This is a genomic window from Mixta hanseatica, assembly GCF_023517775.1.
GTDB lineage: Bacteria > Pseudomonadota > Gammaproteobacteria > Enterobacterales > Enterobacteriaceae > Mixta > Mixta hanseatica.
Window position 1 is genome coordinate 1029341 of record NZ_CP082904.1, and the last position, 449649, is coordinate 1478989.

At 54.6% G+C, this 449649-nt stretch carries 462 protein-coding genes, 14 tRNA genes, 1 other RNA gene, 9 pseudogenes, 1 riboswitch and 1 other annotated feature (2 of these 488 only partly in view); of the genes and pseudogenes, 289 read left to right on the plus strand and 197 right to left on the minus strand.

The features are described from left to right. Positions 1-514 carry the 3' portion of a class II glutamine amidotransferase gene (locus K6958_RS04805; RefSeq protein WP_249893589.1) on the plus strand. It extends 254 nt beyond the left edge of the window, so the window shows 514 of its 768 coding nt (coding positions 255-768); its start codon lies beyond the left edge, outside the window; the stop codon is at positions 512-514. On the opposite strand, the gene dpaA is transcribed toward K6958_RS04805, so the two are convergent. Continuing rightward, on the minus strand, positions 485-1222 hold the full coding sequence (dpaA, locus tag K6958_RS04810; protein WP_249893590.1) for a peptidoglycan meso-diaminopimelic acid protein amidase: 738 nt from the start codon (positions 1220-1222) through the stop codon (positions 485-487). The genes K6958_RS04805 and dpaA overlap by 30 nt on opposite strands. A 256-nt stretch (positions 1223-1478) precedes the next feature. On the opposite strand from dpaA, the gene dinB reads away from it, so the two are divergent. Both dinB and K6958_RS04820 read left to right on the plus strand, forming a co-directional pair. Next, positions 1479-2534, plus strand: a complete 1056-nt coding sequence (gene dinB, locus K6958_RS04815; RefSeq protein WP_249893591.1) for a DNA polymerase IV — start codon at positions 1479-1481, stop codon at positions 2532-2534. A gap of 468 nt (positions 2535-3002) precedes the next feature. Then, positions 3003-3302 (plus strand): E492 group microcin, encoded by a 300-nt coding sequence (locus tag K6958_RS04820; protein WP_249893592.1) that lies wholly within the window; start codon positions 3003-3005, stop codon positions 3300-3302. 120 nt (positions 3303-3422) lie between these two features. Here the strand turns inward: K6958_RS04820 and pepD are convergent, their stop codons facing one another. Beyond that, complete coding sequence (gene pepD / locus K6958_RS04825; RefSeq protein ID WP_249893593.1) at positions 3423-4877, minus strand: beta-Ala-His dipeptidase; 1455 nt, start codon at positions 4875-4877, stop codon at positions 3423-3425. A 253-nt stretch (positions 4878-5130) separates the two neighbouring features. On the opposite strand from pepD, the gene gpt reads away from it, so the two are divergent. From gpt to crl, 3 genes are all read left to right on the plus strand, one after another. Further along, complete coding sequence (gpt, locus tag K6958_RS04830; RefSeq protein WP_103058977.1) at positions 5131-5589, plus strand: xanthine phosphoribosyltransferase; 459 nt, start codon at positions 5131-5133, stop codon at positions 5587-5589. Positions 5590-5710: 121 nt separating this feature from the next. After that, positions 5711-6955: an esterase FrsA gene (frsA, locus tag K6958_RS04835; RefSeq protein WP_249893594.1), complete on the plus strand. Its 1245-nt coding sequence runs from the start codon at positions 5711-5713 to the stop codon at positions 6953-6955. 60 nt (positions 6956-7015) lie between these two features. After that, the gene (gene crl / locus K6958_RS04840; protein WP_249893595.1) at positions 7016-7417 is read left to right on the plus strand and encodes a sigma factor-binding protein Crl; all 402 of its coding nucleotides are present in this window, start codon (positions 7016-7018) and stop codon (positions 7415-7417) included. A 127-nt stretch (positions 7418-7544) separates the two neighbouring features. Here the strand turns inward: crl and K6958_RS04845 are convergent, their stop codons facing one another. Then, complete coding sequence (locus K6958_RS04845) at positions 7545-8657, minus strand: porin (RefSeq protein ID WP_249893596.1); 1113 nt, start codon at positions 8655-8657, stop codon at positions 7545-7547. A 243-nt stretch (positions 8658-8900) separates the two neighbouring features. On the opposite strand from K6958_RS04845, the gene proB reads away from it, so the two are divergent. The 3 genes from proB to K6958_RS04860 all read left to right on the plus strand — a co-directional run bounded on the left by proB (position 8901) and on the right by K6958_RS04860 (position 11448). Continuing rightward, a complete protein-coding gene (gene proB, locus K6958_RS04850) occupies positions 8901-10004 on the plus strand; it encodes a glutamate 5-kinase (protein ID WP_249893597.1) in 1104 nt (367 codons plus the stop codon). A gap of 10 nt (positions 10005-10014) precedes the next feature. Beyond that, positions 10015-11268 carry a glutamate-5-semialdehyde dehydrogenase gene (gene proA / locus K6958_RS04855; protein ID WP_249893598.1) on the plus strand — a complete coding sequence of 418 codons (1254 nt, stop codon included), beginning with the start codon at positions 10015-10017 and terminating at the stop codon, positions 11266-11268. 104 nt (positions 11269-11372) lie between these two features. Beyond that, a tRNA-Thr gene (locus K6958_RS04860) sits at positions 11373-11448 on the plus strand. Positions 11449-11462: 14 nt separating this feature from the next. Here the strand turns inward: K6958_RS04860 and K6958_RS04865 are convergent. The 21 genes and pseudogenes from K6958_RS04865 to K6958_RS04965 form a co-directional block, all read right to left on the minus strand. Beyond that, positions 11463-12620, minus strand: a complete 1158-nt coding sequence (locus tag K6958_RS04865; protein WP_249894600.1) for a site-specific integrase — start codon at positions 12618-12620, stop codon at positions 11463-11465. Next, the gene (locus tag K6958_RS04870; protein WP_249893599.1) at positions 12503-12853 is read right to left on the minus strand and encodes a helix-turn-helix domain-containing protein; all 351 of its coding nucleotides are present in this window, start codon (positions 12851-12853) and stop codon (positions 12503-12505) included. The genes K6958_RS04865 and K6958_RS04870 overlap by 118 nt, the downstream gene beginning before the upstream one ends. An 80-nt stretch (positions 12854-12933) precedes the next feature. Further along, positions 12934-13263: a DUF5406 family protein gene (locus K6958_RS04875; protein WP_249893600.1), complete on the minus strand. Its 330-nt coding sequence runs from the start codon at positions 13261-13263 to the stop codon at positions 12934-12936. A gap of 46 nt (positions 13264-13309) precedes the next feature. Then, positions 13310-13519, minus strand: a complete 210-nt coding sequence (locus K6958_RS04880; RefSeq protein ID WP_249893601.1) for a hypothetical protein — start codon at positions 13517-13519, stop codon at positions 13310-13312. After that, entirely contained in the window at positions 13516-13728 is a 213-nt protein-coding gene (locus K6958_RS04885) for a hypothetical protein (RefSeq protein WP_249893602.1), read from the minus strand. The genes K6958_RS04880 and K6958_RS04885 overlap by 4 nt, the downstream gene beginning before the upstream one ends. Positions 13729-13793: 65 nt before the next feature. Beyond that, positions 13794-13982, minus strand: a complete 189-nt coding sequence (locus K6958_RS04890; RefSeq protein WP_249893603.1) for a hypothetical protein — start codon at positions 13980-13982, stop codon at positions 13794-13796. A gap of 796 nt (positions 13983-14778) precedes the next feature. Next, a pseudogene (locus K6958_RS04900) lies at positions 14779-15162 on the minus strand (dATP/dGTP pyrophosphohydrolase domain-containing protein); the annotation flags it as partial. A 61-nt stretch (positions 15163-15223) separates the two neighbouring features. After that, complete coding sequence (locus K6958_RS04905; RefSeq protein WP_249893605.1) at positions 15224-15622, minus strand: hypothetical protein; 399 nt, start codon at positions 15620-15622, stop codon at positions 15224-15226. 218 nt (positions 15623-15840) lie between these two features. Continuing rightward, positions 15841-16011, minus strand: coding sequence for a DUF1317 family protein (locus K6958_RS04910; RefSeq protein ID WP_249893606.1), 171 nt, complete (start codon positions 16009-16011; stop codon positions 15841-15843). Then, positions 15989-16831: a recombination protein RecT gene (gene recT, locus K6958_RS04915; protein WP_249893607.1), complete on the minus strand. Its 843-nt coding sequence runs from the start codon at positions 16829-16831 to the stop codon at positions 15989-15991. Before recT ends, K6958_RS04910 begins: the two co-directional genes overlap by 23 nt. Beyond that, entirely contained in the window at positions 16824-17642 is an 819-nt protein-coding gene (locus K6958_RS04920) for a PD-(D/E)XK nuclease-like domain-containing protein (protein ID WP_249893608.1), read from the minus strand. The genes recT and K6958_RS04920 overlap by 8 nt, the downstream gene beginning before the upstream one ends. Next, entirely contained in the window at positions 17642-17932 is a 291-nt protein-coding gene (locus K6958_RS04925; RefSeq protein ID WP_249893609.1) for a hypothetical protein, read from the minus strand. Before K6958_RS04925 ends, K6958_RS04920 begins: the two co-directional genes overlap by 1 nt. Further along, positions 17929-18069: a hypothetical protein gene (locus tag K6958_RS04930; RefSeq protein ID WP_249893610.1), complete on the minus strand. Its 141-nt coding sequence runs from the start codon at positions 18067-18069 to the stop codon at positions 17929-17931. Before K6958_RS04930 ends, K6958_RS04925 begins: the two co-directional genes overlap by 4 nt. Then, positions 18066-18188, minus strand: a complete 123-nt coding sequence (locus K6958_RS04935; protein ID WP_249893611.1) for a protease FtsH-inhibitory lysogeny factor CIII — start codon at positions 18186-18188, stop codon at positions 18066-18068. The genes K6958_RS04930 and K6958_RS04935 overlap by 4 nt, the downstream gene beginning before the upstream one ends. A gap of 184 nt (positions 18189-18372) precedes the next feature. Then, positions 18373-18558, minus strand: a complete 186-nt coding sequence (locus K6958_RS21220; RefSeq protein ID WP_350355802.1) for a DUF551 domain-containing protein — start codon at positions 18556-18558, stop codon at positions 18373-18375. Between the two features lie 315 nt (positions 18559-18873). After that, the gene (locus tag K6958_RS04940) at positions 18874-19137 is read right to left on the minus strand and encodes a hypothetical protein (RefSeq protein ID WP_249893612.1); all 264 of its coding nucleotides are present in this window, start codon (positions 19135-19137) and stop codon (positions 18874-18876) included. 63 nt (positions 19138-19200) lie between these two features. Further along, a complete protein-coding gene (locus K6958_RS04945; protein ID WP_249893613.1) occupies positions 19201-19953 on the minus strand; it encodes a methyltransferase in 753 nt (250 codons plus the stop codon). Positions 19954-19966: 13 nt separating this feature from the next. After that, entirely contained in the window at positions 19967-20209 is a 243-nt protein-coding gene (locus K6958_RS04950; protein WP_249893614.1) for a hypothetical protein, read from the minus strand. 7 nt (positions 20210-20216) lie between these two features. Further along, entirely contained in the window at positions 20217-20465 is a 249-nt protein-coding gene (locus tag K6958_RS04955; protein ID WP_249893615.1) for a transcriptional antitermination N peptide, read from the minus strand. Further along, the gene (locus tag K6958_RS04960; RefSeq protein ID WP_249893616.1) at positions 20462-20668 is read right to left on the minus strand and encodes a hypothetical protein; all 207 of its coding nucleotides are present in this window, start codon (positions 20666-20668) and stop codon (positions 20462-20464) included. The genes K6958_RS04955 and K6958_RS04960 overlap by 4 nt, the downstream gene beginning before the upstream one ends. A 352-nt stretch (positions 20669-21020) precedes the next feature. Further along, on the minus strand, positions 21021-21674 hold the full coding sequence (locus K6958_RS04965; RefSeq protein ID WP_249893617.1) for a LexA family protein: 654 nt from the start codon (positions 21672-21674) through the stop codon (positions 21021-21023). 81 nt (positions 21675-21755) lie between these two features. Between K6958_RS04965 and K6958_RS04970 the strand changes: the two genes are divergently transcribed. The 46 genes from K6958_RS04970 (at position 21756) to K6958_RS05185 (ending at position 50773) form a co-directional block, all read left to right on the plus strand. Next, positions 21756-21941 (plus strand): Cro/CI family transcriptional regulator, encoded by a 186-nt coding sequence (locus K6958_RS04970; protein ID WP_249893618.1) that lies wholly within the window; start codon positions 21756-21758, stop codon positions 21939-21941. 125 nt (positions 21942-22066) lie between these two features. Next, positions 22067-22363: a CII family transcriptional regulator gene (locus tag K6958_RS04975; protein WP_249893619.1), complete on the plus strand. Its 297-nt coding sequence runs from the start codon at positions 22067-22069 to the stop codon at positions 22361-22363. 24 nt (positions 22364-22387) lie between these two features. Continuing rightward, positions 22388-22528, plus strand: coding sequence for a hypothetical protein (locus K6958_RS04980; protein ID WP_249893620.1), 141 nt, complete (start codon positions 22388-22390; stop codon positions 22526-22528). Continuing rightward, positions 22525-23628, plus strand: a complete 1104-nt coding sequence (locus K6958_RS04985; protein WP_249893621.1) for a replication protein — start codon at positions 22525-22527, stop codon at positions 23626-23628. The genes K6958_RS04980 and K6958_RS04985 overlap by 4 nt, the downstream gene beginning before the upstream one ends. Further along, positions 23625-25001 (plus strand): replicative DNA helicase, encoded by a 1377-nt coding sequence (locus K6958_RS04990; RefSeq protein ID WP_249893622.1) that lies wholly within the window; start codon positions 23625-23627, stop codon positions 24999-25001. The genes K6958_RS04985 and K6958_RS04990 overlap by 4 nt, the downstream gene beginning before the upstream one ends. A gap of 295 nt (positions 25002-25296) precedes the next feature. Next, positions 25297-25521 carry a hypothetical protein gene (locus K6958_RS04995; protein ID WP_249893623.1) on the plus strand — a complete coding sequence of 75 codons (225 nt, stop codon included), beginning with the start codon at positions 25297-25299 and terminating at the stop codon, positions 25519-25521. Beyond that, the gene (locus K6958_RS05000) at positions 25490-25927 is read left to right on the plus strand and encodes a recombination protein NinB (protein WP_249893624.1); all 438 of its coding nucleotides are present in this window, start codon (positions 25490-25492) and stop codon (positions 25925-25927) included. Before K6958_RS04995 ends, K6958_RS05000 begins: the two co-directional genes overlap by 32 nt. 363 nt (positions 25928-26290) lie before the next feature. Beyond that, positions 26291-26521: a DUF3310 domain-containing protein gene (locus K6958_RS05005; RefSeq protein ID WP_249893625.1), complete on the plus strand. Its 231-nt coding sequence runs from the start codon at positions 26291-26293 to the stop codon at positions 26519-26521. Beyond that, positions 26506-26676, plus strand: coding sequence for a NinE family protein (locus K6958_RS05010; protein WP_249893626.1), 171 nt, complete (start codon positions 26506-26508; stop codon positions 26674-26676). Before K6958_RS05005 ends, K6958_RS05010 begins: the two co-directional genes overlap by 16 nt. After that, complete coding sequence (locus K6958_RS21225; protein ID WP_350355803.1) at positions 26673-26816, plus strand: protein NinF; 144 nt, start codon at positions 26673-26675, stop codon at positions 26814-26816. Before K6958_RS05010 ends, K6958_RS21225 begins: the two co-directional genes overlap by 4 nt. Then, a complete protein-coding gene (locus K6958_RS05015) occupies positions 26809-27102 on the plus strand; it encodes a DUF1364 domain-containing protein (RefSeq protein WP_249894601.1) in 294 nt (97 codons plus the stop codon). Before K6958_RS21225 ends, K6958_RS05015 begins: the two co-directional genes overlap by 8 nt. Further along, positions 27099-27461 carry a RusA family crossover junction endodeoxyribonuclease gene (locus K6958_RS05020; protein ID WP_249893627.1) on the plus strand — a complete coding sequence of 121 codons (363 nt, stop codon included), beginning with the start codon at positions 27099-27101 and terminating at the stop codon, positions 27459-27461. Before K6958_RS05015 ends, K6958_RS05020 begins: the two co-directional genes overlap by 4 nt. Further along, positions 27458-27583 carry a YlcG family protein gene (locus K6958_RS05025; protein ID WP_249893628.1) on the plus strand — a complete coding sequence of 42 codons (126 nt, stop codon included), beginning with the start codon at positions 27458-27460 and terminating at the stop codon, positions 27581-27583. Before K6958_RS05020 ends, K6958_RS05025 begins: the two co-directional genes overlap by 4 nt. Beyond that, positions 27573-28187: a hypothetical protein gene (locus tag K6958_RS05030; protein WP_249893629.1), complete on the plus strand. Its 615-nt coding sequence runs from the start codon at positions 27573-27575 to the stop codon at positions 28185-28187. The genes K6958_RS05025 and K6958_RS05030 overlap by 11 nt, the downstream gene beginning before the upstream one ends. A gap of 418 nt (positions 28188-28605) precedes the next feature. Then, positions 28606-29016 carry a hypothetical protein gene (locus tag K6958_RS05035; protein WP_249893630.1) on the plus strand — a complete coding sequence of 137 codons (411 nt, stop codon included), beginning with the start codon at positions 28606-28608 and terminating at the stop codon, positions 29014-29016. Beyond that, positions 29013-29255 (plus strand): hypothetical protein, encoded by a 243-nt coding sequence (locus K6958_RS05040; protein WP_249893631.1) that lies wholly within the window; start codon positions 29013-29015, stop codon positions 29253-29255. The genes K6958_RS05035 and K6958_RS05040 overlap by 4 nt, the downstream gene beginning before the upstream one ends. Further along, positions 29252-29719, plus strand: coding sequence for a glycoside hydrolase family protein (locus K6958_RS05045; RefSeq protein WP_249893632.1), 468 nt, complete (start codon positions 29252-29254; stop codon positions 29717-29719). The genes K6958_RS05040 and K6958_RS05045 overlap by 4 nt, the downstream gene beginning before the upstream one ends. Further along, the gene (locus tag K6958_RS05050; RefSeq protein WP_249893633.1) at positions 29716-30060 is read left to right on the plus strand and encodes a DUF7940 domain-containing protein; all 345 of its coding nucleotides are present in this window, start codon (positions 29716-29718) and stop codon (positions 30058-30060) included. The genes K6958_RS05045 and K6958_RS05050 overlap by 4 nt, the downstream gene beginning before the upstream one ends. Beyond that, entirely contained in the window at positions 30057-30353 is a 297-nt protein-coding gene (locus K6958_RS05055) for a hypothetical protein (protein ID WP_249893634.1), read from the plus strand. The genes K6958_RS05050 and K6958_RS05055 overlap by 4 nt, the downstream gene beginning before the upstream one ends. 358 nt (positions 30354-30711) lie before the next feature. Continuing rightward, the gene (locus K6958_RS05060) at positions 30712-31233 is read left to right on the plus strand and encodes a KilA-N domain-containing protein (RefSeq protein ID WP_249893635.1); all 522 of its coding nucleotides are present in this window, start codon (positions 30712-30714) and stop codon (positions 31231-31233) included. Positions 31234-31373: 140 nt separating this feature from the next. Continuing rightward, the gene (locus tag K6958_RS21125; protein ID WP_255729652.1) at positions 31374-31502 is read left to right on the plus strand and encodes a hypothetical protein; all 129 of its coding nucleotides are present in this window, start codon (positions 31374-31376) and stop codon (positions 31500-31502) included. Positions 31503-31546: 44 nt separating this feature from the next. Then, on the plus strand, positions 31547-31888 hold the full coding sequence (locus tag K6958_RS05065; RefSeq protein ID WP_249893636.1) for an HNH endonuclease: 342 nt from the start codon (positions 31547-31549) through the stop codon (positions 31886-31888). Between the two features lie 119 nt (positions 31889-32007). Then, positions 32008-32475 carry a phage terminase small subunit P27 family gene (locus tag K6958_RS05070; RefSeq protein WP_249893637.1) on the plus strand — a complete coding sequence of 156 codons (468 nt, stop codon included), beginning with the start codon at positions 32008-32010 and terminating at the stop codon, positions 32473-32475. Then, entirely contained in the window at positions 32429-34174 is a 1746-nt protein-coding gene (locus tag K6958_RS05075) for a terminase large subunit (protein WP_249893638.1), read from the plus strand. The genes K6958_RS05070 and K6958_RS05075 overlap by 47 nt, the downstream gene beginning before the upstream one ends. Beyond that, entirely contained in the window at positions 34174-35478 is a 1305-nt protein-coding gene (locus K6958_RS05080) for a phage portal protein (protein ID WP_249893639.1), read from the plus strand. The genes K6958_RS05075 and K6958_RS05080 overlap by 1 nt, the downstream gene beginning before the upstream one ends. 11 nt (positions 35479-35489) lie before the next feature. Beyond that, on the plus strand, positions 35490-36338 hold the full coding sequence (locus K6958_RS05085) for a head maturation protease, ClpP-related (RefSeq protein WP_249893640.1): 849 nt from the start codon (positions 35490-35492) through the stop codon (positions 36336-36338). 9 nt (positions 36339-36347) lie between these two features. Further along, positions 36348-37565, plus strand: a complete 1218-nt coding sequence (locus tag K6958_RS05090; RefSeq protein WP_249893641.1) for a phage major capsid protein — start codon at positions 36348-36350, stop codon at positions 37563-37565. Between the two features lie 47 nt (positions 37566-37612). Then, on the plus strand, positions 37613-37804 hold the full coding sequence (locus K6958_RS05095) for a hypothetical protein (protein WP_249893642.1): 192 nt from the start codon (positions 37613-37615) through the stop codon (positions 37802-37804). 9 nt (positions 37805-37813) lie between these two features. After that, on the plus strand, positions 37814-38143 hold the full coding sequence (locus tag K6958_RS05100) for a head-tail connector protein (protein ID WP_249893643.1): 330 nt from the start codon (positions 37814-37816) through the stop codon (positions 38141-38143). Positions 38144-38145: 2 nt separating this feature from the next. After that, positions 38146-38535 carry a phage head closure protein gene (locus tag K6958_RS05105; protein WP_249893644.1) on the plus strand — a complete coding sequence of 130 codons (390 nt, stop codon included), beginning with the start codon at positions 38146-38148 and terminating at the stop codon, positions 38533-38535. Next, entirely contained in the window at positions 38528-39034 is a 507-nt protein-coding gene (locus tag K6958_RS05110; RefSeq protein WP_249893645.1) for a hypothetical protein, read from the plus strand. Before K6958_RS05105 ends, K6958_RS05110 begins: the two co-directional genes overlap by 8 nt. After that, complete coding sequence (locus tag K6958_RS05115; protein ID WP_249893646.1) at positions 39031-39591, plus strand: phage tail terminator protein; 561 nt, start codon at positions 39031-39033, stop codon at positions 39589-39591. The genes K6958_RS05110 and K6958_RS05115 overlap by 4 nt, the downstream gene beginning before the upstream one ends. A gap of 3 nt (positions 39592-39594) precedes the next feature. Beyond that, positions 39595-39783 (plus strand): DUF2635 domain-containing protein, encoded by a 189-nt coding sequence (locus tag K6958_RS05120; protein WP_249893647.1) that lies wholly within the window; start codon positions 39595-39597, stop codon positions 39781-39783. Next, positions 39783-41279, plus strand: a complete 1497-nt coding sequence (locus K6958_RS05125) for a phage tail sheath subtilisin-like domain-containing protein (RefSeq protein WP_249893648.1) — start codon at positions 39783-39785, stop codon at positions 41277-41279. The genes K6958_RS05120 and K6958_RS05125 overlap by 1 nt, the downstream gene beginning before the upstream one ends. After that, on the plus strand, positions 41279-41635 hold the full coding sequence (locus tag K6958_RS05130; protein ID WP_033755991.1) for a phage tail tube protein: 357 nt from the start codon (positions 41279-41281) through the stop codon (positions 41633-41635). Before K6958_RS05125 ends, K6958_RS05130 begins: the two co-directional genes overlap by 1 nt. Then, entirely contained in the window at positions 41632-41937 is a 306-nt protein-coding gene (locus K6958_RS05135; protein ID WP_249893649.1) for a phage tail assembly protein, read from the plus strand. Before K6958_RS05130 ends, K6958_RS05135 begins: the two co-directional genes overlap by 4 nt. 102 nt (positions 41938-42039) lie before the next feature. Continuing rightward, entirely contained in the window at positions 42040-43938 is a 1899-nt protein-coding gene (locus K6958_RS05140) for a phage tail tape measure protein (protein WP_249893650.1), read from the plus strand. A 61-nt stretch (positions 43939-43999) separates the two neighbouring features. Beyond that, complete coding sequence (locus tag K6958_RS05145) at positions 44000-44527, plus strand: hypothetical protein (protein ID WP_249893651.1); 528 nt, start codon at positions 44000-44002, stop codon at positions 44525-44527. 54 nt (positions 44528-44581) lie between these two features. Continuing rightward, positions 44582-45928 (plus strand): DNA circularization protein, encoded by a 1347-nt coding sequence (locus tag K6958_RS05150; RefSeq protein ID WP_249893652.1) that lies wholly within the window; start codon positions 44582-44584, stop codon positions 45926-45928. Further along, positions 45925-46995 carry a phage baseplate assembly protein gene (locus tag K6958_RS05155; protein ID WP_249893653.1) on the plus strand — a complete coding sequence of 357 codons (1071 nt, stop codon included), beginning with the start codon at positions 45925-45927 and terminating at the stop codon, positions 46993-46995. Before K6958_RS05150 ends, K6958_RS05155 begins: the two co-directional genes overlap by 4 nt. After that, positions 46995-47534 (plus strand): phage baseplate assembly protein V, encoded by a 540-nt coding sequence (locus K6958_RS05160; RefSeq protein WP_249893654.1) that lies wholly within the window; start codon positions 46995-46997, stop codon positions 47532-47534. Before K6958_RS05155 ends, K6958_RS05160 begins: the two co-directional genes overlap by 1 nt. Next, positions 47531-47944 (plus strand): phage GP46 family protein, encoded by a 414-nt coding sequence (locus tag K6958_RS05165; RefSeq protein ID WP_249893655.1) that lies wholly within the window; start codon positions 47531-47533, stop codon positions 47942-47944. Before K6958_RS05160 ends, K6958_RS05165 begins: the two co-directional genes overlap by 4 nt. Further along, entirely contained in the window at positions 47937-49004 is a 1068-nt protein-coding gene (locus K6958_RS05170) for a baseplate J/gp47 family protein (protein WP_249893656.1), read from the plus strand. The genes K6958_RS05165 and K6958_RS05170 overlap by 8 nt, the downstream gene beginning before the upstream one ends. Next, the gene (locus tag K6958_RS05175) at positions 48995-49576 is read left to right on the plus strand and encodes a YmfQ family protein (protein WP_249893657.1); all 582 of its coding nucleotides are present in this window, start codon (positions 48995-48997) and stop codon (positions 49574-49576) included. Before K6958_RS05170 ends, K6958_RS05175 begins: the two co-directional genes overlap by 10 nt. Positions 49577-49578: 2 nt before the next feature. Then, entirely contained in the window at positions 49579-50346 is a 768-nt protein-coding gene (locus tag K6958_RS05180; protein ID WP_249893658.1) for a gp53-like domain-containing protein, read from the plus strand. A 7-nt stretch (positions 50347-50353) separates the two neighbouring features. Further along, entirely contained in the window at positions 50354-50773 is a 420-nt protein-coding gene (locus K6958_RS05185) for a tail fiber assembly protein (RefSeq protein ID WP_249893659.1), read from the plus strand. A 19-nt stretch (positions 50774-50792) separates the two neighbouring features. Here the strand turns inward: K6958_RS05185 and K6958_RS05190 are convergent, their stop codons facing one another. The 5 genes and pseudogenes from K6958_RS05190 to lysC (K6958_RS05205) form a co-directional block, all read right to left on the minus strand. Then, positions 50793-51776, minus strand: coding sequence for an acyltransferase family protein (locus K6958_RS05190; protein WP_249893660.1), 984 nt, complete (start codon positions 51774-51776; stop codon positions 50793-50795). An 885-nt stretch (positions 51777-52661) separates the two neighbouring features. Further along, positions 52662-53108, minus strand: a pseudogene (locus K6958_RS05195) (site-specific integrase); the annotation flags it as partial. A gap of 91 nt (positions 53109-53199) precedes the next feature. Beyond that, entirely contained in the window at positions 53200-53520 is a 321-nt protein-coding gene (locus tag K6958_RS05200; protein WP_249893661.1) for a contact-dependent growth inhibition system immunity protein, read from the minus strand. A 4-nt stretch (positions 53521-53524) separates the two neighbouring features. After that, complete coding sequence (locus K6958_RS21230; RefSeq protein ID WP_350355812.1) at positions 53525-53623, minus strand: hypothetical protein; 99 nt, start codon at positions 53621-53623, stop codon at positions 53525-53527. A 748-nt stretch (positions 53624-54371) separates the two neighbouring features. Then, positions 54372-55733, minus strand: coding sequence for a lysine-sensitive aspartokinase 3 (gene lysC, locus K6958_RS05205; protein WP_249893662.1), 1362 nt, complete (start codon positions 55731-55733; stop codon positions 54372-54374). A gap of 622 nt (positions 55734-56355) precedes the next feature. Between lysC (K6958_RS05205) and K6958_RS05210 the strand changes: the two genes are divergently transcribed. From K6958_RS05210 to K6958_RS05220, 3 genes are all read left to right on the plus strand, one after another. After that, positions 56356-57741 carry a diaminobutyrate--2-oxoglutarate transaminase gene (locus K6958_RS05210; RefSeq protein ID WP_249893663.1) on the plus strand — a complete coding sequence of 462 codons (1386 nt, stop codon included), beginning with the start codon at positions 56356-56358 and terminating at the stop codon, positions 57739-57741. Between the two features lie 17 nt (positions 57742-57758). Beyond that, complete coding sequence (locus K6958_RS05215) at positions 57759-59222, plus strand: pyridoxal phosphate-dependent decarboxylase family protein (protein ID WP_249893664.1); 1464 nt, start codon at positions 57759-57761, stop codon at positions 59220-59222. A 536-nt stretch (positions 59223-59758) separates the two neighbouring features. Next, positions 59759-61312 (plus strand): peptide MFS transporter, encoded by a 1554-nt coding sequence (locus tag K6958_RS05220; protein ID WP_249893665.1) that lies wholly within the window; start codon positions 59759-59761, stop codon positions 61310-61312. 226 nt (positions 61313-61538) lie between these two features. On the opposite strand, the gene K6958_RS05225 is transcribed toward K6958_RS05220, so the two are convergent. The 4 genes from K6958_RS05225 to K6958_RS05240 form a co-directional block, all read right to left on the minus strand. Next, positions 61539-61886, minus strand: coding sequence for a hypothetical protein (locus K6958_RS05225; protein ID WP_249893666.1), 348 nt, complete (start codon positions 61884-61886; stop codon positions 61539-61541). Next, complete coding sequence (locus tag K6958_RS05230; protein ID WP_491562431.1) at positions 61886-62662, minus strand: hypothetical protein; 777 nt, start codon at positions 62660-62662, stop codon at positions 61886-61888. Before K6958_RS05230 ends, K6958_RS05225 begins: the two co-directional genes overlap by 1 nt. Before the next feature lie 21 nt (positions 62663-62683). Then, positions 62684-63037, minus strand: coding sequence for a DUF8093 domain-containing protein (locus K6958_RS05235; RefSeq protein WP_249893668.1), 354 nt, complete (start codon positions 63035-63037; stop codon positions 62684-62686). Between the two features lie 103 nt (positions 63038-63140). Further along, positions 63141-64148: a LacI family DNA-binding transcriptional regulator gene (locus K6958_RS05240; protein ID WP_249893669.1), complete on the minus strand. Its 1008-nt coding sequence runs from the start codon at positions 64146-64148 to the stop codon at positions 63141-63143. A gap of 194 nt (positions 64149-64342) precedes the next feature. Here K6958_RS05240 and K6958_RS05245 point away from each other — a divergent pair, with 194 nt between their 5' ends. The 5 genes from K6958_RS05245 to K6958_RS05265 are packed head-to-tail and all read left to right on the plus strand — an operon-like array spanning position 64343 to position 68645. Next, a complete protein-coding gene (locus tag K6958_RS05245; protein ID WP_249893670.1) occupies positions 64343-66091 on the plus strand; it encodes a class I mannose-6-phosphate isomerase in 1749 nt (582 codons plus the stop codon). A gap of 4 nt (positions 66092-66095) precedes the next feature. Continuing rightward, positions 66096-66521: a PTS sugar transporter subunit IIA gene (locus tag K6958_RS05250; protein WP_249893671.1), complete on the plus strand. Its 426-nt coding sequence runs from the start codon at positions 66096-66098 to the stop codon at positions 66519-66521. Between the two features lie 9 nt (positions 66522-66530). After that, entirely contained in the window at positions 66531-67025 is a 495-nt protein-coding gene (locus K6958_RS05255) for a PTS sugar transporter subunit IIB (RefSeq protein ID WP_249893672.1), read from the plus strand. Between the two features lie 10 nt (positions 67026-67035). Beyond that, on the plus strand, positions 67036-67827 hold the full coding sequence (locus K6958_RS05260) for a PTS mannose/fructose/sorbose/N-acetylgalactosamine transporter subunit IIC (protein ID WP_249893673.1): 792 nt from the start codon (positions 67036-67038) through the stop codon (positions 67825-67827). Beyond that, positions 67827-68645 carry a PTS system mannose/fructose/sorbose family transporter subunit IID gene (locus tag K6958_RS05265; protein ID WP_249893674.1) on the plus strand — a complete coding sequence of 273 codons (819 nt, stop codon included), beginning with the start codon at positions 67827-67829 and terminating at the stop codon, positions 68643-68645. The genes K6958_RS05260 and K6958_RS05265 overlap by 1 nt, the downstream gene beginning before the upstream one ends. A gap of 150 nt (positions 68646-68795) precedes the next feature. Here K6958_RS05265 and K6958_RS05270 read toward each other — a convergent pair whose 3' ends face one another. Then, positions 68796-68972, minus strand: coding sequence for an SDR family oxidoreductase (locus tag K6958_RS05270; protein ID WP_249893675.1), 177 nt, complete (start codon positions 68970-68972; stop codon positions 68796-68798). 1 nt (position 68973) lies between these two features. Here K6958_RS05270 and K6958_RS05275 point away from each other — a divergent pair, with 1 nt between their 5' ends. Then, positions 68974-69171: a hypothetical protein gene (locus K6958_RS05275; protein WP_249893676.1), complete on the plus strand. Its 198-nt coding sequence runs from the start codon at positions 68974-68976 to the stop codon at positions 69169-69171. Positions 69172-69225: 54 nt separating this feature from the next. Then, entirely contained in the window at positions 69226-70575 is a 1350-nt protein-coding gene (locus tag K6958_RS05280) for an esterase-like activity of phytase family protein (RefSeq protein WP_249893677.1), read from the plus strand. Between the two features lie 66 nt (positions 70576-70641). On the opposite strand, the gene K6958_RS05285 is transcribed toward K6958_RS05280, so the two are convergent. After that, on the minus strand, positions 70642-71535 hold the full coding sequence (locus tag K6958_RS05285; protein WP_249893678.1) for a LysR family transcriptional regulator: 894 nt from the start codon (positions 71533-71535) through the stop codon (positions 70642-70644). A gap of 231 nt (positions 71536-71766) precedes the next feature. On the opposite strand from K6958_RS05285, the gene K6958_RS05290 reads away from it, so the two are divergent. After that, entirely contained in the window at positions 71767-72963 is a 1197-nt protein-coding gene (locus tag K6958_RS05290) for an MFS transporter (RefSeq protein WP_249893679.1), read from the plus strand. Between the two features lie 10 nt (positions 72964-72973). After that, positions 72974-74002, plus strand: a complete 1029-nt coding sequence (locus tag K6958_RS05295) for an alpha/beta hydrolase (RefSeq protein WP_249893680.1) — start codon at positions 72974-72976, stop codon at positions 74000-74002. 61 nt (positions 74003-74063) lie between these two features. Here the strand turns inward: K6958_RS05295 and K6958_RS05300 are convergent, their stop codons facing one another. Continuing rightward, entirely contained in the window at positions 74064-74564 is a 501-nt protein-coding gene (locus K6958_RS05300; RefSeq protein ID WP_249893681.1) for a 4Fe-4S dicluster domain-containing protein, read from the minus strand. Further along, the gene (locus K6958_RS05305) at positions 74561-76516 is read right to left on the minus strand and encodes an FAD-dependent oxidoreductase (protein WP_249893682.1); all 1956 of its coding nucleotides are present in this window, start codon (positions 76514-76516) and stop codon (positions 74561-74563) included. The genes K6958_RS05300 and K6958_RS05305 overlap by 4 nt, the downstream gene beginning before the upstream one ends. A 386-nt stretch (positions 76517-76902) precedes the next feature. Here K6958_RS05305 and K6958_RS05310 point away from each other — a divergent pair, with 386 nt between their 5' ends. From K6958_RS05310 to K6958_RS05320, 3 genes are read left to right on the plus strand one after another with little or no spacing between them, the layout of a single operon-like run. Next, on the plus strand, positions 76903-80127 hold the full coding sequence (locus K6958_RS05310; protein ID WP_249893683.1) for a molybdopterin cofactor-binding domain-containing protein: 3225 nt from the start codon (positions 76903-76905) through the stop codon (positions 80125-80127). A 13-nt stretch (positions 80128-80140) separates the two neighbouring features. Beyond that, positions 80141-80602, plus strand: coding sequence for a (2Fe-2S)-binding protein (locus K6958_RS05315; protein ID WP_249893684.1), 462 nt, complete (start codon positions 80141-80143; stop codon positions 80600-80602). Continuing rightward, positions 80602-81210 (plus strand): nucleotidyltransferase family protein, encoded by a 609-nt coding sequence (locus K6958_RS05320; protein WP_249893685.1) that lies wholly within the window; start codon positions 80602-80604, stop codon positions 81208-81210. The genes K6958_RS05315 and K6958_RS05320 overlap by 1 nt, the downstream gene beginning before the upstream one ends. Here K6958_RS05320 and K6958_RS05325 read toward each other — a convergent pair. Beyond that, positions 81188-82930 (minus strand): sigma 54-interacting transcriptional regulator, encoded by a 1743-nt coding sequence (locus K6958_RS05325; RefSeq protein WP_249893686.1) that lies wholly within the window; start codon positions 82928-82930, stop codon positions 81188-81190. The genes K6958_RS05320 and K6958_RS05325 overlap by 23 nt on opposite strands. 331 nt (positions 82931-83261) lie before the next feature. On the opposite strand from K6958_RS05325, the gene ygeW reads away from it, so the two are divergent. The 5 genes and pseudogenes from ygeW (at position 83262) to arcC (ending at position 89334) form a co-directional block, all read left to right on the plus strand. Next, on the plus strand, positions 83262-84452 hold the full coding sequence (ygeW, locus tag K6958_RS05330) for a knotted carbamoyltransferase YgeW (protein WP_249893687.1): 1191 nt from the start codon (positions 83262-83264) through the stop codon (positions 84450-84452). A gap of 74 nt (positions 84453-84526) precedes the next feature. Beyond that, positions 84527-85729, plus strand: a complete 1203-nt coding sequence (dpaL, locus tag K6958_RS05335) for a diaminopropionate ammonia-lyase (protein ID WP_249893688.1) — start codon at positions 84527-84529, stop codon at positions 85727-85729. A gap of 15 nt (positions 85730-85744) precedes the next feature. After that, positions 85745-86962 (plus strand): annotated as a pseudogene (locus tag K6958_RS05340) (YgeY family selenium metabolism-linked hydrolase). Between the two features lie 42 nt (positions 86963-87004). Next, a complete protein-coding gene (gene hydA, locus K6958_RS05345; RefSeq protein ID WP_249893689.1) occupies positions 87005-88405 on the plus strand; it encodes a dihydropyrimidinase in 1401 nt (466 codons plus the stop codon). After that, positions 88402-89334, plus strand: coding sequence for a carbamate kinase (arcC, locus tag K6958_RS05350; protein WP_249893690.1), 933 nt, complete (start codon positions 88402-88404; stop codon positions 89332-89334). The genes hydA and arcC overlap by 4 nt, the downstream gene beginning before the upstream one ends. Here the strand turns inward: arcC and K6958_RS05355 are convergent. Next, positions 89324-90175 carry an XdhC family protein gene (locus K6958_RS05355; protein WP_249893691.1) on the minus strand — a complete coding sequence of 284 codons (852 nt, stop codon included), beginning with the start codon at positions 90173-90175 and terminating at the stop codon, positions 89324-89326. The two genes, arcC and K6958_RS05355, sit on opposite strands and share 11 nt — an antisense overlap. A 309-nt stretch (positions 90176-90484) precedes the next feature. Here K6958_RS05355 and ygfK point away from each other — a divergent pair, with 309 nt between their 5' ends. The 4 genes from ygfK (at position 90485) to fdhF (ending at position 99170) form a co-directional block, all read left to right on the plus strand. Continuing rightward, the gene (gene ygfK, locus K6958_RS05360; protein ID WP_249893692.1) at positions 90485-93583 is read left to right on the plus strand and encodes a putative selenate reductase subunit YgfK; all 3099 of its coding nucleotides are present in this window, start codon (positions 90485-90487) and stop codon (positions 93581-93583) included. A 1-nt stretch (position 93584) separates the two neighbouring features. Beyond that, complete coding sequence (gene ssnA, locus K6958_RS05365; protein ID WP_249893693.1) at positions 93585-94910, plus strand: putative aminohydrolase SsnA; 1326 nt, start codon at positions 93585-93587, stop codon at positions 94908-94910. A 488-nt stretch (positions 94911-95398) separates the two neighbouring features. Further along, the gene (locus K6958_RS05370; RefSeq protein WP_249893694.1) at positions 95399-96868 is read left to right on the plus strand and encodes a nucleobase:cation symporter-2 family protein; all 1470 of its coding nucleotides are present in this window, start codon (positions 95399-95401) and stop codon (positions 96866-96868) included. A 145-nt stretch (positions 96869-97013) separates the two neighbouring features. After that, positions 97014-99170, plus strand: coding sequence for a formate dehydrogenase subunit alpha (fdhF, locus tag K6958_RS05375; protein WP_249893695.1), 2157 nt, complete (start codon positions 97014-97016; stop codon positions 99168-99170). A gap of 96 nt (positions 99171-99266) precedes the next feature. Here fdhF and K6958_RS05380 read toward each other — a convergent pair whose 3' ends face one another. The 3 genes from K6958_RS05380 to fsa all read right to left on the minus strand — a co-directional run bounded on the left by K6958_RS05380 (position 99267) and on the right by fsa (position 102311). Next, positions 99267-100016, minus strand: a complete 750-nt coding sequence (locus K6958_RS05380) for a DeoR/GlpR family DNA-binding transcription regulator (RefSeq protein ID WP_249893696.1) — start codon at positions 100014-100016, stop codon at positions 99267-99269. A 143-nt stretch (positions 100017-100159) separates the two neighbouring features. Beyond that, positions 100160-101428: a DUF1479 domain-containing protein gene (locus K6958_RS05385; RefSeq protein ID WP_249894602.1), complete on the minus strand. Its 1269-nt coding sequence runs from the start codon at positions 101426-101428 to the stop codon at positions 100160-100162. 220 nt (positions 101429-101648) lie between these two features. Then, the gene (gene fsa, locus K6958_RS05390) at positions 101649-102311 is read right to left on the minus strand and encodes a fructose-6-phosphate aldolase (protein WP_249893697.1); all 663 of its coding nucleotides are present in this window, start codon (positions 102309-102311) and stop codon (positions 101649-101651) included. 136 nt (positions 102312-102447) lie between these two features. Between fsa and K6958_RS05395 the strand changes: the two genes are divergently transcribed. From K6958_RS05395 to K6958_RS05430, 8 genes are all read left to right on the plus strand, one after another. Further along, positions 102448-103347 (plus strand): glycyl-radical enzyme activating protein, encoded by a 900-nt coding sequence (locus tag K6958_RS05395; RefSeq protein ID WP_249893698.1) that lies wholly within the window; start codon positions 102448-102450, stop codon positions 103345-103347. Positions 103348-103351: 4 nt separating this feature from the next. Then, a complete protein-coding gene (locus K6958_RS05400) occupies positions 103352-105787 on the plus strand; it encodes a formate C-acetyltransferase/glycerol dehydratase family glycyl radical enzyme (RefSeq protein ID WP_249893699.1) in 2436 nt (811 codons plus the stop codon). Between the two features lie 353 nt (positions 105788-106140). Further along, positions 106141-106851 carry a metal ABC transporter ATP-binding protein gene (locus K6958_RS05405; RefSeq protein WP_249893700.1) on the plus strand — a complete coding sequence of 237 codons (711 nt, stop codon included), beginning with the start codon at positions 106141-106143 and terminating at the stop codon, positions 106849-106851. Beyond that, positions 106848-107711: a metal ABC transporter permease gene (locus K6958_RS05410; protein WP_249893701.1), complete on the plus strand. Its 864-nt coding sequence runs from the start codon at positions 106848-106850 to the stop codon at positions 107709-107711. Before K6958_RS05405 ends, K6958_RS05410 begins: the two co-directional genes overlap by 4 nt. Positions 107712-107718: 7 nt before the next feature. Beyond that, positions 107719-108600, plus strand: a complete 882-nt coding sequence (locus K6958_RS05415; RefSeq protein WP_249893702.1) for a metal ABC transporter substrate-binding protein — start codon at positions 107719-107721, stop codon at positions 108598-108600. Between the two features lie 175 nt (positions 108601-108775). Next, entirely contained in the window at positions 108776-110716 is a 1941-nt protein-coding gene (locus tag K6958_RS05420; RefSeq protein ID WP_249893703.1) for a glucose PTS transporter subunit IIA, read from the plus strand. Positions 110717-110794: 78 nt separating this feature from the next. Further along, a complete protein-coding gene (locus K6958_RS05425) occupies positions 110795-111796 on the plus strand; it encodes a LacI family DNA-binding transcriptional regulator (protein WP_249893704.1) in 1002 nt (333 codons plus the stop codon). Between the two features lie 145 nt (positions 111797-111941). Then, positions 111942-113519, plus strand: coding sequence for a methyl-accepting chemotaxis protein (locus tag K6958_RS05430; RefSeq protein ID WP_249893705.1), 1578 nt, complete (start codon positions 111942-111944; stop codon positions 113517-113519). A gap of 98 nt (positions 113520-113617) precedes the next feature. Here K6958_RS05430 and K6958_RS05435 read toward each other — a convergent pair whose 3' ends face one another. Next, positions 113618-114586 (minus strand): magnesium and cobalt transport protein CorA, encoded by a 969-nt coding sequence (locus tag K6958_RS05435; RefSeq protein WP_249893706.1) that lies wholly within the window; start codon positions 114584-114586, stop codon positions 113618-113620. 191 nt (positions 114587-114777) lie between these two features. Here K6958_RS05435 and K6958_RS05440 point away from each other — a divergent pair, with 191 nt between their 5' ends. Further along, complete coding sequence (locus K6958_RS05440; protein WP_249893707.1) at positions 114778-114999, plus strand: hypothetical protein; 222 nt, start codon at positions 114778-114780, stop codon at positions 114997-114999. 51 nt (positions 115000-115050) lie between these two features. On the opposite strand, the gene dbpA is transcribed toward K6958_RS05440, so the two are convergent. Further along, on the minus strand, positions 115051-116430 hold the full coding sequence (dbpA, locus tag K6958_RS05445) for an ATP-dependent RNA helicase DbpA (RefSeq protein WP_249893708.1): 1380 nt from the start codon (positions 116428-116430) through the stop codon (positions 115051-115053). A 294-nt stretch (positions 116431-116724) separates the two neighbouring features. On the opposite strand from dbpA, the gene K6958_RS05450 reads away from it, so the two are divergent. From K6958_RS05450 to cdiI, 3 genes are all read left to right on the plus strand, one after another. Next, positions 116725-117084 (plus strand): TehB family protein, encoded by a 360-nt coding sequence (locus K6958_RS05450; RefSeq protein WP_249893709.1) that lies wholly within the window; start codon positions 116725-116727, stop codon positions 117082-117084. 626 nt (positions 117085-117710) lie between these two features. Continuing rightward, positions 117711-118408 (plus strand): IS1-like element IS1A family transposase gene (locus K6958_RS05455; protein WP_103215986.1). Its coding sequence is split into 2 segments (ribosomal slippage): positions 117711-117960 and positions 117960-118408, totalling 699 coding nucleotides; the frame shifts between segments, so codons are not numbered across the junction. Positions 118409-118520: 112 nt separating this feature from the next. Then, the gene (gene cdiI, locus K6958_RS05460; protein WP_249893710.1) at positions 118521-118871 is read left to right on the plus strand and encodes a ribonuclease toxin immunity protein CdiI; all 351 of its coding nucleotides are present in this window, start codon (positions 118521-118523) and stop codon (positions 118869-118871) included. Positions 118872-118918: 47 nt separating this feature from the next. Here cdiI and K6958_RS05465 read toward each other — a convergent pair whose 3' ends face one another. The 4 genes from K6958_RS05465 to norV form a co-directional block, all read right to left on the minus strand. Beyond that, the gene (locus tag K6958_RS05465) at positions 118919-119131 is read right to left on the minus strand and encodes a SymE family type I addiction module toxin (RefSeq protein ID WP_249893711.1); all 213 of its coding nucleotides are present in this window, start codon (positions 119129-119131) and stop codon (positions 118919-118921) included. Positions 119132-119363: 232 nt separating this feature from the next. Beyond that, the gene (tehB, locus tag K6958_RS05470; protein ID WP_249893712.1) at positions 119364-120227 is read right to left on the minus strand and encodes an SAM-dependent methyltransferase TehB; all 864 of its coding nucleotides are present in this window, start codon (positions 120225-120227) and stop codon (positions 119364-119366) included. A gap of 14 nt (positions 120228-120241) precedes the next feature. Further along, the gene (norW, locus tag K6958_RS05475; protein WP_249893713.1) at positions 120242-121375 is read right to left on the minus strand and encodes an NADH:flavorubredoxin reductase NorW; all 1134 of its coding nucleotides are present in this window, start codon (positions 121373-121375) and stop codon (positions 120242-120244) included. 4 nt (positions 121376-121379) lie between these two features. Then, a complete protein-coding gene (norV, locus tag K6958_RS05480; RefSeq protein ID WP_249893714.1) occupies positions 121380-122846 on the minus strand; it encodes an anaerobic nitric oxide reductase flavorubredoxin in 1467 nt (488 codons plus the stop codon). Between the two features lie 157 nt (positions 122847-123003). On the opposite strand from norV, the gene norR reads away from it, so the two are divergent. Together norR and K6958_RS05490 are read left to right on the plus strand one after the other, a co-directional pair. Continuing rightward, on the plus strand, positions 123004-124518 hold the full coding sequence (gene norR, locus K6958_RS05485) for a nitric oxide reductase transcriptional regulator NorR (RefSeq protein WP_249893715.1): 1515 nt from the start codon (positions 123004-123006) through the stop codon (positions 124516-124518). A gap of 656 nt (positions 124519-125174) precedes the next feature. Further along, a complete protein-coding gene (locus tag K6958_RS05490; protein WP_249893716.1) occupies positions 125175-126152 on the plus strand; it encodes an Rpn family recombination-promoting nuclease/putative transposase in 978 nt (325 codons plus the stop codon). 97 nt (positions 126153-126249) lie between these two features. Here the strand turns inward: K6958_RS05490 and K6958_RS05495 are convergent, their stop codons facing one another. From K6958_RS05495 to K6958_RS05505, 3 genes and pseudogenes are all read right to left on the minus strand, one after another. Further along, complete coding sequence (locus K6958_RS05495; protein WP_249893717.1) at positions 126250-127044, minus strand: SIR2 family protein; 795 nt, start codon at positions 127042-127044, stop codon at positions 126250-126252. After that, complete coding sequence (locus K6958_RS05500) at positions 127041-127601, minus strand: non-canonical purine NTP pyrophosphatase (protein WP_249893718.1); 561 nt, start codon at positions 127599-127601, stop codon at positions 127041-127043. Before K6958_RS05500 ends, K6958_RS05495 begins: the two co-directional genes overlap by 4 nt. 153 nt (positions 127602-127754) lie before the next feature. Next, positions 127755-131558: pseudogene (locus tag K6958_RS05505) on the minus strand (NAD(P)-binding protein). Positions 131559-132416: 858 nt separating this feature from the next. On the opposite strand from K6958_RS05505, the gene K6958_RS05510 reads away from it, so the two are divergent. Continuing rightward, positions 132417-132794 (plus strand): S24/S26 family peptidase, encoded by a 378-nt coding sequence (locus tag K6958_RS05510; protein ID WP_249893719.1) that lies wholly within the window; start codon positions 132417-132419, stop codon positions 132792-132794. A 25-nt stretch (positions 132795-132819) separates the two neighbouring features. Here the strand turns inward: K6958_RS05510 and mazF are convergent, their stop codons facing one another. After that, complete coding sequence (mazF, locus tag K6958_RS05515) at positions 132820-133152, minus strand: endoribonuclease MazF (protein ID WP_249893720.1); 333 nt, start codon at positions 133150-133152, stop codon at positions 132820-132822. Continuing rightward, positions 133146-133397: an AbrB/MazE/SpoVT family DNA-binding domain-containing protein gene (locus K6958_RS05520; RefSeq protein ID WP_249893721.1), complete on the minus strand. Its 252-nt coding sequence runs from the start codon at positions 133395-133397 to the stop codon at positions 133146-133148. The genes mazF and K6958_RS05520 overlap by 7 nt, the downstream gene beginning before the upstream one ends. A gap of 268 nt (positions 133398-133665) precedes the next feature. Between K6958_RS05520 and K6958_RS05525 the strand changes: the two genes are divergently transcribed. The 3 genes from K6958_RS05525 (at position 133666) to K6958_RS05535 (ending at position 136305) form a co-directional block, all read left to right on the plus strand. Next, positions 133666-133875, plus strand: a complete 210-nt coding sequence (locus K6958_RS05525; RefSeq protein ID WP_249893722.1) for a YdgH/BhsA/McbA family protein — start codon at positions 133666-133668, stop codon at positions 133873-133875. A 370-nt stretch (positions 133876-134245) separates the two neighbouring features. Beyond that, positions 134246-135277 carry a cell division protein ZapE gene (gene zapE, locus K6958_RS05530; RefSeq protein ID WP_249893723.1) on the plus strand — a complete coding sequence of 344 codons (1032 nt, stop codon included), beginning with the start codon at positions 134246-134248 and terminating at the stop codon, positions 135275-135277. 170 nt (positions 135278-135447) lie between these two features. After that, positions 135448-136305: a glucose 1-dehydrogenase gene (locus tag K6958_RS05535; protein ID WP_249893724.1), complete on the plus strand. Its 858-nt coding sequence runs from the start codon at positions 135448-135450 to the stop codon at positions 136303-136305. Between the two features lie 47 nt (positions 136306-136352). On the opposite strand, the gene K6958_RS05540 is transcribed toward K6958_RS05535, so the two are convergent. Together K6958_RS05540 and K6958_RS05545 are read right to left on the minus strand one after the other, a co-directional pair. Continuing rightward, positions 136353-137174 carry a Cof-type HAD-IIB family hydrolase gene (locus K6958_RS05540; protein ID WP_249893725.1) on the minus strand — a complete coding sequence of 274 codons (822 nt, stop codon included), beginning with the start codon at positions 137172-137174 and terminating at the stop codon, positions 136353-136355. Positions 137175-137357: 183 nt separating this feature from the next. After that, positions 137358-137747: a winged helix-turn-helix transcriptional regulator gene (locus tag K6958_RS05545; RefSeq protein ID WP_249893726.1), complete on the minus strand. Its 390-nt coding sequence runs from the start codon at positions 137745-137747 to the stop codon at positions 137358-137360. Between the two features lie 127 nt (positions 137748-137874). Here K6958_RS05545 and K6958_RS05550 point away from each other — a divergent pair, with 127 nt between their 5' ends. Further along, positions 137875-138933: an NAD(P)-dependent alcohol dehydrogenase gene (locus K6958_RS05550; protein ID WP_249893727.1), complete on the plus strand. Its 1059-nt coding sequence runs from the start codon at positions 137875-137877 to the stop codon at positions 138931-138933. A 53-nt stretch (positions 138934-138986) separates the two neighbouring features. Here K6958_RS05550 and sad read toward each other — a convergent pair whose 3' ends face one another. The 4 genes from sad to K6958_RS05570 form a co-directional block, all read right to left on the minus strand. Continuing rightward, positions 138987-140375: a succinate-semialdehyde dehydrogenase gene (gene sad / locus K6958_RS05555; RefSeq protein ID WP_249893728.1), complete on the minus strand. Its 1389-nt coding sequence runs from the start codon at positions 140373-140375 to the stop codon at positions 138987-138989. 430 nt (positions 140376-140805) lie between these two features. Then, a complete protein-coding gene (locus tag K6958_RS05560; protein WP_249893729.1) occupies positions 140806-141042 on the minus strand; it encodes a hypothetical protein in 237 nt (78 codons plus the stop codon). A 146-nt stretch (positions 141043-141188) separates the two neighbouring features. After that, positions 141189-141359, minus strand: a complete 171-nt coding sequence (locus K6958_RS05565) for a hypothetical protein (protein ID WP_249893730.1) — start codon at positions 141357-141359, stop codon at positions 141189-141191. 127 nt (positions 141360-141486) lie between these two features. Further along, entirely contained in the window at positions 141487-141747 is a 261-nt protein-coding gene (locus K6958_RS05570) for a hypothetical protein (RefSeq protein WP_249893731.1), read from the minus strand. Between the two features lie 182 nt (positions 141748-141929). On the opposite strand from K6958_RS05570, the gene K6958_RS05575 reads away from it, so the two are divergent. Further along, complete coding sequence (locus K6958_RS05575; protein ID WP_085067772.1) at positions 141930-142124, plus strand: hypothetical protein; 195 nt, start codon at positions 141930-141932, stop codon at positions 142122-142124. Positions 142125-142205: 81 nt separating this feature from the next. Here K6958_RS05575 and K6958_RS05580 read toward each other — a convergent pair whose 3' ends face one another. From K6958_RS05580 to K6958_RS05605, 6 genes are all read right to left on the minus strand, one after another. Then, positions 142206-142898, minus strand: coding sequence for an ABC transporter ATP-binding protein (locus tag K6958_RS05580; RefSeq protein ID WP_249893732.1), 693 nt, complete (start codon positions 142896-142898; stop codon positions 142206-142208). Beyond that, positions 142891-143730 carry an ABC transporter ATP-binding protein gene (locus K6958_RS05585; RefSeq protein WP_249893733.1) on the minus strand — a complete coding sequence of 280 codons (840 nt, stop codon included), beginning with the start codon at positions 143728-143730 and terminating at the stop codon, positions 142891-142893. The genes K6958_RS05580 and K6958_RS05585 overlap by 8 nt, the downstream gene beginning before the upstream one ends. After that, positions 143720-144577, minus strand: coding sequence for an ABC transporter permease (locus K6958_RS05590; RefSeq protein WP_249893734.1), 858 nt, complete (start codon positions 144575-144577; stop codon positions 143720-143722). Before K6958_RS05590 ends, K6958_RS05585 begins: the two co-directional genes overlap by 11 nt. Then, the gene (locus tag K6958_RS05595; protein WP_249893735.1) at positions 144574-145626 is read right to left on the minus strand and encodes an ABC transporter permease; all 1053 of its coding nucleotides are present in this window, start codon (positions 145624-145626) and stop codon (positions 144574-144576) included. The genes K6958_RS05590 and K6958_RS05595 overlap by 4 nt, the downstream gene beginning before the upstream one ends. Continuing rightward, the gene (locus K6958_RS05600) at positions 145626-147194 is read right to left on the minus strand and encodes an ABC transporter substrate-binding protein (RefSeq protein WP_249893736.1); all 1569 of its coding nucleotides are present in this window, start codon (positions 147192-147194) and stop codon (positions 145626-145628) included. Before K6958_RS05600 ends, K6958_RS05595 begins: the two co-directional genes overlap by 1 nt. A 120-nt stretch (positions 147195-147314) precedes the next feature. Next, on the minus strand, positions 147315-147971 hold the full coding sequence (locus K6958_RS05605) for a CPBP family intramembrane glutamic endopeptidase (protein WP_249893737.1): 657 nt from the start codon (positions 147969-147971) through the stop codon (positions 147315-147317). Positions 147972-148188: 217 nt separating this feature from the next. Between K6958_RS05605 and K6958_RS05610 the strand changes: the two genes are divergently transcribed. From K6958_RS05610 to K6958_RS05620, 3 genes are all read left to right on the plus strand, one after another. Beyond that, complete coding sequence (locus K6958_RS05610) at positions 148189-150804, plus strand: bifunctional diguanylate cyclase/phosphodiesterase (RefSeq protein ID WP_249893738.1); 2616 nt, start codon at positions 148189-148191, stop codon at positions 150802-150804. A gap of 262 nt (positions 150805-151066) precedes the next feature. Next, positions 151067-151363 carry an I78 family peptidase inhibitor gene (locus K6958_RS05615; protein ID WP_249893739.1) on the plus strand — a complete coding sequence of 99 codons (297 nt, stop codon included), beginning with the start codon at positions 151067-151069 and terminating at the stop codon, positions 151361-151363. Between the two features lie 251 nt (positions 151364-151614). Beyond that, positions 151615-152157, plus strand: coding sequence for a GNAT family N-acetyltransferase (locus K6958_RS05620; RefSeq protein ID WP_249893740.1), 543 nt, complete (start codon positions 151615-151617; stop codon positions 152155-152157). A 47-nt stretch (positions 152158-152204) separates the two neighbouring features. Here the strand turns inward: K6958_RS05620 and K6958_RS05625 are convergent, their stop codons facing one another. Further along, positions 152205-152459 (minus strand): biofilm development regulator YmgB/AriR family protein, encoded by a 255-nt coding sequence (locus K6958_RS05625; protein ID WP_249893741.1) that lies wholly within the window; start codon positions 152457-152459, stop codon positions 152205-152207. Between the two features lie 401 nt (positions 152460-152860). Between K6958_RS05625 and cspE (K6958_RS05630) the strand changes: the two genes are divergently transcribed. Continuing rightward, positions 152861-153073: a transcription antiterminator/RNA stability regulator CspE gene (gene cspE / locus K6958_RS05630; protein WP_085067762.1), complete on the plus strand. Its 213-nt coding sequence runs from the start codon at positions 152861-152863 to the stop codon at positions 153071-153073. Between the two features lie 196 nt (positions 153074-153269). Here cspE (K6958_RS05630) and K6958_RS05635 read toward each other — a convergent pair whose 3' ends face one another. Further along, positions 153270-153443 carry a con-10 family general stress protein gene (locus K6958_RS05635; RefSeq protein ID WP_071883701.1) on the minus strand — a complete coding sequence of 58 codons (174 nt, stop codon included), beginning with the start codon at positions 153441-153443 and terminating at the stop codon, positions 153270-153272. Positions 153444-153773: 330 nt separating this feature from the next. Further along, positions 153774-153950 (minus strand): hypothetical protein, encoded by a 177-nt coding sequence (locus K6958_RS05640; RefSeq protein WP_249893742.1) that lies wholly within the window; start codon positions 153948-153950, stop codon positions 153774-153776. Positions 153951-153970: 20 nt separating this feature from the next. Between K6958_RS05640 and iraP the strand changes: the two genes are divergently transcribed. Beyond that, entirely contained in the window at positions 153971-154225 is a 255-nt protein-coding gene (iraP, locus tag K6958_RS05645; RefSeq protein ID WP_249893743.1) for an anti-adapter protein IraP, read from the plus strand. Between the two features lie 107 nt (positions 154226-154332). Here the strand turns inward: iraP and proC are convergent, their stop codons facing one another. After that, on the minus strand, positions 154333-155145 hold the full coding sequence (gene proC, locus K6958_RS05650; protein ID WP_249893744.1) for a pyrroline-5-carboxylate reductase: 813 nt from the start codon (positions 155143-155145) through the stop codon (positions 154333-154335). A gap of 105 nt (positions 155146-155250) precedes the next feature. On the opposite strand from proC, the gene K6958_RS05655 reads away from it, so the two are divergent. From K6958_RS05655 to K6958_RS05665, 3 genes are read left to right on the plus strand one after another with little or no spacing between them, the layout of a single operon-like run. Then, positions 155251-155769 (plus strand): hypothetical protein, encoded by a 519-nt coding sequence (locus tag K6958_RS05655; protein WP_249893745.1) that lies wholly within the window; start codon positions 155251-155253, stop codon positions 155767-155769. A 9-nt stretch (positions 155770-155778) separates the two neighbouring features. Beyond that, a complete protein-coding gene (locus K6958_RS05660; RefSeq protein WP_249893746.1) occupies positions 155779-156222 on the plus strand; it encodes a DUF421 domain-containing protein in 444 nt (147 codons plus the stop codon). An 11-nt stretch (positions 156223-156233) separates the two neighbouring features. Then, complete coding sequence (locus K6958_RS05665; protein WP_249893747.1) at positions 156234-156722, plus strand: YaiI/YqxD family protein; 489 nt, start codon at positions 156234-156236, stop codon at positions 156720-156722. A 102-nt stretch (positions 156723-156824) separates the two neighbouring features. Here K6958_RS05665 and K6958_RS05670 read toward each other — a convergent pair whose 3' ends face one another. Next, positions 156825-157556: a DUF2076 domain-containing protein gene (locus K6958_RS05670; RefSeq protein WP_249893748.1), complete on the minus strand. Its 732-nt coding sequence runs from the start codon at positions 157554-157556 to the stop codon at positions 156825-156827. A gap of 262 nt (positions 157557-157818) precedes the next feature. Here K6958_RS05670 and aroL point away from each other — a divergent pair, with 262 nt between their 5' ends. The 4 genes from aroL to ppnP all read left to right on the plus strand — a co-directional run bounded on the left by aroL (position 157819) and on the right by ppnP (position 160561). Further along, a complete protein-coding gene (gene aroL / locus K6958_RS05675) occupies positions 157819-158343 on the plus strand; it encodes a shikimate kinase AroL (RefSeq protein ID WP_249893749.1) in 525 nt (174 codons plus the stop codon). Positions 158344-158528: 185 nt separating this feature from the next. Further along, positions 158529-158720 (plus strand): YaiA family protein, encoded by a 192-nt coding sequence (locus tag K6958_RS05680; protein ID WP_085067755.1) that lies wholly within the window; start codon positions 158529-158531, stop codon positions 158718-158720. An 800-nt stretch (positions 158721-159520) separates the two neighbouring features. Next, on the plus strand, positions 159521-160198 hold the full coding sequence (locus K6958_RS05685) for an AroM family protein (RefSeq protein ID WP_249893750.1): 678 nt from the start codon (positions 159521-159523) through the stop codon (positions 160196-160198). A 78-nt stretch (positions 160199-160276) separates the two neighbouring features. Further along, entirely contained in the window at positions 160277-160561 is a 285-nt protein-coding gene (gene ppnP / locus K6958_RS05690; protein WP_249893751.1) for a pyrimidine/purine nucleoside phosphorylase, read from the plus strand. Positions 160562-160644: 83 nt separating this feature from the next. On the opposite strand, the gene rdgC is transcribed toward ppnP, so the two are convergent. Then, positions 160645-161556 (minus strand): recombination-associated protein RdgC, encoded by a 912-nt coding sequence (gene rdgC, locus K6958_RS05695; RefSeq protein ID WP_249893752.1) that lies wholly within the window; start codon positions 161554-161556, stop codon positions 160645-160647. Between the two features lie 144 nt (positions 161557-161700). Between rdgC and mak the strand changes: the two genes are divergently transcribed. Then, positions 161701-162609, plus strand: a complete 909-nt coding sequence (gene mak / locus K6958_RS05700) for a fructokinase (RefSeq protein ID WP_249893753.1) — start codon at positions 161701-161703, stop codon at positions 162607-162609. 16 nt (positions 162610-162625) lie between these two features. On the opposite strand, the gene K6958_RS05705 is transcribed toward mak, so the two are convergent. The 3 genes from K6958_RS05705 to sbcD all read right to left on the minus strand — a co-directional run bounded on the left by K6958_RS05705 (position 162626) and on the right by sbcD (position 167977). Next, positions 162626-163006, minus strand: a complete 381-nt coding sequence (locus tag K6958_RS05705; protein ID WP_249893754.1) for a cell envelope integrity TolA C-terminal domain-containing protein — start codon at positions 163004-163006, stop codon at positions 162626-162628. Positions 163007-163076: 70 nt separating this feature from the next. Beyond that, positions 163077-166751, minus strand: a complete 3675-nt coding sequence (locus tag K6958_RS05710; RefSeq protein ID WP_249893755.1) for an AAA family ATPase — start codon at positions 166749-166751, stop codon at positions 163077-163079. Beyond that, positions 166748-167977: an exonuclease subunit SbcD gene (sbcD, locus tag K6958_RS05715; RefSeq protein WP_249893756.1), complete on the minus strand. Its 1230-nt coding sequence runs from the start codon at positions 167975-167977 to the stop codon at positions 166748-166750. Before sbcD ends, K6958_RS05710 begins: the two co-directional genes overlap by 4 nt. Before the next feature lie 235 nt (positions 167978-168212). Here sbcD and phoB point away from each other — a divergent pair, with 235 nt between their 5' ends. The 6 genes from phoB to proY all read left to right on the plus strand — a co-directional run bounded on the left by phoB (position 168213) and on the right by proY (position 175603). After that, positions 168213-168902, plus strand: coding sequence for a phosphate response regulator transcription factor PhoB (phoB, locus tag K6958_RS05720; RefSeq protein ID WP_085067747.1), 690 nt, complete (start codon positions 168213-168215; stop codon positions 168900-168902). 14 nt (positions 168903-168916) lie between these two features. Beyond that, positions 168917-170236 carry a phosphate regulon sensor histidine kinase PhoR gene (gene phoR / locus K6958_RS05725; RefSeq protein ID WP_249893757.1) on the plus strand — a complete coding sequence of 440 codons (1320 nt, stop codon included), beginning with the start codon at positions 168917-168919 and terminating at the stop codon, positions 170234-170236. A 12-nt stretch (positions 170237-170248) separates the two neighbouring features. Next, the gene (locus tag K6958_RS05730; protein WP_249893758.1) at positions 170249-171166 is read left to right on the plus strand and encodes a PstS family phosphate ABC transporter substrate-binding protein; all 918 of its coding nucleotides are present in this window, start codon (positions 170249-170251) and stop codon (positions 171164-171166) included. Between the two features lie 185 nt (positions 171167-171351). Next, entirely contained in the window at positions 171352-172455 is a 1104-nt protein-coding gene (locus tag K6958_RS05735; RefSeq protein WP_249893759.1) for a cobalamin-independent methionine synthase II family protein, read from the plus strand. A 403-nt stretch (positions 172456-172858) separates the two neighbouring features. Then, entirely contained in the window at positions 172859-174178 is a 1320-nt protein-coding gene (gene brnQ, locus K6958_RS05740; protein ID WP_249893760.1) for a branched-chain amino acid transporter carrier protein BrnQ, read from the plus strand. Positions 174179-174247: 69 nt separating this feature from the next. Next, complete coding sequence (gene proY / locus K6958_RS05745) at positions 174248-175603, plus strand: proline-specific permease ProY (RefSeq protein ID WP_249893761.1); 1356 nt, start codon at positions 174248-174250, stop codon at positions 175601-175603. A gap of 92 nt (positions 175604-175695) precedes the next feature. Here proY and K6958_RS05750 read toward each other — a convergent pair whose 3' ends face one another. Both K6958_RS05750 and K6958_RS05755 read right to left on the minus strand, forming a co-directional pair. Then, entirely contained in the window at positions 175696-176958 is a 1263-nt protein-coding gene (locus tag K6958_RS05750; RefSeq protein ID WP_249893763.1) for a mechanosensitive ion channel family protein, read from the minus strand. 170 nt (positions 176959-177128) lie between these two features. Beyond that, complete coding sequence (locus K6958_RS05755) at positions 177129-177710, minus strand: ACP phosphodiesterase (RefSeq protein WP_249893764.1); 582 nt, start codon at positions 177708-177710, stop codon at positions 177129-177131. A gap of 103 nt (positions 177711-177813) precedes the next feature. On the opposite strand from K6958_RS05755, the gene queA reads away from it, so the two are divergent. The 6 genes from queA to secF all read left to right on the plus strand — a co-directional run bounded on the left by queA (position 177814) and on the right by secF (position 184603). Next, positions 177814-178884, plus strand: a complete 1071-nt coding sequence (queA, locus tag K6958_RS05760; RefSeq protein ID WP_249893765.1) for a tRNA preQ1(34) S-adenosylmethionine ribosyltransferase-isomerase QueA — start codon at positions 177814-177816, stop codon at positions 178882-178884. A 352-nt stretch (positions 178885-179236) separates the two neighbouring features. Then, positions 179237-179593: a hypothetical protein gene (locus tag K6958_RS05765; RefSeq protein WP_249893766.1), complete on the plus strand. Its 357-nt coding sequence runs from the start codon at positions 179237-179239 to the stop codon at positions 179591-179593. A 674-nt stretch (positions 179594-180267) separates the two neighbouring features. Further along, a complete protein-coding gene (tgt, locus tag K6958_RS05770) occupies positions 180268-181392 on the plus strand; it encodes a tRNA guanosine(34) transglycosylase Tgt (protein WP_249893767.1) in 1125 nt (374 codons plus the stop codon). Between the two features lie 24 nt (positions 181393-181416). Further along, complete coding sequence (gene yajC / locus K6958_RS05775; protein WP_249893768.1) at positions 181417-181749, plus strand: preprotein translocase subunit YajC; 333 nt, start codon at positions 181417-181419, stop codon at positions 181747-181749. A gap of 27 nt (positions 181750-181776) precedes the next feature. Continuing rightward, entirely contained in the window at positions 181777-183624 is a 1848-nt protein-coding gene (gene secD, locus K6958_RS05780; RefSeq protein ID WP_249893769.1) for a protein translocase subunit SecD, read from the plus strand. Positions 183625-183634: 10 nt separating this feature from the next. Continuing rightward, positions 183635-184603 (plus strand): protein translocase subunit SecF, encoded by a 969-nt coding sequence (gene secF, locus K6958_RS05785; RefSeq protein ID WP_249893772.1) that lies wholly within the window; start codon positions 183635-183637, stop codon positions 184601-184603. Between the two features lie 95 nt (positions 184604-184698). Here the strand turns inward: secF and K6958_RS05790 are convergent, their stop codons facing one another. After that, complete coding sequence (locus tag K6958_RS05790) at positions 184699-185238, minus strand: DUF3251 domain-containing protein (RefSeq protein WP_249893774.1); 540 nt, start codon at positions 185236-185238, stop codon at positions 184699-184701. 171 nt (positions 185239-185409) lie between these two features. On the opposite strand from K6958_RS05790, the gene nrdR reads away from it, so the two are divergent. The 6 genes from nrdR (at position 185410) to pgpA (ending at position 189487) form a co-directional block, all read left to right on the plus strand. Further along, positions 185410-185859, plus strand: a complete 450-nt coding sequence (gene nrdR / locus K6958_RS05795) for a transcriptional regulator NrdR (protein ID WP_038627640.1) — start codon at positions 185410-185412, stop codon at positions 185857-185859. A 3-nt stretch (positions 185860-185862) separates the two neighbouring features. Next, positions 185863-186969 carry a bifunctional diaminohydroxyphosphoribosylaminopyrimidine deaminase/5-amino-6-(5-phosphoribosylamino)uracil reductase RibD gene (gene ribD, locus K6958_RS05800; RefSeq protein WP_249893775.1) on the plus strand — a complete coding sequence of 369 codons (1107 nt, stop codon included), beginning with the start codon at positions 185863-185865 and terminating at the stop codon, positions 186967-186969. 89 nt (positions 186970-187058) lie between these two features. Then, on the plus strand, positions 187059-187529 hold the full coding sequence (gene ribH, locus K6958_RS05805; RefSeq protein WP_249893776.1) for a 6,7-dimethyl-8-ribityllumazine synthase: 471 nt from the start codon (positions 187059-187061) through the stop codon (positions 187527-187529). Between the two features lie 19 nt (positions 187530-187548). Next, positions 187549-187968 carry a transcription antitermination factor NusB gene (nusB, locus tag K6958_RS05810; protein ID WP_085067732.1) on the plus strand — a complete coding sequence of 140 codons (420 nt, stop codon included), beginning with the start codon at positions 187549-187551 and terminating at the stop codon, positions 187966-187968. A gap of 57 nt (positions 187969-188025) precedes the next feature. After that, complete coding sequence (gene thiL / locus K6958_RS05815; protein ID WP_249893777.1) at positions 188026-189003, plus strand: thiamine-phosphate kinase; 978 nt, start codon at positions 188026-188028, stop codon at positions 189001-189003. Next, positions 188984-189487 (plus strand): phosphatidylglycerophosphatase A, encoded by a 504-nt coding sequence (pgpA, locus tag K6958_RS05820; RefSeq protein WP_249894603.1) that lies wholly within the window; start codon positions 188984-188986, stop codon positions 189485-189487. The genes thiL and pgpA overlap by 20 nt, the downstream gene beginning before the upstream one ends. A 42-nt stretch (positions 189488-189529) precedes the next feature. Here pgpA and K6958_RS05825 read toward each other — a convergent pair whose 3' ends face one another. The 4 genes from K6958_RS05825 to xseB form a co-directional block, all read right to left on the minus strand. Then, complete coding sequence (locus tag K6958_RS05825) at positions 189530-190504, minus strand: aldo/keto reductase (protein ID WP_249893778.1); 975 nt, start codon at positions 190502-190504, stop codon at positions 189530-189532. Positions 190505-190673: 169 nt separating this feature from the next. Next, positions 190674-192539, minus strand: a complete 1866-nt coding sequence (gene dxs, locus K6958_RS05830; RefSeq protein ID WP_249893780.1) for a 1-deoxy-D-xylulose-5-phosphate synthase — start codon at positions 192537-192539, stop codon at positions 190674-190676. A gap of 19 nt (positions 192540-192558) precedes the next feature. After that, positions 192559-193458 (minus strand): (2E,6E)-farnesyl diphosphate synthase, encoded by a 900-nt coding sequence (ispA, locus tag K6958_RS05835; protein ID WP_249893781.1) that lies wholly within the window; start codon positions 193456-193458, stop codon positions 192559-192561. Beyond that, the gene (gene xseB / locus K6958_RS05840) at positions 193458-193700 is read right to left on the minus strand and encodes an exodeoxyribonuclease VII small subunit (RefSeq protein WP_085067726.1); all 243 of its coding nucleotides are present in this window, start codon (positions 193698-193700) and stop codon (positions 193458-193460) included. Before xseB ends, ispA begins: the two co-directional genes overlap by 1 nt. A 231-nt stretch (positions 193701-193931) precedes the next feature. Between xseB and thiI the strand changes: the two genes are divergently transcribed. Then, entirely contained in the window at positions 193932-195380 is a 1449-nt protein-coding gene (thiI, locus tag K6958_RS05845) for a tRNA uracil 4-sulfurtransferase ThiI (protein ID WP_249893782.1), read from the plus strand. Positions 195381-195420: 40 nt separating this feature from the next. On the opposite strand, the gene yajL is transcribed toward thiI, so the two are convergent. Beyond that, the gene (yajL, locus tag K6958_RS05850; RefSeq protein ID WP_249893783.1) at positions 195421-196023 is read right to left on the minus strand and encodes a protein deglycase YajL; all 603 of its coding nucleotides are present in this window, start codon (positions 196021-196023) and stop codon (positions 195421-195423) included. Beyond that, positions 195977-196897 (minus strand): 2-dehydropantoate 2-reductase, encoded by a 921-nt coding sequence (panE, locus tag K6958_RS05855; RefSeq protein WP_249893784.1) that lies wholly within the window; start codon positions 196895-196897, stop codon positions 195977-195979. Before panE ends, yajL begins: the two co-directional genes overlap by 47 nt. Before the next feature lie 132 nt (positions 196898-197029). Here panE and K6958_RS05860 point away from each other — a divergent pair, with 132 nt between their 5' ends. Then, a complete protein-coding gene (locus K6958_RS05860) occupies positions 197030-197521 on the plus strand; it encodes a YajQ family cyclic di-GMP-binding protein (RefSeq protein ID WP_249893785.1) in 492 nt (163 codons plus the stop codon). 161 nt (positions 197522-197682) lie between these two features. On the opposite strand, the gene K6958_RS05865 is transcribed toward K6958_RS05860, so the two are convergent. The 8 genes from K6958_RS05865 to K6958_RS05900 form a co-directional block, all read right to left on the minus strand. Continuing rightward, positions 197683-199047: an MFS transporter gene (locus tag K6958_RS05865; protein ID WP_249893786.1), complete on the minus strand. Its 1365-nt coding sequence runs from the start codon at positions 199045-199047 to the stop codon at positions 197683-197685. Between the two features lie 126 nt (positions 199048-199173). After that, positions 199174-200061 carry a heme o synthase gene (cyoE, locus tag K6958_RS05870; protein ID WP_249893787.1) on the minus strand — a complete coding sequence of 296 codons (888 nt, stop codon included), beginning with the start codon at positions 200059-200061 and terminating at the stop codon, positions 199174-199176. 13 nt (positions 200062-200074) lie between these two features. Beyond that, positions 200075-200410, minus strand: a complete 336-nt coding sequence (locus K6958_RS05875; protein WP_249893788.1) for a cytochrome o ubiquinol oxidase subunit IV — start codon at positions 200408-200410, stop codon at positions 200075-200077. Continuing rightward, on the minus strand, positions 200410-201021 hold the full coding sequence (locus K6958_RS05880; protein WP_434085191.1) for a cytochrome o ubiquinol oxidase subunit III: 612 nt from the start codon (positions 201019-201021) through the stop codon (positions 200410-200412). Before K6958_RS05880 ends, K6958_RS05875 begins: the two co-directional genes overlap by 1 nt. Further along, a complete protein-coding gene (gene cyoB / locus K6958_RS05885) occupies positions 201021-203003 on the minus strand; it encodes a cytochrome o ubiquinol oxidase subunit I (RefSeq protein ID WP_249893789.1) in 1983 nt (660 codons plus the stop codon). The genes K6958_RS05880 and cyoB overlap by 1 nt, the downstream gene beginning before the upstream one ends. A gap of 4 nt (positions 203004-203007) precedes the next feature. Next, positions 203008-203934 carry a cytochrome o ubiquinol oxidase subunit II gene (gene cyoA, locus K6958_RS05890; RefSeq protein WP_249893790.1) on the minus strand — a complete coding sequence of 309 codons (927 nt, stop codon included), beginning with the start codon at positions 203932-203934 and terminating at the stop codon, positions 203008-203010. Positions 203935-204373: 439 nt separating this feature from the next. Beyond that, positions 204374-205849 carry a muropeptide MFS transporter AmpG gene (gene ampG / locus K6958_RS05895; protein ID WP_249893791.1) on the minus strand — a complete coding sequence of 492 codons (1476 nt, stop codon included), beginning with the start codon at positions 205847-205849 and terminating at the stop codon, positions 204374-204376. 54 nt (positions 205850-205903) lie between these two features. Further along, positions 205904-206482, minus strand: coding sequence for a lipoprotein (locus tag K6958_RS05900; RefSeq protein WP_249893792.1), 579 nt, complete (start codon positions 206480-206482; stop codon positions 205904-205906). A 277-nt stretch (positions 206483-206759) separates the two neighbouring features. Here K6958_RS05900 and bolA point away from each other — a divergent pair, with 277 nt between their 5' ends. The 9 genes from bolA to K6958_RS05945 all read left to right on the plus strand — a co-directional run bounded on the left by bolA (position 206760) and on the right by K6958_RS05945 (position 217238). After that, the gene (gene bolA / locus K6958_RS05905) at positions 206760-207074 is read left to right on the plus strand and encodes a transcriptional regulator BolA (RefSeq protein ID WP_249893793.1); all 315 of its coding nucleotides are present in this window, start codon (positions 206760-206762) and stop codon (positions 207072-207074) included. 314 nt (positions 207075-207388) lie between these two features. Beyond that, positions 207389-208693 (plus strand): trigger factor, encoded by a 1305-nt coding sequence (tig, locus tag K6958_RS05910; protein ID WP_249893794.1) that lies wholly within the window; start codon positions 207389-207391, stop codon positions 208691-208693. 340 nt (positions 208694-209033) lie between these two features. Then, positions 209034-209657: an ATP-dependent Clp endopeptidase proteolytic subunit ClpP gene (clpP, locus tag K6958_RS05915; protein WP_085067711.1), complete on the plus strand. Its 624-nt coding sequence runs from the start codon at positions 209034-209036 to the stop codon at positions 209655-209657. Between the two features lie 129 nt (positions 209658-209786). Then, positions 209787-211061, plus strand: a complete 1275-nt coding sequence (gene clpX / locus K6958_RS05920; protein ID WP_249893795.1) for an ATP-dependent protease ATP-binding subunit ClpX — start codon at positions 209787-209789, stop codon at positions 211059-211061. 188 nt (positions 211062-211249) lie between these two features. Next, positions 211250-213604: an endopeptidase La gene (gene lon / locus K6958_RS05925; protein ID WP_249893796.1), complete on the plus strand. Its 2355-nt coding sequence runs from the start codon at positions 211250-211252 to the stop codon at positions 213602-213604. Between the two features lie 213 nt (positions 213605-213817). Next, positions 213818-214090, plus strand: a complete 273-nt coding sequence (gene hupB, locus K6958_RS05930) for a nucleoid-associated protein HU-beta (RefSeq protein ID WP_038627591.1) — start codon at positions 213818-213820, stop codon at positions 214088-214090. Between the two features lie 246 nt (positions 214091-214336). Further along, on the plus strand, positions 214337-216205 hold the full coding sequence (ppiD, locus tag K6958_RS05935) for a peptidylprolyl isomerase (protein ID WP_249893797.1): 1869 nt from the start codon (positions 214337-214339) through the stop codon (positions 216203-216205). Positions 216206-216344: 139 nt separating this feature from the next. Further along, positions 216345-216731, plus strand: coding sequence for a ComEA family DNA-binding protein (locus K6958_RS05940; RefSeq protein ID WP_249893798.1), 387 nt, complete (start codon positions 216345-216347; stop codon positions 216729-216731). Positions 216732-216839: 108 nt separating this feature from the next. Then, positions 216840-217238, plus strand: coding sequence for a YbgC/FadM family acyl-CoA thioesterase (locus tag K6958_RS05945; RefSeq protein WP_249893799.1), 399 nt, complete (start codon positions 216840-216842; stop codon positions 217236-217238). A gap of 54 nt (positions 217239-217292) precedes the next feature. Here the strand turns inward: K6958_RS05945 and queC are convergent, their stop codons facing one another. Further along, the gene (gene queC / locus K6958_RS05950) at positions 217293-217988 is read right to left on the minus strand and encodes a 7-cyano-7-deazaguanine synthase QueC (RefSeq protein ID WP_249893800.1); all 696 of its coding nucleotides are present in this window, start codon (positions 217986-217988) and stop codon (positions 217293-217295) included. A 122-nt stretch (positions 217989-218110) separates the two neighbouring features. Next, positions 218111-219148 (minus strand): PLP-dependent cysteine synthase family protein, encoded by a 1038-nt coding sequence (locus tag K6958_RS05955; RefSeq protein WP_277614717.1) that lies wholly within the window; start codon positions 219146-219148, stop codon positions 218111-218113. 116 nt (positions 219149-219264) lie between these two features. Here K6958_RS05955 and K6958_RS05960 point away from each other — a divergent pair, with 116 nt between their 5' ends. The 5 genes from K6958_RS05960 to amtB all read left to right on the plus strand — a co-directional run bounded on the left by K6958_RS05960 (position 219265) and on the right by amtB (position 225240). After that, entirely contained in the window at positions 219265-219726 is a 462-nt protein-coding gene (locus tag K6958_RS05960) for an Lrp/AsnC family transcriptional regulator (RefSeq protein ID WP_249893801.1), read from the plus strand. A gap of 53 nt (positions 219727-219779) precedes the next feature. Then, positions 219780-221558: a SmdA family multidrug ABC transporter permease/ATP-binding protein gene (locus K6958_RS05965; protein ID WP_249893802.1), complete on the plus strand. Its 1779-nt coding sequence runs from the start codon at positions 219780-219782 to the stop codon at positions 221556-221558. Further along, a complete protein-coding gene (locus K6958_RS05970) occupies positions 221551-223320 on the plus strand; it encodes a SmdB family multidrug efflux ABC transporter permease/ATP-binding protein (RefSeq protein ID WP_249893803.1) in 1770 nt (589 codons plus the stop codon). Before K6958_RS05965 ends, K6958_RS05970 begins: the two co-directional genes overlap by 8 nt. A 261-nt stretch (positions 223321-223581) precedes the next feature. Further along, a complete protein-coding gene (gene glnK, locus K6958_RS05975) occupies positions 223582-223920 on the plus strand; it encodes a P-II family nitrogen regulator (RefSeq protein ID WP_007886947.1) in 339 nt (112 codons plus the stop codon). Between the two features lie 36 nt (positions 223921-223956). Then, positions 223957-225240, plus strand: a complete 1284-nt coding sequence (amtB, locus tag K6958_RS05980; protein WP_249893804.1) for an ammonium transporter AmtB — start codon at positions 223957-223959, stop codon at positions 225238-225240. Between the two features lie 51 nt (positions 225241-225291). On the opposite strand, the gene tesB is transcribed toward amtB, so the two are convergent. Next, positions 225292-226152 (minus strand): acyl-CoA thioesterase II, encoded by an 861-nt coding sequence (gene tesB, locus K6958_RS05985; protein ID WP_249893805.1) that lies wholly within the window; start codon positions 226150-226152, stop codon positions 225292-225294. A 216-nt stretch (positions 226153-226368) separates the two neighbouring features. Here tesB and K6958_RS05990 point away from each other — a divergent pair, with 216 nt between their 5' ends. Beyond that, positions 226369-226923 (plus strand): YbaY family lipoprotein, encoded by a 555-nt coding sequence (locus K6958_RS05990; RefSeq protein WP_249893806.1) that lies wholly within the window; start codon positions 226369-226371, stop codon positions 226921-226923. A 30-nt stretch (positions 226924-226953) separates the two neighbouring features. On the opposite strand, the gene K6958_RS05995 is transcribed toward K6958_RS05990, so the two are convergent. Then, entirely contained in the window at positions 226954-227262 is a 309-nt protein-coding gene (locus K6958_RS05995) for an MGMT family protein (protein ID WP_249893807.1), read from the minus strand. A gap of 210 nt (positions 227263-227472) precedes the next feature. Between K6958_RS05995 and ffs the strand changes: the two genes are divergently transcribed. Next, positions 227473-227569: signal recognition particle sRNA small type (gene ffs / locus K6958_RS06000), an RNA gene on the plus strand. 40 nt (positions 227570-227609) lie between these two features. On the opposite strand, the gene K6958_RS06005 is transcribed toward ffs, so the two are convergent. The 7 genes from K6958_RS06005 to K6958_RS06035 form a co-directional block, all read right to left on the minus strand. After that, the gene (locus K6958_RS06005) at positions 227610-227828 is read right to left on the minus strand and encodes an HHA domain-containing protein (RefSeq protein WP_249893808.1); all 219 of its coding nucleotides are present in this window, start codon (positions 227826-227828) and stop codon (positions 227610-227612) included. 27 nt (positions 227829-227855) lie between these two features. Further along, a complete protein-coding gene (tomB, locus tag K6958_RS06010) occupies positions 227856-228236 on the minus strand; it encodes an Hha toxicity modulator TomB (protein ID WP_085067696.1) in 381 nt (126 codons plus the stop codon). Between the two features lie 148 nt (positions 228237-228384). Then, positions 228385-228738, minus strand: coding sequence for a hypothetical protein (locus tag K6958_RS06015; RefSeq protein WP_249893809.1), 354 nt, complete (start codon positions 228736-228738; stop codon positions 228385-228387). A 349-nt stretch (positions 228739-229087) separates the two neighbouring features. Further along, positions 229088-229228 carry a type B 50S ribosomal protein L36 gene (ykgO, locus tag K6958_RS06020; RefSeq protein ID WP_249893810.1) on the minus strand — a complete coding sequence of 47 codons (141 nt, stop codon included), beginning with the start codon at positions 229226-229228 and terminating at the stop codon, positions 229088-229090. A gap of 15 nt (positions 229229-229243) precedes the next feature. Beyond that, complete coding sequence (locus tag K6958_RS06025; protein ID WP_249893811.1) at positions 229244-229501, minus strand: type B 50S ribosomal protein L31; 258 nt, start codon at positions 229499-229501, stop codon at positions 229244-229246. A gap of 241 nt (positions 229502-229742) precedes the next feature. After that, positions 229743-232892 (minus strand): multidrug efflux RND transporter permease subunit AcrB, encoded by a 3150-nt coding sequence (gene acrB, locus K6958_RS06030; protein ID WP_249893812.1) that lies wholly within the window; start codon positions 232890-232892, stop codon positions 229743-229745. A 17-nt stretch (positions 232893-232909) separates the two neighbouring features. Beyond that, the gene (locus tag K6958_RS06035) at positions 232910-234106 is read right to left on the minus strand and encodes an efflux RND transporter periplasmic adaptor subunit (RefSeq protein WP_249893813.1); all 1197 of its coding nucleotides are present in this window, start codon (positions 234104-234106) and stop codon (positions 232910-232912) included. 140 nt (positions 234107-234246) lie between these two features. Here K6958_RS06035 and acrR point away from each other — a divergent pair, with 140 nt between their 5' ends. Further along, positions 234247-234891: a multidrug efflux transporter transcriptional repressor AcrR gene (acrR, locus tag K6958_RS06040; protein WP_249893814.1), complete on the plus strand. Its 645-nt coding sequence runs from the start codon at positions 234247-234249 to the stop codon at positions 234889-234891. Here acrR and rsmS read toward each other — a convergent pair. Then, positions 234884-235039: a pleiotropic regulatory protein RsmS gene (gene rsmS, locus K6958_RS06045; protein WP_249893815.1), complete on the minus strand. Its 156-nt coding sequence runs from the start codon at positions 235037-235039 to the stop codon at positions 234884-234886. The genes acrR and rsmS overlap by 8 nt on opposite strands. A gap of 10 nt (positions 235040-235049) precedes the next feature. Further along, entirely contained in the window at positions 235050-235292 is a 243-nt protein-coding gene (locus K6958_RS06050; protein ID WP_249893816.1) for a GlsB/YeaQ/YmgE family stress response membrane protein, read from the minus strand. Between the two features lie 129 nt (positions 235293-235421). On the opposite strand from K6958_RS06050, the gene K6958_RS06055 reads away from it, so the two are divergent. From K6958_RS06055 to K6958_RS06095, 9 genes are all read left to right on the plus strand, one after another. Beyond that, positions 235422-235799 (plus strand): DUF454 family protein, encoded by a 378-nt coding sequence (locus K6958_RS06055; RefSeq protein WP_249893817.1) that lies wholly within the window; start codon positions 235422-235424, stop codon positions 235797-235799. A gap of 219 nt (positions 235800-236018) precedes the next feature. Continuing rightward, complete coding sequence (gene apt / locus K6958_RS06060) at positions 236019-236570, plus strand: adenine phosphoribosyltransferase (protein ID WP_249893818.1); 552 nt, start codon at positions 236019-236021, stop codon at positions 236568-236570. Positions 236571-236649: 79 nt separating this feature from the next. After that, positions 236650-238593, plus strand: a complete 1944-nt coding sequence (gene dnaX, locus K6958_RS06065) for a DNA polymerase III subunit gamma/tau (RefSeq protein WP_249893819.1) — start codon at positions 236650-236652, stop codon at positions 238591-238593. Then, positions 237935-237996, plus strand: a sequence feature (DnaX frameshifting element). Its footprint overlaps the gene before it by 62 nt. Positions 238594-238645: 52 nt before the next feature. Continuing rightward, the gene (locus K6958_RS06070) at positions 238646-238975 is read left to right on the plus strand and encodes a YbaB/EbfC family nucleoid-associated protein (RefSeq protein ID WP_085067684.1); all 330 of its coding nucleotides are present in this window, start codon (positions 238646-238648) and stop codon (positions 238973-238975) included. Then, entirely contained in the window at positions 238975-239580 is a 606-nt protein-coding gene (recR, locus tag K6958_RS06075) for a recombination mediator RecR (protein WP_103058807.1), read from the plus strand. Before K6958_RS06070 ends, recR begins: the two co-directional genes overlap by 1 nt. A gap of 103 nt (positions 239581-239683) precedes the next feature. After that, positions 239684-241552, plus strand: a complete 1869-nt coding sequence (gene htpG, locus K6958_RS06080) for a molecular chaperone HtpG (RefSeq protein WP_249893820.1) — start codon at positions 239684-239686, stop codon at positions 241550-241552. Positions 241553-241797: 245 nt separating this feature from the next. Next, positions 241798-242442: an adenylate kinase gene (adk, locus tag K6958_RS06085; RefSeq protein ID WP_249893821.1), complete on the plus strand. Its 645-nt coding sequence runs from the start codon at positions 241798-241800 to the stop codon at positions 242440-242442. A 232-nt stretch (positions 242443-242674) separates the two neighbouring features. Then, a complete protein-coding gene (hemH, locus tag K6958_RS06090; protein ID WP_249893822.1) occupies positions 242675-243634 on the plus strand; it encodes a ferrochelatase in 960 nt (319 codons plus the stop codon). Between the two features lie 56 nt (positions 243635-243690). After that, positions 243691-244995, plus strand: a complete 1305-nt coding sequence (locus K6958_RS06095) for an inosine/guanosine kinase (protein ID WP_249893823.1) — start codon at positions 243691-243693, stop codon at positions 244993-244995. Between the two features lie 35 nt (positions 244996-245030). Here the strand turns inward: K6958_RS06095 and ybaL are convergent, their stop codons facing one another. Next, a complete protein-coding gene (gene ybaL, locus K6958_RS06100) occupies positions 245031-246722 on the minus strand; it encodes a YbaL family putative K(+) efflux transporter (protein WP_249893824.1) in 1692 nt (563 codons plus the stop codon). Positions 246723-247215: 493 nt separating this feature from the next. Here ybaL and ushA point away from each other — a divergent pair, with 493 nt between their 5' ends. Beyond that, positions 247216-248928 carry a bifunctional UDP-sugar hydrolase/5'-nucleotidase UshA gene (gene ushA / locus K6958_RS06105; RefSeq protein ID WP_249894606.1) on the plus strand — a complete coding sequence of 571 codons (1713 nt, stop codon included), beginning with the start codon at positions 247216-247218 and terminating at the stop codon, positions 248926-248928. Between the two features lie 38 nt (positions 248929-248966). Here the strand turns inward: ushA and K6958_RS06110 are convergent, their stop codons facing one another. Continuing rightward, complete coding sequence (locus K6958_RS06110) at positions 248967-249398, minus strand: multidrug/biocide efflux PACE transporter (protein ID WP_249893825.1); 432 nt, start codon at positions 249396-249398, stop codon at positions 248967-248969. Positions 249399-249522: 124 nt separating this feature from the next. Here K6958_RS06110 and K6958_RS06115 point away from each other — a divergent pair, with 124 nt between their 5' ends. Then, positions 249523-250389 carry a LysR family transcriptional regulator gene (locus tag K6958_RS06115; protein ID WP_249893826.1) on the plus strand — a complete coding sequence of 289 codons (867 nt, stop codon included), beginning with the start codon at positions 249523-249525 and terminating at the stop codon, positions 250387-250389. Here K6958_RS06115 and ybaK read toward each other — a convergent pair. The 3 genes from ybaK to copA all read right to left on the minus strand — a co-directional run bounded on the left by ybaK (position 250386) and on the right by copA (position 254539). Then, positions 250386-250865, minus strand: coding sequence for a Cys-tRNA(Pro)/Cys-tRNA(Cys) deacylase YbaK (ybaK, locus tag K6958_RS06120; RefSeq protein WP_249893827.1), 480 nt, complete (start codon positions 250863-250865; stop codon positions 250386-250388). The two genes, K6958_RS06115 and ybaK, sit on opposite strands and share 4 nt — an antisense overlap. A 165-nt stretch (positions 250866-251030) precedes the next feature. Continuing rightward, positions 251031-251834, minus strand: a complete 804-nt coding sequence (locus K6958_RS06125; protein ID WP_249893828.1) for a TraB/GumN family protein — start codon at positions 251832-251834, stop codon at positions 251031-251033. A 122-nt stretch (positions 251835-251956) separates the two neighbouring features. Continuing rightward, the gene (copA, locus tag K6958_RS06130; protein WP_249893829.1) at positions 251957-254539 is read right to left on the minus strand and encodes a copper-exporting P-type ATPase CopA; all 2583 of its coding nucleotides are present in this window, start codon (positions 254537-254539) and stop codon (positions 251957-251959) included. Between the two features lie 218 nt (positions 254540-254757). On the opposite strand from copA, the gene cueR reads away from it, so the two are divergent. Further along, entirely contained in the window at positions 254758-255165 is a 408-nt protein-coding gene (cueR, locus tag K6958_RS06135; RefSeq protein ID WP_249893830.1) for a Cu(I)-responsive transcriptional regulator, read from the plus strand. 72 nt (positions 255166-255237) lie between these two features. Here the strand turns inward: cueR and K6958_RS06140 are convergent, their stop codons facing one another. From K6958_RS06140 to tesA, 5 genes are all read right to left on the minus strand, one after another. Further along, a complete protein-coding gene (locus K6958_RS06140) occupies positions 255238-255702 on the minus strand; it encodes an NfeD family protein (RefSeq protein WP_249893831.1) in 465 nt (154 codons plus the stop codon). After that, positions 255702-256619, minus strand: coding sequence for an SPFH domain-containing protein (locus K6958_RS06145; RefSeq protein WP_249893832.1), 918 nt, complete (start codon positions 256617-256619; stop codon positions 255702-255704). Before K6958_RS06145 ends, K6958_RS06140 begins: the two co-directional genes overlap by 1 nt. Positions 256620-256674: 55 nt before the next feature. Continuing rightward, positions 256675-257532, minus strand: a complete 858-nt coding sequence (locus tag K6958_RS06150) for a co-chaperone YbbN (protein ID WP_249893833.1) — start codon at positions 257530-257532, stop codon at positions 256675-256677. A gap of 80 nt (positions 257533-257612) precedes the next feature. Beyond that, on the minus strand, positions 257613-258386 hold the full coding sequence (locus K6958_RS06155; RefSeq protein ID WP_249893834.1) for an SDR family oxidoreductase: 774 nt from the start codon (positions 258384-258386) through the stop codon (positions 257613-257615). 31 nt (positions 258387-258417) lie between these two features. Continuing rightward, the gene (tesA, locus tag K6958_RS06160; protein ID WP_249893835.1) at positions 258418-259041 is read right to left on the minus strand and encodes a multifunctional acyl-CoA thioesterase I/protease I/lysophospholipase L1; all 624 of its coding nucleotides are present in this window, start codon (positions 259039-259041) and stop codon (positions 258418-258420) included. On the opposite strand from tesA, the gene ybbA reads away from it, so the two are divergent. Together ybbA and ybbP are read left to right on the plus strand one after the other, a co-directional pair. Further along, a complete protein-coding gene (gene ybbA / locus K6958_RS06165) occupies positions 259009-259695 on the plus strand; it encodes a putative ABC transporter ATP-binding protein YbbA (protein WP_249893836.1) in 687 nt (228 codons plus the stop codon). The genes tesA and ybbA overlap by 33 nt on opposite strands. Beyond that, positions 259692-262100, plus strand: coding sequence for a putative ABC transporter permease subunit YbbP (gene ybbP, locus K6958_RS06170; RefSeq protein WP_249893837.1), 2409 nt, complete (start codon positions 259692-259694; stop codon positions 262098-262100). Before ybbA ends, ybbP begins: the two co-directional genes overlap by 4 nt. Positions 262101-262137: 37 nt before the next feature. Here the strand turns inward: ybbP and purK are convergent, their stop codons facing one another. The 4 genes from purK to ppiB all read right to left on the minus strand — a co-directional run bounded on the left by purK (position 262138) and on the right by ppiB (position 265067). Then, entirely contained in the window at positions 262138-263205 is a 1068-nt protein-coding gene (gene purK / locus K6958_RS06175; protein WP_249893838.1) for a 5-(carboxyamino)imidazole ribonucleotide synthase, read from the minus strand. Beyond that, positions 263202-263711, minus strand: coding sequence for a 5-(carboxyamino)imidazole ribonucleotide mutase (purE, locus tag K6958_RS06180; RefSeq protein ID WP_249893839.1), 510 nt, complete (start codon positions 263709-263711; stop codon positions 263202-263204). The genes purK and purE overlap by 4 nt, the downstream gene beginning before the upstream one ends. A 145-nt stretch (positions 263712-263856) precedes the next feature. Then, entirely contained in the window at positions 263857-264573 is a 717-nt protein-coding gene (lpxH, locus tag K6958_RS06185; protein ID WP_249893840.1) for a UDP-2,3-diacylglucosamine diphosphatase, read from the minus strand. Beyond that, on the minus strand, positions 264573-265067 hold the full coding sequence (gene ppiB, locus K6958_RS06190; protein ID WP_249893841.1) for a peptidylprolyl isomerase B: 495 nt from the start codon (positions 265065-265067) through the stop codon (positions 264573-264575). The genes lpxH and ppiB overlap by 1 nt, the downstream gene beginning before the upstream one ends. 244 nt (positions 265068-265311) lie before the next feature. Here ppiB and cysS point away from each other — a divergent pair, with 244 nt between their 5' ends. From cysS to K6958_RS06205, 3 genes are all read left to right on the plus strand, one after another. Further along, positions 265312-266691 carry a cysteine--tRNA ligase gene (gene cysS / locus K6958_RS06195; RefSeq protein WP_249893842.1) on the plus strand — a complete coding sequence of 460 codons (1380 nt, stop codon included), beginning with the start codon at positions 265312-265314 and terminating at the stop codon, positions 266689-266691. A gap of 158 nt (positions 266692-266849) precedes the next feature. Further along, positions 266850-267635, plus strand: a complete 786-nt coding sequence (locus tag K6958_RS06200) for a DeoR/GlpR family DNA-binding transcription regulator (RefSeq protein ID WP_249893843.1) — start codon at positions 266850-266852, stop codon at positions 267633-267635. Beyond that, positions 267601-268692, plus strand: coding sequence for an oxidoreductase (locus tag K6958_RS06205; protein WP_249893844.1), 1092 nt, complete (start codon positions 267601-267603; stop codon positions 268690-268692). Before K6958_RS06200 ends, K6958_RS06205 begins: the two co-directional genes overlap by 35 nt. A gap of 68 nt (positions 268693-268760) precedes the next feature. On the opposite strand, the gene ybcJ is transcribed toward K6958_RS06205, so the two are convergent. Both ybcJ and folD read right to left on the minus strand, forming a co-directional pair. Continuing rightward, on the minus strand, positions 268761-268973 hold the full coding sequence (gene ybcJ / locus K6958_RS06210; RefSeq protein ID WP_085067658.1) for a ribosome-associated protein YbcJ: 213 nt from the start codon (positions 268971-268973) through the stop codon (positions 268761-268763). Then, on the minus strand, positions 268973-269839 hold the full coding sequence (gene folD / locus K6958_RS06215) for a bifunctional methylenetetrahydrofolate dehydrogenase/methenyltetrahydrofolate cyclohydrolase FolD (RefSeq protein WP_249893845.1): 867 nt from the start codon (positions 269837-269839) through the stop codon (positions 268973-268975). The genes ybcJ and folD overlap by 1 nt, the downstream gene beginning before the upstream one ends. A gap of 181 nt (positions 269840-270020) precedes the next feature. On the opposite strand from folD, the gene K6958_RS06220 reads away from it, so the two are divergent. Continuing rightward, a tRNA-Arg gene (locus tag K6958_RS06220) sits at positions 270021-270097 on the plus strand. A gap of 18 nt (positions 270098-270115) precedes the next feature. On the opposite strand, the gene K6958_RS06225 is transcribed toward K6958_RS06220, so the two are convergent. The 5 genes and pseudogenes from K6958_RS06225 to K6958_RS06245 form a co-directional block, all read right to left on the minus strand. After that, positions 270116-271276: an integrase gene (locus K6958_RS06225; protein WP_249893846.1), complete on the minus strand. Its 1161-nt coding sequence runs from the start codon at positions 271274-271276 to the stop codon at positions 270116-270118. Between the two features lie 164 nt (positions 271277-271440). Then, a pseudogene (locus tag K6958_RS06230) lies at positions 271441-271503 on the minus strand (helix-turn-helix domain-containing protein); the annotation flags it as partial. An 80-nt stretch (positions 271504-271583) separates the two neighbouring features. Next, positions 271584-272057, minus strand: coding sequence for a class I SAM-dependent methyltransferase (locus K6958_RS06235; RefSeq protein ID WP_249893847.1), 474 nt, complete (start codon positions 272055-272057; stop codon positions 271584-271586). A gap of 49 nt (positions 272058-272106) precedes the next feature. Continuing rightward, a complete protein-coding gene (locus tag K6958_RS06240) occupies positions 272107-272307 on the minus strand; it encodes a DUF551 domain-containing protein (protein ID WP_249893848.1) in 201 nt (66 codons plus the stop codon). A 211-nt stretch (positions 272308-272518) separates the two neighbouring features. Next, complete coding sequence (locus tag K6958_RS06245) at positions 272519-272755, minus strand: DUF3850 domain-containing protein (RefSeq protein WP_249893849.1); 237 nt, start codon at positions 272753-272755, stop codon at positions 272519-272521. Positions 272756-273043: 288 nt separating this feature from the next. On the opposite strand from K6958_RS06245, the gene K6958_RS06250 reads away from it, so the two are divergent. The 39 genes and pseudogenes from K6958_RS06250 (at position 273044) to K6958_RS06425 (ending at position 301129) form a co-directional block, all read left to right on the plus strand. Next, positions 273044-274212, plus strand: a protein-coding gene (locus K6958_RS06250; protein WP_249891801.1) for an IS3 family transposase whose coding sequence is annotated in 2 segments (ribosomal slippage) — positions 273044-273293 and positions 273293-274212 — 1170 coding nt in all. Because the reading frame shifts where the segments join, the coding sequence is not laid out codon by codon here. Between the two features lie 476 nt (positions 274213-274688). Then, positions 274689-275123, plus strand: a complete 435-nt coding sequence (locus K6958_RS06255; RefSeq protein WP_249893850.1) for a recombination protein NinB — start codon at positions 274689-274691, stop codon at positions 275121-275123. Continuing rightward, positions 275120-275401, plus strand: a complete 282-nt coding sequence (locus K6958_RS06260; protein ID WP_249893851.1) for a hypothetical protein — start codon at positions 275120-275122, stop codon at positions 275399-275401. The genes K6958_RS06255 and K6958_RS06260 overlap by 4 nt, the downstream gene beginning before the upstream one ends. Next, positions 275398-275613: a phage NinH family protein gene (locus K6958_RS06265; protein WP_249893852.1), complete on the plus strand. Its 216-nt coding sequence runs from the start codon at positions 275398-275400 to the stop codon at positions 275611-275613. The genes K6958_RS06260 and K6958_RS06265 overlap by 4 nt, the downstream gene beginning before the upstream one ends. Continuing rightward, entirely contained in the window at positions 275598-275768 is a 171-nt protein-coding gene (locus K6958_RS06270; protein ID WP_249893853.1) for a NinE family protein, read from the plus strand. The genes K6958_RS06265 and K6958_RS06270 overlap by 16 nt, the downstream gene beginning before the upstream one ends. Further along, positions 275765-275914: a protein NinF gene (locus K6958_RS06275; protein WP_249893854.1), complete on the plus strand. Its 150-nt coding sequence runs from the start codon at positions 275765-275767 to the stop codon at positions 275912-275914. Before K6958_RS06270 ends, K6958_RS06275 begins: the two co-directional genes overlap by 4 nt. Positions 275915-276129: 215 nt before the next feature. After that, a complete protein-coding gene (locus K6958_RS06280) occupies positions 276130-276738 on the plus strand; it encodes a recombination protein NinG (RefSeq protein ID WP_249893855.1) in 609 nt (202 codons plus the stop codon). Then, entirely contained in the window at positions 276735-276872 is a 138-nt protein-coding gene (locus tag K6958_RS21240; RefSeq protein ID WP_350355806.1) for a YlcG family protein, read from the plus strand. Before K6958_RS06280 ends, K6958_RS21240 begins: the two co-directional genes overlap by 4 nt. Next, complete coding sequence (locus K6958_RS06285) at positions 276850-277617, plus strand: antitermination protein (protein WP_249893856.1); 768 nt, start codon at positions 276850-276852, stop codon at positions 277615-277617. The genes K6958_RS21240 and K6958_RS06285 overlap by 23 nt, the downstream gene beginning before the upstream one ends. Positions 277618-278051: 434 nt before the next feature. Beyond that, the gene (locus K6958_RS06290) at positions 278052-278414 is read left to right on the plus strand and encodes a phage holin, lambda family (RefSeq protein ID WP_245912280.1); all 363 of its coding nucleotides are present in this window, start codon (positions 278052-278054) and stop codon (positions 278412-278414) included. Further along, on the plus strand, positions 278398-279030 hold the full coding sequence (locus K6958_RS06295) for a glycoside hydrolase family 19 protein (protein WP_249893857.1): 633 nt from the start codon (positions 278398-278400) through the stop codon (positions 279028-279030). Before K6958_RS06290 ends, K6958_RS06295 begins: the two co-directional genes overlap by 17 nt. After that, on the plus strand, positions 279018-279473 hold the full coding sequence (locus K6958_RS06300; protein WP_249893858.1) for a coiled-coil domain-containing protein: 456 nt from the start codon (positions 279018-279020) through the stop codon (positions 279471-279473). Before K6958_RS06295 ends, K6958_RS06300 begins: the two co-directional genes overlap by 13 nt. After that, positions 279370-279606: an Rz1-like lysis system protein LysC gene (lysC, locus tag K6958_RS21295; RefSeq protein ID WP_434085192.1), complete on the plus strand. Its 237-nt coding sequence runs from the start codon at positions 279370-279372 to the stop codon at positions 279604-279606. Before K6958_RS06300 ends, lysC (K6958_RS21295) begins: the two co-directional genes overlap by 104 nt. 215 nt (positions 279607-279821) lie before the next feature. After that, complete coding sequence (locus tag K6958_RS06305; RefSeq protein ID WP_249893859.1) at positions 279822-280343, plus strand: KilA-N domain-containing protein; 522 nt, start codon at positions 279822-279824, stop codon at positions 280341-280343. Between the two features lie 140 nt (positions 280344-280483). Continuing rightward, the gene (locus K6958_RS21130; RefSeq protein WP_255729652.1) at positions 280484-280612 is read left to right on the plus strand and encodes a hypothetical protein; all 129 of its coding nucleotides are present in this window, start codon (positions 280484-280486) and stop codon (positions 280610-280612) included. Positions 280613-280655: 43 nt separating this feature from the next. Next, positions 280656-280841: pseudogene (locus tag K6958_RS06310) on the plus strand (hypothetical protein); the annotation flags it as partial. A 96-nt stretch (positions 280842-280937) separates the two neighbouring features. Next, a complete protein-coding gene (locus K6958_RS06315; RefSeq protein WP_249893861.1) occupies positions 280938-281375 on the plus strand; it encodes a terminase small subunit-like protein in 438 nt (145 codons plus the stop codon). Continuing rightward, positions 281368-282597, plus strand: a complete 1230-nt coding sequence (locus tag K6958_RS06320; protein WP_249893862.1) for a PBSX family phage terminase large subunit — start codon at positions 281368-281370, stop codon at positions 282595-282597. The genes K6958_RS06315 and K6958_RS06320 overlap by 8 nt, the downstream gene beginning before the upstream one ends. A gap of 9 nt (positions 282598-282606) precedes the next feature. Further along, positions 282607-284058 carry a DUF1073 domain-containing protein gene (locus K6958_RS06325; protein ID WP_249893863.1) on the plus strand — a complete coding sequence of 484 codons (1452 nt, stop codon included), beginning with the start codon at positions 282607-282609 and terminating at the stop codon, positions 284056-284058. Next, on the plus strand, positions 284006-284995 hold the full coding sequence (locus K6958_RS06330; protein ID WP_249893864.1) for a phage minor head protein: 990 nt from the start codon (positions 284006-284008) through the stop codon (positions 284993-284995). The genes K6958_RS06325 and K6958_RS06330 overlap by 53 nt, the downstream gene beginning before the upstream one ends. A gap of 42 nt (positions 284996-285037) precedes the next feature. Then, positions 285038-286441, plus strand: coding sequence for a DUF2213 domain-containing protein (locus K6958_RS06335; RefSeq protein WP_249893865.1), 1404 nt, complete (start codon positions 285038-285040; stop codon positions 286439-286441). Between the two features lie 3 nt (positions 286442-286444). Next, complete coding sequence (locus K6958_RS06340; RefSeq protein WP_249893866.1) at positions 286445-286876, plus strand: hypothetical protein; 432 nt, start codon at positions 286445-286447, stop codon at positions 286874-286876. An 11-nt stretch (positions 286877-286887) separates the two neighbouring features. Then, entirely contained in the window at positions 286888-287955 is a 1068-nt protein-coding gene (locus K6958_RS06345; protein WP_249893867.1) for a major capsid protein, read from the plus strand. A 10-nt stretch (positions 287956-287965) separates the two neighbouring features. Further along, entirely contained in the window at positions 287966-288331 is a 366-nt protein-coding gene (locus K6958_RS06350) for a hypothetical protein (RefSeq protein WP_249893868.1), read from the plus strand. A gap of 2 nt (positions 288332-288333) precedes the next feature. Further along, complete coding sequence (locus tag K6958_RS06355) at positions 288334-288711, plus strand: DUF7370 family protein (protein ID WP_249893869.1); 378 nt, start codon at positions 288334-288336, stop codon at positions 288709-288711. Positions 288712-288883: 172 nt separating this feature from the next. Continuing rightward, entirely contained in the window at positions 288884-289228 is a 345-nt protein-coding gene (locus K6958_RS06360; protein WP_249893870.1) for a hypothetical protein, read from the plus strand. Between the two features lies 1 nt (position 289229). Then, on the plus strand, positions 289230-289598 hold the full coding sequence (locus K6958_RS06365) for an HK97 gp10 family phage protein (protein ID WP_249893871.1): 369 nt from the start codon (positions 289230-289232) through the stop codon (positions 289596-289598). After that, the gene (locus K6958_RS06370; RefSeq protein WP_249893872.1) at positions 289595-289816 is read left to right on the plus strand and encodes a hypothetical protein; all 222 of its coding nucleotides are present in this window, start codon (positions 289595-289597) and stop codon (positions 289814-289816) included. Before K6958_RS06365 ends, K6958_RS06370 begins: the two co-directional genes overlap by 4 nt. Next, complete coding sequence (locus K6958_RS06375; RefSeq protein ID WP_249893873.1) at positions 289813-290196, plus strand: phage tail termination protein; 384 nt, start codon at positions 289813-289815, stop codon at positions 290194-290196. Before K6958_RS06370 ends, K6958_RS06375 begins: the two co-directional genes overlap by 4 nt. A 103-nt stretch (positions 290197-290299) precedes the next feature. After that, the gene (locus K6958_RS06380; protein ID WP_249893874.1) at positions 290300-290854 is read left to right on the plus strand and encodes an HNH endonuclease signature motif containing protein; all 555 of its coding nucleotides are present in this window, start codon (positions 290300-290302) and stop codon (positions 290852-290854) included. A 70-nt stretch (positions 290855-290924) separates the two neighbouring features. Further along, positions 290925-291668 carry an Ig-like domain-containing protein gene (locus K6958_RS06385; RefSeq protein ID WP_249893875.1) on the plus strand — a complete coding sequence of 248 codons (744 nt, stop codon included), beginning with the start codon at positions 290925-290927 and terminating at the stop codon, positions 291666-291668. Positions 291669-291720: 52 nt separating this feature from the next. Further along, positions 291721-292395, plus strand: a complete 675-nt coding sequence (locus tag K6958_RS06390) for a DUF6246 family protein (protein ID WP_249894607.1) — start codon at positions 291721-291723, stop codon at positions 292393-292395. 88 nt (positions 292396-292483) lie between these two features. Next, entirely contained in the window at positions 292484-292864 is a 381-nt protein-coding gene (locus K6958_RS06395) for an META domain-containing protein (RefSeq protein WP_249893876.1), read from the plus strand. Between the two features lie 65 nt (positions 292865-292929). Next, positions 292930-295284: a coiled-coil domain-containing protein gene (locus K6958_RS06400; protein WP_249893877.1), complete on the plus strand. Its 2355-nt coding sequence runs from the start codon at positions 292930-292932 to the stop codon at positions 295282-295284. A gap of 1 nt (position 295285) precedes the next feature. Beyond that, positions 295286-295759 carry a hypothetical protein gene (locus K6958_RS06405; RefSeq protein WP_249893878.1) on the plus strand — a complete coding sequence of 158 codons (474 nt, stop codon included), beginning with the start codon at positions 295286-295288 and terminating at the stop codon, positions 295757-295759. Then, positions 295759-296229: a DUF1833 family protein gene (locus K6958_RS06410; RefSeq protein WP_249893879.1), complete on the plus strand. Its 471-nt coding sequence runs from the start codon at positions 295759-295761 to the stop codon at positions 296227-296229. The genes K6958_RS06405 and K6958_RS06410 overlap by 1 nt, the downstream gene beginning before the upstream one ends. Continuing rightward, the gene (locus K6958_RS06415) at positions 296222-296689 is read left to right on the plus strand and encodes an NlpC/P60 family protein (RefSeq protein WP_249893880.1); all 468 of its coding nucleotides are present in this window, start codon (positions 296222-296224) and stop codon (positions 296687-296689) included. Before K6958_RS06410 ends, K6958_RS06415 begins: the two co-directional genes overlap by 8 nt. Further along, positions 296601-299084, plus strand: a complete 2484-nt coding sequence (locus K6958_RS06420; protein ID WP_249893881.1) for a host specificity factor TipJ family phage tail protein — start codon at positions 296601-296603, stop codon at positions 299082-299084. Before K6958_RS06415 ends, K6958_RS06420 begins: the two co-directional genes overlap by 89 nt. A gap of 56 nt (positions 299085-299140) precedes the next feature. Beyond that, a complete protein-coding gene (locus K6958_RS06425) occupies positions 299141-301129 on the plus strand; it encodes a tail fiber/spike domain-containing protein (RefSeq protein ID WP_249893882.1) in 1989 nt (662 codons plus the stop codon). 4 nt (positions 301130-301133) lie between these two features. Here K6958_RS06425 and K6958_RS06430 read toward each other — a convergent pair whose 3' ends face one another. The 5 genes and pseudogenes from K6958_RS06430 to K6958_RS06450 form a co-directional block, all read right to left on the minus strand. Then, a complete protein-coding gene (locus K6958_RS06430; protein WP_249893883.1) occupies positions 301134-302732 on the minus strand; it encodes a hypothetical protein in 1599 nt (532 codons plus the stop codon). Between the two features lie 58 nt (positions 302733-302790). Then, positions 302791-304221 (minus strand): glucosyltransferase domain-containing protein, encoded by a 1431-nt coding sequence (locus K6958_RS06435; protein WP_249893884.1) that lies wholly within the window; start codon positions 304219-304221, stop codon positions 302791-302793. Next, a complete protein-coding gene (locus K6958_RS06440) occupies positions 304205-305134 on the minus strand; it encodes a glycosyltransferase family 2 protein (protein ID WP_249893885.1) in 930 nt (309 codons plus the stop codon). The genes K6958_RS06435 and K6958_RS06440 overlap by 17 nt, the downstream gene beginning before the upstream one ends. Next, positions 305131-305490, minus strand: a complete 360-nt coding sequence (locus K6958_RS06445) for a GtrA family protein (RefSeq protein ID WP_249893886.1) — start codon at positions 305488-305490, stop codon at positions 305131-305133. The genes K6958_RS06440 and K6958_RS06445 overlap by 4 nt, the downstream gene beginning before the upstream one ends. Before the next feature lie 250 nt (positions 305491-305740). Next, positions 305741-306271: pseudogene (locus tag K6958_RS06450) on the minus strand (site-specific integrase); the annotation flags it as partial. Between the two features lies 1 nt (position 306272). Between K6958_RS06450 and K6958_RS06455 the strand changes: the two are divergent. From K6958_RS06455 to K6958_RS06475, 5 genes and pseudogenes are all read left to right on the plus strand, one after another. Further along, positions 306273-307367, plus strand: a pseudogene (locus K6958_RS06455) (DUF927 domain-containing protein); the annotation flags it as partial. Between the two features lie 180 nt (positions 307368-307547). Then, on the plus strand, positions 307548-307850 hold the full coding sequence (locus K6958_RS06460) for a PerC family transcriptional regulator (RefSeq protein WP_249893887.1): 303 nt from the start codon (positions 307548-307550) through the stop codon (positions 307848-307850). Between the two features lie 66 nt (positions 307851-307916). Then, a complete protein-coding gene (locus K6958_RS06465; RefSeq protein WP_033752613.1) occupies positions 307917-308273 on the plus strand; it encodes a hypothetical protein in 357 nt (118 codons plus the stop codon). Between the two features lie 151 nt (positions 308274-308424). Further along, a protein-coding gene (locus tag K6958_RS06470; RefSeq protein ID WP_249891801.1) for an IS3 family transposase occupies positions 308425-309593 on the plus strand; the annotation gives its coding sequence in 2 pieces (ribosomal slippage) (positions 308425-308674 and positions 308674-309593; 1170 coding nt in all). Between the two features lie 171 nt (positions 309594-309764). Further along, a complete protein-coding gene (locus K6958_RS06475; protein ID WP_249893888.1) occupies positions 309765-310103 on the plus strand; it encodes a hypothetical protein in 339 nt (112 codons plus the stop codon). Between the two features lie 216 nt (positions 310104-310319). Here K6958_RS06475 and K6958_RS06480 read toward each other — a convergent pair. After that, positions 310320-310887: pseudogene (locus tag K6958_RS06480) on the minus strand (transposase); the annotation flags it as partial. Between the two features lie 340 nt (positions 310888-311227). Between K6958_RS06480 and K6958_RS06485 the strand changes: the two are divergent. Both K6958_RS06485 and K6958_RS06490 read left to right on the plus strand, forming a co-directional pair. After that, complete coding sequence (locus K6958_RS06485; RefSeq protein ID WP_249893889.1) at positions 311228-311416, plus strand: hypothetical protein; 189 nt, start codon at positions 311228-311230, stop codon at positions 311414-311416. A gap of 295 nt (positions 311417-311711) precedes the next feature. Beyond that, positions 311712-312533 (plus strand): Cof-type HAD-IIB family hydrolase, encoded by an 822-nt coding sequence (locus tag K6958_RS06490; protein WP_249893890.1) that lies wholly within the window; start codon positions 311712-311714, stop codon positions 312531-312533. On the opposite strand, the gene K6958_RS06495 is transcribed toward K6958_RS06490, so the two are convergent. After that, positions 312530-313687 carry an iron-containing alcohol dehydrogenase gene (locus tag K6958_RS06495; protein ID WP_249893891.1) on the minus strand — a complete coding sequence of 386 codons (1158 nt, stop codon included), beginning with the start codon at positions 313685-313687 and terminating at the stop codon, positions 312530-312532. The genes K6958_RS06490 and K6958_RS06495 overlap by 4 nt on opposite strands. A 278-nt stretch (positions 313688-313965) precedes the next feature. Between K6958_RS06495 and gntT the strand changes: the two genes are divergently transcribed. Continuing rightward, the gene (gntT, locus tag K6958_RS06500; protein ID WP_249893892.1) at positions 313966-315282 is read left to right on the plus strand and encodes a gluconate transporter; all 1317 of its coding nucleotides are present in this window, start codon (positions 313966-313968) and stop codon (positions 315280-315282) included. A gap of 85 nt (positions 315283-315367) precedes the next feature. Here the strand turns inward: gntT and K6958_RS06505 are convergent, their stop codons facing one another. Beyond that, positions 315368-315613, minus strand: coding sequence for a hypothetical protein (locus K6958_RS06505; protein ID WP_249893893.1), 246 nt, complete (start codon positions 315611-315613; stop codon positions 315368-315370). Between the two features lie 286 nt (positions 315614-315899). On the opposite strand from K6958_RS06505, the gene K6958_RS21355 reads away from it, so the two are divergent. The 5 genes from K6958_RS21355 (at position 315900) to tatE (ending at position 319119) form a co-directional block, all read left to right on the plus strand. After that, positions 315900-315983, plus strand: a complete 84-nt coding sequence (locus tag K6958_RS21355) for a small membrane protein YohP (protein ID WP_442897173.1) — start codon at positions 315900-315902, stop codon at positions 315981-315983. Positions 315984-316945: 962 nt separating this feature from the next. Continuing rightward, positions 316946-317155, plus strand: coding sequence for a transcription antiterminator/RNA stability regulator CspE (cspE, locus tag K6958_RS06510; protein WP_038627478.1), 210 nt, complete (start codon positions 316946-316948; stop codon positions 317153-317155). 340 nt (positions 317156-317495) lie between these two features. Continuing rightward, entirely contained in the window at positions 317496-317933 is a 438-nt protein-coding gene (locus K6958_RS06515) for a GNAT family N-acetyltransferase (protein WP_249893894.1), read from the plus strand. Positions 317934-317972: 39 nt separating this feature from the next. Continuing rightward, a complete protein-coding gene (locus K6958_RS06520) occupies positions 317973-318764 on the plus strand; it encodes a deaminated glutathione amidase (protein WP_249893895.1) in 792 nt (263 codons plus the stop codon). A 154-nt stretch (positions 318765-318918) separates the two neighbouring features. After that, entirely contained in the window at positions 318919-319119 is a 201-nt protein-coding gene (gene tatE / locus K6958_RS06525) for a twin-arginine translocase subunit TatE (RefSeq protein ID WP_085067639.1), read from the plus strand. Positions 319120-319345: 226 nt separating this feature from the next. Here tatE and lipA read toward each other — a convergent pair whose 3' ends face one another. From lipA to leuS, 13 genes are all read right to left on the minus strand, one after another. Further along, positions 319346-320311 carry a lipoyl synthase gene (gene lipA / locus K6958_RS06530; protein WP_085067638.1) on the minus strand — a complete coding sequence of 322 codons (966 nt, stop codon included), beginning with the start codon at positions 320309-320311 and terminating at the stop codon, positions 319346-319348. 172 nt (positions 320312-320483) lie between these two features. Next, complete coding sequence (gene lipB / locus K6958_RS06535) at positions 320484-321143, minus strand: lipoyl(octanoyl) transferase LipB (protein WP_249893896.1); 660 nt, start codon at positions 321141-321143, stop codon at positions 320484-320486. Positions 321144-321227: 84 nt separating this feature from the next. Further along, positions 321228-321491 carry a DUF493 family protein YbeD gene (ybeD, locus tag K6958_RS06540; RefSeq protein ID WP_249893897.1) on the minus strand — a complete coding sequence of 88 codons (264 nt, stop codon included), beginning with the start codon at positions 321489-321491 and terminating at the stop codon, positions 321228-321230. Positions 321492-321591: 100 nt separating this feature from the next. Then, positions 321592-322803: a D-alanyl-D-alanine carboxypeptidase DacA gene (dacA, locus tag K6958_RS06545; protein ID WP_249893898.1), complete on the minus strand. Its 1212-nt coding sequence runs from the start codon at positions 322801-322803 to the stop codon at positions 321592-321594. Between the two features lie 148 nt (positions 322804-322951). After that, on the minus strand, positions 322952-324049 hold the full coding sequence (gene rlpA, locus K6958_RS06550) for an endolytic peptidoglycan transglycosylase RlpA (protein WP_249893899.1): 1098 nt from the start codon (positions 324047-324049) through the stop codon (positions 322952-322954). Positions 324050-324059: 10 nt separating this feature from the next. Next, the gene (mrdB, locus tag K6958_RS06555) at positions 324060-325172 is read right to left on the minus strand and encodes a peptidoglycan glycosyltransferase MrdB (protein ID WP_249894608.1); all 1113 of its coding nucleotides are present in this window, start codon (positions 325170-325172) and stop codon (positions 324060-324062) included. Positions 325173-325180: 8 nt separating this feature from the next. Then, entirely contained in the window at positions 325181-327085 is a 1905-nt protein-coding gene (gene mrdA, locus K6958_RS06560; RefSeq protein ID WP_249893900.1) for a peptidoglycan DD-transpeptidase MrdA, read from the minus strand. Positions 327086-327119: 34 nt separating this feature from the next. Next, complete coding sequence (gene rlmH / locus K6958_RS06565; protein ID WP_249893901.1) at positions 327120-327590, minus strand: 23S rRNA (pseudouridine(1915)-N(3))-methyltransferase RlmH; 471 nt, start codon at positions 327588-327590, stop codon at positions 327120-327122. Between the two features lie 3 nt (positions 327591-327593). Next, positions 327594-327911, minus strand: a complete 318-nt coding sequence (gene rsfS / locus K6958_RS06570) for a ribosome silencing factor (protein WP_085067631.1) — start codon at positions 327909-327911, stop codon at positions 327594-327596. Positions 327912-327999: 88 nt separating this feature from the next. Continuing rightward, the gene (gene nadD / locus K6958_RS06575; protein ID WP_249893902.1) at positions 328000-328644 is read right to left on the minus strand and encodes a nicotinate-nucleotide adenylyltransferase; all 645 of its coding nucleotides are present in this window, start codon (positions 328642-328644) and stop codon (positions 328000-328002) included. Then, positions 328645-329676 (minus strand): DNA polymerase III subunit delta, encoded by a 1032-nt coding sequence (holA, locus tag K6958_RS06580; RefSeq protein WP_249893903.1) that lies wholly within the window; start codon positions 329674-329676, stop codon positions 328645-328647. Beyond that, a complete protein-coding gene (gene lptE / locus K6958_RS06585) occupies positions 329673-330275 on the minus strand; it encodes an LPS assembly lipoprotein LptE (RefSeq protein ID WP_249893904.1) in 603 nt (200 codons plus the stop codon). The genes holA and lptE overlap by 4 nt, the downstream gene beginning before the upstream one ends. Before the next feature lie 14 nt (positions 330276-330289). After that, positions 330290-332872, minus strand: a complete 2583-nt coding sequence (gene leuS / locus K6958_RS06590) for a leucine--tRNA ligase (protein ID WP_249893905.1) — start codon at positions 332870-332872, stop codon at positions 330290-330292. A gap of 286 nt (positions 332873-333158) precedes the next feature. Between leuS and K6958_RS06595 the strand changes: the two genes are divergently transcribed. Continuing rightward, positions 333159-333641, plus strand: coding sequence for a zinc ribbon-containing protein (locus K6958_RS06595; protein WP_249893906.1), 483 nt, complete (start codon positions 333159-333161; stop codon positions 333639-333641). Between the two features lie 46 nt (positions 333642-333687). Here K6958_RS06595 and K6958_RS06600 read toward each other — a convergent pair whose 3' ends face one another. The 9 genes from K6958_RS06600 to miaB all read right to left on the minus strand — a co-directional run bounded on the left by K6958_RS06600 (position 333688) and on the right by miaB (position 342957). Next, complete coding sequence (locus K6958_RS06600) at positions 333688-334413, minus strand: amino acid ABC transporter ATP-binding protein (protein WP_249893907.1); 726 nt, start codon at positions 334411-334413, stop codon at positions 333688-333690. Then, positions 334414-335091 (minus strand): glutamate/aspartate ABC transporter permease GltK, encoded by a 678-nt coding sequence (gltK, locus tag K6958_RS06605; protein WP_249894609.1) that lies wholly within the window; start codon positions 335089-335091, stop codon positions 334414-334416. It lies immediately after the preceding gene. Then, complete coding sequence (locus tag K6958_RS06610) at positions 335091-335831, minus strand: amino acid ABC transporter permease (RefSeq protein ID WP_249893908.1); 741 nt, start codon at positions 335829-335831, stop codon at positions 335091-335093. The genes gltK and K6958_RS06610 overlap by 1 nt, the downstream gene beginning before the upstream one ends. Positions 335832-335985: 154 nt before the next feature. Further along, complete coding sequence (locus tag K6958_RS06615; RefSeq protein WP_249893909.1) at positions 335986-336882, minus strand: amino acid ABC transporter substrate-binding protein; 897 nt, start codon at positions 336880-336882, stop codon at positions 335986-335988. A gap of 387 nt (positions 336883-337269) precedes the next feature. Next, the gene (gene lnt / locus K6958_RS06620) at positions 337270-338802 is read right to left on the minus strand and encodes an apolipoprotein N-acyltransferase (protein WP_249894610.1); all 1533 of its coding nucleotides are present in this window, start codon (positions 338800-338802) and stop codon (positions 337270-337272) included. Positions 338803-338846: 44 nt separating this feature from the next. Then, positions 338847-339725, minus strand: coding sequence for a CNNM family magnesium/cobalt transport protein CorC (gene corC / locus K6958_RS06625; RefSeq protein ID WP_249893910.1), 879 nt, complete (start codon positions 339723-339725; stop codon positions 338847-338849). A gap of 76 nt (positions 339726-339801) precedes the next feature. Beyond that, positions 339802-340275 (minus strand): rRNA maturation RNase YbeY, encoded by a 474-nt coding sequence (ybeY, locus tag K6958_RS06630; protein WP_249893911.1) that lies wholly within the window; start codon positions 340273-340275, stop codon positions 339802-339804. Then, complete coding sequence (locus tag K6958_RS06635; protein ID WP_249893912.1) at positions 340272-341324, minus strand: PhoH family protein; 1053 nt, start codon at positions 341322-341324, stop codon at positions 340272-340274. Before K6958_RS06635 ends, ybeY begins: the two co-directional genes overlap by 4 nt. Before the next feature lie 208 nt (positions 341325-341532). Continuing rightward, the gene (gene miaB / locus K6958_RS06640) at positions 341533-342957 is read right to left on the minus strand and encodes a tRNA (N6-isopentenyl adenosine(37)-C2)-methylthiotransferase MiaB (protein ID WP_249893913.1); all 1425 of its coding nucleotides are present in this window, start codon (positions 342955-342957) and stop codon (positions 341533-341535) included. 175 nt (positions 342958-343132) lie between these two features. Here miaB and ubiF point away from each other — a divergent pair, with 175 nt between their 5' ends. Further along, positions 343133-344305, plus strand: coding sequence for a 3-demethoxyubiquinol 3-hydroxylase (gene ubiF, locus K6958_RS06645; protein ID WP_249893914.1), 1173 nt, complete (start codon positions 343133-343135; stop codon positions 344303-344305). A gap of 86 nt (positions 344306-344391) precedes the next feature. Here ubiF and K6958_RS06650 read toward each other — a convergent pair. From K6958_RS06650 to nagB, 11 genes are all read right to left on the minus strand, one after another. Continuing rightward, positions 344392-344466 (minus strand) — tRNA-Gln (locus tag K6958_RS06650). A 26-nt stretch (positions 344467-344492) separates the two neighbouring features. After that, positions 344493-344567 (minus strand) — tRNA-Gln (locus K6958_RS06655). Between the two features lie 6 nt (positions 344568-344573). After that, positions 344574-344650, minus strand: a tRNA-Met gene (locus K6958_RS06660). 21 nt (positions 344651-344671) lie between these two features. Next, positions 344672-344746, minus strand: a tRNA-Gln gene (locus tag K6958_RS06665). Positions 344747-344781: 35 nt separating this feature from the next. Next, a tRNA-Gln gene (locus K6958_RS06670) sits at positions 344782-344856 on the minus strand. 22 nt (positions 344857-344878) lie between these two features. Next, positions 344879-344963, minus strand: a tRNA-Leu gene (locus tag K6958_RS06675). Positions 344964-344971: 8 nt separating this feature from the next. Continuing rightward, positions 344972-345048, minus strand: a tRNA-Met gene (locus tag K6958_RS06680). A gap of 221 nt (positions 345049-345269) precedes the next feature. Then, positions 345270-346937, minus strand: coding sequence for an asparagine synthase B (gene asnB / locus K6958_RS06685; RefSeq protein ID WP_249893915.1), 1668 nt, complete (start codon positions 346935-346937; stop codon positions 345270-345272). 298 nt (positions 346938-347235) lie between these two features. Continuing rightward, a complete protein-coding gene (gene nagC / locus K6958_RS06690) occupies positions 347236-348456 on the minus strand; it encodes a DNA-binding transcriptional regulator NagC (RefSeq protein WP_249893916.1) in 1221 nt (406 codons plus the stop codon). 6 nt (positions 348457-348462) lie between these two features. Continuing rightward, positions 348463-349611, minus strand: a complete 1149-nt coding sequence (gene nagA / locus K6958_RS06695) for an N-acetylglucosamine-6-phosphate deacetylase (protein WP_249893917.1) — start codon at positions 349609-349611, stop codon at positions 348463-348465. 67 nt (positions 349612-349678) lie between these two features. After that, the gene (gene nagB, locus K6958_RS06700) at positions 349679-350479 is read right to left on the minus strand and encodes a glucosamine-6-phosphate deaminase (RefSeq protein ID WP_249893918.1); all 801 of its coding nucleotides are present in this window, start codon (positions 350477-350479) and stop codon (positions 349679-349681) included. Between the two features lie 340 nt (positions 350480-350819). Here nagB and nagE point away from each other — a divergent pair, with 340 nt between their 5' ends. From nagE to mtr, 3 genes are all read left to right on the plus strand, one after another. Beyond that, complete coding sequence (gene nagE / locus K6958_RS06705) at positions 350820-352856, plus strand: N-acetylglucosamine-specific PTS transporter subunit IIBC (RefSeq protein ID WP_249894611.1); 2037 nt, start codon at positions 350820-350822, stop codon at positions 352854-352856. 155 nt (positions 352857-353011) lie between these two features. Beyond that, positions 353012-354679, plus strand: a complete 1668-nt coding sequence (gene glnS, locus K6958_RS06710) for a glutamine--tRNA ligase (protein WP_249893919.1) — start codon at positions 353012-353014, stop codon at positions 354677-354679. 259 nt (positions 354680-354938) lie between these two features. After that, positions 354939-356189, plus strand: a complete 1251-nt coding sequence (gene mtr / locus K6958_RS06715; protein ID WP_249893920.1) for a tryptophan permease — start codon at positions 354939-354941, stop codon at positions 356187-356189. 112 nt (positions 356190-356301) lie between these two features. Here mtr and fur read toward each other — a convergent pair whose 3' ends face one another. From fur to ybfF, 4 genes are all read right to left on the minus strand, one after another. Then, positions 356302-356745: a ferric iron uptake transcriptional regulator gene (gene fur / locus K6958_RS06720; protein WP_249893921.1), complete on the minus strand. Its 444-nt coding sequence runs from the start codon at positions 356743-356745 to the stop codon at positions 356302-356304. Between the two features lie 361 nt (positions 356746-357106). Next, the gene (fldA, locus tag K6958_RS06725; protein ID WP_085067601.1) at positions 357107-357637 is read right to left on the minus strand and encodes a flavodoxin FldA; all 531 of its coding nucleotides are present in this window, start codon (positions 357635-357637) and stop codon (positions 357107-357109) included. Between the two features lie 139 nt (positions 357638-357776). Next, positions 357777-358052, minus strand: coding sequence for a LexA regulated protein (gene ybfE, locus K6958_RS06730; protein ID WP_085072204.1), 276 nt, complete (start codon positions 358050-358052; stop codon positions 357777-357779). Between the two features lie 156 nt (positions 358053-358208). Next, on the minus strand, positions 358209-358973 hold the full coding sequence (gene ybfF / locus K6958_RS06735) for an esterase (RefSeq protein ID WP_249893922.1): 765 nt from the start codon (positions 358971-358973) through the stop codon (positions 358209-358211). A 252-nt stretch (positions 358974-359225) separates the two neighbouring features. Here ybfF and seqA point away from each other — a divergent pair, with 252 nt between their 5' ends. After that, positions 359226-359777, plus strand: a complete 552-nt coding sequence (gene seqA / locus K6958_RS06740; protein ID WP_249893923.1) for a replication initiation negative regulator SeqA — start codon at positions 359226-359228, stop codon at positions 359775-359777. Between the two features lie 24 nt (positions 359778-359801). Beyond that, a complete protein-coding gene (gene pgm / locus K6958_RS06745; protein WP_249893924.1) occupies positions 359802-361442 on the plus strand; it encodes a phosphoglucomutase (alpha-D-glucose-1,6-bisphosphate-dependent) in 1641 nt (546 codons plus the stop codon). 62 nt (positions 361443-361504) lie between these two features. On the opposite strand, the gene kdpE is transcribed toward pgm, so the two are convergent. After that, positions 361505-362182 (minus strand): two-component system response regulator KdpE, encoded by a 678-nt coding sequence (gene kdpE, locus K6958_RS06750; RefSeq protein WP_249893925.1) that lies wholly within the window; start codon positions 362180-362182, stop codon positions 361505-361507. 263 nt (positions 362183-362445) lie between these two features. Here kdpE and K6958_RS06755 point away from each other — a divergent pair, with 263 nt between their 5' ends. The 11 genes from K6958_RS06755 (at position 362446) to nei (ending at position 371704) form a co-directional block, all read left to right on the plus strand. Continuing rightward, entirely contained in the window at positions 362446-362649 is a 204-nt protein-coding gene (locus tag K6958_RS06755; RefSeq protein ID WP_249893926.1) for a YbfA family protein, read from the plus strand. A gap of 156 nt (positions 362650-362805) precedes the next feature. After that, positions 362806-363759 (plus strand): YbgA family protein, encoded by a 954-nt coding sequence (locus K6958_RS06760; RefSeq protein ID WP_249893927.1) that lies wholly within the window; start codon positions 362806-362808, stop codon positions 363757-363759. Positions 363760-363779: 20 nt separating this feature from the next. Beyond that, positions 363780-365225: a deoxyribodipyrimidine photo-lyase gene (gene phrB / locus K6958_RS06765; protein ID WP_249893928.1), complete on the plus strand. Its 1446-nt coding sequence runs from the start codon at positions 363780-363782 to the stop codon at positions 365223-365225. 4 nt (positions 365226-365229) lie between these two features. Then, the gene (locus K6958_RS06770) at positions 365230-365973 is read left to right on the plus strand and encodes a type 2 GTP cyclohydrolase I (RefSeq protein WP_249893929.1); all 744 of its coding nucleotides are present in this window, start codon (positions 365230-365232) and stop codon (positions 365971-365973) included. 174 nt (positions 365974-366147) lie between these two features. Further along, positions 366148-366804, plus strand: a complete 657-nt coding sequence (pxpB, locus tag K6958_RS06775) for a 5-oxoprolinase subunit PxpB (protein ID WP_249893930.1) — start codon at positions 366148-366150, stop codon at positions 366802-366804. Then, complete coding sequence (pxpC, locus tag K6958_RS06780; protein ID WP_249893931.1) at positions 366798-367730, plus strand: 5-oxoprolinase subunit PxpC; 933 nt, start codon at positions 366798-366800, stop codon at positions 367728-367730. Before pxpB ends, pxpC begins: the two co-directional genes overlap by 7 nt. After that, positions 367720-368460, plus strand: coding sequence for a 5-oxoprolinase subunit PxpA (gene pxpA, locus K6958_RS06785; protein ID WP_249893932.1), 741 nt, complete (start codon positions 367720-367722; stop codon positions 368458-368460). Before pxpC ends, pxpA begins: the two co-directional genes overlap by 11 nt. A gap of 43 nt (positions 368461-368503) precedes the next feature. Then, the gene (locus tag K6958_RS06790) at positions 368504-369232 is read left to right on the plus strand and encodes a DUF969 domain-containing protein (protein ID WP_249893933.1); all 729 of its coding nucleotides are present in this window, start codon (positions 368504-368506) and stop codon (positions 369230-369232) included. Continuing rightward, positions 369232-370248: a DUF979 domain-containing protein gene (locus K6958_RS06795; RefSeq protein WP_249893934.1), complete on the plus strand. Its 1017-nt coding sequence runs from the start codon at positions 369232-369234 to the stop codon at positions 370246-370248. Before K6958_RS06790 ends, K6958_RS06795 begins: the two co-directional genes overlap by 1 nt. A 7-nt stretch (positions 370249-370255) precedes the next feature. Next, positions 370256-370903: a pyroglutamyl-peptidase I gene (gene pcp, locus K6958_RS06800; RefSeq protein ID WP_249893935.1), complete on the plus strand. Its 648-nt coding sequence runs from the start codon at positions 370256-370258 to the stop codon at positions 370901-370903. Positions 370904-370915: 12 nt separating this feature from the next. Then, on the plus strand, positions 370916-371704 hold the full coding sequence (gene nei / locus K6958_RS06805; protein ID WP_249893936.1) for an endonuclease VIII: 789 nt from the start codon (positions 370916-370918) through the stop codon (positions 371702-371704). A gap of 76 nt (positions 371705-371780) precedes the next feature. Here the strand turns inward: nei and K6958_RS06810 are convergent, their stop codons facing one another. After that, positions 371781-373064 carry a citrate synthase gene (locus K6958_RS06810; RefSeq protein ID WP_249893937.1) on the minus strand — a complete coding sequence of 428 codons (1284 nt, stop codon included), beginning with the start codon at positions 373062-373064 and terminating at the stop codon, positions 371781-371783. Positions 373065-373687: 623 nt separating this feature from the next. On the opposite strand from K6958_RS06810, the gene sdhC reads away from it, so the two are divergent. The 24 genes from sdhC (at position 373688) to K6958_RS06930 (ending at position 393833) form a co-directional block, all read left to right on the plus strand. Beyond that, complete coding sequence (sdhC, locus tag K6958_RS06815) at positions 373688-374077, plus strand: succinate dehydrogenase cytochrome b556 subunit (protein ID WP_249893938.1); 390 nt, start codon at positions 373688-373690, stop codon at positions 374075-374077. Further along, the gene (gene sdhD, locus K6958_RS06820; protein WP_249893939.1) at positions 374071-374418 is read left to right on the plus strand and encodes a succinate dehydrogenase membrane anchor subunit; all 348 of its coding nucleotides are present in this window, start codon (positions 374071-374073) and stop codon (positions 374416-374418) included. The genes sdhC and sdhD overlap by 7 nt, the downstream gene beginning before the upstream one ends. 2 nt (positions 374419-374420) lie before the next feature. Next, the gene (sdhA, locus tag K6958_RS06825; RefSeq protein ID WP_249893940.1) at positions 374421-376187 is read left to right on the plus strand and encodes a succinate dehydrogenase flavoprotein subunit; all 1767 of its coding nucleotides are present in this window, start codon (positions 374421-374423) and stop codon (positions 376185-376187) included. 17 nt (positions 376188-376204) lie between these two features. After that, entirely contained in the window at positions 376205-376921 is a 717-nt protein-coding gene (locus K6958_RS06830) for a succinate dehydrogenase iron-sulfur subunit (RefSeq protein ID WP_249893941.1), read from the plus strand. A 256-nt stretch (positions 376922-377177) separates the two neighbouring features. Further along, positions 377178-379985 (plus strand): 2-oxoglutarate dehydrogenase E1 component, encoded by a 2808-nt coding sequence (gene sucA / locus K6958_RS06835; RefSeq protein WP_249893942.1) that lies wholly within the window; start codon positions 377178-377180, stop codon positions 379983-379985. Positions 379986-379998: 13 nt separating this feature from the next. Beyond that, positions 379999-381222, plus strand: a complete 1224-nt coding sequence (gene odhB, locus K6958_RS06840) for a 2-oxoglutarate dehydrogenase complex dihydrolipoyllysine-residue succinyltransferase (protein WP_249893943.1) — start codon at positions 379999-380001, stop codon at positions 381220-381222. Positions 381223-381291: 69 nt separating this feature from the next. After that, a complete protein-coding gene (gene sucC / locus K6958_RS06845; RefSeq protein WP_249893944.1) occupies positions 381292-382458 on the plus strand; it encodes an ADP-forming succinate--CoA ligase subunit beta in 1167 nt (388 codons plus the stop codon). Beyond that, positions 382458-383333 carry a succinate--CoA ligase subunit alpha gene (gene sucD, locus K6958_RS06850; protein ID WP_141176947.1) on the plus strand — a complete coding sequence of 292 codons (876 nt, stop codon included), beginning with the start codon at positions 382458-382460 and terminating at the stop codon, positions 383331-383333. Before sucC ends, sucD begins: the two co-directional genes overlap by 1 nt. Positions 383334-384038: 705 nt before the next feature. Next, the gene (gene cydA / locus K6958_RS06855; RefSeq protein WP_249893945.1) at positions 384039-385607 is read left to right on the plus strand and encodes a cytochrome ubiquinol oxidase subunit I; all 1569 of its coding nucleotides are present in this window, start codon (positions 384039-384041) and stop codon (positions 385605-385607) included. Positions 385608-385618: 11 nt separating this feature from the next. After that, positions 385619-386758: a cytochrome d ubiquinol oxidase subunit II gene (gene cydB, locus K6958_RS06860; RefSeq protein ID WP_249893946.1), complete on the plus strand. Its 1140-nt coding sequence runs from the start codon at positions 385619-385621 to the stop codon at positions 386756-386758. A gap of 15 nt (positions 386759-386773) precedes the next feature. Then, a complete protein-coding gene (gene cydX, locus K6958_RS06865) occupies positions 386774-386875 on the plus strand; it encodes a cytochrome bd-I oxidase subunit CydX (protein WP_249893947.1) in 102 nt (33 codons plus the stop codon). Between the two features lie 11 nt (positions 386876-386886). Beyond that, positions 386887-387180, plus strand: a complete 294-nt coding sequence (gene ybgE / locus K6958_RS06870; RefSeq protein WP_249893948.1) for a cyd operon protein YbgE — start codon at positions 386887-386889, stop codon at positions 387178-387180. A 226-nt stretch (positions 387181-387406) separates the two neighbouring features. After that, the gene (ybgC, locus tag K6958_RS06875; RefSeq protein WP_249893949.1) at positions 387407-387811 is read left to right on the plus strand and encodes a tol-pal system-associated acyl-CoA thioesterase; all 405 of its coding nucleotides are present in this window, start codon (positions 387407-387409) and stop codon (positions 387809-387811) included. Then, positions 387808-388494 (plus strand): Tol-Pal system protein TolQ, encoded by a 687-nt coding sequence (gene tolQ / locus K6958_RS06880; RefSeq protein ID WP_103058721.1) that lies wholly within the window; start codon positions 387808-387810, stop codon positions 388492-388494. Before ybgC ends, tolQ begins: the two co-directional genes overlap by 4 nt. A gap of 13 nt (positions 388495-388507) precedes the next feature. After that, complete coding sequence (gene tolR, locus K6958_RS06885; protein ID WP_038627352.1) at positions 388508-388936, plus strand: colicin uptake protein TolR; 429 nt, start codon at positions 388508-388510, stop codon at positions 388934-388936. A gap of 31 nt (positions 388937-388967) precedes the next feature. Continuing rightward, a complete protein-coding gene (gene tolA / locus K6958_RS06890) occupies positions 388968-390272 on the plus strand; it encodes a cell envelope integrity protein TolA (protein WP_249893950.1) in 1305 nt (434 codons plus the stop codon). Between the two features lie 124 nt (positions 390273-390396). Further along, positions 390397-391692, plus strand: coding sequence for a Tol-Pal system beta propeller repeat protein TolB (gene tolB / locus K6958_RS06895; protein WP_249893951.1), 1296 nt, complete (start codon positions 390397-390399; stop codon positions 391690-391692). 44 nt (positions 391693-391736) lie between these two features. Further along, positions 391737-392264: a peptidoglycan-associated lipoprotein Pal gene (gene pal / locus K6958_RS06900; protein WP_085067572.1), complete on the plus strand. Its 528-nt coding sequence runs from the start codon at positions 391737-391739 to the stop codon at positions 392262-392264. 9 nt (positions 392265-392273) lie between these two features. After that, the gene (gene cpoB, locus K6958_RS06905) at positions 392274-393071 is read left to right on the plus strand and encodes a cell division protein CpoB (RefSeq protein WP_249893952.1); all 798 of its coding nucleotides are present in this window, start codon (positions 392274-392276) and stop codon (positions 393069-393071) included. A 164-nt stretch (positions 393072-393235) separates the two neighbouring features. Continuing rightward, positions 393236-393311, plus strand: a tRNA-Lys gene (locus K6958_RS06910). A 72-nt stretch (positions 393312-393383) separates the two neighbouring features. Next, a tRNA-Lys gene (locus K6958_RS06915) sits at positions 393384-393459 on the plus strand. A gap of 72 nt (positions 393460-393531) precedes the next feature. Beyond that, positions 393532-393607 (plus strand) — tRNA-Lys (locus K6958_RS06920). Between the two features lie 72 nt (positions 393608-393679). Continuing rightward, a tRNA-Val gene (locus K6958_RS06925) sits at positions 393680-393755 on the plus strand. A 2-nt stretch (positions 393756-393757) separates the two neighbouring features. Further along, a tRNA-Lys gene (locus K6958_RS06930) sits at positions 393758-393833 on the plus strand. 163 nt (positions 393834-393996) lie between these two features. On the opposite strand, the gene K6958_RS06935 is transcribed toward K6958_RS06930, so the two are convergent. Beyond that, on the minus strand, positions 393997-395457 hold the full coding sequence (locus tag K6958_RS06935) for an AlkA N-terminal domain-containing protein (protein WP_249893953.1): 1461 nt from the start codon (positions 395455-395457) through the stop codon (positions 393997-393999). A gap of 168 nt (positions 395458-395625) precedes the next feature. Here K6958_RS06935 and K6958_RS06940 point away from each other — a divergent pair, with 168 nt between their 5' ends. The 3 genes from K6958_RS06940 (at position 395626) to pnuC (ending at position 398066) form a co-directional block, all read left to right on the plus strand. Next, positions 395626-396117, plus strand: coding sequence for a methylated-DNA--[protein]-cysteine S-methyltransferase (locus K6958_RS06940; RefSeq protein ID WP_249893954.1), 492 nt, complete (start codon positions 395626-395628; stop codon positions 396115-396117). A 160-nt stretch (positions 396118-396277) separates the two neighbouring features. Next, positions 396278-397336, plus strand: a complete 1059-nt coding sequence (gene nadA / locus K6958_RS06945) for a quinolinate synthase NadA (protein ID WP_249893955.1) — start codon at positions 396278-396280, stop codon at positions 397334-397336. 22 nt (positions 397337-397358) lie between these two features. Further along, positions 397359-398066, plus strand: coding sequence for a nicotinamide riboside transporter PnuC (pnuC, locus tag K6958_RS06950; protein WP_249893956.1), 708 nt, complete (start codon positions 397359-397361; stop codon positions 398064-398066). 4 nt (positions 398067-398070) lie between these two features. Here the strand turns inward: pnuC and zitB are convergent, their stop codons facing one another. From zitB to K6958_RS06970, 4 genes are all read right to left on the minus strand, one after another. Then, positions 398071-399003 (minus strand): CDF family zinc transporter ZitB, encoded by a 933-nt coding sequence (gene zitB, locus K6958_RS06955; protein WP_249893957.1) that lies wholly within the window; start codon positions 399001-399003, stop codon positions 398071-398073. Further along, positions 398972-402130 (minus strand): ATP-binding protein, encoded by a 3159-nt coding sequence (locus K6958_RS06960; protein WP_249893958.1) that lies wholly within the window; start codon positions 402128-402130, stop codon positions 398972-398974. The genes zitB and K6958_RS06960 overlap by 32 nt, the downstream gene beginning before the upstream one ends. After that, on the minus strand, positions 402112-402699 hold the full coding sequence (locus K6958_RS06965) for a response regulator (protein WP_249893959.1): 588 nt from the start codon (positions 402697-402699) through the stop codon (positions 402112-402114). Before K6958_RS06965 ends, K6958_RS06960 begins: the two co-directional genes overlap by 19 nt. A 200-nt stretch (positions 402700-402899) precedes the next feature. Further along, positions 402900-403259 carry a YbgS-like family protein gene (locus K6958_RS06970; protein WP_249893960.1) on the minus strand — a complete coding sequence of 120 codons (360 nt, stop codon included), beginning with the start codon at positions 403257-403259 and terminating at the stop codon, positions 402900-402902. 292 nt (positions 403260-403551) lie between these two features. Between K6958_RS06970 and aroG the strand changes: the two genes are divergently transcribed. After that, positions 403552-404604 (plus strand): 3-deoxy-7-phosphoheptulonate synthase AroG, encoded by a 1053-nt coding sequence (gene aroG, locus K6958_RS06975; RefSeq protein ID WP_249893961.1) that lies wholly within the window; start codon positions 403552-403554, stop codon positions 404602-404604. A gap of 66 nt (positions 404605-404670) precedes the next feature. Here the strand turns inward: aroG and gpmA are convergent, their stop codons facing one another. From gpmA to modE, 6 genes are all read right to left on the minus strand, one after another. Beyond that, on the minus strand, positions 404671-405423 hold the full coding sequence (gene gpmA, locus K6958_RS06980; RefSeq protein ID WP_249893962.1) for a 2,3-diphosphoglycerate-dependent phosphoglycerate mutase: 753 nt from the start codon (positions 405421-405423) through the stop codon (positions 404671-404673). A gap of 146 nt (positions 405424-405569) precedes the next feature. Beyond that, complete coding sequence (gene galM / locus K6958_RS06985; RefSeq protein WP_249893963.1) at positions 405570-406601, minus strand: galactose-1-epimerase; 1032 nt, start codon at positions 406599-406601, stop codon at positions 405570-405572. Beyond that, complete coding sequence (gene galK, locus K6958_RS06990) at positions 406595-407743, minus strand: galactokinase (protein ID WP_249893964.1); 1149 nt, start codon at positions 407741-407743, stop codon at positions 406595-406597. Before galK ends, galM begins: the two co-directional genes overlap by 7 nt. Beyond that, positions 407740-408792 carry a galactose-1-phosphate uridylyltransferase gene (gene galT / locus K6958_RS06995; RefSeq protein ID WP_249893965.1) on the minus strand — a complete coding sequence of 351 codons (1053 nt, stop codon included), beginning with the start codon at positions 408790-408792 and terminating at the stop codon, positions 407740-407742. The genes galK and galT overlap by 4 nt, the downstream gene beginning before the upstream one ends. Before the next feature lie 331 nt (positions 408793-409123). Beyond that, positions 409124-410593 carry a molybdate ABC transporter ATP-binding protein ModF gene (gene modF, locus K6958_RS07000; protein WP_249893966.1) on the minus strand — a complete coding sequence of 490 codons (1470 nt, stop codon included), beginning with the start codon at positions 410591-410593 and terminating at the stop codon, positions 409124-409126. A gap of 76 nt (positions 410594-410669) precedes the next feature. After that, on the minus strand, positions 410670-411452 hold the full coding sequence (gene modE / locus K6958_RS07005; RefSeq protein ID WP_249893967.1) for a molybdenum-dependent transcriptional regulator: 783 nt from the start codon (positions 411450-411452) through the stop codon (positions 410670-410672). 164 nt (positions 411453-411616) lie between these two features. Here modE and K6958_RS07010 point away from each other — a divergent pair, with 164 nt between their 5' ends. From K6958_RS07010 to modC, 4 genes are all read left to right on the plus strand, one after another. Then, positions 411617-411772 carry an AcrZ family multidrug efflux pump-associated protein gene (locus tag K6958_RS07010; RefSeq protein WP_085067555.1) on the plus strand — a complete coding sequence of 52 codons (156 nt, stop codon included), beginning with the start codon at positions 411617-411619 and terminating at the stop codon, positions 411770-411772. Between the two features lie 158 nt (positions 411773-411930). Beyond that, positions 411931-412698: a molybdate ABC transporter substrate-binding protein gene (gene modA / locus K6958_RS07015; protein ID WP_249894612.1), complete on the plus strand. Its 768-nt coding sequence runs from the start codon at positions 411931-411933 to the stop codon at positions 412696-412698. Next, the gene (gene modB, locus K6958_RS07020; RefSeq protein WP_249893968.1) at positions 412698-413387 is read left to right on the plus strand and encodes a molybdate ABC transporter permease subunit; all 690 of its coding nucleotides are present in this window, start codon (positions 412698-412700) and stop codon (positions 413385-413387) included. Before modA ends, modB begins: the two co-directional genes overlap by 1 nt. Further along, entirely contained in the window at positions 413387-414448 is a 1062-nt protein-coding gene (gene modC, locus K6958_RS07025) for a molybdenum ABC transporter ATP-binding protein ModC (protein ID WP_249894613.1), read from the plus strand. The genes modB and modC overlap by 1 nt, the downstream gene beginning before the upstream one ends. Positions 414449-414552: 104 nt before the next feature. On the opposite strand, the gene K6958_RS07030 is transcribed toward modC, so the two are convergent. After that, on the minus strand, positions 414553-415371 hold the full coding sequence (locus K6958_RS07030; RefSeq protein ID WP_249893969.1) for a pyridoxal phosphatase: 819 nt from the start codon (positions 415369-415371) through the stop codon (positions 414553-414555). 158 nt (positions 415372-415529) lie between these two features. Between K6958_RS07030 and pgl the strand changes: the two genes are divergently transcribed. The 3 genes from pgl to K6958_RS07045 all read left to right on the plus strand — a co-directional run bounded on the left by pgl (position 415530) and on the right by K6958_RS07045 (position 418005). Next, positions 415530-416525 carry a 6-phosphogluconolactonase gene (gene pgl, locus K6958_RS07035; RefSeq protein WP_249893970.1) on the plus strand — a complete coding sequence of 332 codons (996 nt, stop codon included), beginning with the start codon at positions 415530-415532 and terminating at the stop codon, positions 416523-416525. Between the two features lie 138 nt (positions 416526-416663). Further along, positions 416664-417401, plus strand: coding sequence for an acid phosphatase (locus tag K6958_RS07040; RefSeq protein ID WP_249893971.1), 738 nt, complete (start codon positions 416664-416666; stop codon positions 417399-417401). A gap of 130 nt (positions 417402-417531) precedes the next feature. Beyond that, positions 417532-418005 (plus strand): hypothetical protein, encoded by a 474-nt coding sequence (locus K6958_RS07045; RefSeq protein ID WP_249893972.1) that lies wholly within the window; start codon positions 417532-417534, stop codon positions 418003-418005. 60 nt (positions 418006-418065) lie between these two features. Here the strand turns inward: K6958_RS07045 and K6958_RS07050 are convergent, their stop codons facing one another. From K6958_RS07050 to bioA, 4 genes are all read right to left on the minus strand, one after another. Next, positions 418066-418542, minus strand: a complete 477-nt coding sequence (locus K6958_RS07050; protein ID WP_249893973.1) for a kinase inhibitor — start codon at positions 418540-418542, stop codon at positions 418066-418068. Positions 418543-418554: 12 nt separating this feature from the next. Further along, positions 418555-419235: a type 1 glutamine amidotransferase domain-containing protein gene (locus K6958_RS07055; protein WP_249893974.1), complete on the minus strand. Its 681-nt coding sequence runs from the start codon at positions 419233-419235 to the stop codon at positions 418555-418557. Next, positions 419232-420287 carry an NADPH-dependent curcumin/dihydrocurcumin reductase gene (gene curA / locus K6958_RS07060; protein WP_249893975.1) on the minus strand — a complete coding sequence of 352 codons (1056 nt, stop codon included), beginning with the start codon at positions 420285-420287 and terminating at the stop codon, positions 419232-419234. Before curA ends, K6958_RS07055 begins: the two co-directional genes overlap by 4 nt. Positions 420288-420362: 75 nt before the next feature. Beyond that, entirely contained in the window at positions 420363-421655 is a 1293-nt protein-coding gene (bioA, locus tag K6958_RS07065; RefSeq protein ID WP_249894614.1) for an adenosylmethionine--8-amino-7-oxononanoate transaminase, read from the minus strand. Between the two features lie 86 nt (positions 421656-421741). Here bioA and bioB point away from each other — a divergent pair, with 86 nt between their 5' ends. Genes bioB through bioD form a run of 4 tightly spaced genes read left to right on the plus strand, consistent with a single transcriptional unit; the run spans position 421742 to position 425330 of the window. Continuing rightward, positions 421742-422773: a biotin synthase BioB gene (gene bioB, locus K6958_RS07070; RefSeq protein WP_249893976.1), complete on the plus strand. Its 1032-nt coding sequence runs from the start codon at positions 421742-421744 to the stop codon at positions 422771-422773. After that, a complete protein-coding gene (gene bioF / locus K6958_RS07075; RefSeq protein WP_249893977.1) occupies positions 422773-423927 on the plus strand; it encodes an 8-amino-7-oxononanoate synthase in 1155 nt (384 codons plus the stop codon). Before bioB ends, bioF begins: the two co-directional genes overlap by 1 nt. Next, a complete protein-coding gene (bioC, locus tag K6958_RS07080; RefSeq protein ID WP_249893978.1) occupies positions 423908-424666 on the plus strand; it encodes a malonyl-ACP O-methyltransferase BioC in 759 nt (252 codons plus the stop codon). Before bioF ends, bioC begins: the two co-directional genes overlap by 20 nt. After that, complete coding sequence (gene bioD, locus K6958_RS07085) at positions 424659-425330, plus strand: dethiobiotin synthase (RefSeq protein WP_249893979.1); 672 nt, start codon at positions 424659-424661, stop codon at positions 425328-425330. Before bioC ends, bioD begins: the two co-directional genes overlap by 8 nt. A 9-nt stretch (positions 425331-425339) precedes the next feature. Here bioD and K6958_RS07090 read toward each other — a convergent pair whose 3' ends face one another. Next, positions 425340-426056: an ATP-binding cassette domain-containing protein gene (locus tag K6958_RS07090; protein ID WP_249893980.1), complete on the minus strand. Its 717-nt coding sequence runs from the start codon at positions 426054-426056 to the stop codon at positions 425340-425342. Between the two features lie 913 nt (positions 426057-426969). Here K6958_RS07090 and uvrB point away from each other — a divergent pair. After that, complete coding sequence (gene uvrB / locus K6958_RS07095) at positions 426970-428991, plus strand: excinuclease ABC subunit UvrB (RefSeq protein WP_249893981.1); 2022 nt, start codon at positions 426970-426972, stop codon at positions 428989-428991. Between the two features lie 89 nt (positions 428992-429080). On the opposite strand, the gene K6958_RS07100 is transcribed toward uvrB, so the two are convergent. Further along, on the minus strand, positions 429081-429989 hold the full coding sequence (locus K6958_RS07100) for a gluconeogenesis factor YvcK family protein (RefSeq protein WP_249893982.1): 909 nt from the start codon (positions 429987-429989) through the stop codon (positions 429081-429083). Positions 429990-430294: 305 nt separating this feature from the next. Further along, positions 430295-430427: riboswitch (molybdenum cofactor riboswitch) on the plus strand. Here K6958_RS07100 and moaA point away from each other — a divergent pair. From moaA to moaE, 5 genes are all read left to right on the plus strand, one after another. Further along, a complete protein-coding gene (moaA, locus tag K6958_RS07105) occupies positions 430417-431403 on the plus strand; it encodes a GTP 3',8-cyclase MoaA (RefSeq protein WP_434085193.1) in 987 nt (328 codons plus the stop codon). It overlaps the preceding riboswitch by 11 nt. A 14-nt stretch (positions 431404-431417) precedes the next feature. After that, positions 431418-431933, plus strand: coding sequence for a molybdenum cofactor biosynthesis protein B (gene moaB / locus K6958_RS07110; RefSeq protein ID WP_249893983.1), 516 nt, complete (start codon positions 431418-431420; stop codon positions 431931-431933). Positions 431934-431935: 2 nt separating this feature from the next. Beyond that, the gene (gene moaC, locus K6958_RS07115) at positions 431936-432421 is read left to right on the plus strand and encodes a cyclic pyranopterin monophosphate synthase MoaC (protein ID WP_249893984.1); all 486 of its coding nucleotides are present in this window, start codon (positions 431936-431938) and stop codon (positions 432419-432421) included. After that, positions 432414-432659 carry a molybdopterin synthase sulfur carrier subunit gene (gene moaD, locus K6958_RS07120; protein ID WP_249893985.1) on the plus strand — a complete coding sequence of 82 codons (246 nt, stop codon included), beginning with the start codon at positions 432414-432416 and terminating at the stop codon, positions 432657-432659. Before moaC ends, moaD begins: the two co-directional genes overlap by 8 nt. A 1-nt stretch (position 432660) precedes the next feature. Further along, positions 432661-433113: a molybdopterin synthase catalytic subunit MoaE gene (moaE, locus tag K6958_RS07125; RefSeq protein WP_249893986.1), complete on the plus strand. Its 453-nt coding sequence runs from the start codon at positions 432661-432663 to the stop codon at positions 433111-433113. Here moaE and K6958_RS07130 read toward each other — a convergent pair. Continuing rightward, positions 433110-433907 (minus strand): OBAP family protein, encoded by a 798-nt coding sequence (locus tag K6958_RS07130; protein WP_249893987.1) that lies wholly within the window; start codon positions 433905-433907, stop codon positions 433110-433112. The two genes, moaE and K6958_RS07130, sit on opposite strands and share 4 nt — an antisense overlap. Positions 433908-434063: 156 nt before the next feature. Between K6958_RS07130 and K6958_RS07135 the strand changes: the two genes are divergently transcribed. Beyond that, positions 434064-435152 (plus strand): DUF1615 domain-containing protein, encoded by a 1089-nt coding sequence (locus K6958_RS07135; RefSeq protein WP_249893988.1) that lies wholly within the window; start codon positions 434064-434066, stop codon positions 435150-435152. A gap of 63 nt (positions 435153-435215) precedes the next feature. Here the strand turns inward: K6958_RS07135 and K6958_RS07140 are convergent, their stop codons facing one another. Then, positions 435216-437162, minus strand: a complete 1947-nt coding sequence (locus K6958_RS07140; RefSeq protein WP_434085194.1) for a methyl-accepting chemotaxis protein — start codon at positions 437160-437162, stop codon at positions 435216-435218. Positions 437163-437378: 216 nt separating this feature from the next. Here K6958_RS07140 and K6958_RS07145 point away from each other — a divergent pair, with 216 nt between their 5' ends. Next, positions 437379-438089 (plus strand): Bax inhibitor-1/YccA family protein, encoded by a 711-nt coding sequence (locus K6958_RS07145; RefSeq protein ID WP_249893990.1) that lies wholly within the window; start codon positions 437379-437381, stop codon positions 438087-438089. An 83-nt stretch (positions 438090-438172) separates the two neighbouring features. Here the strand turns inward: K6958_RS07145 and K6958_RS07150 are convergent, their stop codons facing one another. Genes K6958_RS07150 through K6958_RS07160 form a run of 3 tightly spaced genes read right to left on the minus strand, consistent with a single transcriptional unit; the run spans position 438173 to position 441227 of the window. Continuing rightward, positions 438173-439225: a lysylphosphatidylglycerol synthase domain-containing protein gene (locus K6958_RS07150; protein WP_249893991.1), complete on the minus strand. Its 1053-nt coding sequence runs from the start codon at positions 439223-439225 to the stop codon at positions 438173-438175. Beyond that, complete coding sequence (clsB, locus tag K6958_RS07155; RefSeq protein ID WP_249893992.1) at positions 439225-440469, minus strand: cardiolipin synthase ClsB; 1245 nt, start codon at positions 440467-440469, stop codon at positions 439225-439227. Before clsB ends, K6958_RS07150 begins: the two co-directional genes overlap by 1 nt. After that, a complete protein-coding gene (locus tag K6958_RS07160) occupies positions 440466-441227 on the minus strand; it encodes an endonuclease/exonuclease/phosphatase family protein (RefSeq protein ID WP_249893993.1) in 762 nt (253 codons plus the stop codon). Before K6958_RS07160 ends, clsB begins: the two co-directional genes overlap by 4 nt. Positions 441228-441404: 177 nt before the next feature. Between K6958_RS07160 and K6958_RS07165 the strand changes: the two genes are divergently transcribed. The 4 genes from K6958_RS07165 to K6958_RS07180 all read left to right on the plus strand — a co-directional run bounded on the left by K6958_RS07165 (position 441405) and on the right by K6958_RS07180 (position 445970). Further along, on the plus strand, positions 441405-441797 hold the full coding sequence (locus K6958_RS07165; RefSeq protein WP_249893994.1) for a YbhQ family protein: 393 nt from the start codon (positions 441405-441407) through the stop codon (positions 441795-441797). A gap of 236 nt (positions 441798-442033) precedes the next feature. After that, positions 442034-443563 (plus strand): ATP-dependent RNA helicase RhlE, encoded by a 1530-nt coding sequence (gene rhlE, locus K6958_RS07170; protein ID WP_249893995.1) that lies wholly within the window; start codon positions 442034-442036, stop codon positions 443561-443563. 170 nt (positions 443564-443733) lie between these two features. Beyond that, the gene (gene dusC, locus K6958_RS07175) at positions 443734-444687 is read left to right on the plus strand and encodes a tRNA dihydrouridine(16) synthase DusC (protein WP_249893996.1); all 954 of its coding nucleotides are present in this window, start codon (positions 443734-443736) and stop codon (positions 444685-444687) included. 80 nt (positions 444688-444767) lie between these two features. Beyond that, positions 444768-445970: an MFS transporter gene (locus tag K6958_RS07180; protein ID WP_249893997.1), complete on the plus strand. Its 1203-nt coding sequence runs from the start codon at positions 444768-444770 to the stop codon at positions 445968-445970. Here K6958_RS07180 and K6958_RS07185 read toward each other — a convergent pair. Continuing rightward, positions 445946-447544, minus strand: a complete 1599-nt coding sequence (locus K6958_RS07185) for an inorganic phosphate transporter (RefSeq protein ID WP_249893998.1) — start codon at positions 447542-447544, stop codon at positions 445946-445948. The two genes, K6958_RS07180 and K6958_RS07185, sit on opposite strands and share 25 nt — an antisense overlap. 722 nt (positions 447545-448266) lie before the next feature. On the opposite strand from K6958_RS07185, the gene K6958_RS07190 reads away from it, so the two are divergent. After that, positions 448267-449292 (plus strand): DUF481 domain-containing protein, encoded by a 1026-nt coding sequence (locus tag K6958_RS07190; protein WP_249893999.1) that lies wholly within the window; start codon positions 448267-448269, stop codon positions 449290-449292. Between the two features lie 45 nt (positions 449293-449337). Here K6958_RS07190 and K6958_RS07195 read toward each other — a convergent pair whose 3' ends face one another. Further along, on the minus strand, positions 449338-449649 hold the final stretch of the coding sequence (locus tag K6958_RS07195; protein ID WP_249894000.1) for a L,D-transpeptidase family protein. 846 nt of this gene lie beyond the right edge of the window; 312 of the gene's 1158 nt are visible here — the last part of the coding sequence; its start codon lies beyond the right edge, outside the window; the stop codon is at positions 449338-449340.

Here is a 449649-nt window from a genome sequence, read left to right on the forward strand (position 1 = left end):
GGTATCGCTGGAGAATACTCATCCCTTTACTCGCGAGCTGTGGGGACGTAACTGGACCTATGCGCATAACGGCCAGCTAAGCGGCTATCGCCAGCTGGAAACCGGGAATTTTCGTCCGGTCGGCGAGACGGACAGTGAAAAGGCGTTCTGCTGGCTGCTGCATAAGCTGGCGACGCGCTATCCGCGTACGCCAGGGAACTGGCCTGCGGTATTTCGCTATATCGCTGAACTGGCGGCGGAGCTGCGGCAGAAAGGCGTATTTAATATGCTGCTGTCGGACGGGCGCTATCTGATGGCCTATTGCTCGACCAATCTGTTCTGGATTACACGCCGCGCGCCGTTCGGCAAGGCGAAACTGCTGGATCAGGATGTGGAGATCGACTTTCAAAAGCAGACCACGCCAAACGACGTGGTCACGGTGATTGCTACTCAGCCGCTAACCGGCAATGAAACCTGGCATCGCATTCTGCCAGGCGAATGGCAATTATTTTGCCTTGGAGAGCGCCAGGAATGACTGCGAAGCGGCGGGCGTGCCGCTGACCGGCGAACCGTTCAGCACATACCTGCCGTTGTTAACCATCACCGTCGGCGGCTGGCGATGCTCAACAAACCAGGCGTAGCCCGGCTGCAATTCTTTCCAGAAGTTAGCGTAGTAAGAGTTACGGTGACGCTGCATATTGCTTTCAGTCATGCGGAACGGGTAGATGCTTACTTCCACTTCCGGCTGACCGTTGCGCAAAGCGGCGTTAACGTAGCTGAAGATCTCATCCATATAGGCGTTGGTCATGGCGTAACAGCCAACGGAGACGCAGGCGCCGTGGATCATCAAATATTTCCCGTCATAACCCTGCTGGCGATCGTACTGGTTAGGAAAACCAATATTGATGGCGCGGTAAAAACGGCTGTCCGGCTTAAGCTGGCTCTGTTTTACGCTGTAAAAGCCCTCCGGGCTTTTGAAATCGCCCTGCCGACGCTTTGGCCCCAGTCCGCCGGAAAAATTACAGATGCGATAGCTGTCGAGCAGTCGGAACTCATTGCCGATCTTGCCGTACAGTTCCAGCGTGCGCTCTTCTTTAAAAATCTGAATATAAACCGGCGTACCTAATAACTGCTTCTTTAACTCTTTGCTGACCGGTGCCAGTGGCTGTACTGGCTCAGGCGCGCTTGCCATGCTGAGGGCTGGCAGAAGAATCATCGCAAACAAAAGTGCGATTTTGCCCATTCTTTTTCCCTTGATGATGAGGGGGTTAAACTGCAACGCCTTGCGGCGTCTGTGACATGCATAATCGGATAATTCCGCTATCGCTGCGCAACATTATCACTGTCTATTTTTTTATCAAGATGCCCGCTAAGAAATAGCTGTTATTCCAGAGCCGGCCCGCAATTTAGCGGGTCGTCGTTACACCATATTCACCGCGCTACGCCATTGAATTCGCTCAGCTTGGCTGTATACTTATCCAGTGCTGGCGGAGGGGGTTATGCGCAAAATCATTCATGTCGATATGGACTGCTTTTACGCGGCGGTGGAAATGCGTGATAACCCCAGCCTGCGTGATATTCCACTGGCAATTGGCGGCAACCGGACGCAGCGCGGCGTGATCAGCACCGCGAACTATCCGGCCCGTAAATATGGCGTGCGTAGCGCGATGTCCACCGCCATGGCGCTGAAGCTTTGCCCGCATTTAACGCTGCTGCCGGGCCGCTTTGATGCTTATAAAGAGGCCTCTGCGCATATTCGCGAGATCTTTTCCCGCTATACCGCGCGTATTGAGCCGCTGTCGCTGGATGAAGCCTATCTTGATGTCAGCGACAGTCCGCACTGTCACGGCTCGGCAACGCTGATGGCGCGTGAAATCCGTCAGACCATCGCCCGCGAACTGGATCTTACCGCATCGGCGGGCGTCGCGCCCATCAAGTTTCTTGCCAAGATCGCCTCCGACCTGAATAAGCCGAATGGCCAGTATGTGATCACCCCCGAAGAGGTGTCGCAGTTTTTGCTGACGCTGCCGCTGGCGAAAATCCCTGGGGTGGGCAAAGTCACCGCAAAGAAGCTGGAAGATTTAGGGCTGCGTACCTGTGCCGACGTGCAGAATAGCGATCTGGCGATGCTGCTGAAGCGCTTTGGTAAATTTGGCCGGGTGATTTGGGAGCGTAGCCACGGTATTGATGAGCGGGAAGTGATTACCGATCGTGAGCGTAAATCGCTCGGCGTAGAGCGTACCCTGTCGGAAGATATTCATCACTGGGAGCAGTGTCTGGAGATTATCGATTTTCTCTATGAGGAGCTGGAGCGGCGGCTAACAAAAATCAAGCCGGATCGCCATATTGCGCGTCAGGGCGTTAAGCTTAAATTCAGTGACTTTCAGCAGACCACGCAAGAGCATGTCTGGCCGGTATTGAATAAACAAGATTTGATCGCGGTAGCGAAAGAGGCGTGGGAAGAGCGCCGCGCCGGACGCGGCGTCAGGCTGGTGGGGCTGCACGTGACGCTGCTTAATCCCCAGTTGGAACGGCAACTGCTGCTGGGTCTGTAGAGCGGTTAAGAACAACGAATTTTTAAAATGTGAGATTAGTCATTTATTTGCCTGACTAAACAATGAAAATACATATGAAAGGGTTAAAAGCCAGAATGGATGATAAAGCATAGCTTTTTAGATATATGATGTTTTCTATTGAGAAAGAGATGATGCCTTAACCACTTTGGAAATATTAATCAAAGGAAAGTAATATGATTTTCACGCCCGTCTTTGCGCCTTGTTTCTTTTCGCTTATGGCCTGGGTAATCTATCTACGAGTAAGTAATAATGCCAGAAGGGTTTACTATCAGCTTATCGTCAGCTTCATTATATGTTTGATGAATGCTTTTCTTTATCCATTATTGATTTCTCCAGGGTTTAATAATTTACCTTTTAATCTGGCGTTTTTTATTAATTGTTTTTTTATCACGCTGATAGCAATGATGATCAATGAAATAATTTATTTTTTATGGAAAGGAATACGCTATGAAGAAAATTAATCATTCCCTGCTGGCATCAGTATCAGGAGCCGCTGTAGATCCTGCTAATCAAGAAGTGATTAAGCAAATGACCACTAATATGGCATATGGTGCAGGCTGGGGGGCTATCACCGGAGGCGCCCCGGGAGCTTTGGTAGGCGCTACTGGCGGTGCTTTACAAACAGTTATCCAGGGGGCTATTAATCACGGTCCAGTTAACGTTCCTATTCCAAAAGTGCCTATGGGTCCTGTCTGGATTTATGGACCAGCACCTTTAGACTGGATAAATCAAAATGTACCTAAGTAAAAATATTACACGCCAGCGGCGTTAAACAACGCGCTATAAAATAAACCGTGTAAAAAAATAAAAAGGCCAGAAACGCTCTGGCCTTTACTTTTTACCGATGGCAATGCGTTACAGGCGAAATTACTTCGCCGGAATAACCTTCAGCAGTTCGGTCAGCAGCTGCCAGTAAAGCGCCACGCTACCGATATGTACCTGCTCATCCGGCGAGTGCGGGCCGGTAATGGTCGGGCCGATAGAAACCATATCCATATTTGGGTAAGGCTTCTTAAACAGCCCGCATTCCAGACCCGCGTGGATTATCTGAATATTCGGCGTCTTGTTAAACAGACGCTGATAGGTCTCGCGCACCAGCGCCATCACCGGCGAGCTGGCGTCCGGCTGCCAGCCCGGATAGCTGCCTTTCGCCGCGCCTTGCGCGCCGGCCAGTTCACTCAGCGAGCTCAGCATCGTCACCACGTAATCTTTACCGCTGTCGATCAGGGAACGGATCAGGCAGTTGATTTTCGCTTCCTGCTCGGTCATAGAAACCACACCGACGTTCAGCGAGGTTTCTACCACGCCTTTCGCCACGTCTGAGTTGCGGATTACGCCGTTCGGCGTGCTGTTCAGCAGGGCGATAAAACGATCGCGGCTGTCCGCCGTTAGCGCCGCGCCGCTGGCTACCGGCTCGGTTTGCAGGGTAATGTTTTTCTCAATCATACCCAGCTCGTTCTGCAAGGTCGCCAGATAACCCATCGCCGCAGATTTCAGCGCGTCGATTTTAGCCGCAGGCAGAGCGAAGGTTGCGTAGGCTTCACGCGGGATCGCGTTGCGCAGCGTACCGCCGGTAAAATCGATCAGGCGCAGATCGTATTCGCGCGCATGCTGCGCCAGGAAACGTACCAGCAGTTTGTTGGCGTTGCCCAGACCGAGGTGGATCTCGGCGCCGGAGTGGCCGCCTTTCAACCCTTTCAGCGTCAGGCGCAGCGTTTCATAATCGGCCGGAACCGCTTCACGCTGCAGCGGTAGGGTAGAGGTAAAATCGATGCCGCCGGCGCAACCCATATAGATTTCGCCTTCTTCTTCGGAATCGGTATTAATCAGGATCTCAGCTTGCAGCCAGTTCGGTTGCAGGCCAAACGCGCCGTCCATGCCGGTCTCTTCCGTCATGGTCAGCAGCACTTCCAGCGGGCCGTGCTGCACGCTCTCATCTGCCAACACCGCCAGCGCCGATGCCATGCCGATGCCGTTATCCGCGCCCAGCGTGGTGCCGCGCGCTTTTACCCACTCGCCATCGATCCACGGCTGAATCGGATCTTTGGTGAAATCATGTGCCGTATCGTTGTTTTTCTGCGGCACCATATCCAGGTGCGCCTGCAGCGCCACCGGCTTACGGTTTTCCATGCCCGGAGTGGCTGGCTTGCGGATTAAAATATTGCCGACCTGGTCACGCTCGCACCAGAAGCCTTTTTCCTTTGCCCAGGAGAGAATGTGCTGCGCCAGCGCTTCTTCATGGAAAGAAGGATGCGGAATGGAGCAGATTGTAGCGAAAATATCCCACAGCGGTTGGGGAGAGAGTTGAGACAATTCAGACACGACAGGTCTCCTGTGTCATCGATGCGCGGCTGCGCATCGTTGCGAAATTTTCAGTGTTCGATCGCCGTCAGCGAATCTGACGTGATGGGGTGAGAATAACATTCTTTATTGTCCGCTGTGCAGTTGAGCGCGTTAAAATGCGGCAACCGCGCTATCCGGTGCTGGTTTTTAACGCGTCAGATCCTTATAATGCCGCGCAACCTTTTCCCATTGCACATTTTTTAGGCCAATTCGATTGGTCGGGATTCCTTTTATGAGCGAAAAATACGTCGTCACCTGGGACATGCTGCAGATTCATGCCCGTAAACTGGCTCAGCGCCTGCTTCCTGTTGAACAGTGGAAAGGCATTATTGCGGTAAGCCGCGGTGGCCTGGTTCCGGCCGCGCTGCTGGCGCGTGAACTCTCTATCCGCTATGTCGATACGGTTTGCATCTCCAGCTATGACCATGACCATCAGCGCGAAATGAACGTGCTGAAGCGTGCGGAAGGCGACGGCGAAGGTTTTATCGTGATTGATGACCTGGTCGATACCGGCGGCACCGCTCAGGCGATCCGTGAAATGTATCCGAAAGCGCGTTTCGTCACCATTTTCGCAAAACCAGCCGGTGCGCCGCTGGTCGATGATTATGTGGTTGATATCGCTCAGAATACCTGGATTGAGCAGCCGTGGGATATGGGCGTTGCCTTTGTCCCGCCGATCGTCAATCGCTGATTGACCTGCATCAAAACAACGCCCGGTTCGTCCGGGCGTTGTCGTTTCTGCGGGTCGCGCCCTGATAGCGGGTGCAGTACACTGTAGTCTCGTCATTGCGCGGCGGCAGGAGGGCGACACCATGTCAGCAAAAAATCTCAGCGAAGAGCTATTCAAACCCCGATTCAAACACCCGGAAACCTCATCACTGGTGCGTCAGCGGCATCATCTCACCTCGACTGTTCAATCCACGCTGGATGGTGAAAGCCATACCGGCTGGTATCGCATGCTTAACCGCCTGCTCTGGAGCTGGCGCGGCCTTTCGCCGATTGAAATCAGCGAAGTGCTGGCGCGAATTGCCGCCAGTCCGGCGGAGCGTACCAGCGACGATCTGCTGGATACGGTTATCGGCTATCGCAGCGGCAACTGGATTTATGAGTGGAGCAAACAGGCGGCGCAGTGGCAGCAAAAGGCGATGGACGCGGGCGATACGCCGGAGGCGGGTGAATATTGGCTGCATGCGGTTAATCTCTACAGCCTGGCCGCCTGGCCGCATATTAAAGGCGATGAGCTGGCTGAACAGGCGCAAACGCTGGCCAACCGCGCCTATGAAGAAGCGACGCTGCGCCTGCCCGGCGAGCTGAAAGAGCTGGAATTCCCGATTCAGGGCGGCGGCTCGCTTACCGGCTTCCTGCATATGCCGCCTGCGGTCAGCGCACCTTATCCCACGGTGCTGCTGTGCGGCAATCTGGATAGCCTGCAAATCGATCACTATCGTTTGTTTCATGAATATCTGGCGCCACGCGGCGTCGCGATGCTAACGATTGATATGCCCTCGGTGGGCTTCTCTTCCAAATGGAAACTCACGCAGGACACCAGCTTTCTGCATCAGCAGGTGCTGCGCGCTCTCGACTCGGTGCCCTGGATAGATCATACGCGCGTGGCGGCGCTGGGCTACCGTTTCGGCGCTAACGTGGCGGTACGTCTGGCTTATCTGGAAGCGCAGCGTTTGCGTGGCGTAGCCTGCCTGGGGCCGATAGTCCATGCGCTGCTGGCTAACGCCGCGCAGCAGGACCGTGTGCCGGATATGTATATCGACGTGCTGGCCAGCCGGCTGGGCATGGCGCGCGCGACGGATGATGTGCTGCGCACGGAGCTGAATCGTTATTCGCTAAAAACCCAGGGCTTGCTGGGACGCCGTACACCGACGCCGATGCTGGCGGGCTACTGGCAGAACGATCCCTGGAGCCCGGAAGAGGATGCGCGCCTGATTGTTAACTCCTCTGCGCAAGGCAAACTGTTGCCGATCGGCTTCTCGCCGGTGCTGGGCAATTTCGATCGGGCATTGCAAACTCTTTGTGACTGGTTGGTACAACAGTTGAAGTGATAAGTTGCTATTTTGCCTCAGTTTGCTAAAACTGTTAGCTCATTTAAGGAGGTGTAAACCATGACGTTACCGAGTGGACATCCAAGAAGCCGGTTGCTTAAACGTTTTACCGCGCTGGGTCCCTATATTCGCGAGAACAAATGCGAAAATGAGCGGTTCTTTTTCGACTGCCTGGCCGTTTGCGTCAATGTTAAGCCTGCACCGGAAAGCCGGGAGTTCTGGGGATGGTGGCTGGAGCTGGATGCGCAACCCGATCACTTTACCTATCAGTATTACTATGGCCTGCACGATAAAGACGGCAACTGGAAGCCATGCGCCATCAAAGGCAAAGAAAACGAAGAAAAACTGGAAGAGACGCTGCGTAACTTCCATGAACGCCTGAAAGCGATGCTGGCCGAACTGGAGTTGGGGCTGTTACCTGCCGAGGGCGCCAACGAACAGACGATGAAATTAACCGCTTAATCGTCAGCGCTAAACAGGAAAGGCAGGCCATGAGCCTGCCTTTTTCACGATGTCGCCGCAGCAACCGGCCAGCCTTCTGTTGCAGCAATACTGAGTATTCAGAAAACCAACCGGGCGTTGTAGAGCATCAGAACTGGTATGTCATACCTACGGCAACGATATCATCGGTGTTGCGGTTCAGCTTGTTGTTATCATCCAGCAGGTTGATTTTGTAATCAACGAAGGCGGACATATTTTTGTTGAAGTACCAGGTCGCGCCCACGTCAGCGAACTTATAGTAATCCGCATCGCCCAGGCCGTTTTCCATATCTTTAACTTTCGTCTGCACGTAAGCCAGTGATGGACGCAGGCCGAAATCAAACTGATACTGCGCCACTACTTCGATATTCTGCAGCTTATTCGCATAGCCGCTGATATCTTCTACTGTGCCGTTAACATTAACGTCACTGCCGCTAATTGGGTTCATATTGCGGGTTTCAGCGTAGTTAGCCGCCAGATAAACGCCGTTGTTGTCGTATTTAATGCCGGTTGCCCAGGCTTCCGCTTTATCACCGCCGCCGTAAACGCTATTTTTCTGATCCAGCGTGCGGTTAGAAGAAGAGACCGCGGCTTTAAGGCTCAGACTATCAAGAATTTTATAGGACAGCGATGCGGCCATGCCGTCACCGTTAGAGACGCCGTCGCCGCGTGTGGAGCTTTCGTTTTTACCCTGATACTGCAGCGCAAAATCCAGGCCATCCACCAGACCAAAGAAATTGCTGTTGCGGTAGGTTGCAACGCCGTTAGTACGGGTCAGCATATAGACGTCAGCGGAGGTATACGCGGTGGCACCGAACTCCGGCATCATATCGGTAATGGCTTCTACGTCATAAATCAAACCGTAGTTGCGACCGTAATCCAGCGAGCCGTAATCGCTGACTTTGATACCGGCAAAGCCCAGACGCGTTTTGTTACCTGCGTTTGAGTCGCTTTCCGGGTTATTAAGGTTGTACTGATATTCCCACTGACCGTAACCGGTCATTATTTCATTAATTTGCGTCTGGCCTTTAAAACCAATACGCACATAAGATTTGTCGGCGTTGTTGCTGGCATTGGTTTCAGCATCGCTCATATAACGCATTGCTTTCACTTTGCCATAAAAATCAAGCTTGTTACCGTCTTTATTGTACACTTCTGCTGCCTGAGCCGCGGTGCTCAGTGCCAGGGCGGAGATCAGTAGTGCCAATGCGCTCTTTTTCATTTTTTATTAATCCCAATGAGTAAAAATATGTACCGCTCGGAAAACTCTTATAAACACGGGAACGTTTTTACCGAGATTTGATGAATCTTTTATGAAGCTTTTCCTCTTTTCTTGTTAAGCGCGAACTTTTGGTCTACGCGGCTGTCGGGAATTTTCCATGCTTTTCCCGCGGTGCCTGTTGGCATCTTTGCTCACTCCTGATAAAACGTCCCTTCAAAGACATTTTTACTACGGCAGGAAATCATGAGCGGCAGTCAGACCTTAGTGGTCAAACTGGGTACCAGCGTGCTAACCGGCGGATCGCGTCGGTTAAATCGGGCACATATAGTGGAGTTAGTTCGTCAGTGCGCACAGCAGCACGCGGCGGGCCATCGAATTGTGATTGTCACCTCTGGCGCCATGGCTGCCGGACGTGAACACCTGGGTTACCCGGAACTGCCGCCTACCATCGCCTCAAAGCAGCTGCTGGCTGCGGTGGGGCAGAGCCGTTTGATTCAACTGTGGGAACAGCTGTTCTCTATCTATGGCATCAATATTGGCCAGATGCTGCTGACGCGTGCGGATATGGAAGATCGTGAGCGCTTTCTGAACGCGCGCGATACGCTGCGCGCGCTGTTGGATAACAATATTGTGCCGGTGATAAATGAGAACGATGCGGTGGCGACCGCCGAAATCAAAGTAGGCGATAACGACAATCTGTCGGCGCTGGCGGCGATGCTGGCCGGGGCCGATAAGCTGCTGCTGCTGACCGACCAGCAAGGGCTGTTTACCGCCGATCCGCGTAATAATCCGCAGGCATCGCTTATCAGTGACGTGCATGGCATCGACGATGCGCTGCGCACCATTGCCGGCGACAGCGTTTCCGGCCTCGGTACCGGCGGTATGGCCACCAAACTGCAGGCGGCGGACGTGGCCTGTCGTTCCGGCATTGAGGTGATTATCGCGGCGGGCAGCCGTCCGGGCGTAATTGGCGATGTGATTGAAGGCAAACCGGTGGGCACCCGCTTCCATGCGCAGCAGTCGCCGCTGGAGACGCGTAAACGCTGGATCTTCGGTGCGCCGCCAGCCGGTGAGATTATTATCGACGATGGCGCGCTGTCGGCGGTGCTGGAACGCGGCAGTTCGCTGTTGCCGAAAGGCATCCGCGAAGTGAGCGGCAACTTTTCACGCGGCGAAGTGATCCGTATCCGCAGCCTGGTGGGGCGCGATGTGGCGCACGGCGTTTCACGCTATAACAGCGATGCGCTGCGGATGATTGCCGGCCACCACAGCCAGGAGATCACTAACATCCTGGGTTATGAATACGGTCCGGTCGCTATGCACCGCGACGATATGATTGTCAGCTAAGGAGCCTTCAATGTTAGATGAGATGGGCAAGGCGGCTAAAGCGGCCTCATATCAGCTTGCCACGCTAAGTACGGCGGAGAAAAACCGCGTACTGATGACCATTGCCGAACAGCTGGAAGCACAGAGTGCAGAAATTCTGGCGGCTAACCAGCAGGATCTGGCGGATGCGCGTCAGAACGGCATGAGCGAAGCGCTGCTGGATCGCCTGATGCTGAACCCCGCGCGCCTGAAAGGGATTGCGGACGATGTGCGTCAGGTTTGTCGACTGGCCGATCCGGTGGGGCTGCTGATTGACGGCGGCCGCCTGGATAGCGGCTTGCGCATTGAGCGCCGCCGCGTGCCGCTGGGCGTGGTGGGCGTCATTTATGAAGCGCGCCCAAACGTGACGGTGGATGTCGCTTCGCTGTGCCTGAAAACCGGCAACGCAGCGATTCTGCGCGGCGGTAAAGAGACTTATCGCACCAACGGCGCGACGGTGCGCGTTATCCAGTCGGCGTTACAACAGCACGGTTTACCAGCAGGCGCGGTGCAGGCGATTGAAAGCCCCGATCGCGAACTGGTTAATCAGCTGCTGAAGCTGGACCGCTATGTGGATATGCTGATCCCGCGCGGCGGCGCCGGATTGCATAAGCTGTGCCGTGAGCAGTCTACTATCCCGGTGATTACCGGCGGCATCGGCGTTTGCCATATCTATATTGATGTCAGCTATGAGCTGGACGCAGCGCTGAAGGTGATTGTTAATGCGAAAAAACAGCGCCCCAGCGCCTGTAATTCCGTAGAGACCCTGTTGGTTAACCAGGCCATTGCGGATGCTTTCCTGCCTGCGCTAAGTCAGCGTATGGCGCAGGAGGGCGTAAAGCTACATGCCGATGCGCTTTCGCTGCCGCTGTTGCAGCAGGGGCCGGCAGAAGTGGAAGCGGTAAAAGCCGGCGAATATGACGATGAATGGTTGTCGCTCGATTTAAATGTGCGGGTAGTGAAGGATATGGACGAGGCGATCGCGCATATTCGTCAGCACGGCACCCAGCACTCCGATGCCATTTTGACGCGCGATACGCGCAGCGCCGAACGCTTTGTTAATCAGGTTGATTCCTCAGCGGTATATGTAAACGCCAGCACGCGCTTTACCGATGGCGGCCAGTTTGGCCTGGGCGCAGAGGTGGCGGTAAGCACCCAGAAGCTGCACGCTCGCGGCCCGATGGGCCTGGAAGCGCTGACCACCTATAAGTGGGTGGCTTATGGCGATGATACGGTGCGCGCATAGCCTAACTGGCTATCGCTGATGATAAAACCAGCATACGATGCGGCGCCTCTTGACTCCGGCGCCGCTTTTTCTTAACGTTACAGCCCGTAGCATCTCTCCTGAAAGCCGATATAGCTCAGTTGGTAGAGCAGCGCATTCGTAATGCGAAGGTCGTAGGTTCGACTCCTATTATCGGCACCAGTTAAATCAAAGACTTAGAACCCATCAGTACCATCCCGTAACTCCATGTGGGACAGATTTGGGACAATCCTCCCGAAAATCGCGTCAATCTGCTTCGCGTGTTCGGTTAGATGACTCGGTGCCAGATGCGCATAGCGTCGTACCATTTCGATACTCTCCCAGCCGCCCATCTCCTGCAGAACCGATAACGGCACTCCGGCCTGTACCAGCCAACTTGCCCAGGTGTGTCTCAGGTCATGGAAGCGGAAATCTTCTATCCCCGCCCGGCGAAGTGCAGCTCTCCATGCTGTGTTTGCGTCGTAACGCATTTTCCTTACCGTAGGCACCTTCGACCCGTCCGGTCGCGTGCTGCTTTCCTGATAAACAAAAACCCATCGGTGATGATTGCCGATTTGATTTTTCAGCACCTCACATGCAGTATCATTCAGCGCTACGCCAATAGCCCTGTTTGACTTACTTTCTTCCGGGTTTATCCACGCTACCCGGCGCTGCATATCGATTTGCTGCCACTCCAGATTGATGATGTTCGATCGCCTCAACCCTGTGGCCAGTGCAAACCTGACTACGGATTTAAGCGGTTCCGGGCATTCATCAATCAGCCTTTTTGCTTCGTGCGGCTCCAGCCAGCGAATACGTTTGTTCTTCGGCTGAGGAACCTTCAGTACCGGCGCGCGGTCCAGCACCTTCCATTCCCTTTCTGCCGCCCTGAGCAGCGCTTTAATAAAAGCCAGATGCGTGGCTTTGGTCGCTACAGATGCGGGTTTCGGCACGTACTCCGGCACCGGCTTACCTCTTTTCTGTAGCGCCTCAGCCTTCAGCTTCCAGTTCTCATGGTGGCGCCGGTTCGGCATACGCTGGATGGCGTTATAGATGTGATTCTCAGTAATATCCTTCAGTTGCATCCCTGCCAGATGCTGGAGCCAGAATCCGATCCGGCTCTTGTCGTCATCCAGTGACTTCTTATGCGCACGCTCTTCCAGCCAGCGCACGCACGCTTCCTCGAATGTTATTGACGGCATCTCTCCCAGTTTACTGACACGCCATGCTTCAGCTTTTAGCTTGTCGTGAAGCTCGCTTGCCTGCCTTTTGTCCTTTGTCCCAAGAGACTGCTTAAAGCGCTTGCCGTCTGGCGCTGTGAAACTGGCGTACCATGTTTCACCCCTGCGGAAGATGGACATGATAATTTCTCCTCATATGCACCTGCCGCGCTCACGGCGACAGTGTGCAACGGATTATTGAGAGCGGCAATACATGCCTGGCGGGTGACGAGATAGGGTGACTTCGGTTTGGACGGGTCTTTGCGTGTTGCTGTCAGGCGTCCCGACCGTATCCAGTTGCTGGCCGTGGGTCGGGAGATGCCGAGAAACGCGCAGGCCTCATCCAGGGTAAGCGCGTAAGCTTCCATAGATGACCTCTACAGGTAGTTGAATATTGCTCTGGCGATGATGATCGCAATGATTGTGATGAGAAGGTGGAGTGGGGTGATCATAACTCTGGCTCAATAGAGATGATTTCGGCAGAAATAAGCATGTTTGCCAGCCAGTCCTCACCCTCGTCACCATCATCGCAGCATTCAAGGACGTCCCCTTTGCTGTTCTTGAGGTTTATATATTTGAGTTCGTATGAGTGCATGGTAGGCAGTTGATCGTAGGCGCTGGATATTGCCGACTCTATGACGGTGAGCCCTTTGCAGTTTCCACGGACTTCGCCAACACCTTCCGCTCGGTAATCCCACTGACCGAAGATTAACTTAACTTTCTGTTTTGCCATTCGGCCTGAGCAGACAAGATTTGGGTCATAGTTCATTACGGACATAACAACTCCTCACGCATAGCGCGATAGTGAATAGGGTGGGTGGGGGTTAGTAGCAGAAATCGACTTTAAATTTGTGTTCGCAGGCGGGGCATTCAACATCTACGTTGGTGGTTCTAGGGGTATCGTGCTCGCAAGCCTCAGCTCTTCCGCCATCAGCCCAAAAGTCGTCATCCTGATCGATTAAATCGAAATACTCTTTGCACTCAGGGCATTCGGTATAGAGAGTGATGCGCCAGTCTGCATATATATTGCTCATGCCACTCTCCTCTGGCTCTGCGCCCGCAAGTATTTTTCATGGTCTTCCCTGCACTCAGCGTCACAGTAGTGACCCTTGTCGATCGGCTCCTCGCACCAGTGGCATTCACCGGTGTAAACCATGTTCGGCTTAGGCCGGTTAGCCAAGGCAATCTCAATCATCTGCTGCTCGCGTTCTGCTGCTTCATCAATCGGGTCAGAAAAATTCATGTTGTTTCTCCGAAATTTGCCAACAAAAAAGGCCGCCTAAGCGACCTCCGTACCTACATGGATTGTTAAACTCTGTTGAAAGCTAAAATATCTATGTCTGCGCGGTCTATTCCATGCTGTTCAGTAAGATTTTGAATAACTGCATTTAAAACTTTACTTGCATCATCACCTGAAGCTAATGCCGTTTCAGTTTTTTCAACTTCATTCTTTGTGAATGTAAACCGAACAAACCATGTGAAATTTACTTCACTCATTTTGCTACCTCCTGCTTCAAATAAACTGGGTCAGTACCTTTAGGCAGCTGCTGCTCCACCTGCCTGTAATGCTGAATGCCGTGATATAATGTAATCTCATGGAATCCACCCATAACCGTCCCTACCTCCTTCATGCATCCATTCATGCCCGCACTCCCTGCATATGTAGTAAGAGTCATCAGTGCCACGCCCGTGAAACCTGGCACTTACAGGCTTATTGCTTTTATCAGTTGTCATACATGGTAATGGTGATGATCTTCTGCCTCGCGGCTGTTTATCACAAACCTCACAAGTCATATATGCCTCCCGTTACTAGAGATATATTTATATCACCGAGTATGGCTTAAAGGGCTCATCGAATTGTAAAGTCCGCAGGAGCACCGTGAACCTCACCACACACAAGCTGAGCCATTGGACGCCGCTCATTCAGCCTGACCCTGATGGCTTCGCATTCTGCTTTGGTTTGGTAGATGGTTTCAGTAACGGGTAGGGCATGAGAGTGAGAGGTAATGAGGAGGATGAAGCCGGTTAGCATTTATACCTCCGGTTTCGGTGCCGCTTCGAGCATGGCTTGGTATGCAAAAACAACTTCATCCTCGCCGATTTTCTCAGAAAACTCTCCCGCATAGGACTGGTTCATGTCTTTTCGCCATGCCGCAACCATTTCCTCTGTCGGCTCGACCGGCACCAGTTGCCAGCCAGGAGGCGCAACGTGATGCACAATTGCTGTTTTCTCCGGGCCGCCTGCCGGGTCAAATCCTGCCAGCGCCTCATACTGCTGCGCGGTGTTGTCGTTCTCCGCCTTGATATGCATGCGCGGTTCGCCGTCTTTCGGTTCCGGCCAGTCTCGCGCTTTGTTCACCGCCAGTTTTTCGATCATGGCGCGGGTGATCTGCTCGTCAGTGATACCGGCGCGGCGCTGCGCATCCCATAGTAGAAACTGCATATCAGCCCATTCGGATAGGTCGCCTGGTATATCTGCGGCCTCCTCAGCCTCTTTAGCCAAGTGTTTAAGTGGCCCAACTGGGCCCACGTTGCCAAACGTCGTTTGTGACCATTCAGCATGGTCAGCGCGTACCGTTTCGCGGTCATCCTCCACAGGATCAGCGGTTAATGCCGCCACGGCGATTTCAAATAGCCTAACCTCTGCCTGCTCCTCTTCACTCAACCCGAAAGGCATGTCGTCCTGGCATTCATATGCTTGGCGTATTGCTAATTCAGCAAACGCAATCAATTCCTGATTATTCATCTGCCACCTCCACGCCCTGCGCCCTTAACGCTTCTGCGCACTCATGCACGCCGTTATTGTAACCATCATCCCAGGTGATACCGACGCGCTTTGGCCTATCGTATGCTGGCAACTTAACCGGCGCTGGCGGTGCGGCTCGCAAATAAACGCTCGTCACCCCCAGCGGGATTTCTGCGAGACAGTTAACAGTGACGCGACCGTTATTATTTTGCAGTTCGGCAACAGGCTCCCGCTTCGCCAGCTTCTCCTCTGCCGTCCAAGCCCTGTCTTGCCAAATTTTTTTGACTCCACGAGCCGCTGCCAGCTTCGCACTCAGCACTGCTATCTGCGCTTTTAGCGCTGCATTCTCCGCCAGTAACTCATTGGCAATATCTGTAGTATTTCGGCTCATTTCCCCACTCCTTCCACTAATTCCATATCGATAACCCGATAAACGATGTCGTCATGCTCAAGCGACCACGGAGTGCCGCCAGTTTTGAATAGAACCCTGCCAGCAAGGTGTCTGACGTCCGTAACCTGCACTGCCAGCCCATCCTCAAGCTCAATAAGCCATCCATCGCGTAACCGGCCTGCTTCCGTTTTTAGCCTGCGTCTGTGTTTGCGCATAAATCACCTGTATGAAGGAGGGAGGCGGTCGTTGATTAGCTCTGCCGCTCGCTGAGCCCGGAGAGGATTGCGGATAACTTTCCCGGTTGGAGTAACCCAGCCGCGTTCCTTGCGGCTGTAGGGCAGGGCTATGCGCCCGGCCCGGATTGCGTCAGTTGGCTGCTTCATCTCCATTCTCCAGAACGCTGTATTCCGCACTCAGAACTGAGGCGTTATCCTGGTCAATGTCGCTCTCTGCTTTCTCATCGAGAACAACGGCCTTTTGCATTTCGATGCTGACCGGCAGGTATTTGAACAGGCGGCGAATGACGGTTTTCTTTGCCATTTCTTCCCAGTGCGTAACCCACGGGCCATTTCCTGAGGCTTTGCTCTGCGCTTTAACCTTTTCGACCTGCTTCACAGTCATGACTTCAAACTGGGTACCACCATCCTTGAGTCGCGCCACGGCGTATACGTGAGTGATGGGGGCGTCTTCGTTTTCACCGGGGCGATGCACGAGATTTTCCTCAAGCCCGTACTCGAAACTGAATTCATCATCTGCACGAACGACGCGAGCGGACAGGCTGACGATTTGTCCTGAACGGCGGGCAAGGTCTATCATGCCCCGGTAGCCGATAATGAGCTGGACATCCATGCCAGCATCGCGCCACTGACCGGTCTGGCGGTCTTTTTCGCGCTTCTTAAATGGCAGTAAATATGCGTGCCCCAGTGCGCTGCCCGGCTCCAGACCCAGTTGAGAACACTGAACAACGGACCCAACAAAGCTCTGCTGATTACATCCCGCAAGCTCTGGATTTTTCCTTATTTCTGTAGTAACAATGCGAATCATACGGTCCGCTGTCATGTGCCGTGGCAAGGCCGCCGCCAACTGGCTTTTCATGGCGGGCTGATTCATGAAAGCAACAAGTGTCTGCTCTGGCGTTTTGTTGGCAACCTGCTTGCTCTGCTGCGTCTTCTGCAGGTCAGCGCTGGCGATAGGTGGCTGGTTACTCATTCCTTAACTCCTTCGCCCAAAAGGGCAGTGATAGGGTTGCGATGCCCGGCCATTCATTCCGTGACAGGCATTCTGCGAAAGTGGATAAATTGCGTTTGTACTCAGCCCGCCCGGCATCCTTTGCCTGCTGGTCCATGATGAACACCTGCACCGGGTAGCGACCGCAATCAATTGAGGTGCTTACAGCAAGGAACGCGAATGTAGGAGGTTCATTGAAATGCGATTCATAGCCGTCTGAGTAGAAGGCGTCCTGAACGTGGTAGCGATATGAGTAAAAGTCTTTCTGGAATTTGATGATGTCAGCTGTGCTTTTCACGTCCACGCACCAGTTGAATTCCGTTATCATCTTGTCCGGCCTGCATCGTGATAAAACGCCTATGTCACGGTCATTCCAGTAGATACTGGCCTCAGCCCTCCCTTGCGCCTCAAGCATCCACCTGGCTATCGGGTGAGCCATTGCACTGTCACGCATCAGGTGCAGCTTCCTGCTGTCTTCGTGGGCGATTGGCGTGATTCCTTTCGCCTCACACCTTTCTATGAACTCCTTTTCTTTCTCCTTACCTGCAGTCGTCCTGCGGTTAACTTCCGGAGCAATCTCAAAGCGCTTGCTGAACTCATCCGGCTCCAGCAAAAGACAGTGCAGAGCAGTACCTAAATCCAGCGCAGCAGTCTTCTCTGCATCGACCGGGGCGTGCTTTCTCCATTGGTATATCGCCGGGCTGATGGCAATGTCATCCAGCTGCGATTTACTGATCCCCGGTCCGGCGTGGTAATCCTCGTTACTGATATCGAAGTAAACGCCGGGCTCCATCACGAAGCCTCCATAAAGCCGATTTGAATTAACTGGTCGTGTTCCTCCGCCTGAAGCCGGGAAAGACGGTCAACGAACGCCGCATATTCGTCCTGAGCTTTATCGCTGCGCAGGAACATACGAAGCTCAAGGGGTATGTTTCCCATGTCGGCGAATCCAGTCACATCTTCCGGGTACTTATTCGCAAGGTTGGCGGCGATAACATCAATGCGGGATACGCGCTGCGCTTCAATCTGCTCCGCTACGTCGATCTGGTCTTTGTAGCGCTCCTGAATAACGTAAGGGTTCATGACTTAACACCTCCAAGCTTTTGCAGCATCATGCTGATGAAGTCGAAATCCTTTGCCTTTTCGCGCATTTCCTCGCGCTGGCGCTTCAGTTCAGCCTGTTGTTTCTGGTATGCCTGTGCGGCTGATGACTGGTTCATAAGTGGCTCCCGTTTAAGCTGAAAAAGTTGCGCCAGCCGGTACGCAGGCGGCGGGTGATAAGTTCGAGAAGTGATTCAGCGCAGCCAGCAACAGGCTGCCCTGCAAAAGCGAGTTGCATGGTGATTTCCTTGGTTGAATTAGGTTCATAACGAATCGGCCTCGAATGAAGCCGCTTTGGTATGGGAAAAAGAAAGGGGCCATTGCGGCCCCGAAGGTTGATACTGTCTGGTTATTGAAGGTCTCTAAAGCGTTGGTGCGTAGCACCGTCAGCCGCACTCAGTGAATACGGCTTGCGGTGTTACTCAGTAGGGGCATTCCATTAAAGGAGTCCATGCAATTGCGTAAAGGTACGGGTCAGACCAATCAAGGTCGTAAAAAATACCCTGTTCCTCGTCATACCTTGCCGTTATGTACTGGCCATCCGTTGTATAAATTACGCAACTCTGGCCTTCTTCCGGCACTCGGTCACTGTATTTAATCCACTCCATCCTCTTCTCCTGTCAGTGGTTACCAGTTACCGCCAGCCGTGTCAGCCTCGCCGAAGCAGCATGGTCCGCATAATCCGGTAGGGTGAACCGTAGGCTTCTGGCCACAGATATCGCACGCAACGCGCCAGTTTTTACCTCCGTCAGCAACCGGTGGCTCCTTTTTCTTTTCCTTGCCGTCTTTACTCATAAACACCTCTCCATCACTTTCGCCAGCGCCATCAGCGCGACTATTGTTAAAACAATCACCAGACTCTCTTTCCGTGTAACCATGGTGTTGGCCTGAAATAGGGCGTAAAAAAAGCCGCTCAGTGGCGGCTAGCTGTCTTTATGTAACTGGAGCGCTGAAACGCGAGGCCAGTAATATTTAGGCTTGGCTCTGGAGCTGGGGCTTACGCCAACGCACACTACATAGCTCTCTTCCTTGCGGGGCGTACTGCTCGCATCCAGTTCCATTTTGAATTTCGATTTATGCACGCTTACACCTGCCGGGATAACCTCAACTACATTGCCGATTTTCTTCTTCGCATGGCCGCCAGCCTGGCTAATCCATGAAACTTCATCGCCTAACTTGAAACCCATAATTTCCTCACTCTCTACGTTGTTGGCCTGAATTCAGGTAATAAAAAAGGCCGCCGTGGCGACCTATGCGGGAATGGTGACTATCACCGTATTAACCATCGTCCCCGATGACTTAAATGCGCCTTCTGGCAGCTCTTGAATATTGCCGCCGCGATCTTCAATCAGTTGGCGGAAATCGGTTGTTAATTTGTTGCTGCGGAACGTCACCGATGACGCCATAACTGATACTAACAGCCCGTCCTGCTTCAAAAATTTAAGAGCATGATTTACGTGCTTGATATCAGCCTGTCGACTAAATGGAGGATTCATTACAACCCGGTCATAGACTGGAGTGGGCTCAACAGTGAGGAAATCAACTGGTTTCCCAATACCTGACAGGCGCAAATTCAGCGCATGCAGCGCGTCATTGTTGGCTGGCATCAGTTCATACATATCAATCATCACATCTGCTGCTGCGCTATGAGCGGCTTTAGCAATTGCTCCTTGCCCTGCACTGGGCTCAAGAACACGCATGCCATCCCGAATATCTGCCAAATGAATTACATGCCTGACAACTTCTGGCGGAGTAGGGAAGAACTCAAAATCATCTTTGGGAACCACGACATCACCGGTAAGGATGATTTGCTCAATGCGATCGGATGCGTCGATATCGAACACATGAGCTTTCGCCTTTCTATTCCATTTTCCGCCTGCCGCCTCAATCACCTTGTTAGTGCGGGTGTAGAGGTTTCGGTCAAGTTGTCCGGTGAGAATTAAATTATTACCTTCACACTGACAGGCGCTGAGGACGTTCAATACTTCTTTATCTACGCGCATTTGTTTTCCTTTTTTAACGAGCTGTTACGATGTCTTTAGATTTGCGATGTCCGCGACGACTACTGCGCGTTTCTTCTTGCCATGACTGCGCGTCGTCTAATGCTGTATCACCGTCGAACACTTTGTTTTTCGGGTCGTTCTTGGCGATGACTTTCGGGCGCTTTTCATCCATTGCATGGAAAATCCAGCTGGTAGGCGTCTCATCAATAACCCGGCCACCAATCATCCACCCGGTTGCTTTAGCGTGTATAGCCATGCTCACCTCACTTAATGATGTGTGTTGCTTCTTTGCGAACCTTGCGGAATCCCGCGCTGTAGATAGCCACAGCTGGCAGACATACAGCACCGCCCTCATTCCGATCGCGAAGAGAAGGAAGGGTGGTTGCTTTGGCTACGTTTAAGCTGCAACCAGACAGCGCACGAGCAACCTTCTTCTCAAAGCGCGACTCGTTCATTGCTTCAGCTGCTTTCTTTGCGTTGTAAGCAGCCATACGGCGTTGATTTCTGTTCATGCAGACACCTCTTTGGCACGACGCATATCGTCCAGCTTCAGCCAGACGCGGATTGAAACCGGGCGATCACTGGGCAGGCACTTAACCATCAGAGGCATTTCCTCCTGCAGGTCACTGAAAAGGTTGCGCCAGCCGTTGCGAGCATAACGACCTGCACGCTGACGGTATTCACTACGCATTGCTTTAAATTGCTGCTTGTTCATGGGTATTCCTCAATGAGTGCTTGGGTGTTGATGTGTGGTGCGGCCACTTATGAGTCGTCGCTTTGGTGAGCCGCAACCTAACCAACAAGCTTCTTCATTCCATCAACCCGAAGCACTCGCCTCGGCCTGTGTATTCACAGGGTCATATTTTTAAAGAGCTGATATCCGTTTCGTACTGCGCCAGCGTCCTGCTGATGGGATTTAATTTAAGACAACTTAAATTTATGGTCAAGCAGGATTTTAAAGAAAACTTTAATTATTTTAAGTGAGTGATGAGAATCAATAACTTAGGAAGGGGGTATTTAAGGTGGGGATAATAAAAAACCCGCACAATGGCGGGTTGGATTTGTGATCACGATCTTCTTTTTCTGTACCTTCGATGCTCAACCATCGTGCCGATTATCCTTATGGGCACCTGGTCAGATCGCATAGTGGGGTAGTCTTCGTTTAATGGAACCAGCTCGAAAACGTCCTGACCATCAATGACTCCCCTTGGGCGGTATTTTTTAAACAGAGCTTCTTCTTCTCCGTTTTTTGCCACGACGAAATCGCCTGGCAGCGGAGCCACTTCTGGATCAATTACCACCGCATCCCCTTCACGGAACTCCGGCTTCATTGAGTCGCCCTTGATAATCAAGGTAAATGCTGAGTCTGATAAGTCCATATTAGTTTGCAGAAACTCTATATCTCCCTCTATAGAACGAATGGTGCATTCTGCCGTCCAGTATCCAGCCTGTACGTAACTGATGATAGGGACTGCGCGGAAGTCCACCGTTGCAGGGGCGACGTTGCTTTCGGAACCATCTCCGTTATGCAGGTAAGAAGGTGCGCACCCCAGCGCGTCCGACAGGCGAAGCAGGTTATCACCCCGTGGTGCGGTCTCGTCCTTCTCCCACTGAGAGATAGCGACATGAGATACACCAACTCTGGATGCTAAATCCTTTTGCGTCAACCTGAGCTCTTTGCGTCTCGCACGTATGCGATCGCCGATCGTTTGCATATTCATAGTTAAGACATCTTAAATCTGGTTGACTTAAGTTTCCTTTAGATAGATAATTTAAGTGTTCTTTAATTTCGGAGCGAGTCCATGTACAAGAAAGATGTAATAGACCACTTCGGAACACAGCGCGCGGTAGCCAGGGCATTAGGGTTAACCGATGCCGCTGTATCTCAGTGGAAGGAAGTTATTCCTGAGAAAGACGCCTACCGATTGGAAATCGTCACCGCTGGCGTTCTGAAGTATCAGGGCACTATCTACCGCCCTGCTGCATAAGCAAGACCGTTTGCCTTATTGCTCTTTAATAACCTGACCTCCCTCGGAATACCAGGGAATCATTAAGTGGCGAACCCCCACGGTTTGCTCACATATCAACTCATTCAATACGGAAATTATCCAAGATGGACACGACAACAGCCCGCAACAAAGCGCGCGCAATTGAAAGCAAATTACTTAACAAGATCGCAATCCGTGGCGTCACCAACGTAGCGGAAGCGGTAGGGATAGATAAATCGCAGATTTCCAGGTGGAAGGAATCACTGATACCTCGCATGTCGATGCTTCTGGCAGTTCTGGAGTGGGGCATAGAGGACGAGGAGTTAGCGGTGCTGGCTAAGCAAGTAGCGCGGTTACTCACAAAGCAAAAAGCCCCAACTGCTGGAACAGTTGAGGCTTCTCAAATAACCATCGAATTTTGAACCAATTCAACGAGGTAATTATACATGAGAAACCACACTGCTGGGAATCATTTATCCCACAAAAACCTTGCTCGTCTCGACTTCATCCGCTCTATCAATCCGGTCGTTGCTGAGAAGCTGAAAGGCATGCTGCAGGACCACAAAGCGAAGGAGAAGGGCAAATGAGTGTCGTTAGTCGTTTATCCGATTACAGGCCTTCTACGGAGGCCGTGGAGCGTAAAGTGGCGAGCCTTGATGATGGATACATGCGCATCGCTACCAGCATCAGCAAGCTCAAACCAAAGCTCAAAATGGCAGGACGCGAACATCAGGTTTTCGATGCGGTTATCTACTGCACATTTGGCTGGAATAAGTCAGAGGATCGGGTAACCAATACCTATCTGGCGGAAGTGACCGACCTCGATGATTCTGATGTTGCGGCAGCCCTTAAAGTTCTGGCTGAGCGACGCATCATAAACCTCAGAAAATCAGGCGGTTTAAAGCTGGTAAGCGTTAACGTAAAGCTTGATGAATGGCAGCTTTTCAAGACAGTAAAAACTACCCAGAAAAAGTTGGGTGGTTCCGCCCAAAAAGTTGGGCAAAAAAGAGTTTCAGGTTGGGCGAAATCACCCGACACCCTAAACAGTCTTACCAAAGACAATAATAAAACCCCCCATACCCCCCAAGGGGGCGTTTCTGAGTCTGCTCAGGAATGTCTGGATTATTACAACGAACTGACTTCCAGTCGTTGCTCTGCAACAGCGCCTTTTGAAAAAGCGCTTACCACGGTCAAGGCTAAAGGCGTTTGCTTCAGCGTTGATGAGGTCAAGCTGGTAACGCGCTGGGCAGTATCGGTCTGGAAGCACAAGCCATCGACAAACAACTTGTGCCGGATGACCCGGTTCGATGGTTATCTGTCAGACGCTCTGAAGTGGGAAGAGGGAGCAGATCGCAACCCGGTGCCCTGTCCGCATGAGCAACTGGTCAGCCTCTGGAATAGCAAGTTTCCTGAAAGAGCAGTTGAGCTTCATGAGTGGAACAAATCTCGCCCGGCTTATCAGGGGCTTGAGCGAATCTGGAACGGCAAGACCAATCAGGGCGCATGGCGTGAGGTTAAGCATATCGACACCATCTTCAAGCTGATCCGCAAATCCACGCTGGCAGACAGCCTTCAGGAAAAGTACTGGCTGACGCTCGACTGGATACTCGACAACAAAAACTGGGCAAAGGTTTACGAGCAGGTGCGTCGTGAATACAAGGCTGCAACACAGGGAGCAACAGCATGACTAAATTCGCAGACATGTATGTAGAACAAAGCGTTATCGGTTCCCTCCTGATAGCTACGCTGGTTGAGGATTTACAGGATAGCGCAATGGATGCCATTGAGAACCTGCAGGAAGATGATTTCACCAGTGCGGCTCACCGGATTGCCATTCGTGGGATAAAGCGGCTTCATGCATCAGGCTCGAAAATAGACTTGCTGACATTGAGCGCTGACCTCGAGCAGACTGGAGAAATTGAGATTGCAGGCGGCTTTGGATACCTGGCGGAAGTATCAAAAAACACTCCGTCAGCGCGCAACCTTCCGGCATATGTCAGCAAACTGAAAGAGCTTTCTCTCGGGCGCCGTGTTGCGTCAGCCCTGAATAATGGGATGGCAAAGCTGAATCAGCCTGGAGTGCAGCCACTGGCGGATATTATCGGCACCATTCAGTCAGAAATTGGCGCGATAGAGACGCAGCAGGATTCAGGAACGCGGCACATCATGGACGGCATTAACATCTCGATTAATGAGATTGAGTCGATCATCAACGGTGACATCTGGAAGCACCGCACGCAGCTGGGGATGCAAACTATCGATGACGCTTTTGGTGGGTTTAATAATACTGACTTCATCGTAGTTGGTGGCAGGCCTGGCATGGGCAAAACCATGTTCAGCACCACTGTTACAGAGTGCGTGGCTCTGCATAGCAAAAAGCCAGTTCTGTTCTTTAGCCTTGAAATGCCCATCGAGCAAATCTCGCAGCGCATAGCCTATCATCGCGCCCGAATCAGCAAAGAGCAGCTTCTCAACGAAGAGAACAAAGCGGTTTGTGATGCAGCGTGGGGCAAGCTGAGTAACGCAATGTGTGAATTCCAGCAGGCGCCGATTCACATCAACGATAAAACAGCCCTGAGCGTTCATCAGATTCGTGCAGAGGCCCGGCGTATGCATAAGCAGACCGGCGGTCTCGGCGTGATTATCGTGGACTATCTGCAGAAGATGAAAATGACCAATCCGGAGAACATGAACCAGTCTGTCGGGGAGATCGCCACCGGTCTGAAGAACCTGGCTAAAGAACTTCGGTGCCCGGTAATTGCTCTGGCCCAGCTTAACCGAAACCTTGAGCAGCGAGCCAATAAACGGCCTGTGAATGCCGACCTGCGCGAATCAGGTGTAATCGAGCAGGAAGCAGATGTGATTTTCATGGTTTACAAGGACGAAAAGTACAACCCGCAGACTGAGATGAAAGGCGTCACTGAAATCATCTGCACCAAGTCTCGTCACGTTCCCGGCGCGGAAAAGGCTTACTACTTCAGCAGCGCATTGTCAGGACTGGACCCACTGGATATTCGTCAACTTAAACGAGAAGGATATGAGCATGAGCTTGAGTGCTAAACCGCAGGAACAAGTCGCATTAGAGATAGTCCTGCCAGTGCTTGTACAGCAAGAGAAGGCGTCCGGCAAGCATCAGGAAGGAGAGTGAGATGGGTAACGGATGCGAACGCTGTGTGGTTGGAATGATCGGGGCCAAAACAATCTTCGATGGAGATTGGGAAGGTGCATCCGCCGATTTTAAGAAAGTGATAGAGCATTGGAACGAGAAGACTAAGCGTTTTGCTGTTCCGCACCCCGGGTTCGCTAATAAATTCAACTACTGTCCACGGTGTGGGCGCGAAGTTAAGGAAAAACCATGACAAGCAACGATGAGCTGGAAAGGGAGCAGGAAATGGATAAGTTCGAAGCTTGGTTTCTTACGTTCCGCAAGGACTGGCGAAAAGAAGAAATTCATCGGGTAAAAATGCACAAAGGGTACGGCTACGGCGGAGGCTATATGCAGGCGCTCTGGAGTGGCTGGCTTGCCCGCAGCAAACAGGAGCAGAGCGATGGAGAAACAGACATTCTTTCTCAGAAATGAACAGATACGCCGGAACCTAATAGACGCAATCAATAAACTCCCCCTCGACGAACACCACCCCCTCACAGTACGCATCACCGATTTTGACCGCTCTCTCCTGCAAAACTCCCTGTTTCACGCGCTCTGTGGAGACGTGGCAAAACAGGCTATTTGGCTGGAGAAAACGCGCACGCCGGTGCAGTGGAAAATGCTGTTTGTATCAGGCCATGCGGTAGCTACCGGACTGGGTGCTGATGTTGTGCCCGGGCTGGAGGGTGAATTCTGCAATATCAGGGAATCGACGGCAAAAATGGGCATAAAACGGATGGCGAGCCTCATTGAGTATTCGACAGCCTGGGCAGTTGGCAACGGCGTACAGCTGCGTGAGGTTCGGTACAGCAACGACTATTACGGAAGAGCAGCATGAGAGCGCCAGTACCTTACAGCAAAGATGAAGTTGCATACATCCGGCGCGTTGCCGGGAAAGTTCCGGTTGAGGTTATTGCCCGTCAGCTGAACCGGACTGTGAAAAACGTCCGGGGCTGGGCATATCGCCGCCAGATAAAACTACGCGTTCCTGATTCGATTTTGAGCCGCTACTGGCAGAGCGAAAATAACAACGGGAGTGAGTCATGAAATACACAAAACATTCACCGCAGGAATGCAGCCGCGTTAAGCAGCTACGGCAGCAAGGTCTGAGCTTTCAGATAATCAGCGAGCGCGTGGGTTATAACTCTGACCAGCTGCGCTACATGGAAAGCAGAGCGAGATTTACGGAGAGCCGACAGAAATGACTGACAACGTGAATCACCCATCTCATTACACAACAGGCGGCATCGAGTGCATCGACGCTATGAAAGCCAGCATGAACAGTGAAGCCTTTTGCGGATATCTGAAAGGCAATATCCAAAAATACCTGTGGCGCTACGAAAAGAAGCTGGCACCGGCGGAAGACCTGAAGAAAGCGCGCTGGTATCTCGACAGGTTGATAACGGAGGTCGAGACATGCGGCAAAGAGTGAGCATTACACAGAAAAGTCTAGATAACCTGATATTCCGCACTACCCGCCGCACCTCCCGCAAGAAACCAATTCCAACCGCCAGCCAGATAACCACGTTTGATTACGTAGGCGTCCTGCTGCGAGCGAAATGGGATCGTATGAGGACGGCTCGATGAGTGAACCAGTAGAACCACATTGCGCAGATTGCGGGTTGCCGCTGTCACCAGACGAGACATTCGTATGCAGTGACTGCTGTGCTTTCTACACGATATTCAGAGACCCGAACGGATATATGGCAGGAGACGATGATGAGTAATTTGCGGAAAGAAGCTCGCGGAAGAGAGTGCCAGATACGGATTCCCGGTTATTGCAACCACAACCCTGAAACATCATGTCTTGCGCATCTTCGACTGGCTGGCACATGTGGAACCGGAATTAAACCGCATGACCTGCTTGGAGCGATTGCCTGCAACTGCTGTCACGATATTGTCGATGGTCGTGTAAATACCAGCTACAGCCGTGAAGAGCTTTCCCTGATGCATGCTGAGGGTGTTTTAAGGACGCAGGTAATCTGGCTGAAGGAGGGGCTTGTAAAAATATGAACCAGTATCGGATATCGTTGCCCTGGCCGCCCGGAAATAACCACCTCTTCTCAGTATTTCGCGGGCGAAAGATAAAAAGCAAAAAGGGAAGGGAATACACCGCAGCAGTAACTCAGCAAATCACCGAAGCAAATCAGCAATTCAAACTGGCCGGAAGGCTGAAAGTAAAAATCCTCGCATATCCACCTACACGCGCCCGGCGTGACCTCGACAACCTCTTCAAAGCACCTCTCGACTCGCTCACACATGCAGGCGTCATCGCTGACGACAGCCTGATTGATGACGTGCGCATGGTTCGCTGCGAAGTGGTGAAGGGCGGACGGCTGGAAGTGGTTATCACTGAGTTGGAGGAAGCATGACCGAATACCTCAAAGAGAAGTGGCTGAAGCTTCGCATCATGAAAATGCGCGGCATGTATGAAATCTATTACCGCATATTGCGCAACACAGCGAAAATCATGGGGGCCAAGCATGCACGCTGAAGCACTGACTCAGTTAGCACAGGTTATGCGCAAATCCGACCTGAAGAAGCGATATCTCAAGCCCGTAAAGCTAATCACCCCTTTGCAATCCGCATGGGTGCGTTGCCTGCTTGATGTATGGGGCGAGAAGTACGGTGGCAATGTTGGTCCAGATGGCGGAAAGTCGAGCGTGATAGGGCGCCTGATGATACGTAAAGAATGGAACGACAGGGAATCAGAGCGGATTATGGATGTGGTAAATAATCTTCATAAGCAGGGATATCGCGGAGATGAGCTGTTCATCAAAGCGAAGCAGCTCATTAACCCGCAGCACTCAGTAAGCAATCTTCTCGACCGCGCCAACGAGCAGGAAGATGCTGACCTGGTTGAATCTGTCATCTGTAGCACATTCGCACCTGATAACCCGATTCGCCATGTAGCCATTAAATACTACTGCGAGCGCAAATGCGCGCAAGACATTGCGTATGAGCTTTCTCGACTGACTGGCATTCATGTTGAATCTAGCAGGAAGCGAATCAGATGGTGTCGGGAATTGCTTGAGGCATCCGTATATCACGCGATAATGCGCGAACTGAATGGGATAAATCACAAAATTGCAGCTTAAATGCAAAAAGATGCAAAAATAATTTGAAAACGAGACGAGCACCTGGTACATTTCTGATATGCTCGTGACAGAAGTCGTTGAGCAACAGAATCTAAGCCCTGACCTAGCCGTCGGGGCTTTTTTATTTCTGCACAGCAGGTAAGCTGCCTGACGTGGGATCGCATTGCGATGTACTCGTGTTGTGAAACAGGCGGCTTTCCGTTGTGGTGAATAACAACATATAAAACCCTGTGACTGACGAATCAGGTAGTTACCGCTTTTGCGTCAGGGTATCAATTTCAGAGGTCGCCATTGGCGGCCTTTTTTCGTTTTTGCGCACGGCGAATCCCTTACCACACTTCTCGTGATCCCTTTTCGTCGATGCGCATTTTCTTTACAGCAATCAGCCGGAGACCTCTGGCATCGCCGGAGACGGCTTATGGCAATTGATTTAAACAGCGACTTCCTCATCGGTGCTGGCAGCTCCCTAGCTACAGCATTAGCCGGGGGTATGGCATTCCTGCGCTACTGGGCCAGCAATAAAGCCAGCAACGCAAATGACAGCGCCCGGGTCAACATGCTGCAGTACCAGATGGAAGAACTGAAGAACGCAAAGGCGGAGAACAAAGAACTCCGTGAAGAGATAGAGCAGCGCGACGAAACCATCAGGCAATACTGGCAGGAGATATCCGAGACCAGGGCAACCCTGAAGGTAATTCAAAGTTCCCAAAAGCACCTGGAAGAGCAGAACACATTGCTCAAAGAGCAGGTGAAGGAGCTTACCCAATCGAACATCAACCTCGTGAGCCAGATCGCCGAGCTTCGCGAATCCATGAGGGTTCCAAGATGATTAAGAACAGAGCAGGTGAGACGGTTGTAACGTGGCAGATGGTCGCGGTTGTAGCCCTCACATCCTTTGCCATCTATCTCGGTGGCGTTTCATCCGGTTATTTCATGTTCCGCGCTGAGTACCTGAAAAAGGCTGAGCAGCGAGACAAAGTGGTTAACGAGATTAAGCATAAGGTTGACCAGCTTCCTCAGCAAACCGCTACGGAAGTGAAAGAAGCGGTTAGGGAGGAAAGCAAGTGAGCCAGATTATCCAGATACTTTCGTACGAGGAAGGCTATCGTGAGAAGCCATATGTGGACTCGGAAGGCTATCCGACTGTCGCGTGTGGCATCAAGATCGGGCCAAAGGGCGCCAGCCTGAGCAACTACACCTTCACGGTTCCACGCAAAGTGGGCGATGTGTGGCTTCAGCAGTTTGTCGATTCCACGATTAACCAGTGCCGCACCAACCCGGCCATTTACGCTGCTTTACAGCAATGCAACCCGGCACGGGCAGACATTCTTTACTCGATGGGGTATCAGCTTGGCGTTGCAGGTCTGGCAGGCTTCAAAAACACGCTGGTCATGATTTCCAATGGCGATTTCGAAGCAGCAGCTAATGGCATGCTTAACAGTAAATGGGCCAAGCAAACGCCTAACCGCGCCCGCCGCCACGCTGCGGTTATGCGCTCCGGTGATTACGATGTGTATAAGGGGCTGATATGAGCATCCTGATATTTATCGGCGTCGTGGCATCTGTCATCGTGGCTGCTCTACTCATACGCAAATACACATCAGTCGAGTTTGTCAGCCATGCCAGGCTGCTGTTTCGCGCCTGGTCAGTATGGCTTGGCGGCATCGGTACAGCGCTTGGTGTCTATCTGGCATCGGCACCTGATGCGATCATTACGGTGTGGAACATGCTTCCGCCTGACCTGAAGTCCATGCTGCCGGTAAACATCGCGCAGTACGTGAGCTATCTGCTGATTGCGCTGGGTATCGTTTCCCAGTTCATCCGGCAGAAACGCCTGGTTGAGAAGAAGCAGCAACTGGACGCGCAGCCATGAATACTCTCGTTAACCTGTTCGCCGGCGGCTGGAATTACATTCTGGCCGGTCTGGCTGTTGTTGCTGCGGTTCTCGCCAGTTATTTCGGTGGCAAGAAGGTAGCAAAAACTGAGACTCAGGCAAAAGCTGATGTGGCTGAAGCTGAGAGGGTACAACGTCAGGCAGAGGCTAAATCAGATGTGGAATCCCACAACATCCAGACCGCTAAAGAGGTTCAGCAGGATAACGCTTCTCTCAGTGATGACGCTGCTCGGGAGCGCATGCGCAGCTCAAAATACAATGCCCCGGACTGAATACATCACAGTCGATTCCAGTTGCACACTCTTTAGCCCCATTCACACCCACGGCAACGACGCAGATGTCATGGATATTCGCACCGTAAGGGCGATCAATACCCATAACGACCTGTGGGACAAGCTGTGCAGTAAGTAGTGACAAACCCCAAGAAGATTCACGATCAGTAACAGAGCAACATCAGCCTCGCTATGCGGGGCTTTTTTGTATCCGCGGTAAATCCCCGCGCCATGCCCGGCGCATTTAACAACACAGAGCCTTTCAGGAATCAGCCTCGGAGATAACCGTTATAAGCGGCGGCTTCTCTGTGGGCGGTTATCTGGGCAACGAGGCTTATTCACTAAAAGGTAAGACGCAATGAATATCGTCCCATTGAACTACAAAGGCGAAGCTGTCCGCTTTAATACTGACGGATGGATAAACGCTACCGATATTGCAGCTCGCTTCGGTAAGCGGCTCGATCATTGGCTATCCAATGCAGAGACGCTGGAATATGTGAGAGCCTTGGATGAGGTTTATTCAGGTTCGCCATCTGAAATTCTACATACCCGTGATTCCGGGTATGTAAAAACCAGTAAGGCACGCAAGGACAGAGGTGGTGGTACATGGCTGCATCCAAAGCTTTCGGTTGCCTTTGCACGATGGTGCGATCCTAAATTCTCTGTCTGGTGCGACTTGCATATTGATAGCCTGCTTCGTGGAGAGTTGACTGAGCAACAGAAGTTTGAGCAAGCCTGCCGCATTCGCGATGACCGGAAATCAAAAGCCAGTAACGGGGCAAGAGAGATGGCTCGCTGGCGATGGGATAAGCCAGCTATTGAGGCCAATGTCGAATTCTGGCGCGAACAGCTTCAGTTGACGCTGGACATTGCCAGTTAATGGGCGGCGCAAAACTGCGTTATCGAAAATATCAATGAGTTATTGAGAGCCTATTTCACAACGGCTCTTTGTCCGCTGCTGGACGTGCGCCTGAACTACCTCCTACACTTTGTAACGTGTCTCATAAAAAAGGAGGATTCATGTCTGAGCGTCCGGTCGAAGGAGATCACCCTGACTATGACCCTAAACCAGTCTCGCCTAATCCAGATGAAAAAGGTGAAGGTAAAGACGATCCACATAAAGCACCTGAGTCAGGAGATAAATTCTGAATCATGCTAAGCCGCCTCCGGGCGGTTTTTTTATTGGAGCTAACATGTCCGAGCCACGTATCTATAACAGTCGCTGGGACAAAGCCAGGCTGTCATTTCTGAAAGCACATCCTCTCTGCATCATGTGTCACCGGCAACACAGAGCGGTCCCGGCTACTGTCGTGGATCACATTAAGCCGCACCGGCTGAAAGAAGCGCTGAACGGCGGCACTCAGGAAGAGATAGCGAAAGCGCAGAAACTCTTCTGGGATAAGAGCAACTGGCAACCCCTCTGTAAACAGCACCACGACTCCACCAAGCAACGCGAAGAGAAACGCGGTCACGTGATTGGGTGTGATGAGGACGGGCTGCCACTCGACCCACAGGCGCACTGGCGCAGGCGATAAGCCATGGAATCCACGGGGAGGGGAGGGTAAAGACTTCAGGGGCAACCGCCTTCCTGACCGCCCGCCCCCCTTTTTATGCACAACCGCGAATTGAAAAGTTTTTTCCGGGAGGTTAAATAATGGCCGGAAGACGTCCAAAACCTACCCATCTGAAAGTTGTAACCGGCAATCCGGGCAAACGTGCTCTGAATAAAAAGGAGCCAAAACCAACCCGTGAGATACCCAGCCCGCCATCGCATTTAACCGACGAAGGAAAGACTGCCTGGGGGCGCCTGAGCGTTCTGCTTGATGGCATGGGCGTCCTGACCGTTGCCGATGCGTTTGCGCTCGAAAGGTTATGTGACGTGTATGCCGAAATCCTGCAGCTACGTGAAGACGTTGAAGCGGAAGGGCGCACGTACAAAACACAGACTGCTCAGGGTGACACGCTCACGAAAGCAAACCCATCGGTTGCCATGCTGGCGGATGCCGATCGTCGTTTCAAAAGTTACCTGGTGGAGTTCGGCCTGACACCGGCTGCCCGGTCAAAGGTGAATGTGAATGGTGGAGAAAAAGAAGAAGACCCGCTCAACCAGTTCTTCGGTTGATCCTGCAACACAGTATGCAATGGACGTCACCAGCGGAAAGACTCTGGCTGGTCCGGACATTCGCGCAGCCTGTGTACGCCATCTGCGTGATCTGGAGCATGGCCCTGCACGAGGCCTGTTCTGGGATGTGGCCGCTGTAACCCGCGTTATCGACTTCTTTGCTCAGGTGCTGAAACTTAACGGCGGCGAGCATGAGGGTAAACCCTTCATTCTGCTGCCATGGCAGTGCTTTATCGTCGGTTCCCTGTTTGGCTGGAAATCTGCTGACGGTACACGCCGCTTTCGCATGAGTTATATCGAGTCAGGCAAAGGCTCAGGTAAATCACCGTTGGCCGGTGGCGTTGGCCTTTACCTGCTGATGGCGGACAAGGAGCCACGCGCTGAGGTTTACGCTGCAGCTACAAAAAAAGACCAGGCAATGATCCTGTTCCGCGATGCGGTAACGATGGTTGACCAGTCGCCCGCGCTGGCGCAGCGCATCACGAAATCCGGTACCGGCCTGAACGTCTGGAACCTCGCTTTCCTGCAGACCGGCTCTTTCTTTAAGCCGATCAGCTCCGATGATGGACAGTCCGGTCCGCGACCGCACGGCGCCCTGATTGATGAGGTACACGAGCATAAAACCAACGCCGTAGTGGAAATGATGCGTGCCGGCACCAAAGGCCGCCGCCAGGCGCTGATGTTCCTCATCACCAACAGCGGGCACGATAAAACCAGCGTCTGCTACGAGTATCACGAATACGGACGCAAGGTTGCTGCCGGCGACCTGGACGATGACAGTTTTTTCAGCTTCATATGTTCCCTGGATGAGGGCGATGACCCGTTTAAGGATGAATCCTGCTGGGGCAAGGCCAACCCTTCTCTGGGTCATACGTTCACTGATAAGTACCTGCGTGAACAGGTAACACAGGCGCGTGGTATGCCATCGAAAGAGAGCATTGTCCGGCGCCTGAATTTCTGTCAGTGGGTGGAATCAGCCGATCCCTGGGTGGACAGTAACACATGGATGGGCTGCGAGAAGGAGTTTGACCCGGATGAACTGGCGGGCGAAGAGTGCTACGGCGGGCTTGACCTGTCCGGATCGCGTGACCTTACCGCGCTGGCGCTTTACTTTCCGAAAACCAAAAAGCTTCTGGTCGAATTCTGGACCCCGAAAGACTCACTGCTTGAGCGAGCCAAAACCGACCACGTTCCTTATGACGCCTGGTTGCGCAATGGCTATATTCACGCACCGCCAGGCAAAGCGGTTAATTATGGCTTTGTGGCTTCCCGCATTGGCGAACTGGCGGCGAAATACAACATAAAATGTATCGCGTTTGACCAGTACCGCATCAAGTATCTGGAACCAGAACTCGAAAACGAGTCTGTGAGTGTTGATCTGATACCACACGGACAGGGCTTCTATAAGGCTCAGGAATCCGGCCTGTGGATGCCGCGCTCCATCGAGCTGTTTGAAGAGCACCTGAATAATCAGGAGCTGGTTATCCGCACCAATCCCTGCCTGCGCTGGAACGCAGCCTCAGCAGTGCTTGAAGCTGACCAGAAGGACAACCGTATTTTTGCCAAAAAGAAAAGCACCGGCCGCATCGATGGCGTGGTGGCGGCTGCTATGGCGATCGGGGCGGCAGAAGATGCCGTGCTGGTTGAAACCGGCGATCCCGACGACTTTTTTGATGACCCGATCATGGTAGGTATCTGATGGAGACAAATAAACAGCCTGGCCGGGTGAAGAGTGCTCTGCTTAACTGGCTGGGCGTCCCGATAAGCCTGACCAACGGTGAATTTTTTCAGGAATGGTTCGGCACAAGCAGTAGCGGAAAGGTAGTGACCGCCGATAAGGCGATCGCGCTTTCTGCTGTATGGGCGTGTGTGCGGCTGTTGAGCGAGTCCGTATCCACGCTGCCGCTTAAGGTTTACCAGCGCGCGCCGGATGGTTCACGCAAACTCGCACAGAGCCATCCGGCTTATCAGCTCTTGTGTCGCCGCCCAAACACAGAAATGACGCCATCCCGCTTTATGTTGATGGTGGTGGCCAGTATTTGTCTGCGCGGTAACGCTTTCGTTGAAAAGAAGATGATTGGTAACAAGCTGGTGTCGCTGGTACCCCTGCTTCCGCAGTGCATGGTTGTGAAGCGCCTGGACAGCGGCGAGCTGGAGTATACCTATACCGAAAAAGGTCAGAAGCGGGTCATTCCGGTTAAGAATATAATGCACATCCGTGGCTTTGGTCTCGATGGCGTATGCGGAATGATGCCGATGCAGGTTGGCCGGGATGTTTTCGGTTCCGCGATGGCGGTGGAAGAATCTGCCGCGAAAATCTTCGAAAATGGTCTGCAAAGTTCCGGTTATTTCGCCTCGAAAAATACTCTAACCAAAGAGCAGCGTGAGCGACTGCGCCGCAACCTGAGCGCGTTCGCCGGTTCGAAAAATGCCGGTAAAGTGATGGTGCTGGAGGCGGATTTAAGTTATCAGAATATCACTATGAACCCGGAAGCGGCGCAGATGCTGGAGTCGCGCGCATTCAGTATTGAAGAAATATGCCGCTGGTTCCGCGTGCCGCCGTTTATGGTAGGCCATGTTGATAAGCAAAGCAGCTGGGCATCAAGCGTAGAGGGCATGAACCTGCTGTTTCTGACTAACACGCTGCGGCCGATGCTGGTAAATATTGAGCAGGAAATTGCACGCTGTCTTCTTAACGGCGATGAGGATTTATTCGCTGAGTTCTCCGTTGAGGGCCTGCTTCGTGCTGACAGCGCAGGACGTGCAGCCTACTACACAACTGCATTGCAGAACGGCTGGATGTCGCGTAATGATGTGCGTCGCCTGGAGAATCTGCCGCCGATTGAGGGCGGTGATATTTATACCGTTCAGCTGAATCTGACACCGCTTGAGGACTTACGCAAAAACAGCACAGCCGAAAGGGCTAAGCTGCTGCGCGAAGTTCACAATGCCGTTTTCCCTGACATTCCTTTCGAACAATCACCGCTTAAACAGGCGGCTTAGGAGCAACCCCAATGACAGTAAAAAGTCTTCCGGCAGCGCCGGAGGGGCGGCCTTTTGCGCGCGAAAATCGCGATCTGCCGTCCTCTGCAATGGAGCGCTGGAACGGCGGTATTAAAGCCGCACAGAGCGATGAGAACAGTATTTCAGTATTCGATGTTATTGGTGCTGACTGGTACGGAGACGGCGTTACCGCGAGCCGTATCGCAGCCGCGCTCCGCTCGATCGGAGGCGCTGACGTCACTGTAAATATCAATTCGCCAGGTGGCGACATGTTTGAAGGCCTGGCGATTTATAACCTGCTGCGTGAGTACGAAGGCAAGGTAACAGTGAAGGTGCTGGGTCTTGCTGCCTCTGCAGCGTCGATTATCGCGATGGCCGGCGATGAGGTTCAGATCGGGCGTGGTGCCTTCCTGATGATCCACAATTGCTGGGTTTACACGATGGGTAACCGTCACGATCTGGCACAGGTGGCTGCAGATATGGAGCCATTTGATAAAGCCATGAACGACATCTACGGCGCGCGCACAGGGCTTAGTACAGAAGTCATCGAGGCGATGATGAATGCAGAAACCTATATCGGCGGCAGCGATGCGGTTGAGAAGGGCTTCGCAGATCGCCTGCTGTCAGCCGATGAAATTGCAGATGACGACGAAAGTCCTTCCGCTGCGCTGCGCAAGCTTGATGCGTTGCTGGCGAAAACAGATACCCCGCGCTCCGAGTGCAGAAAACTTCTTAAAGCATTAACCGGCAGTAAGCCAGGCGCTGCTGCCAATCCTGAAGGTATGCCGGGCGCTACCGAAGAAATCAACCCTGAAAATATTGCACAACTTGAAAACGCCCTGGCGGCGTTCGGCAAATAAGGAAAAAACATGTCTGAAGTTAACGATTTACTGAAAAAAGTCTCCGCAAAGCTGGAAGAAGTGTCCGGCACCTTCAGCCAGAAGGCCGAAGATGCGCTGAAAGAAGCCAAAAGCTCCGGGCAACTGTCTGCACAGACCAAAGAAGCGGTGGATAAGATCGCAACTGAGTTCAATGCGCTGAACGAAGCGAACAAAACGCTGAAAGCCTCGCTCGGTGAGCTTGAGCAGCATGTTGCTCAGATGCCGCTGGCTAACGCCAAAAAGACTGTCGAAACCGTCGGGCAAACCGTTATCAGCAGCGAAGCGCTTAAAGCCTTTGCGGCGAGCGTTGAAGGCGGTAAGCGTGTGAGCGTGCCGGTGAATGCCGCGCTGCTCTCAACGGGTGTCGCTGATGGTGTGGTTGAGCCTCAGCGTCTGCCGGGCATCGATACCGCGCCAAAACAGCGCCTGTTCATCCGTGATCTGATTGCGCCGGGCCGCACCAGTGCGCCAGCTATCTTCTGGGTGCAGCAGACCGGCTTCACCAATAAGGCCGCAGTAGTGCCGGAAGGTACCACCAAGCCGTACAGCGATATTGACTTCGCCACGCAGATCACGCCGGTAACCACCATCGCCCACATGTTCAAGGCGTCTAAACAGATTCTGGACGACTTCGCACAGCTGCAATCCACCGTGGATGCTGAAATGCGATATGGCCTGAAATATGTCGAAGAGCAGGAAATTCTGTTCGGTGACGGCACCGGCGCGCACCTGAAAGGCATCGTGCCGCAGGCATCCGCCTTCGACGCCGCGTTCACCGTTGAGCAACAGAACGGTATCGACGATTTGCGCCTGGCCATGCTGCAGGCGCAACTGGCGCGATTTCCGGCATCAGGTCACGTTCTGCACTTCATCGACTGGGCGAAGATTGAGCTGACCAAGGATACGCTGGGCCGTTATATCCTGGCGAATCCGTCAGCGCTGACCGGCCCGACGCTGTGGGGACTGCCGGTGGTGGCTACCGAAACCGCTGCTTTCCAGGGCAAATTCCTGACCGGTGCGTTTAACGCCGCCGCGCAGCTTTTCGACCGTGAAGATGCCAACGTGGTTATCTCCACCGAGAACGCCGACGACTTTGAGAAAAACATGATCTCAATTCGCTGCGAAGAGCGCCTGGCGCTGGCCGTTAAACGCCCGGAAGCGTTTATTTACGGCAGCTTCACTGTCCCGGCCCCTGCCGGCGCGTAACCCCCTGAGGGCGGCCTTCGGGCCGCTTTTTCTTTGAGGAGACGACAATGAAGCTGATTGCAATTAAGCCCATCTATGTTGACGGCTCAGTGCGTACTGAGGGAGTTGAGTTCGAAACCCTCGAACAGCACGGGCGCGAGCTCATCAATAAAGGCTATGCCTCGCAGGTAAGTGAGGGTGATCCTGCGGAGCCGCAACCGGAAGGCGATAAGCCGAAATCCAAAGCCAAAAGCAAATAAGGTGATGCCATGTTGCTGACGCTGGAAGAAATTAAAATGCAGTGCCGGCTGGAGAGTGACTTCACAGAAGAAGACAGATTTCTTGAGCTTCTTGCGTTGGCTGCTGAGGCGAAAGCAACGACCTACCTGAACCGGAACCTCTATAAGACCCTGGATGAGATGCCTGCGCTCGATACTGATGGCATGGTGATCACGGAGGATATCCGGCTGGGCCTGTTGATGCTGATTAGCCACTGGTACGAAAACCGCAGCTCCGTGACGGAAATTGAAAAGTCAGAAACGCCGATGGCATTTTACTTTTTGCTTCAGCCGCGGCGCCTGCCTGTTTCGGGATTCTGATTATGCAACTCAATTCTACACGTACCAGCGCGACGTATACGCTGCCCGATCCGGGTGAGCTGAATAAGCGCATTCTGTTGCGTCAGCGCATTGACCTGGCCGCCGCTGATTACGGTGTCGAACCTTCGTATCAGAACGAAAAAATGGTCTGGGCGAAGGTACGGCAGGTGGGCGCCACGACTTATCACGAATCTGTCCAGGCAGACGATAAGATCACCCACTACATGACCATCCGCTACCGCAGGGGCATCACTTCCGATTTCGAAGTGGTTTATGGCAGTAACGTCTACCGCGTAAAACGCCTGCGCGACCTTAACTCAGCCGGCCGCTATCTGTTGCTGGAATGTGAGGCGCTGGGTGCTTTAGATCGCGACGGAGATATGTATGGCTAAGCCGCTTCTGCATGTGGATTTTGATCAGCCTAAAGACCTCGTCTTTAACCGCAGCAAGATGCGAAAGGCATTTATCAAAATCGGTCAGGTGCATATGCGTGATGCGCGACGACTGGTGATGCGCCGGGGACGGTCTGCGCCCGGTGAGTACCCCAGCTACCGTACCGGCAGGCTGGCGCGCTCAATTGGCTATTACGTTCCCCGCGCCTCCAAAAACAGGCCGGGCCTGATGGTGCGAATTGCGCCTAACCAGAAGCGGGGCGAGGGCAACCGCCTTATTGAAGGCGACTTTTATCCCGCCTTTCTGTTTTACGGTGTCAGGCGGGGCGCCAGGCGTAAAAAGAGCCACCACAAAGGCAAATCAGGCGGCAGCGGATGGAAGGTTGCGCCACGTAAAAACTACATGACTGAGGTGCTGGAGTCGCGTAAAGCCTGGACACGTTATGTTCTGAGCCGTGCACTGCGCACCTCACTGCGACCGGAAAGGAAAAAGAAATGAAGCTTTCGCTTGTAATTGCTGCGTTGCGCATGCGTTGCCCGACCTTTGCCGGTAACGTTGCCGGCGCGGCGGAATTTAAGTCCATCCCGGAAACGGGAAAGATGCGCCTGCCAGCCGCTTATGTGGTGCCTACCGAAGATGTTACCGCTGAGCAGAAGTCACTGACCGATTACTGGCAGAACGTCACGGAAGGTTTTGCCGTTATCGTCGTGCTGGACAATACACGCGACGAACGCGGGCAGGCAGCTGGTTATGACGCAGTGCATGACGTGCGGGCTGAAATCTGGAAGGCGTTGCTGGGATGGGAGCCGGACCAAGATGCCGGGCCGGTAGCATATTCAGGTGGCCAGTTGCTGGATATGGACAGGGGGAGACTTTATTACCAGTTTGAGTTCATGTTGACGCGTGAAATCTCTGAAGAAGACACCCGGCAGCAGGACGATCTGGAAACGCTGGACGAACTCAAAACCGTAGCCATCGATATTGACTACATCGATCCGGGTAACGGGCCTGACGGCAATCCTGAACACCACACCGAAATAAAACTCAGCGAGTAAATCATGCTAATCAAACCCAAACGCGGGCGGTCAGTTCCTGACCCTGTCCGGGGCGGTCTGCTGCCTTCAGAAGGCCGGAACGTCGAAGAAAGCACCTACTGGCTCCGCCGCCTTGCGGCCGGGGATATTGAAAAAGTTCTCCCGGCGGAGAAAAAAGCCGGTACGGACACCAAGAAACAAGGCGGTGAATAATGTCAGTCTCTTTTCCGACTATTCCTTCTAACTTGCGGGTGCCGCTTTTCTGGGCCGAAATGGACAACAGCGAAGCAAATACCACTCAGGACAGCGGTCCGGCGCTCCTGATTGGCCTGGCTAACACCGGCAGCTCAATTCCTACAAACCAGCTCACTATCATGCCGTCAGCCTCGCTGGCAGGCAAAGTTACGGGCCGGGGCAGCCAGCTTGCCCGCATGGTTGCGAAGTATCGCGCCATCGACCCGTTTGGCGAGCTGTGGGTGATTGCTGTTGACGAGCCGGAAGGCGAAGCCGCAACTGCCACCGTGACCATCACCGGCACTGCGCAGGCATCCGGCACGCTGAGCCTGTATGTCAGCTCAACACGCGTCCAGGCTGCTGTGGTAACCGGAGACGCACCGGAGGCTGTGGCCTCAACCTTAGCCGCTGCCATTAATGCGAATGCAGATCTGCCGGTAACGGCAACTGCCGCCGCCGGCGCCGTGACCCTGACCGCACGACACAAAGGGCTTACCGGCAATGATATCCCGCTGATGATGAATTATTACGGCACCGTGGGCGGAGAGACCATGCCGGATGGCGTGAGCGTGGCAATCACAGCTATGTCGGGCGGGACCGGTGCGCCTGACCTGTCAGACACCGTTGCCGCGATGGGTGATGAGCCGTTCGACTTTATTGGCTCGCCTTTCAGCGACTCAGCGTCACTGGCTACCCTTGCGCTGGAGATGAACGATTCTTCGGGGCGCTGGAGTTACGCACGTCAGCTTTACGGCCACGTTTACACCGCGAAGATCGGCACGCTGTCCGATCTGGTGTCATTCGGCGACACGATGAATAACCAGCACATCACCGTAGCCGGCTATGAAACTGGCGTTCAGACATCAGCGGATGAGCTTGTAGCGCTGCGCACGGCCCGTAATGCGGTGTTTATCCGCAACGACCCGGCGCGCCCGACGCAGACCGGTGAACTGACCGGCGCATTACCCGCACCGGCAGGCAGCCGCTTTACGCTGACCGAGCAGCAGTCACTGCTGATGCATGGCATTGCCACGGCCTATGCCGAAGGCGGTACGCTGCGCATTCAGCGCGATATCACCACTTATAAACAGAATGCCTACGGCGTGGCCGATAACAGCTACCTGGACAGCGAGACTCTGCATACCAGTGCATATGTTATCCGTCAGCTGAAAAGCATCATCACCAGTAAATATCCGCGTCACAAGCTGGCAAATGACGGCACCCGTTTTGGTTCCGGTCAGGCCATCGTGACGCCGGCCGTGCTGAAAGGTGAGATGTGTGCGAGTTACCGCACCATGGAGCGGGCGGGTATCGTAGAGAACTTTGACCTGTTCAAAAAGTACCTGGTTGTGGAGCGTAATGCTTCCGACCCAAACCGCGTGGATGTGCTCTTCCCGCCTGACTACGTCAACCAGCTGCGCGTCTTTGCGCTGCTTAACCAGTTCCGTCTGCAGTACGCCGAGGAGAGCGAATAATGGCTAAGATTGCGGGTACCTGTTATTTCAAAATTGACGGTCTGCAGCTTTCGCTGACCGGTGGCATTGAGGTGCCGATGAACACGCGGGTTAATGATGACGTTATTGGTCTGGATGGCTCGGTGGATCGCAAAGAAACTCACCGGGCGCCCTACACCAAAGGCACCCTGAAAGTGCCGAAAGATTTCCCGGTCGATAAAATCACTAACTCTGACAACATGACTATCACCTCTGAACTGGCTAACGGTCAGGTTTACGTATTGTCAGAAGCGTGGCTTTTCGGTGAGGCCAACCACAACGCCGAAGAGGGCACGGTTGATGTTGAATTCCACGGCTCAGAAGGATTCTACCAGTGAGTGAACTGCAACTTTCAAAACCCATCCAGGCGCATGGCGAGACTGTTCATGTGCTGGAGCTGCGTGAACCATCATTTGATGAAATCGAGCAGATTGGCTTTCCGTTCACTATTGGCAACGAAGGCAATATCAAAATCGATAGCTCGGTGTCGCTTCGTTATATTCCTGTACTGGCAGGCATTCCGCGTTCGTCAGCCAGTCAGATGGCAAAGATTGACATCTTCAAAGCGTCAATGACCATCCTGGGTTTTTTTACCGGCTCGGGAGCGGCCGCAATCTCCGCCGGCGACTCTACAACGTAGCCCACTTCTGGCGGATAAACCCTCTCGAACTAAAGCGGTCAGCTCTTTCTGATTTTCTGGAGCTTGAAGAGGAAGCAGTGAGAATAAGCGAGGAAACGAAGAATGGCTGACAGCTTTCAGTTAAAGGCCATTATTACGGCCGTTGATCAGCTTACCGGGCCTATGAAAGGCATGCAGCGGCAGTTGAAGGGTTTCCAGAAGGAGTTCTCTTCACTGGCTGTTGGTGCTACGGCTGCTGGCGCATCCATTCTGAGTGCGTTAGCCGTACCGGTGAATCAGGCCATTAAGTTTGAGTCAACGATGGCTGACATCCGCAAGGTGGTCGATGGTCTTGATAATGCTGATGCTTTTCGCAAGATGAGCGATGATGTTATCAATCTCTCCACCAAGTTGCCTATAACTGCTGATGGCATCGGACAGATTGTGGCAGCAGCAGGACAGGCGGGAATTGCACGTGGTGAACTGATTCGCTTTGCAGAAGATGCAGCTAAAATGGGCATCGCGTTTGACCAGACGGCGGAAGAGTCTGGTCAGATGATGGCTCAATGGCGCACTGCTTTTAAACTTACTCAAACCGATGTGGTGAGCCTTGCCGATAAAGTTAACTACCTCGGAAATACGGGGCCGGCCAGCGCGGCAAAAATCTCAGATATCGTAACAAAGGTAGGGTCACTGGCTGCTGTTGCGCATGTTTCAACAGGAGATTTGGCAGCGATCGGTGCGACCATATCAGGGATGGGCGTTGAGGCAGACGTTGCGGGTACAGGCATTCAGAATCTCATGCTGGCCCTTTCAAATGCCTCAAGCACAAATGCTAAAGCAGTCCTTAAAGCTATTGGCATGACTTCAAAAGAAACAGCCGAAGGCATGGTGAAGGACTCCCAAGGAACCATACTAAAGGTGCTGGATGGCTTGAGAAAGTTACCTCAGCCTAAGCAGGCTAAAGGGCTGGAGTGGCTATTTGGGCGCGAATCAATAAAGGCCATTGCGCCATTGTTGAACAATACAGATCTTCTGCGAGCAAACTTTCGCAAGGTTGCTGATGCGCAACAGTATGCTGGTTCGATGCAAAAAGAGTATGACTCCCGCGCGAAGACTACTGAAAATCACCTTGTTCTGATGAAAAACGGGTTCAACGCCGTTGCGATCACTATAGGTAATGTTCTGCTGCCTGAGGTAGACAAAGCTGTAATGGCTTTAATTCCCTACATCAAGCAGGCAGAAGAGTTCATAAAACAAAATCCTGATCTCGTCAGGTCGGCGGTTAAATTTGCAGCCTCTTTGGTCGGCATTGGTATTGCAGTTGCTGGAATCTCACGCGCTTTCCGTATTCTAAATGCCGTAATCAACCTTTCACCAGCCAAGCTTGCTATTACAGCGCTAGCTGCTGGTGCAATGCTTATTATTAATAACTGGGATCAGGTTGGGCCAGTTATAAAACAGGTATGGGTAGAAGTAGATAGAGTTGCTCAGGCGATGGGCGGCTGGCAAACAGTAATTGAAGGTGTTGGCATAGTAATGGCTGGGTCATTCGCTATCAAAACGATAGGGTCCCTTCAGCAAGCAGTTACTCTTGCCGGCTCGTTGTCAGCTCTGTTAGGTAAAATAGGCCGCCTTGGCGCCATGACCATCACGATTGGTATAGCAATTTCACTTCTGAAGCAATTGCAGGACCTGGAAAAGCAGGCGTCATCCGAAGGTGTGAGCAAAGGCGAGTTTCTGGTTAACCGAATGCAATCTCAGGAGAGGGAGCGGGGTTATAACGGATTTATTCCAAGGTTACGTGAGATTCTGGGAATGGATAACCCAATTCCAGATGGAAGATATACGCCTCAGGTTGGGCTTGAAAAGCCGATATCTGCATCCAGACAACAGTCAGGAGAGTTGAAAGTAAGTTTTGATAATGCTCCGCCGGGAATGCGCGTTGCTGCTCCGGCTGGGAGCGCTACTCCCTGGCTGAGTTATGATGTTGGCTATAGTCGCTTTAGTAATAAAAACTAAAGTTATTCATTGTAGTGCCGAGTATGATATGGACATTAACTCAAATTCATAAGGAAATACCATGAAACCTAACCTCTTAGCTAGCGTCATTCTTGGAGGGGCGTTAATACTTTCTGCTGTAATTGTTGCAGGAGGGATAACGGTAAAAGATGAGAACGTATTACAAGTAGTGGACGGTAGCGTGAAGCTTGGCAATATCTTCAGTGAAGATGATTTGGTTTCAGCCAAATTAATTTTCAATGACGCTCATCAAGATCAGGTATTATTCGAAAACATTGGTCCGGCAGAAGCTGAGAATCGCTTACAGGAAAAAATTAAGGAGTTTTCCGAAGAGATTAACTTCAACCAGAAGGATGAAGCGAAAAAGATGGCACCGGAACACTTGTCAATAAAGGTTCCCGCTACGTTAGTACTGACGGCATCAGTTAAGTATCGCTCAGAATATCAACCTTCGTTCACTTTAAACTTGACGAAAAAAAATGTTCCTTTGCCAGCCAACTCAAATATGCTGGAAACAATAAAGCCTGCAGTTTCTGATTTTATTAAGAGTCAAAAAAATAAATTTGATTCATCGCATTTCTTGAAATAACCGAACCCCATTTTAACCCGCCTCGGCGGGTTTTTTTATGCCGGGAGAAAACCCATGAGCTGGAAAGACAATCTGCAGGATGCCTCGCTGCGGGGCGTCCCGTTCAAGGTAGAAGAAGATGAGGCCACCTTTGGCCGCCGGGTGCAGGTTCATGAGTACCCAAACCGCGATAAGCCATGGGCGGAAGACTTAGGGCGCGCCACTCGCCGCTTCAGTGTCCAGGCCTATCTGATCGGGGATGATTTCTTTGAGCAGCGCAACAGGCTGATTGAAGCCATCGAAAAGCCGGGATCATGTACGCTGGTTCATCCGTATTACGGAGAAATGACGGTAACGGTTGACGATGCTGTGCGTGTCAGCCATTCAGTCAGTGAAGGACGCATGTGCCGCGTCAGCTTCAGCTTCATCGAAGCCGGCGAATTATCTTTTCCCACAGCCGGGCTGGCAACCGGCCAAAAACTTACCTCTTCAGTTTCATTCCTGGACGACGTCATTTCATCGGCATTCGGTGCCTTTGGCATGGACGGCCTGCCTGATTTCCTGCAGGACGGCGTACTTGATGAGGCAACAGGCATGTTCAATACCGTGACCAGTGCATTCCAGTATGTTGATTCTGGCATCAGCGCCGCCTCCCGGCTGATGCAGGGTGACATCTCTGTATTACTCAGCCCGCCATCAAGCGGAATGAACTTCGTAAACCGGCTTCAGACCATGTGGCGTGCAGGTTCACGCCTGTCAGGGAATGCATCAGACCTCATGGCGATGATTAAGGGTTTTACGGGCGTTACGGTAGATCGCGGTCTGGCACCTCGTGGGGTATGGAAGACCGACAGCAAAACGACACAGTCGCAGACGACCCAGCGTAATTACGTTGCGCAGGCCGTGAGAACCACCGCTATTAGTGAAGCAGCCTACACAGTCACGAGACTTCCACAGCCGGTTGCGCAAAGCGTCACACGACAGCAGGACCCGCAGCAGCCTGTCAGGGTAACGCACCCGGCGGTCAGTGATATTCAGCCTGATACCGGCGCGGACAGTACCAGCGCGTCTGCAGGCGTTACCAGCTCTATCGAAACCGGCAGAGTTGTGTCATGGGACGAACTGGCAGAAGTGCGAGATGTTCTGAACGAAGCCATCGACACGGAGATGGAGCGTGTTACGGACGACAATCTTTATCAGGCGCTGGTAAAGGTACGCACAGATGTGAACCAGGACATCTCAGCACGGCTTGAACAGATTGAGCGGCTCACTGAAAAGACGCCGGCGCAGGTAACGCCAGCTCTCGTTCTGGCGGCTGACTGGTATGACTCTGCCTCACGGGCATCTGAGATAACGGCCCGTAACGGCATCCGACATCCCGGATTTGTTCCGGTCAAAACTCTGAAGGTGCCGGCACGATGAACAACATTGTAATTCTCCGGGTCAATGGTCAGGAGTGGGGCGGCTGGACATCGGTTCGCATTGCGGCTGGCATTGAACGCATTGCCCGCGACTTCACCGTTGAAATTACCCGAAGCTGGCCGGGCGATAATGACCAGGCTGCGCGAAGTAACCGTATCAAAAACGGTGATCTGGTTGAGGTGCTTATTGGCACCGATAAGGTACTGACGGGATACATTGAAGCTACGCCGGTTCGTTACGACGCGCGAAGCATCAGCGTTGGCATTTCCGGGCGCAGCAAAACGGCCGACCTTATCGACTGTGCTGCAAAGCCATCTCAGTATGCCGGGCGAACACTTTCACAGGTTGCCACAGAGCTGGCAAAGCCATTCAGTATCAAGGTGGTTGATGCAGGCGGCGCGTCGGGAGCGCTGCAGGGCATTCAGGCAGACCAGGGCGAAACGGTCATGGATGTGCTGAATAAGATGCTCGGGCTTCAGCAGGCGCTGGCGTATGACAACGAGCAGGGCGATCTGGTTATCGGCGGCATCGGCAGCCGGCAGGCTCACACCGCGCTGGTGCTGGGTGAAAACGTTCTTTCCTGTGATACCGAGAAAAGCATTCGTGACCGCTTCAGTGATTATCAGGTTTCAGGGCAGCGCACCGGCAATGATGATGATTTCGGCGAGGCAACCACCACGGCGATACGGGCGAAAACCATAGATGGCGGCGTGGCGCGGTACCGGCCAATGATTATCCATCAGACCGGCAACGCCACCACGGCAACCTGCAGTGAGCGTGGAGAGTTTGAAATGCGCCAGCGCGCCGCCCGAACCGATGAGGCGACATACACCGTTCAGGGATGGCGTCAGGGTGATGGCTCTTTATGGCGCCCGAATCTGCAGGTTATTGTCTTTGATCCCATCCTTGGTTTTAACAACCGGCAGATGGTCATTGCCGAGGTCACCTATCAGCAGAATGAAAACGGTACTGTCACTGAAATCCGTGTCGGTCCGCCAGATGCCTATCTGCCTGAGCCGGCGAAGCCCGGCAAACGGAAGAAGGAAAAACAGGAGGAGGAATTCTGATGCCTGGACCTATTCATAACCTGAACCGCAGCATATCAAACCTGCTGGCACGTGCCGTGGTGCGCGGACTCAATACTGCTACCCGATGCCAGATGCTGCAGATAGAAATGGCCGGTGGCGAAGGAAAAAGCGACATTGAACACATGGAGCCTTACGGTTTTACCGCTGCTCCCATTGCCGGCGCTGAGGCGGTGGCCGCTTACTTTGATGGTGATCGCTCTCACGGCGTGGTACTCGTGGTTTCTGACCGGCGCTACCGGATTAAAGAGCTCGTCTCCGGTGAAGTGGCTGTTTATGACGATCTCGGACAGTCAGTAACCCTGACCCGCAGCGGCATTGTGGTGAACGGGGCCGGTAAACCTATCACCTTCACGAATGCACCAAAGGCCCGGTTTGAAATGGATATTGAGGCGACCGGGGAAATCAAAGATAAGTGCGACTCCGGCGGGCTAACGATGTCAGCAATGCGAGTGGCATACAACGGTCACACCCATAAAGAGAACGGCGATGCGCCGACGCAGAAAATGGGGGGATTATGATCATTGTGATTAACGGTGTGCAGCGTGATGTGACGTGGCCAATCGATCCGCTGACCCGCGCCGTGATTATTTCTCTGTTTTCATGGCGCCGGGCTGAGCCGGACGACACGCCAGAGCAGGAAAATGGCTGGTGGGGTGACAGCTTCCCGACCGTACAAAATGACCGTATCGGTTCCCGTCTTTATCTTCTCAGTCGCCAGAAACTTACCAACAAAACGCCGCTTAAAGCCCGTGAGTACATCAGCCAGGCATTGCAGTGGCTGGTGGATGATGGCGTGGCGGTGCGCGTAGACGTGAAGTCAGAACGAACAGGCATTAACACACTAAGCGCTTCGGTGGTGATCAGTCAGAAAGATGGCAACCGGACGGCATACTCATTTGACGATTTATGGAGTGAACTTAATGGCTGACAGTGGATTTACCCGCCCGACACTCCCTCAGTTGATTACCACTATCCGCACAGATTTGATTACCCGCTTTGGCGCCGATACCGCTCTGGCAGCGCTGCGGCGTAATGATGCTGAAGTTTACGCCCGGGTGCAGGCCGCTGCCGTGCATACCGTTTATGGCTACATCGATTATCTGGCCCGTAATCTGCTGCCTGATCTGGCTGATGAGAACTGGCTGGCCCGGCATGCCAATATGAAGCGTTGCCCGCGCAAGGAAGCAACTTATGCAGCGGGTTACGTGCGCTGGGAGGTAACAATCCCGGGGATTGTCGTTCCGGCGGGTGTGACCGTTCAGCGTGACGATCTGGTTTCCTTCACCACAACCGCAGCAGCAACCTCTGCGGGGGGCGTGCTGCGCGTACCGGTTGTCTGTGACGTTGCCGGAAGCGCCGGGAATACTGATGATGGCCTGACTATGCGTCTGGCCAGCCCGATCACCGGCCTGACCTCGGCGGGGCTGGCTGACACTATCGAGGGGGGCGCAGAGACTGAAGATTTGGAAGCCTGGCGAGCCCGTATTATTGAACGCTGGTACTGGACACCGCAGGGCGGGGCAGATGGCGATTATGAAGTCTGGGCCAAAGAGGTACCCGGCGTCACCCGCGCCTGGACATACCGGCACTGGATGGGCGCCGGAACAGTCGGCGTCATGGTGGCAAACAGCGATCTGATTAACCCCATTCCTGATGATGCGACAGTGGCCGCAGTGCAGGCTCATGTCGAGCCTCTGGCGCCGGTTGCCGGAGCGGATATTTATGTCTTTGCACCTGTTCCTCATGTCGTTGATTTCCGTATTCGACTGACCCCCGATACTGAGGAAATCCGTTATGCCGTGGTTGCTGAACTCAGGGCAATGATGCTGCGCGACGGAGTGCCGGAAGGCACGCTGAAACCTTCACGTATCAGTGAGGCAATCAGTATTGCAACAGGCGAATACAGCCATGAACTGCTCAGCCCCACCACTGAGGTGAAAATTGAAAAGGCTGAGATAGGGGTGGTGGGAGATATTGCATGGACCTGACAGCACAATATCAGCAGATGCTGGCTGCTCTGCTTCCCCGCGGGCCCGCCTGGGATAAAGACGATCCACTGCTGAAGGGGCTGGCTCAGTCTCTTCAGCGGGTGCATGCGCGCGCTGATGTTCTGATGAATGAGGCAGATGCCAGAACCGTAACGGAGTTAATTGATCGTTATGAAGCCCTGACCGGACTGCCTGACAGCTGCGTACCAGCCGGAACCCAGACCCTGGCGGAACGGCGTCAGCGGCTCGATGCAAAAATCAACCTGGCCGGTGGCATTAACGAGACATTTTATTACGCCCAGCTGGCGGCGCTGGGATATCCGGACGCAACAATCACCCGCTACGGAAAAAGCCAGTACCGCTGCACGTCGCGCTGTACGGATTCCGGATTCAGCGACGAATGGCGTTACTTCTGGCAGGTCAATATCCCGGCCTCAGCTCAGGTCAGTAGTATGGTCTGTACGGACTACTGTACTTCTTCTCTGCGTTCCTGGGGAGATACGGTTCTTGAGTGCGTCATGATGAAGCTTGCCCCCTCACATACCTATGTCACTTTTCTTTATCTGGAGTAATTATGCATCGCATTGATACACCCACCGCCCAGCCGGATAAATTCGGCCCGGGTAAAAATGGCTTTACCGGCGGTAATCCGCAAACCGGCCAACTCCCTACGGCGCTTGATCAGGATTTCTTTGATGCGCTGCAGGAAGAAATTGCGCGTGTTGTTGAGGGGGCCGGGTTAGAACTGGATAAACAGGATCATGGTCAGATGTTAATTGCACTTGGCATGTTGTTTGCCGAAAAAGATGCAACAATAACCGCATTATCTGGGCTGGCAACAGCGGCCAACAAGCTCCCTTATTTCACAGGTAATGATAAGGCAGACGTGACGGATTTAACCGTGATCGGCAGAAGTATTCTCGGTCAAGATACTAAAGATGGCGTTCTCTCATACCTCGGTTTGGGAGACGCATCTAAGCGAGGCGTTGGGTCAGGCGCTAACCAAATTCCTGACATGTCTTCTTTCTCATCACTTCTGAGCGAAACCGGCTACCAAAAATTACCAGGCGGGCTAATTATACAGTGGGGGCTAACGGGCGCTAGTAACGCATCAACCGGTATCGCTACAGCAACATTTCCAATAACATTCCCTACCGCTTGTTTGAATGTGTCCTTGACAGAACAAACAACAGTAACCGGCACAACTCCTCATTCTGGAGTCAATTGCTGGGGATTAAATACTACTTTAACTACTTCTGGTTTCACTGCTACGTGCGCTGCAAAGCTAAGCAACGCAGCCGCTGCATCTGAGGCTGCTAGATTTATTGCAATAGGATACTGAGGTCAATATGTCATATTTCTTTTCACCAGACAAAAACGCTTTTTACGACAGTGAATTAAAAAGTGCTTATGATGCTACCAATTCTTGGCCTGAAGATGCAATTGAGGTTAGTGACGATATATTTCAGACATATATCGCTGCCCCGCCCGAAGGAAAGGTGAGGGGTAGCATTGAGGGTGAGCCGGGATGGGTTGATGTTCCGCCTCTGACATCTGAAGAGAACGTAACGGCAGCAGCCAACAAAAAAAGCATTCTGATAAGCGATGCGTCGGCGATTATTGCGCCGCTACAAGACGCCGTTGACTTAGACATGGCTACAGATAGTGAGAAAGAAAGCCTTGCGGTATGGAAGAAATATCGAGTACTTCTTAATCGCGTTGATACTTCTAGTGCGCCGGAAATTGATTGGCCGACATTGCCATCGTGAGTAAACCAGAGAGAGCCCGCTAGGGCTTTCTCATAAATGGGTACTCTATAAATCTGAATGTGAAAGACGTCAGTAATGAAACCAAGAGACAGTAGCCTGCCACTAAACTTAATACACCATAGCCCGGCAAAGGAATACCCTTAAGGAAACAAGAGGCAATGCTGTTGAATAAGTATATAATCATCAAGTGGAATAGATAAATGCCATAGCTTATCTCACCCGCATAAACCAAACCTTTAAGCTTCAAAATCTGCGGCTTGGCTAAGATAATGCTAATGAAAAGCAGGGTTGTTGTTAATGCTCTAAAGACCCCGTACTTGTCTATCTCATGCGAGAATGAACTCAAAATAATAAAAGCAGACAGCAAATAAAAAACAGGCTTCATCCAAAATGAAATTTTTTCTGAATTATATCTTTCTAGGAATGCAGCCAAGCCGCCAGAAAGGAAGAATACCCATATATTAAAGTTGTCGGAGGCGCTAAGTGAAATATAGATGGCTGCGCTTAAAATTATAAAGATTAAAGAGGATTTCTTGGTTGATATAAATGCGGCAATCATAGGGATTGCTATATAGAATTTCCACTCGTAAGACAGGGTCCATAGGATTGGTGTTATATAGCCTGAATTATAATTACCTATGCTGAATGTTGTACCCATAAAACCAAATGTCAGGAGCTTTGCAGCTGAGGTGATGGCCTGAGAGTTAACAGAACTAACCCCAGCTACGCTCATACCTATAACAAACACGCAAATGCAGAAAGCAAAATAAAGCGGTGCGAGCCTTTTTATTCTTGATAAGTAGAAGGCTTGCCAGTCAATTGTTAAGCCATCTTTCAATATTTTCTTGAAAAACAAAAAGCCAGTAATGCAAAAAAATAACTGGACACCTAAAGCCCCAAAGTTACCTATATAAAAATAATCAGCTTTGGTTACTTCATTATTTATAAACCCAATATCTCGGAATCTCCAAGAGTGGCTACAAACTACTAGAATAGCAGCCAACCCTCTTAATCCATCAATGTAATCGTACCGATGATTAATTTTTGATAAGTGAGGCAGAATGTTTGCTTTATGCAAGAGGCTGCAATATATGAATATTGAAAAAAGAATCATCGGAGATATTAGATAAGAGAAATCCATTGTATATATCAAAATCCTGTCGTATTGGTGACTGAATCTTAACATTAAGTAAGATAAAGACAAGTCAACTGTGTGTTTTGAAAAAGCCGGCGGCGATTGAAGGCAAGTCGAACTGAGCCATGCATGTTGAGGGTTGGTAAGGCAAAGGTTAGTGATACTGGAAAAGGTTATGCTGTAAGCGTTGTCTTCTTGTATCTGCTGGCCTGAAAAATCATACTGCAGCGAAGTTTTCGAAATCTGATGGACGAACAGTGAACACATTTCTCAAAATTATTATTCGTTTTGCGGGGTTAGTGTCGGCAGTAGTGCTGTTAGCTATGGCGACAGGCAGCATCGCTAACGATGACAACACGATTTTGGTCAGCGTGATTGGCGTAGGCTTATGGGTATGGCTCGAAGTTGACGAGAGAAAGAAGAAAAGGGCGTAGTGGTAAAAAAGCCCCGGCAACGTGGCAGAGATACGCCGCGCTATTCTGAGCAGGCTACAGGGTCGGTGAGAGGGCAGGCTAGCCTGGATGGGCAACTAATACCAATTTCAGCATAAGAAAGTCAGCATGCTCACCTGAGACAAATTTGGGACATGCAGGGCTTAGTGACCTTTGCCAGAGCTTTGCATGTTTTCGCATCGTGGGACGTGTGAGCGCGGCAGAATGCGGTAAGTTACTGTGTTAAAAGGTCATTCTTATAATTCGTAATGCGAAGGTCGTAGGTTCGACTCCTATTATCGGCACCATTTCAATCAACGCCTTACGCTATATTCACCAGATCAGCAAATCCACCTTGTGTCATTTTTGTGTCATTACTCCCCAAAAACGAGTCGATTTGCATCGCGTGCTGGGTTAGGTGGCTGGGTGCCAGGTGAGCATAACGCTGTACCATTTCGATGCTTTCCCAACCGCCCATCTCCTGAAGTGCTGAAAGCGGAACCCCCGACTGCACAAGCCAGCTCGCCCATGTATTGCGAAGGTCATGGAACCGGAAGTTTTCAATCCCTGCTCGCCTTAACGCTGCCCTCCATGCCGTGTTAGCATCAACACGCATCTTCCTGACAGATTGTGTTCTGGTTCCATCCGGCCGCACCGAAGATTCCGTATGAACGAATACCCAGCGGTTGTGTTTCCCAACCTGATCGCGAAGTATCTTGCAGGCCGTGTCATTAAGGGCGACCCCAATCGCCCTGCCTGCTTTAGCGTCTTAGATTTCTGGCGTAGCGTTACTCACCTGTCGCGCGATCGGCTGCCTGTTAACATTGTATCGAGGCGGTTTGTATACGGGTGCAAATGATTTAAGGCAACGTGCGCAGTACCCGCTGCAGGAAACTGCGCCACGTTTCACCCCAGGGCTCTGGGGAAAACTGATTTTCCGCCAGTAGCTTCATGTGCGCTATCAGCTCGTTGTCATCTTCTGTTTTCAACATCTCAGTAATTTCGTTTTTTAACCACCGCGTTGCATTCTCGCCGTTATCACAATAGCTTTGAACGACCTCTTCAATAGTTTCACCGAAAATATCACGATCCTGACCAAAATATGTTTGCGTCAGGGTGATAAGAGATGCGTTTTTCCGTTTAAAAGCTTTTATTTTTAGTTTATTCCATAATGTTTGCATGTCATTAATTCAGAAATGGATACGATGTTAAAATAAAATACGGTTTTTCATTGTATTTTACCCCCTTTAACACTATCCGAACGTGGCTGACAGTCCACCTAATCTGACTGCCCTGGCGAAATCCATAGCCTACTTTTGTCCCGGCATTCCAGGTGTTCTAGACATCTTCCCGCTGTAGCACATTTAAAGGTTTTAATTTTATTTTCTTTATATACATATCGTTATGTGAAAAATTGACGTTTTTACGCGATGTGTTGAAGTGGGAGGTAATTTATTCTGAATGGTTATTACCTGGGAGGCAGGTAAATCAGTAGTGTCTTTGGCTTACTTCACGTAGAAAGCCTTAGGGCGGCAGGCTTGGCATCTTATAGTATATATATTATGCACGGCATCATACTTAATGCGGTTGTTTCTAATTTTGAATATGAATATCACGCCTTTGTTCTACTTTCCAGCATTATTAGCATTATTAGCATTATTAGCATTATTAGCATTATTAGCATTATTAGCATTATTAGCATTATTAGCCGCAATCCTCAAAATATTCACCAGGGTGCGCCAGCGACCGCCTGTACCCTTCTTTAGATCTGCACGGAAAAGTGAGAATCATGGATAGTAAAATATATTCAGATGCTGGACATCTACATATATTAAGCAAATGCGTCTGCATAACCTTAGCATATGTACATACAATGCATCTAATGAGGGGCTGCAGCATGAGTTCCCTCCGCTCAGCCCACTGAATATCTCCCCTGGCACAACACCGCGCGATATAGCGGCGCATGGTGGTCCGTTTTACCCCATGCGCCCACTATCTTGCCCACGCTAACTATTGCGCATGTCGAGCAACGTTATGCTAACAGCTTGCGGTGTAACGCTTTGACCGCGCTCTCTGCGAATTCTGCCGGCAGCAGGAAACACAGCGTATGGCTGGAGGCGCCGTGGCAAATCATACGCACCGGATGCTGTTCCAGTTCAGCAAAAACTTCTTTGCACACTGCCGGGGAATGAGAGAGCGCATTGCCAATCAGCGAAACAAGCGCCAGCCCGGTCTCGATTTCAACACGGCAGTGCGACGACAACTCGCTAAGCAGCGCGGTATTCAGCGTATCGGCCTCGCCTGACGTTGAACTGGTGGCATTGAGGATCAGCGCGATACTCGTTTCTGAGATGGTCACCAGATCGGTCGCCATTTCGTGACGCGACAGAATGCCAAATATTTCCGCTAAAAAGCGGGGCGTCGGCTGCGCGTTAATGCTGGATAATTTTAACAGTGTCTGCTGGCGGCGCACGGCCAGGGCGCGATAACGCGACGCCTCCGGCACGTCGCGGCAAACCAGCGTACCGCCCGCGGATGGATTGTTGCTGGCGCCGACAAAAACCGGAATGTTTTTGCGCATTGCAGGCAGCAGCGTGGCCGGATGCAGCACTTTGGCGCCAAAAGTCGCCATTTCGCTGGCTTCGGAGAACGAGAGGGTATCAATCCGTCTCGCCTCGGCGACGATCCGCGGATCGGTGGTATAGATCCCGGCGACATCGGTCCAGATATCCACGCGTGAAGCCTGTAGCGCCTCTGCCAGCAGGGAAGCGGTGTAATCACTGCCGCCGCGACCGAGCGTGGTGGTTTGCTCAGCCGTATCGCTGCCGATAAAGCCCTGGGTTACTACCAACGCCTGTTCAATTCGCGGGCGTAAATGTTTTTCTGACAGCTCCGCGATGGCGCTTATCGCCGGTACTGCGCAGCCAAACGTATCATCGGTACGAATGACTTTACGGGCATCAAACCATTGCGTCTCCATACCCTGTTCGCGCAAAACTTCCACAAACAGCAGGGAAGACATCAGCTCCCCATGACTAACTAACTCATCGCACAGCGAGTCTGAACGGGAATCGACAGCCTTTTCAGCCAGGCGGCCAATATTGTCGAGCAGATGGTCGATCGCCTGACTAACGGCTTCCGGCTGTTTCAGACGTGAAATAATGTTGTATTGCAGGGCGCGTAGGGTGTCAATTTTGTCCAGCCGTATGCGGCTTTCCAGACCGGAAGCGAGTTCGACTAACAAATTAGTGACGCCTGCGGAAGCAGACAAGACAACCAAACGAACGTTTTTATCAGCAAGGACGAGGGTGGCGCTACGGCTCATCGCGTCAAAGTTAGCAACACTGGTTCCGCCAAACTTGGCAACGATGATGTGTGGATAAATGCGAGTCATAACAATCTCATATCAGGGCGCCATACTCATATGGCATGAAAATTTTCATTCTCGGCATAAGGGAAGCGGACTTCACCTTACGAAATGTCCGCCCGCGAACATTTCTGGGTAAAACTCAGGAGTTTGCTCCTGCTGTCGATAACCTGTATCGCCACTTACGGGTTAACGGGTTTGATGAGTATTAATGGTTAAATAGCGTTTCCTTTTTTCGTTTGAGGATGCTTAAGGCGGGCATAGTAAGTGAATAAATCCGCTGAATCGATATTTTTCCTTAACATTTATGATAAGCCAGTGTGAAATATCATTATTTTTTTGGCGTGCTGCTTACAGGATTTTCTTTTAATAACATTAATGCAACATAAAAAGCCAGAAATGTTAAAGCATAGCGTTGTATACAATCCAGCCACTCATCGCTTTGCACAAAATTGGTTACAATTCATGCCGTACAAATCCACTGTGAAATATTTTTTACCTTTGATTTTAAAGCAAATGGCATAAAAACCCACACAAAATATAAGATTGAGTACGCGGCAGAAAAAACATATATTAGCCGCGTTTTTTTTACCCCCCTTAAACCTTTATTCAACCCGGTGTTAAAACAACCCCAGGTTGTAGGAGAGATATGATGACGGATAAAGTCCGTATTGATTCTTTGAGTGCTAATTCATTACCGCAAAGCAATGAGTCCTTTTTAGCCAGACAGGCTGAGTTTGAATCCAACGTCAGAAGCTATCCACGTAAATTGCCGTTAGCGATCGCTAAAGCGCAGGGCGTCTGGCTAACTGATGTTGAAAATAAACAATATCTTGACTGTCTTGCGGGCGCCGGCACGCTGGCGCTGGGTCATAATCATCCTGATGTGATTCAGAGCATCCAAAGCGTCATTACCAGTGGCTTACCGTTACATACGCTTGACCTGACTACGCCATTAAAAGATGAGTTCTCCGCTTATCTGCTCTCGCTGTTGCCGAATCAGGGCAAAGAATATTGCCTGCAATTCACCGGGCCTTCCGGCGCGGATGCTGTTGAAGCAGCGCTGAAGCTGGCAAAAAAAGCGACCGGACGTTCCGGCGTGATCAGCTTCTCCGGCGGTTATCACGGCATGACGCATGGCGCGCTTTCCGTAACCGGTAACCTGTCGCCGAAAGAAGCGGTTGACGGCATGATGCCGGAAGTACAGTTTATGCCTTATCCGCACCAGTACCGTTGCCCGCTGGGCATCGGCGGCGAAGCCGGTGTGAAAGCGCTGACCTACTATTTTGAAAACCTGATCAATGACGTTGAAAGCGGCGTGCGTAAACCGGCTGCCGTTATTCTGGAAGCCGTGCAGGGCGAAGGTGGCGTAAACCCGGCGCCGGTTGAGTGGCTGCAGCGCATCCGTAAAGTGACTCAGGAACACGGCATTCTGCTGATTCTTGACGAAGTGCAGGCAGGCTTTGCCCGTACCGGCAAGCTGTTCGCCTTCGAACACGCCGGCATCGAACCGGACATCATTGTAATGTCCAAAGCGGTAGGCGGCGGTTTACCGTTGGCGGTGCTGGGCATTAAAAAACAGTTCGACGCCTGGGCGCCGGGCCATCACACCGGTACGTTCCGCGGCAACCAACTGGCGATGGCTACCGGCCTCACCACGCTTAAGATCCTGAAAGAAGAACGCATTGCCGATAAAGTCACTGAACAGGGCGAATGGCTGAAAGGCAAACTGGCTGAAATGCAAAAACGTTTCCCGGTTATCGGTCACGTACGCGGTCTGGGCTTAATGATTGGTATTGAGATCGTTAAACCGCACGAAGCGCAGGATCATATGGGTTGTTACCCGGCAGACGGCGAACTCTCTGCGCTGTTGCAGAAAAAATGTTTCGAAGCGGGTCTGATCCTTGAACGCGGCGGCCGTGGCGGTTGCGTACTGCGTCTGCTGCCATCACTGCTTATCAGCAACGCCGAGCTGGAAATTTTCCTCGATAAGTTTGAAACCGCGCTGCTGAATGCTGGCGTGAAGCCTGTTTAATCGGAGCAAATGAACCAATGTCTGATTTAAATCCGATTCTCTCTGGTTCCGCGCAGAGTATTGCCGCCTATCAGGAAGCAATTGAACAGAGCACAAAAGCAGTGGTGCAATGGCTTCAGCAGCCTGAGATGTATCAGGGCAAAAGCGTTGAGGAATTACGTGAGCGCATCAATTTAGAATTTAGTTCTCAGGGCCTGGGCAATCAGGCCGCCATTGAACGCGCCGTTGAGTATTTCCTCAAAGACAGCTTGTCCGTACATCATCCGCAGTGTGTGGCGCATCTGCATTGTCCGAGTCTGGTTATTAGCCAGGCAGCAGAAGTGCTGATCAATGCCACCAACCAGAGCATGGACTCCTGGGATCAGAGCCCGTCGGCGACCATTATTGAGATGAAGCTGATTGAGTGGCTGCGTGAGCAGGTTGGTTACCCGGCGGGCGACGCCGGGGTTTTCACCAGCGGCGGTACGCAAAGCAACCTGATGGGCTTGATGCTGGCGCGTGATGCCTTTTTCGCGCGTCAGGGCCATTCCGTTCAGCTGGACGGTTTGACCGGCGATCTCAGCAAAATTAAAGTGTTATGTTCTGAAAACGCGCACTTTTCTGTGCAAAAGAACATGGCGCTGATGGGGCTGGGTTACCGGTCCGTGACGCTGGTAAAAACCGATGAATTCTCGCGTATGGATCTTAACGATCTGACGGAGAAGCTGGCACAGGCGAAAGCCAATGGCGAACAGGTAATGGCAATTGTCGCCACCGCAGGCACCACCGATGCGGGCGCGATCGATCCGTTAGCTGAAATCGCCGCGCTGGCGGCTGAGCAGCAGATTTGGGTGCATGTGGATGCGGCCTGGGGCGGCGCGTTACTGCTTTCTGAAAAGTATCGTCACTTCCTGAATGGTCTGGAACTTGCGGACTCCGTCACGCTGGACTTCCACAAGCAGTTCTTCCAGACCATCAGCTGTGGCGCGTTCCTGCTGAAAGATGCGCATCATTATCAGTTAATGCGTTACCAGGCGGCGTACCTGAACTCTGATTTTGATGAAGAGCATGGCGTGCCGAACCTGGTGTCGAAGTCGCTGCAAACCACGCGTCGTTTCGATGCCCTTAAACTGTGGATGGGCCTGGAAGCGCTGGGTAAAAAGCAGTACGCCGAAATCATTGATAACGGCGTAACGCTGGCGCAGCAGGTGGCGCAGTTTGTTGCTGAGCAACCGCAGCTGGAGCTGGTGATGCAGCCGCAACTGGCCAGCGTTCTGTTCCGTTTCCGCCCGGAAAACGGCGACACCGCAGCGGTGGCGCTGCTGAATCAGCGTATCGGTGATGCGTTGCTGGCCTCCGGCAGCGCCAACGTTGGCGTAACGGAAGCTGACGGTGTGACCTGTCTGAAAATGACGCTGCTCAATCCCACCGTTTGCCTGGAGGATGTGAAAGTTCTGCTGGCGAGCGTGATAGCCTGTGGGCAGCAGTTGCAGAACGCCTGATTGCCGCAGCTATGAAAAAAGCCGACGACAGCGCTGTCGTCGGCTTTTTTATTTCTACATAAGGCTAAAAGAACAGGCTTGCGGATATAGCCCACGGTCAAGCTCATTATTTGCACTGCCTTGAGCCAGCATTTCGTACCCGCTTCCTTTAACTTTCTTCTTTAACGCTATTTTTACCGCTCATCCCTCTCAGTAACGTTTTCCCCTGTATTTATAAATAATTTGTTGCTGGCTCACAGGCTATGCCGCATTGCTAATGGCACCTTAACCCTATGTTTAAAAAGGATTATGCCTCATGCGACCGAATATGGCATGGTGTCAATGATTATCCGGTTTTTACCGACTCAAAATCTGATAAAGTAGACGCTTGTCGACTTTTTATCTTAAAGTTTTGAAGATCACACTAGAAAAAACTAGCATCCCGTTGCTAAACGGTTAAATACTTTTTACCGAATGTAAAAACACGACCGGATAGATAAACGGTCGACATGCATTCAGCACATGCAGGCACTATGTCATACCTTTTGGGAGAATTTATGCGTTCCTCTGTTCATACAAATGAAAGCCGGACTTTCTTCGGCCATCCTTATCCGCTGGGCTCGCTGTTCTTCACGGAAATGTGGGAGCGCTTCTCGTTTTACGGCATTCGTCCGTTATTAATTCTGTTTATGGCTTCAGCCGTTTACGACGGTGGAATGGGGCTGGCGCGTGAAAATGCCTCGGCGATTGTGGGCATCTTTGCCGGCAGTATGTACCTGGCCGCGCTGCCGGGCGGCTGGCTGGCGGATAACTGGCTGGGTCAGCAGAGAGCGGTTTGGTACGGCTCAATACTGATTGCGCTTGGTCATCTGTCGATCGCGCTCTCTGCCGTTATGGGCGACAACCTGTTTTTTATCGGCCTGATGTTTATCGTGTTGGGATCCGGTTTGTTCAAAACCTGTATCTCCGTGATGGTAGGAACGCTGTATAAGAAAGGTGATGCGCGTCGCGACGGCGGCTTCTCGCTGTTTTATATGGGCATCAATATGGGCTCGTTCATCGCACCGCTAATATCCGGCTGGCTGATTAAATCTCACGGCTGGCACTGGGGCTTTGGTATCGGCGGCATCGGGATGTTGGTGGCGTTGGTGATTTTCCGCCTGTTCGCCGTTCCGGCGATGAAACGTTATGACAGCGAAGTCGGTCTGGATTCCACCTGGAACAGTCCGGTGATGAAAAAGAACGGCGTAGGCGCATGGCTGCTGGTGCTGACGGCTGGCGTCGCCATCGTCACTACGCTGATTGCGCTGGGCGTAATTGTGATCAACCCGGTCGCGGTCGCCAGCATGCTGGTGTATGTGATTGCAGCTTCGGTGGTGCTCTATTTTGTTTATCTGTTCCTGTTCGCGGCGCTGAGCAGAAAAGAGCGCGCCCGCCTGCTGGTCTGTTTTATCCTGCTGGTGTCTGCCGCTTTCTTCTGGTCTGCATTCGAGCAAAAGCCGACTTCGTTTAATCTGTTCGCTAATGACTACACCAACCGCATGGCCGGTGATTTTGAAATTCCGGCGGTATGGTTCCAGTCAATTAACGCGCTGTTTATTATTCTGCTGGCGCCGGTGTTTAGCTGGGCATGGCCGATGCTGGCGCGGAAAAATATCCGCCCGAGCAGCATTACCAAATTCGTTATCGGTATTTTGTTCGCTGCCGTGGGCTTTGGTCTGATGAAGATGGCGGCGCAGGATGTGCTGAATAACGGCGGAGCAGGCGTATCGCCGCTGTGGCTGGTGGGCAGCATCCTGATGCTGACGCTGGGCGAGCTATGCCTGAGCCCGATTGGCCTGGCGACCATGACGCTGCTGGCGCCGGAAAGAATGCGTGGCCAGATGATGGGGCTGTGGTTTTGCGCCAGTGCGCTGGGTAACCTGGCGGCAGGCCTGATCGGCGGTCACGTGAAAGCCGATCAGCTGGATATGCTGCCCGATCTCTTCGCGCGTTGTTCCATCGCGCTGCTGATCTGCGCAGCGGTGCTGTTCTTACTGATTGTTCCGGTGCGTCGCATGCTGGAAAACGCTCAGGTTAAGCATGACCAAAAACCGGTAACCAACGCCTGACAGGCAGTATTTACCTTCCCCAAACCGGCGTTAACGCGCCGGTTTATCCAGCCTTTAGTCATCTCAGCATCGCAGATAACATCCTGGCTGGCCGCTGTGAGCTTGCTATTTTAATAGTTCAAATTTTAACAGGTGGCTTTTTGTAGATATTTTTATCTCCTGGTAAAAATTAATTTTATTCTTCATGAGAACTCACCTGATTTACCAACAATGCTAATACGCTAAGTTATCTAATCAAAGTGCTACTTTTTATTGATATTTCCGGGCTGATGCGTATCTCAATTTTATTGACAAGTGTATCAGTAACCACCTCAATGTATAAGTATTCACCAACTTTATCATCTTTTATCATGAAAGAATCAACGTCAATGGAATTATAAAGGAATTCATAATCGCTTAACATTAAAGTATACTGAATCCAACCTTCGACAACGCTAAATGAGAAATTGAGGCTAATTCCTTTTTTATCTTTGGCAGTATATAAATAACTTATGTTATCCCGATTAAATGAGGCGGGTTCGCTTTCAAAAAAAGAGAGCAATGCAATTTCATCAGGTTTCTTTTCTATGAACATTATTTGGCGCCTCCATTTTTTGGGATAGTGGTGATAAATCTGCGAGTACCATCACTCATAACTTCAAAAGTGCTTTCAAATGTTGTTGCTTTACCTGAAGGCCCCATGAAAAAAGATTCTCTTAGTTCGAAATTACCATATTTGTCTGAGTATTTCTTCAAGATATTTCCAGGTTCTTTTGTTATGTTTGTAAAATGTTCAGCAAGTATTGAATGTCCATTAAGATCATTAGTTACACCTAGCCTCTTCATTTCCAAAGCAAGCTGATTTGTACGGTCTAGTATATGGCTATTACCTGAAGCTTTCCCAAATAGATAGTTAAATTTGTTGAGGTTAATAACGGAATTTGGTATCGCCTGTGTTATAAGGTATTTTTTATCTGAGGGAATCAATCCAGCAGCTCTGTTACTTGTTACTTCCAAATCTGCCGCTTCTATCGCACTTTTCCCGGCCCCAATATTTATCCTTCCCAGGGTTAAGCCCGCCGCTATCGAGGCGCCAGCAATCAGTAGACCTTTTATCTGATCAGAGGACATCTGGTCATAACCGGCGGGCGCATCGCCTCCCAGCTGTTCAGCGGTTTTTTTGAAATCCTCAGGATTGCCATGGTATATCCCACCGGCTGCCAGTAGCTGGCCGGCGGCTTTGCTGTTGATAGTGCTAAGCGGAGTAGGCTGCGTTACCGCAGTTAGCTGGGCCGGTAAAACGGTAGGGCGTGGTTTTCCGCCTCTGTTGCTATAGTCTCGCCGGGCAACGGACCTTTTATATTCACGAATAACGTCTTGCGCGCCGCCATACTAAAAACTTAAGGGCGAGCAACAAACTAAATCACCGTTGCCGTCGATATAAAACAGCCCACCAGCAGAAAAATAAACGCTGCCGAGCATCACCACTTCACCTCTATATACCATCCGTTTTAATTTACTCCGCTCGTGCGGTCCCTGCGGCGGTTGCTGATGGGTATAGCCGTTAAAGTCGCGTTTGCGCATATTGATAAGCTGGTAACCCGATGACCAGCGATCGTCAAAAACGTATTCACTATCAATGTGTGACCAGGCGAGCGATGGGCTAATAATTAGCTCAAACTTTTCCGGATCAAGATTATCCCGTGGCAGATAATAGAGGGAGGTGTCCGGCAGGCTGAGGCTCATACACCCTGTCCTTATGGTTAGATAATTTGCCTCATTTTATGGAACCACCTGGAAATCGATCAGGTCTGTGTATTCAACAAGTTATTAATAAAAGGAAAAACCATCACTTAAAACCGCAGGATTCACGCACCACCAGCTTTGGCGGTAAAATAATGTGTTTTGGCGGCCCATCATATCTCTGAATCCGGCTGAGCAGCAGCTCGCCCGCCTGGCGGCCAATCTCTTTCGCCGTGACGGAAACGGTAGTGAGCGCGGGCTGTACCAGTGACGCCTCGGTAATATCATCAAACCCCACCAGCGCAAAGTCTTTGCCCGCCACGCGGTCCATTTTGCGCAGCGTTTGCATGACGCCCAACGCAACCACATCCTGATAGCAGACTGCTGCGGTAATCTCCGGGTAACGCTTAAATAGCGCCCCAGCCACGCGTGCGCTGTCTCCCTGACTGGCCAGCGAAGGAACCACCCAACTGCTGTCAGGCTGAATACGATGCTCAAGCAATTTACTGCTGTAGCCGCCGATTCGCTGAGCGCGGCTGGCAGAGTTTTCACTGCCGCCAATAAAGGCAATATGACGATGGCCCAGCCGCAGCAAATGTTGAGTGGCAAGCTGAGCGCCAAGAAAGTTATCGGTGCCAACAAAATCAAAATCGGCATCATCCATCGGACGAACCACCATAATGGCGGGAATATTACGTCGCTTAAGGGTTTCAAAAAACAGCGACGGGGTTTCCTTTGCGGCGCACAGCACCATGCCGCAGGCGTTATTACGCATCAGGGAATCGACAAACTTTTGTTGCCGCTCGACCGACTCTTCACTGTTGGCAAGGAACAGCAGCAGATCGTGGCGCTCCATTTCCTGACTCAGCCCTGCAGTCATTTCTCCGTAAAATGGGTTGGTAATGTCATGCAGTAGCAGGCCAACCTGATTACTGGTGCGATTACGCAGATTAGCGGCGGTCTGGTTATAGACATAGCCCGACTCATCAAGCGCCTTCATTACCCGCTGACGCGTGGCGTCTGAAATGCGTCCCCGGTTGCGTAATACCATTGAAACCGTTGCGGTTGATACGCCAGCGCGTTCAGCAACCTGCGCCAGAGTGACGGAAGCCATCTTATCTCCTTGTTTATCCATTCCCTGTTTAGATTAATCGAATAACCTAAAAATGACAGATTTTCTTGTGAAAGCCCTCACAGACAGGCGACATAACCCCGCTTTTTTTGCGGTTATGTCGGGTTGATCGCGTTTATCACTCTGTTCAAATTCGGTTAATCGATTAATCTAGACCAACCAAAAAGGAGGGGCGTATGAAAGATGAAAGATACGATAAATATCCCGAAGTGCGGGTAAAGGGATTTGATAATCATGCCTGGCGCGGCTGGTCGGTGGTGCAGCGTGCGGTGGCTGAATGCCTGCCGAAACAGCATAAAACCGTACTGGTCATTGACTGTTATCCGGGCGTTCGCCTGGATGAGCTGCATCAGCAACTCATTTGCGGGCTGAATCCGGCGCTAATTATTAACGCCGAAACGGCCCGACACAGCGAAGAATCTCTCCATGATTTACTGGCCGATAATCTGACAGACGACCGCGTATTTGGCGTTCTTTCCTGTCATCAGCTCCCTGCGTTTTTTTGTCCCGACCGGCTGGCGGCATTACAACGCGAAGTGGAAGCGGTAACGGCAGGGCTGGTGGTGGTGTATGGCCCCGGCGCCGCGCTGGTGCATCCGGGCGATAGGCTGATTTATGCCGATTTGGCGCGTTGGGAAATTCAGCAGCGCTTTCGCAGCGGTGAAGCAGGCAACTGGGGTGCAAATAATCAGCAGGAAGATATCCTGCGTCGTTATAAACGCGCGTTTTTTATTGAGTGGCGGGTGTTTGATCGTCATAAAACGTCGTTGCTCAGGCGCGCTGATTTCCTGCTAGATACCAATCAACAAAACGATCCAGCATTGGTGAACGGCGTCGCCTTGCGCCATGGTCTGGAACAAACCGTCCAACAGCCGTTTCGCGTCGTTCCCTTTTTTGATCCCGGCGTCTGGGGCGGGCAGTGGATGAAAGATAAGTTCAATCTGGATGCTTCCCAGCCCAATTACGCCTGGGGTTTTGACTGTGTGCCCGAAGAGAACAGCCTGTTGCTGCGTTTCGGCGATGTGCGGCTTGAGATCCCTTCGCAAGATCTGGTACTGCTCTATCCGCGTCCGTTGCTGGGCGAAAAGGTACATGCCCGCTTTGGTGCAGAATTCCCGATCCGCTTTGATTTTTTGGATACCGTCGGCGGCCAGAATCTAAGTTTTCAGGTCCATCCTCTGACTGAATATATCCAGCAGCATTTTGGCATGCACTACACCCAGGACGAAAGTTACTACTTGCTGGAGGCCGAACCAGGCGCAGAAGTCTACCTTGGCATCAAAACCGGTATCGATCCACAGGAAATGCTCAATGATCTCGCCAGCGCCCAACGTGGAGAAAAGGCATTTGCAGACGAGAAATTCGTTAATCGCTTCCCGGCACGTAAACACGATCACTTTCTGATCCCTGCGGGTACCGTACACTGCGCCGGCGCCGGCACCGTGGTGCTGGAAATCAGCGCCACACCGTACATTTTCACCTTTAAATTATGGGACTGGGGGCGCCTGGGCATGGATGGATTACCGCGTCCGGTACACCTGGAACACGGTGCTCAGGTTATTGACTGGCAACGGGATACGCAATGGGTAACCCGTCATCTGGTAAACCAGGTTGAGCCGGTTGCCGAAGGCGACGGCTGGCGTGAAGAGCGCACCGGTTTGCATGAGCGTGAATTTATCGAAACCCGCCGTCACTGGTTCTGTAAACCGGTTACTCACCATACGCAGGGCGGCGTAAACGTTCTCAACCTGATTGAAGGCCATGAAGCGCTGGTCGAAAGCCCTAATCAGGCTTTTGAACCCTTTGTGGTGCGCTATGCGGAAACTTTCATTGTTCCGGCGGCAGTCGGGGAATATCGCATTTCACCTTACGGCAGTAGCGTTGGTCAGCAGCTCGCCACCATAAAAGCCTGGGTAAGAGGATAATCATATGATCACTGTCATTCTGGCAACGCACGGCCCATTGGCGGAAGCGCTGCTTAGCAGCGCCCGTATGGTCTACGGCGAGCTGCCGCATGTTTTTCCGGTGATGCTTAGCGAAACCAAAGGTATTAATGATTTTCGCGACGAGTTCGCCGGCGTGCTTCATCAGGCGCGTAAAGGCGCTGATGGCGTACTGGTGCTGTGTGATTTGCAAAGCGGCACCCCCTGGAATGTTGCTTGCCACCATGCGTTCGATCCGGCAACTACTCCGCCAATGGCGGTGCTGAGCGGCGTTAACTTTCCAATGCTGCTGCTCAGTGACGAACTGAAAGATCTTGATATTGAGCATGCAGCCCGTGAGCTGCTGGACCAGGCGAGAAACGCAGTAGTGCAGGCCCGTCTGGTTGAAACTCAACAATCTGATGATTTTTAAGGGGCAACGATGAGCATTTCCTTTGTACGTATTGACGATCGGGTTATCCACGGTCAGCTGGTTACCCGCTGGGCCAAAGAATTACCGTGCGATGGCATTATCGCTATCGACGATGCGGTGGCAGCCGATCCACTACTCTCTTCGGTGATGAAAGGCGCAGTACAGGATATTAAAGTGTGGTTGTTCGATACCGCCACGGCGATAGAAAAACTGCCGAAAATCATCGCCAGCGAGAAGCGCTACTTTGTTATCGGTGAGTCGCCGGTTACGTTACGACGCATTGAAGAGGCTGGGATCAGCCTGCAAAACACTCACCGCAAAATTAACGTCGGGCCGATGAGCGCTCGCGCCAACACCACCACTATCGGACCCAATCAGGCCGTCAGCGCTGAGGAGGCTGCCGCCTTCGACTACCTGGCGCAAAACGGCCATCAGGTTGAGTTTCGTCTGGTGCCGGATGCCAGCGCTTACCACTGGCAGGACGCCCGACAAAAAATAAAATAAGGAGCCCATTATGGCTTTTGAAGCGATGTTAATCGGCGTTCTCTGCTATCTGGGATCGCTGAGTAGCCCCTGGCTGCTCGGCGTGACCGGTGGCTGGTATCTGATTACCCGTCCGCTGGTCTCGGGCATGCTGGTGGGGTTGATCCTCGGTGATATGCAAACCGGGATCGTGATCGGCGTGGCAGTACAGGCGGTCTATATTGCGATGGTTACGCCCGGCGGATCGATGCCGGCGGATCTAAACTTTGTCGCCTTTCCTGCTATTGCGTTAGGGATCTTATCCGGTAAAGGCGTCGAGGTGGCCGTGGCGCTGGCTGCGACGATCGGGATTGCCGGTACAGTGCTGTTTAATGCGATGCTGGTACTGAACTCATGGTGGAACCACCGTGCCGATAAGGCGCTGGAAAAGGGCGACGCGCGCGGCGTTTATCTCAACAGCGCTATCTGGCCGCAGGCAACTAATTTTCTTATGCGGTTTGTGCCCACCTTTATCGCCGTTTATTTTGGCGCGCAGTATATCAGCGCTTTTATGGACAGCCTGCCACCGGTGATGCTGTCGACCATGAATGTGCTGGGCGGCATTTTGCCCGCGGTGGGTATCGCTATCCTGTTAAAGCAAATTATCAAAAATTACAGCATGCTGATCTACTTTCTGGTGGGCTTTATCTGCATCGTATTCCTGAAGTTGAATATGGTGGCGCTGGTAATAGTCGGTGCGCTGCTGGCGCTTATTCACTACAACTATAAGCCGGAGCCGCAGGTGGCAAGCGTCACAAAGCCGGTTGATGAGGATGAATTCTAATGGAAGAACGTAAACTGACCCGCCGGGATTTGCGCCGCTGCTGGCGTAGCTGGATGATGTACAACCTTTCGTCTATGAGTTTTGAACGCCTCGCATCCTTTGGCTTTTGCCTGAGCATGCTGCCCGTGGCAAAGAAGCTCTATCCCGATATGCAACAAAGAAAAGAAATGCTCAAGCGTCACGCCTCATTCTACAACACCGAACCACAGATTGGCGCCATCGTTAACGGTATGGTGTTGGGACTGGAGGAGAAGCGCGCCAACGGCGAACCTGTTGATGGGGAAACGATCAATACCCTGAAAGTTGGGCTGATGGGGCCGGTGGCCGGAATTGGCGACTCGATGATCCCGGGAATGTTAATCCCGATCCTGCTCAGTATTGGTATGGCGCTGGCGGCTGGCGGCAATATTCTTGGGCCGCTGTTTTACAGCATTGCCTGGCTGGCGATTATCATTCCCGGTTCCTGGTTTCTGTTTCTCAAAGGCTACCGTATGGGATCGACATCCGTCGAAATGTTGGTGAGTAGCAAATCAACCCGACTGAGAGAAGCGCTATCGCTGCTTGGCGTGTTTGTGATGGGCGGCGTGGCGGCAAGTTATGTCAAGCTGGATACCGGGCTGGAGTTCGTGACCAAAGATGGAGTGAACATTCATCTACAGCAAATGCTCGATGGTATTTTTCCGCAGCTGCTGCCGTTGATCGTGGTGATAGGTACCTGGTATTTGATGGCTAAACGCGGGCTGTCGCCGGTAAAAGCGATGTTACTGCTGTTGTTGCTGGCTGCGGCTGGCGTAGCGGTAGGGTTGTTTACGGGCTAATCCTGCGTTTGGTTGTCACCGTTTTAATGAAATATCTTTCAGCAACGCGAGTGAACATCCTGATTTCGCTCGCGTTCAGTTAATCAAACTTAACCTGCCTGTATTTCCTGCTGAAAAACATTAATCGGACAACCTTAGACGCCGGTGGCGTTAGATCCCCAGTCCGCCAGCAACATTTAAAGTCTCGCCGGTAATATAGCCAGCATGAGGGCCAGCAAGGAAGCAGATGGTTTCTGCCACTTCTTCCAGCGTAGCAATGCGTCGAATAGGATGCATATCCAGAATCGCTTCACGATCCGGCAGCTCACCCGCCACATCCGACGCCATAATGCCCGCGCGTTTTCAACAGGCGAAAAACGAGGGCGATCTTTCTGAAAGCGCGCAACCAGATGTGCTTGCGGCCTTTATGATAACCGTTACCCAGGGAATCGCGGTACAGGCCAAAGCCGGGGCGAAACGTGAATTACTGGAAGCGGTAGCGGAACAGGCAATGGCCTGCTGGCCAGCCGACCCGGCCTTGTCATAAATCCTTCATCAATTACTCTTATAACAGGCTCTTTCCTGTTACGGATGTAAGCTGATGAAAAGTAAATCTCTTGCCTTATGCGTTTCTCTTTTCCCGCTCTATGCCAGCGCGGTGCAGCCGCAAATTGAACGCTACGTGGTGGCCTTTCCTCAGGGCGACCGCGTAGCTTTGCGGCGCGCGTCAGTCAGCGAGTTCCCCAACGGTCTGCCGGTGGGTGTCGGCTCGGGCCTGCATTTTCTGCGTAAAGAGGGCGGCGATCTGCTGTTCGCTACCCTGACCGATCGCGGTCCGAATGCTGATGCGCCTAAAACCGGCAAACGCGAGTCCAAAATTTTTGTCAGCCCGAACTATACGCCCTTGCTGATGACCATCCGGGTGGGCAGCGGCAAGGCTAATGCCATAGATGCGCATCCGCTACATGACGAACAGGGCAACATCAGCGGCCTGCCGTTGCCGGAAGGTTTTATCGGTGCGACTAATGAAGCGGCGCTTAACGAATCTTTACAGCTGCTTGGCAGTGATAAGCGCGGGCTGGATACGGAAGGCATTACCTCGGATGGCAACGGCGGCTACTGGATCTGTGATGAGTACGGTCCGTTTATCGCCCATATCAGCGCCGACGGCAAAATTCTGCAAAAGTATGGCCCGCAGGCGGAGGCTGGCGAGCAGGGCATCGCCGGGGGGCTACCGAATATCGTGAAGTGGCGCCAGCCTAACCGTGGTTTTGAAGGACTAACGCGCATGCCGGATGGCCGGATTATCGCTGCGGTGCAAAGTACGCTGGATATCGACGGCAAAAGCAAAAACAGCGCCCGCTTTACCCGTCTGGTCAGTTTCGATCCGGCAACGGGCAAAACCGCCAGCTATGGCTATCCCATTGATATCGATGCCTATAAAAAAGCGAAGGATGCGAAAGTAGGCGATATCGTCGCGCTGGATAATCAGCGCTTACTGCTGATTGAGCAGGGCGCTGATAAAGATAAAAATATGCGTAACCGCATCTATCTGGTCGATCTCAGCCAGGCCAGCGATCTGACGCCGCTCGACAAGCAGCCGCCGGAACTTAATGACGAGGCGGCGCTAAAGTCGCGCGGTGTTGTCCTTGCCAGTAAACAGCTGGTGGTCGATCTGCGTGCGCTGGGCTGGCATCAGGAGAAAGTCGAAGGCCTGGCGCTGATCGATAATAAAACTCTGGCGGTGATCAATGATAACGACTTTGGGATACGCGCTGAGCTGACCGATGCGGTATCCGGCAAAGATAAAATGGATGATTACACCACCGACGGTAAAGGGCATCTGCTGGTCAACGGCGAAGCAGTGAAAACTAAAATCGCTGTGCGGCCGTTGGATAAGCCGGAAAACGAAAACGAGCTATGGATAATTAGTCTGCCAGAGGCGTTGTAACCAGCCGCTGACTTCTATCTATATAAACCCCGGCGGCTGATGGTTATTCCAGGCCGCCGGACGCGGCTATCTTTTCCTGACCCGTAGCGCCTCTACCACCAGCGAAAAGGCCGGTGAAGGTTGTTTACGGCTGGGATAATAGAGGTAATAGCCGGGAAAAGGCCGACACCAGGGCTCCAGCACACGAATCAACCTTCCTTCCTTAATATGCTCGCCGAACTCCTCCTCCGGCAAAAAGGCGATGCCCATTCCTGCCAGCGCCGCCTGAACAATATGTTCCGAGGTGTTGAAGGTAAGCTGTCCGCTGACGCGCACGTTCAGGTCACCGCCATCCTGATCAAAATCCCACACATAGATCCCGCCCGATCGGATCATTCGCTGATTAATGCACCGGTGCTGGGTGAGATCATGCGGCGTTGCAGGAACAGGGTAACGCGCAAAATAGTCCGGCGAGGCCACCGCCGCCATCCGTAATCTGGGGCCGATGGGCACGGCGATCATATCCTTATCAATGGTATCCCCCAGCCGTACACCTGCATCGAAACGATCGGCTACGATATCGCGAAAACCATGATTGGCATCGAATTCAATATGAATATCCGGATACTCGCGCAGCAGTGGTATCAGCTTGGGCAGCAGTGTCGTATGCAGCACATTCGGGCCGCAGGTAATACGCACCGTGCCTGCGGGTTTGTCGCGCAGCGCGGTCAACATATCCAGCTCCGCTTCTATCCCGTCAATATAATTGCCGACGGTCTCTAACAGACGCTCTCCGGCAACCGTTGGCGATACGCTGCGCGTAGTACGCGTCAGCAGGCGAATTTGCATGCGTTCTTCCAGTGCGGAGATCGCCTGGCTGAGGGCGGGCTGCGTGACGCCCAGATGCGCCGCGGCCCGCGTGAAACTGCCCTCGCGCGCTACCGTGACAAAATAAAGTAGATCGTTAAGGTTACGCTTCATCCTGCCTCCTGGTAGCTCATTAATAAGCTATACTTATAAGCTCATTAAGTATTCATTAGCTAGTCAGCCTATCTCAGACGTGTAAAATTTTCATCAGTCAATCATCAAACGGCGATGTTATTTCGCCACAGCTATTTCTTAATCATTCATTTATTGACGTTATTCCCATGAATAAGGTCCGACCCCGGCTTGCCTGTAATCCGCCGGGACGATATGCGGAGGTTGTTATTTATGTCCACCCTGACAAAAGACCCGACACGTTACAAAGAACGTGCGTACTGGGGAGGCGTATTGGCCATGACGCTATGCGTCTTTGCACTGGTGGCATCAGAATTTATGCCGGTTAGCCTGCTTACGCCGATAGCAAAAGATTTGGCAATAAGCGAAGGCCAGGCGGGCCAGGGCATCGCGATTTCCGGTGCGCTGGCGGTATTAACCAGCCTGTTTATCTCAACCCTGGCCGGCAACCTGAACCGCAAGGTGTTGCTGCTGGCGATGACCGCGCTGATGGCGATTTCCGGCGCAGTTATCGCGCTTGCCTCCAGTTATCTCACCTATATGGCTGGCCGCGCGCTAATCGGCGTGGCTATTGGCGGCTTCTGGTCGCTCTCTGCCGCTACGGCGATTCGTCTGGTGCCGTCGCGCCAGGTACCGCGCGCGCTGGCGATATTTAATGGCGGTAATGCGCTGGCGACCGTGATCGCCGCTCCGCTTGGTAGCTATTTGAGCGCGGTTATCGGCTGGCGCGGCGCTTTTTTTTGCCTGGTTCCAGTCGCGGCCATCGCCTTTATCTGGCAATGCTTCAGCCTGCCGGCGATGAAGAGCGAAAGTCGCGATAAATCCAGCGGCACGGTTTTTCGTCTGTTTGCTAATCCGCTGGTAACGGTGGGGTTGGCGTCCTGCGGCCTGTTTTTTATGGGGCAGTTTTCACTGTTTACCTATGTGCGTCCGTTCCTTGAAACGGTCACGCAGGTTGATGTCACCACACTCTCTTTGATCCTACTCACCATTGGCGTGATGGGATTTATTGGCACGCTGGCTATCGGCGCATTTTTAAACCGGGGCTTTTACCGCACGCTGATCGCCATTCCTCTCCTGATGGCGGTGATTGCCGCACTGCTGATGTTTTTTGGCCATCGCGTCTGGATTGTCGCTCCGCTGCTCGGTTTGTGGGGGCTGATCGCTACCGCTGCGCCAACCGGTTGGTGGACCTGGGTTGCCAGAACGTTGCCGGATGATGCCGAGGCGGGCGGCGGGCTGATGGTGGCGGTGGTACAGCTTTCTATCGCCCTTGGCTCTACCGTTGGCGGCTTTGCCTTTGACCACAGCGGTTACCAAAGCACTTTTATTATTAGCGGCCTGCTGTTGGTTATCGCTGCCGCTCTGACTTTATTGACGTCGCGTAAAGATACCCACTCAACCCACTGAGGGCTTTTACATGAAGATATTTACCATGCTGTTAGGGCTGTTAATCAGCTCGTTTGCTGCAACAGGAGCCGATATGTCGAACGGAGCAGATAATTTTTACCAAAGCGATAAGGTTATCCGTCAAAAAGTGACCTTTAAAAACCAGTACCAGATGAATGTCACCGGCAATCTGTTTATGCCGAAAGAGATGAATCAGAACAGTAAAAACCCAGCGATTATCGTGGGGCATCCTATGGGCGCGGTAAAAGAGCAAAGCTCAAACCTGTATGCCCAGAAGCTGGCGGAGCAGGGGTTTGTCACGTTGGCTATCGATCTCTCTTTCTGGGGCGAAAGCGAAGGACAGCCGCGTAACGCCGTCTCGCCGGATATCTATGCGGAAGACTTTAGTGCCGCGGTGGATTACCTCGGCACGCGTCCCTGGATCGATCACAATCGTATCGGCGTGCTGGGCATCTGCGGCAGTGGCAGCTTTGTGATCAGCGCGGCGAAAATCGATCCACGTATGAAGGCGATCGCAACCGTCAGCATGTATGACATGGGCTCCGCTAATCGCAATGCGCTACATCACTCCTTAACCCTGGCGCAGCGTAAGCAGATCATTGCCGACGCGGCAGAGCAGCGTTATACGGAATTTACCGGCGGCGAGAAGAAATACACCAGCGGCACCGTGCATAAAATCGATGAAAACTCCTCGCCGATTGAGAAAGAGTTTTATGACTTCTATCGCACGCCGCGCGGTGAATTCACGCCGCAAGGTACCACGTCACAGCTGACCACGCATCCGACCCTGACCAGCAACGTGAAGTTTATGAATTTCTATCCGTTTAACGATATCGAGACCATTTCACCGCGTCCTGTGCTGTTTATCACCGGCGATCAAGCGCATTCGAAAGAGTTCAGCGAAGATGCCTGGAAGCGTGCCGGACAGCCGAAAGAGCTTTATATCGTGCCGGGCGCCGGTCATGTGGATCTCTATGATCGCACCGACCTGATTCCTTTTGCCAAACTGACTGCATTCTTCAAAGATAATTTGAAATAACGCTAAGGCCGCGCCTTACGGGGCGCGGCAATAAGGAGGCCCACTTCAGCTGCCGTTAACGTTACAGATGAAGCAGAAACGCAGCCTGCCCGGTCTCTTTCGCCCGTTTATCCTTTAACGCGGTCAGCTCATCCGCCCGCAACAGCTTTAGTGCAAAGGTGGGGCACACTTCCACGCAGGCCGGGCCCGCTTCACGCGCGGCGCACAGATCGCATTTGATGATTTCGGCGCTGTCGGCATTCGCTGACGCTTCAATCGAAATACAACCGAAAGGGCAGGCGACAATACAGTTCTTGCAGCCAATACAGCGCGCTGAATCAGACCGCACCCGATGTTTATCCAGACTCAGCGCCCCGGTTGGACAGGCGCTGACGCAGGGCGCATTTTCACACTGATGGCAGATTGCCGGCGCGCTGGCCAGGCTTGATTTATACACATTAAGCCGCGGAAAAAAGGCCGTCTGGTTAACGCTGCCCTGTGGTAAATGCGCCTGAGCGCAGGCAATTTCACAGGTCCGGCAGGCGATGCATCGTTGCGCATCAACAAGAATAAAGTCGGTCATAGTGCCTCCTGCATCGCTTTAAGCTTCGTTGGCTGCTGATCCAGCATGGTTAAGATATCGCGCGCCGCCTGACGGCCCGCCGCCATCGCGGTAACTACCAGATCGGCGCCGTGCACCGCATCCCCGCCGGCAAAAACTTTGCGCTGGCTGGTTCGCGTGGCAAGCCTTGCGCTGCCGCCGGTTTTAATTAATCCCCACTCATCCCGTTTTATCGCGTACCGATCCAACCAGGGCATCGCGTGCGGCCGAAACCCCAGGGCCATAATCAGCACATCAGCCGGCTGCACAAACTCAGAACCTTTTACCGGCTGCGGCCTTCTGCGGCCGTCAGGGCCGGGCTCGCCTGGCTGCGTGCGTATCAGCCTGATGCCGTTGACCCGCCCCTTACGATCGCGCTGAATATGCTGAGGCTGAACGTTAAATAAAAATTCCACGCCCTCTTCGCGCGCGTTCAACACCTCTTTTTTGGAGCCAGGCATGCTGGCCTCATCGCGCCGATAGGCGCAGGTAACGCTGGCCGCTTCGCGTCGGATAGCCGTGCGCAGGCAATCCATCGCGGTATCGCCGCCGCCCAGTACCACTACATTTTTGCCTCGCACATTAATCCAGGGATAGCGGCGGTCCTCATCCAGCCCCTTTACCTCACGGGTGCTGGCGATCAGAAACGGCAGCGCCTGCACCACGCCGGGCGCATCTTCATGTGCCAGGCCAGCCTGCAAGAAGCCGTAGGTGCCGGTAGCCAGGAAGACGGCGTCATAGTGGACCATCAGCTCGCTGAACAGAACGTCGCGGCCGATTTCGCAGTTAAGATGAAACCGGATGCCCATCGTGCTGAAGATATCGCGGCGGTGCGCCATCAGCGCTTTGTCCAGCTTGAACGGCGGAATGCCAAAGGTCAGCAGCCCGCCGATTTCCGGATGGCGATCGAACACCTCCGCCTGAATACCGGCGCGCGCCAGAATATCGGCGCAGCCTAATCCGGCCGGACCGGCGCCGATAATAGCGACTTTTTCAGCGCGCGGCGTGACCGCGCCGATGGCTGGCCGCCAGCCCATTTCAAAGGCGGTGTCGGTGATATAGCGCTCCAGGTTGCCGATGGTTACCGCGCCGCTGCGGCTTTTTAACGTACATGCTCCTTCGCAAAGGCGATCCTGTGGGCAAACCCGCCCGCAGATTTCCGGCAGGGTGCTGGTTTGGTGGCATAGCTCTGCCGCCGCAAGAATATCGCCCTGATCGACCAGGCGAATAAAATCGGGAATGGCGTTATGTAACGGGCAGGTCCAGTTACACCAGGCTTTCTGCGCGCAGTAAAGGCAGCGGCGGCTTTCCGCGCCAGCGCGCTCTGCTTCCAGCCCCCGGTAGATCTCCTGAAAATGCGTCTTGCGTTGCGCCGCATCGATTTTTAACGCGCCCTGGCGAGCGGGTTTATCCAGCAGGCGTGCGGCTAAGCCGGGCGCGGTGTTGGGTTGATCATCGCCGCAGACGGTGCGGCGTTGCCGCTGATGCCGCAGCGCCGCCAGCGTTGGGCCATCCAGCAGATGCAAAGCCTGGGTAGGGCAGTTGGCCACACAGGCTGGAGCGGCCTGATGGCCGCAGAGATCGCATTTCTGGGCGGCAGCCGTCCGATCTGGCCGGGAGACCATCTTAATCGCGCCGAAGGGGCAGGCGACCAGGCAATTTTTACAGCCGATGCAGCGCTGCTCAACCAGCTTTATCTCTCCATCGCCAAATTGCAGCGCGTCCACGGGACAGCTCGTCACACAGGGCGCGTCATTACAATGACGACAGGTTACGGCGACGCTGCTTGCTCCCTGAAACGCAACCTGAATACGCGGTATAAATGCCGAACGTTCCTCTGGCCAGAGATGATGATTATGCGCCACGACACAGGCAACTTCGCAGGCGTGACAACCGATACATTCGCGGGGATCGGCAACAATAAATTTATTCATTTACGTCCCTTATTATTATTTTCGCCATTACTCTCACGCCAGAGAGATGCAATAAACGTACGCACTCTTTCTCCGCATGCAGATTTACCTTAACTTTGTGGCGCATCTCAAACAATTTCCCCGCTTTAGCGCGCAGGCGACAAATGGATATTGTTCACTTCTCATTTCGCGTTCTCACTTTGATAAAATTGCGTCACAGTGAAAAAGCGCGCACGCCGTTAGCAGTGACAATCAAAAACAATGTGGGCGGGTAATTGCCCAATTTTATTGGTTTACATCACAACTCTTTTGCTTCTCATCTGACTTATTAATTTCTGGCACATCCCTTGCTGATACCTGAAAGAAAGTGAGCAATCTGGTATTTGCACCAGGGAGATAACGCGCTAATGGAAACAACAATTGTGGGAAGTGAAGTGCCGCGAACGGATGGCGCCGCCAAAGTAAAAGGGCTGGCGGTTTATGGCGACGATCTGGTAATGAAAAATATGCTGTATGGCGTTTGTCGCTATGCGGATATTCCTGCCGGGCAGATTACCTCGCTGGATCTCTCTGAGGCCCGGAGCGTGCCTGGCGTGGTGAGAATCGCGACCTGGGACGATATCCCCGGCGAAAAAAAGATTGGCGTGGTGACGCCCGATTATCCGCCTATCGTGGAGCGGGACATTGCGTTTCGCGGCGATGTGGTGGCGGTGGTGGCGGCAGAAACCTATGAGGCCGCCTGCCTGGCGGCGGAAAAAATAAAAATAGCCTATAAGCCCTGCATGCCGGTGACTTCCCCGCAGGAAGCGCTTCAGCCCGGCGCCCGTTTAATTCACCCCGACAGCGACAGTAATATTATTAATCATCATTTCACCCTGAAAGGGGATATTGACGCCGGGTTCGCCACCTCAACGCATATATTTGAGCGCGAGTATCAGGTGGGTTTTCAGGAGCACGCTTATATAGAGCCGGAATCTATTACCACCTGCTATGACGATAATGAACAAATCATCACCCTTTATGGATCGATACAAAATGCCCATCGCGTGCGCGGCTTCGTCGCGAAATATTTGGGGCTGCCCCATGCAAAGGTAAATGTTAAGCGCTCGGTGCTGGGCGGCTCTTTTGGCGGCAAGGACGATATTATCGATCATCTCGCCTGCCGCGCGGCGCTGCTGACATGGCTCACTTCCCGTCCGGTGAAAATGACCTATAACCGCGAACAATCGATGCGGGAAAGCTATAAACGCCATCCTTACACCATGAAATATAAAATTGGTCTTGATGACGATGCGCGAATTCAGGCGATTAAAATCGATGTGCTGGCGGATGGTGGCAGCTATGCCGGGCAGACCGTATTCGTCACCTGGCGCAGCTCAGTGCAGGCGGCGGGCCCCTATAACATTCCTAACGTGCGTATCGATGTCACCGGGGTGTATACCAACAATAACTACACCTCCGCCTACCGCGGCTTCGGCGCGCCGCAGGTGATTTTCGCCAACGAATCTTTAATGGATGAAGTGGCTCAGGCGATGGGGCTGTCGCCGGTTGAGTTGCGCCTGCGTAATATTCTGCGACAGGGGGATACCAGTATGGCCGGGCAGGTGCTTTCCGGCCACACGGTTTCCGCCAGCGAAGTGTTGCAAAAGGCGATCGATAAAACGGATTTTGAGGATAAGCGCCGCCATTACGCCGCGCTGAACGCAGCCGGCGGGCCAATAAAATATGGCATCGGGCTGGCGCTAAGCCACCGTGGCTGTTCGCTGGGGGCGGAAGGGCTGGATGCTTCGTCCGCGCTGATTCAGGTAAACGCCGATGGCAGCATCAATATCTCTACCTCCGTTTCAGAAAACGGCCAGGGATTACAAACCACCATGTCGCTGATCGCCGCCGAAGCCTTTGGCGTTCCGCTGGAGAGCGTAAGCTTCAGCGAGCCTGCCACGGCGATGATCGCTGATGGCGGCTCTACCGTCGCCTCCCGCGGTACGCTGATGGGCGGCCAGGCGGTGCTGAACGCGGCAGACAAAATCAAACAGCGTATGGCAAACGCCATCGCTGAGCGGTTGAGTATTCAGGATGATAAGGATCTGGTCTGGGAAAATGGCCGGGTTTTCAATCGCCATCATCCCTACAACCGGCTGCTGTTTACCGAGGTGGTGAATCTCACCAAAGCCACCGGAGCCAACCTTTCCGCTTACGGCTGGCATGTCGCGCCGCCTATTCACTGGGATGAAGAAAAAGGCACCGGCAACCCTTATTTCACGTGGGTGTATGGCTGTCAGGTAGCAGATATAACGCTGGATACGCGCACCGGGAAAATTGAGATCGTACGCGCCACGGCGGTTCATGATGTCGGCAAAGTCATTAATAAAGTGGGCTTTGAGGGACAGGTGTGCGGCGGCATCGCGCAGGGGATGGTCGGGTACGGCATGCTGGAAGATTTCAATATTGAACAGGGCGACGTGAAATCGGAAAACTTTGATACCTACCTGCTGCCCACCATCAAAGATATGCCGGAGATCGATATTATCGCCGTCGAAAACCACGATAACGCTGGGCCTTATGGCGCGAAGGTGCTGGGCGAACCGGTGCTGGAACTGGGGGCGGCGGCGCTGAATAATGCCGTCAGCTTCGCTATGGGTCAACGCAACTACACGCTGCCCCTGACGCTGGAGCAGGTGAAGCTGGGCTATGCGCTGAAAAAGCCGGAGCGTCAGAGTGAATTGATGGTGTCGTCGGGCGAGAAAAAACAGGTGCTGCGTATCAATACCCTGCAACTGCAGCGCGCGAAAACGCTGGATGAAGCGCTTGATTATCTGGCCGAGGGCCACGCGCGCCCGGTTGCCGGCGGAACGGATGTGCTGGTGCAGGCGCGCCTGAGCAACGATCCGCTAAAGCTGGTGGATATTTCAGGCGTGCAAGCGCTTAAAATGCTGGAGGAAACTGCCGATGGGGGCGTGGCGATTGGCGCGGGCGTCTGCTTTAGCGATTTGACCGCTTCCCCGTGGGTGCAGAAAAAATATCCATTGTTGGTCACCGCCTGCAACACTATCGGTTCGCTACAGTTGCGCAATCGGGCGACGCTGGGCGGAAATATCGCCAACGCCGCACCCTGTGCCGATTCGGTGCCGCCATTGATTATCTACGATGCCGACGTTGAGCTGCAAAGCCGCCGGCGCGGTATCCGCCGGGTTCCGCTTGGCGATTTTATTACCGCAGGCTACCGTACTTTGCTGCAACCAGATGAATTATTAACCGCCGTGATCCTGCCGCCGCCGCCAGAATATGAACGCTTGCAACAGCGTTATCTGCAATTAGGTCGTCGTAACGCGTTAAATATTACGCGTCAGAGCCTGACTGGACAGTTTGTTATCGATAACGCCAAAAACCTGATCCGCTGTCGCCTGGTTGACGGGGCGATGTTCAGCAAACCGCAGCGCCTGATCAGGCTGGAAAAATGCCTGACGGGCCGTCGTCTCGATGCCCAGCTGATCGAAGAAGGGGCATCGGTCATGCACGACATGCTCAACCAAGCGATCGGCACGCGCTGGTCCGCCGCTTACAAGGTGCCCGTTGGCGTTGAGATGTTGCGTCAAATGCTGGAAGAGGCGCTGACCGCGCAACAACAATAAGGTGAGGTGAGCGATGAAGGTAATCGAACTGAAAGTAAACGGTATTTGTGTACGGCGTGAAGTAGACGACAATCGCCGGTTAATTGATTTTTTGCGGGAAGATCTTCAGCTTACCGGGACGAAAGAGGGATGTTCCGTTGGTGAATGCGGGGCCTGTACGGTGATCCTCGAAGGAAAGGCGGTGTGCTCTTGTCTGTTGCTGGCGGCACAGTGTGACGGTGCGCAGATCACTACGGTGGAGGCGCTTCGTCATGACAAAATCGGCCAGCGGCTGCAGTCCGCTTTCGTACGTCACGGCGGCGTGCAGTGCGGCTTTTGCACTCCCGGATTTTTAATGAGCGCCAAAGCGCTGCTGGACGCCACGCCTCGTCCCAGCGACCGGCAGATTTACGATGCGCTGGAAGGTAACCTGTGTCGCTGTACCGGTTATCGTCCGATTATCAAATCGATAAAAGCGGTACTGGAAGAAACATAATGGCCCGCAACGCAGGCGCGAAAAAACAGTGCCTGGTGCTGGCCGCCGGGCTCTCTTCGCGTATGGGCGAATGGAAGATGATGTTGCCCTGGGGCGATACCACCATTCTGGATAGCGCCCTGGAGAATGCGCTGTCATTTTGCGATCGGGTGTTACTTGTCACCGGCTATCAGGGAGCGCGGTTACAGCGGCGCTATGCGGGACGCGCCGCGATTACGCTGTGCCATAACGAGAACTATCTTCAGGGGATGTTTTCTTCCGTTCGCTGTGGCGCGAAGCGGCTTGCGCCAGGCGATTTTTTTGTGGTGCCGGGCGATATGCCGCTGCTGAGCGGGGAAATTTATGCCGCGCTTTGGCGGCATCGTTATCTCAACTGCTGTCTGGTACCGGAATATGATGGCGGCTGCGGGCATCCCGTGCTGCTGCCCGCCGATATGCGCGAGGTTATTTTGCAGGCAAATAACGAAGCGAATCTGAAAGCCCTGGTTAAAGCGCGAGGGCGGCAGCCTGTATCGGTTGCTACTCCCTGCATTCACTGGGATCTGGATACGCCAGCCCAGTATCAACAGTTGTTCGGCATCCCGCTTATGTCAGACCATACTTTTTAATTTTACGGTAAAGCGTCGCCACGCCGATTCCCAGCTCATCGGCGATCTGCTTTTTATTATGAACGCGCTGTAGCGCCTCCTCAATTAAGCTCTTTTCCACTTTTTTCAGATTGGATACCGCATCGTTTTCTGCTGATGTGGCAGGAAAGGTAGCTGATGTCGCCACGATTTTTTCCGACGCGTCAGGCATCTCACTCGGGTAAGCGCGCAGATGATAAACCGGCGGCAGCAGTGAGCTGTCAATCACTTCTCCTTCGGGCACGATATTCACCAGATATTCCACCAGGTTGCTGAGCTCTCTGACGTTGCCGGGCCATGGATAGGCGCTTAACAAACGCAGCACTTCAGGGCTGACCCCGCTTACCGGCCGGCCGATTCTTTCCGCATGCAGGACAAGGAAATGATTCAGCAGCAGAACCAGATCGTTTTCCCGCTTCCGCAGCGGTGGAAGATGAAGCGGCACCACATTGAGACGATAATAGAGATCTTCGCGAAAAAGCCCCAGGCTAATCTTTTCCTGCAGGTTTTGATGGGTAGCGGAGATAATACGAATATCGACCTGAACAGGCTGACTGGCGCCTATCGGCATCACTTCCCGGCTTTCAATGGCCCGCAGTAACCGGGCCTGTAACGTCAGCGGCATATCGCCAATCTCATCCAGAAAAAGCGTGCCGCCGCTCGCCAGCTGGATTAACCCTTTTTTCCCGCCGGGCGCGGCCCCGGTGAAGGCTCCTCTGGCATAACCGAACAGCTCGCTTTCCAACAGGTTTTCCGGAATCGCCGCGCAATTAATCGCAATAAAGGCTTTTTCATATCTTGGGCTTAAGCGATGAATGGCATGGGCGACCACCTCTTTCCCGGTGCCGCTCTCTCCGATAATCATTACGCTGGAGGGGCTGGGCGCAATGCGGTTAATTAACGCCTTCAGGTTGCGCATGACGCATGAATTGCCGGTCAGGTTTTTTATCTCCGGCGTTTCCGGTTCGCGCCGGTCATTGATAGGCTGCAGGCTACGGAACAGCACCAGCAATACGCCATTATCGCTCTCTTGCCAGCGGCCGTACAAACGCCAGCAATGATCATTCAGGCTAAGAGTAATATCCTGTTCAGCACGTTCTTTATTTAATAAGGGCGAGATAACTGCCGGCGTGGGCGGCGGCTCGCTAATATTGAGCTGCTGGCGAGCAACGTTATTAATAAAGATAATACGTCGCTGCGCATCAAACAAAATAACGCCCTGTTCCGTCTGCTGAGCCATAAATGTCAGTAATGGATCGATGCGGCTCTCTTTTTGTTGCAGCTCAGTAATATTATCCGCCAGCAGAGTGGAAATATGGCGAATATATTCGATAAACATGGTGGTATGCGCGCGCAAATGATGCAGCTGCTCGTTATTCATGGCCACCAGACTGATCACCCCCAGGCAATGCTGTTTATAAATAACCGGAACGCCCACAAAACCACGCTCTTTACAGCTTTCCCGCTGGGTACAGGCCTGGCATAGCGAATTGCGCTGAGAATCAAAAATGACCACCTCCCGTTGCCGCTCGATAACTTCAGATAACAGCAGCGTATTGCTGGCGGGAACCTGACCCAGCCGCTGGCTGTAAGGCCCAGTGCCGGCAATACGGCGCAGCGCATTGTCAACAATCTCAACTTCCAGATGCAGCACATTGGCTAACAGGGCGGCAAAGTGCTGCACCGTTTTTTGAATCTTCATTAGGGTGGAAATACCGTCACTGGTATTACTGAACGCGGTCGGCAATGCCGGTTGCGGGTGAATAGCGTTATCATCTGGCGCATCTCTCAATTTGATAACGGGCGCGTTTTTTCTCATTTTGATCCCTCAGCTAAACGGAGTTCATCCTATTTATTTTTCCTTCGTCAACCAGAGTAGCGCCAAATTAGCCCGGAAAAACATGATTAAAAGCACACTCTTTATGGCCGGGCGAAACCTGGCACAAAACTTGTTTGTTCCATCCCAGAATGTATTTCCTTTTATCAACAGACAACTTCTGTTCTGGGATTTAACACGAAAAGGTGTGCAAATAATGGATGAAATAAAACGACTGATTAAGCTGAGCCGGGAGAAAAAGTCTTCTTTGCATAAAAAAGATTTTTTACTGAGTTGGGAACAAACGCGCGACGAGCTGGAGCAGGTACTTTACCTGGCCGAGGCGTTAAAACGGATGCGCGCCGCAAATATTGATACCCGTGTTTTTAATAACGGGCTGGGTATTTCTCTGTTCCGCGATAACTCTACGCGCACGCGTTTCTCTTATGCCTCGGCGCTTAATTTACTGGGCCTGGCGCAGCAGGATTTGGATGAAGGGAAATCACAAATTGCCCATGGAGAAACCGTACGCGAAACGGCCAATATGATCGCCTTCTGTGCGGAAGCGATCGGCATCCGCGACGATATGTATCTGGGCGCGGGCAACGCCTATATGCGGGAAGTGGGCGCTGCGCTTGATGAAGGACATCAGGCCGGGGTGCTGCCGCAGCGTCCGGCGGTCATTAACCTGCAGTGCGATATCGATCACCCCACGCAGGCGATGGCGGATTTGGCATGGCTGAAAGAGCATTTCGGCTCGCTGGAGCAGCTGAAAGGAAAAAAAATCGCCATGACCTGGGCCTATTCGCCAAGCTACGGCAAACCTCTTTCGGTGCCGCAGGGGATTATCGGCCTGATGACCCGTTTCGGCATGGAAGTGACGCTGGCGCATCCGGAAGGTTATGGCCTGTTGCCTGAAGTGCTCAATGTCGCGGCTAACAATGCCCTGGCCTCCGGCGGTAGCTTCCGGCAGGTTTCATCAATGGAAGAGGCGTTTAAGGATGCCGATATTGTCTACCCGAAATCCTGGGCGCCGTGGCAGATCATGCAGCAGCGTACCAAACTGCTGCGTAATCAGGATCAGGCTGGTCTGAAAGCGCTGGAAAAAACCTGTCTGGCGGAAAATGCCCGCTATCAGAACTGGCACTGCAGTGAAGAGATGATGGCGCTGACCCGCAACGGCAGCGCGCTTTATATGCACTGCCTGCCGGCGGATATTACTGGCGTCTCCTGCGAGCGCGGCGAGGTCGAGGCCAGCGTTTTTGAGCGTTACCGCATCCCAACCTACAAAGAGGCGAGCTGGAAGCCGCTGATCATCGCCGCCATGATTCTGGCGCGTAAGTTTGCCCATCCAGCTGATGTGCTGGCGAACCGTCTTGAGGCTGCCGTGCCTCGTATCTGTAAATAAAACGGCAGCCCGCGCGGTTTGCGCATCAACGCAAACCGTCGCTGGTTTGCTCTGCTTTGACTTGAGGAAACGCTATGTCCCAGTTCGAATTACGTATGCAGATAGCGGACAACGCGCATCTGCAGCCTCAGCGCGATCCTGTTTTCAATGCCGATGCCGCCAGGCAGGCGCGGCGCTTCCACCGCACGCTCAACGGCTATCAGCCAACGCCGCTCCACTCGCTGGATAATTTTGCCCGCGCGTTAGGGGTCGATAAGGTATTGGTCAAGGATGAATCTCAACGGTTTAACCTTAACGCTTTCAAAATGTTGGGCGGCACCTGGGCGGTGGCGCAGCTGCTGTGCAAAATCTGGCAGCTGGATATCGCCACCTTCTCTTTTGCTGCCTTTCGCCAGCAGCAGCGTCCGCCGCTAACGTTAGCTACCACCACTGACGGTAATCACGGCAGGGGGGTGGCATGGGCGGCAAAGGCGCTGGGCCAGCATGCAGTTATCTATATGCCGAAAGGTTCTTCAGCGGCGCGCGTGAAGCATATTACCGATCTTGGCGCCGAGTGCATCGTTACGGATATGAACTACGACGATACCGTGCGTCTGACGCTGCGCCATGCCCGACAGAAGGGCTGGCATATGGTGCAGGACACCGCCTGGGAAGGCTATGAAGAGATCCCCACCTGGATTATGCAGGGCTACGCCACGCTGGCCGATGAGGCGGTGGAACAGCTGGATGAGCTTGGCGCAGCGCCGCCGACGCACGTTCTGTTGCAGGCCGGCGTGGGCGCAATGGCGGCAGGAGTATTAGGCTACCTGGTCGACCATTACGGACCCGGCAGCCTGCGCGCGGTACTGGTGGAGCCAGAGCGTGCCGACTGCCTTTACCGTTCAGGCGTTCAGGGAGAGATAGTTAACGTTGGCGGCGAACTGAACACCATTATGGCTGGCCTGGCCTGTGGCGAACCTAATCCGTTGGGCTGGCCGTTGCTGCGTAATAACGTACATCACTTTATCTCTTGTGAAGATCGCGTGGCGGCTCTGGGAATGCGGGTATTAGGCAATCCCCTGAAAGGCGATAGGGCGATAGTTTCCGGTGAATCAGGCGCGCCAGGCATGGGCGTGCTGGCGGCGATTGTTCATCACCCGCAGCGTCATCAGCTTATGCAGCGGCTCCGCCTTACGTCAGACTCCCGCGTCTTAATTATCAGTACCGAAGGCGATACGGATCCTCAGCACTACCGCGAAGTGGTCTGGGAAGGTAAAGACGGAATATCACATCATTAACCAAGGATTACAGCTATGGCTAAACCAATTCCCTTCAGCGAAATAATAGAGCTGGCGCAACGTTATCAACCGGAAATGACGCGATTTTTACGCGATATGGTGGCGATCCCCAGTGAAAGCTGCGATGAAAAACGTGTGGCGCACCGTATTAAACAGGAGATGGAAAAAGTGGGGTTCGATAAGGTTGAAATCGATCCCATGGGCAACGTGTTGGGCTATATCGGTCATGGCCCGCGCCTGTTGGCAATGGATGCCCATATCGATACGGTCGGCGTCGGCAACATCAATAACTGGACGTTCGATCCCTATCTCGGCATGGAAGATGATGAGGTCATTGGCGGCCGCGGCACATCCGATCAGGAAGGCGGCATGGCCTCGATGGTTTACGCCGGCAAAATTATTAAGGATCTGGGACTGGAAGATGAGTATCAGCTACTGGTGACCGGTACTGTCCAGGAGGAGGACTGCGACGGACTCTGCTGGCAATACCTTATTGAATAATCAAATATTCGACCGGAATTTGTGGTGAGTACAGAACCGACCGACTGCCGTATTTACCGTGGTCATCGCGGCAGAATGGAAATCCGCGTCGAGGTCGAAGGGATCAGCTGCCATGGCTCAGCGCCGGAGCGCGGCGATAATGCCATTTTCAAAATGGCGCCGATACTGCTGGATCTACAGTCGCTGGCCGGCAGGCTGGGCAACGATGAGTTTTTAGGTAAGGGTACCCTGACGGTGTCGGAAATTTTCTTTACCTCGCCCAGCCGCTGCGCCGTGGCGGATAGCTGCGCCGTTTCCATTGACCGCCGGCTTACCTAGGGCGAAAGCTGGGAAGGCGCGCTGGAAGAGATCCGCGCCTTACCGGCGGTGCAAAAAGCGCAGGCGAAGGTCTCGCTCTATGAATACGACCGCCCCTCCTGGACCGGGTTAACCTATCCAACCGAATGTTATTTCCCTACCTGGAAAGTGCCGGAAGATCACTTTACGGTGCGCGCCTTAACCACTGCTTATCAGGGACTGTTTAAGCAGCCGCCGACGGTAGATAAATGGACCTTCTCCACTAACGGGGTGTCGATTATGGGCCGTCACGGCATTCCGGTGATTGGCTTTGGCCCGGGGAAAGAGCCTGAGGCTCATGCGCCTAATGAGAAAACCTGGAAATCACACCTGGTAACCTGTGCGGCGATGTATGCGGCGATCCCGCTGGCATGGCTGCAACAAACCGATCGTTAAGCCGCTAAGGAGCGCCCGCATGGGCGCTCCGGGAGTCGTATCATGTTAACACTGATTAAAGGTGGGACGCTGGTTGACGATACGCGAGAGTTCAGGGGCGACGTGCTGATCGAGCGTGAAAAGATAGTCAAAACTGCCGCCTGTATTGACGCTGCCGTCGCCGATCGGGTGATTGATGCCAGCGGCCTGCTGGTGCTGCCCGGCGGCATTGATGTTCATACCCATTTCAATATTGATACCGGCGCCGCCGTCAGCTGTGATGATTTTTACAGCGGCACGCGCGCGGCGGCCTGTGGCGGCACTACCACCATTATCGACCATATGGGGTTCGGCCCCGCCGGCTGTAATCTGCATCATCAGCTGGAAAAATATCATCGTGATGCGCGCGGCCAGGCGGTAATTGACTACAGCTTTCACGGCGTTATCCAGCATGTTGATGAGGCGATACTCGATGAGCTCTATTCCATGGTGCATATGGAAGGCATCAGCAGCTTTAAATTTTATCTAACCTATCAATATCACCTGCATGACGGCGACATATTGCGTTTGCTGGAGCGGCTAAAAGCGGTCGGCGCGCTGGCGACGGTGCATGCGGAAAATGACGCGGTCATCGCTCACAACCGTCGCCGGTTTCTGGCGGAAAATAAGCGAGCGCCGATCTGGCACGCCTTAAGCCGTCCTGCGGCCTGCGAGGCGGAGGCGATAGCGCGCAGCTTGCATCTGGCCCAGTTGGCCGGCAATGCGCCGCTGTATATTGTGCATCTTTCCAATGGCGTGGGAATGGAATATATCAAGCTGGCGAAAGCGCGCCATCAGCCGGTATGGGTGGAAACCTGCCCGCAATATCTGCTGCTGGATATCGGACATTATCAACGCCAGGACGCATTGAAATATATTCTTAGCCCGCCGCTACGACCGCGACAGGAGCTGGACAGCCTGTGGAGCGGCATCAATGATGGCAGCATTGATACGCTGGCGACCGACCATTGCACCTTCCCTTATTCCCTGCGGCTTTCCCGGGCTGCTGATGATTTTACCCGCTGCCCGAACGGCCTGCCAGGGGTGGAAAACCGCCTGGCGCTGCTGTTCTCTGAAGGGGTGGCGAAAGGGCGCATCAGCGCCTCCCGCTTTGTTGCGCTGACCAGCGCAAATCCGGCGCGATTGTTTGGCCTGTGGCCGAATAAAGGCAGCCTGCTGCCCGGCAGCGATGCCGATCTGGTGTTGTTTGATCCGCAGCGGCGTCAGGTGATCCGCCATGCCGATTTACACGATAACGTCGATTATTCGCCCTGGGAGGGTTTTGAATGTCACGGCTGGCCGGTGATGACCATTTCAAGAGGCGAAATCCTCTGGCGGGACGGGATATTTTGCGGCAAAGCCGGGCGCGGGCGTTTTATCCATCGAAAACCCTTTTTCTCAAAACATCAGGGAGGCGGTAAATGAAGCAGAGAATTGTGCTGGCGCTTGGCGGCAATGCCTTAGGCAAAGGCCTGGCGGAACAGATGAAGGCGGTTCATACCACGGCATCAGCGATTGTCGACCTGATTGAAGAGGGGCACGAGTTAGCGATCACGCACGGCAACGGGCCACAGGTGGGGATGATCCATCAGGCCTTTGAAGCGGCGGCGCATACCCCAACGCATTCGCCGGTGCTACCGATGTCGGTATGCGTGGCGTTAAGTCAGGGCTATATCGGTTATGATCTGCAAAATGCGATACGGGAAATGCTGCTCAGACGCGGTATTCATAAATGCGTGGCCTCGTTGATCACCCAGGTACGCGTTGATGCTGACGATCCCGCCTTCCTTAAGCCGGATAAGCCGATCGGAAGCTTTTTAACTCAGGCAAATGCCGACTCGCTGGCCGCGCAGGGTATTGCAGTTAAACAGGATGCCGGCCGTGGTTGGCGACGGGTGGTTGCCTCGCCGGAGCCGAAAGAGATCGTTGAAATCGAGGCGATCAAGGCGTTGCTGGCGGCAGGCGTGGTGCCGGTGACCATTGGCGGCGGTGGCATCCCGGTGGTGGCGGAAGATAGCGTGCTGAAGGGCGTAAGCGCGGTGATTGATAAAGATCGGGCCAGCGCAATTTTAGCGCGCGATCTGGATGCCGATATGCTGATCATCTTAACGGCGGTAGAAAAAGTCGCGATCAACTTTAATACGCCACAAGAGCGCGGTCTGGATCATATAACGGTGGCAGAGGCAGAAAAATATATGGCGGAAGGGCAGTTTGCGCCGGGCTCGATGCTGCCAAAAGTTGAGGCTGCCGTGACGTTTGCTGCCTCGCGCCCCGGCAGAAAAACCTTAATCACTCTGCTGGAGCGCGCTAAAGAGGGGATTGCCGGGTTAACCGGAACCCTCATCAGCGGCTAAGCGTGACCGACTGGTCGACCGGTGTCAGTTTGGTGGCTGACGCCGGCTCCTGCGGCCGCGCAGCCGGGGTAACTTGGCCGGTGCGGTAAAGCTGAATCAGCTCGGCGATAATACTGACGGCAATCTCCATCGGCGTTTCTGCGCCTATTTTCAGCCCCAGCGGAGCATGCAGGCGCGCCAGGTCTTCTTCGCTAAAACCATGCTCTTTACGCAGCAGGTTACGGAAGTGGTGGGCTTTGCGTGTACTGGCTAACAGTCCCAGATAGCGGAACGGCAAATGGATAACCTGTTCCAGTGCTTCGCGATCCTCGTGGTTGGTGGCGATAATCACATAGCTGTGCTCATCAAGGCCCAACTGCGGCACGATGGCGGCATAATCAGCGCCATCAATGCGGCGGCAGGCTGCGGGCAGCTCCGGATGCTGCAAATTAGCGGGCCAGGTATCCGCCAGCGTAACGATAAAACCAAGCCCAGCGGCCAACCTGGCGACTTCGCGATTAACATGGCCCGCGCCCAGCAGAAAAAGCGCCGGTCGGCGAGGGTAAACCGCAATATGGATAGTCATCGCGCCGCCGCAGTCTGAACCTACCGCATTTTCTCCCTGACGTGTTAGCCGCGCCTCGAATAGCCGGGACGCGCCCTGCGCGATCGCTTCCCGCGCCGCGTCAATAGCCAGTCGTTCCAGCATACCGCCGCCGATAGTGCCCGCCGTCTCGCCCTGCTCGGTAACGGTCATCCATGCCGAGTGTCGCAGCGTAGAGCCGCGACACTCAATGATCTGCAGTAGGGCAAAGGCCTGATTCTGTTCTTCAAGGCTCGCCAGTTGGTTAAATAAACGCATCGCATCTTCTCCTTTTTGCCGATACCTCCTGCCTGCAACTCTCATGCCGCTTCGCTGTTTATAAAAATCAAAGAGTTATATCTGCTGCGAGCCAACTTTTTCTCATAGTGAGAAACAAAGAATCACTCTGACATTTTGGACGGCGATTCCGCGTCACAGAATGAGAAACCGATCACTCTCCACGCCCAAATACGCCCATGCGGGCGGAGTGGTCTGGTAATTGCTTTATAGGGACACGGCCTGCGCGAACGAAACTGATATGGCGCAGCGGGCGGGTAAAACACAATAAATTTCAGCAAGGAGCAATGTATGGCTGACATTATGCGTCCTGTTCCCTTTCGTGAGCTTCTGACGCGCATCTGTGCCGAATATGAAGAGGAACAAAGCATTTTCGGCATTCCCGAAAGCGAGTTTTATGTTCGTAACCCGGAAAGGCAGATTTCGCTGTTCGGCGAAACCTGTGATACGGCGATTGGCCCGGCGGCAGGGCCACATACGCAGCTGGCGCCCAATATCATTGTCGCCTGGCTGACCGGCGGCAGCTTTATTGAGCTAAAAACGGTACAAATCCTTGACCGGCTGGAGCTGGAGAAACCCTGTATCGATTCCAGCGATGAGGCATTTAATACGGAGTGGTCTACAGAATTTACCCTGGCGAAAGCGTGGGATGAATATCTTAAAGCCTGGTTTGCGCTCTGGCTGCTGGAAGCGCTGCTATCGCCGCGTCATCCCGGTCAGGGCCGCTCTTTTATTTTCAATATGAGCGTAGGGTACGATCTTAAAGGCATCACGCAGCCGCCGATGCAGAAGTTCATCGATGAAATGCTGGATGCCGGGAAAAATGAAAAATTTAACCGTTACCGTCAGGAACTGGCGCAGTTTATTCAGCATGGCGGCTGGCGCTTATTAGCGAAAGCCACGCCAGCTGTTCTGAATCAGCTGGCGAAAACGATTCATCCACAGCTGGTGCGCAGCGTTACGCTCTCTACTATGCATGGCTGCCCGCCGGATGAAATCGAATCCATTTGCCGCTATATGCTGACGGAAAAAAAGCTTCATACCTTCGTCAAGCTCAATCCCACACTGCTGGGCTATGGCGAAGTGCGCCGCATTCTTGATGGCAACGGCTTTAACTATATTGAGCTGGATGAAGAGGCCTTCAGCCACGATCTCCAGCTGGCACAGGCGCTGGAGATGCTGGAGCGGCTGGTGGCGCTGGCAAAAGAGAAACAGCTCAGCTTCGGCGTGAAGCTCACCAACACTTTGGGAACCCGTAACCATAAAAAACGTCTGCCCGGCGAGGAGATGTATATGTCCGGGCGGGCCTTATTTCCGTTATCAATCAACGTGGCCGCGCTGCTCTCACGTCATTTTCACGGCCAGTTGCCCATCTCTTATTCAGGCGGTGCCAGCCAGTACAACATCGGCGATATTTTCGCCACCGGCATTCAGCCCATCACCATGGCGACCGATCTGCTGAAGCCGGGCGGCTATTTACGTATGGCGGCCTGTGCCCGGCTGCTGGATAACTGCGCGCCGCGCCAGGATCGCAATATCGATGTTGAACGGCTTAACGCGCTGGCCAGCCTGGCGCTGGAGGCGGAATGGACGCAGAAAAGTTGGAAAGGCAAAGCGGAGATTGACGCGGGCGGGCCGCTGCCGCTGACCGACTGCTATATCGCGCCCTGCGTTACCGCCTGCGCGATTAAACAGGATATTCCGGAATATCTGCGGCTGGCCGGAGAGGGGCGCTATGTCGATGCGCTGTCGTTAATTTATCAACGCAATGCGCTGCCTTCAATTACCGGGCATATCTGCGATCATCAGTGTCAGTACAACTGTACCCGCCTGGATTACGACAATGCGCTTAACATTCGTCAAATCAAAAAGATCGTACGTGAAAAGGGCTGGGAGGACTACCGCCAGCGCTGGCATAAACCTGCCGGATCGGGCGAAAAACATCCGGTCGCGGTGATCGGCGCCGGGCCTGCCGGTCTCGCGGCGGGCTATTTCCTGGCGCGTGCCGGACATCCGGTCACGCTGTTTGAACGCGAAGCTAATGCCGGCGGCGTGGTGAGAAATATCGTGCCTCGCTTCCGCATTCCCGCAGAACTGGTGCAGCAGGATATCGATTTTATCGCCGACCACGGCGTAAAGTTTGTTTATGGCTGTCGGGAAGGGATCACGCCCGCCGCGCTAAAACAGCAGGGGTTCCACTATATTTGCATCGGTACCGGTGCCGGCAGCAGCAATCGGTTACGGCTGGAGGGCAGCAATTCTGGCGTCCTGCCCGCATTTCATTTTCTGCGCCAGTTTAATCAGAACCGGGTTTCGCTGCATGGTGATATCGCCGTGGTCGGAGCGGGGAATACCGCCATGGACTGCGCCCGCGCCGCGCTGCGGCTTGATGGCGTGCATAGCGTGACCATCATTTATCGCCGTCAGGAAGAGGATATGCCCGCCTGGCCTGAAGAGATCGCTGAAGCCAGAGCCGAGGGCGCCATCTTTATGACGTTGGTTAATCCGGAACGCTATGAGCCGGATGGATCGTTGCGGCTGCGGGTAATGCAGCCAGGCGAGCCGGGCGAGGATGGGCGCCGGCGTCCCGTCGCCACCGATCGGATACTGACGCAGCATTTTGATGCCTTAATTACCGCCACCGGGGAAAAAAATGACCAACAGCTTTTACAGCAGTTTGGTTTGACGCCGGGACCGGACGGGATAGTGGCGGTTAATCCGGAAACGCTGGAAACCGCCGTAGAGAATGTCTTTCTGATGGGCGACGTACAGAGCGGCCCGGCCTCGATCGTGGCGGCTATCGGCGGTGCGCGTAAAGCCTGTGACGCGATCCTGACGCGTGAAAATATCCGCAGCGGCGCGTCGCCGGCTTATCATCTGAATACCGATCCGCGTGCTATTTACGCCCGCAAAGGGCGCATTGCGCTACGCCAGATCACTGCTGATGCGCCTGATGCGTTCGCCCGTCAGGAGGCTGAACGCTGTCTCTCCTGCAACTATGTGTGCAGTAAATGCGTTGATGTCTGTCCGAACCGGGCAAATGTCGCGATCGCCGTACCCGGCTTCCGCAGCCGTCAACAGATCCTGCACCTGGATGCCCTGTGTAATGAGTGCGGCAACTGCGCGCAGTTCTGTCCATGGCAAGGCAAACCCTATACCGACAAAATCACGCTGTTCAGCCTTCCTCAGGATTTTAATAACAGCAGCAACCCCGGCTTCCTGCTGGGCCGGGAAGAGATACGTATTCGGCAGGCCGGGAAAATATGGCAACTGAAGCTGGATAAACAGCGCCGCATCGTCGATCTGCCGGAAACGCTGAGCGAAATGGCGGCGATTATCGATTATACCCGTCAGCATCACGCTTACCTGTTAGGCGCCGTGGAGGAATAACATGCTGCTACTTAAAAATTGTACCGCCGTCGAGCTGTTTCCCGCCACGGTCACTCACGCAACGGATATCGTCATCGCTGATGATAAAATCGTGGCGCAGGGCGAAAACCTTTCTTCTCTCTATCCGCAGGCCCAGGTCAAAGAGATGAACGGCAAGCTGGTGATGCCTGGGCTGGTTTGCGCGCATAATCATTTCTATTCAGGGCTGTCGCGTGGTGTGATGGCGCCGATTGGGCCGTGTCCGGATTTTATCTCCACCCTGAAAAACCTTTGGTGGCGCCTCGATCGCGCGCTGGATGAAGAGTCGCTCTATTACAGCGGGGTCATCTGTTCGCTGGAGGCGATCAAAAACGGCTGTACTGCGGTGATCGATCACCACGCTTCGCCAGCTTTTATTCAGGGGTCGCTGGCGGTACTGCGCGAGGCCTTTATGCATGTCGGCCTACGCGGTATGACCTGTTTTGAAACCACCGATCGCAACGGCGGGCAGGCGGAGCTGCTGGCGGGCATCAAAGAAAACAGCGCATTCGCGCAGCTGATCGACAGGGAAAAACGGCAACATCCACAGCAGTATCTGGTTGAAGCGCATATAGGGGCGCATGCGCCTTTCACCGTGCCGGATATTGGGCTGGAGCATCTCGCCGCCGCCTGCGCAGAAACCGGACGAGGGCTGCATATCCACGTTGCCGAAGACCGCTACGATGTCTCTCACAGCCACGATAAATATGGTCTGGATCCACTGGTTCGCCTGGATAAGTTCGGTCTGCTCGGTGAAAAAACGCTGATTGCCCATGGGCTTTGGCTGGCACCGCAGGAAATTGAGCTGCTAAACCAACGCAATGCGTTTTTGGTGCATAACGCCCGTTCTAATATGAACAATCACGTTGGCTACAATGCGCAGCTGCCCGCCGTGAAATGGGCAGCGCTGGGCACGGACGGCATCGGTTCCGACATGCTGGAGGAGCTGAAATTCGCCTGGTTTAAACACCGCGATGCGGGCGGCCTGGCGGGCACCGATAAATTTTTGCAAATGCTGTATAACGGCAACCTGTTGCTTGAGCGTAACTTCGGTCAGCCTTTTGGCCGTCTGGCTGCCGGGTACACTGCCGATCTGACTATATTCGACTATGCCGCCCCAACGCCGCTGTGTGCGGATAATCTTGCCGGACATCTGGCATTTGGCATGAGCAGCGGCGCCGTTGACAGCGTTTTTGTTGCCGGGCGCGCCGTTTATCAGGATAAAGCCTTTGTGCTGGAGGTGGCGCCGCTTTATGAAAAAGCGCGTATCGTGGCGCAAAAAATGTGGCGACGAATGGCCGCTTTGTAAGTGTGTCCCACGGCGTCAGAAATCCCTGCCTGACGCCGCGGTTTCTCTTCGCTCGATCTCTTCTGCTAACTCACTTCTCACCTTGCGATCCAGTGTCTTATAGCACTGATATTTAGCGTGCCTGACCTTCTGAAACTTATGTTGTGTAGCCTTATCGCGCTTGCCTGAAATGTTCCGGAATGAGAGGCCTCGTCTCAAAGTGAGAAAAGATCGAGGTGCTGCCAGCGCCGCTTTGCCAACAGAATTGAAAAAGGGCGTTGGCGTGCCGCCGCTGATGTTTTTGAGGTGGGTGGTTTTTGCGCTAACCCGTGACGGCTTTCACAGATACTTTTCTTCCCGCCTGGTTTTGACCAATTCTGGCATGTCTTACGCATTAACCATTATGCGCGCAATATCCTGATGGCGACATCAGGCCAGGGAGGCGAAAGCCTTCGAATCGTAGCTCCCGGCAATGGCGTTCAGGGAGCCGTACACAAGAGAACTGGCTTATGAAAGAATCCGCTCGATCTGCCTTACGTCCGCAACTATCGCAGACGCCCGTAGATGAGGTTTTGCCCATTACGCAGATGTTTCTGTATGGGCTGCAACATGTGCTGGTGATGTATGCCGGCGCGGTAGCGGTTCCGCTGGTGATAGGCAGCGCCGTAGGGCTGCCCGAACAGCATATTATCCTGTTGATTAGCGCCGATTTATTTATCTGTGGCGCGGCCACCCTGGTACAGTCGCTGGGCGTCGGCCGCTGGCTGGGCTGTAAACTGCCGCTGATTCAGGGCTGTACTTTTGCCGCTCTGATCCCGATGGTGCTGATCGGTAAAGAGTATGGACTGGGGGCAATATCCGGGGCGGTAATGGTGGCGGGGGTTTTCATTCTTTTTTGCGCCCCGTGGATAAGCCGCTTAATCCGCTTTTTCCCCAAGGTGGTCATGGGCTCCATCGTGACGCTGATCGGTCTGTCGATTATGCCGGTGGCCGGCGCCTGGGTTGGCGGTGGCAGTAGCGAAATGAATGATTTTGGCAATTTGCTCTCTTTGCTGATGGCGGCGATAACGCTGACTATCATCCTTAATCTTTATACCTTTGCTTCCGGCATGATTAAAAATATTGCCGTCCTGATCGGCCTGGTAACCGGTACGGTGATTTGGAACATCTTTACTCCGCTCAATTTTAACCTGGTGCACAGTACCGCCTGGTTTCACTTGCCGCAGGTACTGCACTTCGCCCGGCCTGAGTTCCATCTTCTGCCGGTCGCGCTGCTTTCGATGGTAATGGTGGTGGTGATGGTTGAAACCATGTCTTCATTGATGGCAACCGGCGATATCGTAGGTAAAAAAGTGGATGCCCTGATGCTGCGCAACGGTCTCAATACCTGCGGGCTGGCTACCCTTATTTGCGGCTTTTTCAATCTCTTTCCTTACTCCGCTTTTGCGCAAAACGTCGGGTTGATTGGGTTAACCGGCGTACGCAGCCGTTTTGTGGTCTCTCTGTCCGGCCTGATCCTGATACTAATGGGCGTGTTCGCTAAAATGGCGGCGCTGGTGGTTTTGATCCCGAAACCGGTGCTGGGCGGCGCGGGTATCGTTATGTTTGGCATGGTGGCCGTGTCAGGCATCCGCACCCTGGGTCAGGTGGATTATCGTAATAATAATAATGGTCTGGTGGTGGCCCTGACTTTAGGATTGGGCATGATGCCGGTGCTGGTTCCCGGCCTCTTCACACAATTTCCCTCTATGCTGCAGCTGTTTATGCACAGCGGTATCACTATCGGCACGCTGGTCGCTATCGTCGCGAACCTGACTCTTAACGGCACCGTTCATCCGAAAGTCGCCAGCGAGATGCTCACTCCCGATCCGCTTCCGCCCAGCGCTGCCGCGCGTAACGTGGCGGTACGCACCGTGCGTATGTGGTTGCTGCTGCGTAAGGTGCAAAAAGAACAGGCGCAGTTGAAAAACCGGGGGTAGCCATGCTGTCACGTATTCTGTTGGCGTTGGTATGGCTGCTTCTGCTGTCGTTACCGGCAGTACAGAACGCTATCGCGCTGGGGATCGGTCAGCGCTTTAACTATCTGCTGCTGTTTTAAACTGGTATGTGAGACGGAGCCTCTTGATGAAAAAAATAACTACGGTATGTCCTTACTGCGCATCGGGCTGCAAGCTGAAGCTGGTGGTTGATGAGGGTAAAATTATTCGCGCTGAAGCGGCAATGGGGAAAAATAACCAGGGCACGCTTTGCCTGAAAGGCTATTACGGCTGGGATTTTATTCATGACACGCAACTGCTTACGCCGCGCCTGAGAACGCCGATGATACGTCGTCAGCGCGGCGGCCCGCTGGAAGCGGTCGACTGGGAGGAGGCGCTGGATTATGTTGCCGGGCGTCTGGATGCGATTAAGAAAAAATATGGCCCCGACGCCATTCAGACCACCGGTTCTTCACGCGGAACCGGCAATGAAACCAATTACGTTATGCAAAAATTCACCCGCGCCGTTATCGGCACCAACAATGTGGATTGCTGCGCACGCGCCTGCCACAGCCCGTCGGTTGCCGGTTTACAAAAATCGATTGGTAACGGGGCGATGAGCAATGCGATAACGGAAATCGATCGTACGGATTTGGTGTTTATTTTTGGCTACAATCCCGCCGACTCGCACCCCATCGTAGCTAATCATATTATTAACGCTAAACGTAACGGGGCAAAAATTGTCGTTTGCGATCCGCGCAAAATTGAAACCGCAAAGATTGCCGACATGTATATTGCGCTACGTAATGGTTCCAACATCGCGCTGCTTAATGCCATTGCGCAGGTGATCATTGCGGAAGATTTGTATGACAAAACTTTTGTGGCTGCGCGTTCCGAAGGCTTTGACGAGTACCGTAACCTCGTTGCCGGTTACACGCCGGAGTCGGTAGAGAAAATAACAGGCGTTAGCGCGCAGGAGATTCGCCGCTGCGCGCGGCTCTATGCCACGGCAAAAACGGCAACCATTCTGTGGGGCATGGGCGTTACCCAGTTCTATCAGGGCGTGGAAACCGTCCGGGCGCTTACCAGTCTGGCTATGCTTACCGGTAACCTTGGCAAGCCCCACGTAGGCGTAGGCCCGGTGCGTGGGCAAAACAACGTGCAGGGCGCCTGCGATATGGGCGTATTGCCGAATACCTATCCGGGCTACCAGTCGGTTAATGAGGCGGCCAACCGTGAAAAATTTGCCCGCGCATGGGGAGTAGAAAGCCTGCCGGCGCACCCAGGCTACTGTATCAGCGAGCTGCCGCACCGGGCGGCACAAGGTGAGGTGCGCGCGGCTTACATTATGGGCGAAGACCCATTACAGACTGACGCGGAGCTGGCAGCGGTTCGCACCGCCCTTAGCGATCTGGAGCTGGTTATTGTACAGGATATCTTCATGACCAAAACGGCGGCGGCGGCTGACGTTATTCTGCCCTCGACCTCATGGGGCGAGCATGAAGGGGTTTATACCGCTGCCGATCGCGGATTTCAGCGTTTTTTCAAGGCGGTGGAACCGCAGTGGGATCTAAAAACGGACTGGCAGATTATTAGTGCGATCGCGACGCGTATGGGCTATCCGATGCACTACAACAATACGCAGGAAATCTGGGATGAGATGCGTCATCTCTGCCCGGACTTTTACGGCGCCACCTATGAAAAAATGGGCGAGCTGGGCTACATCCAGTGGCCGTGCCGCGATGAGTCTGATGCCGACCAGGGCACCTCCTGGTTATTTAAAGATAAGTTCACCACGCCGAATGGCCTGGCGCAGTTCTTTGCCTGCGAATGGCTTGCTCCTCAGGATAAAATTAACCACGACTACCCGATGGTGCTTTCTACGGTACGTGAGGTAGGGCACTACTCCTGTCGTTCAATGACCGGCAACTGCGCGGCGCTGGTCGCGCTGGCGGATGAGCCGGGCTATGTGCAGATCAATAGCGAAGATGCCGAGCAGCTGGGCATTAAGGATCGGGCACTGGTATGGATCGTTTCACGTAAAGGAAAGATAATTAGCCGTGCTCAGGTTAGCGATCAGACTAACAAAGGGGCCGTCTACATGACTTACCAATGGTGGATAGGCGCCTGTAATGAACTGGTAAGCGAGAACCTTAGCCCGATAACCAAAACGCCCGAGTATAAATATTGTGCGGTACGCGTAGAGCCGATTGTTGATCAGGGCGCCGCAGAGCGATATGTCAGCAGCGAGTATGACAAGATGAAACATTACCTGAAAGCGCAGGCGCTGGGTGAACCGGTATGATGTTGGCTATAAAGCGCAGGCGCTGGTTCATCCCGCATTACGTTGTCCGTCACAGACAGCCGCTGGGTTAACCCATATTGCATCTGGCGGCCTGAGTTATTTTTCTTTAACCAGATGCACGTTGATATGCTGCCGCTGCAGGACAGATTGATAGTCAGGCGATAAACCCCGATCGCTAATAACATGGCGGAAGGCTTTTTCCGGGGCGAGCGGATAAGGGTGAATCAGACCAAATTTTGAAGAGTCAGTAAGGGCGAAGGTTTCGATATCTTTGGCCATCACCGCGTTAACGATATCGCTGCGCAGCATATTTTTGCCGGTAAAACCGGTTTCGGGGTGCCAGCCATCAATGCCGATAAAGGCTTTCTGGAAATGCACCTGTTGAATACAGCTGCGGGTTAACGGGCCGACGACCGATTCACTGCTTTTCTGATAAAGACCGCCCAGCACGATAACCTCGCAGCGCGAATCTTTTAGTAAGCCGGCGATATAGTGGCTTACGGTCACGATGGTAATGCTGTCGTCATTGGCAAGATAGCGGGCGAGCAGGGCATTGGTGCTTCCCCCTTCAATAAATACCGATTCACCGGAATGTACCTGCGAGGCGGCATATTCCGCCAGGCTCTGTTTTAGCGGGAAACGCGACTGCATCCGTGCTTCAACGTTATCGCTCTCCATCGATACGGCGGAGCCGTGAACCCGTTTCAGATAGCTATTTTTTTCCAGCGAATTTAAATCCTGACGAACGGTAACTTCAGACACTTTCGTAATACGGGACAGTTCGCTGACGCTAACGCTTCCTCGCTCATTAACCAACTGAATTATCTGTAATTGCCTTGCGTTCATCTAACGTCTCGCCATCTGTTCCGGGGGGAGGAGTATATCAAAAGCGCGGGGGGATCGCATTTGGGCTGGGTTCCCCTGCGCTTTAGCTGCGTTATCGATGTTTAGATTTTCGGCCTCGCAAAAGCATTAAATAAATCGGGTGATTAGTTTTCTTCCATGCCCAGGCTGCGGCGACCTTTGACATTCAAATCGCTTAGCTGGAAACGGTTTTCCCACGCCTGTTCGTAATCTTCACGTGGGAAATCTGCCGGCGAGACGCCTTGTTCCAGCGCTTTACGCACGCTGTGCGCATAGGCGAGATTTTTCGCGCACGCCGGAGCGGCGGGAATATACATCACGTTGCCCCAGCCCTGCTGATCTTCAACCGGCGCCACGGAATGGATAACGTCGCAGTGCCACCATACCGAATCACCCGCCTGTAATGCCGGGATAGAGCACAGCCCAGCGATCAGATGAGGATGCCATTTCTCTGATACCGGCAACACTCTGCCTGGCGCCACGCCGCACAGTTCCTCTTCCGGCACATCATCCAGCAAAGGCCGCAGCAACACATAGGCCATCGCTTCTGGTACCGGCACCACATGCAGTAGGCCTTGTCCGACAATCATATCCGACAAGGCCGTCCAGCCCTGAAACGTGCGAAACGCTGAACATTTAGTGGTGTTATCCACGTCGTATTCATTTACCTCCGGGCGATAAGCCGCATCCCACGGATCGTATTCCGCAAAGCGGTTGGTGAATATTTTTCTGAACACTTTCTGGTAGGCAGGTAGCAACCAGCGCTCCAGCGCACCGGAATCGGTGTGAGCGCCAAGCCCTTTAGAAGTGGTGCCCGGCAGGCGGCGGCGAATACGATCGGGATAGATAATATTCACTTCTGGGTTAAACCTGTCGCCGGTTGGATGCTGAAACGTCCACAGCCGGTTAAGGAAGGTCTGCGTAGTGGCCATTTGTTGGCTCTGACGCGCCTCCATTTGCGCCTTTGACCAGTAGATTGGATAAATTTCCGGACGCGAGGCCTCCAGCGAGCCAAAGAAATTATCGCCCGGTCCGCGATAAACCTCATCGAAATGGTTCTCATCCAGATAATCCAGCATCGACTGATCCATCGCCAGCGCGTGATCTCTGGTGAAGGTTTGTCGCACCACCAGGCAGCCGCGACGTTTAATATGCGCAATTTGCTGGGCTGAAACCTTGCCTGCGGCCAAATCTTCGTAGCTCACTTCCGGCCAGGCGCTGCCGTTAGCCTTTTCTTCGGCGCGCGCTGCGGCAATCTCGCGCTCTATTTTGTCGCACACTTGACGAAATAAACCATCAACATCACCAATCTGCGCACGCATCGCGCGTTTCATCTCAACAATATTCTTTTTGTAATCATCGGGTAAGGTTACTGAAGTAAAGGATGTGCTCATCATACTCTCCGCCGCTCAGTGTCAGGGTTAGCTGATTGAATGAAGAATTTTTTCTTTCATTCGTAAGTCAGTAAAAGAAATGTAGCAGAGTTGATAACACAATTGTGTGAAGGCGCGTGCGATTTAACGCTTTTGTGACTTTCATTCGAAAATGAACTGCAGCGTAACCGCTACGCCGCAGAGAGAAAAAATCTTGTGTGATCCAGTGGTCTGGCCAGGTCTATAAGCCCGGTACGCCGAAAGCGGCCAGCCAGTCATGCTCAAATTTTTCAACCGCGGCGCTGACTGCCGGGCTGGCTATCATCTGCTCTGCGACATCCAGCGGCAGCGTAATGGCTTCGCAGCCGGTCAGCAGACAATCCAGCGCCTGACGAGGAGTTTTAAAGCTGGCCGCCAGCACTTTTGTCGCAGGCGCATGCATTTTTAACAACTGCTGTAACTCTTTTACCGTCTGGATGCCGTTGCCGCCCTGGGCATCAAGCCGGTTCACATAAGGCGCGATATATTCCGCCCCGGCCAGCGCCGCCAGCAGACCCTGCGAAGCGCCATACACGGCTGTGCCCAGGGTGGGAATGCCTTCCGCTTTCAGCAACTTAATCGCCATCAGCCCCTGTGCCGTAACCGGCACCTTAACCACCAGATCGCTGATAATGGCACGCAATTTTTTTGCCTCTTCTACCATCTGCCTGGCCTCTGTCGCCATAACCTGGGCAAACAGGCGGCCTTCTCCGCCCAGTGCTTCCTGTAACTCAGGCAGCACGACCGTCAGCGGTTTTTTACCGCTGGCGATAATGCTGGGATTAGTGGTCACGCCAGCCAACGGCAAGATCGGCGCCAGTCGTCTGACCGCCGCGACATCAGAGGTATCGAGATAGAGTTCCATCGGGTTTCCTTAATAAATCGTGATGCTGAGCAAGTTACGCTGAGTATATCGCCAGGGTCACCTTTTTTATTGACCGAAGTCAACGTGACTTTCTTTCGAAAGTTATTAAATCTTCAATCGTAATCAAGGGGGCCTTATGATTTTTAACATCCAGCGCTATTCCACACATGATGGCCCAGGCATCCGCACCGTGGTGTTTTTAAAAGGCTGCTCGCTGGGGTGCCGCTGGTGCCAAAATCCTGAAAGTCGTTCCCGTCAGAAAGATTTGTTATATGACGCCCGTCTCTGTCTGGAGGCGTGCGACCTGTGCCAGCAGGCCGCGCCCACGGTGATTCAGAAAACCTTAAGCGGCTTAATTATCCTGCGCGAAAAAATCGAACCTGACCATATCACCGCGCTGGAATCTTGCTGTCCCACGCGGGCGCTGACCGTATGTGGCGAAGAAAAAGAGGTCGCCGAAATTATGGCCGTCGTCAGGCGCGATCGGGCCTTTTACCAACGCAGCGCAGGCGGCGTTACGCTCTCCGGCGGCGAGCCCTTTATGAATCCGCAGCTGGCGGCCCGACTGTTTCGCCAGTGTAAAGAAGAGGGCATCCATACCGCAGTGGAAACCTGTCTGCATGTGCCCTGGCGCTATGTCGCGCCGTCGCTGCCGGATATCGATCTGTTTCTTGCCGACCTAAAGCATGTTGATGAACGCATTTTTAAACAGTGGACCGACGGCTCGGCGAAACGGGTACTGGACAACCTGCGCCGTCTGGCGGCGGCAGGTAAAAACATCACCATTCGGGTGCCGCTAATCCCGGAGTTTAACGCCAATCCGCAGGCAGTGACTGATATCGTCAATTTCGCCGCTGATGAACTCGGCGTCAAAGCGATTCATTTTCTGCCTTATCACACGCTGGGCATGAACAAATATGCCCTGCTTCATCAGCCCTATCTGGCACCGGATAAACCGCTGGACTGCCCGGAGCTACTCACTTTTGCCGAGTCCTGGGCAAAACAAAAAGGCCTGACGGCGACATTAAGAGGATAAGAACATGACAACCCTGAAACTCGATACCCTGAGCGAACGTATCAAGGCCCATAAACAAGCGTTAATCCATATTGTTAAGCCGCCGGTGTGCACCGAACGCGCGCAGCACTACACCAAAATCTATCAGGAAAATATGGATAAGCCGGTGCCGGTGCGTCGGGCGCTGGCGTTGGCGCATCACCTGGCGAACCGCAGCATCTGGATTAAGCATGATGAGCTGATTGTCGGCAACCAGGCGAGCGAAGTGCGCGCCGCACCAATTTTTCCGGAATACACGGTAAGCTGGATCGAAAAAGAGATCGACGATCTTGCCGATCGTCCCGGCGCCGGTTTTTCCGTCACCGAAGAGAACAAACGCGTGCTGCATGAGGTCTGCCCGTGGTGGCGTGGGCAGACGGTGCAGGATCGCTGCTACGGCATGTTTACCGATGAACAACAGGCGCTGCTGGCTACCGGCATCATTAAGGCCGAAGGCAATATGACCTCCGGCGATGCGCATCTGGCGGTAAATTATCCGCTGCTGCTGGAGAAAGGGCTGGATGGCCTGCGCGAGAAGGTGGCGCAACGCCGTACGCGCATTAACCTTACCGTGCTGGACGATCTGCATGGCGAGCAATTTCTGAAAGCGATCGCTATCGTGTTGGAAAGCGTTAGCGATCATATCAAACGTTTCGCGCAGCTGGCGCGCCAGATGGCCGAACAGGAAAGTCGCGGCGCGCGCAGAGCCGAGCTGCTGCGAATTGCTGAAAACTGCGAGGTGATTGCCCATCAGCCACCGCAGAACTTCTGGCAGGCTTTACAGCTTTGCTACTTTATTCAGCTAATCCTGCAAATCGAATCAAATGGCCATTCGGTCTCCTTTGGCCGCATGGATCAATATCTCTATCCTTTCTATCGCCGCGATGTCGAACTGGAGCAGACGCTGGATCGCGAGCAGGCGATTGAGCTGCTGCATTGCTGCTGGCTGAAACTGCTGGAAGTAAATAAAATCCGCTCCGGCTCGCATTCAAAAGCGTCAGCGGGCAGCCCGCTTTATCAGAACGTTACCATTGGCGGCCAGAATCTGATTAACGGTAAAGACGTGGACGCGGTTAACCCGCTGTCATATGTGATTCTGGAATCGTGCGGTCGCCTACGCTCCACGCAGCCGAACCTGAGCGTGCGTTATCACGCCGGCATCAGCGATGATTTCCTTGATGCCTGCGTGCAGGTGATCCGCTGCGGCTTTGGCATGCCCGCTTTTAATAATGATGAAATCGTTATCCCCGAATTTATTAAATTAGGTGTCGCCGAGGAAGATGCGTATCAGTACGCCGCTATCGGCTGTATTGAAACCGCGGTGGGCGGCAAGTGGGGCTATCGCTGCACCGGCATGAGTTTTATCAACTTTGCGCGCGTGATGCTGGCGGCGCTGGAGGGCGGGCGTGACGCCACCAGCGGTAAAGTCTTTCTGCCGCAGGAGAAAGCGTTGTCAAAAGGCAATTTCAGCAGCTTTGATGAGGTGTTGGCGTGCTGGGATAAGCAGATTCGCTACTACACGCGCAAATCGATAGAAATTGAATATGTTGTGGATACCGTTCTGGAAGAGAACGCCCACGATATTCTGTGCTCGGCGCTGGTGGATGATTGTATTGAGCGCGCAAAAAGCATCAAACAGGGCGGGGCGAAATATGACTGGGTATCGGGCCTGCAGGTAGGGATTGCTAACCTCGGCAACAGCCTGACGGCGGTGAAAAAGCTGGTTTTTGAACAGGGCTTTATCGGCCAGCAGCAGCTGGCGGAAGCGCTGGCCAGCGATTTTGACGGCTTAAGCCATGAACAGCTGCGCCAGCGCCTGATTAACGGCGCGCCAAAATATGGCAACGATGACGATAGCGTTGATGAGCTGCTGGTGCGAGCCTACCAAACCTATATCGACGAAATTAAAAACTACCACAACCCGCGCTATGGCCGCGGTCCGGTGGGCGGCAATTATTATGCGGGCACCTCATCCATTTCCGCCAATGTGCCGTTTGGCGCGCAAACCATGGCCACGCCCGATGGACGTAAGGCGAAAACGCCGTTGGCAGAAGGGGCAAGCCCGGCTTCCGGCACCGACCATCTGGGGCCGACCGCAGTGATCGGCTCAGTGGGCAAGCTGCCAACCGGCTCGATTCTGGGCGGCGTGTTGCTTAACCAGAAGCTGAATCCGGCAACGCTGGATAATGATAACGATCGTCAGAAGCTGATGGCGCTGCTGCGTACCTTCTTCGAAGATCATCAGGGCTGGCATATTCAGTACAATATCGTTTCCCGCGAAACGCTGATTGCAGCGAAAAAGCGCCCGGATCAATATCGCGATTTGGTGGTCAGGGTGGCAGGCTATTCTGCTTTCTTTACCGCGCTCTCGCCTGATGCGCAGGAGGATATTATCGCCCGTACTGAACATACCCTGTATTAATTTCCGCCGGCGCAGCGAACAATCGCTGCGCCCCGTTTCACCTCTTTCCTTTTCCGCGTTCGATCATCACCAGTAACAAAACGCCCGTTTCGTTATCTTTGCAGCTGCCTTTTGTTATGTTATAACATATTAAAAACTGGTGCCTGTCGCGCGTTTTGCGTCTTTTATCCGCCTGCGATTGTTTTACAGATAACGTTACTCACTGATAACGAGCCATTTATGCCTAAGTCCTTTTCCTTGCGCAAGCGCGCTGGTTTTTCCCTACTGACTCATTCCGCGCTGAGCCGAGCTTTGTATATCAGCCTGTTGCTGGCGGCGCTGTGGGCGGCTATTCACTGGGCGGATGCCCTCGCATGATTAGCCTGGAGAATCTGGTTACCGGCTATCGCGGGCAGGCGCTAAGCCAGCCGATTAGCGGGCAGTTCCGACGCGGCAGTCTGACGGCCATTATGGGCGTCAACGGCGCGGGTAAGTCGACGCTACTTAAAACCATCGCCGGTTTGCTGCCGCCGATCAGCGGCGGAGTGCGGCTTGAGCAGGACGCTAAGCAGATTGCCTGGCTGCCGCAGCAAAGCGAAATCGACCATCACTTTCCGCTACGGGTAATAGAGGCGGTGGCGATGGGAAGCTGGCCGGCAAAAGGCATGCTCAGCGGAATCGGCCGCCGCATGCGCAATCGAATTGACGATGCGCTGGAGCAGGTTGGGTTGCAGGATTTGGCGGGCCGGGCGATTAATCAGCTTTCCGGCGGGCAGTTTCAGCGCATGTTGTTCGCGCGCATGCTGGTGCAGGATGCGCCAGTAATGCTGTTGGACGAGCCTTTTACCGGCATCGACAGCCAGACCAGCGCTTTTCTGCTGCGGGTTATCGACAGGCTGCATGCGCAGGGAAAAACCATTCTGACCGTTTTGCACAGCAGGCCGATAGTGGAGCGTCATTTTCCAGCGCTGCTTTACCTGCATGACGGGCATTACCACTGGGGAGAAACCGCCGATATCCTGCTGCAAAGCGATGAACGGCCGCCCTCGCTGGTGCGCTGCGCCGTGGAGGATTTCCATCCATGACGCAGCATATTCTGGAGGCCTTTGGCGCATTTGGCTTTATGCGCCGCTCGCTGGTGGCCTGCCTCGCCTTATCGTTAAGCGTCACGCCGCTGGGCGTATTCCTGCTGCTACGGCGCATGAGCCTGATTGGCGATGCGCTTTCCCATGCGGTATTGCCCGGCGTAGCCGTTGGCTATCTGCTGTCCGGCATGTCGCTGCTGGCGATGGGGGCGGGCGGTTTTATTGCCGGTTTGCTGGTCGCGCTGTTGGCGGGCTGGGTGAGCTCGGTAACCACGCTGCGTGAAGATTCCAGTTTCGCCGGTTTTTATCTCGGCTCGCTGGCGCTGGGGGTAACGCTGGTCTCGCTGCGCGGCAGCAGCGTCGATCTGTTGCATCTCCTGTTTGGCTCGCTGCTGGCGGTGGACGAAACGGCGCTGACCTTTATCGGCGTTATCGCCAGCCTGACGCTGCTGGCGCTGGCGGCGGGCTATCGCGCTATCGTGGCCGAAGCCTTTGATATGACCTTTTTGCAGGTGCGCAGTAAATCGGCCCCGCGGTTGATCCATGCGCTGTTTCTGGCGCTGGTGGTGATGAATCTGGTGGCCGGGTTTCAAATCCTCGGCACGCTGATGACGGTGGGGCTGATGATGCTGCCGGCTATTGCCGCGCGCTGCTGGTCGAATCGCTTGCCCATTATTTTGCTGCTGGCGGTGGCTATCGGCATGGCCAGTTCCTTTATCGGGCTAACCTGGTCCTGGTATCAGTCGCTGCCGGCCGGTCCGGCCATCGTATTAACTGCCAGCCTCGGCTTTTTGTTTTCAGTGCTGTTTGGCGCGGAAAAAGGGGTATTTCGTTTAATGAACAACAGGGTAAAAGGGTGAGGAAAAGATGAAGTCTACGCGATGGAAATATTCTGCGCTGTCGTTGCTAATGGTCAGCCCGGCGCTGCTGGCGAAAACCGTCACCGCCGTAGCCAGTTTTTCGGTGCTGGCGGATATCGTCCAGCAGGTGGGCGGCGAGCACGTTACTGTCACTTCGTTGGTGGGCCGCAACGGCGATCCGCATGCGTTTCAGCCATCGCCGAGGGATAGCCTGGCGCTGAATAAGGCGGACGTGGTCTTCGTTAGCGGCCTGGGGCTGGAGGGCTGGATGGATCGTCTGGTAACCGCGTCTGGCTATCAGGGCAAGGTGATTACCGCCTCTGCGGGCATCAACACCCGCAGCATGGAGGAAGAGGGGCAGAAGGTCACCGATCCGCACGCCTGGAACAGCGCTAAAAACGGCGCGATCTACGCGCGTAACGTAATGGAGGCGCTGATCGCCGCCGATCCGCAGGATAAAGCTTATTTCCAGCAGCGCGGCAACGCCTATATTCAAAAGCTGGAGACGTTGGATGCCTGGGCGAAACAGACCTTCGCCGCCGTGCCGGAAAGCCGACGTAAGGTATTAACCAGCCACGATGCGTTTGGTTATTTCGGCGCGGAATATGGCGTACATTTCCTCGCGCCAGTCGGCTTTTCCACCGAAGCGGAGGCCAGTGCCAGCGAAGTGGGCAGCCTGATCCAGCAGATTAAACAGGAAAAGATTAAAACTTATTTTATTGAGAATCAGACCGATCCGCGGCTGGTGAAACAGATTGCGGCGGCCAGCGGCGCGCAGCCGGGCGGCGAGCTCTATCCGGAAGCGCTTAGCGAAAATAATGGTCCTGCTCCCTCCTATGAAGCGGCATTTAAACATAACGTCGACACCCTCTACGCCAGCATGAAATAAGCGTTTGCCGTTCATTTGGGGAAGGCCGCCCGGCTTTCCCCTGTATCGATCCTGTCCGTGACGCCCTGATAAAAAACTGCGATGCGATGCACAGTTCCTTTTGAAACCGGTTGCAGAAAGCCCTGTCGATGCCAGGATGAAACCGGTTGCAACTACTGAGCGGCAGGGAATCACCATGGGAAAAATAAGAGATTATTCTAAATTAGCCTCTGATATTCTGAATGAAACGGGCGGAGAGACGAACCTGATCGGCTTTACCCGCTGCGCGACGCGTCTGCGTCTGGTACTGAAAGATGTGCCTGCTGGCGCAGTCGAAAAGGTTAAACAGCTGCCCGGCGTGATTACCGTCGTGCTGAGCGGCGGTCAGTTCCAGGTAGTGATCGGCACCCACGTAGCGGATGTTTACGATGCGCTGGCGGCTATCGTCGATCCCGATAAGCTACAAAACAGCCATGAGAAACGACGCTTCTTCGATACGGTGATCGCTACCATGTCCGCGGTGTTTGCGCCGATTATCTATGTGCTGGCGGCCGCCGGTATTTTGCAGGGTATCCTGATTACCGTTAACTGGTTCCTGCCTGCGTTTCAGCAAACCGGCGCCTTTAGCGTGCTTAACTTTATCTCCTGGACGCCCTTTGCTTTCCTGCCGGTCTTTATTGCCGTTACCGCCGCGAAATTTTTTAAATGCAATATGTTTATTGCTCTGTTCTGCTGCTGCGCGCTGATCAATCCAGACTGGGCGGTTATCGCCGCGCAGATCGCGAAAGGCGACGCGGTCACCTTTTTCTCTTTGCCGCTGGCGGAAACGGTGTATACCTCATCGGTTTTACCGCCGCTGTTCCTGGTGCTGGCCCTTTCTTATCTTGAACGTTTTGTTGAGCGCAAGCTGCCGCAGGTGATCGCGCCGCTGTTCACGCCGCTGATTTGCGCGGTAATTATGGTGCCGCTGACGCTGGTACTGATTGGGCCGGTGACCTCGGGCCTGGCTAATGGCATCGCCTGGGGCTATAACTGGCTGTTTGACACCGCGCCCGCGCTGGCGGCGGCGGTGATTGGCGGCGTATGGCAGGTTATTGTTATCTTTGGCGTTCACTGGGGCATTACGCCAGTGGTAATGGCAAACTTTGACTTGCACGGGCGCGATTCCTTCCAGGCGTTCCAGACGATGGCGGTGGTTGGGCAGATGGCGGCCGCCTTTGCCTGCGCGCTGAAAGCGAAGCAGCGCGGCTTTAAAACCGTGGCCTGGTCTGCCGGGCTGACCGGGGTATTTGGTATTACCGAGCCTGCCATTTATGGCGTCACGCTGAAGCTGAAAAAGCCCTTTATCTGCGGCTGTATCGGCGGCGCGGTCGGGGCGATCGTTACCAGCCTGTTCGGCAGCTATTACTATGCCTATGCCGGTTTGCCGGGCGTGTTAACCATTGTGAACGCCATCAGCCCGGACAATCCGATGTCATTTATCGGTGAGGTTACGGGCGTGCTGGTCACGCTGGTGGTGACCTTTGCGCTGGTTTTCCTTGTAGGCTTTAAAGAACCGGAAGTCAAAGCGGAGACGGGCACCGCGCCAGGATCTGCGACCGCCGCAGGCGCGACATCCGCCGCTGCGCCAAAAGCCGCAGGCAAAACGGCCGCCCCCGCTACCGTTTCTCACCGCGCGGCCTCGGCTGCCTTAACGCTAATGAGCCCGGTAGCGGGCAAAGCGCTACCGTTGGCGGAGGTAAGTGATGAAACCTTCTCCGGTGGCCTGCTGGGCGACGGCGTCGCCATCGTGCCGGAAGAGGACGTTATCGTCTCTCCTTGTGACGCCGAGGTGGCAAGCACGGTGGATAGCCATCATGCCGTTGGTTTGCTGTGCGCTAACGGCGCGGAGCTGCTGATACATATTGGGCTGGATACGGTAAAGCTGGGCGGCCAACATTTTTCTACCCTGGTTAAGGTTGGCGATAAGGTTAGCGCAGGCACGCCGCTGATTCGGTTTCAACGCCGCGACGTGATCGCCGCCGGCTATGACATCACTACGCCTTTTCTGGTGATCAACAGCGAGGAGTACCAGATGACCAAATATATCAATAACGGCCCGGTCGCCTGCGGCACGCCGGTGATGGCGGTCAGCTAAGCGCCGATCTTTGATATACTAGCGTCGTTTTAGCCGTTCCCGGTGTGGGGGATCGTTCTGTCTATAAGCGAGGCTGTAATGGTGACAATGCTGGACGTCGCGCGCTGTGCCGGGGTATCCAAATCAACGGTATCGCGCGTTTTAAACAATAAAAACGTTGTCAGGGAGGAGATCAAAGCGCTGGTGTATAAGGCGATTGCCGAGACGGGCTATCGTCCTAACCTGCTGGCGCAACAGCTGGCGACGCAAAAAACCAGCATGATTGGTTTGGTGATCACCAATGAAGTGTATAACGGCCCCTTTTTCTCCACGCTGGTGTATAACGCGGCGAAATTTTGCGAGCAGCACGATCATCGGCTGATTTTTGCCGATGGCAAACACTCTGCTGACGAAGAGATTAACGCCATCGATTTTCTGGTACGGATGAAATGCGCCGGGGTGATGGTCTATGCCCGCCATACTCCGCATGCGGAGCTGGAAAAAATCATTAATGAAAGCCCGATGCCGGTGATGATTTTGAATCAGCGGTTAAGCGTTTGTCCTGACCGCAACATCTTTATCGATCACTATCGCGGCGGCGAAATCGTGATGGATTATCTGCTGAGCCAGGGGCATACCCACATTGCCTGGATTGGCGGCAAAATGCCGTCGCCGAGCAACACCGCGCGTCAGCAGGCCTGGCGGGATAACGTTCATCCTGACTGCGCCGCGCTGGTGGCGCAGGGCGACTGGAGTATGGAGAGTGGTTATCAGGCGGCGTTGACGCTAATAGATGGCGCCGCGCCCTTTACCGCTATCCTCGCCGCCAACGATGATATGGCGCTGGGCGCGATCAAGGCGCTGAAAGATCGTGGGCTAAGGGTGCCGCAAGATATCTCCGTCGCCGGGTTTGATAATGCCAAAATCGGCCACTATTTTTCCCCATCGCTGACCACGCTGGATACGCCGATTGAGCAGATGATCCAGTGCGCGGTAGAGCAAATTGTCGGTCTGTCGCCTGACAGGCCAGCGCAAGGGTTAACCGGAACGCTGGTTATTCGCGATTCCGTTGGGCCGGTGCCTGTCTTAATGCCGAATTAATAGCGCGGCGCGCCACCCGATAATATCCTTCTGCTGGTCGTGGCGCGTTTATTCTCTTGCGCTAGCCATAAAGCCCCGTGTGTTTGCGGTCGATAACCCTTAAAGCGCACCGTATTGGCCGCGTTTTTATCACCACGGGAAAAGTATGAAACTTAATCAATTCAAAATCGGGCAACGACTCGGTTTCCTTGCCACTTTGCTGCTGCTGGCTACGCTCTTTTGCGGGCTACACGGCATTAACGTTAATGCCGACGGGCTGGAAAAAATTAACGTTATTATGGCCAGCGAAACGCGTGTAGCCGAGAGTATCGATACCGCACGTAATGCGCAGGTGCAGTTCAAACTGCAGGTGCAGGAGTGGAAAAACATCCTGCTGCGCGGCACCCAGAGCGAGGCGGAATTCGATAAATATCGTGCCGCCTTTTTAAAACAGAGCGAACAAACCCAGGCGTTACTGCGTAAGCTGCTCACGTTACAGCAGGAAATTGGCATGAGCCCGGAAGTAGTGCAACAGACGCTACGGTTACATGCCGATCTGCAACAGCAATATCTCACTGCGCTGCAGCAATATAATATTGCCGATCCCAGCAGCGCCCAGCGCGTGGATCATCTGGTTTCCGGCATCGATCGTGAACCGACCAAAATGATCGACGAAGTGGTCACGCGCACCCTGGCGCATGCTGAGCTTCTGAACCAGCAAATGTCCGAGCGCAATCTGGCGCAATATAAGCAGACCCGCAATATACTCTGGGCCACCATGTTAGCGATCCTGTTGGCCGGCGGCCTGGTTACCTGGTGGCTGGTGCGCAGCATTACCCATCCGTTGAAAGCGGCGGTATCGGTAGCGCGTACCGTTGCGTCGGGCGATCTGCAAACGGTGATCACGCCGCAGGGACGGGATGAAACCGCCGAGCTGATGTCGGCGCTGCGCGAAATGAATGATAACCTGGCAACGATCGTCGCTGGGGTACGTAACGGTACCGAAACCATTGCTACCGCCTCGATACAGATCGCTAACGGCAGCCGCGAACTCTCTTCACGCAATGAATCGCAGGCCAGCGCGCTGGAACAGACCGCCGCTTCGATGGAAGAGCTAACGTCAGTGGTAAAAAACAATGCCCAGAATGCCGGTCATGCCAGCGCCATCGCTAATGACACCAGCAAAATGGCCGGGCAGGGCGGCGAAGTGGTAGAAAAAGTGGTACAGACCATGAGTGAAATTCACCACTCTTCTCAGCAGATTAACGACATTATCAGCGTCATCGACGGCATCGCTTTCCAGACCAATATTCTGGCGCTCAATGCGGCGGTAGAGGCAGCACGCGCAGGCGTTGAGGGACGCGGCTTTGCGGTAGTGGCCGCCGAAGTGCGGGCGCTGGCGCAGCGTTCAGCCAGCGCCGCGCAGGATATTCGTCGGTTGATTGACCGCTCGGTAAGCTGCGTGGCGGAAGGCAACGAATTGGTGAAAAGCGCGGGCGTGACCATGGCGGAGATTATTACCGGCGTGAAACGCGTCAGCGAGCTGATGGAGAGCGTGTCGGCGGCCAGCGCGGAACAGAGCTCCGGCATCGATCAGGTCAACATCGCGGTCACGCAGATGGATACCGCCACCCAGCAAAACGCCTCGTTGTCGCAGGAATCGACGGCGGCGGCGCAGTCGCTGCAGTTGCAGGCGGAAAAACTGCTGGAAAGCGTTGGCGTATTTAAGCTACGTTCGGCTTAAGCGAAGGCTAACTGACCACCACGCGGCGCAAGCATCGCCTGCGCCGCGTGCCAGGCCAGCCAAAGCTCAACCGGCGTAAAACAAACGAGAAGGTTGAGCTACAGCCATCCGGCGCGTTTCAGCCGCCGCCACAGCACAAAGCAAATGAATAGCGTGCCGATAATGGCAATCGGATAACCGTATGGCGAATGTATCTCCGGCATGCTTTCAAAGTTCATGCCGTACATGCTGAAAATCACCGTCGGGATCACCAGAATCGCTCCCCAGCCCGCCAGCTTTTTCACCACTTCATTCTGCTGCACTGTCACCAGCGCCAGGTTCACATGCATGGCGTTGGTCAGGATTTCACGCATATCATCGGTATCGGTCACCACATGATGCGCATGGTCCTGCACGTCACGGATATAGGCGCGCAGCGGTTTGGGGATAATATTTTCATGCAGGCGGATCAGCTGATTACATATTTCATCAACCGGCATCGCCGCGTTGCGTAACGCCAGCAGCTGACGGCGCAACGTATAAACCTCCTGTACCGACCGACGATCGAACTCAGTGCGGAACATCGCCCCTTCCAGTTCATTGATGCGTCCGCCGAGCGCGGCGGTGATATTGCTGTAGTTATCCACGATAAAGTCAAAAATGCAGTAGAGCGCAAAGCCAACGCCTTTGCTCAGCATTTCGCTACGCTCTTCCGCCCGCTGGCGGATCGGCGCATAGCTGTCTGACGCGCCGTGACGCACGGAAATCAGGAATTTTTCACTGACGAAGAAGTGGGTTTCGCCAAATTCAATGCGGTTCACTTCCGTCAAATGGGCGGTTTTCAACACGATAAACAGCGACTCGCCATACTGTTCAATTTTAGGACGCTGGTGGGCGGTGAGAGCATCCTCTATCGCCAGTTCGTGCAGGCCAAACTCCTCCTGCATTTTTTTCATAAACGGCGGATCGGGCTGATACAGGCCCAGCCAGATAAAGGTATCCGGATCATTGATCACGTCACTGATATTTTCGGGAGCAATCACTTCTCCCCGCTTTCCGTTGCGGTAAACAATACTGTTCACAACCATAGCTTACGTCACTCCCTTTCTTATCTGATTCTTCCCCGATAAAGGGTAGACGTTATTGTCAGCGCAGCTAAAGAAAATCTGGAAAATCACGCGCTTCAGGCCGATCGCTGGGAAAGCGTTACCTCTCTGAATTAACATAGCCTACCGCCGACATTCGGCTTTAGCGGCATCATTGATTTATGGAGTTGTTTATGGCTGTTGTAGCAGAGAAAGCATCGTCACCCGTTTTGTCTTCAGAAGAGTGGGTTCGTGTGGGACAGTGGTCAACGCTGTTACGTGAACTGCTGAAAGGAAAAGGAGAGATGTGGAGCGCGGCCGATGAAAAACTGTTCGTCCAGCTGCAGAGCGCATTGCAGACCATGGAGAGTAGCGGTACGGATGGCGAGCAGAAGGTGACGCCGGAAACTTGTTAATGATTTGCCCGCTGGCGCGCTTTCGGTTAACCAAAAGCGCGCCGCAGAGCGTTATTTCAGTAGAATGGCGCGGCAGCTTTTGCCTTTGATTTTACCCTGTTTGAGCTTAATCAGCGCCGCTTTCGCCTGGTCAGCGGCGATCGCGACATAGGCGTGCGTTGGGGTTAAATCAATCTTGCCGATCAGATCGGCGCTGAATCCCGCCTCGCCGGTGAGCGCACCAAGAATATCGCCCGGACGGATTTTCGCCTTACGGCCACCGTCGATACAGAGCGTCATCATCGCGGCGGGCAGTGCCTGCTGCGGCTGATTTTTCAGCGTAGCGGAAGAGACCCAGTTCAGCGTTTGCTGTAAAAAATCCTCCAGCGCGTGCGCGCGCACCATCTCATCCGGCGCGACAAAGCTGACTGCCGTACCCTGTTCACCGGCGCGCGCGGTGCGGCCGATACGGTGAACATGCACTTCCGGATCGAAAGAGAGCTGATAGTTCACCACCATCGCCAGCGCTTTAATATCCAGCCCGCGCGCGGCGACGTCAGTGGCGACCAGTACCCGACAGCTGCCATTAGCAAAGCGGATCAGCACCCGGTCGCGGTCGCGCTGTTCCAGATCGCCATGTAGCGCCAGCGCGCTGATATTGCTGCTCTCCAGTGCGGCGGCGATATCGTCGCACTCGCGTTTGGTATTGCAGAAAACCACGCAGGAGGCGGGCTGCTGCTGACTGAGCAGGGCGATCAGCAGCGGTAATTTTTCCCGGCCGCTCGCTTCATAAAAATATTGCTCAATGGTTGGCAGCTCGGTGACATCTTCCGTGGCGATAGAGAGCGCTTCACGCTGGAAACGCTTGCTGATAGCGATGATGCCGTGCGGCCAGGTCGCGGAAAACAGCAGCGTCTGACGCTGCGGCGGCGTATGGCTGACAATCACTTCCATATCTTCCAGGAAGCCCATCTCCAGCATGCGGTCCGCTTCGTCCAGCACCAGCGAGCGCAGGTGAGAAAGATCCAGCGTTTCGCGCTTCAGATGATCAAGAATACGGCCCGGCGTGCCCACCACAATATGCGGCGCATGGACCAGCGAGTCGCGCTGGGCGGCAACCGGCTGGCCGCCACACAGCGTCAGAATTTTAATGTTGCGCGTAAAACGCGCCAGACGACGCAGCTCATTGCTGACTTGTTCAGCCAGCTCGCGCGTAGGGCACAGCACCAGCGACTGGGTCTGATATTGCGCGGTATCAATGTGTTGCAGGATGCCCAGCCCAAACGCAGCGGTCTTGCCGCTGCCGGTTTTTGCCTGGGCGCGCACGTCGCGACCGTCAAGAATGGCGGGCAGGGCGGCGGCCTGAATGGGCGTCATGGCGTCGAAGCCCATTTCGCGCAGGTTATCGAGCTGGCTGGCGGGCAGTTGCGTCAGGGTGGAAAAAGCAGTCACGGGAAAATCTCTAATCAGGCGGGTTTGCGGCGCTCAGTTTAACAGAAGTTGCGCGGGCCGACAGTAAAAGGCGCAGGCTGATCGTGTGCCGTCATATAAGCTTTAGCCTGCGGCAGCGCATTGTCGGCATGACAATCTGCTGTCAAAAAGACAGCATAGAGTCGCGTCTTTTTAACAATTAAACGCGGCGGTTTTAAAGTAACTTTTTGATATTAATGTTTTTATGGGAGCTGGCACAGGGGTTGCAATAAAAGAATAACTAAAGCATTAATGATAAAATAAGAGGATCTCATCATGGCACATCGCATTCCTGAACATTTCGTCCATACCCGTTCCACGCCGTTTTGGAATAAAGAGAGCGTGCCGCGCGCGCTGCTGACCCACCACAATACCAAAAAGGGCGTGTACGGCCGCCTCTCTGTGATGCGCGGCGCGGTGAAATATTATGGTTTTGCCAGCGAACATGATGAAACGCCGGAAATCGAAGTGGTAATTGAAGAAGGGCATTTCGGCATTAGCCCGCCCGAGTACTGGCATCATGTGGAACTGCTGACCGACGACACCTATTTCAATATCGATTTCTTCGCCGATCCGGCAGAAGAGCTGCAGGGCAAGGGCATCGGACAGGTGGTCAACACCCATAAAGGCGCATAGTTTTTAGCCTGGCGCGTCGGCAGGCAGGCGCATCCCGCCTGTCGATGCTTATACCAGCGTGGCTTATTCCGGCAGCAAAATAGCCTGAATTTGCCGATCGTTACCAACAAAAGCGGACACACTTCACAAAATAATATTCTGGAGGGATAACGTTTGACCTTGTTATCTACTCAAGCAAGGTGCAAACAATAAAGCTCCAATTTTACCCGGGGCTTTTGTCGTGGCCGGATTAGTCGCCATTTTTAGAACAACTATGCTTAGTTTGCTAATGTGCTCGGCGGAACAGGATTAAATATATCGAAATATTACTAATATATAAATCTGATATACCTCACAAAAAAAGTTAATTTACATTGATATAAATCCAACGCAACATTCAAATTATTTTAAAAAGGAGTTTAAACATTATGCAAGAATTAACTATTTCGCAGTGCAACGTTGTATCTGGCGCGGGCATGGGCGCATTTACTTATGGAGCTTCCTGCTGGTGGTAGCAACGAGAACGAGATTTATCAAATCATTATGTGGCACGATATTTTTTATAGTTGCATTCTCAATCTTTAAATATTTCGGTGATGCTGCCAACTTACTGATTTAGTGTATGATGGTGTTTTTGAGGTGCTCCAGTGGCTTCTGTTTCTATCAGCTGTCCCTCCTGTTCAGCTACTGACGGGGTGGTGCGTAACGGCAAAAGCACCGCCGGACATCAGCGCTATCTCTGCTCTCACTGCCGTAAAACATGGCAACTGCAGTTCACTTACACCGCTTCTCAACCCGGTACGCACCAGAAAATCATTGATATGGCCATGAATGGCGTTGGATGCCGGGCAACTGCCCGCATTATGGGCGTTGGCCTCAACACGATTTTACGTCACTTAAAAAACTCAGGCCGCAGTCGGTAACCTCGCGCATACAGCCGGGCAGTGACGTCATCGTCTGCGCGGAAATGGACGAACAGTGGGGCTATGTCGGGGCTAAATCGCGCCAGCGCTGGCTGTTTTACGCGTATGACAGGCTCCGGAAGACGGTTGTTGCGCACGTATTCGGTGAACGCACTATGGCGACGCTGGGGCGTCTTATGAGCCTGCTGTCACCCTTTGACGTGGTGATATGGATGACGGATGGCTGGCCGCTGTATGAATCCCGCCTGAAGGGAAAGCTGCACGTAATCAGCAAGCGATATACGCAGCGAATTGAGCGGCATAACCTGAATCTGAGGCAGCACCTGGCACGGCTGGGACGGAAGTCGCTGTCGTTCTCAAAATCGGTGGAGCTGCATGACAAAGTCATCGGGCATTATCTGAACATAAAACACTATCAATAAGTTGGAGTCATTACCAACGAGAGTACACTGCAACAGCAGGTGGAATTAAGTTCCAAGTTTATTTAGATCAAACTACAGGAACAGTAGAGAACTTTTTCCCGGTGACTAAATAATGAATGAATATATTTTTAAAAAGATAGATTATGATAATGATCCTGAATGGGTCATTAAGGATTATTTTAATTCCATGAATTTGCAGGGAAAGTTTTTATGGATGCTTCCTTATATTATAAGTAAAACTGGATGCGGAGTGAATGAAACTTATTGCATCTTTCCCGATAAAAACGATCCAGATCCTGATAGCCATTTTGAAGGAATCATGTTTGGTGTCTGGGAAGGAGAAATAATAGTACCAGAAGAAGTTGGTCTTAAATATACTCGTCTGGCGTGTGAAAAGTATCTGAGGCTTCATCCTGAAGATACAGAAAAAGTAAACAGTTTACTGTCTAAACTTCCCGGCTGATAAATAGATCCCGGCTACCAGGCCGGGATTTTACTTAGACCCGTCAGCTATTTCTTCCCGGCCAGCCGGATGATCAACTGGCCCGGCCCGGCGATCACCTCGATCTTCTGGCCGGTCTCAAACCCCAGCGCCGTCCTCCATCGGCCTTTAAGGGTAATGGAGAGCGACGACTCAAACTTCCGCTGTTCCCGGATATAACCCATGATGTAACGGCGGGGTGTGGACGTGCCTGTCTCTGGCTTATGATGTTGCGCAGTCATAATAGCTACCCTCAGCGTCTGCATAATCACCGGCTCTGGCAGTGGGGCCGGGTGAGTTCCAGGCAACCAGACATCATATTCATCTTCAACGCGTCCCGAACCTGATAGCCAAATGGCTAAGATCAGCTACGAAACATTAAACAAGGCAACCGGCGCACTGTTTAATTGGTAATCCTTAAACAATAAGCCCGGCTGCGCCAGGCTTTTACCTTCCACTCTTAACCCTTCATCTTTAACGCGGCTTACGCGCCAGCAGCGTCGCGAAGCGCAGCTTAATACGATTACCTTGCGCGTCGGTTTTATGCAGCGCGCCGGGGTTTTCGTTATACTTCACAATATCCCAGCCGTCATAATAGCCCAGCAGCTCGCTACGGCTAAAGGTAAAGGGGAACGGCATCGGGCAGGGATAGTCCGGCGTGCTCATCGCCGCGACAATCAGATTGTGGCCGCCCGGCGCGGTGGCCTGCTGCATCTGAGCAATCAGCCCGGGAATCGTCTCCGGCTGCAAAAACATCATCACCACGGTCGACAGCAGGAAATCGTACTGCTTCTCAATCACCACCTGATTTAAATCGCACTGCTGCAGACGAATGCCTTCCAGCTCTTCGGTGGCGATAATCTGCCGCAGGCCGTTCAGGCTGTCGCTGTTTTTGTCCCAGCCTTCAACCTCAAAACCCTTCTGGTGCAGATAAAGCACGTTGCGCCCATTGCCGCAGCCCAAATCCAGCACGCGCCCCGGCGGAATGATTTTTGCCGCTTCCACCACCTCGGAATGCGTCGGCGTCAGCTGATAGCGGCGGTGATAGTAATCCTCCGGCTTACAGTAAAGCGCCAGCTGACACTCCAGGTCCGGGCTGAAACCGGTAACGCGGTGCAGCTGTTCCGGCCCCAGGCGCGGCGGTTGGGAATCTGCGGTTAAAGTTAAGGTCTCGGTTATTTCGCCCAGCTCAGTCAGCAGGGCGAGATCCAGCGTGCCTTTATACAGCTTTGGCTGCGCCCAGCTGCCCGCCTCGGTGCGGTAAGGCTGCTGCCAGGCGGATGGCAGGGTATCACTGGTCCAGCGCGGCAGCGTTTGATAACAAATCAGGTCGGTCATGTTTGACTCCGTGTTTAACGGCTTAACTGTTTCAGCAAGGGAAGCGCCTGCTTCATATGATCTTCACTGACCACGAACGCTTTTAGCTGTCCGGCGGCGTCCAGCCCTTTCGCCACGATGCCCGCTTTACTGAACTGCATCTCCCAGTTCAGCTCCGCATTACCGGCATTACCAGCCAGGTGCAGCGGCAGATCCGGCGTTTTAACCCTGACCAGCATCGCCGGCAGGCTCAGGCTGGCGCTGTTGCCGGTCAGGTTTTTCGCCAGCGTCATCGCTGCCAACTGGGCCGGCTGCAGGTACGGCATCAGCTTGCCCTGAATCTCTGCACAGTCGCCCAGCGCAAAAATATCGGGATGCGACGTGGTTAGCCGATCGTCTACTACAATGCCGCGTCGCGTTGCCAGGCCAGCCTGCTGCGCCAGGGCGATATTCGGCCGCAGGCCAATAGCGCACACCGCCGCATCGCAGGTAAGCTGCTGACCGTTGCTTAGCGTGGCGACCAGCGTATCGTGATGGCACGCCAGCGAAGCCAGCTCGCAGTTAAAACGCATCTCTACGCCTGCTTGCAGTAGGCGATGTTGCAAACGGGCGCTGATTTCCGGCGGCATCAGCGCGGATAACAGGCCGCCGCTGCGATCGACTACCGTCACCTGTTTACCGGCGCGGTTAAGGTCCATCGCCAGTTCGGTGCCGATCAGCCCGCCGCCAAGCAGCAGCACGCGTTGCGCGCCCTGCAGGTTCTCTTCACACTGGCGATACTCCTGCTGGCTGTTCAGGGTATACATCAGCTCGCTGCCATTGATGGGCGGCACCAGCGCCTCGGCGCCGGTAGCCAGCACCAGCTTGCCGTAAGAGAAGTCGCCCGCCGTGGTCTCAATGCGGTGCGCGGCGGCGTCAATGCGCGTGACCCGTGTATGCGGATGCAGCATGACGTTGTTTTTCTCGGCATACTCGGCGGCGGTGACGCGGGTTAAATCATCGGCCCGCTGCGCCAGCGAGAAGACGTGGCTCAGTTCTGGCTTGTGGTACTCATCGCAGCTGTCTGCTGCAATCAGGCGAATAGCCACCTCTTTATTCTGCTGACGCAGATTTTTAATCAGCTGGCGGGCGGCAAAGCCAGAGCCGATAATGATAATTTCTGATGACATGTTCTTAGCCCTCGTACGGGTCAAAAACGTCTTTGCCCATGCCGCATTCCGGGCAGAGGAAATCGTCCGGCACGTCAGCCCAGGCGGTGCCCGGCGCAACGTCCTGAGAATCTTCGCCGGTCGCCGGGTCATACACCCACAGGCAAACGCTACAGATCATTTTTTGTCCGGCATCGCCTGCGGCGGCGCTTTCCGGGGCGGCGCTAACCGCAACGTCCAGCGCGGCGGCAGGTTCATCCACCGGTTTTGGCTGTGCGGTTTTTTCCGGTAGCGGAGAAAGCGCCCACTGGCGGGCAATGGTGCGGCCATGCTCGCGGCACGCTTCCAGCGCGTTGCCGTCCGGGCGCCATTTGGTTTTCAGGCTCAGCGACATCTCAAAGCCTGCGTCCTGTAGACGAGTAGAGAGACGATCCACCGCGCCGCCGCTCCAGCCGTGTGAGCCAAAGGCGCTGGCGTGTTTGTTGCGGAAGCGCAGGCCGGTCATCTCTTCCACCAAACCGGCGATTTTCGGCATCATCACGTTGTTCATGGTAGAGGTGCCCACCAGCACGCCTTTTGAGCGGAAAACGTTGGTCAGGATTTCGTTTTTGTCGCTGCGCGCCACGTTAAAGATTTTTACCGCTACGCGTGGGTCAACTTCGGTAATGCCCTGAGCAATGGCATCGGCCATCATGCGGGTATTGTTGGACATGGTGTCGTAGAAGATAGTGATGCGGTCTTCCTGATAATCTGCCGCCCATTTCAGGTAAAGCTCGACAATCTGCGTTGGGTTATCTCGCCATACCACGCCGTGCGAGGTAGCGATCATGCTCACCGGCAGGTTAAAGCCGAGGATCTCATTAATTTTCGGCGTCACCAGGCGGCTGAACGGCGTCAGGATGTTGGCGTAGTAACGCTGGCACTGTTCGAACAGCTCTACCTGATCCACTTCGTCATTAAACAGATGTTCGTCGCAATAGTGCTGACCGAAAGCGTCGTTGCTGAACAGCACCGCATCCTCAGTCAGGTAGGTCATCATGCTGTCCGGCCAGTGCAGCATCGGCGTTTCCACAAAGATCAGCTTTTTGCCGTTACCGATATCCAGCGTGTCGCCGGTTTTCACCACGTTAAAATTCCATTCCGGATGGTGATGATGGCCGTTAATCGAATCGATAGCGTTTTCGGTGCAGTAGATCGGCGTATTAGGAATCCGCGTCATCAGCTCGGTCAGCGCGCCGGCATGGTCCTCTTCCGCATGATTAATGATGATGTAATCGATCTTATCCAGATCGATCTCCTGCATCAGGTTCGTCACGAATTCACGGCTGAACTTATGGTCAACGGTATCGATCAGGACGTTTTTCTCTTCTTTGATCAGATAACTGTTATAGCTGCTGCCGCGCAGCGTTTTATATTCGGTCCCATGAAAATCCCGTACTTCCCAGTCACGTTGGCCTACCCAGGTAATATTATTTTTAACGTGAATGCTCATTTTGATTCCTCAACAGGTTCAGAAAGTTTCCTTTGCTATTGCACAGGGCGTGCCAGTTTTTATTTTGTTGATTTTTAAAGAATTTAATTTTAATGGTTGTTAAAATGACAATTGAGGTTTATTGTTTTTTTGACAATGGCATTGTGGAAACGACAGCATGACAATCTCAGTTGAGGGTCTGGCCGCGCTGGCGGTAGAGATCCAGAACGGTCTTTCCCGCTCCGATCGCTTTAGCCGTATGATCGGCAGCATTCATCATCTGCTGCGGTGCGACGCCACCGCGCTGTTGCGCTATGAGGCGCAGCATTTTCGCCCGCTGGCCACCGCCGGGCTGGCGCCGGATGTGATGGGGCGGCGCTTCAAAATCGAGGCGCATCCGCGTCTGGAGGCGATCGCCCGCGCCGGAGACGTGGTGCGTTTTCCCGCCGACAGCGATTTGCCCGATCCCTACGATGGGCTGATCCCCGATCGGCATGAGCTGCACGTGCATGCCTGCGTAGGACTACCGCTGTTTTCCGGACAGGATCTGATCGGCGCGCTAACCCTGGACGGTATGAATGCCAGCCAGTTTGATGCGTACAGCGATGAAGAGCTGCGCGTGGTGGCAAGCCTGGTCGGCAGCGCGCTGAACAACGCGCTGCTGCTGGAGCAGCTGGAGCAGCCCGGCAATGCCTTTACCCTTAGCAACCAGCGCCAAAGCGACAGCAGCGAAATGATTGGCGAGTCGCTGCCGATGCAGCAGCTGAAAAAAGAGATTGGCGTGGTGGCGCCGACCGATCTTAATGTACTGATCACCGGCGAAACCGGCGTCGGCAAAGAGCTGGTGGCGCAGGCGCTGCATCGCCAGTCGGCACGTGCGGCCAGCCCGCTGATTTATCTGAACTGCGCGGCTCTGCCGGAAACGGTGGCGGAAAGCGAGCTGTTCGGCCACGTGAAAGGAGCATTTACCGGCGCGGTACACGATCGTACCGGCAAGTTTGAAATGGCCGACAACGGCACGCTATTTCTCGATGAAATCGGCGAACTGCCGCTGACGCTGCAGGCGAAGCTGTTGCGGGTACTGCAATATGGCGATCTACAGCGCGTCGGCGAAGATCGGCATCTGAAAGTGGATGTGCGCATTCTCGCCGCCACCAACCGCGACCTGCGCCAGGCGGTGGCGGACGGCAGCTTTCGCGCCGACCTTTATCATCGCCTCAGTGTGTTTCCACTACAGGTGCCGGCGCTGCGCGAACGCGGCGAGGATATTATTTTACTGGCCGGTTACTTTTGTGAGAAATGCCGGGTGAAATTTGGCTTACAGCATATTGCACTGAGCGCGGCGGCGCGCAATATGCTCAGCGGCTACGGCTGGCCGGGCAATATCCGCGAGCTGGAGCATGCTATCTATCGCGCCACTATCGTCGCGCAGGCGGATGCGCGCAACGGCGATATACTGCTGATGCCGCAGCATTTTTCGCTGGATAACGCGGCAGAACTCACGGCAGAGGTACCGCCATTGGCCGAGGCGTTGCCGCAGCAAAACCTGCAGGACGCCACGCGCGATTTTCAGCGGCAGTATATTCTGCGTGCGCTGCAGGCCAGCGATAATAACTGGGCCGCCTGCGCCCGACGGTTGGAAATGGACGCGGGCAATCTGCATCGCCTGGCGCGGCGGCTGGCGCTGAAGTAACGCTGTTATGCGTATCGCGAGCCGCAAATCCAGCCGGAAGAAGCCTGGCGTAACGGCATCGCCCAGTGCAACAGCGGCTCGCCGAATGAGGTCTGGAGCTACGGTGAAGAGAACTGGGACGCAATATCAGGGCGGGCAGTGGCTGACGGTAGAAACGCCGCTGAGCGTGATTCCGGTGCTGGTGCGTGCCGAAGCTGACCCGGCGCTGCGCGCCTGATTGATCGTAACCCCTTGCCTGAGGAAGTAAACCTCAGGTAACCAGCTTAGCGAGAAATGCGTCCTGCGCTTTATGTAAGGCATCCTCCTTCGAAACACTTTTCGTACCATCAGGCTTAATCCATTTTTATTAGCGCGTCATTACCGCAAAAAATTTGCGGCAGATAAATTATGAGCTTTGACGGAGCGCCAGCGGAGGTAATTTATTTTTATTTAAAATAAGGCTAAAAAATAATAAATTAATAATTTTTTAATTACTGAGTTTTTAGCGTTAACTATTTTAAAGAGATTTAATAATCATAGTTAGTAATACGATGCGTTAATTTATTTTTTCTGTGGTTAGGTTATATTTATTGCTCCGAATCGTACTGTCGCCAATAAATGAATTCAGGGAGGCTGACTATGAAGGACGCTATTTTTTATTTTCAAAGTACGTGCTGATGAAGAAAAAAAGCCGAACCCCAACGCCCCATGATGCCACGTTCCGCCAGTTTCTGACGCAGCCGGATATCGCCCGGGATTTTATGGAGCTTCACCTTCCGCAGGCGCTGCGCGCCATTTGCGATCTCAGTACGCTGAAACTGGAGTCCGGCTCGTTCGTTGAGGAGGATCTCCGTCAGTACTTCAGCGATGTGCTTTACAGCCTGAAGACCTCTGCGGGCGATGGCTATATCCATGTTCTGATCGAACATCAGTCGACCCCGGATAAACACATGGCGTTCAGACTGATACGCTATGCCGTGGCGGCGATGCAGCGCCATATCGAGGCGGGCCATAAAAAGCTGCCGCTGGTGATACCCGTGCTGTTCTATACGGGCAAACGCAGTCCGTATCCTTATTCCACCAGGTGGCTGGATGAATTTGATGACCCGGAAGTGGCAGAGCAACTCTACGGGAGCGCTTTTCCGCTGGTTGACGTCACGGTTATACCTGACGATGAGATTATGCATCATCGCGGTATGGCAGCCCTTACGCTGCTGCAAAAACATATTCATCAGCGTGACATCGCCACTCTGATGGATCGTCTGGCTATGCTGCTGATAGCCGGTTATCTTTCTTCACCGCAAGTCATGGTGCTGATACACTATCTACTACAGGCAGGTGAGTCAGCCGACGCCGAAGCCTTTGTTCGCGAACTGGCACAGCGTGTGCCACAACACGGAGACGCACTTATGACCATCGCACAACAGCTTGAACAGAAGGGCATTGAGAAGGGCATTGAAAAAGGCATCGAAAAAGGTATTGAGAAAGGTATTAAGAAGGGTATCCAACTGGGTGAACAGCGCGGCATTGAGAAGGGCCGTAATGAAGGAAAACTTGAGGTGGCACGCAGCCTGCTAAAAATGGGTATGTCTTGTGAGTCGATTCTGGAAGCGACAGGCCTGACCGAAGACGAACTGGCGCAGCTTCATCACTGATCTTTTCCGTTTTGTATAAAAGGAGCCATGCGCCGCTTCTTCAGCAGAAAGGGGCTTTTCTGCTGCTCTTTGTTTGCCACGGTGCTACCCTCTCTCCTCAGGCGATCAGCTCAGCAAGAAACTCACCCAGCGCTTTGCGCGGGTCATCCTCTTCCGAAACAATCATCTCAATGCCCCACTGGCCCAATACTTCTCGCGCCACCGGATTATTACGATTGGTAAACAGATAAGAAGTGGGGCGGGCGGAGGCTAGCCCAGTACGGCCCCAGATTTTTGTCAGGCGATAAAACAGCAGGCGGATATTAAAGTCGCTGATGCTGTAACCGACAAACAGTACCGAATTGCCCATCACGTCGTGCGTCAGTTTAATATCCAGCGGCGAATCGAAATAGAGCCGCTCAAAATAACTGCTTTCATCCAGCACAATAGAGGTATCGTCATCAAAATCGCCGTGTAGCTTAATAATATGACGGCGGTTTTCGGTAAGCGAAACCAGATCGGCGGCGTTCGCTACCTTGTAATAGGGCACCTTGTGCGCATCGTGCGCCATCTCCAGCCAGCGATCGTAGTTGGTGGTATAGATGCGCGAGAAGTGCCCCTGGGTGATCATGGTATGGATTTCTGAGGAACGCACATCAATATCGGGGCGGTGCCATTCGCGGTCCATCCAGCTGCGCAGCGGGCCCAGCGATCCCTTTTTCTGTTTGTAGTATTCCGCCAGCGATAGATGCGTACCGTAGGTATTGAAAATTTTGGGATCGTAACCCAGTTCCTGAGCAAGATGGGCAATTAGCTCATGCCACTCCGGCAGCCCTAAATTGCGTGAAACGCCCGCCCCGGCGAATAAAATCAATTTACCGGTATCGTAGGCGCGTTTCAGTTCTGGTTTCATGGCAGGCTCCTTGCGGTTTTCAAAAAGGCGGCAAAACGATCCAGCGCCAGCCGCCGCATCGAAATCTCATGCTTTAGCTCGCCCATTTCGGCGAAAGTTTGCGTATGGCCCTCCGGCACGAAGATACAGTCCCAGAGAAATTCACGCGGGCCTGCCGGTTCTGCAACGATCTTACCGCGAACCTCGCCGGAAAATTGATACATTTTGCGCCCGTCGCAGTAGCCCAGTACGGTTTTTGCCGTGGCGCTCTGGCTGTCCAGCGCATGCACCAACGCGGTAAAGCGATCGGCATCCAGTCGATGCCAGAAAATGCGCGTTAGCCCGGCGGGCAGGCCGTTCAGGCCGTCCAGATAAAGGCCGGTATGCTCAACAAACAGCGGGCGTCCAATCAGGGAGAAGGCTTTGGTCAGCTTGTCGCGCACCAACTCTACTTCATCTTCCGTTTGTATTTCCTCAATCCGACAGGCGACGGGCAGCACTTCTACGCCGATGGGCTCAAGGATTTTACGTACTTCGTCCAGCTTTAGCTCATTGCTGGAAAGAAACCGTATCTTCATTGCTTCACCTAAATTTATTTCTGCCGGCATGGTTATGATTATGAGCGCAGGATAGCGCCGACCGGTGACAACCAGTGTAGACCAGATGGGGATAGGCAGGCAGCAGGGAAAAGCGGAGAGGGCATCGGGCAGGGCGCCCGATGCCGGTTACGTTTAGTAGCGCGTTTCCTGCGCTTTTAATGTACCTGCGCGCTCTTTAACAAACTCAGCCGCGCGCTTGCCCGCCAGGAAGGCGTGATCGGAATTGTAGTATTCCCACTCGCTGTAGCGCCCTGACAGTAAAATATCCTGCTGCAATAGCCAGTCACGAATCAGCGCGATACTCGCCTTACGCGCATGATCGTATACGACATAGGCGTAAGGAATATCGACCTGATTGGCGGTCAGTATCGGGTCGTCGGCGTTGATCATACCCACCGCGATGCACTCCTGAATGCAGCGCTAAATGAGCGCATCGCCTTCTGCCGGCAATGGCTTATCCGGCGAATAGCTGATTTCAAAGGTTAAACCGCAGCCGCCCGGCGGGTTGCAGTGCGGGCTGGCGTTGCCCTGCACAAAGATACGGTGAAACAGCGTATCGCCGGGATAATAGATCCAGTGCTTCTCGGTCAGGTCGGCGCGTCCGACGCCGATATTGACGCAGCGAATAGAGACATGACGCAGTTTAGCCACCGCCTCATGGATCTCCGGCGGCGCTTCATCACCAATCATCGCAATCAGCTGCGGCAACGGCATGGTGCTGATCAGTTGATCGTAGCGATAGCGTCGGCCATCCGTCAGCACGGCGATATGCTGCTCAGGATGCAGTTCGGCGAGGATGCTATTGGTCTCCAACTCGCAGGTCAGATGCGGTAGAAAACCGTGCATCAGCGCCTGGAAGCCGCCTTTCAACGGATAGCCAAAGCGCGCATTCGGCCCCATCGGCTTTTCCAGCGGTGCCAGCGCGCCCTCGATAATCTGCGCCAGATCTGGCAGCGGCACGCGTCCGCCCAGCCACGAGGTTTCCATCTCGGTTAGCGGCAGCGCCCAAAGTTTCCGATTATACGGCAGGGCGAAATGTTTGGCGATGCCGCGGCCCCAGGTACGGAAAATAAACTGCTCGAAATTCTCCGGCTGCGCCTGCTCCCGCTCGGCATAGAGATCGCCATCCGGCACCGTGCCGTCGGCGCAGCAGTCGTGACGCTTAGCGACCGGCTGCGCATCGTTAACCCCCTCTGCCGCTTCGCCGCTGACGCCATAGCGCGCTTCGATCGCGCCAAGAATGCACTCTTTAATGACCTCGGCGGGCAGCCCATGCAGCGATCCCTGGAACGGATAGCGGGTATAGATGCCGTCGTTGTAAACCCAGGCTTCGCGCATCTGCCAGTGCAGGTTATCGCCCAGCAGCATCTCATACATTTTCAGCACATAAGGATCCTGCGAAAACATAATGTGGCCGGCGTAATCGAAGGTAAAACCTTTATCGGTAATCGAGCGGCACCAGCCGGCCGGCGTGGCATTTTTTTCCAGCACTACCGCGCCTTTGCCATAATGATAGCCTGCGCTCAGCCCGGTGGGGCCGGCACCGATAATCAGACAGGGGATCACTGATTGTTGTTCAGAGACAGGATTCAGACGGCGGGTAATTTGCTGTACTTCATCGGCAATAACCGGCGGGGCGGTTTCCGGCACCGGGGCACGCGTCGTGGCCGCGCCTTTTTTCATCAGCGCATACATCTGTTCTGCCGCTGCGTCCCAGGAGGTAGCCGCAACCACTGCCTGCATACGTTGCGCCAGCTGCTGATTCTCTTCCATATTCATGCTTAATGCCCGTTCACAGGCATGAACAAACTCTTCAGCGCTGTAAGCGATAGCAACCAGCTCAGCGTAATGACGTGCGACATCAGTGATCGCGGTGCTGACGATCGGCAGCTGCGCCGCCATATACTCCAGCACTTTGGTTGGGCTGATAAACTGTGTCGAGGCGTTTAGGGCAAAAGGCATCAGGCAGACATCCCAGCCGGCAAGGAACTGCGGCAGCGCCTCGTAAGGCTGCTGTCCCAGCCAGTGAATATTGGCGCGCTGTGGCAGCGTAGCCGGATCGATTTTTACCACCGGGCCGACCATGACGATTTGCCATTCTGGATGCGCATCGGCCAGCGCGGCCACCAGCGACAGATCGAGACGTTCATCAATCACGCCGTAATAGCCAAGACGCGGACGCGGCAGCGCCTGCTGTTGCGGATGCCCGTTGCTGCGATCCAGCGCCTGTTCAAAATGCACGGCGTCCACGCTGCTGGGAAAGCAGTAGATAGCATGGTGCTTGTTCTTTTTCGCTTCATACAGACTAGAGCCGCCAGTAAACACCAGATCGGCGCGTGTCATCAGCGCCGACTCACGCTGCTGAAGCTGACGCGGCGCCATATTAAAAGCGGAAAGCTCATCCATACAGTCATAGATCACCAGCGAAGGGGTAAATGGCGTAAGCAGCGGCAGCGCCATCGGCGTATAGAACCAGACGATTGGCTGCTCTTTTTCATCCACCAGCTCTGCCAGCAGCAGTTGCAGCGTCGCGATTTGATCGTCATGAAAACCGGGAGCGGAAATCGGCGTATGCGGCTGGATTACGGTAACGTTGGGGGCGGGATTGGAATAATGCAGCGTTGGCGAGCCCGCATCGTAAATCGGCTCTTCAATAAACAGCACACGATGATACTGCGCCAAACGGGACAGCAAATGCTGCGGACGCTGAAAAACAAAACCCCAACGCAGATGGCTAAAAACAATCAAGGTCTTTTGCTGCATACCATTCTCCTTATTCTCCGCTGCCGGAGCGATAAACGACTGAAAGTTCAGTAAAGTCCGTTGCGCCTGGCGCAGTGCTGTGGCGTACGGTTGGTTGATGACGCGAAGAAAAGGATCGGGGCCGTCGCGGTCGAGATCCCATAGCCCGCTACGCGGCCAGGCCAGTAAATCATTCCATGCTGGCCGGTCAATAATGGGATAGAGACAAACGCCGCACAGCTCTGCGCCGCCAAGCTGTGCCTGCGCGATATGAGCGGTTATCTCTGCGATCCAGACGCCGCGCCCGCTGCCGATATGGCTGGTTTCCGAAAGCAGCACCGGGCGTTGATAACGTTCATGCAACTCCTCCAGCATCTGATGCAACGGCTTACGCCGTCGATCGCCAAGATGCCAGTGCAGCCGGTTCATCGATGGGATTTCCCACTGGTTATCGTGGTAATAGTTCGCCCCAATCAGATCGAGATAGCGCGGCGCGCCGCCCAGTTCCGGCGCCAGCCGGCCGCTTAGCATGTCCCATGCCTGAAACTGCGCATTGCTCATTGACTGCGCCATCTGCTTCGCCTCTGGCGTATCCTCTTCGGAAACCAGATGGATAATCGGATCGCAGTGCAGAATGCGCGCGCGGCTGTCGACCTGCCAGATGGCGTCGCAGGCGGCCAGCGTGGCCTTAACCAGCTGACGTTTACAGGCGTCGGCGGGATCCTGTTCCGGCAGATTAGCGCAGGGGAATAAGCCAACGGCAAGGCCCCAGCTCAGGAAAGAAATTTCATTGATCGGCGAATAGATGGGCGGCCGCGTGGACCAGGGCGCAAGGAAGCGCGCGGCGGCGGCGCAAAAGGCGGCGAAACGGGGAATAAAATCAGCTGAAAACAGGGTGAGATCTTCCGGCCAGCCATAGTGACAGAGCGTCCAGCAGATCTGAATATCCTGTTCCTGCGCCGCCTCAAGACGTGAAACCAGTGAGGAAAAATCATATTCACCGTCATGTTCAACCAGCCGCCAACCGATACTTTCGCGTACTGTCTTAATTTCAAACGCTTTTAGCGCGGCATAATCTTCTTTAACCCGCGTCTGGTGAGCGTTAATTTTGTTCATCGCTAACCGCGTGCCGTGCGGGTTAATATGATCCGCGCCTTCATAACCTGCCTGCCAGAATGAGGCAAAAGGTGTCATCATTATTTCTCCTGTGGTTCTGCCCGCATAAAACGCAGACAGCCGCATTCGCTGAAGCAAAAAAGACAGGACAAAATCCGCTTAAATTTTGCAGAACATTAAAAACATGAACGGTGGGCACATCGTATTTGCTGTAGTAGCAAGAGTAGAAACGGGGGTGCCCTGTTAAAATGATAAAGCGACAACTAATTAAGCGCGGTTACGCTTGTTATATTGATTTTGTTGGATAATTTCGCGGGGTTATCGGTTAGCTTAAGTATAGGTAACCCTTCACCCTTCGCAAGAAGTGTGGCTGTAACATGAGTAAGTTAGGAATTTCCTTACTATTACCCAGGTTAACTGGGGAGTTTTATTGATGTTTTTGTCGTAACAGGCGTAACGCTAACTGAGCCGACTGAGTTATTTATTAAACTTGCGAAAAATTATTAAATGGCTGAATAAATCCATCTTTAAAAATAAACGAAACGTGGGTTTTCCAGCAATTACTGGGCGTGCCATCTTTTTATTTTCCTGTAGTAAAGCTGGCGCTTTGGTTATATATAAAAAAACAGATTAACCATAAAAGAAAGGTTAATTCCGATAAGCATAGGGGCGGGAAGTCTAAACACTTGCTGCGCCCGATAATGCTAACCAGCGCACCGCGTGCGACATTCTGCACTATCAGGACCCGGCTATCAGGATATGGCCCCTTATGCCAGCACGGAAGAACACGCCGTTCTGGTGGACCCGTAACTAAGAAAAATCACATAATCACCGGTAATTATTAAATAAGATCGCGCAATCTGTTTTTGCCGCTTCGCTTTATTTCCAGCCTTCCTTGCGCTGTATAAAAACACAGTGCAAAGGGGAGGTTAATTTATGGAATTCCCATCACCAGCGACGGATTATGTCGAAAAGCGGCTTTCGCTTGATGACCTGTGTAATACCCGTGCGCCGTCAGTTTATTTTTTTAAGGCGACCAGTTCGGTGGAGTGCGCCGGTATATCACCCAGGTCAGTTCTTATTGTTAACAGTGTGCTCAGTCCGGCCGATGGCAGCGTGATTATCGCCAGGCTAAAGGGGGAACTCCGCCTGGTGCGCTATCGGGTTTCATCCGTTCCGTTTTTGGAAGAATTGGCCCGCCCGGAACGCCGTATGCCGCTTAGTGAAAATGAGTTAGAAGGGGAAGAATGTGTCTGCTTTGGAGTGATAACGCACGTTCTGAACGAGGCGCGCGTGCTGAAAGACCAGTTTTAGCGACTGGGACCGCGGTCCCAATGCATCAGCCTACCAGCAGTCGGGAAATCACCCGGACGGATTCCAGTTCGGCCGCTGTCACGCGTCCTTTTTTCGTTGCTTCGCGTGCGCGCCAGTCGAGGCTTTTTACCTGGTCGGCCAGCACTGCCGATCCGGGTTGGCTATCCAGCTGCACCTCGAACGGATAGCCCTTAATTTTCGTGGTCATAGGGCACCAAACCATAAGACCGACCATCTCGTTATACTGCTTTGCACTCAATACCAGCGCGGGGCGATGGCCTGCCTGCTCATGGCCGGCTTGTGGGTCAAAGTGCAACCATACGACGTCGCCTGCGTCCGGCACGTATTTAGCTACCATGCTTCTTTTCCGACCTCATCCGTGAACGCTTCACTGTGAATATTTTCAGGCGTTACCTTTGCCAGCAGGGCTTCCAGCGTGGGCGCCGGCGTTACCGGCTCAATCACCAGCTGCGGGCGGTTATCACTGCCAAAAACCACATTAACTTCGACCTCGGCGTCTACATCCAGCGCCATAGCTGCCATCAGCTGGCTGGGGATCCTCACGGCGGGGCTGTTTCCCCAGCGCTTGATAGTCTGTCGCATTTTTCTTTCTCCCTTGCATCAACGATGTATATACAAAAAGTTGGGACCGTGGTCCCAATCGTTTTAACTATGGTAGGCGAGCCATGTCCGCGTCATGGCGTCGCGGATGTTGTCGGCCGGCCCCACCCAGCTGTAATTTTATCTTTTTCAAATTTTATGAATTAAATAAGCAAAACCTTCTGCTTTTTCACCTCGCAGTTAACGCCTATGATTTATAGAATCGGGGAATGGAGCCTCATTGAAACGAAATTAGACGGGATTTATTATCATGAAAAACATCAAATTTTTTGCTGATTTTATCGGCCTTTCTGGCCTCTCTTTTAACAGCTTTGCTGAAAGCATTACGGCAACCGCGCTGCCCCTGGATGCTGCAGAAGCAAAAATTGTGGCTCAGGCGCAGCAGCAGGGCGCAACCTATAAAATCACCGAGGCGAATTTTAATAAGGGCGTGCATATGACTGCTGAACTGATGAAATAACATTTGCCTGGGACCCTTTTACTATTCAACGCATTCGCCCTGGTGAAATCGACCCAGCCGCCAACGATCGGGCTTTCGGCCCGCTTGTTGTCATCGATCATATGCTGATAGAGAGCGGATCGCAGATCGCCATGTATCAGTACGTTAACGATGAGATCCTGCACTATGTCTGGCGTGACGCTATCCTGCTCTGTTTCCAGATTGATGTTGCAGCCAAGGCGACGCGAGCCAGACAGATCGGCGGACAATAAACCCTGCCGGTGAGCGATGCTTCACGCTCACCGTTTCTTCACCAGGAACATCTCATCCTGCTGCTATTATCGGCCGCCCTGGCTATGATAGCGGGCGGATAAACCAACAGGGCAGCGAGATGATTGAAGCACGGCAGCAGAGGAGATCTGCTTTTCACCAGGCCATGCAGCAGCAGGCCACAGAAAAAAACCTCGTTCTGGATGAGCAACAGCGGCAGCTTATCGCCCGCCTCGATGCGCTAATCGCGCCGCTGCTGACGTGCGCGCCGCAGGTACATCACGGCATCTACATTTGGGGCGAGCCGGGACGCGGTAAATCCTTTATTGCCGATGCGTTTTTTCACTGGGCTCCGCTGGCGCAGAAAAAGCGCGTGCATTTTCACCTCTTCTTTCGCGAACTGCACCAGATTATTGCACGCGGCAGTAGCGTTAAAGCGGCTATCGACGCCTGTATTGGCGGCTGTCAGCTGCTCTGCTTTGATGAGTTTCATCTGCATGATATTGGCGATGCGATGTTGATTAAACCGCTGCTGGAGCAGCTGTTTCAGCGCGGCGTTTTACTGGTCGTTACCTCAAATCATCCACCGGAAAATCTGCTGGCTAACCCGCTTTATCATCAGCGTTTTGTCTCCTCTATTGCGCTGATCAGAGCGCAGATGGAGGTGATTGCGCTCACCGGAGAGCAAGATTACCGCACGCTAACGCACGATGCGCAGGGGGCATTCAGTCTCGGCGGGTTGCTGATTTCCGTCAGCCAGACGCAGCGGCAACGGCTGGGGCTGCCGGAAGTGGGACAGAGGCCGCTGCCGCTTCAGGTAGGCTATCGCACCCTGGAAACGCTTTCGCCTGCCGGAGCATTTTTGCATTTTTCTTTTAGCGCGCTGTGCGAAGCGCCGACGGCGGTAATGGACTATTTATCGCTCTGCGAGCGCTACCCGCAGTGGCTGATAGAAGATGTGCCGCCGTTATCCCGTGTCTCGCCAGCCGTTCAGCAGCGTTTTATTAACGTGGTTGATGTGCTTTACGATCGCCAGTGTCGGCTGTTTTTGACCACCGACTGCAGCTTATCGATGCTGACGCAGGACGTGGAGCTGGATGATATTCAGCGTACCCAAAGCCGCCTGAATGTGCTGCCGGTTTATTCGGGCTAAAGCGCCTGCGCGTTGCCGCTGCGCTTGCGTTACGAGTGAGTCAACTATACTGAAACGGTAAGCGGTTATTCAGTCAAAGCAGCTTATCGCGCTGTATTGTCTGAATAATACGATCCTTAATCGTATCAACGGCCTTTGCCGCTATTCACCAGCAAGGAGACGTTTCTGTTATGACCAGTCGACCACAGCCGCCGCAACCAGAACAACAGCAGGATGTACCCGGTTCTATCTTTGATATGCAACCCGCGCCGGATCACGGTGAAACCAGCTATAAAGGTTCTGGCCGTCTCGCGGGGAAAAAAGCAATTATTACCGGTGGGGATTCCGGGATCGGTCGCGCCGTGGCTATCGCCTATGCGCGTGAGGGGGCTGATGTGCTGATCTCCTATCTGGATGAGCATGAAGATGCCAAAGATACCGCCCGTCTGATTGAAGAAGCGGGCCAGAAAGCCGTGCTGGTGCCGGGTGATATTACCGAAGCGGAGCACTGCCGCCATATTATCCAGCAGGCGGTGAGCAACTTCGGCCAGATCGATATTCTGGTCAATAATGCGGCCTTTCAGATGACCCGCGAGTCGCTGGATGAAATCAGCGATGAAGAATTCGACCGGACAATGAAAACCAATCTCTACGGCATGTTCTATCTGTGCAAAGCGGCAGTACCGCATATGCCTGCCGGTTCAGCGATCATCAGCACCGCCTCGGTAAATGCTGACCAGCCGAAACCGAAGCTCATCGCCTATTCAGCTACCAAAGCTGCGATTGTTAATTTTTCCGGCAGCCTGGCCGCGCTGTTGGCTGAGAAGGGCATCCGCTCTAACGTTGTGGCGCCGGGACCAATCTGGACGCCGTTGATCCCGTCTACTATGCCAGCAGAGCAGGTAAAAAATCTGGGAAGCGAAGTGCCGTTGCAGCGCGTAGGGCAACCAGCTGAACTGGCGCCAGCCTATGTGATGCTCGCCAGCGATGAAGCCAGCTATATTTCCGGCTCCACCGTTGCCGTTACCGGCGGCGTGGCGGTGATCTGATAAGCGTTGACGGCAGCCGTATGCTGCCGTCGTGGAGACAGGCGCAATCAGTAGAAGGGATACTCTTTCGCCAGCAGGCGCGCGATCACATTGAGCGCGCCTTCGTCATCATGGCTCTCGGTACGGTAACGTGCCGACGCCTTCACCGCCTCCGTGGCGTTCGCCATCGCAAAGCTGTAACCTGCATGACGCAGCATTTCGATATCGTTGCCGCTATCGCCGATAGCCACCACTTCGCAATCATCAATGCCCCAACGCTGCTGGAGCAGGCTGATACCGTGCGCCTTATGCAGACCGGGAATGATCAGATCGACAAAACCGAAACCGCTGGAAACCGGGTGCACAATATTATTTGTCGCATTAAGCGCTTTGGTTAAGCGTTCAATCAGCGGGGCGACGCCTTCATGCGGCAGATTCAGCGAGAATTTAAAAATGGTGTCGTCGATATTATTGAGATCGGCGCACTTTTCCAGGCGGCGATAGTGGTTTGACAGGAGCGCCACCACTTCATCCGGCATCGACGGTGGAATATAAGCGCTGCGTTTACCGCAGACCACGGTATGAATTTCCGGTTCGTCAGCCAGCATCGCCAGCACCTCACGGACCTTCTCCGCGCTGAGCTCACCACAAAACACCTCTTCATCCCGATCGCTGATCCAGGCGCCATTTTCCGCCACGAACGCAATTTCACCAGCAATTTCAGGGAAGTAGCTGTGTAGCTGATAATACTGATTGCCACTGGCCACGACAAAACGGATGTTTCGTTCTTTCAACTGAGCATACTGACGCAAAAAACGCGTTTTGTTGTAACGCTTGGCGGAATCCAGAAACGTTCCGTCCATATCCACCGCCACCAATTTTACCGCCACCGGGTTCTCCTTCAGATAACTGATGATCCTCTCTCCTGGCATCGCCTTGCCGTGCACGCCGGGATACAACGCTAAGAAAGAGACAGATCCGCTGTTCGCCTGCGCAGCCAGCGTAGGTTAAACGATCGAGCTATTATGCGGATCATTATATTATTGTTAAATTATTCTTTTGACTCGCAAGAGCTAGTCGGCTTCACGGCTGGCCTGGAGCGCGGCCTCCATCGCATCCAGCGCCGCCTTGTTTTCCAGCCCCCACTGATACATTTGCTCAATGGGCTGGGCGAATTTCCAGCCCAGCTCCGTCAGCTGATATTCCACCTTCGGCGGCACTACATTATAGACATGGCGCTGAACCAGCCCACGCTGTTCAACTTCGCGCAGCGTCTGAATCAGCATTTTCTTAGATATCCCTTGCAGGCTGCGCTGTAGCTCGCCGGTACGACATTTCCCGCCTGGCCAGTGATAAAGCGCATGGATCACCATAGTGGTCCATTTCACGGCAAACAGTTCCATCAGCCGTCGTGGCTCAGAATCGGCATAAAAATATAATTTTCCATCAACGAGGGTTGGCATATGGTTACCTTTTGGTGACTATGGCCCTAAAAGGTAACTACTACCAAAGCAGAAACCTTATGTCTATAGTAGCGCCCCTGGTTATTCAGGCCTGACCTGAAAGAGAAACCCTGAGCGGAGCACCCCGATGAAAATTAATGCAATCATGGCGCACGCGGCGGACGCGCCGCTAACCAATGGCCAGATTACGCTGCGCGACATGCGCGCAGATGATGTCAAAATTGAGATTCTTTACTGCGGTGTATGCCATTCTGACCTGCATATGGCGCGCAATGAGTGGGGCGTCAGCCGATATCCGCTGGTGCCAGGCCATGAAATTGTCGGGCGCATTACGGAAACGGGCGCGCAGGTTTCCGCTTTCCGCCCCGGAGATCTGGTTGGCGTAGGCGTGATGGTCGGCTCCTGCGGCCACTGTGATTACTGCCAGCAGCAAGAAGAGCAATATTGCGCCGCGGGCTTTGTGCCAACCTATAATGGCACGGACAGCATCAGCGGCGAGACAACGCGCGGCGGCTATGCGCAAAGCATGGTGGTGAACAGCAAGTTTGTGGTTAACGTGCCGGAAAATCTCGATCTGAAAGCAGTGGCACCGCTGCTTTGTGCGGGCGTGACTACCTGGTCGCCGCTGCGTCACTGGCAGGTTAAGGCAGGCGATAAGGTCGGGGTAATCGGACTGGGCGGTTTAGGCCATATGGCGGTAAAATTTGCTGCCGCGCTGGGCGCGGAGGTCACGCTGTTTACTACGTCAGCCGGTAAAGAGCAGGATGCGCGTCGGCTTGGCGCAAAGCACGTGGTTATTTCCCGCGATGCTGAACAGATGGCGGCCTGGCAACATCGTCTGGACTTCATCCTGGATTGCGTCGCGGCGCCTCATGATTTAAATCCTTACCTGAATACGCTGCGCGCCAATGGTCAGCTGGTGCTGGTGGGGATCCCGGAAAATCCGCATCCGGCGCCGGATATCACGCCGATGGTTTTCCGTCGTCTTAGCGTGAGCGGCACCTCTATCGGCAGCATTCGTGAAACGCAGGAGATGCTCGATTTCTGCGGCGAGCACAATATTACCGCCGACGTAGAGTTAATTAGCGGCGATGGGGTAGAGCAGGCCTTTACGCGGATGCTGAAAAGCGAGGTGAAATACCGTTTCGTGATTGATATGCAGGCGACGCGCTGGAGCAACGACTAATAGCAAAACCTGCGGCCTGAAGAGGTATCTTCAGGCCGCAGAGGCGGAGCGGGTTAGCGGCGATTGCGCCACACGGTTTGCACATTACAGAACTCATGCAGACCAAAATGTGACAGCTCACGGCCAAAGCCGCTTTTTTTCACGCCGCCGAAGGCAACGCGCGCATCGCTGGCGCTGTAGCCATTGATAAACACGCCGCCGCACTCCAGACGTTCCGCCATGTCAGCCGCCAGCGTTTCATCGCCGCTATAAATGGTGGCCATCAGACCGAAATCGCTGTCGTTAGCCAGCTGTAGCGCATGTTCAGCATTATCCGCCACCGTGATAGCCGCCACCGGGCCAAACATTTCCTGGCGAAACGCCGTCATTTCTGGCGTCACGTTGCCGAGTACGGTCGGCAAATAGTAATTGCCTTCACCGGCCAGCTTATCGCCGCCGGCCAGCAACGTTGCGCCTTCCGCCAGCGTCGCCGTAACCTGCTGATGAAGCTCATCGCGTAAGTCGTAGCGCGCCATCGGGCCGATAGTATTTTCTTCCACACGCGGATCGCCCATCTTCAGCTGCTGTACCGCTGCGACAAACTTTTCGCTAAAGGCATCGGCAATCTCGCGCTCAATAATAAAGCGCTTGGCAGCGGCGCAAACCTGTCCTGTGTTCTGATAGCGTCCGGCGACCGCCGCTTTGACGGCTGTCTCCAGGTCGGCATCTTTCAGCACAATAAAGGGATCGGAACCACCCAGCTCCAGCACGCATTTTTTCAGCGCCGCGCCCGCCTGCGCGCCGATAGCCGATCCGGCCCGTACGCTGCCGGTTACCGTAACTGCGGCAATACGTGCATCGTTAATCGCCTGGCTGACGCCCGCGTTAGTGGCGTTGATTACGCTGAAGACATTGGCTGGCAAACCGGCATCGTTAAACAGTGCCTCGATCAACAGCGCGCAGCCCATCACGTTTGGCGCATGTTTCAGCAGGTAGCTGTTGCCGGCCAGCAAAATCGGTACCGCGCCGCGCAATACCTGCCACAGCGGGAAATTCCACGGCATGACCGCCAGCACCGGGCCAAGCGGACGATACTCGATCACCGCCTGATTATTTTCTACCAGGGTCGGCTCGGTTGCCAGCATGGCGGGACCCTGTTCCGCATACCAGTCGCAAAGCTGCGCCGATTTCTCTACCTCAGCGCGCGCCTGTAGAATCGGTTTGCCCATCTCGGCGGTAATCATCTGCGCCATCTCCTCGCTACGCGCACGGATCGCGGCAGCCAGATCGCGCAGCTTCTGCGCGCGTAGCGTCAATGGCTGTCGACGCCATTGCTGGAATGCCTGATGGTTAGCGGCGATAGCGGCATCCACCTGCTGTTCGTTGATATAAGGGCGGGCGGAAAGCACGTCACCGCTGGCGGGATTGCGTGAAACCGCATGAGTTGCTGCTGAAAATGACATAACCGTTCCTCAAAAAGTACTGTAGCTGATGCGGTTACCTTAATAGTCGCCAGTCATGATGAAAAGTGAATAATCCTGAGGGAGTTGCTGCCAAAAAAAGAATGCAGCCGACGGGTTAACTACAGTAATAAAGCTTATCGATATGTTTGCCTGTGTCGGAGCGTAGAAAAAGAGGAGGCTGCTGAAATAGCAGATAAAAAAGGCTAAAGAGAAGACTGTTTACGTTTTCTTAACGCCATAATAGTTAAGTTTGTGTTATATTACCGGCGCACTGCTGGTGATGTGGCATTGTGCGCTTCAGTTTGCCATTCTCCGATGGCTTTCCCCTGTGTGGTATGGAAACACGTTCCCGACGCGTATTTACGGTCGGGCTTTTCATCAGTTACAGGGGAAGCTTATGACATTATGCGTAACGGACAGATTCATTACTTCAGGCCGCTTCGGGCCAGTGCAGACGGCGAGCCGGACGATTACCGGAACCGGGAACGCGCCAGGCTTTGGCGGGATCGCCCGCCACAAACTCCAGCGTAGGTGAGAAATAGAACGGCAGCCAGCCGCCGTAACCGCTTTCCCATTCCCAGCGCACCGGACAGGGCCAGAGAATACCATCTTCCAGAATGTAATAAATCCATCGTCCGCTGGGACGACGGGGTTTACGATTTTTCATGGGATTCACAACGATGTTGGTAAGTGCGATAACAGCTCATATTTTGACCCTTTTGCTGCCGGATAGCAATCTGCGATCCGGCGTTAAAGGCCACTTTTACGTTATCTTACCTGCCACCTTTAGGCGCACAGACAGCGCCTGGGACATTAACGATGAACTTCACCACAAAGCAGCACCGCATTCGGACGGCGTTGGTGGATACGTGCGGCCATATGTTCGCAGGCGGCGCGAGTAGGGTAAATATGTTCGGTAACCGGCAGAGCATCACAGGCGTCATGACCACAGGCGCTAACTAACAGCACAAATCCAATCAACATTCTCAGCTCCTTTTGCGCGCCCGGCGTCGGGTTCTTTTTCTTCCGTCATTAAGTATAGCTGATAAGGCTGTTTACGATTTGTTTACCTGAGCTAAGCCTGGTACTGACGTTACGCTAAACAGAAACGTTAAGCATTATCTGAGGTAAGCGCAGTCTTATTGTTCTGCGTTTCAATAATAATTTCCGGCTGGCAGGCTTCGTCTGCTTTTACCCGACGAAATTCGGCCTGTCCCTGATAAACATAAATACAGGCGCGCCCCTGAGTGCCGCCGTCCTGCTCCTGAGAAAGCGAAACGGTCACGGTTTCTGCCTGTACGGCAGGGACCAGCCATGCCAGTCCAGAGAACAGGCAACCGGCCAGGGCGGTGGTTATCAACGTCTGTTTCATAGGGCTACCCGAATTTTTAGCGGTCTGAGATCATCGTGTGAGGCATACAGAGCGCATTATTGACGTTGGCAAAAATAAAAACAGAGAGATTTATCTGATTCGGCGTTATTTGCCGGCGCGGTTTTTTTTCGGCGTTTAGGCTAAACTCTGCCATTTCCACCCTTAATGACAGGAACGTTTTTATGTCGAATGAAATTGCTCATCCTTCCAGCAGTCCGAAACAGGCTGCGCTGCAACTGGTGATTGAACTGGTGCGCGCCGGTAAGCTAAGCCCGCTGCAGGGCGATGCCAGCAATATGATCTCTATTTATGAGCAGTTCAAAACGCATTTCGAATCTGATAAGAAGAAAGACGCCTCAGATTCTGCGATTTCCTGATAGCCATTAAGACGCAGGCTTTGCAGGCTTTGCAGGCTGCAGGAGGCGCTTCCCGCGCCGTTTCAGGCGCGGGAAGCGTGTTCAGGGAGAAGGTTGCGTCGCGGCACGGGTGGCGACAATGCGGCCTTCCGCCATCTGTACCGCGCGATCGCACATATGATCGATCACATCCGGATCGTGGCTAACCAGCACCATGGTTAATCCATCCTGCTGTTTGAGCTGATTAAGCAGGTTAAGGATTTCCGCTTGCACTGACATATCCAGCGCGGAAGTCGGTTCATCTAACAATAGCACTTTCGGTTTTAACAGCAGCGCGCGCACGATGGCGACACGCTGACGTTGCCCGCCGGAAAGCTGATGCGGATAGCGATCGGCCAGCGCCGGATCCAGCCCAACGTGACGAAAACCCGCGTCGATGCGATCGTTAATATTCTCCTGCTTCAGCAGCCTTAACGGTTCGGCCAGCGTGCGGCGCAGCCGATGACGCGGATGCAATGAAGCATAGGGATCCTGGAAAACCATCTGTACCTCGCGCCGCAGGTCGCCGGTAAAGGGTTTGCCCGGCAGCGCCCGATGCCCGGCCAGCTGCATCTCTCCCTGCCAATGCGGATTCAGCCCCGCCATCACCCACAGTAGCGATGACTTGCCGCAGCCGGAAGGCCCGACCAACCCAAAGCATTCTCCCGCGTTTACCGTCAGCGAAACATCATGCACCACGGTGCGCAGATCGTAACCCTGGCGATGCGCTACGCTAAGCTGCTGCAAGTTAATCATGGGTCATCTCCTTTTCCAGCGCGCGGCGATCCAGTACCGGCAATGGCTGACCATGCGTGGCTTTGCTGGGACGGCACGACCAGAGCGTGCGCGTATAAGGATGGGTGGCGCGCGGCAGTTCGGCGGCGGGCAGACTATCCAGCAGCTGGCCTTTATACATCACCATCACCCGTTCACAATGTTCTGACACCTGTTGCAGATCGTGGCTGATCAACAACAATCCCATATTGCGTTCTTCCACCAGTCGACGGATCAGCGCCAGCACCTGATCGCGCATGGCATGATCCAGCGCCGAGGTCGGCTCATCGGCGATCAAAAATTGCGGATCGGCGATCAGCGCGATCGCCAGCATCACGCGCTGTCCCATGCCGCCGGAGAGCTGATGCGGATAACGCGTCATCAGCTGAGCCGGCTGCGGCAGGCCCACCGCCGCCAGCATTTCCATAACCTTTTCCCGTCGCTCAGCGCGGCTTAGACGATGATGTAATTTCAGCGGCTCCTCTACCTGCCAGCCGATAGTGCGCGTGGGGTTGAGGGCATATTTAGGATCCTGCATCACCATAGCCAGTTCGCTGCCGCGCAGCTGGCTCCAGCGTTTTTCATTCAGCGTTAAAGCATCCCGACCCGCTACCTGCAGCTGACGCGCCTGCAGATGCAGGCCTGGCGCCAGCAGCCCCATCAGCGAGCGTGCCGTCAGGGATTTACCTGAGCCGGATTCGCCCACCAGCGCCATGCGCTCGCGGCCCAGGGTAAAACTGACCTGCTTTACCAGCGGCGTAGCGCCGCTGTGAATCGTCAGATTGTCGGCGATAATTAAAGGTTCAGTTGCCATGGCGGGTATCCAGTCGGTCACGCAGGCCGTCGCCTGTCAGGTTAAAGGCCAGGCTGGCGAATAAAATGGCGCCGCCCGGCGCGGCCGCCACCCACCACTGATCGAAAATGACTTTACTGCCTTCCGCTACCATCGATCCCCATTCGGCGGTGGGCGGCTGTACGCCCATACCGAGAAAGCCGAGACCGGCGGCGGAGAGAATGATACCGCCAAGGCTAAGGGCGGCGCGCACCACGGCGCTGGGCAGACAGAGCGGCAGAATATGACCAAACATCAGGCGCAGGCCGGTAATACCCTGCATCCGTGCGGCGGCGAGATAATCGCTGCGCCGCAGCGCCAGCGTCTCCGCGCGCGCCTGGCGCGCAAACGGCGGCCAGCTGGTTAATGCCAGCGCCAGCGCGCCGTTAAGCAGGCCGGGGCCGAGGATCGAAACCAGCGCCAGCGCAATCACCAGGTTAGGCAGCGAAAGAAAAATATCGGTAATACGCATCAACACGCGCTCGGTCCAGCCGCCGAGATAGCCCGCGACGATGCCGATCAACAGCCCGACCGGAATGGTCAGCACCAAAATCAGCGATACCAGCAGCAGCGTCGGGCGGGCGCCATAAATTACCCGCGACAGCAGGTCACGGCCAAAGCCGTCGGTGCCGAACCAGTGGGCGGCAGAAGGCGGCAGCAAACGGGCGGAGATGGTTTGCGCATTGGGATCGAACGGCGCCAGCAGCGGCGCCAACAGCGCGGTCAGCACCAGTATTGCCACCAGCGTGACGCCAATTGCCAGCGTCGTCAGCCGACGGCGGCGCGGTGCCGGCGCGACGATTTCCGCATCGGATAAGTGTTGTGTCATCGGGTTCTCGGATCGGTTAACCAGGTCAGCGCATCAATCAGCGCATTCAGCAGCACAAAGCAGCTACCGATCAGCAGCGTTGCGCCAAGTATGGCGGGCACATCGGAGCCAAACAGGGCAGTGGTCAGATAGCGGCCCACGCCGGGCCAGGCGAACACCGTTTCCGTTAATACCGAGCCCTCCAGCAGCGTGGCGTAGGAAAGTCCCAGTACGGTAATCAGCGTGCCGCGCACGTTAGGAAAGATATGGCACAGCAGAATCCGCCCGCGGCTGGCGCCTTTCGCGCGCGCCAGCGTGACATACTCTTTACTGTTCTCTTCCAGCAGGGCAGCGCGCAGCAGGCGGGTAATGCCCGCCATCGACAGCATTCCCAGCACCACCACCGGCAGCCATAAATGCGCAATGGCGTTGCGGAACATCTCTCTGTCGCCCGAGAGCCAGCTATCAATCAGCACAAAGCCGGTTTTCGGCTCCAGCGTATAGACCCAGATATCATCCAGCCGACCCGGCCCGGCGGACCAGTGCAGCACCGCATAAAACAGCAGCAGCCCGAGCAGCCCGAGCCAGAAAACCGGTACCGAATAGCCCAGCAGTGAAATCAGGCGCGCCAGATTGTCCAGCAGGCTGCCTGGTTTCCAGGCCGCCAGCAGCGCCAGCGTAATGCCGAACAGCGCGCCGAATAACATTGCGCAGGTAGCCAGCTCTAACGTCGCGGGAAAGGTGCGCGCCAGATCGCTGGCGACCGGCTGGCTGGTGATATTGGACATCCCCAGTTCGCCGTGCGCAAGGTGTTGCAGATAGCGCCAGAACTGCACCGGCAGCGGCTTATCCAGGCCTAAATCGTGGCGCACCTGCTGATAGGTAGATTCGCTGGCGTGATCGCCCGCCACCTGCAATACCGGATCGACCGGCGACAAATGGGAGAGCATAAAGGTAAAGGCCAGCAGGCCCAGCAGCGTGACCAGCAGAGAGAGCAGGCCGGTGACCAGACGCCGGCCGCCGCGCCAGAATTGCCGGGCAAGCCCGGCCTGTGTTGCGCTGGTAGCCATTACTTACTGACCTGGCTGTAGTAAACCATATCGGGGTTAATACCCTGCACATAGCCCTTCAGATTATCGCGTACGGCGATCAGGTTACGCGCCTGTAAGCCGACCACATAAGGCGAGTTTTTCATTACTTCGCGCTGCATCGCCTGATAAAGCGCTACGCGCTTCGCCGGATCGCTTTCCGCCGTGGCGGCCAGCGTTTGCTTACTCAGTTCGGGAATATGCCAGTTAGAACGCCACGCCAGCGTTTTGCTGCCATCTTCCGGGTTATAGGCGAAAGCGGCGGCGTTGGTATTCGGATCGAAGTAATCCGCGCCCCAGGCGTTCAAGGTGGCTTCATATTTGTGCAGTTTGACATTGGTAGCGACTTCCGTGCTTAGCCCGGGGATCAGCTCCACCTTAATGCCGCCTTTGGCAAAGCTGGCCTGCAGCGCCTGGGCAATATCCAGATAGGGCGGCTGGTTGCTGACCGCCAGCTTAAAGCTGACGTTGGTCAGCCCGGCTTGGGCTAAAATCGCCTTCGCTTTTTCCGGATCGTACTGATACGGCGTTTCGTTCAGCGCGCCCGGAAAGCCTTGCGGCAGGAACGACTGATGCACCTGGAACTGACCTTTTAGCAGATCGTCGGCGATGCCGTGATAGTCAAACAGATAGCGCGCGGCCTGCCACAGCGCCGGATTTTTCAACGCAGGCTGCGCATCGATATTGAACTGCATGTAGTAGAGCGATGCCATCGGGATCGCCAGCGGCCGCACGCCCGGCTTGTTTTTCAGCGCGGAAATCTGATCGACGCCGAGGTTACGCGCAATATCCGCATCGCCCTGTTCCAACAGCAGACGACGGGTTGCCGCCTCCGGAACGTTTTTAATCAGGATATTTTTCAGCTTCGGCGCATCGCCCGGCGAGCGAGGATTGGCGGTCAACAGCACTACTTCATGCGGTACAAAGCGGCGAATCTGGAAGGGACCGCTACCGGCGGAGTGGGTAGCCAGCCACTTATTACCCAGATCGTTATTTATCTGATTAGCCAGCACGGTTTTGGCGTCCACAATCGAGGAGACCGGCGCAGCCAGCAGGCTCAGCACATAGGTAGGGCTGACATTGGCCTGCCAGCTGATCTGCACGTGGCGCTCGTCGATTTTTTTCAGCTGGCTATCCACATTTTCTTTAGTCCAGCCGAGCTGGGTAAGAATGAAAGAGGGATCGAGGTTCAGCTTCACCACGCGCGCCAGGGAAAACATCACATCTTCCGGGCGCACCGGATTGCCGGAGGCAAAGGTCGCGCCGTCGCGCAGCGTGACGATCAGGCTGCGGTTATCTTTGCCCGCTTCCCAGTGGCTGGCCAGAGTCGGCTTCAGCTCGTTAGGATTCTGCGGATCGGACTGCAGTAGACGTTGATAAAGGTTGGTAAAAGCCTGCACGGAAGTCAGTTCAAAGCCTTCGGCCGGATCGAAGCTGCTGGCGTCATCAATGGACTGGGCGATCACCAGCGTATCGGGAGGTGTCGCCGCACTGGCGGCAAAGCTGGCGCTCAGGGCCAGCGTCAGAACTGCGGGAGCAAAAATTTTCATGACGTTCCTTACCGTTTTTTCGCGAGTGTAAGGGAACTGCCTGACAGGCCGATAGTAGATTATTCGCTATGTTTAGCAGAAAAAGTTATAAGCGCGTTAATTTGGTTATAAAACCGGGTTTCATGATTGTAGTACAAACCAGATCGAAGGCAGCAGGGCGATCAGATTATTAAGCATATGCAGCAATACCGGCAGGAGCAAACCGTTGGCCCGCAGGCGCGCGTAGCAAAGCAGAACCGAAAACAGCGTCAGCACCGCCAGGGTTTGCCAGTGAATATATTGTGTATGCATCATGGCAAACAGCAGCGAGGTTAGCAGAATACAGGCAAAGCGGCTGCGCGGCGCCCACAGCAAAAATGCCTGCAGCAAAAAGCCGCGAAACAGAATCTCTTCAAAAATCGGCGCCAGCAGCACGGCGGAAAGCAGCAGGATGCCCAGCGAAAAGGACGTTTGCTGCGCCTGCTCCTCCAGCCAGCGTTCGGGCTGTAAAAAATGCGTTTGCGCCACCATCAGGGCCAGCAACAGCAGCATAAACAGCAGCGTTGATTTCGGCTGCAGCCTACCCAGCGGAATATCACTGCGGCGCGTTTGGTAAAAACGATACAGTGGCCACAGCACAGCGAATTCAAACAGGCAAAGCACCGGTATCAGCAATCCTTTTTGTTGCAGCTCGCCGTAGTTGGGAAACCAGGTGATCGCCAGAGTAATCAGGTAATAAAGGGCAAAACTGCCGAGGTAAAACAGCGTCAGAAAGACTCTGTCATGTTGGCTTTTCATAGGCGGCTTAGGCAAAAGGGGAAGGAGGCGAGTGTAACAACCGGCCGGATCGCTGTCGAGACGCCCGGTGCCGCGCGTATTTTTGCTAAATAGTCGTCAGTACGGGCCGATAAGGGGTGTAAGCGTAAAAAAAGCAGGAGCATACGCCGCGCTGCGTCCGTCGCTGCGTAAACAATAGCGGAGGTTGCACAGACGCACTATTACCGGGGTTTCGTTGATGAATTTACCTTCTTTAGTACCTTTTAAACTTCGCCCGGCGGAAACGCCCGCGACACTCTTTACGCGTCGAACGTTGCTGGTGCTGGGCGGCATGCTTGCCGCCGTATTATTAACTACCGCCGTGCTCATTATTGCCATCGCTATACGGCAGAACAGTACCGCACTGGCGCAGGAAAAATTTCTGCTGCGCAACGCCTGGCAAGACCGCCAACAGTCGATCCTGACCGATATTCGCGATTACGCCTTTTGGGGCGAGGCCTGGAATCATCTGCATCTGCAAGTAGATAAAGAATGGGCCTTTATCGAGCAGAATTTCGGCCCGGGTTTATACAGCGAATACCATTATGAAGGGGTATTCGTAGTGGATGGTAAAGGGCGAACGCGTTATGCGGTAGTTAATGGTCGGCTCTCTGAGATGCCGGTGGAGACCTGGCTGGGCAAGCAGAGCAGCCAGATCATCGTGCAGCAGGCACGCGCTTTTATCAGCGACGAAAACGCGTTGGTGAAAAATACGCGTGTTGGCGGCTCGCCGGCGATTGTTGCCGCCGCGCCGATTACCACCGGCAAAGTTCCCGGGCTGAAAACTATCGAAGGGCCGCCCTCAGTGATGATTTTCGTCGATCGTTATACGCCGAATAAGCTGCTGGAGCTGGGTAACAGCATCGGCATCAGTAATATGCACCTCGCTGACGGGCCGCAGACTTCGGCGGCCGGGCTGACGCTGGCGATAGAGCAGGGCGAGCCGGTGCAGATCAACTGGGACAGCAGCGAACCGGGGCATAGACTGTTAATTATTACCGTACCGCTGTTGGCGCTAACCATGCTGATGCTGGGAATAATTTCCCGGCGGGTTATTCATCATGCGATGCATAACGCCCGGCTTTCCGACTGGCGCTTTGAGCAGCTTTGCCAGAGCCAGCGCGAACTCAGCGCCAGCGAGGCGCGCTTTCGCGATGTGGCGGAAGCGTCTTCTGACTGGATTTGGGAAACCGATGCGCGCGGCGTCCTGACCTATCTCTCTTCACGATTTACGGCTGTCACCGGCTATGACGTGGCGATCCAGCTCGGTAAGCCGATCGATTGCCTGTTGGTCAGCAGCAGCCAGCCCGTTTCGGCATGGATGCAAAAGCAAAATAACGGCAGCGATCGGCGTACGTTGCGCTGTCATTATCATTCGGCACGGGGCGAGGAGCGGATCTGCAGCCTGGTGGCGAAGCCGATAGAGATTCAGGGGGTAAAAGTCGGCTTTCGCGGCACCGTCTCGGATATCACGCTGGAAGTGGAGGCCCAGGCGCGTATCCAGTATCTCTCGCAGCACGATACGCTGACCGGCTTGCCGAACCGCCACCGCATGAATGAATTTTTGAGCGGGAAGCTGCAGGCGCGGCCTACCGTAGCGCAGCCGCTGGTAATGCTCAGTCTCGATCTCGATCACTTTAAGCCGATCAACGATCTCTATGGCCATGCCGCCGGCGATCAGGTATTAAACGAAGTTTCGCAGCGGTTACGCGTTTGTCTTGGCGAGGAGGACTTGCTGTCGCGGCAGGGCGGCGACGAGTTTATTTTGCTGCTGAGCGGGCTAACCAGCCGCGAAGAGATTGAAACGCGCTGCCGTTGCCTGATGGATGAAATTCGCAAACCCTTTAACGTTGCGGACCAGGTGGTGCATATCGGCGCTTCGGTCGGCATCGCGCGGGCGCCGCAGGATGCGCTGCAGCCGGAAGAGCTGCTCAGAATGGCGGATATTGCGCTCTATCAGTCGAAAGATTTAGGCCGCAACCGTTGGATCTTCTATTCGCCGGAGATGTCCGAGCAACTGGTGCAGCGACGTGAAATGGAGCGCGCGCTGAGCCTGGCCGTAATCCGCGACGAGCTGCGTCTGTTTTATCAGCCGCGCTATTCGCTGCACAGCGGCAGAATGGATGGCGCGGAGGCGCTGTTGCGCTGGCAGCCGTCGCCGCCAGCGCTGGTCATGCCCGATAACTTTATTCCACTGGCGGAAGAGACCGGGTTGATTATCCCCATTAGCGACTGGGTGCTGCAGCGCGCCTGTCACGATGCGCTGGGCTGGCCGAAACCGTTTTACGTCTCGGTAAACATTTCGCCGGTTGAGTTTTGCCGGGGCGATTTAGCCGAGCGGGTCGCCACCATTCTGCGGCTGACCGGGTTGCCTGCTGAGCGCCTTGAACTGGAAATTACTGAAAACGTCACGCTGGAAAAGCCGGATAAGGTCTTGCTGATTATGCAACAGCTAAAGGCGCTGGGGGTACGCTTAACGGTGGATGATTTCGGATCGGGCTACGCCTCATTAGGTTACCTGAAAACCTTCCCGTTTGATGGCCTGAAGATGGATCGTTCCTATCTGAAAGATTTCCCGCATTCGCAGCAGGCGCACTCTATCGTTAACGGAATTATCGGTTTGGGCAAAGCCTTTTCGTTGGTGATTACCGCCGAAGGGATCGAAAACGCGGAACAGTTTGCAGAGCTACAGGCAATTGCCTGTGATGAAGGGCAGGGCTATTACCTTGGTCGGCCCATGCCCGCTGCGGATTTTGCGCGCTTGCTGGAAAGCGCTGCGTCGCAGCAAGGCAATGAAACGGGTCAGCCAGGCTGACCCGTCAGGCGCTTAACGAACGCGGATGGCCACGCAGGTCATCAGCACCGCAAAGCCGATAAAGACAACCAGTTCCATACGGCACCTCCTAAGAATAATCTTAGGAAATTATACGGATAGGGTGGGCGAATTTTGCACAATCCGTGCCATTTATATGATTTGGATCACACTTTTCCAGTGCTATGCCTTTCTTCTGATGCCAGTCGATCTGTTAGGCTTTAAGGTCAATCACTGAGCGAATAAGCCAAAGAGGAGAGCTACGGTGAAATTTTATGGTAAGAGCGCACTGCTTATCGCGCTTTTTACGCTGGCGGCCTGTCAGCATGGACAAACCAGGGATGATAGCGCGGCAGTAAGCGATCCTGACGCCGATCGCTGCGGCGCATCCGCTTATCAAAATTATGTGGGTCAGCCCTTATCGGCGTTGAGTAAGCTGCATTTTGAACATCCGGTGCGAGCGATTCCTTATCACTCGGCGGTAACCATGGATTTCAATCTTAATCGGCTGAATTTCCTTGGCGATAAAGATAACGTGATTACCCGCGTTTATTGCGGTTAGCGTTGCGTACGGGGGAATCATCGTAAAAAGTTTATCTTGTCGCTGTCACGCTGCTGTCATCATTAGTCGTCAGGATACAGAACGATCTCCCCGTCATATAACACTGCAATGCTCGTCTTATTTTATCCCGCCGCGTGCGGGATTTTTTTGCCTCCTGTTTGCTGCAGGATGCAGCACACGCACGATCGGCTACGCTTGAAAAAAACAGTGCGCAACGACCGAGCAAGGTTGACGATAGCGGGAGCAGGGAAATGCAACAGAAACAGATAGAGGTGATCGAGGCCACGGCCAGTTTGCTACAGGCGCTACAGGCGCTGGATTATCGCTTTACCGTTACCCAGGAGCTGGAGGCGGCGTTCGATCGTCCGGTGCGTGATGGTCTTTATGCCGTTGCGCCAAGAGAAAAAAATTACTTTAACAATCCGCAGCAGTTTAGCGCCTTGCTGAACAACCGCGACGGCGCAATCTATGCGGCGCGGGTAGAGCAACAGCCCGCCGGTTATCTGGCGGTAAGCCGCAACTGGAATGGCCTGGCACTGATAGAGGATATCGCCGTTGACGGCGCGTTTCGGCGCTGCGGCTGCGGCGTTGCGCTATTGCAGCGCGCTATCAGCTGGGCGCGTGAACAACAGCTGGCTGGCGTGACGCTGGAAACGCAAAATACCAACGTGGCCGCCTGCCTGCTGTATGAAAAGATGGGTTTTGAACTGGGCGGCATCGATCGTCAGCTCTATCGGGCGCTGCACGCGCATCCGGCGGAAACTGCCCTCTACTGGTATCTGTGGTTTTCCTGATCGCATCGCTGCCCTGCGCCGGAGATTTACCGGCGCACCGATAGCGGCTAAGGTACTTCAGCGCTGCCGCTCATTAGCTGCGCCAGCACGTTGCGATAGCTTTGCAGCACGCTTTCATCTTTTTCCAAATCGAGCTTTTTGATCACACTGGAAATCAACGCTTTATCGGTTGTGGGTTGGCCAGCCTGCATCAGTTCCGTCATGATAATTGCCAATAGCTCCGCTTCTTTAGGCGCGTGCCATGCCGGACTGTTAAAATAGTCGGTTATTTCCCGGCCAGCGCTGGTGGATTGTGTTCGCATTATCAACCTCCAAAAACGCAGCGTCGTTCCGCCATGAAGCGGATCGATTGATTATTAACAGGACAAGCATGCCTGGGTCAGGCAAATCACGAAGCGTGCCGCCAACAAAATAGCGTGGCTATTTTTTAAACATAGAAGGACGCGCAAGAAATGTCAGTAACAACCTGAAATATTTTTAGCATTAAGTAAAATCCTGCTTGCATTGGCTTCGCTATTATGAGTAAATGCACCGTCGGTTTGTTAAACAGAACCGGGTATGCGAGCAGTTTTAGTAAAGCAGTCTGCAGTGTAAGAGTTATCTCTGATATCCCTTCTTCAGTATCGCCTTCCTGAGTGCCTCATAACATCTGTACACAAACCTGTTGCCCTCAGGGCGTTAATATCGAATGAAGGAAAGACAAATGTCTGCAAAACTGACTGGTTTAGTAAAATGGTTCAACGCTGAGAAAGGTTTCGGCTTTATTTCTCCGGCTGACGGCAGCAAAGACGTGTTTGTACACTTCTCTGCTATCCAGAACCAGGGTTTCAAAACTCTGGAAGAAGGTCAGAGCGTAGAGTTCACCATTGAAAACGGTCCGAAAGGCCCGGCTGCTGCTAACGTAAACGTACGCTAAGCTGCCAGAATTCAAAAAACCCGCCTTTATGGCGGGTTTTTTATTGCCTTTTCCCTGCCTCTGCAACTGACGTGCCGCTTAATGACCGATGCTGGCGGTAAATAACAGGCAAAGATAACCCCGGAACAGCACCGCTGCCCCAGGGCTTGATAGCTTACTGCATTACCACAGTAGACGTTGTGGCAATGAAAACGGATCAGGACTTACGGCCGCCATGGCTGTTTTGTCCGCCTTTTTTACCCGCTTCGGAGGCCTTTTCGCGATCGTTTTTGAAGTTACCGCCGCTCTGCTGACCGCCTTTTTTACCGGCTTCAGACGCTTTTTCTCGGTCTTCTGCGAAATTGCCTGAACCACCACGATGTTCTGCCATAATCGTCTCCTGATTACTTTTCCAGTTTTGGTAAGCATCTTAGAATATGTATTATTACTCAATTAATGCATATTCTGCGTTGTGACGATATGAATTGTAGATGGCTGAATTAATATTGCCAGTGTACGCGCTTTGCGGTTTCGCTTATTTAAATTATTGTTTTTATTTATTTTTAAATAAGCGATGGAGGCCTGTCTAGATATAACCTTCTGAAGGTAAAGAAAATAAAAAATAGCCAGATAAAGTTTTTTCTTATGACTCCAGGATGAATCTTAACCTTACAGAAAGCTAATTCGTTGCGCTTGTTTTATCCAAAAAAGAGGCCCAGTATTATAACGCTGCGCTTGTTTTAGCAAAGATATGTGCAGCGAAGAAATTAATAATAATGCTGTAGCTAAATAAAATGATGGGAATGGCCATTTCTGTGGTTTTGTTATATAAATAATTAAAAATATCAGCAACATCTGCTGTTATTTTGTTAACTGTAGTGATAGTGTCTGCGTTCACATTGTTACCGGGATAAAGTGATGAAACAGCTCATTGCAGAACTACTGGTTAAGCTGGCGGAAAAAGAAGCAGAGTCTAAAGAGCTGGTTGCCCAGGTTGAAGCGCTGGAAATTGTAGTAACCGCGCTGCTGCGTAAACTGGGTGACGAACAGCGTCAGGAGCTGAACGATGGGATCGGCGAGGCGTTAAGAACCGCTTCTGACGGTGCCAGCGCTGAGGATGCCTCTCTGCTGTATGGCTATATCGACAAGCTGCTTAATCATCCCCGCTATTGATAGTAAAACAGCCACATCGCGGCCTGCGATGTGGCTGGATTCTCTGCCGCAGCGGTACGACGGCATTCCGCCTGTTGCGGGCAAGGCTCACTGCTTGCTGCGTTTTCCTACCCTTTGCTTAATGCTTCCGAACGCGCCATGCAGGCTTGCATAGCGGCAATGACCGCCGAGCGCAGGCCTTTTTCTTCCAGCACTTTAACCGCCTCGATGGTAGTGCCGCCCGGGGAACAAACCATATCCTTCAGTTCGCCCGGATGTTTACCGGTTTGCAACACCATCTGCGCCGCGCCTTTGACCGCCTGCGCGGCAAACTCATAGGCCTGAGCTCGTGGCATACCGCCCAACACTGCCGCATCCGCCATTGCCTCGATAAACATAAAGACATAAGCAGGCGCAGAGCCGCTCACCCCAACCACCGCATGGATCAGATATTCTGGCACCACGGCGGCTTTACCGAAGCTGTTAAAAATCGCTAATACTTCTTCAGTTTCTTCCGGCGTGACCAACGGGTTCGGCGTAACGGACGTCATGCCTTCGTTAACCAGCGCAGGCGTATTAGGCATCACGCGCACGATTTTGCGATCGTGTCCCAGCGCCATCGCCAGGGCATCCAGCGTAACGCCGGCGGCGATAGAAACCACCAGCGTCTCTTTATTCAGCGCGCCGGCGACTTCCTTAAGCACTTTCAGAATCACGTTAGGTTTTACCGCGCCGAACAGAATATCCGCTTCGCGCGCCACTTCTTCGGCGCTCTGTGCCGGCGTAACGCCGTATTGCTGCGCCATCTGCTGGTTGGTTTCGCTTTTATGGTCATAAACCCAAATCTTCGCCGCATCCACCTGGCCACCCGCAATCAGTCCGCCAATAATCGCTTTGGACATATTCCCGCAGCCAATAAAGCCTATTTTTTTCTCCAGCATGGTTTTTCCTTCTGCGTAGCCATTTTCAGTTTTGCAACAGCTTACGTCATTCTGCCGCTTTATCCAGCTTCAGCTACACTCCAGAGAGTGAACCAGGAGAAGAAAATGGAAAATTTTCAGCAAGATGAAAATAAAGAACGCCACTATCCGGTGCGGGAAAACATGCGCTGGCAGCGAATTGAATGGCGCATTCAGCGGCTGGGTTATCTACTGCTGCTGGCAATCGTTATCAGCGGAGCCTGCGGCCTGTTCTCAAAAGGTTTTCTTAGCGACCGGGATATCATTTCGTCAAATGGTCAGCTCCGGGTGGAATATGAGCGCTTTGCGCGTCAGCAGAGCGATATGGCAATGACCATCCGCCTGGCTCCGCTACGCGATAGCCTGTATCGCATCACTATCAGCGGCAGCGGCATTGATAATTTCCAGTTGCAAAGCGTTCAACCGCAGCCGCTGCGCGCGGAAAGCCACGATCGTTCTCTGACGCTGTGGTATCAGACGCAAAGCCTTAATCACGGCGCTTCGATCTGGCTTGGCGGCCAGCCGCAGTCACCGGGAAAATATACCTTTGTCGTTAACGACAGCGCAGGGGAGCAGGTGCAATTCACACAGTGGGTTTATCCATAGGGGAAAGGTATGGAAACGGTATTACGCGCGATAAGTATGTATTTTATATTAATGGTGGTGTTAAAAATTGCCGGACGCCGTACGTTGCTGGAAATGACCACTTTTGACTTTATCCTGCTGCTGATTATCAGCGAGGCAACCCAGCAGGCGCTGTTGGGGAATGATTTTTCGGTCACCGGCGCCGCGCTAACGATTATTACGCTGATCGTGATGGATATTCTGTTGGGGGTGTTTAAAGGTTGGTTTCCTCGTCTGGAGTTGCTGATTGACGGGGCGTCGCTGATCCTGGTGGAAGATGGCAAGCTGTTAACCCACCGCGCTAAAAAATCGGGCATTACCCTGGAAGATATTCTGGCCTCAGCGCGCAGTACCCAGGGACTGGAGCGGCTCGATCAGATAAAGTTTGCCATTCTGGAGAAGAACGGCAAAATCAGCATTATTCCTCAATCCTGACAGGAAAGCCGATGCCAATTTGGGTGGATGCCGATGCGTGTCCAAAAGTCATAAAAGAGGTGCTTTATCGCGCCGCAGATCGCAGCCAGACCGAGCTAATTCTGGTAGCTAACCAGCCGCTTAGCGTACCGCCTTCGCGTTTTATTCGTACGCTGCGCGTCGCGGCTGGTTTTGACGTGGCGGATAATGAAATTGTACAGCGCGTAAGCCACGAGGATTTGGTGATTACCGCTGATATACCGCTGGCGGCAGAAGTACTGGCGAAAGGCGCGGCGGCGCTCAATCCGCGCGGCGAACGCTACAGCGAGGCCACCATTCGTGAACGTCTGACGATGCGAGATTTTATGGACACTCTGCGCGCCAGCGGCGTGCAGACCGGCGGCCCGGCGACGCTAAATCAGCGCGACCGGCAGCAATTTGCGGCAGAGCTGGATAAATGGCTGCTGCAACAGCGCCGTCAACGTGAACAGCATAAACCGGCGCCTGACGCCGCCGAATAAATTCCTTCATTAAAAAACGCCGGTGGGTTGCGGCCCCCGGCGTTGCTGACTACCTGATGGCGAGCGCTATGTGTTGCCCGCCCGCCCGCCTGGCGTAGCGACTCAGATAAAGCTGTCGTCGTCGTTAAAATCGTCATTGCCGAAATCATCGCCGCCGAAACCGGCATTATCATCCTGCTGCCAGCTGGCATCCTGTAAGAACGCCCGATCGTCAACATTATTAAAGGTGTCCAGACTGGTATCCAGCGGCTGGGGATCGGACAGGGCTGGCTCGTTAATAATATTCACGATCTCTTCCGGCTGGGAATGATGGAACATGCTGGTCAGCATATCCGCCATGACCACGCCACCGGCTACGCCAACCGCCGTTTGCAGCGCGCCGCCGAGGAAACCGCTGCCGCCGCGTGCGGCGCCGTAGGGTTGCTGCGCATAGGGCTGCTGTGGGGTGTTATAAGGTTGTGGTGCGTAAGGCTGCTGCTGCGGAGCGCTATTCCATACCGGCTGTTGAGGCGCAGAGTGACGCTGCCCGCCGCCGAACAGACTGGAAAGAAAGCCGCCGCTATTCTGGCGTGCCGGCTGCTGCTGCGCCTGGGCAAGCTGCTGCTGCGCCTGCGCCAGCTGATTTTCCAGCTCGCTCACCTGCGCGCTCAGTTTTTTCATTGCGGCTTCCTGAATCAGGATCGCCTGTGCCATATAATAGGGCGCCGCAGGCTGCTGACGCAGCTGCTGCTCAATCAGGCGTTCTGCCGCCGCATCGCGCGGGGCTGACTGGCTCTCAGCCTGTTTGAGCCGGCTAAACAGACTCTCGATTAAACGTTGTTCTTCGCTCTGCATAAAAACCCCCTTAAACTAGCGTATCTGTTTATTTTGGTCGCTATAAGGCGAAAGTAAATTGGCACTGCGTAAGTAAATATTGCCGAGCCACACGGGCGTTGCATTGTTGAGCAAGGCGCCAGCAAATGGTTAATTTCCTTTCCGCAGCGTAAAAACAACGTTACAGCTGGCCCAGCATATTTTTTCTCGGTATGATGCCCGCCATGCATAATTTGATGGCCAACTGCGGCGGAACGCAGTAATGGCGGAGGGACAGCCTGTCATGTCGTTACCCCTTTTTCTGATCGGCGCACGCGGTTGCGGTAAAACCACGGTGGGTGAGTCACTGGCGCAGGCGCTGGGCTATGCTTTTTGCGATACCGACCATTATCTGCAGCACAGCACGGGAAAAACGGTAGCGGAGATTGTTGCCGCCGAGGGCTGGGAAGGATTTCGTCAGCGGGAAACTGAGGCGTTGATCGCCGTTACCGCGCCGGAAACCATTATCGCTACCGGTGGCGGTATGGTGCTGGCGGAAACCAATCGCCGCTTTATGCAGGAGCGGGGCCAGGTTATCTGGCTACAGGCCAGCGCCACGGTGCTGGCGGCTCGGCTGGCCGAATATCCGCAAACCTCGCAGCGGCCTACGTTAACCGGCCGTTCTATTACTGAAGAGATGGCTGAGGTTCTGGATGAGCGCGCCAGCCTTTATCAGCAAACGGCGCATCATGTGATTGACGCCATGCAGCCGCCTGAACAAGTGGTTATGCAGATCCTGAACGCCTTATCGTTGGCGAACGCCAGCTAAAGCTACGTCTCGTCAGCGGGGCTGAAGGTGATTAACCCGTCTGTTTTTGTTACCTTTCTTTTCCATTTGCCTGGCGCCCCGGCATGAGTGTCTATACTTACTGTTACGCGCGCAAAAGCGAACATTCTCGGCAGCAAAAGGCCGGAGAGTAGCGGAAAACACTTTCACCATAAGAGGGAAGAAAAATGCCGACAAGACCACCCTATCCACGTGAAGCCCGGGTTGTTCAGGTTGATAAAGGCGCTGCAGGACAAGGCGTAACGCGCTACGAACTACGCGCCGACCACCCGAAACCCAACTCGCTAATCAGTGAGCATGAAAGCGAACAGGAAGCGCTGGATGCGAAAGAACGTTACGAAAACAGCGATAAAGAGTAATCCGATCGGGCAGGGATGCCTTGAAATTTTTGCCAGACTCATTTGCGATAAATAAGACGGTTGTTTAATCAAAACGGTTAATTATTTTCTTCGCTTTATTATTATTTCCCGAGGTTTTTTGCCAACGACATCGTTGGGTTAAGCAATATTTCCCTCAGCCACACCTTCAATTGCTGGCATATAGGTTTTTCTTAAAATATCGCTGACGCCTTGACTCTGGCAGAGTGATATTTTATTTTCCGCCGCTGCATTCATCACTCCTGATGCTATTCACCTCTTAGCGCCGTTAAGGCCCGGCTGTACCGATGCGATAAAACGCCACCGTGCCAGGGCTGACGCGTAGCGAGATACGCTCAGCAAAAGAGCCGCTCGTCGACTCGGCAGACAATATATCCCTGACCAGGCGTGGAGGAGGAAATAAACGCATTTTCAGCGTCTCATCGCCGGATTCGTGGGTAGTTTTTAATCAATAGTTATGCCAGGATAAAATTCATGCGTTCACTGTACCATTGGCAGAGTAATCTTTTATTAATTTACTAATACGGCAGTTAATAAGCCTGACTAAAATCAAATATTAAGGTAATACCGTTACAGTGGCGATAATTTATATCGATAGTAAGGTTATATAACCTTTATAAAAAAGCGGTTTTTAAGCGGGTGGAAATAATTAAAATCAGCCACAGAAATATTGTCAAGGCCCGTGTTATGTCAGCGACCGCTAAAAAGAACGCAATATCCTGGTTTCGGAGGCGCTGGCCTGCGATCGGCCCGGCAATTTACTCGTACTGAAAGAAGTAAACATGACACAAACACTGGTAATACTCACCATCGCGCGCACATTGGGTTACGATATCATGCCGTTGCTGCGGGAATATTTGCCTGAAGAGCAACTAACGTTTATCAATCTGCTGGAAGGTCTCTCTCACGCGGAGATCGGCGAGAAATATGCCCCGCGCCATGGCGAGAAGGCGCAGGTTGTACGGTTAGCGGATGGTACGCAGATGTCGCTTGCTATCAGCCAGGTAGAACGTGGGCTGCAGCGGCTTATCGATCAGTTGGAAACGCGCGGCGTAGAAAATATCCTGTTGCTGGGCTGCGCAGAGTTGGTTGGGCTGCAAGCCCGCAGCGCGCTGCTGCTGGAACCCGATCGCCTGATCCCGCCGCTGATCAACGCAATGGTTGGCCACCACCAGGCCGGCATTATCGTTTCGGCGGATGAACTGCTGCGTCAACAGGCCGGAAAATGGCGCGATCTGCACCAGCCCGCCTGTTTTGCCTTCGCCGATCCTGCCGACAGTGATAATCAGGCGTTACTGGATGCCGGGCTGCTGCTGCTGGAGCAGGGCGCAGATGTGATCGTGCTGGATAGTCCCGGCTTTCACTCGCGTCACGGCGATTTTTTGCAACAGCTGTTGGGCATTCCGGTGCTGCTCTCCTGGCGGCCGCTGGTGAAAATGGCTGCTGAGCTGCTGGCATAATCCACAATTTCAGGTGACAAAACACGCATTTAGCCCCTACACTGCCGATTCATCTATTGTGGTTTCGGGGGACGATGCATGCTGAACGTAAGCGAGTACTTTGAGGGAAAAGTAAAGTCGATCGGTTTTACCAGTGCCAGCACCGGACGCGCCAGCGTTGGGGTGATGGCGGAGGGTGAGTATGCCTTCGGAACCGGTCAGCCAGAGGAGATGACGGTAGTCAGCGGCGCGTTAAACGTGCTGTTGCCCGGCGAAACTGAATGGAAGATCTATGAAGCGGGCAGCGTATTCCACGTTCCTGGCCATAGCGAATTTCATTTGCAGGTTGCGGAGCCGACATCCTACCTGTGTCGTTATCTGTAACGGCTAATGTGCGCCGCCAGCGGCGCACATTAAACCAAACCCACGCGGGAAACCCAGCCTGGTTCCCCGCGCCGCAGCGCTGATTAACGCTGCGCTTCGCCGCCTAACGCCTCGGTGAGGTTACTGACCAGCGCGGCCAGCTCGCTGGTCATCAGGATAAAGTCCGCATCGAAACGCTGGGCGAAATCTTCCCGATCGATATCATCGTTTTGCTCGCGCAGCGTATCGGCAAACTTCAGGCGCTTCAGAGAGCCATCGTCTGCCAGTACCAGCTGAATGCGTTCCTGCCAGTCCAGCGCCAGCTTGGTTACCAGCTTGCCCGCTTCGATATGGTTGGCAATCTCATCGCAAATCAGATCCTGTTTTTTACAACGGATCACGCCGCCATCTTCCAGAATCGCTTTGAGCTCCGCTTCATCCATTAGCGCAAAGCCTGCCGGCAGATCGCCAGAGCGCACCCATTCGGTTAGCGTCAGCTCTATCGGATTTTCCAGCGTCAGCGGTACCACCGGCAGCGAACCGATGCTTTTCCGCAGCAGCGCCAGCGTATCTTCCGCTTTTTTCGCGCTGGCGCAGTCCACCATAATCAGGTTATTGACGCTATCGATCCACAGCCAGGTCTGGCTGAAGCGGCTAAAGGCGCGCGGCAGCAGGCTGTGCAGCACCTCATCTTTCAGCGAATCTTTTTCGGTTTTTTTCAGCTTGCGCTGCTGCTCTGCTTCCAGTTTCTCAATTTTGGCTTCCAGCGCCTGTTTGATCACCGGAGACGGCAGGATTTTCTCTTCTTTACGGGCGCAAATCAGGATCTGTCCGTTATTGACATGCGTCAGGGCTTCACTACGCGAACCCATCGGCGAAACCCAGCCGGTTTTCGCCATATCCTGACTGCCGCATGGGGAAAAGGAAAACGCAGCGAGTTGTTTTTCCAGGTCGTCTGCGGACAGCGGAATGTCACGATTCAGACGATAAATCATCAAGTTTTTAAACCACAACATAGGGTTTTCCTTTGCCGGAGGTGTATAAATTCACAGGTCATAAACGGTGCGCGCATGATAGCGAAACATCGGCGGCGGGTCATTGCCTTTCCTGGCGCTGGCTTCTAATGTAACGCTCATCCCGATAAAAAAGAGGAATACCCTGTGCGTATTGGCATTGATTTAGGCGGTACTAAAACGGAAGTGATTGCCCTTTCAGATGCAGGCGAGACGCTGTTTCGCCATCGCGTTCCCACCCCGCGCAATGACTATGCGCAAACGCTGCAGGCGATTGTCGATCTGGTACGGCTGGCGGAAGAGAAAACCGGTCAGCAGGGCAGCGGCGGGCTGGGCATTCCCGGTACGCTCTCGCCTTACAGCCAGCGGGTGAAAAACGCCAACTCAACCTGGCTGAACGGCCAGCCGCTGGACCAGGATCTGGCGCGCCTGCTGGCGCGTGAAGTGCGCATCGCCAACGACGCCAACTGCCTGGCAGTCTCAGAAGCGGTAGACGGCGCGGCGGCGGGCAGGGCGCTGGTATTTGCGGTGATCATCGGCACCGGTTCTGGGGCGGGCATCGCCATTAACGGCGTCTCCCACGCTGGCGGCAACGGCAATGCCGGAGAATGGGGCCACAATCCTTTGCCGTGGATGGATGAAGATGAGCTGCGCTACCGGGAAGAGGTGCCTTGTTACTGCGGCCAGAAAGGTTGTATCGAAACCTTCGTTTCCGGTACCGGCTTCGCCAGCGATTATCAGCGCCTGAGCGGGAAGCGCTTAAGCGGCGCGGAAATCGTCGCGCTGCTGGCGCAGCAGGATCCTGTCGCTGAACTGGCGATAAGCCGTTATGAGCTGCGGCTGGCTAAGTCGCTGGCGCAGGTGGTGAATCTGCTCGATCCTGACATGATCGTGCTGGGCGGGGGCATGAGTAACGTTGAGCGCCTTTATCAGACGCTGCCGACGTTGATGAAACCCTGGGTATTCGGACGTGAATGCGAAACGCCGGTGGTTAAGGCGCAGCACGGCGATTCCAGCGGCGTACGCGGCGCCGCCTGGCTGTGGCCGCTGGCGTAACCGGACGACAGGGCGTTTAGCCGGGCCGGAAGGTCACCATAATTTGCTCAGGCGCGCCCGCCGGCGGCGCTGGCAGCTGGCGATCGCTGCTGACAGCCTGCCAGGCCTTCAGGCAGAGCGCTTCATCGCCCTCGGTGCGCCGCACCTGATAGCCGCGCCGGGGATCGTAACCGATCGTTACATCGCAGCGCTGTCCGCGATAACGATCCGCACGATCAAAATGATGGGTTACGCGCCGCGCTATTTCATTTATCCACGCGCAGCGCGGATCTTCCGCGCTGCGGCAGCCAGCGGCAAAATCAGAGCGATCGACGGATGTGGACGCAGGCTGAGCGGCAAGCTGACAGCCGCTTAGCGCCAGCAGCGCGAGCGCCGGAACAAGGCGAAAAACCGACATACTTTTTCCTTACGGGCTGATGAGTTGCGCAGCGCACGGTAACATGTGCGCCGCGCCGGCAACAGGCGCATCAGACTGAAAATGACCGGTCCAGACGGCTGTAGCCAAGGCCGTTAACCTTGCGCACCTTTATCTGTACCGGGATGCGTTCTTTCATCGCCTCGACGTGGCTGATTACGCCGATGGTTTTACCGCTGGCGTTTAACGCATCCAGCGCGTCGAGCGCGGTATCCAGCGTATCGGCATCAAGCGTGCCGAAGCCCTCATCAAGGAATAGCGATTCGATACGGGTTTTGTGACTGACCAGATCTGAAAGCGCCAGCGCCAGCGCCAGACTGACCAGGAAGCTTTCGCCGCCTGACAGCGTACGCGTATCCCGTTTCGCATCGGCCTGCCAGGTGTCCATGACCTGCAGCTCCAGCGTATCGCTTGACTTACGCTGCAACAGGTAACGGCCATGCAGCCGATCAAGCTGCTGATTCGCCAGCCATACCAGGTGATCCAGCGTCAGGCCCTGGGCAAAACGCCGGAATTTGTCGCCGCTGCTGGAGCCGATCAACTGATTCAGGTAGCCCCAGTCTTCAACCTGCTGGGCATTATCCTCGATTTGCTGTAGCAAACTCTGCTGTTGCTGACGCTGGGCATTATCGCTTTCCAGTTGCTGGCGAAGCTGCCCCTGTTGCCGCACATTGTCATGCAGGCGTTGCTGCTGCGCTTCCAGCGCGCTTTCCAGCTCCGGCAGCGTAACCTGCAGCTCCTCAGGGCGTTCACGCTGATGCTGCGCCAGACTCTGCTCTGCGCGCAGAGCCAATACGCCTGCCTGCTGACGCTGCGCTTCCAGCTGCTGACAGCGCTCGCGTAGCGCCAGCGCCTCCTGTTCATCCAGCAGCGCGGCGCGGAAAGCCGCCTCATCGCTAAAGTGACTCTCCTTCAGCGCCTGATTAAACTGCGTCAGTCGTTCGTCATAGCGCTTTTGGGCGTCCTGATGCTGCTGCGCCAGAGAATTATGCTGTCCGGTCAGAGTATTTAGCCGGTCCTGACTTTGCTGCCAGCGCTGCTGCTGTTCACGCGCCGCAGTTTCCGCCTGCGCCAGACGCTGCTGCCACTGCTGACGCACCTCCGCAACCGTGCTGTCGCCCAGCAGACGCTGACGCTGTTGACGCAGCGCGGCCAGCTGCTGCTGCTGCGACGCTATCAGGGCGTCAGCATGCCGTTTCTGCTGCGTCAGCTGCGCCAGCTCTTCATTAGTCGCCTGTAGGGCGGTATCGCAGGCGGCAAGGCGCGTCGCTATATCGGTAAGCACTTGCTCGCTTTTTTGCCAGCGCCGCCATTCATTTTGACGCGCCTCCAGCCAGGCCTGCTGTGCCTGCGGTTGCGGCAGCGTAAGCTGGTACTGCGCCAGCTCCTGCGTCAGGCCTTCCGTAAACTGTTGCCGCTGCGCCATCAGCTGCTGAGCCTGTTGATCCGTCTCCTGGCGCTGTTGCTGGCTGTAGCGCAGCTGCTGTTCCGCCAACTGCTGCGCCTGCTGCTGCTGCTGCCAGCGCTGCTGACAGGCCGCCAGCGCCTCTTTCGCCTGCTGTACCCGGCGTGCAGCCTGCTCCTGTTGCTGTTGCTGTTGCAGTAGCGCTTTTTCCTGCTGTTCCTGCTGGTCGATCCAGGCGCTGAGGCCTGCCTCATCTTCCAGCGTCAGCGTCAGGTTCGCCGCCGCCAGCAACGTTTGCCATTCATCCTGCTGGCGCATCAGATCAACGTTAAGCGTTTGCTGCTGCTGGCTAAGCCACGCCTGCTGGCTCTGCAACGCCTTTAACTGCTCGCCGCAGGTGACGCCGGCAATTTTCAACTGCTCTTCCTGCTGACGGAGCTCTTCCAGACGCTGCTGATTTTCCGTCAGGGTCAGCGTTTGGTAGCGTTCTACCGCCGGATGCTCGGTCGAACCGCACAGCGCACAGGGCTTGCCGGCCACCAGACGCGCGCGCTCTTGCTCAAGGCTGACAATCCGCTGCTCCAGCTCCAGCTGTTTTTCCAGGTCAACGCGATGCTGATGTTTCTCTTTCCATGCCTGGCGCCGCTCTGCCAGCTGCTGCGTTTGCTGCTGGATCTGTGTCTCCAGCGCCTGTAGCTCCTGCTGCTGCTGCGCGTAGCGCTGGCTCAGCGGACGCAGGGTAGAGGAGGCGATCGCTAACTGCTGGCGCAGCGGGCGCTGCTGCTGTAGCTGCTCCAGTTGGTGACGCAGCGTACTTTCCGGCTGTTGCTGAAGTGCAGTAAGCGCTTGCTCTGCCTGCTGCGCCTGCTGGCGGGCCTGCGCCAGTTCATTTTCCAGCGGGACAGCCTGGGTGGTCAGCTGGCTAAGCTGCTGCTGCTGTTCGTCGCACTCCAGCTGTAGCTGCCGCTGTCGGGTCTGCAACGCATTCAGGTTCTCCTGTAGCCGCAGCTGCTGCTGAAAACGTTCACGCCAGCCGCCCAGCAGATCACCCCAGTTCGCCGCCTGGGCATGATCGCGGCGCCACTGTTGCTCTTGCTGTTGCTGCGCATGCAGAGCTTGCTGCTCATGGCTTAGCTGCTGCTGACGCTGTTGGCGCTGCTGCAGCACCAGCTGGTTTTCCTGCAGCGTTTGCTGCTGTAGGGAAAGCTGCTGCGCCAGCGTGTCGATTTGATGGTCGAGCGGGATCACCTGTTCGTTGATCAGGCTCTCCTGTTCCCGCCACTGCGTATTTAGCTGCTGGTGCGCCTGTTCAGCCTGTTGCTGCTGGCGTTGCAAAGTTTGTAACTGCTCACTTGCTTCTTGCAGGGCAGCAGTAAGCTGCTGCGCTTGCTGATTAAGCTGCGCCAGATCCTGTTGCAGCTGCTGGCGCTGTTGCCAGTACGGGCGCAGTTTCTCCGCCGGTTCCGATCGCGCCAGCCGCTGGCGTTCTGTCTCTGCCTGTTGCCAGTGGTTTTCCGCCTGTTGTTGCGCGCTAAGCGCCTGATTTTTTTCCTGCTGCAGGCGCTGCTGCTGACTAAGCCACTGCTGTTGCAGGCGCAGGCGATTAAGCTGCTGATGCAGCAGGCTTTCCTGCTGCGCCAGCGCCGCGAGTTCATTTTCCAGCTGCCGCCGCGCCGTTTCATCCAGCAGCGCCATGCCGGCAGCCCGCGCCCGCAGTTGATCCAGTTCAACGCGCGCCTGTTTATGCTGTTCATAAATACGCGCTGAGAGCTGGCCGTAAATCTCCGTGCCGGTCAGTTCCTCCAGCAGCTCGGCGCGATCGTTGACGTCGGCGTTCAGGAAGGCGGCGAACTGCCCCTGCGACAGCATCATCGATTTGGTAAAGCGGGCAAAGTCGAGTCCGGTCAGCTGGGCGATCATCTCCAGCTTGTCTTTGACCTTGTCGGCGACAATCACGTTATCGATGCAGCGCGCCAGCTCAACGCGCGGCGCCTGCAAATTACCATCTACCGCGCCACGCGCCCGGTTCTGGCTCCAGAAAGCGCGCCAGGCCTCGCCTTTCACCTCAAATTCCACTTCAGCGAGGCATTCGGCGGTATCGCGGCTGATCAGTTCATTCTGCGATTGGGAAATTTTCCCCAGGCGCGAGGTTTCGTGATAGAGCGCCAGGCAAATGGCATCAAGCAGAGTCGTTTTACCGGCGCCGGTTGGGCCGGTAATGGCAAACAGCCCGCTGCTGGCAAAGGGTTCGCGCGTGAAATCAATCTTCCATTCGCCCTTTAGCGAGTTAATGTTTTTAAAACGTAGCGACAAAATCTTCATGGCTGGCTCTCCTCGCCCTGATAAAGCGCATCCAGCGTGCCGCTAAAGAGCTGGCGCACGCGGGTGCATCGCGCCTCGTCCGTCTCCTCTTCCTGCTCCAGTCGCCGTTCAAAGACTTCTTCTACTTTCAGCTCGCTCAGCGTTTCGTTTTGCAGGCGGGCAAGCGCACGTTCGCGCTGCTCACGGCTGCGGCGCATCAGTAGCACCTCCACCGGCAACCCTTCGGTTAGCGCCTGGATATGCTGCTGCATGTTATGCAGATATTCCTGCGTGGTAATTTCGATATCCAGCCACACCGGACGCGGCGGAGCAGCATCGGCAAAAACTTTCAGCTGCTGTTCGATCTCCGCCAGCGTGCCCTTGATGGTCTGCATCGGCTGAAAACCCGGCACCGGCAGCGGTTCAACGCCGGCCAGCTTGCCGTCGGCAAAACTGACCAGAAACACGCTTTTCTGGCTGCCCAGCTCATCAAAGCTGAGCGGCAACGGCGAGCCGCTATAGCGGATATGTTCGCTGTTGGCGATGCGCTGCGCCCGATGAATATGGCCGAGCGCGATATAGTCGGCGGCGGGAAAGGCCTGCGCCGGAAAGGCATCCAGCGTGCCGATATAGATATCGCGCACCGCTTCGCTCTTGCTGACGCCGACGGTAGTCAGATGGCCAGTGGCGATCACCGGCAGCGGCTTCTCTGCCCGTTGGCTCAGCGCGCGGGCGTGTTGGTAGCTGCGCTGATAGTGCTGCGTGATGGCGTTCAGCAGGCTGATCTGCTTTTGCTCGCCGGACTGCCCCGCCTGGCTGCGCATAATATCGCGCGGACGCAGGAACGGGATGGCGCACAGCACCGCCCCCGGCTCGCCCTGACGGGTCATCAGCGTTAGCACCTGCTCTTCAGGATCGCCGCTGGCGGCGGCAATCACCCGGGTATTCAAACAGGCCAGCAGCTCGCGTGATTCGTTAAGCGTGGCGACGGAGTCGTGGTTGCCGCCCAGCACAATCAGCTGACAGCCGGTGCGATGCAGATCCACCACGAAGCGGTTATAGAGTTCGCGCGCATAGCTGGGCGGCGAGCCGGTATCAAAGATATCGCCCGCCACAATCACCGCATCCACCTGATGCGCTTCAACCTGCTCAATCAGCCAGTTAAAAAAAGCCTGATGCTCGGCGGCACGGCTGCGGGTATAGAAAAACTGACCGAGATGCCAGTCTGAAGTGTGAATAATGCGCATAGAACTCCCAGCTAATAGCAGAACGCCGGAGGCGATTATAACCAGAGCCAGGCCGCAGAAGGGAACTGGATTTCAGAAGCGGCGCGTTGGTTGCCAAAAATGCTTTCTGACAGCTTCACAAAAGCGTTATTAAAGCGCCACGGGGGCCGTGCATTTTTCATAAATCTGTCATAAAACTGACGCATAATGACGCCGCAAATCCCCGTGACAGAGAGTCACATTCGCAGGAGCAATAATGGCTAAGCGCATTCTGGTTGTCGAAGATGAAGCCCCCATCAGGGAAATGTTGTGTTTCGTGCTGGAGCAAAATGATTATCAGCCGATAGAGGCGGATGATTATGACAGCGCCGTCAACCTGCTAATCGAACCCTGGCCCGATCTGATCCTGCTTGACTGGATGTTGCCCGGCGGCAGCGGCATTCAGTTTATTAAACATCTCAAGCGTGAAGCGATGACGCGCGACATTCCAGTGATGATGCTGACGGCGCGCGGCGAAGAAGAAGATCGGGTGCGCGGCCTGGAAGTGGGCGCCGATGACTACATCACCAAACCGTTCTCGCCTAAAGAGCTGGTGGCGCGCATTAAAGCAGTGATGCGCCGCATCTCGCCGATGGCGGTGGAGGATGTGATCGAAATTCAGGGTCTGAGCCTGGATCCCTCTTCCCATCGCGTGATGTCAGATACCACGCCGCTGGAGATGGGGCCGACGGAATATAAACTGCTGCACTTTTTTATGACGCACCCGGAGCGCGTTTACAGCCGCGAACAGCTGCTGAACAACGTTTGGGGCACCAATGTTTACGTTGAGGATCGCACGGTGGATGTGCATATTCGGCGGCTGCGTAAAGCGCTGGAGCTGACCGGCCACGATCGCATGGTGCAAACCGTACGTGGAACGGGTTATCGTTTCTCCGCTCGTTACTGATCGGAGTCTGCCCCGTGCTGGAACGCCTCTCCTGGAAGAGATTATTACTGGAACTGGTGCTGGTCTGCCTGCCTGCGCTGCTGGCCGGGCTGCTTATCGGCTATCTGCCGTGGTTCCTGCTGTGCGCCGTGCTGCTGTTGCTGGGCTGGCATTTCTGGAATTTGCTGCGTCTGTCGCACTGGCTGTGGACCGACCGCACCATGACGCCGCCTGGCGGACAGTGGAGCTGGGAGCCGCTATTTTACGGGCTTTACCAGATGCAGCTGCGCAACCGTCGTCGCCGTCGTGAACTGGGGAACCTGATTAAACGGTTTCGCAGCGGGGCGGAATCCCTTCCTGACGCGGTGGTGCTGACCACCGACGAGGGCACCATTTTCTGGTGCAACGGCCTGGCACAGCAGCATCTTGGCCTGCGCTGGCCGGAAGATAACGGCCAGAACATCCTTAATCTGCTGCGCTATCCTGAATTTTCTCGCTATCTGCGTCAGCAGGATTTTGTTCGTCCACTGACGCTGGTGATGAATAATCAGCTGCATATGGAATTCCGCGTGATGCCTTACAGCGAAGGGCAGTGGCTGCTGGTAGCGCGCGACGTGACGCAGATGCATCAGCTGGAAGGCGCGCGGCGCAACTTCTTCGCTAATGTCAGCCATGAGCTGCGTACGCCGCTCACGGTGCTGCAGGGCTATCTGGAGATGATGAGCGATGCGGTGCTGGAGGGAAAATCACGCGAAAAGGCGCTGCAAACCATGCAGGAGCAAACGCGCCGAATGGATGGACTGGTGAAGCAGCTGCTGACGCTGTCGCGTATTGAGGCCGCGCCCGCGATCGATCTGGCGGAGAAAGTGGATGTGCCGATGATGCTGCGGCTGCTGCAGCGCGAGGCGGAAACGCTGAGTAACGGACGCCATCAGATTACCTTTCATACCGATGCGCAGCTAAAAGTGTTCGGCAACGAAGAGCAGCTACGCAGCGCCATCTCTAACCTGGTGTACAACGCGGTGAACCATACGCCGGAAGGCACCCATATCGAGGTGAGCTGGCAGTTTTGCAAACAGGGCGCACTGTTTGCGGTGAAAGATAACGGGCCGGGCATTGCCCAGGAACATCTACCGCGCCTGACCGAGCGTTTTTATCGGGTGGATAAGGCGCGATCGCGCGCGACCGGTGGCAGCGGGCTGGGGCTGGCGATAGTTAAACATGCGCTGAGTCATCACGGGGCGCGTCTGGCGGTCGTCAGTCAGCCGCATAAAGAGACCTGCTTTAGCTTTATCCTGCCGACAAGGTTGATTGTCAGTCAGCATCTGCCGGACAATGCGGCGCGTAAAATCTGACGGATGCAAAGTATGAAAATCATCATGGTGCTGCTGCTGCTGTTTTCCGGCGCGTTGCAGGCAAAGCCTGCGCTGCTGGCCGGAAATCTCAGCAGCGTTGGCTCTGATACGCTGGGAAACTTAATGGCGCTGTGGGGCGAAAGCTTTAATCTGCAGCACCCAGGCGTCAATGTGCAGGTGCAGGCCGCCGGCTCCTCCACTGCGCCTACCGCGCTGGCCGCAGGCGCAGCGCAGCTGGGGGCCATGAGCCGCCCGATGCAGCCTTCGGAGCGTCAGCTGTTTCAACAGCGCTATGGCTATGCGCCGCTGGCGGTGCCGGTGGCGCTGGATGCGCTGGTGGTAGTGGTGAATCAGGACAACCCGCTTAGCCAGCTTAACGCGCAGCAGCTGGACGCCATTTTTTCCGTTACGCGGCGCTGCGGCGCGGCGCATTCGCCGCAAACCTGGGGCGATTTAGGCTTAACGCAGCGTAGCTGGCGCGAGCGATCGCTACAGCGGCTGGGCCGTAATTCTGCATCCGGCACCTGGGGGTTCTTTAAACAACAGGCGCTGTGCAGCGGCGATTTTCGTCGTGATGTCGGCGAGTATCCCGGCTCGACGGCGGTGGTGCAGGCGGTTGCCAGCAATCTTAACGCCATTGGCTACGCCAGCTTTGGTTTCCATATCAGCGGTGTGAAAACGCTGGCGCTGGCGAAAGAGGGCGAAGCCGTGGTGCCCAACGCCGCAACCATCCGCAGCGGACGCTATCCCTATGCGCGCCCGCTCTATATCTATATCAACAAACCGCCGGGTAAGCCGCCAGAACCGCTAACCGCAGCCTTTTTACGCCATGTGCTCTCTCCACAGGGACAGGCGCTGGTTACCCAGGCGGGCTATCTGCCGCTTTCCGATGAGCAAATGAGCCAGGCGAAGGCGCTGCTGGGATTATGACCGCGCCCGCTGCAACATGAATATTTTTCATGTGTTATGAATTTTCCTCCCTTGCCGTTGAGCAAAAGTCATGAGACGCTGATTTCAGACATTTAGACATCCAGAAGTCTTAAAAATAAAATTCTGAAACTATTTCATCGGTAAATCAGCGGGGCGGGATCGCCTCGTGACAGGAGTTGAACATAATGCAAAGAACAACCGCCCCTTTCCGTGCTGACGTCGTCGGCAGCTTTTTACGTCCGGCTGCGATTAAGCGCGCCCGTGAGCAATTTGCCGCCGGGGAAATTGATGCCGCAGCGCTGCGTCGCGTGGAAGATGAAGAGATTCGTCATGTCGTGGAGCAGCAGCGCGCCAGCGGCCTGCAGGTCGTAACCGACGGCGAATTTCGTCGCGCCTGGTGGCACTTCGATTTCTTTGATGGTCTGCAGGGCGTGGAACGCTACGAGGCGGAGCAGGGTATTCAGTTCAACGGCATTCAAACCAAGGCGCGCGGCGTACGCGTCACCGGCAAGCTGGGCTTCGGCGATCATCCGATGCTGGAAGATTTCCGCTTCCTGAACAGCATCAGCGGCGATGCCGTGGCGAAAATGACTATCCCCAGCCCCAGCGTGCTGCATTTCCGCGGCGGTCGTAAAATGATTGATGCCGAGGTTTACCCAGACCTGGCGGACTATTTCGATGATCTGGCGCTGACTTATCGCGATGCCATCAAGGCGTTTTATGATGCAGGCTGTCGCTATCTGCAGCTTGATGACACCGTCTGGGCCTATCTCTGCTCGGAAGATCAGAAGCGTCAAATTCGTGAGCGCGGCGACGATCCGGAAGAGCTGGCACACACTTATGCTCGCGTGCTGAACAAAGCGCTGGAAGGCAAGCCGGCCGATCTGACCGTCGGGCTGCATGTCTGTCGCGGCAACTTCCGCTCTACCTGGATTTCTGAAGGCGGCTATGAGCCGGTAGCGGAAATTCTGTTTGGCGGCGTGAATATTGACGCCTTCTTCCTGGAGTATGATAACGAGCGCTCCGGCGGCTTCGAACCGCTGCGCTTTATTAAGCCGGGCAATCAGCAGGTGGTGCTGGGTCTGATTACCACTAAAGAAGGCCAGCTGGAAGACCAGGAAAGCGTGAAAGCCCGTATCAAGGAAGCGACGCAATATATCGATATCAACCAGATTTGCCTCAGCCCGCAGTGCGGCTTTGCCTCGACCGAAGAAGGCAACAATCTCACCGAGCAGCAGCAGTGGGATAAACTGCGTCTGGTGGTGGATATTGCGAAAAACGTCTGGTAATTGACGTAAATATAAGCAAACAGGCGCGTAAAAACGCGCCTGTCATCGTTTTATGCCGCCGGCAATGAAGAAAATAGGGCGCGCTGATTAAAAAAAAGTCACATCATGTAATGTGCTTCCGCCATAGTTTGAAGTGATTCTCTGGTCTGGAGCTTATATACGTTATATCACTCTGCTTTTTCGATCCCGTATTGCCTTTCTCCGCTATAAACGTTTTACTTATGCCGCTTACCGCGGTTTTCCTCTGTGAAAAGAAAAAAATCAGCTCATATCACTGCGTTTGCGGTCGTAAACATGCATTATTCAAACCATTGCCTGTACCGACAGCATGTTAGCGTAGAGAGGGTGCAGTAAGCATTCACACAACATCCACCGCAACATCAGTAGCAGGCAATTCAGCTTTATGACACATCGTTTAACGTCGAAAGACATCATTGCGCTGGGCTTTATGACTTTTGCCCTGTTTGTTGGCGCAGGCAACATCATCTTCCCTCCCATGGTTGGCTTACAGTCAGGCGAACATGTCTGGATAGCAGCGCTTGGGTTCCTGGTTACCGCCGTAGGTTTACCGGTGATCACCGTTATTGCGTTGGCGCGCGTTGGCGGTGGCATCGATGCGCTAAGCTCGCCGATTGGCAAAGCGGCCGGCATCCTGTTGGCGACCGTCTGTTACCTGGCCGTTGGGCCGCTGTTCGCCACGCCGCGCACCGCGACCGTTTCCTTTGAAATCGGTATTGCTCCGCTGACTGGCGACGGCGCGATGCCGCTACTGATCTATAGCCTGATCTATTTTGCGCTGGTGATCGCGATTTCCCTGTATCCGGGCAAACTGCTGGATACCGTCGGCCATATCCTGGCGCCGCTGAAAATCGTTGCGCTGTTTATTCTGGGCGTGGCGGCCCTGCTGTGGCCCGCCGGCGGTCATATTCCGGCCACCGAGGCCTATCAGAACGCTGCGTTCTCCAGCGGTTTCGTTAACGGCTATCTCACCATGGATACGCTGGGCGCGCTGGTATTCGGCATCGTTATCGTTAATGCCGCGCGTTCTCGCGGGGTAGAGGATGCGCGCCTGCTGACGCGTTATACCATTCTGGCCGGGCTGATTGCCGGCGTGGGCCTGACGCTGGTTTATCTGAGCCTGTTTAAACTGGGTTCCGGCAGCGGCGCGCTGGCCGATCAGAATGCCAACGGCGCAGCGATTCTGCACGCCTATGTGCAGCACACCTTCGGCGGGATGGGCAGCTTCTTCCTGGCCGCGCTGATTTTCATCGCCTGTATGGTCACGGCGGTGGGTTTGACCTGCGCCTGCGCCGAGTTTTTTGCGCAATATTTGCCGTTTTCTTATAAAACGCTGGTATTCATCCTTGGTCTGTTCTCAATGGTGGTCTCTAACCTTGGCCTGAGCCATCTGATTCAGATCTCAATTCCGGTGCTGACCGCTATCTATCCGCCGTGTATCGTGCTGGTTGTGCTGAGCTTCACCCTGAACTGGTGGAATAAAAGTACGCGGATTGTCGCACCAACCATGCTTGTTAGCCTGGTATTTGGTATCATCGACGCGATTAAAACCACCGGCTTTAAAGATATGCTGCCCGCCTTCAGCCAGCACCTGCCGCTGGCCGAGCAGGGGCTTGCCTGGCTGCCGCCATCGCTGGTTATCCTGATTGTGACGGCATTAGCCGACCGCGTGATGGGGCAAGAGCGAGTCAGGGCGCATCATTAAACCTGATACAATTCGGTCTTAACCACGGGCATGCCCGTGGTTTTTCATTTCCACAGGTAAGATGTCATTATGCAAGAAACCAATAAGCTCAAACGGGGATTGAGCACGCGCCATATCCGTTTTATGGCGCTGGGATCGGCGATTGGGACCGGGCTGTTTTACGGCTCTGCCGATGCGATAAAAATGGCTGGACCAAGCGTGCTGCTGGCCTATGTGATTGGCGGCGCCGTCGCCTACATTATCATGCGCGCGCTGGGCGAAATGTCCGTCAATAATCCGCAATCCAGTTCTTTCTCGCGCTACGCGCAGGATTACCTCGGCCCGATGGCGGGCTATATCACCGGCTGGACCTACTGCTTTGAAATCCTGATTGTCGCCATTGCCGACGTCACTGCGTTTGGTATCTATATGGGCGTCTGGTTCCCGGACGTGCCGCACTGGATCTGGGTGCTGAGCGTGGTACTGGTGATCGGCGCGGTTAACCTGATGAGCGTCAAAGTGTTCGGCGAGGTCGAGTTCTGGTTCTCCTTCTTCAAGGTCGCCACCATCATCATAATGATCGCGGCGGGCCTGGGCATGATTATTTGGGGGATTGGCAACGGCGGACAGCCAACCGGTATCCATAATCTGTGGTCCAACGGCGGCTTCTTCGCTCACGGCATTGTCGGCATGCTGCTCTCGCTGCAGATGGTGATGTTTGCCTACGGCGGCATCGAAATTATCGGCATTACCGCCGGTGAAGCGGAAGAGCCGGAAAAGTCGATTCCGCGCGCCATTAACTCAGTGCCGTGGCGTATTCTGGTATTTTATGTCGGTACGCTGTTTGTGATTATGTCGATCTATCCGTGGAACCAGGTTGGCACTCAGGGCAGTCCGTTTGTCCTGACGTTCCAACATCTGGGCATCGCAGCGGCGGCTTCGATCCTGAACTTTGTGGTGCTAACCGCATCGCTGTCAGCGATTAACAGCGACGTGTTTGGCGTCGGGCGCATGCTGCACGGCATGGCGCAGCAGGGCCATGCGCCGAAGATGTTTATGAAGGTCTCCGAGCGCGGTATTCCGTGGGTAACGGTTATCGTGATGATGCTGGCGATGCTGATTGCGGTTTATCTGAACTACCTGATGCCGGAAAAAGTGTTCCTGGTCATCGCCTCGCTGGCGACCTTTGCCACCGTCTGGGTGTGGATTATGATTCTTTGCTCGCAGATCGCTTTCCGTCGCACCTTGAGTAAAGAACAGGCGCAGGCGCTGAAGTTCGCGCTGCCGGGCGGCAGTTATACCGCTATTTTCGGCGTGCTGTTCCTGGCGTTTATTATCGGCCTGATCGGTTACTTCCCGGATACCCGCATTTCGCTCTACGTCGGCGCTATCTGGATAGTACTGCTGTTGGCGGGCTATAAGCTGGTACGTCAGAAATCAGCATGATAAAAAAAGCCGCAGCGATGCGGCTTTTTTATTGCGGTTGCGGCGGGCGGAGCCAGGCTTATCGGCCCGTTAGCCGGGCCATTAAAGGTTGATTAACGGCGCTGAGCAGGGTCGGCGTTAGCCGCCAGCAGACGCAGATCGTGTCCGGTCGGCGTTTGATGAACGCGCAGGCCAAAGGCGGGTAAGACCGCATAGACATAATCAAAAATATCCGCCTGAATACGTTCATATTCCAGCCACACCGTGGTATTGGTGAAGACATAAATCTCCAGCGGCAAGCCGTCGGAGCCGGGCGCCAGCTGGCGCACCATCAGCGTCATATTCTGATGAATCTGCGGATGGCTTTTCAGCCAGGCTTCCAGCCAGGCACGAAAAGTGCCGAGATTGGTCAGGCGGCGACCATTGAGCGGCGTCGTTAAATCACAGCCTAAACGGGCATTATGCTGCTCGACCTCAACCATTTTCTGTTTGATCCAGGGCGTTAATAGCTGCGCCCGCTGTAGCTCGGCCAGTTCCTCATCGCTGAGGAAATGGACGCTGGTAGTATCGATGTTGATGCTGCGCTTAATCCGCCGTCCGCCCGATTCCGACATGCCGCGCCAGTTTTTAAACGAGTCGGCGATCAGCGCATAGGTAGGGATGGTGGTGATGGTGTTATCCCAGTTGCGCACTTTTACCGTTGTCAGGCCAATATCGATCACGGCGCCATCCGCGCCATATTTAGGCATATCCAGCCAGTCGTTCAGCTTGAGCATGTCATTGGCTGACAGCTGAATACCGGCCACCAGGCCGAGGATCGGATCTTTAAACACCAGCATCAGCACCGCGGTCATCGCGCCGAGACCGGTAATCAGCACCAGCGGCGATTTCCCCAGCAGCACTGAAATAATCATGATGGCGAACAGAATCGCCGCCACCAGCTTAATACTCTGGAAAATACCGCGCAGCGGCAGCTGGCGGGCGAGGGCGCTATTCGCGGACAGCTCCAGCAGAATATCTAACAGCGAAAAGAGCATCAGCAGCAGGAACAGCATCATCCAGACCTGCGAGACCACCAGCAGAACGGCATGCAGCGGTTCACTGTCGGCTAAAAACAGGTCGGTTTGGATATTCAGTAGCACGCCCTGTAGCAATAAGGCAAAGCGGTTAAACAGGTAATTATCGATTAACGATTTCGGCCATTGCTGGCTGGAGGCGTAGGCGCGACGTTTTAGCATCGGCAGCACGGCACGATGCAGCAGCCAGTGGGCGATCAGCGAAATAATTAAGATGATAGCGAGGACCATCGCTAACGAAAGCGGGGTGGCGTAAGGTACAGCAAAATGATGAAGCCAGAAAAGGATCTGATGTTGCATGATATCTCCCTGAGAGTGGTGCTTATCCTGATACAAATAAATTCCGCAGCCGCGGACACGCCAGAACGGCTGTTAATCATAAAGGTAAACTAATGGCCGCTGCGTTTGTTTGCGCGAGCGCCGCAGACCAGACCGTTAGCAACCAACATAACGGCCGAGGCCAGAAGGCGCTACAGCTGCTGTGCAGCGGCGCGCGCCATTAACTGCGGGTAAAACTGCCAAAACCAGCTTTCAAGCGCCGCGTAGTTATCGTGAAAATCGTGCCACGAATCGGCCAGCGCCGCCAGACGCGGGCGTCGGGCGGCCATGCCGCGCAGAACCTGCTGTAGATAAGCGGGATCGGCGTAGCGTTCCATCCAGCGTTCACGCCATAAATAGTCATTAAGCCGCTGAAAGCCCTCGGGCGACTGCGCCAGCATCGGTTCGATCTGCGCCTGCGCCTGCGCCAGAAACTGCGGCAGCGGCTGGCCGGGCGCAATGCGATCCCAGTGACGCGATAAAAAATGATCCCAAACCACATCCAGCGTAACAGGCGCAACCCGACGCGTTTCGGGACGAAACAGACGCTTGGCGCTCAGCACTTCGGGCAAGGAGTCGGTAAGGGCATCAAGGCGGCGATGCAGCGCAATGCCCGCGGCGATATCGGCAGGCCACTGCAGGTGCGGATCGCCACGCACGTAATCCGCCATCAGATTGCCTGTCAGCGAGCTATTGGCCAGCGTGGCCAGATGAAGATGAGCAAGAAAGTTCATCCCGGCAGTATACGCTAACAGAATGGTTACCGGGTAACAGTTCAGAATTCCCCGCTTTTCGGATAGACTATGCCGCCTGTTTGTTAGCCGTAAGACATTTAGCATGCGCGTCGCTGATTTTTCTTTTGAATTACCTGAATCATTAATTGCTCACTATCCGCAGCCCCAGCGTAGCGGATGTCGGCTGCTGTCGCTGAACGGCCCCGATGGCGCATTAAGCCACGGCGTGTTCACCGATGTGCTGGATAAGCTTAACCCCGGCGATCTGCTGGTGTTCAATAACACCCGCGTAATTCCGGCCCGTGTTTACGGGCGTAAAGCCAGCGGCGGTAAGATCGAAATGCTGGTAGAGCGCATGCTGGATGACAAGCGTGTGCTGGCGCACGTCCGCGCCTCGAAAGCGCCGAAACCGGGCGCGGCGTTGCTGTTTGGCGATGACGAAAGCGTGCGCGCGACGATGGTGGCGCGTCACGATGCGCTGTTTGAAATTGAATTTGATGATGCGCGCAGCGTGCTGGATATTCTCAACGCCATCGGCCATATGCCGCTGCCGCCCTATATCGATCGTCCCGATGAAGAGGCCGACCGCGAGCTTTATCAAACGGTGTATAGCCAGAAGCCGGGCGCGGTAGCCGCGCCGACCGCCGGCCTGCACTTCGACGAGCCGCTGCTGGCCGCGCTGCGGGAAAAAGGGGTTGAAATGGCGTTCGTTACGCTGCATGTCGGCGCGGGAACCTTCCAGCCGGTGCGCGTCGACAGCATTGAAGATCACATCATGCATTCCGAGTATGCGGAAGTGCCGCAGGAAGTGGTGGATGCGGTATTAGCCTGTAAGGCGCGCGGCAACCGCGTGATAGCCGTGGGCACCACCTCGGTGCGCTCGCTGGAGAGTGCGGCGCAGGCCGCTCAGGATGCGCTCATCGCGCCGTTCTTCGACGATACCCAAATCTTTATCTATCCCGGCTATCGCTATCAGGTTATTGACGCGCTGATCACCAATTTCCACTTACCGGAATCGACGCTGATCATGCTGGTCTCCGCTTTCGCCGGCTATCGCCATACCATGCAAGCCTATCGCGAAGCGGTCGCCGAGCAGTATCGCTTTTTCAGCTATGGCGATGCGATGTTTATTACCCGCAATCCCCAGGCGCCGGACGAAAAAGTCGGCGCCTGATTAACCGGCGCCGCCGCAGCGGCGCCGTGATCTTAACCATACATCCTTTTCCCGGCCACCTAATTCCTTCCGCGCCATTAGAGCGTTCCATTTTATCTGTGCCAGCTAACGCCTGAAGTTATCCCATTGATATTATTCTGTGAAGTACGTCAATTTTCAGTGAGAAAATAAATTTTTCCTGAACGGAGCATTTAATTAACCCTGATTTAAAAGCGATATAATGTTTATGTTGAGTGATTTTTAAATATTATTTTCCAGTTTTTATTTTGACAAGCTCCAGATGTTAATTTAGTTATTCCGTTGAGCCGAGCCCCAGGGGCCAGTTTAATATTTAATCGACAAGGTATTCATTATGAAATTATTAAATAAAAAACAATTAGCCCTGGTTACTGGTGCCAGCCGAAACGGTGGCTGGGAGGGGTATTGGGGGCATAGTGGCGGTGGATTCAACAAGGGCCATACCACCTACGGCGGGCAGGGAGGCGGCTTTGTTGGAACAAATTCCTGTGGCATGGATCTGGGAAATCTCATTAAAAATAACACTTGCGCATCTGGTGTTATTTCAGGCGTGTTATCAGGCGCACCCTCGCTTCCAGTGATTACACGTGGAGCTGTTATCGGATCGATTGCTGGAATGTGTTATTCCGACAGTAATGGTGGCGGTCGCAGTAACAGCGGTGGTGATTATGGCGCGCAATGTACCTGGTAATGCAAAGTCTCATCTGCGAGATATTATTATAATTCCGGGCATTTTTTTAGGATGGGCATTTCTCAGTTCGTCACAAGTAACGCCGCAAAGCTGGTTAAGCGTAATACCCTGCGACATAGCCAAATTTTTTGTGATAATAACTACAGTTTTGGGTACGGTAGAATTATTAATAAAAATTGCGCGATTAATTATTCCTGAAAAATAATTAGTTTTTATTCAGGCTCGCTCCGGCGAGCCTTTTTTATTCCTGCTATTTAAAAGCTGACGCTTCCAGACGGAACACGCAACGGCAGAGCTGCGCGAGGCTTTGTATGCGGAACAAATAAGAGAGAGATTGTATCAATTAAAGGGCCATTAACAGACGTGCTAGCTGGCAGCCGGACTGATATCCGCTCGCAGGCAAATAGCTAAGAAGGAAACCCAATCGGAAGAGGTGCTGAGTAGGAGGTGAGACAAATTTGGTACATGCAAGGGTTTGTGACCTTTACGGGGGCTTTGCATGTTAAAATGGGCCGCTGTGTCAGGTTTGTGTCAGAAGGCTGGCACAGAAATGCTAAAAGCTGCAACTCGTGATAAACGCATGACGCGCTGGCTGGCTTGTGTAGCGGCTTCCACGGTTGTTAGAATGCGCTCCTTTTTATTAATCATCAGACTGTTTCTCTGATGGAGGCAACGTGAAGTTTGAATTAGATAAAAAAGATGGCCGCGCGCGTCGTGGTCGTCTGGTTTTCGATCGTGGCGTCGTAGAAACCCCGGCCTTTATGCCGGTGGGCACTTACGGCACGGTAAAAGGCATGACCCCGGAAGAAGTTAAAGAAACCGGCGCGCAGATCCTGCTGGGCAACACCTTTCACCTCTGGCTGCGTCCGGGCCAGGAAATTATGAAGCTGCACGGCGATCTGCACGATTTTATGCAGTGGCAGGGGCCGATTCTGACCGACTCCGGCGGTTTTCAGGTCTTCAGCCTTGGCGACATTCGTAAAATCACCGAAGCGGGCGTGCATTTCCGCAACCCGATCAACGGTGACGCGATCTTCCTCGATCCGGAAAAATCGATGGAGATCCAATACGATCTCGGTTCCGATATCGTGATGATCTTCGATGAATGTACGCCTTATCCGGCGGACTGGGATTATGCCAAACGCTCGATGGAAATGTCGCTGCGCTGGGCAAAACGCAGTCGCGACCACTTCGATAAGCTGGGCAACAAAAATGCGCTGTTCGGTATTATTCAGGGCAGCGTTTACGAAGATTTACGTGATGTCTCGGTCAAAGGGCTGGTGGAGATCGGCTTTGATGGTTACGCTGTGGGCGGCCTGGCGGTGGGTGAACCGAAGGAAGATATGCACCGTATTCTGGAGCATGTTTGCCCGCAGATCCCGGAAGATAAGCCGCGCTATTTAATGGGCGTCGGCAAGCCGGAAGATCTGGTTGAAGGCGTACGTCGCGGTATCGATATGTTCGACTGCGTCATGCCGACGCGCAACGCGCGTAACGGTCACCTGTTTGTCACGGACGGCGTGGTTAAAATCCGCAACGCCAAACATAAAGATGATACATCGCCGCTGGATGCAGAATGTGATTGCTACACCTGTCGCAATTACAGCCGCGCCTACTTGCATCATCTTGATCGTTGTAACGAAATACTTGGCGCGCGTCTGAATACCATCCATAACCTGCGTTACTACCAGCGCCTGATGGCGGGTTTACGCAAGGCTATTGAAGAAGGTAAATTAGAGTGCTTCGTCAGTGAATTCTATACGCGGACGGGCAAAGCGGTTCCGCCATTAAACGCTTGATAATTAAACAATGAGGGAAAGTTGATGAGTTTTTTCATTTCTGACGCAGTGGCAGCAGCTGGCGCACCGTCGCAGGGAAGCCCCTACACGATGGTCGTGATGTTGGTGGTTTTTGGCCTGATTTTCTATTTTATGATCCTGCGTCCACAGCAGAAACGTGCGAAAGAGCATAAAAAGCTGATGGACTCCATCGGCAAAGGCGATGAGGTGCTGACTACCGGCGGTCTGGTAGGTCGTGTGACCAAAGTGGCTGACACCGGCTACATTGCTATCGCGCTGAACGATAACAATGAAGTGGTTATCAAACGTGATTTCGTGGCTGCCGTCCTGCCGAAAGGTACTATGAAGGCGCTGTAATTCTTTGTTTTCCCTAAGGGAACTGCCGTGTTAAACCGTTATCCTTTGTGGAAATACATTATGCTGATCGTGGTGCTTGCCGTCGGTCTGCTGTATGCACTTCCCAACCTGTATGGAGAGGATCCGGCTGTTCAGATCACTGGCGCGCGCGGAAGCGCCGCCAGTGAGCAAACGCTGGACCAGATCCAAAACGTATTAAAACAAGAACATATTCAAAGCAAATCTATTGCGCTGGAGCAGGGTGCGATTCTGGCGCGTTTCGCCAATACGGATGTGCAGCTGCGCGCCCGTGAAGCGCTGATGAAGACGCTGGGCGAGGATTATGTCGTGGCGCTGAACCTGGCGCCTGCCACGCCTAAATGGCTGGAAATGCTGGCGGCGCAGCCGATGAAGCTCGGGCTGGATCTGCGCGGCGGCGTACATTTCCTGATGGAAGTGGATATGGATACCGCGCTCGGTAAGCTGCAAGAGCAGAATACCGACAGCCTGCGCAGCGATCTGCGCGATAAAGGCATCGCTTATACCAACGTGCGCAAAATCGAAAACTACGGCGTGGAAATCCGTTTCCGCGATGCCGATGCGCGTGATAATGCCGTTAGCTATCTTTCTGGCCGTCATCGCGACCTGGTGATCGGCAGCCGTGGCGATAACCTGTTGCGGGCGGTGATGAGCGACGAGCGTCTGCGTGAAGCGCGCGAATATGCTGTTCAGCAGAACATCAATATCCTGCGTAACCGCGTTAACCAGCTGGGCGTGGCGGAACCGTTGGTGCAGCGTCAGGGTTCTGACCGCATCGTGGTTGAGCTGCCAGGCATTCAGGATACCGCGCGTGCGAAAGAGATTTTGGGCGCAACGGCGACGCTGGAATTCCGTCTGGTCAATACGGTGGTGGATGCCAGTGCCGCAGCGAAAGGCCGCGTGCCGGGCGATTCAGAAGTGAAGCAAACGCGTGAAGGCCAGCCGGTTGTGCTGTACAAACGTGTGATCCTCACCGGTGACCATATCACCGATTCCACCTCCAGCACCGATGAGTATAATCAGCCGCAGGTAAATATTTCGCTCGATAGCGCGGGCGGCAATATGATGTCGACCTTTACCAAAGACAATATTGGTAAACCGATGGCGACGCTGTTCGTTGAGTATAAAGACAGCGGTAAGAAAGATGCTAACGGCCGCTCCATCCTGGTGAAACAGGAAGAGGTAATCAACGTAGCGAACATTCAGTCGCGCCTGGGCAACAGTTTCCGCATTACCGGTATCAACAACCCGAACGAAGCGCGTCAGCTGTCGCTGCTGCTGCGTGCCGGTGCGTTGATTGCGCCGATTCAGATTGTTGAAGAGCGCACTATCGGTCCGACCATGGGTCAGCAGAACATTACTCAGGGTCTGGAAGCCTGCCTGTGGGGCCTGATCGCGTCGATTGTGTTTATGGTGGTTTACTATAAAAAATTCGGCGTTATCGCGACTACCGCGCTGGTCGCCAACCTGATCCTGATTGTCGGCATTATGTCGCTGCTGCCGGGTGCCACCTTAACCATGCCGGGGATCGCCGGTATCGTTCTGACGCTGGCGGTAGCGGTAGATGCAAACGTGCTGATAAACGAGCGTATCAAAGAAGAGCTGAAGAATGGGCGTACCATTCAGCAGGCGATTCATGAAGGCTATAAAGGCGCGTTCTCCAGTATCATTGATGCCAACGTTACCACGCTTATCACCGCGATTATTCTGTATGCGGTTGGCACCGGCTCGATTAAGGGCTTTGCCATCACCACCGCCATTGGCGTAGGAACTTCCATGTTCACCGCCATTGTAGGTACGCGTGCCATTGTTAACCTGTTGTATGGCGGCAAACGCATCAACAAGCTGTCTATCTGAGGAGTAGGTTGTGGCACAGGAATACAGTGTTGAACAATTAAACTACGGCCGTAAAGTCCATGACTTTATGCGCTGGGATAAGCTGGCCTTTACCCTTTCCGGGCTGCTGCTGATCGCGTCAGTGATTATCATGGGCGTGCGCGGGTTTAACTGGGGGCTCGATTTTACCGGCGGTACGGTAATCGAAATCACCCTGGAAAAACCGGCCGAGCTGGATACGCTGCGCGGTGCGCTGGAGAAGTCAGGCTTTGTTGAACCGCAGGTGCAAAATTTCGGCAGCAGTCGTGACGTGATGGTCCGTCTGTCGCCGAATGCCGGCAACGCGGGTCAGGAGTTGGGTAATAAGGTGGTCTCGGTGATTAACCAGGCTGCCGGGCAAAGCGCGACCGTTAAGCGTATTGAGTTTGTCGGCCCCAGCGTCGGCAGCGATTTGGCGCAGGCGGGCGGCATGGCGCTGCTGGTGGCGCTGATCGCTATCCTGATCTATGTGGGTTTCCGCTTTGAGTGGCGTCTGGCGCTCGGCGCGGTATTGGCGCTGGCGCATGACGTGATCATCACGCTCGGCATTCTGGCGCTGTTCCATATTGAGATCGATCTCACTATCGTCGCCTCGCTGATGTCGGTAATCGGCTACTCGCTGAACGACAGCATCGTAGTTTCCGACCGTATTCGTGAGAACTTCCGTAAGATCCGTCGCGGAACGCCTTATGAGATCGTTAACGTCTCGCTGACGCAGACGCTAAGCCGTACCATCATGACCTCAGCAACGACGCTGGTGGTGGTGCTGATGCTGTTTATTTTCGGCGGCGCGCTGCTGGAAGGCTTCTCGCTAACGATGCTGATCGGTGTTTCTATCGGTACGATTTCTTCTATCTACGTCGCTTCCGCGCTGGCGCTGAAGCTGGGTATGAAGCGTGAACATATGCTTCAGCAGAAAGTAGAGAAAGAGGGCGCTGACCAGCCTTCGATTCTGCCGTAAGGCAACGGTTGTCAGCTAAATAAAGGCCGCATCAGCGGCCTTTTTCATTTCTGCAGAACAGCGACATCATCGCCGTGACTCGGCTGAGCCAACGCTCAGTTCAACGGCTCAACGTCATGAACCCGAACAAATCCCAGCTGCTGGGGCGACAGGCCGCTCAGGCGCAGCGGAATCGGCTGCTCCGCTTTAGGCAGCAACGTATTACGCACCTCGATGGTTTGTGACAGCGCGCCGGCGCTAAGCGGTTTGCCGGTAACGCTATCCAGCTCGCCCCATTCAACTTGCATTCGCAGGTTTTGCAACGGACGGTCGTTCGCCGAGCGCAGCGTAAGCAGGGCGCGGGTGCCGCTGGCTTCAGGCTCGATGCGCGACAGGGTAAGCATCAGCGGCCCGGCCTGGCTTTTTAGCTCGGCGCGCGTATGCGCTGCGGGCAGCAGCCATGCGCCCTGGCTGGAATGACTGTTCAGCTGATTTTGCTGTTCCAGCGCGCTGGCCTGACGGGTCAGCTGATTGACCTGCTGATTAAGCTGATTGATTTCACCGTGCAGCGCCTGATTTTTTGCCGGGGAAGGGGCCGCGCAGCCGTTAAGCAGCGTTGCGGTCAGTAACGGCAGTAGAAAAAGACCCTTTTTCATTTTTCGCTCTCCTTTTAACGCCTTTACTTACAAGCTTAGGTGAAAGCGCACGGGAGGGCGAAAAAGCACGCGACGCGCACAGAAAAATGCGTTGCCAGCCCGCCGAGGCTTTGGTTGTCAGGGGCTTCGCGGTACACTAAGGTTTAATTTCGTGAAGAATCAGGATATGTCATGCATTGCCCATTCTGTTCCGCCGTGGATACCAAAGTGATTGATTCCCGTCTGGTTGGCGAAGGCACGTCCGTGCGCCGTCGTCGTCAATGCCTGGACTGCCATGAGCGTTTTACCACCTTTGAAGTGGCGGAACTGGTGATGCCACGCGTGATTAAAAGCAACGATGTCCGCGAGCCGTTTAATGAAGATAAGCTGCGCAGCGGCATGGTGAAAGCGCTGGAAAAACGGCCGGTCAGCTCGGATGCCGTTGAAAACGCCATTAGTCATATTAAAACTCAGCTGCGCGCCACCGGCGAGCGTGAAATCCCCAGCAAAATGATCGGCAACCTGGTTATGGATGAGCTGAAAAAGCTCGATAAAGTGGCCTATATCCGTTTCGCCTCCGTTTATCGCAGCTTTGAAGATATTCGTGAATTCGGCGAAGAGATCGCCCGTTTACAGGATTAAGCTATGCGCGATGAAGAGTATATGGCGCGTGCGCTTACGCTTGCGCGGCGCGGCCGTTTTACCACTACGCCCAACCCCAATGTCGGCTGTGTGATCGTCCGCGACGGCGTCATCGTCGGCGAAGGCTGGCATCAGCGCGCCGGCGAGCCGCATGCTGAAGTACATGCGTTACGGATGGCGGGCGATCGGGCGCAAGGCGCGACGGCGTACGTTACCTTAGAACCCTGCAGCCATTACGGTCGTACGCCCCCTTGCTGCGAGGCACTGATTGCCGCCGGCGTCAGCCGGGTGGTCGCCGCGATGCAGGACCCGAATCCAGAAGTTGCCGGACGCGGGCTTTACCGCCTGCAGCAGGCAGGCATCGCCGTCAGCCACGGGCTGATGATGGCGGAAGCTGAAGCGCTGAACCGCGGTTTTTTAAAGCGGATGCGCACCGGCTTTCCGTTCGTACAGTTAAAGCTGGGTGCGTCGTTGGATGGCCGCACGGCGATGGCCAGCGGCGAAAGCCAGTGGATAACCTCGCCCGAAGCACGCCACGATGTGCAGCGCCTGCGCGCGTTAAGCTCCGCCATCCTCAGCAGCAGCGCGACAGTGCTGGCTGACGATCCGGCGCTGACGGTGCGTTGGGATGAGCTGGGCGCCGCCACGCAGGCCTGCTATCCCCAGCAGAATTTACGTCAGCCGGTGCGGGTAATTATTGACAGCCAGAACCGCGTGACGCCGCAGCATCGGCTGTTGCATCAGCCGGGCGAAACCTGGCTGGCGCGCCTGCAGGCGGATGAGCAGCAGGTTTGGCCGCAGGCGGTGCGGCAGCTGCGAGTGCCGCCGCGCGATAACCGGCTCGATCTGGTCTCTTTAATGATGATGCTGGGGAAACAGCAGATCAATCAGGTGTGGGTCGAGGCGGGCGCGCAGCTGGCCGGCGCGCTGCTGGAAGCGGGCGTGGTGGATGAGCTAATTGTTTATATGGCGCCTAAACTGCTGGGCGATAGCGCCCGTGGGCTGTGCGCCTTACCTGGCCTGAGCCAGCTGCGTGATGCGCCGCGGTTTAGCTTCAGCGATGTGCGTCAGGTCGGCTCCGATTTACGCCTGACGCTCAGGCCAGTTTAACGCCCTGCGGAAAAGCGGAAGCAGAGTGCGAAAGAGTGTGGTAGAATCCGCCCCCCTGCGGGGCCAATAAGAACCCTGAAAGGAAAATTATGAAAATTATCGAAGCTGCTGTTGCTACGCCGGAAGCGAAAGTCGCGATTATCATTGCGCGTTTCAACAACTTCATCAACGACAGCCTGCTGGATGGTGCGATCGATGCGTTAAAGCGCATTGGTCAGGTGAAAGATGAAAACATCACCGTTATCTGGGTGCCGGGCGCCTATGAATTGCCTATGACGGCTCGCGCCGTTGCCAATGCCGGAAAACACGATGCGGTTATCGCTCTGGGCACCGTAATCCGTGGCGGCACCGCGCACTTCGAATATGTTGCCGGCGAGGCCAGTTCAGGTCTTGCCAGCGTCGCTATGAATAGCGAAATCCCGGTCGCCTTTGGCGTCCTGACCACTGAAAATATCGAGCAGGCTATTGAACGCGCTGGTACCAAAGCGGGCAATAAAGGTGCGGAAGCTGCACTGACCGCGCTCGAAATGATTAACGTATTGAAAGCCATTAAAGCCTGATTTTTGTAAGGGGATTTTTGTGAAACCTGCTGCTCGTCGCCGCGCCCGTGAGTGTGCTGTCCAGGCGCTTTATTCCTGGCAGTTGTCCAATAATGACATTGCTGATATTGAATATCAGTTTCTCGCGGAACAGGATGTCAAAGATGTTGATATCAACTATTTCCGCGAGCTGCTGGCTGGCGTTGCGACCAACAGCGCGTACCTTGACGGTTTGATGAAGCCTTACCTGTCGCGCCAGCTGGAAGAGCTGGGTCAGGTAGAAAAAGCCATTCTGCGCGTCTCTCTGTATGAACTGAGCAAGCGTAGCGATGTGCCTTATAAAGTGGCCATCAACGAAGGTATCGAGCTGGCGAAAGTGTTCGGCGCTGAAGACAGTCATAAATTTGTTAACGGCGTGCTGGATAAAGCCGCTCCGCAAATCCGCCCCAACAAAAAATAAGCAACCGAGGCCGGATTCTTTCCGGCCTTTTCTATTCAGGTTCAGCGGAATTTCATTATGTCATGTGGCGAATTTGAACTGATCGCGCGTTATTTTAACCGCGTGACAAGCTCACGTCGCGATGTGGAAAAGGGTATTGGCGACGACTGCGCGTTACTGAACGTGCCGGAAAAGCAGACCCTGGCCATCAGTACCGATACGCTGGTGGAAGGCATCCACTTTCTGCGCGATATTCATCCTGCCGATCTGGGCTACAAGGCGCTGGCGGTCAATTTGAGCGATCTCGCCGCAATGGGCGCCGATCCGGCCTGGCTAACGCTGGCGCTGACGCTGCCGGACGTTGATGAAGCCTGGCTGAAAGCGTTCAGCGACAGCCTGTTTGAACTGCTGGACTATTACGATATGCAGCTAATCGGCGGCGATACCACGCGTGGGCCGCGTAGCCTGACGCTGGGCATTCACGGTCTGGTGCCGGCCGGTCGCGCTTTGCGCCGTAGCGGCGCGCGTCCGGGCGACTGGATTTATGTTACCGGCACGCTGGGCGACAGCGCGGCGGGCCTGGCGCTGTTGCAGCATCGGGTGCGCATTACCGATCCTGGGGTGCACGAAGCGCTAATTAAGCGCCATCTGCGTCCGATGCCGCGCATTTTACAGGGCCAGGCGCTGCGTAACCTGGCCAGCGCGGCCATTGATATTTCTGATGGCCTGGTCTCTGATTTAGGCCATATCCTGAAGGCCAGCGAGTGCGGCGCGCGGGTAAATATCGATGCGCTGCCGCTATCCCCTGTGCTGCGCGATCACTTTGACGCGCAGCAGGCGCTGCGCTGGGCGCTAAGCGGCGGCGAAGATTACGAGCTCTGCTTTACCGTGCCTGAGATCAACCGGGGGGCGCTGGATGTGGCGTTGGGCCGCCTGGGCGTGCCTTATACCTGTATCGGTCAGCTGGCGCCGGAATCGGAGGGGCTGACACTGTTGCAGGATGGTCAGCCAACCACGCTTAACCTGAAGGGATTCGATCATTTTGACGCGCGATAAAGATCTGGCGAAAAGCCGTCTGCGCCTGAGTAACCCATGGCATCTGCTGGCGACCGGTTTCGGTAGCGGCCTGTTCCCGTGGGTGCCGGGCACCATGGGATCGCTGGCCTCGCTGCCGTTCTGGTGGCTGATGACCTTTCTGCCGCAGGATATCTATTCGCTACTGGTGATGTTTGGTATCTCTATTGGCGTTTACCTCTGCCACCGTACCGCGAAAGATATGGGCGTTCATGACCACGGCAGTATTGTCTGGGATGAATTTATCGGTATGTGGATTACCCTGATGGCGATCCCGACCAATAGCTGGCAATGGGTCGTGGCGGGATTTGTTATTTTCCGCGTGCTGGATATGTGGAAACCCTGGCCGATCCGCTGGTTCGATCGCAATGTGCACGGCGGAATGGGGATTATGGTCGATGATATTATCGCCGGGATTATCTCCGCCGCGCTGCTGTGGTTTATCGGCCAGCACTGGCCGTTGTAACCGGCGAACCGGGCGGCGAAACTCCTCTCGCCGCCCGACTGCTTACTGGAATCCGACCACCGGGTGCGGCTGATAGAGCGTTTCCAGTTCCGCCACCTCTTCTGGCGTCAGGTTAACCTCTACAGCCTTAACCAGGTCCGCCAGTTGTTCAGCGCGTGAAGAGCCAATAATCGGCGCGGTGACCGCTGGTTTCGTTAATTGCCACGCCAGCGCGATCTGCGCCCGGCTGACCCCTTTCTCCGCCGCCAGCGTCTCAACCCGCTGGGCTATTGCCGCGTCATTCTCTTCGTTACTGGCATACAGCGTTTTGCCGAACTCATCCGATGCCGACCGCGCGGTGCTTTCTCCCCAGGGGCGCGAAAGACGACCACGCGCCAGCGGGCTCCAGGTGAGAACGGCAACATTTTCCGCCAGGCACAGCGGATGCATTTCACGCTCTTCTTCGCGCTGGATTAAATTGTACTGGTCCTGCATGCTGACAAAGCGCGTCCAGCCGTGTAAATCCGCGGTATACAGCGCTTTTGCAAACTGCCATGCGTACATCGACGAGGCGCCGATATAGCGTGCCTTGCCCGCCTGTACCACATCGTGCAGCGCTTCCAGCGTCTCTTCCAGCGGCGTCTCATAATCCCAGCGGTGGATCTGCAGCAAATCGACATACTCCATGCCGAGGCGCGTCAGGCTGTCGTCAATGGATTGCATAATATTCTTGCGCGACAACCCACGCGGCAGATTACTCATCTGGTTATAGACCTTCGTGGCGACCACCACTTCATCACGACGCGCATAGTCGCGCAGCGCCCGCCCGACAATTTCTTCGCTGCTGCCGTCGGAATAACTGTTGGCGGTATCGAAAAAATTAATTCCCGACTCCAGCGCTTGTTTAATTAATGGACGACTGTTCTCTTCAGGCAAGGTCCAGGAATGCGTGCCGCGATCGGGCTCGCCAAATGTCATACAGCCGAGACAGAGGCGGGAAACCTGCAGATCGGTACTGCCCAGTTGAATCATTTTCATAAACACTCCTGCGATAAAGAAATAATTTAACAGCGGATGGTTTCAAGCGTAGCAGCTAAACGTCGCGCCAAAGCGCGTGATGAAAGTAGGGGAGAAGCAAGTTAAGCAGGACGAGGTTAAAAAGATGTAGCGCCGGTCTGCGATGTACGCGGACCGGCGCTCAGGAGCGTTACTGCGTCAGCCAGGCGGCAATCTGCTGCTGAATACCAGCCGCATTTAGCTGATAGTCGTGACGAATCTCATCCTGGGTGCCCTGCGGAATAAACTCATCCGGCAGGCCGATATTCAGTACCGGAAGTGCGACCCGCTTCGCCATCAGCAGCTCATTAACGCCGCTGCCTGCGCCGCCTTTGATCGCGCCTTCTTCCAGCGTCACCAGCGATTCATGGCTGGCCGCCAGCTCCAGCACCAACGCCTCATCCAGCGGTTTAACGAAACGCATATCCACCAGCGTGGCGTTCAGCGCCTCGGCTGCCGCCTGCGCTTCCGGCAGTAGGGTACCGAAGTTGAGGATGGCCAGCTGCTCGCCGCGGCGTTTGACCACGCCTTTGCCCAGCGGCAGCGCTGCCAGCGGCTGCATAGGCGCGCCGGTGCCGGTACCGCGCGGATAGCGCACGGCGCTGGGGCCAGCCTGATAGTGGTAGCCGGTATAGAGCATCTGACGGCATTCGTTCTCATCGCTGGGCGTCATAATTACCATGCCAGGGATAGTGCGCAGGAAAGCGAGATCAAACGCGCCCTGATGGGTTTGACCATCCGCGCCGACAATGCCGCCGCGATCGATAGCGAACAGCACCGGCAGCTGCTGGATCGCCACGTCATGAATCAACTGATCGTAAGCGCGCTGCAGGAAGGTGGAGTAGATCGCCACCACCGGCTTATAGCCGCCGATAGCCAGTCCCGCCGCAAAGGTCACCGCATGCTGCTCGGCAATCGCCACGTCAAAATATTGCCCCGGATACTGACGTGAAAAGCCCACCATACCAGAGCCTTCGCGCATCGCTGGTGTGATCGCCATCAGCTTATCGTCATCCGCCGCGGTCTCGCACAGCCAGTCGCCAAAAATCGTCGAATAGGTTGGTAAGCCGCCGGAACTTTTCGGCAGCGCGCCGCTGGCCGGATCGAATTTAGGCACGGCGTGCCAGGCGATGGGGTCGTTCTCCGCCGGCGCGTAGCCTTTGCCTTTTTTGGTCATGATATGCAGGAACTGCGGCCCTTTCAGATCGCGCATATTGCTGAGCGTATGCACCAGCGTCAGCACATCGTGGCCGTCCACCGGACCGATATAGTTAAAGCCCAGCTCTTCAAACAGCGTGCCCGGCACTACCATGCCTTTCAGATGCTCTTCGGTACGCTTAACCAGCTCTTTAATCGGCGGCAGGCCGGTCAGCACCTTTTTGCCGCCTTCACGCAGGCGCGCATAGGTTTTACCGGAGAGAATTTGCGCCAGACGATTATTCAGCGCGCCGACGTTCTCTGAAATCGACATTTCGTTATCGTTCAGAATCACCAGCAGGTCCGCTTTGATATCGCCCGCGTGGTTCATTGCTTCAAAGGCCATGCCGGCGGTAATTGCGCCGTCGCCGATAATACAGGCGGTGCGGCGGCCCTGGCCCTCTTTACCGGCGGCGACCGCCATTCCCAGACCGGCGCTGATCGAGGTTGAAGAGTGGCCGACGCTCAGCACGTCATATTCGCTCTCTGCCCGCCAGGGAAAAGGATGCAGACCATTTTTTTGGCGGATGGTGCCGATACGGTCGCGACGTCCGGTCAGAATTTTATGCGGGTAGGCCTGATGGCCGACGTCCCACACCAGATGATCGAACGGCGTGTTATAGACGTAGTGAAGCGCGACGGTCAGCTCAACCACCCCGAGGCCCGAAGCAAAATGGCCGCTGGAGCGACTAACGCTGTCCAGCAGGTACTGACGTAGCTCATCGCACAGTGCCGGTAACTTCTCTTTTGGCAGTTTACGCAGTTCTTGCACGGTATCGGCAAGCGCCAGCGTCGGGTATTTTGCAGTATCAAAACTCATCAGAGACTCATTGTGGAGGTTATTTATCGCGTTCGATTATGAAGCCTGCCAGCGCACGTAAGGCGGAAGTGTCCAGAGAAAGCGCGGCCAGATGATCCAGCGCGGCAAGCGCTTCCTGATAGAGGTCCTGCGCTTTCTGGCGGGCATCGTCCAGTCCCATCAGGGCCGGGTAGGTGCTTTTACCAAGATGCTGGTCGGCACCCTGTTGTTTTCCCGTTACCGCGGTATCGCCCACCACATCCAGGATGTCATCCTGAACCTGAAAGGCAAGGCCAATCGCGTTGGCATAGCGGTCAAGAAGCGGCAGAGCCGCGCGTCCACGCTCGCCTGCGCTCAACGCGCCAAGGCGGACGGCGGCGCGAATCAGCGCACCGGTTTTATGACGATGAATTTTTTCCAGCGCCGCTAAATCGATCTGTTGGCCTTCCGCCGCCAGATCCAACGCCTGACCGCCGCACATGCCGGCGACGCCGCTGGCTTGCGCCAGCTCGGAAATCATGGCGATACGGTCCTGCGGCAGTACGCCGCGCATCGGCGCATCGGCAAGAATGGAAAAGGCCAGCGTTTGCAGCGCATCGCCTGCCAGAATGGCGGTGTCTTCGCCAAATTTAATGTGACAGGTCGGCTGCCCGCGACGCAGGCTATCGTCATCCATGGCCGGAAGATCGTCATGAATCAGTGAATAGGCGTGGATGCATTCAACGGCGGCGGCGGGCGCGTCCAGGCTATCGGCATCGGCCTGCAACATATCGCCGACCACATACACCAAAAACGGACGCAGCCGTTTACCGCCTAATAATGCCCCATATTGCATGGCATTAACCAGAGGAGAACTCTGAAAGGGCAGGGGAGCGATAAAACGCGACAGCGCATGGTTTACCCGCTGATGATAGTGGGCGAGCAGTTCAGCAAAATCCATTATTCAGCATCCGGCGTAAAAGGCGTCAGGGCGGCATCTTTATCATCATTAAGCAGGATCTGAACGCGCTGTTCCGCCTGCTGCAGCGTTTTTTGCCCCACTTTCGCCAGCTGTACGCCGCGCTCAAACTCATTCAGCGCCTCTTCCAGCGGCAGATCGCCACTTTCCAGGCGGGTAACAATCTGTTCCAGCTGCTGCAGGGAAGTTTCAAAACTGATGGGCTGTTCGGCTTTTTTTGGCATAGTGATTATTGGCTCACAGGTTTTTTATCTATAGCAAGCGGACATGGTAGCCGACTCGAAATGATTAGCAAAATAATGATAGAACATGACGGTAAAACAGGCAGCTCAAAGACAAAAGTGATATACTGCCGCGCCTCGGAAGCAAAGGACACGGGTGACTTTGCAATTCATTGATTTTATCAGTTAAGTGCCGCTGTTTTTAGCACTTAATTCTCTCAGAGCTGTGCTGCCATGAAGTTTATCATTAAATTATTTCCTGAAATCACCATCAAGAGTCAGTCGGTGCGCTTGCGCTTTATCAAAATCCTTACGGGCAACATTCGTAACATACTGAAGGATCTTGATGAAACTCTGGCAGTGGTGCGTCACTGGGATCATATCGAAGTGCGCTCTAAAAACGAGAGCCTGCGTGAAACTTATATTGATGAGCTAACGCGTATCCCGGGTATTCATCACGTACTGGCGGTTGAGGATCGCACCTGGACCGATATGCACGATATTTTCGAGCAGACGCTGGCCGTTAACCGCGAGCGCCTGGAGGGAAAAACCTTCTGCGTACGCGTTAAGCGCCGTGGTCAGCATCCGTTTAGCTCGCAGGACGTAGAGCGCTACGTCGGCGGCGGGCTGAACCAGCATATCGCCAGCGCGCAGGTAAAGCTTTCGCATCCGCAGGTTACGGTCAATCTGGAGATTGAGAACGAGCGCCTGATTCTGGTTACCGGCCGCTATGAAGGGCTGGGCGGTTTCCCTATCGGTACGCAAGAAGATGTGCTGTCGCTGATTTCCGGCGGCTTCGACTCTGGCGTGTCCAGCTATATGCTGCTGCGTCGCGGCTGCCGCGTGCATTACTGCTTCTTTAACCTTGGTGGCGCGGCGCATGAAATCGGCGTGCGTCAGGTCGCGCACTATTTGTGGCATCGTTTCGGCCGCTCGCATCGCGTGCGTTTTGTCGCGATCAATTTCGAGCCGGTGGTGGCAGAGATTCTGGAAAAAGTGGACGATGGCCAGATGGGCGTGGTGCTGAAGCGCATGATGGTGCGTGCGGCTTCGCAAATTGCCGAACGTTATGGCGTGCAGGCGTTGGTGACCGGCGAGGCGCTGGGTCAGGTATCCAGCCAGACGCTAACCAACCTGCGCCTGATTGACAATGCTTCCGATACGTTGATTCTGCGCCCGCTGATTTCGCATGATAAAGAGCACATCATCAATATTGCGCGCCAGATCGGCACGGAAGATTTTGCCCGTACCATGCCGGAATATTGCGGCGTGATCTCAAAAAGTCCGACGGTCAAAGCGGTGAAGAGCAAGATCGAGGCGGAAGAAGAACATTTCGATTTCAGCGTGCTGGATCGTGCGGTGCAGGAAGCGACTAACGTTGATATTCGCACTATCGCGGAGCAGTCGGAAGAAGAGGTGGTGGAGGTTGAAACCGTCGCTGCTGTTTCTGAGAACGAAGCGCTGCTGGATATTCGCTCGCTGGATGAGCAGGAGTCTAAGCCGCTGAATGTGGACGGGGCTGAGGTGAAATCGCTGCCGTTTTTCAAACTGGCCACGCAGTTTGGCGACCTCGACCAGAGCAAAACCTGGCTTCTGTATTGCGATCGCGGCGTGATGAGCCGTTTGCAGGCGCTTTATCTATATGAGCAGGGCTTTAAAAACGTGAAGGTGTATCGCCCTTAATCACGTCAGCAGGCCAGCCGCCCGGCTGGCCTGTTAACCCTTAAAACGGGTCACGGTAATCGTAAATGCCCGCGGCCATCACCAGCTGTTCTCCCACTTCTCGCGCTTTCTCTTTTCCTGCCAGCAGATCGATTAGCTTCAGGGCGAAATCTATCGCTGTGCCCGGCGCCTGGCTGGTCAGTAAGTTTACCCGCGGATCCCAAACCACGCGCTTTTCTACCCATTTTTCTGCCGGAATGGTCTCTTTGAGGCCGGGGAAACCGGTCATATTGCCCAGCGGAAAGAGATCGTGCGGCACCAGCACCGTGCCGGCCGCCGCGCAAATGGCGGCAACGATACGTCCGGAAAGATGAAACTGCCGCACCGTTTCTACCAGCAGCGGGCTGTCGCGGAAGGCTTCCGCACCTTTCAGGCCGCCCGGTAGAACGATTGCTGCAAAGTCATTGTCCGCCACCTCGACCAGCGTTGCATCCGCCAGCAATCGGACGCCGCGCGAACAGACAATTTCGCGGTTGCCGTCGCCGTTAACGCTGGCGGTGGTGGCGTTAATACCGCCGCGTACCAGCAGATCGATAGTGGTTACGGCTTCGGTTTCTTCAGTGCCATGTGCCAGGCAGACCAGCACCGATACGTTCGCGTTCATAATCTTGTTCCTTACGCTTAATCAGTTCATACAGCCGGGCATTCTCCGGCACGGCGATCCCCTGCGCGCGCGCGCGCTTCAGCAGATAGCCGGTAATATATTCAATCTCGGTGCGGCGTTGGGAGCGGATGTCCTGCAGCATCGACGAGACATTTAAGGCGGTGCTGGCGATAACGGCATAGATATATTCCCGCAGCTGGTCTGCGCTGGTATGCAGGCCTTCCCGCGTCATTACCGCCGCTACCTCTTCGCACAGCAGGGCGATCTGTTCCGGCCAGGCGATCAGTTCGCCGTTTAAGCAGTCATGGATCGCGCTGAGGGGATTGATAACACAGTTAACCGCCAGTTTTTGCCAGCAGGCGGCGGAGACATCATTATGCCAGGCGACATCCGGCAGCGCCTGATGCAGCATCTCCGCCAGCTCGCTTAACGCCGCGCTGTCGGCGGAACCGGGTCCAATATGGGTGGTGCCGCCGGCGACGTGCAGAATAACCGTGCCGTCATGTTTCGCCGCATGGGTGGTGACGCCGCGCAATAATGGCTGCGTTAAGCTTTTCAGCTCCTCCAGCGTGCCCATGCCGTTATGCAACAGTAAAACCGGACAGTCAGGCGGCAACAGGCTTTGCAGGTTTTTTACCGCGCCGGACACCTGCCAGGCTTTCACCGTGACCAACAGAAGGTCGCACTGACTAAGAAACAGCGGATCGTTAGCGATAAAGGTTTTATTCACCACCGAACCATCGGTATCGATCACATTCACTGAACACCAGGGCTGGGGAACGCGTAGCCAGCCCTGTACTTCATGTCCCTGCCGATTGAGCGCCGCCAGCCAGAGCTGGCCGAGCGCGCCGCAGCCGAGTACTGTAATTTTCATGCGTCCTCCCGCAGGCGGGTTTTCAGAGCCTTACCGGCGAGTTAATTGAGTATAGCTATGCCGAAGGGCTATTTTCCTTGCCATGCACAAGCAGGTATTATGCCTGTCACTTTCGAATCTGGAGAAAAAATTATGCCATCTTTCGATATCGTTTCAGAAATCGACATGCAGGAAGTACGAAACGCTGTAGAAAACGCCAACCGGGAGCTGTCCACCCGCTTCGATTTTCGTAACGTCAGCGCCAGCATTGAGCTGAATGAAAAAGCACAGACGATTAAAGTAACCACCGAGTCCGATTTTCAGGTAAAGCAACTGGTGGATATCCTGCGGGAAAAGCTGCTGAAGCGCGGGATTGAAGGCGCGGCGCTGGAAGTGCCGGAGCAGATAGAACATAGCGGAAAAAGCTGGAGCCTGGATGCCAAACTGAAACAGGGCATCGAGACCGATATGGCGAAGAAGATCGTTAAGCTTATCAAAGACAGCAAGATTAAGGTGCAGGCGCAGATTCAGGGCGAAGAGGTGCGCGTTAACGGTAAGTCACGCGACGATCTGCAAAGCGCGATTGCGCTGGTGCGTGGTGGCAATCTGGGACAGCCGTTCCAGTTTAAAAACTTTCGCGATTAATTAAGTGTGAGAGCGCCGTCCATGGCGCGGGACGCTTTACTCTTCTGCCCGGCCTTCCTGCGCCTTAGACCGCAGTGCTGGTATCAGGCCGCGTTGATAGTGCAGGGCCGCGCCATGCGGCCCTTATTATATCGATACTTCCGACGGGGAAGGGCAACGCGTCAGGCGCTGGCGATCAGCGCTTCCAGCTCAACCCGGCTGGTCACCTTGCTGTCAATTTTAATATAGGCGCTGCGCTCTTCCGGCACGATAAACACCGAAGAAACCCCGCGCTGCGCTTTAAGCTTCTGCTCAAGGCGCGGATCGTTCAGCGCATTCTCACTCAGCACGATACGCAGGCTGCTGACATAGGGCGGTTCCTGCATGGTGCTGCTGAGCAGCAGCCACAGCGTAGCCACCACCGCGCCCAGTAGAAATACCGTTTGCGCGTCAAACTGATCAAACACCCAGCCGCCCATGCTGCCGCCTATCGCCACGCCCAAAAACTGGCTGGTGGAGTAGATACCCATCGCGGTGCCTTTATAACCGGCCGGCGATTCTTTGCTGATTAACGAAGGCAAAATGGCCTCCATCAAATTAAAGGCGAGGAAAAACAACTGCACGCCAATTACCAGCGTCCAGAAATGATTTCCGGCGCCCCAGAGCACAATCTCAGCAATCAGTATCAAGGCGACGCAGCAGATAAATACCCGCTTCATACGGCGTTTAACTTCGGCATAAATAATAAAGGGCACCACGCCAACAAACGCCACCAGCATGGTAATCAGGTAAACCTTCCAGTGCTGCTCCGCCGGGAAACCCGCCTGTTCAAACTGGCCGGGCAGAGCAACGAAACTCGACATCAGCAGGATATGCAGGCAGAGAATGCCGATATTCAACTTCAACAGGCGCGGCTGCATCAGCACTTCGCGAATACTACCTTTAACCATCCCCGATTCGCGATTCAAAACATGATGCGGCGCGTTAGGCACTACCAGCAGCGTTATCACAATACCGCAGCTGGCCAGAATAGCGATCATCCAGAACAGCGCATGCAGGCCAAGGGCATGGGTAATAATCGGGCCCAACACCATCGCAATGGCAAACGTTACGCCAAAGCTGATGCCAATAAACGCCATCGCTTTAGTACGGTTCTGTTCACGCGTCAGGTCAGAGAGCAGCGCCATCACCGCGGCGGCGATAGCGCCGGAGCCTTGCAGGGCGCGGCCAAGGATCACGCCCCAAATAGAGGTCGTGCTGGCGGCGATAACGCTGCCGAGCACAAACACCAGCAGACCGCCGACGATTAACGGTTTACGACCAATACGATCGGAAAGCAGGCCAAACGGTATCTGGAAAATCGCCTGAGCCAGGCCATAAATACCGATTGCCAGGCCAATAAGCGCTTCGCTTGCACCCTGTAAAGCCATGCCGTATGTGGTCAGCACGGGCAACACCATAAACATGCCCAACATACGTAAAGAGAAGACGGTGCCTAAACCCCAGGTCGCGCGCAGTTCAACCGGTGTCATTTTGTTATCGTTCATTGCAACCTCAGTATTATTACTGACACTATTTTAAGGAGCAGGGCAGGGCGGGTAAAACGGAAGTGTTTAAGCAGTCGTAACAAAAAGAAAGGGCGCAATAAGCGCCCTTAGTGATGTAGCTTACGATTAGCGTACGTAAGTCAGCAGATTTTGAGACGCCGGCGCCATAAAGTCGACCGACATCATCACGCTTAACGCCGTGATAGCCACGATAGAGAACACAAACAGTTTACGTGCCCAAACGCGATCGTTTGAGGTTTTGTAGCCTGAAAGCGCCATACCCAGCCACCAGACGCTTACTGCCGCCGCAACCACCAGATATTTGTAGCCAGCGTAGCCGCCCAGCGTCAGCATCAGTGTGGCAATCATAAACGCCAGAATGTAGAGCGTAATATGATTTTTCGCCACGGAGATGCCTTTCACTACCGGCAGAACCGGAATGTTCGCTGCCTGATAATCTTTAAAGCGGAAGATAGCAATCGCATAGGAATGCGGCATCTGCCACAGGCTAAAGATCGCCAGCAGGATCAGCGCGCCAGCATCAAACTCGTTAGTCACTGCGCAGTAGCCGATGACCGGCGGCGCAGCGCCGGACAGACTACCAATCAGCGTACCGTAGACTGATTTACGCTTCATATAGAGGCTGTAAATGCCGACGTATACCACGAAGCCCATAACCGCCAGCCACATGGCCAGCGGGTTTGCTCCGAAATACAGCAACGCAAAGCCAGCAATACCTAATGCGGTTGCATAAACCAGGGTTACTTTCGGAGAGATGAGGCCTTTTACCAGCACTCGATTCTTGGTTCTCTCCATTTTTCTGTCGATGTCGCGGTCGATAAAGTTGTTATAAACACAACCTGATGCGACCACCAGTGAAACACCAACGAGGGCGGTGAGAAACAGGGTGTAATCAATGCTGCCTTTTGACGCCAGCAGAAAACCCCCGATAACAGAAATTAAATTCCCGAAAATAATTCCTGGTTTTGTTACTTGCAGGTATTGCTTAATCATCACGTACGACTCTTTAGTGGGACATCATCATGTTGTAGTTGAGGTTCCACATGATCCACAGCGAGCCGACGACGACAATCAGGATAATGATGGCGGCAAAGACAATCGCCACCATATTCCAGCCGCCTTCAGATTTGGTATCAAGGTGCAGGAAGAAGCCCAGGTGAACCAGCACCTGAACTACCGCACACACCAGAACCACGCTGAGAATGGTGCCATGCGAAGCGCCGCCATCCATTACCATCCAGAACGGGATACCCGTCAGGATGACAGAGAGGATGAAGCCGATCATGTAAGACTTCACGGTACTGTGAGGAGTGACGCCATGTTGGTTAGCAGAATGACTCATTACATGACCCCCATCAGGTAGACAACGGTAAATACGCAGATCCAAACCACATCCAGGAAGTGCCAGAACAGGCTCAGGCACATAACGCGGGTGCGGTTGGTCTCGGTCAGGCCGTTTTTCGCCAGCTGGAACATCAGTACCAGCATCCAGATCAGACCGGAGGTGACGTGCAGACCGTGGGTACCTACCAGCGTAAAGAAGCCGGACAGGAAGCCGCTGCGATCCGGACCAAAGCCTTCCGCGATCAGATGATGGAACTCATAGATTTCCATCGCGATAAAGCCGAGACCGAACAGGAAGGTCAGCGCCAGCCAGCGGTTAACCGCGCCTTTGCTGCCGTTGTTCATGCCGATAACGGCCATACCGTAAGTAATGGAGCTCAACAGCAGCAGCGCGGTTTCGGCCAGTACAAACGGCAGTTCGAAGATATCTTTACCTGCCGGGCCACCGGCAGTGTTGTTGACCATAACCGCATAGGTCGCAAACAGCGTTGCGAAGATAATGCAGTCACTCATCAGGTAGATCCAGAAGCCAAAGATTTTATTGGCTCCCGCATCGTGATGCCCATGCTCCGCATGGGCTTCGTGCTGTTTAGACAGTGTTTGTGCCATTATTTCAGACCTGCTTTGCTGATGTCTTTGAAGTGCTGATTTTCAATTTCTTCGATCTCTTTGACCGGAACATAGTAATCAACGTCTTCGTCGAAGCTTTTAACGATCCAGCTCACAATCATCGCCACGAAGGACAGACCCAGCAACCACCAGATGTGCCAGATGGCAGCGAAACCAAAGACCGTAGCGAACAGGGCGATAACCAGGCCCGCGCCGCTGTTTTTCGGCATGTGGATCTCTTCGTAATGAGCAGGTTGCTTATACGCTTCGCCTTTTTCTTTCATTTCCCAGAAGGCATCACGCTCATTGATGTGCGGAACCACTGCGAAGTTATAGAACGGCGGCGGAGAAGAAGTAGACCACTCCAGCGTACGGCCACCCCACGGGTCACCGGTCAGATCGCGGTTCAGATGACGGTCGCGTACAGACACCCAGAACATGATCAGCTGGCTCAGAATACCCAGCGCGATCAGGCCCACACCGATAGCGGCAACCACCAGCAGCGGGTGGAACTGCGGATCGATATCCTGGCTCAGACGACGAGTCATCCCCATGAAGCCCAGCGCGTACAGCGGCATAAAGGCAACAAAGAAGCCGATAATCCAGAACCAGAAGGCGCGTTTACCCCAGGTTTCGTTCAGGGTGAAACCAAATGCTTTCGGGAACCAGTAGGTCACACCGGCCATACAACCGAATACCACGCCACCGATAATAACGTTATGGAAGTGCGCGATCAGGAACAGACTGTTGTGCAGCACGAAGTCAGCACCCGGAACCGCCAGCAGAACACCGGTCATACCACCTACAGAGAAGGTGACCAGGAAGCCTACGGTCCACAGCATGGCAGAGTGCATCTGAATGCGGCCCTGGTACATGGTGAACAGCCAGTTAAAGATCTTAACGCCGGTCGGGATGGCGATAATCATCGTCATAATGCCGAAGAAGGCGTTAACGTTCGCACCCGCACCCATGGTGAAGAAGTGGTGCAGCCAAACGATAAAGGAGAGGACGGTAATAACCACGGTTGCCCACACCAGAGAGGTGTAGCCAAACAGGCGTTTTTTCGAGAACGTCGCAACAACTTCTGAGAACACACCGAAGACCGGCAGAACCAGAATGTATACTTCCGGATGGCCCCATACCCAGATCAGGTTGACATACATCATCATGTTGCCACCCATATCATTGGTAAAGAAATGGAAGCCCAGATAACGGTCAAGGGTCAGCAGCGCCAGCGTGACGGTCAGTACCGGGAACGAAGCGATGATCAGCACGTTAGTACACAGCGATGCCCAAGTGAATACCGGCATTTTGAACATGGTCATGCCCGGCGCACGCATTTTCAGGATAGTAACGAAGAAGTTAATACCCGTTAATGTCGTACCGATACCGGAAAGCTGCAGACTCCAGATCCAGTAATCTACCCCAACGCCTGGACTGTATTCAGCGCCTGACAGCGGCGGATAGGCCAGCCAACCGGTCTGAGCAAACTCACCAACGCCCAGAGAAAGGTTAACCAGGATCACACCAACGGCAGTGAACCAGAAACTCAGGTTATTAAGGAAAGGGAACGCCACGTCGCGCGCGCCGATCTGCAGAGGAACAGCAATGTTCATCAGACCCACAACGAACGGCATCGCTACGAAGAAGATCATGATAACGCCGTGGGCGGTAAAGATCTGATCGTAGTGGTGAGGCGGCAGGAAACCTGCTTCCCCGGCTGAGGCCAACATCTGCTGGCCGCGCATCATGATGGCGTCGGCAAAGCCACGAATTAACATGACGAATGCCAGGATCACATACATGATACCCAGTTTTTTGTGGTCGACTGAGGTCAGCCATTCCGTCCACAAATATTTCCACTTACCGAAGTAAGTCAGCGCAGCAGCAAGGGCCAGACCACCAAGAATGATGGCGGCCACCGTAATCATGATAATTGGCTCATGATACGGCACTGCATCCAGTGTTAATTTTCCGAACATCGTATTATTCCTCGGCTCCCGCGTGAGAGGCTTCACTCATGTCCATGCCTTCATGACCTGACATGTCCATCTTCCCGTGGTTCATCTTGAATTTTTCAATAACCTGCTTGAACAATTCAGGATTCGCACTGGAGAAGTACTCAACCGGATGATTTTCGCTTGGCGCAGCCAGTTTCTCGAACTCATCCATAGTGGTTAAGGTATTCGGTGCCTGTTTCGCTTTAGCTACCCATTGCTCGAAGCCAGCCTGATCGGGAGTAGCGATAGCGTTAAACTTCATTCCTGAGAAACCACGGCCGCTAAAGTTAGACGAGATACCTTTAAAGGTGCCCGGCTCGTTAGCAATCAGGTGCAGTTTAGTCTGCATCCCCGCCATCGCATAGATCTGGCTGCCGAGGGTCGGAATGAAGAAGGAGTTCATTACGGAGTTTGAGGTGATTTTGAAGCTCACCGGGGTATTCGCCGGGAACGCAATCTCATTAACCGTTGCAATACCCTGTTCTGGATAGATGAACAACCATTTCCAGTCCAGTGCGATAACATCGATCTCAACCGGTTTCACATCAGAAGCCAGCGGTTTGCCAGGTTCCAGCGCGTGGGTTGATTTCCAGGTCAGCACGCCAAGGAAGAGAATGATCAGGATCGGAACGGTCCAGACCACCGCTTCCACTTTATTAGAGTGGGACCAGTTAGGGCTATATTTTGCATTAGTGTTGGACGCACGATATTTCCATGCGAACACCACGGCCATCAGAATTGCAGGTATAACAACGATCAACATCAAGCCAAAGGCTGTCAGTATCAGCGAACGTTGCTCCATTGCAACCTGTCCTTTGGGATCTAACAACGCACTATCACAGCCACTTAACAATAAAGTGCCTGCAATTAATGACAAAATCCCCAAACTTTTATTGTATTTCCTGAGTCTCATTTAACGACCTCAATGACAAGGGCTCTATTGTCGTTTAAGTGTGGCGGCATTTTACGGGAAGGTTTATGCAGTGTAAACCAGCTTAAGAACGTGTCAGAAGGGTGTTGACACCTTTTGCCAAGGGTGTCACATCTGTTGCAGAAGGTGACAGAATATTAATGGAGACAGGTGGTTGAGTTAATATAACGAAAAAGGATGTCTCAAATGAGTTATAGGAAGGGTTGATTCTAAACAACGTAATCGAGCCTCAATAGTTTAACAAATTTGCATCATTTGCGTGATAATTATTAAACATTAATAATTACGCACCGTTTTTTAATATTAGACGCTGCTTGTTAAACCGTACGGATAATTTTTTTGCGAAATTTTCAGGACAAAAATTTAACAGCACTGGCTGTTTTACTGTCCGGGCGGAAACTATTTTTACCGCCCGGCTTAATTAAGCGGATAACGTTTTGCGCTGCGCCAGGTAGTCCAGCAGCGTGCCGGTAAATATACCGACCAACATCAGTAAACAGCCGAGGTTAAATAAAGGAAGCAATGATGGCAATCTTAACAGCCCGACGGCTTCAAGCGACAGCGCCAACAGCCAAAGCGCCAGCAGCGCGCCGCCGGTGGCCAACAGGCGCAGCGCCCAGCGATAGCCGGCTGGCCAGAACTGCCGCGGGTTAAACGGCTGGCTCTCCTGCGATTGCAGTAGACTCTGTTTGCTGGCCGCCAATAGCAGCAGGCCGGGCAGGGCGGCAAGCACTGAAAAAGCGTAAAAGGTTGGCCATCCCCACAGCTCCACCAGCCAGCCCGCCGCCGGACCGACATACACCCGACCAACAGCAGAGAGCGCCGACAGCAAAGCGAACTGCGTCGCAGAGAACGAGCGATTGCACAGGCTCATCAGCAGCGCGACGAAGGCGGCGGTGCCCATCCCGCCACACAAATTTTCCACAAACACCGCGCCGGCCATACTCCATATATGCGGCGGCGTAACGGAAAGCAGCCAGTAAGCAAGATTGGAACAGGCCTGGAGTACGCCGAACAGCATCAGGGCGCGATACAGACTCAGCCGCTGCATCAATACCCCGCCATAGAGTGCGCCGATAATGGTCGCCAGCAGGCCGAGCGATTTATTCACCAGCCCGACGTCGCCGGCGGAAAAGCCGACGCCGCGAATAAGGAAAGAGGTAGTCAGGCTGGCGGCAAAAGCATCTCCCAACTTATAAAGTACAATCAGCGACAGCATAAGCCAGGCGTTGTTGCGGTTAAAGAAATCACGCAGCGGCGCCATGACCGCTTCCTCCAGCGTATGCGGCCGGGTGGTGACATCGATCGGTTCCCGCGCCAGCAGGGTGGCGATCAGTCCGGGCAGCATCATCAGCGCCATCAGCCACCAGGTCGCCTGCCAGCCTAAATAGCGATCCGCCAGCCACAGCGCCAGCCCGCCGGAGACCAGCATCGCCAGGCGGTAGCCCAGAACGGTAATCGCCGCGCCGCTGCCGCGCTCCTCGGGCGGTAAAATATCGGTTTTCCACGCGTCAAAGACGATATCCTGCGAGGCAGAACAGAAGGCGACCAGCACCGCCAGCGCGGCCAGCAAGGTTAAATGACGCGATGGCTCCATACAGCCCATCAGCACGATGCCGCCGATCAGCAGCAGCTGGGTGATCAATAGCCAGCCGCGACGCCGACCGAGAAAAGGTGGCGTAAAGCGATCCATCAGCGGAGACCAGAGAAACTTAAAAACATAGGCTTGTCCAACCAGCGAAAAAAAGCCGATGGTTTTAAGATCCATGCCTTCTACCGTCATCCACGCCTGTAGCGTGCCGGAAGTGAGGGCAAGAGGGAGACCGGAAGCGAAACCCAGCAGCAGCAGGATGGCCGCATTACGCTGGGTAAACATACGCAGAAATTGATTATCCATAATGACTCTTTTCCTGTCGGCAGGCCCGGCATCCCGCCGGGCTGCCAAAAATCATTAACGCGCGTTTTGCTTGATAAAGCTGCTCACACTGGTGTCCTGCGCCATATCGGAAATGACATCGCTCAGGGTGGAGTTAACGGCCTTGGTGATTTTCTCATTGGTGGCGTTAAACGCGCCTTCTACGCTGTAGGTCTGGCGATAGTTTTTCACCTGCTTATTGCCGTTCTTCGCGCTGGCAATAATAGAAATGTCCGCTTTAGTGGTGATGCTGTAACGCAGATTGCCCTGGGTTACGTCGGCATACAGGTTGTTTACCACGATTTGCAAATCGACCGCGCCGTTAGGACCGACCATATAACCGCGTGCGGTCATCTGTTTCTCCAGCACTTCCTGCAGCAGGAAACGCAGATCGCGGCTTGGCGTCAGGGTAACCAGCTGCGCATCGCGGGTCACTTTGGCCAGCGCCTGATCGGCACGCTGATCGGCGCCGTTAATGCTGACCGTTACGCCCATCAGGCTTGGGTCCTGCTGCGGCAACTGGATAGCGGGTTGTACATCGATCGTATTGCTGTTGTTTGCACAGCCAGCCAGGATAAAGGCAGCCAGCAGAGGGAAGAAAAGTTTTTTTAACATGCTTATTTTCTCGTAAGTCTGAATGATATTGCTGACAAAACAGCAGGCATCATATCATTGCGTTTCGGTGAAGAAAGCCCCGGCGGCGTGTAAATTCATCACTCCGCCTGTTTTTTCAACGCGGCGGAAGACAATTTACTGTGAGCGGTAGCGCAATCGCGTACGCTGCCAGTAACAAGCGGTACAGTTTTTTTCACATTACCCGCGGAAACGGGTGAAAACCGACTAATATTTAAAGGGATGGGGCGTAGCTCTCTGCCGTAGAGGAGTGGATGTCATGATTCGCGAACAAATAGAAGAAAAGTTAAGAACCGCCTTTCAACCGGCCCACCTGGAAGTTCATGATGAGAGTTATCGTCATAATGTCCCTGCGGGATCGGAGAGCCACTTCAAAGTGGTGATTGTTAGCGACAGTTTCACCGACCAGCGCTTTTTAATGCGCCATCGTGCTATTTATAGCACTCTGAGCGAAGAGCTGGCCGGCAGCGTGCACGCGCTGGCGTTGCATACCTATACGCTGAAGGAGTGGGAAGGATTACAGGATACGGTGCTTTCCTCACCTAACTGTCGCGGGGCAGGGATGTTAGCCTGAACCAACGTGAAGAATTAACCCAAACGGCCTGCGGGCCGTTTTCTTTTGTCTGAATTTTGCGCGCCGCCCGGCGTTGAATACCCCGTTTTTCGCTTATTTTCCACTAAACTGCGAACCGGTGCCCGGTTTGCGTTCTCGACGCGGTAAAACGATGCCGCTATAATGCTGCGTCTATTTTTCCGGAATTGCTTCGGGACGCTTCTGGTAACAGGGAATGGGTTCTTCATCAGAGGCCGTCCCGGTTGTTGGGTAGCGCGAACCTGGTTCTGCGCTATCTGAAGTTGACCGAGCTCGTGATTTTTTGAGGTAACAAGATGCAAGTTTCAGTAGAAACCACTCAGGGCCTGGGCCGTCGCGTTACGATTACTGTCGCTGCTGACAGCATCGAGAACGCTGTGAAAAAAGAGCTGGTCGATGTAGCGAAGAAAGTACGTATCGACGGTTTCCGTAAAGGTAAAGTGCCGATGAGCGTAGTGGCACAGCGTTACGGCGCTTCTGTTCGTCAGGATGTGCTGGGCGATCTGATGCAGCGCGGCTTTGTTGATGCCATCATCAAAGAGAAAATCAATCCGGCCGGCGCGCCGAACTACGTACCGGGCGAATACAAACAGGGTGAAGATTTCACTTACTCTGTAGAATTTGAAGTTTATCCGGAAGTTGAGCTGAAAGGTCTGGACGCGATCGAAGTTGAAAAACCGATTGTTGAAGTGACTGATGAAGACGTTGACGCCATGCTGGATACCCTGCGTAAACAGCAGGCGAACTGGAAAGAGAAAGAAGGCGAAGCGGCGGCAGAAGATCGCGTTACCGTTGATTTCACCGGTTCCGTAGACGGCGAAGAGTTTGAAGGCGGTAAAGCCACTGACTTCGTATTGGCGATGGGCCAGGGCCGTATGATCCCGGGCTTCGAAGAGGGCGTTGTCGGCCATAAAGCGGGCGACGAATTCACTATCGATGTGAAATTCCCGGAAGATTACCACGCGGAAAACCTGAAAGGGAAAGACGCGAAGTTCGCTATCGTGCTGAAGAAAGTTGAAGAGCGCGAGCTGCCGGAACTGACCGAAGAATTCATCACGCGTTTCGGCGTGGAAGATGGTTCTGTTGCCGGTCTGCGTGCGGAAGTGCGTAAAAACATGGAGCGCGAGCTGAAAGGCGCCGTGCGTAATCGTGTGAAAACGCAGGCGATCGACGGTTTGGTTAAAGCCAATGAGATCGACGTGCCGGCTGCCCTGATTGACAGCGAGATCGACGTACTGCGTCGTCAGGCTGCTCAGCGTTTTGGCGGCAACGAGAAACAGGCTCTGGAGCTGCCGCGCGAACTGTTCGAAGAGCAGGCTAAGCGTCGCGTTGTGGTCGGTCTGCTGCTGGGCGAAGTGATTCGTACCAACGATCTGAAAGCGGATGAAGATCGCGTGAAGACGCTGATCGAAGAGATGGCTTCCGCCTACGAAGATCCGCAGGAAGTGATCGAGTTCTACAGCAAAAATAATGAGCTGATGAACAATATGCGCAACGTCGCTCTGGAAGAGCAGGCGGTTGAAGCGGTACTGGAAAAAGCGAAAGTGACTGAGAAAGCCACTAAGTTCCAGGACCTGATGAATCAGACCTCAATGGCTTGATTTTTCACGCGTTAGATAGTGAAAGCCCGCTGCCGCAAGGAGCGGGCTTTTTATTTATCTCTTTCAGAAAACGCTTTTTGTGTCCCTTTTTGGCTAATTAAGCGTCAGGTTATTCGGTATGATGCTATTCCGGGTTAGCGATTGAAGAAAACGTTGTTATGCTTGAAACAACGGGCGCATGCCCCCAAATAGTTTTCCGAATATCGTGAAAAGTGAAAAGCTGGCTGATTGACCGTCCGGATAGCGTCGGAGAGTGGCAACGTGAAGCATGGTTTTCATGTTCTCACTTAAGTAGAATCGGTACAGAATGTTGCCAATGAAATTTATCCAGGAGACGGTAATGTCATACAATGGCGAACGTGAATTTTCCGCACCTAACATGGCCCTGGTGCCCATGGTGGTCGAACAAACCTCGCGCGGCGAGCGTTCTTACGACATTTATTCCCGCCTGTTAAAAGAGCGCGTCATTTTCCTTACCGGTCAGGTTGAAGATCATATGGCCAACCTGATCGTAGCCCAGATGCTGTTTCTGGAAGCGGAAAACCCTGAAAAAGACATTTATCTGTACATCAACTCACCGGGCGGCGTAATCACCGCAGGTATGTCGATTTACGATACGATGAAGTTTATTAAGCCGGATGTCAGCACTATTTGTATGGGGCAGGCTTGCTCAATGGGCGCTTTCCTGTTGACGGCTGGTACTAAAGGTAAGCGTTACTGCCTGCCTAACTCGCGCGTTATGATCCACCAGCCGCTGGGCGGTTATCAGGGTCAGGCGACGGATATTGAAATCCATGCCCGTGAAATCCTGAAAGTTAAACAGCGCATGAATGAACTGATGGCGGAACATACCGGTAAATCGCTTGAACAAATCGAGCGTGATACAGAGCGTGACCGTTTCCTCTCGGCGAGTGAGGCGGTAGAGTATGGTTTAGTTGATTCTATTCTTACGCATCGCCAATAAGACTCCATCCCGCTGCATACGCTATAGTTACAGCAGATCACGGGTGAAGAGTGGCTACGAATGAGGGCAGTCAGCCTGGCTGCCATCGCCGCATTTGACTGCGGACGAGATAAATGAAGAGGTTAGCTGATGACAGATAAGCGCAAAGACGGTTCAGGGAAGCTGCTGTACTGCTCTTTTTGCGGTAAAAGCCAGCATGAAGTGCGCAAGCTGATTGCCGGGCCGTCAGTGTATATCTGCGACGAATGTGTCGATTTATGTAATGACATCATTCGCGAAGAGATAAAAGAAGTCGCGCCGCATCGCGAGCGTAGCGCATTACCGACTCCGCACGAAATTCGCCACCATCTGGACGATTATGTTATCGGTCAGGAAAGGGCGAAAAAAGTGCTGGCGGTGGCGGTGTATAACCACTACAAACGCCTGCGCAACGGCGATACCAGCAACGGTATCGAACTGGGCAAAAGTAATATTCTGCTGATTGGCCCGACCGGTAGCGGTAAAACGCTGTTGGCGGAAACGCTGGCGCGTCTGCTGGATGTGCCCTTCACCATGGCGGATGCCACCACCTTGACCGAAGCCGGTTATGTGGGTGAAGACGTAGAGAATATTATCCAGAAATTGCTGCAAAAATGTGACTACGACGTGCAAAAAGCCCAGCGCGGCATCGTTTACATCGATGAAATTGATAAAATTTCCCGTAAGTCCGACAACCCGTCGATTACGCGTGATGTGTCCGGTGAAGGCGTGCAGCAGGCGCTGCTGAAACTGATTGAAGGCACGGTTGCCGCCGTACCGCCGCAGGGCGGACGTAAGCACCCGCAGCAGGAATTTTTGCAGGTTGATACCTCTAAAATTCTGTTTATCTGCGGCGGCGCTTTCGCCGGCCTGGATAAAGTCATTTCCCAACGTGTGGAAACCGGCTCCGGTATCGGCTTCGGCGCGACGGTAAAAGGCAAATCGGAAAAAGCATCGGAAGGGCAACTGCTGGAGCAGGTGGAGCCGGAAGATCTGATTAAATTTGGCCTGATTCCTGAGTTTATTGGTCGTTTGCCGGTAGTGGCGACGCTTAATGAGCTGAGTGAAGAAGCGCTGATTCAGATCCTGCGCGAGCCGAAAAACGCCCTGACGAAACAGTACCAGGCGCTGTTTAACCTGGAAGGCGTTGAGCTGGAGTTCCGTGACGAAGCGCTGACGGCGATCGCCCAGAAAGCGATGTCGCGTAAAACCGGCGCGCGTGGCCTGCGTTCCATCGTAGAAGCCGCGCTGCTGGATACGATGTATGATCTGCCTTCAATGGATGATGTAGAAAAAGTGGTGATTGATGAGTCCGTAATTGAAGGGCAATCAAAACCGATGCTGATCTACGGTACGCATGAAGCGCAGCAGGCATCTGGCGAATAATTCATCAACACAACCAGCAGGTTAGTAATAAAAGGGGGAAATTGTCCCCCTTTTGCTTTTCTCACGTCTCGGACATTGAATGTCTGGCAAACATCCCCATATACTCAAATACCTGTGGGTTCCCTGGCACATAGCCTGCACTATGCGGTACCCATCACCTGGCGGACTTTAAACTAAGAGAGAGCTCTATGAATCCTGAGCGTTCTGAACGCATTGAAATCCCTGTGTTGCCTCTGCGCGACGTAGTGGTTTATCCGCACATGGTAATTCCGTTGTTTGTTGGTCGGGAAAAATCGATTCGGTGCCTCGAAGCCGCAATGGATCATGATAAAAAGATCATGCTGGTCGCACAGAAAGAGGCTTCAACGGATGAACCTGGCATTAACGATCTCTTCTCTGTAGGGACCGTTTCTTCTATTTTGCAAATGCTGAAACTGCCGGACGGCACCGTAAAAGTGCTGGTAGAGGGGTTACAGCGGGCACGTATTACCCAGCTGGCCGATAACGGCGAGCACTTCACCGCCCAGGCGGAATACCTGGCTTCCCCTGAGATTGAAGAGCGCGAGCAAGAAGTGCTGGTGCGCACCGCCATCAACCAGTTTGAAGGCTATATCAAGCTCAATAAAAAAATTCCGCCTGAGGTGCTGACCTCGCTGAACAGCATCGACGATGCTGCGCGTCTGGCCGATACCGTGGCGGCGCATATGCCGCTGAAGCTGGCCGATAAGCAGTCCGTGCTGGAAATGTCCGACGTTAACGAACGTCTGGAATATTTGATGGCGATGATGGAATCGGAAATCGACCTGCTGCAGGTAGAAAAACGCATTCGTAATCGCGTCAAAAAACAGATGGAAAAAAGCCAGCGCGAGTACTACCTGAATGAGCAGATGAAGGCCATTCAGAAAGAGCTGGGCGAAATGGACGATGCGCCGGATGAATATGAAGCGCTGAAGCGTAAAATCGACGCGTCCAAAATGCCGAAAGAGGCGCGTGAAAAAGCGGAAGCCGAGCTGCAGAAGCTGAAAATGATGTCGCCGATGTCGGCGGAAGCAACGGTGGTTCGCGGCTATATCGAATGGATGGTTCAGGTTCCGTGGAATGAGCGCAGCAAGGTGAAAAAAGACCTGCGTAAAGCGCAAGAAACCCTGGATACCGACCATTATGGCCTGGAGCGCGTAAAAGACCGTATTCTGGAATATCTGGCGGTACAGAGCCGCGTCAACAAAATCAAAGGGCCGATTCTGTGCCTGGTCGGACCGCCGGGCGTGGGTAAAACCTCGCTGGGGCAGTCTATCGCGAAAGCGACCGGCCGTAAGTATGTGCGTATGGCGCTGGGCGGCGTGCGCGATGAGGCGGAAATCCGCGGGCATCGTCGTACTTACATCGGTTCTATGCCGGGCAAGCTGATCCAGAAAATGGCTAAGGTCGGGGTGAAAAACCCGCTGTTCCTGCTGGATGAGATCGACAAGATGTCGTCCGATATGCGTGGCGACCCGGCTTCAGCGCTGCTGGAGGTACTGGACCCTGAGCAGAACGTGGCGTTCAACGATCACTATCTGGAAGTGGATTACGATCTCTCCGATGTGATGTTCGTCGCGACCTCTAACTCAATGAATATCCCGGCGCCGCTGCTGGATCGTATGGAAGTGATTCGTCTTTCCGGCTATACCGAAGATGAAAAGCTCAACATCGCCAAACAGCATCTGCTGCCGAAACAGATCGAGCGTAACGCGCTGAAATCGAATGAAATTACCGTAGACGACAGCGCGATTGTCGGCATTATTCGTTATTACACCCGCGAAGCCGGCGTGCGTAGCCTTGAGCGTGAGCTCTCCAAGCTGTGTCGTAAGGCGGTAAAATCGCTGCTGCTGGATAAAAATCTCAAGCACATCGAGATCAACGGCGATAACCTGAAAGATTTCCTCGGTGTACAGCGCTTCGATTACGGCCGTGCCGATAACGAAAACCGCGTAGGCCAGGTGACCGGTCTGGCGTGGACGGAAGTGGGCGGCGATCTGCTGACCATCGAAACCGCCTGCGTGCCGGGCAAAGGCAAGCTGACCTATACCGGCTCGCTGGGCGAGGTGATGCAGGAGTCAATCCAGGCGGCGTTAACCGTGGTGCGCGCGCGCGCGGAGAAGCTTGGCATCAACGGCGACTTCTATGAGAAGCGCGATATCCACGTGCATGTGCCGGAAGGCGCGACACCGAAGGATGGCCCAAGCGCCGGTATCGCCATGTGCACCGCGCTGGTTTCCTGCCTGACGGGTAACCCGGTGCGCGCGGATGTCGCGATGACCGGCGAAATCACGCTGCGTGGCCAGGTATTGCCGATCGGCGGTCTGAAAGAGAAGCTGCTGGCAGCGCATCGCGGCGGTATTAAAACCGTGGTGATCCCGGATGAGAATAAGCGCGATCTGGAAGAGATTCCGGAAAACGTTTTGGCCGATCTGGATATCCATCCGGTTAAACGCATTGAGGATGTTCTGACGCTGGCCCTGCAAAATGCGCCCTACGGGATGCAGGTTGCGACGGCGAAATAGTGATTAAAGACAAAATCAGTTAAAAAGCGTCGCTGGCAAGTCAAATGGGACTTGCCAGCTTTTTTTTGTGCCGCTAATTTAGAGGGCTGTTGAAACAGCGACCCAGAGAATTCCCGTTGTTTCGGCTCAACAACCTTGATATAACTGGCTGCGCGTTCGCGTCTGGCTGGAAGTCGGCTGCGATAGTGAATAATAAAAGAGGGGATGAATAGAGTGAATAAGTCACAATTGATCGACAAAATTGCCGCAGACGCTGATATTTCTAAAGCGGCAGCAGGACGTGTTTTAGATGCTTTTATTGGTTCAGTTTCTGATTCCCTGAAATCAGGCGAAGAAGTGGCGCTGGTTGGCTTTGGCACGTTTTCTGTACGTGAGCGTTCTGAACGCACTGGCCGTAACCCGCAGACGGGTAAAGAAATTACCATTCCTGCAAGCAAAGTACCTGGCTTCCGTGCCGGTAAAGCGCTGAAAGACGCGGTGAACTGATTTACGGTCAACACCATTAAAGCAATTTCTTTGGTGGAGTGAGGACTGATATTGCGTTCTCATGTAACATACGGGCACATCAGACAATTGATGTGCCTTTTTTATTCTGACAGGTGACAAACGTCAGCAGCGGATGTCAGAGCATGGCCAGGCGCATTTGGCCTGAAAGCAGCAACGCGCACGCCTGCAAGGATGGGGTGCCTGCGTGAGGTTTACATTCACATTACAGCGGAGTGTTGTCATACCATGATGGACAATTTACGCGCGGCGTCGAACCATGTCGTGCTCAAGATTATTCTGGGACTGATTATCCTGTCATTCGTGCTGACCGGCGTTGGCAACTATTTGATCGGCGGTAACGGCGATTACGCGGCCAAGGTCAACGGCCAGGAAATCAGTCGCGCCCAGCTGGATCGCGCCTTTAATAACGAGCGTAGCCGCCAACAGCAGATGCTGGGCGAGCAGTTCTCGCAGCTGGCCGGCAATGCGGGCTATATGCAGCAGATGCGTCAGCAGGCGCTCTCTCAGCTGGTAGATGAAATGCTGCTGGATCAGTACGCCAAAGAGTTAAATCTGGCGATCAGCGACGAGCAGATCAAACAGGCTATCTTTAACCAGCCAGCGTTTCAGACCAACGGTAAATTTGATAACGCCAAATACCTGAGTTTGATCAACAACATGGGTTTTAGCGCCGATCAGTATGCTGAAGCGCTGCGCAAACAGTTAACCACCCAGCAACTTATTGCCGCTATCGCCGGTACTGATTTTATGCTGAACGGTGAAACCGAGGCGCTGGCGGCGCTGGTTTCCCAACAGCGCGTGGTACGTCAGGCTACGCTGAACGTGGATGCGCTGGCGGCAAAACAGCAGGTTAACGATGATGAAATTAACGCCTATTATGCGCAGCATAAGAATAGCTTCCTCGCGCCGGAGCAGTTCCGCGTAAGCTATATCAAACTTGACGCCGCCAGCATGCAGGAAGCGGCCAGCGAAGCGGATATCCAAAGCTGGTATGAGCAGCATAAAGCTGAGTATGTCCAACCGCAGCGTAACCGCTACAGCGTTATTCAGGCCAAAAGCGAAGCTGAGGCTAACGCGATGCTGGCGCAACTGAAACAGGGCGCGGATTTTGCCACGTTGGCGAAAGAGAAATCCGCCGATCCTATCTCTGCGCGCAAGGGTGGTGATATGGGCTGGCTGGAGCCTTCTACTACTCCGGATGAGCTGAAAGAAGCTAACCTGACCAGCAAAGGCCAGCTGTCAGGCGTGGTGAAATCTTCCGTTGGTTTCCTGATTGTGCGTCTGGATGATATCCAGCCAGAGCAGGTTAAACCGCTGGCGGAAGTGCATGACGCTATCGCGGATAAAGTGAAACAGGAAAAAGCGCTGGATGCTTACTATAAGCTTCAGCAGAAAGTCAGCGATGCGGCAAGTAACGATAACGAATCGTTAGCCAGCGCAGAGCAGGCGGCCGGTGTGAAAGCCGTTGAGACGGACTGGTTCGGTCGCGATAACGTGCCGGAAGCGCTGAACTTTAAACCGGTGCTGGATGCGATCTTCAACGGTAATCTGCAGGGGGAGAACGGCACGCCGGGTAGTAACTCCGATATGATCACTGTTGATGGCGATCGCGCCTTTATCCTGCGCGTTAACGAGCATAAGCCGGAAGCGATTAAAGCGCTGGATGAAGTGAAAACGCAAATCGTTGCAACGCTGAAGCATGACAAAGCTGAAAAGCAAGCTAAAGCGCAGGCGGAAAAAATCCTTGCCGATCTGAAAGCGGGCAAACAGGATGCGTTAACGGCTGCGGGCCTGACCTTCGGTGAGGCGAAAACCTTCACGCGCAGCGATCGTGACGCCATTGTTCAGTCGCTGTTTGCGCTGCCGCAGCCGCAGGCGGGCAAACCGGTCTACGGTACCAGCGAAGATATGCAGGGCAACATTGTGTTGCTGGCGCTGGATGAAGTGAAAGCAGGAAGCCTGCCGGAAGCGCAGAAAAAAGCGATGGCGCAGGGCGTAGCGCAAAACAACGCTCAGCTGGTATTTGATGCCCTGTTAAGCAACCTGCGTAAGGATGCGAAAATCAAGTACGGCGCTGCGGTACAAATGCAGTAATCTCCGCAAAAAAAATGCAACCCGTTGCAAATCAAAAGGCCGCTTTCGCGGCCTTTTCCACATCTCAGCTTTGCCTTTTGTATTGAAACCCGCCAGCCCTTACTGTTGCTCCCGCTGTTACACACAAGGAGACATCAGCATGCACAAGCAATTTCTTTCAGCGCTCTGTTTATCAATTACCCTCAGCGCGCTCTGCTGGACAGTGACGGTTCCCGGCGCGTTGGCGGCCAGAGAAAGCGGCACGGCGGCCAGCAGCGCGATTCAACCTAAGGCGGGCAGCACCGCTAACGCCGCGCCGCCAGTCGCCGGCGGGAAACCACCGAGCACGCCGGCTATAGTGAGCATCAATAGCGCCTCGGCGCAGGAGCTGGCTGCGGTCATGAACGGCATTGGCTTAAAAAAAGCGGAAGCGATCGTTAGCTATCGCCAGCAGTTTGGTCCTTTTACCGAGCTGGAACAGCTAAAAGAGGTGCCGGGCATCGGCAGCTCGCTGGTGGAGCGCAATCTGTCGCGGCTTAAACTGTGATCCTGTTCCCAGCGCGTATGACAACTTTTTCGGCCGCCGCGCGCTACTGCTAATCTGAAGAGGTCATACCAGATCGTATGACCTCTAACATTGATAAGGCAAGGCGCTATGCAGACGCTAATAAAAGTACGTGGCTATCATCTGGATGTTTATCAACACGTTAATAATGCGCGTTATCTGGAGTTTCTCGAAGAGGCGCGTTGGGCATGGCTGGAGCAGCTGGAAGCCTTTCACTGGCTGATGGAAAACCAGCTGGCCTTTGTGGTAGTGAATATCAATATTAACTACCGACGCCCGGCGTTGCTGGGAAATGAGCTCTGTATCACCAGTCGGCTCCTGCAGCTAAACGGCAAGAGCGGGGTGATCGGACAGGAGGTAACGCTGGCAGAGGATGGCGCTGCGATTGCCGATGCGACCTTAACCTTTGTCTGTATTGACCTGAAAACGCAAAAAGCGCTACCGCTGGAAGGGGAACTGCTGACGCGGATGGAAACGTTGCTGAGCTAACGTTGCTAACATGCTGGCAGCCGGGGAAAGCCTGGCTGCCTTTAACCCGAACGCTTAACGTAAGCCGGTTTTCTGCTGCATGCTGTGCATGACGGCAGCACTCTCTTCCTGATAGTTTTTCAGCCCGTTCGCGCGTAGATGACAGGCGGCGCATTCACCACAGCCGTCGCCCTTAATACCGTTATAGCAGGTCAGCGTATCCTGACGTACCAAAGGTAACTGCTGCCAATAATCCGCCAACGCCCAGGTTTCTGCTTTATTCAGCCACATCAGCGGGGTTTCAAAACGTACGGGGCGAGCCATCCCCAGCTCTACGGCATGATTTAATGCTTTAACAAACTCATCGCGACAGTCCGGATAACCAGAGAAATCGGTCTCGCAAACGCCGGTAATCACCGCCTCGGCTTCAACCTGATAAGCATAAATTGAGGCCAGAGTAAGAAAGAGAATATTGCGTCCCGGCACAAAGGTGCTGGGCAACCCGCTGGCGCCAGCGTCATATTGTGGGACCGGGATGTTATCGCGCGTCAGGCTGCTGATAGCCAGCTCATTCAGCAGTGTAACGTCCAGCACTTTATGGGCGCGGGCGCCAAGCCGAATCGCCAGTTCGCGCGCAACGTCGATCTCCTGACGATGCCGCTGGCCATAGTCAAAGGTAACGCAGTGAACTTCGTCATATTGCGCTAACGCCTGGATCAGGCAGGTTGTGGAGTCCTGTCCGCCGCTGAAAACTACCACTGCTCGTTTCATTTTTTAGCCTTACTTATTCTGTTCAGGCTTATGGTAATGCCAGACGCGCAAGAAAGGTAGTCTGTACGGGCGGTTCGCCCCGGGCGGCAACGGCAAGCGGTGAGTTAGCGCATCCGTTTGGATTAGTCGCGCAGCTGCGCCAGCCATGGCGTCAGATCGCCTACCCGGCTCTCGACCCATTGCGTATCGTACCAGGTATCCAGGTAGCGCTCGCCGCTGTCGCAGAGCAGCGTCACAATCGCACCTTCGCGCTGCTGTTGGCGCATGCGCTGCGCCACCTGAATCGCCCCCCAGAAATTGGTGCCGGTAGAGGCGCCCGGTTTTTTGCCGAGGATTTGAGCCAGATAGTGCATTGCCGCGGCGGAGGCAGCATCGGGAACGCGCAGTATCTCGTCGATTACCTCAGGAATAAAAGAGGGCTCGACGCGTGGACGCCCAATCCCTTCAATGCGGCTGCCGACGGCGCTGCGTAAAGAGACGTCACGGGTATGCCAGTAATCGTGAAAAACGGAGTTTTCCGGATCCACCAGCAGCAGACGCGTGGCATGGCCCTGATAGCGTAAATAGCGTCCTAGGGTGGCCGAGGTGCCGCCGGTGCCGGCAGACATCACGATAGTTTCGGGAATGGGAAAAGGTTCGCTGGCCATCTGGCGAAAGATGCTTTCAGCAATATTATTGTTGCCACGCCAGTCGGTGGCGCGTTCAGCATAGGTGAACTGATCCATAAAATGGCCGTTAAGATCGCGCGCCAGTCTTTCAGCTTCCTCATAAATGGCGCAGGGATCCTGAACAAAGTGGCATTGGCCGCCGTAAAAGGTAATTTGTTCTACTTTGCGTCGCGCAGTGCTGGCTGGCATCACAGCGATAAACGGCAGGCCAAGCAGGCGGGCAAACCAGGCTTCAGAAACTGCAGTGCTGCCGGATGAGGCTTCAATTATGGTGGTTCCGGCTTGAATCCAGCCGTTACTCAAGCCATAGAGAAACAGCGAGCGGGCCAGGCGATGTTTCAGGCTACCGGTTGGATGGGTGCTTTCATCTTTAAGGTAAAACCAGATGCCTGGAAATTGGGGCAGGGTAAAACGGATCAGATGCGTTTCGGCTGAGCGCTGAAAATCCGCATTGATTTCATTAATAGCGTATTTAACCCACTGGCTGCTCATGATTCTGTTTCCCCCGATAATAAACGCCCTAGCGTAAGGCATTCAGCGGAAAAAAGGTTTGCCATATTTCCTGTATAATGGAGTATCCATAGCAAAAATTTCTCCGGGAGGGGCAGGTGTTAGATAAAACCGATCGTAAGCTGCTGGCGTTGCTGCAACAGGATTGTACGCTTTCGCTGCAGACGTTAGCCGATGCCGTTAATCTCACCACCACGCCCTGCTGGAAACGGCTTAAAAAGCTGGAAGATGACGGTATTATTCGCGGACGCGTCGCGCTGCTGGATAAAGAGAAGCTGGGGCTGGGATTAACCGCCTTTATGTTGATTAAAACCCAGCAGCATAACCGTGAGTGGTACCAGGAATTTGTTAGCGTGGTGCAAGGCCTGCCCGAAGTGATGGCCTTTTATCGCATGGCGGGCGAATATGATTATCTGTTACGCATCCAGGTTGCCGATATGAAGCAGTATGATGCGCTGTATAAACGTCTGGTTAACGGCGTCAGCGGCCTGATCGACGTAACCTCCAGTTTTGCTATGGAAGAGATAAAATACACCACGGCATTACCTGTTGAACCCTGATCTTTTCTACAGCCTGTTAAGGCTGATCGTTTAACCCTGCAGGACAATTTTTTGTGCGATTGTTTAGCCAGTTAAGTTGGTATTTTCTTCGTGAGTGGCGGCGCTATCTCGGCGCGGTTTCTCTGTTAATCGTCATTGCGATTTTGCAGCTGCTGCCGCCCAAAATCGTGGGCATTATCGTCGATGGCGTTACGCTGCATAACCTGAGCGCAGGTTCCGTGATGATGTGGATCGGCGTTATGCTGGTGACCGCGTTGGTGGTTTATCTGCTGCGCTACGTCTGGCGTGTGCTGCTGTTTGGCGCCTCCTATCAGCTGGCGGTTGAGCTGCGAGAAGATTTCTATCGCCAGCTGAGTCGGCAGCATCCCGAGTTCTATCTGCGTCACCGTACCGGCGATCTGATCGCGCGCGCGACAAACGATGTCGACCGCGTGGTATTTGCCGCCGGGGAAGGGGTGTTAACGCTGGTAGACTCGCTGGTAATGGGCTGCGCGGTGCTAATTGTGATGAGCACGCAAATCAGCTGGCAGCTTACGCTGCTGGCGCTGGTGCCAATGCCGATTATGGCAATGATGATTAAGCGTTACGGCAGCCAGCTGCACCAGCGCTTTAAACTGGCGCAGGCGGCGTTTTCCTCGCTTAACGATCAGGCTCAGGAAAGTCTGACCAGCATCCGCATGGTGAAAGCTTTCGGCCTGGAAGATCACCAGTCGCGGCAGTTTGCCGCTATCGCCGCCGATGCCGGGGAAAAAAATCTGCGCGTGGCGCGCGTGGATGCCCGTTTCGATCCCACTATCTATATCGCGATCGGCTTATCCAATCTGTTGGCGATTGGCGGCGGCAGCTGGTTTGTCTGGCATCAGCAGATGACGCTGGGTCAGTTAACCAGTTTCGTTATGTATCTCGGCCTGATGATTTGGCCGATGCTGGCGCTGGCGTGGATGTTTAACATCGTTGAGCGCGGCAGCGCAGCCTGGAGCCGCATCCGCTCGCTGCTGTCAGAAGCGCCGGCGGTGGAAGACGGCAGCAAAATCCTGCCGGAAGGACGCGGCGTGCTGCAGGTGGCGATTCGTGAATTCAGCTATCCGGGCAACGCAAAACCGGCGTTGAAAAATCTCAATTTTAACCTTAAGCCGGGGCAGATGCTGGGGCTTTGCGGCCCGACCGGCGCCGGGAAAAGTACGCTGCTGAGCCTGATCCAACGCCATTTCGATATCTCCCAGGGCGATATCCGCTATCACGCCATCCCTTTGACGCAGCTGCGGATCGACAGCTGGCGCGGGCGGCTGGCGGTAGTGAATCAGACGCCGTTTCTGTTTTCCGATACCGTAGCCAACAATATTGCGCTGGGCCGTCCCGGCGCCAGCCGCGATGACATAGAACGTGCGGCTAAGTTGTCAAGCGTACATGAGGATATTTTGCGTTTGCCGCAGGGATATGAAACCGAGGTGGGTGAACGCGGCGTGATGCTTTCCGGTGGCCAGAAACAGCGCATTTCTATCGCGCGTGCCCTACTGCTGAATGCCGAAATCCTGATTCTGGATGATGCGCTTTCGGCGGTAGATGGGCGTACCGAGCACCAGATTTTGCATAACCTGCTCCGCTGGGGCCAGGGACGCACGGTGATTATCAGCGCCCATCGATTGTCGGCGCTGACCGAGGCGAATGAGATCCTGGTTATGCAGCAGGGCGTGGTGGCGCAGCGCGGCGATCATAACGCACTGTTACAGCAGCCAGGCTGGTATAGCGATATGTATCGCTATCAGCAACTGGAGGCCGCGTTGAATGAGGATGAAGATAGCCGTAGCAGCGAGGAGAAGCATCATGGCTGATACCAGAAAACTTTGGCCGACGCTGAAAAGGCTACTCTCCTATGGCAAACCCTGGCGCAAAGCGCTATCGCTGGCGGTGCTGATGCTATGGGTCGCCGCCGCTGCCGAGGTGTTGGGCCCGGTGCTGATCGGCTACTTTATCGATAATTTAGTGGCTCAGCACCGGATGCCCATTGGGCTGGCGGTTGGGCTGGCCAGCGCTTTTATTCTGCTGCAGGCGCTGGCGGCGTTGCTACATTACTGGCAGGCGCTGCTGTTTAACCAGGCGGCGGTGGGAGTTGTACAGCGTCTGCGCTCCGATGTGATGGACGCCGCTTTGCGGCAGCCGCTCAGCGCCTTTGATCAGCAGCCGGTAGGCCAGATTATCTCACGCGTAACCAACGATACCGAAGTGATCAAAGATCTGTGGGTCACGGTGGTGGCGACCGTCCTGCGCAGCGCGGCGTTAATTGGCGCGATGCTGATCGCCATGTTTAGCCTGGACTGGCGGATGGCGCTGGTGGCGGTAGTGATTTTCCCGCTGGTGCTGACCGTGATGCTGATTTATCAGCGTTACAGCACGCCGATTGTTCGACGGGTGCGCAGCTACCTGGCCGATATCAATAACGGTTTCAACGAAGTGATTAACGGCATGAGCGTTATCCAGCAGTTCCGTCAGCAGGCACGGTTCGGCGAACGGATAGGGGAGGCCAGCCGTTCGCACTATCTGGCGCGTATGGAGACGTTAAGGCTGGATGGGTTTTTGCTGCGGCCATTGCTCAGTCTGTTTTCCGCCGCCATTCTGTGCGGGCTGCTGATGCTGTTTAGTTTCTCTACGGTCGGCGTATTTGAAGTCGGCGTGCTGTACGCCTTTATTAGCTATCTGGGGCGGTTAAACGAGCCGCTGATTGAATTAACCACGCAGCAATCGATGCTGCAGCAGGCTATCGTGGCCGGCGAGCGTATTTTTGAATTAATGGATGCGCCGCGTCAGCATTACGGTCAGGAGCAGCAGCCGTTACACAGCGGCCGCATTGATATTGAGCATCTTAGCTTTGCCTATCGTGACGGACGCAATGTGCTGGAGGATATTTCACTACAGGTGCCTTCACGTAGTTTTGTCGCGCTGGTCGGCCATACCGGCAGCGGGAAAAGCACGCTTGCCAGCCTGTTGATGGGCTATTATCCGGTGAAGCAGGGCCGCATTTATCTGGACGGGCGTCCGCTGGATCAGTTCAGCCATCAGGCGCTGCGTCAGGGGGTGGCGATGGTACAGCAGGATCCGGTGGTGTTGGCCGACAGCTTCTTCGCCAATGTGACGCTGGGACGCGATATTAGCGAGCAGGCGGTATGGGAGGCGCTGGAAGCCGTTCAGCTGGCGGAGCTGGCGCGCGGCCTTACCGACGGCATCCATACCCGTCTTAATGAACAAGGCAATAATTTGTCGGTAGGACAGAAACAGCTGCTGGCGCTGGCGCGCGTACTGGTTGCCGAGCCGCAAATCCTTATTTTGGATGAAGCGACAGCCAATATCGATTCCGGTACCGAACAGGCAATTCAGCGCGCCCTCCAGGAAGTCAGAAAGAAAACCACGCTGGTGGTTATCGCGCACCGGCTCTCTACTATTACCGAGGCCGATACGATTTTAGTTTTGCATCGTGGCCAGGCGGTTGAGCAAGGGACGCATCCTCAGCTACTGGCGCAACAGGGGCGTTACTGGCAGATGTATCAGTTGCAGCAGGTGGGGAGTGAGCTGACAACGGGCATTGCCGAAGGTACATGACGCTTTTTCGCACTCTTTTCAGGCATGATTATCAGAAAGTTCCCTATGAATGCACGCTGAAGCGGCTTAACGCACCATAAAGGTGCATTTTTTCTGGCTGCTCCCGCTCCTTTTTCCCCGCTCACGGCCTGCTTATTCTGAGCAGGCCGCTGTTCTGCGGCTTACCGCGACACTTTTACTTTTCCCGCACAGCTGGCACATCCTTTGCTTTAGTCCTCTTGTGTCAGATGCCTGACCAACATGATTAAGTGAGGGGAGCGTATGAAGCTGGTTACCGTAGTCATTAAGCCATTCAAACTGGAGGACGTGCGCGAAGCGCTCTCTTCTATCGGCATCCAGGGACTGACCGTAACGGAAGTTAAGGGATTCGGTCGGCAAAAAGGCCATGCCGAACTCTATCGTGGCGCTGAATACAGCGTGAATTTCCTGCCGAAAGTCAAAATTGATATTGCTATTGCCGACGACCAGCTGGATGAAGTGGTTGATGTCATCAGCAAGGCGGCCTATACCGGCAAAATTGGCGACGGCAAAATTTTTGTTGCTGAGTTGCAGCGCGTAATCCGTATTCGCACCGGTGAAACTGACGAAGCCGCCCTTTAAGCCGGGTTCTGTATATTGTGATGGGATGGAATAAAAATGAATAAATTAATGACCAAAGGCCTCGCTGGCCTGGCGCTGTTACCATCGCTGGCGATGGCGGCGCCTGCCGTTGCGGATAAGGCGGATAACGCCTTTATGATGATTTGCACCGCGCTGGTGCTGTTTATGACGATTCCGGGGATAGCGCTGTTTTATGGCGGCCTGATCCGCGCTAAAAACGTGCTTTCACTACTGACGCAGGTTTCAGTAACCTTCGCCATGGTCTGCGTTATCTGGGTGCTGTATGGCTATTCCCTGGCGTTTAGCGAAGGTAATGCCTTCTTCGGCGGCCTGAACTGGGTGATGTTAAAAAATATCAGCCTGACTGCGTTAAGCGGCACCTTCTATCAATATATTCATGTAGTTTTTCAGGCCTCTTTTGCCTGTATTACCGTCGGGCTAATTGTCGGTTCCATTGCCGAACGCATCCGTTTCTCCGCCGTGCTGATTTTTGTGGTGATTTGGCTGACGCTGGCTTATCTGCCGATCGCCCATATGGTCTGGGCAGGCGGCTTCCTGGCGCAGGATGGCGCGCTGGATTTTGCCGGCGGTACCGTGGTGCATATTAATGCCGCCGTTGCCGGTCTGGTTGGCGCTTATCTGGTAGGTAAACGCGCCGGCTTTGGCAAAGAAGCTTTTAAACCCCACAACCTGCCGATGGTGTTTACCGGTACGGCCATCCTGTATGTTGGCTGGTTTGGTTTTAATGCCGGCTCGGCGGCGGCGGCGAATGAAATAGCGGCGCTGGCCTTCCTGAATACTGTGGTGGCGACGGCGGGTGCGGTACTGACATGGACCTTTGGCGAGTGGGCGCTGCGTGGGAAGCCTTCGCTGCTGGGCGCCAGTTCCGGCTTTATCGCGGGTCTGGTGGCGATTACGCCTGCCTGTGGCTATGTCGGCGTCGGCGGTGCATTGCTGATCGGTCTGATTGGCGGTCTGGCCGGTCTGTGGGGCGTTACGGTACTGAAAAAATGGCTGCGCGTGGACGATCCTTGCGATGTGTTCGGCGTCCATGGCGTTTGCGGTATTGTGGGTTGCATTCTGACCGGCGTGTTTGCCTCCTCTTCGCTGGGCGGCGTGGGTTACGCTGAGGGCGTGACCATGGGCCATCAGATCTGGGTACAGCTGCTTAGCGTGATCCTGACCATCGTCTGGACCGGCGTGGTAGCCTTTGTCGGCTTCAAAGTGGCGGATATGCTGGTAGGGCTGCGCGTACCGGAAGATCAGGAGCGCGAGGGTCTGGACGTCAACAGCCACGGCGAGAACGCCTACAATCAGTAAAACGCATTAAGTAAAAAAGGACGATGCCTGGCATCGTCCTTTTTTATGTTATTAACTGCGTTGCCGCATTACGCCTTCCTGCACGGTGGAGGCCACTAACACCCCTTCCTGCGTATAAAACTCTCCGCGCACAAAGCCGCGCGCGCTGGAAGCTGAGGTGCTTTCCACGCTGTAGAGTAGCCACTGATTTAAATCGACCGCACGATGAAACCACATTGAGTGATCGATGGTAGCGACCTGCATACCCGGCTCAAGGAACCCTTTGCCATGCGGCTGAAGCGCAACCGGGAGAAAGTTAAGATCGGATGCGTAGCCCAGCAGATATTGATGTATGCGCGCATCGTCAGGCATGGCGCCGTTCGCACGTAACCACACCTGGCGCGTCGGCGCGTCGACATGGCCCTTTAATGGATTGTGAAAGGTCACCGGGCGAATATCCAACGGTTTCTCGGCCAGGAACTTCGCGCGCACCTTTTCCGGGATCATCGCAGCCAGCTGCTGGGCGATTTCCGTTTCACTGGGTAAGCCTTCCGGGCCGGGAACCTCAGGCATTGGCTTTTGATGCTCAAATCCGCTTTCCGGCGCCTGGAAAGAGGCGGTCATATAAAAAATAGGCTGGCCGTTTTGAATGGCGGAAACGCGACGTGCGCTAAAGCTATAGCCATCCCGCAGCGTTTCAACATCATAAATAATCGCTTTCTGGCTATCGCCGGGCCGGAGAAAATAGCTGTGGAAAGAGTGAATATTGCGTTCAACAGGCACGGTTTGCTTGGCTGCATGCAGCGCCTGACCCACTACCTGTCCACCAAATACCTGGCGTAGGCCTAAATCCTCGCTTTGGCCGCGAAACAGGCCTTCCTCTAGTTTTTCCAGCTGCAGCAGGTTAAGTAAATTGGTTAATGCCTGGCTCATGAGACGTTCCTCGATAACGTTACCGGTTTAGTTTGCGAGATCCGACCAGTCTCTGCAACTGTCGCCACACGTTAAAGGTTCGGTTAACAAAAATGAAGCGGGCGGCCGCCAGGCAAAAAAGTGAATCCTGTGCCAGAATTAAGCACATACAGCGTTTTATAGCTGTTTCGGCCAATTTGTCGCCGATACGACATTGATCAGAAGGAGAGGTTATCAATGAAATTCTGGCATGTAATGAGCGGAGCAGCGCTGGCCGTTGCCCTTGCAGGTTGTGCAGATAAAAGTGCAAATATCCCCATTCCGACTCCGGGCGCAGAGTTAGCAGGACAACCGGTAATTGCCCAGCCTAACGTGAGCGGTTCGATTTATATTCGTCAGAAAGTTGCATTACCGCCTAACGCGGCCTTAACGGTAACCCTCTCAGACGCCTCGCTGGCAAATGCCCCGGCTAAAGTACTGGCGCAGCGCGTGGTCGTTACCGAAGGTAAACAGGCGCCTTTCCGTTTCACTCTGCCCTTTAATCCTGCCGATATTCAGCCTGACGCGCGTATTCTGTTAAGCGCCGCGATCACCCTGGATAATAGAGTGATTTTTATGACCGAATCGGTTAAACCGGCCATCAATAATGGCGGTACAAAAATCGACCTGACGCTGGTGCCTGCCACATCGGTGGCCATGCCGACCCAAAGCGGCGCGGCGACAAGCATTCCGGCGACGTCGCCAACGCAGGTTACGCCATCTTCATCCATACCGGCACCAACCAGCTTCTAAGTTTGTTGATTGGGCCAGCGTTGCTGGCCCTCACCATTGCCAGCGGTAGCGCGCCAGATCCACCTCTCCTGCGTCACTGATTGCAATCCCTTCCGCCTCCAGCGCATCACGCTGACGCAGCAAATCATCACCCTGTAGCGAAATTTGTCCGTGGCGGTTAATAATCCGATGCCAGGGCAGGCGACTCCCTGCGGGCAGGCGTTTTAACACGCCGCCAACCTGGCGTGCCGCGCGCGGCGAACCAGCCAGTCGTGCGATGTCGCCATAGGTGGCAACGGTTCCGTAGGGAATAGCGGCGATAACCTGTATCACGCGCTGTGAGAAGGAGTCATTTTCCATAGCGGTTCCTGCTTTAGCTTTCGCGTTATCCTCGCAAAAAGCAGCGTCTGAAGAAACAGTTATGGCCATGAAAACCGAGATGGGAGAAAAGAGCGCAAGTAAACCGGAGATTGTTTAATAAAACAACGGTTGCGGGCGTGCGGCTTGCATTTACCCCGGCCATCATTGATAATGCCCCCGCTCTGTAACGGAGCGCGTCAATGGGGGCCCTGTTGGTTCTCCCGCAACGCTAACTTGTGAACTCGGTCAGGTCCGGAAGGAAGCAGCCGCAGCAGGTAACGCGTGTGCCGGGATGTAGCTGGCAGGGCCCCCACCATTTTTACCCATCCCGCATTCTTCTTACCTATTTAACGTACATATTTCCATACTGATACTGGGACTTTATCGTAAAGTTTATTCATGGTTAATTCAGCCAGACGGTGATCGGCGGCAGAATAAAAAACGGCCAGTTCATCATCGGGTAATTCATATTTATTCTTTTCAATAACACGCTCAAGTGTATCAATTGATCGACAACGTCTTAAGCGCATCAGATAGTCAGTTTTGGTCATAAGTTTTTCTGTCATGGTTAAACCATAATAAATGAATGGTTGCTAAAATGAATGGCTTGGCTGTAAAGGAAGCTGAGCACACTCTTCTGCGAAAAGGTTAAACAAACGCCTGGCGGAACGTTGCCAACGTTGCAGATCCTGAACATTAATGCCGTAATTACTGAAAAGCATAAAGGTATCGTCGAGGTAATCATCAATTTGAACAATCAGATCCTCATCCTCAGCATGCTTTATTTTATAATTCATCGTGAATGAAGCGATATGTTCAATCAGATCATTCAGTTGTAAATTAGAGGCAGACGTAGGGTCATTGACCCAGCCATGGTGGCTGTCGCCTAACGTTGCCATACTTTCGTCGTACAGATTCTCACACAAGAAATTCAACTGGGCAATATCATGCCGTTTCGGTGAGTATTCGTCCATCTTTTTTCCCTCCATACATCGACCATTGTCTGCATGCGAAACAGCGAAAAAAGCACTGTACTGTAAGCTTAATATTAAGATTCGTTAGTTAAACAGACAAGGTAAATATAACGTAAGCTTGTTCTTTTCAGATAAGGTATGAGTAACGTTAAAGTTCATCGGCGGTAGAAGGGCGCGCGTTATCAATAAAGTTAAAAGCCAGCGCGCCAGGAATAACTTCAAATTCAACGCTTTCCCGTTGGGTTTCTGTCTGATTAATGTCAAGACAGGCATTGAATACATTCCAGTCGAACTGATAGATCAATTTATATCTGCCATTACTCATTGGCTCTACAGAAATAACGTTAACCGTTCCCGGAACAAAAAGCGCATTTTGCGAATACCATTGTAAGTCGCCGATCAGCATTTTTTCTATTTTAGGAATATTCTGTAGAATGATATTTTTTAATTTTAGCGGATCTCTGTCATCTTGCAAAATATCGCACGGGATAATTTTTCGCACTTTACCTCCGCAGGGTTTATCTGAGCTTAAGATAAGAATGGGATTAAGTATGCCTGAAGGCAAGTCAGGTTAATTAAAGCTGGCTCTAATTTTATGACAGCAGATGTCCTGCTGGTAACCACTTCTGTTTCATTGGTTTTAACCTAGCTTATTGAATTTTATGTTGTTACATCCAGAGGAAGGATTTAATTGTCCTTTTTACTGACATAAAAGGATACAATTTTTCTACAAGGATCCTTTAGGCGTTATCTGCGGTGGGGCAGTTTAGCGTAACTAAAATAAGGAAATTAAAAGGCGCGGGATAAAACAAAATCAATCAGGCCAGCGGGAGCGCCAGCCTGGGTAGTACCTAACGTTTTTTCTTCCCGCCCTGGACCGCTTTAAAGCGCGGGTTAGTTTTGCAGATAACATATACGCGGCCATGTCGACGCACCACTTTGCAGTCTTTATGGCGCACCTTAGCGGCACGTAATGAGCTTAAGACTTTCATAATTCTCTTTCTTCCTTACTCACTTTTACCAAAAAAGCGACCATAGCGTTGATTAAAGCGCGCAGAGCTTCCTTCTCGGCTGTAGTCTTTTTGCTTGCCCGTATAGTGCGGATGGGAAGCGGAAGAGACATCTAGCGCCACATAGGGAAAGGTTTCGCCACCAATCTCAATGGTGCGATCGGTTTTGATCGTCGATCCGGTTTTAAAATAGTGATCGGCGCTGGTGTCGTGAAAAACGACGGTACGGTAATGAGGATGAATACCCGGTTTCATAACGGCTCCTTTTGATATGTTATATCATAACAAATAGTATGCGCCTTTCATTGGCTTTATGCAACCGGCAGGATCGATACATCGAAAGGGCGCAAAAACACTTACACAAGCGTACAGAGTACCAATGCGCGGAAATGCTGCTGATAACAGACAACTGAGCAATAAACCAGGCGGGCAGGGCAGGAAAGGGCTGAGAAGGGATAAAAAAGAGGCCACGTAAGTGGCCTCCAGATAAGATTAATTACTGTTGATGCTCGACAGGATGGCCGTGTTCCAGCTCTTCCTTGTGTTTGCTGAAGCGACGACGCACCACAACAAAGAACACAGGAACAAAGAAGATCGCCAGAACGGTTGCGGTCACCATGCCGCCCATTACGCCGGTACCTACCGCGTTCTGCGCGCCGGAACCTGCGCCAGTACTGATAGCCAGCGGCAATACGCCAAGGATGAAGGCCAGTGAGGTCATCAGGATAGGGCGCAGACGCATACGGGTTGCTTCCAGCGTCGCTTCCACCAGGCCTTTGCCCTCTTTTTCCATCAGATCTTTGGCGAACTCCACAATCAATATGGCGTTCTTCGCCGACAGCCCCACGGTAGTCAACAGGCCTACCACAAAGTAGACGTCATTGCTTAGGCCGCGCAGCGTGGTAAAGATCAGGGCGCCAATTACCCCTAACGGCACTACCAGCATAACCGCAAACGGAATTGACCAGCTCTCATAGAGCGCCGCCAGACACAGGAACACCACGATCAGCGAGATGGCATACAGCGCGGGGGCCTGGTTACCAGAGAGGCGTTCCTGATAGGACATACCGGTCCAGTCATAACCAATGCCCTGCGGCAGCTGTGAAGCCAGCTGTTCCATCATCGCCATCGCATCGCCCGAGCTGCGGCCCGGAGCCGGCTGGCCCAGGATCTCCATAGACGGCAGACCATTATAACGCTCCAGACGCGGCGAGCCATATTGCCACTGCGCCGTAGAGAAGGCTGAGAAAGGCACCATTTCACCGTTAGAGGCGCGTACGTACCACTTGTTGATGTCGTCCGGCAGCATACGTGAGTCGGCTTTACCCATCACATACACTTTTTTCACGCGGCCGCGATCGATAAAGTCGTTAACGTATGAGCCGCCCCAGGCCGCACCCAGCGTGGTGTTGATATCGGAAATAGAGACGCCCAGCGCCTGAGCCTTTTCCTGATCGACAGTTAGCTTATACTGCGGCGTATCTTCCAGACCGTTAGGACGCACACCGACTAAGGTATCAGGATGCTGCGCTACCATGCCCAGCAACTGATTACGTGCCTGCATCAGCTTGTCATGTCCCAGGTTAGCCTGATCGATCAGCTCAAAGTCGAAACCGGTCGCGTTACCCAGTTCGATAATTGCTGGCAGGTTAAACGGAATCACCATGGCATCTTTAATCGAGCTCAGCGCCTGCATGGCGCGACCCGCAATAGCCGGTACCTTGTTTTCAGCGCCGCCGCGCTCTTCCCACGGCTTCAGGCTGACGAAGGCGATACCGGTGTTCTGTCCACGACCGGCAAAGCCGAAGCCGTTAACCGTAAACACCGACTCAACGTTGGCTTTCTCTTTGGTCAGATAGTAGTTGGAAACCTCATCCAGCACTTTCTGCGTACGCTCCTGCGTTGCGCCGGCCGGCAGCTGCGCCTGGGTCAACAGCAATCCCTGGTCCTCTTCCGGCAGGAACGAAGTCGGCAGACGCATAAACAGCACCGCCATGCCGATAACAATCAGCAGATAAAGCAACAGATAACGACCGGTGCTACGTACGATATGCCCAACGCTATCCACATAGTGGTTAGTGCTGCTATCAAACAGGCGGTTAAACCAGCCGAAGAAGCCAGTGGTTTTACCGTGATCGCCTTTTTTGATCGGTTTCAGCATGGTGGCGCAAAGCGCGGGGGTCAGAATCAACGCGACGATAACCGACAGCACCATGGCGGAAACAATGGTAATGGAGAACTGACGATAGATAACCCCGGTTGAGCCGCCAAAGAAGGCCATCGGAATAAATACGGCGGAAAGAACCAGCGCAATACCAACCAGCGCGCCCTGGATCTGCCCCATCGATTTACGCGTTGCCTCTTTCGGCGGCAATCCTTCTTCGGCCATCACGCGCTCGACGTTTTCCACCACCACGATGGCGTCATCCACCAACAGGCCGATAGCCAATACCATCCCGAACATCGTCAGGGTGTTTATTGAGTAGCCGAACGCGTTAATAATGGCGAAGGTCCCTAACAGCACCACCGGCACCGCAATCGTCGGGATCAGCGTAGCACGGAAGTTTTGCAGGAACAGATACATCACCAGGAACACCAGCACGATGGCTTCAAACAGCGTTTTTACCACCTCGAAGATCGAGATTTTAACAAACGGCGTGGTGTCATACGGGTAAACCACTTTCAGCCCGGCAGGGAAAGTGGGGGAGAGTCGCGTCAGCTCAGCTTTCACCGCTTCAGCGGTATCCAGCGCGTTAGCGCCGGTCGCCAGCTTGATACCGAGACCGGCGGCCGGTTGGCCGTTGAAGCGCGCGATGATTTCATAGTTCTCACCGCCCAGCTCAATAGTGGCCACATCACGCAGACGAACCTGAGAGCCATCCGGATTCACTTTCAGTAAGATTTTACCGAACTCTTCCGTCGAGGTCAGACGCGTTTGCGCAATGATCGAGGCGTTAAGCTGTTGACCTTTCACCGGCGGCGTACCGCCTAGCTGACCGGCTGCCACCTGGGCGTTCTGAGTAGAAATCGCATTGACCACGTCGACCGGGGTCAGCTGATAGTTATTCAGCTTATGCGGATCCATCCAGATGCGCATCGCATACTGCGCGCCGAACAGTTGGGTATCGCCCACGCCGGTGGTACGGCTGATAGGGTCTTTAATGTTAGAAGAGACAAAGTCCGCAATATCGTTCTGCGTCATGCTGCCATCTTCGCTCACAAAGCCCGCCACCATCAGGAAGCTGCTGGAGGATTTTTCAACCTGGATACCCTGCTGCTGTACCTCCTGCGGCAGAAGCGGCATCGCCAGCTGCAGTTTATTCTGCACCTGCACCTGAGCGATATCCGCGTCAGTACCAGACTGGAAAGAGAGGGTAAGCTGCAACGCGCCGGATGAATCGCTATTAGAGGACATATACATCAGTCCATCAATACCGTTCATGTTTTGCTCAATAACCTGAGTTACCGAGTCCTGCAGCGTTTTAGCATCCGCGCCAGGGTAGTTTGCGTTAATCTGTATCGCTACGGGAGCAACGTTTGGATATTGCTCAATCGGCAGCTTAAGAATCGATAGCGCACCCGCCAGCATGATAATGATGGCGATTACCCACGCAAATATGGGGCGATCGATAAAGAACTTAGCCATGTATCAGTGGCTCCTGTTTAAGACTGAGGTTTTTCAGATTGCTGTTGCGACTGTTGATTCGCTTTAGCGTTATCTGTTACTTCCTGTGGCGTGACCTGTGCGCCCGGTTTGGCACGCTGAATGCCGACCGAAATCACGCGATCGCCAGCCTGTACGCCCTGGGTTACCAGCCATTTATCACCAATCGCCTGCTGAGCGGTCACGTTACGCACGGCCACTTTATTATCCTGACCCACGACCATTACCGTTGCCTGACCGGTTGGCGTACGGGCTACCGCCTGTTGCGGAACCAGAATAGCGTTTGGATTGGTGCCTTCTTCCAGGCGCGCACGTACAAACATGCCCGGCAGCAGACGATGATCCGGATTAGGGAAGACCGCACGCAGCGTAATCGAGCCGGTGGTCTCATCAACGGTAACATCAGAGAATTCCAGGGTACCTGGCTGCTGATATTCGCTACCATCAGGCATCATCAGCGTGACGTTGGCTTTGCCGTCGGTCTGCTTCAGCTGACCCGATTCCAGCTCTTTACGCAGGCGCAGATACTCATCGCTGGACTGGGTAACGTCGACGTACATCGGATCAAGCTGTTGCACGGTCGCCAGAGCGGTGGTTTGCCCGGTTTGCACCAGCGCGCCTTCGGTTACGGAAGATTTACCGATCCGGCCGCTAATCGGTGAAGTGACCTTGGTATAAGCCAGATTGATGCGCGCCGTTTCTACGTTCGCCTTAGCGACGGCGACGGCAGCTGCCGTCTGACTTTGCGTCGCCCGGGCCTGATCGTAATCCTGCTGGCTGATATATTTGGTGCCCAGCAGCGGCTGATAACGTTTTACCGTTACTGCGGCGATTTGCGCGTTGGCCTCAGCCTGCGCCAGATCGCCTTTCGCGCTGTTGTAAGTGGCCTGATAAGGCGCCGGATCGATCTGATACAGCGATTCGCCAGCCTTAATGTCAGTGCCTTCCACAAAGTTGCGTTTCAAAATAATGCCTGACACCTGCGGACGCACTTCAGCCACGCGATAAGCGGAGGTTCTGCCCGGTAGCTCAGTCGTAATTTTCAACGGTTCGCTTTTTAATGTTACTACGCCAACCTCAGGCGCCTGCTGCTGTTGGCCTGCCTGCTCGGACTTATCATCACATCCTGTTAGCAAAAAGCTGCCTGAAAGCATCAGGGCGGCCGCCAGAGGCGTTAACCCTCTGTTATTTTTCATAAATCAACCTCGATTGTTCGATATCGATTGGTCAATGGATCACAAACCGTTGAGCCATTGCTGCGTTTAAATTATGGTCATGCTATGGTACATACATTCGCAAATGTATGTAAATCTGCCGCTTGGTAAAAGCACTCACTATGGCACGAAAAACCAAACAGCAAGCCCTTGAAACACGGCATCAAATTCTTGACGCCGCCATCGCACGCTTTTCGGAATTCGGTGTTTCAGCGACCTCGCTTGCTGATATTGCCACTGCGGCTGGCGTGACGCGTGGCGCTATCTACTGGCATTTTAAAAACAAGACCGATCTGTTGAATGAGATCTGGGCGCAGTCTGAGTCTGGCCTGGAAGACGTTGAGCAAGAGTATCAGGCAAAATACCCAGACGATCCACTTTCCGTGATGCGCGCGATGCTGCGTTATGTTTTTGAAGCGCCGGCACGCGACCAACGGCGACGCTCCCTGCTGGAAATTATTTTCCATAAATGTGAATTTGTCGGTGAAATGCTGCCGTTACAGATTATGCAGCAAAATCTTTATCTGGAATGTTATGAAAAGATAGAACGCTCCCTGCGCCGCTGCATTCAGATGGGCCAACTGCCCGCCGATCTTAATCTGCGGCGGGCGGCGATTATTATCCGCGGCTATGTCACCGGCATCGTGGAAAACTGGCTGTTTATGCCGGACAGCTTCGATATTGAACAGGATGCGCCGCTGCTGGTAGAAACGTTGATTGATATGCTCAAAGCCAGCCCCAGCCTGAATCAGCCGGCCGTCAGCTAAGCGTTGGCCTCTGCTGTTTTTTTTCAAAATCGCGGCGCACGATTTCCAGCGCCGCCAGCACGGTTGCTGGCGGAATGGCGTTTTGCTCCAGCAGCATAATCAGATCTACCGCCAGTTTAATTTCATCAGAGGCGCTTTCCAGCGACATGTTTTGCTCCTTAACGTCGTATAACGCGCGATACCGCCGCCAGCAGTAACGCGCCCGCCAGCGCCAGCAATAGCGCGCGCGGGTGCAGGCTGGCCAGCGTTCCCCAGTTAAAATACACGCTAACATAGCCGCCGACCAGGGCGCCGATGGTCGCTAAAATCAATGTCGGCAGCCAGCTGCCGCGGCCCGGCATCAATTTGCCCGCCGCCACGCCAACCAACAGCCCTACAACCAACCAGGATAACAGTCCCATAGCGATGTCCTTATTAAGCGCCGATTTTAAACCTGTAAATAACAATAGATAAAATAGCCGGTCAGCGGCTGCAGTACAGCTCACGGGCTGTGATAAAGTGATCCCGGTAGTTTTTTCACGGGGCAGGGCATGCAGCGCATCATCTTTCTTATTATTGGCTGGTTGGCCATCGTGCTGGGCACGCTGGGCGTGGTATTGCCGCTGCTGCCGACCACGCCGTTTATTCTGCTGGCCGCCTGGTGCTTCGCCCGTTCTTCGCCGCGCTTTCATCAGTGGCTGCTGTATCGTTCCTGGTTCGGCGTCTATATCCGCCACTGGCAGCAGCATCGGGCGCTACCGCCTGGCGTAAAGCTACGCGCCATGCTGCTGATTATCTGCACCTTCGCCGTATCGATTTGGCTGGTGCATCTCGCCTGGCTGCGCATTATGCTGCTGTGTATGTTAGCGGCGCTGTTGCTGTTTATGTGGCGCATGCCGGTAGTGGCGCGGGAAAAAAATGACGGTTAATGCAGATAAAAGCATAAATTAACGCTTTTTAGCTTATCGATTTTCAATCACTTAAACTGCCTGCATGGCAATCAGAGTTGCATTTGTCCTGCGCTTTGCTTAGATTTGTTCGTTTTCGTGCGTGGCTTCCCTGATTTTATTCTTTTTCGTCTGCGGAATTATCCGTCAGCGTCGGGCGAAGCTGCGCGAGTCAGTTTAGTATTCACCAGGCATAACATTATGACCGCGACTGCACAGCAGCTTGAATTTCTTAAAGACAGTATTAAAAGCGTTCCGGACTATCCGAAGCCGGGTATCCTGTTTCGTGATGTCACCAGTCTGCTGGAAGATCCGCGCGCTTTCGCCACCACCATTGATCTGTTCATTGAACGCTTTCGCGATCGGGGAATTACCAAGGTAGTCGGTACCGAGGCGCGTGGCTTCCTGTTTGGTGCGCCGGTAGCGCTGGGATTAGGCGTTGGCTTCGTGCCGGTGCGTAAGCCGGGCAAGCTGCCGCGCGAAACCTTTAGCGAAACCTACGATCTGGAATATGGCAGCGACCAGCTTGAGCTGCATCGCGATGCGATTAAGCCGGGTGATGTGGTGCTGGTGGTAGACGATCTGCTGGCCACCGGCGGCACCATCGAAGCGACCGTGAAACTGATCCGCCGCGCCGGCGGAGAAGTGAAAGACGCCGCCTTTGTGATCAATCTGTTCGATTTGAACGGCGAAGCCCGCCTGAACGCGCTGGGTATTGATTGCTACAGCCTGGTCGCCTTTCCTGGCCACTGAGTTTCCCGCCTTCAGCCTCGCCGTAGCGGCGGGGCTGTGTTAGCATGTCCCACTGGTTTTCAACACATCTTGTGAACGAATGAGTTATCAGGTCCTTGCCCGCAAGTGGCGTCCACAAGCGTTTTCCGATGTCGTTGGTCAGGAGCATGTATTGACTGCGCTGGCGAACGGTCTGTCGCTGGGACGAATCCACCACGCTTATCTTTTTTCCGGCACCCGAGGCGTCGGGAAAACCACCATTGCGCGTTTGCTGGCCAAAGGGCTCAATTGCGAAACCGGCATTACCGCTACGCCGTGCGGCGTTTGCGATAACTGTCGTGAAATCGAACAGGGCCGCTTTGTCGATCTGATCGAAATCGATGCCGCTTCGCGCACCAAAGTCGAAGATACTCGCGATCTGCTGGACAACGTGCAGTACGCGCCCGCACGTGGCCGCTTTAAAGTCTATCTGATCGATGAAGTGCATATGCTGTCGCGCCACAGCTTCAATGCCCTGCTGAAGACCCTTGAAGAGCCGCCGGCACACGTTAAATTCCTGCTGGCCACCACCGATCCGCAAAAACTGCCGGTGACCATTCTTTCCCGCTGCCTGCAATTTCACCTTAAAGCGCTGGATGTCGATCAAATTCGCCAGCAGCTGGAATATGTCCTGGGACAGGAGCAGATCCCGGCGGAGCCGCGGGCGCTACAGCTACTGGCGCGTGCCGCCGATGGCAGTATGCGCGATGCGCTGAGTCTGACCGATCAGGCGATCGCCAGCGGTGAGGGCGAGGTACACACCGACAGCGTCGCCGCGATGTTGGGGACGCTGGATGACGATCAGCCGCTGGCGTTGATTGAAGCCTTAACAGCCGCCGACGGTCAGCAAACTATGGCGCTGCTGCAGCAGGCGGCCAGTCGTGGCGTGGAGTGGGAGGCGCTGCTGGTTGAAATGCTGCGTCTGCTGCATCGCATCGCCATGATCCAACTGCTGCCCACCGCGCTAAGCGAAGAGTATGCGGCGGTAGAGCAACGGCTGCGCGAACTGGCGCGCGTGGTGCCGCCCGCCGATGTGCAACTTTATTACCAAACCATTTTGATGGGACGCAAAGAGCTGCCGCTGGCGCCCGATCGCCGCATGGGCGTCGAAATGACGCTGCTGCGCGCGCTGGCTTTTCACCCGCAGGTGGAGATCGCCGAACCGGTAACGCGGCCGGTGATGACGCCGCAGCCCAACGTGCAAACGCCGCCTTCCGCCGCCGCCTCGGCGTTTTCCGCCCCACAGGCGCCGCAAGCGCCGCCGGAAATGAATGCCGGCGCGCCGGAGACGCCGCTGCCTGACACCACCAGCCAGCTATTGCAGGCGCGTACTCAACTGTTGCGCCAGCAGGGAGCAAACAAAACAAAAAAGAATGAGCCGGCAGCGCTAAGTGCGCGGCCGGCAGGCTCGGCGCTGGAACGCCTTGCTCAGGTAACGGAACGCGCCGCCAGACGGCCGGCGGCAGAACCGGCGGCGCCGGTGAAAAAAGAGGCCTATCGCTGGAAGGCGCAAAATAGCGCGGTTGAAAGCGAAACGCCGCAGATCGCCACGCCAAAGGCGCTGCGTTCCGCGCTGGAGCATGAAAAAACGCCGGAGCTGGCCGCGAGGCTGGCTGAGGAAGCGCTGGAGCGCGACGCCTGGGCGGCGCAAATCGCCACCCTGACGCTGCCTAAACTGGTGCAGCAGCTGGCGCTCAACGCCTGGAAAGAGGAGACGGCGCAGGGCATCTGTCTGCACTTACGCAGCAGCCAACGTCACCTTAACTCTGCTTCCGCGCAGCAGGTATTAACCGAGGCGTTAAGCAACGCCAGCGGTAAGTCGGTTGAATTGACTATCATTGAAGATGATAATCCTGCGATATTGACGCCTCTGGAGTGGCGTCAAAAGATTTATGAAGAAAAACTGACGCAGGCGCGTCAGGCCATCATTGCGGATAGCCATATTCAGACGCTGCGTCGTTTTTTTGACGCCGATCTGGATGAGGAGAGTATTCGCCCCGTTTGAATCGCCGCATAACCGATAACGGCTTACGCGGCCTGAGCAAAGAGAGAAAACTATGTTTGGTAAAGGCGGTTTGGGTAACCTGATGAAACAGGCCCAGCAGATGCAGGACAAAATGCAGCAGGTACAGCAAGAGATCGCTGAAATGGAAGTGACCGGCGAATCTGGTGCGGGCCTGGTGAAAGTTACTATTAACGGTGCGCACAACTGCCGCCGCGTAGAGGTGGATCCCAGCCTGCTGGAAGATGACAAAGATATGCTGGAAGATCTGGTTGCGGCGGCGTTTAACGATGCAGCACGCCGTATCGCCGAAGCGCAGCAGGAGAAAATGTCTTCCGTTTCCGCCGGCATGCAGCTGCCGCCGGGCTTTAAGATGCCGTTCTGATGCAAACCAGCCCTTTGCTGGAGTCGCTAATGGAAGCGCTGCGCTGCTTGCCGGGCGTTGGCCCGAAATCAGCGCAGCGTATGGCGTTTCAGCTGTTGCAGCGCGATCGCAGCGGAGGCATGCGCCTGGCTCAGGCGCTTACGCGCGCTATGTCAGAAATTGGTCACTGTACGGACTGCCACACCTTTACCGAACAGGAAATCTGCACCATCTGCGCGAACCCGCGTCGCCAGCAAAACGGGCAAATTTGTGTGGTAGAGAGTCCAGCGGATATCCACGCCATTGAGCAAACCGGACAGTTTGCCGGACGCTACTTTGTGCTGATGGGGCATCTTTCACCGCTGGACGGCATCGGCCCGCATGATATTGGGCTGGATCGTCTGGAGCAGCGGCTGGAAAAAGAGGCGATTCAGGAAGTGATCCTGGCGACCAATCCCACAGTGGAAGGGGAAGCCACGGCTAACTATATCGCCGGGCTCTGCGCGCAGTACGGCGTAGACGCCAGCCGTATCGCGCACGGCGTGCCGGTGGGCGGCGAGCTGGAAATGGTTGATGGCACCACGCTGTCGCATTCGCTTGCCGGGCGCCACAAGATTAAATACTGACCACTTGCTGGCACATTCACCTGTGCCAGCTTGAAAAAGTTTTTCCCATCCCCATCTCTTCCTCAACGTTCGATAAACCTGTTTCAGTTGAGGTAGCAAAACCATGAAAGGACAAGAGACGCGTGGTTTCCAGTCAGAAGTTAAACAGCTTCTGCACCTGATGATCCATTCCCTCTATTCGAATAAAGAGATCTTTCTGCGCGAGCTGATTTCCAACGCCTCGGATGCGGCGGATAAGTTGCGTTTTCGCGCGCTTTCCACGCCGGATCTGTATGAAGGCGACGGCGAGCTGCGCGTTCGGGTTTCTGTCGATAAGGAAAACCGCACTCTGACGCTGAGCGATAACGGCATCGGTATGCGTCGCGATGAAGTGATTGAGAACCTCGGCACCATCGCTAAGTCGGGCACCAAAGCTTTCCTTGAATCGCTCGGCTCCGACCAGGCGAAAGACAGCCAGCTGATTGGTCAGTTCGGCGTCGGTTTTTATTCGGCGTTTATCGTGGCCGATAAGGTTACCGTGCGCACCCGCGCCGCGGGAAGCGCGCCGGAAGAGGGCGTGTTCTGGGAATCCGCCGGCGAAGGCGAATATACCATCGACGATTTGACCAAGGCGGATCGCGGTACCGAAATTACGCTGCATCTGCGTGAAGGCGAAGATGAATTCCTCGACAGCTGGCGCGTGCGCAACATCATCAGCAAATATTCCGATCATATCGCGCTGCCGGTAGAGATCGAAACCAAAGATGAAGAGAGCGACACCACCAGCTGGGAAAAAATTAACAAGGCTCAGGCGCTGTGGACCCGTAACAAAGCGGAAGTCAGCGATGAAGAGTACAACGAATTCTATAAGCACATCTCGCACGACTTTAGCGATCCGCTGGCCTGGAGCCACAACCGCGTAGAGGGCAAACAGGAATATACCAGCCTGCTTTATATCCCGGCGCGCGCGCCGTGGGATATGTGGAACCGCGATCATAAGCATGGCCTGAAACTTTACGTCCAGCGCGTCTTTATCATGGATGACGCTGAACAGTTTATGCCGAACTACCTGCGCTTTGTGCGTGGCCTGATTGACTCCAACGACCTGCCGCTCAACGTATCGCGCGAGATCCTGCAGGATAACCGCATTACACAAAACCTGCGCAGCGCGTTGACCAAACGCGTACTGCAGATGCTGGATAAGCTGGCAAAAGATGACGCTGAGAAGTATCAGCAGTTCTGGAGCGAATTCGGCCTGGTGCTGAAAGAGGGCCCGGCAGAAGATCATGCCAACCAGCAGGCGATCGCCAAACTGCTGCGTTTTGCCACCACCAGTAGCGAAGGCGTGGCGCAAACCGTCTCGCTGGAAGAGTATGTCAGCCGCATGGTGGAAGGGCAGGAGAAGATCTATTACATCACTGCCGACAGCTATGCCGCAGCGAAAAGCAGCCCGCACCTGGAGCTGTTCCGCAAGAAAGGCATTGAGGTGCTGCTGCTCTCCGATCGTATCGACGAATGGATGATGAGCTACCTGACTGAGTTCGACGGTAAAACCTTCCAGTCGGTCAGCAAGGCGGACGACACGCTGGAAAAACTGGCGGACGAAGAGAACGACGCGCAGAAAGAGGCGGAAAAAGCGCTGGAGCCGTTCGTTGACCGCGTGAAAACGCTGCTGGGCGAGCGCGTGAAAGAGGTACGCCTGACGCATCGTCTGACCGATACGCCGGCTATCGTGACCACCGACGCCAATGAAATGAGCACCCAGATGGCCAAACTGTTCGCTGCGGCCGGGCAGGCGGTACCGGATGTGAAATATATCTTTGAACTGAACCCGGAGCACGCGCTGGTGAAACGCGCCGCGGATACCCAGGATGAAGCGCGCTTTGCCGAATGGGTTGAGCTGCTGCTGGATCAGGCGCTGTTTGCGGAGCGCGGCACGCTGGAAGATCCGAACCAGTTTATCCGCCGCATGAACCAGCTGCTGCTGGCCTGAGTAGCAACAACCTAAGCCTAAGCCGGCCTGCGAGCCGGCTTTTTTATTGCGGCATGGAGTCTGAAAAACAGCGCTACTCTGCCGTCAGGCTGGATCCTGGCGATGAATCAGTTAATGATAGCCGCAGGTAATATACTCACTATCGCCAGAGCCGCTGCTGGCCCCGTTTCCTTGTGATGATCGGGGCTTAATGGTATGTTCTTGGCCTTCTGGTTAGATCATAAATTCGCAAGGGGATTTACGCGATGCGTATTATTCTGCTCGGCGCACCGGGCGCAGGTAAGGGCACACAGGCTCAGTTCATTATGGAGAAATACGGTATTCCGCAAATCTCCACGGGCGACATGTTACGAGCGGCGGTTAAAGCCGGCACGGAACTGGGCAAACAGGCGAAAGCCATTATGGATGAAGGCAAACTGGTGACCGATGAGCTGGTTATCGCACTGGTTAAAGAGCGCATTGCGCAGGAAGACTGCCGCAACGGTTTCCTGCTGGATGGCTTCCCACGCACCATACCGCAGGCTGATGCGATGAAAGAGGCCGGCATCAAGATTGACTGCGTGCTGGAGTTCGATGTGCCTGACGAATTGATCGTTGAGCGTATCGTGGGCCGTCGCGTACATGCGCCGTCAGGCCGCGTCTATCACGTGACCTTCAATCCGCCGAAGGTGGAAGGCAAAGATGACGTGACCGGCGAAGAGCTGACCACGCGTAAAGACGATCAGGAAGAGACCGTGCGTAAGCGTCTGGTGGAATACCACGAAATGACCGAGCCGCTGGTGGCCTACTATCAGCAGGAAGCGCAGGCGGGCAATACCCAGTACCATAAAATTGATGGCACGCGTAAAGTGACCGAAGTCAGCGCCGAGCTGGCGAACATCCTGGGCTAACGCGCCGCGTTGAGCCTGCCGTCAGGAATATCCGTCGGATATTCCTGATGTTCTCTCTTTTCTTCCTGTGGTTCCCGCAAACGCACCCTGTTACGCGCTTTCCTCTATACTTTGCCGCTAAGCGTTTTCGTCTCTTGGTGGGAAAGGTTTTTCCGGCGAGCTTATCTGCCTCAGCCAGGGTAAAATCAACGCGTAAAACAAGTTAATCCATTTGAAAAAACAGGGATATACGATGAGGCAAGATAAACCCGGCGTCTTGCTGGTCAACCTGGGTACGCCCGATGCGCCGACCACGCCAGCGGTTAAACGTTACCTGAAACAGTTTCTTAGCGACAAGCGCGTGGTAGATACGCCGCGCTGGCTGTGGTGGCCGATCCTGAACGGCATTATTCTGCCGATTCGCTCCCCGCGCGTCTCGAAGCTTTACGCGTCGGTATGGATGGAAGAGGGCTCGCCGCTGATGGTGTTCAGTAAGCGTCAGCGTGACGCGCTGGCCGCGCGGCTGGATATTCCCGTTGAGCTGGGCATGAGCTACGGCAACCCCAGCCTGAAAAGCGCGGTCGACAGTCTGATGGCGCAGGGCGTGACGCGGCTGATCGTGCTGCCGCTCTATCCGCAATTCTCCTGCTCGACGGTGGCGGCGGTATGGGATGGCCTGAGCAGCGTGTTTGCTGGCTATCGCTCCATGCCAGATGTCCACTTTATTCGCGATTACGCCGAGCATCCGGCCTATATCGCCGCGCTGAAAGCCTCGGTTGAGCGCTCTTTTGCGCAGCACGGCAAACCCGATCTGCTGGTGATGTCCTACCACGGTATTCCGCAGCGCTTTGCCAATGAGGGCGATGATTATCCGCAGCGCTGCCGCGATACCACCGAGGCGCTGACGCGCGCGCTTGGGCTGAGCGATAGCGAAGTGATGATGACTTTCCAGTCGCGTTTCGGCCGTGAACCCTGGCTGACGCCCTATACCGATGAAACCATGCGTGGCTTACCGGCGAAAGGGGTGCGCCATATTCAAATCATGAGCCCTGGCTTCTCCTCCGACTGTCTGGAGACGCTGGAAGAGATCAGCGAGCAGAACCGCGAGTTCTTCATGCATGCCGGCGGCGAGAAATTTGAATATATCCCGGCGCTGAATGACGACGCCGAGCACATAGACATGATGCTGGCGCTGGTGAACGCGCATCGCTGAGTAACGGCGGGGAGTGTGATATCATTCTCCGCCTGTTTATTCTGAAGCTATCAACCATGAAATTTCCCGGCCAACGCAAATCCAAACACTATTTTCCCGTCAACGCTCGCGATCCGCTGTTACAGCCCGTTCAACCCGAAAGCGAAACCGGCACCAGCTGGGTTGTCGGCATCGATCAGACATTGGTAGACATTGAAGCAAAAGTAGATAACGCTTTTGTGGCGCGTTACGGGCTTAGCGTTGGCCACTCGCTGGTGATTGAAGATGAAGTGGCGGACGCGCTCTATGCCGAACTGATGCGTGAAAACCTGATTACCCACCAGTTTGCCGGCGGTACCATCGGCAATACCATGCATAACTACTCGGTGCTGGCCGATGACCGCTCGGTGCTGCTGGGTGTAATGTGCAATAACGTGCAGATTGGCGGCTACGCCTATCGTTATCTGTGCAATACCTCCAGCCGTACTGACCTTAACTATCTGCAGGGCGTGGATGGCGCCATTGGCCGCTGCTTTACGCTGATTAGCGATAACGGCGAGCGTACCTTTGCCATCAGCCCCGGCATGATGAATCAGCTGCGCCCGGAAAGTATTCCTGAAGAGGTGATTGCCGGCGCCTCGGCGTTGGTGCTGACCTCCTATCTGGTGCGTTGCAAAGCGGGCGAACCGATGCCGGAAGCCACTATGCAGGCGGTCGCCTGGGCGAAGCAGTACAACGTGCCGGTGGTGCTGACGCTGGGAACCAAACATGTCATCGCTGAAAACCCGCAGTTCTGGCGTGACTTCCTGTGCGAGCATGTTTCTATCCTGGCGATGAACGAAGAAGAGGGACTGGAGCTGACCGGCCAGGCCGATCCGCTGCTGGCGGCGGATAAAGCGCTGGAGTGGGTGGATCTGGTGCTGTGCACCGCCGGCCCCAACGGACTGTATATGGCAGGCTATACCGAAGAGAGCGCGAAACGGCAAACCAATCTGCCTCTGCTGCCCGGCGCGATTGCGGAATTTAACCAGTATGAGTTCAGCCGCGCCATGCGCTATCAAGATTGCCAGCAGCCGCTGCGTATCTATTCGCATATCGCCCCTTATATGGGCGGGCCGGAAAAGATCATGAACACCAACGGCGCGGGCGATGGCGCGCTGGCGGCGTTGCTGCATGATATTACCGCCAACAGCTATCACCGTAACAACGTGCCTAACTCCAGCAAGCACGTACGCAATTATCTGACCTATTCCTCTCTGGCGCAGGTTTGTAAATACGCTAACCGTGTAAGCTATCAGGTGCTGAATCAGCATTCGCCGCGTCTGACGCGCGGCCTGCCGGAACGTGAAGATAGCCTCGAAGAAGCCTATTGGGAACGGTAAAATCAGCGCGCGGCGTGATGCCGCGCGCGGGTAATTTATGAGGGATGATGTGGATTCAGGGTGGGCTGAGCATCCAGCCCGGCCTTCAGCATCGCCAGCATACTATTGGCGATCTCGCGCTCGCCCATAATCACGTTATCGGCACCGCGTTCAAGAATATAGTGCACTTCATCGTCATAATGCGCGCGGGCGATAATCTCCAGATGCGGATGTTTTTCACGCGCCGCCGCGATAATCTCACCTGCTTCATAGCCGTTGGGTATACTCATCAGCAGCCAGCGCGCGCAGTCCAGCCGCGCCAGCTCCATGGTTTCAGCGCGCGCCGCATTGCCCAGAATGGCCCTGATGCCTTGCTCACGTAGCGCTTCGACGCGCGGGCGCGAGTTCTCGACCACCACAATAGGAATTTCCGCCTCCACCAGTAGCTGGCCCACCAGGCTGCCGACGCGTCCATAGCCGACAATTACCGCATGATTGCAGATATTAACCGGAATCTGTTTTTCCTCTTCCGTGGCTTCTTCCAGACTCTGTTCCTCGAAATTCTCATTCTTTTCCAGAAAGCGTTCCAGCAAAGTAAACAGAATCGGGTTAAGCATAATCGACAGGATAGCGCCAGCCAGCACCAGGTTACGGCCCTCATCGCTAAGCATGTTCAGCGAAATGCCCAGACCGGCCAGAATAAAGGCGAACTCGCCAATTTGCGCGAGGCTAACAGAAATGGTCAGCGCGGTACGTCGTGAATGGCCGAGCAGGGTGACCAGCAGCCAGGCCGCCAGCGACTTGCCAAAGATGATGATCGCCAGCACGCCCAGCACCGCCAGCGGCTGCTGAACCAGAATCATCGGATCGAACAGCATACCCACCGAAACGAAAAACAGAACGGCAAACGCATCGCGCAATGGCAGTGTGTCGTGCGCAGCGCGATGGCTTAGCTCCGATTCATTCAGCACCATGCCGGCAAAGAAGGCGCCCAGCGCAAAGGAAGCATCAAAAAACTCGACGGCGCCGAAGGCGATGCCCAGCGCCAGCGCCAGCACCGACAGCGTAAACAATTCGCGAGAACCGGTGGCGGCGCTGCGCGCCAGAATCCACGGCACCACCCGACGACCCACCACCATCATCAGCACCATAAAGGCGGCGACCTTACCGATGGTAAACAACAGATCCCACGCCAGCAGCGTAAAGCTGGCGTTGCCTTTCTCCATCATCCCGGCAATGGCTGGCAGCAGCACCAGCGTAAGCACCATCACCAGGTCTTCGACAATCAGCCAGCCGATAGCGATCTGACCGCGCTGGGTATCGATCAGCTGGCGCTCTTCCAGCGCTCGCAGCAGCACCACGGTACTGGCGGTAGAAAGACAAAGCCCAAAGACCAGCCCGGTCATCCATTCCCAGCCCAGCGCGACGCTAAGTCCCATCCCCAGCAGCGTCGCCACGGTAATTTGCGCAATAGCGCCCGGGATGGCGATCGCTTTGACCGCCATAAGATCCTTTAGCGAGAAATGCAGCCCGACACCAAACATCAGCAAAATCACGCCCAGCTCCGCCAGCTCTTGCGCCAGCCCCATATCCGCGACAAAGCCGGGGGTAAAAGGTCCAGACAGAACGCCCGCCAGCAGATAGCCCACCAGAGGAGAAATGCGTAGCCTGCTGGCGAGCATCCCTAAAAGAAAGGCGAGGACAAGGCCTCCAACGATGGTGGTAATCAGCGGGGTGCTGTGGTGCATGCTGTCTCCTTCTGTATGTAACTGTGTCCGGTTGTAAACAGTGTAAAACAATATGGGGGCGGCAGCCTGAAAATAAATGCTTAAAAACTAAAAAAAGTGGGTGTTGAGCCAGAAGTTTGCGATGAGGGTCATTTTTTTTACTTATGATGCGTAAACCTTAATGAATACCACGACTAAGATTTTAAGAATTGCAAAAATAGCGCGCCAAACCGGGGTAAGCTGTCATGGTAGCTTCATGAAATAACTGTAAAAGCCTGTAAACATGAGCAGGTCGCCATTTCGTAGCTTATTTCCTGCCAGGACAAAAGAGTTGGCGCAGCAGGATAAGTCGTATTGCGAGACTGCCGCACTTCAGGCATAACTAACCACCGCGTTACAAATTCGCTGGCCTGCCTTACTATTATGGCAGCAAATGCCCGGCTGCTGATGGCCGTCCCGGTCAGAAATCGCGTCGACAAGGAGAATAACGTTGCGTTTTATCAATACTCTTATCATGGGCGGGATACTTTCCCTGAGCCTGCTCTCATCGCAGGCGCAGGCCTGGGAAAAGGGCCGCGTCTATAAATTTACCGTGTTGCATACTAACGATCACCATGGTCGCTTCTGGCATAACGAACAGGGCGAATATGGTCTGGCGGCGCAGAAAACGCTGATGGACAAGATTCGTTATGACGTTCAGGCGCACGGCGGCGCGGTGCTGATCCTCTCCGGCGGCGATATTAATACCGGCGTACCGGAATCCGACCTGCAGGATGCGGAACCCGATTTTCGTGGAATGAATCTGGTCGGCTACGATGCGATGGCTATCGGCAATCATGAGTTTGATAACCCGCTTTCGGTGCTGCGTCAGCAGCAAAAGTGGGCCAAGTTCCCGCTGCTCTCGGCGAATATTTATCAAAAAAGCACCGGGCAACGCCTGTTCCAACCCTGGGCGTTATTTAACCGCATGGGACTGAAAATAGCGGTGATCGGCCTGACGACCGATGACACCGCTAAAATCGGCAATCCCGAATACCTGACCGATATTGAATTCCGCTCACCCGCCCGTGAAGCGAAGCAGGCGGTGGAAACGCTGCGCGCCACTGAAAAGCCGGATGTCATCATCGCCGCCACCCATATGGGTCATTACGACAACGGTAAACACGGCTCTAACGCGCCGGGCGATGTGGAAATGGCGCGCGCCTTGCCGCAGGGCTATCTCGATCTGATTGTCGGCGGCCACTCTCAGGATCCGGTATGCATGGCGCAGGATAACCAGAAGCAGGTCGATTACGTGCCTGGCTCGCCTTGCGTGCCCGATCGCCAGAACGGCACCTGGATTGTTCAGGCGCATGAGTGGGGCAAATACGTTGGTCGGGCCGACTTTACCTTCCGCGACGGGGTGTTAACGCTGGAAAACTATCAGCTGATTCCGGTGAACCTGAAGCACAAGGTAAAGAACAGCGAAGGCAAAGATGAATGGATTAATTACCAGCAGGAAATCTTGCCCAATAGCGCCATGATGAAGCTGCTGACGCCGTTCCAGAAAAAAGGCGAGGCGCAGCTGAATGTGAAGGTGGGCAGCGTCGATGCGCGGCTGGAAGGGGATCGCAACAAGGTGCGCTTTGTGCAGACCAACCTGGCGCGTCTGATCCTGGCATCGCAGATTGCGCGTACCAAAGCGGATTTTGCTGTGATGAGCGGTGGTGGCGTGCGCGATTCGATCGAGGCGGGGCCGATCAGCTATAAAGATGTGCTTAAAGTGCAGCCGTTTGGCAATACGCTCTGCTGGGTGGAGATGAAAGGCAGCGAGGTGGAGAAATATCTGGCGGTAGTGGCGAATAAGCAGGTAGATTCTGGCGCGTATGCGCAGTTCGTCAACGTCAGCCTGATCGCGGACGGGCAGGGCGTAAGCGAGGTGAAAATCAACGGTGAGCCGCTGCAGGCGGAGAAAACCTACCGTATGGCGACGCTGAGCTTTAACGCCAACGGCGGCGATGGCTATCCGGTTATCAATACGCTGCCAGGCTTTGTGAATACCGGCTTTGTCGATGCGGAAGTACTGAAGCAGTATATCGAACAGCAGTCGCCGCTGAAGGCTGAGGCTTATGCGCCAAAAGGTGAAATTATTTACCGCAGCGCGGCGGAAAAAGAAGAACTGGAAAAGCAGGAGAGCCGCCATCGCAGCTATCCCCAGATGATTCTGGCCTGGCTCAGCGGTAAGTGATAGCAGCAGGCCCGTGGTTTTAACCGGCGGGCCTGAATTTATCCGCTATGGCATGGCGAGTGCCATTTTTCTCGCAGCTTGTCCCATATCCAGTTATACGCCACCGTATAGGGCAGAAAGAACAGGAAAAAGCCAACTTCCAGCATAAAGGCCTGAAGCAGTCCGATGCCCAGCATCATTGAGGCCACCGGCAGGCCGATAAGAATAAAGCCGCCTTCAAAGCAGAGGGCGTGCATAATGCGTAGCCACAGCCCGCGTCTGACTCGATCGCGGGGAAAGAGTCGATCAAACACGGCGTTATAGATGATATTCCACACCATCGCGATAGTGGAAAGCGCCAGCGCCAGCGCGCCCATCTGGAACAGCGGTTTATGCATGACCGCCGCCGCTAACGGTGAAACGATCAAAATCGCTAATGCCTCAAAACCTACCGCATGTAATACGCGTTCTTTAAACGACCGGGACTGCATAAATTCTCCTTTCGAGCCTGGTTAATCCTGTCTGCCGGGACAGGCTCTTATTAAGCTGACGCTTATTTTCTGCCAGCGTTGGGTTAAAATACAATTAACTCCCATCGAAAAAAGCGATAGAACGATGCGTTACTCACCGGAATCATTGCAGGCTTTCGTCCAGACGGTGGAAAAGGGCTCGTTTTCCGCCGCGGCGCGCGCACTGGGGAAAAGCCAGTCTACCGTTAGCGCCGCGATTGCCAATCTGGAGGCGGACCTCGGATTTAAGCTGTTTCACCGCGCCGGGCGTGAACCAGCACTGACCGAGGCGGGGGCGCGGGCGCTGCGTCAGGTGCAGGAGATTTTAGCGGCCAGCCAGCGGCTTGATGAGCTGGCGGTGCGGCTCTCCGCCGATGTCGAACCGCGTCTTAGCATGGCGATTTCCGATTTCTGGCAGGCGGACCACCATGAGCAACTGCTGAAGCGCTTTGCCGCCCGCTATCCGCATATTGAATTTGAATGCATGATCGCCGAAGACGAAGACGTTATCGATTTGCTGCAAAGCAATCGTATTCACCTGGGCGTGATTCGCGTTCAGTCAGCGCTGCCGGTAACCATTACCGCCTCGCGCTTGCAGGTGCAGGCGCAAATGGCGGTGTTTATTCATCGCGATCATCCGCTGGCCGCTCAGGAAAAGGTGAGTCTGGCGGAGCTAACGCCGCTCAGGCAGCTCAGGCTAAATACCTGGGCAGGCGTGCGGGAAACGATCACCTGCGGCCAGGTCTGGTCGGCGCCTTCGTATTTGCTGCTGTTGGAGATGGCGGAGCAGGGGTTTGGCTGGTCGATCCTGCCGCGCTGGCTGGTAGAGCAGTTTGGACATGGCGTATTGCATATGCTGCCGGTGGCGGGCTGGCCGCAAAATATTGCGGTAGATGCCGTCTGGTCGACCCGCACCCCGCCAGGACCGGCGGGGCGCTGGATGATCGATCAGCTTTGCGCGCAGCGCGCCTAATCCTGACGCGCGATATCGACCAGGCTTGCCTCTAACAGCGCGGCCAGATCGCTGGCGGCCAGTTCGATATCCAGGCCGCGCTTGCCGCCTGAAATAAAGATGGTAGGAAAGGCGGTAGCCTGGCTATCGATTACCGTCGGCAGGCGTTTCTTTTGCCCCAGCGGACTGATGCCGCCGATCAGGTAACCGGTAACGCGCTGCGCCAACTGCGGATCGGCCATTTCCGCTTTTTTGGCCTGCAGGGCCTTCGCCACCTTTTTCAAATCAAGCTGGCTGGCAACGGGCGTTACCGCCACGGCCAGCTGTTTGCCGTCGCCGTTCAGCGCCACCAGCAGCGTTTTATAAACCTGCTGCGGATTCAGGTTAAGTTTACGCACCGCCTCATCGCCAAAATGCGTCTCGTTACTGTCATGCTCATAGGGATGCAGCGTAAAAGGGATTTTTTTCTTTTCCAGCAGTTTTATTGCGGGCGTCATAGCTTCTTCCGACAGTGAAAATTACGGTCTGGTAAAAAATAGCGCTGGTTAAATCCCAGGCTTTGAGAGAAAATTGTCTGGCGTCGGTAATGCAATTACTGATGAATAACCAAAATCATAAACAAATTCCTCTTTGACGGGCCGATAGCAATATTGGCCTTTTTTTTATCTGCGCCGGAGCAGCTCGGGTAGATTATTTTCGCCGTACAGGTGCAGCGCGCCAACCGCCACAACATAACGCCCCGGCGGCAGCGCGCGCAACAGCTGGTTCCAGCGTTGATTGCGCTGATGCATCAGCAGATCGTTTAGCTCGGTGCTGAAGGTGGTCGGCAATGCCATCTGGCTCTGCTGCGGCGGCTTCTCCAGCCACCAACTCACCATGGTTTGCAACAGACGCGCATTGGTATGCCAGTGTTCCAGCGTATCGGTCAGCAGCGACTGACCATTTTCCGGCAGGGTTTTAAGGATATCGAGCTGCTCGCCGGCGCCTTCCAGTTCAATAATGCGCCGTCCCTGCGCCTGCGCTGCCTGCAACAGCTGATAATCGATGCCGTAATCGGGCCGTAAACCCAGCCGCTGCGCCTGCTGCGCCTGCAGCATCAGCGCGATTTGCCATAGGGGCAACGCTTCAAGCTGAGTCAGATTCAGGTTCAGTTCATCACACAGCCGGTTCAACTGCTGCAGCGTGGCTTCATCGACGCGTTCTGCCAGCGGCGGCTGCGCTTCATGCCAGGTAAAAGGCGAGGCGGTGCCGGTAATATCCGCTTCCACAATCAGGGCGTCCGCCTTTTCCAGACGCGCCAGCAGTTCCGGCGGCAATGGCATCATATTGCGGGTGCCCATATGAATACTGCCGACCAGATGCAGCTCGCGCTGGCCGGGCAGCCAGACATCTGTGGCTGGCCAACGGTAATGTTTTGGGACCAGCGTACGAAACAGCGTGGTCAGGTTGTGCCGCCATCTATCCATTCTCTCACCCTTTGCCGCCAGTAAACTCCCCATGCTAGCGGTTTCATTTCACGATGAACAGGCGAAAGCGCTGACTTCTATACCGGAAGCCAGCGCCAGAGGAGAACAAACGCCGCGTTGAGCTAGGCGCCGGGCGGTTGATAGCGCAACAGCCGGTTAGCATTGCTGACCACGGTAATCGAAGAGAGCGCCATTGCTGCGCCGGCGATCACCGGGCTAAGCAGGGTGCCGGTCAGGGGCCAGAGAACGCCTGCGGCGACAGGGATCGCCAGCGCGTTATAGATAAAGGCGCCCAGCAGATTCTGCTTCATATTACGCAGCGTAGCTTTGGCGATCGCCAGGGCATCCACCACGCTGTGCAGATCGTGACGCATCAGCGTAATGGCCGCGGTTTCGATCGCCACGTCACTGCCGCCGCCCATGGCAATCCCGACGTCAGCCTGCGCCAGCGCTGGCGCATCGTTGATGCCGTCGCCGACCATGGCGACTTTATGACCCGCCTGCTGCAATTGCTTGATCGCCGCCGCTTTGCCGTCCGGCAAGACGCCAGCAATCACCCGATCCAGTCCGGCCTCGCGTGCAATGGCGTTCGCGGTGATTTCATTATCCCCGGTCAGCATGATCAGCTGATAGCCCAACCCGTGCAGGCGCTGCAGCGCGCTTACGCTCTCTTTACGCAGCGGATCGCGGATGGCCAGCAAACCTGCCAGCTGGCCCGCTACTGCCAGAAAGACCGGCGTCGCACCGTTGGCCGCCTGCTCATCGGCAAGCGACGCGGCCTGTTCCGCCCCAATCTGTTGCTGAGCCAGCAGGGCGGCATTCCCCAACAGCATCGGCTGGCCTTCCAGCTGAGCACTCACGCCCATCCCACGCAGGGTGCGGAACTGGCTGCTTTCTGGCAGAGCCATTTCCCCGGCGCGATCGCGAATCGCTTTCGCCAGCGGGTGACTGGAACCCTGTTCCAGCGCTGCTGCCCAGCGCAGCACCTCTGCTTCGCTAAAACCATTAAAGGTGACGATCTGCGTAACCTGCGGCGCGCCCTGCGTCAACGTCCCGGTTTTATCGAATACCAGCGTATCCAGCTCGCTGGCACGCTGTAGCGCATCGGCATCGCGCACCAGTACGCCAAACTCCGCCGCGCGCCCCACACCGGCAATAATCGACATCGGCGTAGCCAGCCCTAAGGCGCAAGGGCAGGCGATAATTAGCACGGTCGTGGCGATCACCAGCATATAAACCAGCGACGGCTGTGGACCGAAAAAATACCAAACGGCGGCGCTGAATAGCGCGATCGTCACCACCACCGGCACAAATACTGCGGAAATACGATCCGCCAGCTGGCCGATAGCCGGTTTGCTGCTTTGCGCCTGACGCACCAGCTGAATAATGCGCGACAGGGTGGTATTTTTGCCGATGGCGTTGGCGCGGAACAGAACGCTGCCGTCCTGCACCAGGGTACCGGCATGCAAGGCTGCGCCCGCTGACTTCTGTAGCGGCAGCGGCTCGCCGGTCAGCATCGATTCATCCAGCCAGGCTTCGCCTTCGGTGATAGCGCCATCAACCGGCACACGATCGCCGGTCGCCAGCCTTAATACCATCCCCAACTGCACCTCGCTTAAGGCCACGGTTTTCTCGCCGTCAGCGGTGACCACGCGCGCCGTAGCGGGAGTTAAATCCAGCAGCCGTTCCAGCGCTTTTGACGAGCGTTGACGCGCCCGCTGCTCCAGCGCGTGGCCTAAATTAATCAGGCCGATAATCATGGCGCTGGCTTCGTAATAAAGATGCCGCGCGGCAGCCGGGAAAAAATCTGGCCACAGATTGACGCTGATGGAATAGAGCCAGGCCGCCAGCGTGCCGAGCGCCACCAGCGTATCCATGGTGGCGGAGCGGTTCAGCAGGCTGCGCCATGCGCTACGATAAAAATGGCCGCCCGCGACCACCATCACCAGCAGCGTCAGCGCGCCGATCACCAGCCAGCCGCTGCGATTGCTGGTGGTTAACATCATATTGTCGCCAAACAGGCCGTAAACCATCAGCGGCACGCCAAGCGCCAGCGCCAGCGCCGACTGCCAGCTAAAGCGCCGCATCGCCTGACGCGCGCTGCTCTGCTGTTTTTCCCGTCGCTCGCTTTCGTCGCCGATCACTTCAGCGCCGTAGCCTGCTGCCGTTACGGCGGCGACCAACGCCTGCGGCTGCGGCGAGCCAATCACCAGGGCGCTGCGCTCGGCAAGGTTAACGCGCGCCTGCTGAACGCCTGCTACCTGGGCCAGGGCTTTCTCGACCCGACTAACGCAGCTGGCGCAGCTCATACCGTCAATCAGTAGCTGATAATTTTCTGCGGCTTCATCAGCCTGAGTCGCCAGCGCCGCGCTATCCGCAGCGGCGGCTTGCGGTGAAAAAGAAGAATGCCCCGCTGCGGCGTCAGCCTGAGCGGGAATGGATGGATTATCCGCTGCCAGCTGGCTTTCCGATGCTGTCAGCGGTTCAGGCTTTGGGCGCGCGTTATCCTGTTGGCTGGCGTGATAGCCGGCTTGCTCAACGGTAGCGATCAGCGCCTCTGCGGCGGCATCGCCGGTCACCCGGGCTTCGTTCAGCGAAACCTCAGCCTGCTGAACATCCTGACGCTGTTCCAGCGCCTCTTTTACGCGTTTAACGCAGTGGCCGCAGGTCAGACCGTCCAGCGCTAACAGAGTGGTATGTGACATAAGGGGACTCCTTATTTTCAGGCTCGATAGATTATCGGAGTGGTAAGCTTAAACCTTCCATCAAGGGGAAGGTCAAGTTTTTAACCAGATGATAATTTTGCGCTGGAATCACCTCCTGTCAGGCAGCATAAAAGGGAAAGGCGAAAGGCCGGCATCTGCCTCTGTCCACTCTGGCGAATCAGCGCTATCCTGCCAGCAATAGCGAAAAGGGGGAGAGCATGAATATTAGCGATGTGGCAAAAAGAACCGGCTTAACCAGTAAGGCGATCCGCTTTTATGAAGAGAAAGGGCTGGTCACGCCGCCGTTGCGTAGCGAAAACGGCTACCGCAGCTACACGGCGCGCCATCTGGACGAACTGACGCTGCTGCGGCAGGCGCGGCAGGTGGGTTTTACTCTCGATGAGTGTCGCGAGCTGGTGCATCTGTTCAACGATCCGGCACGTCACAGCGCTGACGTAAAAGCGCGCACGCTGCAAAAAGTCAAAGAGATCGAAGCGCATATCCTGGAGTTAAATCTGATGCGTGAGCGGCTGTTGGCGCTGGCCGAGACATGCCCCGGCGATGAAAGCGCAGACTGTCCGATAATTGATAATCTTGCCGGCTGCTGTCAGCACACAAAAAATTAGCGGCCCGAAAGCCGCTTGTTTATGCCTTATAATGTCAGCGGCGCGAATAGCGCTAATTTATCCGCAACAAGCTCAGCGGCCTGGCGTCTCAGCGTCCTGCGGCCTGATGCGCAGGGTGACGCCCTCCACGCAGATCACCACCACACGCGTACCGGCGGGCAGATCGTTGTCAGCCTGCACGCGCCAGCTGCTGTCCCCGACGCGAACATGGCCCAGCCCGTTAACCAGATCTTCATCTAACGTCAGCTGCATGCCGGTCATCTGCATGCCGCGTTGGTTAAGCAGCATCCCCGGCTGCTTTTGCCGCAGCGCCAGCCAGCGATACCAGAGAAAGGCGGCGAGCAGCGTCAGCAGCGCGAACAGGATCCCCTGCGTTCCCCACGAAAAGGGCAGCATCCAGCGGATTAACCCTACCGCCAGCGCCGCCAGCCCGCTCCACAGCAGATAGCCGCTGGTGCCCAGCATTTCCGCAATCAATAACAGGCCACCCAGCGTTAACCAGAACCAGTGGGGTTGGTTAATCACGGCCGCCAGCATTATTGCTGGCTCCGCGACTGCTTGCTTTCATTCAGCAGTTCGCTGATACCGGCGATAGATCCCATCAGGCTGCTGGCATCTAACGGCATCAGCACCACTTTGCTGTTATTGGCGGAGCCGATTTGTTGTAACGCATCGGTATACTTCTGCGCCACAAAGTAGTTCACTGCCTGAATATCCCCGGCGGCAATCGCTTCCGATACCATTTTGGTGGCGCGCGCTTCGGCTTCCGCGGCGCGTTCACGCGCTTCCGCCTGTAAAAACGCGGCCTGGCGATCGCCCTCTGCTTTTAATATTTCCGACTGCTTTTCCCCTTCGGCGCGTAAAATCGCCGCCTGACGAATCCCTTCCGCCGCCAGAATATCAGCTCGCTTGGTGCGCTCGGCTTTCATCTGCGCATTCATGGCGGCGATCAGCTCCTGTGGCGGACGCACATCGCGGATCTCAATGCGCGTGACCTTAATGCCCCACGGATTAGTCGCCTCATCCACAATGTGCAACAGGCGGGTATTAATGCTGTCACGCTGCGACAGCATCTCATCCAGCTCCATCGAGCCGAGAACGGTACGGATATTAGTCATCGTCAGATTGATGATCGCCTGATCAAGGTTGCTGACCTCATAGGCGGCGCGCGCCGGATCGACCACCTGAATAAAGCAGACCGCGTCGATGGTGACGTTGGCGTTATCTTTGGAAATCACTTCCTGCGAGGGGACATCAAGCACCTGCTCCATCATATTAATCTTGCGACCAATACGATCCATAAACGGCACTAAAAGGTTCAGGCCGGGCTGCAGCGTTTTGGTATAGCGGCCAAAACGCTCCACGGTCCATTGATAGCCCTGCGGCACAATTTTGACGCCTGACCAGACCACAATCAACGCAACGACGATAAGTACGGGGATCACAGCAAACATACAACCTCCAGACTGTCTTATGACGGGCCGAACCCTGGCCCGTTGTCGGCAGAAATTAGTAGAGCAGGGAGTATAACAGGCGACGATATTTTGCCGCCAGCGCATCGCCGGTGCCGAGCGCCGCCAGAATTTCCTGCAGCATCTTACGCGCCTGGCCATCGGCGGCGTTGAGATCGCGCTTCAAAAAGCTGTACAGCAGTTCCAGCGCCTCTTCGTTGCGGCCAACCTGATGCAGCTGCAGCGCCAGTTTGCTGGCCAGTTCGGCATTCTGCGGATCGCTTTCCAGCTGCTGTTGAAGCTGCTGAATTTCCGGGGTATCCGCCGCCTGCTTCAGCAGATCGATCTGCGCCATCAGCCCCTGATAGCGCGTATCCTGATCCTGCAGCGGCACCACTTTCAGTACGCCTTCCGCTTCATCGCTGCGGTTAAGAGAGATCAGAACTTCAGCCAGCAGAAAACCGATTTCGCTGGACTGATTGCTCAGTTGCCATGCCTCTTTCAGCAGCGGCAGCGCCTCCAGCGTTTTGCCCTGCTGCACCAGCTCGATAGCCTGCTGCGCCTTCAGCTCCTCTTCACGCGGCAGCACTTTTTGCAGCAGGGCGCGGATCGCCTCTTCCGGCTGCGGTCCCTGGAAGCCGTCGACCGGTTGGCCATTCTGGAACAGATAAACCGTAGGAATGGCGCGCAGGCCGAACTGGGAAGCGACCATCGGCTCATTGTCACAGTCGAGCTTCGCCAGCACGAACTGCCCGGCGTACTCCTGCGCCAGCCGCTCCAGCACCGGCGTCAGTTGCTGGCAGTGCTGGCTGCGTTCGGACCAGAAATAGAACAGCACCGGCACCGTCATAGACTGTTCCAGCGTCTGCTGCAGGTTTGATTCGTTGATATCGATAATCGAAGCGTGTAATGACATGTCTGCGTCTCTTTGTCTGATGACTTTGTTACGATATTGGGGCGTTGCCTTCGGCTTCAAGCCAAATTTGCGCTGCCGCGTTAGTTGCCGCGTAAAATGCGATCCAGTATCCAGCCCGGCAGCAAGCGTCGCAGCCAGCTCATTGCATGCGCGACCAGCGTCACAGGGTAGCGCAGCCGCGGATGACGGCTCTCCAGCGCGTGGCGCAGTTTGGGGAGTATCGCTTCCGGCGGCAGCGTAAAACGTGCCGCAATACCCGGATTTTTAACCGGCTTCTCTTGCTGCGTCTGATTCACATTGTCGGTAAAGCGGGTATGGATAGGGCCGGGTTCTATCAGGCTGACGCGCACGCCGCTGCCGTGCAGCTCCATACGCAGGGCGTCGGCCCAGGCCTCTAGCGCATATTTACTGGCGGCGTAGGCGCCGCGTCCCGGCGTAGCGATCAGGCCCATCACCGAGCTGGTATTAATAATACGCGCGTCGCCGCTGGCGCGCAGGGCGGGCAACAGCAGCATCGTCAGCTGATGGGTGCCGAACAGGTTACTGGCGAACTGTTGCTCCAGCTGCTGACGCGACAGGGTTTCCAGCAGGCCGTAAACGCCATAGCCAGCATTATTAAACAGGCCGTACAGTTGACCCCCGGTCAGCGCGATAACCTGCTCCGCCGCCTGCGCCACGCTCTGCGCATCGTCGAGATCGAGCTGAATCCCGGTAAATCCCAACGCATTCATTTTCGCCACATCGTCCAGTTTGCGGCAGGCGGCCAGCACGCGATAGCCGCGCATTAACAGATCGTTGGCGGCGACCAACCCGATACCGCTGGAACAGCCGGTAATTAATACGTTTTTTTGCATAACTTTACGTCCGTGGCTTCTGTGCCGTTTATTACTCATGCTTAACTAGGGGAGCCAGTTCTTTGTCCATCAGATCGGTAATAAAAGCCTGCGCATCCGGCGCCGGATGAATACCGTCCTGCTGCATCCACTGCGGTTTAAGGTAAACCTGCTCCATAAAGAAGGGCACCAGCGGGATATTGTACTGCCGGGCCAGTTTGCTATAGATGGTATTGAAAGCCTCGTTATAGCGGCGGCCGTAGTTCGCCGGCAGACGGATCTGCATCAGCAGCGGTTGGGCGTTGGCCGCCTGAACGCTGGTAATGATTTTACTTAAGTCCTGCTCAATGTTTTGCGGCGGGAAACCGCGCAAACCATCGTTACCGCCCAGCTCGATCAATACCCAGCGGGGATGATGCTGCTGCAGCAGCGCGGGCAAACGCGCCAGCCCCTGCGCGGCGGTATCGCCGCTGATGCTGCCGTTGACCACCTTTGGCTGCTGCTGCCATTTTTTATCCAGCAGGGCGGGCCAGGCCTGGCTGGCGGACATGCGATAACCGGCGCTCAGGCTATCGCCGAGAACCAATAATGTCTCTGCGGACGCCACGCGCGTCAGTAACAGTAACAACAACAGGAAGGGATAATGCCAGCGGAAAACATTGTTGAAGTTCATCATCTTACTAAATCCGTCGGTGAAGGGGAGCATCAGTTGTTCATCCTTACCGGAGTTGACCTGGTTGTCAAACCGGGGCAGAGCATCGCCCTGATTGGCGAGTCGGGATCGGGCAAGTCTACGCTGCTGGGCATTCTCGCCGGGCTGGATGATGGTAGCAGCGGAGAAGTCTGGCTGTGCGGCGAACCGCTGCAAAAAATGAATGAAGAGCAGCGCGCGGCGTTACGGGCGCGTCACGTCGGTTTCGTCTTTCAATCTTTTATGCTGGTGCCCACGCTGAACGCGCTGGAAAACGTACAGCTGCCAGCGCTGCTGCGCGGCGAACCTGAGCGTCAAAGCCGCGATCAGGCGCAGGCGCTGCTGGAACAACTGGGCCTCGGCAAACGCCTGCACCATTTGCCGTCGCAGCTTTCCGGTGGCGAACAGCAGCGCGTGGCGCTGGCGCGCGCCTTTAATGGCCGCCCTGACGTGCTGTTTGCCGATGAGCCGACCGGCAACCTCGATCGGCAGACCGGCGATCGTATTGCCGATCTGCTGTTCTCCATGAACCGCGACAGTGCCACCACGCTGATCCTGGTGACTCACGATGCGCAGCTGGCGGCGCGTTGCGATCGTCGCCTGCGCGTACGTGACGGTAAGCTGTGGGAGGAAGCATGATTTGGCGCTGGTTCTGGCGCGAGTGGCGTTCGCCCTCGTTGCTGATCGTCTGGCTGGCGCTGACGCTGGCGGTCGCCTGCGTGCTGGCGCTGGGAACGCTGGGCGATCGGATGGAAAAAGGGCTGACGCAGCAAAGTCGTGAATTTATGGCCGGCGACCGTACCTTAAGCAGCGCGCATCCGGCGCCGCAGCCGTGGCTGGATCGGGCGCAGCAGCAGGGGTTAAGGGTCTCCGCCCAGCTGACCTTTATGACCATGACGTTTGCGGGCGAGGCGCCGCAGTTGGCCGCGGTTAAAGCGGTCGATCAGGCTTATCCGATGTTCGGCGAATTGCGCACCGAGCCGCCGGGACTGAAACCACAGCCCGGCAGCGTGCTGCTGGCGCCGCGGCTGATGGCGCTACTGGGCGTGAAGGCGGGCGATGAGCTGGATGTCGGCGATACCCGTTTGCGTATCGCCGGCGCGGTGCTGCAGGAGCCGGATGCCGGTTTTAATCCCTTTCAGACCGCGCCGCGTCTGCTGATGAATCTGGCCGACGTGGCGAAAACTGGCGCGGTGCAGCCGGGAAGCCGTTTGACCTGGCGCTATAAAGTGGCGGGTGATGCCGGGGCGCTAAGCCGCTACGATAGCTGGATTACGCCGCAGCTCAAAAGCGATCAGCGCTGGCTGAGCGTGGAAAACTCAGAGGATGCGCTGGGGCGTTCGATGCAACGCGCCCAGCAGTTTTTACTGTTGTCGGCGCTGTTAACGCTGCTGCTGGCGGTCGCGGCGGTGGCGGTGGCGATGAGCCATTACTGTCGCAGCCGCTACGATCTGGTCGCAGTATTGAAAACGCTTGGCGCCGGGCGCCAGGCCTTACGCAAACTGATTGTCGGACAGTGGCTGGCGGTGCTGCTGCTGGCGGCGGCGGCGGGGAGTGCGCTTGGCATGGGCTTTGAGCGGTTGCTGTTAACCCTGCTGCGGCCGGTGCTGCCCGGCGAGCTGCCTGCCGCCGGCGTCTGGCCGTGGATCTGGGCGCTGGGCGCGCTGTTTACCATTTCGCTGCTGGTGGGGCTGCGTCCTTATCGGCTGCTGTTAGCCACTCAGCCGCTGCGCGTGCTGCGACAGGACGCTATCGCTCACGTCTGGCCGCTACGCTATTACCTGCCCGCGATGGCGCTGGTGGTGGTGCTGCTGCTGGTGCTGTTGGTCGGCAGCAGCAAGCTGCTTTGGGCATTGCTGGCGGGTATTTTCTTGCTGGCGGCGCTGTTGGCGGCGCTGGGGTGGGGGGCGCTCTGGTTGCTGAGCCGGCTGACCGTGCGTCGTCTGGCGCTGCGGCTGGCGGTAAACCGTCTGCTGCGCCAGCCTTGGGTAACCTTAAGCCAGCTGGCCGCCTTTTCGCTCTCTTTTATGCTGCTGGCCTTGTTGCTGGTGTTGCGCGGCGATCTGCTCGATCGTTGGCAGCAACAGCTGCCTGCCGACAGCCCGAACTATTTTTTGCTGAATATCAGCCGCGAACAGGTAGCGGAGGTACAGCATTTTCTGACGCAGCATCAGATTGCGCCCGGCACCTTTTATCCCGTTGCGCGCGTGCGACTGACGGAAATCAACCAGCAGCCTGCTGACCCGCGTCGTGATAACGCCCTCAACCGCGAGCTTAACCTGACCTCTTTATCACGACGTCCGGAACATAACCCGATTGTGGCCGGGCAGTGGCCGCCGCGCGCTGGCGAGGTTTCGATGGAAGTGGAATTGGCGGATCGGTTAGGGGTGAAGCTGGGGGATAGCCTGACTTTTACCGGCGATACGCAACAGTTTAGCGCCAGAATCAGCAGTCTGCGCAAAGTGGACTGGGAAAGCCTGCGGCCTAATTTCTTCTTTATCTTCCCGCCGGGCGCGCTCGATGAACAGCCGCAAACCTGGCTGACCAGTTTCCGCCTGGACGGCAACACCGAGACGCTGGCGCAGCTGAACCGTGCCTTTCCCACGCTCAGCCTGTTGGACATTGGGGCAATGATGCGCCAGATCGGTCAGGTGTTGACCCAGGTCAGCCAGGCGCTGGAAATTATGGTGATTCTGGTTACCGCCTGCGGGTTGCTGCTCTTGCTGGCGCAGGTACAGGTAGGCATGCGACAGCGGCGACAGGAACTGGTGGTTTACCGCACGCTGGGCGCCGGGAAAAAACTGCTGCGCGCCACCCTATGGTTTGAGTTCGCGCTGTTGGGCATTGTCGCGGGCGTGGCGGCGGCCTTGGGCGCCGAGGCGGCATTATGGGGTTTACAGCGTAAGGTGTTCGATTTCCCATGGGAACCGGATTACCGACTGTGGATTGCGCTGCCGCTAAGCGGGGCGCTACTGCTTTCGCTGTGCGGCGGCTGGTTGGGGATTCGGTTACTGCGCGGTAAGGCGCTGTTCCGCAGTTTCTGATCAGAGGCGGTCCGCCAGTAACGGACCGCCATCGTGCTTAGCGTAGCGTTGTCTGCGCCCACGCAATGCCGCTGGCATACTCCGGCGGCAGCATCGGCGTCAGCGCCTGTAGCGCGGCGGCAAGACGCTGCGCGTCAGGATCGCTCAGGTTGAGATGGCCGACTTTACGACCGGGCCGCACCTCTTTTTCATACCAGTGCAGATGCACCAGCGGTTCGCTAAGCCACTGCTGATTTAACGCAGTGCCAATCAGGTTGACCATCACCGACGGCATACTGACTACCGGCGGCGGCAGCGGCAGATCGAGGATCGCGCGCAGATGCAGCTCAAACTGGCTGATGGACGCGCCGTTTTGCGTCCAGTGGCCGCTGTTATGCACGCGCGGCGCCAATTCGTTGATCAGTAGCCCTTGCGGCACCACGAAGCACTCCATTGCCATCACGCCAACATAGTCCAGCTCATGCATGATCGCGCTCAGCATCTGCTCCGCCTGCTGCTGCAGCGCCGAATCAGGCTGCGGCAAGGCGACGCTGGTCCGTAGGATCCCTTCCTGATGCAGGTTATGCGTCAGCGGGTAAAATACCGTTTTGCCGTTGTGTCCGCGCGCGCCAACCAGCGAAACCTCGCCGGAAAAGTTGATGCCCTGCTCAACAATACATTCGCCGTAGCAGTCCGCCGGCAGCGCGTCGGTTTCTCCGGCGCGTAAACGCCACTGACCGCGACCGTCATAGCCGCCGGTACGACGCTTAACGATCGCCAGTTCACCCAGCTGCGCAAAAACCTGCGGCCACTGTTCAACGGAAGAGAGCAGTTGCCAGGGCGCGGTGGCCAACCCCAGCCGATCAAGCAGCTGCTTTTGCGTAAACCGATCGGCAAGCTGCGGAAAAATATCGCGGTTCACAAAGGCGGCATGACGCGCCAGCTCACGCGTCAGGGCCGTTTCCGGCCAGCGCTCGATCTCAGCGGTAATCACGCTTTGCTGAATCGGCAACGCTTCCGGCTCAGCATCCAGACCGACCGGATAGACCGCGATGCCCAGCGGTTCGCCTGCCTGACGCAGCATTCTTCCCAGCTGCCCATTTCCCAGAACGCAAACCGGCTTCATGCTTCCTCCCGCGGATCGGGATTATTTAACACTTCATCGGTTTGCGCCTGGCGCCATGCGCTGAGGCGCGTGGCCAGTTCGCGGTCATGCGTCGCCAGAATTTGCGCCGCCAGCAGGGCGGCGTTGGCGGCGCCCGCTTTACCGATCGCCAGCGTGCCGACCGGAATACCGCGCGGCATCTGTACAATGGAATAGAGGCTATCGACGCCGCTCAGCGCTGCGCTCTGTACCGGTACGCCCAGCACCGGCACCAGCGTTTTCGCCGCCAGCATGCCCGGTAGATGCGCCGCGCCGCCGGCGCCGGCGATAATCACCTGAAAGCCGTTATCCGCCGCGCCTTCGGCAAAGCTAAACAGCTTATCCGGCGTGCGGTGCGCAGAAACGATTTCAATATGAAAAGGAACGTCCAGAACGGTAAGGATTTCCGCAGCGAACTGCATAGTGGCCCAGTCACTCTTAGAACCCATGACGATGGCGATGCGGGTCGGGGCGGCGTTAAGAGACATGCGGATGTGGCTCCTGTGATTATCCAAAAGTCACCGGCGTGGTTTTCACGCGGTCGGGAAGGGCACAGAGAATACCATGACTCAGGGGCAAGGAAAACGGTTGCGTAGCGGGTTTAACGCGCGAAAAGCGGCTTGCCCGCCGCTTTTAAAAAGGGAAATGGATCAGGGAAAGGCCACGCGGCGTCACTTCAATCATCGAGCCGGCGCTATGCCAGGCGCCCAGCACCAGGCGTTCCGCTGGCTGGCCGTTGGCCGTCAGCGTATGCACCTCAGGCCGATGGGTATGGCCGTGAATTAGCCACTGTACCTGATGACGCTCCATTGCAGCGATCACCGCCTGCGGGTTGACATCCATAATCTCAACCGACTTATGCTGATTGGCTTCTTTACTGCTGTCGCGCATACGCAGCGCAATGCGCTGACGCAGCCGCAGCGGCAGGGCGAGAAACAGCGTTTGTAGCCAGCGCTGATGCACCTTACGGCGAAAGCGCTGATAGCCTTCGTCATCGGTACAGAGCGTATCGCCATGCATAATCAGTAGCGGGCGGCCATACAGGTTCAACACCCGTTCTTCTGGCAGCAGCTGCATCCCGCAGGCGCGGGCATAGCGCTTGCCCAGCAGGAAATCGCGATTGCCATGAATGAAATAAACCGGTAGCGGCAGCGCCTGTAGCGCCGCAGCAATCTGCTGATGCAGCGGATTGGGATCGTCATCGCCGATCCAGGCCTCAAACAGATCGCCCAGGATATATAACGCATCGGCATTTTGCGTTTCACGCTGTAAAAAACGCAGAAAACCGGCAGTAATTGCCGGTTCTTGCTCACACAGATGCAAATCTGCGATAAATAGCGTGCGTGACATTACTCGCTAACGGTGACTTTCTGAATGATCACGTCTTCTTTCGGCACGTCCTGATGCATGCCGCTGCGGCCGGTCGCGACGCCTTTGATTTTATCAACCACGTCCATCCCTTCCACTACTTCGGCAAACACGCAGTAACCCCAGCCCTGCAGACTTTCGTCACGGAAGTTCAGGAAGTCATTGTCTGCGACGTTGATAAAGAACTGTGCGGTAGCAGAGTGCGGAGCGGAAGTACGCGCCATTGCCAGCGTGCCGCGGGTGTTTTTCAGGCCGTTGTTGGCTTCGTTGCGGATTTCCGCTTTGGTTGCTTTCTGCTGCATGCCCGGCTCAAAGCCGCCGCCCTGGATCATAAAGCCGTTGATCACACGGTGGAAAATGGTGTTGTCGTAGAAACCTTCACGACAGTAGTCCAGGAAGTTCTGCACGGTTGCAGGCGCTTTGTCATCAAAAGTTTTGATCACGATATCGCCATGATTAGTCTGGAAAGTAACCATAATCTCATCCTGTAAAGGTTGGAGTTTTCAAGATACTGCGCCCGCACGCTGAAGCAGAGTAGCGGGCCAGTTTTAACAGACGCCTCTTATAACATAATTCGCGCGCTGACGTCAGTAAGCGCAGAAGGGCTTTCTGCCCGCTGCGGGTGCGCTGCGCTATGTACTTTCTTGCATTGCGCCGCGCTTACGTGAAAAATAGACCTTCTGATTCTGTTTATCCGCACACGCTTATACGGAAAGTTCAATGCTTAAAATTTTTAATACCCTGACGCGACAAAAAGAGGAATTTAAACCGATCCATGCCGGAGAAGTGGGCATGTACGTGTGCGGCATTACCGTTTATGACCTCAGCCATATCGGCCATGGCCGTACCTTTGTGGCCTTCGATATTGTGGCGCGTTACCTACGCTACTGCGGCTATCAGCTGAAATATGTGCGCAATATCACCGATATTGATGACAAAATTATCAAACGCGCCAATGAAAACCAGGAAACGGTAGAAGATCTCACCAACCGCATGATTGGCGAAATGCATGCGGATTTTCAGGCGTTGAACATTCTGCCGCCGGATCTGGAGCCGCGCGCCACGCGCCATATCAGCGAAATTATCGAGCTGGTGGAAAAGCTGATCGCCCGCGGTCACGCTTATGTCGCCAGCAACGGCGACGTAATGTTTGCCGTCGACAGCGATCCGGAATATGGCTGCCTTTCCCGTCAGGATCTGGAACAGCTGCAGGCGGGGGCACGCGTAGAAGTGGCGGACGTGAAGCGCAATCCGATGGATTTCGTATTATGGAAGATGTCGAAAGCGGACGAGCCAAGCTGGCCGTCGCCGTGGGGCGCCGGACGCCCGGGCTGGCATATTGAATGCTCGGCGATGAACTGTAAACAGCTGGGCGAACACTTTGATATTCACGGCGGCGGTTCGGATCTGATGTTCCCGCACCATGAAAACGAAATTGCGCAATCCACCTGCGCGCACGATGGCCCGTACGTAAATTACTGGATGCACTCCGGGATGGTGATGGTCGATCGCGAGAAGATGTCTAAATCACTCGGCAACTTCTTTACCATTCGCGATGTGTTGCAGCATTTTGATGCGGAAACGGTGCGCTACTTCCTGATGTCCGGTCACTACCGTAGCCAGCTTAACTATGGCGAAGAGAACCTGAAGCAGGCGCGTGCGGCGCTGGAGCGTCTCTATACCGCGCTGCGTCATACCGATGCCAATGCCGAAGCGGCAGGCGGCGAAGCGTTTGTCACCCGTTTCCGCGAGGCGATGGATGATGACTTCAACACGCCGGAAGCCTATTCGGTGCTGTTTGATCTGGCGCGGGAGGTGAACCGTTTGAAAGCGGAAGATATGACCGCGGCGAATGGGCTGGCGGCGCGCCTGCGTGAACTGGCTGGCGTGCTGGGTCTGTTAGAGCAAGATCCTGAGCTGTTCCTGCAGGGCGGAGCGCAGGATGATGACGTCGCGGAGATCGAAGCGTTGATTAAAATGCGTAACGATGCGCGTCAGGCCAAAGAGTGGGCGCAGGCGGATATCGCGCGCGATAAACTTAATGCGCTGGGCATAGTGCTGGAAGATGGGCCGCAGGGCACCACCTGGCGACGTAAATAAATTTCTGCAAGGCCGGTCTCTACCGGCCTTTTTTTTGCCTCATTTTTCTTTCCCGGTAACGCTATTTTTAGCGATTAGTCTCAGATCCATACGCATTCAGATTAATTTTGCAGTTTTTTGCTGTTTCTTGCCGTATATTGCTTCCCGGGAGGATCCTTATGCATAAAGCCGCACGCCAGAAAACCTTATTAACGCTGCTCAGCGAACAGGGAGAGTCCAGCGTGACGCAGCTTGCCCAGGCGTTGCAGGTATCAGTAGATACCGTGCGTCGCGATCTTAACGATCTGCAACAGCAGGGGCTGGCGCAGAAAAGTCATGGCGGGGCGATCGCGCTGGACGTGCCGGTGATGACGCGTCGCGCGCGCAGCGGGGTGCTTAACGCCGCCAAACAGCGGCTGGGCAAGGCTGTCGCCGCGCAGATCCCACCGGGCAGCACCCTGATGCTGGATGCCGGCAGTACGGTGCTGGCGGTGGCCGCCGCGTTGAACGTGCCGGCGCGGGTCATTACCGCTTCGCTGGATATTGCCTGCGCGCTCAGCGATCGTCCGGATATTGAACTCATTTTGCTGGGCGGGCAGTGGGATAACGACCAACGCCTGTTTGCCGGCGCCGCCACGCTGGCCATGCTACAGCGCTATCGCGCCGATATCGCCGTGCTGGGCGCCTGCGCGGTGCATGCCACGCTGGGGCTTAGCGCCAGCCATGAGGCGGACGCGGAAATCAAACGCGCCATGCTGTCATTCAGCGCCCAGCGCTGGCTGGTGGCCGATCATTTAAAGCTGAACCGCTGCCAGCCTCATCGGGTCGCGGATTTAACCGAGATACAACGCCTGTTTATCGATCGTCGCTGGGATGAGCTGCCCGCTTTAACCTCCACTGACGTCTCTGTTATCGCTGAAGGAGAACAACATGAGTCACACCGCTACGCCCACAAAGATGCTTAACACCGCACTGATTGGCTATGGTTTTGCCGGTAAAACTTTCCACGCTCCGCTGATCTCTGCCACGGCGGGCCTGAACCTTTATGCGATCGTCTCCAGCGACGCTGCGAAAGTGCATGCCGATCTTCCCGGCATGCAGGTGATCGCCGATCCGCAGCAGGCGATCGCTCATCCCGATATCGATCTGGTGGTGATCGCCTCGCCGAATACCACCCATGCGCCGCTGGCGCGCCAGGCGCTGGAAGCGGGCAAGCACGTGGTGGTTGATAAGCCGTTTACGCTGGATATGCAGGAAGCGCGCGAACTGATCGCGCTGGCGCAGGAGAAAGGCGTGCTGCTGTCAGTTTTCCACAACCGCCGCTGGGACAGCGACTATCTCGGCGTACGCCAGGCGATAGAGCAGGGGAAAGTAGGGAAGGTGGTGCAGTTTGAATCACATATCGATCGTTTCCGCCCGCAGGTTCGCGTGCGCTGGCGCGAGCAGAATGTGCCGGGCAGCGGCCTGTGGTTCGATATCGGCCCTCACCTGATCGATCAGGTGCTTCAGCTGTTTGGCCTGCCGGAGAGCGTACAGGGCAATATCGCCACGCTGCGTGACAATGCGGAAGTGAATGACTGGGCGCATGCGGTATTAAATTATCCGTCGCACCGGGTGATCCTGCACTGCAGCATGCTGGTGGCCGGCGGCGTATCGCGCTTTAGCGTACACGGGACCCAGGGCAGCCTGATCAAAGCACGGGCCGATCGCCAGGAGAGCCAGCTGCTGGCTGGCGTAACGCCCGGCAGCGCAGGGTGGGGCGAGGATGATGAGGCGATGGTGCTCTACAGCGGCGAAGCGCAAACCCAGCTGCCGACGCCGGCGGGCGATCAGCGGCAGTATTATATCCAGATCGCTAACGCGTTGAACGGCGCACAGGAGAACCCGGTGCCGCCTGAGCAGGCGCTGGCGGTAATGGCGGTATTAGAGGCGGCGGTAAAATCATCGGAAAGCGGTCAGGCGCAGCAGCCTGCGCTCAGCGCCGAAGAGAGAAGCGCGTTGCGTTTTCCGCAGCTTCAGTAAATACAGGAAAACAGCCGGCTAAGCCGGCTGTTTAACGTTACGTAGTGCGGACCATTGCGGCTGAGGCCTCAGGCCGTTACCGTCACGCGTTGACCACTGAACTCGACGGTTTGCCCGGCGACAATCTTGCAGCGCTTACGGGTTTCAACCTGGCCATCTACGGTAACCAGCCCGTCGGCAATCAGGTTTTTGGCAACTGCGCCGCTCTCTACCCAACCCTCAAGCTTCAGCAGATCGCATAAATCAACGTGCGCATGTTTACCCAGAGAGAATGTGGCCATTATACGGCTCCTTTGTCGTGATATTCTTCACATGCCTGCAGCGTGTTTTGGATCAGCGTGGCGACCGTCATCGGCCCAACGCCGCCCGGTACTGGCGTAATCCATGCGGCGCGTTCGGCGGCGCTATCGAAATCGACGTCACCCACCACTTTGCCGCTTTCTAAACGGTTAATCCCGACATCAATAACAATCGCGCCAGGCTTAATCCATTCGCCTGGAATAAAGCCCGGTTTGCCGACGGCCACGACCAGTAGATCGGCATGTTCAATATGATGACGCAGATCTTTGGTAAAGCGATGCGTTACGGTGGTGGTGCAGCCTGCCAGCAGCAGCTCAAGGCTCATCGGACGCCCAACGATATTCGACGCGCCAACCACTACCGCGTTCAGGCCGTAGGTTTCGATGTTATAACGCTCCAGCAGCGTGATAATGCCGCGCGGCGTACAGGGGCGCAGCAGCGGGGCGCGCTGGCACAGGCGGCCTACGTTGTAAGGATGGAAGCCATCCACATCTTTATCGGGCGCGATGCGCTCCAGCACCTTAACGTTATCAATACCCGCAGGCAGCGGCAGCTGCACCAGGATACCGTCGATCTCGCCGTCATTATTCAGGGCGTCAATCAGCTCAAGCAGCTCGGTTTCGCTGGTGGTGACGGGCAGATCGTAAGAGCGCGAGATAAATCCAACTTCTTCGCAGGCGCGGCGCTTGCTGCCGACATAGATCTGGGAAGCGGGGTCTTCACCCACCAATACCACTGCCAGACCTGGCGCGCGTTTTCCGTCCGCCAGACGCTGTTTCACTTTTTCGGCAACCTCAAGGCGCACCTGCTGCGCAATCGTTTTACCGTCAATAATTTTTGCTGCCATCAGTGAAGAAATCCATCTGTTTGAGTGAATCGGGGAATGGGGCATATTTTGTCAGAAGCACAGGCTGCTGTCAGTCCCTGAATCACGCTGGCTGGTTACATCTTCGGCGATGGGAGCGGGACGGGTGCAAAAACGTTGACTCGCTGTCTGCGCACCGTATAATTCGACGCAACTCACCAATGCGCCCTTAGCTCAGCTGGATAGAGCACCGGCCTTCTAAGCCGTAGGTCACAGGTTCGAATCCTGTAGGGCGTGCCATTAAATATCAACCACTTATCACCCGCCTCCAGCCTTCAGATTTTCAACGTGGGACAGATTTGGGACACGACTTCCAAAAATCGCGTCTATTTGCCTCGCATGCTCCGTTAAATGGTTAGGTGCCAGATGTGCATAACGCTGCACCATCTCGATGCTTTCCCAGCCACCCATTTCCTGTAATGCCGATAACGGGACGCCAGCCTGAATTAACCAACTCGCCCAGGTGTGTCGAAGGTCATGAAATCGAAAGTCCTCAATACCGGCTCTTTTTAACGCTGCCCGCCACGCAGTGTTTGAATCGACGCGCATCTTTCTGACTCCGGCCGTTGTCGTTCCGTCATTTCGCTTCGCAGCCTCGGTGTGTACAAACACCCAGTTGTGATGCTTGCCAAGCTGCCGCTTCAGAACGGCGCAGGCTGTGTCATTCAGTGCAACGCCAATTGCTCTGCCTGACTTGCTTTCCTCCGGGTATATCCATGCCACCTTGCGCTGCATGTCAATCTGCTGCCATTTCAGATCGACAATGTTCGACCGGCGCAACCCTGTCGCCAGTGCAAACTCTACGGTAGACTTGAGCGGCTCAGGGCATTCATCAATCAGCCGCTTAGCTTCAGCGGGTTCGAGCCACCGTACCCGCTTATTTCTTTCCTGCGGCACCTTGATAACAGGTGACTTCTCGATCCACTTCCATTCCCTTTCAGCTGCACGCATCAGCGCCTTCATTAGAGCCAGATGCTTGGCCTTCGTCGATGTGGATACCGGCTCCGGCTTATATACCCCAATATCGATTCCTTTCTTCTGCATCGATGCAGCACGCTGCTTCCATCTTTCCGCTGCTTTTCGGTTGGTCATCCTGCTGACCGCAGCGTAAATTTTCGCCTCGCTGATATCCTTCAGCAAAACTCCTTCAAAATGTATGAGCCAGAATCCAATCCGGCCCTTATCTGCATCCAGTGACTTTTTATGTGCCTTCTCTTCAAGCCAGCGCATGCAGGCTTCTTCAAACGTCACATCAGGAAAGTCACCGAGGCGCTCTATTCGCCACAGTTCAGCCTTCCTGCGGTCGTGCAGCTCCTGTGCTTGCTTTCGGTCCTCTGTGCCAAGAGATTCCTTAATTCGCTTGCCGCCCGGCGTCGTGTAACTCCCGTACCAGACGGAGCCCCTGCGGAAGATGGACATGATAATTTCTCCTCATATGCACCTGCCGCGCTCACTGCGACAGTGTGCATTGGATTATTGAGAGCGGCAATACATGCCTGGCGGGTGACGAGATAGGGTGACTTCGGTTTGGACGGGTCTTTGCGTGTTGCTGTCAGGCGTCCCGACCGTATCCAGTTGCTGGCCGTGGGTCGGGAGATGCCGAGAAACGCGCAGGCCTCATCCAGGGTAAGCGCGTAAGCTTCCATAGATGACCTCTACAGGTAGTTGAATATTGCTCTGGCGATGATGATCGCAATGATGGTGATGATGAGGTGGAGTGGGGTGATCATGATTTCAGGAAGATTATCCAGTGTGTCTTGTCGCCTTTACCGGTACGTTGCCAGATGGTTGGCTTTTGGTCGGTGAGGGCGATTACCTTGCTGACTGGTATCTGCGTTTCGTTCCACTTAAAAATCAGCGTGCCATTAGGGCGCAGCACCCGGAATGCTTCTGCAAATCCTGCCCGGATATCTTGTGGCCACGTCGATTTATCCAAGGCGCCATATTTCTTACGCATCCAACTGTTCTCGCCGGCGCGTTCAAGATGGGGCGGATCGAATACGACCTGAGCAAATGTGTTATCAGCGAACGGTAAAGCGCGAAAATCGGCGATAACGTCCGGTCTGATTTGCAGTGTGCGTCCATCACATAACACATGCTGCTCCGCTCGCTTATCCGTAAATACAGCGCGGCTGTCCTGCTTATCCATCCAGAACATGCGCGAACCACAGCACATATCCAATATGCTTACTTCAGACATAACAACTCCTCACGCATAGCGCGATAGTGAATAGGGGTAGGGGGATTAGTTATTGGTGCGGTGGTTCAGGGAGCGGCATCCAGTGGGTGATCTCGCCATCGCAGAAAGGGCAGGTCGGGTATGTTCCCCATACTGGCCGCTCGTTATCATCTTCAAAGTAGAAACCTAAGCAGACCTCGTTGCCGTCTGTAGCCAGAACATCCTCAAAGTCTTCCGGCATCTGCTCGCTGCATTTAATCCACTCGCTCACATCAACCTCCGCTGCTTCTCAGCCCACACCATGCGCTCATGGTCGGTTCTACACTCATCGCTACAGAAATGCCCCTTGGCTATCGGCTCATTGCACCAGTGGCATTCGCCGGTGTAGACCATGCTGGGCGCCGGCCGGTTAGCCAGGGCTACTGCTATCAGCTGCTGCTCGCGTTCTGCGGCCTCGTCTAAAAAATCAGCATGCATAATCGTTACTCCATGCTTAGTAAAACGAAATCAGGCAACCAGTCGCCAACATCAGCAACGTGCGTAACCTTCCTTACAACACTTTTCCCGGTGTACTCTTCTTTAACTCTGTCCCAGCAACGTAAAACCAGCGTGTCGCCAGGCTGATAATTGCGATCGTTTTTTCGTAGCTCGGCCTTCTTCAGATTCCGCTTAACTGGCTCGTAATGCTCAGGCCAGATTTTCAGTTCGTGTGTCGTCATGCTTTCCTCCAGGCAATAAAAAACCGCCTCGGTGGGCGGTTTGATGGGTTCGGGCTTATTGCTTATTCAGCTAGTTTTACCCGGATACTTAAAGGCTTTGATGGGGTATTCCCTACCTGAATCCCGCTACGCTGCGTTACCATATATTTGGTTGCCACGCCATCTTCTACCAAAAACATCTCCCCACCCAAAGTAGGCTCAGTAGAAAAGTCATAGTGTAGTGGTTTACTGAATTTGGCCACCCGAACAGAGGTGATATGCTCACCTCAGAACATTACAGGTGCCTCAATGAAAAAAAGAAATTTCAGCGCAGAGTTTAAACGCGAATCCGCTCAACTGGTCCTTGATCAGAACTACACCGTTGCAGCTGCGGCCAGTGCTATGGATGTGGGTCTTTCTACCATGACGCGATGGGTAAAGCAGTTGCGGGATGAACGACAGGGCAAAATACCTAAAGCTTCCCCTGTAACCCCGGAACAGATTGAAATACGTGAGCTGAAGAAAAAGCTACAACGCATTGAAATGGAAAACGACATATTAAAAAAGGCTACCGCGCTCTTGATGTCAGACTCCCTGAACAGTTCTCGTTAATCGGGAAACTCAGAGCGCAGTATCCTGTGGTCACACTTTGCCACGTGTTCGGGGTTCATCGCAGCAGCTACAAATACTGGGAAAAAAGCCCCGAAAAGCCAGACGGCAGGCGAGCTGTGTTACGCAGTCAGGTTCTGGAGCTGCATAACATCAGCCATGGTTCTGCTGGCGCAAGAAGTATCGCGATTATGGCAACCCTGAGAGGCTTCAAAATGGGACGCTGGCTTGCCGGAAGGCTCATGAAAGAACTGGGTCTGGTGAGTTGTCAGCAGCCTACCCACCGATATAAACGTGGTGGTCCTGAACACATCGTTATCCCGAATCGCCTTGAGCGACAGTTCGCAGTGACAGAACCGAATCAGGTGTGGTGCGGCGATGTGACGTATATCTGGACAGGCAAGCGTTGGGCTTACCTTGCTGTTGTTCTCGATCTGTTCGCAAGGAAACCGGTAGGTTGGGCAATGTCATTCTCACCGGACAGCAAGCTGACCATCAAAGCGCTGGAAATGGCGTGGGAAGCTCGCGGTAAACCAGCCGGAGTGATGTTCCACAGTGACCAGGGTAGCCACTATACAAGCAGGCAGTTCCGGCAACTACTGTGGCGTTGCCGGATCAGGCAAAGTATGAGCCGACGTGGAAACTGTTGGGACAACAGCCCGATGGAACGCTTCTTCCGGAGTCTGAAAAACGAGTGGGTGCCAGTGACAGGTTATATAAACTTTAGCGAAGCTGCTCATGCGATCACAGACTATATCGTCGGGTATTACAGCTCGCTAAGGCCGCATGATTATAACGGTGGGTTGCCCCCAAACGAATCGGAAAAGCGATACTGGAAAAACTCTAAATCGGTGGCCAGTTTTAGTTGACCACTACACTGCCAGCTTGAGCAGCAAGAGAGTGATGGCTGGATTGAGTGGGGAGGTGGGGAAATGCCAGTCTCTCCTGAAAGTGTCGTAGATGTTAGGTGGCGCGCCGGAGGAAAGATGACGGTTGAAGCAGGCGGCAGATCTTGGGCTCATGATGGAAGGTTTTCCGACATCATCGCCTATCGGGTGATTGAGAATGATGGGAGGGAAGGATGAGTGATTTCTTCAATGAACACGTGATGCGATATCACTGGGAGGCCCTCAAGCGTCGTCACGCTGAGTGGCTGTCCCGAGCTAAACAGGAGGCCTCATGACAACCCAAACCAACGGCGATGAGCTGGAGCAGCGCCGCAACTGGAGAGCATTTCTATCTTGGTGGTGCGCCCCTGAGCAGCAGGAGCTGAGATATTCATGCGCTCAAGGGTGGGGATGGAAGATTTGGCAGGCGGCGACCAGCAGCAAACAGGAGCAGAGCGATGGAGAAACAGACATATCTCATCAGAGATAACCGAATACGCCAGAGCTGCATAGAAGCCATCCAGAACCTCCCCACCAATACCGATCGCCCCCTACAGATAATCATCCAGGAAGACACCCGCAGCCTTGCGCAAAATCGCATGCTTTGGGCCTGCCTGCGTGACGTATCGCAGCAGGTGGTGTGGTACGGGAAGAAACTCGACTCCGACAGCTGGAAGAACATATTCAGCGCCAGCCTGAAGGGGCAGGAGACGGTGCCGGGCATCAATGGCGGCTTCGTGGTGCTGGGCCAGTCAACAAGCAAAATGCGCGTCAGTGAGATGCGTGACCTTATCGAATTAATCCACGCCTTCGGCATCGAGCATAACGTCAGATTCAGTGATGAATCAGCACGCGCTCGGGAGTGGGCGAACAGATCTGGGAGTGCAGCATGAGCAATATCAGAGAAGAAATCCACAACGTACTGGCAGACGGCTATTGGTATTCATCGAAAGAGATTCTCGACACTGTTTGCCACAAGACCGGTGCCACTCGCGTCCAGGTTAACTCAGCCCTTCATACCATGTCCGGCAGCGGTGAAATCATCAAAGAGCGGGAAGAGACAGGCCATCGCCACTGTCGCTTTCGCATCGGGAAAGAGAAGTTCGCATTCGGTATCAGCGCCAGCATCTCACTGTTTGACAGCCTTCTGAAATCAGTGAGGACAGCATGAACGCAACAATCGAGACCATCCCTGAATTACTGGTGAAGACGCGCGGAAATATGACCGGGCTGGCGCAGCAACTTAAATCTAACCGAGCAACCATCCGCAAATACGCTCGCGACTTCAACGCAACTCATCATGCCATTGTGAACGGCGTTTTGATGACTTTTCGCGGACAGTTGGGCGCCCATAAGAGGGAAGGGAAATGCGACAAAGAGTGAGCATCACACAGAAAGCGATAGATAACCTCAAGTTCCGCGTCACCCACCGTAAGCCCCGCAAGAAATCAATCCCAACCGCCAGCCAGATAGCCACGTTTGATTACGTAGGCGGCCTGTTGCGCGCTAAATGGGACCGGATGAGGACGGCACGATGAGCGAACCAACAGAACAAATCTGCGCTGACTGTGGAATCCCGCTGTCACCAGACGAGACCTTTGTCTGCTCTGACTGCTGTGCTTTCTACACGATATTCAGAGACCCTAACGGATATATGGCTGGAGACGATGATGAGGAAGCATAGATTGCTGGTAATAGGACCGCTGCCAGAGATCGCCAGAGCAGCACTATCTAACGCCGCGGAACTAGTTAGTATCGCAGAGGTGAACAGGAATCCATTTGAGCATTCACCAACAGCCGACCTGGGGGTGAAATCGCTTGAAGCATGGCAGCAAAGACTGAAACGCGGGGCGGGCTTTGCATCCGCACGCAGGAAGGCGAAAAAGAACAGGAGACGACATGGTTAAAGGCAAAGCGCCGAAGCCGAAGAAGTGCCGTATCTGCCCTGAGAAGTTTATCCCCCGCAGCACCACCCAGACAGTTTGCTCCCCTAAATGTGCCATCCAGCTCGCTAACCAGTTATCCGAACGCAACAGAAAGCGCCAGGAGAAGCTACAGCGCGATGAATTACGCATACGCAGGGAAAAGCTCAAAACAAAATCTGACTGGTCTAAAGAGGCTCAAATTGCCGTTAATCGGTATATCTTCTGGCGCGACTATGGGAGGCCATGCATAGCCTGTGGAAGACCGCTTAACTACGGCGTTCGGGGCGGGGCAGTAGATGCAAGTCACTACCGGTCACGCGGCTCGGCATCACATCTTCGGTACAACGTTTTCAATATCCACGCGGGCTGTGTTCGCTGCAACCGCGAGCTGTCCGGGAACCTCATCCCGTTCCGAATAAACCTCATCGGGAAGATTGGCGCCGATCGCGTCGAAAAACTCGAACACGACAACACACCGCGCAAATTCGATATCGACTACCTGAAGCGAATGAAGGCCATCTTCACGCGCCGGGCTCGTCATTACGAAAAGCTGCGTAAACGTCAGATGGAGTGTGCAGCATGACCGAATACCTCAAAGACAAATGGCTGAAGTTGCGGCTGTTCAAAACAAGTCGGATGTTCGAGTGCAATTACCGAATCCTGCGAAACACAGCGAAGATTATGGGGGCCAAGCATGAGCTTAGAAGCAACGGTTAAATATCATTTCCCGAAGACAGCAAGCTTTGCCGGAATGCCGCCTGCAACAGCTTCTGATTCACTTTCCGGTACTGACTACATGGCTGCTATGGGAATGACACAAAGCCGCGCTCCGTTAGGCTACGCAGCTTTCATGGGGAAGGTTGGGGTAAGTGAGAACGACGCCGCACGCGCCGTTACTCTGTTAACTGAATATGCGTTGAGTACCTGCGATAAGGTTGCCGCCTTACGCAAGCTTAGAAGTGATATTAAGCCAGCCGTTATGCAAACGCTCGCAACTTATGCCTACATGGATTATTGCCGCAGCGCCGCCAGCGTCAAGCCGTGTGACTGCTGTCAGGCTAAAGGATTCATCGAGGCGGATGTGTTTACGATGAAATCCCCACTATCTGGCGGTTATGCCAGAAACGTCAAAGAGACTGTGCGCGTGCTGTGCAAGCAGTGTGGCGGGAAAGGCGTTGTTTCAACGGCGTGTCGCGATTGCAATGGCCGTGGACGTGCAGTGATGAAAGCGGAGACTGAAAAGCAGGGCGTGCCGGTAATGGGTGACTGCAAGAGGTGCGGCGGGCGTGGGTTTGAACGCATTCCGTCTACTGAAGCGCACAATGCCGCCTGTGAAATTACCGACGTAATCAGCATCGACACATGGAAGAAGAGTTGCAAGCCGTTCTATGACCAGTTAATTGGCAAGCTGGAAATAGAGGAGTCATGGGCCAACTCGGCATTAAACAAAGTAACTTCATAGCGCAATAGGGAATAGCCCATTAATTTATCGTTGGCTATTTACTTTTCCCGAAGTTGGGGGTATGATTCCTAACAGTTGAAGTTGCGCCCGGTTGTTAAGGGCGAACCAAGAAGCCCGAGGTTAACGCCTTGGGCTTTTTTGTTTCTGCGCAACAGGCAAGGGCATTTATGCAGCTGCGACAAAGTGCGGCGCACCGGCCGGTGCTAAGTGCTCTTTCCGTTGTGGTGAATACTGGCTTCTGTTGACCACATCATCGGGAATAAGCACCCGACACCACAACCTAATTCCAACTTACAAAGACCAGCCAAAGAGCTGGTTTTTTCGTTTTTGCGCACGACGAATCCCTTACCACACTCCTCGTGATCCTTGTCGTCGATGCGCATTTTATTCCTTTCAACAATGACACACAGCCACCCCGAAGGCGGGAGGTGGAGATGAAACGTATGCCCGAAAAAGATCCTGGGTTCTGGGCAAGCCTTATAGCCTGGCTCTATGCCCACAGAAACGAATCCGGTTATGCAGGCCTTGCGGGCGTAATGGCTCTCCTCCGCGCGACATATCTCGGTAAAGAGCCGTGGCCTCGTCGTCTTCTCGATGCGGCGATGTGCAGCTTCTTTGCTTTCTTCCTTCAGCCAACGCTGCAGGTGATTGGCTCTGTATTTAACTGGAACTTCAGTGAAGACACGACTCGCGTTGCTGCTGTTTTCCTTGGCTTCCTTGGTGTGGATTACATCTCGTCGAAAATCCGGCGCCAGATTGATAAACGATTTGGAGACAGTGATGTTAACAGCCAGTGAGTTTCAAAGAGCTGCCGGCGTCAGTGATGTTCTGCGCGATGCCTGGTACACAAACATTGCAATGGCGATGAGCAAATACGGCATTAACACGCCGCTGCGTCAGGCTCATTTCATTGCACAGACCGGCCATGAATCTTCTGGCTTCCGCAAGGTGGAAGAGGGACTGAACTATAGCGAAAGCGCTTTGCTTTCCATGTTCAGTAAGCGCATTACCCCGGCACAGGCCAAGAAGTACGGACGCAACGAGCTTCACGCTGCCGACCAGAAGATGATCGCGAGCATCATTTACGCGAACCGGAACGGCAATGGCGATATCGAATCAGGTGACGGCTATCGCTATCGCGGGCGTGGACTGATTCAGATTACCGGTAAGGCTAACTATGCCGCTCTGGTAGAACAGCTCGGTGCTGACGTGGTTGGCAACCCTGACCTGTTGACCGGATACAAGCTGGCTGCCGAATCGGCTGCGGCATGGTGGAAGAATCACGGATTAAATGAACTTGCTGATTCTGATGATGTTACCCGCATCACCAGAATCATTAACGGTGGCACTAACGGTTTAGATGACAGGAAATCCCGCCTCACAAAGGCTAAGGGGATTCTATGCTCAACGTAATCAGCTTCATCCGAAATTACTCACACATCATCATTATCGGCCTCGTCTGCATTGCGTTGTGGGGATTGAATGCCCGCAATGGCCAGCTGATGGCAACTAACGACAGGCTGGAAAAGCTGGCAAACAGTAAAGACGAACAAATAAACGACCTGCGATCGAAAAATGATGACCTGGCATCCAGCGTTGATGCTCTGGTCACTGCAGTAAATCAGCAAAACGCCGTCATGTCTCAGGTCACTGAGCAACGGGCTTTAACAGCACAGCAAAACAGGAAGCTCCAGAATGAAATCAAGCGCTATCTGGCGGCGGACAAGTGCGCTGTCGCTCCTGTTGACAGCAATGCTGTTGACCGGCTGCGCGAAGCAGCAAAGTCCGCAAGTGGAGTACAGGGCGATAAAAAGTCCGCAAATCAGCCTGCCGGCGGAGCTTACCAGCCCCATTGATGTTCCGTCGGTGCCCGATAGCCTTACATTTGGCGAAAGCGTTGAGCTGAATGCAGAACTGTATGGCGTGATTGGTCAGTGCAACATTGACCGGGCAGCTATACGGAAAATCGACACCTCCAGATCGCAGTGACAAACCCCAAGAAGATTCACCTTCAGTAACAGAGCGACATCAGCCTCGCATAACGCGGGGCTTTTTTATGCCCGCAATAAACCGCGCCATGCCCGGCGCATTTAACAACACAGAGCCTTTCAGGAATCAGCTTCGGAGATAACCGTTATAAGCGGCGGCTTCTCTGTGGGCGGTTATCTGGGCAACGAGGCTTATTCACTAAAAGGTAAGACGCAATGAATATTGTCCCATTGAACTACAAAGGTGAAGCTATTCGATTCAATACCGAAGGCTGGGTCAACGTAACAGGTGTCGCTGAGCGATTTGGTAAGCGTATCGATAACTGGATGCGCCTGGCTGAAACGCTGGAATACATCCGTGCATTAGATGAAGCATTAACTGGTGCAGATTCGCAAATTTTACATCCCTCACAATCGAGGTATGTAAAAACAAGCAAGGCAAGAAAGGATCGGGGCGGCGGAACATGGCTTCATCCGAAGCTTTCTGTGGCTTTTGCTCGTTGGTGTGATGCTCGCTTTGCGGTCTGGTGCGACCTGCACATTGATAGCCTGCTTCGTGGCGAACTGACTGAGCAACAGAAGTTTGAGCAAGCTTGCCGTATTCGCGATGACCGGAAATCCAAAGCCAGTAACGGGGCAAGAGAGATGGCTCGCTGGCGATGGGATAAGCCAGCCATTGAGGCTAATGTGGAATTCTGGCGTGAGCAGCTTCAGTTGACGCTGGATATTGCCAGTTAATGGGCGGCGCAAAACTGCGTTATCGAAAATATCAATGAGTTATTGAGAGCCTATTTCACAACGGCTCTTTGTCCGCTGCTGGACGTGCGCCTGAACTACCTCCTACACTTTGTAACGTGTCTCATAAAAAAGGAGGATTCATGTCTGAGCGTCCGGTCGAAGGAGATCACCCTGACTATGACCCTAAACCAGTCTCGCCTAATCCAGATGAAAAAGGTGAAGGTAAAGACGATCCACATAAAGCACCTGAGTCAGGAGATAAATTCTGAATCATGCTAAGCCGCCTCCGGGCGGTTTTTTATTGGAGTAAACATGGCTGACACCTACCGCATTACAGTAACCACTAAGTCAGGCGAAACGCATGAAGGCCTGATGAACCGTTCGCAGCCGGAAATGGTTAATGGCTTCATCGGCGTTGCTCGTGAAGATGGCGCCTGGGTATATCTGGCACCTGATGACGTGCTGAAGATGGAGTATGTGCCGGAGCCGCTTAAAGAGGTCGAGCCAGAGCCCAAGCCAGAGACTGAAACCGAACAATCAGCGCCGGCCGATGAAACAGATTCGGCTGAAGAGACAACAGAGTAAGGAATAGTTATGGCGACCAATTCTAACGCTGGCCGCCCTTCTGATTATCTACCAGAGGTGGCTGCTGACATCTGTTCACTGCTTGCCGATGGTGAAAGCCTGCGCAAGGTATGTGAGCGCCCAGGCATGCCGAACAAGTCTACGGTCTTTCGTTGGCTTGCTCAGCATGAAGAATTTCGCGACCAATACGCGAAAGCCACAGAGACGCGCGCCGACGCAATCTTCGAAGAGATGTTCGACATAGCCGATAACGTTGCCGAAGAGGCCGCGGCGGTAGGTAAGGCCCGTCTGCGCATCGATACTCGCAAGTGGGCTTTGGCTCGCATGAACCCGAAGAAGTACGGCGACAAAGTCAGTCAGGAAATCGACCACAAATCATCTGATGGCAGCATGACGCCAAAGCCAACCACTATCCAGCTTCTACCTGTAGAGCCAAAGCATGAGTGAATCTGTCCAGCTTCCGATTCCTGCCAAACTCGCTCCGTTGTTCACTGCTACCAATAAGCGTTATCGCTGCTCACATGGCGGGCGTGGTAGCGCCAAGACGCGCACATTCGCACTGATGACTGCCGTAAAGGCATATCAGGCCATGATGAATGGTGAAAGCGGCGTAGTGCTTTGCGCTCGTGAGTTCATGAACTCGCTTGAAGAGTCGAGCATGCAGGAAGTGAAGCAGGCAATCATGTCTGTACCATGGCTGGCCGCCAATTTTGATATCGGTGAGAAATATATCCGCACCATTGATAAAAGCGTCAGCTACGTATTCTGCGGCCTGCGCCATAACCTCGACAGCATTAAGTCGAAAGCACGCATTCTTCTGTGCTGGGTCGATGAGGCCGAATCAGTCAGTGAAACAGCGTGGCAGAAGCTCAGCCCTACGGTTCGTGAAGAAGGCTCAGAGATTTGGGTGACATGGAACCCTGAAAGAGATGGCAGCGCCACTGACAAGCGGTTCCGCAAAGAGGCTGGTGACGACTGCATCACTGTCGAAATGAACTACACGGATAATCCATGGTTCCCCGATGTGCTGGAAGGTGAACGACAGAACGACCAGCGGCGTCTTGACCCGGCTACCTATGCATGGGTATGGGAAGGGGCTTATCTTGAAAACTCCGATAAGCAGGTTCTGGCCGGCAAATATCGTGTCGCTGAATTCTCGGATGAACTGTGGAAAGAGGCTGAGCGCTTATTCTTCGGTGCTGACTTTGGCTTCGCTAAAGACCCGAACACGCTTATCCGCGATTTCATCATCGGCAATACGCTTTATATCGAATACGAGGCATACGGTGAGGGTGTTGAACTCGATCATATGCCAGCGTTCTACGACAAAATCCCCGGCAGCCGCGAGTGGCCTATCAAGGCTGACTCTGCGCGACCAGAAACAATCAGCTATTTGCGTAGGCAAGGATTCAATATCTCAGCCGCAAGCAAATGGCAGGGCAGCGTAGAGGACGGTATAAGCCACCTGCGCGGTTTTGATGAAATAGTTATCCATCCCCGCTGTAAAAATGTCGCCAGAGAAGCCCGGCTGTGGTCATACAAAACCGACCGCATCACTGGAGAGGTTCTGCCGAAACTGGCAGATGGTGATGAGCACACATGGGATGCGATCCGCTACAGCCTTGACGGACACATCAAGCGCAAATCCTCCGGCGCCATCTTCTTTTAAGGAGCAACAGTGAGTGAAAACAATAGCGAGGTTTCATTCCTCGTGAACGCCCTTGCTGATGCGATAGGGCGGCAGCGCATGCTGTATGCCGGACAGCCTGGCAACACGAAGCGGACGAAACTTTGGGATGAGTTCGGCTACCCGGATAATCTCGAATTCGACCGTTACTACCGGGCTTATGAGCGAAACGCCGTGGCACATGCTGCGGTGCATAAGCTTCTGGATTCCTGCTGGGCTGACCGTCCAACCATCATCGATGGCGATGAGAATCAGGAGGCGGACGAAACAAACCAGTGGGAAGCTTCAGTAACCAAGCTACTAAATCGCCACTGGCCGAAGCTGAAAGATGCTGACCGTCGAAATCTGGTTGGCCGATATTCAGCGCTGCTGATTCAGTTTCGTGATGGCTGTCCATGGTGGGAGCCAGTTGATCGCAATGTCGTGGGGCGCCTGAAAGATAAGGCAATCGTGCGATTCATCCCTGCCTGGGAAGCGCAGGTTAAACCTGGCAATTTCGATACTGACACGCAATCTGAGACCTACGGCCAGCCAGTGAAGTACAACTTCAACGAGCAACCAATTGGCGACGACGGGACATATGGGTCGGTGCGCAGCGTTGAGGTTCACCCTGAGCGCATCATCATTCTTAGCGAAGGCTCTGAAGACGAGAATATGCTCGCTGGCATTCCTCTGCTTCGCGCAGGCTACAACAAGCTGCTCGACCTTGAGAAGGTTTCCGGCGGTAGCGCTGAGGGCTTCCTGAAGAACGCCAGCCGTCAGCTGGGCATCGCTTTCGATAAGGAAACTGACCTCCAGACATTGATGAGTCAGGCCAAAGACGCCGGATTTAAAGATTTGGGTGATGCGCTGAACGATAAAATCAGGCGCATGAATAGCGGCACTGACTCCGCTCTGGTTATGCAGGCTGGACAAGCCTCTGTGCTTTCGGTGGCTCCAGCTGACCCCTCGCCAACCTGGACTGTTACAGCTAACGAATTCGCTGCCTCAATCCAGATTCCATTTACCATCTTGTTCGGTCAGCAGACCGGGCGCCTGGCATCTGATGAGGATAAGGCTGACTGGGCTAAGCGATGTAACGGACGCCGGTTCGGGTTTATGACCTCATTCGTGAAAGCCGTAATTGAGCGAATGTGGACTGTCGGCGTCATTGATGCACCTTCATCCGGAGGGGTTACGCTGGCATGGTCTGACCTTCTGGCTCCGAGCGAGAAAGATAAGATTGCCAACATGCAGGCGCTTGCTGACGTGGCTCAGAAAACGCAACAGGCATACGGCACGCCAGCCATCGAGCCTAACGAGATTCGTGCAGCAGGTGAGCTTGAGCCATTCAAGACTGAAGAACCTCCTAACCCGGATAATAAAACAACCAATAAGGACCCGCTGACAGATGATAAAGACAGCGAAGGTTCGAATCGGAACCCCGATAATTCCACGCAATAAAGCCGACCCCGCGCAATCCTCCCGACCGGTTAACCGGATGTTCCGCGACATAGAAAGCCGCTACTACCAGATTAAGGTGGATTTGCGGCACCTATTCGACGAGCAGCTTATTGGCCGGGAGGTTGAGGCTAACAGCCAGTCAGGCTACGCGGTGCATGGTCAGGTGTTCTATCAGGTTAACATTGGCCGGTATATCTACGACCTCTCTGCTCGCGCATTGTCCCGGCTGCTTGAGTCGGTGCAAGGCATTCTCGACAGGCATCTGCTTGACGGTGGTGAGCAAAACCTGTGGGCCATGACATACATCACTGACGAGTATGAGCGCGGCACGCAGCAGGCTTTCACAAATCTGTCGGTACAGTCGGTCATATACGAGCAGCAAACCTCTCTGGCGCAGCTTCTGACTTCTCCGGGATACCTGAACCAGATAGCAGCAACGCAGGTCTCCACGTACAGCGAGTGGCGCTCAGTAAGCGATAAGGCGCGCGGTGACCTGGCTAACGTCATCACTGACGCGGTGGCTCGCGGTATCAACCCACGCGAAACAGCCCGCATCGTCAGCGAACGTCTCGATGTTTCCATGTCATCGGCCAAGAATATTGCGCAGACGGAGCAGGTTGGCGCTTTGAGGCAGGCTCAGCGGCAGGAGACGGAGTGGTCACGCGACCGACTGGGATTAAACACTGCGATGCTTCATCTGTCAGCCCTCAAACCAACATCCCGTACATGGCATGTTGCCCGGCATGGAAAGGTATATACGCCGGAAGAGGTTGAGGAGTGGTATTCGCGAGACGGTAACCGGTGGCGGTGCTATTGCAGTCAGATACCTGTAATTCTCGATGATGACGGAAAGGTGGTTAATCCCGGCCTGATTGAGCGGCTTGCACAAGAGCGCCAGCAGTGGGCAGGCACAGAACAAAAGAGAGGTCGCAAATAGCGGCCTTTTTTATTGCCCGTAATTTAACAAAGAGGAAGCAACGTGAAACTTTCGAGTATTCATGTAAAGAGCCTCGCCATCAACGCTGCCAACATTTCAACAGAGACCATCGACGGTGACGAGCATATCGTTATCCGTGGCGTCGTGCCGGTCGTGGATGACGTTGTGATGAATGGCGGCCTGTATCCGGCGGCGGAGATTAACAAGTCGTACCAGACGCTCGAAGGTAACCAGATGCCGCTCGGGCATCCGAAAATTGGTGGTGAGTACGTCAGCGCCAGCAACCCGCGAGCAGTAAATAAATTCCACATCGGCGCATGGGCCGAGAATGTCCGCAAAGACGGCGATCGCGTCGTCATGGACATGAAAATCAACAAGCGTTACGCAGAAGGCACGGAGAAGGGTAAGCGCGTTCTGACCCGCATTGAAGAGATGCAGGCTAACTCAGGCGCAGAGCCTATCCATGTTTCTACCGGCCTGCTGCTGAGTCGTGAGCAGAACAAAGGCAAGTCGAAAGGCAAGAGTTACTCATGGGTAGCGCGGAACATGCGCTTTGACCATGTTGCCATTCTGCTGGACGAGCCAGGCGCCGCAACGCCAGATGAAGGCGTGGGGATTTTCGTTAATGCGGATAACTCCACTGAAGAGGTTGAGACCGCGACCGTAGACCTGACATCGGCAGCCAACTGCACGCAGGAAGGCCTGCTGAACAAAACGAAGTTCTTCTTCACCAACGCCTCAAATTTCTCATTCGACGACATTCAGCGCGCTATCGGCGAAAAGCTGCGTGAGGGTCGCTCTGATGACAACTGGCTGTGTCCTGAATCGGTCTGGCCGGACACCTTCGTTTACCGGGATGACTCCCGCTATTTCAAACAGAAGTACCTCATCGACGATGACGGCGCAGCCCAATTCGTCGGCGAACCCGTAGAAGTCGTGCGCAAACAACCTGAGTACGAAATTAAAACCAACGGAGAAGAGAATCCGATGAAAGACCTGATTATCAATGCGCTGAAAGCCGCTGGTAAGCCGACTGAAGGTAAGTCAGATGCCGAGCTGATGGACGCTTACAACCAGATGGCCGCCGAAAAGGCAGTTGGCAAAGAAGAGACGCCGGAAGAAAAGGCCGCTCGCGAGAAGAAAGAGGCTGAAGAAAAGGCGGCCAAAGAGAAAGCCAATAACCACGAAGAAATGCCTGCGTGGGCGAAGCTGCTGACCGAGCAGGTTTCTGCCCTGAACAGTCAGTTCAACGCTAACGCCGACAAAGAGAAGACCGAGAAGCGCACCGCTGTTAAGGCGAAATTCGGCCTCGATGAAGCGGCAGTAAACGCCCTTGACGGCGCCGCACTGGATGGCCTCTACGCACAATGCCAGACCTCTATCGGCCTGAATGGCTCATTCCGCCAGGCTAACTCTAATCAACCCATCAGCGAAATGCCGGAGTAAAAAATGGCTAAAGACGGAAAGCACGTAATTCACGCCGGTGGCGTATTCCCGAACCCTCTCCTGAACCGCGAAGGTGCTGCGGCCGCTGCAACTGCTCCGGGCGCCGTCGGTTTCTTTGATGCAGGCAAGTTCACCGCATCTGTAGACGGAGCTGAGGACGCAGTTCTGTATGTCGCCAACTACGACTACCTGCGCTGCCTGTCGGTGGATGATGACATCCCGGCCGGTGAGATGGTTGTGGGTATTCATCCGCTGCCGGGCATGTTCCTGAACGTCCGCGCCGCTGCCGGTACCTATACCAAAGGGCAGCCACTATCCATTGCAAACGGCCGCGTTAAAGCTGCGGCAGAGGGCGAGGCAGTTCGCTGCTACGTCGAAGAAGACAAATCATACACGGCAGCTGCAGGTGACCTGCTGCGCGTAGTTATTAAGTAAGGAGCGCCTGAATGTTTGTATTTTCTAAATCTCTCGGCGAAAAGACCGGGAACCTTGAGGTAAATCAGGCTCAGTTTGCTGAGCTGCAGGCAGCGCGTCAGGAAGGCGCACAAGCTGCGGCAGACTTCCTCGGTCGCGTGCGTGGTATTCGTGAGGATTCGGGTCGCCTGGATGCAACTAACGCTGTTGACGATATCCGCCGCCTGTACCGCGCTTTCGATACCACCGTCCTTGCGCAGTTTGAATCGACCACTCAGTTCACCCTGTTGAATGACCTGATGCCGCTGTCTCGCTCAGTGCGCATCGAGCAATCTCGCTATGACTATGCACGTACCGGCGGGCGCGGTTGGGCTCACACTTCAATGAGCGGGCAGATTGGTGCAGCGCTGGATGCGAAGTCTTATACCTTCGACGGCACCATGGTTCCTATCCACGATTCCGGCTTCAAATTCACCTGGCGCGACCCGATTTTCAACAGCCCGTCAGCGCTCCAGTCACAGGCCGATGCGCAGCGTGGCTCTGTAGAAGACGTGCAGCGTCAGTATGTTGACTACATGTTCAATGGCTTCCGTGACTCTGAAGGTAACTACGTTCAGTTCGACGGCCTGACCTGGAAAGGCCTGAAAGCTGACGAGCGTGTTGCTCAGGTAACTCTGACCTTTAACTTTGCGACCAGCACCGACCCGGTAGCGCTGCGCACTAACGCAATTGCGCTGCGTGACGTTGTTCGTGTAACCAACAGCCAGTACGCACCGCAGACGTGGTACGTCTCTGCAGAAATCATGTCGAACCTCGAGCGTTATTTCGACGTGAACGCGACCCGCACCGTGCTGGAAGAGTTGCTGAAGCTGTCCGGCATTGACGCCATCAAAGAAGATGCGCAGCTGTCAGGTAACGAAATTCTGATTGTGCCACTGACTGCAGGTGTTATCGCTCCTATCGTTGGACAGGCCATTGGCACCGTCGCAGACCCGCGCCCGTTCTACAACAGCGATTACGTCTGGCGCACATGGGGTGCGATGGGCCTGATGGTTAAGCAGGACATCAACAACAAATACTCCGTAATCCACGCCTCTTAAGGAGCGAACAATGGCACTTGTGAAAATCCTGAGCAGTAACCTTTTCGCCGGTGCCGGTTTCCAGAAACTGGAGGCCGGTAAAGTCTATGACGTTGATAAGGACATCGCCGATAAGTGGATTAGGTCAGGCCGGGCGGAGTCCACTAAAGAGAAAGGCGAGGCGCTTCAGTTTGAGGTGGCTACGCCTTCTTCTGGCAGCCAGAGTGATACCTCAGAGCTTCAGGCCCAGCTTGATAGTGCGCTAACGCAGGTTAAGCAACTGCAGAGCGAAACAGAAGCGAAAGAAAAAGAGCATGCGGACGCACTGGCGGCAGAGAAGAAACGCGCTGACGATGCAGAAGCGGCTCTGGCAGCGGCAACCAAAAAGGATAAGTAACCATGGCAGCCCAAATCACGCTGGAAGACGTAAAACCGCTGATGGCTGAGCTGGGCTTCACGGTTCCTGATGCTGTGCTGCAGTTGCTCATTGACCAGGTTAGTGCTGCTTCTGCCTGTATGGACGGGGCGGGCTACTCCGAAAGCCTGCAAAAACTTTTGCTCATCTATGCAGCCGCGCGATTAGCGGCCCTGTCCGGCGCACGTAAAATCTCATCTCAGTCTGCACCGTCTGGCGCGTCGCGGTCGTTCACTTACGACAGCGCCGGCACGGACTATCTCTATAGGCAGATTCTGGCATGGGATACCAACGGTTGTCTGGGTGGGGTGCCGATCGCAGGTAATTCAGTCGGCTTCTTCGATGTTATTGGGGGGTGCTGATGGCATGGGTAAGTGTCGACAACAGGCTGCCAAAGCCATTCGCTCGCGTCTGGATAAAAACCTCTGACAGCCGGCAGGCCACCGGATATGTTAACAGCGGCGGCAAGTGGGTGATTCACTGCCCGCGTATCGCTGCTGCAAACCCGTCTGTAATCGCCTGGAGGGAATAGCTATGTCATCAGTAGCTTCTTGGTCATACACTGCCAAGGCGACAATCTGGCGAAGCCTAGGGCAGGATGAGTATGGCGATACGTCATTCGCCCCGCCTGAAGTCATTATGTGCGACTACGGAAGCACAGCAACAGCCCGGCTCGGCGCTATCGGCATCGAGATGAACATCAAAAACACGCACTGGACTGAGTACTCAGAGGCGAAAAAGGGCGATTACATTCTGATTGGCGAGTCCGCCGAGGTTGACCCTATTGCTGCCGGCGCTGATGAAGTGATGCAGGTTATCCGCTATGCCGATACGTTCGAGCGCATTGCAGATGACTATGCAATTTTGACGGGAGCGTGATATGGGCGTGAAGATTAAAGGTGTCCGCCAGGCTCAACAGAACCTTAACGCGCTAATTGGTGATATTCAGGGGCGCAAGGCTGCCAGAGCTATTCAGAGTGCGCTAATTATCGGCTCATCTCAGGCTTCTCTGTACACGCCCATTGATACCAACACACTGATTAACAGCCAGTTTCGCGAGTTGAACGCTAACGGAACCAGACTGACCGGCCGCGTTGGTTATTCAGCTAACTACGCCGCATACGTCCACGACCCCAACATCCCGCAAAACTTCAGGAGGTCTACTGCTCAGAAAGAGTTCCTGACTAAGGGCTTTGAAGATACACGGGATGTTATCGATCGCACCATCAAAAAGGAGATGGAGCTATGACACGTCATAACTTTCATTATGTTGGAGATGGGCTTGGTCGTCGCCGGGTCTTAGTGAATGGCAACGAGATAAAGCAAGTGGTCTGGGCTGATATCACACGTGGCGTACTACTTTACCATCCATCGCCGCTTCGCCGGCATAAAAACAGCCGGGATGAAATCTATTCGCGCCGCCTGCGAGGCAGCATTGAAGTGATAATGATGGAGGATTCACCGTGACGCCTCAGATGCATGTACGCGTGCGCGAGTTGTTTGGTGCTGCGGGCCTCTGCGATAACTCTGTAGTGCAAATGCTGGTCTGGCGCGATACGAGCAATAAGGCCGATCGGTTCATCGTGTTCCGCCCCAACGGAGGCTCTGCGATTCGTAATGACCTTGGCTCTGAATACTACGTCATGGTCGATGTAATCAGCCCGGTCGATAACTTTCGCGCCACTGAAGAAGCGGTTAGCGACATCATCGATTACGTCCAGAAATTCCCCACGCCTAACGATTGCATCGGGCACATCGAGAATATTGGCGGAATCCCTGCTCCGGTACTCACAACAGAAGGTCGCCTTGTCTGGCGCCTGCAGTTCGCTGTTTTGTATGGGGAATAATAGGTATAATGGTTGGGCGCGGCTAGACCGGCCAGTCGAAAGCGGAGAACACAGACTCTGTTGCCGCGCACCCATCATCTGTGAAACCTACTGTGGGGTTTAAATGGAAATCGATAGAAATAAAGAACTGCCTATCCCATTTCTGCGCGAGTGCCTAGATTACAATCCAGAGACTGGCATTCTTACATGGAAAAAAAGGCCTGAAAGCCACTTCCTGCATTCATCGAGGGCGGATGGCGGTTTTAATAAAAAATTCGCTGGAAAAGTAGCCGGAAATGTAATGGGAAGAGGTTATATCTGGATAACTTTATGCGGGCAGTCTCATTTCGCTCATCGCCTAGCGTGGGCCATTCATTATGGCAAATACCCGGATGGGATAATTGATCATGATAACGGAGATCGTACTGATAACCGAATATTAAACCTGGTCGAATCTACCAACGAGAAGAACTCGCGTAACCAAAAAATGCGAAGAACTAACACCAGTGGTCATATGGGTGTGTGTTTGCGCAAGGATACTGGAAAGTATCGTAGCTTTATACAAGAAGGCGGGAAACGCATCTGGATTGGCAACTACGATACATTCGAAGAAGCGGTAGCTGCCCGGGTGGCCGCAGAGAAGAAGTACGGATACCACGAAAATCACGGTCGAAATTAGGCCAAAAATCACCAGCGAAGGCTGCCTAAGGGCGGCCTTTTTTATTGCCTAAAAAAGAGGAATATCACTTATGGCTATCTGCCAGACGGATAACACAAAGCTATTTGGCCGCGCCATTGTCTTGGAAGTGGCAGATGGCTGTGCTGATGCAGTTCCGCAGGAATCAGAATGGAAAGCGCTGGCCGCCGGGACTTCCAAAACTTTCGATATGAGCCCAAACTCGGTTACCTCAGATGCGGACGACACTAAGGGCTATGTGGAAAGTATCGTAACCAACGCGGACCTGACCATTTCATTCGAGGGTGAAGTGCGCCAAAACGACAGGCTGGACCAGTACGGTGTGTTTCGCCTGCTCAAGTACTTTAATACTGAAATTCAGGCTGCACGCCAGCCAACCATTTGGGTCCGCATGGAGTTTGGCGCCGTTACCTTGCAGGGTTACATGGTTATCAACGCCTTCAGTATTGATGGTGGTAGTAATGACATTGTCACCTTTAGTACTGAGTTTAAAGTGGCTGACGCCAGTACTTTCCAGATTGAAGATACTGACGAAACCGTATCTGCTACTGGTGTAACGGTGACTCCGGCGACTACCTCACTTGCTGTCGGTGCAACACGACAGTTAACAGGCTCGGTTAATCCTTCTGACGCGACGGATAAGTCCGGCACATGGACAACTTCTGATGCGACCAAAGCAACGGTGAACTCTACCGGTCTGGTAACCGGCGTGGAAGCCGGAAGTGCAACGATTACCTTCAAATCCAATGACGGCAATTTTACCGGCACTTGCGCGGTTACCGTGACCGCTCCGTAACCATTCCAAAGGGCGGTTACGGCTGCCCTTGATAATGATTACGGAGAGCATGATGACCCCGGTAAAAGAGATTGGCGAATGCCTGATTACAGTGGGCGATGACGATTATTTCTTTCGCCCCTCGTTTCTGAATATGACACGCATAGGCGACCCGCAGGAGATTGTGCAGGCATTCTATTATCTGCATAACGATGAGGTCACACCGCTACTGCAAAAGGCGCTGATGACGTATGGAGTAGTCCCTGAATGGCTCCTTCGCTACATGGGGCGACCACAATTCGCCAAGCAGGCGGTTTACGCTGCAATGAACGTCATGCAGGCCTGTTGCGATCGGGATGTTTCTGCGCTGACAGGTGAACTGGTGCCGGGTAAAAGCGGCAAGTGGGGCATGGTGTATCGCAAAGGTGCTATCCCGATGCAAAACATCGTGCTGATTGCTCAGTCGCTGATTACCCACGGCATTATCGGCAAGGCTAAAGTACGCCAGCTACAGCGCCACGAGACAGGCAAGGCAACGACCGAATTTAATGCTTTCGAGTACATTAATGCCGCTCGCAACCACTTCGGAATGAGTCGTCAGGAAGCTGAGCAGCTTAGCATGACGGAGTTTACCCTTCTCCTTGCGAGCAAGTATCCGAATGAAAAAGGATTTACCAGAGAAGAGTATGACGCAGTGGCGGATGAGTACATGGCTAAGAAGGCGAAAAGGCTCAAAAGGGCCGCGTGAATTCTCAGGGTGATGGTTTCTTGCTTCACATTGCATAAGATTCCCTTTAGGATAAATCCGAATATTTTTTGCTTTTAGGGATAGGGAATTGAAAAAGATAATTTTAGTCGCTGCTTTATCGGTAATTATGGCTGGATGCGCCTCTTCTGGTAACCGTTCTCTTGAAAAAGAAACGCAGGTGAGTGTTCAGAGCAAGATTCAGAATGGCGTTACCTCTAAGGCTCAGGTCAGGCAAACCTTCGGTGACCCAACTGGCGTCAGTTTCACGGATGGCGGCAATGAAATCTGGACCTACGCACTGGCCAAGGTAAAGGTTGACGGGAAAACGTTTATTCCTTTTTATGGTCTTTTTCATAATGGATCCAAGACTAATTTGAAGCAGCTTGTAATCCTGTTTAAAAATGACGTCGTTGAGAAATACACGCTGTCAGAATCGAACACTGATACAAAATCAGGATGGGCTGATTAGCCTAATAATTAACATCAAACACAACCTCGCCCCGGCGGGGTTTTTTTATGTCCGGAGAAAGCTGAATGGCGGGTCAAGAGAATGTAGGCAGCATCGTCTATGAAGTGGATATGGAGCTTGCGCCCCTCATTCAGGGCAGCCAATCTGCAAACAGGGCGATAGGCCAGTTGGAAGGCGTAGCTGATCGCGCCGGTAAAACATTTAAAGGGCTGGATACGCAGCTCACATCTACAGCAAAAGCCGTTAACGACGCATCCAACTCATCCGGGCGATTCAAAACAAGCTTCCAGCAAGCGGGTTATCAAATTCAGGACTTTATTGTCCAGGTGCAGGGCGGGCAGTCCGCTCTTGTTGCTTTCAGTCAACAGGGTTCACAATTAGCCGGAGCATTTGGCCCGGGCGGCGCTGTTCTTGGTGCTGTCATTGCTCTGGGCTCCGTTCTGGCTGGCGTACTCATGACGGCGCTAGGTAGCAGCAGCAATAAGATGAAAGAGCTGCAGGAGGCGGCAGAAGAGCTTAACAAAGTCGTTGTCATTAACAGCCAGGGCGTTGCTGCACTGTCAAACGACTACGCCCGACTTGCTGCCACTAATGCCGCGCTGGCAACGCAATTACGTGATGCGGCCGTAGCTAAATACGCCGCTGAAGTAGAAAACGCAAGGAAGGCGATCTCTAACATTGCAGAAGAACAGACTTCATGGTGGCGCAGCTTTTCCGGCGGCGTGGCCAGCGTGACCGCCGCAGGCAATGCTCTCGATACGCTGAATATCAAAACCGATAATTTCAGGGACGCAATCAGCCAGGCTGAAGGCGCTGGCACGGCTTTTCGGTCAAGCACTCAAACGTTGCTTTCAACCGTCGATATGATGGCGAGTAAGTTTGATATTTCTGAGCAGTCGGCATTTACCCTCGTTAAGCAACTCAACGACCTCGCAAAGAATCCAACGCCTGACAATGTAACTCGCATTTCTCAGTCCCTTGCTTCAATGAAAAGCACTACTGATGAAGGTCGCCTGGCATTAGCAAACTTCCGTGATGAGCTGGCTAAAGCTGGCGCTTCTGCTGCCCAAGCCGAGCAGGCGGTAAAAGACCTTGAAGCCAGCATTGGCAGGATGCGAACAGAGGCGCAAGCCGCAAACTTTGACTCCCTCACCAAAGGCCTTAATCAGCAACTGATTGCTCTCAAACAAGGGAAGCAGGCAGCTGTAGAGTATGCGATCGCTCAACAAGACCTGACAGATGAGCAGAAAAAAGAAGCTGTGGCTTTAAGTCGCCAGGTTGCCGCAGCTGAGGCAGATGCTGAAGCGAAAAGGAAAGCAGAGCAAGCCGCAAATCGGATGGCCAAATCGGAAGATGGTGTAGCTCAGAAGCTGGAAAATCTGAGGCAGAAGGCTGAACTTTCAGGGCAATCTACCGGTGAACTTTCTCGCCAGCAGGCAATTCTTCAGGCGCAACAAAGCCTTGGTAATAAAGCCACTCAGGAACAGATAAACCTGGCCGGCCAGTACGCCGCAAAAATATGGGACCAGAATAACGCACTCAAAGAGCAGGCGCAGATTAAGCAGGGGCAAAAATTTGCTCAGCAGGAAATTACAGGAGCGAAAACACAGATTGACCCTGCAACAGGGCAGGCCGTAGACCCGTTAGCGAAGGTAAATCAGGAAGAGCAGCAAAAACTTGCAGCACTTGCCCAGTACCAGGCGCTTGATACACAAAACACGCAGCTATACGAAGACGCCAAAACAGCCATTCAACAGCAGGCCAGTAATGAGCGTATTCGCATAGCTCAGGAAGAGGCTGATAACAGCGCTCAGGCAATGAGTATGCTACTTGGAGCCACATCCAGTTCCTTTGATTCTCTCGCTCAGGTAATAGGTGAAGGGGCTGGAAAATCAAGCGCTGCTTATAAGGCCATGTTCGTAACAGCTAAAGCGTTTGCTGTGGCTCAGGGGCTGCTTAACCTGCAAACAGCCATTGGTAATGCTTTAGCCCTGCCATGGCCAGCTAACATCCCGGCTGTAGCAGCAGCCGCTGCCGCGGGTGGTCAGGTTATTAGCGCAATTGGCGGTATTAGCTATGGTGGCGGGAGGAAGAACGGCGGTCCAGTATCTGCAGGCGGCCTCTATCAGGTTGGAGAGAGCGGATTACCGGAAATCTATCAGGCCAGCAATGGGCGTCAGTACATGATCCCCGGCGATAACGGTTCGGTAATCAGCAATAAGGACTTGCAGGGAGGTGCATCTGGGGGCGGTGTGGTTATCAACATCCAGAACTACACAAACTCAACCGTGGATGCGCAGGCAAACGACACCGGAAACGGCATTACCGTTGATGTGATTGTCGCAGACCTTAATCAGGGAGGCCCGATTAGCCAGGCCATTTCCAGCAACCATCAGGCGCCACGTAAGGCGAGAGGATAAAATGGCAATCGCTTATCCCGACTGGCTTCCGCTTGCGCAGAAGTCGAGCAAAAACCCAACCACAGATACGGGGTTCCGCACTGACCAGCCGCAGGTCGGCGCCCCGATATTCCAGAAGCTCACTGATGACCTGAAAACCTCGTTCTCCCTGACATGGATATTCAACCGTGACCAGCACAGGGCATTCATGCAGTGGCTCAGGAGCCCGAATTACCTTGATAACTGTAACCAGTGGTTCAGCATGCCGCTGGGTACGGGCACGGGTGTGACGGGGATTGAGCTGCAGGAGTTGCACTTCACTGCATGGCCCACATGGAACCAGACCGGCGGGGTGTTCACCTGGACCGGAAACGTCATTGCCCGTGAGCTTAAAAACTCTGATGACGACTTTGACGATATTATTGTTGAGTTGCCGCCGCCATGGGCCAGCTGGCTTGACGAAATTGTCACAGAGATATTGCCAGAGGTGAGCTGATGCCTTCTTTCCGCGAATACAAGAGCCGCCGGCCGAACAGGGTGTTATATGACACCCTGACTTTTTACAGTGAAGTGTTCGGTTATATCCGCCTTGTGAATATGCAGATATTTCCCAAGACATTTGCCGGGCAGGTTTATACCCCATGCAGGATGGAAATCAGCGAAAGCCAGCAGAGCAGCACCCCTGTTATCGACTGCACGGTAAAATTCAGCCGGCTCGCGCAGGATTTCAAGCAGCAGCTGAAGAAATGGAAGGGTGCGGCACGAATCACGCCAATATCGGTTACTTATCAGCGCTTCGACTCTGCTGATACAAGCACGCCACTAAAGCCCTGGACGCTCTATGTTAATGACGTGAGCATGGACCAGAATGATGTCACTGTTACGCTGACGCTGAAAAACCCACTCAACAACAACGTTGGGCGCCTCTATACGCCTGAAGAATTCCCCGGACTCCAGAATGCTTAAATCTGAATTTATCGACATGGTAACGGGCGTACCGTGGGCTGACCGCGCCTGCTCGTTTGATGAGATGGATTGCTGGGCATTAGTCGTCCTCTATTACCGGCACGTTCTCGGCATTGAGATTCATCATGCACCTGATTACGAAGCCGGCGCTGATTTCCTGACGTGTTTCTCCAGTGAGGTTGTGTACTGGTCTCTTTCGGATGTGATAGCCGAAGACGGCATATTCATTGCCTGGTACGGATCACAGCCCGTACACGTTGGACTGATAGTTGGCGGTCGGGCATTGCACAGCCGCGGTGAAAGCGGGCATGTCCGCGCAGACAGCATCAGAACCATCCAGAAGTTATTTACCAAGGTGGAATTTTATTATTATGCCGATAATCCAGATTCAGCGCGTTCCCGGCCTGCCGAAGGAAAGGGAATTTGTGGCGCCGGGACAGATATTCAGCGACTGGCTTGAGGGTCAGAATCTGCATAATGAGGTGCGGATTAACGTAAATGGCAGGGAGCTACAGGACGATGATGAACTGGCCTTTCCTGTACAAAATGATGACCGGATTATCATTTTTGACCAGCCAAAAAGCGGCGACCTTGTTAAAACCATCCTCAACCCGCTTGAGCACCTCAACCCGATAAAATTCACGCAGAAAATCATGTCAGGGCTGATTAAGCAGCCATCTGCTGGAAGCATAGGGCAAAGCAAAACCTCGCCAAACAACAGCCTGAAGGGCCAGACCAACCTGGCGCGTAACGGTGAGGCAAAGCCGGATAACTTTGGTCTTATTCGCGCCTTTCCTGACCTGATTCAGGAGTCTCTTTTCGAGTACACGAACAACCTGAAGTACATCACCGAGTACATGAATTTCGGCCTCGGGTATTATACGGTCAGCTCGGTTCGCTATTCAGAGTCCAACCTTGGCTCGATGGCCGGCGCCTCATTCTCAATTTACAACCCGGGGCAGGCGATCGGGACCGTAAATGAGGGATACCAGTTTGATGATGTGGACGGGCAGGAAGTACCCGGGCAGAACGAATCCGGCGATTTCCCTATAGAAAGCGCATCGGCGAAAACAGTTATCAGCGGAAAATACTCAGGCGGCCAGATACTCATGAAGATAGTCAAACAGACCGAGTTTGATTACTTCATGGGGCTGGCATTGCCACATGCGGTAACGTTCGTGGTGAACCTGACATACCCCACGGCTTCCGGCAACGTAACGAAAGACTTTACGCTTTCAGGCGTTCTGACATCGGCAACGCAAACCGATAATGGCTCAGTGACCAGTCCGGTCTATTACTACAACTTTGTGCTGGGCAATATTAATGGCTCCGGCGCCTCGTATGTCACAACCGCTACCATCAACAACACTAAATTCGTCCTCAACGATAACGAGGCGCTGGTCGTGGGCCCGTTCTTCTCTCCGGTTCCGTCAAGTCAGCTATGGCTGCATACTCAGTCAGGGCTGGGCGGCAACAGCGAGACGAACTGGAAGGTTACCCTGTGGCGCGTTGATGATGATAATGCGCAGGTGCCCGGAACCACCCAGACGTTCACGTACCGCCAGACAACGCCTCACGACTCAACCAGTGAAACCTTTTATCGAACGGACAAAATAACGCCCAAAGGTGGTTACGGACGCTATGCAATCAACTTCCAGCGCACTGACAACAGCAGTGACGCCAGTCAGCTGAAGGTTGAAGCAATCCATGCGGTGAACGTCCGTACTGGCGTGTCGTACAGGAATGACACGATAGTCAGGGTTACGGTAAGGCAGACAGAGAACGCAACCAGTGCCCGGGAGCGTAAATATAACGCCCTCATTAACCGGCACGTTATCAGCTATAACCTGACAACCCAAAAGGTGGATTACACCATCCGGCCGTCACGAAAGTTTGCTGATATCGCGCTGCACAACTGGCTCGTCATTGGTGGGCAGGCAGAATCCTCGATTGATATTTACGGTCTCTACCAGATACAGGCAGAGCTGGATGCTATTGATGAGCGGCTGGGGTATTTCGATTACACCTTTGATGATGAAGATGTCTCACTCGGTCAGCGTATGGAAACCATCTGTGATGCGGCAGGGGTGAGCGTGTTCTGGGATGATGGGGTGCTCTCATTCACCCTGGATAAAAAACGGGACCGGCCGGCGACGGTTTTCAACCGGTCAAACACGGTTGAGACTGGTTACTCCCTAAGCTACGACATGACGCTGCCTGGCGGATATGACGGTGTTGAAGTCCAGTACCGCAACCCGACCACAAATAAACAGGCATTTGTTCGCTACCGCATCAGGAACAACCAGATTGAGCTGGGTGAACCGGTTAAAGCGAAGAAGTTTGAGATGATGTATATCCGTGATGCGTTTCAGGCTGATTACCGGGCAAAGAAAGAGTGCCGGCGCCTGATATATTCACGCATGAGCATGGGTATTACTGCTCTGGCTGACGGGGAGTGGGTGAATGTAGGGGATATGGTTCAGATACCGGACACCTACGACACCAACCAGCAGGCGGGGTATATCGTTTCTCGAAATGGTAATGACTTTGAAACCAGTGAGCGCATCAACTTCTCTGGCTCAATGTTCGTTGTGGTTACTGACAGTCAGGGTAACCCGACGGCCCGTTATCCGGCCAGCCCGCGGTCAGATACTGCTTTTGGCTTCACTGCAGCAATACCCGATATTGATCTGAATATTTTTGACGGTTACAACGTTCAGTCCCCTTCGCGCTATGTCATCGCAACAACTGAAGAGCTTGATTCCACTCGCTGGATAATCAGTGAGAAGAAACCAAACAGTAATGGCACTACCTCGCTAAATCTCGCGGAATACAGCGATCTGATTTACTCCTGACCACCACTCATCCACCACAGGCCAGCCTTAGCGCTGGCTTTTTTTATGGAAAAATTATGACCACACAACCTACACAGAATCCAGTACCGAGTGAATCACCGCGCGACCTGAAGTTTAACGCCGGTAAGATTGATGAGTTTGTGACTTCGCTTGCCTGGCGATACACAGACCGTTTTGGCTATCAGCATTACACAATCGAAGGGCTGCGTAAGCTGGCGTTTGACGCTATCAGTGGTTTCGGCTGGATTTTAAAAGAGTCCTTTGAGGATGGCGCTACGTTAACCTTGCCGAACGAGGCTCTGCTCTGGGCGGAGAATGGCGAATATTACCGCTGGTCAGGGAGTTTACCCAAAGAGGTGCCAGCAGGCTCGACACCTGATACAACGGGTGGAGTAGGGCATGGAGCATGGGTAGGTATTGGTGATGCTGCCTTAAAAACAATGCTGGCATCAACTGCCGGCGCCAGCATGATCGGAATGGAGGCAGGTGGAACGCTTGAGCAAATCATCCACTACGTTACTCCTGAGCAATTCGGCGCCATCGGCGATGGCACGCTACATCCACTTTCTGAACGATACACAACATTATCCGCGGCGCAGGCTGTTTATCCATTTGTTACTGCCCTTAGTCAATCAATCGACTGGGCAGCCTGTCAGAAGGCGGAGAATGAAAACCGTGGTTTCAGACCAGTCCGTTGCCCTTTTTACGCCAAATACCATCTAGGAAATGATTACCTAAAGTTGGGTGAGAAAAGTAAATGGTACGGGAATACCAATCCAACTGTTGATCGCCCCTGCACTACTTTTATCAGAGAAGGATCTAATTCTACATTCGGACAAAACTGTATTGTTAGGGTTATGAACTCAGCGGAGGCCGGGAGTACAGATGAATTTGTCCGAGGTATAGTATTTAAGGGGTTTTATTTAACACGTAACCGTCCCCGCAGATACAACAGCAAGTACGAGGGGTCAATAGGTTTTCATGCTAACTTTGCCATCATGGCTGACGTTGATGTGGCCATCAGCGGTTGTGAATACGGATTTTTCGGCTACGGCCCGTGGGGTTTAACCGGACGAATTCGTGTGGACTCGTGTCATAAATCTATTTGGTTAGACCCCGATACATCTACGCCGGAGTACATATCTAAAGGCGGCTCTATCACTGCACTTGATTTACGTGTTGAAGTTGACGCCTGCGTGTATGGGCCGGTATTGCGCCATTGCCAATACAGTCAACTATCAGGATGGGTAGAAGGCATGATAATTGACTCGTCGGTTTTCCCTATTTATGACTCGGCAAACGAAACAGCTATAGCGGTTACTACTTACGGATGTGATGGTATCGATATAACCAATCTGGGTATCGAAGCCTGGCAGGGCGTGCATGTTTACAACAACGGCAGCACCGTCAGTGTTGGTATGAAATGGAATCAGGATAAAAAACTAACCAGTACTACCGGAAAGCACGGGCCGTACCACGCAATGTCTGTTCTAATGGGCAATACAGAATTATTTACGCTGCCGTCGGGTAATAATGCTTATTATTATGCGCAAAATGGTGCGATGCTGACTTTGCGAAATATGACAGGGGATATGTCAACTTCAGATTTTGCTACAACATATCTCATTAATGTAGACACTGCATCACGTTTTATGATGGAGAACACAGGGATTTATTTCGGGAGTAGCAGACTGATAGCACCCGCGAATTGGGCAAACATTGACTGTATAAACGACAGATTTATGCCTATTTACCTCGCACCTAACGGTTATGAGTATGAGGGGAAAGGTATTTCATATGGGACCACATACTCCACTCAACTCATAAACGGCGGTGATGGCAGGGTGCAACTCACCCCACCAACAGGGTGGAAAATAATCGGAGTCGAAGCTTGGGTTATCATTGGAACGCAGGGGCAGGCGACATCCGTGGCTCCCATTGGTATCGTGAGTTTTAGTGATACAGCGGTCATTTTGCAAACTCCAGTAAATACCGCAAACACATTCAGTATCAACTACAAGCTTCGCCTAAAGGTAAACAAATAAGCCCCTAGCGGGGCTTTTTCCGTGATTTACGTAAATATAACAACAGAGAAAGTAAAATAAAAAGAGATGAGAAAATAAAAGGAATTAATGTTATTAATTTATTGTAGCTTAACTCAACATCTCCCTGTATTGGTCCATTGATAATGGTAATGCCATCTTCAGATGAACTTACTGGTATTTTACTTCCATTATATTTGGCTTGATATCCAGCATAGTACATTACTGGAAGCTCGATTTCACCAGATTCTGACGCACTTACTTTGAACGTAATAGATGACCAGGAATGGATAATTGCCAATAGGTATGGCTTGTTTTTAATCTCCTGGATTTTGCTTATATTTCTTTCCTTAGCATCCTCAAAATCCGTGTTCATATAGTCATGGAACTCATGATGCCTTATTTCGTCCACTCTGTTTTGCATTGCTGACTGCATTGGAAAAAAAGAAAAAATAAAAGAGAATGTTAGTATTGTGGCGTTTAAAATAGTAGAGTTGATGCTCTTTAAGAAAAAAACAGAAACTATCACCGTGGCTGGCACTGCAATCAGCATTAGCCTCCACGGGAACTGTATAAACCTTATTAACGGGGTTTTCTCGCTAATCATGTACCACGGGAATAAATTTGTGGATGCAGCAAAAAAAAGCAAAGCTATAATGGCTATCGATTTTGTTCCCAAAGAGTCAGGAATGAAACTTTTAAATAAATAGCAAAACAAAAGTATATTTAAAACCAAGCCTGATGATATAACCAATCCCTTTGTCGTCATCCCCGTAGTCAGCGGCTCTGAAAAAATAAGCTCGGTAATGCTAACGCCAAACTTGCCAATAGTGTTATATGATACTGCCAGTGCGTGAAACGCAAAAACATCACCTTTGAAAAAATGATATATTAACGGAATAGTGAAAAAAAGCGACGCGGCTGAAACGAAGATGATACATTTAGCTATGTAGATTAAATTCTGCTTATTAGTTGCCATCCTGACGTTAATTGTAAAGTAAAGCGTGATATATATTAAGCAAACTATAAATGACGGAATATTTGAAAGAAGAACGGCAAGTACACCGAGTGGAAATAAGGCTTTGCCTTCAACATCCTTTATTATAGCTCTTGCGCCCGTTATTATCATCGGTGCAAATGCCATTGCCATTAGTTCTCCAGCGTCAATGCGAATATACGCATCATTGAGAAAATAACCTGAGCCTACAAAAAGTATAGCTGCTATGGCGGCATAGTATCTACATCTTAATACAGTAAATGATGATAAATACATGGATGCAAATGCAATTATTATTATTACAGCAATACTAATCTTGAATTGCGTTACGTCACTAATACTATAAAGCGAAAACGCCTTAATCAATCCCATCAAGTATGCGCTTAATGGGGGGTAGAACATATTCCACGAATATCCATACCAGTTGTCACTATAGTAGTCAAACAAAGGTGGCATGTTTATGTGATACAACTGATTATTAATATCTTTCATTCTTTGGAAGTGGGCCATAGCGTCATAGCTATAGAAAGTTCCACCCATAAAGCATGGATATAGCAAGACGAATAGGCTTGCCAGGGCAAATAATACAATATGTCTATTTCTTTTCATAAATGCACCAGTTGTTTAAATGGGGCCTATATTTCTGATTATTTTAAGTGGCGCTGAGCTACTGTAATTCTATATGGATGTCTTTCTCTGCATATATATTAAAATATCTTTTTTGAGTAAGGGTGGCCTTTTCTTTAGTCATTTCTGGGATACCCATTTCAGCCTTTACTCCATAGTGTTTTAACATCACCATTCCAGACCAGTTATAAAGCGGCATGACCATCCACTTAAGGGAAGGGAATCTCTTAAATTCCATGTTAGTAGCGACGGCGGTAGATATCTGACCAGAGATATACACCTTTTTACCATCCAGCTTAGGTGGCAACGAAGATGCTATATCATAGAACACCTTATCTTCGAGCGAGCGCTGATGTTTACTTGCATTTCCATATGCAGACGAGTAAGACAAGGAGAACATTACAGGAATAATGCATACGATTGTTGTGATTTTTTTTGATGAGAGTATGGATGCTAGGTAGCCGATAAGTAGCATAAACCCAGGCAATCCCATCATTACGCGAGGGGCAACCACAGTTTTATCGACAAAGATAAATGGTCCAGCAATTGAGAATAGTGCCACTGCAATGCCTGAAGCAAACATAGCAAAGCCAATAATTTTGGATGGTAAAGAAAAATCAGACTTTGCCACTCTGAAAGACAGAATTATCAAGCCAACAATCGCAACTATAATAATCAGTACCCAAGCCATGTAAAGCGAGTCATTCATCAGGCTTGATGCGATATTCCAGAATCTTTCAAAGTTGTAAAACAGGCTTTTAGCCGGATCATCAGCTTTTAATACAAGATCTGAGTGAACATTTTTCGACAAGAAGAATGGGGTCACACCCTTCATGTAGATTATCATCCCAATAATTGCGCTGGCCGCTCTTTCGACAGACATTCGTAATGCATCTATTCCGTTTCCCCAACTGTAAAGTGCGAAAGTTATTTCTATGGCGCACAAAGATAGGAACACATTTATTGTTGCTTGATAGAGACTCAAGGCAAGCACAAGGCATACAGCACCAAATAGCACCCTAAATGCCAACTTAAATGATGCAGCCATTTTAGAGTAAGGCAATACGGCAAGGAAAACTCCAAGCATCATGGGGAAGGAGTCAAAGTGATAAGAAAGATTTTGAAGGAAGAACGGGCTTAATGAAAATAAAGAAAAAACTACGCCAGATGCGATGCCACGATTAATCGCAAACCGGCAATAAAGCATTACTGACGAAGCTCCAAGCAATACGCCAGCCAGTATCAGAGATAATGGGAAAGAATCAACAACGAATCCTGAACCAAACCCAAGTGCCATGACAGCAACGTCAGACAGAGGGCGACCAAGTGCTCCCCAGTACGCCTCACCATTTGCCGTTCTAAGTATATCATCCTGATATAAAACGCCTGAAAGCATGATCGGCAACACAAAGAGTGCTGTAGTCAAAACAATTACCCAGCACCCGCTATCAAATTTATTCAACTTCAACATTTTTCTTCCTTTGCTTAAGAATAAATCTCGGTCGCTGCTTGGACTCTAAATAAATCCTGCCGATGTACTCACCAAGAACACCAATCCCAATCAGTTGAACCCCGCCAAGGAACAGGATGGAGACAAGCAGAGAAGGATACCCGCGCACAGCATTACCGAATGCTAGCGTATCTACAATCATCCACGCACCGTAGATAAATGCTATGCCAGCTACGATGAGACCGATGTACGTCCATACGCGCAGAGGGAATGTTGAGAAGCTTGTTATCCCCTCAAGGGCAAGGTTCCACAGTTTCCACCCGTTGAATTTTGTATTACCGGCAACGCGTTCCGCACGGGCGTATTCGACAACATCAGTACGACCGCCAACCCAGCTCAGGATGCCTTTCATGAACAGGTTGCGCTCTGGCAGCAGCCTGATGTTGTCCACCACTTCCCGAGACATGAGGCGGAAATCACCTACGTTCTCTTCAATCTTCGGGTTGCTGATTTTGTTGTGCAGCTTATAGAACATTTCAGCGCTCTTGCGCTTCAGGCGGCCATCCGTAGAACGGTCCGTGCGTTTCGCCAGAACGACATCGGCTCCTTCCTGCCATTTGGCTATCAGCTGCGGAATCACTTCAATCGGGTCCTGCAGATCAACGTCGATGGGAATGACCGCGTCTCCGGTGGCATGCTCAAGCCCAGCGAACAGCGCCGGCTCTTTACCAAAGTTACGCGTGAAAGACAGCGGCTTAACGAGAGGATCAGACACGGCCAGCGCGTTGATAATGCTCTCTGTGCTGTCTTTACTGCCGTCATTAATAAAGACAATTTCCACTTCATACTGAGGTAGTTCTTTGCGAACGGCCTGATAAAAGATAGGTATGGCGTCCTCTTCATTGAACACCGGAACCACGAGAGATATTTTCATTTCGCATCCCTGAAAACGATGAATCGCGAGTAAAAGAAGCCCGTCACAAGGCTGATTGCTGAGAACAGGATAAGAGTTACGATCGGGTTAAGCTCAAGGCGGTCACTCATTGCACCAACTGATGCGGCCATAGCGCCCATGAAAGCAACATAAAGGATATAGCGCCCGGGCGTTACCCGACTGCCGAAGGTGTAGCGAGCATTAACGCAGAACGAGAAGGTGACAGCGATGATGAAGGCTATGAGGTTAGCAATGCTCTGGCTGGCACCCGCCACCCAGCACGCGCCAAAAACTATCCAGTGTATAGCCGTGTTCAGAACACCCACCGACACATATTTAGAGAACAACCTGAGCATATGTAACCAATCCTTATGAGAGTTGTCTGATCTTAACGGCGGTCACACAGAAGGCAAGAGAGAGGTGAGACAAATGTGGGACATGCAGGGCTTTGTGACCTTTGCCAAAGCTTTGCATGTTTTCGCATCGTGGGACGTGTGAGCGCGGCAGAATGCGGTAAGTTATTGTGTTAAAAGGTGATTCTAGGAACTTCTAAGCCGTAGGTCACAGGTTCGAATCCTGTAGGGCGTGCCATTAAATATCAATTAGTTACGCAATCCGCAAACCTACCTGATTTCCTCCTTGTGTCGTATTTGTGTCGTTGTCACCTAAAAGTGAGTCAATTTTGCGCGCATGCTCCGTTAAGTGGTTAGGGGCGAGGTGAGCATATCGACGCACCATTTCTATGCTTTCCCAGCCACCCATTTCCTGCAGCGCCGACAACGGAACTCCTGACTGAATGAGCCAGCTTGCCCAGGTGTGTCGCAAGTCGTGAAACCGGAAGTCCTCAATACCTGCCCGCTTGAGTCCGATCCGCCACGCTGTGTTATCATCACACCGCATCTTCCTGACCGCCGGAGTCTTGGTTCCGTCAGGCCGGGTTGCCTCTTTGGTGTGGACGAATACCCATCGCGAATGTTTCCCGATTTGCTCCTTTAACACCCTGCATGCCGTATCATTCAGAGCCACGCCAATAGACTTGCCCGCTTTGGCGTTCTCGGGGTTTATCCATGCGACCTTTCTTTGCATATCGACCTGCGTCCATTTAAGGTCGAGGATGTTGCTGCGCCGTAGTCCGGTAGTCCACTTCTATGAGCAATCGAGCGCCGGCAAAACTACGACCGCGAATGTCGCCAGTAGTCTCTACGGCAACCCTGACCAGCTGCGACTGACATGGTACGGCACCGCTCTAGGGCTGGCTAATGAAGCTGCCGCCCACAATGATGCGCTGATGCCGCTGGATGAAGTGGGGCAAGGCGCTGATCCAGTTAGCGTCTCGCAGTCAGCTTATGCGCTTTTTAACGGCGTAGGGAAACTTCAGGGAGTCAAAGAAGGCGGTAACCGTGATCTGAAACGCTGGCGCACAGTGGCGATCAGCACCGGCGAGATGGATTTAGAAACCTTCATCGCTATGGCGGGTCGCAAAGCGAAGGCCGGGCAGTTGGTCAGGCTGCTGAATATCCTACTGAGTAAGGCTGTGAGATTCCACCAGCACGAGAACGGCAAGCAGCACGCCGATGCGCTGAAAGACGCTTATCAGAATCATCACGGGGCAGCAGGACGTGAATGGATCAAATGGTTAGCAGGCAATCAGCAACAGGCTACTGAGGCTGTCAGAGAAGCGGAGGCGCGCTGGCGAAGTCTTATCCCGGCAGAATACGGCGAGCAGGTACACCGCGTGGGCGCACGCTTTGCCATTCTTGAGGCTGCGTTACTGCTGGGCCGCGTTATCAATGGATGGGACGAGCAGACGTGCCGCGACGCCGTTCAGCACAGCTATGACGCCTGGGTGAGAGAGTTTGGTACCGGCAACAAAGAACATCAGCAGATCATCGCCCAGTGTGAAGCGTTTCTGAACGCCAATGGCTACAGCCGGTTTGCCCCTTTCCCGTATGACCCTCAGTCGATGCCAATCCGTGAGATGGCTGGCTATCGCGCCAGCGGCAACCATGACGATGATCCGATCGTCTTTTACACCTTCCCGGCAACGTTCGAGCAAGAGATAGCCAGTGGATTCAATCCCAAGCAGTTCGCCCGGGTGCTGGCAGAGAGCGGCATGCTGACACCACCGACCAGCGGCAGAGGCTTCCAGCGTAAGTCGCCCAGGATTAACAAGCGTCAGTACAACGTCTACGTGATCCAGTACCGACCAGAGGATGAGGCACTGGAAGAGTAAGCCTCACATGTGAGGATTTTAGTGTTGGTTCAGTTAGTTCAGTTGGTTCAATCTTTTATTATCTTTGATTTATAAGGAAATTAAATTCAAAAGTGAACCAACACTGAACCAACAAAGGGCTGTTTTGAACCAACATACTCAGCGTAAAAACATTATTTTTCAGGTCGGCGCACATGGTAAGTGACAAAAAAAGCAGAAGAACTTGAAGCGAAAGGTTTGCACAGAAGAGCAGCCTCTCGCTGGCTGGAGGTGTTCGACAATTGCGACACAGAAGTCGGGCGGGAGTGGATCAGATCCCGCCGCAATCAGTGTCTGGCGAAGCGTGTTCGCCCTGCTGTGCTTATTGACACCTTTGGCGATGTCACCAGAGCCGCAGGCGACACACAGCGCAGAATGGGGTTAGCCAAACCGGACGGCGAGGCCTTCAGGTTGAAAGATGAAGTGAGTTATCAATCAAGGAAGGTCGGAAAACAAAGAAAGTAACAACAATTGCAATGTTAATAATTATTGATAGGATGTTTCCGATTGCAATCAATGGAAATATAAAGAATGAAAAAGGTTTTGGCAGTGGCGCTTGGGGCGTTGTTACTTTCAGGATGTACTGTGCGTGTTGCTGATATGACTGTCGCAAGCACCAAAAACTACAATTTGAACGCAGCTAAGTTTGAGAAAGGTGCTCGCGTGACCGGCGAAGATAAAGCGCCAATCGTAATTTTCCCTTTAGGTATTCCGAACGTTAAAACGGCTATGGATCACGCTATTGAGAAAGATAAGTGTGCGGTTGGCTTGAGCGATGTGGTTATCTACCAGTTAAACCACGCCTTCCTCTTCGGCACATACGGTTTCCGTGTTGAGGGTACGCAAATTATCGACAAATCACAGATGGGATGTGAAAACCACATCTGATAGCAAGCCACCTTCGGGTGGCTTTTTTCTAGGGGGCAAGGAAATGAAAAAGTCTATTCTGGCATGTTTTATATCTGTGTGTAGTGGTTTACTGAATTTGGCCACCTGAACAGAGGTGATATGCTCACCTCAGAACATTACAGGTGCCTCAATGAAAAAAAGAAATTTCAGCGCAGAGTTTAAACGCGAATCCGCTCAACTGGTCCTTGATCAGAACTACACCGTTGCAGCTGCGGCCAGTGCTATGGATGTGGGTCTTTCTACCATGACGCGATGGGTAAAGCAGTTGCGGGATGAACGACAGGGCAAAATACCTAAAGCTTCCCCTGTAACCCCGGAACAGATTGAAATACGTGAGCTGAAGAAAAAGCTACAACGCATTGAAATGGAAAACGACATATTAAAAAAGGCTACCGCGCTCTTGATGTCAGACTCCCTGAACAGTTCTCGTTAATCGGGAAACTCAGAGCGCAGTATCCTGTGGTCACACTTTGCCACGTGTTCGGGGTTCATCGCAGCAGCTACAAATACTGGGAAAAAAGCCCCGAAAAGCCAGACGGCAGGCGAGCTGTGTTACGCAGTCAGGTTCTGGAGCTGCATAACATCAGCCATGGTTCTGCTGGCGCAAGAAGTATCGCGATTATGGCAACCCTGAGAGGCTTCAAAATGGGACGCTGGCTTGCCGGAAGGCTCATGAAAGAACTGGGTCTGGTGAGTTGTCAGCAGCCTACCCACCGATATAAACGTGGTGGTCCTGAACACATCGTTATCCCGAATCGCCTTGAGCGACAGTTCGCAGTGACAGAACCGAATCAGGTGTGGTGCGGCGATGTGACGTATATCTGGACAGGCAAGCGTTGGGCTTACCTTGCTGTTGTTCTCGATCTGTTCGCAAGGAAACCGGTAGGTTGGGCAATGTCATTCTCACCGGACAGCAAGCTGACCATCAAAGCGCTGGAAATGGCGTGGGAAGCTCGCGGTAAACCAGCCGGAGTGATGTTCCACAGTGACCAGGGTAGCCACTATACAAGCAGGCAGTTCCGGCAACTACTGTGGCGTTGCCGGATCAGGCAAAGTATGAGCCGACGTGGAAACTGTTGGGACAACAGCCCGATGGAACGCTTCTTCCGGAGTCTGAAAAACGAGTGGGTGCCAGTGACAGGTTATATAAACTTTAGCGAAGCTGCTCATGCGATCACAGACTATATCGTCGGGTATTACAGCTCGCTAAGGCCGCATGATTATAACGGTGGGTTGCCCCCAAACGAATCGGAAAAGCGATACTGGAAAAACTCTAAATCGGTGGCCAGTTTTAGTTGACCACTACAAGGAGCACATGCTAAAGCTCGAGATGAACAGCGCATGCGATTGTTGGCTTCATATTCTTCCGAATTCAGAAACAGCTTTTAGTACCACGTTAAATCTCTTGCTTCCCTTTGCACAACATTTTATTTAGGATAAATCTGAATAATTTGTTTTTTGGATAGGGAAATGAAGAAAATAGTTATCGGTGCGGTGATCGCAGTCGCTGTTACGACAGGAGCAAGCAAGCCTCCTTATAATCTACACGTGCCGTCAGATCCCACTGCAACCTATACCGTTTTAGATATCGGTAGCAAAGGCAACTTAGCTACCATCATTACTAAGCGAGAAGGAGCATCAGGGACAACGTATTCGCAGCGCGCCTACGAATGCAACGAAAGAAAGGTGATGTATTTAGGTTCTGGCGAGACTTTAGAACAGATGAAATCCTCTAAACCAGACGATACCCCTTCTGAAATATTCGATGGGTCTATCGCCGATTATGTTGGTAGAGAGTCTTGCGGTTAATGATACGCCAATACTAAAGAAATAACCCTCATCTGAGGGTTGTTTTCACCTGGAAAAAATGATGGCAGGTCAAGTGAATGTAGGCAGCATCGTCTATGAAGTGGATATGGAACTTGCGCCACTTATTCAGGGAAGCGAGTCTGCAAACAGGGCAATAGTCTAGTTGGAAGGTGTGGCTGATCGCGCCGGTAAAACATTTATAGGTTATGTCCGTTACCCAACCTGAGCCTTTATCCCGACACGCCTCATTAATTGCCAGTCTTTTTTTACTCGGCACTGTTGCCCGGTACTTGCAGGTCGGGATGGATCTTGTGATAGCCATAAACGTAACCCGACTCTAGCCAGAACGGCTTGATCTGCCCCGTCAGCTTCAGGTCAGCATAATGCCGTCGTGAATGCGGCTGCTGAAGCCAGGCGTAAAACCCACCCGGATCAACATCGGGCACCCAACAGAGCAGGCGAACAGGCCAGCAACGGTTGTTGTCACGGATAAAGGCGTACCTCAGTCGGACAGCTTTGCGAAGCGCCGCGGTTTTTTTAATATGTCCCGTTTGTCAGTAACCTGCTTCAGCTCTTTCTGGATCTGTCGGATCTTAGCCTGAGCATCTGACTGGATTTTATTGGTGTAGAGGCCTGGTGCATATGCTTTTATCCAGGCATAAAAACTCTGGGTGGTAATACCGAGACGTGTTGCAACGCTGGAAACAGAATGACTGCGATCAACAACCTGTTTGACCGCTTCAATTTTAAACTCTTCGGGATAACGCTTACCGCTCATGGGCACCTCTCTATAAGCCATTTTAAATGACTCTGAGGTGCCTGTTAAATCCGTGGCGATTCAGTTTAGATTTTTTCTCGCAAACAGGGCAGAGGGTATCAGAATCAATTCTGGAAACCTGATCCATAACGCAGCTTAATTTAGACATTTTCGTTTGCCCTTTCTGGTGGATGAGTCTTACACTATCACGGTTGTATATTTTTCACCCTAAAGCCTGTTTATTTGCGTGCTATTAGCAAAGCCGAGATGGCTGGTGCCTGATGAGACGTGGTCAACACCAAACCCTGTTTTGACTATCTATCAAATTATCAGTGGGCCTGAAATTCAATTACTAAAGGGATCGTCTATGCAACGTGTTCAGCTTAATCACATTACTTTTGATATTGGTTTCGATAATGACATCTACTTTGCGCGCGCCACGTCTGGCCCGTCATCGACAGGCCGCAACATTGAAGAATTATCTGCCAACCTTGCTGAAATCACGGGCATCAAAAAAGAAGATTTATCTGCCCATATCAGCGATATCCTATCCTGATGATGTTCAGGCGCTCTCGGCAGAAAGCGCCAGGTCGTCAACGTAGTGTGTCAACACAGTATGGTTAACGCTATGCTATCCGCCGTTTTATAGCGATTATTCCCCTAAATCACCTTGCGGAAGGCTACAAAAGCGTAGCCGACGCTGCCCATATGTTCATCCATTGCCTCATTAGCCATGAAGACGAAGTAAAAGTCAGGTGGCCATCAGGGCAGCCGGGCTGCCGATCGGGCTGCGGCAGCAGACGGGATCGTCAGCTAAGATAAGCATCAGTAGCGTAAGCAGAGGCAAAATAATGGCGGATATAAAACTTATTGCGGTAGATATGGATGGCACCTTTCTTGATGACCGAAAAAATTATAATCGTGCGCGCTTTGCCGAGCAGTATGCGGAATTAAAGGCTCGCGGCATCCGATTTGTGGTCGCCAGCGGCAATCAGTACTACCAGCTGCGCACTTTTTTTCCCGATATCGCCCATGAGATCGCCTTTGTAGCGGAAAACGGTGCTTATATCGTGGAGGCGGGCGAAGATCGTTTCGTTGGTGAGTTTCCTAACGGCGATGTGGCGAAGATTATCGATACGCTGGCGCGCGGCAACTATCCGCAGCTGAATTATGTGCTTTGCGGCTATCACAGCGCCTGGTATTTCCCCTCTGCGCCTGCGGCCTATATTGAAAAGATGCGCCGCTACTGTTACCGCCTTCAGCCGGTAGAACGGCTGGATCAGATTAACGATCGCCTGTTTAAATTCGCGCTGAATCTTTCTGATGAGTATGTGCCGATCCTGATGGCGGATATCGACCGGCATCATGCTGGTGTCGCGACTGCCGTCACCAGCGGTCATGGCTCCGTTGACCTGATTATTCCCGGTTTGCATAAAGCGCACGGCCTGGCGTTGTTGCAGCAGCGCTGGGGTATCGCCAACCCGCAGGTGGTGGCGTTCGGCGACGGCGGCAACGATCTGGAGATGCTCAGCCAGGCCGGGTTTGGTTACGCTATGGCCAATGCGCCGGAACGGGTAAAGGCTGCGGCGGGATATCTGGCACCGACAAATAATCAGCAGGGCGTGCTGGAGATCATTCAGCAGTTATTGGATGGCCGCCCGCCGTTTGATTAATCGGTACAGCGCCAGGCCTGTTCCAGCATCCAGCGCTGCTGCGCCGGGCTGTAATTGACCAGTGAATTTTTATTGTTGGCGCGCGCCACTATCCATTCGGCTTCGCTGGCGCTGAGCGTGGGCGGTTGCAGCCAGAAAGGAAACACCGCGTGTTGCTGTAGCCACTGCGCCAGCGCGCTTGCCGGGGAAGGATGGGGCGTACCGAATAGCGACAGCTGTAGCTCCGCCATTAACGCCTGCTGCTGCGGATGCTCGCTGTTATCCAGTAGAGTTAAAAATGGAAACAGCAGTCGACCGCAGACTTCGCCGTGATGATACGTTTTGATCGCCCCCAGTTCGCCCGCAATGCCATGAATTACTCCTAATCCCGCCATGCTCAGGCTTAATCCTCCCAGCCACGATGCGAGTAGCATCGCCTCGCGCGCCTCGTCCCCTTGTTGATCCTGACGATTAAGATGCGGCCAGCCTTTAATAAAATGCCGCATACCGTTAAGCGCGGTCTGACGGGTAAACAGGTTACCTTTGGCGGAAAGCCAGGCTTCAAACAGATGGGTAAAGGCGTCGATAGCGCAGCAGGCAAGGATCTTATCCGGCGCGCCCTTAAGAAGATCGGCATCCAAAATGGCAATCTGCGGCACAAAATTAGCGTGGCGCAGCGAGGCTTTTACCTTGATATCCGCCTGGTCAGTCACTACTGCGTTTTGCGTCACTTCGCTGCCGGTGCCCGCCGTGGTCGGGATGGCAATCAGCGGCAGCGTGGCGCCGCTAACCGGCATATCGCCCACTTTTTCCAGATAGCGCAGGGTATTCAGCGGATACTGGCTAACAGCGGCAAAGGCTTTGGCCGCATCCAGCACGCTGCCGCCGCCAATCGCCACCACGCGCTCAACCTGGCCGCGCCAGCGCGCGACCCAGCGGTCGATATTATCCGGTGAAGCTTCGTGAGCTACTACTTCATAGCCAATCAGCAACGGCTTCAGCGCTGGACTGATGGCGGCGTAATGCGGGCTGTTAAGAAAGGAGCGGCTGCAAAATAATAGCGTCGCCTGCGGCGTTTGTTGAAGCAGCGGTAATAATTGTTGCAGGCTGCCTCGGCCAAAAAAAGTTTGTCGGTTAGCGATTGTCTGACTGATTAGCACATTGGTTTCCGCCACGGTTTTCCAGGAAGAAGATGAGTTTACCAGCCAACCGCTGCGCTATGGATAGCCGGATAGGCGCAACCTGGCGGTAAAAAGTTGATCCTGTTCGCAAATCAATAATTCTGTCGGTGACTCTCATTCCAGTGACATATTGTTACCGTTACCATGTTATCGGTAACAATGCGGCAACATTTTCATTTGCTGCTAAGCCTGTCACTCGGTTTATTCCTGGCGTGACCCACAATGATAAAGTCAGGCCGTTGCTGCTGGCGGCCCTTCACCGGAGAAAAATTATGCCATTAGTTATCGTTGCGGTCGGAGTCGCGCTGCTACTCCTGCTAATGATTCGCTTCAAGCTTAATGGATTTATCGCGCTGATTTTGGTTGCGCTGCTGGTGGGCGTGATGCAGGGCATGCCGGTCGATAAAGTAATCGCCTCCATTAAAACCGGCGTCGGCAGCACCCTGGGCAGCCTGGCGCTGATCATGGGGTTCGGCGCGATGTTAGGGAAGCTGCTGGCGGACTGCGGCGGCGCGCAGCGTATTGCGACCACGCTGATTGCGAAATTTGGCCAGCGTCATATCCAGTGGGCGGTAGTATTAACCGGCTTTACCGTAGGTTTCGCCCTGTTTTATGAAGTAGGCTTTGTGCTGATGCTGCCACTGGTTTTCAGCATCGCCGCTTCGGCGCGCGTGCCGCTGCTTTATGTGGGCGTGCCAATGGCCACCGCCTTATCGGTAACGCACGGCTTCCTGCCGCCGCACCCGGGCCCCACCGCGATCGCGACGCTGTTTAATGCTGATATGGGTAAAACGCTGCTGTTCGGCACCCTGTTAGCGATCCCGACGGTGATTCTTGCCGGTCCGGTTTTCGCGCGCTTTCTGAAAAATATCGATAAACCTATTCCGCAAGGGCTCTACAACCCTAAAACCTTTAGCGAAGCGGAAATGCCCGGTTTCGGCGTGAGTGTCTGGACGGCGCTGGTGCCGGTTATTCTGATGGCTTTGCGTGCCGTGGCGGAAATGATCCTGCCTAAAGGGCATGTTTTGCTGCCCTGGGCCGAGTTCTTTGGCGATCCGGTGATGGCCACGCTGATTGCCGTACTGATTGGGATTTTCACCTTTGGCCTTAATCGCGGCCGCAGTATGGAAGAGGTGATGAATACGCTGACCGACTCCATCAAAATTATCGCCATGATGCTGCTGATTATTGGCGGCGGCGGCGCATTTAAGCAGGTACTGGTCGACAGCGGCGTGGATAAATATATTGCCGGACTGATGCATGCTACCAACCTGTCGCCGATTTTTATGGCCTGGTCGATTGCCGCCGTGCTGCGTATCGCATTGGGATCGGCAACCGTTGCAGCGATTACCGCCGGCGGCATCGTGGCGCCGCTGATTGTTACCTCAGGCGCCAGCCCCGAGCTAATGGTAATTGCTGTGGGGTCCGGTAGCGTTATTTTCTCGCACGTTAACGATCCCGGCTTCTGGCTGTTTAAGGAGTATTTTAACCTGACTATCGGAGAAACCATGCGCTCCTGGTCGGCGTTGGAAACCATTATCTCGGTATGTGGGTTGGTGGGCTGCCTGCTGCTCTCTTCTGTTATCTAAGCGATAGCGGCAGCGTAGCGGGGTTCTCCGGCTGCGCTGCTGCCCGCATAGCCCGTTAGGGTCACGCAGCGGTGACCCTGATGTTTTAATGCGGCTGGCTAAAACCGGCCTTAATCATTTGCTCGCGTAGCGCCCGCGTAATTTCACGGTTGCCGCCGGTTATCGGATAGATAACATTATTGACCACATCATCCAGATAGTGCTCATCGAACTCCTGCAAAGAGAGCGCATCGCCGCCCTCATCGTGGATAGCCATCGTACCCTTGATATGATCGCCGGCATGGTTCGCCTTCAGACAATATCTGCCCATACTGGTATCAATCGTACTCATAAGACCTCCGTTTTACAGGCTGACAAAAAGTCGCTAAGACACCGGGTTGATACCCGTACTAAGTTTAGCGGTCTTTATGATGCGGATCGAAGCGGCAGGGCAGGGAAATGCGTCGGGCGCGATCTGAATCGCAAAATGCAAAATCCACAGTCTTAACTATACTTAAGCGACAGATAACGTTGCGGTTATTGGTATAGCGACAAACAGACTTAGTAGAAGCTGACCGCAGCATACTTTACTTATTGGCTGCATCGCCGACGGCAGCACAGCCTGCAAGGAGAATGGAATGAAAATTATACTGTGGATTATTGCTATTATCTTTATCGTTGGGCTACTGACACTGACCGGCGTATTCAAAATTCTATTTTAACAGAATTAGCGGCACCTCAGACAGGTGCCGCTTCTCTATGGTGCCAGCCTGTTATTGCGTTGTCTGATAAGGCAACGGGCAATAGGATCTATCTCGGTATGGGGCAGCAAATCCCGTACGGTAAAAGGTTTTAAGCAATACGCACATACCGCGCCGTGGTGAAACGTCCCTTTTTGGCCCCCGGTAGTATAGCGAAACCTTTTGCTGCCACAGGCGGTGCATCTTACTTTCATGACCATCCTTATCTTCCTTACTACTGATTTCGCGGCGAGAAATATCTTAGCAAAAACATATGAAAGATCTATAAATTTACTTAATCTGTTCAAGGTTGTTATGATCACAAGGTAAATCAATGAAAAGTAAGATAATTTAATATATTGCGACAGGTGCCCCCGGAGATATCAGCTATCTAATGCTGCTTTCAATGATTTTCCTCAATAAGAAATTAAATAGTTTGCTTTTGTTTATCCATTTCTGTTAGCGAAAGGAAAGCTTACAGCAGGCTCTATCCGTGTTGATGGCGGAATTGAAGCGCCAAAAGCGTATTGAAAATTAAAGTCAGAGGACACGTTAGCGCTACGCAGTAACTTCACGGTGATAAAAAACGTTGTTTACCGTTCGCACAAAGTTTTTATTACACCGGGTGATAATTTTCCGTAGTAAAGATTGAGGCAGGTAAAAAAATCGCTTTTTTAACGCTTTTTATCAGACGTAACGGCATATACAGCGGCTTTTTAGAAAATTGTCTTAATTTATAATAGCTTGATAAGAAACCAGGGTAAGCGTCGTGCTTAAGCATCCGGCGGATGAGGCGATTTCTGGTTCATACAAAATCGTCACCTGTGAAAAAATAGCGATATTTATCACTTTTTCTTCACGACGCACTGGACAAAAGGCGCGGCAATTGCTGTACTTAACCCCGACACAGTTTAGTGTCCATTTTTCATGTAAAGGTAATATAGATGTCCAAGATCAAAGGTAACGTTAAGTGGTTTAATGAGTCCAAAGGATTCGGCTTCATTACTCCGGAAGATGGCAGCAAAGACGTATTCGTACACTTCTCTGCTATCCAGAGCAATGGTTTCAAAACCCTGGCCGAAGGTCAGCGCGTTGAGTTTGAAATCACTGACGGCGCAAAAGGCCCATCTGCTGCTAACGTTATCGCTCTGTAAGTTAACAGTCAGAATTTTAAAAACCCGCCTTTTGGCGGGTTTTTTTTATCTACATTAACGGTAAAGATATAAACCCACAAAACTTATCAGCGAAACGCAGCTTAACACCAGAGCAAAGAGCTCAGACAGGCAGCGCGGCATCAGATTCTTCATAATCACTCCTTTCCGTAAAATCTGCTTTCAGTGTGCCGCCATAAGATTAAGGAAACATTAATTATTGCGTGACTGCACATAAAAAGCGGTAGTAAGCATTTACGCCCCGTATCTGCTTGCCTCAGCGCCTTCACTACGGCTATATACAGGTAATCTTAATGCGATGGGCGCACCTGCAGGAGGCGCAATGAATATTCGTGCAGCTCAAATAACAGACAGTTATGCCTTAATCTCTTTACTGACTGAATTAGGCTATGGGCATACCGGGAGCTTGATGCACGACCGCCTGGAGCAGTTGCTCAACCATCCGGACGAAAGGTTGTTGGTGGCGGAAGATCGGCAAACCGTACTGGGTTTTCTGTCGCTACATTTTATTCCGCAGCTGGCGCTGGCAGGCGATTTTGCCCGTATTAGCTATTTTTGTATTGCTGAAGGCGAGCGTAGCAAAGGGGTAGGACAGCATCTGCTGTCGCATGCCGAACAGCTGGCGCGTGAGCGAGGTTGCGATCGGATGGAAGTGCATTGCCATGAGTCGCGAATTAAAGCTAACCAGTTTTATGCGCGTGAAGGCTATAGCGAATCGCCGCGCTATCGCAGCAAAGCGCTGGCGTCAGGCCAACAATAAACCGTTTGCCGGTCAGGACATCGCAAAGAAGGGGAAAAGATGAAAGTAGCTATGGGGCAGTTTGCGGTCGCGCGCGAATGGCAGAGAAATGCGCAAACCTGCATTCAGCTGATGCAACAGGCGGAACAGGCTGGCGCGGCGTTGTTGGTACTGCCTGAAGCGGTGATAGCGACCGATATTCAGGACTCTGGGCTGGCGGTCAGAGAGGCGCAGCCGCTGGATGGCCCGTTTGTGACTCAGCTGTTGTCAGCCAGCCGTCAAAGCGCCCTCACTACGCTATTCAGCGTTTATGTCCCGGATGGCCCTGAGCGGGCAATTAACGCGCAAATCGCGATACGCGACGGTGAAATCATCGCACGCTACGATAAGCTGCATCTGTACGATGCGTTCGAGATGCAGGAGTCAAAACGCGTTACCGCCGGCGAGGCGATTCCGCCGCTGTTGGAGGTTAGCGGCATGAAAGTGGGGATGATGACCTGCTATGACATCCGTTTTCCGGAACTGGCGCGTCGCCTGGCGCTGGACGGCGCGGAAGTGCTGGTGCTGCCCGCTGCGTGGGTCAAAGGGCCGCTGAAAGAGCAGCACTGGGAGGTATTGGTAACTGCAAGGGCGCTGGAAAACACCTGCTATCTGATTGCTGTCGGTGAATGCGGGCCACGCAATATTGGCAGCAGCCTGATTGTCGATCCGCTGGGCGTGGCGATAGCTCGTGCTGCCGAAGGCCCGGCGCTGGTGTTTGCCGAGCTGGATGCGCAGCGTATCCAAAGCGTCCGACACCGGCTGCCGGTGTTAGCTAATCGCCGGTTTAACCGTCCGGAGCTGAAAGTATAACAACGGTTTTATCAGGCGTAGCGGGCAGTATAAGCAGCTTCCAACTTAAGCGGCGCTACGAAAATTTGTAATCTGTTACAAGTGGCAGTTGTATTGCGTGACGTTCTGCGCGTTAATAGCGGCAGTTGGCTTCTCGTTAATGTAAGAAGGTGTTATGGAAGGTATCAGTATTGCCAAGTTACTGGTTATCGGTGCGTTGATCGTACTGCTGTTCGGCACGAATAAACTCCGTTCGCTGGGTGGCGATTTAGGTGCCGCCATCAAAGGCTTTAAAAAAGCGATGAAGGATGAAGATGCGGCACCTGCGGCCAAAGCAGAAGAGATGCCTGCGGAGCGCGTCACCCATAAAGAGTAAAATCGGCAGCGGCATTAAGTTACAGAATGTAACTGCGCAGCAGCAATAAAAAGCCAGCTAAGCTGGCTTTTTTATGCCTGCAGTCGCAAGCCAGCGCGCAAGCAATACGGTAGCCCCTTTTCCCTGGCGCAGTCCATAAAAATAAAGTTATCCGCTTCTCCGTGCCATAGCCCATAAAAAAACGCAGCCTCAGGCTGCGTTTTTTGCTACGGGTCATGAAAGAGCGTTATTTGACTTCCAGACCTTTCGCCTGCAAATCAGCGTGATAGGAAGAACGTACGAAAGGACCACAGGCGGCATGGGTAAAGCCCATCGCCAGCGCTTCCTCTTTCATTTCATCAAACTCCGCCGGGCTGACATAGCGCTGAACCGGCAGGTGATGGCGGCTTGGCTGCAGATACTGACCCAGTGTCAGCATAGTGACACCGTGACGACGCAGGTCGCGCATCACTTCGATAATTTCCGCATTGGTTTCGCCCAGGCCCACCATCAAGCCCGACTTGGTGGGGATATCCGGATGCGCTTCTTTAAAGCGCTCCAACAGCTTCAACGACCATTCATAGTTAGCGCCGGGACGAACCTGACGATAAATACGTGGTACGTTTTCCAGATTATGGTTAAACACGTCCGGCGGCGTTGCGGTGAGGATCTCCAGCGCACGATCCATACGCCCGCGGAAATCAGGCACCAGCGTTTCAATTTTAATCGTTGGATTTTTTTCACGGATCGCGGTGATGCAATCGGCAAAATGCTGGGCGCCGCCGTCACGCAGGTCATCACGATCGACAGAGGTCACCACCACATAGCGCAGGCCCATATCGGCAATGGTCTGGGCCAGCTTGGCCGGCTCATTGCTGTCTGGCGTAAGCGGACGGCCATGCGCCACGTCACAGAAGGGGCAGCGACGGGTACAGATGGCGCCCAGGATCATAAAGGTGGCGGTACCGTGGTTAAAACATTCTGCAAGATTAGGGCAGGAGGCCTCTTCACAGACAGAGTGCAGACCGTTTTTACGCATCGCCGCTTTGATGCCCTGAATGCGGCTGGAATCGGCGGGCAGTTTGATCTTCATCCATTCCGGCTTGCGCAATAACTCCTGGCGCTCGGTTACCACGGTTTTCACCGGGATTAACGCCATTTTGTCTGCGTCGCGATATTTGACGCCGCGTTCCATCTGAATCGGTTTACTCATAAGCTTGCAGTTTCCAGGTTGGATTGCAGTTTGAAAAAAGGCGGTAACTCAATGAGTCGGCTGCTTTTTCAACTTTATTTGAAAAAAGTGCAAAAATTATATCATTTCATCGGCGGACAAACAGCCTGACGGCGTGGTAAAAAGTTGCAAATTTGTAAAGCAGCCTGCACGGTTACAAAAAATCTGAGCTTTCTGCGGGCTGCCAGCTGGCCGACGGAATAGCGACCTGCTGCAAAAATTTTTCAATCAGTACCGGCTGTACCGCTTCCGGCGTCACGCCTGCATGAAACGCGCTCAGCTGCGTCATCTCCAGCCCAGCGTAGCCGCAGGGATTGATCCGCTGGAAAGGCGCGAGGTCCATCGCGATATTTAAGGCCAGGCCATGAAAGGAGCATCCCTGGCGTATACGCAATCCGAGCGAGCAGATTTTCTTGCCGTCTACATAGACGCCAGGCGCATCAGGGCGCGCATAGGCCGTCACATCGTAATGTGCCAGCGTTTCAACCACCGTTTGTTCGATAGCCGTCACCAGCTGGCGAACGCCCAGCTTACGGCGTTTCAGATCGATGAGCACATACATCACCTGCTGGCCAGGACCATGATAGGTCACCTGACCGCCGCGATCGCTTTGCACGACGGGGATATCGCCGGGCATCAGCACATGTTCCGCCTTACCCGCCTGGCCCTGAGTGAAAACCGGCGGATGCTCTACCAGCCACAGCTCATCTGGCGTATCGGTCGTGCGGCTATCGGTAAACTGATGCATGGCAAGAGAGACAGATTCCCACGGGCGCAGGCCCAACGGGCGAACAATAAGAGGAGGCTGCTGCAAAACGTGCTTTCCGTTTCAGAGAAAGAATGAAGTATAACGCTGCTCCTGGACGAGCTCTACCCGCCCAGGCGGATGCGTGATGGGTTACAGCACCATACGCACAATTTCAATTTTACCCAGCTCTTCATACAGCGTTTCGACCTGCTCGATATGGGTCGCATTGATGGTGATAGAGACGGAGTGGTAGTTGCCTTTGCTGCTGGGTTTGACATCTGGCGTGTAATCGCCCGGCGCATGGCGCTGCACCACTTCCACCACGTGATCAACCAGCTCAGGCTGCGCCAGACCCATCACTTTATAGGTGAAGGAGCAGGGGAATTCGAGCAGTTCATTCAGTTTGGTTTTCATAGAGACTCCGGTGCTAAAAAAAGACTCCCGCCGCAGCGGGAGCTTACTTATAGATAGGTTATATGGGCGAAGAGGGCGAATATCAATGGCCCTCTGCGCCTTAACCGAACCAGTGGTGGAACATCAGCTTAATATAATCCACGATACGGCTGAAGAAACCGCCTTCCGGCACTTCGTTCAATACTACCAGTGGACGCTGTTCGATGGTTTTGCCGTCCAGCTGGAAGTTAATGGTGCCGACCGCCTGGTTTTTCTGCAGCGGCGCATGCAGTTCCGTATTGCTTAGCACATAGCTGGCCTTCAGATCTTTCATCCGGCCGCGCGGGATGGTCAGATACATATCCTTGCTCACGCCAAGCTGCACGCGATCGCTATTGCCAAACCATACCGGCTCCGAAGCGAACTCTTTTCCGGCTTTCAACGGCGCGACGGTTTCAAAGAAGCGAAAGCCCCAGGTTAACAGCTTTTTACTTTCAACTTCACGGCCTTTATAGGTGTGACCGCCCAGTACTGCCGAGATCAGACGCATCTGGCCTTCGGTGGCAGAGGCGACCAGGTTATAACCGGCAGAGTTGGTATGACCGGTTTTGATGCCGTCGACGTTCAGGCTGGTATCCCACAGCAGACCGTTACGGTTCATCTGACGAATATTGTTAAAGGTAAACTCTTTTTCTTTATAGACTGCATACTCTTCCGGCACGTCGCGGATCAGCGCCTGGCCAATCAGCGCCATATCGCGCGCGGAACTGTATTGCCCATCGGCATCCAGCCCGTGCACCGTCTGGAAATGCGTATTCTGCAAGCCCAGCGCTTTAACGTAGTTGTTCATCAGGCCGACAAACGCATCCTGACTGCCCGCCACATAGTCCGCCATCGCGACGCAGGCGTCATTGCCGGACTGCAGCACGATACCGCGCGTCAGCTGGGAAACCGGTACGCGATCGCCCGGCTTCAGGAACATCAGCGAAGAGCCACGGAACACCGGGTTGCCGGTCGCCCAGGCATCCTGGCCCACGGTAACCAGATCGTCCTGATGGATTTTGCCTGCTTTCACTGCCTGACCGATAACATAACTGGTCATCATTTTTGTCAGGCTGGCCGGATCGCGACGCGCATCCGCATTCTTTTCAGCAAGAACTTTCCCTGAGTTATAGTCGATCAGGATATACGCTTCTGCGTCAATATCCGGTACGCCAGGGATCATGGTTTTAAGATTAATATCTTCAGCCAGCGCGGCCTGACTCAGGCTCAGGGCAATCACGGTGCCCGCCGCCAGGCGCTTAAAATAGTGACAGGTTTTCAGCGTATTCATGTTAGGGACAACATCATCCGTGGAGGTTAGTGAAAAAAGTGCCTTACTATAACAAAAGGCGTTTTTACCGGCATCCTACTTCGCGTCGACAAAATAAACAGCCAGCCTGCTGGCTGAGGTCTTCACGCAAAGCGGATGCCGTTAATATTTACATGCCGCTTTGAATCACGGTAATAAAGGATTGCTGGTTGGCTTCGCCGATCAGCCGTTGCTGTAGCGCTGCCGCCTGCGGGCGGGAAGCGAACGGCCCCAGCTGTACGCGATAGAGTTTACCGCTGCGGGCTACCGAACCCGGCACGCCAAACTGCGATTTCAACTTATCAGCCCACTGTTGCGCCCGATCGGCATCGCTGAGCGCGCCAACCTGAACTACATAATTCCCGGCTGCCGCCGGAGAAGCGGCTGCGGCTGCAGGCGCGTTGGCTGGTGCCGGCGTAGGGGCTGCTGTCGGGTTCTCTGGCTCGCTGCCTTCCAGCACGCCCGCATGGAGCGGCGTCGGCGCGCCCAGAAAACCGCTGCTGCGTACCGGCGCTCCCATGGCGTTATCGCTGGTCAGGGTACTGTTATCAACCGGATGCACATCCTGCGGCTGTTCGGACACGGTTGGCTGCCCTGCGGCTGCGGAGCCGCCCATTACCATCATCCCGCCGCCGATGTCGGGGCGCGACGGCAAGGCGTAGCTCTGTTTGGCGACCACGGTGCCGATGGTGCCGGGGCCGGAAAGCGAACCGTCCGGCGCGACTTTAATATAATCGACGCGTACCCGGGTATTGTTGGAGATATTCAGCCGATCGCCAGCTGCGCGTGACAGGTCAATAATGCGGCCTGGGGTATAAGGGCCGCGATCGTTAACGCGTACCACCAGCTGCCGACCGTTGGCCAGGTTGGTGACCCGCACATAGCTGGGCAGCGGCAGGGTAGGGTGCGCCGCGGTCAACGCTTCCTGATCGAAGGTTTCACCGATAGCGGTACGCATGCCGTTCGTCTGATCGCCATACCAGCCGGCCAGTCCGGTTTCGCTGTAGTTCGACGGATCTTTTATAATCCGCCAGGTTTTACCGTTAACGCTGTAATCCTGACTGGTGGCCGGATTTATCGGCTCATAGCGCGGCTCGACGCCGCCGATTTCAACTACCGGACCATTATAAGCGGGCTGCTGCACAGCGGGCGCCTGCTGTTCTGTGGGAGTTGTACAGGCGGCAAGCAGCAGCGAAGCCGCACCCACCCAAAGCCAATCCTTACGCATCGAGAGCCTCTTAAACGCTTTTAGACAATAATTTTCGGTGTGTGTGAATTGACATAACGATGCCAAATCCAGCCATCAGTACAATCAGCGCCGAACCACCGTAGCTGACCAGCGGTAAAGGAACGCCAACCACCGGTAAGATACCACTTACCATGCCGATATTAACGAAAACGTACACAAACAAAATCAGCATCAGGCCGCCGGCCATCACCCGACCAAACGTGGTCTGGGCGCGCGCGGCGATAACCAGGCCGCGCATAATCAGCAGCAGGTAAAGCGCCAGCAGGATCAGCACGCCAACCAGTCCCAGCTCCTCGGCCAGTACGGCGAAAATAAAATCGGTATGACGCTCCGGCAGGAACTCCAGCTGTGACTGGGTACCATGCAGCCAGCCTTTGCCGCGCAGGCCGCCAGAGCCGATCGCGATTTTAGACTGAATAATATGGTAACCGGCGCCCAGCGGATCGCTTTCCGGGTCGAGCAGCATCATCACGCGATCCCGCTGATAGTCATGCATCAGGAAAAACCACAGCACCGGGATAAAGGCGGCGACCAGCACGACGGCCACGCCAATCAGCTTCCAGCTCATCCCGGAGAGAAACAGCACGAACAGGCCGGAGGCGGCAATCAGAATCGAGGTGCCGAGATCGGGCTGCGCGGCCACCAGCAGGGTCGGCACAAAAATCAGCACCAGCGCAATGCCGGTATTCTTTAAGGTGGGCGGACAGATATCGCGGTTGATAAAACGCGCCACCATCAGCGGGACGGCTATTTTAGCGATTTCCGAAGGCTGAAAGCGCACAACCCCTAAATCAAGCCAGCGTTGCGCCCCTTTACTGATATGGCCGAAGGCGTCTACCGCAATCAGCAGTATCACGCAAACCACATACAGATAGGGCGCCCAGCCTTCATAGACGCGCGGCGGCACCTGCGCCATCGCCACCATGACCGCCAGGCCCATAAAAATCTGGCCGATTTTACGTTCCATCATTCCCGGATCCTGACCGCTGGCGCTCCACATGACAAAAGCGCTGTAGATCAACAAGCAGGAAATAATAATTAAAAACAGCGGATCGATATGAATCTTGGTCCAGATCGATTTTTTTTGCGGACTATCGTTCATGGACATCGTTATTCACCTTCATAACCGGGCGGTGTCGGCGCAGCATCCGGCAACACCGTATTATTATCGCCTAACATAATGTGGTCGAGGATCTGACGCATCACGGTACCCACAGCAGGGCCCGCGCCGCCGTTCTCCAGAATCATCGTTACCGCCACGCGCGGCTTATCATAGGGAGCGAACGCCGTCATGAGTTTATGGTCACGCAGCCGCTCGGCGATTTTGTGCGCATTATAGGTCTCATTTTCCTTCAGGCCGAACACCTGCGCCGTACCGGATTTCGCCGCGATTTTATACGGGGCGTTATCAAAGCTCTTATGAGCGGTGCCGTTTGGCCGGTTAGCTACGCCGTACATGCCATCTTTGGCGATCTCCCAGTAGCCGGAGTGAATATCGCCAATCGGCTGGGCAGGCGGCTGGCGGTAAGGCACCAGCAGATTATTTTCCCGCGTGGCGCGCAGCAGGTGCGGCGTTTTGATGATGCCGTCGTTAATGAGAATCATCAGCGCTTTGTTCATCTGCAGCGGCGTTGCCGTCCAGTAGCCCTGACCAATGCCCACCGGAATGGTGTCGCCCTGATACCACGGCTTTTTGAAACGCTTCATTTTCCATTCGCGCGTCGGCATATTGCCGGGGTTTTCCTGCGGCAGATCGATACCGGTACGCTGACCATAGCCAAATTTATTCATCCACTCGGACAGGCGATCGATGCCCATATCGTAGGCAACCTGATAGAAGAAGGTATCCGCAGACTCTTCCAGCGAACGGGTGACGTTCAGCCGACCGTGTCCCCATTTTTTCCAGTCGCGGTAGCGCTTTTCTGAGCCTGGCAGCTGCCACCAGCCGGGGTCGAACAGGCTGGTATTACGATTGATCACCCCGGCGCTCAGGGCCGAAACGGCCACATAGGGTTTCACCGTCGAGGCGGGAGGGTAGGCGGCCTGAATCGCACGGTTATACAGCGGGCGGTTTTCATCCTGCAGCAGCGCCTTATAATCCTTACTGGAAATGCCATCGACAAACAGGTTCGGGTCATAGCTTGGCGTGGAGACCATCGCCAGAATCTCGCCGGTGCGCGGATCGCTTACCACCACCGCCGCGCGGCTGCCGACCAGTAGCGTTTCAATATACTGCTGCAGCTTAAGATCGATGGTCAGCCAGATATCGCGCCCGGCCTGCGGCGACTGCTCATGCAGCTGGCGGATAACGCGGCCACGGTTGTTGACCTCAACCTCTTCATAGCCGGTTTTGCCATGCAGCACATCTTCGTAATAGTTTTCGATGCCCAACTTACCGATATCGTGCGTGGCCGCGTAGTTAGGCCATTTACCCTCTTTATCCAGGCGCGCCACGTCGCGATCGTTGATTTTAGAGACGTAGCCCACCACATGGGTCAGCGTCTGACCGTAAGGATAGTAGCGACGCTGATAGCCTTTAACCTCTACGCCGGGAAAGCGATACTGGTTAACGGCGAAACGGGCGACCTGAACATCATTCAGCGCGGTTTTCAGCGCGATAGAGGTAAAGCGACGCGACCGCTTACGCTCTTTCTCAAAATTATCAATATCATCATCGGTGAGATCGAGCACCGGGCGCAGCGCCTGCAGCGTCTGCTGAAGATTATCGACTTTTTCCGGCACCAGCTCCGCCTGGTAAATGGTGCGATTCAGCGCCAGCGGCGTGCCGTTGCGGTCATAGATAATGCCGCGGCTGGGCGCCACCGGCACCAGCTTGATACGGTTTTGGTTAGAACGGGTACTGTAATCTTCGAAGCGTAAAATTTGTAGATGATACAGGTTAAAGACCAGAATCCCGGAGAGCAGGAAGATGCCGACAAAGGCCAGCAGCGCTCGCCGTACAAACAGGGTCTGCTCGGCAGTATAGTCACGAAAAGAGTTACGTTGAGATTTCATCCGCTGTTTGGGGTGTCCATTTTGCCTTATCGGGTTATTCACGATGATAAGGATGATTCGCAGTAATGCTCCATGCACGATACAGGCTTTCTGCAACCAACACGCGTACCAACGGATGAGGCAGCGTAAGGGCTGAAAGCGACCAGCTCTGTTCCGCCGCCGCTTTGCAGGCTGGCGACAACCCTTCCGGGCCGCCAATCAGCAGGCTGACGTCGCGGCCATCCTGCTTCCAGCGCTCCAGCTGTTGGGCAAGCTGCGGCGTCTCCCACGGCTGTCCGGGAATATCCAGCGTCACAATACGGTTGCCCTTACCGACGGCAGCCAGCATCGCTTCCCCTTCTTTTTCAAGAATACGTTTGATATCCGCGTTTTTACCGCGCTTACCGGCGGAGACTTCTGTCAGTTCCAGCGGCATATCTTTTGGAAAGCGGCGCAGGTATTCCATAAAGCCGGTTTGAACCCACTCCGGCATTTTGGTGCCTACGGCGACAAGCTGCAACTTCACGACTTAACTCCAGAGCTTTTCCAGCTCATACAGGTGACGACTCTCTTCCTGCATGACGTGAACAATAATTTCACCGAGATCGACCACGACCCAGTCGGCCACATTTTTCCCTTCCACGCCCAGCGGAATCAGGCCAGCCGCACGGGATTCTTCCATCACATGATCGGCAATCGACATCACATGACGTGAAGAGGTGCCGGTACAGATGATCATACAATCGGTGATGCTGGATTTACCCTGCACGTTGATCGCAATAATGTCCTGACCTTTCAGGTCATCAATCTTATCAATAACGAAATCTTGGAGTTCTTTACCTTGCAAAAGGTTCACCTTTTAAGCGTTTCTGTTGTCTGTAAAACGCGCTTTGCGGCGCCTGAAAAATCGAGCGGCGCAGTATAGCATGCGCTTATCAGGGGCGATATAAGCCGTGATGATTGATATAGTCGATCACCGCGGACGGCAGCAAATCGTCACAGGAAAGTCCCTGATGGCGACGACGACGGATATCGGTAGCGGAGATTGGCACCAGCGGCGTATCCGCCAGCCAGATTAACCCGGCAGGCTGTTGATGCAAGGCGCTGGCATCCTGGGTCTGATGCTGCCGAAGCCAGCGCTGTAGATCCGGCGTTGGCATCGTGCGATCGTAGCCCGGGCGCTGGCATACCAGAAGATGACAGAGATCCATCAGTTGCTGCCAGCGGTGCCATTTGTGCAGGCTGAGCAGCGAGTCCTGGCCGATGATAAAGGCCAGCGGCTGTTGCGCGCCGCGCTCGGCACGCAGTTGCTCCAGTGTTTCGACCGTGTACGAAGGGGCTTCACGCTCCAGCTCGCGCGTATCAAGGTTAAACAGTGGACGATCGGCGATCGCCAGCTTTACCATCGCCACGCGCTGTGCGGCGCTGGCTTCAGGCTGAGGTCGATGCGGCGGCACGTTATTCGGCAGCAGCGTGACCTGACGTAATCCCACTTCCAGCGCCAGCGCCTGCACGGTTTTCAGGTGGCCGTAATGAATCGGATCAAAGGTGCCGCCAAACAGCGCATGCAGTGAAGCCATTTAAAATTCGCCTAATTCTGCAGGAAGGGCTTTATTACATAGCAGCAGCGAGAGGGTTTCCAGCTCCGGCCACAGCCGCTGACCGTAATCCTGTTTGAGGGTGATTTCCAGGCGCGTCAGCAATTGAATGGCCTGGCGGATTTGCACTAACGTCAGGCGCTGCAGCGCTTCGCTGAACAGAGCGCGACGATTTTGCCATACGCGATGTTGATCGAATAAGGTGCGCAGCGGGACACTGCTCTGCTGACGTTGTAGCGTTAACAGCAGCAGCAGTTCGCGCTGCAGGGTACGGATTAAAATCACCGGCTCGCTCTCTTCAGCGGCAAGCTGGCGAAGAATATGCAGCGCGCGTTTGCTTTTGCCCGCCAATAGGGCATCAACCCAGTGAAAAGGGGTAAAATGCGCGGCATCGCTTACCGCCTGCTCCACGCGCGGCAGCGTGAGTTTGCCATCCGGCCAGAGCAGCGATAAACGTTCCAGCGCCTGCGCCAGCGCCAGCAAATTGCCTTCATAGCAATAGCAAAGCAGCTGACAGGCTGCGTCATCTAAATCCAGTTTCAGACTTTTAGCGCGCGCGGCAACCCAGCGCGGCAGCTGCGCATGTTCAGGCGTAGCACAGGGCACCAGCACCGCCTGTGCGCTCAGTGCTTTAAACCAGGCGCTGTTTTCCTGCGCTTTGGTCAGCCGGTTCCCGATAATAATCGGCAGGATGTCGCTGTGTAGCAGAGTGCTTAGCTTCTCCAGCTGGCTGGCCATTGCCGCATTGGGACCATTTTCCGGCAGCGTTAAGGTCAGCGTCTGACGACTGGCAAACAGGCTCATCGCCTGGCAGTTGCTGAACACGCCGTCCCAGTCGGTCTGGTTATCCAGCGCGACGTTAAAATGTTCAATAAACCCCTGCTGCTGCGCGCAGGCCTTGATCGCATCATGGCTCTCCTGCAGCAGCAACGGCTCATTGCCCATTAGCAGATAACAGGCACGCAGCCCCTCGTGGAGCTGCGTGCGGAGTTGCTCAGGGTAAATCCTGATCATTGCAGACTGGTAGCCGATGAAGAGGAGACTTCCGGTGAATCCTCACCCGGCGCCAATACGTCCGGTGACGGCAGCGTCTCTTTATCGTTCAGCTGCGCGGCGTGCACCGTCAGCAGTTTACGTACCAGCTGTTCGGCGACACGCTGACGCATTTCATCGCGAATGATGACCTGTTCGGCATCTTTCGCCAGCGCCGCCAGCGGGTTATCTACGAACGAACGGTAGGTGGTCGCGTTGATAGGATAGATACCCTTATTCGGTATCACTACCTGTGCGCTGACCGTCATCACCATGGAATACTCCGCCGTGACGCCGTTCTGAAACACCGATGCCGTATCCTGGCCCTGACGCTCTGCTGCCAGGCGCAGGGTAGGCAGGTCGGTACGGGTGCCCGCGTTTTCCGCATCTACAACCGTAATATTATTCAGGCGTAGCTGCTGGCGCACCGTGCGCGCTAACGGACCGTAAGGATCACTGCTTTGCAATACCAGGGTACGCAACTCATGCGGTACCTGAGTGGTGCTGCGCAGATGGAAGCCGCAGCCGGCGGTAACCAGTACCGCCAGACCGAGTAAAAAGGTAAAAATCGGATGTCGCACAGTTCCTCCTGAACTTAACCCACAACCAGGTTAAGCAGTTTGCCCGGGACGTAAATCACTTTACGAATGGTCACGCCGTCCAGGTATTTCGCCACCAGATGCTCCTGCGCGGCCAGCGCCTGAACCTGATCCTGAGTGGCATCCGCCGCCACGGTAATTTTACCGCGCACTTTGCCGTTAACCTGCACTACTACCAGCACCGAATCTTCCACCATCGCGGCTTCATCAGCAACCGGCCATGGCGCATTATCAATCTCGCCTTCGCCACCCAGCGCCTGCCACAGCGTAAAGCTGGCGTGCGGAGTGAAAGGATAAAGCATACGCACCACGGCCAGCAGCGCTTCCTGCAGCAGGGCGCGATCCTGTTCGCTCTCCTGCGGCGCGCGCGCCAGCTTGTTCATCAGCTCCATAATCGCCGCGATAGCGGTGTTGAAAGTCTGACGGCGACCGATGTCATCAGAGACTTTAGCGATGGTTTTATGCAGATCGCGACGCAGCGCTTTCTGGTCATCGTTCAGGCTGTTGATATCCAGCGCCACGGTCGCGCCTTTCTGGCTGTGCTCGTAAGCCAGTTTCCAGACGCGCTTCAGGAAGCGGTTAGCGCCTTCAACGCCCGACTCTTGCCATTCCAGCGTCATTTCCGCCGGTGAAGCGAACATCATAAACAGGCGAACGGTATCGGCGCCGTAACGCTCAACCATCAGCTGCGGGTCGATACCGTTATTTTTCGATTTCGACATTTTACTCATGCCCGCGTAGATCACCTCGCGGCCAGAGGTATCGGTCGCCTTAACGATGCGGCCTTTCTCATCGCGCTCAACGGTCACATCTACCGGGGAAACCCAGTTACGCTCGCCGTTTTCGCCCAGATAATAGAAGGCGTCCGCTAACACCATGCCCTGGCACAGCAGGCGTTTCGCCGGCTCGTCAGAGGTAACCATGCCCGCATCGCGCAGCAGCTTGTGGAAGAAGCGGAAATACATCAGGTGCATTATCGCGTGTTCAATACCGCCGATGTATTGATCGACCGGCAGCCAGTAGTTAGCCGCAGCGGGATCCAGCATGCCTTTATCGTAGTCAGGGCAGGTGTAACGCGCGTAATACCAAGAGGATTCCATAAAGGTATCGAAGGTGTCGGTTTCACGCAGCGCCGGCTGACCGTTAACGGTGGTTTTTGCCCACTCCGGATCGGCTTTAATCGGGCTGGTAATGCCATCCATTACCACGTCTTCTGGCAGGATAACCGGCAGCTGATCTTCCGGCGTCGGCATCACCGTGCCATCTTCCAGCGTCACCATTGGGATCGGCGCGCCCCAGTAACGTTGACGGGAAACGCCCCAGTCGCGCAGGCGGTAGTTAACTTTACGCACGCCCACACCTTTTTCCGCCAGGCGCTCAGCAATGGCGTTAAAGCCCGCTTCATGATCAAGGCCGTCGAACTCGCCGGAGTTAAACAGCGTGCCCTTGTCGGTCATGGCCGCCGCGCTGACGTCCGGCTCGCTGCCATCAAGATTCAGCACTACCGGCTTAATCGGCAGATCGTACTTGGTGGCGAACTCCCAGTCGCGCTGATCGTGAGCAGGCACCGCCATCACCGCGCCGGTGCCATATTCCATCAGCACAAAGTTAGCGACCCAAACCGGCACTTTTTCGCCGCTCAGCGGGTGGATAGCGAACAGGCCGGTCGCCATGCCTTTTTTCTCCATGGTAGCCATTTCAGCTTCGGCTACCTTGGTATTACGGCACTCGGCAATAAAATCGGCCAGAACGGGATTATTCATCGCCGCCTGGGTGGCCAGCGGATGACCAGCGGCAACCGCCACATAGGTTGCACCCATAAAGGTATCGGGACGCGTGGTATAGACGGTCAATTTCTCTTCGCTGGCGTCTACCTCAAAGGTGATCTCCACCCCTTCAGAACGGCCGATCCAGTTGCGCTGCATGGTTTTAACCTGTTCCGGCCAGTCTTCCAGCTTGTCCAGGTCGTTCAACAATTCGTCAGCGTAGTCGGTGATTTTAATAAACCACTGCGGGATCTCTTTACGCTCAACTTTGGTATCGCAGCGCCAGCAGCAGCCGTCGATGACTTGCTCATTCGCCAGTACGGTTTGATCGTTCGGGCACCAGTTAACCGCCGAGGTTTTTTTATAAACCAGGCCTTTTTCATACAGTTTGGTGAAGAACCACTGTTCCCAGCGGTAATACTCTGGCTGACAGGTCGCCAGTTCACGGCTCCAGTCATAGCCAAAGCCCAGCAGTTTCAGCTGGTTTTTCATGTATTCGATGTTGGAGTAGGTCCAGGGGGCCGGCGCGGTTTTATTTTTTACCGCGGCGCCTTCTGCAGGCAGGCCGAAGGCATCCCAACCGATCGGCTGCAGGACATTTTTACCCAGCATACGCTGGTAGCGGGCGATCACATCGCCAATGGTGTAGTTGCGCACATGGCCCATATGAAGGCGACCAGAAGGATAGGGCAGCATTGAGAGGCAGTAATATTTCTCTTTGCCTTCTTCTTCGGTCACTTTGAAGGTCTGTTGTTGATCCCAGTGTTGTTGAACGTGGGATTCTATCTCTTCCGGGCGGTATTGCTCTTGCATGGCAGCCTGTGGTCCTTTATGAATAGCGCGAAGCCTGAACTGTGTAGATAAGATCCGCATAGCATAGCCGATAAGGCTTTGCTGCAACAACACCTGACGGCAACCGGCAGGCCATTTCTCTGTAAGCTGGAAGCGTGCCTGCAGAATTTGCTGCGAATCACGGTACAGGCGGAGTAAATCCGTGATAAGCGCTAGAATTAAAAGCAACGCCGATACAGAGTGCTAACAAATTCAACGCGCGGAGGGCGCAGGTACGTAGTCATCAATCGCGATAACAGGAGAAAATATGAATAAGGTGGCGCAGCATTATCAGCAACTGATCTCTTCGCTCAGCGAGCGTTTAACCCAGGGCGATCGCGATATCGACGGTATGGTGGAGCGTGCCCGACAACAGCTTATGATGCACAGCGATTTGTCACGCAATGAGGTAAATGAAGTGACGCGCGCGGTGCGGCGCGATCTGGAAGAGTTTGCCCGTAGCTATCAGGAAAATGAGAGCGACGCGACCGACAGCGTATTCATGCGCGTGATACGCGAGAGCCTGTGGAAAGAGCTGGCGGATATTACCGATAAAAGCCAGCTGGAGTGGCGCGAGGTGTTCCAGGATCTTAGCCACCACGGCGTCTATCAGAGCGGGGAAGTGGTAGGGCTGGGGAACCTGGTGTGTGAAAAGTGTCACTTTACCCGGGCGATCTATACGCCGGAAACCCTAACGCTCTGTCCAGAATGCGGACATGATCATTTTCAACGCCAGCCTTTTACGCCCTGAACCGGTACGGCTAAAGCGAAGGGCAGCCAACCGGCTGCCCTAATGGTTAATGCAGAATTTTAGCCAGGAAGTCTTTGGCGCGATCGGAGCGTGGATCGGCGAAAAAAGCTTCTTTCTGGGCATCCTCAATAATTTTGCCCTCATCCATAAAAATCACCCGGTTAGCCACTTTACGGGCAAAACCCATTTCATGGGTTACCACCATCATCGTCATGCCTTCTTGCGCCAGCTCTACCATGACATCCAGCACCTCGTTAATCATTTCCGGATCAAGTGCGGAAGTCGGTTCGTCAAACAGCATCGCTACCGGATCCATACAGAGCGCGCGCGCAATCGCCACGCGCTGCTGCTGCCCGCCGGAAAGCTGAGCGGGGAACTTATTGGCGTGGGCGGAAAGACCCACGCGATCCAACAGCTTCAGGCCTTTGTCGCGCGCCGCCTCTTTGTTGCGTTTCAGCACCTTTTGTTGGGCCAGCGTCAGGTTTTCTATAATGCTGAGATGAGGGAAAAGCTCAAAATGCTGGAACACCATCCCGACTTTAGAACGCAGCTGGGCCAGATTGGTTTTTTTATCGTTTAGCTGAATGCCGTTAACTTCAATGGTGCCTTGCTGAATAGGTTCCAGGCCGTTTACGGTTTTGATCAAGGTAGATTTGCCGGAGCCGGAAGGGCCACAAACCACCACCACTTCCCCTTTATTCACCTGAGTGGAACAATCGGTCAGCACCTGAAAGTGACCATACCACTTTGAAACGTTTTTCAGGGTAATCATTTAAACCGTCCTTTTTCTTTTTAGATAGCTGACCAGCATTGACGCGCTAATACTGATAACGAAATAAACCAGACCGGCAAACAGAATCATCTCGACCTGAGTGCCGTCACGTTCGCCAATTGACGTGGCGGTGCGGAAGAAGTCGGCCAGGCTTAATACATAAACCAGCGAGGTATCCTGAAACAGTACGATGCCCTGCGTCAGCAGCAGCGGCACCATGGCGCGAAACGCCTGCGGCAGAATAATCAGCCGCATGGTTTGTAGCGGCGTCATGCCCAGCGCCAGTCCGGCGCTGGACTGCCCGCGAGAAATACTTTGGATGCCGGCGCGGATAATTTCGGAATAGTAGGCCGCTTCAAACAGCGAGAAGGCCACCATGGCTGAAATCAGACGGATATCGGTCTTCGGCGAAATGCCCAGCACCTGTTGTAAAAAGCTGGGCACCACCAGATAGAACCACAGCAGCACCATCACCAACGGCACGGAGCGGAACAGATTGACATACAGTTTGGCAAACCAGCTGATCGGCTTAAAGGTAGAGAGACGCATCACCGCCAGCAGCGTACCCCAGAGGATGCCGAACACCACTGCCGTAACGGTGATTTTCAGAGTAATGACCAGGCCGCTAATCAGGTAAGGCAGGCTGGGGGCAATGGAACTCCAGTCAAATTCGTACATCATTTACTCCCCATATTGCCGGGCAAACGCACCTTACGCTCTATCAGGCTCATCAACAGCATAATCACCAGGTTGATGGCGATATAGGCGAGCGTAATAGCGGTGAAAGATTCGTAGGCATGTGCGGAATAGTCCAGCAGCTTGCCCGCCTGCGCCGCCATATCTACCAGGCCGATGGTAGAAGCGATAGCCGAGTTTTTAACCAGGTTCAGCATTTCCGAGGTCATCGGCGGCACAATCACCCGATAGGCATTCGGCAGCAGGACATAGCGATAGGTTTGCGGCAGCGTTAACCCCAGCGCTAATCCGGCGTTTTGTTGACCGCGCGGCAGCGACTGAATAGCCGCGCGCACCTGTTCACAAACGCGGGCGGCGGTAAACAGGCCAAGGCAGATAGTGGAAGAGAGGAAAAACTGCAGGTTAGGATCGAGTTCGGCTTTAAACCACATCCCCAGCTCTTCACCGACCAGTTCCGGCGCCACCAGATACCAGAAAAAGAACTGAACGATTAAAGGAATATTGCGGAACAGCTCAACATAGCAGGTGCCAATCGCTGACAGCAGTCGGCTGGGCGCCGTACGCAGAATGCCAAAGAAAGACCCGACAAAAAAGGCGATGATCCAGGCGCATAACGAGACGGTAACCGTGGTTTGCAATCCTGACCACAGCCAGCCGAGATAGGTGGTGTTTCCAAACGGGGCCTGTTCGAAAAAAATGCCCCAGTTCCAGTCAATACCCATAACAAACTCCGGTAAAAAAGGGTAGCTAAGCTACCCTGAAGATTGATGAGAGGCCTCTGTGGAACGTGAGCCGGGGAACGACCGATTCACGCTGTCTGTCCGGGCCTGTTTTCAGCAATCGAGTGGGCGACGCATCGCCCTGTTTTCATTGTAATTAATTCAACGCTTTATCATTTGGCGTCTTGAACAGGGCTTTCATATCATCGGAAAGCGCAAAGTTCATATTGAGGTTTTTCGGTGGAATAGGCTGTTTAAACCAGGTATCAAACCACTTTTCCGCCTGGCCGGAGGTTTGCGCTTTAGCGATGGTGTCATCAACCAGCGCCTTGAACGCCGGGTCATCTTTGCGCAGCATACAGCCATAGGCTTCCTTCGACTGCGGCGTGCCGACGATTTCCCAGTTGTCCGGTTTCTTCGCCTTGGCGCGTTCACCGGCCAGCAGCGCATCATCCATCATAAAGGCGACGGCGCGTCCGGTTTCCAGCGTGCGGAAAGAGTCGCCGTGATCTTTCGCGCTAATAATGCGCATCTCCATTTTTTTCTCATCGTTCAGCTTATGCAGCAACACCTCTGAGGTGGTGCCGGAGGTGACGACCACGGTTTTGCCTTTCAGATCGGCGAAATCTTTAATCGGGCTGCCTTTTTTAACCAGCAGACGCGTACCGATAATAAACACCGTATCAGAGAAGGCGGCCTGTTTCTGGCGCTCCAGGTTATTCGTGGTGGAGCCGCATTCAAAATCGTAAGTGCCGTTTTGCAACAAAGGAATGCGGTTTTGCGAAGTCACCGGCAACATTTTGACCTGCAGATCCGGCTTGTTCAGTTTGGTTTTAATCGCTTCGACAATGGCGTTTGAGTAAGCCTGCGAGTAACCCACCACTTTCTGTTGGTTATCGTAATAAGAAAAGGGAACGGAAGACTCACGATGCCCAACGACAATCACGCCGTTATCATTAATTTTTTTCAGCGTGCCGGTGAGTTCTTCGGCCTGGGCTGCGCCTGCTGCTGCACTGAGCAACAGAAGAGAGAGTGCCACTTTGCGCATCTGCATGTTCCAACTCCTTCGTCGTTTTGGCACCTAATTCAGGGACCGAGATAGGTTATTAATGCCTGCCGCTTTTCTTTTGGTTCCAGAACGGGTTCTGAATAGCCCTTAACATAGCGGAATGTTAACGCAATGAAACAAAAAAGTTTGTTTTTTGCGAAGTCCGCCGCACCAAATTAATGCGTATTTGCCGGTCTGCCCTGGTATGGGGCGTGAGCTGAGCCTGAATGGTGCAAGGATTGATGAACCCTTTTCTCAAAGCCCATAAGTGCGGTTTCGCTGTCATTACAATGCAAACGTTGTGCCAGTAACGATATGAAAAAAAGATGTCGTTTTGATGAAAAAGAAAGAAGGGCACGAAAACAGGCGAAGCGTGAACTTCGCCTGGAAGGATCAGCGACGTGAGCGGCGCGCTGCAAAGAGTGCGGCCAACGTAAACAGCAGGGTAATCAGCCAAACGGTGATGTTGCCGGTACGGGCGTAAGGCGTTAGGCCGGTAGTCGGCGTGACGTTGGCCTCCAGGACCTGGCGGGTAAACTGCGGGATAATATGCTGCACTTCGCCATCGGCGCCGACTACGGCGGTTACGCCGTTATTGGTGCTGCGTAATAGCGGGCGACCCAGCTCCAGCGCACGCATGCGCGCCATCTGGAAATGCTGCCATGGGCCAATCGAATGGCCAAACCAGGCATCATTAGAGACCGTAAGCAGAAAATCCGTTTGCGGCGTGAAGTTATCCCTGACCTGTTGACCCAGCACGATTTCATAACAGATAGCGGTGGTCAGGTTATAGCCCGCCGCCTGCAGCTGAGGCTGTATATAATCGCCGCGGCTGAAAGAGGACATCGGCAAATCAAAGAAGGGGGCCAGCGGACGCAATAAGGATTCCAGCGGTACAAACTCACCGAAAGGCACCAGATGATTTTTCTGGTAGCGATTGCCGCCGTAATAGTTATAGGGCTGCTGCCCGCCCAGCACGATCACCGAGTTGTAATCGTGATAGCGATTGCCTGCCAGACGTGAATCCACAATGCCGGTGATCAGCGTGCTGCCGCCGGCCTGTAGCGCATCGTCCAGCTTATGTAACAGGGGCTGCTGGTTTACTTCCAGATCGGAAACGGCAGATTCCGGCCAGATGATAATCGGCGCTTTGCCCATATAGTGACGCACGCTGTCGCTGTAAATGCGTAGCGTATTGCGCAGCTGTTCCGGATCCCATTTCAGCGACTGCGGAATATTGCCCTGCACCAGCGCGACATTCACCGCCCGCGCAGGCTGCGCCTGATACCAGCTAATGTAACGTAACGGCCAGGGCAGCAGCAGTAGCGCCAGCGCCGCCAGCGCTGGCCACAGGCGACGCTGCGTTAAGGCATACACCGCCAGCCCGGCGATAATCATCAGCGCGAAGGTAACAGCCTCTACGCCCGCCAGCGGTGCCAGCCCCTTTAGGGGGCCGTCAATCTGGCTGTAGCCGAACTGCAACCAGGGAAAACCGGTCAGGATCCAGCCACGCAGGAATTCGCTGACCTGCCAGGCGACCGGCGCCAGCAATACCAGCCGTAATAAGGTGGCTTGCGGACTAAGACGGTTAACTACCGCGGCAAACAGCAGGGGATAGAGCGCCAGATAAGCGGCCAGCAGAATAACCAACAGCACATTGACCGGGCCAGGCATGCCGCCAAAGGTGGCGATACTAACATAGACCCAATTGATGCCGCTGCCAAACAGGCCAAAGCCCCAGGCGAAACCGATGGCGGCGGCCTGCGGCGTGGTGCGTTGCAAGGTGAGCGCCTGTAAGCCGATCAGCGATAGCAGCGCGGCAGGCCAGAAATCATAGGGAGAAAAAGCCAGTGTGCCGACGGCGCCGGCACATAAAGCCAGCAGCAGGCGAACCTGCTGACGGGCATAAAAGGAGGCAATAGCCATAAATGTGTTATTCATCCAGGATCAGGCAACAGCCTTAACAAGCATTATTCATCCAGCGCAGGCAGCGGCGCATTTTCCGGTATTCTTACGTGCACCTGAATGATACGGCGACTGTCCGCCATCGCGACTTTAAACTGATAGCCTTCGATTTCAATACTTTCGCCGCGCGCCGGCAGATGACCAAACGCCTGCATGACCAGACCGCCGATAGTATCGACCTCTTCATCGCTAAACTGCGTCGCAAAGGCTTCATTGAAGTCTTCAATCGGCGTCAGGGCGCGAATAGTATAGGCGTGACGACTAAGCTGACGAATATCACGATCTTCTTCATCATCATACTCATCTTCAATTTCACCCACGATCAGCTCAAGAATATCTTCAATGGTCACCAGGCCAGAAACGCCGCCAAACTCATCGATAACGATCGCCATATGATAGCGCTGAGAGCGAAACTCTTTCAGCATCCGGTCCACGCGCTTGCTTTCCGGCACGACAACGGCCGGGCGCAGCACCTTTTCCATACTGAAAGGCTCTGATCCACTGCTCATAAACGGCAGCAAATCTTTCGCCATCAGGATCCCTTCAACATGATCTTTATCTTCGCTAATCACCGGGAAGCGGGAATGGGCGGACTCAACGATGACCTGCAGACACTCTTCAAGGCTTTGATTACGTTTCAGCGTAATCATTTGCGAGCGGGGGATCATTATATCGCGGACGCGCTGCTCAGCGATATCCATGACGCCTTCCAGCATGTCACGCGTATCCTGATCGATCAGTTCGTTCTGCTCGGAATCACGAATGAGTTCCAACAGTTCTTCACGGTTTTTAGGCTCACCATGAAAAAGCTGGTTGAGAATGAGGGAAAAAAAGCCCTTTTTACTACTGGGACTGTCGCTGTTTTGTGAATGGTCGTCGCTCATGGCGTTCTGGTTTGGGTCTCTCTTTATCAGGATCGGCCTGCCAGCGTTGGCCGGCAGGGTGTAACAACAGGCGGCTTTACGGCGCCTCTTTCTCCGAAATGTACGGATCGGGATAACCAAGAGCAAGCATTATCTCAGTCTCCAGCGATTCCATCTCTTCGGCTTCATCATCTTCAATATGATCGTAACCCAGCAAATGCAGGGTGCCATGGATAACCATGTGCGCCCAGTGCGCTTCCAGCGCTTTTTCCTGCTCGGCGGCTTCTTGTTCGACGACCTGACGGCAAATCACCAGGTCGCCCAGCAGCGGCAACTCAATGCCGGGTGGCGCTTCAAACGGGAAAGAGAGCACATTGGTAGGTTTATCTTTCCCACGCCAGGTCAGGTTGAGATCGTGGCTTTCCGCTTCATCCACCACGCGAATGGTAACTTCGCTTTCGGGCTGGAACTGTAACAGCACCGCTTCCAGCCAGCGACGGAAATCCGCTTCGCTCGGCAGTCCGCTGGCCTGCTCGCAGGCCAGCTGTAAATCGAGAATAACCTGACTCATTTCTGTTCCTGTGCTGCTGCCTGCGCTTCGCGCTTACGTTCTTCGGCCAGCTTATCGCGGCGTTTTTGATCGGCTTCTTCCCAGGCCTCATAGGCCGTGACAATGCGGGCGACCACCGGATGGCGCACCACATCTTCGCTGTGGAAGAAGTTAAAGCTGATTTCTTCGACGTTTGACAACACTTCAATCGCATGGCGCAGGCCGGATTTAGCATTGCGCGGCAGGTCGATCTGAGTAATGTCGCCAGTAATGACCGCTTTTGAGTTAAAACCGATACGGGTCAGAAACATCTTCATCTGCTCGATGGTGGTGTTCTGGCTTTCGTCGAGAATAATAAACGCATCATTCAGCGTGCGGCCGCGCATATAGGCCAGCGGCGCAACCTCAATCACGTTACGCTCAATCAGCTTCTCTACGCGCTCAAAACCCAGCATCTCGAACAGCGCGTCATACAGCGGACGCAAATAGGGATCGACCTTCTGGCTTAAATCACCCGGCAGAAAGCCGAGCTTTTCACCCGCTTCGACAGCCGGACGCGTCAGCAGAATACGGCGTATTTCCTGGCGCTCCAGGGCATCAACCGCCGCTGCTACCGCCAGATAGGTTTTACCCGTACCCGCCGGGCCGACGCCGAAGGTGATGTCATGGTCAAGGATGTTAGCAATATACTGCGCCTGATTCGGCGTTCGTGGCTTGATCACGCCGCGTTTTGTTTTGATGTTTACCGCTTTGCCATATTCCGGCACGCTTTCCGCCGTCTGCTCCAGCACGCGGCTCTCTTTAATCGCCAGATGAATCTGTTCCGGCTCGATATCCGGGATCACGCCGCGTACCGGGGCGGTATCAACGTACAGATTACGCAGGATATCCACGGCGGCATTAACGCACAGCGCACGCCCGACCAGCTTAAAGCTGTGATCGCGGTGGCTGATTTCGATACCCAACCGGCGCTCCAGCTGCTTCACGTTATCGTCAAACGGACCGCACAGGCTCAGCAACCGATTATTATCGGCGGGTTCTAATTGTATTTCGCGTGTTTCGATATTCAAACTAATCCTTTGGGTCGCTCAGGGCCAGGTTGATAATTAACAGGGACTTGCCGCCTGAGATGCAGGCGAACCATAGCGAAAGTATTTATGGCATGACCGAAAGGCGCAAGCTGTAAAGCCGATATTTGGGCGTTGCTTTCAGAAAGCAAGTGTAATGAAGTGAAATTGTACGGCGGGCATGCGCTGCCCGCCGTAAAATAGCTGACGATCAAGGCTGGAAAATGGCGACGCCGATTTCATTCTCTTTACGGGTGCGCGCAATAACCGAAGCCGGACTTTCCGCTACGCGCAGGCCCATCTCGTCCTCGGTGCGAACCACGATGCCGCGCAAAGAGTTAGGATAAACGTCAACGATTTCCACATCGACGAATTTGCCTATCATCTCCGGCGTACCTTCAAAGTTCACTACGCGGTTGTTTTCCGTACGGCCTGACAGCTCCATCACGTTTTTACGTGACGGGCCCTCAACCAGAATGCGCTGTACGGTGCCCATCATCCGACGGCTCCATGCCATTGCCTGCTGGTTAATGCGATCCTGCAGGATATACAGGCGCTGCTTCTTCTCTTCTTCGCTAACATCGTCCGGCAGGTCAGCCGCCGGCGTGCCGGGACGCGCAGAATAGATAAAGCTGAAGCTCATATCGAAGTTAACGTCGGCAATCAGCTTCATGGTTTTTTCAAAGTCTTCCTGAGTTTCGCCAGGGAAGCCAATGATAAAGTCAGAGCTGATTTGAATATCCGGACGCGCTTCTTTTAGCTTACGGATAATCGCTTTGTATTCCAGCGCGGTATGGGCGCGCTTCATCAGCGTCAGGATGCGATCGGCGCCGCTCTGTACCGGCAGATGCAGGAAGCTCACCAGCTCCGGCGTATCACGGTAGACGTCAATAATATCGTCAGTGAATTCAATCGGATGGCTAGTGGTGAAGCGAATGCGATCGATGCCGTCGATCGCGGCGACCAGACGCAGCAGCTCAGCAAAAGAGCAGATGCCGCCGTCGTATGCCGGCCCGCGATAAGCGTTAACGTTCTGGCCCAGCAGGTTAACTTCACGTACGCCCTGCGCAGCGAGCTGGGCGATTTCCAGCAGGATATCGTCGCAGGGACGGCTAACCTCTTCGCCGCGAGTATAAGGCACCACGCAGAAGGTACAGTATTTGTTGCAGCCTTCCATAATGGAAACGAACGCGGTCGGGCCTTCAGCGCGCGGCTCCGGCAGACGGTCAAATTTCTCGATTTCCGGGAAGCTGATATCCACGACCGGGCTTTTCGAGCCGCGTACGGTGTTGATCATCTCCGGCAGGCGGTGCAGGGTTTGCGGTCCGAAGACAATATCGACATAGCTGGCGCGCTGACGAATATGGTCACCTTCCTGCGAGGCGACGCAGCCACCCACGCCAATGATTAAATCAGGATTACGCTCTTTCAGCGTTTTCCAACGGCCCAGCTGATGAAAGACTTTCTCCTGTGCCTTTTCGCGGATCGAGCAGGTATTAAGCAGCAGAATATCAGCCTCTTCCGCCACTTCCGTGAGGGCGTAGCCGTGCGTGCTCTCCAGCAGGTCGGCCATTTTAGATGAATCGTATTCGTTCATCTGACAGCCCCAGGTTTTGATATGCAGTTTTTTACTCATCTAACGTGCCATTTATCAGTGCAGGAAGGATTGCAGGGCGCGTATTGTAATGCTTTGCTGCTGTTGTGACCAGTGTATCGGCTTTTCTGTTTTCCGCGCGATTTCCGGTACACTTTAAGATAACGGGCTCGCGGACCTGTCGCCGCGAGACGGCAGGGCACAAAAGGATAAATTTATGCATCAAACGCAATTCGATGTCGTCGTGGTTGGCGGCGGTATGGTTGGCGCGGCGCTGGCCAGCGGGCTGGCGCAGCAGGGCTTTCAGGTTGCCGTGCTGGAACGCGCGCTGCCGGCGGCTTTCGATCCTGATGCGCCGCCGGATATTCGTATTTCCGCTATCGGCTGCGCCTCGGTGGATTTACTAAAACAGCTCGACGTCTGGCCGGCCGTGCAGCAAATGCGCTGCGCGCCCTATCGTAAGCTGGAAACCTGGGAATGGCAGACGGCGCGCGTCCAGTTTGATGCCGATAGCCTTGGGCTGCCGGAGCTGGGTTACATGGTAGAGAATTCGGTGTTGCAGCTGGCGTTGTGGCAGCGTTTGCAGCAGCAGCCGGTAACGCTGTTCGCACCGGCAAAATTAAGCGCGCTGCAGCAGCATAACGGCGGCTGGCAGCTGACGCTGGAGGATGGCCAGACGCTTACTACCCGGCTGGTGGTGGGCGCCGATGGCGCGAACTCGCAGGTGCGTCAGCTGACCGGCATCGGCATCCAGGGTTGGAATTACAGTCAGTCCTGTATGCTGATTGGCGTAGAGCTGGAGCATGCGGCGGGCGATACTACCTGGCAGCATTTCACACCGGACGGACCGCATGCGCTGCTGCCGTTGTTCGATCGCTGGGCCTCGCTGGTCTGGTATGACAGCCCGGCCCGCATCCGCCAGCTGCAGGCGATGACGCCAGAACAGCTGCAAAAAGAGGTGGCGCGCTGTTTTCCGGCGCGCCTGGGGCATTTTCGCGTGCAGCAGGCTGCCTCCTTCCCGCTGGTACGTCGTCACGCCAGCCGTTATGTATTACCGGGGCTGGCGCTGGTCGGCGATGCGGCGCACACCATCAATCCGCTGGCGGGGCAGGGGGTTAATCTGGGTTACCGCGACGTTGATGCGTTGATTGAAGTATTAACGACGGCGCGCGACCAGGCGGAAGCGTGGTCTTCAGAACGCGTGCTGCTGCGTTATCAGCGTCAGCGCCAAAAAGATAATTTTTTGATGCAGAGCGGGATGGACCTGTTTTATTTCGCCTTTAGCAACCGCCTGCCGCCGCTGCGCGTGCTGCGTAATGTAGGGCTGATGGCGGCGGAACATGCTGGCGTGCTGAAGCGTCAGGCGCTGCGTTACGCTTTGGGGCTGTAAACGTGACGGGCGGAAAGCGCCGCCCGTTAAAAAAGCAGATACGCAGACGCAAAAAAGCCCGCAGAAGCGGGCTTTTTTACACTGTTTGGCTGGGGTGCAGGGATTCGAACCCCGGAATGCCGGAATCAGAATCCGGTGCCTTACCGCTTGGCGACACCCCAATAAATTGGGATAAACAGTTTTTAATTGGCTGGGGTACGAGGATTCGAACCTCGGAATGCCGGAATCAGAATCCGGTGCCTTACCGCTTGGCGATACCCCAATAAAATGGTGGCTACGACGGGAATCGAACCTGTGACCCCAGCATTATGAGTGCTGTGCTCTAACCAGCTGAGCTACGTAGCCAAATTTTATTGCTTTCTGATGTGGCTGGGATACCTGGATTCGAACCAGGGAATGCCGGTATCAAAAACCGGTGCCTTACCGCTTGGCGATATCCCAAGATCCGATTACGCATCAGTTTTACATCAGAAATATGGCTGGGGTACCTGGATTCGAACCAGGGAATGCCGGTATCAAAAACCGGTGCCTTACCGCTTGGCGATACCCCATCCGCTAAACCGATGACTGAAATGGTGCGGGAGGCGAGACTTGAACTCGCACACCTTGCGGCGCCAGAACCTAAATCTGGTGCGTCTACCAATTTCGCCACTCCCGCAAAAAAGATGGTGGCTACGACGGGAATCGAACCTGTGACCCCAGCATTATGAGTGCTGTGCTCTAACCAGCTGAGCTACGTAGCCATCTTTTTTCGCGCTACCTTCATCGGCGTTGCGGGGCGCATTATGCGTATTGCGTTCAGTAGCGTCAACAAGTTTTTTGTCGTTTTTTACCATTCACGTACTGTTTGACTGGCTTGTAACCAGCGTGATGATAAAAACGACAATTTTTGATCGTAACTCCGCCAGATGCAATAAAAAACGGGCCATGCAGGCCCGTTTTATTAGCGATAATATTGGGTCGTTTATTTATAGGCGGACTGGTGTACGCCCACCGCACGGCCAGAGGGATCGTCCATGCTCTTAAAGGCTTCATCCCACTCAATGGCTTTAGCGGAAGAGCAGGCCACTGACGGGCCGCCAGGTACGCATTCCGCCGCGCTGGGCAGCGGGAACAGCTCTTCGAAGATCTCGCGGTAGAGATACGCTTCTTTTGAGCCCGGCGTGTTGTACGGGAAGCGATAGTGTGCGGTTGCCAGTTGCTGATCGCTCACCTGCTGCTGCGCTACCTCTTTCAGCGTATCAATCCAGCTGTAGCCTACGCCGTCAGAGAACTGTTCTTTCTGGCGCCAGGCCACGCTTTCCGGCAGGTAGGAAGAGAAGCATTCACGCAGGATGTGTTTTTCCATCTTGCCGTTGCTGCCACACATTTTATCCTGCGGGTTGATACGCATCGCCACATCGAGGAATTTTTTATCCAGGAAGGGCACGCGCGCTTCCACGCCCCAGGCGGACATCGCTTTGTTGGCGCGCGCGCAGTCATACATATGCAGCGCCAGCAGCTTGCGCACGTTCTCTTCATGGAACTCTTTGGCGTTCGGCGCCTTATGGAAATAGAGGTAGCCGCCAAACACCTCATCGGCGCCTTCACCGGAGAGCACCATTTTAATGCCCATCGCTTTAATCTTGCGTGACATCAGATACATCGGCGTTGAGGCGCGGATAGTCGTGACGTCATACGTTTCAATGTGATAAATCACATCGCGAATCGCATCCAGCCCTTCCTGTACGGTAAAGTGAATTTCATGATGCACCGTACCCAGATGATCGGCGACCGATTTTGCCGCTTTCAGATCGGGGGATCCTTCCAGGCCGACCGCGAAGGAGTGCAGCTGCGGCCACCAAGCCTCGCTCTTATCCTGATCTTCTACGCGTTTCGCCGCGAAGCGTTTGGTTACCGCAGAGATAATAGAGGAGTCAAGGCCGCCGGAGAGCAGCACGCCATACGGCACATCGGACATCAGATGGCTTTTCACCGACTCTTCCAGCGCGTTTTTCAGCGCGACCGCGTCAGTGGCGTTATCCGCTACGCTGTCATACTCCATCCAGTCACGCTGATAGTAACGACGAATTTCGCCGTCGGTGCTGGAGAGGTAGCTTCCCGGCGGGAATTCTTTAATAGTGCGGCACACCGGCACCAGCGCTTTCATTTCTGACGCGACAAACAGGTTGCCATACTCATCGTTGCCCATATACAGCGGAATGATGCCGATATGATCGCGGCCAATCAGCCAGCTTTTCTTTTCGCTATCGTAAAGGATGAAGGCAAACATGCCCTGCAGGTCGTCGAGGAAATCAACGCCTTTTTCCTGATACAACGCCAGAATCACTTCACAATCAGAACCGGTCTGGAAGTCATAGCGATCGCTCAGCTCGGCACGTAGCGCCTGATGGTTGTAAATTTCACCGTTAACGGCCAGTACGTGGGTATGTGCTGCGTTGTACAGGGGCTGCGCGCCGTTGTTGACATCAACAATTGACAAACGCTCATGCGCCAGGATGGCATGCTCATCAGCATAGACGCCGGACCAGTCCGGGCCGCGATGACGCATAAGGCGTGAAAGTTCTAACGCTTTTTTACGCAGTTCTGAAGCGTCGCTTTTCAGATCGAGTACACCGAAGATTGAACACATAACCTACTCCTGATCTCACCTAAACGGTGATGTTTTCATTAAGTGATGATAAATGAGCAACGCCTGTCGTTGCGTGATGTATAAGAAAATGCTCTATCTGGTGCATGCAATGCAAGCGATTTCCTTTTTTCTTGATAAAAAGGTTGTTGCCATGCCATGAATATTAGATTTCATCTAATAAATTTGGCCAATAATTGCAGTATCGGCAAAAAATGCGCAAACTTGAGCAAAAAGTGAGCGGTGCGGGCGCGACGCAAAAAAAAACCAGCCGTGAATGGCTGGTGTTTGGCGTTAACCGTTATTCTTCCAGCAGGTGCTGGAGTAGGGTGCCATTAAGCATGGCGCGTTTGGCCAGCGCAAAAGCGCCGATAGCGGAGCGGTGATCCAATTCCGAACGTACCACCGGCAGATTTTTACGGAATGCTTTTAACGTTTGCGTATTAATACAGCTTTCAATTGCTGGTAATAGCACCTTTTCCGCTTCGGTAATCTCGCCGGCCAGCACGATTTTCTGCGGATTAAACAGATTAATCGCAATGGCAATCGCTTTGCCCAGATAGCGTCCGGCATGCTCAATTACTTCTGTCGCCAGCGCATCGCCGCGATTGGCCGCTTTGCAGATCGCCTGAATCGTGCAATCGTCCAGCCTCAGCGTACTGGAATAACCCTGCTGTAACAGACGGCGCACCCGATTTTCCAGCGCGCCGTTGGCGGCAATGGTTTCCAGACAGCCAAAGTTGCCGCAGTGGCAGCGCTCGCCCAGTGGATCGACCTGAATATGACCGATCTCTCCTACGTTGCCGTTGCTGCCGAGGAAAATATGGCCATTGGTGATAATGCCGGCGCCGGTGCCACGGTGTAAGCGCACCAAAATAGAGTCCGCGCAGTCGCGGCTTGCACCAAAATAGTGTTCCGCCAGCGCCAGGCTGCGAATATCATGCCCAACAAAGCTGGTTACCTTAAAACGCTGTTTAAGGTTAGCCACCAGCGGCCAGTTATTGACAGTAATATGAGGCATATAACGGATGATGCCGTTATTAGGATCGACCAGACCGGGTAAAATGATAGAGATAGCAATCAGCTCCCGCAGCTTACGCTGATGGGCCTGGTTAAAGTGCTCGATAGCGTTAAACAGCGCATGCTCCAGCGTCTCCTGGGTGCGCTCCGGCAGGGGATAATGCTCCTCCGCCAGCGACTTGCCGCTCAGGTCGTAGAGCGTGAGCGTAGCATCGTTACGCCCAAGACGAACGCCGATGGTATGAAAGCCGCGGGTTTCCGTCACAATAGAAATAGCGCGGCGACCGCCGGTAGAGGCCTGCTGATCGACCTCTTTAATCAGGCCGCGCTCAATAAGCTGACGGGTAATTTTGGTGACGCTGGCGGGCGCAAGCTGGCTCTGTTCCGCAATCTGTATACGGGAAATCGGACCCATTTGATCGATAAGGCGGTAAACCGCTGCGCTGTTTAACTGCTTTACTAGATCGACATTTCCTATTTGTGCCTGGCCGCCAGTGGTCATCAATGATTACTCGCTAAAGACTTCGTTACCGTTAACGATAGTCTTAATAATGTGATAATCGCGCGTAAAAACAGTCAGGTTGGCTACTTTTCCAGCTTCGATCGAGCCTAACTGTTTATCCACGCCCATTGCGCGGGCTGGGTAAAGCGTTGCCATACGCAAAGTTTCATCCAGTGAAATGCCGACGTGCTCAACGCAGTTTTGTACTGCTTCGATCATCGTCAGCGCCGATCCACTTAGCGTTCCATTTTCGTCAACGCACAGCCCGTTCCGATAGTATATTGTTTTACCGGCAAAAATGAACCGATCAATGGCCGCGCCTGCTGGCGCGGTAGCGTCAGTAACCAGCACCAGCTTATCGCCTTTGACGCGTTTCGCATTGCGTACGTTAGCGTAATGGACATGCAGACCATCGGCAATAATGCCGCAGTAAACATCGGGTGAATCCAACAGCGCGCCGATTAAACCCGGTTCGCGCCCGGTGGTGGTCGGCATCGCGTTATACAGATGGGTGGCGAAGCGGATGCCGGCGGCAAAACCGCTGCGCGCTTCATCATAGGTGGCATGAGAATGCCCGGCGGAAACGATAATCCCGGCAGCGCTCAGCTGGCGAATGACCTCCGGCCCCGCCATTTCAGGCGCTAAAGTCACTTTGGTAATCACCTCAGCGTTGTCGCAGAGGAAGTTAACTAACGCCGGATCGGGTTTACGAATCAGCTCGGCGTGGTGGGTGCCTTTTTTCGCCACGTTCAGCCACGGGCCCTCAAGGTGCAGGCCAAGCGCCTGATGCGAGTGAAGCGCCAGCCAGCTGCGCATCACCTCTACCGCCCGTACCATCAGTTCATCACTGCTGGTGATCAGTGTCGGAAGAAAGCTGGTGCAGCCTGACTTTTCATTCGCCTTTTGCATAATAGCCAGGGTTTCCAGGCTAAGCGCATCGATGTCGTCATTAAACTGGACGCCGCCGCAGCCGTTCAACTGAACGTCAATAAAGCCGGGAGCCACAATGGCGCCGCCCACGTCGCGCTGTTCACATTCAGCTGGCAGCGCATCGTGTGGACAGACACGTTCAATCAGGCCGTCATTGATCACAACAGCATGATTATCCAGGATTTCATGGCCGGTAAACAGGCGGCCATTGACTAAAGCGTACATAATATTCTCCCGACTCAAGGCGGCATCTGCCCGGTAGGTTAACCGGACAGAGAGTTAAATCCAGTGATTATAAATTCTGCATATTTTCCGCTTCCATCTCGCGGAAATATTTGACCGTTTTTACCTTAAGCTCCATGGTAGAGGGTTCGTCGCACACCACCACCGCTTTAGGATGAAGCTGCAGGCAACTGATCGTCCACATATGATTAACGTTGCCTTCTACCGCCGCCTGCAGCGCCTGCGCCTTCACGTGCCCGGTCACCAGAATCATTACTTCTTCCGCATCCAGCAGCGTGCCTACGCCCACCGTTAGGGCATATTTCGGCACCTGGTTTACATCACCGTCAAAGAAGCGTGAATTCGCTACGCGGGTGTCATGCGTCAGCGTTTTAATACGGGTGCGTGAGGCCAGCGAAGAAGCGGGTTCGTTAAAGGCGATATGACCGTCGTTGCCTACGCCGCCCATAAACAGATGGATTTTTCCATAGGCGCGAATTTTTTCTTCATATTGACGACATTCTGCGTCAATATCCGCAGCATTTCCATTAAGAAGATTGATATTTTCTCGCGGAATATCAACATGATCGAAAAAATTACGATACATAAAGCTGTGATAACTTTCCGGGTGTTCTTTAGGCAGGCCGACATATTCATCCATATTAAAGGTAACGACATGCTGGAAACTGACCTGGCCCGCTTTATGCATTTCAATTAAATGCTTGTAGGCTTCCAGCGGGGTGCCGCCGGTAGGCAGGCCCAGAACAAAAGGGCGGTCCTTTGTAGGCTTAAAGGCGTTAATACGGTTGACGATATGACGAGCGGCCCATTTGCCGACCTGAGAAGCGTTTGCTAAAGGAATCAGTCTCATTATTGACCTCGTTTAAGTTGAATTATTCAAACCGGTAATGGACGGTTAAACCACCTAATCTAAGCCTGTTTCGAACGATTAATAGTGACTATGAAGGAGATCGCCGTCCTGATATTTTTAATCATAAAATAAGTACAAAAAGATAACCAGCATTATGCGGCTCGAAAAGAAGTTTATGGTGATAACTGTCACATAAGGAGCGGTTTTAATTTGCGAAGCGAATTAAATCCCTTTTACACTGCAATATATGCTGTACTTTCGTCAGGTTATCTGAGGGATGTGATAATAAAAGTAACAGCTTCAGACGCCTTTTTGATTCTCACAGGGGGAAAGAGTGAATATTCTTAGTTATTTGCAAAAGGTGGGCCGGGCGCTAATGGTGCCTGTCGCTACGCTACCCGCCGCCGCAATTTTAATGGGCGTCGGCTACTGGCTCGATCCTGATAGCTGGGGTGCCGGTAATGCATTGGCCGCGCTGCTGATCAAATCGGGCGGGGCCATTATTGAGCATATGGCTGCGCTGTTCGCCGTCGGTATTGCTTATGGCATGTCGAAAGATAAAGACGGTGCGGCGGCGCTTTCAGGTTTTGTCGGCTTCTTAGTGGTTACCACACTCTGTTCACCCGCTTCGGTGGCGATGATTCAGAAAATACCGCTGGATCAGGTGCCGGCGGCGTTTGGCAAAATTGATAACCAGTTTGTCGGCATTCTGGTGGGGATCCTTTCCGCTGAAGTGTATAACCGTTTCAGCCATGTGGAGCTGCCGAAAGCGCTCTCCTTCTTTAGCGGCCGCAGACTGGTGCCGATCCTCGTCTCTTTCCTGATGATTCTGGTCGCCTTTATCCTGATGTATGTCTGGCCGCTGATTTTCAACGCGCTGGTTAACTTTGGCGAACACATTCAAAAACTGGGTTCCGTCGGTGCCGGGGTGTATGCGTTCTTTAATCGTCTGCTGATTCCGGTTGGTCTGCATCATGCGCTGAACTCGGTCTTTTGGTTTGATGTGGCGGGTATTAACGATATTCCTAACTTCCTCGGCGGCGCGCAGTCTATTGCCAGCGGCAAAGGAATTGTCGGCGTAACCGGTCAATATCAGGCGGGCTTCTTCCCGATAATGATGTTTGGCCTGCCGGGCGCTGCGCTGGCGATTTACCAGTGCGCCCACCCGGAAAATCGCGCCAAAGTCGGCGGCATTATGATTGCGGCGGCATTCGCGGCGTTCTTTACCGGCATTACCGAGCCGCTGGAGTTCTCCTTTATGTTTGTTGCCCCGGTGCTGTACGTTATCCACGCGGCGCTGACCGGTATTTCCGTCTTTATCGCTGCGAGCATGCACTGGATTTCCGGCTTCGGCTTTAGCGCCGGCCTGGTGGATATGGCGCTGCAGTCGCGCAACCCATTAGCAACTCAGTGGTATATGCTGATCCCGCAGGGCCTGGTGTTCTTCGTGATCTACTATCTGGTGTTCCGCTTTACTATCAGAAAATTCAACCTGTTGACCCCGGGCCGTGAGCTGGCGGTTGTCGGTGACGAAAGCGATGGGTACGACGTAAATGTCGAAAACAACGCATCGGGTGAAACAGAGACCGAATCACTGGCGCGTCGCTATATCAGCGCGGTTGGCGGCTCGGAGAACCTGACCCATATTGACGCCTGCATTACTCGTCTGCGTCTGAATGTGAAAGACAGCGCTGCGCTGAATGAGCAACTGGCTAAGCGCCTGGGCGCATCCGGCGTGATCCGTCTGAACAAGCAGAGCGTACAAATTATTGTCGGCACCCAGGCGGAATCGATCGCCTCAGCGATGAAAAACGTGCTGGCGAAAGGGCCGGTGGCCGCATCCGCTTCGCCGTCCGCCAGCGTCGCGCCGGCTGCTGCTGCGCCCGCCGTGAAGGCGGCATCGGCAAGCGCCCGGCAAACGCTTGCCACACTGCTGGCACCGGTCAGCGGTGAAATCGTACCGCTCGATCAGGTACCCGATGAGGCATTCGCCAGCAAAGCGGTTGGCGATGGTTTGGCCATCAAACCAACCGGTAAAACGGTGGTGGCACCGCTTGCCGGAACCCTGGTGAAAATCTTCAATACCAATCATGCCTTCTGCCTGGAAACGGAAAACGGGGTAGAGATCGTGGTGCATATGGGGCTGGATACCGTGGCGTTAGCGGGTAAAGGCTTTACGCGGCTGGCGGAAGAGGGCGCAAGCGTCAGCGCTGGTCAACCGGTACTGGAGATGGATCTTGATTTCCTCAACGCCAACGCCCGCTCGATGATCAGTCCGGTCGTAGTGAGCAACATCGACGACTTTGCCGGCATGACTTTGCTGGCGAGCGGAACGGTGGTGGCTGGCGAAAGCAAACTGTACGAAATCCAGAAATAACCCGCCTCTGCGTTAAACCTCAACGGGCAGGAAGCGATTCCTGCCTTTTTTCTGCCTCAGCGCCAACAAACGGTTGTTTCCCTTGCACGCTTTGTGGATCATATCGGTTATTTCATGGTTATAACGACCAGACATTTCGTGTTGAGGATACAGTGATGAGTGAGGCTGAAGCCCGCCCAACTAATTTTATTCGTCAGATCATCGACGAAGATTTGGCGAGCGGCAAGCACAGCAGTGTGCATACCCGTTTTCCACCGGAGCCAAATGGCTATCTGCATATTGGTCACGCAAAATCGATCTGCCTGAACTTTGGCATCGCGCAAGATTATCAGGGTGAATGCAACCTGCGTTTTGACGATACCAACCCGGCAAAAGAAGATATCGAGTATGTCGAGTCTATCAAGCGTGATGTGCAATGGCTGGGGTTCCAGTGGAGTGGTGAAGTGCGTTACTCCTCCAACTATTTTGACCAGCTTTATCACTACGCCATCGAACTAATCAATAAAGGCCTGGCCTATGTCGATGAGCTGTCGCCGGAGCAGATCCGTGAATATCGCGGCACGCTGACCTCGCCGGGCAAAAACAGCCCGTACCGCGATCGTAGCGTAGAAGAAAACCTGGCGCTGTTTGAGAAAATGCGTAACGGCGAATTCGCCGAAGGCACCGCCTGCCTGCGCGCGAAAATCGATATGGCCTCAAGCTTTATCGTGATGCGCGATCCGGTCATCTACCGCGTGAAGTTTGCCGAGCATCATCAGACCGGCAACAAGTGGTGCATCTATCCGATGTATGACTTCACCCATTGCATTTCCGATGCGCTGGAAGGGATCACCCATTCGCTCTGTACGCTGGAGTTCCAGGATAACCGCCGCCTGTATGATTGGGTGCTGGATAACATCACTATCCCGGTTCATCCGCGTCAGTACGAGTTTTCCCGCCTGAATCTTGAATACGCCATTATGTCCAAGCGTAAGCTGAACCTGCTGGTAACAGAGAAAGTGGTGGAAGGCTGGGACGATCCGCGCATGCTTACCGTTTCTGGTCTGCGTCGTCGTGGTTATACCGCCGCCTCTATTCGTGATTTCTGCCGCCGCATCGGCGTGACCAAGCAGGACAACATCGTGGAAATGGCCGCGCTGGAATCCTGTATTCGCGACGATCTGAATGAGAATGCGCCGCGCGCGATGGCCGTGCTCGATCCGTTGAAAGTGGTGATTGAAAACCTGCCTGCGGGTCATGAAGAGATCATCAGCATGCCGAATCATCCGAATAAGCCAGAGATGGGTACGCGTTCGGTGCCGTTTAGCCGTGAAGTCTGGATCGACCGGGCTGACTTCCGTGAAGAAGCCAACAAGCAGTACAAGCGTCTGGTACTGGGTAAAGAAGTGCGCCTGCGTAACGCTTACGTTATCCGTGCCGAGCGGGTGGCGAAAGATGAAGATGGCAATATTACCTGTATTTTCTGCACCTGCGATGTTGATACGCTGAGCAAAGATCCGGCCGATGGCCGTAAAGTGAAAGGGGTTATCCACTGGGTATCGGCAGAACATGCGGCGCCGGCTGAGTTTCGTCTTTACGATCGCCTGTTTAGCGTGCCGAATCCGGGAGCGGCGGAAGATTTCCTGGCGACCATTAACCCGGAATCGCTGGTGATTAAACAGGGCTTTGTCGAGCCGGGTCTGAAGCAGGCGGAAGCGACTTCTCCTTACCAGTTTGAACGCGAAGGCTACTTCTGCGCCGACAGCGTTTACTCCAGCCCGCAACACCTGGTATTTAACCGTACCGTTGGCCTGCGTGATACCTGGGCTAAAAGCGGCGAATAAGCTATTTCAATGATCAAAGGCGGCTCCCGGAGCCGCCTTTTTTATGCGCTAAATTTTTCGCCCGCGTGCAGGAAGGGAAAGCGTGGCGCAGCGGAAAATGGCCGCGCGTTTTATCCCATCATTAGATTTTATTCATTTACGCTGTTATGTACTAGTTCATGAGTTCGCTATCAGGTAGAATATCTGCCTTAATAGCTTCTCTGCCAGACAGAGTGCCATTTGAACAATAAATAAACAGATATCATTCTAAGGATGCGTTATGGAAACAGCGGTTTCCGCCAGCAAACTCCCCTCAATATTATGGGGCACGCTGATTATTACCGGTACGGTGGTAGGAGCCGGTATGTTTTCTCTGCCGGTGGTGATGTCCGGCGCCTGGTTTAGCTGGTCGTCAGCTATCTTATTATTTACCTGGCTATGCATGCTGCTCTCCGGGCTGATGTTCCTTGAGACCAGTCTGCACTATCCCCGCGGGGCAGGTTTCGATACGCTGACGCGCGATCTGCTGGGCCAGCGCTGGAACGTGCTTAACGGGGCATCCATTCTGTTTGTGCTGGGCATTTTGACCTATGCCTATATCTCGGCCAGCGGCGCTATTTTGCAGCATACTTTCGCTGCGCTGGCGCTGCCGGTATCCGCCAGGGCGGCGGGGCTGGGCTTTACGCTGCTGGTGGCGCTGTTTGTCTGGCTGGGAACCGCCGCGGTCAGCCGCGTGACGCTGATTTTCCTCGGCGCGAAAGTGATCACTTTCTTTCTGCTGTTTGGCGGTCTGCTCGGTCATGTCAGGTCAGCGCTGCTGTTTGATGTCGGCGGCACGGAAAGCCATTATCTGCGTTATGGCTGGATGGTGATTCCTTTTTGCCTGGCTTCATTTGGCTATCACGGCAATATTTCCGGTCTGATTGAGTATTACCGGGGCGAGGGCAAAAAAGTCGCACGCTGCCTGCTGCTGGGAACCGTAGCGGCGCTGATGATTTATCTGGTCTGGATTGTCGGCACCATGGGAAATATTCCGCGCGTGGACTTTATTGCGATCGCCCAGCGCGGCGGCAATATTGATGCGCTGGTTGATGCCCTGGGCAATTTACTGCAAAGCGCCTCGCTGAGCGTGCTGCTTACCGTCTTTTCCACTTTTGCCGTTGCCAGTTCCTTTCTGGGTGTTACGCTGGGGCTATTTGATTATCTGGCCGATCTGTTGAAAATGGATAACGGCGCGACAGGTCGGTTAAAAACCACTGTTATCACCTTTGTCGTTCCGCTCTCCGCGGCGCTTATCTGGCCGAACGGCTTTCTGGTGGCGATTGGTTATGCCGGGCTGGCAGCAACCGTATGGGCCGTTATCACGCCGGCGCTGCTGGTCTGGCGCGCCCGGCAACGCTTCCCGCACTTTCAGGGCTGGCGTTTAAAAGGAGGCAACCTGCCCGTACTGCTGGTGCTACTGTTTGCCGTCCTGAATATTATCGTTTCGCTACTCAGCTACGCCGATCTGCTGCCGGTATACGCCCGCTAAAATTATTTCCGGGACGATGCTCGCGGTTTAACGCGCCTGGAACGGCAGCACGCAGCCATAAAAAAACCGGTGCCTGAGCACCGGTTTTCAGATTACTGCATAGCATAATTGATTATTTATCGTGTAGTGTTTCGTCTTCGCGGCAGTCGCCTGACGCGCAGTGACCATACAGATAGAGACTGTGGTTGGTCAGTTTAATGCCGTGACGCGTGGCGATTTCACGCTGGCGAGATTCGATAGACTCATCACTAAATTCAATAACCTTACCGCAGTCCAGGCAGATCAGATGATCGTGGTGCTGCTGCTGGGTCAGTTCGAAAACGGATTTGCCGCCTTCGAAGTTATGGCGCGTAACGATACCGGCATCGTCGAACTGGTTCAGGACGCGATAAACCGTCGCCAGCCCAATCTCTTCGCCCATATCAATCAGACGCTTATATAACTCTTCCGCACTGACGTGATGGCTCTCTGGTCCCTGAAGCACTTCCAGGATTTTTAGTCGCGGAAGAGTGACCTTCAGGCCGGCCTTCTTTAATGCGGTGTTATTGTCAGTCATGCGGATATTGTCCTGTTACTTTGCTAGTCACAATGTGGCTGAACAGCCATGAACATCGGTCGACGCTAAGCTAATAGCGTCTCATTATAGAACTGATGCTTCGAAATGAAAACCGTAAGGGTGCGCGTGAAATCGCAAGTGGAAGTAAAGAGAAGATCGCTACGTCCGGCGTTGTTCATGCCCATATGATGCTGTGTTTACATTTCGCTTAATCCTGCCGCTTTACAGCACGACGGCAGGAAAGCGCGTGACCGATACGGGTATTCTACCGACTCAATGATAAAATTTTCAAACCCGTACCTATCATTTCTATAGGAAAAACCTGTTACGCGATGTGATTTACAGCACATTGCGCACGAAATCAGGCTTCCAGAATTTCCTGCAGGTGCAGTTCTGCATAAATCTGTTTAACCCATTTATCCACGCGTTCGTTAGTCAATTCGGGCTGACGGTCTTCATCAATCGCTAAACCGAGGAAGTGTTTATCGTCCGCCAGGCCTTTCGACGCTTCGAAATGGTAGCCTTCGGTTGGCCAGTGGCCTACGATCACCGCACCGTTCGGCTCAATGATATCGCGGATGGTGCCCATCGCATCGCAGAAGTATTCTGCGTAATCTTCCTGGTCGCCGCAGCCAAACAGCGCCACCAGTTTACCGTTGAAGTCGATCTCTTCCAGCGTTGGGAAAAAATCATCCCAGTCGCACTGCGCTTCGCCGTAGTACCAGGTCGGGATACCTAACAGCAGAATATCAAAAGCTTCCAGATCTTCTTTACTGCTCTTGGCAATATCATGCACTTCGGCAACATCGCTACCGAGCTGTTTCTGGATCATCTTTGCAATATTTTCTGTATTGCCGGTATCGCTGCCAAAGAAAATACCTACGATTGCCATGAGTTTAGTAACCTCTTGAAACTTAAATATATGGTAACTGCCCGTTGTCTGCAGATTACGGCAATAATAGCAGAGACCGTCAGGAGGCGGAACTCGTAAAGCCGCTGCATTTGTTTCTTAGTGCGCTTCTGCCAGCCGTTCAAAGCGCCTGCAACTGGGCGAGAATCATCTCTTCGATCAGCTCGCTGCGGCTGACGCCACGTTCGGCCGCCATTGCGTTAAGCGCATCGACGGCCTCACTGTTCATCTTCAGTTCAACGCGCCGTAACCCGCGGACTTTGTCACGCTTCAGCTGGTTGCGCTTGTTGATACGAAGTTGTTCATCACGCGACAGCGGACTGGTTTTCGGGCGTCCCGGGCGACGTTCATCTGCGAAGAGATCGAGCGTGGTCCGGTCCGTTTGTTCTTTTGCCATAGAATCGTGATACTGAATGGGCTGCGCGTTTGCGCCGCGCATGGTGACGTTTTGGGCCGGTTTGCCGCCAGTTTTTCGGCGGCAAAATTTTAGCGCGCCATCATACCCTGACGTAAGAGCGAGAACAATCTTTGTCGACCCGTTAACATATTGCTTTTACAGTGCTAAAAAACGCCGCACGGCCCGTAGCACCGCATCCGGTTTTTCAGCATGAACCCAGTGCCCGGCGCCGGCAATCACATGCGCACGCGCTGCGGGAAACTGCGCCAGCAAAGCATTACGATGAATATCATCAAGATAGGGTGACAGTTCGCCGCGAATAAACAGCGCCGGCCCACGCCAGGCAGGCACCTCTTCCCAGCCGGAGATGGCAGTGTAGTTGTCCCACAGCGCCGGGACGTTAAAACGCCATGCGCCCTCATGAAAAGATTTCAGCAGAAACTGAATCACCCCTTCTTCAGCAAGAATCTCGCGCATCACGCTGGCGGCTTCGCTGCGCAGCTGCACCTGTGCGGCGGTGACGGCATTCACGGCGGCAAAAATTTCATCGTGACGTCGGGTGCGATAATCAACCGGGGCGATATCTACCAGCACCAGCTGTTCGATGCGCTCGGGCGCCAGCGCCGTCATGGTCATGGCGATTTTTCCGCCCATGGAGTGGCCGATTACCGCTAATTTATCTATGCCGTGCGCATCCAGCGTATCCAGCATATCCTGCGCCATCGCCCGATAAGACATCTCGTCGCTGCGCGGCGACAGGCCATGATTGCGCACATCCACCTGAATCAACGGGCGATCCGCTTTTAAGCCGCGCGCCAGCACGCCTAAATTATCCAGGCTGCCGAACAGGCCATGAATAAGCAGGATGGGAAGGGCGTTGGGATCGGACTGTTCAGTTTGCAGGCGAGTATTCAAATTCATGGCAAAGTTCTTACAGTTGAAAGGAAAGCATAGGTTATCATGGTTTATAGACTGCCTGCTGGTGAGTGGTTGTTTGCCGGGTGGCTTTGCGGCATATTCTGACTTTTGCCTGCAAGCGCCAACGTCGCTACCGACCCGCAGGATTTAACTTTATAATCCTTATGTTAGAACCAGCGCACAGATTGTACAGCTGAAATTTGCTACTACGCGCTGCGGCTGGTTCTGCCACAAGCAATTACCGTACGGATAAAGATGAAAACGATTGAAGTCGACGAAGAACTCTATCGCTATATTGCCAGCCACACGCAGCACATTGGTGAAAGCGCCTCCGACATTTTACGCCGGATGTTGAAATTTACCGCGGGTCAGAGCGCGCCGGTCGCCGCTGCGACCCCGGCGCCTGCCGTTAGCGTGCGTCAGGAAAATGAAGCCAGCAAGCCCACCACGCGCGCGCAAGATCGCGTGCGGGCGGTGCGTGAGCTGCTACTCTCTGATGAGTACGCCGAGCAGAATAAAGCGGTAAATCGCTTCATGTTGATTTTATCGACGCTTTATCGTCTTGATCCCGACGCGTTTGCCGAGGCCACTGCATCGCTGCAGGGACGCACGCGCGTTTACTTTGCCGGCGATGAACAAACACTGTTGCAGCATGGCACCCATACCAAGCCGAAGCATGTTCCCGGTACGCCGTATTGGGTGATCACCAACACTAACACAGGCCGCAAATGCAGCATGGTGGAGCACATCATGCTGGCTATGCAGTTCCCTCCGGAGCTGTCAGATAAGGTTTGCGGCACCATTTAACTGAAGCGTCAGGGAGAAGCGCCAATGGCCAATCACCCCCGTGCCGGGCAGCCAGCCCAGCAGAGCGATTTGATTAACGTTGCACAATTAACATCCCAGTATTACGTTCTGCAGCCAGAAAAAGGGAATGCGGAACATGCGGTGAAATTTGGCACCTCAGGGCATCGCGGCAGCGCCGCGCGTCAGAGTTTCAATGAAACCCATATTCTGGCTATCGCCCAGGCCATTGCTGAAGAACGTAAAAAGAATGGGATTACTGGCCCTTGCTACGTGGGTAAAGATACGCACGCGCTGTCCGAGCCGGCGATCATTTCCGTGCTGGAAGTGTTAGCGGCTAACGGCGTGGATGTGATTGTGCAGCAGGATAACGGCTATACGCCGACGCCGGCCATCTCCAACGCAATCCTTGAGCATAACAAAGCGGGCGGCACCCAAGCTGACGGCATCGTAATTACGCCTTCCCATAATCCGCCGGAAGATGGTGGGATTAAATACAATCCGCCAAACGGCGGCCCGGCTGACACGAACGTCACCAAAGTGGTGGAAGATCGCGCTAACCAGCTGATTCAAAACGATCTGCAAGAGGTTAAACGCCTGCCTCTGGAGCAGGCGTGGGCCAGCGGCCATATTCAGGAAAAAGATCTGATCCAGCCTTATATTGAAGGTCTGGCGCAGGTAGTGGATATGGACGCGATTAAAAAAGCGGGCCTGAAAATCGGCGTTGATCCGCTGGGCGGCTCCGGTATGGAATACTGGAAACGTATCGCTGAGCATTATCAGCTGGATTTAACCATCGTTAACGACGCTATCGATCAGACCTTCCGCTTCATGCATCTGGATAAAGATGGCGTGGTGCGCATGGACTGCTCATCAGAGTGTGCGATGGCTGGCCTGCTGGCGCTGCGCGATAAGTTCGATCTGGCTTTCGGCAACGACCCTGACTACGACCGTCATGGCATTGTGACGCCGGCAGGCCTGATGAACCCGAACCACTATCTGGCGGTGGCGATCAATTACCTGTTCCAGCATCGTCCGCAGTGGGGCAAAGAGGTCGCCGTGGGTAAAACCCTGGTCTCCAGCGCCATGATTGACCGCGTGGTTAATGATATCGGCCGCAAACTGGTGGAAGTGCCAGTGGGCTTCAAATGGTTTGTAGATGGTCTGTTCGACGGCAGCTTTGGCTTTGGCGGCGAAGAGAGCGCCGGGGCGTCTTTCCTGCGCTTCGACGGTACGCCGTGGTCTACCGATAAAGACGGGATCATCCTCTGCCTGCTGGCGGCGGAAATCACCGCGGTAACCGGTAAAAACCCGCAGCAGCACTATGACGAACTGGCAGCGCGTTTCGGCGCGCCAAGCTATAACCGTTTGCAGGCGTCAGCCACTTCCGCGCAGAAAGCCGCGCTATCGAAACTGTCGCCGGAAATGGTCAGCGCGTCCACGCTGGCTGGCGATCCGATTACGGCGCGTCTAACCAGCGCGCCGGGCAATGGGGCCTCGATTGGTGGTCTGAAAGTGATGACGGAAAACGGCTGGTTTGCCGCGCGTCCGTCCGGTACGGAAGATGCTTACAAAATTTATTGTGAAAGCTTCCTCGGCGCCGAACATCGCGAAAAAATCGAAAAAGAAGCCGTAGAGATTGTCAGTGCCGTGCTGAAAAACGCCTGAGGCTAATCGATACGAACAAGGCGCTGAGATTCAGCGCCTTTTTTTATGGGCGCTTGCCACTGTTACGGCATAAAACGGTAGCCGATCCCGGTTTCGGTAAGCAGATGCGCGGGCCGGGCCGGGTCCTGTTCCAGCTTTTGCCGTAGATGTCCCATATAAATGCGCAAATAGTGGCTGTGCTCTACCGCATTTGGTCCCCAGACGTGGTTTAGCAGCTGTCGCTGCGTCATCACCTTGCCTGGATTATTCAGCAGCAGCGCCAGCAAACGAAACTCGGTAGGCGTCAGATGCAGCGTTTCACCATTACGCACAATATGATGCGCGGCCAAATCCACCTGAATCTGGCCAAACTGCACCCGCGCATTCGGCGTCTGTTGTCCTGCCTGACGGCGCAGCGCAACGCGCACGCGCGCCAATAGTTCGCCTACGCCGAACGGCTTAGTCAGAAAATCATCTGCGCCGGCATCCAGGGCGATGATTTTATCCTGCTCTTCGCTACGCGCGGAAAGCACAATAACCGGTACGCTGCTCCACTGGCGGAAATCACGAATAAATTCGATGCCATCGCCATCCGGCAGGCCCAGATCAAGGATAACTAAATCGGGCTTACGGGTAGCCGCCTCGATTAGCCCACGCTGTAATGTATCGCTGTCATAAACGCGTAACGCTTCGCTTTCCAGCGCCACGCGCAGGAAGCGACGGATCTCTTTTTCATCTTCAACAATCAGTACGCTGGTCAAAACGTTGACTCCCTGGCGCTACACAACCATGACGAAAAGCGCACTTTAGCAAAACCCGCTGTGCTTTGCGTTGAAATCCCATTGGGCTGGCACAAAGTAGTCACCTGACGTTAACACCAATGTAACCTAATTACATAAATAATCAGAAGCTGCGCTTTTTTTCGTCAGTTTAGTGGTCGGATGAGTAGTAAAATTACACAGTGCAGCGTATGATGATTAACTAATGAACGATTTATTGCTGGTTACTTTTCCGGGAGGCTCCGATGATCTACGCCAGTTATCCTCTGCATAAAATTATTCTGCGGCGCACCGCCGTGGTTATCATCGGCCTGCTGGCACTACCGGTTATGCTGTTACGTAGCGATCGGGCGCGTTTTTACAGCTATCTGCACCGCGTCTGGAGCAAAACCAGCAGTAAACCCGTTTGGCTGGCGCAGGCCGAAGCCGTTGGCGGGGATATCTACTAGGCTGCTTTTTTCCTGATGCCCGGCTCAGCACGACCTCTCCCGCCTCTCAGGCGGGATTTTTTTGCGTTGCGCCACAGCATGACGGGATTTTCGGTGCGTCCGTCAGCAGCTTCAGCTACACTTAAACTTATACAAGAAGTTTGAGGTTGTACAAGTATGAGTGAGAAGATCCCGGTAGGAATCAGCGCCTGTTTATTGGGCGACAGCGTGCGTTTTGATGGCGGGCATAAACGGCTGGCTTTTGCTGCTGACGCGCTGGCCCCCTATGTACGCTATGAGCCGATCTGCCCGGAAATGGCGATCGGCTTGCCTACGCCGCGCCCGGCCCTGCGCCTGGTTAAAAACCAGGATGACGTCTCACTTTGCTTCAGCAAAACCGGTGGTGAAGAGATCACCGGGCAGATGCGCGACTTTGCCCGGCAGAAAGTCGCCGGGCTGCATCATCTGTGCGGCTATATTCTGTGTGCTAAATCCCCCAGCTGCGGCATGGAGCGGGTACGTATCTATGAGCCCGACAGCAACAATAATCGCAAGGAGGGCGTGGGGATTTTTGCTCAGGCGCTACAGCAAGAGATGCCCTGGCTGCCGATGGAAGAGGACGGGCGCCTGCATGACGACACGCTGCGGGAAAATTTTGTTGGCCGCGTTTATGCGCTGCATGAGTTTAACCAGCTCTGGCGCGAAGGCGTGACGGCGCACAAGCTAATGTCATTTCATACGCGTTATAAGCTGCTACTGCTGGCGCATTCACAGCCGGAATATCGCGAGCTGGGGCCGTTTGTCGCGGCAATGAATGACTATTCCTCGCTGGAGGCGTACGCCACTGAATACCGCAATCGACTGATGAAACTGATGAAGCATCCCGCCACGCGCCGCAATCATACTAACGTTTTGATGCATGTACAGGGCTACTTCCGTAAACAACTCACCTCGTCGCAACGTCAGGAGCTGGCATCGCTGATCGATCGCTACCGCCAGGGCTTGCAGCCGCTGCTGGCGCCGATCACCCTGATCAAACACTATATGAAAGAATACCCGCATGAATGGCTGTCGCAGCAGCGCTACTTTGAGCCCTATCCAGAAGCGTTACGCCTGCGCTACGGTCGTTGAGTTGTAACACAGGAGAGGTTATGGCCACCCATTTGGTCTGGCTGCGCAACGATCTGCGCATCAACGATAACAGCGCATTGTGGGCCGCCTGCCGTCAGCGCGAGGCAGAAGTCATCGCGCTATTTATCGCTACCCCGCAGCAGTGGCATCAACATGATATGTCGCCACGCCAGGCCGATTATATTTGGCACAGCCTGCAGCTTGTGCAACAGGCGCTGGCGGCAAAAGGCATCGTTATGCACTATTACCAGTGCGCCGACTTTAGCGCGTCGGTAGATTATCTGGCATCGTTTTGCGCTGAACATCAGGTCGATGCGCTGTTTTACAACTATCAGTATGAATTTAACGAGCGCGAACGGGATGCGGCGGCGGGACGCCAACTGATGCAGCAGGGCATTAGGGTACAGGGATTTGATGATAGCGTGCTGCTGCCGCCGGGCAGCGTCCAGACCGGCAGCCAAAAAATGTATAAGGTGTTTACGCCCTTCAGTAAAGCTTACCTGCAACGGTTGCGCGCCGCGTTGCCAGAATGCCTGCCCGCGCCGGCCGCGCGCGCGACGGCGCTGCCTGAAACGTTGCCCGCTTTAGCGCCCTTTGATTATCCCCGCGCCGCCTTTGATCACCAGCAGTTTCCGCCGGGAGAGGCCGCAGCGCTGCAACGTTTGCGCGCTTTCTGTCGTCAGCCGGTGCTGGACTATCCTGAACAGCGCGATCTGCCGGCGCTGGACGGCACCAGTAGATTATCCGTCTGCCTGGCGACCGGCACCCTGTCGCCGCGGCAGTGCCTGCATCGCTTACTGCGCGAGCAGCCGCAAGCTCTGGAGGAAGGGCGTGCCAGCGTCTGGTTGAACGAATTAATCTGGCGAGATTTTTATCGCCATTTGCTGGTGGCCTTTCCGGCGCTGTGTAAAAACCAGCCGTTTATGCCCTGGACGAAAAAAGTGGCCTGGCAGGATAACCCAGACCATTTCGCCGCCTGGCAACAGGGAAAAACCGGCTATCCGATCGTGGATGCGGCGATGCGCCAGATGAACCGTACCGGCTGGATGCATAACCGGCTGCGCATGATTAGCGCCAGCTTTCTGGTTAAGGATTTGCAAATCAACTGGCAGCGGGGCGAACGCTATTTTATGTCGCAGCTTATCGATGGCGATCTGGCAGCGAATAACGGCGGCTGGCAGTGGACTGCCTCAACCGGGACCGATGCGGCACCCTGGTTTCGTATTTTTAATCCCACGACTCAGGGCGAGCGCTTTGATAAGCAGGGCCAGTTTATTCGCCGCTGGCTGCCGGAGTTGGCTAACGTGCCCGATAGCGCCATCCACGATCCGCACGGCTGGGCAAAGAAAAATAATCAGCGGCTCGATTATCCGGCGCCGATCGTGGAACATAAGGCGGCAAGACAAAAAACCTTAGCTATCTTTGAAGCGGCGCGCAATGCGTCTCATGTTATGCCCCCGGAGTAGGTGAATGAACAATTTTGAACTGGAGCAAATCGTTAACCAACAGCTGAACAGCGCGGCCTTTAACGACTATGCGCCCAATGGGTTACAGGTTGAAGGGCGCGATGAGGTGCGAAAAATCATCACCGGCGTAACGGCCAGCCAGGCGCTATTGGATGAGGCGGTGCGTTTACAGGCGGATGCGGTCATGGTGCATCACGGCTACTTCTGGAAAAATGAAGCGCCGGTGATTAAAGGCATGAAGCGTCGTCGTCTACGCACGCTGCTGGCGAACGATATTAACCTCTATGGCTGGCACCTGCCGCTGGACGCCCATCCGCACTTAGGCAATAACGCGCAGCTGGCGCAGGCGCTGGAGATTACCGTACAGGGTGAAGTGCAGCCGCTGGTGCCCTGGGGCGAACTCAACGAAAGCCTGAGCGGCGAGCAGCTGGCGCAGCGTATTGCCCGCGTATTAGGACGTCAGCCGTTGCACTGCGGCGATAACGCACCGCAGCAGATTCGCCGCATCGCCTGGTGCAGCGGCGGCGGGCAGAGCTTTATCGACAGCGCCGCAGACTTTGGCGTGGATGCGTTTATTACCGGCGAAGTCTCCGAACAGACGATTCACAGCGCCAGAGAGAACGGACTGCACTTTTTTGCCGCCGGTCACCATGCCACCGAGCGCGGCGGTATCCGGGCGTTAGGCGAATGGCTGGCGGCGCATCATCAGTTGGATGTCACTTTCATCGATATCGATAACCCGGCCTGATCTCCCTCCTGTTTCTCTGACGTTTTCCCTTCTGAACGATGACGACGGCCGCTCCGTCGTCATTTTCGTGACATCGCCAGGTGTAAAGCGGTTGACACGCTTGCTTCATCTCAGCATAACTATCTGTTCAAAATGAATAAGATTGAGCAACTTAGTGATAACAGGAGGTAAGTTTTGCAAAGGGCACGTTGTTACCTGTTGGGGGAACGCGCGGTCGTGCTTGAGCTGGAACCGCCTGTTTCGCTGTTCAGCCAACAGCGAATTTGGGGATTAACCGAGCGCCTGCGCGACTATCCGCAGGTGCTGGAAGCGATCCCAGGAATGAACAATCTCACCGTGATCCTGCGCGACCCGCAGCACCAGGCGCTGGATGCGATTGAACGTCTGCAAACCTGGTGGGAAGAGAGCGAAGCCGCGTTGCCTGAATCGCACGACGTGGCTATCCCGGTCATCTATGGCGGCGAGGCCGGGCCCGATTTGCAGGTAGTGGCGCACCACTGCCAAATGACGCCGCAGCAGGTGGTTGAGGCGCACTCCGCCGCTGAATACGTGGTCTATTTCATCGGCTTTCAGCCGGGGTTCCCTTACCTGGGCGGGTTAGACAGCCGCCTGCATGCGCCGCGCCGCGATGAGCCACGCGTGCTGGTACCGGCGGGATCGGTAGGCATCGGCGGCAGTCAGACCGGTATCTATCCTCTGGCGTCGCCTGGCGGCTGGCAGCTGTTAGGGCGCACCGCGCTACCCTTATTTAATCCTCAACATCAGCCGCCAACGCTGTTGCGTCCGGGCGATCGCGTCCGTTTTGTACCGCAGAAGGAGGGCGTATGCTGAAAATTATCCGCGCCGGGATGAATACTACGTTACAGGACGGCGGCCGGGGCGGTTGGCGCCAGCTTGGCATCAGCAGCGGCGGCGTACTGGATGAGCCGGCGATGCGCACCGCAAATCTGCTGGTGGGCAATCCGCAGGACCAGGCGGTGCTGGAGATTACGCTGGGCCAGTTCTGTGCGGAGTTTTATCGCGATGGCTGGTTTGCGCTGACCGGCGCAGGCTGCAACGCCGATTTAGATGGGCGTCCGGTCTGGACCGGCTGGCGTCTGCCGGTAAAAAAAGGCCAGCGCCTGACGCTGGCGATGCCGGTACGCGGCATGCGCAGCTACCTGGCGATTAACGGCGGCTTTGATGTCGCGCCGGTGCTTGGCTCCTGCAGTACCGACATCAAGGCGGAATTCGGCGGCTGGCAGGGGCGGCGCCTGCAGGATGGCGATCGATTGCCGTTGGCTGCGCCCACGCGGTCGTTCAGTAAAACCGCCGGCGTGCGGCAGCTATTATGGGGCAACCGCCTGCGTGCGCTGCCGGGGCCGGAATATCACGAATTCAGCAAAGAGTCGCAGGAGGCGTTCTGGCGGGTTTCCTGGCGGCTCGATCCGCAGAGCAACCGCATGGGCTACCGTCTGCAGGGGCGGCCGCTGGCGCGCAATGGCAACCGTGAGCTGCTTTCGCATGGCCTGTTGCCCGGCGTAATCCAGGTTCCCCATAACGGTCAGCCGATTGTGCTGATGGCCGATGCGCAAACCACCGGCGGCTATCCGCGCATCGCCTGCGTGATCGAGGCGGATCTTTACCATCTGGCGCAGATCCGTTTGGGCGAGCCGATCCACTTTATTCACTGTACGCTGGAAGAGGCGCTCCAGGCGCGGCAACAGCAACAACAGGTTATCGAGCGTATGGCGTGGGGGCTGAAAGATGAAAATTGATTTAAATGCGGATTTAGGCGAAGGCTGCGGCCACGATCGTGAGCTGTTGCAGTTAGTCAGCTCGGCCAATATCGCCTGCGGATTTCATGCGGGCGACGCGCAAACCATGCTGCAGTCGGTGCGCTGGGCGCTGGAATTTGGCGTGGCGATTGGCGCGCATCCCTCCTTTCCCGATCGGGAAAATTTTGGCCGCAGCGCCATGCAACTGCCGCCGGAAACGGTATATGCCCAGGTGCTGTATCAAATCGGCGCGCTGAAAGCCCTGGCGGAGAGCGAAGGCGGAAAGCTCACCCACGTTAAGCCGCACGGCATGTTGTATAACCAGGCGGCGCGCGATGCGCAACTGGCGGATGCGATCGCCCGGGCGGTAAAGGCGGTGGATGCCAGCCTGCTGCTGGTGGGGCTGGCGGGCAGCGAATCCATTCGGGCGGCGCAGCATCACGGGCTGCGCACCCGCGAAGAGGTATTTGCCGATCGCGGCTATCAGGCGGATGGCTCGCTGGTGCCGCGCAGTCAGCCAGGCGCGATGATTGAAGAAGAAGAGCTGGCTATTTCCCGTACGCTGGGCATGGTGCAGCAGGGCAAAGTCGAAAGCGTGACCGGCGAGGGGGTGGCGCTGCATGCGCAAACCGTCTGCCTGCACGGTGACGGCCCGCATGCTCTGGCTTTTGCCCGTCGTCTGCGCGAGGCGTTTGCCACGCAGCATATTCTTGTTAGCAGCGAAGTCTGACCGCTTACCCCGACCTGGGTCGGGGTTTTTACCAGGAGAAATTATGCAATCTTTGGTGAATCTGTGGCCCTTATTGGGTATCGCAGCCATTGTCGTCGGTTTTTTACTGCGTTTTAACCCGGTGCTGGTGGTGATCATGGCGGGGTTTATCACTGGCGTCGCCGCTCATATGCCGCTGGCAGATATTCTGGAAAAGCTGGGGTCAGGATTCCTCAATACCCGCAACCTGCCGTTTATTTTGCTACTGCCGCTGGCGGTTATCGGTTTGCTGGAACGTCATGGGCTAAAAGAGCGCGCCCAGGCGTGGATCGCCACCATTAAAACCGCCACCACGGGCCGTCTGTTAATTATCTATTTGCTGGTGCGTGAAGCGACGGCGGCGCTGGGGTTGACCAGCCTGGGCGGCCATCCACAGATGGTGCGCCCGCTGCTGGCGCCGATGGCGGAAGGCGCATCGGAAAACCGTTATGGCGATCTGCCTGCGGAGGTGCGCTATCGTCTGCGCGCCATGTCAGCCGCGACGGACAACGTTGGGCTATTTTTTGGCGAAGATATCTTTGTCGCCTTTGGCGCGATTATTTTCATGCACAACTTTATGCTGGAGTCGGGCGGCATCCAGACCGAGCCGCTGCATATTGCGCTGTGGGGGATCCCCACCGCCGTTAGCGCCTTTATCATTCACTCTCTGCGCCTGCGCCGGCTGGATAAAAAGCTGGCGGCGGAGCTGAGCGCGCTGAATCAGGCGGCGTTACAGCAAAAAGGAGGCCGTTAATGTTTCAGCAACAGTATCTGTTTTATCTGGCCGGCCTGATTTTGCTGGTGGTTGCGCTGATGTCCTGGCGCGATAAGGCTAACCCGCGCCGGTTTACCACCGGCTTGTTCTGGGGGCTGTATGGTGTGATGTTTCTGATCGGCGACTGGGCTTATCAGTTGGTGACACAGTTCACCGGCTCGGCGGAGAGCGGCGCACGCAACCTGCACATTGTTATCGGCGCGTTGGTGGTGGTGATGGGGTTAATCGCCGGTCTTGGCGGAGTCAAACTGGGGCGCTATCACCAGCGCAGCGAAGAGCAGCGTGAACAGAGCGCCAGCCGCCTTGGCAACCGCCTGTTCTTACCGGCGCTGGCTATTCCGCTGGTGACGGTGGCGGGGGTGTTGGCATTTAACCATATTCCCGGCCTGCAACAGGGTGTTTTTGGCGCAGGCAACCACTCCACGCTGATTACGCTGTTTTCCATGACCGTTGGCTGCCTGGTCGGCTGGCTGGTGGCGCTGAAAATCAGCCGCGAGCGCCCGGCGCAGTCGCTTCAAGAGACGCGTCGCCTGCTGGATTCTATTGGCTGGGCCTTTATTCTGCCGCAGATCCTCGCCACGCTGGGCCTGCTGTTTACCACTGCGGGCGTCGGCAGCGCGATCGCTCACCTTACCGAGCAGTACCTGGCGGTAGATAATCGCTTTATTGCCGTGGCGGTGTTTGTTATCGGTATGGCGCTGCTGACCATGATTATGGGCAACGCCTTTGCGGCCTTCCCGATTGTTACCGCCGGTATCGGTATTCCTGTGCTGGTGCTGCAGCATGATGGCAATCCGGCGGTAATGGCGGCCATCGGGATGTTTTCCGGCTATTGCGGCACGCTAATGACGCCGATGGCGGCGAATTTTAATATCGTGCCGGCGGCGCTGTTGGAGCTGCCGGACCGTAACGCGGTGATTAAGGCGCAGACGCCCACCGGCGTGCTACTGTTAATCGTGAATATATTTTTGCTCTATTTCCTGATGTTCCTGTGAGGCGCTAATGAAAAAAGTACTGATTACGGCGTTTGAGCCTTTCGGTGGCGAACAGATTAACCCGTCATGGGAGGCGGTGAGCCAGCTGCATGAGCGTATGCTGTGCGGCTTTCAGGTAGTTGCGAAAGAACTGCCTTGTGCCTTTGGCGATGCGTTAACCACGCTGTATGCCGAGATGGAGGCGCTGCAGCCGGAATTAATCATTGCGGTAGGGCAGGCTGGCGGACGGGCTGATATTACCGTTGAACGCATCGCTATCAACATTAACGATGCGCGCATCCCGGATAACAACGGCAATCAGCCTATTGATGAGCCGATTATCCCCGGCGGCCCGGCCGCTTATTTTTCTACTTTGCCGATTAAGGCGATTGTCGATGGCATCCGCGAAGCGGGCATTCCCGCATCGGTATCGCAAACGGCGGGCACCTATGTTTGTAATCATGTGATGTACGGGTTGCTGCATCGCCTTGCCCAGCAAGACAATAAGGTGCGTGGCGGTTTTATTCATCTGCCTTATCTGCCGGAGCAGGCGCTCAACCATCCTGGCGCGCCCAGCATGGCGGCACATACGGTCATGCTGGCGCTGGAAATGGCGATTACTATCGCTCTTCGTACTGAACAGGATTTGCGCCTGGTTGGCGGCGCAACGCACTAACAGGATATTGTTATGCCAGAAGGACCAGAGATCCGCCGCGCGGCGGATCGGCTGGAAGAAGCCATTATCGGTAAGCCGTTGACGGATGTCTGGTTTGCCTTCCCGCAGCTCAAAACCTATGAAAATGCCTTGATCGGCGAAACGGTCACCGCGATTGAAACGCGCGGCAAAGCGCTGTTAACGCACTTTTCCAACGGCCTGACGCTATACAGTCATAACCAGCTTTACGGCGTCTGGCGCGTCGTCAAAACCGGCAGCGAGCCGCAAACGCAGCGGGTGCTACGGGTACGGCTCGGCTGCGCCGATCAAACCATTCTGCTCTACAGCGCTTCGGATATTGAGATGCACAATAGCGATACGCTGGCGGCGCATCCCTTTTTGCAGCGCATTGGGCCCGACGTGCTGGATATGACACTGAGCGAAGAAGAGGTGCGCGAGCGTCTGCTCTCGCCGCGTTTTCGCCGACGTCAGTTCAGCGGCCTGCTGCTCGATCAGGCTTTTCTCGCGGGGTTAGGCAATTACCTGCGGGTGGAAATTCTGTGGGAGGCGGCGCTGGCACCGCAGCATCGGGCGCAAGATTTAACCGCGGCGCAGCTTCAGCGTTTAGCGCAGGCGCTGCTGGCGATCCCGCGTCACTCTTACCGCATGCGCGGCACTATGAAAAGCGCGCACCACGGCGCGGCCTTTAGCTTTAAAGTCTTTCATCGCGCGGGCAAACCCTGCGAGCGCTGCGGCGGGACGATTGAAAAAACCACGCTTTCATCGCGGCCTTTCTACTGGTGTCCCGGCTGTCAGCATTGATCTGTTAACGCCAATAAAAAAGGCCCGCAAGCACCGTAAAAAAAGGGCCCGCAGGCCCTTTTTTCTAAGCTAAAGCTTACTTAGGCAGTTTAGATTCAAACTCACGCTGGTCGTAGCCGGTATAAAGCTGACGCGGACGCGCGATCTTCATGCCTTCGTCATGCATCTCTTTCCAGTGGGCGATCCAGCCCACGGTACGCGCCATGGCGAAGATCACGGTGAACATGGAAGAGGGGATACCCATCGCTTTCAGAATAATGCCAGAGTAGAAATCGACGTTCGGGTAGAGTTTGCGCTCAATAAAGTACGGGTCGTTCAGCGCAATATGCTCCAGCTCCATCGCCACTTCCAGCAGGTCATCTTTCATACCCAGCTCGTTCAGCACTTCATGACAGGTATCGCGCATAACCGTCGCACGCGGATCGTAGTTTTTATAAACACGATGACCGAAGCCCATCAGGCGGAAAGAGTCATTCTTATCTTTCGCGCGCTTCACAAATTCCGGGATATGCTCTTTATGGCTAATTTCTTCCAGCATACGCAGGCAGGCTTCGTTCGCGCCGCCGTGCGCCGGTCCCCACAGCGAGGCGATGCCCGCAGCGATACAGGCGAACGGGTTGGCGCCGGACGAACCTGCAGTACGCACCGTTGAGGTAGAGGCATTTTGCTCGTGGTCAGCATGCAGGATCAGAATACGATCCATTGCGCGCTCCAGCACCGGGTTCACCTTGTACTCTTCGCACGGGGTGGCAAACATCATATGCAGGAAGTTACCGGCATAGGAGAGGTCATTGCGCGGATAAACAAACGGCTGACCGATTGAATATTTGTAACACATGGCCGCCACGGTCGGCATTTTTGAGAGCAGGCGGAACGCCGCGATTTCGCGGTGACGCTCGATATTGACATCCAGTGAGTCATGATAGAACGCCGCCAGCGCGCCGGTCACGCCGCACATCACCGCCATCGGATGCGAGTCGCGACGGAAACCGTGGAACAGACGGGTAATCTGCTCATGGATCATGGTATGGCGCGTCACCGTGGTGCGGAACTCTTCAAACTGTTCTGGCGTCGGCGTTTCGCCGTTCAGCAGGATGTAACACACTTCCAGGTAATTAGAGTGGGTGGCGAGTTGATCGATCGGATAACCACGGTGGAGCAGAATGCCTTCATCACCGTCAATATAGGTGATTTTGGATTCGCAGGACGCAGTAGAGGTAAAACCAGGGTCGAACGTAAACAAACCCTTTGAGCCGAGGCTTCGGACATCGACAACATCCTGGCCCAGCGTGCCGTGTAGCACGTCCAGCTCAACAGGAGCTTCACCATTAAGGGTGAGCGTCACTTTTTTATCAGCCATTTACAGTCTCCTTAGCGCCATATTAGTAGGATCTTTGACACCGAAGTTACCATCATGCTGCGAATTGCGTGAAGTAATTGCAGACTCTCTACTCTGTGACTTGTTTTACTTGCAGGGTACAGAGTGACGGGCGCGGTCGGAATGGTTCCGGCAGCCACGATGCTAATGCGTTCTGTGGTTGTTAAAGATCCGTGCTGGTCATTATGAATCTTAACTAATAACCTGATGCGTTTAGCAATTTATTTCTTTACTGTTACATAACTTGCGTTTAGGGGTAAAGTGTATCCCCATAACTTTTACGCATCATAGGACTTTCGTGCGTTAGTTTGTAACTGAATTGTTGAACTTTTGTCAAATCAGTTAATTAAAATTGTTTAAAATATGAAAATCGTGAGGTCGATCACTGTTCCACTTAAATCTTGCTAAAGCGTTTGTAGAGGAATTGTAATGAGAATGTGATCGTCCTATACTGCCGCCAGGTCTCCGGAATACCCTGACACCAGGAGCCACCCAGCGTTTTACCGCTTCAATTAACACTGGATGTTGCTGTTATGGTGCCGGTGCACAAGTCGCGATCGGCTTTCCACCTTCAGGCCCGGAGGAAGCAAAATAAGAAAGGCTGTGTGGGCAAAACCGTGAAAAAACAAAGACCTGTCAACTTGGATCTCACTACGATCCGGTTTCCCGTTACTGCAATATCGTCCATTCTCCACCGCGTTTCCGGCGTCATCAGCTTTGTGGCCGTCGGCATTCTGCTCTGGCTACTCGGACTCTCGCTCTCCTCACCTGAAGGCTTCCTGCAGGCATCTGCCGTAATGAACAGTTTTTTCGCTAAGTTCATTATGTGGGGTATCCTCACCGCGCTGGCCTGGCATACTGTTGGCGGTATCCGTCATATGTTAATGGATTTTGGTTACCTGGCGGAAACGCAGCGTGTCGGCAATCGCTCCGCGCATATCTGTTTTGGTATCACTATCGTGCTTTCAATTCTGGCTGGAGTCCTCGTATGGTAAGCAATGCTACTGCGCTGGGGCGCAATGGTGTGCAGGACTGGCTGCTGCTGCGTGCCACTGCAATCCTGATTACGCTCTATACCTTATATATTCTCGGCTTCATTATTGTGTCAGATACCCTGACCTATGATATCTGGCGCGCCTTCTTCGCCTCTTCCTTTACGAAAGTCTTTACCCTGCTGACGCTGTTTTCTACCGTGATCCACGGCTGGATCGGTATGTGGCAGGTGCTGACGGACTACGTTAAACCTCTGGCATGGCGCCTGCTGCTGCAGCTGGTGATCGTTGTCGCGCTGTTGGTTTATGCAATTTATGGAACTGTTGTGGTGTGGGGTGCGTGAGAATGAATTTGCCAGTCAGAGAGTTTGATGCCGTAGTTATCGGGGCAGGCGGCGCAGGTATGCGCGCGGCCCTACAGATTTCACAGTCGGGCCAGAGCTGCGCCCTGCTGTCTAAAGTTTTCCCTACCCGTTCCCATACCGTTTCCGCGCAGGGCGGTATTACCGTCGCGCTGGGTAATACCCATGAGGATAACTGGGAATGGCACATGTACGATACGGTCAAAGGTTCCGACTATATCGGCGACCAGGACGCGATCGAATATATGTGTAAAACCGGTCCGGAAGCGATTCTGGAACTGGAACATATGGGCCTGCCGTTCTCCCGTCTGGAAGATGGCCGTATTTATCAGCGTCCGTTCGGCGGCCAGTCGCGTAACTTCGGCGGCGAGCAGGCGGCTCGCACCGCGGCGGCGGCTGACCGTACGGGTCATGCGCTGCTGCACACGCTGTATCAGCAGAACCTGAAAAACAAAACGACCATCTTCTCTGAATGGTATGCGCTGGATCTGGTGAAAAACCAGGATGGCGCGGTGGTGGGCTGTACCGCGCTGAGTATTGAAACTGGCGAAGTGGTCTACTTCAAAGCGAAAGCAACGGTGCTGGCCACCGGCGGCGCGGGCCGTATCTATCAGTCCACCACCAACGCCCATATCAATACCGGCGACGGCGTCGGCATGGCGCTGCGCGCAGGCGTGCCGGTGCAGGACATGGAGATGTGGCAGTTCCACCCAACCGGTATCGCTGGCGCCGGCGTGCTGGTGACCGAAGGCTGCCGTGGTGAAGGCGGCTATCTGCTGAATAAACATGGCGAGCGCTTTATGGAGCGTTACGCGCCGAACGCCAAAGATCTGGCGGGCCGCGACGTAGTTGCGCGTTCCATGATGATCGAAATTCGTGAAGGCCGCGGCTGTGAAGGTCCGTGGGGCCCGCACATTAAACTGAAGTTGGATCATCTGGGCAAAGAGGTGCTGGAGTCTCGTCTGCCAGGCATCCTTGAGCTTTCGCGCACCTTTGCGCATGTCGATCCGGTGAAAGAGCCGATTCCGGTTATCCCAACCTGTCACTATATGATGGGCGGCATTCCGACTAAAGTAAGCGGCCAGGCGCTGACCCTGAATGAAAAAGGGGAAGATGTAGTGGTGCCGGGTCTGTTCGCCGTCGGCGAAATCGCCTGCGTATCGGTACATGGCGCTAACCGCCTGGGCGGCAACTCGCTGCTGGATCTGGTGGTCTTTGGCCGGGCGGCAGGCCTGCATCTGCTGGAGTCGATCCAGGAGCAGGGGCCGCTGCGCGATGCAACGTCAGAAGATATCGAGGCCGCCATGGCGCGCTATCACCGCTGGGATAACAACACCACGGGTGAAGATCCGGTTGAAATCCGTAAGGCGCTGCAAAGCTGCATGCAGAATAACTTCTCTGTGTTCCGTGAAGGCGACGCGATGGCGAAAGGGCTGGAGGATCTGCGACAGATTCGCGAGCGTCTGCAACATGCGCGCCTGGACGATCGTTCCAGCGATTTCAATACCCAGCGTATTGAGTGTCTGGAACTGGATAACCTGATGGAAACCGCTTTTGCTACTGCGGTAGCAGCGAATTACCGCACGGAGAGCCGCGGCGCCCATAGCCGTTTTGACTACCCGGAACGTGACGATGAGAACTGGCTGTGCCATTCGCTCTATCTGCCGCAAACCGAAAGCATGACGCGCCGTGAGGTGAACATGCAGCCGAAACTGCGCGCCGCTTTCCCGCCGAAAGTGCGTACCTACTAATTTGCGGAGAAGAGACGATGAGACTCGAATTTTCCATTTATCGTTATAACCCGGATGTGGATGACGCGCCGCGCATGCAGGATTACACCCTGGAAGCGGAAGACGGTCGTGACATGATGCTGCTGGACGCGCTGATTAAGCTGAAAGAGAAAGATCCGACGCTGGCGTTTCGTCGCTCCTGCCGCGAAGGCGTGTGCGGCTCTGACGGCCTGAACATGAACGGGCGCAACGGCCTGGCGTGCATTACGCCGGTTTCCGCGCTGGGCAACGGCAAGAAGAAAATTGTCATCCGCCCGCTGCCGGGCCTGCCGGTGGTGCGTGACTTAGTCGTGGACATGGGGCAGTTCTACAAGCAGTATGAGAAGATTAAGCCTTACCTGTTGAATAATGGCGCAAATCCGCCCGCGCGCGAGCATCTGCAATCACCAGAAGATCGTGCGCACCTGGATGGTTTGTACGAATGTATTCTGTGCGCCTGCTGCTCAACGTCATGCCCATCGTTTTGGTGGAACCCGGACAAGTTCGTGGGGCCGGCGGGGCTGTTGGCTTCCTATCGTTTCCTGATCGATAGCCGCGATACGGAAACCAACGCGCGTCTGGATGATCTGAGCGACGCTTTCAGCGTATTCCGCTGCCACAGCATTATGAACTGTGTCAGCGTGTGCCCGAAAGGATTGAACCCAACCAAGGCGATCGGCCATATTAAGTCGATGCTGCTGCAGCGTAACGCATAACGGCAATGTGATCCGGGAACCCAGGTTCCCGGATGTTTTACGGAGACCCTGGTAAGGTCTGTCACGAGGCGGTGAAAAACCTTACCAAGGTTCCCTTACGGGCCAGGGCATCGATTGCCCAACGCGCTCGTATCGCTGAACTGGATCTGGCTGTGGCGGGCACTTTACAAGCAGGTGCGTGACACAGCGTTGGGCAAGCCGGTAATCCGGCAACAATGAAACCTCGAAAAAAGCATGTAATGCTTAAGGGATCACAATGCAGAACAGCGCAATGAAGCCCTGGCTTGACTCTTCCTGGCTGGCCGGCGCGAACCAATCTTACATAGAGCAGCTCTATGAGGATTTTCTCACCGATCCTGACTCTGTTGATGCTGTATGGCGCGACATGTTCCAACAGCTTCCCGGCACCGGGCTCAGGCCTGAGCAGTTCCACTCCTCTACGCGCGACTATTTCCGTCGTCTGGCAAAAGATACTTCGCGTTACGCCGCTTCTGTTGGCGATCCCGACGCTAATGCTAAGCAGGTAAAAGTCCTGCAGCTGATCAACGCCTACCGCTTCCGTGGTCATCAGCATGCTAACCTCGATCCGCTGGGCCTGTGGCAGCAAGAGCACGTCGCTGACCTCGATCCGGCGTTCCACGGCTTAAGCGAAGCGGATTATCAGGAAACTTTTAATGTCGGCTCGTTTGCTATCGGCAAAGATCGCCTGCCGCTGGGCGAACTGCTTAACGCGCTGAAGCAAACCTATTGCGGCCCGATCGGCGCAGAATATATGCACATTACTAACACTGACGAAAAACGCTGGATCCAACAGCGTATTGAATCGGTGGTAGGGCATGCCGCGTTTTCAGCCGAAGAGAAAAAAGGCTTCCTGAAAGAGCTGACCGCCGCAGAAGGGCTGGAGCGCTATCTGGGCGCTAAATTCCCCGGCGCGAAACGCTTCTCGCTGGAAGGCGGCGATGCGCTGGTGCCAATGCTGCGCGAGATGATTCGCCACGCGGGCAAAAGCGGCACGCGCGAAGTGGTGCTGGGCATGGCGCACCGTGGTCGTCTAAACGTATTGATTAACGTTCTGGGTAAAAAACCGCAGGATCTGTTCGACGAATTCGCCGGCAAGCACAAAGAGCATCTTGGTACCGGCGACGTGAAATACCATATGGGCTTCTCTTCCGACGTGGAAACCGAAGGCGGCATGGTTCATCTGGCGCTGGCGTTTAACCCGTCGCACCTGGAAATCGTTAGCCCAGTGGTGATGGGTTCAGTGCGCGCGCGCCTCGATCGTCTCGATGAGCCGGTAAGCAATAAAGTGTTGCCGATTACCATTCATGGCGATGCGGCGGTGATCGGCCAGGGCGTGGTGCAGGAAACCCTGAACATGTCGCAGGCGCGCGGTTATGAAGTGGGCGGTACGGTACGTATCGTGATTAACAACCAGATCGGTTTCACTACCTCAAACCCGAAAGATGCCCGTTCAACACAATACTGCACCGACATCGGCAAAATGGTGCAGTCGCCGATTTTCCACGTGAATGCGGATGACCCGGAAGCGGTGGCTTTTGTAACCCGTCTGGCGCTGGATTTCCGTAACACCTTTAAGCGTGATGTCTTTATCGATCTGGTTTGTTATCGCCGCCACGGCCATAACGAAGCGGATGAGCCAAGCGCAACCCAGCCGGTAATGTACCAGAAGATCAAAAAGCATCCGACGCCGCGTAAAATCTACGCCGATCGTCTGGAAGCGGAGCAGGTGCTTCAACTGGAAGACGCCACGGAAATGGTCAATCTGTACCGTGACGCGCTGGATGCGGGCGAGTGCGTGGTGCCGGAATGGCGTCCGATGAGCCTGCACTCTTTCACCTGGTCGCCTTATCTCAATCATGAGTGGGATGAAAGCTACCCGGAAACAGTTGATCTTAAGCGTCTGCAGGAGCTGGCGAAACGCATCAGCCAGGTACCGGAATCGGTGGAAGTGCAGTCGCGCGTGGCGAAGATCTACAACGACCGCGCCGAAATGGCGGCTGGCAATAAACTGTTCGACTGGGGTGCGGCGGAAAACCTCGCTTACGCGACGCTGGTTGATGAGGGCATTCCGGTGCGCATTTCCGGCGAAGATTCCGGACGCGGTACCTTCTTCCATCGCCATGCGGTGATTCATAACCAGGCAAACGGCTCAACTTATACGCCGCTGCAGCATATCCACAACGGCCAGGGTCAGTTTAAAGTCTGGGATTCCGTACTGTCGGAAGAGGCGGTGTTGGCGTTTGAATATGGTTACGCCACCGCTGAGCCGCGTACCCTGACCATCTGGGAAGCGCAGTTCGGTGACTTTGCCAACGGCGCTCAGGTGGTTATCGACCAGTTCATCAGCTCCGGCGAACAAAAATGGGGCCGTATGTGCGGTCTGGTGATGCTGCTGCCGCACGGTTATGAAGGGCAGGGACCAGAGCACTCCTCGGCACGTCTGGAGCGTTACCTCCAGCTGTGCGCAGAGCAGAATATGCAGGTTTGCGTACCCTCAACGCCGGCGCAGGTTTATCACATGCTGCGTCGTCAGGCGCTGCGCGGTATGCGCCGCCCACTGGTGGTGATGTCGCCGAAATCCCTGCTGCGTCACCCGCTGGCCGTTTCCTCGCTGGATGAGCTGGCCAATGGCAGCTTCCAGCCAGCGATCGGCGAAGTCGACGAGCTGGATGCGAAAGCGGTGAAACGCGTCGTGCTGTGCGCTGGCAAGGTCTATTACGATCTGCTGGAACAGCGTCGCAAAAATGAGCAAAACGATGTCGCTATCGTGCGTATTGAGCAGCTTTATCCTTTCCCGCATAAAGCGGTACAGGAAGCGCTGCAGCCGTATGCGCACGTGCATGATTTCGTTTGGTGTCAGGAGGAGCCGCTGAACCAGGGCGCCTGGTATTGCAGCCAGCACCACTTCCGTGAAGTGATTCCTTTTGGCGCCTCTTTACGTTATGCCGGACGTCCGGCTTCCGCTTCACCTGCTGTAGGTTACATGTCTGTACACCTGAAACAGCAGCAAGACCTGGTTAATGACGCGCTGAACGTTGATTAAATAAGGAAAGATAATGAGTAGCGTAGATATTCTCGTTCCCGACCTGCCTGAATCTGTTGCTGATGCCACTGTAGCAACCTGGCATAAGAAACCGGGCGATGCGGTAAGCCGCGATGAAGTACTGGTAGAAATCGAGACCGATAAAGTGGTGCTGGAAGTACCTGCATCCGCCGACGGCGTGCTGGAAGCCGTGCTGGAAGAGGAGGGCGCAACCGTGACCTCTCGTCAGATCCTGGGACGCCTGAAAGAGGGCAACAGCGGCGGCAAAGAGACCTCTGCGAAAGCGGAAAGCAATGAATCAACACCGGCGCAGCGTCAGTCCGCTTCGCTGGAAGAAGAAAGTAACGATGCGCTCAGCCCGGCGATTCGTCGTCTGATTGCCGAACACAGCCTGGATGCGACCGCAATCAAAGGCACCGGCGTAGGCGGACGCATTACGCGTGAGGATGTGGAAAAACATCTGAAACAGCAGCAGGCGCCGGCCGCGGCGAAAGCTGAATCTGCGCCGCAGGCTGCCGCGCCGCAGCCGCTGGCAGGCCGCAGCGAGAAACGCGTACCGATGACGCGTCTGCGTAAGCGCGTTGCCGAGCGTCTGCTGGAAGCGAAAAACAGCACCGCGATGCTGACCACCTTCAACGAAGTCAACATGAAGCCGATCATGGACCTGCGTAAGCAGTACGGCGATGCCTTCGAGAAGCGTCATGGCGTGCGTCTGGGCTTTATGTCCTTCTATATCAAAGCGGTAGTGGAAGCGCTGAAGCGCTATCCGGAAGTGAATGCCTCCATCGACGGTGACGATGTGGTGTATCACAACTACTTCGATGTCAGCATCGCCGTTTCCACGCCGCGTGGCCTGGTGACGCCGGTTCTGCGCGATGTCGATACGCTGAGCATGGCGGATATCGAGAAGAAAATTAAAGAGCTGGCGGTGAAAGGCCGTGACGGCAAGCTGACGGTAGAAGAGCTGACCGGCGGCAACTTTACCATCACCAACGGCGGCGTATTCGGCTCGCTGATGTCAACGCCGATCATCAACCCGCCACAGAGCGCCATTTTGGGCATGCATGCCATCAAAGATCGCCCGATGGCGGTCAATGGCCAGGTGGTGGTGCTGCCGATGATGTATCTGGCGCTTTCTTATGATCACCGTCTGATTGATGGCCGCGAATCCGTGGGCTATCTGGTGGCAGTGAAAGAGATGCTGGAAGATCCGGCGCGCCTGCTGCTGGACGTTTAATGTTGCCGGGCGCGGCTCTTGCTGCGCCCAACCTTATTAATCTTTTCAGACCTGAATGGATAGAACATCATGAACTTACACGAGTACCAGGCGAAACAGCTGTTTGCACGGTATGGCTTACCGGCACCAACCGGTTACGCCTGCACTACACCACGTGAAGCGGAAGAAGCGGCCTCTAAAATTGGCGCAGGCCCGTGGGTAGTAAAATGTCAGGTTCATGCCGGTGGCCGTGGTAAAGCGGGCGGTGTGAAAGTGGTTAACAGCAAAGAAGAGATCCGTACTTTTGCTGAAAACTGGCTGGGTAAACGTCTGGTCACTTACCAAACGGATGCGGAAGGACAGCCGGTTAACCAGATTCTGGTTGAAGCCGCTACCGATATCGATCAGGAACTCTACCTGGGCGCCGTGGTTGACCGCAGTTCACGTCGCGTAGTGTTTATGGCTTCCACGGAAGGCGGCGTTGAAATTGAAAAAGTGGCGGAAGAAACCCCAGGGCTGATTCATAAAATGGCGCTGGATCCGCTGACCGGTCCGCAGCCTTATCAGGGCCGTGAGCTGGCGTTTAAACTCGGCCTGACCGGCAAGCAGGTAAATCAGTTCACCAAAATTTTCATGGGCCTGGCGACACTGTTCCTTGAGCGCGACCTGGCACTGGTTGAGATCAACCCGCTGGTGATCACCAAGCAGGGCGATCTGATCTGTCTGGATGGCAAACTGGGCGCAGACGGCAACGCCATGTTCCGTCAGCCAGAGCTGCGTGAAATGCGCGATCCGAGCCAGGAAGATCCGCGTGAAGCGCACGCCACCCAATGGGAGCTTAACTACGTCGCGCTGGAAGGCAACATCGGCTGTATGGTAAACGGCGCCGGTTTGGCGATGGGCACCATGGACATCGTGAAACACCACGGTGGTCAGCCTGCTAACTTCCTCGACGTGGGCGGCGGCGCAACCAAAGAGCGCGTCACCGAAGCTTTTAAAATCATCCTGTCTGACGACGCGGTAAAAGCCGTATTCGTTAACATCTTCGGCGGCATCGTACGCTGTGACCTGATTGCTGATGGCATCATCGGCGCGGTGGCAGAAGTGGGCGTCAACGTACCGGTCGTGGTGCGTCTTGAAGGGAACAACGCTGAGCTGGGCGCACAGAAACTGGCGGACAGCGGTCTGAACATTATTGCAGCAACCAGCCTGACCGACGCGGCCCAACGCGTTGTTGCTGCAGCGGAGGGTAAATAATGTCCATTTTGATCGACAAAAACACCAAAGTAATCTGCCAGGGTTTTACCGGCGGCCAGGGTACATTCCACTCTGAACAGGCGCTGGCCTATGGCACGCAGCTGGTTGGCGGCGTTACGCCGGGCAAAGGCGGCACCACGCATCTGGGCCTGCCGGTATTCAATACCGTGCGCGAAGCGGTCGAAGCGACCGGCGCAACGGCATCCGTTATCTACGTTCCGGCGCCGTTCTGTAAAGACGGCATCCTGGAAGCGATCGATGCCGGTATCAAGCTGATCATCACCATCACCGAAGGCATCCCGACGCTGGATATGCTAACGGTAAAAGTGAAGCTGGACGAAGCGGGCGTGCGTATGATTGGCCCGAACTGTCCGGGCGTTATCACCCCGGGCGAATGTAAAATCGGCATTATGCCGGGCCACATTCACCAGCCGGGCCGCATCGGTATCGTTTCACGTTCCGGTACGCTGACCTATGAAGCCGTAAAACAGACCACCGATATCGGCTACGGCCAGTCTACCTGCGTCGGTATCGGCGGCGACCCGATCCCGGGCTCTAACTTTATCGATATTCTGCAAATGTTCCAGGACGATCCGCAGACGGAAGCCATCGTGATGATCGGCGAAATCGGCGGCAGCGCAGAAGAAGAAGCGGCGGCCTTTATTAAAGAACACGTAACCAAACCGGTTGTGGGCTACATTGCTGGCGTTACCGCGCCAAAAGGCAAGCGTATGGGTCACGCTGGTGCGATTATTGCTGGTGGCAAAGGCACCGCGGATGAAAAATTCGCGGCGCTGGAAGCGGCTGGCGTAAAAACCGTTCGTAGCCTGGCAGACATTGGCGACGCAGTAAAAGCAGTACTCCCTCTAAAATAATCTGTGTCAGATTATTCGACATGTTGGCCACCTTCGGGTGGCCTTTTTTATACTTTTCATTTCATCCCCCGCTGTTTTTGTTAAAAATAAAATAAAAACAGGTTTATTAAATGTGAAATGTATTTCACCGGCGTTGGTATTTCTTTTTTATCAGTAGAATTAAAAATAAAAACTATCGGTTCTCTGACGAAGGGAGTGGCAATTTATGCGTTACTCTTTTGTCTGTTTTTAAATAAAATTATTAATAATATCGATTATTAAAAACATATTTTTAACATGTGCTTTACCTGTTGTGTTAAATAGATGTTTATATTTAACCATGTTTGCCATTTTGCTTTAAATTGTTGATATGGCTGGTTCTGTTGGCTCAATTATCCCGCTTTGATTTTATTGGGCTGCGTCATATTGCACCCTGATAACACGTTCAGGTTAAATCTGGGTCCAGATCAAAAAATATCTTGGCGATCACGCTAATTTCTCTTTACCGTATCGTTTGTAGGGGTATGATATTGTCGTCTCACTGACGTTGAGTTGTCGATTCTCTTTCATTTGCTGCTTACAGGCGGGATATTGCCTGGCCGTTAAACAGCAAAATAAAAATACCGTTTTATTTTAAACAGCAATCAGCATGGCGCTATTTGCCGCCTCTTTCTGGCAAATAAACACCATGTTTTAACTGCTTTTAGCAAAGAGCAAGGGGTTAAGATGTTTGATATCGTCGAACTGTCGCGTTTACAGTTTGCCCTGACTGCGATGTACCACTTCCTTTTCGTGCCGTTAACGCTGGGTATGGCGTTTCTGCTGGCGATCATGGAAACCGTTTATGTCCTGTCGGGTAAACAGATCTACAAAGATATGACCAAATTCTGGGGCAAGTTGTTTGGCATCAACTTTGCCCTGGGCGTGGCAACCGGCCTGACCATGGAGTTCCAGTTCGGCACCAACTGGTCTTACTATTCTCACTATGTCGGCGATATCTTCGGTGCTCCGCTGGCCATTGAAGGCCTGATGGCTTTCTTCCTTGAATCCACCTTTGTCGGCCTGTTCTTTTTCGGCTGGGATCGCCTGGGCAAAGTTCAGCATATGGCCGTTACCTGGCTGGTGGCGCTGGGTTCTAACCTCTCTGCGCTGTGGATTCTGGTAGCGAACGGCTGGATGCAAAACCCCATCGCATCAGAATTTAACTTTGAAACCATGCGCATGGAGATGGTGAGCTTCTCAGAGCTGGTGCTTAACCCGGTCGCGCAGGTGAAATTCGTGCATACCGTGGCGGCGGGCTATACCACCGGCGCGATGTTTATCCTTGGCATCAGCGCTTATTACCTGCTGCGCGGGCGCGATCTGGCCTTCGCTAAACGCTCATTTGCTATCGCCGCCAGCTTTGGCATGGCGGCAGTGCTGTCGGTGATCGTGCTGGGCGATGAATCCGGCTACGAAATGGGCGATGTGCAGAAAACCAAGCTGGCGGCAATTGAAGCCGAATGGGAAACGCAGCCCGCCCCGGCCGCCTTTACCCTGTTTGGCCTGCCCGATCAGCTGACGCAGGAGAACAGCTACGCCATTCAAATTCCTTACCTGCTGGGCCTGATTGCTACGCGTTCAGTCGACCGGCCGGTAACCGGCCTGAAAGATCTGCTGGCGCAGCATGAGGTGCGCATCCGTAACGGGATGAAAGCCTATCAGCTGCTGGAAGAGCTGCGGGCGGGCAACACCGATCCGGCGGTGCGCGAAGCTTTTAACGGCCACAAGCAGGATCTGGGCTATGGCCTGTTGCTAAAACGCTATACGCCGAATGTGACCGACGCGACGGAAGCGCAAATCAAGCTGGCCACCCAGGACTCTATTCCGCACGTGGCTCCGCTCTATTTCTCCTTCCGCATTATGGTGCTGAGCGGCGTGCTGATGCTCGGTATTATCGGCCTTTCGTTCTGGAGCGTGATCCGTAACCGAATTGGCAAAAACCGTTGGCTGCTGAAAGCAGCGCTGTATGGCATTCCGCTGCCGTGGATCGCCGTGGAGGCGGGCTGGTTTGTGGCTGAATATGGCCGTCAGCCGTGGGCGATTGGCGAGGTGTTGCCAACGGCGGTCGCTAACTCGACGCTGACCGTAGGCGACCTGCTGTTCTCGATGGGGTTGATTTGCGGCCTCTATACGCTCTTCCTGGTGGTAGAGATGTATCTGATGTTCAAATTTGCCCGCCTGGGCCCAAGCAGCCTGAAAACCGGACGCTATCACTATGAGCAGTCTACTATCGCCTCGCAGCCGGCGCAGTAAAGGAGCCAGCCATGTTGGATTATGAAGTTGTACGTTTTATCTGGTGGCTGCTGATCGGTATCCTGCTGATTGGCTTTGCGGTCACCGATGGTTTTGATATGGGCGTCGGCATGCTGTCGCGCATTCTCGGCCGTACCGATACGGAACGCCGTATCATGATTAACAGTATTGCGCCGCACTGGGATGGCAACCAGGTCTGGTTGATTACTGCCGGCGGCGCGCTGTTTGCCGCCTGGCCGATGGTCTATGCCGCCGCCTTCTCCGGGTTTTACGTTGCGATGATTCTGGTGCTGGCATCGCTGTTTTTCCGTCCGGTGGGCTTCGACTACCGTTCGAAAATTGAAGATATGCGCTGGCGCAAGCTGTGGGACTGGGGCATCTTTATCGGCAGCTTTGTTCCGCCGCTGGTGATTGGTGTGGCGTTCGGCAATCTGTTGCAGGGCGTGCCTTTCCATACCGACGCTTATCTGCGCCTTTACTATACCGGTAACTTCTTCCAGTTGCTGAACCCGTTTGGCCTGCTGGCCGGCGTGGTAAGCCTGACGATGATCCTGACGCAGGGCGCCACTTATCTGCAGATGCGTACGCAGGGCGAGCTCTATTTGCGCGCCCGCGCCACCGCGCAAATCTGTGCGCTGATTATGCTGGTTGCCTTTGCGCTGGCAGGCGTTTGGGTAGTTTACGGCATTGATGGCTACGTGGTGACCAGCGCGCTGGATCATGCGGCTGCGTCAAACCCGTTAAATAAAGAGGTTGCGCGTGAAGCTGGCGCCTGGCTGATTAATTTCAACCAGCATCCGCCGCTGTGGCTGATTCCGGCGCTGGGCGTAGCCTTGCCGCTGCTTACCGTTATCTGTTCGCGGGCAGGGAAGGGCGGTTGGGCGTTCCTGTTCTCTTCGCTGACGCTGGCCTGCGTTATCTTAACCGCGGGCGTAGCGATGTTTCCGTTCATTATGCCGTCCAGCACCCAGCCGAATATGAGCCTGACCTTATGGGACGCCACCTCCAGCCTGATGACGCTGAAGCTGATGCTGTTTGTGGCGATGGTGTTTGTTCCGCTTATCCTGATTTACACCAGCTGGTGTTACTACAAAATGTTCGGACGCATCACCAAAGAACATATTGAAAGTCACACCCATTCACTCTATTAACGGAGGCGTTAAACCATGTGGTATTTTGCCTGGATTCTTGGAACGCTACTGGCCTGCGCCTTCGGGATTATCACCGCGCTGGCGCTGGAGCATGTAGAAGAGAGCGCGCAGCAGTAGGATAAACCCTGATGCGCCAGCGGCTGCAACAGCTCTATCTCATTATGGATAAGCGCCCGCTGCGGGCGCTTTCTCTGCTGCTGGCTTTGCTGCTGGCCGGCTGTTTGTTTTGGGATCCGACGCGTTTTGCCGCCAGCACCAGTTCGCTTACCGTTTGGCAGGGGCTGATACTGATATGGGCGGTCTGCGCGGGCGTGGTGCACGGCGTTGGCTTTCGCCCACGCCGGGTGCGCTGGCAGACCTTCTTCTCGCCGCTGCTGGCCCTGACCGCGCTCTTACTGGGAACGCTGTTTTTCTTTTACTGACTGGATTGCGGGCCTGCTCTGCTGCCCGGGGCGCAGGCCGCTTCTCTGATGAAAATGTTCGTCAATAAACCTCCGTTTAGCGCCGCCTTTTGTCAGTCATTATCCCGCCGTTTTTGTCAATAGTTTCCATTTGATAATTATTTCCTCCGCGCTCTGGCGACCCATTCCAAAGCCGTTTGCACTTGCGTATAGTAGCAACGTTTAAAAAGCATTACCGGGATGTAAAGTGAGTACAACGCTGTTTCGATGGCCGGTGCGTGTCTATTACGAAGATACCGATGCCGGTGGGGTGGTTTACCACGCCAGCTATATCGCTTTTTATGAACGAGCGCGTACGGAGATGCTGCGCCAGCATCATTTTCATCAGCAATCGCTGCTTGAACAGCAGATTGCTTTTGTCGTACGTCGAATCACGGTTGATTATATTGCCGCCGCGCGACTGGATGATATGCTTGAAGTGCAGAGCGAGGTGACGTCGATGACCCGTGCAACCATGACGTTTACGCAACGCATCGTTAACGCAGAAGGCAAATTGCTCAATGAGGCAGAAGTCCTTATCGCCTGCATCAACCCACACCTAATGAAGCCAATAGCGCTTCCCAAGTCTATTGTCGCGGAGTTCAAGCAGTGACTGACATGAATGTTCTTGATTTGTTCCTGAAGGCAAGCCTTCTGGTTAAACTTATCATGTTGATTTTGATCGGGTTTTCCATTGCGTCCTGGGCGATTATTATCCAGCGCACCCGCATTCTCAACGCGGCGGGACGCGAAGCGGAAGCGTTTGAAGACAAATTTTGGTCGGGTATCGAGTTATCCCGTCTTTATCAGGAAAGCCAGGCGCGTCGCGATGAGCTGAGCGGCTCAGAGCAGATCTTTTACGCTGGCTTCAAAGAGTTTGCGCGCTTGCATCGGGCTAATAGCCATGCGCCTGAAGCGGTGCTGGAAGGTGCCAGCCGCGCCATGCGTATCTCTATGAACCGTGAGCTGGAAAGCCTGGAAAATAATATTCCTTTCCTCGGCACCGTGGGTTCCATCAGTCCTTATATTGGCCTGTTTGGTACCGTGTGGGGGATTATGCACGCCTTTATCGCGCTGGGCGCGGTGAAGCAGGCGACGCTGCAGATGGTTGCGCCGGGTATTGCCGAAGCGCTGATCGCCACCGCGATCGGTCTGTTTGCCGCGATCCCTGCCGTAATGGCCTATAACCGTCTGAACCAGCGCGTTAACAAGCTGGAGCAGGGTTATGACAACTTTATGGAAGAGTTCACGGCTATCCTGCACCGTCAGGCATTCTCCAGCGAGAATAAAAAGTAAGCAGAGGTGACGTATGGCCAGAACGCGTGGTCGCGGTCGTCGCGATCTGAAGTCTGAAATTAACATTGTTCCGCTGCTAGACGTGCTGCTGGTGCTGCTGCTGATTTTTATGGCGACGGCGCCGATTATCACCCAAAGCGTTGAAGTCGATCTGCCGGACGCCACGGATTCAAAAACGGTGTCCAGCGATGATAATCCGCCGGTGATCGTCGAGGTTTCCGGCGTGGGGCAATATAGCCTGGTTGTCGATCACGATCGTATGGAGCAGTTGCCTTCTGAGCAGGTGGTGGCGGAAGCACAGCGCCGTCTGGAAGCGAATCCGAAAACGGTGTTTCTGATTGGCGGCGCGAAAGATGTGCCCTATGACGAGATTATCAAGGCGCTGAACCTGCTGCATCAGGCGGGTGTGAAATCAGTCGGCCTGATGACGCAGCCAATTTAATTATTCCGTAACCGTTTTTTGGGAACCGAGCGTGTCGAAGGCATCCGAACAAAACGATAAGTTAAAACGCGCGATAATCATTTCAGTGATATTGCATATCATCCTGATAGCATTACTGATCTGGAGCTCGTTTAACGAAAAAATCGAGGCCAGCGGTGGCGGTGGCGGCAGCGATATTGATGCCGTTATGGTCGACCCAGGTGCGGTGGTTGAACAATATAACCGCCAGCAAAATCAGCAAAGCGACAGTCAACGTGCCGAGCAGCAGCGTCAGAAGCAGGCGCAGCAGCAGGCGGAAGAGCTACAGCAAAAGCGTGCTGCCGAGCAGCAGCGGTTGAAAGAGCTGGAAAAAGAGCGTATTCAGGCGCAGGAAGAGGCGAAAAAACAGGCTCAGGAGCAGGCTGAACAGCAGCGCGAGGCGCAGGAAGCAACCAAACGCGCGGAAGAGCAGCAGAAAGCCGCAGAAGCCGCCGCCGCGAAAGCGAAGGCCGAAGCGGCGGAGCAGGCCAAAGCTGCCGCCGCCGAAGCCAAAGCGAAAGCGGCGGAGCAGGCTAAAGCCGCTGCGGCCGCCGAAGCGAAAGCCAAAGCGGAGCAGCAGGCGAAAGCCGCCGCAGCCGAAGCGAAACAGAAAGCGGAAGAACAGGCAAAAGCGGCCGCCGCAGAAGCGAAGAAGAAAGCGGAGCAGCAGGCCAAAGCGACGCAGGAAGCGAAGGCGCAGGCGGCGGCTGAAGCGAAAGCCAAAGCGGCGCAGGAAGCCAAAGAGAAAGCGGCGGCTGAAGCGAAGGCCAAAGCGGCACAGGAAGCCAAAGAAAAAGCCGCCGCCGAGGCGAAAGCCAAAGCAGAGGCGAAAGCCAAAGCCGCAGCGGATGCGAAAGCGAAAGCGGCGGCGGAAGCCAAGGCGAAAGCCGCAGCAGATGCGAAGAAAAAAGCCGCGGCGGAAGCGGCCAGCGACAGCAGCGCAGTTGATGACTTATTGGGTGGTCTCACATCCGGTAAGAATGCGCCGAAAACCGGTCAGGCTGGGGGCGGAGCGGCAGGTAAGGGCAACCAGAAAAAATCTGGCGCGTCCGGTGCGGCGATTGACAGCTACCTGGGACAGGTGAAAGGCGCAATAGAAAGTAAATTCTATGATGCCGACACCTTTAAAGGACGTACTTGTGACGTTCGTATTAAGCTGGCGCCTGATGGTTTGTTGATTTCGGCCACGGCGGCTGGCGGCGATGCAGCGCTGTGTCAGGCGGCGATCAACGCGGCCCGCATGGCGCGGATGCCGAAACCGCCAAGCCAGGATGTCTGGCAGGCGGTAAAAGACGCGACGCTGGAATTCAAGCCGTAAGAATGCAGTAACAAATGGCAGGTTGAACTATGGTTAGCTTGCCATACTCTGTATGGTTTTAGTTAATCGTCGTCAGGAACAGTGCGAATTATCGTGAACATGGCGTTCAGATAAGGGAGAGAAAATGAAGCAGGCACTACGTGTAACCTTAAGCTTTTTTCTTCTTCTGTGGGCAGCAATGCTGCATGCAGAAGTACGCATCGAAATCACCCAGGGGGTGAATACGGCGCGTCCGATTGGTGTTGTCCCGTTTAAATGGGAAGGGCCGGGCGCGGCGCCGGAAGATATTGGCGGTATTATCGCTGCGGATTTACGCAACAGCGGCAAATTCAATCCGCTGGATCGCTCTCGTTTGCCGCAGCAGCCGGGCAGCGCGGCGGAAGTTCAGCCGGCCGCATGGACCGCGCTGGGGATTGATGCCGTGGTAGTCGGTCAGATCCAGCCGGGCGCCGACGGCAGCTATACCGTTTCTTATCAGCTGGTGGATACTTCCGGTTCGCCGGGCACCGTGCTGGCGCAGAATCAGTATAAAGTGACCAAACAGTGGCTGCGTTACGCCGCGCATACTGCCAGCGACGAATCGTTTGAAAAGCTGACCGGCATCAAAGGCGCATTCCGCACCCGTATCGCCTATGTGGTACAAACCAATGGCGGCCAGTTCCCGTATGAACTGCGCGTCGCGGACTACGACGGCTATAACCAGTTTGTCGTCCACCGTTCGCCGCAGCCGCTGATGTCTCCGGCCTGGTCACCGGACGGCAGCAAACTGGCCTATGTCACCTTTGAAAGCGGTAAATCCGCACTGGTTATTCAGACGCTGGCTAACGGCGCGATTCGTCAGGTAGCTTCTTTCCCGCGTCATAACGGGGCGCCCGCCTTCTCACCGGATGGCTCTAAGCTGGCGTTTGCGCTTTCGAAAACCGGCAGCCTGAACCTGTACGTAATGGATGTGGGCTCGGGTCAGATTCGCCAGATTACCGATGGCCGCTTTAACAGCACCGAACCAACCTGGTACCCGGACAGCCAGAACCTGGCCTATACCTCCGACCAGGCGGGACGTCCGCAGATTTATAAAATTAATGTCAATGGCGGCGCGCCGCAGCGTATTACCTGGGAAGGTTCACAAAACCAGGACGCTGACGTTGCCACTGACGGCAAATCTATGGTGATGATCAGCACCAACGGCGGCGCTCAACACGTCGCCAGACAAGATCTGGAAACGGGAGCCGTTCAACAATTAACGGACACGTTCCTGGATGAGACGCCAAGTCTCGCACCTAACGGCACGATGGTAATCTATAGCTCTACTCAGGGGATGGGTTCCGTGTTGCAGTTGGTTTCGACAGATGGGCGTTTCAAAGCGCGTCTTCCGGCGACTGATGGACAGGTCAAATTCCCTGCCTGGTCACCGTATCTGTGATGCATGTGTAAATATGTATGGCAAACTTATAACAGGATTTAGAAATGCAACTGAACAAAGTGCTGAAGGGTTTAATGCTGGCTCTGCCGGTAATCGCTGTAGCTGCATGTAGCTCGCACAAAAACAACGACAACGACCAGACCAACGGTATGGGCGGCGCTGACGGTGCATACGGTAGCGGCAACGGCATGAACGGCGGCAACATGTCTTCTGACGAGCAGGCGCGTCTGCAGATGCAGCAGCTGCAGCAGAACAACATCGTTTACTTCGATCTGGACAAATATGACATCCGTTCTGACTTCGCTCAGATGCTGGATGCGCATGCGACCTTCCTGCGTAACAACCCGTCTTACAAAGTGACCGTTGAAGGTCATGCGGATGAGCGCGGTACGCCGGAATACAACATTGCACTGGGCGAGCGTCGTGCTAACGCAGTGAAAATGTACCTGCAGGGCAAAGGCGTTTCTGCCGATCAGATCTCTATCGTTTCTTACGGTAAAGAGAAGCCGGCGGTTCTGGGTCATGACGAAGCGGCATATTCCAAAAACCGTCGTGCCGTCCTGGTATACTAAGAGAGTCACATGATTAGTAGCTTCAGACCTCACTTGTTGAGTCTGTCGTTACTGGTTGGCATAGCGGCCCCCTGGGCCGCTAATGCTCAGGCAGTAATCAGTAGCGTCGGCTCCGGCTCGGTAGAAGACCGTGTCACCTCCCTTGAGCGCATCTCCAATGCACAGGCTCAGCTTCTTCAGCAGCTCCAACAGCAGCTTAACGCGACGCAAAGCGATATTGATTCGCTGCGCGGTCAGATTCAGGAAAACAGCTATCAGCTGAATCAGGTGGTTGAGCGGCAAAAACAGATCTATCAGCAAATCGACAGCCTGAGCAGCAGCGGCGCGGCGGCAGCGGCCGGCAATAGCGCCTCGGATGCTGGCGGTGATAGCGCGGCAGCGCCAGCGCCCGCGGCGGATGCTGGCGCGTCTGCGGCGGCCCCGGTGCAAAGCGGCGATGCTAACACCGATTACAACAGCGCCGTAGCGCTGGTGCTGGAAAAGAAACAGTACGATCAGGCGATCGCCGCGTTTCAGACCTTTGTGAAGAAATACCCGGATTCAACCTATCAGCCGAATGCGAATTACTGGCTGGGGCAGTTGAATTACAACAAGGGCAAAAAGGACGATGCAGCATACTATTTCGCCACCGTGGTGAAGAAGTATCCAAAGTCGCCGAAAAGTTCGGAAGCGCTGTATAAAGTCGGCGTTATCATGCAGGACAAAGGTGATAACGCTAAAGCGAAAGCGGTTTATCAGCAGGTGATTAAACAGTACCCGAACACCGAAGCGGCCAAACAGGCGCAAAAGCGTGCGGCAAGCCTTTAAGCGCGGAATAATGACCAGATTTCGCTGGATTTCTGGTCTTAACGCGTGAAAGGTAAGCAGTTGAACCGCGGCGGGGAAAATAGTGGTTGCGCTGGAAAGGTAAATCAGTAATATATGCCGCCGTTGACGAGGCATAAGCAATCAGGCTTCGGACGGCAAAAAGTGGGTCGTTAGCTCAGTTGGTAGAGCAGTTGACTTTTAATCAATTGGTCGCAGGTTCGAATCCTGCACGACCCACCACTTAAAGCAGTACCCGGTGTAAATCGGCAGGAAGCGAATCCGTTCATTTCCTATTAGCAGTAACCGCATTGCGGGTCGTTAGCTCAGTTGGTAGAGCAGTTGACTTTTAATCAATTGGTCGCAGGTTCGAATCCTGCACGACCCACCACTTAAAGCAGTACCCGGTGTAAATCGGCAGGAAGCGAATCCGTTCATTTCCTATTAGCAGTAACCGCATTGCGGGTCGTTAGCTCAGTTGGTAGAGCAGTTGACTTTTAATCAATTGGTCGCAGGTTCGAATCCTGCACGACCCACCACTTAAAGCAGTACCCGGTGTAAATCGGCAGGAAGCGAATCCGTTCATTTCCTATTAGCAGTAACCGCATTGCGGGTGATTAGCTCAGTTGGTAGAGCACCTCCCTTACAAGGAGGGGGTCGGCGGTTCGAGCCCGTCATCACCCACCATCGGGTCGTTAGCTCAGTTGGTAGAGCAGTTGACTTTTAATCAATTGGTCGCAGGTTCGAATCCTGCACGACCCACCAGTGTAGAAAGGCGCCCTAAAGGCGCCTTTTTGCTATGTAAAAACGGCAGGATGAGACGCTAGCAGGTTCGGGCCGAGCGAAGCGAGATCAGATTTTTAGCCGTAATGATTCTTTACTGGTTGGTAAAAAAAGCCGTTAGCAAATTGAAAAGAGAGTAGAACGTCTATTTTTCCGGCGCCAGGTTTTTCCAGATATGCATTACTGCATAACTGCGCCACGGCTGCCAGACGGCCGAACGTGCCTCAGCCTGCTTTGCACTGATCTTGCCCAGATTATTACGCACCACAATATCGCCTGCGGGGAAAGCATCTGGCCAGCGCAGGGCGCGCATAGCGATATAAGCCGCCGTCCAGTCGCCGATCCCCGGCAACTGCTTAAGTTTTTGCACCATCTCTTCAGGGTAGGTACATGTATCCAGCTGCAGCTCGCCATGGCTACAGGCGGCAGCCAACGCCAGAATAGAGCGCGCCCGCGCGCTCACGATCCCCAGGCTGGCTATCTCGTCAATGCTGGCTTCGGCCACTCGCGACGGTGGCGGCGTCAACCGGTTAAGCTCGGTAAAAGGTGTGGGAAACGCTTCGCCAAAGGCGCTGACAAAGCGGCCGCCCAACGTGGTGGCGGCCTTAACCGTAATCTGTTGCCCCAGCACGGCGCGTACCGTCATCTCAAAGCCGTCAAAGGCGCCAGGAACGCGCAAGCCGGGATCGCGATCGATACTGACGGTTAGCAGAGGATCCTGACGTAAATGCTCATCAATAAACTGCGGATGCGCATTAAGATCGAATAAATTACGCAGGCGACGCAGTAGCGCAGGCAGCGCCCCGGTCAGCGCGTGCGAAAACTCTACCTGCAACGCGTTTTTCTGCGGGACATGCGTCACGCAAATCCAGCCGCGATAGCGTCCTAGCTGCACGGTTCTCAGATAGCGGGCTTCATCCACCCATTCCACACCCTTTAGCGCGCGCAGGCGCAGAAAGTCGAGCATAGTCTGCCAGTTATAGGGCGGTCGGTAGCCCAGCAGCAGCGTCGAGGAACCCAAATGGCCCAGCTCATTTTCACCGGCGGCCGCTTCTTTACGCAGGCGGCTGGGCGGCATACGATAGCGCTGATTAAAGACATCGTTGAAGCGGCGCAGGCTACTGAACCCGCTGGCGAAAGCGATTTCAGTAATGGGCAGACGCGTTTCCGTCAGCAGCTGCTTAGCCAGCAGCAGGCGACGCGTCTGTTTCAGCTCAAGCGGAGAGACGCCCAGCTCCTGTTGCACAATGCGCCGTAGCTGACGCAGGCTTAGATGAAACCAGGCCGCCACCTCTTCCAGGCTGCTTACCTCGTCAATCATGCCTTCATCAATGCGTTGCAGCAGCAAATCGGTTATTCGATGGGCGCTATCGACAGGCGCATTGCCCGGTGCCAGTTCGGGACGACAGCGCAGGCAGGGGCGAAACGCAGCTTTTTCTGCCGCTTCGGCGCTGGCAAAAAAACGGCAGTTTTCACGACGTGGGGCTTTCACCGGGCAGACGGGACGACAATAGATGCCGGTTGAGGTGACGCCGACATAAAACAGGCCGTCGAAGCGGGTGTCTTTAGAGGTTAGCGCCTGGTAAGCGGTATCGCCGTTAATCATCGTCTTACTCCGCGGTAAAGATGGAACCTTATCTTATGCTGAGGATCAGTATAAAACTCGCTGTTTTCGGACAGGCATATTTTTTGTTCAGCTGACCGAAAACAGCCGGTAAAAGCGGTAAAAGGCGGGATAATCAACAGACTGTGCAAGTGAATGGAGAAAAACATCATGAGCTACTACAGCAAAAAAATGGCGTCGCCGGTGGGAGAGCTAACGCTGTTCGCCAGCGAACGTGGCCTGGCGGCGGTACTGTGGCCCAATGAGCTAAGACGCATCCGGCTGGCTCCGGTAACCGAGGATCCGCATTATCCTTTGCTGCTGGAAGCAGAGCGGCAGCTTAACGCCTATTTTAACGGCGAGCTGCGGCAGTTCACCGTGCCGCTCGATTTTGTCGGCACCGAATTTCAGAAAAAGGTTTGGCAGGCGCTGGTCGCCATCCCGTATGGGGAAACGCGCAGCTACGCTGAGATTGCGCGGGCGATAGGCCATCCTGCGGCGGTCAGGGCGGTAGGCGCCGCCAATGGCAGAAACCCGGTTTCCATTATTGCGCCCTGCCATCGGGTAATTGGTTCTAACGGCAAGTTGACCGGCTTCGCCGGCGGGCTGGAGGCCAAAGCCTTTCTGCTGGCGATTGAAAAGCCCGATCTGCTTAGCCTGTAAATATGGCGGCGCGACTGTTTCATAGCGCGCCGCGTAAAACGCGCGACAGCAGCCTCGTTTTCCATTATCTTGTTTAGCATAAAAAACATATGCGGGTTTTTATGCCGTTATGACAGGCATAAAGGCTAAATAAGTTAAATTGATAAAACGAGAGCGCTGAATGAGCCTGTTGCCCGATTTCAATGACTTTTATCCCTTTCCGCCCAAGCCGGGCCGTCTCTCCGTTGACGAGAAGCTGCACTACCGCGAGAAGATTAAACGACTGCTAGGCGAACGTAACGCGGTCATGGTGGCGCACTACTATACCGACCCGGAAATCCAGGCGCTGGCCGAAGAAACCGGCGGCTGCGTTGCCGACTCGCTGGAAATGGCGCGTTTCGGCAGCGCGCATCCCGCTTCAACACTGCTGGTCGCCGGCGTACGTTTTATGGGCGAAACGGCAAAAATCCTCAGTCCGGAAAAAACCATTCTGATGCCTACTTTGCAGGCGGAATGCTCGCTGGATCTCGGCTGCCCAATCGATCAATTCAATGCGTTTTGCGATCGGCATCCTGACCGCACCGTAGTGGTTTACGCTAATACCTCGGCGGCGGTCAAGGCGCGCGCTGACTGGGTGGTGACCTCCAGTATTGCGGTTGAGCTGATTGAACATCTCGATAGCCTCGGTGAAAAAATCCTTTGGGCGCCGGACCGCCATCTTGGCCGCTATGTCCAGCAGCAAACCGGGGCTGATGTGCTGTGCTGGCAGGGCGCCTGCATCGTGCATGATGAATTTAAAACCCAGGCGCTGCAGCAGATGAAAGCGCTTTATCCGCAGGCGGCGGTGCTGGTTCACCCGGAGTCGCCGCAGGCGATAGTCGAGTTGGCCGATGCCGTCGGCTCTACCAGCCAGCTGATCCAGGCGGCGAAAACCTTGCCGCACCCGCAGATGATTGTGGCTACCGATCGCGGTATTTTCTATAAGATGCAGCAGGCGGTACCGGAAAAGGTGCTGCTTGAGGCGCCTACCGCTGGCGAGGGCGCTACCTGCCGCAGCTGCGCGCACTGTCCGTGGATGGCAATGAATGGCCTGCAGGCGATTGCTGAAGGGCTGGAACAGGGCGGTGAGGCACATGAAATTCAGGTAGATGACGCGCTGCGCGAGCGGGCGCTGCTGCCGCTTAACCGTATGCTATCTTTTGCTGCGGAACTTAAACTTAACGTTAAGGGTAATGCCTGAACGGCTTACTTAGGGTGCCAAGATGGACTTTTTTAGCACGCAAAACATTCTGGTTCACATTCCGCTTGGCAAAGGCGGTTACGACTTATCATGGATTGAGGCGATTGGCACCCTGGCGGGCCTGCTCTGTATCTGGCTGGCCAGCCGGGAAAAAATCATTAATTACCTGTTCGGGCTGATTAACGTCACGCTGTTCGCCATTATCTTTTTCCAGATCCAGCTCTACGCCAGCCTGCTGCTGCAGCTGTTTTTCTTTGCCGCCAATCTGTACGGCTGGTACGCCTGGAGCCGCCAGGAGGGGAACCAGGCCGCGCTGCAGATTCGCTGGCTACCTCGCAGCAAAGCGATAGGCTGGGGGACGGGCAGCCTGGTGGCGATCGCTTTGATGACGCTGTGGATCGATCCGGTGTTCGCCTTTCTTACCGAACTGGCTGTGATGCTGATGCAGGCGCTGGGGCTGCAGGTGACCATGCCGGAGCTTCAGCCTGACGCCTTCCCATTCTGGGATTCCACCATGATGGTGTTGTCGATCGTGGCGATGATTTTAATGACGCGAAAATATGTCGAGAACTGGCTGCTATGGGTGGTGATCGATGTGATTAGCGTGTGGATTTTTGCCCGTCAGGGCGTCTATGCGATGGCGCTGGAATACCTGATTTTGACGTTGATTGCGCTGAACGGCAGCTGGCTGTGGATTAAAAGCGCGCGCCAGCATCAGACGCGCGCGTAAATCATCAGTGATGGTGATGATGGGCGTGCGACGGCGCGCCCAGCGTCAGGCCGCAGTCGTCCCCTTCGCAGGATTGATATTCCATCTGCACCGTCGCGTGATCGATTTGATAGCGCTGGTGCAGATAATGGTGGATACGCTGCAGCAGCGCATCATGATCGTACGGCGGCACCACATGAACATGTAGCGTTACAATCGGCTTTTCGCCGACCTGCCAAAGATGAACATGGTGAACGTTACGCACTTCCGGGATGTTCAGCGTTAAATCGCGCTTCAGCTTTTCCGCATCTATCGCCGCGGGCGCGCCTTCCAGCAATTCATGCAGGCTCTCTTTCAGCAACGTCCACGCGCTGCGCAGCACCAGCGCGGAGACCACCAGCGATAAAATGGGATCGACAGGCGTCCAGCCGGTAAACATAATAATCAACGCGGCGACAATCGCCCCTAACGACCCGAGCAGATCGCCCAATACGTGCAGCGCTGCCGCCCGCACGTTCATGTTGCTTTCGCCGCTGCCGCGATGCAACAGCCAGAAAGAGAGCAGATTAGCCAGCAGACCGCCGACAGCGATAGCCAGCATCATGCCGCTGGCCACCGGCTGCGGCTGATAAAAGCGCTGCACCGCTTCCCAGACAATCAGGATGGTAATCACAAACAGCGCGATGGCGTTAACAAAGGCGGCCAGCGTGGTCAGGCGCAGCCAGCCAAAGGTATGGCTGGCGTTCGGCTTACGCTGCGCAAACTGCACCGCCAGCAGCGCCATCAACAGCGCGGCGGTATCAGTCAGCATATGTCCGGCATCGGCCAGCAGCGCCAGCGAGCCGGAGAGCAGGCCGCCCGCCACTTCCGCCAGCATAAACAGGGCTGTAACAACAAAAGCGGCAAGCAACCGGGAGCGGTTGCCGTCATGTTCCGTGTGCGAATGATGATGCGTCATAGGTTTCCAGTCTGGATAATAAATCTCTGGTTAATAATAACAGTAAATGGCTTGTTTCCCTGCAGTCCTGCCGCGCCTGCGCCTGCGCGCCCAGCCGCTGGCAAAGTCGCTCGCCTTCATCAATACCTAACAGCAGCCAGCTGCCCTTCATACGATGCGCGTGCTTTTCCAGCTGCGTCCACGCCTGCTGATCGAGCGCCTGCTGAATAGCGTCACTGTCTTCCTGTAGCGTCTGGCGCAGCGTGGCGATAATCCGTGGTAGATACGTCGCGTCCTGATTGGCTAACTGCCAGAGCTGCCGCTCCAGCTCGTCCGGCGTACCGCTGGACGGCTGATGGGCCTGATGAGTCAACGCCGTGCGTAGCGCATTCAGGCTAACCGGTTTCAGCATTACCTCATCCGCCGTGCGCCAGGCTTCAGGCTGTTGTCGCAGCTGCGCATCGGCGCTGCAGTAAATCAGGCGCGTACGCGTGACCGCCCGGCGTTCACGCCGCCGTAAAATGCGCGCCACCGTTGGGCCGTTGGGTCGCGGCATATTGTAATCAAGCAAAATAACATCGAAACGGGTGGTCTCTGCGACACGCAGCAGCGCACGCCCTTCAGCGAATACCTGCACATCCGCCCCCAGCCAGTTGAGCTGCTGCTGGATAACCAGCAGATTGGTGGGATGATCGTCGACAACCGCCACCTTCAGATGCTGCAGATTCGGACGCGCAGCGTCCGATGCCGTCACCAGCGGCGCCTGCGCGCTTAAGGTTAGCGGCAGCGTCACGGTAACCTGAGTGCCTGCGCCGGGCTGCGAGCGCAGAACGATATCGCCGCCCATGCGCCGCGCAATTTCACGGCAAATCGACAGGCCCAGGCCGCTTCCCTGAACCGAGCGAGCCCGGCCCGACGGCGTCTGATACCAGGGTTCAAACAGCCGCGCTTGTTCATCGGCGGGGATGCCACTGCCGCTGTCGATAACGCATAGCGTAAGCTGCTGCTCCGTGGCATTCAGCGTCAGGCTGATGGTGCCGTCAGCGGTAAACTTCACCGCATTGCTGATCAAATTAGTGGCGATCTGTTGCAGGCGCCCGCCATCAATCAGAACGCGCCGGGGCAGGGAAGATAGCGCTTTTACGCTAAAGCGAGGGCCGTCGCGACGCATCAGCGGCAACCAAAAGCGCGCCAGATCGTCCAGCCACTGCTGCAGATCCAACGGCGCGGGCTGCAAACTGAAGGTGTTATTTTCAATGCGCGCATGATCCTGTAGATCGTTTAGCAACGTCATCAGCGAGGTAGCGCTGCTGTGAATCAGTGCCAGGCCGCTCGCCTGCGGCTGGTGGGCCAGTTCCAGTTCCAGCAGGCCGAGGATCGCCTGCATTGGCGTACGCAACTCATGACTGACGCTGGCAAGAAACTGGCTCTTCATGCGGTTAGCCTGCTCTGCCGCCTCGCGCTCTTGCTCAAGCTGTAAACGCTGGCGCGCCTCCTGACGCTGTTGCCGCCAGCGGCGTGCCAGCAGCGCCAGCAACAGAACAATCGCCGCCAGGGCGGCTATCAGCAGTACCTGGATAAGCGGGCGCATAACGCCGCTTTCCGCGCCGGCGGGCTGATTTTCATTGCTCCAGGCTTCGCGCATACGCTGCTGGGTATCGGATGGGATCTGCTGTAAGCCTTTATCGAGAATAGCGCGCAGCAGCGGCTGCTGGCTGCTGACGCCCATGGCGATCGGCCAGGCGACATCGCTGGCGGCAAAGGCGAAGCGCACCGCCTCGCCATAGCGGCTCTGGATCAGCCAGCGTGCCGAGAGCACATTATCCACCACCGCATCCAGTTGCCCATTAGCCAGCGCGTTATACAGCGCAGGACCATCATCAAAGGGCTGCACCGTCAGCCCGGCAGGAAGCAGCTGCTGCGCTAAATCGCCGCGCCGGATCCCTACGCGTTTGCCCTGTAAATCCTGCCAGCGGGTCACGGCAGGGGAGATCGTCCCCACGTAGACGCCCCAGAGCGCACGCCATACCGGCAGGGTACTGCTTTCCATCTCATTACTGCCGGTCAGCGGCTGCACCAGCTCAATTTGCGCCTGCCCGGCGGCGACACGTTCCCGCGCCTGCTGCGGATTATTAACCCACAGCGGAGTGAAGCGCAGGCCGGTACTCTGCCCAATCGCATTCAGCAGATCGATGCTGTAACCGCGCGCTTCGCCGCTGGCGCTGCGATAACTCCAGGGATAGTTATCCGTTAACGCGCTGTAAACTATCTGCGGATGCTGCTGCAGCCAGGTTTTTTCCAGCGCGGTAAGATGCAGCGTATTGGTATCGGAATAGCGCGGCAGCTGCATACTCCAGCGCCCCTGAATACCGTTGATGACCTCGACCGGCAGCTGACGAATTGCCTGATTCAGGGCGTCGCGCAGCGCGGCCTGCGGCGTCACGGCATACAGGCTCAGCTCGCCGGGATCGAGCGTAGAAGCGATCTGATAAATCTGGCCCTGCTGCAGCTGGCTGAGCAGAAAGCCGGCGCTGGTTTCATCCGCCACCACATAATCGTTTTGCCGATTGAACAGGGTATAAAGCGCCTGTAAATCGCTGCTGTAGGTTTCCCAGCGGTGACGATGCGCAAAGTCGGGGTTGACCTGTTGCAGCGTGCTGGCGCTGACCGCAATACGCGCCTCCTGAGAATTAAACATTACCGGGCGATGATTCTGGCGGCTGCGGTAGATGCGCAGCGGCGTACTAAACCACGGGCGCGTAGCGTAAAGATCGTCGGCGATTGCCTGACGCGGGATGCCAAAAGCAAGATCTTCTTTGCCCTGGCGCAGCGCATTCAGCAGCGCGCTATTAGTGGGATAACTGCTAATAGTGAAGCGCGCGCCGGTCAAGTTGCCGAGCGCCACCAGATAGTCGGCGTTAATGCCGTAGAGATCTTTGCCGACAAACATGTTCCACGGCGCGCTACTGGCTTGCAGCACGCCGACGCGCAGCGTTTTTCCCTGCCAGGAAAGCATTTCGCCGCCGGGTATCATCAGTTCCTGCGGCAGCGGCATGCTGCTTACCGGGCGCCAGGCGGCGGCGGCCGGCGCGCTCAGCAGCAGCAACAGCAGCAACAGCAGCAGACGGGCTATTGCTGTGCTTTCCATAAGGCGGCAAGGTCCAGCACGGAATGCGCTCCGGTTTTCTCCAGAATATTTTTTTTATGGGTGCTGACGGTTTTATTACTGATATGCAGCTGTTGGGCAATTTGCAGATTAGAAAAGCCCTGCGCCAGCAGCGAAAGCACCTGCTGCTCTTTTACAGTCAGCGGCAATGCCCCCGCGTCGGCAATATCGGCAGCGAATACCTGCTTACCGCCCAGCACTGCAAGAATCGCGCTCAGCAGCTGCGGCATACTCTGACTTTTTACAATATAGCCGGCCGCTCCGGCCGTCTGCGCCATCTGCATATAAAGGCGCTCGGTTTGCGCGGAATAGATCAGCACCGGCAGGGCAGGGAAGCGACGCTTGAGCAGCTTGAGCATCTCCAGCCCGTTGCTGTCAGGCAAGCTGATATCAAGGATGACCAGCTGCGGCAGGCGCTGCTGCAAAGCCTGAAACGCGGCGTTTTCATTATCTACCGCCGTCAGGGTTAAGCCGATCGGCGCCGTCGCTAAAGCGGCCTCCAGCGCAACCTGCACCAGCGGATGATCGTCAATAAGTAACAGATGCGCCATAGGTTTATTGATGTCGTCTTATTTGATGTATTACAGCGCTTTAGCATAGCGAAAACCGCAGTGGAAGCAATGACCGCCAGGCGATTAAGCGGTAAAGCGCGTGCGGAAAGAAGGGAATAATAGTCAATGCAGCTTAAGCGCCAGATAAAATAAAAGAGAGCCGTAGCTCTCTCTTATATTATTCGTCTGACGAGGGACTGTTATTGCGTAGTGCCATCGGTTTTACGATCGACATCACCGCCGCCCTGCTGCGTCTGAACTTTTTCGTTGACGTTAGGGCATTTACCGTCTTTACACTGCGCGTTTTGATCCATTTCATCGGCGCTCATGCCGTTGCTGCCCGCGGTTGGCGTGCTGCTGGTATTAGAGTTGATGCCGGAGTTATTGATCTGGCTATTATCAACATTATTTGGTGGCAAGTTCTCTTTAGCGCCTGGAGCTACCGCGCCCGCATCCGCTGCCTGGTTTGCGGTGCCGTTGTTGCCGCCCTGCGCGGCTAGTGCGGCGCCGCTGCCAAGGGTCATTGCTGCTGTCAGAATTGCAATGGCAAACTTATTCATAATTATGCTCCCGTTAATTATTGATAGTTGCTGACGAAACCTGATAGAACATTTAAATCATCTTTTCATGCGGGCGAAACAATATCTCGCCACAACAACGTATGACGAAAACATCTGATGAAAATAATAATTTTTTAAGAACTAACGGTTAAAAGTGTAGTAAGGAACCAAAGAAATGCAAATGCCAGGCGGGCTGCGCGAAGGGAAACACGATTTACAGCGCGGCAGTGAAGGGATAAATTGGACAAGTTGTGCCTGCTGCATGTCAGGCAAAATATAAAATGGATAGCTTATGAATTACCAGAATGATGATTTAAGAATCAAAGAGATAAAAGAATTACTGCCGCCGGTGGCGCTGCTGGAAAAATTTCCCGCCACGGAAAAAGCCGCTGCGACCGTCGCCGCTTCACGTCAGGCGATCCACAAAATTCTGAAAAATGAAGATGACCGTCTGCTGGTGGTGATCGGTCCCTGTTCGATTCATGATGTCAAAGCGGCCAAAGAGTACGCGACGCGTCTGTTAGCGCTGCGCGACGCGCTGAGCGGCGAGCTGGAAATCGTGATGCGCGTCTATTTCGAAAAGCCGCGTACCACGGTGGGCTGGAAAGGGCTGATAAACGATCCGCTGATGGATGGCAGCTTCCAGATTAATGACGGCTTACGCATTGCCCGTAAGCTACTGCTGGACATCAACGATACCGGTCTGCCGGCGGCGGGCGAGTTCCTTGATATGATCACTCCGCAATATCTGGCCGACCTGATGAGTTGGGGCGCTATCGGCGCGCGCACCACCGAATCACAGGTGCACCGCGAACTGGCCTCCGGCCTTTCCTGCCCGGTAGGCTTCAAAAACGGCACTGATGGCACCATTAAGGTCGCTATTGATGCGATCAACGCCGCTGGTTCGCCGCACTGCTTCCTCTCGGTCACCAAATATGGCCATTCCGCTATCGTTGAAACCAGTGGTAACGGCGACTGCCATATTATTCTGCGCGGTGGTAAAGAGCCGAACTATAGCGCGCAGCATGTTAGCGCGGTGAAAGCGGGTCTGGAAAAGGCGGGTCTGCCGGCTCAGGTAATGATCGACTTCAGCCACGCTAACAGCAGCAAGCAGTTCCAGCGCCAGATGGTGGTGGCTGAGGACGTGGCGCAGCAGATTAGCGGCGGTGAGCAGAGCATTATCGGCGTGATGATCGAAAGCCATCTGGTGGAAGGCAATCAAAGCCTGGAAAGCGGCGAGCCGCTGGTTTACGGCCAGAGCGTTACCGACGCCTGCATCGGCTGGGCAGATACGGAAAAAGTATTACATCAGCTGGCGGCGGCGGTAAAAGCGCGCCGGGGCTGATCTTTTATCCGCATAAACGACCATAAAAAAACCCGCCGTTTGGCGGGTTTTTTGGCAAATTACGAATTATTTCGCTTTGCCCTGGTTCGCTACCGCTGCGGCTTTCGCTGCGATTTCGTCAGCGTCGCCCAGATAGTAACGTTTGAGCGGCTTGAAGTTTTCGTCGAACTCATAAACCAGCGGTACGCCGGTTGGGATGTTCAGTTCGAGGATTTCGTCTTCGCTCATGTCGTCCAGGTATTTCACCAGCGCGCGCAGTGAGTTACCGTGAGCGGCAATGATCACTTTCTCACCGCTTTTCAGGCGCGGCAGAATGGTTTCATTCCAGTAAGGGATCACACGTTCGATGGTCAGCGCCAGGCTTTCGGTGGTCGGCAGCTGCTCAGCGGTCAGTTTTGCATAGCGCGGATCGTGGCCCGGGAAGCGCTCATCGCTGCGATCCAATTCCGGCGGCGTAACGGCAAAGCCGCGACGCCACTGTTTAACCTGCTCGTCGCCATATTTTTCAGCGGTTTCCGCTTTGTTCAGGCCCTGCAGCGCCCCGTAGTGACGCTCATTCAGACGCCAGGATTTCTCAACCGGCAGCCAGGCCTGATCCAGTTCGTCCAGAATGTTCCACAGCGTGTGAATCGCGCGCTTCAGCACGGAGGTGTAGGCGAAATCGAAGGTGAAACCTTCTTTTTTCAGCAGCTGACCTGCTGATTTCGCTTCTCCGCGGCCCTTATCAGACAGATCAACATCGTACCATCCGGTAAAGCGGTTTTCGTTGTTCCACTGGCTTTCGCCGTGGCGCACCAGAACCAGCTTAGTTACAGCCATAGCTTAACTCCTTAACGCTTGTATGATAATGAAACCATTATATTGCCGTCGCGCGCGGCACGGCAATCGATAGTGCCCTACCATAGCGGAATTCTACGCACGGCGTAAGTACTCAGCCTGCGCGATGCCTGTTTTTCAGCCTGATGTTATTCCGCCGTTAACGTGTAGCGGGTAACACTGTGATAAGTTTCGCCGGGTTGTAACCAACAGTCAGGCTGCGGCCATTCAGGATGGTTCGGCGAGTCGGGCAAAAACTCGCTTTCCAGCGCGATGCCCTGGAAAGCATTATAGCTGCCCTGGTCACGCGCGGGCGTTCCTTCCAGATAGTTGCCGCTGTAGAACTGCAGCGCCGGCGCGCTGGTATGCACCGTCAGCTTAAGCTTATTGTCTGCCGACCAGAGCTGCGCGGCGGGCCGATCCGCCTCGCGTTCGTTCAGCAGGAAGGCGTGATCGTAGCCCTGCACCAGGCGCTGATCTTCATCTTGCAAAAAATCGCGGCTAACAGATTTGGGCTGGCGAAAATCAAAGCCACTGTTTGCCACCGCCTGCAGCGGCGCGCGCGGAATGCCGTCGCTGTTAACCGGCAGATAGCGATCGGCGTTCAGCTGTAGCGTATGCTGGCGGGCGTCGCCGTGATGCGCGTCCAGATTGAAATAGGCGTGGTTGGTCAGGTTAACCGGGCAGGGGCGATCGACCTGCGCCTCCCAGTTAATCGACAAACAGTTATTCTCATCCAGGCGATATTCCACCTGTGCGATAAGGTTGCCCGGATAGCCCTGATCGCCATCAGGCGAGTCGATACGGTAAAGCACGCTGCTTTCGCTCTGGCTGACAATCTGCCAGCGGCGTTTATCAAAGCCTTCCGGCCCGCCGTGCAGCTGATGCGCACCCTGATTCGCCGCCAGAGCGATGCCGTCCTTATTCAGACGCGCGTTGGCGATGCGGTTGGCGTAGCGGCCAACGGTGGCACCGAGGTAAGCCGTCTGATTGAGGTAATCAGACGGCGTTGCACAGCCCAGCAGCGCTTCACGCACGCTGCCGTCTTTCATCGGCACGCGCGCCGAGAGCCAGGTCGCGCCCCAGTCCATAAAGGTAGCGACCATACCGTGGTTGTTGCGCAGCACGGTTATACGCCACGGCTGCCCGTCAGGCGCCAGCGAGGTAGCCTCGTTTAGCATTGTCCCGCTCCTTCCGATGCTTTACAGACGTAAAAGGTCTCTTTGATGCCGGTTTTGGCTTCATATTGACTGGCGACCGCGGCTTTAACCGGCTCCACCAGATCAAGCGGCATCAGCGCTACCACGCAGCCGCCGAAGCCGCCGCCGGTCATGCGCACGCCGCCGCGATCGCCAATCACTTCTTTTACGATCTCGACCAGCTGATCAACCGGCGGTACGGTGATTTCGAAATCATCGCGCATTGAGGCGTGTGATTCCGCCATCAGCTCGCCCATGCGTTTCAGGTCGCCTTTGCTCAGGGCGTCCGCGGCCTCCAGCGTGCGGGCATTTTCAGTTAAGACGTGGCGCACACGTTTCGCCACCTGCGGATCCAGCTCATGCTCTACCGCCCGGAACTGGTTGATATCCACATCGCGCAGCGCAGGCTGGCTGAAGAAGCGCGCGCCAGTTTCACACTGCTCGCGACGCGTATTGTATTCACTGCCGACCAGGTTACGGCGGAAGTTGGTGTTGATAATCACCACCGCGACATCCTCCGGCATCGGCACCGCACGCGTGCCTAACGTGCGGCAGTCGAGCAGCATGGCGTGATCCTTTTTACCCAGCGCAGAAATCAGCTGATCCATAATGCCGCAGTTGCAGCCGACAAACTGATTTTCCGCTTCCTGGCCGTTTACCGCGATCTCGGCGCCATCCAGCGGCAGATGATAAAGCTGCTGGAACAGGGTGCCGACCGCGACTTCCAGCGATGCGGAGGAGCTGAGCCCGGCGCCCTGCGGGACATTACCGCTGATCGCCAGATCCGCGCCGTTAAAGTCGCCGCTGCGCTGCTGTAAATGCTTCACCACGCCGCGCACATAGTTCGCCCACATTGGCTCTTTAACGCTCATAATCGGCTCATCCAGCGAGAAGCTATCCTGCTGGTTATCGTAGTCCACCGCGATCACCCGCACCTGGCGGTCGTCACGTTTGGCGCAGCTAATTACCGTCTGATAATCAATAGCGCAGGGCAGCACAAAGCCGTCGTTGTAATCGGTATGTTCGCCGATGAGGTTTACGCGGCCCGGCGCCTGAATAGTGTGGGTCGGCTGATAGCCAAACTGTTGCTGAAAAATCTGTTGGGTGGTCTCTTTTAAGCTCATTGTGCCTCTCCCGTCTGGCGGAAATGGATATCGCTGACAGAACGCAGACGTTCTGCCGCCTGTTCCGCGGTGAGATCGCGCTGGGTTTCTGCCAGCATTTCGTAACCCACCATAAATTTGCGTACCGTCGCCGAGCGCAGCAGCGGTGGATAAAAGTGCGCGTGCAGCTGCCAGTGGTCATTCTCTTCGCCGTTAAACGGCGCGCCGTGCCAGCCCATGGAGTAGGGGAAGGAGCACTGGAACAGATTATCGTAGCGGCTGGTCAGCTTTTTCAACGCCAGCGCCAGATCGGCGCGCTGCGCTGCGGTCAGATCCACCAGGCGTTTGATATGCGTTTTTGGTAGCAGCAGCGTTTCAAATGGCCATGCCGCCCACCAGGGCACTACCGCCAGCCAGTGTTCGGTTTCCACCACCGTGCGGCTGCCGTCATTCAGCTCACGCGCTACGTAATCCACCAGCATCGGCGAGCCGTGCTGTTGCCAGTAAGCGCGCTGATGTTGATCCTCGCGCTGCACTTCGTTCGGCAGAAAACTGTTGGCCCAAACCTGACCATGCGGATGCGGGTTGGAGCAGCCCATCGCCGCGCCTTTATTTTCAAATACCTGCACCCAGGGATAGTGCTGACCCAGTTCGGCGGTCTGCTGCTGCCAGGTGGAAACCACCTCTTCCAGCGCCGTCAGGCTCAGCTCCGGCAGTGTTTTGCTGTGATCGGGCGAAAAGCAGATCACCCGGCTGGTGCCGCGCGCGCTTTCGCAACGCATTAGCATATCGTCGCTCTGCGGCGCTTCGGGCGTATCCACCATCAGCGCGGCGAAATCGTTAGTGAACACATAGGTGCCCGGATAGTCGGGATTTTTATCGCCGGTTACGCGCGTATTACCCGGACAAAGGAAGCAGTCGGGATCGTGTTTTGGCAGTTGCTGCACGGCCGGCGCCTCTTGCGCGCCCTGCCATGGACGTTTCGCACGATGTGGGGAAACCAGCACCCACTGATCGGTCAGCGGGTTATAACGGCGATGAGGATGATCGACCGGATTAAATTTTTCCATGTTATGTCCTGATAGCTGACTAAAGCGAAGATCGCAGAATAAAAAATAGCACAGTGTAAAAGTGGAAAGCGTGATCCAGTCTGGATAAATGGAATCGTTTACACAAGATGAAAATTCTTATTTGCCAGTATTAATAGTACCTGCGGTAAAGGACATTTATTTAACAGCATGAAATAATGGTAGCGGTTACACGTAATGAGGCTCCAGTGTTTAGCGCATTAAACAGAAAACGATAAAAGTGACATGTTGCCAAAGCGGGGATAGCGACAGCGTGATAACGGGGCGGCCCGTAAGGCATGGAGGTCAGGCCCGGTTCGCCCGGGCCGTCACCTTAATTTAGCGCGGTAATATCATAGCGGTAGCCATTGTCCTGCGGGACAAAGCTCAAACGATGAGTAATACACTGCGGCGCATCTTCGGCATGATGCGAAACAAACAGCAGCTGTGTTTCGCCCTCTGCAATCAGCACATCGATAAAACGCCGCACCAGCTGACGATTGATCGGATCCAGGCCCTGCAGCGGCTCGTCCAGAATCAACAGCGTGGGATGTTTAACCAGCGCGCGCGCAATCAGCACCAGCCGCTGTTGTCCCCAGGAGAGACTGTGGAAAGGGGCGTCGCTCTGGGTCGCCATACCCAGCAGCGCCAGCCAGGCATCGGCCAGCTTGCGTTGCCGGTCGGAAGGCGCCTGATACAAACCGATAGAATCAAAATAGCCGGAAAGGATTACGTTGCGCACGCTAATGGTGACGCGATAATCCTGATGCAGGCTACTGCTGACATAACCAATATGCTGTTTAATATCCCAGATGGTCTCGCCGCTGCCGCGTCGCCGGCCAAACAGCGTTAAATCATTGCTGTAACCCTGCGGATGATCGCCGGTCACCAGACTTAACAAGGTTGATTTGCCCGCGCCGTTCGGCCCGATGATTTGCCAGTGCTCGCCGGGTTTAACCTCCCAGTTCAACCCATGTAAAACCGGCCGATCGTTATAGCTAACCACGCCGTTTTTCAACAAAATACGCGGCGCGTCGGGCGCCAGCCGCGGCTGTAGGGCCGGATTATCCGCCTCTGGCACCGCCATGCCCGCCAGCTGTTCGCTGCGCGCCAGCTGCGCCACCAGCGCTTCCGCCAGCACCGTTTCACGTGCGCCGACATGAGTCAGGTTACACTCGGCCAGCACGCCGGTGCGCTCGACAAACGCGGGAATGTCGTCAAAGCGATTTAGCACCAGCACCAGGGTGTAACCCTGCTGATGCAGATCTTCCAGCAGCGTCGCAAGGCTGGCGCGCGAGGCCACATCCAGCCCATCAAACGGCTCGTCCAGCACCAGCAGATCCGGCTGGGCCATTAGCGCCTGACAAAGTAAGGTTTTGCGCGTTTCGCCGGTAGAAAGGTATTTAAAGCGACGTTCAAGCAGATATTCAATGCCGAACAGCTGCGCCAGCTGGCGGCAGCGCGCTTCATTTTCCTCCTCATCCTGAATCATCTCCGCCGCCGTGCGGCCCGTATCCTCTTCGCCTTCGCTCAGCAGATCGGTGTTGTTACGCTGCCATTCTTCCTCAACCAGCTTTTGCAGTTTCTCCAGTGACAGGCGCGTCGGGCGGGCAAAGTCGCTGGCAAAGCTTCCCTCAAGCGGCGGCAGCTCGCCCGTTAAGGCGCGCGCCAGGGAAGATTTGCCGCTGCCGTTAGCGCCGACAAAAGCCCAGCTTTCTCCGCTGCGCAGCGTTAAATCATTAAGCGTCAATACTCGGGTATCGCTAAGACGAAACGTGCCTTGCGAGATTTGCAACGTAGCCATTTTCCATTCCGTTTTTTGCAGCGTGAAAGGATTTTTTAATGGCTGACGGAAAGCTTGTCAAACCACCGCCATCGATTCAGAGCAGCGTCGCGATAATCACCCGATCGGCATTGAAATGTGCTATTACCGCTGCGCCTTGCTGTAGATCTTGCTGCGCGACCTGCGCATTGCTGAGCGTGGCGCACAGCGTTTCGCCGCTGGCGAGGCGCATCAGCACTTCGCTCTGCTGTTCGCCGCGCTCAATCGCGCTGATAACGCAGGGCAGCTGGTTATCCGCCGCGGAAGGCGTGCGGTCGATCTCGATCCATGGCGCCTTGATTAACAGCAGCACCTCTTTGCCGCTGCTAAGCTGCAGGCGATCGGCGCTCTGGCGGGTCAGGGCGGCTTTCAGATGCGTCTGACCATCGGCCAACCGCACTTCGATATGCTGCTGCACCTGTTCGGCATCACGATTCACCACGGTGCCGAACAGCTGATTGCGCGCGCTGGTTTGCAATGAGAAACGGGCAATGGCCGCCAGCAGACTATCCAGCGGCAGCTGGTCATCCTGTAACACATCGAAAGCTTTTTGCTGGATCTGCTCCAGCAGGCGGAACAGCTCGATTAAGCGCTCGCCGTAGCGCGTAAGCTGCGCGCCGCCGCCGCCTTTACCGCCGGTGGCGCGCTCGACCAGCGTACGCTCCGCCAGCTGATTCATTTCGTTGATCGCATCCCAGGCGCTTTTGTAACTGATGCCCGCCAGTTTGGCGCCCTGGCTAATAGAGCCGGTGTGTTTAATCTGTTGCAATAACGCAATTCGGCGCGGATCGGCGAACAGCTTTTGCTGTAATCGAATAATCAGAGAAATATCAGCCTGCATGCTAAACCCCAAAAAGTGGTAATGAACGGATTGTAAAAGAGCCGGCGGGGGGTGTCACGGCGTTAAGCGGCACAGCTTAAGGAAAGGTAAAGCGCACAAAATAGCAGTGCGTTTTCCGTCACGCTGGTTAAAATGGGTTTTTTACCCGAATAAACGAGGCAACTATGCTGGAGTTATTAAAAAGCCTTGCTGTCGCCGTAATCATGGTGCCGATCGTGATGGCGATTATTCTCGGCCTGATTTATGGCCTGGGCGAAGTGTTCAACGTCATTTCAAAGTTCGGTCATCGTAATGACCAGCCGGCAAAGCATCGCCAGTAAGCTCACCACGTTATCCCTTCTTTTAACCGGGCCGACATAATGTCGGCCCGGTTGTTTATCGTTTCGCCGTCCGCCGTTTGATCAAACGTATGACATTGCTTCCCGTCTCGTTATAGTATGCGCTACATAACGTAATCTGGAGAAATGCTATGTCTGCTATGAAATGGAGCCGCTGGTTGGGCGCTGCCGCCATCAGCCTGAGCGTATCAGCGCACGCCGCTGAGGCGGAAAAGGTCACCGTGTTTGCCGCCGCGTCGTTGACCAATGCGCTGCAGGATATTGTCAGCCAGTATGAAAAAAACAAGCATGAGATTAAAATCGTCACCTCCTACGCTTCCTCTTCGACGCTGGCGCGCCAGATAGAGCAGGGAGCGCCGGCCGATCTGTTTATTTCCGCCGATCAGCAGTGGATGGATTATGCGGCACAGAAAAACAGCATCGACGACGATTCGCGCTATACGCTACTGGGCAATGACCTGGTGCTGATCGCGCCCGCCGACGTGCAGGCGAAAGCGGTTACCATTGATAAAAACACCGACTGGAAAAGCCTGTTAAAAGGGCAGCGTATCGCGACCGGCGATCCGGACCATGTTCCGGCCGGTATTTATGCGAAAGAGGCCTTACAAAACTTAGGCGCCTGGGATACGCTGTCGCCGGTGATGGCGCGCGCGAATAATGTACGCGCCGCGCTGGCGCTGGTGGAGCGTAACGAAACGCCTTACGGAATTGTTTACGGCTCTGATGCGGTGGCCAGCCATAAGGTGACGGTGGTCGGACATTTCCCGGAAAACAGCCATAAGCCGGTAGAATATCCGATGGCTATCGTAAAAGATCATCGCCATGCGGCCGTCAGCGCTTTTTATGATTACCTTAAAGGGCCTGAGGCGGCGACGGTATTTAAAAAATATGGATTTACCCCACGCTAATGATATTGAGTGATGTTGAATGGCAGGCTGTTGAGCTTAGCCTGAAAGTTTCTGCTATTGCGGTATTGTTCAGTCTGCCTGTTGGCATCTTTCTCGCCTGGGTGCTGGCGCGCTGTGAGTTTCGCGGCAAGGCGCTGCTGGATAGCCTAATCCATCTGCCGCTGGTGCTGCCGCCGGTGGTGGTGGGCTATCTGCTGCTGCTGTCGCTGGGGCGGCGCGGCTGGCTGGGCACCTGGCTTTATGACTGGTTCGGCATCAGCTTCGCTTTTAGCTGGCGCGGCGCGGCACTAGCCGCCGCCGTGGTGGCGCTGCCGCTGATGGTGCGCGCCATTCGCCTGGCGCTGGAGGCGGTCGATCCTAAACTGGAACAGGCGGCGCGTACGCTGGGTGCCGGACGCTGGCGCGTTTTCTTTACCATTACGCTTCCGCTGACTCTGCCGGGCCTGATCGCCGGCACCGTGCTGGCCTTTGCCCGTTCGCTTGGCGAGTTTGGCGCGACGATCACCTTTGTATCCAATATTCCGGGCGAAACCCGCACCATTCCGTTGGCGATGTTTACCCTGCTGGAAACGCCGGGCGCCGAAGCGAATGCCGCCAGGCTCTGCCTGATTGCTATCGCGCTGGCGTTGCTTTCATTACTGCTGTCGGAATGGCTGGCTCGCTGGGGCCGGAGGCGTTTGGGGGGCTGATGCTGGAACTTAACTTCACCTTGCAGCAGGGCGACAGCACGCTGCAGATCGATACGCAGCTGCCTGCTAACGGCATTACCGCTATCTTCGGCGTCTCAGGCGCCGGGAAAACCTCGTTAATCAACGCCATTGCCGGGCTGGCGGCGCCGCAACAGGGCTATATCCGCCTGAACGGACGCACGCTGAGCGATGTGGAGCAGGCGGTCTGGCTGCCGCCGGAGAAACGGCGCGTCGGCTACGTATTCCAGGAAGCGCGCCTGTTTCCGCACTATCGGGTGCGCGGCAATCTGCGCTACGGCATGGCGAAAAGCCGCCAGCCGCAGTTTGATGCGCTGGTTAATTTATTGGGTATCGGCGAGCTGCTGGATCGTTTTCCCTGGTCGCTCTCCGGCGGCGAGAAGCAGCGGGTGGCGATTGGTCGCGCGTTGTTGACCGCGCCTGATATTCTGCTGATGGATGAGCCGCTGGCGGCGCTGGATCTGCTACGCAAGCGCGAGCTGCTGCCCTATTTGCACAAGCTGGCAAAGCAGGTAGATATCCCACTGCTCTATGTGTCGCACAGCCTCGATGAAATTCTACAGCTGGCCGATCGGGTGCTGGTGCTTGATAACGGGCAGGTTAAGGCGACCGGCACGCTGGAAGAGGTGTGGAACGGCAGCGCGCTGCGTCCATGGCTGCCGCGTAGCGAACAGAGCAGCGTGCTGCGCGTACAGGTGCTGGAGCAGCATCCCGATTATGCGATGACCGCGCTGTCGCTTGGCGATCAGCATATCTGGGTCAGCCGGGTCGAGGCGCCGATTAAAACGCCGTTGCGTATTCGCATTCAGTCGTCGGACGTGTCGCTAACGCTGCAGCCGCCGCTTAACAGCACCATCCGCAATATCTTGCCCGCGCAGGTCAGCGAGCTGATTGAGGTCTCGAATCAGCAGATAGAAGTGAAGCTGCGCATCGGCTCCAGCGAACTGTGGGCGCGCATTACGCCGTGGGCGCGCGATGAACTGGCGATCAAGCCGGGCATGTGGCTCTACGCCCAGATCAAAAGCGTCTCTATCACGCCCTGAAACCTGCGGAGCCGAAGACGGCTCCGTTGTTTTTCGCCGGCCAGATTACGCGGCCAGGCAGCAGGCGCGTAATCTGGCCGGTCGCGATCAAAGGTCGGGGGCCGTTACAGCACTTCGCGACGAATGGTTTCCGCAATTCCCGGCTCCAGATTCGTGCCGATAACTCGTCCGGCGCGCGCCTTGATCGCCTCATCGGCGTTACCCATCGCCACGCCCAGCCCAACCGTTTCCAGCATGCTGAGATCGTTATAGTTATCGCCAAACGCCAGCACATCTTTCATCTCCAGCCCCTGTGATGCCACCCACTGCGCCAGACGCTTGCCTTTGCTGTTACCCGCCTGGGCAATATCCACCTGATCGTGCCACGACCATTCGCACGCCAGCCCCAGCTCCTGCTCTACGATGTCGGCAAACTGCTGCAGCGCGCGCGTATCGGGATGGGAGAGGGCGAACTTCCAGATCGCCTGCGCGTCCTGCGCGGCGGCGGCCAGATCCGGCACCTGCAAAAAGAGCGGGCGCTGATGCGGCGGCAGCGACTCGGCCCACAGCAGGGTGCGCTCGACATGGCCGGTAGGGGTTTGATAGAGCATGGCGTCATCAACGTACAGCAGACCGTGAATTGCCTGCTGTTCGAGCATCCCGATCACCTTCAGCGCCTGCAGCGATGCCAGCGGATCGGCAGCTAATACCTTTTTCGCTGCATAATCATACAAATAGGTGCCATTACAGCAGATTGCAGGTGTATCTAACGCCAGCGCCTGATAAAAAGGATGGATAGCGCAGTGATGGCGTCCGGTGACAATCAGGACTTTCACCCCGGCCCGTTGGGCTTCGGCAAGGGCGGCCAGTGATTCAGGAAGAATGGTTTTACGCGGCGTCAGCAGCGTACCGTCAAGGTCGAGGGCAATCACGCGATAGCTCATAGTTAATTCCGCCAGTCATTATTAGCAAAGCAGCGATGTTACACCCTGTGGCGCTGGTCACCAAACCACAGCGGCATAATCAATCCGTCGGGCTGGCGTAAAACGCGCTACCCTTTGCCACAGGCCGACAATTACAGGTAATCAGACAAGGAGAATTCATGAAGCAAGTTGTTTATACCGCCAGCCCGGAAAGCCAACAGATTCACGTCTGGCGTATGAATGAGGAGGGCGCGCTGACGCTGTTGCAAGTGGTGGACGTCGCCGGTCAGGTGCAGCCGATGGTGGTAAACCCCACGCAGCCTTTTTTATACGTTGGCGTACGTCCGCAGTTCCGCACCATCGCTTATCGTATCGCTGAAGACGGTACGCTGAGCGAAGCGGGGCAGGCGCCGCTGCCGGGCAGCCCGACGCACATTTCCACCGATCGTCAGGGTCGATTCCTGTTCTGCGGATCCTATAACGATGCCTGCGTCAGCATTAGTCCGATTGGTGCCGACGGCGTGCCGCTGGAGCCGAGCCAGGTAATTAATGGGCTGGAAGGCTGCCATTCGGCGAATATCGGCAGCGACAACCAAACGCTGTTTGTGCCGGCGCTGAAGCAGGATCGCATCTGCCTGTTTGATGTGCATGCCACCGGAAAACTGACGCCGCATCAACAGCCGCAGGTGACTACCGTCGAGGGCGCCGGTCCGCGTCATATGGTGTTTCATCCGAATCAGCAGTATGCCTACTGTGTAAACGAGCTGAACAGCACCGTGGATGTCTGGCAGCTGCGCAACGCCCATGGCGAAATGGAGCGCGTCCAGAGCCTGGATATGCAGCCCGCTGACTTTACCGGCACCCGCTGGGCAGCGGATATTCACCTGACGCCGGATGGCCGTCATCTTTACGCCTGCGATCGCACCTCCAGCACCCTGACCATTTTCAGCGTCAGCGAAGATGGCGGACTGCTGACGCTGGAAGGGCATCAGGCGACGGAAACCCAGCCGCGCGGTTTTAACATCGATCGCAGCGGGCAATATCTGGTGGCGGCAGGGCAGAAATCACACCATATCGAGGTTTATCGCATCGGCGGCGAGCAGGGGCTGCTGACACCGCTGGCGCGCTATGCGGTAGGGCAAGGCCCGATGTGGGTAGTGATCCACGCGCTGTAAACCATGAGCCGCATCGCAGTTCCGGCTGCGCTGCGGTCATTTATTTCCCTTCAGATCAAACTATTGCGCTTTCAGCGTTGTTTTTCTTCTCCCGGCGCGTTGTGTTAGCAAGGGGAATCAAACAACAAGGAAGCCACTATGCCCCTTTTACGTTATACCTGTTCACCGCTGCTGCTAAGTTTGCTGTTTTCTGTCGGCGTCAGCGCCGAAACCGTTCCACACTATCTTACCGCCCGGGAGGCCCCGGACAGTCTGACTATTCTGCCGCCGCCGCCGGCTTTCGACAGCGTGGATTTCCTGCGCGATAAAGCGCTGTATGACTGGGGCGTGGCGCAGCGCAGAACGCCTCGCGGCAAGCTGGCCTGGCAGGATGCCGATGTTAAGGCGGAAAACATCCCGCTGCTGTTTACCCAGGCCTTTGGTTATCCGTTAAGTAAAGAGCAGGCGCCTGAGATTTATCGCCTGATGATTACCATGAAAGAGGATGCCGGAACTTGGGCCACCGCCAGCGCGAAAAAACATTATCAGCGTATCCGGCCTTTCTCTTTTTATGGGGTACCGACCTGCCGTCAGGAGGATGAAAAAACGCTGGCGGGCGAGGGTTCTTATCCGTCAGGCCATACCACCATCGGCTGGGCCTTAGCGCTAGTGCTGGCGGAGATCAACCCAGCGCGTCAGCAGGAAATTTTGCGGCGTGGGCTGGAAATTGGCGAAAGCCGGGTTATTTGCGGCTATCACTGGCAAAGCGATATCGATGCGGCGCGGATTATGGCAGCGGCGGTCGTGGCAAGGTTACATAGCAATGGGCCATTCAGTCAGCAGATGGTAAAAGCAAAACAGGAATTTAAACGGCTGACAGCGGGCGAAGCGCAATAGCGCTCTGTCAAACTTGCAAAGGAACCTTACGACTCACGTAATCTTTTTACCGGGAGTGGGTTTGCTCAATCGCGGGCGGGGACATCTCAAAAGGAATGGGGACACTGGTATTCGCGTCCTCCTTATGGAGATGATCCGCGAGACCAGTATTGGATACAGCAACGAATTGATTATGCAAACCAGCACGGTTTTTAAATGGATACATCGGAGTATTACACTGCTTTTGTTGCTGGCGGTAATTATTGGCGGCCTTTTATGGCGTTCCGAGGCTGGGCCCTATGACGACAGCCTCTACAGCAAGAAAGAATTATCAGATGGCGTCTGGCTTTATATCACTCAATACAATAATGCAGGTGCGACGGATAGTGAGGTATATCGATATTACCTGAACAAAAAATTAGCGGACCCGTTACCTGTTCTGCAGAAGTCTGCGCCATTCCTGACAACCAATACGAAAGAGGTAACAGTCACCGCTATCGGCCAGCATATTATGGTTAGGTTAACAGGAAAGATTTATTCCTTTTCAAACTCAGCATTTTTTTATGACGGTTCAGCGGCGGTGATACCGCGTATTGATCTGAATGCCCAGGCAGCACGCAATTAGCAAAGCCCGCAGCAGGGCGGGCCTCAGCGGGCGGGGCGCAGTCGCGCCCCGCAGGCAGCGTTAGCTGTACATCACGGTGATCGATGCGCTGGCGAGGCGATGGAAATGGACGTTAAAGCCCACCATCGCGCCGCTGGCGTTTTCATCAACCTCAATTTTATCCACGTCCAGCGCGTGAACAGTAAAGATATAGCGGTGGCTTTCGCCCGGCGGCGGCGCCGCGCCGCCGTAGCCCGCTTCGCCAAAATCGGTACGCGTCTGGATCGCTTCTTCGGGCAGCGACGCCTGGCCGGAACCTGCGCCCTGCGGCAGCACCGTCACGTTGGCTGGGATATTCGCCACCACCCAATGCCACCAGCCGGAACCGGTCGGCGCATCAGGATCGTAGCAGGTCACCACAAAGCTTTTCGTGCCTTCCGGCACTTCATCCCAGGCCAGATGCGGGGAAATATTATCGCCCTGATACCCCATGCCGTTAAACACATGGCGCTCCGGCATCTTTTCGCCGTCGTTAAAATTGTGGCTGTAAACTCTCATCGCCTCTCCATTTTATTGATGCAACAGTTTTAGTAATTCTTCTGCGGTGGCGGCCGAAGAGGCGGGGTTTTGTCCGGTGATCAGATGACCATCGGTGACTGTCCAGACGCCCCAGTCGTCGGTGCGTTCAAACAGTCCGCCCTGTTTCTTCAGCTCATCCTCTACCAGGAAAGGCACAATATGCGTCAGCCCGACCGCCTGTTCTTCGCTATTGGTGAAGCCGGTAACGCGCTTACCGGCCACCAGCGGCGTACCGTCCGGTTTCTTCACATGGCGCAGCACGCCAGGCGCGTGGCAAACGGTCGCCACCGGCTTACCGTTGGCAAACAGGTTTTCAATCAGCGCGATACTGTGCTTATCCTCGGCCAGATCCCATAGCGGACCATGGCCGCCGGGATAAAATACCGCGTCGAACTTACTGCTATCAATAGTTTCAAGGCGTTGCGTATTCGCCAGCGCCTGCTGAGCGGCAATATCCTGGCGAAAACGTTCGGTATCGTGCGTTTGCGCATCAGGCTCATCGCTTTTCGGATCGAGCGGCGGCTGCCCGCCCTGCGGTGAGGCCAGCACCACGCTGATGCCGGCATCCTTGAAGATATAATAAGGCGCGACAAATTCTTCCAGCCAGAAGCCGGTCTTTTTGCCGGTGTCACCCAGCCGATCGTGGGATGTGATAACCATTAAAATTTTCATGACTGCTCTCCCGGTTGATCTGCTGCTACCCGGATCACCAGCTTGCCGAAGTTTTTACCTTCCAGCATACCGATAAAGGCGTCCGGCGCGTTTTCCAGCTCATCAACGATATGTTCGCGGAATACCAGGCGATCCTCCGCCACCCACTGACTCATCTGGCGGAAAAATTCTTCAAAGCGATCGCCGTAATCCTGATTAATGATAAAGCCCTGCACACGCAGACGTTTACGTAGAATCGCGCCCTGGAACAGCGGTAAATGGTCCTGCCCCTGCGGCAGATCGGTGCTGTTATAGTCGGCAATCAGGCCGCACAGCGGAATGCGTCCTTTGCTGTTCATCAGCGGCAGCACCGCGTTGAACACTTTGCCGCCGACATTTTCAAAATAGACGTCGATGCCGTCAGGACAGTGCTGCTTCAGCTGCTGCGCCAGGTCGTCGCGGCGGTGATCGACGCAGTGGTCGAAGCCCAGTTTTTCCATAGCGTAACGGCATTTTTCTTCGCCGCCGGCGATGCCGACCACGCGACAGCCTTTCAGCTTCGCGATTTGCCCCACTACCGAACCTACGGCGCCGGTAGCGGCGGCTACCACGACGGTTTCGCCCGGCTGCGGGTTACCAATATCCAGCAGCCCCATATAGGCGGTAAAGCCGGTCATGCCCAGCAGGCTTAACGCCCATGAAGGATGCTTTAATACCGGCCCCTGCAATTTAAACAGCCCGCGGCCGTCCGACAGCGCGTAATCCTGCCAGCCGCTCTGGCTGACTACCCAGTCGCCCGGCTGATAGTCGGGATGTTGTGATTGCTCAACAATTGCCACCGTGCCGCCGCCTAATACATCGTTCACCGCAAAAGGCTCAACGTAGGAAGGCGCATCGCTCATGCGACCGCGCATATAGGGGTCGAGTGAGAGATAAACCGTCCGCAGAAGCATTTCTCCCTCGCCGGGCGTCGGCACCGGCTGCGTATCAAGGCGGAAGTTGGCAGGGGCCGGCGCGCCGTGCGGGCGCGAAACCAAAATTAGGCGACGATTTTGCTCTTTTTGCTGTGACATTATTTACTCCTTGGCTAATGAGGATGTTAAAAGCGTAGTTGATCCCACGGCCTCGCGCCCGGTGGCGCGACGGCATTAGCCCGGCAGAAACAGCTGGTTTTCATCCAGCGCCGCCGCGATCGCCGCGGTTAGCTGGCTGAGCTGTGACGACGTAATCACATAAGGCGGCATCAAATAAATCAGCTTGCCGAAAGGACGGATCCAGACGCCCTGTTCCACAAAGAAGCGTTGAATCGCCGCCATATTAACTGGCTGACGGCTTTCGATCACGCCGATAGCGCCCAGCACGCGCGCATCCGCCACCTGCGGATGGTCCGCCAGCGGCAGCAGCGCGGTACGCAGCTGTTGTTCAATGGCCGTGACCTGCGCCCGCCAGTTTCCTTCCTGCAGCAGCGCCAGGCTGGCGTCGGCTACGGCGCAGGCCAGCGGATTGCCCATAAACGTCGGGCCGTGCATAAAGCAGCCCGCCGCGCCGTTGCTGATGGTATTCGCCACCTCGCGCGTGGTCAGCGTCGCGGAAAGCGTCATGGTGCCGCCGGTCAGGGCTTTTCCCAGGCAGAGAATATCGGGAGCGATACCGGCATGATCACAGGCGAACAGCTGACCGGTGCGGCCAAAGCCGGTGGCGATCTCATCGGCAATCAGCAGTACCTGATGACGATTGCACAGTTCACGTACCTGCTGCAGGTAGCGCGGATGATAAAAACGCATCCCGCCGGCGCCCTGCACGATAGGTTCGAGGATCACCGCGGCGATGCTGTCGCCATGAGCGGCGATCTGGGCGGCAAATTCCGCGATATCCCGCTCATCCCAGGGGGCATCAAAGCGGCACTGCGGCGCTGGCGCGAACAGGTGCGTCGGCAGATAGCCTTGCCACAGGCTGTGCATGGAGTTATCGGGATCGCATACCGACATGGCGGAGAAGGTATCGCCATGGTAGCCGCGGCGCAGCGTCAGGAAACGTTGGCGTTTCTCGCCGCGCGCCTGCCAGTACTGCAGCGCCATTTTCATCGCCACTTCTACCGCCACCGAGCCGGAGTCCGCCAAAAACACGCACTCCAGCGGCGCTGGCGTCATAGCGACCAGGCGACGACAGAGCGCTACGGCGGAAGGGTGGGTAATGCCGCCGAACATCACGTGCGACATCTGCGCCATCTGCTGTTGTAGCGCCTGATTGAGGCGTGGGTGGTTATAGCCGTGTATCGCCGCCCACCATGAGGACATGCCATCCACCAGATGACGGCCATCGGCCAGCTGTAAATGAACACCCTGCGCGGCAACCACCGGATAACAGGGCAGCGGTTCGCTCATGGAGGTATAGGGATGCCAGATATGGTCGCGGTCAAAGGCAAGATCGTCAGATGTCATGATCACTTGTAAACCAAAATAAAAAGATTTAGTTTACAAGTCTACATCAGATACCATGATAAAAACGACCCTTTCTGGAGTAAGCAATGTCAATGCGCTGGACGCTCGCACAGGCTCAGGCCCTGTTTAATAAGCCTTTTCTTGAACTCATGTTTGAAGCGCAGCAGGTACACCGCCAGCATTTCGATCCGCGTCAGGTACAGGTGAGTACGCTGTTATCGATCAAAACCGGCGCCTGTCCGGAAGACTGTAAATATTGCCCGCAGAGCGCCCGTTATAAAACCGGGCTGGAAGCGGAGCGCCTGATGGAAGTGGAAGAGGTACTGGCCTCGGCGCGTAAGGCGAAGGCGGCGGGATCGTCTCGTTTCTGCATGGGCGCGGCCTGGAAAAACCCTCACGATCGCGATATGCCCTACCTGGAAAAAATGGTGCAGGGGGTGAAGGCGATGGGGCTTGAAACCTGCATGACGCTGGGCACGCTGAACGATGAACAGGCGCAGCGGCTGGGAGCGGCCGGGCTCGATTTTTACAACCATAACCTTGATACCTCGCCGGAATTTTACGGCAATATCATCACTACCCGTACCTATCAGGAGCGTCTGGATACGCTGGAAAAAGTGCGTGAGGCGGGCATCAAGGTCTGCTCCGGCGGTATCGTTGGCTTAGGCGAAGAGGTAAAAGATCGCGCCGCGCTGCTGGTTCAGCTGGCGAACCTGCCGACGCCGCCGGAAAGCGTGCCGATCAACATGCTGGTTAAGGTCAAAGGCACACCGCTGGCGGATAACGAAGATGTCGATCCGTTTGATTTTATCCGCACCATCGCCGTTGCGCGCATTATGATGCCGCGTTCGCACGTACGCCTCTCCGCAGGCCGCGAGCAGATGAATGAGCAGACCCAGGCGATGTGTTTTATGGCCGGCGCCAACTCTATCTTCTACGGCTGCAAGCTGCTTACCACGCCGAACCCGGAAGAGGATAAAGATTTGCTGCTGTTCCGCAAGCTGGGCCTTAATCCTGAACATACCCATACCGATGCTGGCGATAACGAGCAGCAGCAGGCGCTGGCGCAGCAGCTGGTTAATGTCGATACCCCGCAGTATTACAACGCGGCCCAGTAATGAGCTGGCAACATCGAATCGCGACGGCGCTGGCCGAGCGCCAGCAGCAACAGCGTTTACGCCAGCGCAGCCTGCTGGAAAAGAGCCACGCAGGCTGGCTGCTGCATAACGGCATGCGCTACTGTAATTTCTCCAGCAATGATTACCTTGGGTTGAGCGACGATGCGCGCCTGATACAGGCCTGGCAGCAGGGTGCCGAACGCTACGGCGTCGGCGCCGGGGCGTCCGGTCACGTGACCGGCTACGCCTTGCCGCATGCCGCGCTGGAAGCGGAGTTGGCGGACTGGCTGGGCTATCCCTGCGCGCTGCTGTTTAATTCCGGCTACGCCGCTAATCAGGCGGTGATTGGCGCGCTGGCAGGCACGGGCGACCGCATCCTGGCGGATAAACTCTCGCACGCCTCGCTGCTGGAGGCGGCCAGTCTCAGTCCGGCCACGCTGCGTCGTTTTGCCCATAATCAGCCGCAGAGTTTGCAACGCCTGTTAGCCGCGCAGCACGCTGGCGAAACCCTGGTCATCACCGAAGGCGTGTTCAGTATGGATGGCGACAGCGCGCCGCTGCCTGCGCTGCATCAGTTGACGCAGCAGGCGGGCGGCTGGCTGCTGGTGGATGATGCACACGGCATCGGCGTGCAGGGCGACCAGGGGCGCGGCAGCTGCTGGCAGCAGGGCGTGCGGCCGGAACTGCTGATCGTCACCTTTGGCAAAGCGTTTGGCATCAGCGGCGCGGCGCTGCTGTGCGACAGCGATACCGCCAATTATCTGCTGCAGTTCGCCCGTCATCTGATCTACAGCACGGCGATGCCGCCGGCGCAGGCAGAAGCGCTGCGCGCCGCCCTGCGTGCGGTACAGCAGGGCGACGAACTGCGTGAACGGCTGGCCGCCAACGTTGCCCGCTTCCGCCGCGGTGCGGCGCAGCTTCCCTGCACACTGTTGCCATCCTCCACCGCCATCCAGCCGCTGCTGGTGGGCGACGACAGCCAGGCGCTAATGCTCGCCAGCCGTCTGCGTCAGCGCGGCTGCTGGGTGACGGCGATTCGTCCGCCCACGGTGCCGCCGGGCACCGCGCGGCTGCGCATTACCTTAACCGCACGCCACACGGCGGAAGAGATCGATCGGCTGCTGGAGGCGCTGTATGACACACAAAGTGAATAAGCAGGCGGTGGCGCAGGCGTTTGGCCGTGCGGCAGGCGGTTATGACCGCTTTGCCGAGCTGCAACGCTATAGCGGCGAGCAGTTAATGGCGCAGCAGCCGTCCCTGCCCAGCGCCACCGTGCTGGATGCCGGCTGCGGCACCGGCTGGTTCAGCCGACGCTTTCGCGAGCAGGGGCATCAGGTGATTGCCCTCGATCTTTCGCCGGGGATGCTGGCGCAGGCACGGCGCGATGAGACGGCGCATCACTATCTACTGGGCGATATTGAAGCGCTGCCGCTGCGCGCCCACAGCGTGGATGTCAGCTGGAGCAACCTGGCGATGCAATGGTGCGATGACCTGGCGCAGGGGCTGCGTGAGCTGTGTCGGGTGACGCGTCCCGGCGGCCGGATACTGTTTTCTACTCTTGCCGACCAGTCGCTGCATGAGGTGCGCAGCGCGTGGCAGGCGCTGGATGATTACCAGCACGTGAATACCTTTCTTTCCGAGGCGGCGATCCGGCAGGCTGGCGACGGCCTGGCGCTGCAGCTGATCAGCGAAACGGTAGAGCAGCGCTTTCCCGACGTGCGTAGCGCGCTGCAATCGCTAAAAGGCATCGGCGCTACCCATATTCATCACGGGCGCGCCAGCGGGCTACTGACGCGTCAGCGCCTGCAACAGCTGGCGCAGCACTGGCCGCAGGACGAACGCGGTTATCGCCTCTCTTATCAACTGGTTATTGGAGTAATTGATTGTGAGTAACTGCTGGTTCCTGACCGGGACCGATACTGAAGTGGGCAAAACCGTTGCCAGCAGCGCGCTGTTGCAGGCGGCTAACCGCGCGGGCTTGCGCACCGCAGGTTATAAGCCGGTAGCCTCCGGCAGTGAAATGACCTCTGAAGGCATTCGCAACGGCGATGCGCTGGCGCTGCAGCGTAACAGCAGCGTGCCGTTGAGCTATGAGGAAGTGAACCCGCTGGTATTTATCGAGCCAACCTCGCCGCACATCGTCAGCGCCGATACCGGTCAGCCAATTGAATTCGCCCGGCTTTCTGCTGGCCTGCAGGCGCTGCGGGAAAAGGCGGAGTGGGTGCTGGTCGAGGGCGCGGGCGGCTGGTATACGCCGTTGTCAGAGCAGCAAACCTATGCCGACTGGGTACGTCAGGAGCAGCTGCCGGTGATTCTGGTGGTGGGCATTAAACTGGGTTGTATTAACCACGCGTTACTCAGCGCAGAGGCGATCCGCAACGCCGGACTGCCGCTGGCGGGCTGGATCGCTAACGATATTCAGCCGCCGGGCAGACGCCATCAGGAATATATGGCTACCCTGCAACAACGCCTGCCGGCGCCGCTGCTGGGCGAAATTCCGTTCCTCGAACAGATTGAGGGCGTGGCGCTGGGCGACTATCTGCGCCTGCCCGGCTGACGGGCATTTTCAGCTTACCGCCAGCCATTTATCCACTATGTTTTCATCCAGCTGTGCAACGTGGCCCTGCGCCACGTTGCGTCCCCTATGCAGCAGCAGAAAGTAGTCCGCCACGCGCCGGATAACGGAAACGCGCTGCTCCAGCAGCAGGATGGTCAGGCCAAATTCATGGTTCAGCCGATGCAGCAAATTACCGGTTTCCTCCTCCAGCCATGGCGACATTCCTTCGGTCGGCTCATCCAAAATCAGCAGTTGAGGCTGCAGCGCCAGCGCCCGGGCCAGCGCCAGGTTCTGCTGCTGTTCTGGCGGCAGATCGCCGCTGCGCTGATGACGTTGCTGCCATAGCGTAGGGAAAAGATCATATACCAGCGGCGGGATAGCGCAGTGGCGATCCTGCTGTCCGGCCAGCAGGGCGATCAGCAGATTTTCTTCAACGCTAAGTTGGGAGAAAATCTGCCTTCCCTGCGGCACATAGCCGATACCCAACCGCGCGCGCGTTGCCGCCGGCTGCATCAGTAAATTTTCCGGCGGCGATCCCGCCTGCTGCCATATCATGCTGCCGCTGTTAATCGGCAGGTGACCCATAATACAGTTTACCAGGGTGGTTTTTCCCATCCCGGGCTGGCCGATAATACCGGTGCAGGTGCCGGGCGGCAGGTCAAGATCCACATCCCACAGGATATGATTTTTACCGTAGAACTGATTGACCGAACGTAAACGCAGCATCTGATATTCTCCTTCCGTACAGTTCAAATCATTCTGCCCGCCTGCGGTTAAGCCGGGCAGGTAACAGACGTCGGCGAGGTGATATCACCGCCTTTTCGCCCTGCGGCTGAGCGGTCAGCCGTCAGGGGAGGTCCATTCTTTCTTGCAATCCGCAGGCCAAATGTATGGGGAACCGCTGAAAGACGGCTGCTGCGCAGAGGACATTAGCGGGAATGGTCAGAAATCCTTAATAATTTAAGGGGGTAATAAACCAGCTGCACGTTGACGGTGCCGATGAGGTCACGCTTATGGTGCAAAAGACCCATCATATGGCAGAAAAATTAATTAATAACGGCTTGACGTTTACTGTGGGAAAAGGCTGATAACGCCGAATAGCAGGCGCTTAACAGGAAAATTCAGCGGCAGGTCAGGCGCAAAAAGTCGAAAAAAAAATATTTCATCTCTGTTACGCCCCCGGGGGGAATTTTATTCACCCCCGATGTTGCGGGGCCTGTAAACAGTTATCCACTATTCCTGTGGATAACCATGTGCATTACCGAGTGAAAACAACGTGCAGGCCAGAGCGGGCGCGGCTTTTTCCTGAACTGGCGCGAAACTGGGCTTTATTTATATTTTATTTAACTTCAACAAGTTAATTAAAATCAAGCCTGCGATTGCGCGCGCTTTTTTCCGCCGTCGCTTTTACGCTGCGCCTATTGACAAATGTTAAATAGCTCGCCTGCTTGGGGATAACCTTGTGTCTCTTAATATTATCCCCATGTAATGATAAGTCTTAAAATTGTCGCTTTGCCTTTTCCAGGGGTATCGGGCAAAATGACTGATTATATATCCAGTGTCACGCGCTGGAAAAATCATCGAAGCGGAGTAAAATTATCCTCCTGTCCGTGCAATTCTTCAGCAGAGATCATTTCTAATGAGTAAAGCCTTTAAACTTAACTCCGCCTTTCAGCCTTCCGGCGACCAGCCAGAGGCGATACGTCGTCTGAAAGAGGGGCTTGAGGACGGTCTGGCACACCAGACGCTGCTGGGGGTGACCGGCTCCGGGAAAACCTTCACTGTTGCCAACGTGATTGCCGATCTTAACCGGCCGACGATGGTGCTGGCGCCCAACAAAACGCTGGCGGCGCAGCTGTATGGCGAGATGAAAGAGTTCTTTCCCGATAATGCCGTCGAGTATTTTGTCTCTTACTACGACTACTATCAGCCTGAGGCCTATGTGCCCAGCTCTGACACCTTTATCGAAAAAGACGCCTCGGTGAACGAACATATCGAGCAAATGCGTCTTTCCGCCACCAAAGCGCTGCTGGAGCGGCGCGACGTTATCGTGGTGGCCTCGGTATCGGCCATCTATGGCCTGGGCGATCCCGACCTCTATCTGAAAATGATGCTGCACCTGTCGCGCGGCATGATCATCGACCAGCGCAGCATTTTGCGCCGTCTGGCAGAACTGCAGTACAGCCGTAACGATCAGGCATTTCAGCGCGGTACCTTCCGGGTGCGCGGGGAAGTGATCGATATTTTCCCGGCGGAATCGGAAGACCTGGCGCTGCGCGTCGAACTGTTTGATGAAGAGGTTGAGCGGCTGTCGCTGTTCGATCCGCTGACCGGGCAGATTGATTCCGTCGTGCCGCGTTTTACCATCTATCCGAAAACGCACTACGTGACGCCGCGCGAGCGCATTGTGCAGGCGATGGAAGAGATTAAGCTTGAGCTGGCCGACCGGCGTAAAAACCTGCTGGCGAACAACAAGCTGCTGGAAGAGCAGCGCCTGACGCAGCGTACCCAGTTCGATCTGGAGATGATGAACGAGTTGGGCTACTGCTCCGGCATCGAAAACTATTCACGCTATCTCTCCGGACGCGGACCGGGCGAGCCGCCGCCGACCCTGTTTGACTATTTGCCGGCGGATGGCCTGCTGGTGGTGGATGAATCCCACGTCACCATCCCGCAGATCGGCGGCATGTACCGCGGCGACCGGGCGCGTAAAGAGACGCTGGTGGAGTATGGTTTCCGCTTGCCGTCGGCACTGGATAACCGCCCGATGAAATTTGAAGAGTTCGAGGCGCTGGCGCCGCAGACCATCTACGTTTCAGCGACGCCGGGCAACTACGAGCTGGAAAAATCGGCTGGCGAAGTGATCGACCAGGTGGTGCGGCCTACCGGCCTGCTCGACCCGATTATTGAAGTGCGTCCGGTGGCGACCCAGGTGGACGATCTGCTGTCGGAAATCCGCAAACGCGTCGAGATCAACGAGCGCGTGCTGGTGACCACGCTGACCAAGCGTATGGCGGAAGATCTGACCGAATATCTGGAAGAGCATGGCGAAAAGGTACGCTATCTGCACTCCGATATCGATACCGTCGAGCGTATGGAGATTATCCGCGATCTGCGTCTGGGCGAGTTTAATGTGCTGGTCGGCATCAACCTGCTGCGTGAGGGGCTCGATATGCCGGAAGTGTCGCTGGTAGCGATCCTGGATGCGGATAAAGAGGGCTTCCTGCGTTCTGAGCGCTCGCTGATCCAGACCATCGGACGCGCGGCGCGTAACGTGAACGGCAAGGCGATTCTTTACGGCGATCGCATTACCCCGTCAATGGCGAAAGCGATCGGTGAAACCGAGCGCCGCCGTGAGAAACAGATCGAATACAACACCGAACACGGCATCGTGCCGCAGGGCCTGAATAAGAAGATCACCGATATTCTGGAACTGGGCAAAAGCGCGACCAAAGGCAAAACGCGCGGCAAGAGCAGTAGCCGCGGCGCCGCCGAGGCCGAAGCCGATTATCTGGCGCTTACGCCGCAGGCCTTGCAGAAGAAGATCCATCAGTTGGAAACCCAGATGCAACAGCATGCGCAAAACCTGGAGTTCGAAGAGGCCGCCAACGTGCGCGATCAGCTACATCAGCTGCGCGAACTGTTTATCGCCGCTTCGTAAATATCGACTATCGAAAAAAGCCGCAGCCTGAAAAGGCGCGGCTTTTTTTATGGGCGCAGGCGCGAGCTAGAAAGAAAAGATAAAACGCCTCAGCCAAGCGCCTGTATCGCCTGCTCCAGCGCCAGACGCAGCAGCTGGCGATCGTGACGGTAGGGGATATCTGCCGCTTCCAGCGGTTGTTGCACAATCAACCGATCTGTTACACCCTGCACATCTGTCCGTGGGCCGACCACCACCGCATCAATAACCTTTTTGCCAATGTATTTTTCCATTATCGCCAGCTTATCTTCCAGCCGCAGACTGGCAGCGGCGGGGCTGAGCTCGCGCCCCAGATTGCCGATAAAAATCAGCGGGGCAGGCGTGCGGCGCAGCGCCTGCGCCATTTCATTCATCAGCAGCAGCGGCATCAGGCTGGTAAAAAAACTGCCGGGACCGATGAGGATGAGATCGGCTTCGGCAATCGCTTCCAGCGCTTCACGCGTGGGCGCCACGTTGGGATGCAGCATCAAATCCTGCGGCATCGCCGCCAGGGTATCGATCGCCGTTTCGCCATACACCATATGGCCTTCGCTATCAGTCGCCATTAAATCGACCGGCTGCTCCGACATTGGGATTAGCAGGGCGTCCACCTTCAGCATATTGCGGATCAGGTTAATCGCCTCCAGCGGCCGCACACTAAGATGATCGAGCGCTTTCAACATCAGGTTGCCGAGGTTATGCCCGGCCAGCTCGCCATTGCCGGTAAAGCGATACTCAAACATCGCCGAGGCTACGCCCGGCTCAGTAATCAGCTGGTTCAGGCAGTTACGCGTATCGCCCCAGGCAATGCCGCCCTCCGATTGACGGATGCGGCCGGTCGAGCCGCCGTTATCGGTGGTGGTCACGATGCCGGTCAGACGTGAACCCAGCGAAGCAAGGGCCGACATCACGCGTCCCAGTCCGTGCCCGCCGCCCAGGGCGACCACCCGATCCAGATCCGCAAGGGTACGATTACGCATAATTCTCCTGACAATAAGTGACGGTAACCTTAACCGTCGGGTCGGCACAGGATAATCGTTTCTCAGGACGTTTAATACTCTCCGGCCGCAGCGGGAAGAGGTTGATTTAGCGATCAGTGCGCAGAAATGCCTTATCGCAATCATCGTCCGGGCTTCGCTTGCTAACAATTAAAAGCATTGTGCAAGAAAATGTGGCGATCGTGCGGCTAAAAGCGATAAATGCTCGGTATATAAGAGGTTATATAACGAAATTGAACGTGGCATACCCGGATAAATGGCGTTACTATTTGCAGATTCCTGTTTAACAGGCAAAACCACACTCAAGCCTTTGCGCCTACGTCGACAGATAGGGGGCACTGGCCGCAGCCGCGAGCTGCCAGGGTGCAGAAAGAAATGACTGCATCTCCCATTTTGGAAAGGTGTTCTGGTGACCCAATTTATTGATTCCTATGCCCGCAAGTTCTATTACTTGCGTTTGTCGATCACTGATGTGTGCAACTTTCGCTGCACCTACTGCCTGCCTGATGGCTATAAGCCGCAGGGCGCGACAAACAAAAGTTTCCTTTCGCTTGATGAGATCCGGCGCGTTACGCGCGCATTTGCCGATGCCGGCACGGAAAAAGTGCGTCTGACCGGCGGCGAACCGAGCCTGCGCCGCGATTTTGTCGATATTATCGCTGCCGTACGTGAAAATCCGGGTATTCGTCAGCTGGCGGTCACTACCAACGGTTACCGTATGGAACGCGATGTCGCCCGCTGGCGCGAGGCTGGCCTGACCTCCATCAACGTTAGCGTTGACAGCCTTGATGCGCGTCAATTTCATGCCATCACCGGTCAGGATAAATTCCACCAGGTGATGCGCGGTATCGATGCCGCCTTTGAGGCCGGCTTCAGCAAGGTGAAGGTCAATAGCGTGCTGATGCGCGATATTAATCATCACAGCCTGCAAACCTTCCTCGACTGGATTCGCCACCGCCCGATTCAGCTACGCTTTATTGAGCTGATGGAAACCGGCGAGGGCAGCGATCTGTTTCGACGTCATCATATTTCCGGCGAAGTAATCCGCGATCAGCTGATTATGCAGGGCTGGCAGCGTCAGGTCCGGGCACGCAGCGACGGTCCGGCGCAGGTGTTTAGCCATCCTGACTACCAGGGCGAAATCGGCCTGATCATGCCTTACGAGCGCGATTTTTGTGCCAGCTGCAATCGCCTGCGCGTCTCGGCCATCGGCAATCTGCATCTTTGCCTGTTTGGCGACGGCGGCGTGCCGCTGCGCGATCTGCTGGCTTCCGATGCGCAGCAGCCTGAGCTGCAGGCGCGCATCGCCGCCAGCCTCGGGCGTAAAAAGCAGACGCACTTCCTGCATCAGGGCAACACCGGCATTACGCAAAATCTTTCATTTATCGGCGGCTAAACGCGGAGTAAAGCATGGGCAAAGCCACAATGGAATTTCAGGCGCTACGGATTGCGGTACTGACCGTTTCCGATCGCCGCGACGCCTCAGATGACACCTCAGGCGACTATTTACGCGAGGCGGTGACCGAAGCGGGTCATCAGGTTCTCGATCACGCGATTGTCGCGGACAATCTTTACCGCATTCGCGCGGTGGTCTCCAGCTGGATCGCCAGCGAAGATATTCAGGTTATCCTGATCAACGGCGGCACCGGCTTTAACAGCAAAAACAGTACGCCGGAAGCGCTGCTGCCGCTGTTCGACCGCGAGATCGAAGGCTTCGGCGAAGTGTTCCGCATGCTGTCGTGGGAAGAGATCGGTTCCTCCACTTTACAGTCGCGCGCGGTCGCCGGGCTGGCAAACCAAACGCTGATTTTCGCCATGCCAGGCTCAACTTCCGCCTGTCGTACCGCCTGGGAACGTATCATCTGTGAGCAGCTGGACGCCCGTACGCGCCCCTGCCAGTTTGTATCACATCTGAAAAAATCATAACTATGTCGCAATTAACTCACATTAACGCCGCCGGCGTTGCCCATATGGTTGATGTTTCCGCTAAGGCGGAAACGCTGCGTGAAGCGCGCGCGGAAGCCTGCGTGGTGATGGCGCCCGCCACGCTGCAAATGATTATCGAAGGCCGCCATCATAAGGGCGACGTCTTCGCCACCGCGCGAATCGCCGGTATTCAGGCGGCGAAACGCACCTGGGAGCTGATCCCGCTCTGTCATCCGCTCATGCTGAGCAAGGTTGAGCTTGAACTGACCGCCGAACCGGAGAAAAACCGCGTGCGCATCGAGTCGGTATGTCGCCTGACCGGCAAAACCGGCGTCGAGATGGAGGCGTTAACCGCCGCCTCGGTGGCGGCGCTGACCATCTACGATATGTGCAAAGCGGTGCAGAAAGATATGGTGATTGAATCAGTGCGTCTGCTGCAAAAAAGCGGCGGCAAATCGGGCGATTTTCAGGCGGTGGATAATGATTAATGTGCTGTTTTTCGCACAGGTACGCGAACTGGTGGCGACCTCTTCGTTATCGCTGCCGGCAGAGTACGCCACGGTGGAAGAGCTACGCGCCGCGCTGGCCACCCGCGGCGACCGCTGGGATCTGGCGCTGAGCGCCGGCAAGCTGCTGGCCTCGGTTAATCAAACGCTGGTATCGCTTCAGCATCCGCTTCAGGATGGCGACGAAGTCGCTTTCTTCCCGCCGGTGACCGGAGGTTAATATGACAACCCGCATTCGCGTCGGGCAGGCGCCGTTCAGCATGGCCGAGGAGTATCAATGGCTTGCCGCCTGTAACGATGATGGCGCGGTAGTGACCTTTACCGGCAAAGTGCGCAATCATAATCTGGGCGAGCATGTTTCCGCGCTCACGCTGGAGCATTACCCGGGCATGACGGAAAAGGCGCTGGCGGAGATTGTGGAAGAGGCGCGCACGCGCTGGCCATTACAGCGGGTGAGCGTGATTCACCGCGTCGGCGAGCTGTTTCCCGGCGATGAGATTGTTTTTGTCGGCGTGAGCGCGGCGCATCGTGGCGCCGCCTTCGCTTCCGCCGAATTCATTATGGATTATCTGAAAACCCGCGCGCCGTTCTGGAAGCGGGAAGCGACGCCCGAAGGCGATCGCTGGGTTGAGGCGCGCGACAGCGACCAACAGGCGGCTGGCCGCTGGGATTAGTGGCTTACTTTGTGGCGCTTCGTCTGTTCTGAGGTGCCAAACTCGGTGCTGCCGTGGGCGTGCTCACCGCCGCCCTCGACGCGCTGCAGTTGGATCACCTCGCCATCCTGCCAGGCGTTGGCGCCTTTTACTACCGGATGGGCGACGATATCGGCGCGCTGCTGGCGCATTTTACGCGTATCAATTCCCATACGCTCATCGCGATCTTTCAGCAGCCGCTGATCAAGCTGCCCATCGGCGGTAAAGCCCATCATCAGCGCCGGAATACCAAACGGCAGCGTTCTATCGCGGTCGGTGTGCCAGGTGTGCCAGGTTTTGCCATAGGTGTTGACCAGTTTGGTCATCAGCGCCTTATCCGCCGTGTCCGGCAGCCCCGGCGCCACCAGCGTGCCTGATTTCACCTCATAGCTATGGCTGTGCCACAGTTTCTTCTCTTCCGACGGCAGCGTTTTATACAGCCGCTCGCTGATAATATATTCCACGCCCATCAGGCGCGCATCGCGCGTGTTGCCGTCGTAAACCAGCGCCTGCATTACGTCATCATTCAGGATAGTGACATAATGGTGCGCTTCCATTTGGCCGTTTTTATCGCCGTTGTAGAAATGGAAGCCGTCGAGATAGGCGTTAATCGCGTCAATCGGCGGGCGCGACTGCATCGCGGCGGCGCCAGTATCCAGCAGCTTCATTTTCGCCGAGGTCGGCGCGCCGGGAGTGTTTACCTGCGCCGGAGTATTATTACCGCCGCAGCCAGCCAGCGTCAGCGCTGCAACCACCGGCAACCATAAGGTTTTCATCGGGAACTCCTGTAATAATAATTAACAAAACTTAACGTTAGCGCAAAAGTGAGAAATAGAAAGTCAGGGAGCCAGGGAATGAAAGCGGGGCGGGGGCTGGCATTTCGCCACGGCAGTGGTTAAGGTGCGCTTATCTTCAAATGGATAAGGACAGGTATGTCACCTCAGTTATTACGCCTTCTTCCGCTGGTTGCGCTGCTGGCGCTGGCGGGCTGTACCAGTAAACAGAAACAGACGCCGCAGCAAACCCCGCAGCAGATGCAGGCGCGCATCATTGCGCTGATGCCGGGCGACGTGCGACAGAAATCGGACTGGGCAAGCGATATGGCCACCGCGTTCCGTACGCAGCAGATCGAAGCCAGCGACAGCAATATTTGCGCCGTAATCGCCGTGGCCGATCAGGAAACCAACTTTAATGCCGACTCACCGGTGCCAGGCCTGCCGAAAATCGCCTGGGGCGAGATCAACAAGCGGGCGGCGCGGCTGCATATTCCCGCTTTTCTGGTGCGCACCGCGCTGATGCTTAAGTCGCCGAACGGACGCAGCTATGCCGATCGGCTGGACAGTGTGCGCACGGAAAAAGAGCTGAGCGCCATTTTTGATGACTTTATCAATATGGTGCCGATGGGCCAGACGCTGTTCGGCAATCTGAACCCGATTCATACCGGTGGACCAATGCAGGTAAGCATCGCCTTTGCCGAAGCGAACGAGCAGGGCTATCCGTGGCCGGTGGACACCTCTATCCGTCAGGAAGTCTTTACCCGTCACGGCGGCATCTGGTTCGGCGTAAAGCACCTGCTGGGCTATCCAGTCAACTATAGCGCGCCGCTGTACCGCTTCGCCGACTTCAACGCCGGCTGGTACGCCAGCCGCAATGCAGCGTTTCAGGCGGCGGTAGCGCGCGCCACCGGCATGAAGCTGGCGCTGGATGGCGACCTGATCCTCTATGGTTCCGATAAGGCGGGGGCGACGGAGCTGGCGGTACGCACGCTGGCGGCGCAAATCGATATGAGCCCGCGGGCGATTCGGCGCGATCTGGAAAAGGGCGATAAGCTCGACTTTGAAGAAAGCGAATTGTGGAAGCAGGTTTTTGCACTGGCGGATAAACAGGCCGGACGCCGACTGCCGCGTGAAATGCTGCCGGGCATCCGTCTGGAAAGCCCGAAAATCACCCGCAATCTGACTACCGCCTGGTTTGCTCAGCGGGTAAACAGCCGTTATCAGCAGTGTATGGCGCGGCGCTAAAAAAACGCCCGTGGCGAATTAAGGTCACGGGCGAGCGGTTTTACCACAGAGCGGCAACGCTGCTTAGCCGTGCTGCTCCAGCTGAAAGGTGGATACCGTATCGGCCAGCTGGCGCGCCTGATCTTCCAGCGAGGCGGCCGCGGCCGACATTTGCTGTACCAGCGCGGCGTTCTGCTGCGTGACGCCATCCATCTGATTGACTGCCACGCTCACCTGACTGATGCCCAGCGACTGTTCATCGGACGCATTGACGATTTCGCCGATAATCGACTGTACTGCCGCCACCGACTCGGTCATGGTTTTCATCGTTTTGCCGGTCTCGTTTACCAGCGACACGCCGGTATTGACCCGCGCAGCGGACTCATCAATCAGCGCGGAAATCTCTTTAACCGCGTTGGCGGAACGCTGCGCCAGATTACGTACTTCAGATGCCACCACCGCGAAGCCGCGCCCCTGTTCACCGGCGCGCGCCGCCTCTACCGCCGCGTTCAGTGCCAGAATATTAGTCTGGAAGGCGATACTGTTAATCAGGCTGGTGATATCGCCGATTTTGCGCGAACTTTCATCAATCTGCGCCATCACCTCTATCATATGCTGCACCAGCGCCTCACCGCGTCCGGCAACCGCCGTAGCATTGCCGGTTAGCTCGGTAGCCTGATGCGCGTTATCGGCATTTAGCTTCACCGTCGCGGTTAATTGCTCCATGCTGGCTGCCGTCTCTTGCAGCGCCGATGCCTGCTGCTCGGTACGAGAAGAGAGATCGAGGTTGCCGCTGGCGATTTCGCTGGCGCCGCTGCGCACCGACGCGCTGGCGGTCATGATCTCGCTTACCATATTGCGCAACTGCTGCTGCATGGTTTGCATCGCATAGAAAATGCTTTGCCGATCTTTAGCCTGCACCTCAATGGCGCGGCTCAGGTCGCCCTGGGCTACCGCCAGAGCAAGGCTGGCGGCCTCGGCCGGCTCGCCGCCGACGGGACGCGCAATTTTACGGCTGAAAATCAGCCCCAGCACGCCGCATACCACCACAATACTCACCAGCATCAGGACCAGCGCCCAGATCAACTGGCGGTTGGCGGCGGCCATCACCTCGCTGACCGGCGCGACGATCGCCAGACGCCACGGCGTTTCGCTATTGCCGACACTGATCGGCTGCCAGCTAATAAAGGCGGCTTCCTTCAGAAAGGCATCCTGATATTCATGTACCGCAGGGTTTTGCGTTTTCTCGTCCTGCCAGGTTTTGCCTGCCAGCGCGGCATCGGGGCTGGCGATGATTTTGCCCTGATGCGACAGTAGCAGCGCATAGCCTTTGCCATGCCATGGCTTGATGGCGCTAATGGCTTTTTGCAGCGTCTCCAGCGAAAAGTCAGCGGTAACCGAACCTTTGAACTGGCCATTCACGATAATCGGCGCGGCGATAGAGGTCAGCATGACGTCTACGCCGTTATAGGGATAAATATAAGGCTCGAGGATCACCTCTTTCATGCGCTGACGCGGCAGCAGATAGTAGTCGCCGATGCCGGGTTTTTCATAATCCACCAGGTTATGCAGCGCAGGCTCCCCCTCACCGTTGCGATCGACATAGCGCGCATAGCGTCCGGCGGCATCCTGATCCGGCTGCGCAGCAAATTCCGCATCTTTGCCGTCAAATGCGTTGGGCTCAAAGGCGAGAGAGATCGAAAGGTAATCGTGGTGCGTACGTAGCGTCGCGCTTAACATCTGATCCAGCACCCGGCGCTCCGGCACGCCCGCCTCTTTTAAGCTCCAGGCGTCGGTGCCCAATCCACGCGCGGTATGTAACGCCTCGTCGAGTTTGTTTTGCACCTGTTGCGCGTTGGCTTTCGCAATCTGCTGCAGATAGTCCTGCGCCAGCTGGCGCTGTTGCTCGCGTGACTGGCCGCTCAACAGGCCGATAGTCAGAATAAACCCAAGGGAAATGGTAACGATGCCGGTGATCAGCATCAGCGTTTGGGTGCGCATTTTGCTCCGGTGGTTGGCAAAGGCTGTCATGAAATTCCCCGGAAAAGGTTAAAAACATCAAATAACCTCCTGTCAGCGAATCTTCCCCTGTGCAGTTTATCGGCAGGGAATGCGTAACATTCAGCCATCGCGACGGAAAAATTATACGTTGGCTATAATTTCGTTGCGTAACGGCAGCAATGGCATAACTTGCCAGATCTATGCCACACTTGAGTAACGTATGACTTCACTCAATTAGGGGGATCTATGGATCGATTTCCACATTCGCAAGAAACAATCGTGCAGCGTGCCGGTACCGGTCTGCAAACTTACATGGCGCAGGTGTATGGCTGGATGACCTGCGGTCTGCTGCTGACCGCCTTTATTTCCTGGTATGCGGCGAATACGCCAGCGGTGATGGAGCTGGTCTTCGCTAACCGGATCACCTTTTTTGGACTGATTATCGCGCAGCTGGCGGTGGTGTTTGTGCTTTCAGGTCTGGTGCATAAGCTCAGCGGGGCGGTGGCAACGGCGCTGTTTATGCTGTACTCAGCGCTGACCGGTTTAACCTTAGCCAGTATTTTCCTGCTCTATACCTATTCATCAATTGCCAGCACCTTCTTTGTTACCGCCGGGATGTTCGGCGCCATGAGTTTTTGGGGCTACACCACTAAACGCGATCTCAGCAAAATGGGCAGCATTCTGTTTATGGCGCTGATTGGTCTGCTGTTAGCTTCGCTGGTTAACTTCTGGCTGAAAAGTCCGGCCTTAATGTGGGCGATTACCTATATCGGCGTGTTGGTGTTTGTTGGACTGACGGCGTATGACACGCAAAAGCTGAAGGCGATTGGCGAGAATATCGATACGCGCGATAAAGAGAACCTGCGCCGCTATTCGATCATGGGCGCGCTCACCCTTTATCTGGACTTTATCAACCTGTTCCTGATGCTGCTACGTATCTTCGGCAACCGCCGTTAAGGCAATGATGCTGGCTCTCTTTGGCCAGCGCGGCAGTGAATAAAGCAAAGCCCGGTATCATCCTGTGATGCCGGGCTTTATAGTTACTGAACCGCTTTATCGGGCGGGGAGAGGGTAGCGTCCGCCTCCAGCCGTTCAGCCTGGCGCGTCTGCTGTTCCTTTTTTTTGCCGCTCTCTTGCTGCATTTTGCGCTCATTTTTTACGCGCAGATGCTTCGCCCGGCTTTCCAGCCACAGATAGAGCACCAGCGCCAACAGCAGCGGCAGGATAAAGTAGAGCACGCGGTAGGCAAGCAGGGCGGCGATAATCTGTCCGTGACCGGCATGCTCGCCGCGCAGCAGCGCCAGAAACACCGCTTCCAGCACCCCGATGCCGGCCGGGATATGAATAATCACCCCGGCGATACTGCTAATCAGCAGCACGCCCAGCACCACCGGATAATGCACTTCCTGTCCCAGCAGCAGCCAAATAATGGCGCCCATCACCATCCAGTTGGCGCTGGAGATAGCAAACTGAAACAGCGCCATACGCAGCGAAGGCAGCGCCAGCTTCTGCCCCTTAATTGTCCAGCGCCGCCGTTTGGAAAAGGCGCAGGCGGCCAGATAGGCGAGCACCAGCAGCGCCAGAATGCCGCCGATCAGCCGCAGCGTTCCTTCGCCGATAAACCAGCCGGGCGGTACTGGCACCATACCGGCGGTGAAAATAATCCCCGCGAGCAGGATATAGCCCAGCCAGTTAGTGGCGATACTCAGCGAGAAAATGCGCGTAATGGTGCTGCCGCTCAGCCCCAGCCGTGAATAAAGCCGGTAGCGCATCGCGACGCCGCCAACCCAGGTGCTAAGCGTCAGGTTAAAGGCGTAGCAGATAAACGACACCAGCATCACCTGACGCTTCGCCAGCTTATGACCACAGTAGGCGCGGCCAATCAGATCGTAGCCGCCGTAGGCGAGATAACTCAGGATCACCAGCCCCACCGCGCTGAGAATCGCGACGCGGTTATAGTTGACGATCACCTTCCAGACATCTTCCCAGTTTACTTTGCGGGCGTAGACCACCAGTAATACAACAACCGCAACAAAGAACAGCCAGGTGAGGATCTTTTTGGCCAGTTTCCATTTTGGATGGGCTTTTGACATCAGGATTTCACTCCTTGTTTATCGCTATCGACGCGATCCTGGGTTTCCAGTTCCGGCTGAACCGGCGGCGGCACCTGCTTTACTTTAGGCGTATGGGCGGGCAGCCAGCCGGCGATCGCAGGGAAATGGCGCAGGAAGTGGAAAACAATCACGCTTTTCGTCAGCTGTAGCCAGGTGCGCTTCGGCAGTTTCTCTTCCTGCACGCGCACGCAATCATTCTGTAACAGCTGCTCCAGATTGTCGCGCAGCGTCTGATTAAACTGTCGATCGTGAATAATCAGATTGGCTTCCAGGTTAAGCGACAGGCTTAGCGGGTCAAGGTTGCTGGAGCCGACGGTCGCCCATTGCCGATCCTGTACCGCCACCTTGCCGTGCAGCGGACGCCGGATATATTCATAAACCTCCACGCCGCCTTCTACCAGGTAGTTATACAACAGCTCCGCGCCCACTTTCACAATCGGCATATCGGGCTCACCCTGCACAATCAGACGTACGCGTACGCCGCGTTGGGCGGCATTTTTCATCTCGCGCAGTAGACGGTAGCCAGGGAAAAAGTAGGCATTGGCGATGATCACATCCTGTTTCGCGTTGCTCAGCATTTCCATATAGTGCTGCTCGATATCGTCGCGATGTTCGTCATTATCGCGAATAACGAACAGCGCCTGCGCATCGCCCGGCTTCTGGTTGCGCGCCGGACGATGTGAGCGCTGCCCCCACCAGCGGCGCGTATTCGCCTCGCTGCCAAATGCCTGCAGCACAAAAGCGCCGATATCGTCAACGATCGGCCCTTTCACCTCAACGGCATAATCCTGCTTGGCTTCCGGACCGAAGTCGGTGTTGTGTTCGGCGGAAAAGTTAATGCCGCCGACAAAGGCGATAACGCCGTCCACCACCACAATTTTACGGTGCAGTCGGCGGAAGAGATTGGTGCGCATGCCCATCACCAGCGGACGCGGATCGTAATAGAGAAAGCGTACGCCGGCGGACGTCAGGCTGGAGACAAACTCATCTGACAGATCGGGCGAGCCGTAGCCATCCACCATCATCTCAATTTTTACGCCGCGCTCGGCGGCCGCCAGCAGTTCGCGATGCAGCGCCTTGCCGACGTTATCCTCAAACAGAATAAAGGTTTCCAGCAGCACACTCTGTTGCGCGCGCTGAATCGCGCCGAATACGCGCGGGAAAAATTCTTCACCGTTTTCCAATAGCTGGATACGGTTGCCATCGCGCCAGCTCATCGTCATAAGTGAATCTCCACGGCCAGCGGCGCATGATCGGAAAGGTGCGACCAGGGCCGCATGGGTAATGCCCAGGGTTGGCTGGCACCGGCGTTGCGCACGTAAATACGATCGAGGCGCAACAGCGGGAAACGCGCCGGGAAGGTGCGCGCCGGACGCCCATGCTTGCGGCTGAATACCTCATCAAGGTTAGCGCAGCGCTTCAACATTTTATTGGCGCGAATTTGCCAGTCATTAAAATCGCCCGCCACTACCAGCGGGGCATCCGGCGGTAGGGCAGCGATCATCTCGCACATCATCTTCATTTGCGCATGGCGATGCGCATCGCGCAGGCCAAGATGCACGCACATTACATGCAGCGCCTGGTCACGATCGGGCAGCTGAAGATGACAGTGCAACACGCCGCGCTTCTCGGTGCCCGCCACGGAAATGTCGCGGTTCTCATACTCAATGATCGGGAAGCGGGAAAGCACCGCATTGCCATGATGCCCTTCAGGATAGACCGCGTTTCGCCCGTAAGCGAAGTCGTTCCACATGGTATCGGCGAGAAACTCATAGTGCGGAGTGTCCGGCCAGTTTTCCACCTGTAGCGGATGAACCGCGTGCGTGCCCATTACCTCCTGTAAAAATACGATATCGGCTGACGTTGCGCGTACCGCTTCACGTAGCTCAGGTAAAATAAAGCGCCGGTTAAAACTGGTGAAACCCTTATGTGTATTAATTGTCAGGACTTTAAAGGAAAATCCTTGCGCTTTTTGTGACATACTGGGGGCGCTCTCCTTTTGATTTTGATTTCCGATAAAGTGTAGTCTTTGTCACAAAAGGGCGCTGACTTCCGCCGCGTTTTGCGGCATTGTCCGAAAACTACGTTACATTATGGACATTCGTCGTCGGCTTTGCCGACAACTTGGATCGCCGTCAAACGCGGTCAGGAGAAGAGAATGAAATGGTTTAACCGTATACAGATTGCCACTGGCCAACCCTGTCTGCACATCTCTTTGCATCTGTTGATGCTGGTCGCCCTGGTTTGGGGCTGGCGGGAGCGGGCATTGGTTGAAGTGAGCAGCGTACTGGTTGCCGCCTATGCGGCGGTATTTATCGCCATGCTGCTGACGCAGCGGATTCCGCGCCTGCGACGCACCGGTGATTTTTTAGAAGAGATCACCACCACCTACTATTTCGGCGCGGCGATGCTGTTGCTGTTTTTAGTCTCGCGCATTCTGCATAACAACCTGCTGCTGGCCTGTCTGGGCCTGGTGATGCTGGCGGGGCCGGCGCTGGTTTCGCTGCTGGCGAAAGAGCCGCCGCCACGTATCGAGAAGAAACGCGGCTAATCTTGCCTCTCCTCTGCTGTCAGGGCCGCACTGCGCGGCCCTGATTTTTTACCGTCGCGCGCTTTTTACTGCCACAGCGGCGCGCCGCTATCCCCACGACGCGTAAACTGTTACACTGATCTCATTACGCACCGTAGTTTGTGCCCTTTCAACCGCTTGCTCAACAAGCGTCATGATCTCCCCCCTGGAAACTGCACCGTTAACGACGGTCAGGGCGGAACCGGAGTTGAACCCCTATGTCTTTTGATTCTCTCGGCCTGAACGCCGATATTTTGCGTGCCGTTGCCGAGCAAGGCTATCGCGAGCCTACCCCTGTACAACGCCAGGCGATCCCGGTGGTACTGGAAGGCCGTGACCTGATGGCCAGCGCCCAAACCGGCACCGGCAAGACGGCAGGCTTTACGCTGCCTATTCTGCAGCGCCTGAGCGCGAAACCGTTAGCGGCGAAAAGCCGTCGCCCGGTACGCGCCTTAATTCTCACCCCGACGCGTGAACTGGCGGCGCAGGTGGGTGAAAACGTCCGTGATTACAGTAAATATCTGAACCTGCGTTCGCTGGTAGTATTCGGCGGCGTCAGCATTAACCCGCAGATGATGAAACTGCGCGGCGGCGTAGATGTGCTGGTGGCGACGCCGGGCCGCCTGCTCGATCTGGCGCAGCAAAACGCAGTTGACCTGTCGCAGGTGGAAATCCTGGTGCTGGATGAAGCGGACCGTATGCTCGATATGGGCTTTATCCATGATATTCGCCGTGTACTGGCGCGCCTGCCGGCGAAACGTCAGAACCTGCTGTTTTCCGCCACCTTCTCTGATGAGATTAAAGCTCTGGCCGAGAAGCTGCTGGATAACCCCAGCCAGGTAGAAGTTGCGCGTCGCAACACCGCCTCTGAGCAGATTACCCAGCACGTGCACTTTGTTGATAAGAAGCGCAAGCGGGAACTGCTGTCGCTGCTGATCGGTCAGGGTAACTGGCAGCAGGTGCTGGTGTTTACCCGCACCAAGCATGGCGCTAACCACTTAGCCGAGCAGCTGAATAAAGATGGCATCACCGCCGCCGCGATCCACGGTAATAAAAGCCAGGGCGCGCGTACCCGTGCGCTGAGCGACTTTAAAGGCGGCCAGATTCGCGTGCTGGTCGCGACCGATATCGCCGCGCGCGGTCTGGATATCGAAGAGCTGCCGCACGTGGTTAACTATGAGCTGCCGAACGTACCGGAAGATTATGTGCACCGTATCGGCCGTACCGGTCGTGCCGCCGCTACCGGCGAAGCGATTTCGCTGGTCTGCGTGGATGAGCACAAGCTGCTGCGTGATATCGAGCGTTTGCTGAAGCGTGAAATTCCACGCATGGCGCAGCCGGGCTTTGAGCCGGATCCCAGCATTAAGGCTGAACCGATCATCAATGGTCGTCAGCAGCGTGGCGGCGGCGGCGGCGGACGTGGCCAGGGCGGTCGCGCTCAGAGCGGCGCTCGCCAGCCTTCAGCTCAGCGTCAGGCCGGTGCGGGCGATCGTCAGCCGCGTCGTGCCGCTGGCGAGCGTGATGGCAACGCGCCGCGCCGCGCTTCTGGCGATAACAGCCAGCCGCGTCGTGCCGCTGGCGAGCGTGACGGCAATGCGCCGCGCCGCGCTTCCGGCGATAGCAGCCCGTCACGTCGTACCTCCGGCGACAACAGCCATCCGCGCCGACTGTCTGGCGACGGCAATCAGCCGCGCCGCTCATCCGGGCAGCGCCCGGCGCGCAGCGATAAGCCTTCCGGCAATCGTTAATTAGCTTCGCTGATAACGGCTACCCCTGTGGTAGCCGTTATCTTTTGCGACGCAACCCCCTTATTTTCCCGTTTTTTTAGCCTCCTCGACAATAAACGCCCGCCCAGGTGATGTTCACCCTCAGGCAAAAGGCGTAAACTTGCGCGTCAATTTTTTCAAAGGTATCTCTCATGCGGGTGTTACTGGCGCCGATGGAAGGCGTACTCGATTCTCTGGTACGTGAATTACTGACCTCAGTGAATGATTACGATCTCTGTATCACCGAATTTTTACGCGTGGTGGATCAGCTGCTGCCGGTAAAGTCTTTCCTGCGTCTCTGCCCGGAGCTACAGCACCAGAGCCGTACCTCTTCCGGCACCTTAGTCCGGGTTCAACTGCTGGGACAGCATCCGCAGTGGCTGGCAGAGAACGCGGCGCGTGCGGTGGCGCTGGGTTCCTGGGGCGTCGATCTTAACTGCGGCTGCCCGTCGAAGCTGGTGAACGGTAGCGGCGGCGGCGCCACGCTGTTAAAAGACCCCGAGCTTATCTATCGCGCGGCGAAAGCGATGCGTGCAGCGGTGCCCGCCGATCTGCCGGTTACGGTCAAGGTGCGTCTTGGCTGGGATTCCGGCGAACGGCGTTTTGAGATTGCCGATGCGGTACAGCAGGCGGGCGCCAGCGAACTGGTGGTGCATGGCCGTACTAAAGAAGAGGGCTATCGTGCCGAGGCGATTAACTGGCAGGCGATTGGTGAAATCCGCCAGCGTTTATCGATTCCGGTGATCGCCAATGGTGAAATCTGGGACTGGCAAAGCGCGCAGGCGTGTATGGTGGCTACCGGCTGTGAGGCGGTGATGATTGGCCGTGGCGCGCTTAACGTGCCTAACCTCAGTCGGGTGATTAAAGATAACGCGCCGCCGATGCCCTGGCCGCAGGTGATGGCGCTACTGCATCGCTATACCCGGCTGGAAAAGCAGGGCGATACCGGCATGTATCATGTGGCGCGCATCAAACAGTGGCTCGGCTATCTGCGTAAGGCGTATCCGCAGGCGGACACGCTGTTTACCACCGTTCGCACTCTGAAAAGCTCGCCAGAGATTGCGGCGGCGATCGATCGTCAGTGCCAGCTGGCCGATGTTTTGTAACATAATGATAATAATTGTTCTTCATCGACAGGGCTGGCGTATGATGCATGCATATGACCTCCCTGTTTTTTTGAACGATCATGGACTCGACAACACCTGCATTAACCAACGCCCAGCTTAACCGGCGTATTCTTTCCGTTATTATTTTTACCTTCTTTTGCTACCTTTCGGTTGGTCTGCCGCTGGCGGTGTTGCCCGGCTTTGTGCATAACCAGCTGGGCTACAGCTCGTTTATGGCCGGGCTGATTATTAGCGTGCAGTATTTCGCCACGCTGGTCAGCCGTCCTCAATCCGGGCGGCTGGCCGACGCCTTCGGCCCGAAAAAGGTGGTGATGCTCGGCATGAGCTGCTGCGGCCTGAGCGGCGTGCTGACCATTCTGGCAGGTCTGGCGATCGCCACGCCTGAACTCAGCCTGACTCTGCTGGCGGCCGGCCGTGTTTTCCTCGGCGTGGGTGAAAGTTTCAGCAGCACCGGCGCCACGCTGTGGGGCATGAAAATCGTCGGCAGCACGCAGACGGCACGGGTGATTTCATGGAACGGCGTCGCGACCTATCTGGCGATGGCGCTGGGGGCACCGACCGGCGTTGCGCTGAATGCGTTGATGGGCATTCACGGCTTCGCGGCGTTGGTCACCCTGATGGGGGGCGTTGGGCTGTTGCTGGCCAGCCGCAAGCCAGCCGTTAGCGTCGCCGTTGGCGCACGTATCGCGCTGCATCGCGTAGTGTCCAAAGTCTGGGCCTACGGGCTGGGACTGGGCCTGGGCACCATCGGGTTCGGGGTAATCGCCACGTTTATCACGCTCTATTTCGCCAGCCGCCAATGGCAGGGCGCAGCCTTTGCGCTCAGCCTGTTCAGCATCGGTTTTGTGCTGATGCGCCTGAGCTTTAGCCGCACCATTACCCGCTATGGCGGTCTGTTGGTTTCAGCCTGTTCGTTTGCGCTGGAGTGTGCCGGGCTGCTGCTGATCTGGCAGGCAGATAGCGCCTGGCTGGTAGATGTGGGCGCGTTTTGCACCGGCGCCGGTTTTTCACTGGTGTTTCCGGCGCTGGGCGTGGAGGCGGTTAAACAGGTTGCAGTGCCTAACCAGGGTGCGGCGCTGGGGATCTACTCGGCGTTTCTCGATCTGGCCCTCGGGTTAACCGGCCCGCTGGCCGGACTGCTGATTAACCACGCCGGGATGTCATCCATCTGGCCCGCTGCCGCGCTGGTGGTGCTGGCGGCGATGCTGCTGACGCTGCGCCTGTGGCAAAAAAGCCGTTATAGCGTAACCAACAGCGTATAAACCAGCGCGGCCATCAGCGCGCAGACCGGCAGCGTCAGCAGCCATACCAGGCCCATGCGCTTTAGCGTTCGCCACTGCAGGGCGCTGCGATTGGCCACCATACTGCCGGCGACGCCGCAGGTTAGCACCTGAGTAGTGGAGACCGGCAGGCCAAACTGCTCCGCCACGCCCAGAGTGGTCATGGTCACCAGCTCACTGCTGGCCCCCTGCGCTGCGCTGAGCGGCGCTTTACCGGTACGTTCGCCAATGGTAATGGCGATGCGCTGCCAGCCGGTTAAAGTGCCTGCACCCAGCGCCAGCGCCACCATGATTTTGACCCACCAGGGAATGACGCCACTGGCCTGATTTAACTGCCCGGCCAGCGCCGTCAGCAGGGAACGTTCATTGCGCGTAAGCGGCGCCGGACCGCTTAACAGCTGATGTAGCGTTTTGCCGATCAGCGACATCTGCAGGCGCAGGCGGGTTGCTTCGCGCGTCGATAATTGATCGAAGCGGGTCAGCGTGTTCAGCCGTTGATGCAGATTGCCGGTCACCGTGCCCAGCGCAGGTAAAACTTCCTGCTGCCAGCGCGGCTGCTGTAAATAGCGCTGTAGCTCGCGCTCGGCCACAGACAGCGTCAGGTCGCCGCGCTGCGGCAGCTGCGCCTGTGCCTGCGCGGCCAGCACGCTTAAACGGGTCAACGCCTGCTCCGGCAGGGTGCGATTTAATGCAAACCCGCCCGGCAGCGCAATCAGCAGGATCACCATTATCAATCCCATCCCTTTTTGCCCATCGTTGGCGCCGTGGGCGAAAGAGACGCCGCTGCTGGTTAACAGCAGCATGCCGCGCAGCCAGAGCGGAGGAGGGCGATGCAGGTCGGCAGGCTGAATGAGTTGGCGGTTGGGCACCAGAGCTTTCATCACCAGCAGCAACAGCCCGGCGACCACGAACCCCAACAGCGGCGACAGCAACAGCGCCCAACCGGCCCATCCCGCCTGATGCCAGTCGATGCCGCCCAGCGCGCCATTGCCGTTCAGCAAACTGCTGGCGCAGCCGACGCCCAGCATGGCGCCCAGCAAAGCATGAGAAGAGGAAGAGGGGATAGCAAAATACCAGCTGGTCAGATTCCAGCCGATCGCCGCCAGCAGCAGAGCAAAAATCAGCGCATAGCCGTGACGGGTATCAACTTGCAGCAGTCCCTCGGCCGGCAGCAGCGACATCACGCCCCAGGCAACGACGCCGCTGGCCAGCAGCACGCCCAGCATATTCGCCACGGCGGAGATCAGCACCGCCCGGCCGGGGGAAAGTGTGCCGGTATAAATGACCGTGGTAACGGCATTGGCGGTATCGTGCATTCCGTTGACAAAAACAAAGCCCAGAGCCAATAGCAGGGCGCAGCCCAACAGCAGACGGGTGGAGAAAAGGTTCCCGGCGGTGCTCATCTCGGCTGAAAGTTGTGCCATCATCCAGCCGATTGCTACCAGCAACAGCAGGCCAGCCACCAGCGCCCGCAGACGCTGCCGCCGAACGGATCGCGCCGGATAGAGCGTGGGAAAGCGCGAGGTGTAGCGGGCAAAGGTGCTGTAATCGCTCATATCACACCATAAAATTAAACAAGGCTCTGCTGGTGATACACTCTTTATATGACAAAACTATGACGCAACGGAAAAGTTCAAAGAACAAACCCATTACGCTTCGCTAACAAATATCGGTCAGACCAGCCAGAATTTCGCAGGAATAGGTTGAAGGAGATATTCAGGGCGCGTTAATTATAGTAAGCAGGCTTTATATTATCAGGCTGTCCTGACAATTACCGTCACAGGAATAACCGTTGATGTAGGGCTACAGAGAGGAGTGAAAAAAGATTAAACGGCGGAGTAAAATAAAGCAGCCCGCCGGAGGAGGAGCCGACGGGCCGCAAGGCGAAGCGGAAATAAATTTCCCTGGTGTGGCAAAGTTACAGAAGGTAATTATTTTTTCACCTTTAGGGTGACAGAGGGATTATTAATAAAACTTTATTGGGCGTCAACCGATTATTTGTAGAGTGTGAAGTTAAGAGGGTTATTTAATGACGAGCAATTGACTATTTATTAATAGTTAGAATTTAATTAATTTCACCTTTAATTATAGTGCTTATAATTAATATAACGATCTGTATTATTCATCAGGCGGTCTGGCATGCTGCCGCTACTGGCAGCGGCAAAAAGAAAGATGCACCCCGGTAGTGATAAGTTTCGGAATTATCTTCTCTTTTACTGCTGCCGGTTCGCTGCCAGGCTTACTCCTTTGCCCGCCAGAGATGTCAGAAAACCAGACCATGCTTTATTTTAAAATTTCCCGCTTTCTTTTTCCCGCCGTTTGGTTGCTTGCCCTGTGGTGCAGCGCAGCGGCGGCGGATACCGTTTGGCTAAAAAATGGCGACCGCCTGAGCGGAACGGTACGTTCGCTGGAGGAGGGCAAATTAGTCATGGATACCGACTGGGGCGGCACGCTGTCGCTAAACTGGAGCGCGGTCAGCACCCTGAACAGTAAAAACCAGATCACCCTGCGCAATAGCCAGAGCGGGGAAAATTACAGCGTCAGGCTGGAAGCGGCCGAGCCGGGATGGCTAACGGTGGTCAGCAGCAACGAGCAGGAGGAGAAGGTTGCGGTTTCCCATATTGATGATTTTATGAAGGCAAAAGTGAAAAGCGATCGGCTGAACTGGAACGGTAATGTCGATCTGGGCATCAACCTGAAGCACGCCTCGACCGAAACGCAGGATACCAATTTCGCCTTTAACAATAAAATCAGCCACGGCAAGTGGCGCCATGATTTCGGCGCCGCCTGGAATCGCGAAAAAGAGGATGCCAGCGTTAACACCAATAATTACAGCCTGCGCTATGCGATCGATTATACCTTTCGCGAACAGTTCTTCTGGCAGGGGCGCGCCAGCTACAAGCGTGACTGGGTGGAGGATCTGGCGCATCAGGCGCTGATCGGCACCGGGCCGGGCTATCAGTTCTGGGATAACGAACGCGGAGCTTTTTCGCTGTCACTCCTTACCGGCGCGTTCGGCTATGGCTACAGCGACGGCACAGTCGACAGTCATTTCGGCTCCTCCGTGCGCTGGGATTATCAGCGTTATCTGCGTGGTAAAGCGCTCACGCTGTTCAGCCATGGCGAAGTGGGACATTCGCTGGATGATGATGGCATTTTTACCCTAGATGCGGAGGTGGGTCTGCGTTATGCCTTGACCAGCTGGTCAACGTTGAATATTGGCTACGGGCGCAATTTAGTGAGCGGCACGCGCGATACGCTGAATGAACGGCGTTTCACTACCGGACTGGGCGTGAAGTGGTAAAAAAAAGGGCGATATCTATCGCCCTTTTTTGCTGATGGCTTACGGTCAGGAGCCGCTGTTATTGTCGGTCGGCGCCGGAACGTTATTATCGTCAGCTGGCGCGGCGGGCTGAGCCTGATCAATCGGTGCAGCAGGCTGAGCCTCCCCGGCCGGCTGGGCCTGATCGATTGGCGCAGCAGGGTTGCCGTTTTGCTCGGCGGCATTGGTCGGCAGAGTCTGATTCGGCGCCTGAGTATCCGCATTTTGCGGAACCACAGGTTCAACCGGCGCATCTTCCGCTAAGCCATTGATTTTTACCGGCATACCAGAGCGCGCTCTCATTGCCTGATCGATAATCGCCTGATTCACGCTGGCGTC

Excerpts from the sequence above, each read along its gene's own strand:
- dpaA (WP_249893590.1), bottom strand. The coding sequence starts at position 1,222 with ATGGGCAAAATCGCACTTTTGTTTGCGATGATTCTTCTGCCAGCCCTC.
- dinB (WP_249893591.1), top strand. The coding sequence starts at position 1,479 with ATGCGCAAAATCATTCATGTCGATATGGACTGCTTTTACGCGGCGGTG.
- K6958_RS04820 (WP_249893592.1), top strand. The coding sequence starts at position 3,003 with ATGAAGAAAATTAATCATTCCCTGCTGGCATCAGTATCAGGAGCCGCT.
- gpt (WP_103058977.1), top strand. The coding sequence starts at position 5,131 with ATGAGCGAAAAATACGTCGTCACCTGGGACATGCTGCAGATTCATGCC.
- frsA (WP_249893594.1), top strand. The coding sequence starts at position 5,711 with ATGTCAGCAAAAAATCTCAGCGAAGAGCTATTCAAACCCCGATTCAAA.
- crl (WP_249893595.1), top strand. The coding sequence starts at position 7,016 with ATGACGTTACCGAGTGGACATCCAAGAAGCCGGTTGCTTAAACGTTTT.
- K6958_RS04845 (WP_249893596.1), bottom strand. The coding sequence starts at position 8,657 with ATGAAAAAGAGCGCATTGGCACTACTGATCTCCGCCCTGGCACTGAGC.
- proB (WP_249893597.1), top strand. The coding sequence starts at position 8,901 with ATGAGCGGCAGTCAGACCTTAGTGGTCAAACTGGGTACCAGCGTGCTA.
- proA (WP_249893598.1), top strand. The coding sequence starts at position 10,015 with ATGTTAGATGAGATGGGCAAGGCGGCTAAAGCGGCCTCATATCAGCTT.
- K6958_RS04870 (WP_249893599.1), bottom strand. The coding sequence starts at position 12,853 with ATGGAAGCTTACGCGCTTACCCTGGATGAGGCCTGCGCGTTTCTCGGC.
- K6958_RS04875 (WP_249893600.1), bottom strand. The coding sequence starts at position 13,263 with ATGTCCGTAATGAACTATGACCCAAATCTTGTCTGCTCAGGCCGAATG.
- K6958_RS04880 (WP_249893601.1), bottom strand. The coding sequence starts at position 13,519 with ATGAGCAATATATATGCAGACTGGCGCATCACTCTCTATACCGAATGC.
- K6958_RS04885 (WP_249893602.1), bottom strand. The coding sequence starts at position 13,728 with ATGAATTTTTCTGACCCGATTGATGAAGCAGCAGAACGCGAGCAGCAG.
- K6958_RS04890 (WP_249893603.1), bottom strand. The coding sequence starts at position 13,982 with ATGAGTGAAGTAAATTTCACATGGTTTGTTCGGTTTACATTCACAAAG.
- K6958_RS04905 (WP_249893605.1), bottom strand. The coding sequence starts at position 15,622 with ATGAGCCGAAATACTACAGATATTGCCAATGAGTTACTGGCGGAGAAT.
- K6958_RS04910 (WP_249893606.1), bottom strand. The coding sequence starts at position 16,011 with ATGGAGATGAAGCAGCCAACTGACGCAATCCGGGCCGGGCGCATAGCC.
- recT (WP_249893607.1), bottom strand. The coding sequence starts at position 16,831 with ATGAGTAACCAGCCACCTATCGCCAGCGCTGACCTGCAGAAGACGCAG.
- K6958_RS04920 (WP_249893608.1), bottom strand. The coding sequence starts at position 17,642 with ATGGAGCCCGGCGTTTACTTCGATATCAGTAACGAGGATTACCACGCC.
- K6958_RS04925 (WP_249893609.1), bottom strand. The coding sequence starts at position 17,932 with ATGAACCCTTACGTTATTCAGGAGCGCTACAAAGACCAGATCGACGTA.
- K6958_RS04930 (WP_249893610.1), bottom strand. The coding sequence starts at position 18,069 with ATGAACCAGTCATCAGCCGCACAGGCATACCAGAAACAACAGGCTGAA.
- K6958_RS04935 (WP_249893611.1), bottom strand. The coding sequence starts at position 18,188 with ATGCAACTCGCTTTTGCAGGGCAGCCTGTTGCTGGCTGCGCTGAATCA.
- K6958_RS21220 (WP_350355802.1), bottom strand. The coding sequence starts at position 18,558 with ATGGAGTGGATTAAATACAGTGACCGAGTGCCGGAAGAAGGCCAGAGT.
- K6958_RS04940 (WP_249893612.1), bottom strand. The coding sequence starts at position 19,137 with ATGGGTTTCAAGTTAGGCGATGAAGTTTCATGGATTAGCCAGGCTGGC.
- K6958_RS04945 (WP_249893613.1), bottom strand. The coding sequence starts at position 19,953 with ATGCGCGTAGATAAAGAAGTATTGAACGTCCTCAGCGCCTGTCAGTGT.
- K6958_RS04950 (WP_249893614.1), bottom strand. The coding sequence starts at position 20,209 with ATGGCTATACACGCTAAAGCAACCGGGTGGATGATTGGTGGCCGGGTT.
- K6958_RS04955 (WP_249893615.1), bottom strand. The coding sequence starts at position 20,465 with ATGAACAGAAATCAACGCCGTATGGCTGCTTACAACGCAAAGAAAGCA.
- K6958_RS04960 (WP_249893616.1), bottom strand. The coding sequence starts at position 20,668 with ATGAACAAGCAGCAATTTAAAGCAATGCGTAGTGAATACCGTCAGCGT.
- K6958_RS04965 (WP_249893617.1), bottom strand. The coding sequence starts at position 21,674 with ATGAATATGCAAACGATCGGCGATCGCATACGTGCGAGACGCAAAGAG.
- K6958_RS04970 (WP_249893618.1), top strand. The coding sequence starts at position 21,756 with ATGTACAAGAAAGATGTAATAGACCACTTCGGAACACAGCGCGCGGTA.
- K6958_RS04975 (WP_249893619.1), top strand. The coding sequence starts at position 22,067 with ATGGACACGACAACAGCCCGCAACAAAGCGCGCGCAATTGAAAGCAAA.
- K6958_RS04980 (WP_249893620.1), top strand. The coding sequence starts at position 22,388 with ATGAGAAACCACACTGCTGGGAATCATTTATCCCACAAAAACCTTGCT.
- K6958_RS04985 (WP_249893621.1), top strand. The coding sequence starts at position 22,525 with ATGAGTGTCGTTAGTCGTTTATCCGATTACAGGCCTTCTACGGAGGCC.
- K6958_RS04990 (WP_249893622.1), top strand. The coding sequence starts at position 23,625 with ATGACTAAATTCGCAGACATGTATGTAGAACAAAGCGTTATCGGTTCC.
- K6958_RS04995 (WP_249893623.1), top strand. The coding sequence starts at position 25,297 with ATGACAAGCAACGATGAGCTGGAAAGGGAGCAGGAAATGGATAAGTTC.
- K6958_RS05000 (WP_249893624.1), top strand. The coding sequence starts at position 25,490 with ATGGAGAAACAGACATTCTTTCTCAGAAATGAACAGATACGCCGGAAC.
- K6958_RS05005 (WP_249893625.1), top strand. The coding sequence starts at position 26,291 with ATGACTGACAACGTGAATCACCCATCTCATTACACAACAGGCGGCATC.
- K6958_RS05010 (WP_249893626.1), top strand. The coding sequence starts at position 26,506 with ATGCGGCAAAGAGTGAGCATTACACAGAAAAGTCTAGATAACCTGATA.
- K6958_RS21225 (WP_350355803.1), top strand. The coding sequence starts at position 26,673 with ATGAGTGAACCAGTAGAACCACATTGCGCAGATTGCGGGTTGCCGCTG.
- K6958_RS05015 (WP_249894601.1), top strand. The coding sequence starts at position 26,809 with ATGAGTAATTTGCGGAAAGAAGCTCGCGGAAGAGAGTGCCAGATACGG.
- K6958_RS05020 (WP_249893627.1), top strand. The coding sequence starts at position 27,099 with ATGAACCAGTATCGGATATCGTTGCCCTGGCCGCCCGGAAATAACCAC.
- K6958_RS05025 (WP_249893628.1), top strand. The coding sequence starts at position 27,458 with ATGACCGAATACCTCAAAGAGAAGTGGCTGAAGCTTCGCATCATGAAA.
- K6958_RS05030 (WP_249893629.1), top strand. The coding sequence starts at position 27,573 with ATGCACGCTGAAGCACTGACTCAGTTAGCACAGGTTATGCGCAAATCC.
- K6958_RS05035 (WP_249893630.1), top strand. The coding sequence starts at position 28,606 with ATGGCAATTGATTTAAACAGCGACTTCCTCATCGGTGCTGGCAGCTCC.
- K6958_RS05040 (WP_249893631.1), top strand. The coding sequence starts at position 29,013 with ATGATTAAGAACAGAGCAGGTGAGACGGTTGTAACGTGGCAGATGGTC.
- K6958_RS05050 (WP_249893633.1), top strand. The coding sequence starts at position 29,716 with ATGAGCATCCTGATATTTATCGGCGTCGTGGCATCTGTCATCGTGGCT.
- K6958_RS05055 (WP_249893634.1), top strand. The coding sequence starts at position 30,057 with ATGAATACTCTCGTTAACCTGTTCGCCGGCGGCTGGAATTACATTCTG.
- K6958_RS05060 (WP_249893635.1), top strand. The coding sequence starts at position 30,712 with ATGAATATCGTCCCATTGAACTACAAAGGCGAAGCTGTCCGCTTTAAT.
- K6958_RS21125 (WP_255729652.1), top strand. The coding sequence starts at position 31,374 with ATGTCTGAGCGTCCGGTCGAAGGAGATCACCCTGACTATGACCCTAAA.
- K6958_RS05065 (WP_249893636.1), top strand. The coding sequence starts at position 31,547 with ATGTCCGAGCCACGTATCTATAACAGTCGCTGGGACAAAGCCAGGCTG.
- K6958_RS05070 (WP_249893637.1), top strand. The coding sequence starts at position 32,008 with ATGGCCGGAAGACGTCCAAAACCTACCCATCTGAAAGTTGTAACCGGC.
- K6958_RS05075 (WP_249893638.1), top strand. The coding sequence starts at position 32,429 with ATGGTGGAGAAAAAGAAGAAGACCCGCTCAACCAGTTCTTCGGTTGAT.
- K6958_RS05080 (WP_249893639.1), top strand. The coding sequence starts at position 34,174 with ATGGAGACAAATAAACAGCCTGGCCGGGTGAAGAGTGCTCTGCTTAAC.
- K6958_RS05085 (WP_249893640.1), top strand. The coding sequence starts at position 35,490 with ATGACAGTAAAAAGTCTTCCGGCAGCGCCGGAGGGGCGGCCTTTTGCG.
- K6958_RS05090 (WP_249893641.1), top strand. The coding sequence starts at position 36,348 with ATGTCTGAAGTTAACGATTTACTGAAAAAAGTCTCCGCAAAGCTGGAA.
- K6958_RS05095 (WP_249893642.1), top strand. The coding sequence starts at position 37,613 with ATGAAGCTGATTGCAATTAAGCCCATCTATGTTGACGGCTCAGTGCGT.
- K6958_RS05100 (WP_249893643.1), top strand. The coding sequence starts at position 37,814 with ATGTTGCTGACGCTGGAAGAAATTAAAATGCAGTGCCGGCTGGAGAGT.
- K6958_RS05105 (WP_249893644.1), top strand. The coding sequence starts at position 38,146 with ATGCAACTCAATTCTACACGTACCAGCGCGACGTATACGCTGCCCGAT.
- K6958_RS05110 (WP_249893645.1), top strand. The coding sequence starts at position 38,528 with ATGGCTAAGCCGCTTCTGCATGTGGATTTTGATCAGCCTAAAGACCTC.
- K6958_RS05115 (WP_249893646.1), top strand. The coding sequence starts at position 39,031 with ATGAAGCTTTCGCTTGTAATTGCTGCGTTGCGCATGCGTTGCCCGACC.
- K6958_RS05120 (WP_249893647.1), top strand. The coding sequence starts at position 39,595 with ATGCTAATCAAACCCAAACGCGGGCGGTCAGTTCCTGACCCTGTCCGG.
- K6958_RS05125 (WP_249893648.1), top strand. The coding sequence starts at position 39,783 with ATGTCAGTCTCTTTTCCGACTATTCCTTCTAACTTGCGGGTGCCGCTT.
- K6958_RS05130 (WP_033755991.1), top strand. The coding sequence starts at position 41,279 with ATGGCTAAGATTGCGGGTACCTGTTATTTCAAAATTGACGGTCTGCAG.
- K6958_RS05140 (WP_249893650.1), top strand. The coding sequence starts at position 42,040 with ATGGCTGACAGCTTTCAGTTAAAGGCCATTATTACGGCCGTTGATCAG.
- K6958_RS05145 (WP_249893651.1), top strand. The coding sequence starts at position 44,000 with ATGAAACCTAACCTCTTAGCTAGCGTCATTCTTGGAGGGGCGTTAATA.
- K6958_RS05150 (WP_249893652.1), top strand. The coding sequence starts at position 44,582 with ATGAGCTGGAAAGACAATCTGCAGGATGCCTCGCTGCGGGGCGTCCCG.
- K6958_RS05155 (WP_249893653.1), top strand. The coding sequence starts at position 45,925 with ATGAACAACATTGTAATTCTCCGGGTCAATGGTCAGGAGTGGGGCGGC.
- K6958_RS05160 (WP_249893654.1), top strand. The coding sequence starts at position 46,995 with ATGCCTGGACCTATTCATAACCTGAACCGCAGCATATCAAACCTGCTG.
- K6958_RS05165 (WP_249893655.1), top strand. The coding sequence starts at position 47,531 with ATGATCATTGTGATTAACGGTGTGCAGCGTGATGTGACGTGGCCAATC.
- K6958_RS05170 (WP_249893656.1), top strand. The coding sequence starts at position 47,937 with ATGGCTGACAGTGGATTTACCCGCCCGACACTCCCTCAGTTGATTACC.
- K6958_RS05175 (WP_249893657.1), top strand. The coding sequence starts at position 48,995 with ATGGACCTGACAGCACAATATCAGCAGATGCTGGCTGCTCTGCTTCCC.
- K6958_RS05180 (WP_249893658.1), top strand. The coding sequence starts at position 49,579 with ATGCATCGCATTGATACACCCACCGCCCAGCCGGATAAATTCGGCCCG.
- K6958_RS05185 (WP_249893659.1), top strand. The coding sequence starts at position 50,354 with ATGTCATATTTCTTTTCACCAGACAAAAACGCTTTTTACGACAGTGAA.
- K6958_RS05200 (WP_249893661.1), bottom strand. The coding sequence starts at position 53,520 with ATGCAAACATTATGGAATAAACTAAAAATAAAAGCTTTTAAACGGAAA.
- lysC (WP_249893662.1), bottom strand. The coding sequence starts at position 55,733 with ATGACTCGCATTTATCCACACATCATCGTTGCCAAGTTTGGCGGAACC.
- K6958_RS05210 (WP_249893663.1), top strand. The coding sequence starts at position 56,356 with ATGATGACGGATAAAGTCCGTATTGATTCTTTGAGTGCTAATTCATTA.
- K6958_RS05215 (WP_249893664.1), top strand. The coding sequence starts at position 57,759 with ATGTCTGATTTAAATCCGATTCTCTCTGGTTCCGCGCAGAGTATTGCC.
- K6958_RS05220 (WP_249893665.1), top strand. The coding sequence starts at position 59,759 with ATGCGTTCCTCTGTTCATACAAATGAAAGCCGGACTTTCTTCGGCCAT.
- K6958_RS05225 (WP_249893666.1), bottom strand. The coding sequence starts at position 61,886 with ATGTTCATAGAAAAGAAACCTGATGAAATTGCATTGCTCTCTTTTTTT.
- K6958_RS05235 (WP_249893668.1), bottom strand. The coding sequence starts at position 63,037 with ATGAGCCTCAGCCTGCCGGACACCTCCCTCTATTATCTGCCACGGGAT.
- K6958_RS05240 (WP_249893669.1), bottom strand. The coding sequence starts at position 64,148 with ATGGCTTCCGTCACTCTGGCGCAGGTTGCTGAACGCGCTGGCGTATCA.
- K6958_RS05245 (WP_249893670.1), top strand. The coding sequence starts at position 64,343 with ATGAAAGATGAAAGATACGATAAATATCCCGAAGTGCGGGTAAAGGGA.
- K6958_RS05250 (WP_249893671.1), top strand. The coding sequence starts at position 66,096 with ATGATCACTGTCATTCTGGCAACGCACGGCCCATTGGCGGAAGCGCTG.
- K6958_RS05255 (WP_249893672.1), top strand. The coding sequence starts at position 66,531 with ATGAGCATTTCCTTTGTACGTATTGACGATCGGGTTATCCACGGTCAG.
- K6958_RS05260 (WP_249893673.1), top strand. The coding sequence starts at position 67,036 with ATGGCTTTTGAAGCGATGTTAATCGGCGTTCTCTGCTATCTGGGATCG.
- K6958_RS05265 (WP_249893674.1), top strand. The coding sequence starts at position 67,827 with ATGGAAGAACGTAAACTGACCCGCCGGGATTTGCGCCGCTGCTGGCGT.
- K6958_RS05270 (WP_249893675.1), bottom strand. The coding sequence starts at position 68,972 with ATGGCGTCGGATGTGGCGGGTGAGCTGCCGGATCGTGAAGCGATTCTG.
- K6958_RS05275 (WP_249893676.1), top strand. The coding sequence starts at position 68,974 with ATGCCCGCGCGTTTTCAACAGGCGAAAAACGAGGGCGATCTTTCTGAA.
- K6958_RS05280 (WP_249893677.1), top strand. The coding sequence starts at position 69,226 with ATGAAAAGTAAATCTCTTGCCTTATGCGTTTCTCTTTTCCCGCTCTAT.
- K6958_RS05285 (WP_249893678.1), bottom strand. The coding sequence starts at position 71,535 with ATGAAGCGTAACCTTAACGATCTACTTTATTTTGTCACGGTAGCGCGC.
- K6958_RS05290 (WP_249893679.1), top strand. The coding sequence starts at position 71,767 with ATGTCCACCCTGACAAAAGACCCGACACGTTACAAAGAACGTGCGTAC.
- K6958_RS05295 (WP_249893680.1), top strand. The coding sequence starts at position 72,974 with ATGAAGATATTTACCATGCTGTTAGGGCTGTTAATCAGCTCGTTTGCT.
- K6958_RS05300 (WP_249893681.1), bottom strand. The coding sequence starts at position 74,564 with ATGACCGACTTTATTCTTGTTGATGCGCAACGATGCATCGCCTGCCGG.
- K6958_RS05305 (WP_249893682.1), bottom strand. The coding sequence starts at position 76,516 with ATGAATAAATTTATTGTTGCCGATCCCCGCGAATGTATCGGTTGTCAC.
- K6958_RS05310 (WP_249893683.1), top strand. The coding sequence starts at position 76,903 with ATGGAAACAACAATTGTGGGAAGTGAAGTGCCGCGAACGGATGGCGCC.
- K6958_RS05315 (WP_249893684.1), top strand. The coding sequence starts at position 80,141 with ATGAAGGTAATCGAACTGAAAGTAAACGGTATTTGTGTACGGCGTGAA.
- K6958_RS05320 (WP_249893685.1), top strand. The coding sequence starts at position 80,602 with ATGGCCCGCAACGCAGGCGCGAAAAAACAGTGCCTGGTGCTGGCCGCC.
- K6958_RS05325 (WP_249893686.1), bottom strand. The coding sequence starts at position 82,930 with ATGAAGATTCAAAAAACGGTGCAGCACTTTGCCGCCCTGTTAGCCAAT.
- ygeW (WP_249893687.1), top strand. The coding sequence starts at position 83,262 with ATGGATGAAATAAAACGACTGATTAAGCTGAGCCGGGAGAAAAAGTCT.
- dpaL (WP_249893688.1), top strand. The coding sequence starts at position 84,527 with ATGTCCCAGTTCGAATTACGTATGCAGATAGCGGACAACGCGCATCTG.
- hydA (WP_249893689.1), top strand. The coding sequence starts at position 87,005 with ATGTTAACACTGATTAAAGGTGGGACGCTGGTTGACGATACGCGAGAG.
- arcC (WP_249893690.1), top strand. The coding sequence starts at position 88,402 with ATGAAGCAGAGAATTGTGCTGGCGCTTGGCGGCAATGCCTTAGGCAAA.
- K6958_RS05355 (WP_249893691.1), bottom strand. The coding sequence starts at position 90,175 with ATGCGTTTATTTAACCAACTGGCGAGCCTTGAAGAACAGAATCAGGCC.
- ygfK (WP_249893692.1), top strand. The coding sequence starts at position 90,485 with ATGGCTGACATTATGCGTCCTGTTCCCTTTCGTGAGCTTCTGACGCGC.
- ssnA (WP_249893693.1), top strand. The coding sequence starts at position 93,585 with ATGCTGCTACTTAAAAATTGTACCGCCGTCGAGCTGTTTCCCGCCACG.
- K6958_RS05370 (WP_249893694.1), top strand. The coding sequence starts at position 95,399 with ATGAAAGAATCCGCTCGATCTGCCTTACGTCCGCAACTATCGCAGACG.
- fdhF (WP_249893695.1), top strand. The coding sequence starts at position 97,014 with ATGAAAAAAATAACTACGGTATGTCCTTACTGCGCATCGGGCTGCAAG.
- K6958_RS05380 (WP_249893696.1), bottom strand. The coding sequence starts at position 100,016 with ATGAACGCAAGGCAATTACAGATAATTCAGTTGGTTAATGAGCGAGGA.
- K6958_RS05385 (WP_249894602.1), bottom strand. The coding sequence starts at position 101,428 with ATGAGCACATCCTTTACTTCAGTAACCTTACCCGATGATTACAAAAAG.
- fsa (WP_249893697.1), bottom strand. The coding sequence starts at position 102,311 with ATGGAACTCTATCTCGATACCTCTGATGTCGCGGCGGTCAGACGACTG.
- K6958_RS05395 (WP_249893698.1), top strand. The coding sequence starts at position 102,448 with ATGATTTTTAACATCCAGCGCTATTCCACACATGATGGCCCAGGCATC.
- K6958_RS05400 (WP_249893699.1), top strand. The coding sequence starts at position 103,352 with ATGACAACCCTGAAACTCGATACCCTGAGCGAACGTATCAAGGCCCAT.
- K6958_RS05405 (WP_249893700.1), top strand. The coding sequence starts at position 106,141 with ATGATTAGCCTGGAGAATCTGGTTACCGGCTATCGCGGGCAGGCGCTA.
- K6958_RS05410 (WP_249893701.1), top strand. The coding sequence starts at position 106,848 with ATGACGCAGCATATTCTGGAGGCCTTTGGCGCATTTGGCTTTATGCGC.
- K6958_RS05415 (WP_249893702.1), top strand. The coding sequence starts at position 107,719 with ATGAAGTCTACGCGATGGAAATATTCTGCGCTGTCGTTGCTAATGGTC.
- K6958_RS05420 (WP_249893703.1), top strand. The coding sequence starts at position 108,776 with ATGGGAAAAATAAGAGATTATTCTAAATTAGCCTCTGATATTCTGAAT.
- K6958_RS05425 (WP_249893704.1), top strand. The coding sequence starts at position 110,795 with ATGGTGACAATGCTGGACGTCGCGCGCTGTGCCGGGGTATCCAAATCA.
- K6958_RS05430 (WP_249893705.1), top strand. The coding sequence starts at position 111,942 with ATGAAACTTAATCAATTCAAAATCGGGCAACGACTCGGTTTCCTTGCC.
- K6958_RS05435 (WP_249893706.1), bottom strand. The coding sequence starts at position 114,586 with ATGGTTGTGAACAGTATTGTTTACCGCAACGGAAAGCGGGGAGAAGTG.
- K6958_RS05440 (WP_249893707.1), top strand. The coding sequence starts at position 114,778 with ATGGCTGTTGTAGCAGAGAAAGCATCGTCACCCGTTTTGTCTTCAGAA.
- K6958_RS05450 (WP_249893709.1), top strand. The coding sequence starts at position 116,725 with ATGGCACATCGCATTCCTGAACATTTCGTCCATACCCGTTCCACGCCG.
- cdiI (WP_249893710.1), top strand. The coding sequence starts at position 118,521 with ATGAATGAATATATTTTTAAAAAGATAGATTATGATAATGATCCTGAA.
- K6958_RS05465 (WP_249893711.1), bottom strand. The coding sequence starts at position 119,131 with ATGACTGCGCAACATCATAAGCCAGAGACAGGCACGTCCACACCCCGC.
- tehB (WP_249893712.1), bottom strand. The coding sequence starts at position 120,227 with ATGACCGACCTGATTTGTTATCAAACGCTGCCGCGCTGGACCAGTGAT.
- norW (WP_249893713.1), bottom strand. The coding sequence starts at position 121,375 with ATGTCATCAGAAATTATCATTATCGGCTCTGGCTTTGCCGCCCGCCAG.
- norV (WP_249893714.1), bottom strand. The coding sequence starts at position 122,846 with ATGAGCATTCACGTTAAAAATAATATTACCTGGGTAGGCCAACGTGAC.
- norR (WP_249893715.1), top strand. The coding sequence starts at position 123,004 with ATGACAATCTCAGTTGAGGGTCTGGCCGCGCTGGCGGTAGAGATCCAG.
- K6958_RS05490 (WP_249893716.1), top strand. The coding sequence starts at position 125,175 with ATGAAGAAAAAAAGCCGAACCCCAACGCCCCATGATGCCACGTTCCGC.
- K6958_RS05495 (WP_249893717.1), bottom strand. The coding sequence starts at position 127,044 with ATGAAACCAGAACTGAAACGCGCCTACGATACCGGTAAATTGATTTTA.
- K6958_RS05500 (WP_249893718.1), bottom strand. The coding sequence starts at position 127,601 with ATGAAGATACGGTTTCTTTCCAGCAATGAGCTAAAGCTGGACGAAGTA.
- K6958_RS05510 (WP_249893719.1), top strand. The coding sequence starts at position 132,417 with ATGGAATTCCCATCACCAGCGACGGATTATGTCGAAAAGCGGCTTTCG.
- mazF (WP_249893720.1), bottom strand. The coding sequence starts at position 133,152 with ATGGTAGCTAAATACGTGCCGGACGCAGGCGACGTCGTATGGTTGCAC.
- K6958_RS05520 (WP_249893721.1), bottom strand. The coding sequence starts at position 133,397 with ATGCGACAGACTATCAAGCGCTGGGGAAACAGCCCCGCCGTGAGGATC.
- K6958_RS05525 (WP_249893722.1), top strand. The coding sequence starts at position 133,666 with ATGAAAAACATCAAATTTTTTGCTGATTTTATCGGCCTTTCTGGCCTC.
- zapE (WP_249893723.1), top strand. The coding sequence starts at position 134,246 with ATGATTGAAGCACGGCAGCAGAGGAGATCTGCTTTTCACCAGGCCATG.
- K6958_RS05535 (WP_249893724.1), top strand. The coding sequence starts at position 135,448 with ATGACCAGTCGACCACAGCCGCCGCAACCAGAACAACAGCAGGATGTA.
- K6958_RS05545 (WP_249893726.1), bottom strand. The coding sequence starts at position 137,747 with ATGCCAACCCTCGTTGATGGAAAATTATATTTTTATGCCGATTCTGAG.
- K6958_RS05550 (WP_249893727.1), top strand. The coding sequence starts at position 137,875 with ATGAAAATTAATGCAATCATGGCGCACGCGGCGGACGCGCCGCTAACC.
- sad (WP_249893728.1), bottom strand. The coding sequence starts at position 140,375 with ATGTCATTTTCAGCAGCAACTCATGCGGTTTCACGCAATCCCGCCAGC.
- K6958_RS05560 (WP_249893729.1), bottom strand. The coding sequence starts at position 141,042 with ATGAAAAATCGTAAACCCCGTCGTCCCAGCGGACGATGGATTTATTAC.
- K6958_RS05565 (WP_249893730.1), bottom strand. The coding sequence starts at position 141,359 with ATGTTGATTGGATTTGTGCTGTTAGTTAGCGCCTGTGGTCATGACGCC.
- K6958_RS05570 (WP_249893731.1), bottom strand. The coding sequence starts at position 141,747 with ATGAAACAGACGTTGATAACCACCGCCCTGGCCGGTTGCCTGTTCTCT.
- K6958_RS05575 (WP_085067772.1), top strand. The coding sequence starts at position 141,930 with ATGTCGAATGAAATTGCTCATCCTTCCAGCAGTCCGAAACAGGCTGCG.
- K6958_RS05580 (WP_249893732.1), bottom strand. The coding sequence starts at position 142,898 with ATGATTAACTTGCAGCAGCTTAGCGTAGCGCATCGCCAGGGTTACGAT.
- K6958_RS05585 (WP_249893733.1), bottom strand. The coding sequence starts at position 143,730 with ATGGCAACTGAACCTTTAATTATCGCCGACAATCTGACGATTCACAGC.
- K6958_RS05590 (WP_249893734.1), bottom strand. The coding sequence starts at position 144,577 with ATGACACAACACTTATCCGATGCGGAAATCGTCGCGCCGGCACCGCGC.
- K6958_RS05595 (WP_249893735.1), bottom strand. The coding sequence starts at position 145,626 with ATGGCTACCAGCGCAACACAGGCCGGGCTTGCCCGGCAATTCTGGCGC.
- K6958_RS05600 (WP_249893736.1), bottom strand. The coding sequence starts at position 147,194 with ATGAAAATTTTTGCTCCCGCAGTTCTGACGCTGGCCCTGAGCGCCAGC.
- K6958_RS05605 (WP_249893737.1), bottom strand. The coding sequence starts at position 147,971 with ATGAAAAGCCAACATGACAGAGTCTTTCTGACGCTGTTTTACCTCGGC.
- K6958_RS05610 (WP_249893738.1), top strand. The coding sequence starts at position 148,189 with ATGAATTTACCTTCTTTAGTACCTTTTAAACTTCGCCCGGCGGAAACG.
- K6958_RS05620 (WP_249893740.1), top strand. The coding sequence starts at position 151,615 with ATGCAACAGAAACAGATAGAGGTGATCGAGGCCACGGCCAGTTTGCTA.
- K6958_RS05625 (WP_249893741.1), bottom strand. The coding sequence starts at position 152,459 with ATGCGAACACAATCCACCAGCGCTGGCCGGGAAATAACCGACTATTTT.
- cspE (WP_085067762.1), top strand. The coding sequence starts at position 152,861 with ATGTCTGCAAAACTGACTGGTTTAGTAAAATGGTTCAACGCTGAGAAA.
- K6958_RS05635 (WP_071883701.1), bottom strand. The coding sequence starts at position 153,443 with ATGGCAGAACATCGTGGTGGTTCAGGCAATTTCGCAGAAGACCGAGAA.
- iraP (WP_249893743.1), top strand. The coding sequence starts at position 153,971 with ATGAAACAGCTCATTGCAGAACTACTGGTTAAGCTGGCGGAAAAAGAA.
- proC (WP_249893744.1), bottom strand. The coding sequence starts at position 155,145 with ATGCTGGAGAAAAAAATAGGCTTTATTGGCTGCGGGAATATGTCCAAA.
- K6958_RS05655 (WP_249893745.1), top strand. The coding sequence starts at position 155,251 with ATGGAAAATTTTCAGCAAGATGAAAATAAAGAACGCCACTATCCGGTG.
- K6958_RS05660 (WP_249893746.1), top strand. The coding sequence starts at position 155,779 with ATGGAAACGGTATTACGCGCGATAAGTATGTATTTTATATTAATGGTG.
- K6958_RS05665 (WP_249893747.1), top strand. The coding sequence starts at position 156,234 with ATGCCAATTTGGGTGGATGCCGATGCGTGTCCAAAAGTCATAAAAGAG.
- K6958_RS05670 (WP_249893748.1), bottom strand. The coding sequence starts at position 157,556 with ATGCAGAGCGAAGAACAACGTTTAATCGAGAGTCTGTTTAGCCGGCTC.
- aroL (WP_249893749.1), top strand. The coding sequence starts at position 157,819 with ATGTCGTTACCCCTTTTTCTGATCGGCGCACGCGGTTGCGGTAAAACC.
- K6958_RS05680 (WP_085067755.1), top strand. The coding sequence starts at position 158,529 with ATGCCGACAAGACCACCCTATCCACGTGAAGCCCGGGTTGTTCAGGTT.
- K6958_RS05685 (WP_249893750.1), top strand. The coding sequence starts at position 159,521 with ATGACACAAACACTGGTAATACTCACCATCGCGCGCACATTGGGTTAC.
- ppnP (WP_249893751.1), top strand. The coding sequence starts at position 160,277 with ATGCTGAACGTAAGCGAGTACTTTGAGGGAAAAGTAAAGTCGATCGGT.
- rdgC (WP_249893752.1), bottom strand. The coding sequence starts at position 161,556 with ATGTTGTGGTTTAAAAACTTGATGATTTATCGTCTGAATCGTGACATT.
- K6958_RS05705 (WP_249893754.1), bottom strand. The coding sequence starts at position 163,006 with ATGTCGGTTTTTCGCCTTGTTCCGGCGCTCGCGCTGCTGGCGCTAAGC.
- K6958_RS05710 (WP_249893755.1), bottom strand. The coding sequence starts at position 166,751 with ATGAAGATTTTGTCGCTACGTTTTAAAAACATTAACTCGCTAAAGGGC.
- sbcD (WP_249893756.1), bottom strand. The coding sequence starts at position 167,977 with ATGCGCATTATTCACACTTCAGACTGGCATCTCGGTCAGTTTTTCTAT.
- phoB (WP_085067747.1), top strand. The coding sequence starts at position 168,213 with ATGGCTAAGCGCATTCTGGTTGTCGAAGATGAAGCCCCCATCAGGGAA.
- K6958_RS05730 (WP_249893758.1), top strand. The coding sequence starts at position 170,249 with ATGAAAATCATCATGGTGCTGCTGCTGCTGTTTTCCGGCGCGTTGCAG.
- K6958_RS05735 (WP_249893759.1), top strand. The coding sequence starts at position 171,352 with ATGCAAAGAACAACCGCCCCTTTCCGTGCTGACGTCGTCGGCAGCTTT.
- brnQ (WP_249893760.1), top strand. The coding sequence starts at position 172,859 with ATGACACATCGTTTAACGTCGAAAGACATCATTGCGCTGGGCTTTATG.
- proY (WP_249893761.1), top strand. The coding sequence starts at position 174,248 with ATGCAAGAAACCAATAAGCTCAAACGGGGATTGAGCACGCGCCATATC.
- K6958_RS05750 (WP_249893763.1), bottom strand. The coding sequence starts at position 176,958 with ATGCAACATCAGATCCTTTTCTGGCTTCATCATTTTGCTGTACCTTAC.
- K6958_RS05755 (WP_249893764.1), bottom strand. The coding sequence starts at position 177,710 with ATGAACTTTCTTGCTCATCTTCATCTGGCCACGCTGGCCAATAGCTCG.
- queA (WP_249893765.1), top strand. The coding sequence starts at position 177,814 with ATGCGCGTCGCTGATTTTTCTTTTGAATTACCTGAATCATTAATTGCT.
- K6958_RS05765 (WP_249893766.1), top strand. The coding sequence starts at position 179,237 with ATGAAATTATTAAATAAAAAACAATTAGCCCTGGTTACTGGTGCCAGC.
- yajC (WP_249893768.1), top strand. The coding sequence starts at position 181,417 with ATGAGTTTTTTCATTTCTGACGCAGTGGCAGCAGCTGGCGCACCGTCG.
- K6958_RS05790 (WP_249893774.1), bottom strand. The coding sequence starts at position 185,238 with ATGAAAAAGGGTCTTTTTCTACTGCCGTTACTGACCGCAACGCTGCTT.
- nrdR (WP_038627640.1), top strand. The coding sequence starts at position 185,410 with ATGCATTGCCCATTCTGTTCCGCCGTGGATACCAAAGTGATTGATTCC.
- ribD (WP_249893775.1), top strand. The coding sequence starts at position 185,863 with ATGCGCGATGAAGAGTATATGGCGCGTGCGCTTACGCTTGCGCGGCGC.
- ribH (WP_249893776.1), top strand. The coding sequence starts at position 187,059 with ATGAAAATTATCGAAGCTGCTGTTGCTACGCCGGAAGCGAAAGTCGCG.
- thiL (WP_249893777.1), top strand. The coding sequence starts at position 188,026 with ATGTCATGTGGCGAATTTGAACTGATCGCGCGTTATTTTAACCGCGTG.
- K6958_RS05825 (WP_249893778.1), bottom strand. The coding sequence starts at position 190,504 with ATGAAAATGATTCAACTGGGCAGTACCGATCTGCAGGTTTCCCGCCTC.
- dxs (WP_249893780.1), bottom strand. The coding sequence starts at position 192,539 with ATGAGTTTTGATACTGCAAAATACCCGACGCTGGCGCTTGCCGATACC.
- ispA (WP_249893781.1), bottom strand. The coding sequence starts at position 193,458 with ATGGATTTTGCTGAACTGCTCGCCCACTATCATCAGCGGGTAAACCAT.
- xseB (WP_085067726.1), bottom strand. The coding sequence starts at position 193,700 with ATGCCAAAAAAAGCCGAACAGCCCATCAGTTTTGAAACTTCCCTGCAG.
- thiI (WP_249893782.1), top strand. The coding sequence starts at position 193,932 with ATGAAGTTTATCATTAAATTATTTCCTGAAATCACCATCAAGAGTCAG.
- yajL (WP_249893783.1), bottom strand. The coding sequence starts at position 196,023 with ATGAACGCGAACGTATCGGTGCTGGTCTGCCTGGCACATGGCACTGAA.
- panE (WP_249893784.1), bottom strand. The coding sequence starts at position 196,897 with ATGAAAATTACAGTACTCGGCTGCGGCGCGCTCGGCCAGCTCTGGCTG.
- K6958_RS05860 (WP_249893785.1), top strand. The coding sequence starts at position 197,030 with ATGCCATCTTTCGATATCGTTTCAGAAATCGACATGCAGGAAGTACGA.
- K6958_RS05865 (WP_249893786.1), bottom strand. The coding sequence starts at position 199,047 with ATGAACGATAACAAAATGACACCGGTTGAACTGCGCGCGACCTGGGGT.
- cyoE (WP_249893787.1), bottom strand. The coding sequence starts at position 200,061 with ATGATTAAGCAATACCTGCAAGTAACAAAACCAGGAATTATTTTCGGG.
- K6958_RS05875 (WP_249893788.1), bottom strand. The coding sequence starts at position 200,410 with ATGAGTCATTCTGCTAACCAACATGGCGTCACTCCTCACAGTACCGTG.
- K6958_RS05880 (WP_434085191.1), bottom strand. The coding sequence starts at position 201,021 with ATGGCACAAACACTGTCTAAACAGCACGAAGCCCATGCGGAGCATGGG.
- cyoB (WP_249893789.1), bottom strand. The coding sequence starts at position 203,003 with ATGTTCGGAAAATTAACACTGGATGCAGTGCCGTATCATGAGCCAATT.
- cyoA (WP_249893790.1), bottom strand. The coding sequence starts at position 203,934 with ATGAGACTCAGGAAATACAATAAAAGTTTGGGGATTTTGTCATTAATT.
- ampG (WP_249893791.1), bottom strand. The coding sequence starts at position 205,849 with ATGGATAATCAATTTCTGCGTATGTTTACCCAGCGTAATGCGGCCATC.
- K6958_RS05900 (WP_249893792.1), bottom strand. The coding sequence starts at position 206,482 with ATGTTAAAAAAACTTTTCTTCCCTCTGCTGGCTGCCTTTATCCTGGCT.
- bolA (WP_249893793.1), top strand. The coding sequence starts at position 206,760 with ATGATTCGCGAACAAATAGAAGAAAAGTTAAGAACCGCCTTTCAACCG.
- tig (WP_249893794.1), top strand. The coding sequence starts at position 207,389 with ATGCAAGTTTCAGTAGAAACCACTCAGGGCCTGGGCCGTCGCGTTACG.
- clpP (WP_085067711.1), top strand. The coding sequence starts at position 209,034 with ATGTCATACAATGGCGAACGTGAATTTTCCGCACCTAACATGGCCCTG.
- clpX (WP_249893795.1), top strand. The coding sequence starts at position 209,787 with ATGACAGATAAGCGCAAAGACGGTTCAGGGAAGCTGCTGTACTGCTCT.
- lon (WP_249893796.1), top strand. The coding sequence starts at position 211,250 with ATGAATCCTGAGCGTTCTGAACGCATTGAAATCCCTGTGTTGCCTCTG.
- ppiD (WP_249893797.1), top strand. The coding sequence starts at position 214,337 with ATGATGGACAATTTACGCGCGGCGTCGAACCATGTCGTGCTCAAGATT.
- K6958_RS05940 (WP_249893798.1), top strand. The coding sequence starts at position 216,345 with ATGCACAAGCAATTTCTTTCAGCGCTCTGTTTATCAATTACCCTCAGC.
- K6958_RS05945 (WP_249893799.1), top strand. The coding sequence starts at position 216,840 with ATGCAGACGCTAATAAAAGTACGTGGCTATCATCTGGATGTTTATCAA.
- queC (WP_249893800.1), bottom strand. The coding sequence starts at position 217,988 with ATGAAACGAGCAGTGGTAGTTTTCAGCGGCGGACAGGACTCCACAACC.
- K6958_RS05955 (WP_277614717.1), bottom strand. The coding sequence starts at position 219,148 with ATGAGCAGCCAGTGGGTTAAATACGCTATTAATGAAATCAATGCGGAT.
- K6958_RS05970 (WP_249893803.1), top strand. The coding sequence starts at position 221,551 with ATGGCTGATACCAGAAAACTTTGGCCGACGCTGAAAAGGCTACTCTCC.
- glnK (WP_007886947.1), top strand. The coding sequence starts at position 223,582 with ATGAAGCTGGTTACCGTAGTCATTAAGCCATTCAAACTGGAGGACGTG.
- amtB (WP_249893804.1), top strand. The coding sequence starts at position 223,957 with ATGAATAAATTAATGACCAAAGGCCTCGCTGGCCTGGCGCTGTTACCA.
- tesB (WP_249893805.1), bottom strand. The coding sequence starts at position 226,152 with ATGAGCCAGGCATTAACCAATTTACTTAACCTGCTGCAGCTGGAAAAA.
- K6958_RS05990 (WP_249893806.1), top strand. The coding sequence starts at position 226,369 with ATGAAATTCTGGCATGTAATGAGCGGAGCAGCGCTGGCCGTTGCCCTT.
- K6958_RS05995 (WP_249893807.1), bottom strand. The coding sequence starts at position 227,262 with ATGGAAAATGACTCCTTCTCACAGCGCGTGATACAGGTTATCGCCGCT.
- K6958_RS06005 (WP_249893808.1), bottom strand. The coding sequence starts at position 227,828 with ATGACAGAAAAACTTATGACCAAAACTGACTATCTGATGCGCTTAAGA.
- tomB (WP_085067696.1), bottom strand. The coding sequence starts at position 228,236 with ATGGACGAATACTCACCGAAACGGCATGATATTGCCCAGTTGAATTTC.
- ykgO (WP_249893810.1), bottom strand. The coding sequence starts at position 229,228 with ATGAAAGTCTTAAGCTCATTACGTGCCGCTAAGGTGCGCCATAAAGAC.
- K6958_RS06025 (WP_249893811.1), bottom strand. The coding sequence starts at position 229,501 with ATGAAACCGGGTATTCATCCTCATTACCGTACCGTCGTTTTTCACGAC.
- acrB (WP_249893812.1), bottom strand. The coding sequence starts at position 232,892 with ATGGCTAAGTTCTTTATCGATCGCCCCATATTTGCGTGGGTAATCGCC.
- K6958_RS06035 (WP_249893813.1), bottom strand. The coding sequence starts at position 234,106 with ATGAAAAATAACAGAGGGTTAACGCCTCTGGCGGCCGCCCTGATGCTT.
- acrR (WP_249893814.1), top strand. The coding sequence starts at position 234,247 with ATGGCACGAAAAACCAAACAGCAAGCCCTTGAAACACGGCATCAAATT.
- rsmS (WP_249893815.1), bottom strand. The coding sequence starts at position 235,039 with ATGTCGCTGGAAAGCGCCTCTGATGAAATTAAACTGGCGGTAGATCTG.
- K6958_RS06050 (WP_249893816.1), bottom strand. The coding sequence starts at position 235,292 with ATGGGACTGTTATCCTGGTTGGTTGTAGGGCTGTTGGTTGGCGTGGCG.
- K6958_RS06055 (WP_249893817.1), top strand. The coding sequence starts at position 235,422 with ATGCAGCGCATCATCTTTCTTATTATTGGCTGGTTGGCCATCGTGCTG.
- apt (WP_249893818.1), top strand. The coding sequence starts at position 236,019 with ATGACCGCGACTGCACAGCAGCTTGAATTTCTTAAAGACAGTATTAAA.
- dnaX (WP_249893819.1), top strand. The coding sequence starts at position 236,650 with ATGAGTTATCAGGTCCTTGCCCGCAAGTGGCGTCCACAAGCGTTTTCC.
- K6958_RS06070 (WP_085067684.1), top strand. The coding sequence starts at position 238,646 with ATGTTTGGTAAAGGCGGTTTGGGTAACCTGATGAAACAGGCCCAGCAG.
- recR (WP_103058807.1), top strand. The coding sequence starts at position 238,975 with ATGCAAACCAGCCCTTTGCTGGAGTCGCTAATGGAAGCGCTGCGCTGC.
- htpG (WP_249893820.1), top strand. The coding sequence starts at position 239,684 with ATGAAAGGACAAGAGACGCGTGGTTTCCAGTCAGAAGTTAAACAGCTT.
- adk (WP_249893821.1), top strand. The coding sequence starts at position 241,798 with ATGCGTATTATTCTGCTCGGCGCACCGGGCGCAGGTAAGGGCACACAG.
- hemH (WP_249893822.1), top strand. The coding sequence starts at position 242,675 with ATGAGGCAAGATAAACCCGGCGTCTTGCTGGTCAACCTGGGTACGCCC.
- K6958_RS06095 (WP_249893823.1), top strand. The coding sequence starts at position 243,691 with ATGAAATTTCCCGGCCAACGCAAATCCAAACACTATTTTCCCGTCAAC.
- ybaL (WP_249893824.1), bottom strand. The coding sequence starts at position 246,722 with ATGCACCACAGCACCCCGCTGATTACCACCATCGTTGGAGGCCTTGTC.
- ushA (WP_249894606.1), top strand. The coding sequence starts at position 247,216 with ATGGGCGGGATACTTTCCCTGAGCCTGCTCTCATCGCAGGCGCAGGCC.
- K6958_RS06110 (WP_249893825.1), bottom strand. The coding sequence starts at position 249,398 with ATGCAGTCCCGGTCGTTTAAAGAACGCGTATTACATGCGGTAGGTTTT.
- K6958_RS06115 (WP_249893826.1), top strand. The coding sequence starts at position 249,523 with ATGCGTTACTCACCGGAATCATTGCAGGCTTTCGTCCAGACGGTGGAA.
- ybaK (WP_249893827.1), bottom strand. The coding sequence starts at position 250,865 with ATGACGCCCGCAATAAAACTGCTGGAAAAGAAAAAAATCCCTTTTACG.
- K6958_RS06125 (WP_249893828.1), bottom strand. The coding sequence starts at position 251,834 with ATGGATAGATGGCGGCACAACCTGACCACGCTGTTTCGTACGCTGGTC.
- copA (WP_249893829.1), bottom strand. The coding sequence starts at position 254,539 with ATGTCACATACCACTCTGTTAGCGCTGGACGGTCTGACCTGCGGCCAC.
- cueR (WP_249893830.1), top strand. The coding sequence starts at position 254,758 with ATGAATATTAGCGATGTGGCAAAAAGAACCGGCTTAACCAGTAAGGCG.
- K6958_RS06140 (WP_249893831.1), bottom strand. The coding sequence starts at position 255,702 with ATGCTGGCGGCCGTGATTAACCAACCCCACTGGTTCTGGTTAACGCTG.
- K6958_RS06145 (WP_249893832.1), bottom strand. The coding sequence starts at position 256,619 with ATGTTTGCTGTGATCCCCGTACTTATCGTCGTTGCGTTGATTGTGGTC.
- K6958_RS06150 (WP_249893833.1), bottom strand. The coding sequence starts at position 257,532 with ATGTCATTACACGCTTCGATTATCGATATCAACGAATCAAACCTGCAG.
- K6958_RS06155 (WP_249893834.1), bottom strand. The coding sequence starts at position 258,386 with ATGCAAAAAAACGTATTAATTACCGGCTGTTCCAGCGGTATCGGGTTG.
- ybbA (WP_249893836.1), top strand. The coding sequence starts at position 259,009 with ATGCCAGCGGAAAACATTGTTGAAGTTCATCATCTTACTAAATCCGTC.
- tesA (WP_249893835.1), bottom strand. The coding sequence starts at position 259,041 with ATGATGAACTTCAACAATGTTTTCCGCTGGCATTATCCCTTCCTGTTG.
- ybbP (WP_249893837.1), top strand. The coding sequence starts at position 259,692 with ATGATTTGGCGCTGGTTCTGGCGCGAGTGGCGTTCGCCCTCGTTGCTG.
- purK (WP_249893838.1), bottom strand. The coding sequence starts at position 263,205 with ATGAAGCCGGTTTGCGTTCTGGGAAATGGGCAGCTGGGAAGAATGCTG.
- purE (WP_249893839.1), bottom strand. The coding sequence starts at position 263,711 with ATGTCTCTTAACGCCGCCCCGACCCGCATCGCCATCGTCATGGGTTCT.
- lpxH (WP_249893840.1), bottom strand. The coding sequence starts at position 264,573 with ATGTCACGCACGCTATTTATCGCAGATTTGCATCTGTGTGAGCAAGAA.
- ppiB (WP_249893841.1), bottom strand. The coding sequence starts at position 265,067 with ATGGTTACTTTCCAGACTAATCATGGCGATATCGTGATCAAAACTTTT.
- cysS (WP_249893842.1), top strand. The coding sequence starts at position 265,312 with ATGCTTAAAATTTTTAATACCCTGACGCGACAAAAAGAGGAATTTAAA.
- K6958_RS06200 (WP_249893843.1), top strand. The coding sequence starts at position 266,850 with ATGCATAAAGCCGCACGCCAGAAAACCTTATTAACGCTGCTCAGCGAA.
- K6958_RS06205 (WP_249893844.1), top strand. The coding sequence starts at position 267,601 with ATGAGTCACACCGCTACGCCCACAAAGATGCTTAACACCGCACTGATT.
- ybcJ (WP_085067658.1), bottom strand. The coding sequence starts at position 268,973 with ATGGCCACATTCTCTCTGGGTAAACATGCGCACGTTGATTTATGCGAT.
- folD (WP_249893845.1), bottom strand. The coding sequence starts at position 269,839 with ATGGCAGCAAAAATTATTGACGGTAAAACGATTGCGCAGCAGGTGCGC.
- K6958_RS06225 (WP_249893846.1), bottom strand. The coding sequence starts at position 271,276 with ATGTCCATCTTCCGCAGGGGCTCCGTCTGGTACGGGAGTTACACGACG.
- K6958_RS06235 (WP_249893847.1), bottom strand. The coding sequence starts at position 272,057 with ATGTCTGAAGTAAGCATATTGGATATGTGCTGTGGTTCGCGCATGTTC.
- K6958_RS06245 (WP_249893849.1), bottom strand. The coding sequence starts at position 272,755 with ATGACGACACACGAACTGAAAATCTGGCCTGAGCATTACGAGCCAGTT.
- K6958_RS06255 (WP_249893850.1), top strand. The coding sequence starts at position 274,689 with ATGGAGAAACAGACATATCTCATCAGAGATAACCGAATACGCCAGAGC.
- K6958_RS06260 (WP_249893851.1), top strand. The coding sequence starts at position 275,120 with ATGAGCAATATCAGAGAAGAAATCCACAACGTACTGGCAGACGGCTAT.
- K6958_RS06265 (WP_249893852.1), top strand. The coding sequence starts at position 275,398 with ATGAACGCAACAATCGAGACCATCCCTGAATTACTGGTGAAGACGCGC.
- K6958_RS06270 (WP_249893853.1), top strand. The coding sequence starts at position 275,598 with ATGCGACAAAGAGTGAGCATCACACAGAAAGCGATAGATAACCTCAAG.
- K6958_RS06275 (WP_249893854.1), top strand. The coding sequence starts at position 275,765 with ATGAGCGAACCAACAGAACAAATCTGCGCTGACTGTGGAATCCCGCTG.
- K6958_RS06280 (WP_249893855.1), top strand. The coding sequence starts at position 276,130 with ATGGTTAAAGGCAAAGCGCCGAAGCCGAAGAAGTGCCGTATCTGCCCT.
- K6958_RS21240 (WP_350355806.1), top strand. The coding sequence starts at position 276,735 with ATGACCGAATACCTCAAAGACAAATGGCTGAAGTTGCGGCTGTTCAAA.
- K6958_RS06285 (WP_249893856.1), top strand. The coding sequence starts at position 276,850 with ATGAGCTTAGAAGCAACGGTTAAATATCATTTCCCGAAGACAGCAAGC.
- K6958_RS06290 (WP_245912280.1), top strand. The coding sequence starts at position 278,052 with ATGAAACGTATGCCCGAAAAAGATCCTGGGTTCTGGGCAAGCCTTATA.
- K6958_RS06295 (WP_249893857.1), top strand. The coding sequence starts at position 278,398 with ATGTTAACAGCCAGTGAGTTTCAAAGAGCTGCCGGCGTCAGTGATGTT.
- K6958_RS06300 (WP_249893858.1), top strand. The coding sequence starts at position 279,018 with ATGCTCAACGTAATCAGCTTCATCCGAAATTACTCACACATCATCATT.
- lysC (WP_434085192.1), top strand. The coding sequence starts at position 279,370 with ATGCTGTTGACCGGCTGCGCGAAGCAGCAAAGTCCGCAAGTGGAGTAC.
- K6958_RS06305 (WP_249893859.1), top strand. The coding sequence starts at position 279,822 with ATGAATATTGTCCCATTGAACTACAAAGGTGAAGCTATTCGATTCAAT.
- K6958_RS21130 (WP_255729652.1), top strand. The coding sequence starts at position 280,484 with ATGTCTGAGCGTCCGGTCGAAGGAGATCACCCTGACTATGACCCTAAA.
- K6958_RS06315 (WP_249893861.1), top strand. The coding sequence starts at position 280,938 with ATGGCGACCAATTCTAACGCTGGCCGCCCTTCTGATTATCTACCAGAG.
- K6958_RS06320 (WP_249893862.1), top strand. The coding sequence starts at position 281,368 with ATGAGTGAATCTGTCCAGCTTCCGATTCCTGCCAAACTCGCTCCGTTG.
- K6958_RS06330 (WP_249893864.1), top strand. The coding sequence starts at position 284,006 with ATGATAAAGACAGCGAAGGTTCGAATCGGAACCCCGATAATTCCACGC.
- K6958_RS06340 (WP_249893866.1), top strand. The coding sequence starts at position 286,445 with ATGGCTAAAGACGGAAAGCACGTAATTCACGCCGGTGGCGTATTCCCG.
- K6958_RS06345 (WP_249893867.1), top strand. The coding sequence starts at position 286,888 with ATGTTTGTATTTTCTAAATCTCTCGGCGAAAAGACCGGGAACCTTGAG.
- K6958_RS06350 (WP_249893868.1), top strand. The coding sequence starts at position 287,966 with ATGGCACTTGTGAAAATCCTGAGCAGTAACCTTTTCGCCGGTGCCGGT.
- K6958_RS06355 (WP_249893869.1), top strand. The coding sequence starts at position 288,334 with ATGGCAGCCCAAATCACGCTGGAAGACGTAAAACCGCTGATGGCTGAG.
- K6958_RS06360 (WP_249893870.1), top strand. The coding sequence starts at position 288,884 with ATGTCATCAGTAGCTTCTTGGTCATACACTGCCAAGGCGACAATCTGG.
- K6958_RS06365 (WP_249893871.1), top strand. The coding sequence starts at position 289,230 with ATGGGCGTGAAGATTAAAGGTGTCCGCCAGGCTCAACAGAACCTTAAC.
- K6958_RS06370 (WP_249893872.1), top strand. The coding sequence starts at position 289,595 with ATGACACGTCATAACTTTCATTATGTTGGAGATGGGCTTGGTCGTCGC.
- K6958_RS06380 (WP_249893874.1), top strand. The coding sequence starts at position 290,300 with ATGGAAATCGATAGAAATAAAGAACTGCCTATCCCATTTCTGCGCGAG.
- K6958_RS06385 (WP_249893875.1), top strand. The coding sequence starts at position 290,925 with ATGGCTATCTGCCAGACGGATAACACAAAGCTATTTGGCCGCGCCATT.
- K6958_RS06390 (WP_249894607.1), top strand. The coding sequence starts at position 291,721 with ATGACCCCGGTAAAAGAGATTGGCGAATGCCTGATTACAGTGGGCGAT.
- K6958_RS06400 (WP_249893877.1), top strand. The coding sequence starts at position 292,930 with ATGGCGGGTCAAGAGAATGTAGGCAGCATCGTCTATGAAGTGGATATG.
- K6958_RS06405 (WP_249893878.1), top strand. The coding sequence starts at position 295,286 with ATGGCAATCGCTTATCCCGACTGGCTTCCGCTTGCGCAGAAGTCGAGC.
- K6958_RS06410 (WP_249893879.1), top strand. The coding sequence starts at position 295,759 with ATGCCTTCTTTCCGCGAATACAAGAGCCGCCGGCCGAACAGGGTGTTA.
- K6958_RS06415 (WP_249893880.1), top strand. The coding sequence starts at position 296,222 with ATGCTTAAATCTGAATTTATCGACATGGTAACGGGCGTACCGTGGGCT.
- K6958_RS06420 (WP_249893881.1), top strand. The coding sequence starts at position 296,601 with ATGCCGATAATCCAGATTCAGCGCGTTCCCGGCCTGCCGAAGGAAAGG.
- K6958_RS06425 (WP_249893882.1), top strand. The coding sequence starts at position 299,141 with ATGACCACACAACCTACACAGAATCCAGTACCGAGTGAATCACCGCGC.
- K6958_RS06430 (WP_249893883.1), bottom strand. The coding sequence starts at position 302,732 with ATGAAAAGAAATAGACATATTGTATTATTTGCCCTGGCAAGCCTATTC.
- K6958_RS06435 (WP_249893884.1), bottom strand. The coding sequence starts at position 304,221 with ATGTTGAAGTTGAATAAATTTGATAGCGGGTGCTGGGTAATTGTTTTG.
- K6958_RS06440 (WP_249893885.1), bottom strand. The coding sequence starts at position 305,134 with ATGAAAATATCTCTCGTGGTTCCGGTGTTCAATGAAGAGGACGCCATA.
- K6958_RS06445 (WP_249893886.1), bottom strand. The coding sequence starts at position 305,490 with ATGCTCAGGTTGTTCTCTAAATATGTGTCGGTGGGTGTTCTGAACACG.
- K6958_RS06465 (WP_033752613.1), top strand. The coding sequence starts at position 307,917 with ATGAAAAAGGTTTTGGCAGTGGCGCTTGGGGCGTTGTTACTTTCAGGA.
- K6958_RS06475 (WP_249893888.1), top strand. The coding sequence starts at position 309,765 with ATGAAGAAAATAGTTATCGGTGCGGTGATCGCAGTCGCTGTTACGACA.
- K6958_RS06485 (WP_249893889.1), top strand. The coding sequence starts at position 311,228 with ATGCAACGTGTTCAGCTTAATCACATTACTTTTGATATTGGTTTCGAT.
- K6958_RS06490 (WP_249893890.1), top strand. The coding sequence starts at position 311,712 with ATGGCGGATATAAAACTTATTGCGGTAGATATGGATGGCACCTTTCTT.
- gntT (WP_249893892.1), top strand. The coding sequence starts at position 313,966 with ATGCCATTAGTTATCGTTGCGGTCGGAGTCGCGCTGCTACTCCTGCTA.
- K6958_RS06505 (WP_249893893.1), bottom strand. The coding sequence starts at position 315,613 with ATGAGTACGATTGATACCAGTATGGGCAGATATTGTCTGAAGGCGAAC.
- K6958_RS21355 (WP_442897173.1), top strand. The coding sequence starts at position 315,900 with ATGAAAATTATACTGTGGATTATTGCTATTATCTTTATCGTTGGGCTA.
- cspE (WP_038627478.1), top strand. The coding sequence starts at position 316,946 with ATGTCCAAGATCAAAGGTAACGTTAAGTGGTTTAATGAGTCCAAAGGA.
- K6958_RS06515 (WP_249893894.1), top strand. The coding sequence starts at position 317,496 with ATGAATATTCGTGCAGCTCAAATAACAGACAGTTATGCCTTAATCTCT.
- K6958_RS06520 (WP_249893895.1), top strand. The coding sequence starts at position 317,973 with ATGAAAGTAGCTATGGGGCAGTTTGCGGTCGCGCGCGAATGGCAGAGA.
- tatE (WP_085067639.1), top strand. The coding sequence starts at position 318,919 with ATGGAAGGTATCAGTATTGCCAAGTTACTGGTTATCGGTGCGTTGATC.
- lipA (WP_085067638.1), bottom strand. The coding sequence starts at position 320,311 with ATGAGTAAACCGATTCAGATGGAACGCGGCGTCAAATATCGCGACGCA.
- ybeD (WP_249893897.1), bottom strand. The coding sequence starts at position 321,491 with ATGAAAACCAAACTGAATGAACTGCTCGAATTCCCCTGCTCCTTCACC.
- dacA (WP_249893898.1), bottom strand. The coding sequence starts at position 322,803 with ATGAATACGCTGAAAACCTGTCACTATTTTAAGCGCCTGGCGGCGGGC.
- rlpA (WP_249893899.1), bottom strand. The coding sequence starts at position 324,049 with ATGCGTAAGGATTGGCTTTGGGTGGGTGCGGCTTCGCTGCTGCTTGCC.
- mrdB (WP_249894608.1), bottom strand. The coding sequence starts at position 325,172 with ATGAACGATAGTCCGCAAAAAAAATCGATCTGGACCAAGATTCATATC.
- mrdA (WP_249893900.1), bottom strand. The coding sequence starts at position 327,085 with ATGAAATCTCAACGTAACTCTTTTCGTGACTATACTGCCGAGCAGACC.
- nadD (WP_249893902.1), bottom strand. The coding sequence starts at position 328,644 with ATGGCTTCACTGCATGCGCTGTTTGGCGGCACCTTTGATCCGATTCAT.
- holA (WP_249893903.1), bottom strand. The coding sequence starts at position 329,676 with ATGATCAGGATTTACCCTGAGCAACTCCGCACGCAGCTCCACGAGGGG.
- leuS (WP_249893905.1), bottom strand. The coding sequence starts at position 332,872 with ATGCAAGAGCAATACCGCCCGGAAGAGATAGAATCCCACGTTCAACAA.
- K6958_RS06595 (WP_249893906.1), top strand. The coding sequence starts at position 333,159 with ATGAATAAGGTGGCGCAGCATTATCAGCAACTGATCTCTTCGCTCAGC.
- K6958_RS06600 (WP_249893907.1), bottom strand. The coding sequence starts at position 334,413 with ATGATTACCCTGAAAAACGTTTCAAAGTGGTATGGTCACTTTCAGGTG.
- gltK (WP_249894609.1), bottom strand. The coding sequence starts at position 335,091 with ATGTACGAATTTGACTGGAGTTCCATTGCCCCCAGCCTGCCTTACCTG.
- K6958_RS06610 (WP_249893908.1), bottom strand. The coding sequence starts at position 335,831 with ATGGGTATTGACTGGAACTGGGGCATTTTTTTCGAACAGGCCCCGTTT.
- K6958_RS06615 (WP_249893909.1), bottom strand. The coding sequence starts at position 336,882 with ATGCAGATGCGCAAAGTGGCACTCTCTCTTCTGTTGCTCAGTGCAGCA.
- lnt (WP_249894610.1), bottom strand. The coding sequence starts at position 338,802 with ATGGCTATTGCCTCCTTTTATGCCCGTCAGCAGGTTCGCCTGCTGCTG.
- corC (WP_249893910.1), bottom strand. The coding sequence starts at position 339,725 with ATGAGCGACGACCATTCACAAAACAGCGACAGTCCCAGTAGTAAAAAG.
- ybeY (WP_249893911.1), bottom strand. The coding sequence starts at position 340,275 with ATGAGTCAGGTTATTCTCGATTTACAGCTGGCCTGCGAGCAGGCCAGC.
- miaB (WP_249893913.1), bottom strand. The coding sequence starts at position 342,957 with ATGAGTAAAAAACTGCATATCAAAACCTGGGGCTGTCAGATGAACGAA.
- ubiF (WP_249893914.1), top strand. The coding sequence starts at position 343,133 with ATGCATCAAACGCAATTCGATGTCGTCGTGGTTGGCGGCGGTATGGTT.
- asnB (WP_249893915.1), bottom strand. The coding sequence starts at position 346,937 with ATGTGTTCAATCTTCGGTGTACTCGATCTGAAAAGCGACGCTTCAGAA.
- nagC (WP_249893916.1), bottom strand. The coding sequence starts at position 348,456 with ATGACCACTGGCGGCCAGGCACAAATAGGAAATGTCGATCTAGTAAAG.
- nagA (WP_249893917.1), bottom strand. The coding sequence starts at position 349,611 with ATGTACGCTTTAGTCAATGGCCGCCTGTTTACCGGCCATGAAATCCTG.
- nagB (WP_249893918.1), bottom strand. The coding sequence starts at position 350,479 with ATGAGACTGATTCCTTTAGCAAACGCTTCTCAGGTCGGCAAATGGGCC.
- glnS (WP_249893919.1), top strand. The coding sequence starts at position 353,012 with ATGAGTGAGGCTGAAGCCCGCCCAACTAATTTTATTCGTCAGATCATC.
- mtr (WP_249893920.1), top strand. The coding sequence starts at position 354,939 with ATGGAAACAGCGGTTTCCGCCAGCAAACTCCCCTCAATATTATGGGGC.
- fur (WP_249893921.1), bottom strand. The coding sequence starts at position 356,745 with ATGACTGACAATAACACCGCATTAAAGAAGGCCGGCCTGAAGGTCACT.
- fldA (WP_085067601.1), bottom strand. The coding sequence starts at position 357,637 with ATGGCAATCGTAGGTATTTTCTTTGGCAGCGATACCGGCAATACAGAA.
- ybfE (WP_085072204.1), bottom strand. The coding sequence starts at position 358,052 with ATGGCAAAAGAACAAACGGACCGGACCACGCTCGATCTCTTCGCAGAT.
- ybfF (WP_249893922.1), bottom strand. The coding sequence starts at position 358,973 with ATGAATTTGAATACTCGCCTGCAAACTGAACAGTCCGATCCCAACGCC.
- seqA (WP_249893923.1), top strand. The coding sequence starts at position 359,226 with ATGAAAACGATTGAAGTCGACGAAGAACTCTATCGCTATATTGCCAGC.
- pgm (WP_249893924.1), top strand. The coding sequence starts at position 359,802 with ATGGCCAATCACCCCCGTGCCGGGCAGCCAGCCCAGCAGAGCGATTTG.
- K6958_RS06755 (WP_249893926.1), top strand. The coding sequence starts at position 362,446 with ATGATCTACGCCAGTTATCCTCTGCATAAAATTATTCTGCGGCGCACC.
- K6958_RS06760 (WP_249893927.1), top strand. The coding sequence starts at position 362,806 with ATGAGTGAGAAGATCCCGGTAGGAATCAGCGCCTGTTTATTGGGCGAC.
- phrB (WP_249893928.1), top strand. The coding sequence starts at position 363,780 with ATGGCCACCCATTTGGTCTGGCTGCGCAACGATCTGCGCATCAACGAT.
- K6958_RS06770 (WP_249893929.1), top strand. The coding sequence starts at position 365,230 with ATGAACAATTTTGAACTGGAGCAAATCGTTAACCAACAGCTGAACAGC.
- pxpC (WP_249893931.1), top strand. The coding sequence starts at position 366,798 with ATGCTGAAAATTATCCGCGCCGGGATGAATACTACGTTACAGGACGGC.
- pxpA (WP_249893932.1), top strand. The coding sequence starts at position 367,720 with ATGAAAATTGATTTAAATGCGGATTTAGGCGAAGGCTGCGGCCACGAT.
- K6958_RS06790 (WP_249893933.1), top strand. The coding sequence starts at position 368,504 with ATGCAATCTTTGGTGAATCTGTGGCCCTTATTGGGTATCGCAGCCATT.
- K6958_RS06795 (WP_249893934.1), top strand. The coding sequence starts at position 369,232 with ATGTTTCAGCAACAGTATCTGTTTTATCTGGCCGGCCTGATTTTGCTG.
- pcp (WP_249893935.1), top strand. The coding sequence starts at position 370,256 with ATGAAAAAAGTACTGATTACGGCGTTTGAGCCTTTCGGTGGCGAACAG.
- nei (WP_249893936.1), top strand. The coding sequence starts at position 370,916 with ATGCCAGAAGGACCAGAGATCCGCCGCGCGGCGGATCGGCTGGAAGAA.
- K6958_RS06810 (WP_249893937.1), bottom strand. The coding sequence starts at position 373,064 with ATGGCTGATAAAAAAGTGACGCTCACCCTTAATGGTGAAGCTCCTGTT.
- sdhD (WP_249893939.1), top strand. The coding sequence starts at position 374,071 with ATGGTAAGCAATGCTACTGCGCTGGGGCGCAATGGTGTGCAGGACTGG.
- sdhA (WP_249893940.1), top strand. The coding sequence starts at position 374,421 with ATGAATTTGCCAGTCAGAGAGTTTGATGCCGTAGTTATCGGGGCAGGC.
- K6958_RS06830 (WP_249893941.1), top strand. The coding sequence starts at position 376,205 with ATGAGACTCGAATTTTCCATTTATCGTTATAACCCGGATGTGGATGAC.
- sucA (WP_249893942.1), top strand. The coding sequence starts at position 377,178 with ATGCAGAACAGCGCAATGAAGCCCTGGCTTGACTCTTCCTGGCTGGCC.
- odhB (WP_249893943.1), top strand. The coding sequence starts at position 379,999 with ATGAGTAGCGTAGATATTCTCGTTCCCGACCTGCCTGAATCTGTTGCT.
- sucC (WP_249893944.1), top strand. The coding sequence starts at position 381,292 with ATGAACTTACACGAGTACCAGGCGAAACAGCTGTTTGCACGGTATGGC.
- sucD (WP_141176947.1), top strand. The coding sequence starts at position 382,458 with ATGTCCATTTTGATCGACAAAAACACCAAAGTAATCTGCCAGGGTTTT.
- cydA (WP_249893945.1), top strand. The coding sequence starts at position 384,039 with ATGTTTGATATCGTCGAACTGTCGCGTTTACAGTTTGCCCTGACTGCG.
- cydB (WP_249893946.1), top strand. The coding sequence starts at position 385,619 with ATGTTGGATTATGAAGTTGTACGTTTTATCTGGTGGCTGCTGATCGGT.
- cydX (WP_249893947.1), top strand. The coding sequence starts at position 386,774 with ATGTGGTATTTTGCCTGGATTCTTGGAACGCTACTGGCCTGCGCCTTC.
- ybgE (WP_249893948.1), top strand. The coding sequence starts at position 386,887 with ATGCGCCAGCGGCTGCAACAGCTCTATCTCATTATGGATAAGCGCCCG.
- tolR (WP_038627352.1), top strand. The coding sequence starts at position 388,508 with ATGGCCAGAACGCGTGGTCGCGGTCGTCGCGATCTGAAGTCTGAAATT.
- tolB (WP_249893951.1), top strand. The coding sequence starts at position 390,397 with ATGAAGCAGGCACTACGTGTAACCTTAAGCTTTTTTCTTCTTCTGTGG.
- pal (WP_085067572.1), top strand. The coding sequence starts at position 391,737 with ATGCAACTGAACAAAGTGCTGAAGGGTTTAATGCTGGCTCTGCCGGTA.
- cpoB (WP_249893952.1), top strand. The coding sequence starts at position 392,274 with ATGATTAGTAGCTTCAGACCTCACTTGTTGAGTCTGTCGTTACTGGTT.
- K6958_RS06935 (WP_249893953.1), bottom strand. The coding sequence starts at position 395,457 with ATGATTAACGGCGATACCGCTTACCAGGCGCTAACCTCTAAAGACACC.
- K6958_RS06940 (WP_249893954.1), top strand. The coding sequence starts at position 395,626 with ATGAGCTACTACAGCAAAAAAATGGCGTCGCCGGTGGGAGAGCTAACG.
- nadA (WP_249893955.1), top strand. The coding sequence starts at position 396,278 with ATGAGCCTGTTGCCCGATTTCAATGACTTTTATCCCTTTCCGCCCAAG.
- pnuC (WP_249893956.1), top strand. The coding sequence starts at position 397,359 with ATGGACTTTTTTAGCACGCAAAACATTCTGGTTCACATTCCGCTTGGC.
- zitB (WP_249893957.1), bottom strand. The coding sequence starts at position 399,003 with ATGACGCATCATCATTCGCACACGGAACATGACGGCAACCGCTCCCGG.
- K6958_RS06960 (WP_249893958.1), bottom strand. The coding sequence starts at position 402,130 with ATGGAAAGCACAGCAATAGCCCGTCTGCTGCTGTTGCTGCTGTTGCTG.
- K6958_RS06965 (WP_249893959.1), bottom strand. The coding sequence starts at position 402,699 with ATGGCGCATCTGTTACTTATTGACGATCATCCGCTGGTGCAGGTTGCG.
- K6958_RS06970 (WP_249893960.1), bottom strand. The coding sequence starts at position 403,259 with ATGAATAAGTTTGCCATTGCAATTCTGACAGCAGCAATGACCCTTGGC.
- aroG (WP_249893961.1), top strand. The coding sequence starts at position 403,552 with ATGAATTACCAGAATGATGATTTAAGAATCAAAGAGATAAAAGAATTA.
- gpmA (WP_249893962.1), bottom strand. The coding sequence starts at position 405,423 with ATGGCTGTAACTAAGCTGGTTCTGGTGCGCCACGGCGAAAGCCAGTGG.
- galM (WP_249893963.1), bottom strand. The coding sequence starts at position 406,601 with ATGCTAAACGAGGCTACCTCGCTGGCGCCTGACGGGCAGCCGTGGCGT.
- galK (WP_249893964.1), bottom strand. The coding sequence starts at position 407,743 with ATGAGCTTAAAAGAGACCACCCAACAGATTTTTCAGCAACAGTTTGGC.
- galT (WP_249893965.1), bottom strand. The coding sequence starts at position 408,792 with ATGGAAAAATTTAATCCGGTCGATCATCCTCATCGCCGTTATAACCCG.
- modF (WP_249893966.1), bottom strand. The coding sequence starts at position 410,593 with ATGGCTACGTTGCAAATCTCGCAAGGCACGTTTCGTCTTAGCGATACC.
- modE (WP_249893967.1), bottom strand. The coding sequence starts at position 411,452 with ATGCAGGCTGATATTTCTCTGATTATTCGATTACAGCAAAAGCTGTTC.
- K6958_RS07010 (WP_085067555.1), top strand. The coding sequence starts at position 411,617 with ATGCTGGAGTTATTAAAAAGCCTTGCTGTCGCCGTAATCATGGTGCCG.
- modA (WP_249894612.1), top strand. The coding sequence starts at position 411,931 with ATGAAATGGAGCCGCTGGTTGGGCGCTGCCGCCATCAGCCTGAGCGTA.
- modB (WP_249893968.1), top strand. The coding sequence starts at position 412,698 with ATGATATTGAGTGATGTTGAATGGCAGGCTGTTGAGCTTAGCCTGAAA.
- modC (WP_249894613.1), top strand. The coding sequence starts at position 413,387 with ATGCTGGAACTTAACTTCACCTTGCAGCAGGGCGACAGCACGCTGCAG.
- K6958_RS07030 (WP_249893969.1), bottom strand. The coding sequence starts at position 415,371 with ATGAGCTATCGCGTGATTGCCCTCGACCTTGACGGTACGCTGCTGACG.
- pgl (WP_249893970.1), top strand. The coding sequence starts at position 415,530 with ATGAAGCAAGTTGTTTATACCGCCAGCCCGGAAAGCCAACAGATTCAC.
- K6958_RS07040 (WP_249893971.1), top strand. The coding sequence starts at position 416,664 with ATGCCCCTTTTACGTTATACCTGTTCACCGCTGCTGCTAAGTTTGCTG.
- K6958_RS07045 (WP_249893972.1), top strand. The coding sequence starts at position 417,532 with ATGATCCGCGAGACCAGTATTGGATACAGCAACGAATTGATTATGCAA.
- K6958_RS07050 (WP_249893973.1), bottom strand. The coding sequence starts at position 418,542 with ATGAGAGTTTACAGCCACAATTTTAACGACGGCGAAAAGATGCCGGAG.
- K6958_RS07055 (WP_249893974.1), bottom strand. The coding sequence starts at position 419,235 with ATGAAAATTTTAATGGTTATCACATCCCACGATCGGCTGGGTGACACC.
- curA (WP_249893975.1), bottom strand. The coding sequence starts at position 420,287 with ATGTCACAGCAAAAAGAGCAAAATCGTCGCCTAATTTTGGTTTCGCGC.
- bioA (WP_249894614.1), bottom strand. The coding sequence starts at position 421,655 with ATGACATCTGACGATCTTGCCTTTGACCGCGACCATATCTGGCATCCC.
- bioB (WP_249893976.1), top strand. The coding sequence starts at position 421,742 with ATGTCAATGCGCTGGACGCTCGCACAGGCTCAGGCCCTGTTTAATAAG.
- bioF (WP_249893977.1), top strand. The coding sequence starts at position 422,773 with ATGAGCTGGCAACATCGAATCGCGACGGCGCTGGCCGAGCGCCAGCAG.
- bioC (WP_249893978.1), top strand. The coding sequence starts at position 423,908 with ATGACACACAAAGTGAATAAGCAGGCGGTGGCGCAGGCGTTTGGCCGT.
- K6958_RS07090 (WP_249893980.1), bottom strand. The coding sequence starts at position 426,056 with ATGCTGCGTTTACGTTCGGTCAATCAGTTCTACGGTAAAAATCATATC.
- uvrB (WP_249893981.1), top strand. The coding sequence starts at position 426,970 with ATGAGTAAAGCCTTTAAACTTAACTCCGCCTTTCAGCCTTCCGGCGAC.
- K6958_RS07100 (WP_249893982.1), bottom strand. The coding sequence starts at position 429,989 with ATGCGTAATCGTACCCTTGCGGATCTGGATCGGGTGGTCGCCCTGGGC.
- moaB (WP_249893983.1), top strand. The coding sequence starts at position 431,418 with ATGGGCAAAGCCACAATGGAATTTCAGGCGCTACGGATTGCGGTACTG.
- moaC (WP_249893984.1), top strand. The coding sequence starts at position 431,936 with ATGTCGCAATTAACTCACATTAACGCCGCCGGCGTTGCCCATATGGTT.
- moaD (WP_249893985.1), top strand. The coding sequence starts at position 432,414 with ATGATTAATGTGCTGTTTTTCGCACAGGTACGCGAACTGGTGGCGACC.
- moaE (WP_249893986.1), top strand. The coding sequence starts at position 432,661 with ATGACAACCCGCATTCGCGTCGGGCAGGCGCCGTTCAGCATGGCCGAG.
- K6958_RS07130 (WP_249893987.1), bottom strand. The coding sequence starts at position 433,907 with ATGAAAACCTTATGGTTGCCGGTGGTTGCAGCGCTGACGCTGGCTGGC.
- K6958_RS07135 (WP_249893988.1), top strand. The coding sequence starts at position 434,064 with ATGTCACCTCAGTTATTACGCCTTCTTCCGCTGGTTGCGCTGCTGGCG.
- K6958_RS07140 (WP_434085194.1), bottom strand. The coding sequence starts at position 437,162 with ATGACAGCCTTTGCCAACCACCGGAGCAAAATGCGCACCCAAACGCTG.
- K6958_RS07145 (WP_249893990.1), top strand. The coding sequence starts at position 437,379 with ATGGATCGATTTCCACATTCGCAAGAAACAATCGTGCAGCGTGCCGGT.
- K6958_RS07150 (WP_249893991.1), bottom strand. The coding sequence starts at position 439,225 with ATGTCAAAAGCCCATCCAAAATGGAAACTGGCCAAAAAGATCCTCACC.
- clsB (WP_249893992.1), bottom strand. The coding sequence starts at position 440,469 with ATGACGATGAGCTGGCGCGATGGCAACCGTATCCAGCTATTGGAAAAC.
- K6958_RS07160 (WP_249893993.1), bottom strand. The coding sequence starts at position 441,227 with ATGTCACAAAAAGCGCAAGGATTTTCCTTTAAAGTCCTGACAATTAAT.
- K6958_RS07165 (WP_249893994.1), top strand. The coding sequence starts at position 441,405 with ATGAAATGGTTTAACCGTATACAGATTGCCACTGGCCAACCCTGTCTG.
- rhlE (WP_249893995.1), top strand. The coding sequence starts at position 442,034 with ATGTCTTTTGATTCTCTCGGCCTGAACGCCGATATTTTGCGTGCCGTT.
- dusC (WP_249893996.1), top strand. The coding sequence starts at position 443,734 with ATGCGGGTGTTACTGGCGCCGATGGAAGGCGTACTCGATTCTCTGGTA.
- K6958_RS07180 (WP_249893997.1), top strand. The coding sequence starts at position 444,768 with ATGGACTCGACAACACCTGCATTAACCAACGCCCAGCTTAACCGGCGT.
- K6958_RS07185 (WP_249893998.1), bottom strand. The coding sequence starts at position 447,544 with ATGAGCGATTACAGCACCTTTGCCCGCTACACCTCGCGCTTTCCCACG.
- K6958_RS07190 (WP_249893999.1), top strand. The coding sequence starts at position 448,267 with ATGCTTTATTTTAAAATTTCCCGCTTTCTTTTTCCCGCCGTTTGGTTG.